At 35.3% G+C, this 461,373-nt stretch carries 452 protein-coding genes, 3 tRNA genes, 1 pseudogene, 2 CRISPR repeat arrays and 2 other annotated features (2 of these 460 only partly in view); of the genes and pseudogenes, 369 read left to right on the plus strand and 87 right to left on the minus strand.

Translation table 11 applies throughout. The annotated features are described in order from the left end of the window. On the minus strand, positions 1 to 639 hold the start of the coding sequence (gene rlmD / locus AC4BB5_RS04840; RefSeq protein ID WP_490458247.1) for a 23S rRNA (uracil(1939)-C(5))-methyltransferase RlmD. It extends 732 nt beyond the left edge of the window; 639 of the gene's 1,371 nt are visible here — the first part of the coding sequence; it begins with the start codon at positions 637 to 639; its stop codon lies off the left edge, out of view. Positions 640 to 776: 137 nt separating this feature from the next. Here rlmD (AC4BB5_RS04840) and recX point away from each other — a divergent pair, with 137 nt between their 5' ends. From recX to bph, 3 genes are all read left to right on the plus strand, one after another. Next, positions 777 to 1,577 (plus strand): recombination regulator RecX, encoded by an 801-nt coding sequence (recX, locus tag AC4BB5_RS04845; RefSeq protein ID WP_490458248.1) that lies wholly within the window; start codon positions 777 to 779, stop codon positions 1,575 to 1,577. Then, positions 1,567 to 2,742, plus strand: coding sequence for an A/G-specific adenine glycosylase (gene mutY / locus AC4BB5_RS04850; RefSeq protein WP_490458249.1), 1,176 nt, complete (start codon positions 1,567 to 1,569; stop codon positions 2,740 to 2,742). The genes recX and mutY overlap by 11 nt, the downstream gene beginning before the upstream one ends. Positions 2,743 to 2,908: 166 nt before the next feature. Next, positions 2,909 to 4,082: a CRISPR direct-repeat array (repeat unit 33 nt; unit sequence GTCTAGCTCTGTTTAGAGCTAGTGGATTGAAAT). Between the two features lie 274 nt (positions 4,083 to 4,356). Further along, positions 4,357 to 4,890, plus strand: a complete 534-nt coding sequence (gene bph, locus AC4BB5_RS04855) for a biofilm phosphatase Bph (protein ID WP_010773241.1) — start codon at positions 4,357 to 4,359, stop codon at positions 4,888 to 4,890. An 80-nt stretch (positions 4,891 to 4,970) separates the two neighbouring features. On the opposite strand, the gene AC4BB5_RS04860 is transcribed toward bph, so the two are convergent. After that, a complete protein-coding gene (locus AC4BB5_RS04860) occupies positions 4,971 to 5,405 on the minus strand; it encodes a GNAT family N-acetyltransferase (RefSeq protein ID WP_490458250.1) in 435 nt (144 codons plus the stop codon). Positions 5,406 to 5,551: 146 nt separating this feature from the next. Between AC4BB5_RS04860 and AC4BB5_RS04865 the strand changes: the two genes are divergently transcribed. From AC4BB5_RS04865 to AC4BB5_RS04875, 3 genes are all read left to right on the plus strand, one after another. After that, positions 5,552 to 5,737: a hypothetical protein gene (locus tag AC4BB5_RS04865; RefSeq protein ID WP_490458251.1), complete on the plus strand. Its 186-nt coding sequence runs from the start codon at positions 5,552 to 5,554 to the stop codon at positions 5,735 to 5,737. A gap of 265 nt (positions 5,738 to 6,002) precedes the next feature. Then, positions 6,003 to 7,139 (plus strand): AI-2E family transporter, encoded by a 1,137-nt coding sequence (locus AC4BB5_RS04870; protein WP_490458252.1) that lies wholly within the window; start codon positions 6,003 to 6,005, stop codon positions 7,137 to 7,139. Between the two features lie 167 nt (positions 7,140 to 7,306). Next, the gene (locus tag AC4BB5_RS04875; RefSeq protein WP_490458253.1) at positions 7,307 to 8,683 is read left to right on the plus strand and encodes a hemolysin family protein; all 1,377 of its coding nucleotides are present in this window, start codon (positions 7,307 to 7,309) and stop codon (positions 8,681 to 8,683) included. A gap of 54 nt (positions 8,684 to 8,737) precedes the next feature. Here the strand turns inward: AC4BB5_RS04875 and AC4BB5_RS04880 are convergent, their stop codons facing one another. Then, positions 8,738 to 10,228, minus strand: a complete 1,491-nt coding sequence (locus AC4BB5_RS04880) for a helix-turn-helix domain-containing protein (protein ID WP_490458254.1) — start codon at positions 10,226 to 10,228, stop codon at positions 8,738 to 8,740. Between the two features lie 521 nt (positions 10,229 to 10,749). Between AC4BB5_RS04880 and AC4BB5_RS04885 the strand changes: the two genes are divergently transcribed. Continuing rightward, positions 10,750 to 12,327, plus strand: coding sequence for a peptide chain release factor 3 (locus AC4BB5_RS04885; RefSeq protein ID WP_490458255.1), 1,578 nt, complete (start codon positions 10,750 to 10,752; stop codon positions 12,325 to 12,327). Between the two features lie 219 nt (positions 12,328 to 12,546). Then, on the plus strand, positions 12,547 to 13,206 hold the full coding sequence (locus tag AC4BB5_RS04890; RefSeq protein WP_490458256.1) for a CatB-related O-acetyltransferase: 660 nt from the start codon (positions 12,547 to 12,549) through the stop codon (positions 13,204 to 13,206). A 59-nt stretch (positions 13,207 to 13,265) separates the two neighbouring features. Here AC4BB5_RS04890 and AC4BB5_RS04895 read toward each other — a convergent pair whose 3' ends face one another. Next, positions 13,266 to 13,580: a DUF1827 family protein gene (locus AC4BB5_RS04895; RefSeq protein ID WP_490458257.1), complete on the minus strand. Its 315-nt coding sequence runs from the start codon at positions 13,578 to 13,580 to the stop codon at positions 13,266 to 13,268. 210 nt (positions 13,581 to 13,790) lie between these two features. Further along, positions 13,791 to 16,046 carry an ATP-dependent Clp protease ATP-binding subunit gene (locus tag AC4BB5_RS04900; protein ID WP_490458258.1) on the minus strand — a complete coding sequence of 752 codons (2,256 nt, stop codon included), beginning with the start codon at positions 16,044 to 16,046 and terminating at the stop codon, positions 13,791 to 13,793. A 332-nt stretch (positions 16,047 to 16,378) separates the two neighbouring features. Here AC4BB5_RS04900 and ykzS point away from each other — a divergent pair, with 332 nt between their 5' ends. The 4 genes from ykzS (at position 16,379) to AC4BB5_RS04920 (ending at position 19,873) form a co-directional block, all read left to right on the plus strand. Next, entirely contained in the window at positions 16,379 to 16,570 is a 192-nt protein-coding gene (gene ykzS, locus AC4BB5_RS04905) for a protein YkzS (protein ID WP_490458259.1), read from the plus strand. Positions 16,571 to 16,743: 173 nt separating this feature from the next. After that, on the plus strand, positions 16,744 to 17,010 hold the full coding sequence (locus AC4BB5_RS04910) for a phosphocarrier protein HPr (RefSeq protein ID WP_010765749.1): 267 nt from the start codon (positions 16,744 to 16,746) through the stop codon (positions 17,008 to 17,010). Continuing rightward, positions 17,010 to 18,737, plus strand: coding sequence for a phosphoenolpyruvate--protein phosphotransferase (gene ptsP, locus AC4BB5_RS04915; protein WP_490458260.1), 1,728 nt, complete (start codon positions 17,010 to 17,012; stop codon positions 18,735 to 18,737). The genes AC4BB5_RS04910 and ptsP overlap by 1 nt, the downstream gene beginning before the upstream one ends. A 164-nt stretch (positions 18,738 to 18,901) precedes the next feature. Continuing rightward, entirely contained in the window at positions 18,902 to 19,873 is a 972-nt protein-coding gene (locus AC4BB5_RS04920) for a DUF1002 domain-containing protein (protein WP_490458261.1), read from the plus strand. A 475-nt stretch (positions 19,874 to 20,348) separates the two neighbouring features. Here the strand turns inward: AC4BB5_RS04920 and AC4BB5_RS04925 are convergent, their stop codons facing one another. Then, the gene (locus tag AC4BB5_RS04925; RefSeq protein ID WP_490458262.1) at positions 20,349 to 23,777 is read right to left on the minus strand and encodes a putative mucin/carbohydrate-binding domain-containing protein; all 3,429 of its coding nucleotides are present in this window, start codon (positions 23,775 to 23,777) and stop codon (positions 20,349 to 20,351) included. Positions 23,778 to 24,188: 411 nt separating this feature from the next. Between AC4BB5_RS04925 and tig the strand changes: the two genes are divergently transcribed. Next, complete coding sequence (tig, locus tag AC4BB5_RS04930) at positions 24,189 to 25,472, plus strand: trigger factor (protein ID WP_490458263.1); 1,284 nt, start codon at positions 24,189 to 24,191, stop codon at positions 25,470 to 25,472. Between the two features lie 73 nt (positions 25,473 to 25,545). On the opposite strand, the gene AC4BB5_RS04935 is transcribed toward tig, so the two are convergent. Beyond that, positions 25,546 to 26,409, minus strand: coding sequence for an alpha/beta hydrolase (locus AC4BB5_RS04935; protein WP_490458264.1), 864 nt, complete (start codon positions 26,407 to 26,409; stop codon positions 25,546 to 25,548). Between the two features lie 289 nt (positions 26,410 to 26,698). On the opposite strand from AC4BB5_RS04935, the gene allC reads away from it, so the two are divergent. The 8 genes from allC to arcC all read left to right on the plus strand — a co-directional run bounded on the left by allC (position 26,699) and on the right by arcC (position 36,033). Further along, a complete protein-coding gene (gene allC, locus AC4BB5_RS04940; RefSeq protein ID WP_490458265.1) occupies positions 26,699 to 27,925 on the plus strand; it encodes an allantoate deiminase in 1,227 nt (408 codons plus the stop codon). 21 nt (positions 27,926 to 27,946) lie between these two features. Beyond that, positions 27,947 to 28,732: a (S)-ureidoglycine aminohydrolase gene (gene allE, locus AC4BB5_RS04945; protein WP_490458266.1), complete on the plus strand. Its 786-nt coding sequence runs from the start codon at positions 27,947 to 27,949 to the stop codon at positions 28,730 to 28,732. Positions 28,733 to 28,755: 23 nt separating this feature from the next. After that, complete coding sequence (allD, locus tag AC4BB5_RS04950) at positions 28,756 to 29,823, plus strand: ureidoglycolate dehydrogenase (protein ID WP_490458267.1); 1,068 nt, start codon at positions 28,756 to 28,758, stop codon at positions 29,821 to 29,823. A 104-nt stretch (positions 29,824 to 29,927) separates the two neighbouring features. Further along, positions 29,928 to 30,977, plus strand: coding sequence for an ureidoglycolate dehydrogenase (allD, locus tag AC4BB5_RS04955; RefSeq protein WP_490458268.1), 1,050 nt, complete (start codon positions 29,928 to 29,930; stop codon positions 30,975 to 30,977). A gap of 212 nt (positions 30,978 to 31,189) precedes the next feature. Beyond that, the gene (fdrA, locus tag AC4BB5_RS04960; RefSeq protein ID WP_490458269.1) at positions 31,190 to 32,947 is read left to right on the plus strand and encodes an acyl-CoA synthetase FdrA; all 1,758 of its coding nucleotides are present in this window, start codon (positions 31,190 to 31,192) and stop codon (positions 32,945 to 32,947) included. Between the two features lie 14 nt (positions 32,948 to 32,961). Then, positions 32,962 to 34,230 (plus strand): YlbE family protein, encoded by a 1,269-nt coding sequence (locus tag AC4BB5_RS04965; RefSeq protein WP_490458270.1) that lies wholly within the window; start codon positions 32,962 to 32,964, stop codon positions 34,228 to 34,230. A gap of 12 nt (positions 34,231 to 34,242) precedes the next feature. Then, complete coding sequence (locus AC4BB5_RS04970) at positions 34,243 to 35,082, plus strand: oxamate carbamoyltransferase subunit AllH family protein (RefSeq protein WP_490458271.1); 840 nt, start codon at positions 34,243 to 34,245, stop codon at positions 35,080 to 35,082. Between the two features lie 12 nt (positions 35,083 to 35,094). Continuing rightward, positions 35,095 to 36,033, plus strand: a complete 939-nt coding sequence (gene arcC, locus AC4BB5_RS04975; RefSeq protein ID WP_490458272.1) for a carbamate kinase — start codon at positions 35,095 to 35,097, stop codon at positions 36,031 to 36,033. 59 nt (positions 36,034 to 36,092) lie between these two features. On the opposite strand, the gene AC4BB5_RS04980 is transcribed toward arcC, so the two are convergent. Beyond that, on the minus strand, positions 36,093 to 37,733 hold the full coding sequence (locus tag AC4BB5_RS04980; RefSeq protein WP_490458273.1) for a PucR family transcriptional regulator: 1,641 nt from the start codon (positions 37,731 to 37,733) through the stop codon (positions 36,093 to 36,095). 360 nt (positions 37,734 to 38,093) lie between these two features. Between AC4BB5_RS04980 and AC4BB5_RS04985 the strand changes: the two genes are divergently transcribed. From AC4BB5_RS04985 to AC4BB5_RS05015, 7 genes are all read left to right on the plus strand, one after another. Next, on the plus strand, positions 38,094 to 39,302 hold the full coding sequence (locus AC4BB5_RS04985; RefSeq protein ID WP_490458274.1) for a pyridoxal-phosphate-dependent aminotransferase family protein: 1,209 nt from the start codon (positions 38,094 to 38,096) through the stop codon (positions 39,300 to 39,302). Between the two features lie 213 nt (positions 39,303 to 39,515). Next, positions 39,516 to 40,784, plus strand: coding sequence for an MFS transporter (locus tag AC4BB5_RS04990; protein WP_490458275.1), 1,269 nt, complete (start codon positions 39,516 to 39,518; stop codon positions 40,782 to 40,784). Positions 40,785 to 40,855: 71 nt separating this feature from the next. Beyond that, a complete protein-coding gene (locus tag AC4BB5_RS04995; RefSeq protein WP_490458276.1) occupies positions 40,856 to 42,076 on the plus strand; it encodes a dicarboxylate/amino acid:cation symporter in 1,221 nt (406 codons plus the stop codon). Positions 42,077 to 42,251: 175 nt separating this feature from the next. Beyond that, positions 42,252 to 43,712 carry an allantoin permease gene (gene allW / locus AC4BB5_RS05000; protein WP_490458277.1) on the plus strand — a complete coding sequence of 487 codons (1,461 nt, stop codon included), beginning with the start codon at positions 42,252 to 42,254 and terminating at the stop codon, positions 43,710 to 43,712. 86 nt (positions 43,713 to 43,798) lie between these two features. Further along, the gene (gene allB, locus AC4BB5_RS05005) at positions 43,799 to 45,166 is read left to right on the plus strand and encodes an allantoinase AllB (protein ID WP_490458278.1); all 1,368 of its coding nucleotides are present in this window, start codon (positions 43,799 to 43,801) and stop codon (positions 45,164 to 45,166) included. Positions 45,167 to 45,300: 134 nt separating this feature from the next. Further along, entirely contained in the window at positions 45,301 to 46,536 is a 1,236-nt protein-coding gene (locus AC4BB5_RS05010) for an MFS transporter (RefSeq protein WP_490458279.1), read from the plus strand. A 167-nt stretch (positions 46,537 to 46,703) separates the two neighbouring features. Further along, a complete protein-coding gene (locus tag AC4BB5_RS05015) occupies positions 46,704 to 48,035 on the plus strand; it encodes a hypothetical protein (protein WP_490458280.1) in 1,332 nt (443 codons plus the stop codon). Between the two features lie 78 nt (positions 48,036 to 48,113). On the opposite strand, the gene AC4BB5_RS05020 is transcribed toward AC4BB5_RS05015, so the two are convergent. From AC4BB5_RS05020 to AC4BB5_RS05035, 4 genes are all read right to left on the minus strand, one after another. Continuing rightward, positions 48,114 to 48,860, minus strand: coding sequence for an SDR family NAD(P)-dependent oxidoreductase (locus tag AC4BB5_RS05020; protein WP_490458281.1), 747 nt, complete (start codon positions 48,858 to 48,860; stop codon positions 48,114 to 48,116). Positions 48,861 to 49,119: 259 nt separating this feature from the next. Next, a complete protein-coding gene (locus AC4BB5_RS05025) occupies positions 49,120 to 51,042 on the minus strand; it encodes a PTS fructose transporter subunit IIABC (RefSeq protein ID WP_490458282.1) in 1,923 nt (640 codons plus the stop codon). A gap of 113 nt (positions 51,043 to 51,155) precedes the next feature. After that, positions 51,156 to 52,070: a 1-phosphofructokinase gene (pfkB, locus tag AC4BB5_RS05030; RefSeq protein WP_490458283.1), complete on the minus strand. Its 915-nt coding sequence runs from the start codon at positions 52,068 to 52,070 to the stop codon at positions 51,156 to 51,158. Beyond that, positions 52,067 to 52,819, minus strand: a complete 753-nt coding sequence (locus AC4BB5_RS05035) for a DeoR/GlpR family DNA-binding transcription regulator (RefSeq protein ID WP_490458284.1) — start codon at positions 52,817 to 52,819, stop codon at positions 52,067 to 52,069. Before AC4BB5_RS05035 ends, pfkB begins: the two co-directional genes overlap by 4 nt. Before the next feature lie 185 nt (positions 52,820 to 53,004). Between AC4BB5_RS05035 and AC4BB5_RS05040 the strand changes: the two genes are divergently transcribed. The 20 genes from AC4BB5_RS05040 to AC4BB5_RS05135 all read left to right on the plus strand — a co-directional run bounded on the left by AC4BB5_RS05040 (position 53,005) and on the right by AC4BB5_RS05135 (position 78,149). Further along, positions 53,005 to 54,501, plus strand: coding sequence for an alpha-amylase (locus AC4BB5_RS05040; protein ID WP_490458285.1), 1,497 nt, complete (start codon positions 53,005 to 53,007; stop codon positions 54,499 to 54,501). Positions 54,502 to 54,799: 298 nt separating this feature from the next. Next, positions 54,800 to 57,040 carry a DNA helicase PcrA gene (gene pcrA / locus AC4BB5_RS05045; RefSeq protein ID WP_490459029.1) on the plus strand — a complete coding sequence of 747 codons (2,241 nt, stop codon included), beginning with the start codon at positions 54,800 to 54,802 and terminating at the stop codon, positions 57,038 to 57,040. A 363-nt stretch (positions 57,041 to 57,403) separates the two neighbouring features. Continuing rightward, the gene (ligA, locus tag AC4BB5_RS05050) at positions 57,404 to 59,449 is read left to right on the plus strand and encodes an NAD-dependent DNA ligase LigA (protein ID WP_490458286.1); all 2,046 of its coding nucleotides are present in this window, start codon (positions 57,404 to 57,406) and stop codon (positions 59,447 to 59,449) included. A gap of 198 nt (positions 59,450 to 59,647) precedes the next feature. Next, the gene (gatC, locus tag AC4BB5_RS05055) at positions 59,648 to 59,953 is read left to right on the plus strand and encodes an Asp-tRNA(Asn)/Glu-tRNA(Gln) amidotransferase subunit GatC (RefSeq protein ID WP_490458287.1); all 306 of its coding nucleotides are present in this window, start codon (positions 59,648 to 59,650) and stop codon (positions 59,951 to 59,953) included. Next, positions 59,953 to 61,422, plus strand: coding sequence for an Asp-tRNA(Asn)/Glu-tRNA(Gln) amidotransferase subunit GatA (gatA, locus tag AC4BB5_RS05060; protein WP_490458288.1), 1,470 nt, complete (start codon positions 59,953 to 59,955; stop codon positions 61,420 to 61,422). The genes gatC and gatA overlap by 1 nt, the downstream gene beginning before the upstream one ends. Beyond that, complete coding sequence (gatB, locus tag AC4BB5_RS05065) at positions 61,422 to 62,852, plus strand: Asp-tRNA(Asn)/Glu-tRNA(Gln) amidotransferase subunit GatB (protein WP_490458289.1); 1,431 nt, start codon at positions 61,422 to 61,424, stop codon at positions 62,850 to 62,852. Before gatA ends, gatB begins: the two co-directional genes overlap by 1 nt. 16 nt (positions 62,853 to 62,868) lie before the next feature. Next, positions 62,869 to 63,927: a diacylglycerol kinase gene (locus tag AC4BB5_RS05070; protein WP_490458290.1), complete on the plus strand. Its 1,059-nt coding sequence runs from the start codon at positions 62,869 to 62,871 to the stop codon at positions 63,925 to 63,927. A 269-nt stretch (positions 63,928 to 64,196) separates the two neighbouring features. After that, complete coding sequence (gene pnuC, locus AC4BB5_RS05075) at positions 64,197 to 64,886, plus strand: nicotinamide riboside transporter PnuC (RefSeq protein ID WP_490458291.1); 690 nt, start codon at positions 64,197 to 64,199, stop codon at positions 64,884 to 64,886. Positions 64,887 to 64,901: 15 nt separating this feature from the next. Further along, positions 64,902 to 65,543 carry a deoxynucleoside kinase gene (locus AC4BB5_RS05080; protein WP_490458292.1) on the plus strand — a complete coding sequence of 214 codons (642 nt, stop codon included), beginning with the start codon at positions 64,902 to 64,904 and terminating at the stop codon, positions 65,541 to 65,543. Positions 65,544 to 65,651: 108 nt separating this feature from the next. Then, complete coding sequence (gene rlmD, locus AC4BB5_RS05085; protein ID WP_490458293.1) at positions 65,652 to 67,019, plus strand: 23S rRNA (uracil(1939)-C(5))-methyltransferase RlmD; 1,368 nt, start codon at positions 65,652 to 65,654, stop codon at positions 67,017 to 67,019. Positions 67,020 to 68,043: 1,024 nt separating this feature from the next. Next, complete coding sequence (locus AC4BB5_RS05090; RefSeq protein WP_490458294.1) at positions 68,044 to 69,144, plus strand: tyrosine-type recombinase/integrase; 1,101 nt, start codon at positions 68,044 to 68,046, stop codon at positions 69,142 to 69,144. A gap of 456 nt (positions 69,145 to 69,600) precedes the next feature. Continuing rightward, positions 69,601 to 72,360 carry an isopeptide-forming domain-containing fimbrial protein gene (locus AC4BB5_RS05095; RefSeq protein WP_490458295.1) on the plus strand — a complete coding sequence of 920 codons (2,760 nt, stop codon included), beginning with the start codon at positions 69,601 to 69,603 and terminating at the stop codon, positions 72,358 to 72,360. A 16-nt stretch (positions 72,361 to 72,376) separates the two neighbouring features. Further along, positions 72,377 to 72,733 carry an EF2685/EF0750 family sortase-dependent surface protein gene (locus tag AC4BB5_RS05100; protein ID WP_490458296.1) on the plus strand — a complete coding sequence of 119 codons (357 nt, stop codon included), beginning with the start codon at positions 72,377 to 72,379 and terminating at the stop codon, positions 72,731 to 72,733. Then, positions 72,730 to 73,539, plus strand: coding sequence for a WxL domain-containing protein (locus AC4BB5_RS05105; RefSeq protein WP_490456765.1), 810 nt, complete (start codon positions 72,730 to 72,732; stop codon positions 73,537 to 73,539). Before AC4BB5_RS05100 ends, AC4BB5_RS05105 begins: the two co-directional genes overlap by 4 nt. Positions 73,540 to 73,607: 68 nt before the next feature. Further along, positions 73,608 to 74,444 carry a WxL domain-containing protein gene (locus AC4BB5_RS05110; protein WP_490458297.1) on the plus strand — a complete coding sequence of 279 codons (837 nt, stop codon included), beginning with the start codon at positions 73,608 to 73,610 and terminating at the stop codon, positions 74,442 to 74,444. Between the two features lie 132 nt (positions 74,445 to 74,576). Next, complete coding sequence (locus AC4BB5_RS05115) at positions 74,577 to 75,674, plus strand: WxLIP family cell surface protein (RefSeq protein WP_490458298.1); 1,098 nt, start codon at positions 74,577 to 74,579, stop codon at positions 75,672 to 75,674. Positions 75,675 to 75,688: 14 nt separating this feature from the next. Then, positions 75,689 to 76,366, plus strand: a complete 678-nt coding sequence (locus AC4BB5_RS05120) for a hypothetical protein (RefSeq protein WP_490456762.1) — start codon at positions 75,689 to 75,691, stop codon at positions 76,364 to 76,366. Between the two features lie 13 nt (positions 76,367 to 76,379). Continuing rightward, complete coding sequence (lepB, locus tag AC4BB5_RS05125) at positions 76,380 to 76,997, plus strand: signal peptidase I (RefSeq protein ID WP_490456761.1); 618 nt, start codon at positions 76,380 to 76,382, stop codon at positions 76,995 to 76,997. 22 nt (positions 76,998 to 77,019) lie between these two features. Further along, positions 77,020 to 77,715 carry a winged helix-turn-helix domain-containing protein gene (locus AC4BB5_RS05130; RefSeq protein ID WP_490458299.1) on the plus strand — a complete coding sequence of 232 codons (696 nt, stop codon included), beginning with the start codon at positions 77,020 to 77,022 and terminating at the stop codon, positions 77,713 to 77,715. A gap of 305 nt (positions 77,716 to 78,020) precedes the next feature. After that, positions 78,021 to 78,149, plus strand: a complete 129-nt coding sequence (locus AC4BB5_RS05135; RefSeq protein WP_010773187.1) for a hypothetical protein — start codon at positions 78,021 to 78,023, stop codon at positions 78,147 to 78,149. A 71-nt stretch (positions 78,150 to 78,220) separates the two neighbouring features. Here AC4BB5_RS05135 and AC4BB5_RS05140 read toward each other — a convergent pair whose 3' ends face one another. Then, positions 78,221 to 78,583 (minus strand): MerR family transcriptional regulator, encoded by a 363-nt coding sequence (locus tag AC4BB5_RS05140; protein ID WP_490458300.1) that lies wholly within the window; start codon positions 78,581 to 78,583, stop codon positions 78,221 to 78,223. Positions 78,584 to 78,971: 388 nt separating this feature from the next. On the opposite strand from AC4BB5_RS05140, the gene AC4BB5_RS05145 reads away from it, so the two are divergent. Then, positions 78,972 to 80,171 (plus strand): MFS transporter, encoded by a 1,200-nt coding sequence (locus AC4BB5_RS05145; protein WP_490458301.1) that lies wholly within the window; start codon positions 78,972 to 78,974, stop codon positions 80,169 to 80,171. Between the two features lie 285 nt (positions 80,172 to 80,456). Further along, positions 80,457 to 80,696: a helix-turn-helix transcriptional regulator gene (locus AC4BB5_RS05150; RefSeq protein WP_490458302.1), complete on the plus strand. Its 240-nt coding sequence runs from the start codon at positions 80,457 to 80,459 to the stop codon at positions 80,694 to 80,696. Between the two features lie 1,529 nt (positions 80,697 to 82,225). Here AC4BB5_RS05150 and AC4BB5_RS05155 read toward each other — a convergent pair. After that, the gene (locus AC4BB5_RS05155; RefSeq protein ID WP_490458303.1) at positions 82,226 to 82,600 is read right to left on the minus strand and encodes an iron chaperone; all 375 of its coding nucleotides are present in this window, start codon (positions 82,598 to 82,600) and stop codon (positions 82,226 to 82,228) included. 109 nt (positions 82,601 to 82,709) lie between these two features. Here AC4BB5_RS05155 and AC4BB5_RS05160 point away from each other — a divergent pair, with 109 nt between their 5' ends. The 3 genes from AC4BB5_RS05160 (at position 82,710) to AC4BB5_RS05170 (ending at position 85,113) form a co-directional block, all read left to right on the plus strand. Continuing rightward, positions 82,710 to 83,258 (plus strand): DUF1697 domain-containing protein, encoded by a 549-nt coding sequence (locus AC4BB5_RS05160; RefSeq protein WP_490458304.1) that lies wholly within the window; start codon positions 82,710 to 82,712, stop codon positions 83,256 to 83,258. Positions 83,259 to 83,553: 295 nt separating this feature from the next. Then, positions 83,554 to 84,015 carry a hypothetical protein gene (locus tag AC4BB5_RS05165; protein WP_490458305.1) on the plus strand — a complete coding sequence of 154 codons (462 nt, stop codon included), beginning with the start codon at positions 83,554 to 83,556 and terminating at the stop codon, positions 84,013 to 84,015. A gap of 15 nt (positions 84,016 to 84,030) precedes the next feature. After that, positions 84,031 to 85,113, plus strand: a complete 1,083-nt coding sequence (locus AC4BB5_RS05170; protein WP_490458306.1) for an endonuclease/exonuclease/phosphatase family protein — start codon at positions 84,031 to 84,033, stop codon at positions 85,111 to 85,113. A gap of 45 nt (positions 85,114 to 85,158) precedes the next feature. Here the strand turns inward: AC4BB5_RS05170 and AC4BB5_RS05175 are convergent, their stop codons facing one another. From AC4BB5_RS05175 to AC4BB5_RS05195, 5 genes are all read right to left on the minus strand, one after another. After that, on the minus strand, positions 85,159 to 87,495 hold the full coding sequence (locus AC4BB5_RS05175; RefSeq protein WP_490458307.1) for a glycoside hydrolase: 2,337 nt from the start codon (positions 87,493 to 87,495) through the stop codon (positions 85,159 to 85,161). A gap of 258 nt (positions 87,496 to 87,753) precedes the next feature. Further along, positions 87,754 to 89,157: a sensor histidine kinase gene (locus AC4BB5_RS05180; RefSeq protein WP_490458308.1), complete on the minus strand. Its 1,404-nt coding sequence runs from the start codon at positions 89,155 to 89,157 to the stop codon at positions 87,754 to 87,756. Beyond that, a complete protein-coding gene (locus AC4BB5_RS05185) occupies positions 89,141 to 89,785 on the minus strand; it encodes a response regulator transcription factor (protein ID WP_490458309.1) in 645 nt (214 codons plus the stop codon). The genes AC4BB5_RS05180 and AC4BB5_RS05185 overlap by 17 nt, the downstream gene beginning before the upstream one ends. Before the next feature lie 14 nt (positions 89,786 to 89,799). Continuing rightward, positions 89,800 to 90,426, minus strand: coding sequence for a hypothetical protein (locus AC4BB5_RS05190; protein WP_490458310.1), 627 nt, complete (start codon positions 90,424 to 90,426; stop codon positions 89,800 to 89,802). Positions 90,427 to 90,490: 64 nt separating this feature from the next. Continuing rightward, complete coding sequence (locus tag AC4BB5_RS05195; protein ID WP_490458311.1) at positions 90,491 to 91,060, minus strand: glycoside hydrolase family 73 protein; 570 nt, start codon at positions 91,058 to 91,060, stop codon at positions 90,491 to 90,493. 312 nt (positions 91,061 to 91,372) lie between these two features. Between AC4BB5_RS05195 and AC4BB5_RS05200 the strand changes: the two genes are divergently transcribed. From AC4BB5_RS05200 to AC4BB5_RS05215, 4 genes are read left to right on the plus strand one after another with little or no spacing between them, the layout of a single operon-like run. Next, positions 91,373 to 91,687 carry a rhodanese-like domain-containing protein gene (locus tag AC4BB5_RS05200; RefSeq protein WP_490458312.1) on the plus strand — a complete coding sequence of 105 codons (315 nt, stop codon included), beginning with the start codon at positions 91,373 to 91,375 and terminating at the stop codon, positions 91,685 to 91,687. Next, entirely contained in the window at positions 91,687 to 93,339 is a 1,653-nt protein-coding gene (locus AC4BB5_RS05205; RefSeq protein ID WP_490458313.1) for an FAD-dependent oxidoreductase, read from the plus strand. Before AC4BB5_RS05200 ends, AC4BB5_RS05205 begins: the two co-directional genes overlap by 1 nt. Beyond that, positions 93,339 to 93,644, plus strand: coding sequence for a rhodanese-like domain-containing protein (locus tag AC4BB5_RS05210; RefSeq protein WP_490458314.1), 306 nt, complete (start codon positions 93,339 to 93,341; stop codon positions 93,642 to 93,644). The genes AC4BB5_RS05205 and AC4BB5_RS05210 overlap by 1 nt, the downstream gene beginning before the upstream one ends. After that, a complete protein-coding gene (locus tag AC4BB5_RS05215; protein ID WP_490458315.1) occupies positions 93,634 to 93,888 on the plus strand; it encodes a metal-sensitive transcriptional regulator in 255 nt (84 codons plus the stop codon). Before AC4BB5_RS05210 ends, AC4BB5_RS05215 begins: the two co-directional genes overlap by 11 nt. Positions 93,889 to 93,995: 107 nt before the next feature. Here AC4BB5_RS05215 and AC4BB5_RS05220 read toward each other — a convergent pair whose 3' ends face one another. After that, positions 93,996 to 94,607: a Crp/Fnr family transcriptional regulator gene (locus AC4BB5_RS05220; protein WP_490458316.1), complete on the minus strand. Its 612-nt coding sequence runs from the start codon at positions 94,605 to 94,607 to the stop codon at positions 93,996 to 93,998. A 235-nt stretch (positions 94,608 to 94,842) separates the two neighbouring features. Between AC4BB5_RS05220 and AC4BB5_RS05225 the strand changes: the two genes are divergently transcribed. The 18 genes and pseudogenes from AC4BB5_RS05225 to trhO all read left to right on the plus strand — a co-directional run bounded on the left by AC4BB5_RS05225 (position 94,843) and on the right by trhO (position 107,961). Further along, on the plus strand, positions 94,843 to 95,214 hold the full coding sequence (locus AC4BB5_RS05225) for a GntR family transcriptional regulator (RefSeq protein WP_490458317.1): 372 nt from the start codon (positions 94,843 to 94,845) through the stop codon (positions 95,212 to 95,214). Further along, positions 95,207 to 95,911, plus strand: coding sequence for an ATP-binding cassette domain-containing protein (locus tag AC4BB5_RS05230; RefSeq protein WP_490458318.1), 705 nt, complete (start codon positions 95,207 to 95,209; stop codon positions 95,909 to 95,911). Before AC4BB5_RS05225 ends, AC4BB5_RS05230 begins: the two co-directional genes overlap by 8 nt. After that, entirely contained in the window at positions 95,895 to 96,560 is a 666-nt protein-coding gene (locus AC4BB5_RS05235; RefSeq protein ID WP_490458319.1) for a hypothetical protein, read from the plus strand. Before AC4BB5_RS05230 ends, AC4BB5_RS05235 begins: the two co-directional genes overlap by 17 nt. Positions 96,561 to 96,570: 10 nt before the next feature. Further along, positions 96,571 to 98,580, plus strand: coding sequence for an ABC transporter ATP-binding protein/permease (locus tag AC4BB5_RS05240; RefSeq protein WP_490458320.1), 2,010 nt, complete (start codon positions 96,571 to 96,573; stop codon positions 98,578 to 98,580). Between the two features lie 23 nt (positions 98,581 to 98,603). After that, positions 98,604 to 99,134, plus strand: coding sequence for a hypothetical protein (locus AC4BB5_RS05245; RefSeq protein ID WP_490458321.1), 531 nt, complete (start codon positions 98,604 to 98,606; stop codon positions 99,132 to 99,134). Positions 99,135 to 99,233: 99 nt separating this feature from the next. Further along, positions 99,234 to 99,635, plus strand: coding sequence for a DUF3224 domain-containing protein (locus tag AC4BB5_RS05250; protein ID WP_490458322.1), 402 nt, complete (start codon positions 99,234 to 99,236; stop codon positions 99,633 to 99,635). After that, a complete protein-coding gene (locus AC4BB5_RS05255) occupies positions 99,628 to 99,795 on the plus strand; it encodes a helix-turn-helix transcriptional regulator (RefSeq protein ID WP_490458323.1) in 168 nt (55 codons plus the stop codon). The genes AC4BB5_RS05250 and AC4BB5_RS05255 overlap by 8 nt, the downstream gene beginning before the upstream one ends. A gap of 55 nt (positions 99,796 to 99,850) precedes the next feature. Beyond that, a complete protein-coding gene (locus AC4BB5_RS05260) occupies positions 99,851 to 100,144 on the plus strand; it encodes a hypothetical protein (protein ID WP_490458324.1) in 294 nt (97 codons plus the stop codon). A gap of 57 nt (positions 100,145 to 100,201) precedes the next feature. Then, the gene (locus tag AC4BB5_RS05265) at positions 100,202 to 100,387 is read left to right on the plus strand and encodes a hypothetical protein (RefSeq protein WP_490458325.1); all 186 of its coding nucleotides are present in this window, start codon (positions 100,202 to 100,204) and stop codon (positions 100,385 to 100,387) included. Positions 100,388 to 100,438: 51 nt separating this feature from the next. After that, positions 100,439 to 100,504: pseudogene (locus AC4BB5_RS05270) on the plus strand (hypothetical protein); the annotation flags it as partial. Positions 100,505 to 100,593: 89 nt separating this feature from the next. Then, positions 100,594 to 101,025: a hypothetical protein gene (locus AC4BB5_RS05275; RefSeq protein WP_490458326.1), complete on the plus strand. Its 432-nt coding sequence runs from the start codon at positions 100,594 to 100,596 to the stop codon at positions 101,023 to 101,025. 448 nt (positions 101,026 to 101,473) lie between these two features. Further along, on the plus strand, positions 101,474 to 101,743 hold the full coding sequence (locus AC4BB5_RS05280; protein WP_490458327.1) for an ACT domain-containing protein: 270 nt from the start codon (positions 101,474 to 101,476) through the stop codon (positions 101,741 to 101,743). Positions 101,744 to 101,917: 174 nt separating this feature from the next. Next, entirely contained in the window at positions 101,918 to 103,261 is a 1,344-nt protein-coding gene (locus AC4BB5_RS05285) for a PFL family protein (protein WP_490458328.1), read from the plus strand. Between the two features lie 134 nt (positions 103,262 to 103,395). Then, the gene (locus AC4BB5_RS05290; RefSeq protein ID WP_490458329.1) at positions 103,396 to 103,782 is read left to right on the plus strand and encodes a DUF1149 family protein; all 387 of its coding nucleotides are present in this window, start codon (positions 103,396 to 103,398) and stop codon (positions 103,780 to 103,782) included. A 490-nt stretch (positions 103,783 to 104,272) separates the two neighbouring features. Continuing rightward, positions 104,273 to 105,664: an L-cystine transporter gene (locus AC4BB5_RS05295; protein WP_490458330.1), complete on the plus strand. Its 1,392-nt coding sequence runs from the start codon at positions 104,273 to 104,275 to the stop codon at positions 105,662 to 105,664. 483 nt (positions 105,665 to 106,147) lie between these two features. After that, positions 106,148 to 106,297 carry a putative ABC transporter permease gene (locus AC4BB5_RS05300; RefSeq protein ID WP_490458331.1) on the plus strand — a complete coding sequence of 50 codons (150 nt, stop codon included), beginning with the start codon at positions 106,148 to 106,150 and terminating at the stop codon, positions 106,295 to 106,297. 109 nt (positions 106,298 to 106,406) lie between these two features. Further along, positions 106,407 to 106,778 (plus strand): VOC family protein, encoded by a 372-nt coding sequence (locus AC4BB5_RS05305; RefSeq protein ID WP_490458332.1) that lies wholly within the window; start codon positions 106,407 to 106,409, stop codon positions 106,776 to 106,778. A 241-nt stretch (positions 106,779 to 107,019) separates the two neighbouring features. Then, positions 107,020 to 107,961 (plus strand): oxygen-dependent tRNA uridine(34) hydroxylase TrhO, encoded by a 942-nt coding sequence (gene trhO / locus AC4BB5_RS05310; protein WP_490458333.1) that lies wholly within the window; start codon positions 107,020 to 107,022, stop codon positions 107,959 to 107,961. A gap of 53 nt (positions 107,962 to 108,014) precedes the next feature. On the opposite strand, the gene AC4BB5_RS05315 is transcribed toward trhO, so the two are convergent. The 3 genes from AC4BB5_RS05315 to AC4BB5_RS05325 form a co-directional block, all read right to left on the minus strand. Continuing rightward, on the minus strand, positions 108,015 to 109,118 hold the full coding sequence (locus AC4BB5_RS05315; protein WP_490458334.1) for an SLC13 family permease: 1,104 nt from the start codon (positions 109,116 to 109,118) through the stop codon (positions 108,015 to 108,017). 112 nt (positions 109,119 to 109,230) lie between these two features. Next, complete coding sequence (locus tag AC4BB5_RS05320; protein WP_490458335.1) at positions 109,231 to 109,968, minus strand: amino acid ABC transporter ATP-binding protein; 738 nt, start codon at positions 109,966 to 109,968, stop codon at positions 109,231 to 109,233. Position 109,969: 1 nt separating this feature from the next. Further along, positions 109,970 to 112,129, minus strand: a complete 2,160-nt coding sequence (locus AC4BB5_RS05325; RefSeq protein ID WP_490458336.1) for an amino acid ABC transporter substrate-binding protein/permease — start codon at positions 112,127 to 112,129, stop codon at positions 109,970 to 109,972. Positions 112,130 to 112,569: 440 nt separating this feature from the next. Between AC4BB5_RS05325 and uvrB the strand changes: the two genes are divergently transcribed. The 10 genes from uvrB to AC4BB5_RS05375 all read left to right on the plus strand — a co-directional run bounded on the left by uvrB (position 112,570) and on the right by AC4BB5_RS05375 (position 124,805). After that, complete coding sequence (uvrB, locus tag AC4BB5_RS05330; protein WP_490458337.1) at positions 112,570 to 114,564, plus strand: excinuclease ABC subunit UvrB; 1,995 nt, start codon at positions 112,570 to 112,572, stop codon at positions 114,562 to 114,564. Between the two features lie 244 nt (positions 114,565 to 114,808). Then, positions 114,809 to 117,625: an excinuclease ABC subunit UvrA gene (gene uvrA, locus AC4BB5_RS05335; protein WP_490458338.1), complete on the plus strand. Its 2,817-nt coding sequence runs from the start codon at positions 114,809 to 114,811 to the stop codon at positions 117,623 to 117,625. A 440-nt stretch (positions 117,626 to 118,065) separates the two neighbouring features. Next, positions 118,066 to 118,272 (plus strand): hypothetical protein, encoded by a 207-nt coding sequence (locus AC4BB5_RS05340; RefSeq protein ID WP_490458339.1) that lies wholly within the window; start codon positions 118,066 to 118,068, stop codon positions 118,270 to 118,272. A gap of 329 nt (positions 118,273 to 118,601) precedes the next feature. Then, positions 118,602 to 119,438, plus strand: a complete 837-nt coding sequence (locus AC4BB5_RS05345; protein WP_490458340.1) for a YusW family protein — start codon at positions 118,602 to 118,604, stop codon at positions 119,436 to 119,438. Between the two features lie 234 nt (positions 119,439 to 119,672). Next, positions 119,673 to 120,005, plus strand: coding sequence for a PadR family transcriptional regulator (locus AC4BB5_RS05350; RefSeq protein WP_490458341.1), 333 nt, complete (start codon positions 119,673 to 119,675; stop codon positions 120,003 to 120,005). Beyond that, the gene (locus tag AC4BB5_RS05355) at positions 119,992 to 121,545 is read left to right on the plus strand and encodes a DUF4097 family beta strand repeat-containing protein (protein WP_490458342.1); all 1,554 of its coding nucleotides are present in this window, start codon (positions 119,992 to 119,994) and stop codon (positions 121,543 to 121,545) included. The genes AC4BB5_RS05350 and AC4BB5_RS05355 overlap by 14 nt, the downstream gene beginning before the upstream one ends. A 171-nt stretch (positions 121,546 to 121,716) precedes the next feature. Beyond that, positions 121,717 to 122,601 (plus strand): RNase adapter RapZ, encoded by an 885-nt coding sequence (rapZ, locus tag AC4BB5_RS05360; protein ID WP_490458343.1) that lies wholly within the window; start codon positions 121,717 to 121,719, stop codon positions 122,599 to 122,601. Continuing rightward, entirely contained in the window at positions 122,598 to 123,596 is a 999-nt protein-coding gene (locus tag AC4BB5_RS05365) for a gluconeogenesis factor YvcK family protein (RefSeq protein ID WP_490458344.1), read from the plus strand. The genes rapZ and AC4BB5_RS05365 overlap by 4 nt, the downstream gene beginning before the upstream one ends. A 31-nt stretch (positions 123,597 to 123,627) precedes the next feature. Further along, a complete protein-coding gene (gene whiA, locus AC4BB5_RS05370) occupies positions 123,628 to 124,563 on the plus strand; it encodes a DNA-binding protein WhiA (RefSeq protein ID WP_490458345.1) in 936 nt (311 codons plus the stop codon). A gap of 47 nt (positions 124,564 to 124,610) precedes the next feature. Further along, the gene (locus AC4BB5_RS05375) at positions 124,611 to 124,805 is read left to right on the plus strand and encodes a hypothetical protein (protein ID WP_490458346.1); all 195 of its coding nucleotides are present in this window, start codon (positions 124,611 to 124,613) and stop codon (positions 124,803 to 124,805) included. 15 nt (positions 124,806 to 124,820) lie between these two features. Here AC4BB5_RS05375 and AC4BB5_RS05380 read toward each other — a convergent pair whose 3' ends face one another. Continuing rightward, the gene (locus AC4BB5_RS05380; RefSeq protein ID WP_490458347.1) at positions 124,821 to 125,342 is read right to left on the minus strand and encodes a DsbA family protein; all 522 of its coding nucleotides are present in this window, start codon (positions 125,340 to 125,342) and stop codon (positions 124,821 to 124,823) included. Between the two features lie 108 nt (positions 125,343 to 125,450). Next, positions 125,451 to 126,047 (minus strand): ATP-dependent Clp endopeptidase proteolytic subunit ClpP, encoded by a 597-nt coding sequence (clpP, locus tag AC4BB5_RS05385; protein ID WP_010760682.1) that lies wholly within the window; start codon positions 126,045 to 126,047, stop codon positions 125,451 to 125,453. Positions 126,048 to 126,308: 261 nt separating this feature from the next. On the opposite strand from clpP, the gene AC4BB5_RS05390 reads away from it, so the two are divergent. Next, the gene (locus tag AC4BB5_RS05390; protein ID WP_490458348.1) at positions 126,309 to 126,824 is read left to right on the plus strand and encodes a hypothetical protein; all 516 of its coding nucleotides are present in this window, start codon (positions 126,309 to 126,311) and stop codon (positions 126,822 to 126,824) included. Between the two features lie 43 nt (positions 126,825 to 126,867). Here AC4BB5_RS05390 and AC4BB5_RS05395 read toward each other — a convergent pair whose 3' ends face one another. Then, positions 126,868 to 127,605, minus strand: a complete 738-nt coding sequence (locus AC4BB5_RS05395; protein ID WP_490458349.1) for a hypothetical protein — start codon at positions 127,603 to 127,605, stop codon at positions 126,868 to 126,870. Between the two features lie 531 nt (positions 127,606 to 128,136). Here AC4BB5_RS05395 and ilvD point away from each other — a divergent pair. The 7 genes from ilvD (at position 128,137) to AC4BB5_RS05430 (ending at position 139,126) form a co-directional block, all read left to right on the plus strand. Beyond that, entirely contained in the window at positions 128,137 to 129,828 is a 1,692-nt protein-coding gene (gene ilvD / locus AC4BB5_RS05400) for a dihydroxy-acid dehydratase (protein ID WP_490458350.1), read from the plus strand. A 13-nt stretch (positions 129,829 to 129,841) separates the two neighbouring features. After that, positions 129,842 to 131,536 carry a biosynthetic-type acetolactate synthase large subunit gene (gene ilvB / locus AC4BB5_RS05405; protein ID WP_490458351.1) on the plus strand — a complete coding sequence of 565 codons (1,695 nt, stop codon included), beginning with the start codon at positions 129,842 to 129,844 and terminating at the stop codon, positions 131,534 to 131,536. A 1-nt stretch (position 131,537) separates the two neighbouring features. Next, entirely contained in the window at positions 131,538 to 132,020 is a 483-nt protein-coding gene (gene ilvN, locus AC4BB5_RS05410) for an acetolactate synthase small subunit (RefSeq protein WP_490458352.1), read from the plus strand. A gap of 54 nt (positions 132,021 to 132,074) precedes the next feature. After that, a complete protein-coding gene (gene ilvC, locus AC4BB5_RS05415; protein ID WP_086312186.1) occupies positions 132,075 to 133,070 on the plus strand; it encodes a ketol-acid reductoisomerase in 996 nt (331 codons plus the stop codon). 88 nt (positions 133,071 to 133,158) lie between these two features. Beyond that, positions 133,159 to 134,412, plus strand: coding sequence for a threonine ammonia-lyase IlvA (ilvA, locus tag AC4BB5_RS05420; RefSeq protein WP_490459030.1), 1,254 nt, complete (start codon positions 133,159 to 133,161; stop codon positions 134,410 to 134,412). 138 nt (positions 134,413 to 134,550) lie between these two features. Further along, positions 134,551 to 136,893 carry an Ig-like domain-containing protein gene (locus tag AC4BB5_RS05425; RefSeq protein ID WP_490458353.1) on the plus strand — a complete coding sequence of 781 codons (2,343 nt, stop codon included), beginning with the start codon at positions 134,551 to 134,553 and terminating at the stop codon, positions 136,891 to 136,893. A 364-nt stretch (positions 136,894 to 137,257) separates the two neighbouring features. Further along, positions 137,258 to 139,126, plus strand: a complete 1,869-nt coding sequence (locus tag AC4BB5_RS05430; protein WP_490458354.1) for an acyltransferase family protein — start codon at positions 137,258 to 137,260, stop codon at positions 139,124 to 139,126. A gap of 180 nt (positions 139,127 to 139,306) precedes the next feature. On the opposite strand, the gene AC4BB5_RS05435 is transcribed toward AC4BB5_RS05430, so the two are convergent. Both AC4BB5_RS05435 and AC4BB5_RS05440 read right to left on the minus strand, forming a co-directional pair. Next, the gene (locus AC4BB5_RS05435) at positions 139,307 to 139,828 is read right to left on the minus strand and encodes a GNAT family N-acetyltransferase (RefSeq protein ID WP_490458355.1); all 522 of its coding nucleotides are present in this window, start codon (positions 139,826 to 139,828) and stop codon (positions 139,307 to 139,309) included. A 24-nt stretch (positions 139,829 to 139,852) separates the two neighbouring features. Next, a complete protein-coding gene (locus AC4BB5_RS05440) occupies positions 139,853 to 140,680 on the minus strand; it encodes an NUDIX domain-containing protein (RefSeq protein WP_490458356.1) in 828 nt (275 codons plus the stop codon). A 238-nt stretch (positions 140,681 to 140,918) separates the two neighbouring features. Here AC4BB5_RS05440 and AC4BB5_RS05445 point away from each other — a divergent pair, with 238 nt between their 5' ends. Beyond that, positions 140,919 to 141,464 carry a biotin transporter BioY gene (locus tag AC4BB5_RS05445; RefSeq protein ID WP_490458357.1) on the plus strand — a complete coding sequence of 182 codons (546 nt, stop codon included), beginning with the start codon at positions 140,919 to 140,921 and terminating at the stop codon, positions 141,462 to 141,464. Between the two features lie 4 nt (positions 141,465 to 141,468). Next, positions 141,469 to 141,783 carry a CHY zinc finger protein gene (locus AC4BB5_RS05450; protein WP_490458358.1) on the plus strand — a complete coding sequence of 105 codons (315 nt, stop codon included), beginning with the start codon at positions 141,469 to 141,471 and terminating at the stop codon, positions 141,781 to 141,783. Positions 141,784 to 141,934: 151 nt separating this feature from the next. On the opposite strand, the gene AC4BB5_RS05455 is transcribed toward AC4BB5_RS05450, so the two are convergent. After that, positions 141,935 to 143,122: a toxic anion resistance protein gene (locus tag AC4BB5_RS05455; protein WP_490458359.1), complete on the minus strand. Its 1,188-nt coding sequence runs from the start codon at positions 143,120 to 143,122 to the stop codon at positions 141,935 to 141,937. A gap of 61 nt (positions 143,123 to 143,183) precedes the next feature. Next, positions 143,184 to 143,846 (minus strand): 5-bromo-4-chloroindolyl phosphate hydrolysis family protein, encoded by a 663-nt coding sequence (locus tag AC4BB5_RS05460; RefSeq protein ID WP_490458360.1) that lies wholly within the window; start codon positions 143,844 to 143,846, stop codon positions 143,184 to 143,186. Between the two features lie 274 nt (positions 143,847 to 144,120). Here AC4BB5_RS05460 and AC4BB5_RS05465 point away from each other — a divergent pair, with 274 nt between their 5' ends. From AC4BB5_RS05465 to AC4BB5_RS05510, 10 genes are all read left to right on the plus strand, one after another. After that, positions 144,121 to 144,819 (plus strand): hypothetical protein, encoded by a 699-nt coding sequence (locus tag AC4BB5_RS05465; RefSeq protein ID WP_490458361.1) that lies wholly within the window; start codon positions 144,121 to 144,123, stop codon positions 144,817 to 144,819. Between the two features lie 285 nt (positions 144,820 to 145,104). Continuing rightward, complete coding sequence (locus tag AC4BB5_RS05470) at positions 145,105 to 145,689, plus strand: NUDIX domain-containing protein (RefSeq protein ID WP_490458362.1); 585 nt, start codon at positions 145,105 to 145,107, stop codon at positions 145,687 to 145,689. Beyond that, entirely contained in the window at positions 145,686 to 145,982 is a 297-nt protein-coding gene (gene macP / locus AC4BB5_RS05475) for a cell wall synthase accessory phosphoprotein MacP (protein ID WP_490458363.1), read from the plus strand. Before AC4BB5_RS05470 ends, macP begins: the two co-directional genes overlap by 4 nt. Positions 145,983 to 145,998: 16 nt before the next feature. Further along, a complete protein-coding gene (locus AC4BB5_RS05480; RefSeq protein ID WP_490458364.1) occupies positions 145,999 to 146,691 on the plus strand; it encodes a 5'-methylthioadenosine/adenosylhomocysteine nucleosidase in 693 nt (230 codons plus the stop codon). Between the two features lie 31 nt (positions 146,692 to 146,722). After that, complete coding sequence (locus AC4BB5_RS05485) at positions 146,723 to 147,271, plus strand: cysteine hydrolase family protein (RefSeq protein ID WP_490458365.1); 549 nt, start codon at positions 146,723 to 146,725, stop codon at positions 147,269 to 147,271. 213 nt (positions 147,272 to 147,484) lie between these two features. Continuing rightward, entirely contained in the window at positions 147,485 to 148,585 is a 1,101-nt protein-coding gene (locus AC4BB5_RS05490) for a low temperature requirement protein A (protein ID WP_490458366.1), read from the plus strand. Positions 148,586 to 148,718: 133 nt separating this feature from the next. Further along, positions 148,719 to 149,666 carry an ABC transporter ATP-binding protein gene (locus tag AC4BB5_RS05495; RefSeq protein ID WP_490458367.1) on the plus strand — a complete coding sequence of 316 codons (948 nt, stop codon included), beginning with the start codon at positions 148,719 to 148,721 and terminating at the stop codon, positions 149,664 to 149,666. Further along, positions 149,644 to 150,417, plus strand: coding sequence for a hypothetical protein (locus AC4BB5_RS05500; protein WP_490458368.1), 774 nt, complete (start codon positions 149,644 to 149,646; stop codon positions 150,415 to 150,417). The genes AC4BB5_RS05495 and AC4BB5_RS05500 overlap by 23 nt, the downstream gene beginning before the upstream one ends. Before the next feature lie 153 nt (positions 150,418 to 150,570). Next, positions 150,571 to 150,867, plus strand: coding sequence for a hypothetical protein (locus AC4BB5_RS05505; protein WP_490458369.1), 297 nt, complete (start codon positions 150,571 to 150,573; stop codon positions 150,865 to 150,867). A gap of 54 nt (positions 150,868 to 150,921) precedes the next feature. Further along, the gene (locus tag AC4BB5_RS05510; protein ID WP_490458370.1) at positions 150,922 to 152,808 is read left to right on the plus strand and encodes a serine hydrolase domain-containing protein; all 1,887 of its coding nucleotides are present in this window, start codon (positions 150,922 to 150,924) and stop codon (positions 152,806 to 152,808) included. A 110-nt stretch (positions 152,809 to 152,918) separates the two neighbouring features. On the opposite strand, the gene AC4BB5_RS05515 is transcribed toward AC4BB5_RS05510, so the two are convergent. Genes AC4BB5_RS05515 through AC4BB5_RS05535 form a run of 5 tightly spaced genes read right to left on the minus strand, consistent with a single transcriptional unit; the run spans position 152,919 to position 155,816 of the window. Next, the gene (locus tag AC4BB5_RS05515; RefSeq protein WP_490458371.1) at positions 152,919 to 153,815 is read right to left on the minus strand and encodes a sensor histidine kinase; all 897 of its coding nucleotides are present in this window, start codon (positions 153,813 to 153,815) and stop codon (positions 152,919 to 152,921) included. 4 nt (positions 153,816 to 153,819) lie between these two features. Beyond that, positions 153,820 to 154,503, minus strand: coding sequence for a response regulator transcription factor (locus AC4BB5_RS05520; protein ID WP_490458372.1), 684 nt, complete (start codon positions 154,501 to 154,503; stop codon positions 153,820 to 153,822). Then, positions 154,466 to 154,768: a GIY-YIG nuclease family protein gene (locus AC4BB5_RS05525; protein WP_490458373.1), complete on the minus strand. Its 303-nt coding sequence runs from the start codon at positions 154,766 to 154,768 to the stop codon at positions 154,466 to 154,468. Before AC4BB5_RS05525 ends, AC4BB5_RS05520 begins: the two co-directional genes overlap by 38 nt. Further along, entirely contained in the window at positions 154,758 to 155,492 is a 735-nt protein-coding gene (locus tag AC4BB5_RS05530; RefSeq protein WP_490458374.1) for a tRNA1(Val) (adenine(37)-N6)-methyltransferase, read from the minus strand. Before AC4BB5_RS05530 ends, AC4BB5_RS05525 begins: the two co-directional genes overlap by 11 nt. A 15-nt stretch (positions 155,493 to 155,507) precedes the next feature. Further along, a complete protein-coding gene (locus AC4BB5_RS05535; protein WP_490458375.1) occupies positions 155,508 to 155,816 on the minus strand; it encodes a GNAT family N-acetyltransferase in 309 nt (102 codons plus the stop codon). A gap of 289 nt (positions 155,817 to 156,105) precedes the next feature. On the opposite strand from AC4BB5_RS05535, the gene AC4BB5_RS05540 reads away from it, so the two are divergent. From AC4BB5_RS05540 to AC4BB5_RS05555, 4 genes are all read left to right on the plus strand, one after another. Continuing rightward, entirely contained in the window at positions 156,106 to 156,729 is a 624-nt protein-coding gene (locus tag AC4BB5_RS05540; protein WP_490458376.1) for a lysophospholipid acyltransferase family protein, read from the plus strand. Positions 156,730 to 156,885: 156 nt separating this feature from the next. Continuing rightward, complete coding sequence (locus tag AC4BB5_RS05545; RefSeq protein WP_490458377.1) at positions 156,886 to 158,025, plus strand: exonuclease SbcCD subunit D; 1,140 nt, start codon at positions 156,886 to 156,888, stop codon at positions 158,023 to 158,025. 1 nt (position 158,026) lies between these two features. Further along, entirely contained in the window at positions 158,027 to 161,170 is a 3,144-nt protein-coding gene (locus tag AC4BB5_RS05550; RefSeq protein WP_490458378.1) for an AAA family ATPase, read from the plus strand. A 22-nt stretch (positions 161,171 to 161,192) separates the two neighbouring features. Then, a complete protein-coding gene (locus AC4BB5_RS05555) occupies positions 161,193 to 164,390 on the plus strand; it encodes a DEAD/DEAH box helicase (RefSeq protein WP_490458379.1) in 3,198 nt (1,065 codons plus the stop codon). Between the two features lie 58 nt (positions 164,391 to 164,448). Here AC4BB5_RS05555 and AC4BB5_RS05560 read toward each other — a convergent pair whose 3' ends face one another. Together AC4BB5_RS05560 and AC4BB5_RS05565 are read right to left on the minus strand one after the other, a co-directional pair. Next, positions 164,449 to 165,159, minus strand: coding sequence for an HAD family hydrolase (locus AC4BB5_RS05560; RefSeq protein ID WP_490458380.1), 711 nt, complete (start codon positions 165,157 to 165,159; stop codon positions 164,449 to 164,451). 659 nt (positions 165,160 to 165,818) lie between these two features. After that, positions 165,819 to 166,166, minus strand: coding sequence for a hypothetical protein (locus AC4BB5_RS05565; protein WP_490458381.1), 348 nt, complete (start codon positions 166,164 to 166,166; stop codon positions 165,819 to 165,821). A 280-nt stretch (positions 166,167 to 166,446) separates the two neighbouring features. Between AC4BB5_RS05565 and AC4BB5_RS05570 the strand changes: the two genes are divergently transcribed. After that, positions 166,447 to 168,162 carry an ABC transporter ATP-binding protein gene (locus tag AC4BB5_RS05570; RefSeq protein ID WP_490458382.1) on the plus strand — a complete coding sequence of 572 codons (1,716 nt, stop codon included), beginning with the start codon at positions 166,447 to 166,449 and terminating at the stop codon, positions 168,160 to 168,162. A gap of 34 nt (positions 168,163 to 168,196) precedes the next feature. Here AC4BB5_RS05570 and trpS read toward each other — a convergent pair whose 3' ends face one another. Next, a complete protein-coding gene (gene trpS / locus AC4BB5_RS05575) occupies positions 168,197 to 169,213 on the minus strand; it encodes a tryptophan--tRNA ligase (protein WP_490458383.1) in 1,017 nt (338 codons plus the stop codon). Between the two features lie 362 nt (positions 169,214 to 169,575). Here trpS and spxA point away from each other — a divergent pair, with 362 nt between their 5' ends. The 4 genes from spxA (at position 169,576) to pepF (ending at position 174,020) form a co-directional block, all read left to right on the plus strand. Next, complete coding sequence (spxA, locus tag AC4BB5_RS05580) at positions 169,576 to 169,974, plus strand: transcriptional regulator SpxA (protein ID WP_010760718.1); 399 nt, start codon at positions 169,576 to 169,578, stop codon at positions 169,972 to 169,974. Positions 169,975 to 170,231: 257 nt separating this feature from the next. Continuing rightward, the gene (locus AC4BB5_RS05585; protein WP_490458384.1) at positions 170,232 to 170,882 is read left to right on the plus strand and encodes an adaptor protein MecA; all 651 of its coding nucleotides are present in this window, start codon (positions 170,232 to 170,234) and stop codon (positions 170,880 to 170,882) included. A gap of 94 nt (positions 170,883 to 170,976) precedes the next feature. Next, a complete protein-coding gene (locus AC4BB5_RS05590) occupies positions 170,977 to 172,167 on the plus strand; it encodes a competence protein CoiA (RefSeq protein WP_490458385.1) in 1,191 nt (396 codons plus the stop codon). Positions 172,168 to 172,202: 35 nt separating this feature from the next. Next, on the plus strand, positions 172,203 to 174,020 hold the full coding sequence (pepF, locus tag AC4BB5_RS05595; RefSeq protein ID WP_490458386.1) for an oligoendopeptidase F: 1,818 nt from the start codon (positions 172,203 to 172,205) through the stop codon (positions 174,018 to 174,020). A 96-nt stretch (positions 174,021 to 174,116) separates the two neighbouring features. Here pepF and AC4BB5_RS05600 read toward each other — a convergent pair whose 3' ends face one another. Beyond that, a complete protein-coding gene (locus AC4BB5_RS05600) occupies positions 174,117 to 174,767 on the minus strand; it encodes a DsbA family protein (RefSeq protein WP_490458387.1) in 651 nt (216 codons plus the stop codon). Between the two features lie 117 nt (positions 174,768 to 174,884). Continuing rightward, complete coding sequence (locus tag AC4BB5_RS05605) at positions 174,885 to 175,469, minus strand: CYTH domain-containing protein (RefSeq protein ID WP_490458388.1); 585 nt, start codon at positions 175,467 to 175,469, stop codon at positions 174,885 to 174,887. A gap of 195 nt (positions 175,470 to 175,664) precedes the next feature. On the opposite strand from AC4BB5_RS05605, the gene yjbM reads away from it, so the two are divergent. From yjbM to mgtE, 4 genes are read left to right on the plus strand one after another with little or no spacing between them, the layout of a single operon-like run. Next, the gene (yjbM, locus tag AC4BB5_RS05610) at positions 175,665 to 176,354 is read left to right on the plus strand and encodes a GTP diphosphokinase (RefSeq protein ID WP_490458389.1); all 690 of its coding nucleotides are present in this window, start codon (positions 175,665 to 175,667) and stop codon (positions 176,352 to 176,354) included. 1 nt (position 176,355) lies between these two features. After that, positions 176,356 to 177,153 (plus strand): NAD kinase, encoded by a 798-nt coding sequence (locus AC4BB5_RS05615; RefSeq protein ID WP_490458390.1) that lies wholly within the window; start codon positions 176,356 to 176,358, stop codon positions 177,151 to 177,153. A 7-nt stretch (positions 177,154 to 177,160) separates the two neighbouring features. Then, the gene (locus AC4BB5_RS05620; protein ID WP_490458391.1) at positions 177,161 to 178,054 is read left to right on the plus strand and encodes an RluA family pseudouridine synthase; all 894 of its coding nucleotides are present in this window, start codon (positions 177,161 to 177,163) and stop codon (positions 178,052 to 178,054) included. A gap of 19 nt (positions 178,055 to 178,073) precedes the next feature. Then, on the plus strand, positions 178,074 to 179,435 hold the full coding sequence (gene mgtE / locus AC4BB5_RS05625) for a magnesium transporter (RefSeq protein WP_490458392.1): 1,362 nt from the start codon (positions 178,074 to 178,076) through the stop codon (positions 179,433 to 179,435). Between the two features lie 110 nt (positions 179,436 to 179,545). Here mgtE and AC4BB5_RS05630 read toward each other — a convergent pair whose 3' ends face one another. Beyond that, entirely contained in the window at positions 179,546 to 180,178 is a 633-nt protein-coding gene (locus tag AC4BB5_RS05630; protein WP_490458393.1) for a copper homeostasis protein CutC, read from the minus strand. Between the two features lie 138 nt (positions 180,179 to 180,316). Here AC4BB5_RS05630 and AC4BB5_RS05635 point away from each other — a divergent pair, with 138 nt between their 5' ends. Together AC4BB5_RS05635 and trmL are read left to right on the plus strand one after the other, a co-directional pair. Then, on the plus strand, positions 180,317 to 181,162 hold the full coding sequence (locus tag AC4BB5_RS05635; RefSeq protein WP_490458394.1) for a methyltransferase domain-containing protein: 846 nt from the start codon (positions 180,317 to 180,319) through the stop codon (positions 181,160 to 181,162). Between the two features lie 242 nt (positions 181,163 to 181,404). Next, entirely contained in the window at positions 181,405 to 181,911 is a 507-nt protein-coding gene (trmL, locus tag AC4BB5_RS05640) for a tRNA (uridine(34)/cytosine(34)/5-carboxymethylaminomethyluridine(34)-2'-O)-methyltransferase TrmL (protein ID WP_490458395.1), read from the plus strand. A gap of 75 nt (positions 181,912 to 181,986) precedes the next feature. On the opposite strand, the gene gloA2 is transcribed toward trmL, so the two are convergent. After that, positions 181,987 to 182,367, minus strand: coding sequence for an SMU1112c/YaeR family gloxylase I-like metalloprotein (gene gloA2 / locus AC4BB5_RS05645; protein WP_490458396.1), 381 nt, complete (start codon positions 182,365 to 182,367; stop codon positions 181,987 to 181,989). A gap of 239 nt (positions 182,368 to 182,606) precedes the next feature. On the opposite strand from gloA2, the gene AC4BB5_RS05650 reads away from it, so the two are divergent. The 3 genes from AC4BB5_RS05650 to AC4BB5_RS05660 all read left to right on the plus strand — a co-directional run bounded on the left by AC4BB5_RS05650 (position 182,607) and on the right by AC4BB5_RS05660 (position 187,130). After that, positions 182,607 to 183,236, plus strand: coding sequence for a histidine phosphatase family protein (locus AC4BB5_RS05650; protein ID WP_490458397.1), 630 nt, complete (start codon positions 182,607 to 182,609; stop codon positions 183,234 to 183,236). A 31-nt stretch (positions 183,237 to 183,267) separates the two neighbouring features. Continuing rightward, positions 183,268 to 185,850 carry an SF1B family DNA helicase RecD2 gene (gene recD2 / locus AC4BB5_RS05655; protein WP_490458398.1) on the plus strand — a complete coding sequence of 861 codons (2,583 nt, stop codon included), beginning with the start codon at positions 183,268 to 183,270 and terminating at the stop codon, positions 185,848 to 185,850. 164 nt (positions 185,851 to 186,014) lie between these two features. Beyond that, a complete protein-coding gene (locus AC4BB5_RS05660) occupies positions 186,015 to 187,130 on the plus strand; it encodes a PLP-dependent transferase (protein ID WP_490458399.1) in 1,116 nt (371 codons plus the stop codon). Positions 187,131 to 187,221: 91 nt separating this feature from the next. Here the strand turns inward: AC4BB5_RS05660 and AC4BB5_RS05665 are convergent, their stop codons facing one another. Then, positions 187,222 to 188,181, minus strand: coding sequence for a diacylglycerol/lipid kinase family protein (locus tag AC4BB5_RS05665; protein WP_490458400.1), 960 nt, complete (start codon positions 188,179 to 188,181; stop codon positions 187,222 to 187,224). A gap of 234 nt (positions 188,182 to 188,415) precedes the next feature. Here AC4BB5_RS05665 and AC4BB5_RS05670 point away from each other — a divergent pair, with 234 nt between their 5' ends. Continuing rightward, complete coding sequence (locus tag AC4BB5_RS05670) at positions 188,416 to 188,922, plus strand: QueT transporter family protein (RefSeq protein ID WP_490458401.1); 507 nt, start codon at positions 188,416 to 188,418, stop codon at positions 188,920 to 188,922. 176 nt (positions 188,923 to 189,098) lie between these two features. Next, positions 189,099 to 190,304, plus strand: coding sequence for an aminoacyltransferase (locus tag AC4BB5_RS05675; RefSeq protein ID WP_490458402.1), 1,206 nt, complete (start codon positions 189,099 to 189,101; stop codon positions 190,302 to 190,304). Positions 190,305 to 190,388: 84 nt separating this feature from the next. Here AC4BB5_RS05675 and AC4BB5_RS05680 read toward each other — a convergent pair whose 3' ends face one another. Continuing rightward, positions 190,389 to 192,602 carry a M60 family metallopeptidase gene (locus tag AC4BB5_RS05680; protein ID WP_490458403.1) on the minus strand — a complete coding sequence of 738 codons (2,214 nt, stop codon included), beginning with the start codon at positions 192,600 to 192,602 and terminating at the stop codon, positions 190,389 to 190,391. Between the two features lie 690 nt (positions 192,603 to 193,292). Between AC4BB5_RS05680 and AC4BB5_RS05685 the strand changes: the two genes are divergently transcribed. From AC4BB5_RS05685 to AC4BB5_RS05715, 7 genes are all read left to right on the plus strand, one after another. Further along, on the plus strand, positions 193,293 to 194,591 hold the full coding sequence (locus tag AC4BB5_RS05685) for a PTS sugar transporter subunit IIC (protein ID WP_490458404.1): 1,299 nt from the start codon (positions 193,293 to 193,295) through the stop codon (positions 194,589 to 194,591). Positions 194,592 to 194,686: 95 nt separating this feature from the next. Then, positions 194,687 to 194,959 (plus strand): hypothetical protein, encoded by a 273-nt coding sequence (locus tag AC4BB5_RS05690; protein WP_490458405.1) that lies wholly within the window; start codon positions 194,687 to 194,689, stop codon positions 194,957 to 194,959. Further along, positions 194,956 to 196,047 (plus strand): DUF871 domain-containing protein, encoded by a 1,092-nt coding sequence (locus tag AC4BB5_RS05695; protein WP_490458406.1) that lies wholly within the window; start codon positions 194,956 to 194,958, stop codon positions 196,045 to 196,047. The genes AC4BB5_RS05690 and AC4BB5_RS05695 overlap by 4 nt, the downstream gene beginning before the upstream one ends. A 40-nt stretch (positions 196,048 to 196,087) precedes the next feature. After that, the gene (anmK, locus tag AC4BB5_RS05700; RefSeq protein ID WP_490458407.1) at positions 196,088 to 197,215 is read left to right on the plus strand and encodes an anhydro-N-acetylmuramic acid kinase AnmK; all 1,128 of its coding nucleotides are present in this window, start codon (positions 196,088 to 196,090) and stop codon (positions 197,213 to 197,215) included. Between the two features lie 118 nt (positions 197,216 to 197,333). Then, positions 197,334 to 197,504 carry a hypothetical protein gene (locus tag AC4BB5_RS05705; RefSeq protein ID WP_490458408.1) on the plus strand — a complete coding sequence of 57 codons (171 nt, stop codon included), beginning with the start codon at positions 197,334 to 197,336 and terminating at the stop codon, positions 197,502 to 197,504. After that, the gene (locus tag AC4BB5_RS05710; RefSeq protein WP_490458409.1) at positions 197,501 to 197,944 is read left to right on the plus strand and encodes a MurR/RpiR family transcriptional regulator; all 444 of its coding nucleotides are present in this window, start codon (positions 197,501 to 197,503) and stop codon (positions 197,942 to 197,944) included. The genes AC4BB5_RS05705 and AC4BB5_RS05710 overlap by 4 nt, the downstream gene beginning before the upstream one ends. Before the next feature lie 551 nt (positions 197,945 to 198,495). Further along, positions 198,496 to 201,111, plus strand: coding sequence for a putative mucin/carbohydrate-binding domain-containing protein (locus tag AC4BB5_RS05715; protein WP_490458410.1), 2,616 nt, complete (start codon positions 198,496 to 198,498; stop codon positions 201,109 to 201,111). Positions 201,112 to 201,226: 115 nt separating this feature from the next. Here AC4BB5_RS05715 and AC4BB5_RS05720 read toward each other — a convergent pair whose 3' ends face one another. Continuing rightward, entirely contained in the window at positions 201,227 to 202,255 is a 1,029-nt protein-coding gene (locus tag AC4BB5_RS05720) for a lactonase family protein (RefSeq protein WP_490458411.1), read from the minus strand. A gap of 188 nt (positions 202,256 to 202,443) precedes the next feature. On the opposite strand from AC4BB5_RS05720, the gene clpX reads away from it, so the two are divergent. Next, positions 202,444 to 203,697, plus strand: coding sequence for an ATP-dependent Clp protease ATP-binding subunit ClpX (gene clpX / locus AC4BB5_RS05725; protein WP_490458412.1), 1,254 nt, complete (start codon positions 202,444 to 202,446; stop codon positions 203,695 to 203,697). Positions 203,698 to 203,942: 245 nt separating this feature from the next. Further along, positions 203,943 to 204,524, plus strand: coding sequence for a ribosome biogenesis GTP-binding protein YihA/YsxC (gene yihA / locus AC4BB5_RS05730; protein WP_490458413.1), 582 nt, complete (start codon positions 203,943 to 203,945; stop codon positions 204,522 to 204,524). Between the two features lie 42 nt (positions 204,525 to 204,566). On the opposite strand, the gene AC4BB5_RS05735 is transcribed toward yihA, so the two are convergent. Next, on the minus strand, positions 204,567 to 204,716 hold the full coding sequence (locus tag AC4BB5_RS05735; RefSeq protein ID WP_490458414.1) for an SPJ_0845 family protein: 150 nt from the start codon (positions 204,714 to 204,716) through the stop codon (positions 204,567 to 204,569). 209 nt (positions 204,717 to 204,925) lie between these two features. Between AC4BB5_RS05735 and yidD the strand changes: the two genes are divergently transcribed. From yidD to AC4BB5_RS05810, 15 genes are all read left to right on the plus strand, one after another. Further along, positions 204,926 to 205,216, plus strand: a complete 291-nt coding sequence (gene yidD, locus AC4BB5_RS05740; RefSeq protein WP_490458415.1) for a membrane protein insertion efficiency factor YidD — start codon at positions 204,926 to 204,928, stop codon at positions 205,214 to 205,216. 18 nt (positions 205,217 to 205,234) lie between these two features. Next, positions 205,235 to 206,110 (plus strand): ROK family protein, encoded by an 876-nt coding sequence (locus AC4BB5_RS05745; protein WP_490458416.1) that lies wholly within the window; start codon positions 205,235 to 205,237, stop codon positions 206,108 to 206,110. A 248-nt stretch (positions 206,111 to 206,358) separates the two neighbouring features. Continuing rightward, positions 206,359 to 207,525 carry an ABC transporter substrate-binding protein gene (locus tag AC4BB5_RS05750; protein WP_490458417.1) on the plus strand — a complete coding sequence of 389 codons (1,167 nt, stop codon included), beginning with the start codon at positions 206,359 to 206,361 and terminating at the stop codon, positions 207,523 to 207,525. Between the two features lie 114 nt (positions 207,526 to 207,639). Further along, positions 207,640 to 208,518, plus strand: coding sequence for a branched-chain amino acid ABC transporter permease (locus tag AC4BB5_RS05755; RefSeq protein WP_086280998.1), 879 nt, complete (start codon positions 207,640 to 207,642; stop codon positions 208,516 to 208,518). Positions 208,519 to 208,527: 9 nt separating this feature from the next. Then, positions 208,528 to 209,496 carry a branched-chain amino acid ABC transporter permease gene (locus tag AC4BB5_RS05760; RefSeq protein WP_490458418.1) on the plus strand — a complete coding sequence of 323 codons (969 nt, stop codon included), beginning with the start codon at positions 208,528 to 208,530 and terminating at the stop codon, positions 209,494 to 209,496. Further along, complete coding sequence (locus tag AC4BB5_RS05765) at positions 209,477 to 210,253, plus strand: ABC transporter ATP-binding protein (RefSeq protein WP_490458419.1); 777 nt, start codon at positions 209,477 to 209,479, stop codon at positions 210,251 to 210,253. Before AC4BB5_RS05760 ends, AC4BB5_RS05765 begins: the two co-directional genes overlap by 20 nt. After that, a complete protein-coding gene (locus tag AC4BB5_RS05770; protein WP_490458420.1) occupies positions 210,253 to 210,954 on the plus strand; it encodes an ABC transporter ATP-binding protein in 702 nt (233 codons plus the stop codon). Before AC4BB5_RS05765 ends, AC4BB5_RS05770 begins: the two co-directional genes overlap by 1 nt. A 4-nt stretch (positions 210,955 to 210,958) precedes the next feature. Continuing rightward, entirely contained in the window at positions 210,959 to 211,612 is a 654-nt protein-coding gene (locus AC4BB5_RS05775) for a CBS domain-containing protein (protein WP_490458421.1), read from the plus strand. 238 nt (positions 211,613 to 211,850) lie between these two features. Further along, positions 211,851 to 212,429, plus strand: coding sequence for a hypothetical protein (locus AC4BB5_RS05780; RefSeq protein ID WP_490458422.1), 579 nt, complete (start codon positions 211,851 to 211,853; stop codon positions 212,427 to 212,429). Between the two features lies 1 nt (position 212,430). Beyond that, complete coding sequence (locus AC4BB5_RS05785) at positions 212,431 to 213,201, plus strand: class D sortase (RefSeq protein WP_490458423.1); 771 nt, start codon at positions 212,431 to 212,433, stop codon at positions 213,199 to 213,201. An 18-nt stretch (positions 213,202 to 213,219) separates the two neighbouring features. Further along, positions 213,220 to 214,074: a hypothetical protein gene (locus tag AC4BB5_RS05790; protein ID WP_490458424.1), complete on the plus strand. Its 855-nt coding sequence runs from the start codon at positions 213,220 to 213,222 to the stop codon at positions 214,072 to 214,074. Positions 214,075 to 214,218: 144 nt separating this feature from the next. Beyond that, entirely contained in the window at positions 214,219 to 214,452 is a 234-nt protein-coding gene (locus AC4BB5_RS05795) for a DUF2969 domain-containing protein (protein WP_490458425.1), read from the plus strand. 90 nt (positions 214,453 to 214,542) lie between these two features. Beyond that, a tRNA-Tyr gene (locus AC4BB5_RS05800) sits at positions 214,543 to 214,623 on the plus strand. A 9-nt stretch (positions 214,624 to 214,632) separates the two neighbouring features. Next, positions 214,633 to 214,704: transfer RNA gene (locus AC4BB5_RS05805), tRNA-Gln, on the plus strand. 124 nt (positions 214,705 to 214,828) lie between these two features. Beyond that, positions 214,829 to 215,014, plus strand: coding sequence for a hypothetical protein (locus AC4BB5_RS05810; RefSeq protein ID WP_490458426.1), 186 nt, complete (start codon positions 214,829 to 214,831; stop codon positions 215,012 to 215,014). Positions 215,015 to 215,085: 71 nt separating this feature from the next. On the opposite strand, the gene AC4BB5_RS05815 is transcribed toward AC4BB5_RS05810, so the two are convergent. Beyond that, positions 215,086 to 215,694, minus strand: a complete 609-nt coding sequence (locus AC4BB5_RS05815; protein ID WP_490458427.1) for a TetR/AcrR family transcriptional regulator — start codon at positions 215,692 to 215,694, stop codon at positions 215,086 to 215,088. Positions 215,695 to 215,886: 192 nt separating this feature from the next. Here AC4BB5_RS05815 and AC4BB5_RS05820 point away from each other — a divergent pair, with 192 nt between their 5' ends. Both AC4BB5_RS05820 and AC4BB5_RS05825 read left to right on the plus strand, forming a co-directional pair. Next, on the plus strand, positions 215,887 to 220,134 hold the full coding sequence (locus AC4BB5_RS05820) for an acyl-CoA dehydratase activase-related protein (RefSeq protein WP_490458428.1): 4,248 nt from the start codon (positions 215,887 to 215,889) through the stop codon (positions 220,132 to 220,134). Between the two features lie 262 nt (positions 220,135 to 220,396). After that, on the plus strand, positions 220,397 to 221,104 hold the full coding sequence (locus AC4BB5_RS05825) for a GntR family transcriptional regulator (RefSeq protein ID WP_490458429.1): 708 nt from the start codon (positions 220,397 to 220,399) through the stop codon (positions 221,102 to 221,104). A gap of 72 nt (positions 221,105 to 221,176) precedes the next feature. On the opposite strand, the gene AC4BB5_RS05830 is transcribed toward AC4BB5_RS05825, so the two are convergent. From AC4BB5_RS05830 to AC4BB5_RS05845, 4 genes are all read right to left on the minus strand, one after another. Beyond that, complete coding sequence (locus tag AC4BB5_RS05830) at positions 221,177 to 221,683, minus strand: QueT transporter family protein (protein WP_490458430.1); 507 nt, start codon at positions 221,681 to 221,683, stop codon at positions 221,177 to 221,179. A 191-nt stretch (positions 221,684 to 221,874) separates the two neighbouring features. Beyond that, positions 221,875 to 222,639, minus strand: a complete 765-nt coding sequence (locus AC4BB5_RS05835) for a 3-oxoacyl-ACP reductase (protein WP_490458431.1) — start codon at positions 222,637 to 222,639, stop codon at positions 221,875 to 221,877. A gap of 77 nt (positions 222,640 to 222,716) precedes the next feature. Continuing rightward, positions 222,717 to 222,953, minus strand: a complete 237-nt coding sequence (locus AC4BB5_RS05840) for a DUF2829 domain-containing protein (RefSeq protein WP_490458432.1) — start codon at positions 222,951 to 222,953, stop codon at positions 222,717 to 222,719. After that, positions 222,943 to 223,602, minus strand: a complete 660-nt coding sequence (locus tag AC4BB5_RS05845; RefSeq protein WP_490458433.1) for a YigZ family protein — start codon at positions 223,600 to 223,602, stop codon at positions 222,943 to 222,945. The genes AC4BB5_RS05840 and AC4BB5_RS05845 overlap by 11 nt, the downstream gene beginning before the upstream one ends. 167 nt (positions 223,603 to 223,769) lie before the next feature. On the opposite strand from AC4BB5_RS05845, the gene AC4BB5_RS05850 reads away from it, so the two are divergent. The 26 genes from AC4BB5_RS05850 (at position 223,770) to AC4BB5_RS05975 (ending at position 251,866) form a co-directional block, all read left to right on the plus strand. Continuing rightward, positions 223,770 to 224,063, plus strand: a complete 294-nt coding sequence (locus AC4BB5_RS05850; RefSeq protein WP_490458434.1) for a DUF7662 domain-containing protein — start codon at positions 223,770 to 223,772, stop codon at positions 224,061 to 224,063. 124 nt (positions 224,064 to 224,187) lie between these two features. Then, positions 224,188 to 224,511 carry a PTS sugar transporter subunit IIB gene (locus tag AC4BB5_RS05855; RefSeq protein ID WP_490458435.1) on the plus strand — a complete coding sequence of 108 codons (324 nt, stop codon included), beginning with the start codon at positions 224,188 to 224,190 and terminating at the stop codon, positions 224,509 to 224,511. An 8-nt stretch (positions 224,512 to 224,519) separates the two neighbouring features. After that, positions 224,520 to 224,717 carry a hypothetical protein gene (locus AC4BB5_RS05860; RefSeq protein ID WP_490458436.1) on the plus strand — a complete coding sequence of 66 codons (198 nt, stop codon included), beginning with the start codon at positions 224,520 to 224,522 and terminating at the stop codon, positions 224,715 to 224,717. 222 nt (positions 224,718 to 224,939) lie between these two features. Further along, positions 224,940 to 226,268, plus strand: a complete 1,329-nt coding sequence (locus AC4BB5_RS05865) for an ATP-dependent helicase ComFA (RefSeq protein ID WP_490458437.1) — start codon at positions 224,940 to 224,942, stop codon at positions 226,266 to 226,268. Then, the gene (locus AC4BB5_RS05870; protein WP_490458438.1) at positions 226,258 to 226,944 is read left to right on the plus strand and encodes a ComF family protein; all 687 of its coding nucleotides are present in this window, start codon (positions 226,258 to 226,260) and stop codon (positions 226,942 to 226,944) included. Before AC4BB5_RS05865 ends, AC4BB5_RS05870 begins: the two co-directional genes overlap by 11 nt. A gap of 137 nt (positions 226,945 to 227,081) precedes the next feature. Further along, complete coding sequence (gene hpf / locus AC4BB5_RS05875; protein ID WP_010760772.1) at positions 227,082 to 227,633, plus strand: ribosome hibernation-promoting factor, HPF/YfiA family; 552 nt, start codon at positions 227,082 to 227,084, stop codon at positions 227,631 to 227,633. 331 nt (positions 227,634 to 227,964) lie between these two features. Next, positions 227,965 to 230,496, plus strand: coding sequence for a preprotein translocase subunit SecA (gene secA / locus AC4BB5_RS05880; RefSeq protein WP_490458439.1), 2,532 nt, complete (start codon positions 227,965 to 227,967; stop codon positions 230,494 to 230,496). Between the two features lie 79 nt (positions 230,497 to 230,575). Then, positions 230,576 to 231,677, plus strand: a protein-coding gene (gene prfB, locus AC4BB5_RS05885) for a peptide chain release factor 2 (RefSeq protein ID WP_490458440.1) whose coding sequence is annotated in 2 segments (ribosomal slippage) — positions 230,576 to 230,647 and positions 230,649 to 231,677 — 1,101 coding nt in all. Because the reading frame shifts where the segments join, the coding sequence is not laid out codon by codon here. 107 nt (positions 231,678 to 231,784) lie between these two features. Continuing rightward, positions 231,785 to 232,471, plus strand: a complete 687-nt coding sequence (gene ftsE, locus AC4BB5_RS05890; protein WP_010771600.1) for a cell division ATP-binding protein FtsE — start codon at positions 231,785 to 231,787, stop codon at positions 232,469 to 232,471. Then, a complete protein-coding gene (ftsX, locus tag AC4BB5_RS05895) occupies positions 232,464 to 233,348 on the plus strand; it encodes a permease-like cell division protein FtsX (RefSeq protein ID WP_490458441.1) in 885 nt (294 codons plus the stop codon). The genes ftsE and ftsX overlap by 8 nt, the downstream gene beginning before the upstream one ends. Positions 233,349 to 233,451: 103 nt before the next feature. After that, the gene (gene cls, locus AC4BB5_RS05900) at positions 233,452 to 234,900 is read left to right on the plus strand and encodes a cardiolipin synthase (protein ID WP_490458442.1); all 1,449 of its coding nucleotides are present in this window, start codon (positions 233,452 to 233,454) and stop codon (positions 234,898 to 234,900) included. A gap of 183 nt (positions 234,901 to 235,083) precedes the next feature. Further along, entirely contained in the window at positions 235,084 to 235,938 is an 855-nt protein-coding gene (locus AC4BB5_RS05905) for a phosphate ABC transporter substrate-binding protein PstS (RefSeq protein WP_490458443.1), read from the plus strand. A gap of 586 nt (positions 235,939 to 236,524) precedes the next feature. Beyond that, positions 236,525 to 237,445, plus strand: coding sequence for a phosphate ABC transporter permease subunit PstC (gene pstC / locus AC4BB5_RS05910; protein ID WP_010760779.1), 921 nt, complete (start codon positions 236,525 to 236,527; stop codon positions 237,443 to 237,445). Then, positions 237,445 to 238,329, plus strand: coding sequence for a phosphate ABC transporter permease PstA (gene pstA, locus AC4BB5_RS05915; RefSeq protein WP_490458444.1), 885 nt, complete (start codon positions 237,445 to 237,447; stop codon positions 238,327 to 238,329). Before pstC ends, pstA begins: the two co-directional genes overlap by 1 nt. Before the next feature lie 16 nt (positions 238,330 to 238,345). After that, positions 238,346 to 239,146, plus strand: a complete 801-nt coding sequence (pstB, locus tag AC4BB5_RS05920; protein ID WP_010760781.1) for a phosphate ABC transporter ATP-binding protein PstB — start codon at positions 238,346 to 238,348, stop codon at positions 239,144 to 239,146. Between the two features lie 10 nt (positions 239,147 to 239,156). Next, entirely contained in the window at positions 239,157 to 239,915 is a 759-nt protein-coding gene (gene pstB, locus AC4BB5_RS05925; RefSeq protein ID WP_490458445.1) for a phosphate ABC transporter ATP-binding protein PstB, read from the plus strand. 18 nt (positions 239,916 to 239,933) lie between these two features. Next, entirely contained in the window at positions 239,934 to 240,605 is a 672-nt protein-coding gene (gene phoU, locus AC4BB5_RS05930; RefSeq protein WP_490458446.1) for a phosphate signaling complex protein PhoU, read from the plus strand. 252 nt (positions 240,606 to 240,857) lie between these two features. Continuing rightward, positions 240,858 to 242,228: a hexose-6-phosphate:phosphate antiporter UhpT gene (uhpT, locus tag AC4BB5_RS05935; RefSeq protein ID WP_490459031.1), complete on the plus strand. Its 1,371-nt coding sequence runs from the start codon at positions 240,858 to 240,860 to the stop codon at positions 242,226 to 242,228. Positions 242,229 to 242,243: 15 nt separating this feature from the next. After that, positions 242,244 to 243,005: a tyrosine-protein phosphatase gene (locus AC4BB5_RS05940; RefSeq protein ID WP_490458447.1), complete on the plus strand. Its 762-nt coding sequence runs from the start codon at positions 242,244 to 242,246 to the stop codon at positions 243,003 to 243,005. A gap of 69 nt (positions 243,006 to 243,074) precedes the next feature. Next, a complete protein-coding gene (gene deoR / locus AC4BB5_RS05945) occupies positions 243,075 to 244,013 on the plus strand; it encodes a DNA-binding transcriptional repressor DeoR (RefSeq protein WP_490458448.1) in 939 nt (312 codons plus the stop codon). A gap of 106 nt (positions 244,014 to 244,119) precedes the next feature. Continuing rightward, the gene (gene deoC / locus AC4BB5_RS05950; protein WP_490458449.1) at positions 244,120 to 244,791 is read left to right on the plus strand and encodes a deoxyribose-phosphate aldolase; all 672 of its coding nucleotides are present in this window, start codon (positions 244,120 to 244,122) and stop codon (positions 244,789 to 244,791) included. Between the two features lie 34 nt (positions 244,792 to 244,825). After that, positions 244,826 to 246,127: a pyrimidine-nucleoside phosphorylase gene (locus tag AC4BB5_RS05955; RefSeq protein ID WP_490458450.1), complete on the plus strand. Its 1,302-nt coding sequence runs from the start codon at positions 244,826 to 244,828 to the stop codon at positions 246,125 to 246,127. 603 nt (positions 246,128 to 246,730) lie between these two features. After that, positions 246,731 to 246,964: a helix-turn-helix domain-containing protein gene (locus tag AC4BB5_RS05960; RefSeq protein ID WP_490458451.1), complete on the plus strand. Its 234-nt coding sequence runs from the start codon at positions 246,731 to 246,733 to the stop codon at positions 246,962 to 246,964. 772 nt (positions 246,965 to 247,736) lie between these two features. Next, entirely contained in the window at positions 247,737 to 250,448 is a 2,712-nt protein-coding gene (locus tag AC4BB5_RS05965) for a cation-translocating P-type ATPase (RefSeq protein WP_490458452.1), read from the plus strand. Positions 250,449 to 250,696: 248 nt separating this feature from the next. After that, the gene (locus AC4BB5_RS05970) at positions 250,697 to 251,284 is read left to right on the plus strand and encodes an ATP-dependent Clp protease proteolytic subunit (RefSeq protein WP_490458453.1); all 588 of its coding nucleotides are present in this window, start codon (positions 250,697 to 250,699) and stop codon (positions 251,282 to 251,284) included. A gap of 147 nt (positions 251,285 to 251,431) precedes the next feature. Continuing rightward, positions 251,432 to 251,866 carry a hypothetical protein gene (locus tag AC4BB5_RS05975; RefSeq protein ID WP_490458454.1) on the plus strand — a complete coding sequence of 145 codons (435 nt, stop codon included), beginning with the start codon at positions 251,432 to 251,434 and terminating at the stop codon, positions 251,864 to 251,866. A 401-nt stretch (positions 251,867 to 252,267) separates the two neighbouring features. Here the strand turns inward: AC4BB5_RS05975 and AC4BB5_RS05980 are convergent, their stop codons facing one another. Beyond that, the gene (locus AC4BB5_RS05980) at positions 252,268 to 252,429 is read right to left on the minus strand and encodes a hypothetical protein (RefSeq protein WP_490458455.1); all 162 of its coding nucleotides are present in this window, start codon (positions 252,427 to 252,429) and stop codon (positions 252,268 to 252,270) included. Between the two features lie 32 nt (positions 252,430 to 252,461). Continuing rightward, positions 252,462 to 252,818: a hypothetical protein gene (locus AC4BB5_RS05985; RefSeq protein ID WP_490458456.1), complete on the minus strand. Its 357-nt coding sequence runs from the start codon at positions 252,816 to 252,818 to the stop codon at positions 252,462 to 252,464. A gap of 150 nt (positions 252,819 to 252,968) precedes the next feature. Then, positions 252,969 to 253,227 (plus strand) — a binding site (T-box leader). Positions 253,228 to 253,374: 147 nt separating this feature from the next. Between AC4BB5_RS05985 and AC4BB5_RS05990 the strand changes: the two genes are divergently transcribed. Next, complete coding sequence (locus AC4BB5_RS05990) at positions 253,375 to 254,655, plus strand: O-acetylhomoserine aminocarboxypropyltransferase/cysteine synthase family protein (protein ID WP_490458457.1); 1,281 nt, start codon at positions 253,375 to 253,377, stop codon at positions 254,653 to 254,655. A gap of 45 nt (positions 254,656 to 254,700) precedes the next feature. Here the strand turns inward: AC4BB5_RS05990 and AC4BB5_RS05995 are convergent, their stop codons facing one another. Then, positions 254,701 to 255,294, minus strand: a complete 594-nt coding sequence (locus tag AC4BB5_RS05995; RefSeq protein ID WP_490458458.1) for a CGNR zinc finger domain-containing protein — start codon at positions 255,292 to 255,294, stop codon at positions 254,701 to 254,703. Positions 255,295 to 255,427: 133 nt separating this feature from the next. Between AC4BB5_RS05995 and AC4BB5_RS06000 the strand changes: the two genes are divergently transcribed. The 22 genes from AC4BB5_RS06000 to AC4BB5_RS06105 all read left to right on the plus strand — a co-directional run bounded on the left by AC4BB5_RS06000 (position 255,428) and on the right by AC4BB5_RS06105 (position 276,838). Continuing rightward, on the plus strand, positions 255,428 to 255,547 hold the full coding sequence (locus AC4BB5_RS06000; protein WP_490458459.1) for an HPP family protein: 120 nt from the start codon (positions 255,428 to 255,430) through the stop codon (positions 255,545 to 255,547). 45 nt (positions 255,548 to 255,592) lie between these two features. Then, positions 255,593 to 256,609, plus strand: a complete 1,017-nt coding sequence (gene gap / locus AC4BB5_RS06005) for a type I glyceraldehyde-3-phosphate dehydrogenase (protein ID WP_490458460.1) — start codon at positions 255,593 to 255,595, stop codon at positions 256,607 to 256,609. A gap of 580 nt (positions 256,610 to 257,189) precedes the next feature. Then, complete coding sequence (locus AC4BB5_RS06010) at positions 257,190 to 258,713, plus strand: 2-isopropylmalate synthase (protein ID WP_490458461.1); 1,524 nt, start codon at positions 257,190 to 257,192, stop codon at positions 258,711 to 258,713. After that, a complete protein-coding gene (gene leuB / locus AC4BB5_RS06015) occupies positions 258,713 to 259,759 on the plus strand; it encodes a 3-isopropylmalate dehydrogenase (protein ID WP_490458462.1) in 1,047 nt (348 codons plus the stop codon). The genes AC4BB5_RS06010 and leuB overlap by 1 nt, the downstream gene beginning before the upstream one ends. A gap of 1 nt (position 259,760) precedes the next feature. Beyond that, positions 259,761 to 261,137, plus strand: a complete 1,377-nt coding sequence (gene leuC / locus AC4BB5_RS06020) for a 3-isopropylmalate dehydratase large subunit (protein WP_490458463.1) — start codon at positions 259,761 to 259,763, stop codon at positions 261,135 to 261,137. After that, positions 261,137 to 261,724, plus strand: coding sequence for a 3-isopropylmalate dehydratase small subunit (leuD, locus tag AC4BB5_RS06025; protein WP_490458464.1), 588 nt, complete (start codon positions 261,137 to 261,139; stop codon positions 261,722 to 261,724). The genes leuC and leuD overlap by 1 nt, the downstream gene beginning before the upstream one ends. 78 nt (positions 261,725 to 261,802) lie before the next feature. Then, positions 261,803 to 262,549 (plus strand): class I SAM-dependent methyltransferase, encoded by a 747-nt coding sequence (locus AC4BB5_RS06030; protein WP_490458465.1) that lies wholly within the window; start codon positions 261,803 to 261,805, stop codon positions 262,547 to 262,549. A gap of 34 nt (positions 262,550 to 262,583) precedes the next feature. Continuing rightward, a complete protein-coding gene (locus AC4BB5_RS06035) occupies positions 262,584 to 263,078 on the plus strand; it encodes a hypothetical protein (protein ID WP_490458466.1) in 495 nt (164 codons plus the stop codon). A 179-nt stretch (positions 263,079 to 263,257) separates the two neighbouring features. Then, complete coding sequence (locus AC4BB5_RS06040) at positions 263,258 to 264,538, plus strand: YdeJ family lipoprotein (RefSeq protein ID WP_490458467.1); 1,281 nt, start codon at positions 263,258 to 263,260, stop codon at positions 264,536 to 264,538. Positions 264,539 to 264,770: 232 nt separating this feature from the next. Beyond that, positions 264,771 to 265,058: a TIGR04197 family type VII secretion effector gene (locus tag AC4BB5_RS06045; protein ID WP_490458468.1), complete on the plus strand. Its 288-nt coding sequence runs from the start codon at positions 264,771 to 264,773 to the stop codon at positions 265,056 to 265,058. A 20-nt stretch (positions 265,059 to 265,078) separates the two neighbouring features. Continuing rightward, positions 265,079 to 265,435 carry a DUF3958 family protein gene (locus AC4BB5_RS06050; protein WP_490458469.1) on the plus strand — a complete coding sequence of 119 codons (357 nt, stop codon included), beginning with the start codon at positions 265,079 to 265,081 and terminating at the stop codon, positions 265,433 to 265,435. Continuing rightward, a complete protein-coding gene (locus tag AC4BB5_RS06055) occupies positions 265,425 to 266,810 on the plus strand; it encodes an LXG domain-containing protein (RefSeq protein WP_490458470.1) in 1,386 nt (461 codons plus the stop codon). The genes AC4BB5_RS06050 and AC4BB5_RS06055 overlap by 11 nt, the downstream gene beginning before the upstream one ends. Positions 266,811 to 266,828: 18 nt before the next feature. Next, positions 266,829 to 267,422 carry a hypothetical protein gene (locus AC4BB5_RS06060; protein WP_490458471.1) on the plus strand — a complete coding sequence of 198 codons (594 nt, stop codon included), beginning with the start codon at positions 266,829 to 266,831 and terminating at the stop codon, positions 267,420 to 267,422. Then, positions 267,419 to 267,709: a DUF4176 domain-containing protein gene (locus AC4BB5_RS06065; protein WP_086312304.1), complete on the plus strand. Its 291-nt coding sequence runs from the start codon at positions 267,419 to 267,421 to the stop codon at positions 267,707 to 267,709. The genes AC4BB5_RS06060 and AC4BB5_RS06065 overlap by 4 nt, the downstream gene beginning before the upstream one ends. 5 nt (positions 267,710 to 267,714) lie before the next feature. After that, a complete protein-coding gene (locus AC4BB5_RS06070) occupies positions 267,715 to 268,344 on the plus strand; it encodes a DUF443 family protein (RefSeq protein ID WP_490458472.1) in 630 nt (209 codons plus the stop codon). A 129-nt stretch (positions 268,345 to 268,473) separates the two neighbouring features. Further along, the gene (locus tag AC4BB5_RS06075; protein ID WP_490458473.1) at positions 268,474 to 269,184 is read left to right on the plus strand and encodes a DUF443 family protein; all 711 of its coding nucleotides are present in this window, start codon (positions 268,474 to 268,476) and stop codon (positions 269,182 to 269,184) included. Between the two features lie 448 nt (positions 269,185 to 269,632). Next, positions 269,633 to 270,922 (plus strand): ABC-three component system protein, encoded by a 1,290-nt coding sequence (locus AC4BB5_RS06080; RefSeq protein ID WP_490458474.1) that lies wholly within the window; start codon positions 269,633 to 269,635, stop codon positions 270,920 to 270,922. Further along, positions 270,912 to 271,385: a hypothetical protein gene (locus AC4BB5_RS06085; RefSeq protein ID WP_490458475.1), complete on the plus strand. Its 474-nt coding sequence runs from the start codon at positions 270,912 to 270,914 to the stop codon at positions 271,383 to 271,385. Before AC4BB5_RS06080 ends, AC4BB5_RS06085 begins: the two co-directional genes overlap by 11 nt. Further along, a complete protein-coding gene (locus tag AC4BB5_RS06090; RefSeq protein ID WP_490458476.1) occupies positions 271,382 to 272,572 on the plus strand; it encodes a hypothetical protein in 1,191 nt (396 codons plus the stop codon). The genes AC4BB5_RS06085 and AC4BB5_RS06090 overlap by 4 nt, the downstream gene beginning before the upstream one ends. Positions 272,573 to 272,655: 83 nt before the next feature. Then, complete coding sequence (locus tag AC4BB5_RS06095; protein WP_490458477.1) at positions 272,656 to 273,306, plus strand: hypothetical protein; 651 nt, start codon at positions 272,656 to 272,658, stop codon at positions 273,304 to 273,306. A gap of 230 nt (positions 273,307 to 273,536) precedes the next feature. Then, positions 273,537 to 273,929 (plus strand): (deoxy)nucleoside triphosphate pyrophosphohydrolase, encoded by a 393-nt coding sequence (locus AC4BB5_RS06100; protein WP_490458478.1) that lies wholly within the window; start codon positions 273,537 to 273,539, stop codon positions 273,927 to 273,929. A 2-nt stretch (positions 273,930 to 273,931) separates the two neighbouring features. Beyond that, positions 273,932 to 276,838, plus strand: a complete 2,907-nt coding sequence (locus AC4BB5_RS06105; protein WP_490458479.1) for a DEAD/DEAH box helicase — start codon at positions 273,932 to 273,934, stop codon at positions 276,836 to 276,838. A gap of 48 nt (positions 276,839 to 276,886) precedes the next feature. Here the strand turns inward: AC4BB5_RS06105 and AC4BB5_RS06110 are convergent, their stop codons facing one another. Next, complete coding sequence (locus AC4BB5_RS06110) at positions 276,887 to 277,195, minus strand: hypothetical protein (RefSeq protein ID WP_490458480.1); 309 nt, start codon at positions 277,193 to 277,195, stop codon at positions 276,887 to 276,889. A gap of 1,559 nt (positions 277,196 to 278,754) precedes the next feature. Here AC4BB5_RS06110 and AC4BB5_RS06115 point away from each other — a divergent pair. The 10 genes from AC4BB5_RS06115 to AC4BB5_RS06160 all read left to right on the plus strand — a co-directional run bounded on the left by AC4BB5_RS06115 (position 278,755) and on the right by AC4BB5_RS06160 (position 285,334). Next, positions 278,755 to 279,069, plus strand: coding sequence for a TIGR04197 family type VII secretion effector (locus AC4BB5_RS06115; protein ID WP_490458481.1), 315 nt, complete (start codon positions 278,755 to 278,757; stop codon positions 279,067 to 279,069). Continuing rightward, positions 279,066 to 279,440: a DUF3958 family protein gene (locus AC4BB5_RS06120; RefSeq protein ID WP_490458482.1), complete on the plus strand. Its 375-nt coding sequence runs from the start codon at positions 279,066 to 279,068 to the stop codon at positions 279,438 to 279,440. Before AC4BB5_RS06115 ends, AC4BB5_RS06120 begins: the two co-directional genes overlap by 4 nt. Next, entirely contained in the window at positions 279,430 to 280,863 is a 1,434-nt protein-coding gene (locus AC4BB5_RS06125) for a hypothetical protein (protein ID WP_490458483.1), read from the plus strand. Before AC4BB5_RS06120 ends, AC4BB5_RS06125 begins: the two co-directional genes overlap by 11 nt. After that, on the plus strand, positions 280,860 to 281,417 hold the full coding sequence (locus AC4BB5_RS06130) for a hypothetical protein (protein WP_490458484.1): 558 nt from the start codon (positions 280,860 to 280,862) through the stop codon (positions 281,415 to 281,417). Before AC4BB5_RS06125 ends, AC4BB5_RS06130 begins: the two co-directional genes overlap by 4 nt. 87 nt (positions 281,418 to 281,504) lie before the next feature. After that, positions 281,505 to 281,696: a hypothetical protein gene (locus AC4BB5_RS06135; protein WP_490458485.1), complete on the plus strand. Its 192-nt coding sequence runs from the start codon at positions 281,505 to 281,507 to the stop codon at positions 281,694 to 281,696. Between the two features lie 634 nt (positions 281,697 to 282,330). Then, positions 282,331 to 282,525, plus strand: coding sequence for a hypothetical protein (locus AC4BB5_RS06140; protein WP_490458486.1), 195 nt, complete (start codon positions 282,331 to 282,333; stop codon positions 282,523 to 282,525). Beyond that, entirely contained in the window at positions 282,491 to 283,204 is a 714-nt protein-coding gene (locus AC4BB5_RS06145; RefSeq protein ID WP_490458487.1) for a hypothetical protein, read from the plus strand. Before AC4BB5_RS06140 ends, AC4BB5_RS06145 begins: the two co-directional genes overlap by 35 nt. Then, on the plus strand, positions 283,194 to 283,739 hold the full coding sequence (locus AC4BB5_RS06150; protein ID WP_490458488.1) for a hypothetical protein: 546 nt from the start codon (positions 283,194 to 283,196) through the stop codon (positions 283,737 to 283,739). The genes AC4BB5_RS06145 and AC4BB5_RS06150 overlap by 11 nt, the downstream gene beginning before the upstream one ends. 140 nt (positions 283,740 to 283,879) lie before the next feature. Further along, positions 283,880 to 284,242, plus strand: coding sequence for a hypothetical protein (locus tag AC4BB5_RS06155; RefSeq protein ID WP_490458489.1), 363 nt, complete (start codon positions 283,880 to 283,882; stop codon positions 284,240 to 284,242). A gap of 225 nt (positions 284,243 to 284,467) precedes the next feature. Beyond that, positions 284,468 to 285,334 (plus strand): hypothetical protein, encoded by an 867-nt coding sequence (locus tag AC4BB5_RS06160; protein ID WP_490458490.1) that lies wholly within the window; start codon positions 284,468 to 284,470, stop codon positions 285,332 to 285,334. Between the two features lie 770 nt (positions 285,335 to 286,104). On the opposite strand, the gene AC4BB5_RS06165 is transcribed toward AC4BB5_RS06160, so the two are convergent. From AC4BB5_RS06165 to AC4BB5_RS06180, 4 genes are read right to left on the minus strand one after another with little or no spacing between them, the layout of a single operon-like run. Then, positions 286,105 to 286,749: an ECF transporter S component gene (locus AC4BB5_RS06165; protein ID WP_490458491.1), complete on the minus strand. Its 645-nt coding sequence runs from the start codon at positions 286,747 to 286,749 to the stop codon at positions 286,105 to 286,107. A 16-nt stretch (positions 286,750 to 286,765) separates the two neighbouring features. Further along, entirely contained in the window at positions 286,766 to 287,308 is a 543-nt protein-coding gene (gene coaC / locus AC4BB5_RS06170) for a phosphopantothenoylcysteine decarboxylase (protein ID WP_490459032.1), read from the minus strand. Next, on the minus strand, positions 287,308 to 288,078 hold the full coding sequence (gene coaB, locus AC4BB5_RS06175; protein WP_490458492.1) for a phosphopantothenate--cysteine ligase: 771 nt from the start codon (positions 288,076 to 288,078) through the stop codon (positions 287,308 to 287,310). The genes coaC and coaB overlap by 1 nt, the downstream gene beginning before the upstream one ends. Positions 288,079 to 288,093: 15 nt before the next feature. Next, entirely contained in the window at positions 288,094 to 289,086 is a 993-nt protein-coding gene (locus AC4BB5_RS06180) for an oxidoreductase (RefSeq protein ID WP_490458493.1), read from the minus strand. A 265-nt stretch (positions 289,087 to 289,351) separates the two neighbouring features. Here AC4BB5_RS06180 and AC4BB5_RS06185 point away from each other — a divergent pair, with 265 nt between their 5' ends. The 22 genes from AC4BB5_RS06185 (at position 289,352) to AC4BB5_RS06290 (ending at position 310,998) form a co-directional block, all read left to right on the plus strand. Then, complete coding sequence (locus AC4BB5_RS06185; protein ID WP_490458494.1) at positions 289,352 to 289,870, plus strand: FUSC family protein; 519 nt, start codon at positions 289,352 to 289,354, stop codon at positions 289,868 to 289,870. Positions 289,871 to 290,063: 193 nt separating this feature from the next. Then, positions 290,064 to 290,606, plus strand: coding sequence for a helix-turn-helix domain-containing protein (locus AC4BB5_RS06190; RefSeq protein WP_490458495.1), 543 nt, complete (start codon positions 290,064 to 290,066; stop codon positions 290,604 to 290,606). Between the two features lie 228 nt (positions 290,607 to 290,834). Beyond that, the gene (locus AC4BB5_RS06195; protein WP_490458496.1) at positions 290,835 to 291,920 is read left to right on the plus strand and encodes an ABC transporter ATP-binding protein; all 1,086 of its coding nucleotides are present in this window, start codon (positions 290,835 to 290,837) and stop codon (positions 291,918 to 291,920) included. A gap of 11 nt (positions 291,921 to 291,931) precedes the next feature. Continuing rightward, entirely contained in the window at positions 291,932 to 292,741 is an 810-nt protein-coding gene (locus AC4BB5_RS06200) for an ABC transporter permease (protein WP_490458497.1), read from the plus strand. Next, entirely contained in the window at positions 292,738 to 293,574 is an 837-nt protein-coding gene (locus AC4BB5_RS06205; protein WP_490458498.1) for an ABC transporter permease, read from the plus strand. The genes AC4BB5_RS06200 and AC4BB5_RS06205 overlap by 4 nt, the downstream gene beginning before the upstream one ends. Then, positions 293,571 to 294,644, plus strand: coding sequence for an ABC transporter substrate-binding protein (locus AC4BB5_RS06210; protein WP_490458499.1), 1,074 nt, complete (start codon positions 293,571 to 293,573; stop codon positions 294,642 to 294,644). The genes AC4BB5_RS06205 and AC4BB5_RS06210 overlap by 4 nt, the downstream gene beginning before the upstream one ends. Positions 294,645 to 295,047: 403 nt before the next feature. Further along, the gene (locus AC4BB5_RS06215) at positions 295,048 to 295,455 is read left to right on the plus strand and encodes a DNA-binding transcriptional regulator Fis (protein WP_490458500.1); all 408 of its coding nucleotides are present in this window, start codon (positions 295,048 to 295,050) and stop codon (positions 295,453 to 295,455) included. A gap of 384 nt (positions 295,456 to 295,839) precedes the next feature. Further along, entirely contained in the window at positions 295,840 to 296,040 is a 201-nt protein-coding gene (locus AC4BB5_RS06220; protein ID WP_490458501.1) for a hypothetical protein, read from the plus strand. A 125-nt stretch (positions 296,041 to 296,165) separates the two neighbouring features. After that, on the plus strand, positions 296,166 to 296,420 hold the full coding sequence (locus AC4BB5_RS06225) for a type II toxin-antitoxin system RelB/DinJ family antitoxin (RefSeq protein ID WP_490458502.1): 255 nt from the start codon (positions 296,166 to 296,168) through the stop codon (positions 296,418 to 296,420). Continuing rightward, complete coding sequence (locus AC4BB5_RS06230; protein ID WP_490458503.1) at positions 296,410 to 296,703, plus strand: type II toxin-antitoxin system RelE/ParE family toxin; 294 nt, start codon at positions 296,410 to 296,412, stop codon at positions 296,701 to 296,703. The genes AC4BB5_RS06225 and AC4BB5_RS06230 overlap by 11 nt, the downstream gene beginning before the upstream one ends. A 606-nt stretch (positions 296,704 to 297,309) precedes the next feature. Continuing rightward, entirely contained in the window at positions 297,310 to 297,675 is a 366-nt protein-coding gene (locus tag AC4BB5_RS06235; RefSeq protein ID WP_490458504.1) for a RidA family protein, read from the plus strand. Then, positions 297,668 to 298,867, plus strand: coding sequence for an MFS transporter (locus AC4BB5_RS06240; protein ID WP_490458505.1), 1,200 nt, complete (start codon positions 297,668 to 297,670; stop codon positions 298,865 to 298,867). The genes AC4BB5_RS06235 and AC4BB5_RS06240 overlap by 8 nt, the downstream gene beginning before the upstream one ends. Positions 298,868 to 298,882: 15 nt before the next feature. After that, on the plus strand, positions 298,883 to 300,064 hold the full coding sequence (locus AC4BB5_RS06245; RefSeq protein ID WP_490458506.1) for a MalY/PatB family protein: 1,182 nt from the start codon (positions 298,883 to 298,885) through the stop codon (positions 300,062 to 300,064). A 737-nt stretch (positions 300,065 to 300,801) separates the two neighbouring features. Continuing rightward, complete coding sequence (locus tag AC4BB5_RS06250) at positions 300,802 to 301,071, plus strand: TIGR04197 family type VII secretion effector (RefSeq protein ID WP_490458507.1); 270 nt, start codon at positions 300,802 to 300,804, stop codon at positions 301,069 to 301,071. Positions 301,072 to 301,083: 12 nt separating this feature from the next. Next, positions 301,084 to 301,458: a hypothetical protein gene (locus tag AC4BB5_RS06255; RefSeq protein ID WP_490458508.1), complete on the plus strand. Its 375-nt coding sequence runs from the start codon at positions 301,084 to 301,086 to the stop codon at positions 301,456 to 301,458. Beyond that, the gene (locus AC4BB5_RS06260) at positions 301,442 to 303,214 is read left to right on the plus strand and encodes a DUF3114 domain-containing protein (protein ID WP_490458509.1); all 1,773 of its coding nucleotides are present in this window, start codon (positions 301,442 to 301,444) and stop codon (positions 303,212 to 303,214) included. Before AC4BB5_RS06255 ends, AC4BB5_RS06260 begins: the two co-directional genes overlap by 17 nt. Continuing rightward, on the plus strand, positions 303,141 to 303,785 hold the full coding sequence (locus AC4BB5_RS06265) for a hypothetical protein (protein WP_490458510.1): 645 nt from the start codon (positions 303,141 to 303,143) through the stop codon (positions 303,783 to 303,785). The genes AC4BB5_RS06260 and AC4BB5_RS06265 overlap by 74 nt, the downstream gene beginning before the upstream one ends. A gap of 213 nt (positions 303,786 to 303,998) precedes the next feature. Further along, positions 303,999 to 305,192 (plus strand): ATP-binding protein, encoded by a 1,194-nt coding sequence (locus AC4BB5_RS06270; RefSeq protein WP_490458511.1) that lies wholly within the window; start codon positions 303,999 to 304,001, stop codon positions 305,190 to 305,192. A 477-nt stretch (positions 305,193 to 305,669) separates the two neighbouring features. Then, complete coding sequence (locus AC4BB5_RS06275; RefSeq protein WP_490458512.1) at positions 305,670 to 306,380, plus strand: DUF5986 family protein; 711 nt, start codon at positions 305,670 to 305,672, stop codon at positions 306,378 to 306,380. An 11-nt stretch (positions 306,381 to 306,391) separates the two neighbouring features. Beyond that, the gene (locus AC4BB5_RS06280) at positions 306,392 to 307,558 is read left to right on the plus strand and encodes a helix-turn-helix domain-containing protein (RefSeq protein WP_490458513.1); all 1,167 of its coding nucleotides are present in this window, start codon (positions 306,392 to 306,394) and stop codon (positions 307,556 to 307,558) included. Positions 307,559 to 307,705: 147 nt separating this feature from the next. Further along, positions 307,706 to 309,451 (plus strand): ATP-dependent nuclease, encoded by a 1,746-nt coding sequence (locus tag AC4BB5_RS06285; protein ID WP_490458514.1) that lies wholly within the window; start codon positions 307,706 to 307,708, stop codon positions 309,449 to 309,451. After that, the gene (locus AC4BB5_RS06290) at positions 309,451 to 310,998 is read left to right on the plus strand and encodes a UvrD-helicase domain-containing protein (protein ID WP_490458515.1); all 1,548 of its coding nucleotides are present in this window, start codon (positions 309,451 to 309,453) and stop codon (positions 310,996 to 310,998) included. Before AC4BB5_RS06285 ends, AC4BB5_RS06290 begins: the two co-directional genes overlap by 1 nt. Positions 310,999 to 311,258: 260 nt before the next feature. On the opposite strand, the gene AC4BB5_RS06295 is transcribed toward AC4BB5_RS06290, so the two are convergent. Continuing rightward, positions 311,259 to 311,582, minus strand: coding sequence for an ArsR/SmtB family transcription factor (locus tag AC4BB5_RS06295; protein ID WP_490458516.1), 324 nt, complete (start codon positions 311,580 to 311,582; stop codon positions 311,259 to 311,261). A 179-nt stretch (positions 311,583 to 311,761) separates the two neighbouring features. On the opposite strand from AC4BB5_RS06295, the gene AC4BB5_RS06300 reads away from it, so the two are divergent. From AC4BB5_RS06300 to AC4BB5_RS06310, 3 genes are all read left to right on the plus strand, one after another. Then, positions 311,762 to 312,556, plus strand: coding sequence for an SDR family NAD(P)-dependent oxidoreductase (locus AC4BB5_RS06300; RefSeq protein WP_490458517.1), 795 nt, complete (start codon positions 311,762 to 311,764; stop codon positions 312,554 to 312,556). 505 nt (positions 312,557 to 313,061) lie between these two features. Beyond that, complete coding sequence (locus AC4BB5_RS06305) at positions 313,062 to 313,253, plus strand: DUF3173 family protein (protein ID WP_490458518.1); 192 nt, start codon at positions 313,062 to 313,064, stop codon at positions 313,251 to 313,253. Positions 313,254 to 313,294: 41 nt separating this feature from the next. Beyond that, positions 313,295 to 314,470 carry a site-specific integrase gene (locus tag AC4BB5_RS06310; RefSeq protein WP_490458519.1) on the plus strand — a complete coding sequence of 392 codons (1,176 nt, stop codon included), beginning with the start codon at positions 313,295 to 313,297 and terminating at the stop codon, positions 314,468 to 314,470. Positions 314,471 to 314,948: 478 nt separating this feature from the next. Here AC4BB5_RS06310 and AC4BB5_RS06315 read toward each other — a convergent pair whose 3' ends face one another. The 3 genes from AC4BB5_RS06315 to AC4BB5_RS06325 all read right to left on the minus strand — a co-directional run bounded on the left by AC4BB5_RS06315 (position 314,949) and on the right by AC4BB5_RS06325 (position 318,041). Then, positions 314,949 to 315,779, minus strand: coding sequence for a carbohydrate ABC transporter permease (locus AC4BB5_RS06315; protein WP_490458520.1), 831 nt, complete (start codon positions 315,777 to 315,779; stop codon positions 314,949 to 314,951). After that, positions 315,772 to 316,650 (minus strand): carbohydrate ABC transporter permease, encoded by an 879-nt coding sequence (locus AC4BB5_RS06320; RefSeq protein WP_490458521.1) that lies wholly within the window; start codon positions 316,648 to 316,650, stop codon positions 315,772 to 315,774. The genes AC4BB5_RS06315 and AC4BB5_RS06320 overlap by 8 nt, the downstream gene beginning before the upstream one ends. Positions 316,651 to 316,736: 86 nt before the next feature. After that, positions 316,737 to 318,041, minus strand: coding sequence for an ABC transporter substrate-binding protein (locus tag AC4BB5_RS06325; RefSeq protein WP_490458522.1), 1,305 nt, complete (start codon positions 318,039 to 318,041; stop codon positions 316,737 to 316,739). Positions 318,042 to 318,224: 183 nt separating this feature from the next. Between AC4BB5_RS06325 and AC4BB5_RS06330 the strand changes: the two genes are divergently transcribed. Together AC4BB5_RS06330 and AC4BB5_RS06335 are read left to right on the plus strand one after the other, a co-directional pair. Then, positions 318,225 to 319,751, plus strand: a complete 1,527-nt coding sequence (locus AC4BB5_RS06330) for a response regulator transcription factor (protein WP_490458523.1) — start codon at positions 318,225 to 318,227, stop codon at positions 319,749 to 319,751. Then, entirely contained in the window at positions 319,748 to 321,463 is a 1,716-nt protein-coding gene (locus AC4BB5_RS06335) for a sensor histidine kinase (RefSeq protein WP_490458524.1), read from the plus strand. The genes AC4BB5_RS06330 and AC4BB5_RS06335 overlap by 4 nt, the downstream gene beginning before the upstream one ends. A gap of 26 nt (positions 321,464 to 321,489) precedes the next feature. Here AC4BB5_RS06335 and AC4BB5_RS06340 read toward each other — a convergent pair whose 3' ends face one another. Continuing rightward, on the minus strand, positions 321,490 to 323,244 hold the full coding sequence (locus tag AC4BB5_RS06340; protein WP_490458525.1) for a glycoside hydrolase family 35 protein: 1,755 nt from the start codon (positions 323,242 to 323,244) through the stop codon (positions 321,490 to 321,492). 119 nt (positions 323,245 to 323,363) lie between these two features. Between AC4BB5_RS06340 and AC4BB5_RS06345 the strand changes: the two genes are divergently transcribed. From AC4BB5_RS06345 to AC4BB5_RS06370, 6 genes are all read left to right on the plus strand, one after another. After that, positions 323,364 to 324,182: a helix-turn-helix transcriptional regulator gene (locus AC4BB5_RS06345; RefSeq protein ID WP_490458526.1), complete on the plus strand. Its 819-nt coding sequence runs from the start codon at positions 323,364 to 323,366 to the stop codon at positions 324,180 to 324,182. 458 nt (positions 324,183 to 324,640) lie between these two features. Continuing rightward, the gene (locus AC4BB5_RS06350; protein WP_490458527.1) at positions 324,641 to 327,688 is read left to right on the plus strand and encodes a family 43 glycosylhydrolase; all 3,048 of its coding nucleotides are present in this window, start codon (positions 324,641 to 324,643) and stop codon (positions 327,686 to 327,688) included. A gap of 21 nt (positions 327,689 to 327,709) precedes the next feature. Further along, on the plus strand, positions 327,710 to 328,042 hold the full coding sequence (locus AC4BB5_RS06355; RefSeq protein WP_490458528.1) for a hypothetical protein: 333 nt from the start codon (positions 327,710 to 327,712) through the stop codon (positions 328,040 to 328,042). Between the two features lie 21 nt (positions 328,043 to 328,063). After that, positions 328,064 to 328,615: a signal peptidase I gene (locus tag AC4BB5_RS06360; RefSeq protein ID WP_490458529.1), complete on the plus strand. Its 552-nt coding sequence runs from the start codon at positions 328,064 to 328,066 to the stop codon at positions 328,613 to 328,615. Continuing rightward, on the plus strand, positions 328,605 to 329,330 hold the full coding sequence (locus AC4BB5_RS06365; protein WP_490458530.1) for a TasA family protein: 726 nt from the start codon (positions 328,605 to 328,607) through the stop codon (positions 329,328 to 329,330). Before AC4BB5_RS06360 ends, AC4BB5_RS06365 begins: the two co-directional genes overlap by 11 nt. A 574-nt stretch (positions 329,331 to 329,904) precedes the next feature. Next, positions 329,905 to 331,218, plus strand: a complete 1,314-nt coding sequence (locus AC4BB5_RS06370; protein WP_490458531.1) for a glucosaminidase domain-containing protein — start codon at positions 329,905 to 329,907, stop codon at positions 331,216 to 331,218. 289 nt (positions 331,219 to 331,507) lie between these two features. Here AC4BB5_RS06370 and AC4BB5_RS06375 read toward each other — a convergent pair whose 3' ends face one another. The 5 genes from AC4BB5_RS06375 to AC4BB5_RS06395 form a co-directional block, all read right to left on the minus strand. Further along, a complete protein-coding gene (locus AC4BB5_RS06375; protein ID WP_490458532.1) occupies positions 331,508 to 331,819 on the minus strand; it encodes a YcxB family protein in 312 nt (103 codons plus the stop codon). After that, positions 331,807 to 333,522: an ABC transporter permease/substrate binding protein gene (locus AC4BB5_RS06380; RefSeq protein ID WP_490458533.1), complete on the minus strand. Its 1,716-nt coding sequence runs from the start codon at positions 333,520 to 333,522 to the stop codon at positions 331,807 to 331,809. The genes AC4BB5_RS06375 and AC4BB5_RS06380 overlap by 13 nt, the downstream gene beginning before the upstream one ends. Further along, a complete protein-coding gene (locus AC4BB5_RS06385; protein WP_490458534.1) occupies positions 333,515 to 334,705 on the minus strand; it encodes a quaternary amine ABC transporter ATP-binding protein in 1,191 nt (396 codons plus the stop codon). Before AC4BB5_RS06385 ends, AC4BB5_RS06380 begins: the two co-directional genes overlap by 8 nt. A 311-nt stretch (positions 334,706 to 335,016) precedes the next feature. Then, positions 335,017 to 335,652, minus strand: a complete 636-nt coding sequence (locus AC4BB5_RS06390; protein ID WP_490458535.1) for a GntR family transcriptional regulator — start codon at positions 335,650 to 335,652, stop codon at positions 335,017 to 335,019. A gap of 20 nt (positions 335,653 to 335,672) precedes the next feature. Further along, positions 335,673 to 337,613 carry an ABC-F family ATP-binding cassette domain-containing protein gene (locus AC4BB5_RS06395; protein ID WP_490458536.1) on the minus strand — a complete coding sequence of 647 codons (1,941 nt, stop codon included), beginning with the start codon at positions 337,611 to 337,613 and terminating at the stop codon, positions 335,673 to 335,675. Between the two features lie 216 nt (positions 337,614 to 337,829). Between AC4BB5_RS06395 and AC4BB5_RS06400 the strand changes: the two genes are divergently transcribed. Beyond that, entirely contained in the window at positions 337,830 to 338,495 is a 666-nt protein-coding gene (locus tag AC4BB5_RS06400; RefSeq protein WP_490458537.1) for a redox-sensing transcriptional repressor Rex, read from the plus strand. A gap of 67 nt (positions 338,496 to 338,562) precedes the next feature. On the opposite strand, the gene AC4BB5_RS06405 is transcribed toward AC4BB5_RS06400, so the two are convergent. Both AC4BB5_RS06405 and AC4BB5_RS06410 read right to left on the minus strand, forming a co-directional pair. Next, a complete protein-coding gene (locus AC4BB5_RS06405) occupies positions 338,563 to 339,231 on the minus strand; it encodes a CPBP family intramembrane glutamic endopeptidase (protein ID WP_490459033.1) in 669 nt (222 codons plus the stop codon). 87 nt (positions 339,232 to 339,318) lie between these two features. Next, positions 339,319 to 339,501, minus strand: coding sequence for a hypothetical protein (locus AC4BB5_RS06410; protein ID WP_010765555.1), 183 nt, complete (start codon positions 339,499 to 339,501; stop codon positions 339,319 to 339,321). 269 nt (positions 339,502 to 339,770) lie between these two features. On the opposite strand from AC4BB5_RS06410, the gene groES reads away from it, so the two are divergent. The 9 genes from groES to AC4BB5_RS06455 all read left to right on the plus strand — a co-directional run bounded on the left by groES (position 339,771) and on the right by AC4BB5_RS06455 (position 346,121). Beyond that, positions 339,771 to 340,055 (plus strand): co-chaperone GroES, encoded by a 285-nt coding sequence (gene groES / locus AC4BB5_RS06415; RefSeq protein ID WP_086312420.1) that lies wholly within the window; start codon positions 339,771 to 339,773, stop codon positions 340,053 to 340,055. A gap of 62 nt (positions 340,056 to 340,117) precedes the next feature. After that, positions 340,118 to 341,746, plus strand: a complete 1,629-nt coding sequence (groL, locus tag AC4BB5_RS06420) for a chaperonin GroEL (protein ID WP_025868464.1) — start codon at positions 340,118 to 340,120, stop codon at positions 341,744 to 341,746. Between the two features lie 717 nt (positions 341,747 to 342,463). After that, a complete protein-coding gene (locus AC4BB5_RS06425; RefSeq protein WP_490458538.1) occupies positions 342,464 to 343,162 on the plus strand; it encodes a hypothetical protein in 699 nt (232 codons plus the stop codon). A 375-nt stretch (positions 343,163 to 343,537) separates the two neighbouring features. After that, on the plus strand, positions 343,538 to 343,726 hold the full coding sequence (locus AC4BB5_RS06430; RefSeq protein WP_490458539.1) for a hypothetical protein: 189 nt from the start codon (positions 343,538 to 343,540) through the stop codon (positions 343,724 to 343,726). A gap of 23 nt (positions 343,727 to 343,749) precedes the next feature. After that, positions 343,750 to 344,190: a hypothetical protein gene (locus tag AC4BB5_RS06435; protein WP_490458540.1), complete on the plus strand. Its 441-nt coding sequence runs from the start codon at positions 343,750 to 343,752 to the stop codon at positions 344,188 to 344,190. A 356-nt stretch (positions 344,191 to 344,546) separates the two neighbouring features. Continuing rightward, positions 344,547 to 345,017, plus strand: coding sequence for a hypothetical protein (locus AC4BB5_RS06440; protein ID WP_490458541.1), 471 nt, complete (start codon positions 344,547 to 344,549; stop codon positions 345,015 to 345,017). A 55-nt stretch (positions 345,018 to 345,072) separates the two neighbouring features. Then, on the plus strand, positions 345,073 to 345,252 hold the full coding sequence (locus AC4BB5_RS06445; protein ID WP_490458542.1) for a hypothetical protein: 180 nt from the start codon (positions 345,073 to 345,075) through the stop codon (positions 345,250 to 345,252). An 82-nt stretch (positions 345,253 to 345,334) separates the two neighbouring features. Further along, complete coding sequence (locus AC4BB5_RS06450; protein ID WP_490458543.1) at positions 345,335 to 345,649, plus strand: hypothetical protein; 315 nt, start codon at positions 345,335 to 345,337, stop codon at positions 345,647 to 345,649. 85 nt (positions 345,650 to 345,734) lie between these two features. Continuing rightward, positions 345,735 to 346,121, plus strand: coding sequence for a RidA family protein (locus AC4BB5_RS06455; RefSeq protein ID WP_490458544.1), 387 nt, complete (start codon positions 345,735 to 345,737; stop codon positions 346,119 to 346,121). A 151-nt stretch (positions 346,122 to 346,272) separates the two neighbouring features. On the opposite strand, the gene AC4BB5_RS06460 is transcribed toward AC4BB5_RS06455, so the two are convergent. Then, the gene (locus AC4BB5_RS06460; RefSeq protein ID WP_490458545.1) at positions 346,273 to 347,019 is read right to left on the minus strand and encodes a TraX family protein; all 747 of its coding nucleotides are present in this window, start codon (positions 347,017 to 347,019) and stop codon (positions 346,273 to 346,275) included. A gap of 253 nt (positions 347,020 to 347,272) precedes the next feature. On the opposite strand from AC4BB5_RS06460, the gene AC4BB5_RS06465 reads away from it, so the two are divergent. The 3 genes from AC4BB5_RS06465 (at position 347,273) to AC4BB5_RS06475 (ending at position 349,395) form a co-directional block, all read left to right on the plus strand. Continuing rightward, positions 347,273 to 347,404, plus strand: a complete 132-nt coding sequence (locus tag AC4BB5_RS06465; RefSeq protein ID WP_490458546.1) for a hypothetical protein — start codon at positions 347,273 to 347,275, stop codon at positions 347,402 to 347,404. Positions 347,405 to 347,789: 385 nt separating this feature from the next. Further along, positions 347,790 to 348,644, plus strand: coding sequence for an HAD-IIB family hydrolase (locus AC4BB5_RS06470; protein ID WP_490458547.1), 855 nt, complete (start codon positions 347,790 to 347,792; stop codon positions 348,642 to 348,644). 115 nt (positions 348,645 to 348,759) lie between these two features. Continuing rightward, a complete protein-coding gene (locus AC4BB5_RS06475; RefSeq protein ID WP_490458548.1) occupies positions 348,760 to 349,395 on the plus strand; it encodes a hypothetical protein in 636 nt (211 codons plus the stop codon). 84 nt (positions 349,396 to 349,479) lie between these two features. Here AC4BB5_RS06475 and AC4BB5_RS06480 read toward each other — a convergent pair whose 3' ends face one another. Continuing rightward, positions 349,480 to 350,238, minus strand: a complete 759-nt coding sequence (locus AC4BB5_RS06480) for a MerR family transcriptional regulator (RefSeq protein ID WP_490458549.1) — start codon at positions 350,236 to 350,238, stop codon at positions 349,480 to 349,482. A gap of 171 nt (positions 350,239 to 350,409) precedes the next feature. Between AC4BB5_RS06480 and AC4BB5_RS06485 the strand changes: the two genes are divergently transcribed. Continuing rightward, a complete protein-coding gene (locus tag AC4BB5_RS06485) occupies positions 350,410 to 350,766 on the plus strand; it encodes a DUF1827 family protein (protein WP_490458550.1) in 357 nt (118 codons plus the stop codon). 46 nt (positions 350,767 to 350,812) lie between these two features. Here AC4BB5_RS06485 and AC4BB5_RS06490 read toward each other — a convergent pair whose 3' ends face one another. From AC4BB5_RS06490 to AC4BB5_RS06500, 3 genes are read right to left on the minus strand one after another with little or no spacing between them, the layout of a single operon-like run. After that, positions 350,813 to 351,991 (minus strand): ABC transporter permease, encoded by a 1,179-nt coding sequence (locus AC4BB5_RS06490; RefSeq protein WP_490458551.1) that lies wholly within the window; start codon positions 351,989 to 351,991, stop codon positions 350,813 to 350,815. Beyond that, positions 351,978 to 353,126, minus strand: coding sequence for an ABC transporter permease (locus AC4BB5_RS06495; protein WP_490458552.1), 1,149 nt, complete (start codon positions 353,124 to 353,126; stop codon positions 351,978 to 351,980). The genes AC4BB5_RS06490 and AC4BB5_RS06495 overlap by 14 nt, the downstream gene beginning before the upstream one ends. A 14-nt stretch (positions 353,127 to 353,140) precedes the next feature. Then, positions 353,141 to 354,073 carry an ABC transporter ATP-binding protein gene (locus tag AC4BB5_RS06500; RefSeq protein ID WP_490458553.1) on the minus strand — a complete coding sequence of 311 codons (933 nt, stop codon included), beginning with the start codon at positions 354,071 to 354,073 and terminating at the stop codon, positions 353,141 to 353,143. Positions 354,074 to 354,195: 122 nt separating this feature from the next. Between AC4BB5_RS06500 and AC4BB5_RS06505 the strand changes: the two genes are divergently transcribed. From AC4BB5_RS06505 to AC4BB5_RS06635, 27 genes are all read left to right on the plus strand, one after another. Further along, complete coding sequence (locus AC4BB5_RS06505; RefSeq protein ID WP_490458554.1) at positions 354,196 to 355,287, plus strand: sensor histidine kinase; 1,092 nt, start codon at positions 354,196 to 354,198, stop codon at positions 355,285 to 355,287. Between the two features lie 13 nt (positions 355,288 to 355,300). After that, a complete protein-coding gene (locus tag AC4BB5_RS06510; protein ID WP_490458555.1) occupies positions 355,301 to 355,933 on the plus strand; it encodes a response regulator in 633 nt (210 codons plus the stop codon). A 116-nt stretch (positions 355,934 to 356,049) separates the two neighbouring features. Beyond that, positions 356,050 to 356,460, plus strand: coding sequence for a GtrA family protein (locus AC4BB5_RS06515; protein WP_490459034.1), 411 nt, complete (start codon positions 356,050 to 356,052; stop codon positions 356,458 to 356,460). Between the two features lie 81 nt (positions 356,461 to 356,541). Beyond that, the gene (locus tag AC4BB5_RS06520) at positions 356,542 to 358,014 is read left to right on the plus strand and encodes a nicotinate phosphoribosyltransferase (RefSeq protein ID WP_490458556.1); all 1,473 of its coding nucleotides are present in this window, start codon (positions 356,542 to 356,544) and stop codon (positions 358,012 to 358,014) included. A gap of 109 nt (positions 358,015 to 358,123) precedes the next feature. Further along, positions 358,124 to 358,954 (plus strand): NAD(+) synthase, encoded by an 831-nt coding sequence (gene nadE / locus AC4BB5_RS06525; protein ID WP_490458557.1) that lies wholly within the window; start codon positions 358,124 to 358,126, stop codon positions 358,952 to 358,954. Between the two features lie 194 nt (positions 358,955 to 359,148). Then, positions 359,149 to 359,660: a CRISPR direct-repeat array (repeat unit 34 nt; unit sequence GTCTCACTCTAATATGGAGTGAGTGGATTGAAAT). 278 nt (positions 359,661 to 359,938) lie between these two features. Next, complete coding sequence (locus tag AC4BB5_RS06530; RefSeq protein ID WP_490458558.1) at positions 359,939 to 362,407, plus strand: cation-translocating P-type ATPase; 2,469 nt, start codon at positions 359,939 to 359,941, stop codon at positions 362,405 to 362,407. Between the two features lie 243 nt (positions 362,408 to 362,650). After that, positions 362,651 to 364,447, plus strand: coding sequence for a heavy metal translocating P-type ATPase (locus AC4BB5_RS06535; RefSeq protein WP_490458559.1), 1,797 nt, complete (start codon positions 362,651 to 362,653; stop codon positions 364,445 to 364,447). A gap of 243 nt (positions 364,448 to 364,690) precedes the next feature. Then, positions 364,691 to 364,963: a (4Fe-4S)-binding protein gene (locus tag AC4BB5_RS06540; protein ID WP_490458560.1), complete on the plus strand. Its 273-nt coding sequence runs from the start codon at positions 364,691 to 364,693 to the stop codon at positions 364,961 to 364,963. A 2-nt stretch (positions 364,964 to 364,965) separates the two neighbouring features. After that, positions 364,966 to 365,241 (plus strand): GNAT family N-acetyltransferase, encoded by a 276-nt coding sequence (locus tag AC4BB5_RS06545; RefSeq protein WP_490458561.1) that lies wholly within the window; start codon positions 364,966 to 364,968, stop codon positions 365,239 to 365,241. Between the two features lie 155 nt (positions 365,242 to 365,396). Beyond that, positions 365,397 to 365,633, plus strand: coding sequence for a preprotein translocase subunit SecG (secG, locus tag AC4BB5_RS06550; RefSeq protein WP_010765524.1), 237 nt, complete (start codon positions 365,397 to 365,399; stop codon positions 365,631 to 365,633). Positions 365,634 to 365,775: 142 nt separating this feature from the next. Then, a complete protein-coding gene (locus AC4BB5_RS06555) occupies positions 365,776 to 366,543 on the plus strand; it encodes an alpha/beta hydrolase (protein ID WP_490459035.1) in 768 nt (255 codons plus the stop codon). Further along, positions 366,540 to 368,888: a ribonuclease R gene (gene rnr / locus AC4BB5_RS06560; RefSeq protein WP_490458562.1), complete on the plus strand. Its 2,349-nt coding sequence runs from the start codon at positions 366,540 to 366,542 to the stop codon at positions 368,886 to 368,888. The genes AC4BB5_RS06555 and rnr overlap by 4 nt, the downstream gene beginning before the upstream one ends. A gap of 17 nt (positions 368,889 to 368,905) precedes the next feature. Beyond that, the gene (gene smpB, locus AC4BB5_RS06565; RefSeq protein ID WP_071876948.1) at positions 368,906 to 369,370 is read left to right on the plus strand and encodes an SsrA-binding protein SmpB; all 465 of its coding nucleotides are present in this window, start codon (positions 368,906 to 368,908) and stop codon (positions 369,368 to 369,370) included. A gap of 337 nt (positions 369,371 to 369,707) precedes the next feature. Next, the gene (gene atpB, locus AC4BB5_RS06570) at positions 369,708 to 370,424 is read left to right on the plus strand and encodes a F0F1 ATP synthase subunit A (RefSeq protein WP_034860381.1); all 717 of its coding nucleotides are present in this window, start codon (positions 369,708 to 369,710) and stop codon (positions 370,422 to 370,424) included. A 41-nt stretch (positions 370,425 to 370,465) separates the two neighbouring features. Then, positions 370,466 to 370,678, plus strand: a complete 213-nt coding sequence (atpE, locus tag AC4BB5_RS06575) for a F0F1 ATP synthase subunit C (RefSeq protein WP_010763289.1) — start codon at positions 370,466 to 370,468, stop codon at positions 370,676 to 370,678. Positions 370,679 to 371,185: 507 nt separating this feature from the next. Beyond that, positions 371,186 to 371,713 (plus strand): F0F1 ATP synthase subunit B, encoded by a 528-nt coding sequence (gene atpF, locus AC4BB5_RS06580; RefSeq protein WP_010772965.1) that lies wholly within the window; start codon positions 371,186 to 371,188, stop codon positions 371,711 to 371,713. Continuing rightward, positions 371,700 to 372,242, plus strand: a complete 543-nt coding sequence (gene atpH / locus AC4BB5_RS06585; protein ID WP_490458563.1) for an ATP synthase F1 subunit delta — start codon at positions 371,700 to 371,702, stop codon at positions 372,240 to 372,242. The genes atpF and atpH overlap by 14 nt, the downstream gene beginning before the upstream one ends. Positions 372,243 to 372,270: 28 nt before the next feature. Next, complete coding sequence (gene atpA / locus AC4BB5_RS06590; protein WP_490458564.1) at positions 372,271 to 373,827, plus strand: F0F1 ATP synthase subunit alpha; 1,557 nt, start codon at positions 372,271 to 372,273, stop codon at positions 373,825 to 373,827. Positions 373,828 to 373,842: 15 nt separating this feature from the next. Continuing rightward, entirely contained in the window at positions 373,843 to 374,763 is a 921-nt protein-coding gene (locus AC4BB5_RS06595) for a F0F1 ATP synthase subunit gamma (RefSeq protein WP_490458565.1), read from the plus strand. A 143-nt stretch (positions 374,764 to 374,906) separates the two neighbouring features. Next, a complete protein-coding gene (gene atpD, locus AC4BB5_RS06600) occupies positions 374,907 to 376,313 on the plus strand; it encodes a F0F1 ATP synthase subunit beta (RefSeq protein WP_010763294.1) in 1,407 nt (468 codons plus the stop codon). A gap of 16 nt (positions 376,314 to 376,329) precedes the next feature. Next, on the plus strand, positions 376,330 to 376,749 hold the full coding sequence (locus AC4BB5_RS06605; RefSeq protein ID WP_490458566.1) for a F0F1 ATP synthase subunit epsilon: 420 nt from the start codon (positions 376,330 to 376,332) through the stop codon (positions 376,747 to 376,749). A 362-nt stretch (positions 376,750 to 377,111) separates the two neighbouring features. Then, positions 377,112 to 377,348, plus strand: coding sequence for a DUF1146 family protein (locus tag AC4BB5_RS06610; protein ID WP_490458567.1), 237 nt, complete (start codon positions 377,112 to 377,114; stop codon positions 377,346 to 377,348). 106 nt (positions 377,349 to 377,454) lie between these two features. Further along, a complete protein-coding gene (gene murA / locus AC4BB5_RS06615) occupies positions 377,455 to 378,753 on the plus strand; it encodes a UDP-N-acetylglucosamine 1-carboxyvinyltransferase (protein WP_490458568.1) in 1,299 nt (432 codons plus the stop codon). A gap of 14 nt (positions 378,754 to 378,767) precedes the next feature. Next, on the plus strand, positions 378,768 to 378,944 hold the full coding sequence (locus AC4BB5_RS06620; RefSeq protein WP_010763298.1) for a DNA-directed RNA polymerase subunit beta: 177 nt from the start codon (positions 378,768 to 378,770) through the stop codon (positions 378,942 to 378,944). A 416-nt stretch (positions 378,945 to 379,360) separates the two neighbouring features. Then, positions 379,361 to 380,050, plus strand: a complete 690-nt coding sequence (locus tag AC4BB5_RS06625; RefSeq protein ID WP_490458569.1) for a 3D domain-containing protein — start codon at positions 379,361 to 379,363, stop codon at positions 380,048 to 380,050. A 248-nt stretch (positions 380,051 to 380,298) separates the two neighbouring features. Continuing rightward, on the plus strand, positions 380,299 to 380,661 hold the full coding sequence (locus AC4BB5_RS06630; RefSeq protein WP_490458570.1) for a PTS glucitol/sorbitol transporter subunit IIA: 363 nt from the start codon (positions 380,299 to 380,301) through the stop codon (positions 380,659 to 380,661). Between the two features lie 4 nt (positions 380,662 to 380,665). Continuing rightward, the gene (locus AC4BB5_RS06635) at positions 380,666 to 381,832 is read left to right on the plus strand and encodes an AI-2E family transporter (RefSeq protein WP_490458571.1); all 1,167 of its coding nucleotides are present in this window, start codon (positions 380,666 to 380,668) and stop codon (positions 381,830 to 381,832) included. A gap of 45 nt (positions 381,833 to 381,877) precedes the next feature. Here the strand turns inward: AC4BB5_RS06635 and AC4BB5_RS06640 are convergent, their stop codons facing one another. Further along, complete coding sequence (locus AC4BB5_RS06640; protein WP_490458572.1) at positions 381,878 to 382,498, minus strand: FMN-dependent NADH-azoreductase; 621 nt, start codon at positions 382,496 to 382,498, stop codon at positions 381,878 to 381,880. Between the two features lie 207 nt (positions 382,499 to 382,705). Next, the gene (locus AC4BB5_RS06645; RefSeq protein WP_490458573.1) at positions 382,706 to 382,999 is read right to left on the minus strand and encodes a rhodanese-like domain-containing protein; all 294 of its coding nucleotides are present in this window, start codon (positions 382,997 to 382,999) and stop codon (positions 382,706 to 382,708) included. 281 nt (positions 383,000 to 383,280) lie between these two features. Here AC4BB5_RS06645 and licT point away from each other — a divergent pair, with 281 nt between their 5' ends. The 3 genes from licT to AC4BB5_RS06660 all read left to right on the plus strand — a co-directional run bounded on the left by licT (position 383,281) and on the right by AC4BB5_RS06660 (position 387,787). Next, positions 383,281 to 384,123 carry a BglG family transcription antiterminator LicT gene (gene licT, locus AC4BB5_RS06650; RefSeq protein WP_490458574.1) on the plus strand — a complete coding sequence of 281 codons (843 nt, stop codon included), beginning with the start codon at positions 383,281 to 383,283 and terminating at the stop codon, positions 384,121 to 384,123. 180 nt (positions 384,124 to 384,303) lie between these two features. Next, entirely contained in the window at positions 384,304 to 386,193 is a 1,890-nt protein-coding gene (locus tag AC4BB5_RS06655) for a beta-glucoside-specific PTS transporter subunit IIABC (protein ID WP_490458575.1), read from the plus strand. Positions 386,194 to 386,338: 145 nt separating this feature from the next. Next, positions 386,339 to 387,787, plus strand: coding sequence for a glycoside hydrolase family 1 protein (locus tag AC4BB5_RS06660; RefSeq protein ID WP_490458576.1), 1,449 nt, complete (start codon positions 386,339 to 386,341; stop codon positions 387,785 to 387,787). A 73-nt stretch (positions 387,788 to 387,860) separates the two neighbouring features. On the opposite strand, the gene AC4BB5_RS06665 is transcribed toward AC4BB5_RS06660, so the two are convergent. Then, entirely contained in the window at positions 387,861 to 388,769 is a 909-nt protein-coding gene (locus tag AC4BB5_RS06665; protein ID WP_490458577.1) for a helix-turn-helix domain-containing protein, read from the minus strand. A gap of 446 nt (positions 388,770 to 389,215) precedes the next feature. Here AC4BB5_RS06665 and AC4BB5_RS06670 point away from each other — a divergent pair, with 446 nt between their 5' ends. The 9 genes from AC4BB5_RS06670 to manA all read left to right on the plus strand — a co-directional run bounded on the left by AC4BB5_RS06670 (position 389,216) and on the right by manA (position 397,526). Beyond that, positions 389,216 to 389,416, plus strand: coding sequence for a helix-turn-helix transcriptional regulator (locus AC4BB5_RS06670; RefSeq protein ID WP_490458578.1), 201 nt, complete (start codon positions 389,216 to 389,218; stop codon positions 389,414 to 389,416). 139 nt (positions 389,417 to 389,555) lie between these two features. Beyond that, a complete protein-coding gene (locus AC4BB5_RS06675) occupies positions 389,556 to 390,137 on the plus strand; it encodes a guanylate kinase (RefSeq protein WP_490458579.1) in 582 nt (193 codons plus the stop codon). A gap of 145 nt (positions 390,138 to 390,282) precedes the next feature. Further along, on the plus strand, positions 390,283 to 390,933 hold the full coding sequence (locus tag AC4BB5_RS06680) for a TetR/AcrR family transcriptional regulator (RefSeq protein ID WP_490458580.1): 651 nt from the start codon (positions 390,283 to 390,285) through the stop codon (positions 390,931 to 390,933). Between the two features lie 245 nt (positions 390,934 to 391,178). Then, entirely contained in the window at positions 391,179 to 392,342 is a 1,164-nt protein-coding gene (locus tag AC4BB5_RS06685) for an efflux RND transporter periplasmic adaptor subunit (protein WP_490458581.1), read from the plus strand. Between the two features lie 11 nt (positions 392,343 to 392,353). Then, positions 392,354 to 393,064, plus strand: coding sequence for an ABC transporter ATP-binding protein (locus AC4BB5_RS06690; protein WP_490458582.1), 711 nt, complete (start codon positions 392,354 to 392,356; stop codon positions 393,062 to 393,064). Further along, positions 393,061 to 394,296 carry an ABC transporter permease gene (locus AC4BB5_RS06695; RefSeq protein WP_490458583.1) on the plus strand — a complete coding sequence of 412 codons (1,236 nt, stop codon included), beginning with the start codon at positions 393,061 to 393,063 and terminating at the stop codon, positions 394,294 to 394,296. The genes AC4BB5_RS06690 and AC4BB5_RS06695 overlap by 4 nt, the downstream gene beginning before the upstream one ends. Positions 394,297 to 394,594: 298 nt before the next feature. Beyond that, positions 394,595 to 395,431, plus strand: a complete 837-nt coding sequence (locus AC4BB5_RS06700; RefSeq protein WP_490458584.1) for a VOC family protein — start codon at positions 394,595 to 394,597, stop codon at positions 395,429 to 395,431. 40 nt (positions 395,432 to 395,471) lie between these two features. Beyond that, complete coding sequence (locus AC4BB5_RS06705; RefSeq protein WP_490458585.1) at positions 395,472 to 396,509, plus strand: serine hydrolase domain-containing protein; 1,038 nt, start codon at positions 395,472 to 395,474, stop codon at positions 396,507 to 396,509. Positions 396,510 to 396,551: 42 nt separating this feature from the next. Next, a complete protein-coding gene (gene manA / locus AC4BB5_RS06710; RefSeq protein ID WP_490458586.1) occupies positions 396,552 to 397,526 on the plus strand; it encodes a mannose-6-phosphate isomerase, class I in 975 nt (324 codons plus the stop codon). 45 nt (positions 397,527 to 397,571) lie between these two features. On the opposite strand, the gene AC4BB5_RS06715 is transcribed toward manA, so the two are convergent. Together AC4BB5_RS06715 and AC4BB5_RS06720 are read right to left on the minus strand one after the other, a co-directional pair. Next, positions 397,572 to 398,267, minus strand: coding sequence for a type 1 glutamine amidotransferase (locus tag AC4BB5_RS06715; protein ID WP_490458587.1), 696 nt, complete (start codon positions 398,265 to 398,267; stop codon positions 397,572 to 397,574). A 41-nt stretch (positions 398,268 to 398,308) separates the two neighbouring features. After that, entirely contained in the window at positions 398,309 to 399,646 is a 1,338-nt protein-coding gene (locus tag AC4BB5_RS06720; protein WP_490458588.1) for a MurT ligase domain-containing protein, read from the minus strand. Positions 399,647 to 400,142: 496 nt separating this feature from the next. Between AC4BB5_RS06720 and AC4BB5_RS06725 the strand changes: the two genes are divergently transcribed. Beyond that, a complete protein-coding gene (locus tag AC4BB5_RS06725) occupies positions 400,143 to 401,417 on the plus strand; it encodes an NCS2 family permease (protein ID WP_490458589.1) in 1,275 nt (424 codons plus the stop codon). 46 nt (positions 401,418 to 401,463) lie between these two features. Here the strand turns inward: AC4BB5_RS06725 and AC4BB5_RS06730 are convergent, their stop codons facing one another. After that, a complete protein-coding gene (locus tag AC4BB5_RS06730; RefSeq protein WP_490458590.1) occupies positions 401,464 to 402,864 on the minus strand; it encodes a TrkH family potassium uptake protein in 1,401 nt (466 codons plus the stop codon). A 319-nt stretch (positions 402,865 to 403,183) separates the two neighbouring features. Here AC4BB5_RS06730 and AC4BB5_RS06735 point away from each other — a divergent pair, with 319 nt between their 5' ends. From AC4BB5_RS06735 to upp, 11 genes are all read left to right on the plus strand, one after another. Beyond that, complete coding sequence (locus AC4BB5_RS06735) at positions 403,184 to 404,701, plus strand: flavocytochrome c (protein ID WP_490458591.1); 1,518 nt, start codon at positions 403,184 to 403,186, stop codon at positions 404,699 to 404,701. A 237-nt stretch (positions 404,702 to 404,938) separates the two neighbouring features. Beyond that, positions 404,939 to 405,709: a tandem-type lipoprotein gene (locus AC4BB5_RS06740; protein WP_490458592.1), complete on the plus strand. Its 771-nt coding sequence runs from the start codon at positions 404,939 to 404,941 to the stop codon at positions 405,707 to 405,709. Continuing rightward, positions 405,702 to 406,955 carry an alpha/beta hydrolase family protein gene (locus AC4BB5_RS06745; RefSeq protein WP_490458593.1) on the plus strand — a complete coding sequence of 418 codons (1,254 nt, stop codon included), beginning with the start codon at positions 405,702 to 405,704 and terminating at the stop codon, positions 406,953 to 406,955. Before AC4BB5_RS06740 ends, AC4BB5_RS06745 begins: the two co-directional genes overlap by 8 nt. Positions 406,956 to 406,961: 6 nt before the next feature. After that, positions 406,962 to 407,333, plus strand: coding sequence for a hypothetical protein (locus AC4BB5_RS06750; protein ID WP_490458594.1), 372 nt, complete (start codon positions 406,962 to 406,964; stop codon positions 407,331 to 407,333). Then, positions 407,326 to 407,610, plus strand: a complete 285-nt coding sequence (locus AC4BB5_RS06755) for a hypothetical protein (protein ID WP_071876882.1) — start codon at positions 407,326 to 407,328, stop codon at positions 407,608 to 407,610. Before AC4BB5_RS06750 ends, AC4BB5_RS06755 begins: the two co-directional genes overlap by 8 nt. Before the next feature lie 237 nt (positions 407,611 to 407,847). Beyond that, positions 407,848 to 408,441: a thymidine kinase gene (locus AC4BB5_RS06760; protein ID WP_490458595.1), complete on the plus strand. Its 594-nt coding sequence runs from the start codon at positions 407,848 to 407,850 to the stop codon at positions 408,439 to 408,441. Positions 408,442 to 408,499: 58 nt separating this feature from the next. Further along, positions 408,500 to 409,573 carry a peptide chain release factor 1 gene (gene prfA, locus AC4BB5_RS06765; RefSeq protein ID WP_010765450.1) on the plus strand — a complete coding sequence of 358 codons (1,074 nt, stop codon included), beginning with the start codon at positions 408,500 to 408,502 and terminating at the stop codon, positions 409,571 to 409,573. Next, positions 409,566 to 410,417: a peptide chain release factor N(5)-glutamine methyltransferase gene (prmC, locus tag AC4BB5_RS06770; protein ID WP_490458596.1), complete on the plus strand. Its 852-nt coding sequence runs from the start codon at positions 409,566 to 409,568 to the stop codon at positions 410,415 to 410,417. Before prfA ends, prmC begins: the two co-directional genes overlap by 8 nt. A 4-nt stretch (positions 410,418 to 410,421) precedes the next feature. Beyond that, positions 410,422 to 411,459 carry an L-threonylcarbamoyladenylate synthase gene (locus tag AC4BB5_RS06775; RefSeq protein WP_490458597.1) on the plus strand — a complete coding sequence of 346 codons (1,038 nt, stop codon included), beginning with the start codon at positions 410,422 to 410,424 and terminating at the stop codon, positions 411,457 to 411,459. Positions 411,460 to 411,514: 55 nt separating this feature from the next. Then, entirely contained in the window at positions 411,515 to 412,753 is a 1,239-nt protein-coding gene (gene glyA / locus AC4BB5_RS06780) for a serine hydroxymethyltransferase (protein ID WP_490458598.1), read from the plus strand. Between the two features lie 79 nt (positions 412,754 to 412,832). Next, positions 412,833 to 413,462 (plus strand): uracil phosphoribosyltransferase, encoded by a 630-nt coding sequence (gene upp, locus AC4BB5_RS06785; RefSeq protein ID WP_069645130.1) that lies wholly within the window; start codon positions 412,833 to 412,835, stop codon positions 413,460 to 413,462. 92 nt (positions 413,463 to 413,554) lie between these two features. On the opposite strand, the gene AC4BB5_RS06790 is transcribed toward upp, so the two are convergent. Then, positions 413,555 to 413,791, minus strand: a complete 237-nt coding sequence (locus tag AC4BB5_RS06790) for a hypothetical protein (protein ID WP_010763354.1) — start codon at positions 413,789 to 413,791, stop codon at positions 413,555 to 413,557. Positions 413,792 to 413,928: 137 nt separating this feature from the next. On the opposite strand from AC4BB5_RS06790, the gene AC4BB5_RS06795 reads away from it, so the two are divergent. The 19 genes from AC4BB5_RS06795 (at position 413,929) to AC4BB5_RS06885 (ending at position 430,710) form a co-directional block, all read left to right on the plus strand. Then, a tRNA-Thr gene (locus AC4BB5_RS06795) sits at positions 413,929 to 414,001 on the plus strand. 502 nt (positions 414,002 to 414,503) lie between these two features. Next, positions 414,504 to 415,679: a hypothetical protein gene (locus AC4BB5_RS06800; RefSeq protein WP_490458599.1), complete on the plus strand. Its 1,176-nt coding sequence runs from the start codon at positions 414,504 to 414,506 to the stop codon at positions 415,677 to 415,679. A 548-nt stretch (positions 415,680 to 416,227) separates the two neighbouring features. Beyond that, on the plus strand, positions 416,228 to 416,413 hold the full coding sequence (locus AC4BB5_RS06805; protein ID WP_490458600.1) for a hypothetical protein: 186 nt from the start codon (positions 416,228 to 416,230) through the stop codon (positions 416,411 to 416,413). Positions 416,414 to 416,700: 287 nt separating this feature from the next. After that, on the plus strand, positions 416,701 to 416,940 hold the full coding sequence (locus AC4BB5_RS06810) for a capsid assembly scaffolding protein Gp46 family protein (protein WP_490459036.1): 240 nt from the start codon (positions 416,701 to 416,703) through the stop codon (positions 416,938 to 416,940). Positions 416,941 to 417,077: 137 nt separating this feature from the next. Beyond that, positions 417,078 to 417,635: a phage major tail protein, TP901-1 family gene (locus AC4BB5_RS06815; protein WP_086312614.1), complete on the plus strand. Its 558-nt coding sequence runs from the start codon at positions 417,078 to 417,080 to the stop codon at positions 417,633 to 417,635. 90 nt (positions 417,636 to 417,725) lie between these two features. After that, the gene (locus tag AC4BB5_RS06820) at positions 417,726 to 418,133 is read left to right on the plus strand and encodes a tail assembly chaperone (protein WP_490458601.1); all 408 of its coding nucleotides are present in this window, start codon (positions 417,726 to 417,728) and stop codon (positions 418,131 to 418,133) included. Between the two features lie 53 nt (positions 418,134 to 418,186). Continuing rightward, positions 418,187 to 418,492 (plus strand): hypothetical protein, encoded by a 306-nt coding sequence (locus AC4BB5_RS06825; RefSeq protein ID WP_490458602.1) that lies wholly within the window; start codon positions 418,187 to 418,189, stop codon positions 418,490 to 418,492. Continuing rightward, a complete protein-coding gene (locus tag AC4BB5_RS06830) occupies positions 418,492 to 421,455 on the plus strand; it encodes a coiled-coil domain-containing protein (protein WP_490458603.1) in 2,964 nt (987 codons plus the stop codon). Before AC4BB5_RS06825 ends, AC4BB5_RS06830 begins: the two co-directional genes overlap by 1 nt. After that, on the plus strand, positions 421,455 to 422,174 hold the full coding sequence (locus tag AC4BB5_RS06835; protein WP_490458604.1) for a hypothetical protein: 720 nt from the start codon (positions 421,455 to 421,457) through the stop codon (positions 422,172 to 422,174). Before AC4BB5_RS06830 ends, AC4BB5_RS06835 begins: the two co-directional genes overlap by 1 nt. Then, positions 422,174 to 423,586 carry a phage tail protein gene (locus AC4BB5_RS06840; RefSeq protein WP_490458605.1) on the plus strand — a complete coding sequence of 471 codons (1,413 nt, stop codon included), beginning with the start codon at positions 422,174 to 422,176 and terminating at the stop codon, positions 423,584 to 423,586. The genes AC4BB5_RS06835 and AC4BB5_RS06840 overlap by 1 nt, the downstream gene beginning before the upstream one ends. Before the next feature lie 9 nt (positions 423,587 to 423,595). After that, a complete protein-coding gene (locus tag AC4BB5_RS06845; RefSeq protein WP_490458606.1) occupies positions 423,596 to 424,327 on the plus strand; it encodes a hypothetical protein in 732 nt (243 codons plus the stop codon). 16 nt (positions 424,328 to 424,343) lie between these two features. After that, positions 424,344 to 424,838: a hypothetical protein gene (locus tag AC4BB5_RS06850; RefSeq protein ID WP_490458607.1), complete on the plus strand. Its 495-nt coding sequence runs from the start codon at positions 424,344 to 424,346 to the stop codon at positions 424,836 to 424,838. 143 nt (positions 424,839 to 424,981) lie between these two features. Next, on the plus strand, positions 424,982 to 426,166 hold the full coding sequence (locus AC4BB5_RS06855; RefSeq protein ID WP_490458608.1) for an FtsW/RodA/SpoVE family cell cycle protein: 1,185 nt from the start codon (positions 424,982 to 424,984) through the stop codon (positions 426,164 to 426,166). Between the two features lie 18 nt (positions 426,167 to 426,184). Next, positions 426,185 to 426,541: an arsenate reductase family protein gene (locus AC4BB5_RS06860; protein ID WP_490458609.1), complete on the plus strand. Its 357-nt coding sequence runs from the start codon at positions 426,185 to 426,187 to the stop codon at positions 426,539 to 426,541. Continuing rightward, positions 426,541 to 426,867, plus strand: a complete 327-nt coding sequence (locus AC4BB5_RS06865; protein ID WP_490458610.1) for a glycine cleavage system H family protein — start codon at positions 426,541 to 426,543, stop codon at positions 426,865 to 426,867. The genes AC4BB5_RS06860 and AC4BB5_RS06865 overlap by 1 nt, the downstream gene beginning before the upstream one ends. Before the next feature lie 57 nt (positions 426,868 to 426,924). Further along, positions 426,925 to 427,169 (plus strand) — a binding site (T-box leader). 179 nt (positions 427,170 to 427,348) lie between these two features. Next, positions 427,349 to 428,386, plus strand: coding sequence for a methionine ABC transporter ATP-binding protein (locus AC4BB5_RS06870; protein ID WP_490458611.1), 1,038 nt, complete (start codon positions 427,349 to 427,351; stop codon positions 428,384 to 428,386). 49 nt (positions 428,387 to 428,435) lie between these two features. Next, positions 428,436 to 429,065, plus strand: a complete 630-nt coding sequence (locus AC4BB5_RS06875; RefSeq protein WP_490459037.1) for a methionine ABC transporter permease — start codon at positions 428,436 to 428,438, stop codon at positions 429,063 to 429,065. Positions 429,066 to 429,100: 35 nt separating this feature from the next. Beyond that, on the plus strand, positions 429,101 to 429,952 hold the full coding sequence (locus AC4BB5_RS06880; protein WP_490458612.1) for a MetQ/NlpA family ABC transporter substrate-binding protein: 852 nt from the start codon (positions 429,101 to 429,103) through the stop codon (positions 429,950 to 429,952). Positions 429,953 to 430,161: 209 nt separating this feature from the next. Next, entirely contained in the window at positions 430,162 to 430,710 is a 549-nt protein-coding gene (locus tag AC4BB5_RS06885; protein WP_490458613.1) for a hypothetical protein, read from the plus strand. A gap of 78 nt (positions 430,711 to 430,788) precedes the next feature. Here AC4BB5_RS06885 and hemH read toward each other — a convergent pair whose 3' ends face one another. Further along, the gene (gene hemH / locus AC4BB5_RS06890) at positions 430,789 to 431,733 is read right to left on the minus strand and encodes a ferrochelatase (protein WP_490458614.1); all 945 of its coding nucleotides are present in this window, start codon (positions 431,731 to 431,733) and stop codon (positions 430,789 to 430,791) included. Between the two features lie 208 nt (positions 431,734 to 431,941). Between hemH and AC4BB5_RS06895 the strand changes: the two genes are divergently transcribed. The 6 genes from AC4BB5_RS06895 (at position 431,942) to sufB (ending at position 438,960) form a co-directional block, all read left to right on the plus strand. Beyond that, a complete protein-coding gene (locus AC4BB5_RS06895; protein ID WP_490458615.1) occupies positions 431,942 to 433,528 on the plus strand; it encodes a TPM domain-containing protein in 1,587 nt (528 codons plus the stop codon). A gap of 205 nt (positions 433,529 to 433,733) precedes the next feature. After that, positions 433,734 to 434,504 carry a Fe-S cluster assembly ATPase SufC gene (sufC, locus tag AC4BB5_RS06900; RefSeq protein ID WP_490458616.1) on the plus strand — a complete coding sequence of 257 codons (771 nt, stop codon included), beginning with the start codon at positions 433,734 to 433,736 and terminating at the stop codon, positions 434,502 to 434,504. 14 nt (positions 434,505 to 434,518) lie between these two features. Further along, positions 434,519 to 435,805: a Fe-S cluster assembly protein SufD gene (gene sufD / locus AC4BB5_RS06905; protein WP_490458617.1), complete on the plus strand. Its 1,287-nt coding sequence runs from the start codon at positions 434,519 to 434,521 to the stop codon at positions 435,803 to 435,805. Then, complete coding sequence (locus AC4BB5_RS06910) at positions 435,802 to 437,037, plus strand: cysteine desulfurase (protein ID WP_490458618.1); 1,236 nt, start codon at positions 435,802 to 435,804, stop codon at positions 437,035 to 437,037. The genes sufD and AC4BB5_RS06910 overlap by 4 nt, the downstream gene beginning before the upstream one ends. Further along, positions 437,024 to 437,491: a Fe-S cluster assembly sulfur transfer protein SufU gene (gene sufU / locus AC4BB5_RS06915; RefSeq protein WP_490458619.1), complete on the plus strand. Its 468-nt coding sequence runs from the start codon at positions 437,024 to 437,026 to the stop codon at positions 437,489 to 437,491. Before AC4BB5_RS06910 ends, sufU begins: the two co-directional genes overlap by 14 nt. Before the next feature lie 74 nt (positions 437,492 to 437,565). Next, a complete protein-coding gene (gene sufB / locus AC4BB5_RS06920; RefSeq protein ID WP_490458620.1) occupies positions 437,566 to 438,960 on the plus strand; it encodes a Fe-S cluster assembly protein SufB in 1,395 nt (464 codons plus the stop codon). A 41-nt stretch (positions 438,961 to 439,001) separates the two neighbouring features. On the opposite strand, the gene AC4BB5_RS06925 is transcribed toward sufB, so the two are convergent. The 3 genes from AC4BB5_RS06925 to AC4BB5_RS06935 all read right to left on the minus strand — a co-directional run bounded on the left by AC4BB5_RS06925 (position 439,002) and on the right by AC4BB5_RS06935 (position 441,759). Then, the gene (locus AC4BB5_RS06925; protein ID WP_490458621.1) at positions 439,002 to 440,234 is read right to left on the minus strand and encodes a tyrosine-type recombinase/integrase; all 1,233 of its coding nucleotides are present in this window, start codon (positions 440,232 to 440,234) and stop codon (positions 439,002 to 439,004) included. A gap of 66 nt (positions 440,235 to 440,300) precedes the next feature. Next, positions 440,301 to 440,813 (minus strand): hypothetical protein, encoded by a 513-nt coding sequence (locus tag AC4BB5_RS06930; RefSeq protein WP_490458622.1) that lies wholly within the window; start codon positions 440,811 to 440,813, stop codon positions 440,301 to 440,303. 100 nt (positions 440,814 to 440,913) lie between these two features. After that, positions 440,914 to 441,759, minus strand: a complete 846-nt coding sequence (locus AC4BB5_RS06935) for a LexA family transcriptional regulator (protein ID WP_490458623.1) — start codon at positions 441,757 to 441,759, stop codon at positions 440,914 to 440,916. Between the two features lie 143 nt (positions 441,760 to 441,902). On the opposite strand from AC4BB5_RS06935, the gene AC4BB5_RS06940 reads away from it, so the two are divergent. The 36 genes from AC4BB5_RS06940 to AC4BB5_RS07115 all read left to right on the plus strand — a co-directional run. Continuing rightward, positions 441,903 to 442,133, plus strand: a complete 231-nt coding sequence (locus tag AC4BB5_RS06940; protein WP_490458624.1) for a helix-turn-helix transcriptional regulator — start codon at positions 441,903 to 441,905, stop codon at positions 442,131 to 442,133. A 21-nt stretch (positions 442,134 to 442,154) separates the two neighbouring features. Further along, the gene (locus AC4BB5_RS06945) at positions 442,155 to 442,517 is read left to right on the plus strand and encodes a hypothetical protein (protein WP_490458625.1); all 363 of its coding nucleotides are present in this window, start codon (positions 442,155 to 442,157) and stop codon (positions 442,515 to 442,517) included. Positions 442,518 to 442,536: 19 nt separating this feature from the next. Then, entirely contained in the window at positions 442,537 to 443,247 is a 711-nt protein-coding gene (locus tag AC4BB5_RS06950; RefSeq protein WP_490458626.1) for a Rha family transcriptional regulator, read from the plus strand. 22 nt (positions 443,248 to 443,269) lie between these two features. Beyond that, positions 443,270 to 443,533, plus strand: coding sequence for a hypothetical protein (locus AC4BB5_RS06955; RefSeq protein WP_490458627.1), 264 nt, complete (start codon positions 443,270 to 443,272; stop codon positions 443,531 to 443,533). Then, a complete protein-coding gene (locus AC4BB5_RS06960; protein WP_490458628.1) occupies positions 443,530 to 443,673 on the plus strand; it encodes a hypothetical protein in 144 nt (47 codons plus the stop codon). The genes AC4BB5_RS06955 and AC4BB5_RS06960 overlap by 4 nt, the downstream gene beginning before the upstream one ends. Then, positions 443,673 to 443,894 carry a hypothetical protein gene (locus tag AC4BB5_RS06965; protein ID WP_490458629.1) on the plus strand — a complete coding sequence of 74 codons (222 nt, stop codon included), beginning with the start codon at positions 443,673 to 443,675 and terminating at the stop codon, positions 443,892 to 443,894. The genes AC4BB5_RS06960 and AC4BB5_RS06965 overlap by 1 nt, the downstream gene beginning before the upstream one ends. Positions 443,895 to 443,904: 10 nt before the next feature. Further along, positions 443,905 to 444,159 carry a helix-turn-helix transcriptional regulator gene (locus AC4BB5_RS06970; RefSeq protein WP_490458630.1) on the plus strand — a complete coding sequence of 85 codons (255 nt, stop codon included), beginning with the start codon at positions 443,905 to 443,907 and terminating at the stop codon, positions 444,157 to 444,159. Continuing rightward, the gene (locus AC4BB5_RS06975) at positions 444,156 to 444,572 is read left to right on the plus strand and encodes a hypothetical protein (protein ID WP_490458631.1); all 417 of its coding nucleotides are present in this window, start codon (positions 444,156 to 444,158) and stop codon (positions 444,570 to 444,572) included. Before AC4BB5_RS06970 ends, AC4BB5_RS06975 begins: the two co-directional genes overlap by 4 nt. A 32-nt stretch (positions 444,573 to 444,604) precedes the next feature. Further along, the gene (locus tag AC4BB5_RS06980; protein WP_490458632.1) at positions 444,605 to 444,973 is read left to right on the plus strand and encodes a hypothetical protein; all 369 of its coding nucleotides are present in this window, start codon (positions 444,605 to 444,607) and stop codon (positions 444,971 to 444,973) included. Further along, the gene (locus AC4BB5_RS06985) at positions 444,970 to 446,913 is read left to right on the plus strand and encodes an AAA family ATPase (protein ID WP_490458633.1); all 1,944 of its coding nucleotides are present in this window, start codon (positions 444,970 to 444,972) and stop codon (positions 446,911 to 446,913) included. The genes AC4BB5_RS06980 and AC4BB5_RS06985 overlap by 4 nt, the downstream gene beginning before the upstream one ends. A 3-nt stretch (positions 446,914 to 446,916) precedes the next feature. Beyond that, the gene (locus AC4BB5_RS06990) at positions 446,917 to 447,237 is read left to right on the plus strand and encodes a hypothetical protein (RefSeq protein WP_490458634.1); all 321 of its coding nucleotides are present in this window, start codon (positions 446,917 to 446,919) and stop codon (positions 447,235 to 447,237) included. Next, positions 447,234 to 448,109, plus strand: a complete 876-nt coding sequence (locus tag AC4BB5_RS06995; RefSeq protein WP_490458635.1) for a recombinase RecT — start codon at positions 447,234 to 447,236, stop codon at positions 448,107 to 448,109. The genes AC4BB5_RS06990 and AC4BB5_RS06995 overlap by 4 nt, the downstream gene beginning before the upstream one ends. Further along, positions 448,106 to 448,834 (plus strand): MBL fold metallo-hydrolase, encoded by a 729-nt coding sequence (locus AC4BB5_RS07000; protein WP_490458636.1) that lies wholly within the window; start codon positions 448,106 to 448,108, stop codon positions 448,832 to 448,834. The genes AC4BB5_RS06995 and AC4BB5_RS07000 overlap by 4 nt, the downstream gene beginning before the upstream one ends. Positions 448,835 to 448,842: 8 nt before the next feature. Further along, a complete protein-coding gene (locus AC4BB5_RS07005) occupies positions 448,843 to 449,613 on the plus strand; it encodes a DnaD domain protein (RefSeq protein WP_490459038.1) in 771 nt (256 codons plus the stop codon). Beyond that, positions 449,613 to 450,458, plus strand: a complete 846-nt coding sequence (locus tag AC4BB5_RS07010) for an ATP-binding protein (RefSeq protein WP_490458637.1) — start codon at positions 449,613 to 449,615, stop codon at positions 450,456 to 450,458. Before AC4BB5_RS07005 ends, AC4BB5_RS07010 begins: the two co-directional genes overlap by 1 nt. Positions 450,459 to 450,469: 11 nt before the next feature. Further along, a complete protein-coding gene (locus AC4BB5_RS07015) occupies positions 450,470 to 450,697 on the plus strand; it encodes a hypothetical protein (RefSeq protein WP_490458638.1) in 228 nt (75 codons plus the stop codon). Further along, a complete protein-coding gene (locus AC4BB5_RS07020; protein WP_490458639.1) occupies positions 450,698 to 450,934 on the plus strand; it encodes a hypothetical protein in 237 nt (78 codons plus the stop codon). It begins immediately after the preceding gene. A 1-nt stretch (position 450,935) separates the two neighbouring features. Next, a complete protein-coding gene (locus AC4BB5_RS07025; RefSeq protein ID WP_490458640.1) occupies positions 450,936 to 451,346 on the plus strand; it encodes a hypothetical protein in 411 nt (136 codons plus the stop codon). Next, positions 451,343 to 451,528, plus strand: coding sequence for a hypothetical protein (locus AC4BB5_RS07030; RefSeq protein WP_490458641.1), 186 nt, complete (start codon positions 451,343 to 451,345; stop codon positions 451,526 to 451,528). Before AC4BB5_RS07025 ends, AC4BB5_RS07030 begins: the two co-directional genes overlap by 4 nt. Continuing rightward, positions 451,518 to 451,967 carry a DUF1064 domain-containing protein gene (locus AC4BB5_RS07035; protein WP_490458642.1) on the plus strand — a complete coding sequence of 150 codons (450 nt, stop codon included), beginning with the start codon at positions 451,518 to 451,520 and terminating at the stop codon, positions 451,965 to 451,967. The genes AC4BB5_RS07030 and AC4BB5_RS07035 overlap by 11 nt, the downstream gene beginning before the upstream one ends. A gap of 17 nt (positions 451,968 to 451,984) precedes the next feature. After that, positions 451,985 to 452,641 carry a hypothetical protein gene (locus AC4BB5_RS07040; protein WP_490458643.1) on the plus strand — a complete coding sequence of 219 codons (657 nt, stop codon included), beginning with the start codon at positions 451,985 to 451,987 and terminating at the stop codon, positions 452,639 to 452,641. 19 nt (positions 452,642 to 452,660) lie between these two features. Then, positions 452,661 to 453,338 (plus strand): hypothetical protein, encoded by a 678-nt coding sequence (locus tag AC4BB5_RS07045; protein WP_490458644.1) that lies wholly within the window; start codon positions 452,661 to 452,663, stop codon positions 453,336 to 453,338. 198 nt (positions 453,339 to 453,536) lie between these two features. Then, positions 453,537 to 454,319 carry a DNA adenine methylase gene (locus AC4BB5_RS07050; RefSeq protein ID WP_490458645.1) on the plus strand — a complete coding sequence of 261 codons (783 nt, stop codon included), beginning with the start codon at positions 453,537 to 453,539 and terminating at the stop codon, positions 454,317 to 454,319. 12 nt (positions 454,320 to 454,331) lie between these two features. Further along, on the plus strand, positions 454,332 to 454,757 hold the full coding sequence (locus AC4BB5_RS07055) for a YopX family protein (RefSeq protein ID WP_490458646.1): 426 nt from the start codon (positions 454,332 to 454,334) through the stop codon (positions 454,755 to 454,757). Beyond that, positions 454,758 to 455,039 carry a hypothetical protein gene (locus tag AC4BB5_RS07060; protein WP_490458647.1) on the plus strand — a complete coding sequence of 94 codons (282 nt, stop codon included), beginning with the start codon at positions 454,758 to 454,760 and terminating at the stop codon, positions 455,037 to 455,039. Next, on the plus strand, positions 455,023 to 455,775 hold the full coding sequence (locus AC4BB5_RS07065; protein ID WP_490458648.1) for a DUF1642 domain-containing protein: 753 nt from the start codon (positions 455,023 to 455,025) through the stop codon (positions 455,773 to 455,775). Before AC4BB5_RS07060 ends, AC4BB5_RS07065 begins: the two co-directional genes overlap by 17 nt. Then, on the plus strand, positions 455,772 to 455,990 hold the full coding sequence (locus tag AC4BB5_RS07070; protein WP_490458649.1) for a hypothetical protein: 219 nt from the start codon (positions 455,772 to 455,774) through the stop codon (positions 455,988 to 455,990). The genes AC4BB5_RS07065 and AC4BB5_RS07070 overlap by 4 nt, the downstream gene beginning before the upstream one ends. Next, positions 455,987 to 456,463 carry a WDGH domain-containing protein gene (locus AC4BB5_RS07075; protein ID WP_490458650.1) on the plus strand — a complete coding sequence of 159 codons (477 nt, stop codon included), beginning with the start codon at positions 455,987 to 455,989 and terminating at the stop codon, positions 456,461 to 456,463. Before AC4BB5_RS07070 ends, AC4BB5_RS07075 begins: the two co-directional genes overlap by 4 nt. A gap of 19 nt (positions 456,464 to 456,482) precedes the next feature. Next, positions 456,483 to 456,683: a hypothetical protein gene (locus tag AC4BB5_RS07080; RefSeq protein ID WP_490458651.1), complete on the plus strand. Its 201-nt coding sequence runs from the start codon at positions 456,483 to 456,485 to the stop codon at positions 456,681 to 456,683. After that, positions 456,676 to 456,876 (plus strand): hypothetical protein, encoded by a 201-nt coding sequence (locus tag AC4BB5_RS07085; protein WP_490458652.1) that lies wholly within the window; start codon positions 456,676 to 456,678, stop codon positions 456,874 to 456,876. The genes AC4BB5_RS07080 and AC4BB5_RS07085 overlap by 8 nt, the downstream gene beginning before the upstream one ends. Positions 456,877 to 456,900: 24 nt before the next feature. Then, the gene (locus AC4BB5_RS07090) at positions 456,901 to 457,581 is read left to right on the plus strand and encodes a hypothetical protein (protein WP_490458653.1); all 681 of its coding nucleotides are present in this window, start codon (positions 456,901 to 456,903) and stop codon (positions 457,579 to 457,581) included. Positions 457,582 to 457,593: 12 nt separating this feature from the next. Then, the gene (locus tag AC4BB5_RS07095) at positions 457,594 to 458,385 is read left to right on the plus strand and encodes a hypothetical protein (RefSeq protein ID WP_490458654.1); all 792 of its coding nucleotides are present in this window, start codon (positions 457,594 to 457,596) and stop codon (positions 458,383 to 458,385) included. 150 nt (positions 458,386 to 458,535) lie between these two features. Beyond that, positions 458,536 to 458,988, plus strand: a complete 453-nt coding sequence (locus AC4BB5_RS07100) for an ArpU family phage packaging/lysis transcriptional regulator (protein WP_490458655.1) — start codon at positions 458,536 to 458,538, stop codon at positions 458,986 to 458,988. A 240-nt stretch (positions 458,989 to 459,228) separates the two neighbouring features. After that, on the plus strand, positions 459,229 to 459,387 hold the full coding sequence (locus tag AC4BB5_RS07105) for a hypothetical protein (RefSeq protein ID WP_490458656.1): 159 nt from the start codon (positions 459,229 to 459,231) through the stop codon (positions 459,385 to 459,387). Between the two features lie 135 nt (positions 459,388 to 459,522). After that, entirely contained in the window at positions 459,523 to 460,368 is an 846-nt protein-coding gene (gene terS, locus AC4BB5_RS07110) for a phage terminase small subunit (RefSeq protein ID WP_490458657.1), read from the plus strand. Then, positions 460,361 to 461,373: the 5' portion of a hypothetical protein gene (locus tag AC4BB5_RS07115; RefSeq protein WP_490459039.1), read on the plus strand. It continues 550 nt past the right edge of the window; the window shows 1,013 of its 1,563 coding nt (coding positions 1-1,013); it begins with the start codon at positions 460,361 to 460,363; its stop codon lies beyond the right edge, outside the window. The genes terS and AC4BB5_RS07115 overlap by 8 nt, the downstream gene beginning before the upstream one ends.

Here is a 461,373-nt window from a genome sequence, read left to right on the forward strand (position 1 = left end):
TTCATTTGTTTTTACGCCGACACGAACCATCAATGTTCTAAAGATGCCACTGTTTTTTCGTTCATTGTAGATCGGTAATTGATATTTATTCAATAATTCTACTAAAGTATTCATGACTTTTGTTGTAGCAGGTTGTTGAACTAGACAGTCGGTGATTGGAACTAAACGATGAGAATCAGCTTGGTAAAGTCCAGCTTCAATTTCTCCATCGATCTTCCGTAATTGAAATTGTGCTTTGTTGCGATAATTCCAAGGGTTCTTCATTCCAATTGTTTTAGGTAGCTGATAATTTTCATAGTTTCTTGGTCTAAACTTGTTGAGCGACTGCTTTAATAGATCTTTTTTAAAGAGTAGCTGAGCGGGATAAGATAAGTGTTGTAATTGACAACCACCGCATGCTTCATAAACTGGGCAAGGGGGAACGACTCTTTCGGGCGCAGCTTTGACAATTTTTTTCAGTTGACCTTCCACAAAACGGGGGGCTACTTTCGTGATTTCTACAGAGATATCTTCTTTAGGTAAAGCACCTGGAACAAAAACGATCGTCTTTTTGTAATAGCCGATCCCTTCACCGTTGATGCCTAAACGTTTTATTTTTAAAGGAATCGTTTGTCCTTCTTTTAATAGTTGTGTGGTCATATTTCCATCCTTTTGATCCGTAGATCTGTTAATCAAGTACTTCGACATTTCTTATTTTAGCACAATTTAGCTAGTTTAGCTTCTGTCATTTATATGTTATAGTAGAATATATGTTCTCACTAGAAAGGCGGAGAAAGATGGAAACAATTACGAAAATTACAAAAGACAAAGGTCAATTTTATCTTATCTGGCTATCTTCAGGAGAAAAATTACGCGTATCTGAGGATACCTTAGTCCGACAACGTTTATTAAAAGGACAAGAATTATCAGATGAAATGGTCGAAAAAATAAAAAAAGCTGGATCTTATGATGTTGGCTTACAGATGTCTTTAAATTATCTAAGCTATCAGCTACGGTCAAAAAAAGAAATTTTAGATTATTTGAAAGAAAAAGAGATATTATCCGATGATCGAAAAAAAATCGTGATCCGTTTAGAAGAAATGAATCTTCTAGATGATAAAATATTTAGTGAAAGTTATGTCCGTACTTTGATGCGAACGAGTGATAAAGGACCCAAAATGATTGAACAACAACTAAAACGAAAAGGCTTGAATGATGAAGACATTCAACATGGGTTAACTTTTTATACAATGGATGAACAAGTAGAAGTAGCAAAAGCAACCGCTGAAAAAGCGATGAGACGTTATCGGACGAAAAGCTTCAAAGATGCCTTGCAAAAAGTTCAAATGCATTTGATGCAAAAAGGTTTTAATCGAGAAGTTATTGATTTAGCCCTTGAAGAGCTTTCTTTTGAAAAAGATGAAGAACAAGAATTAGATGTCATCCGAAAAGAGGGCGACAAATTATGGGAAAAACACCGCAAGTTAGATCCTTATAAACGTCTGATGAAAGTCAAACAAGGACTGTTTCAAAAACGTTTTGATTCGGATTTAATTCAACAATATTTTGATGAAAAGGAATTAGAGAATGAAGAATGAAAAATATTGGGAAACTTGGAGTAATAGTGAGCTGCAAGCTTTTCAAAAAGAGTTTATCGATTGGTATGAAAAAGAAAAACGAAATTTACCTTGGCGGGTCAATCTAGACCCGTATCGTATTTGGATCTCAGAAATTATGTTGCAGCAAACGCGTGTTGATACGGTGATCGATTATTATTATCGTTTTATGGAATGGTTTCCGACAATTAAAGATTTAGCTGAAGCACCAGATGATAAGTTATTAAAAGCTTGGGAAGGCTTGGGGTATTATTCTAGAGCCAGAAATTTGAAAGTTGCAGCGCAACAGATCATGACCGAATTTAACGGTCAGATGCCTAAAACAATCGAAGAAATTCGTCAATTAAAAGGCATTGGTCCTTATACAGCAGGAGCGATTGGAAGTATTGCCTTTCACATTCCAGAACCTGCAATCGATGGTAATGTTATGCGGGTCGTCAGCCGTTTATTTGAGATTAGTGATGATATTGCCAAATCTAGTAGCCGTAAAATTTTTGAAGAAGCAATGTATAAAATTATCGACCAAAAGCGTCCAGGGGATTTTAATCAGGCAATGATGGATCTAGGATCAGCAATTTGTACACCAACCTCTCCAAAGTGTGATGAATGTCCGATTCAGTCTTATTGTTTAAGCTATAAAAATAATACAATGACAAATTTTCCAGTTAAATCTAAAAAGTTAAAGCCAAAAGATGTTTATTATATCGGTGGAATTATTGAAAACAATCAGCAAGAATTCTTATTAGAACAACGTGATGACAAAGGCTTATTAGCAAATATGTGGCTATTTCCAGTAGATGAAGTCAGTAAAGAACGTTTTGATTTTCTACAAAAAATGTGGGTGAAAGAAGATCAGCAATTATCGCTTGATTTTGAAGAACCTCTATTAGTTGCTGAAGAAAATCCAGAAATTTTTGAAAAATACTCTCAAGTAGTTTGGCAAAAAAGAACTTTAGGAGAAGTAATTCATATTTTCAGCCATCTAAAATGGCATATTCTTGTGTTTTATGGACGTCAAACAGGATTGACGAGTTTAAATGAGAATCAAGAATGGGCAACAAAAGCCGAGTTTTCAAATTATGTTTTTCCAAAACCGCAGCAAAAAATGGTAGATCTATATAAAAAAGAATTCAGAATAAAAGAATAGTTTTTAGGTGCGGACCCTAAGTAAACATAAAATTTCTAGGAGATCCGCACCAGATTTTTGCAGGGATTAGAGGGAAAATAGCTCTTTTTCTCATTTTAATTTAATGTTATACTAGATTTAGTGTTGAATTGGTGAAGATATGTCATGTATTTCCACCATTCCCACAGTCTAGCTCTGTTTAGAGCTAGTGGATTGAAATCAGTATGACCGTTTTCACCTGATGAAAAATTTTTGTCTAGCTCTGTTTAGAGCTAGTGGATTGAAATTCTCTCCATGTCGCAAAATAAAGGTTGTGCTAAGTCTAGCTCTGTTTAGAGCTAGTGGATTGAAATCGTTTAAATATCAGATATCTTACTCACCTAACAAGGTCTAGCTCTGTTTAGAGCTAGTGGATTGAAATTGATTTGATATAGCCGACTAGACCAGTCAATGAGTCTAGCTCTGTTTAGAGCTAGTGGATTGAAATATTGAAGGTCTCAAGAACGCTGAGAGTCAAGGTACGGTCTAGCTCTGTTTAGAGCTAGTGGATTGAAATTATAAATTATTTGTAAGATCTTACAAGGTCATTGTGTCTAGCTCTGTTTAGAGCTAGTGGATTGAAATATGTGCTGTTTGATGAATGGTTAGAATTGTTTGAAGTCTAGCTCTGTTTAGAGCTAGTGGATTGAAATATGAACTAAATAAAAATCGATATCGCCGCCATCCGTCTAGCTCTGTTTAGAGCTAGTGGATTGAAATAATTTCTTGGTATTAAAAACCAGCCCAAACGGACGTCTAGCTCTGTTTAGAGCTAGTGGATTGAAATAGTTGTATCTCAAGGACTTTATTTTGCTTAATTGGTCTAGCTCTGTTTAGAGCTAGTGGATTGAAATATCATACCAATCAGCATCACCGGCTTTAATCGCGTCTAGCTCTGTTTAGAGCTAGTGGATTGAAATTTTTTGTTCGTTTTAATACACTTTAAACATAATTGTCTAGCTCTGTTTAGAGCTAGTGGATTGAAATAGGACTGAGATTAGTATCATAAATTACTGTCCGATGTCTAGCTCTGTTTAGAGCTAGTGGATTGAAATTATAAGTGGCTTTCTGGATTCTTCAATGACGCTGGTCTAGCTCTGTTTAGAGCTAGTGGATTGAAATCCCAACGATTTAATGTATTTGTTTTAAGGTTTTGTCTAGCTCTGTTTAGAGCTAGTGGATTGAAATCACAACACACGATTGCTGCTTAAAAACTATGATAGTCTAGCTCTGTTTAGAGCTAGTGGATTGAAATAATCTCATTTTGCGGTGTAGGGTTGTAATATTTAGTCTAGCTCTGTTTAGAGCTAGTGGATTGAAATTGTAGGATTCAAAGCGATTAATCGCCCAAATCTTTGTCTAGCTCTGTTTAGAGCTAGACCTTCTTCTAATTTATCCCAATTTCAACAGCAAAAGAACTAAAATAAAATGACTTATTTTAATAGATAATTCTCATTGATATAAGAAACCAAACTCCTTAGTATGCAAAGTTGAAAATTATGATATAATTGTATTGATATCGGTGTAATGAACACCCAAACGAAGAGTAATCAGCTTTTAGAAGCGATTTTTCGTACTAGGGAAAGTTGGGGGACTATGGCAATTCCAAAAGAAGGTGAATTTGTAACGATCCAAAGTTACAAACACGATGGGCATTTGCATCGAACATGGCGAGATACTATGGTATTAAAAACAAGCGAGTATTCTTTGATTGGCGTAAACGATCATACTTTGGTGACAGAGTCTGATGGACGTCGATGGGTTACTCGGGAACCAGCTATAGTTTATTTCCATAAAAAATACTGGTTCAACATAATAGCGATGATTAGAGAAAAGGGGGTTTCTTATTACTGCAATTTGGCGTCACCGTATCTTTTAGATGATGAAGCATTGAAGTATATCGATTACGATTTGGATATCAAAGTTTTTCCAGACGGGGAAAAGCGTTTATTGGACGTAGATGAATATGAATTCCACAGTAAAATCATGGATTATCCAGAAGATATTGACTTCATCCTAAAAGAAAATGTGAAGACGTTAGTGGATTGGATTAATAATGAAAAAGGCCCCTTCTCAGAAGCTTATGTAGATATCTGGTATCAACGTTACCAAGAGCTATCAAAGAAATAGCCGATGTAAGATGTTAAGTGAAAAAAGAACCTGACGCAAAGCTTGATCAAGTTTTGTGTCAGGTTCTTTTTTATTAAAATCTACAATGTCTTTTGCATTTGATAATGCTCAATGTTTGCATCAAGAAACATTGAGCCTTCTTTGACATAGCCCATTTTTTCGTAGAAGCCAAGTGCCGTGATCTGAGCACCTAAAGTGATTGTGTTATAGCCTAATTCTTTTGAAAAAGATTCCGCACTTTTAACAATTAGCTGACCATAATCTTTTCCTCTATAGTTTTTTTGAACGGCCATACGTTGTAATTTAATCAGACCATCCTCAAGGGGTAATAAACGACATGTTGCAATTGCTTTGTTCCCATCGCCGTATAAAACAAAATGAATACAAGCCGCTTCGTATTTATCGATTTCAATTTCGCTAGGAACGCCTTGTTCTGAAATAAAAACTTGCTGACGAATTTTAACAGCATCTAAGTAAATATCACTCATAGTATCTTTTGTGTGAGCTATTTTCATTTGGCACCTCTGTTATAGTTATTTTTTCCATTATACAATAAAAACTTAGGTAGTAGAAATTTGAAATAAATTGATGTATATCTTTTGTAAAAATAGGGCCAGCAGTGTACATTGTAACTAACAAAAGAAGAAAGGTTGGGAGCATAATGAATACAGATGAGATTGTACAAAAAGTCAAAGACTTGATTGGTGAAGGTAACTTTGAAAAGGCAAAACAATTCCTTGAAGAACACAAAGATGAGATCGGTGAACAATATGAAAAATTAAAAGGAATGATTCCTGACATCGATGCTGGTGGGTTAGCTGATAAAGTGAAAGGTTTCTTCAAGTAGTAACTCTATTAAGATGAGCAAATTTATCTATATTGATTTTGAGATGAATCTGTTTATCTCTAAAGGAATTACTTTATAGACGTTTCACCTGATCTAGAGTATGAGCAGAACTGATTTTAGTTTTGTCCATACTCTTTTTGTTTAGAGTAAAGAAAATCGTAGAAAAAAATTGAGATAAAGAAATATTGCTATCTTAATTAAGAAAGGTTATGCTAAAATCTATTAACAAGCTATTATCATTTTTAGTGATGAAGGAGGATCCTATTTGTTTGAAAAATTAAGAGAATCAAAATTGTTTTTTTGGTCAGCGGAGTTATTAGTTATCGCAACTTTGATTTTTGTTTCAACGAAAATCAATTTTCTGTTTACGCCGATAGGCACATTTTTCTCAACGCTTTTTGCACCAGTTTTAGTTGCTGGATTTCTTTATTATATTCTAAATCCAATCGTTAATTTACTAATGAAAACTAAAATAAAGCGGATATATGCAGTACTATTGGTTTTATTGATTTTAGTAGTCGCTATCGTTTTAATACTTGTCAGTGTTATTCCTAAGTTAGCTTCTCAGTTAGCTAGTTTGGCTTCAAACATGCCAACCGTATTCAGTAATGTAGAAGCTTGGGTTTATAGAATGGCTGAACTGCCTTTATTTAAAGAGGTTGATTTGACAAGTTATATAGAGAAATTAGATATTTCTTATGGAACGATTATTCAGCAATTCTTAAGCGGTTTATCTAATAGTTTAGGCTCAGTTGTATCGACCGTTGCTTCGACTACGATCGTTATCTTTACAGCACCGTTTATCTTATTTTACATGCTAAAAGATGGGGCTCGATTAGTTCCAGCAATTGAACGTTTTTTACCTGAAAAAAGGCAAGCAAGCATTGCTGAATTGCTGAACAAGATCAACAAAACTCTTGCTAATTATATAAGCGGCCAAGCGATTGAGTGTCTATTTGTCGGCACATTCACGGCAATCGGTTATTCGTTGATTGGTGTCCGTTATGCCTTTTTATTCGGTGTAATCGCAGGGTTCACTAATTTGATCCCTTATCTTGGTCCATATTTAGGGCTTGCTCCGGCAGTTTTCGTAACTGTTTTTGATGAACCAATCAAAGCATTATTTTGTTGTATCGTTGTTTTAGTGGTTCAACAAATTGATGGAAATATCATTTATCCAAATGTAATTGGAAAATCACTGCAGATCCATCCATTGACAATTATCATTGTCTTGTTGGTAGCCGGAAATATCGCTGGTTTACTAGGAATTTTCTTAGGTGTTCCATTCTATGCAATTGTTAAAACTGTTGCTATCCATGTCATGGGAATGATTCGAGAGAGCAGAAGTGAAAAAATTGTCCTGACTGGTGAAGGAAATGAGACAGTGATGAAAGAAAAATGACATCGATTATTGAAATTAATTGCTGTTTGTGATAGGATTTTAACGTGATTACTTATAGTAGTCACGTTTTTTATCAAATTAACTAGTAAACAGTTTGTTACTAAATGGAATTGGAAAACGGAGCATAGCGTTTTTCGAATAACTTTTAAGAGGAGAGAGTGCACATTATGAATGCTGACCCCGAGAGTCAGTCGCTTATCGCGCAAATTTTATTATTGATCGTTTTAACATTGATCAATGCGTTTCTTGCTGCAGCGGAGATAGCAGTTGTTTCAGTAAATAAGAACCGTATCGAACAAAAAGCAGAAGAAGGAGACGCGAAAGCTAAGAAGCTATTAAAGATTCTAAAAGATCCGACAAGCTTTTTATCAACGATCCAAGTTGGTATTACTTTAGTTAATATCCTGTCTGGGGCTTCGCTAGCCGACACTTTATCAGCAAGATTAGCACCTGTACTTGGTGGTGGAGCTGCTGCGAAAAGTATTGCTAATATTATTATCCTAGCAATGTTGACTTATGTCTCTATCGTTTTTGGTGAGTTATATCCTAAACGAATTGCAATGAATAAATCAGAAGAAGTAGCACAAGCAACGTCTGGCTTTGTGCGTGTATTAGGAGTGATCGCACGACCATTTGTATGGTTGTTATCTGCTTCAACAGACTTACTTTCAAAACTTACACCTATGAAATTTGATGATGCTGATTCCAAAATGACACGTGACGAAATGCGATATATGCTAGAATCAGAAGGTGTTTTAGATAATGATGAATTAGAAATGCTTCAAGGTGTCTTTTCTTTAGATACAAAAGTTGCTCGTGAAGTAATGGTTCCACGAACAGATGCTTTTATGATTGATATCGAAGATGATATTCAAAAAAATATTGATGCGGTTTTATCAGAAAACTATTCAAGAATTCCTGTTTATAATGAAGATAAAGACAAAATCGTTGGCGTTCTTCATACTAAAAATTTATTAAAAGCAGCGCATAAATTCGGATTTGATAAAATCCAATTAAAAAGTATCATACAAGAACCGCTATTTGTTCCAGAAACTATTTTTATTGACGATTTATTATATGAACTAAAAAGAACTCAGAATCAAATGGCTATTTTATTAGATGAATATGGTGGTGTGGTTGGTTTAGCCACATTAGAAGATTTATTAGAGGAAATCGTTGGTGAAATAGATGATGAGACAGACGAAGTAGAAAATTTATATGCTAAGATCAATGATCATGAATATTTGGTTCAAGGAAGAATGCTGATCGATGAATTCAATGAAGCATTTGGAACAGATCTGCATATGAGTGATGTCGATACAATGGCGGGTTACTTAATTACGGCATTAGGGACGATTCCTGATGAAGGAGAGAAATTGTCATTTGATGTTGGCAATATCACACTGACTTCCGAAGAAATGGAAGGAACACGAGTGTTAGCGCTAAAAGTTGTATTCCATGACGAAGAAACGGTGGATGAGGAACCAGAAGAAAATCGTCGTTTTTTCCGTAAAGAATTGGAAGATGACGAGCCTAGAAGATAAAAAAATCAAAGAGGACAGTCAAAACTAAGCTTTAGTTTTGACTGTCCTCTTGCATTAACCTAGATTAACACCTTTTTGATTATGAATAGCTTTGATTGCTTGATAAAGACCAATATACTGCTCATCATTATCAGCTGAAAAGCGGAAAACAAAGGAGGGTAGCTGGCTTTCAGTAGGTATTAGATAAGATGAAGTAGCTACAATAAAGTCAAAAGAAGAGAATTGTCCATATTTATAAGCCACCAATTGAACAAACGGCAGCTCTTCAATAAATTTTGTTAATGGCTGAACCAATAAGTAATTAGATTCTGCAATCAAAGCAATACGAATGATATTATCTGATTGAAATGATTCATAAAGTGGAACGAGTAAAGCTGCTAATGTATCAGATAATTGTTCAATGTTATCTTTGAGCCAACCAAAATTCTTTCTTTTAGAAATTTTTTGAAATAATGCTTTAAAATGTGTAAACAATTGATAGTAATATTCATTTTTTGAGTAAAGTGAATGATTGATCAAATGAAATAATGTAGGAAATGGTTTTTCAATAATTGTTGCAGAGAAAATAATATTGGCTACATTCCCAAATAAAATAGGCTCGTTGCCCCAAGAAAAACCGTCGGGAGCAAACTCCTTACTAAACAAGGCGCAAAATTCTTCCAACAACTTAGTTGCTGAATTTGTTTGATTTTCTAAATAAGTGTGTAATAAGGATAGTCGATGGTCGTTATTTCTGAAAAAATTTGGAGTTGAAATCAATAAATATGATGCAAATTGTGCTTCTGCTTCCAAAATTTTTGTTTCTTTTATCAAATCTCCAAAAAATATTTGTGCATAATCTTTACTTGTTGGAATATATGGATCGATTGTTGTTAGTTCTGTTAGTACATTACCAGATTGTACTCTTAGATAAACGATATCTAAGATTAAAGCGATTTGTTTATGAGCAGAGTAACTGTAACTATCAGGAAAATATGGACTGATTATTTTAGTGATTGCCTCATAATCGATTGGTTTATTTTGGATTTTTGGCAAGTTTGTTCCTTGAGATGCTAACCAAATCAGTGTATATAATGTTATTCGAATGACTCGCTCATCACCATAAAGCTTTAATTGAGAGGTATTCATTTTGATGTGGAATTGTTTAAAGTAGTTACTTAATAGTTTAGATTTTCGCACAACGGTGGTTCTGCTATGGTAATTTTTGTCGCAAAATTCAGCTAGGCTATCTTCTGGATAAAAGAGAATCGAAATTAGCAGTTGGTAAGGAACACTTTGAGTGATCAGAAATTGATAATACATATCATACGAGATTTTTTGATTATATTGAACGCCATTGACATGCAATATGTCTGCTTTTTCCCCTGTCATTTTGCTGAGATCTTGCTGGATCAATTCTAGCAGATATACGACACGGCTATAGGAATAATCTAGTCTATTTTCAAAGAAATTGATGCTATGTTGCTTCGCTGAGAATGTAGTTAATAATTTAAATAGAGTCAATTTTCGTTTAGCTGTGTCTTCCAACATCATTGCTTCTAGCATGTTTATCCTCCTATAAAGTAAATTTGCCAATAGAATAAAAAGTATGGGCCTAATTTGAATAATTCAGAAAATAATCAATTATTTAATAATATGATCGAATGGATAATACTTTGATATATAAGTGTTTTTCTTCTCATAAATAACAATATGATGGTAATTGTAGTTGCTTTAGTTGGAAACGTCAAACATTTGCACAATTAAGTAGCTGACTTTATACTTGGTTTAGTTAAGTGTAAAACAAATCTTAGTAACAATGCTAGTATTTTGGCAAATTAATTATTAAGATCTATTTCTTCCCCAATTAATAGAGATCAAGACAAAATTCATTGAGTTTTGTTTTGGTCTCTTCGATTTTTTTTGAAACTTAGCTAAAGGCTTTGAAAACTAGGGTAATTCCATGATATACTACACTAGTTGAAGAATAAAAAGTAGGGAGAACTTTCCGATGTAAAATATCCTTTAAATAGATCTTAAAAAGAAATAGAGCTTTTTTCAAGAAAAAAGATAGATTGGAGTAACGAATGAATAATCCACATTTAAAAGAACAAGTAGATAGTCGTCGTACGTTTGCGATTATTTCCCATCCAGATGCTGGGAAAACAACGATCACAGAGCAGCTTTTATTATTTGGAGGAGCAATCCGCCAAGCTGGGACCGTCAAAGGAAAGAAGACAGGAAATTTTGCAAAATCTGACTGGATGGAAATCGAAAAACAAAGAGGAATCTCTGTAACCAGTTCTGTGATGCAATTTGATTATGATGGAAAACGTGTAAACATTTTAGATACACCAGGACATGAAGATTTCTCAGAAGATACGTATCGGACACTGATGGCAGTAGATAGTGCTGTTATGGTGATCGATAGCGCTAAAGGGATCGAAGCACAAACAAAGAAATTATTCCAAGTTGTTAAGAAGCGTGGAATCCCTATTTTTACATTTATCAACAAATTAGATAGAGATGGCCGTGAGCCGTTAGAATTACTTGAAGAGTTAGAAGATTTACTCGATATCGAATCTTATCCAATGAACTGGCCGATTGGTATGGGAAAAGGGTTAGAAGGCTTATATGATATTTACAACAAACGTGTAGAAGTATATCGACCTGAAAATAATAATGGAGAACGTTTTATTCCACTCGTTGATGGGGATATTCCAAGTGACTTAGCGTTGCATAGAGATAGTGTATATCAACAAGTATTAGAGGAAGTTGAACTGTTAGTAGAAGCGGGCGATGAATTCGATACAGATAAAATTGCTCGTGGTGATCAAACACCCGTCTTCTTTGGTTCTGCTTTAACGAATTTTGGTGTGCAGACGATGTTAGAAACCTTTTTACAATTTGCTCCATCTCCATATGCTCATAAGACAGAAGATGGACAAGAAGTTAGTCCTTACGAAGAAGAGTTTTCTGGTTTTGTTTTTAAAATCCAAGCGAATATGAATCCAGCGCATCGAGATCGTATTGCTTTTGTTCGTATTTGTTCAGGAACGTTTGAACGTGGAATGGATGTAACTCTTGGCAGAACGGGTAAAAAAATTAAGTTAAGTAATGTGACGCAATTTATGGCTGATTCACGTGAAAATGTGGAAGAAGCGGTAGCTGGTGATATTATCGGAATTTATGATACAGGTAATTATCAAATCGGTGATACACTATTTGAAGGAAAATTAAAAGTTCAATACGAAGAATTACCTTCCTTTACACCGGAGCTATTTATGAAAGTCAGTGCTAAAAATGTGATGAAACAAAAATCATTCCATAAAGGTATTTATCAGTTGGTTCAAGAAGGTGCGATCCAACTATATAAAACGTATCTAACAGAAGAATATATCATTGGAGCTGTCGGTCAGTTACAATTTGAAGTATTCCAGCATCGTATGTTAAATGAATATAATGCAGAAGTGATTATGACACCAATGGGTTCGAAAATTGCTCGTTGGATCGATCCAGCTGATTTAGATGAACGAATGAGTTCTAGTCGTAATATCTTAGCTCGTGACCGTTTTGACCAACCATTATTCTTATTTGAAAATCAATTCGCAATGCGTTGGTTTGCAGATAAGTATCCTGATGTTGAATTAAAGAGTTTAATGTAAATTTTTTTCTAATTAAATGATGATTAGCCGTTTTTATTGACTAAAAGTCAGTAAAAACGGTTTTCTTTAGCAGTTGACATTAAATAAATATGTACGTATAATCAACAACCATATTGGAGTGATAAGTATGAGTCGTCGTTTAAGACTACTAAAAAATGTTTCAGTGGTAGCAAGCTTCTAAGTCAAAAAAGTAAATTAACTTAGAAGCGAGGAAGAAGAATGAAGAGCAATAATAATTTTGAAAAATGGTCCGATACAGTCTATTTAAAAGAGTTGGTGACCAATCCTTTAATAGAGGTTGGTGAATTTTCTTATTATTCTGGTTACTATGGAAATCAAAATTTTGAGGATGGGTGTGTCCGTTACTTATGGGGAGATCCATTGACAAGAGCGGCCTTTGATCCAACAAAGGATATGGGCTGGCATCTGGATAAATTAATTATTGGAAATTATGTGTGTATTGCTGGTGGTGCTACCATTTTAATGGGTGGTAATCACAATCATCATCCAGACTGGATTACTGTCTATCCTTTCGCCAGTCACGTGAAGAAATCGTATGAATCAAAAGGTGATACAGTTATTAAAAGTGATGCTTGGGTTGGAATGAATGCGATGATCATGCCTGGCGTTACAATTGGTGAAGGTGCTGTAATTGCAGCAGGTTCGATGGTTGTAAAAGATGTTCCACCTTATACGATTGTTGGGGGAAATCCAGCTAGAGTGATCAAACAACGATTTTCAGATGAACAAATTCGAATGCTTTTAGAAGCAAGGTGGTTTGATTGGACTGAAGAGCAAGTAGAACAAGCTAAAGACATTTTGATGAGTGGTTCTATTGATTTATTGTATGAGCATTATAAAAAATATATTGTAAATTAGTTCTATAAAAAAAACATACTAAGATTAGAGGGTAAACTTAGTATGTTTTTTATACTTATTTAACTTTCCACCAAACTAGAAATCATAGGAATCGAAATTTCTATAACATCTTTTAATTCAATGATTGAAATTTGATTGCGGTCATATTTTTCTTTTGGAATGCGTTTTAAGACATAGGTTAGAATTTCGTTGATTTCAGTTTTTCGAACAGCGCGTTTTTTATTAACGATCAATATTTCAACATGTTGAGCAGCTTCTGTATAAACGACGGTCGTATTACCCGCTGAATAAACTTTGACAAAGTATGCATCGGTATTTTCTAGTTGTTTATTGACTAACTGTTTGTAACTGTTGGTTACATTGACTAATTTCATTTTCTTCACCTCGTTTTAAATCTTTATTTTTTTACATTAATAATAAAAAACAGAGTACTCGCAGAATTGAAAAAAGCTGGAATAGTCTTCTCTAAAATTTGATATGGAATCTACACACTTTAATTATAAATTTTTTTAGCTTAAATAAAAAGAAATTTGTCTTAAAAAACAAAAAAAAGTCAATCAGTTTGCCTGATTGACTTCACTTTTTTATTCTTCTTCGGTTTCCTCAGTTGTGATTTCGTTAGAATCCGTTACTTCCTGTCCAGCAACAATGATTTTTCCATCATCATCTAGTTTGGCAATCAATTGATGTTCTTCTGGATGATCCAAGAAAAATTCAGCAATCCCATCTTCTATTTGTTCTTGAATGGTCCGACGTAATGGACGGGCACCCATTGAAGGATCATAGCCCAAATCAACTAACTTTTCTTTGACATCAGTTGATACTTCAATATGGATTTTTTGATGATCTAGTAAGCCGTTTACTTCATCTAGCATCAAGCTAACGATGTTCATCAAGTTTTCTTTACTCAAAGCTTTAAATTCAATGATTCCATCAAAACGGTTCAAGAATTCAGGAGTGAAGAAATTATTTAATTGTCCTAAAACAGATTTAGTTAAACCATCACGAGCTGCACCAAAACCAACATTTGCTTCTACATTACCGGTTCCAGCATTACTTGTCATGATAATGATTGTATCTTTGAAACTAACTGTTCTGCCTTGGGCATCAGTTAGACGTCCATCATCTAAAATTTGTAGAAACATATGCAACACATCTGGATGTGCTTTTTCAATTTCATCTAATAAAATCAAACTATATGGATTACGGCGGACTTTTTCAGTAAGTTGTCCTGCTTCATCATAGCCGACATAGCCTGGAGGTGAACCTATCAATTTAGAGACACTATGTTTTTCCATATATTCACTCATGTCAAAACGAATCATAGACTCTTCTGAACCAAACAATTCATAAGCTAATTGTTTCGCCAATTCTGTCTTACCAACACCTGTTGGTCCAACAAATAAGAAGGAGCCGATTGGGCGATTTTGTTTGCCCAAACCTACGCGGTTACGACGGATTGCTTTTGATACTTTATCAACGGCATCGTCTTGTCCAACAACATGAGTTTTTAAATCGACAGCTAAGTTTTTCAACTGTGTTTGTTCTTTTTCTTTTAAATCCCCAACAGGGATACCTGTTTTTTGTTCGACAATTGCTTCAATATTTTTTTCATCGATCACAGGCGTTTCTTCATCACTGATCTGTTTGTCTTTCATTGTTTGTAATTTGTTGATTTGGTCACGGTAGTAAGCCGCTTTTTCAAAATCTTCTTCTGCTGAAGCTTGTTGTTTTTGTTGTTCAGCATCTGCTAATTTCTTTTCGATTGTTTTAGGATCAACGATCTGTATCGTCAAATTCATTTTAGAGCCAGATTCATCTAATAAATCGATTGCTTTATCAGGTAAGAAACGGTCTTGAATGTAACGATTTGATAAAGTTGCAGCCGCTTTGATTGCTTCATCTGTATATTTTACATGATGATAGTCTTCATAGCGTTTTTGAAGGCCTTTAAGTATGGCAATTGTTTCATCCACAGTGGGTTCATCTACACGTACAGGTTGCATCCGGCGTTCTAAGGCGGCATCTTTCTCAATGATGCGGTATTCATTTAAAGTTGTTGCCCCAACCATTTGCAGCTCACCACGAGCAAGCGCTGGTTTCAAAATATTACCTGCATCCATGTTGCCATCACCAGCCGCGCCTGCCCCAACGATTTCGTGGACTTCATCGATGAATAAGATGATGTTTTCTGCTTGTTTGATTTCTTCAATCAGTTTTTGCATCCGTTCTTCAAACTGCCCCCGAATGCCTGTACCTTGAACTAATGAAACCACATCTAAACGAATGACTTCTTTATCCAATAATTTTTGTGGTACATCACCATCTACGATTTTTTGGGCTAAACCTTCGACAACCGCTGTTTTACCAACACCAGGTTCACCAATTAAGACTGGGTTATTTTTAGTACGACGATTTAAAATTTCAATCACACGTTTGATTTCATCGTCACGACCGACAACAGGATCAACATCACCATTTCTAGCGGCTTGCGTAATATTGATGCCATATTCACCTAGTAAGCCATTAGCTTGACCTGCGGCTCCTCGTGGCGGTTGACCGCCATTAAAACCATTCCCATCACCAAATTGAGTAGGGGGTGTTTGACCATTAGGATTCCCTTGTTGTTCTTGCATTTGACGAGATAATGAGCGATATAAATCATCTAAACTTCCAAAGCCGAATGGATCTTGTTGGGACATTGTTGGTTGAGTATCATTTGCTTGTGCTTTTAATTTTTGATAGCAACTTTGGCAATAGTCCAATTGTTTTCTTTGACCATTAACATTTGCATATAAATGAATCGTTGCTGGATTTTGTTGACAATTTTGACAGATCATAGGATAAAACACGTCCTTTCATAATAAGACTAATCATGTATCAAAGTCATTGTTATAAAGTCAAATAGTTCGCTGACCATTTTTGACCTTTGAAGATATTATAGCATTTTTTTAGCAAGAATCAAGCAATTGAACTTTGAATTGATTTAGTAAATAAGGGTTAAAATCATAGTAATATCATACCTGATTTATTTAGTTAGTAGACTTTATTCTGTTTTTATAAACTTATTAAGTTTTATTTATATAAGTTATAGGAATAGTTTAGACAAATATCTATTTTTGTCATACAATATCTTCAGTCCAAAAATAAAAGGGAAAGCTGTGATTAATCGATGCATGAAAATCCATTTGAAGAACAAATCAATGCCTTGAAAGAAGGAGGTATTTCTGAACTAATCATAGAACCGAAAGATTTTCCGACCTTTAGAGATGTTTGGAAGAATTTGCCAGATCGAATGTCAATTGTCGGGGAAGCTGGATTAAATGGACGAATTATATATCGTTATATGAAAGAAGAAAATTAAATGATCTTTTCAATCTATAAAAAATAGATGAAAAGTGTTGTAACTACTCACAAAAAATGGTAATCTTAAAAATTGAAAGGGTATTATCTAGATTCTAGTTTCACTTGAAACGTATCTGGAAAGGAAAACCCTAACATAAAAAATTATTTTACTTACGAAGGAGACCGATTCATATGGAAAAGAAAGATTTTCACATCGTAGCAGAAACAGGGATTCACGCTCGTCCAGCTACATTATTAGTGCAAACTGCAAGTAAATTCAACTCAGATATTAACTTAGAATACAAAGGTAAATCTGTTAACCTTAAATCAATCATGGGCGTTATGTCTCTAGGCGTTGGCCAAGGTTCAGACGTAACTATCTCAGTTGACGGTGTTGACGAAGCTGATGCATTAGCAGCAATCGTAGACACTATGAAAAAAGAAGGATTGTCAGAATAATGTCTGAAATGCTAAAAGGAATTGCCGCAAGTGATGGTGTTGCTATTGCTAAAGCTTACCTGTTAGTTCAACCTGATTTGTCTTTCGATAAAAAATCTGTAGATGATACATCTGCTGAAGAAAGCCGTTTAGATGATGCTTTAGCAAAATCTACGACTGAGTTGCAAGCAATCAGAGAAAAAGCAGCGCAAAGCCTTGGTGAAGAAGAAGCTCAAGTATTTGATGCTCATTTAATGGTTTTATCTGATCCGGAAATGATCGGTCAAATCAAACAAAACATTCAAGATAACAAAGTAAATGCTGAATCTGCGTTAAAAGAAGTGACTGATATGTATATCGGTATGTTCGAAGCAATGGATGATAATGCTTACATGCAAGAACGTGCAGCAGATATTCGTGACGTTGCAAAACGTATTTTAGCCCACTTATTAGGTGTTACTCTTCCAAATCCTTCAATGATCAACGAAGAAGTAGTCGTGGTTGCCCATGACTTAACACCAAGTGATACTGCTCAATTAGATCGTACGTATGTGAAAGCATTCGTAACGGATATTGGCGGACGCACATCACATTCAGCTATCATGGCTCGTTCTCTTGAAATTCCTGCAATTGTAGGAACAAAAGAAATCACTGCTAAAGTGAAAGAAGGCGACATCTTAGCTGTTAATGGGATCGATGGCGATGTCATCATCCACCCAACTGATGCTGAAAAATCTGATTTTGAAGCAAAAGGAAAAGCATATGCTGACCTTAAAGTTGAATGGGAAAAACTAAAACATGCTGAAACAGTTACTGCTGATGGTAAACATATTGAGTTAGCTGCTAACATTGGTACTCCTAAAGATTTAGAAGGAGTACACAACAATGGTGCTGAAGCTGTTGGTTTATATCGTACAGAATTCCTTTATATGGATTCTCCAGATTTTCCAACAGAAGATGAACAGTATACAGCTTACACAGCAGTTCTTGAAGGGATGAACGGCAAACCTGTCGTGGTTCGTACAATGGATATCGGAGGAGATAAAGAATTACCTTATCTTCAATTACCGCATGAAATGAACCCATTCTTAGGTTACCGTGCATTACGTATCAGCTTATCAGAACGTGGCGACGAAATGTTCCGTACACAAATGCGCGCTTTATTACGTGCTTCTGTTCACGGTAACTTACGTATCATGTTCCCGATGGTTGCAACGTTAAAAGAATTCAGAGCAGCGAAGAAAATCTTTGAAGAAGAAAAAGCAAAATTAGTTTCTGAAGGAACAAAAGTTTCTGATACGATTCAAGTCGGCATCATGATCGAAATTCCTGCAGCTGCTGTAATTGCTGACAAATTCGCCAAAGAAGTTGATTTCTTCAGTATTGGAACAAATGACTTGATTCAATACACAATGGCAGCAGACCGTATGAACGAACGCGTTTCTTACCTATACCAACCTTATAACCCATCAATTCTACGTTTGATCAAAAACGTGATTGACGCATCTCATGCTGAAGGTAAATGGACTGGTATGTGTGGCGAAATGGGTGGCGATCAAATGGCTGTACCATTATTGGTAGGAATGGGCTTAGATGAGTTCTCAATGAGTGCCACATCTATTCTTCAAACTCGTAGCTTGATGAAACGTCTAGATACTAAAGAAATGGCTGAACTTGCGAATCGTGCGTTGAATGACTGCGATACAATGGAAGAAGTTATTGACTTGGTTAAAGAGTATACGAAATAAAACAATAAGTAAAAACGTTCACTAGTCGGAAGTTATTCTGATTAGTGAACGTTTTTTTGTAAGGAAGCAAATTCAATAAAATTTTCTTAAAACTGAGCGTACTTAAGGAATAACTAAAAGGATTGTTGTATAGTAATGGACAAATAAGTATTTAGGAGGTTTCTATGAAACACAAACAAACAAAACTCGCTGTAGCAATGACACTCCTTTTGATTTCTACAGGTTTATACAATGGAAAAACAGCATTTGCGACGACACAAGGCAGTACGGTAGAAAGTACATCAGTAAGTTCTAGTGATAAAGAAACCACTCAAAGCTCTGAACAAACATTACAGATCAATGCAGTTGCTTTAGGAAATGCACTGACTCAAGAGCAAAAAGACTATACGTTAAAAGAACTAGGTATCAAAGGCGAAACACCCCAATATACAACAACAGGAAAAGAGTTGATGAGCTTTATTCCTGATGGCGGTTTTACAGCGGAATGGGCGGTTTACAGTTCTGTAAGGATGGAAACACAGAAAAAAGGTGCAGGAATTATTGTAGATATTGCAACGCCTAAAAATATCACGAAAATCACAGAGGCACAGTATCAAAATGCCGCTTTGACTGCTGGGATATCAGATGCCAAGTTGACTGTTGCATCTGCCGTGCCAATCGATGGTTCGGGCGCATTAGCAGGTGTTTATAAAATCGTTGAAGAATCGGGCGGAATCATCAATCGTGATCGCGTAGGGGTCGCACAAGATGAAATGGATGTCTTATCTAAAATTACAGAAGAAAATAAGAATAAAGCTGGGTATTCCGATGAAGCTTTAAATGCAGCACAAGAGCAAGCAAAAAAAGAGCTAGCTGCAAAAACTGCTGATGGTACAAATTTGACACAAGCAGATATTCAAAAAACTGTTGAAAGTGCTTTGCAAAGCCAAGGGATTAAAGACGTTATGTCAACAGATCAGGTCAAAGAATTGACTACTTTAATGAGTGATATGAAGGACAAAAATATCTTTGAAGAATTTGTTGGACAATTGGATTTATCTAAAACGAAAGAGCAAATTCAAGAGAAGTCTAAAGGTCTTTGGGAGAATATTAAAGGATTTTTCAGCGGGCTTTGGGATTCGATTACAGGGAAGTAAGGCTACTTCAATATAATTTCTATAAAAGCTAGATGAGCGGCAACTATTTATTGGTTTCCGCTCATCTAGCTTTTATGTTATAAAGAACTTAAAGTGCCTTCACAGAACTTTCCGAAAGTGTCATTTTCTTTAGCAGGTTCATAATAAGAACGTGGTTGCTTGTTTAAGAAATGAGTAATAATTTTTTTAAGAGTAAAAATAGTTGGAAACACACATAATAACCTTTTGTAACCTGTTTTTATTAATCAGCGTATTCGGATTCGTAAAATATTTCTCTAAAACCGCTAACGGTTCTTGCCAAGATTGTAAGGATTATTAGCGTTTGAAAATGGCTGTTGATTTCGTCTGTAACATGACTGATGGATACGCAAAAAATTACACGATATCTTGTTTAACTAAGTCAATTAGGTATCTAAATAAAAAGCGCCTCCCAATACAATAAACCTTTAGGAGGCGTTCTTCTTATATTTAAAAATTATTTAACAACTTGCAGGCCACTTTCAGTTACTTTGTAAGTTGTAGTTAAACCTTTTTCTACCTCTTGACTGTCAGAGGTAACAAGCAAACGATTTTGCCATTCTTTATGCATCACAGTTATTGTGTCATTTAATCCAAATGTAAAGGATCGTTGGACAGCAGAATAACGGACATTTCCAATAAATTCTTGTCTATATTTTAGTTTCCCTGTTTCAGACTTAAGAATCACAGAAGCATAGAACGCATTAAAGCTATAATGAGGCATAATATTTCTTTGTTGAATAGTCGCTTTTTTACTATCCAAGTCGACATCCATTGTTGCGAATGTATCATCGTTATATCCGTTAAAAGTGAAATTGACTACTTGTTTTACGGGCTTTGGTTCTTCAGCCGGTGGAGGGGTCGCTTTCACTAACCCTTTTGTAGTTACTTGGTAGGTAATTGTTTCGTTTGTCTCTAATGCTTTTTTGTTCGGTTGTTCAATAATTTCTAAACGATTTTGCCATTCTTTGTGGGAAATAGTAATATAATCGTTTAGTTGAATCTGTGTCGTTTCAGTTGATTGAGGGTAAATCGTTCTTCCAATAAATTCTTTGTCGAAACGTTTTTTACCAGTACTATCTTGAACTAAAATAGCCGCATATTGCTGTTCAAAATACCAGTGAGGCATTTTCGCTTTAGTTTCGATAGTGGCGTTATTTTTTTCTAAATCAATAGCCATAGTTGCAAAAATTTCGTCGCTTAGTCCTTTAAACGTGACGTCTATTTGTTTTGAAAATTCAGGTTCCTTGCTTGGCGGAATAGCTGGAGCATTAGCTTTCACCAAACCATCTGTCGTTACTTGATAGGTAATTTTTTCGCCAATTTCTAAAGGTTGTTTGCTTGGTTGTTTGAAAATCATCAAGCGATTTTTTGCTTCTTTATGTGTGACTGTAATATAATCCGAAATTTTTAGAGACAGTGTTTCTGTTTGTTCTTGAATTTCTTTGTTTCCAACATATTCTTTATTGAATGTGGGTTCACCTTTTTCATTTTGGATCAAAATTGTACTGTAGTTTTCATCAAAATAATAATGTGGTATTCCTTTTTTTGTCTGCAAACTAGCACTTGGCTTATCGGTATCTATATTCAAAGTAGCGAAAGTTCTGTCTGCGTATCCTTTAAAATCGATGGTATAATCTTTTTCAATAATAGTTGGTGTATCAAAAATTTCTTGGTACTTTTCTGAATAATTCTTTTTATTAGGCTCATTTAATAATTGGATTGCGGCCCATAATTGGTATTTAATTGCTGATTTTTGAAAGGATTCTAACTCTGGATTCTTTAGAATCCATTGGGCATATTTATCAATTTTTTTCATTAAGTTTATTTCGGGTTTATGGTCGAAAGTGGTATTTTTCAGCCCATGCTTGGTTAAAATGAATTCGTTTGTTTTTAAATTTTTGTTGATTAAATTATCAGAAGAAAGCAAGCGAGTTTTTCCTTCTGCATGGAAAATTGAAAGCGTATATCCTTCTTTGAATGGAGTAATCACTTTTTTTGGTTTCTCGTTAGTACCTTGAATCGTTATGTCTTGAACGACTGTTCCTTTTGGATCTTTAACTTGTAAAGATGCGTATGTCTCATTCGGAAAATAAGAATGAGGAGTGTCTGAAATTAAATCAAACTGAAGTTCTTGTTTAGCGTTATACATTTTTACTGTGGCAAAGATATTGTCACTAAGTCCTGCAAAATTAATTGTGTCATCAGCGATTGAACTTGAATGAGCTTTGTTCAAAGTGAGCTCGAATGTATTGCTTTTCTCTTTTACAAAAGCATAATATTGCTCTTGTACATATGCTTCTCCATTTACCAAAGTAGGCGCTTCAACGGTATATACGCCATTTGGAACGTCAGTGAAAGTAACGGTGTTACTATTACTTTTAATAGTCGCTTCTTTGACTACTTTTTTCCCTTCTTTTAAATATATTTTTTGATTGTTAAGTGAGGCCAAGTCATTTGTGTTTAGTTTTACTGTAAGTGTTCCTTTCAGGCCTAACGACGCAATTTCCTGATTGGTGACCATTTGGAAGTTAGAGTTGATCAATATTGAGCTGTCAGTCAGTCTTCTAACTGCAGGTAACTGATATTCTGGAACAATGTAAGCTAAAGGAGCAAAGGCTGTGTACCCTCGAGCCCGATTAAGTTCACCTTGTGATGCAGAGGTTTCTAATCGCCACTTTTCTAAAATAGGAGAGGCATCAAGCTTGTTTGTTTCACTGTAATATTTTTGTATCAATAGTGGATAAGATTGACTTTTGGCAGCTTCTTTATCCTTTGCAGAAAGCTCTCTATATTCTTTATAAAGTTTTGTAAATGCTTCGTTTCCAGCTTTTTGTTTCAAGAGAGTTAACATTAATAGCTTTAATCTTAAATCATTGACTTCATTATATCCTTTATTGGAACGAACGAGTTCTTGATAAAGCCGATTATCGATTGTGTCTCGATTACCATAATTAAATAACCATCCATTTTTATCTGCTTTTTCTTTGCCTAATTTTTCATATTGATATTGAGTGGCAAATAAGTTGTTACTGACCTCACCTGTATACATCCCTTGACTATCAAATGTTGCTTGGTAACCATGAGCGATTTCGTGTAATGTGCCCCAACTATTTTTGACTAACCACATTTCTGCAATTTGATCACTACTTAAGGCAGTCCATGAAGAACCATAGTAAGCGTATCCGGGTCCATTGATATCTGCTTTAATAAAGTAGCGTGTGCTCGGACGTTGGTGAATCGCTGACGAGTTATCCAAGCCAATTAGTTTGTCGTTGTATTCAAAAATATCATCAAAATATTGAATCATTTCATTTAAAGAAGAAAAATCTTTTAAGTATCTAAGAGATGTTTTATCTTTTCTGGGAGCAAACATTTGGAATTGATTTCCTTTAATTAGTGCATATTCTGAATCTTGCTGATCCCATGTTTGGAAAAAAAGTTGTGTATTCCCGTTTGATTGATAAACAGGTAATTTTTTGGGTGCTAGATAACTGTCAACTTGATACTGGAGAGTTGCTGTTACATCACCAAAAGGACTATCAATAAAAGGAACTAAATCGTTAGGAGCAGAAATCGTCGTCCAATTTTGTCCGACACTTAGCTCTTTTTCCACCTTTCTATCATTTCCCAATAGTCGTAAAGTTAAATTTTCTTTGAAATTTGGATTTGACTGGCGAACTCTTAATGTTGTATTTTTTCTTAAAACAAATCCTAGATCTTGTCGATCATGCAAACGTCCCCTCGACACGCCCATATCCGAAAGCCAAGTTGGATCTTCCACACCTGTTATTGTTTGCTGTTGTATAGGTTGTGCAGCTTCACTTTTTACTGAAAAACCTAAACCAAAAGACAATAATAATAAAAATATCCCTACCTTTTTCATTTGTAACCTCCACTGATTAAATTTGTGCAGCTATTTTTACATGGATAATGGTACACAAAAAGAATGAGTGATAGGAGTCTATTTTATGCTAATTTTTTCCCATTTTTGATTTTCTTTTAATATTATTTTCATTTTTGATATAAACTAGTAATGTTGTTGCACAGTTTACACATGACAATAGCACTATGAGTTATATATTTTGATCAAACAGTTCTTTTTTTATTGAATTTCGACAAAAAATGACAAACAGAAAAAGAAATTTGGTAAGGTGAGGAACAAACGGATTAAAATCGTAATTTATGTGAGTACATATCATCTAAAATGTTTACATTTAAGTGGTGATGGTGTACTATTTAAAAGTATGCATAACATAAATTCATGTATAAAACTAAATTATTCGGAGGGAAACAAATGTCTGCGAAATGGGAAAAAAAAGGCACCAATGATGGTGTGTTAACTTTTTCAGTTGATCAAACTCTAATTGAAAAAGGCTTGAAACAAGCATTTGATAAAGTCAAAAAAAATCTTAACGTTCCAGGATTCCGTAAAGGAAAAGTGTCACGTCAAGTATTTAACCGTATGTACGGCGAAGAAGCATTATATGAAGATGCTTTGAACGCAGTTTTACCAGAAGTATATGAAGCGGCTATTAAAGAAGCTGGAATCGATCCAGTCTCTCAACCTAAAATTGATGTTGAAAGCATGAACAAAGGTGAAGATTGGGTTGTAACTGCAGAAGTAACTGTAAAACCTGAAGTTAAATTAGGTGAATACAAAAACTTAACAGTTGAAAAACAAGATCGTGAAGTAACAGATGAAGACGTAGATGCGCGTATCCAACGTGAATTAGAAGCCCAAGCTGAACTTGTAATCAAAGAAGACGAAGCAGCTGTTGATGGCGACACTGTCGTAATCGACTTTGAAGGATTTAAAGAGGGCGTGGCTTTTGAAGGTGGAAAAGGCGAAAACTATTCTCTTGAATTAGGTTCTAACTCTTTCATCCCAGGCTTTGAAGAACAATTAGTTGGTAAAAAAGCTGGCGAAGATGTTGAAGTAAAAGTAACATTCCCAGAAGATTACCAAGCAGAAGATTTAGCTGGTAAAGAGGCTGTTTTCCAAGTGAAAGTTCACGAAGTGAAAGCAAAAGAATTACCAACACTAGATGATGAATTCGCAAAAGACGTTGATGATTCAGTAGAATCATTAGACGAATTAAAAGAAAAATACCGTAACGAATTAACAGAATCTAAAGAAGCTGCTGCAACAGAAGCAAAAGACGAAGCGGCTATCCGTCAAGCAGTTGATAACGCTGAAATCGTTGACCTTCCACATGTAATGGTTCATGATGAAGTTCACCGTTCGATGGATGAATTCTTAAACAACATGCAACGTCAAGGAATCGCTCCAGATATGTATTACCAATTAACAGGAACAACTGAAGCTGACTTGCACAAACAATTTGAAGCAGAAGCAGAAGTTCGCACGAAAACAAATCTTGTAATCGAAGCGATTGCTAAAGCTGAAGATATTGAAGTATCTCAAGAAGATATGGACAACGAAATCAAAGACTTGTCAGAACAATACAATATGCCGGTTGATCAAGTGAAAAAAGTCTTAACAGAAGATATGTTAAAACATGACATCCGCATGAAACGTGCAGTAGAAGTTATTACTGAGACTGCAACTGAAAAATAAAACTTAAAAAGACATTCCTGAGTAATCGGGAATGTCTTTTTTTAAGTTAAACATAAGAAGGAGTATGGTAAAATCAAGTAGTGACTATTGTTTTATCAAGCCATTCAATCAGAGCTTGATAAACTTGCAGTCCTTCATTTTTAGTGACGTCATTGTCAAAATCATGAGGTAGTTTCCCAACTTCTTCGTACGTAACATTAGAAAGCTTGTTACAAGCCTTGCGAGATACCTCAACGGGCACATCTTGATCAGCTGAACTGTGGGCCAAAAATGCAGGTGGAAGCTCGGTAAGCTCTGTGTCAGTTAGACTAAATGTTTCTTTTTCATTAGGATTGCTAATAAGGTAACTTAACCAATTACCAAATTGTCGGCCAGATAAATAAAGTGAAAATCGTTCATTAATAGATATTTTGGCGATTGGTTTAGAGTGTATTAATGCTTGGGCAGTTAAAGGAGCTATCTTTGGAAACTGATTATAATAACTACTAGGTTGATTGAAAGCTGGGTTAGTCAATTCATAATAGCCATATAGGCTAATTAATCCTTTCTGTTCGACACGAGGGTAGCGAGCAGATAGTAAGTAGGAAAGAAAACCACCAGCTGAACGTCCAAACAAGAAATAATCTGAAGTTTTCAGACCTAAAGTTGACTGGCAATTTTGTTGGAACCAGTCAATAGCAGCTTTTAAGTAATTAAAAATAGTTGGAAGTTTGGTTTCAGGTGCTAAAGGATAATCGATGGTCAATAAATTATAACCATTCTCCACTAAAAGCTCGCAATAGGCTTCTGGTAAATCATCACGAGTCCCGTAAAGAAGTCCACCGCCATGAAAATAAAGGAGTGTCGCTTTAGCGGAAGATTTAAGTTGTTTTGAGTAAAAAGTCATAGATAATTCTAAATCATCCAATTGACTATAGCAAAATTCTTGTTTTATCATAAAAAGTCCTCCTAATTTAAACGTTAACTAGGCATAAATAGCCTTGATAGGAAAAATAAAAAAAGTGATTGTAATGCATCGTAGTTCCAAATCTATCTTATCATTTTTCTGAAAAGTTCGCTTATAGCATAGATAGTTTCACTAACTTATTTCTATTTTAACTCAAATAAACCCAGTCTTTATGTTTAATGCGCACAAAGATAGTAGTTAATTTGTGAAAAGTGTATAGTGTATGAAAACTGGCAACCGCTTACAATGGTTATGATAATAAAAGAGGGAGATGTATCTAATGGATTTAAAAAAAGTTTTGCAAGAAAATATCGATCAAATATCTAATATTGGCAGTGATCCAACAGGTGGTATGACACGTTTATTGTATTCTGATTCTTGGTTGGAAGCACAAAAAACTGTGAAAGAGAAATTAGAAGCGATTGGTATGACGGCGACATTTGATGAAATCGGCAATCTCTTTGGTAGAGTAGAGGGAACTGAGCATCCAGAAGAAACAATTTTATCAGGTTCTCACATTGATACAGTTGTCAACGGAGGAAACTTAGATGGTCAGTTTGGTGTAATCGCAGCTTATGTAGCGATCCAATATTTATTAGAAACACACGGCAAGCCAAAACGTTCATTAGAAGTCATCTCGATGGCAGAAGAAGAAGGCAGTCGTTTTCCAACTGTGTTCTGGGGTAGTAAAAACTTTGTCGGCGAAGCGAAAAAAGAAGATGTTATTGACATCGCTGATTTTGAGGGCTTGAAATTTGTTGAAGAAATGCAACGTCATGGTTTTGACTTTAGAGATGAAAGTAAAGCGGCCAGAGATGATATCAAAGCATTTGTAGAAATCCATATTGAACAAGGAACTGTTCTTGAGAAAGAGCACTTACAAATCGGTGTTGTTAATAATATCGCAGGTCAAAGACGCTATACTATCGTTCTAAAAGGTGAAGCTAATCATGCTGGAACGACTCCAATGGGTTACCGTAAAGATGCCGTTTATGGTTTTGCTAAAATCTGTTCACAAGCAATCGATCGTGCTTTAGAAGTGGGTGATCCATTAGTATTGACTTTCGGTAAAGTTGAACCTAAACCGAACACTGTAAACGTAGTACCAGGTGAAGTGTTGTTTACAATGGATTGCCGTCATACTGATAGCGGAGAGTTACATGCGTTTACAAAAGAAATTGAAGAATTGATGAGAAAAATTGCTGCTGAACATGGTCTAGAAATCGACATTGATCTATGGATGGATGAAGCACCAGTACCAATGAATGAAGAAATTGTAACAGCAATCGAAACAGCGGCTATTGCTGAAAACATGAAATATAAAGTAATGCATAGTGGCGCAGGGCACGATTCTCAAATCATTGCACCACATTTCCCAACGGCTATGATTTTTGTACCAAGTATCAATGGCATCAGTCATAATCCAGCAGAAGCAACAGATATCGATGATTTAGTCAATGGTGTCAAAGTATTAGCTAGTGCATTATATGAGTTAGCATATAAATAAAAGAAAGTAGGAATAACGTAAATGGGTTATAAAAATAATCAAACAGGCTATCTTGATGGTTTATTATCATCTAGAGCTGTAATCAAAAAAAATAATTATGCATTGATTCCTCATGATGGATTAGTAAATAATGTAATTCCTGGTTTTGAAAATTGTGATTGTTCAATTTTAGGTTCAAAACAATTAGGAGCCAACTTCGTAGACTACATCATCACGATGCACAAAGATGGTAAAAACCAACGTGGTTTTGGTGGAGAAGGTGTTGAAACAATTGTTTATGTAATCGATGGTGTTTTAAAAGTTAACGATGGTAAAGAAACTCATGAACTGACAAAAGGCGGCTATGCTTATTTACCAGCTAGCACGTTGATGTATTTAGAAAATGGGCAAGAGGCTGACACAGAAATTTTCTTGTATAAAAAACGCTATCAACCTTTAGAAGGTTACGAAGCACATAAAGTAGTTGGTAATGTCAATGATATGGAACCTATTGAATATGAAGGAATGAAAGATGTACTGTTATGGGACTTTTTACCAAAAGATCTAGGGTTTGATATGAACTTCCATATTCTTTCATTTGAACCAGGAGCAAGTCATGGCTATATTGAAACACACTATCAAGAGCATGGAGCTTACTTACTTTCTGGAAAAGGAATGTATAACTTAGATAATGAGTGGATGCCAGTTGAAAAAGGAGACTATATCTTTATGAGTTCATATGTTCAACAGGCAGCCTATGCTGTAGGACGTGACGAACCATTGATGTACGTTTATTCAAAAGACTGTAACCGCGATCCAGAAATTTAATTTAATGAAGAGGAAGTTTAAGAATGAATGAAACTGTTGTAGTGAAACCAGAAGAGTTGCATGATTTGATCGAAAAAAAATTAACTAAAGCTGGTTTAAAACCAGAACATGCAGATGAAGTGGCGACACATTTGGTATTTGCGGATGCATGCGGTATTCACTCGCATGGAGCCGTTAGGGTAGAATATTATGCTGAACAAATCGACAAAGGTGGCGTAACACTGGATCCAAAAATCGAATTTGAAGAGACTGGACCAAGTTCAGGAATCGTTCATGGAAAAAATGGAGCTGGACAATTCGTCGCAGATGTTGGACTTGGTTATGCTATTGATATGGCGAAAAAATCGGGTGTTGCTGCGGTTGGGATTTCTAAAATCAGCCATAGCGGAGCCTTATCTTATTACGTGAAAAAAGCAGCTCAACAAGATTTGATCGCAATTGCAATGTGCCAATCTGATCCAATGGTCGTACCATTTGGTGGAAAAGAAAATTATTTTGGTACGAATCCAATTGCGTTTGCCGCACCGAGAAAAGGACATGAGCCCGTTGTTTTTGATATGGCAACAACTGTTCAGGCCTGGGGCAAAGTCTTGGATGCTCGTTCTAAAAATAAAGATATTCCAGACACTTGGGCAGTTGATAAAGATGGTAAACCAACAACTGATCCTCATAAAGTTAATGGATTATTGCCAATTGCAGGACCAAAAGGCTACGGTTTGATGATGATGGTAGATATTTTATCCGGCATGCTTTTAGGCTTGCCATTTGGGAAACACGTTTCTTCTATGTATGACGATATAAGTAAAGGACGTAATGTTGGTCAAATGTATATTTTAATCGATCCAAAACGTTTCACTGACTTAGATATGTTCAAAGAATCAGTGAATGGTATGGTGGAAGAGCTACATGCTATTCCAGCAGCTGATGGATTTGAGCAAGTATATTATCCTGGGGAAATCAATCAAATCAACTATGAAAAATCAATGGTAGATGGTATCGATATTGTCAAAGATATTTATGATTATTTAAAGAGTGACACACTTCATTTTGATCGATATGAAAATACAAATGCATTTGGTGAGAAAAAATAAGTACTATGTTATCTAGCTATGCAGGCTAGCTCTTATACAAACAGATAAAACCTGTCAGAGTTGAATGAGCCTGCTTTGCTTTTAAATTAGGGAGGTGCTCTACAATGAGAGTAAAAAAAGCCGATTTACATCAGCTGATTAAAAATAAAATACAAAAAGCTGGTTTGTCACCAGAACATGCAGGAATCGTGAGTGATGTTTTAACTTTCGCGGATGCAAGAGGTATCCATTCCCATGGTGCGATGCGTGTGGAATATTATTCAGAAAGAATTTCGAAAGGCGGAATTACAAACAATCCTAATTTTTCTTTTGAACAAACAGCTCCTAGTTGTGGTATGTTTGAAGGTGACAATGGTTCTGGTTTTGTTGCGGATGAAAAGGCAATGGATCATGCTATTGAGATGGCCAAAGAAAATGGTGTAGCAGTGGTAGGTGTACGCAACATCTCTCATAGTGGAGCGCTTGCTTACTATGTAGAAAGAGCGGCTGAACAAGATATGGTAGCCCTTTCTGTTTGCCAATCTGATCCAATGGTTGTACCATTTGGAGGTAGTGAACCTTATTTTGGTACGAACCCCATCGCTTTTGCAGCGCCAAGTAACGATGATCGAGTAATTACATTTGATATGGCGACTACAGTTCAAGCATGGGGGAAAATACTTCATGCACGTTCTAAAAAAGAAGCGATTCCTGATACATGGGCAGTTGACGATCAAGGGAATCCAACTACTGATTCTACTGCGGTTAATGCTTTATTACCTATAGCGGGTCCAAAAGGGTATGGTTTAATGATGATGGTAGATATATTATCGGGCATTTTACTAGGCGTGCCATTTGGCAAACATGTTTCCTCCATGTATCATGATCTATCTAAAGGTCGTGAATTAGGTCAACTTCATATCGTGATTAATCCTGAGTTCTTTATTGGACTTGATACGTTCAAAAAGAATATTTCAAAAATGTTGGATGAATTAAAAGAGATCAGCCCAAGTCCTGGATTTACAGAAGTTAACTACCCTGGAGAGCGCGGCCGAGCTCGCGAAAAAAATTATGAAGAAAATGGGATTGAAATCGTAGATGATATCTATGAATATTTGATCAGTGACGATGTTCATTATGATCGTTATGATCATAAAAATAAGTTTGCAGAATAAATTTTTGCAAACTAAGTTATCTAGCTTTGCGGGTTAGTACGGCGCTCTGTTTAGATCTTATCAATTCCTAAAAGCTAAAGTTTTAAGGATTGAAGGTCTTCGGGAAAATGATGAAATATATCTGTGATACAGAACAACACAAACATATTTTCCTGTTTTTCTTTCAGAGCCGAATGAGCCCGCTACACTTTTAAACAGATGGAGGAATTTCAATGCTGCACACAATTATCAAAGCAAATAGCTATCAAGATTCTATTGTCTTGATGTTATTGACGAACAAATTAAATACAATCGATGGCGTTCAAAATGTTTCAGTAATGATGGGCACACCTGCTAATAAAGATATCTTTAAAACTGGTGGATTGTACACTGACGAATTAGAAAAAGCATCATCAAATGATATGGTGATCGTTTTAGATATCGAAGATGATTCATTAATCGATCAAGTTTTAACAGAAATCGATGTATTTTTAGAAGAGCAAACGAAAGGCGGCAGCGACACTACTGGAGAAGAAGTCGTAAAAACTTGGGACAAAGCCTTTGAGCTTGGTAAAGATGCCGGTGTGGTTGTTTTCTCTATTCCTGGTACACATGCAGCACTTGAAATTGAAAAAGTCTTAGACGAGGGCAAACACGTTTTTTGTTTCAGTGATAATGTCGCGATCGAAGATGAAAAACGCTTAAAAGAAAAAGCACATGAGGCAGGACTTTTATTAATGGGACCTGACTGTGGTACTGGAATTATCAACGGTATTCCTGTTGCCTTTACTAACGCTGTTCGTAAAGGAAAAATCGGTGTAGTCGGAGCTTCTGGAACTGGTATTCAAGAAGTAACAACAATCATCCACAAATTAGGTGCCGGTGTAACGAATGCGATAGGGACTGGCGGACGTGATTTGAAAGCAGAAATCGGTGGAATCACATTTAAAGATAGTATTATGACTTTAGAGAAAGATCCGAATACAGAAGTGATCGTTGCAATCTCTAAACCACCTGCACCAGAAGTTCGTGATGAAGTATTAAACTTGTTGAGAAGTGTCTCTAAACCAGCTGTAACAATTTTCTTAGGTGAAAAACCAACCTCTCATGAAGAAAATCTTTATCGTGCTTATACATTAGAAGAAGCTGCGCAAACAGCTGTTCAATTATTGAATAAAGAAGCAGTTAAATCAGTAAAAGAAACATTAACAGTTCCTGCACACTCTTTTAAACCTGAACAAAAATATGTTAAAGGTTTATACTCTGGAGGTACTCTTGCATACGAGGCAGCAATGCTGATCAAAGAAGGGTTGGTATTAACTGGTGAGGAACATGCGCCAGAAGGGTTTATCTTAAAAAATCATGGACATGAAATTATTGACTTAGGTGATGATGTTTACACACAAGGTAAACCACATCCAATGATCGATCCAACTAAGCGAAAAGAAATGCTTGAAGAAGCAGGGAAAGATCCTGAAACAGCGATTATTTTACTAGATGTTGTATTAGGTTATGGGTCTCATGCAAATATGGCGCAAGAGTTAGCGCCAACGATTAAAGAAATCAAAGCGCAAGCGGCAAAAGACGGCAGAGAATTATTTGTAATCAGCACAATTGTCGGAACTGATGAAGATCCTCAAAATATCCATGAGCAAGAAACGATCATGAGAGATGCCGGCGTGATTCTTTGTGATAGTAACGCTCAAGCAGTTCGTTTAGCTTTAGCTATTTTAGATCATCCGTTAACTCAATCAGATAAAGCAATCGAAGCTCAAGCAGCAGTAACTCCAGTCGCAATTGAACCAACTGAAGAGATGTTAGCGTTATTGACGAATCAAGGATTTATCAATGTCGGTTTACGTAGTTTCTCTGAAGCGATCATTAATCATGGTGGGAAAGTTGTTCAATATGATTGGCAACCAGTTGCAGGTGGAAATATCACACTGCAAAAAGCATTACAGTTCTTAAATAAAGTGGAATTAGGTAAATAAGGGGGAGTATCAAAATGTCATATAAAACTATCGATGAAGCAAATCAGGCAGTAGCAGCAAAAATCGTTGCTGGTTCTCCTTTCTTACTAGACGTAGTTTCAGCAAAATCAGTAATCAAAGAATTAAACGAAGGAAAAGTTCTTCTTCATGCAGGACCTCCAATTACTTATGATAAAATGGTCGACCCAATCCAAGGAGCGTGTGTTGGTGCTGCGTTATTTGAAGAATGGTGTGAAACAGAAGAAGAAGCTAGAAAAATGTTGGAATCTGGTGAAGTAAAACTAATTCCATGTCATCATGTGAATGCAGTTGGACCAATGGGTGGTATCACTTCTGCGAACATGGCAGTTTTAGTTGTTGAAAATAAAACAGATGGCAATCGTGCATTCTGTACAATGAATGAAGGAATTGGTGCTGTTTTACGTTTTGGTGCATATTCTGATGAAGTAATCAACCGTCTAAGATGGATGAGAGATACGTTAGCACCTGTTTTAAGTGCTGCATTAAAAACAAAAGAAGATGGCTTGAATGTCAATGTATTAGTTGCTAAAGCAATTGCAATGGGCGATGAGTTCCATCAACGTAATATTGCTGCATCATTAGCTTTCTTAAAGGAAATGGCACCAATCATTGTTGGTTTAACTGAAATCGATCAGGCAAAACGTGAAGAAGTCGTTCAATTCTTAGCAGATACGGATCAATTTTTCCTAAACATCATGATGGCTTCTGCGAAGGCTGTTATGGATGGTGCAAGACAGATTCAAGAAGGAACGATCGTAACTGCAATGTGTAGAAACGGCTATGAATTTGGTATCCGCATTGCTGGGATGGGTGATGAATGGTTTACAGGACCAGTTAATACACCTCAAGGTTTATACTTCTCTGGCTTTAGTGAAGCTGATGCTGCGCCTGATATGGGTGATAGTGCGATCACTGAAACTTTCGGTGTCGGTGGTATGGCGATGATTGCGGCACCAGCAGTAACTCGTTTCGTTGGTTCAGGAGGTTTCTACGATGCGTTGAATACAAGTAATGAAATGACAGAAATTTGTATTGACACTAACCCTAATTTCCCAGTTCCAACATGGGATTTTAAAGGGATTTGTCTAGGAATCGATGCTCGAAAAGTTGTAGAAACTGGAATCCTTCCTGTTATCAATACTGGAATCGCAAATAAAAAAGCTGGTTTAGGTCAAATCGGTGCTGGAACAGTAACACCGCCGATCGACTGTTTTGAAAAAGCTGTTTTAGCTTATGCAAAAAAATTAGGTTTTACAGAATAAAAGGTGAAGATATTGTTTGTTAATGCTTGTTTTATTGATCAGTTTCTTTTGCATGATGAATTTAAAGAACGAAAATGGCATGTTCATAGCAAATATAAAAATAGTTTTAATATTCAGGATGAGAGGAAGCAACAGTTAGTGGTCATTACGACCACTAACTATCCTTTTATGCCAAATGGAATTTATGTGAAAGATATCGATTTTCCAAAACTATTGTCAACAATTGAAGTTGGAGAAGCAGTTGTTTGGGAAAAACAGTATATACATTTTTCGAAAAATCATCTATTACTGACACAGGGACAAACGTATTCGTCAGTCGTTGAGGTTAAAGGGAAATTAGTGGAAACGAGTCGAGACAGCCTATTTTCTTATGCAGAATCACTAATGAAAAAAACTGGTAGTCAACATTCTGTAACTCAGTTTTTAAACGAGTTGAATCCATTTCAAGAAGCAATCGTCCAACTATGTTCACTTGATCGATCACAACAAAATTTAGGGCTAAATTTTCTTTTAGGTAGAGGAGTGGGGCTAACACCTTCAGGAGATGATATGATTGTCGGACATCTTGCTGCAAGACTTTTACTGACTAAAGAAAGTTCAACCTTAATCAATCTATTACTTACTGAACTGTCGTCGGAACAATCGGTGACAACAGATATCAGCAAGCATTATTTGTTATGCGCATTATCAGAGCGGTTTAGTGAACCAGTACTTAAATTAGTTGAGGCATTAACGACAAATAACAATGAAGAACAAATTGAAAAGCAAGTTAAAACAGTCATTTCAGTAGGACATACGTCAGGTGTTGATTTATTGGCAGGCTTTTTAACAACAATCAAATCATTTAGTTGAAGGAGGATTTTTATGGCAAATCGTGTCGTAATAGCATTGGGAGGCAATGCAATTTTAAAACCAAACCAAGAAGCAACACTTGAGGTACAATTGGAGAATGTCAAAGTCAGCGCAGAGCTGGTTGCAAAAATAGAAGAAATTGATTATGAAATCGTTTTAACTCACGGTAATGGACCGCAAGTTGGGAATATTTTAAGACAAAATGAAGAGGCAAAAGATGTGGTTCCACCATTTCCTTTAGATGTATGTAATGCTGAATCACAAGGTTTCATTGGTTATATGTTGGAACAGAGTTTAAAAAATTCATTGGAAAAGAAAGGATTGACAAGTAATGTCATCACATTGCTGACTCAAACTGAAGTTTCTGCTGAAGATGAGGCTTTTGATAATCCAAATAAACCAATCGGAATTTTCTATTCAGAAGAAGAAGCGAAACAAATGGAGCAAGAAAAAAATTGGGTAATGATGGAAGATGCTGGTCGTGGTTACCGTCGTGTAGTACCTTCTCCTCAGCCCAAAGCCATTCATGGTGTTGATGCAATTGTGAACTTACTAAGTAGAAATACAATTGTGATTGCAGGCGGTGGCGGTGGAATCCCTGTAGTCCGTGATCAAGATGGTTTACTAAAGGGAATCGAAGCAGTTATTGATAAAGACCGCACGGGGAAAAAATTAGCCGAACAAATCGATGCAAATGTCTTTATGATGTTGACAGATGTCAGCAATGTCTATATCAATTATGGTAAAGAAAATCAAGAAAAGTTAGAGACTATTTCTGTAAAACAAGCACAACAATACATGGACGAGGGTCATTTTGCTGATGGTAGCATGGGACCAAAAATGGAAGCTGCAATTGCTTTTGCCGCACAAGGTAAGACAGCAATCATTTGTTCATTAGAAGAAGCAGATCAAGCACTATTAGGTAGAGCAGGGACAAGAATCACAGGTTAACGAATACAATAATAGAAGTTGAAAGAAGGGATCAGCTCTTCTTTCAACTTCTATTTCATCTACTGATGTTGATTAGACCGTTCAGATAACTCTAAAGCTAAACGGAAATTCAAACTATTCGTTGGATCTTGAATGCTTTTTCCAAGTAATTTAGCACAATGATCGATTCTATATTTTATCGTATTACGATGTAAATACATTTCCTTAGCTGTTTTTGAAATTTCACATTGAAAACTTAAATAGCACTGTAAGGTTTTTCGGAGTTCAATAAACGAATCTTCAATAGGGTAAGCAAGCTCTTTTAAAGTTGTCTCACAGAAGTAATGAATATCTTCCAGACTCATTTTTTCAAATAAACTTTTCATTCCTTTAGGGTGATAGCGATGAGTTAAGGTCCCATTTGTCATAGTTAACATCTCCTCATAAGCGGTTTTAGCTTCAATAAAGGAACTGGCAATTTGCTCGATTGTTTCGTATAAATTTCCTAAAGCAAAAGTTAAAGTAATTGGAAGTTTTTTAGATAATTCCAAGGATAATTCAGTTAAAATTTTATCTAAATCGTCCACTCTACTTTGTATTAGTATAGCCAAGTGATCTGTATTTTTTACTTTGAAGATGCTAATATCTTTGATTCGCAAGGGTAAAGTTTCTTGTAACCACTGGAAAGCAACGTCACTTTCTTCTTGTTGGTATTTGATTTTTGTTGCGGTTTCAGTTGTTTGGCTACAAACAGCATATACGATTTGATACTGAGTGCTTTTCTTTAGGCCGTAATTCCAACCAAGGTCAAGCCAATCGCGTCTAGACTGATGTGGTGTTTGTTGGTACTCAACTAATTGTCCTAAGAAGTCACTTTTAAGAAAATCCAGAGATTCTTGAACTTTTTGATTTTTGTACAACATGAATGATAAGACTAGACAAGCTTGTTCTACTGCGAATTCGGACATCGGATATGGAACTTGTTCTGGGTTTAAAATCAATAAATAATGTGGGAAATAGCTATTTACGGTAACAGAGAATCCAGCGATTTGTAGTGGCGCTTGGTTTAGGTCTTTGATCATAAATGATGCATGACTATCTTCAGTCCAACTTTCATATTTATTGACTAACTGTTCAACATAATACTCGGCTGGTTTTGAAGTTTGAGTAAAATGTTTTGAATGAGCAATCACTTTACGGTAAGGACTTAATAGGATCGCAGGAGTATTGATCATTTTGCCGAAATCAGCGATAAAGCGTGCGATACTTACATCGTGAATCAATAAATCAGAGAAACGTTTTTGGATGTCTAAAGCATAGCTTAGTTGTTCTGTTTTTGTATCCCATAAATAATTTAAGAGCTGGTGTAACAATGCGCCTAAAGGTTGAGTACTAGGAACTTGGACAACAGGAAAATTGATTTTATCTGCATAAGCCACTATTTCTGGATCAATAGATTCAATAAAACGCCCAACTTTTATACCAATTCCCGCAGCTTCTTGTTCTTTTAAAGAATCAATCAAGCTGATCAGATCTTTCTGATTGTTTTTGTAAACCATCGCAGTTGTTAAAAGAAAAATCTTTTTAGGAATAAAATCTGCCACATCAGGAGTTTCAGAAATTTCAATACTTTCAACAATCGTATTGGCTTTTGTTGGATGAGTTAATAATTTTAGATCGGAAAATCTAGGTATTTTTAATAAATCTTCTAAAGTAGTCAATGGATTTCCTCCTAATATTAAAAGCGCAGCGGGCTCGTTTGGTTCCAACAGAAAAATAGGAAAATAAGAGGGTGGCGCTTTTGGCACATGCCTATTTTATCTTTTTTCTGTCGGAACAAGTCTGCGAAGCTAGATGAATACATGGTAATAACGTTCTGTTTAAGCCATTTGTCATCATGCAATATCAAATCTAACTTTGCTGTACATTTTTACTTATCTCTATTCTAAATGATAGCGCATGCAGATTCAAGAAAGGTTTGTACAGAATAACCGAAAATTCTAATTTTTTATTCAAAAGTGACAATGACTTTTTTATATTAAAGGGTAGGATGAAATTAAAACGGAAAAGAGGAAATAGTTATGTTTTCAGAAATATCTGTACCAAGCAGAACAATCATGACACCAGGACCAGTTGAGGCTCATCCAGTAGCTTTAAGAGCGATGTCTGCTTCTATTTTAGGTCAATTTGATCCAGCCTTTTTACAAATTATGGATGAAGTGAAAGAGATGATCAAGATTCCTTTCGGCACAAAAAATGAGCAAGCATTTGCAATCGACGGAACCTCTCGTTCTGGCTTAGAAGCAGCTTTGATTGCTTTGATCGAACCAGGAGATAAAGTTTTAATTCCGGTATATGGTCGTTTCGCCTATCTTTTAGGTGAAATTTGTGAGCGTGCCAAAGCAGAGATTCATTATCTTGAAAAAGAATGGGACGCGCCATTTGATCAAGAAACAGTCATTGATGAAATTGAAAAATTCCAACCAAAAATTGTTGCTATGGTTCATGGTGAAACAGCTAATGGGCAAATGCAAGCAATGGAAAGGATCGGCCAACACTGCAAAGCAAACGATATCTTCTTTGTTGTAGATATGGTTGCGACTTACGGTGGAGTACCTCTTGAAGTCGATGCATGGGGTGTAGATATCGCTATTGCTGGAACACAGAAATGTGTGAGTGTTCCCTCAGGACTATCTTTAATTACCTATAATGATCGAGTAGAAAAAGTACTTACTAGTCGTTACCAAAAAGAATTAGGATTAAGCAAAGATATTCGCAATGCCAATCACATTAGTAGTAATTACCTTGATTTAAGCCAATTACAGCGCTATTGGAGTGAAGAACGAATCAATCATCATACTGAAGCGACAAGCATGATTTATGGGCTTCACGAAGGCCTTAGAATGATGATCAAAGAAGGTATGGACAATGTCTATGCCCGACATGCACTAAATGACCAGGCAATCGTTGCTGGTATAAAAGCTATGGGCTTAGGTTTTTATGGAGATTTAACAACGAAAATGCCAACAGTTACACCGATTATGATTCCTAAAGGGATTGATGGAGAAAAGGTTCGTGCACTTATGTTGGATGAATTCGCTGTAGAGATTGCTTCTTCTTTCGGGGATTTACAAGGAAAAGTTTGGCGTATAGGTAATATGGGCTATAGTAGTAGAAAATCCAATGTTCTTCATGTATTATCTGCTCTTGAAGGAGCTCTTAACTATTACGGAGCTGATATTTCTAAAGGAGAAGCTGTGAAAGCTGCCTTAACTATATATCGAAAATAAAAATAAAGTTAAATTGTTTGTGTGAAAGAGCAATTGGTTGTTCGCTTTGCACAAACTTTTTAACAAGTTTGTGAAAAATAATGATGCGTGAAAATTTGCTACCGCTTACAATTGAAATGAATAAGAAGTTATTTATCTGTATGTTGGAGATAAAAAAGTGCACAAACATTTTTATTTCTATGCATATAAATGATAACATATGGAGGAAAAGACATGGATGCAAAAAGTAAGGGTTCAGGAATGGATTATTGGAAAAAAATTGTTATTTTGTTATGTGCTGGTTGGGTAACGATATGGGTATATCGTTCAGCTTTATCACCTGCATATCCGCAAATCAATGCTTCGCTTGGTGGTAATATATCCGATACTGCGTTAGGCTTTATTTCAACTTGTTATTTTTTTGGATATGTTGCTATGCAGATTCCAGCAGGATTTTTAGTTGACAAAATAGGTAAGAAAAAAGTATTGATTCCAGGGTTTATTGTTTTTGGTCTTGCTGCTTTCTTGATTTCTCAAGCAACAAGTATCTCAATGATTTATTTTGGTAGTGTCTTGGCAGGTTTAGGCTGTGGTTCTTTCTATGGTTCAGCTTATTCTTTAACATCACAAAATATTCCTAAAGAAAAAAGAAGTTTTTCAACTGCTATTGTAAACAGTGGGTCAGCTGTTGGTTCAGGTTTAGGGTTGATTTTATCTAGTTTCTTAGTAGTTCAATTGCAGTTCCCGTGGCAAACAATGATGTATATCTCAGTTGCATTGATTGTTATTATGCTAATAGCGTTTATTTTAATTATTCGTAATAATAAAGAAGATGCTGAATTTTTAGCACAATCTGAAGCAGCAGAAGCTCCTGAAGTAACAGAAGACGCACCTGTAGTAGAAAAAGAACATGTGTCAATCAAAAAATTATTCGCGCCAAAAATGTTATTCGCTTATATTTTATACTTTGCAACTTGTTACGGCTATTATATGACAGTTACATGGTTACCCAACTTTTTAGGTACTGAAAGAGGTTTTGAAGGAGCTGCTATCGGATTTTCTGCATCATTAGTTGCATTTGCTTCAATCCCAGGAGCATTGTTCTTTAGCCGTTTAGCTGACAAATATATGCATAAAAAAGTACAATTTATTGTGGTTTTAGAACTTCTCGCAGCAGCAATGTTACTGTTTACAGTGCAAGCAACTAATTCAACATTTTTATTGATTAGTTTGATTCTATATGGTTTCCTAGGAAAACTTGCAGTAGAGCCGATTATTATTTCGTGGCTGGGTGAGAATGCGCCGAAAGTTGGAATTGGGACAACACTTGGTGTGTTTAACTTCTTTGGAATGATGTCATCAGTTATTGCACCGACATTAACTGGTTCAATTTCAGATGCGACTGGTTCAAAAGTAATGGGCTTTTATATTTCAGTCATCTTATTAGTAGTTGGGACGATCCTATTCTTATTAGCTAACCTAAATAAAAAGAAAAATGCATAAGTTACACAACAATTCTGATAATTAGATTTGTATGACTTGTTAGTTGGTAGTTTAAAGTGAGGAAGCCAGCCATGAAAAAAATTCGTAATATAAGTATGACAAATCAAGTGATGATAGCGACTATATTAGGGGTTGTAGTGGGAATCATCTTTCAAGAGAAGGTCGAATCGTTCAAAGTTGTAGGGGACTTATTCCTACGTTTGATCCAAATGTCTGTAGTCGTTTTGATCATGGGTGCCGTGATTGAAGCGGTCGGACGTTTGGAAGCAAAAGATCTTGGAAAGATTGGTTTGAAAGTATTTATATGGTTTATGGGGTCAACTGTTTTGGCAGCAGTTATAGGTGTTTTGTTTGGTTTATTGATACAGCCAGGAAAAGGGCTGGAAGTCAGTGGTTTTGAAACTGAAACAATTAAAGCTAGTACAGAAAGTTTACAAGAAATCATTGTTGATTTTATTCCTAAAAATATTATTGAAGCAATGGCGCAAGCGAATATGATACAAGTGATTATCTTTTCTTTACTATTTGGTTTAGCTTTAAGTTTAATTAAAGATAAAGACAAAAATTTGATTTTACTTGATGTTGTTTCGGCTTTTAATAATGTCATTTTAAAAATGGTAACATTGGTTATGAAACTTGCTCCAATCGGAATTTTTTGCTTGATAGCTCCTGTAATAGGGACCATTGGTACAGGTGTTTTGATAACGTTGATGAAATTTTTATTGACACTAGCCATTAGTGCACTCCTATTTTTAGTTGTTTGGTTACTAATAACAGCATTATACTGTAAAGTTAGTGTGAAAAAACTAGCACAAAATATGTGGAGAATGTCAATTGTTGCATTTACAACAACCTCATCGGCTATCACCTTACCTATACAGATTGAAGATGGTCGAGATAAATTAGGCATTAGTGATCGTATTTCAAAATTAGTTATGCCTTTAGGTATGACATTGAACAGTAACGGCTTGGCAATGTTTTTGTCATTAGCCATCGTAACCTTTTCTCAATTTTATAATATTCAAATGGGAGTGGGGGAGCTTATCAAAGCTGTATTGTTATCAACGTTAGCCTGTTTAGGTACGGTTGTCGTACCTGGTGGTGGTTTAGTGGCGTTGGCGACAGTTATGCCTATGCTAGGTTTACCAACAGAAAGCATTGCACTTTTAGCAGGGATCGATTGGTTCTCTGGAATGTTCCGAACATTACTAAATGTGGATGCTGATACAACTGTGGCTTTAATTATTGCGGCAGATGAAAAAGAACTAGATTATGACATATTTAATGCATAGATAAAAATGTTGGAAAAATGAAATAACCCTTGAAAATTGGATTGATTAGCTGATTTTCAAGGGTTATTTTACCTAAGTGCTCTATTTAATAAAAGAATCTTATTACTTGTTACTTGTTGTGTTTTTAATTAAAATTGATCTATATATATGTAAGCGCTTAAAAGGAGGCGAAATAATGGAAAACCAAGATTACCAAATCACGGAAGAAGAACTTCAACGTTATAGAGAACGCGGTTATAGTGAGGATTTACTTCCAAAATCGTTGTCCAAAAGAATGATGGGAAAAATGAACTATTTTACACTATGGATGGGTTCAGTTCATAATATCCCCAATTATACAGCTGTAGGAGGATTTTTATTTTTAGGTCTTTCTCCGATCAATATCATGTTAGCTTTAGTAATTAGTGCTTTGGCAGTTGCTTTGTTTATGACGTTTAATGGACGAGCTGGATCGAAATACGGCATTCCTTTTGCGATTCATTTACGCTCAACGTATGGAGACATCGGTGCAAAACTTCCTGGGTTTCTTAGAGGTTGTGTAGCTGCGATTGCTTGGTTTGGCTTACAAAATTATACTGGTTCGTTGGCGTTGTTGATTTTGATTGGCAAGATTTGGCCAGGCTTTTTAACTCTTGGTGGAGATACGATGATTTTAGGAATCTCTATTCCAGGATTGATTGCATTTACGATTTTTTGGGCAGTTAATATGTTGATTGGTTTTGGTGGAGGAAAGATTTTAAATAAGTTTACAGCGATTTTGAGTCCGCTGATATATATTGTATTTGGTGGAATGGCCATATGGGCGATTGGAGCAGCCGGGGGTTTAGGACCAATTTTAACTTATGATGTTACAGGAGCGACTCATAGTATTTCACCAGTATTTGTTTACTTCATGATCATCAATTCGGTTTTGGCAGTCTGGGCGGCACCAGGAGCAAGTGTGTCAGACTTTACTCAAAATGCGAAATCAACTAGAGACCAAACAATTGGTCAAACAGCTAGTTTTTTGGTTGGATATGGAATTTTTGCCTTCTCGAGTGTTGTGATTTTAATCGGTGGTTCTATCCGATACGGAATTCAAGAGTGGAATATTTTGAACATTGTTGATCGTTGGGATAATTCATTTGCAATCATTATAGCGATGCTAGTATTCTTATTGACAACGGTATCTACAAATGCAACAGGGAATATCATTCCAGCGGCTTATCAGCTTTGCGCATTGTTTCCTAAAAAGATTGACTATAAAAAAGGTGTTTTACTTGCCAGTGTGATCAGTTTTCTAATTATGCCATGGAAACTAATGGAAAATGCTGATAGTATTTTTATTTTCCTAAATACTATTGGTGCAGTATTAGGTCCAGTTGCAGGAACGATGATTGCTAATTACTATTTTGTTCAAAAGCAGAAGATCGATTTAAATCAATTGTATATGGATCAACAGGCTGATAATAGTCATAATATTTACAAAGGTTTAAATAAGCCAGCTTATGCTGCAACAGTTGTGGCATTGGTTATTTGTTTGAGTGGTAATTTCATTCCAGCTTTAAAAGTGATTTCAGATATTTCTTGGATATCCGGCTTTGTGTCAGCTTTCGTTTTGTATCTGGCGTTAAGGAAATTATTTGATAAAAAATAATGATAAGGTAGAGTGAACGGTTTTTATTGTATATTATTTAGCTACGCAGTGAACCTGTTTAGCTTTTAAATTTAGGAGGAAAGCAAATGAGTTACGATTTAATGATTAAAAATGGTTTAGTTATTTTGGAATCAGGGGAAGTCAAAACGGATGTTGCTGTAAAAGATGGAGTGATTGTAGCAGTTGGAAATGATTTAGGAGAAGCGGATAAAGTTATTGATGCATCAGGCTTAGTTGTTAGTCCTGGTATGGTGGATGCCCATGTACACATTACTGATCCTGGTGGTGGGTATCGTGATCAATGGGAAGGGTATATCACAGGTACGGCTTCTTGTGCAAAAGGAGGGGTAACATCGTTTATGGAGATGCCATTAAACCAAGTACCTGCTACGGTCGATGGCAAGTCATTAGAAATCAAATATAACGCAGGCAAAGGGAAATTAAAATCCGATGTCGGTTCATTTGGTGGTTTGGTCCCATTTAATCTTGAAGGGGGAATTCAAGAGTTAGATGATGGCGGTGTGGCGGCATATAAGTGTTTCATGGCAACTTGTGGTGACCGAAGTATTGATGGTGATTTTATGAATGTCGATGATTATTCTCTTTACGAAGGAATGAAACAAGTTGCTAAGACTGGAAAGGTTCTAGCAATTCATGCGGAAAATGCTGCAATTACAGACAAATTAGGCGAGATTGCCTATAAAAATGGAGAAACAACGTTGAAAGCCTACGTTGAAAGCCGTCCAGTCTTCACTGAAGTTGAACCTATTCGCAGAGCGATTTTATTGGCTAAAGAAACGGGCTGTCGTATCCATATTTGCCATATTGCCTGTCCAGAAGGTGTAGAAGAAGTCACAAAGGCAAGAAGGTCTGGTGTTGATGTAACGTGTGAAACGTGTACCCACTATCTTTACTTTGATACAGATGAATTAGATGCAATCGGTCCAGTCGTAAAATGCTCACCGCCGATTCGTGATAAAGAAAATCAAAATGGTATGTGGGAAAAAGTTTTATCAGGAGAAATTGATTTTGTAACTTCTGACCATTCACCGTGTACACCTGATTTAAAAGATAAAGACAATGCGTTTGAAGCGTGGGGCGGAATCTCTGGGGTTCAAAATAATGTAGATGTTTTATTTGATGAAGGGGTTCAAAAAAGAGGAATGTCATTGAAGCAATTTGCTGATATTATTGCGACAAATCCAGCTGATCGATATAATTTGGATCAAAAGGGTCGAATTAGTGTTGGAAAAGATGCTGACTTTGTTTTAATTAAACCAAATGCACCGTATACATTAAAAGCAGAGGATTTGGAATACCGTAATAAAATCAGTCCTTATATCGGACGCGAAATAGGTGCTCAAGTTATACAAACTGTTTTAAGAGGGCATGTTATCTATACAAAAGAAGCAGGTGTTTCAGCTGATTTCGTTGGTGCATTTATCAAGAAGTAATTAAATTAATAGTGTAACAGAGTGATCAGACATGAAAATATTCATTTTTATTGTCTGATCTTTCTTCATTTTGCGAAAAAGAATAGAAAAGCGACTCATTTAGCGATTTAGCCTAATAAAGGAGAGCGTGAACTATGAATGAAAGAAAAAGACTGAATGGACAAACTCCGTATTGGAAACAAATCATTTATATCCTGACGATTGGCTGGATCGTTATTTGGATTTATCGAACAGTTTTGACCCCTATTTATCCGATTATTAGTGCTTACTTTGGTGGTGCAACTGATGCTCAGCTGGGTCATATTTCAAGTTTTTATTTTTTAGGGTATGTTTGTATGCAAATACCTTCAGGAATGTTAGTTGATAAATTAGGCAAAAAACAAATTCTGATTCCTGGCTTTTTATTATTTGGTTTAGGAGCATTGATTGTCGGTTTGGCACAAAATATGGGGGTCGTTTTTATCGGCAGTGTTTTAGCGGGTCTAGGTTGCGGTACATATTATGGTGTAGCTTATTCGTTGACTGCGGAATATGTGCCAGTATCTAAAAGAAGCCTCTCAACGGCAATTGTCAATAGTGGTACAGCAATCGGTAGCGGATTAGGATTAATATCTTCCAGTTATTTAGTTGGAACTGGACTATTACCTTGGCAAGCGTTGATCTTTGCCACGATTGCGCTGATTCTCTTATCAGTAGTTATGTTTTTTCATTTTATTCGATTGGAAAAACCTAAAAAAACAATCAATTCACAATCGGAGATGAAAAAACGAACGTCAATCAAAGCCCTTTTCAAACCTAGAATGATTTCTGCGTATATACTTTATTTTTCAACTTTGTACACGTATTATTTGATTGATACATGGCTACCTAATTTTTTAGAAACGGAAAAAGCCTTTTCAGGAACTTCAGTAGGGCTAGCTTCGTCATTGGTATTTTTTACAGCAATACCAGGTGCACTTATTTTTAGTCGGATCGCAGACAGAATTCCTATGAAGAAAGTCCAACTAATTATCTTGCTTGAACTGTTAGCTGCTAGTGTATTGTTTTTTACTGTCACGACAACAAATCAGACAATTTTAGTCTTAGGCATTATGGCATACGGTTTTTTTGGAAAATTAGCTGTCGAACCGATTATCATTTCATGGTTGGGAGAATCAGCACCTAAAGGCAGTATTGCTACGATGTATGGAGTATTTAATTTCTTTGGTATGTCGGCTTCGGTTATTGTGCCTTCATTGACAGGTAAAATTTCTGATATCACTGGTTCAAAACTGTATGCCTTTTATTTAGCAATTTTAATTATAGGGATTGGAACGTTGTCTTTTTATTTGATTAATCGTATCGTTGGAGATGAAAATAAATTAGCGTAATAGTACCTATCTAAGAAAGACAGCTGACTTCTCTCTAATTCTTCTGAATTGGAAGAAATAAGCTGTCTTTTTTATGTTTTAAATCCAATTTTATATTTCTGGAAGTATATTAGATGAAGTCTACCTTTATTTTCGTTATACTTATCTAAAGGAATGGGGTGGAGTAAATGAAAAAAACTGAGAAAATATATATGGTGGCTTCTCGGGCCGATTTTTCTTTAGAAACGTTGAAGCAGGATGTTTTTGATTGGTTAAGTTTTTTACGTATTGTGACAATACCTGAAACTTATCATTTTGGGGATGAAAAAATACAAACGTTTGATTTGCCGACAATCATTCATCGGATTCAACAACTTACAAAAGAAGAAAATTTATGGATTAAAGTGAACAGTCAAGGCGGAGAATTTCAGCTTCATATTTCTAAGTTAAATCTTCACGAACGGACGATTCTAGATGGCAGTATTTTTCTAGAAAATAAAGCGATGATTGAAGATTATTGCGACACCCGAATGGTTAAAAATGGCATCTATGGATATATTCGCTCACTAGATGAGTATTTGTATAATAATGTTGAATCGATTGAAAAAAGAACGTTTGAAACGGATAGTGAAATTGCTAAACTTCCAAAGCGGTATAATAACGATAAAACAGTAATCATTGATTGTAATCATTTAGCGGGCTACGATCTTTATTTTAAAGGTTTGTGTCTAACTTCATGTTGGAAAATGTATTATTCAAGTCTTTACTATCAAATTATTCCTAAGCCGATTTTTTTGGAAGTACAACAAGTCCAAGCAGTGGATGAGATTGATAATCAAGTGGTTAAAGTAACCTTATTCAATGACCCTTTCAAGTGGGAGATACCGGTAAACCAAAAATATCAGCGCTTATTTAGGGATCAAATGGGCTTTGATCAATTGGCATGGAATAATGGAACGGGGGTCTTACGTCCTCCTTATATTGAATATGCTTTCGTTGAGGATGTTACACAGACGGTTCAATACCAAAATAGTTATTATCAACCGGTTGAAAAGAAAAATGCAACATATTTTGTTACTAGAAGCTATGATAAGCTTCACCAAAAATATGTAGTAAACCGTACAAGAGGAATATTGAATGCACAAGCTTACTTTCCATGGATAGATGAGAAGAGCCGAAAAATGATGAATTATCGTGTATTAAATCCAGAAATGGCAATCGACGAAGGACTTTCGGCTTACGAGTTTTATATAAGACAGTTTCTAGAAATCGATGTCTTGGATAAAAAATATGATGATTTTATCTCTGTCTTACGATTTTATCTACCCAAAGAAGCAATGAAGCAACTTCCCTTGGAGGCTTTATGGGATAATTTATTTGATGTAAACATTAGTAATTTGAAACAAAAAGAAGCCTCTACACGATTTGATCTGAAAAAGGCTAAGAATCATCTAAGGGTTGTATTTTTAGATTCTAGCTATTTAGAAACGATGAATCAAACGATCGATATCAGTGAATAGGTATTTAGTAAAAGTATAAGGTCAGGCATCTAACGATTATCGTTAGATGCCTGACCTTTAAAATTTAAATAAGTGGTTTTATAAAACCACTCTATCGCCATCAATTACCAGTTCCGCACCAGTCACAAAACTAGCTTCGTCACATGCCAGATAAATAATTCCATTAGCGATATCAGTAGGTTTGCCCAAATAAGGAAATTGGACAGATTTTTTATAATTAGGTCGGATATTAGGGAATGTTGTTTCTATCATGGGTGTATCAATAATACCAGGACAAATCGAGTTGACTCGAATGTTATGCTTGGCATATTCAAATGCAGCATCGAGTGAAATAGAGCGAATTACGTCTTTCGCTGCAACATATGGACTACTATTAGGCAATCCAGCTAAACCTTCTAATGATGAGATGTTGATTATTGATCCACCACCATTTTTTATCATTAGTGGAATCACTTCATTCAAGCCATATATAAGGCTATTCACATCGACTGCTTGAATTTTGTTCCAATCCTCAGTTGATAGATCCAAAATCATTTTTGGAGAGGAAATCCCAGCGTTATTGACTAAAACATCGATATTTCCGTAGTTAAGAATCGTGTCAGAAATGACCTTTCGCCAACTTTCTGCAGAACTTACGTCATGGTGAAAAGTAGCTACAATTCCTTCAGTTTGACGTGTTTGCGAAATAACAGTAGAGAGTCTATCTAGGTGTTTACTGGTACAAACAACAATTGCTCCTTCTTTAGCAGCTAATCTAGCGGTTGTAGCACCAATGCTGCTGTCGCTTTCTGTAATCAATATGACCTTACCTAATAATCTGTTCATATAAAAAAACCGCTATAATGAAAAATCATTATAGTTATCCTTCCTGATTATTCTGAAAAATGATTGCATTACTTGTAAATAATTCTACTATGTAAAAGTTGAGTATTTCTTATGTATAAGTTTAATATAGAAAATTTTTAAAAGCGAATGATATAAACCAAAAATCCCAAGTTTTTCATTCCACAAAAAATCCTCAAATGAATAAGAGCGAACTCGTCACCATTTGAGGATTGATAGTACCGTTTGATCAATTTAGAAGTTATTGTGGAACTGGTTTTTTAACAATCCCTAAAATGATGGCAGACACAACTGCACCAATTGCAATAAAGGCCAAGTATAAAAGGGGATGACTTAGTAAAAGTGCCACAAAAATACCACCATGAGGAGCTAATAAACGAATTCCAAAGCCGCCGACTAAACCACCTGCTAATGCAGATCCGACAACGAAACTTGGAATAACACGCAAGGGATCCGCTGCAGCAAAAGGAATTGCCCCTTCAGTTACAAACGATAAGCCCATTACTAAGTTTGTTAAACCAGCATCTTTTTGGTCTTTCGTAAATTTATTTTTAAAGACCAAAGTTGCGATAAAAATAGCTAAAGGAGGAACCATACCACCAGCCATAACAGACGCCATAATGATACTACCGCCTTCTGTAACAGTTGCAGCAATCGACGCTGTACCAAATACGTAAGCAGCTTTGTTGATTGGACCACCTAAATCAATAGCCATCATACCACCAAGTAACGCACCTAAAAGTGCCGCATTTGTTCCATCTAGACTTAACAAGAAGGTATTTAAACCATCATTGATGACTTTCATTGGAACATTGACTAACAGCATCAAACCACCAGTAATCAGTAGACCGAAAACGGGGTAAAATAAAATCGTTTTGATACCATCAAGGGATTTAGGTAAACCTTTGAAGAGTTTCTTCAAGAAAATAATGACATATCCAGCTAAGAATCCGCCGACCAAAGCACCGAGGAAACCAGCGCCACCTGTATTGGCTAACGCACCAGCAGCAAAACCTACGATTAATCCTGGGCGATCAGCAATACTTGAAGCAATAAATCCAGCTAAAACTGGTAACATAAAGCCAAACGCAGCACCACCAATTTGATTGAACCAAGAAGCTGCTTCATTATAATTACCAAGCATACTTAATTTATCTTGAGGAACACCGATAAATTGATCGATCATAAATGAAAGAGCAATGGCGATTCCACCACCGATAACGAATGGGAGCATATGTGAAACACCATTCATTAAATCTTTATAAATTCTTGAACCGACTGAACCGTCGGCTGATCCATCTTCTTCATTTGAATCTGATTCTGAACTGTGGAATGTTGGAGCTGTACCACTAGTTGCTAGTGTAATTAATTCTTCTGTTTTACGAATACCATCACTTACTGGACGGTTTACTAATTCTTTTCCGTCAAAACGATTCATTTCAACTTTTTTATCAGCAGCAACGATTACGCCATCAGCACGAGCAATATCTTCTGCTGTTAGGCGATTCTTGATTCCTTCCGAACCATTTGTTTCGACTTTGATATCGATTCCCATTTCTTTGGCTTTTTTCTTTAATGCATCTTCAGCCATATAGGTATGGGCAATTCCAGTTGGACAAGCGGTAACAGCAACGACAAATTTACGATTGTCATTTTGATCGTCTTTAGATGCATCTTTTAATTGTTCTTGTTTTTCTTCAGCTTCCTTCGCTTTTTCAGCAGATTGAAATAGATTTTGAACATCTTCTGGTGTTTTCGTTTCTTTTAATTTTGCGACAAAATCAGGGTCGATCAATAGTCGAGATAAGGCAGCTAATGCTTGTAAATGTGTATCATTAGCACCCTCTGGAGCAGCAATCATAAAGAATAAGTAAGTTGGTTGTCCATCTAACGCTTCGTAATCAACACCTGTGCTACTTTTGGCGAATAGGACAGTTGCTTCTTTGACAGCATTATTTTTAGCATGTGGCATAGCGATCCCATCACCAAGACCAGTTGAAGTTTGGGCTTCACGAGCTAAAATTCCTTCTTTGTAAGTATTGATATCAGAAATTCTGCCACCATCATACATTTTTTGAACCATTTCATCGATTGCAGCCTTTTTATCAGTTGCTTGCAAGTCCATGATCATAACTTCTTTGACTAGTAAGTCTTTGATGTTCATTGTTTTTCCTCCTAATATATAAGTAACAACGTTCCGTTTCGTTTCACTTTGTACTTCTCAACAGTAATTCATTGAAATTAGCTAAAGTACAATAAGTTGAGTATCATACAAGGCTAATTGAGTTTTTCAATTACTACTTCTGAAATAAGCTCATTGATTAGATCAATGGATGCTAAATCGTCTGAAAAAGCAGTAGCACTGCCGCAAGCAACACCCCATTTGAACGCATCAAGAGGGTCATTATTTTTGGCAAACGTACCTACGAATCCTGCTATCATGGAGTCTCCAGCGCCAACGGAATTTTTTAATGGTCTTTTTAGGACGTTTGAGCGGTAGGTACCATCTTTAGTGAAAAGTAACGCACCTTCTCCCGCCATTGAGATGATCACATGTTTGGCACCATCTTTTAACAAACGTTCTCCAAATGGCAAGATATCATCTATTGAATTAAATTTTGCGTCAAACAATTCGGCTAGCTCATGGTTGTTCGGTTTGATAAGCAACGGTTTTTGTGGTAAAGCATTTAGTAAGTCTTTACCAGTTGTATCAATGACAAATTCAGCATGTTTGTCTTTAATGATTTGGATTAATTCTTCATAAAAGCCGCTTCGTAAAGTTGCAGGTGTACTTCCGGATAAAACAACAATGTCATTAGCTGAAATCATGCTTAATGTTTGTTTTAATTCCTGCATCTCCTTGTTGCTGATAGTAGGACCTAAGCCGTTGATTTCAGTCTCAGTTTCTGATTTTAACTTGATATTGATTCGTGTATCTTCTTGGACAGCCGTAAATTTTGTTTGAATCTGTTCAGCTGAAAGCCAGTCAGAAATAAAATTTCCAGTAAAACCACCTAAAAATCCTAGGGCCGTTGATTCTGCATTGATTCTTTTTAGAATTCTGGAAACATTGATGCCTTTGCCTCCAGGTAACTTAAAGTCTTTGGTCATTCGATTTAAATCACCTAATGTAAGACCTTCTACATGAACAATATAGTCAATTGAAGGATTTAATGTCACTGTGTATATCATTGTATTGCCTCCTTGATCGTTGTTTTTTTCTGAAATTGTTCAAGTAATTCTGGTGAACAATGATTGATCAAAAGTGTCACATCTTCAAGATCAGTTACCTTTGTGAAGGTAACCTTATTTAATTTCGTTTGGTCGATTAAAACGTAAGCTTCTTCTGCTTGTGCAATAGCCAAACGTTTTAATGCTGCCTCTTCAGGATCGGGTGTTGTCAAACCAAATTCAAGATGAGCACCATTCATGCCCATAAATACTTTGTTAAAACGAAAATGACTGAGTTGCTCCATACCAGTGGAACCAGTGATTGCCTTAGTTGATAGTTTTAGTGATCCGCCAAGGATAATGGTATTAATATTCAAATCACCAAGTTTAGCAGCGTGATGAACAGAATTTGTAACAACTGTGATATTTTTTTCTGCTAAAAAAGGTAACATTTCTAAAGTAGTCGATCCTGCATCCAGATAAATAACGTCACCATCGTGAACAAATTGTGCAGCTAACGACGCAATCACTTTTTTTTCTTGCGTGTTTTTGACTGATTTTTCAGTCATATCTTGTTCAAATCCTAAATTTAAAATTCGTTTCGCTCCACCATGGATACGCTCCAATAAATCTGCGTCTTCAAGTTCTTGTAAATCTCGACGAATAGTTGATTCAGATGCATTTAGAAGTATGGATAATTCCTGTGATTTAACGACGGATTGTTGATCCAATAATCGTAAAATAGCTTGATGTCTTTCTTCTGTAAGCATTTTCACACCTCTTTCCGATGATTATAATAGCACATTTGATTTTCCGACGCAATTAAAAACGGTCAAAAACGATCAAAAATGTTTTAAAACGTTCATCTTACAGAAATAAAATTAGGAAATCTATTATTTGACAAAGAGGTTTGTTCTTTGGCTTAATGAAGTTAAGGTAAATCGGAGGGATACGTATGAATAATCGTACAATATTGCAAGGGTTTGAATGGAACTTGCCAGCAGACGGTCAACATTGGGATCGTTTGACTCATTTAGCAGAAGAATTACATAAAAAAGGAATCAATGGAGTTTGGCTTCCTCCGGCCTATAAAGGTGCAAATGGGCTAGAAGATGTCGGCTATGCGCCGTATGATTTATACGATTTGGGGGAGTTTGATCAAAAAGGAACGATACCAACTAAGTACGGTACTATAGAAGAGTATTTAACTTGTGTCAGAGTATTAAAAAAAAATGGAATGGAAGTGTACGGAGATATTGTTTTTGATCATTTTATGGGGGCGGATGAAGAAGAGAATGTTTCAGCAATAAAGTATCGTTCTGATAATCGTAACGAGGCACTAAGTGGGGAAAAAGAAATTTCAGCGTGGACAAAATTCATTTTCCCTGGTAGAAATCAAAAATATAATGATTACGTCTGGACTTGGAAAAATTTCTCTGGTGTTGATTTTGATGATCGAAGAAAAGATCACGGGATTTTCAACTTTAAAGGGAAAGGTTGGGATGAAGAAGTTGATAATGAAAATGGTAATTATGATTATTTGATGGGATGTAATTTGGATATGGAATATCCTGAAACTGTAGAGCAGTTAAATAAGTGGGGGCAGTGGTATCAAGAGTTGACTGATCTAGATGGCTATCGTTTAGATGCAGTGAAACATATTCAATTTAATTATTTTGTGGACTGGTTATTAAATAGAAGGAAAGAAAAAGGCAAAGAGTTATTTGTGGTTGGTGAATATTGGAATGGGGAACTTGAAAAATTGACGAATTATATCGATAGTTCAGGAAACCTAATATCTTTATTTGATGTTCCTTTACATTATCATTTTTACGAAGCAGCAAATTCTGACGGACACTACGATATGAGAAATATCTTTGAAGGAACCTTGGCTAAAGAGCGTTCAGAATGGGCAGTGACTTTCGTTGATAATCATGATACTCAGAAAGGTCAAAGTTTAGAATCTTGGGTCGATGGTTGGTTTAAGGTCCATGCTTATGCATTGATTTTATTGAGGAAAGCTGGAACTCCAGTCGTTTTTTGGGGAGATTTGTTTGGAATTCCATCCCAAGGCGTGGATGCAGTCGGAAAAGATTTGGAATTATTATTAACCATTCGTGGACGCTTAGCTTATGGAAGTGAAATGGATTACTTTGACGATCCTAATGTCATTGGCTGGATCAGAACGGGGACGTTTGATCGAGAAAAATCAGGTTATGCTGTAGTAATGACGAATGCTCAAGCGGGTAAAAAAACGATGACGATCAGTGCTGTTCATGCAGGAAAAGTGTTCGTTGATATTTTGAGAAATAATAATGCTAAGGTAACTTTAGATGAAACTGGGGCTGGGGTATTTCCTGTAAATGGGGGAGAAATCTCTGTTTATGTGAATGAAGAGATCGTAGATAAATTGAGTAGTGGAATCGACAGTTTAGATTCGGAATATAAATAGTTGAAAAAATAGTTTTTTTTCAATGAATTTACAGTTTCACTGTTTAACGGAGTGAGTGGATTGTAATTCCTAAATAATGTACAAAGATGTTTGATCATAAGGCCTCACTCTTCGTTGAGTGAGTTTTTTTGTTCCCGTTTGAGATATAAAAAAACACATTAAGTAAGGTTGAATAGTCACTAAAATGATCATTATCCAAAAAGAAAATATTGTTGCATGAATTCCATCATTATTAAAGAATTTTCCTTCTATTTTTGGTATAATGTATAAGATTGAAAAAAGAGAGAGGACGTTGATGATGGCACAAGAAAACGCCTTGATCCAAGGTATGAACCCGAGACAAAAAGAAGCCGTTCTACATACAGAAGGGCCTTTATTAGTTATGGCGGGCGCAGGCAGTGGAAAGACAAGAGTATTAACTCACCGCATTGCCTATTTAATTGAAGAAAAAGATGTTAATCCATGGAATATTTTGGCAATCACATTTACCAATAAAGCCGCAAAAGAAATGAGAGAGCGGGTTGGGAAGTTATTAGAAGTTGGCGGAAATGATGTTTGGGTCTCCACTTTTCACTCAATGTGTGTACGGATCTTACGTCGAGATGTTGATCACATAGGTTATAATCGTAATTTCACGATCATTGATACTTCTGAGCAACGGACATTGATGAAAAGAATCCTAAATGAGCTGAATATTGATGCGAAAAAATACGATCCCCGCTCAATTCTAGGTACGATCAGTAACGCTAAAAATGAGTTGCAGACACCGGAAAAAGTAGAAGAGCTGCAAGGAACACCTTATGAGGAAGTTGTTGCAAAATGTTATAAGTTGTATCAAAAAGAATTGAGAAATAATCAATGTATGGATTTCGATGACTTGATCATGAATACAATTCGTTTATTTAATGAGCATCCAGATTCGTTGACGTATTATCAAAATAAATTCCATTATATCCATGTAGATGAGTATCAAGATACCAACCATGCTCAGTACACTTTAGTGAATATGTTAGCAGAACGTTTTAAAAATTTATGTGTTGTGGGTGATGCTGACCAAAGTATTTATGGTTGGCGTGGTGCGGATATGCAGAATATCTTAGATTTTGAAAAGGATTATCCCGATGCTTCTGTCATCATGCTGGAACAAAATTACCGCTCAACCAAAAAAATCTTGGATGCAGCGAATAATGTAATCAAAAACAATCGCAATCGTCGTGACAAGCAATTGTGGACAGAAAATACTGATGGAGAAAAAATCGTTTATTATCGAGGCGATAACGAACGAGATGAAACTCAGTTTATTGTAGGACAGATTCAAAAAGAAATGCGCGAAAGAGACCGTATTTATGGAGACTTTGCTGTCTTGTATCGTACGAATGCGCAGTCTCGTGTAATGGAAGAAATGCTGTTGAAATCAAATATTCCTTACACAATGGTCGGCGGACACAAGTTCTACGATCGTAAAGAGATCAAAGATATTCTAGGCTACTTAAACATTATCTCCAACTCGATGGATTCACTTAGTTTTGAACGAGTAGTCAACGAACCAAAACGAGGCATTGGCAAAAGCTCTGTTGAAAAATTAAGAAGTTTTTCTCAGATGCATGGTTGGTCATTATTGGAAGCTTCGCAGAATGTAGATTTGGCAAATATTTCAGGAAAAGCTGGCAAAGAGTTAGGCAGCTTTGGCATGATGATTCAAGATTTGACACAGATGATTCCTTATTTAACAATTACTGAATTGGTGAAAGAAGTGCTGGAACGCAGCGGTTATCGTGAAGAATTAGTCAGACAAAATAATTTAGAATCTCAAGCACGCTTAGAAAACTTGGATGAATTTTTAACAGTTACTCAAGAATTTGATAAACGTTATGAACGCCAAGACGAAGAAGAAGCCGATGCGCCAGATGAAAAATTAGCTGTTTTCTTAAATGATCTAGCGCTAGTTTCAGATTTAGATAATTTAGAAGAAAGTACTTCTCAAGTGACCTTGATGACTTTACATGCGGCAAAAGGACTTGAATTTCCTGTTGTATTTTTGATTGGATTAGAAGAAGGAGTCTTCCCGCTCTCTCGTGCAATGCTAGAAGAAAGTGAACTAGAAGAAGAACGTCGTCTTGCATATGTGGGTATTACCCGTGCTGAAGAAGTATTATATATATCTAATGCTTTTTCTCGAACTTTATATGGGAAAACGCAATACAATCGTCCAAGCCGTTTCTTAGATGAAATCGATGAAGAGTTATTAGATTTACAAGGTTCGATTGCTTCACCTAAAGCACCAGCTAGAACGTTTGAACCAAAAGTGTTTAAACCAGCTTATGCGCAGCCAACAAAGCAACCTGTAACGGATAAAGTTGAGAGCGGTGGGGAATCAATGTCTTGGCAAGCTGGAGATAAAGTCAGACATAAAGCGTGGGGTACAGGTACAGTCGTTCGAGTTGGCGGTACTGCTAAAGACCTTGAACTGGATGTAGCTTTTCCAGAAAAAGGAATCAAGCGCTTATTAGCTGCATTTGCTCCGATTGAAAAAATATAAGTGCGGTAAAGAGTGCCTCAATCGTATTTTTAATGAGGTTAAACGAAGCTGCTATGCTTTTGCTTTGAAACATGCCAAGAAATACAATGAATTTATGAGTTGATATTGATTGGTAAGGTGACTGAAAGGAACGTTGCTTCCGTTAGTTGTTTTGATGTTGAAAAGTACAAGGTCTAGCGTAGCGAAACGTTGCTACTATTCTGAACGAGCTCTTTCAGCGTTTAAATTTATCTAGTTGCACAAATCAATTCTTATGAAAATAGATAACTTAGCAGCGAAACAAAGAACATTTCAATGCTAAGTTCCTAATTTTCTATAGGATTAACCGATTTGTTCCACTTTTAATATTAGGAGGGATTATTCATGGCACAAGCGCCGTTGACATTAGCCGAAGCAACAGACAAAGCAAAAGAACTACGAGCTCAGTTAAATCAGTATTCCCATGAATATTACGTTGCTGACAAACCGACCGTAGAAGATTATGTCTATGATCGCTTGTATAAAGAATTATCAGACATAGAAACCGAATATCCAGATTTGATTACTTCTGATTCACCAACTCAGCGTGTTGGTGGAAAGATTTTACAAGGATTTGAAAAAGTCACTCATGAAGTTCAAATGTATAGTTTGAATGATGGTTTCAGTAAAGAAGATATATATGATTTTGATGAACGTGTTCAAAAATTAGCTGGAAAACAAGTGAGTTATTGTTGCGAGTTAAAAATCGATGGGTTAGCGATTTCATTAAAATATGAAAATGGTAAATTCATTCAAGGTGCGACGCGTGGTGATGGGACTGTTGGTGAAAATATCACTGAGAATCTGAAAACGGTCAAATCAATTCCTTTAGAGTTGAAAAAACCGATTTCTGTCGAAGTCCGTGGCGAATGTTACATGCCGAAGCAATCGTTCGTCAACTTGAATAAAGAACGTGAAGAAGCTGGTCAAGATGTATTTGCTAATCCAAGAAATGCAGCTGCTGGAAGCTTGCGTCAGTTAGATACACGCATGGTTGCTAAAAGAAATCTAAACACCTTTTTATATACTGTGGCTGATTTTGGACCAATGACGGCACAAACTCAGTTTGATGCATTGAATGAACTATCAGAAATTGGTTTTAGAACCAATCCAGAAAAAATACTGTGCCAAAACATCGATGAAGTTTGGGCTTATATAGAAGAATATCATGAAAAACGCTCGGAGCTACCATATGAAATCGATGGGATCGTGATCAAGACCAATGATTTCATGATTCAAGATGAATTAGGTTTTACTGTTAAAGCACCTCGTTGGGCGATTGCTTATAAATTTCCACCAGAAGAAGCACAAACAGTAGTTGAAGAAATCGAATGGACGATAGGTCGCACAGGTGTCGTAACACCAACGGCTGTGATGCAGCCAGTTCGTGTGGCTGGTACAACAGTTAGCCGAGCAAGTTTGCATAATGCCGATTTTATTGCAATGAAAGATATTCGCTTGAATGATACAGTCATCATTTATAAAGCAGGGGATATTATTCCAGAAGTTGCCCAAGTTTTGACCGAAAAACGAGATGAGAATAGCCAACCATATGAAATACCAACTCATTGTCCAGTTTGTAATAGTGAATTAGTCCATCTAGATGAAGAAGTTGCTTTGCGCTGTATCAATCCAAAATGTCCAGCCCAAATCAAAGAAGGACTGAATCATTTTGTGTCTAGAAATGCTATGAACATCGATGGTTTAGGACCTCGCGTGCTCGAACAAATGTATGATACAGAATTAGTTGCTGATGTAGCTGATTTGTACTTTTTAACAGAAGAGCAGTTGATGACTTTAGAAAAAATCAAAGAGAAATCAGCAAATAATATCTATCAAGCTATTGCTTCAAGTCGGGATAATTCTGTTGAGCGTTTAATTTTTGGGTTAGGTATTCGTCATGTTGGTTCTAAGGCTGCTAAAGTTTTAGCGGAACATTTTGGTGATTTACGAACAATTAGCAAAGCGACAAAAGAAGAAGTCGTGGCTTTAGATTCTATAGGTGAGATCATTGCGGATAGCTTGGTCACTTATTTTGATAATGAGGAAGTTCATGAGCTAATGGATGAATTGGCCAAAGCGGGCGTTAATTTTGAATACAAAGGCATTCGAACAGCTCAATTGGAAGCTGTAGAATCACCATTCAAGGATAAAACAGTTGTTTTAACAGGGAAGCTTACACATTACAATCGAGAAGAAGCAAAAGAAAAAATTGAAAATCTAGGTGGTAAAGTAACTGGCAGTGTTTCTAAGAAGACTGATATCGTGGTCGCCGGCGAGGATGCTGGTAGTAAGTTAACTAAAGCACAAGAGCTTGGTATAGAAGTGTGGGATGAACAGCAGATGGTCACTGCATTAGATAATAGCTATACAAAAGAAGAAACTGAATAGTTCGAAAACGAAATAAATCAAACTTTCAGCCCTATTTTTACATTTTCAAACTATTTTCTTCCATCTCTTCCAAAATATCTTAGAAATTTATGATAGAATAAGAAAAAAGCTGTTTTTTAACGTAAAATGTCGTTAAGCAGTATAAAAATGAACTAGTGAACTCTTGAGTGGGTTTTTCTAAAGGAAAGAAGGGTATCCATGGCAATCAGTGAAGAACAAGCAAAACATGTAGCCAAATTGTCTAAACTGTCTTTTTCTAATGAGGAGTTAAAAGACTTTACAGATCAATTAGGTAAAATTATCGACATGGTGGAATTATTAGAAGAAGTCGATACAGAAGGTGTTCCATTTACCTCTAATGTTGCAGAGTCAATCAATGTGATGAGAGAAGATGTAGTAACACCAGGTATGGATCGCGATGAATTAATGAAAAACGTACCGGAATCAGAGAATGGCTATATTAAAGTGCCAGCGATTATTGACAATGGGGAGGCTGGTGCATAATGGAGAAATTATATGATAAGTCACTAACAGAATTGCATGATTTACTTGTCTCAAAAGAAATTACTGCAACTGATTTAACTCAAGCAACGTTAAAGCGCATCAATGAAACTGAAAAAGATGTTGATTCATTTATTACCATCAGTGATGAAAAGGCGTTAGCTTTAGCAAAAGCAATCGACCTTAAAGGCATTACTGAATCAAACCCTTTGGCGGGCATTCCGATTGGGATCAAAGATAATATCGTAACAAAAGATATTTTAACAACAGCAGCATCTAGAATGTTACACAACTTCAATCCAATTTATGATGCAACAGTGATGGATAAAGTTTATCAAGCAGACATGATTCCTGTTGGAAAATTGAATATGGATGAGTTTGCGATGGGTGCAAGTACAGAAACATCTTACTTCAAGAAAACGAAAAACGCCTGGGATCATTCTAAAGTACCTGGTGGTTCTTCTGGTGGTTCAGCAGCAGCTGTAGCAGCGGGACAAGTTCCGGTTTCTTTAGGAAGCGATACGGGTGGAAGTATTCGCCAACCTGCTTCATTTAACGGAATCGTTGGAATGAAACCGACTTATGGACGTGTGTCTCGCTTTGGTTTGATTGCATTCTCTTCAAGCTTAGATCAAATTGGACCAATGACAAGAAATGTATCAGACAATGCGTTGGCATTAAATGCAATCAGTGGATTTGATGAAAAAGATGGCACATCTGCTGGCGCTTCTGTTCCTGATTTTACTGCTGGTTTAACTGGCGATATCAAAGGAATGAAAGTTGCGTTACCTAAAGAATATTTAGGTGAAGGTGTTGATGCGGGTGTTAAAGCAGCTGTTCTTAAAGCGGCTGAAACATTTAAGGCATTAGGGGCAACTGTAGAAGAAGTTAGCTTACCTCATTCTAAATATGGTGTAGCCGTCTATTATATCATTGCGTCCTCTGAGGCAAGTTCAAATTTACAGCGTTTTGATGGTATTCGTTATGGTTACCGTTCTGAAAACGTGAAAAACCTTGAAGATGTATATGTAAACTCACGCTCTGAAGGATTTGGTATCGAAGTAAAACGTCGTATCATGCTAGGTACATTCTCGTTAAGTGCAGGTTATTATGATGCTTACTTCAAAAAAGCGGGACAAGTTAGAACATTGATCAAACAAGACTTTGATGCTGTTTTTGAAAAATATGATATCATCATTGGCCCTGCATCACCGACTGTTGCATTTGGCTTAGGTGAAAATATTAATGATCCAATCACGATGTATATGAACGATTTATTAACGATTCCAGTTAACTTAGCTGGTTTACCTGGTATGTCAGTGCCAGCAGGATTTTCAGAAGGCTTGCCAGTCGGCTTACAAATCATCGGAAAACCATTTGATGAAAGTACGATGTACAAAGCGGCTTATGCATTTGAACAAGCAACTGATTTCCATACGAAAAAACCTGTGATCTTAGGGGGGAATGACTAATGAACTTTGAAACTGTCATCGGACTTGAGGTCCATGTAGAATTAAAAACAAACTCTAAAATCTTTTCACCTGCACCCGCTCATTTTGGTGCAGAACCAAACAGTAATACAAACGTAATCGACTGGGGTTACCCAGGCGTGTTACCAGTCATGAATAAACAAGCACTTGAATTTGGTATGAAAGCAGCACTTGCATTAAATTGTGAGATCTCTAAGGATACTCATTTTGACCGTAAAAACTATTTCTATCCAGATAATCCCAAAGCTTACCAAATTTCTCAATTCGATCAACCAATTGGGCACGATGGTTGGATTGATATCGAAGTGGAAGGCAAAACAAAACGTATTCGTATTGAGCGCGTTCATTTAGAAGAAGATGCTGGTAAAAATATTCACGGTGACGGAGGGTATTCTTATGTTGACTTAAACCGTCAAGGGACACCTTTGATCGAAATCGTTTCAGAAGCTGACATGCGTTCACCAGAAGAAGCGTATGCTTATTTAGAAGCAATCCGTTCAATCATCCTCTTTACAGGCGTTTCAGATGTGAAGATGGAAGAAGGCTCAATGCGTTGTGATGCCAATATTTCTTTACGTCCATATGGTCAAGAAGAATTTGGAACAAAAGCAGAACTTAAAAACTTAAACTCAATGAGCTTTGTTAAAAAAGGTCTTGCGTTTGAAGAAAAACGTCAAGCGAAAGTGTTATTGTCAGGTGGAGAAATCCAACAAGAGACGCGTCGTTTTGATGAAACAACGAATAAAACACTATTGATGCGTGTTAAAGAAGGTTCAAGTGACTACCGTTACTTCCCAGAGCCTGATGTTCCTCGTTTTGCGATCGATGATGAATGGATCGAACGTATTCGTCACAGCTTACCAGAAATGCCAGCTTCACGTCGTGCTCGTTATATCAAAGAACTAGGCTTACCAGAATATGATGCAATGGTTCTAACACTGACAAAAGAAATGTCTGACTTCTTTGAAGCAGCGCTAAATGAAGGTGTAGATGCTAAACAAGTATCTAACTGGTTGATGGGTGAGGTTTCAGCATACCTAAATAGTGAAAAAATCGAATTACCGGATACAAAATTAACGCCTGCAAATTTAGCAGGTATGATTACATTGATCGAAGATGGTACAATCAGTTCTAAAATTGCCAAAAAAGTCTTTAAAGAATTGATTGAAAACGGTGGAGATGCGAAAGAAGTGGTTGAAGCTAAAGGCTTAGTTCAATTATCAGATCCATCACAACTACTACCAATCATTAATGAAGTATTAGATAATAACCAGCAATCTGTCGATGATTTCAAAAATGGAAAAGACCGCGCAGTAGGATTTTTAGTTGGTCAAATCATGAAAGCAACGAAAGGTCAAGCCAACCCAGGTGTTGTGAATAAATTATTACAAGAAGAATTGGCAAAACGCTAGAAAGCAGCAGATGATTATGAAAAAAGCAAGAGTGATTTATAATCCAACTTCAGGTAAAGAGTTAGTCAAGAAAAATCTAGCTGATATTCTTTCTATAGTAGAAGAATGTGGATATGAAGCCAGTGCTTTCGCTACAACTCCAGAAGAAAATTCCGCAAAAAATGAGGCACGACGAGTTGCAGAATTGGGCTTTGATCTAATTGTTGCAGCTGGCGGTGATGGAACGATCAATGAAGTTGTGAATGGCATTGCTCCTTTAGAAAAACGACCGTCTATGGCGATCATTCCTGCTGGAACAACCAATGACTATGCAAGAGCCTTAAAAATTCCTAGAGATAATATTGTTAAAGCAGCAGAGGTCATCAAAAAAAATCAAACAGTCAAAATGGACATTGGTAAAGCCAAAGATAGTTACTTTATTAATATCGCCGCAGGTGGTCATTTGACAGAATTGACCTATGAAGTCCCCTCAGAACTTAAAAGTATTTTTGGTTATCTTGCTTATTTAGCAAAAGGAGCAGAAATGCTGCCTCGGGTGAAACCTATAAAAATGCGGATGGAATATGATGAAGGAGTCTATGAAGGGAATGCTTCGATGTTTTTCTTAGGACTGACTAATTCTGTTGGCGGCTTTGAAAAGATTGCACCTGATGCAAAACTCGATGACGGAAAATTCTCATTGATTATCGTAAAAACAGCCAATGTTTTTGAGATTTTACATCTAGCAGCTTTAATGCTCAATGGTGGTAAACATATCGAAGACAATCGGTTGATCTATACAAAAACCAGTCATTTATATGCTGAAACGCTAGAACCAAATAGCCGTATGATGATCAACTTAGATGGTGAGTACGGCGGTGATGCACCGATGGAATTTACGAATCTGCACCAGCATATTGAAATGTTTGCTAATGCAGATGCGATTCCGTCAAATGCGATCATGGGGTCTGTTTTAGATGATTATGATGGTGAATCGGATGATGAAGATGAGTATCTTGAGACAAGTAAAGAATTTGTTAAAGAAGTTGAACGTTTGACTGAGGAAGATATTGATAATAATGGGAAAATTGGTTAATCGTTTAAAACTAATAAAAAAGTATCTAAGGCAAATTTACCTTAGATACTTTTTTATTCTATTAAATCTAACTGAAGCATGAAAAATTATCCTGAATACAATATATAGATTTTTTAAAATTAAAAAACACAATATGTTGTATAAAAAATGTCTCATAATCGATAAATGAGAAGTGTTCTCATTGACTTATGAGTGGAACAAGGGTAAATTAAATAAGTCGTCATCACTGCAGAAAATGGTAAATATAGTAAGTGAAAGGTTTGTTTGAGATGGGTTCAAATTTTATAATAAATGATTTTAAAGGTTGGCAAAGAAAAAGCTATCTTTTTTTATTCGCGATGATTTTTGTACAATTAGCAGCTTTTGTTTATAATCCGTCTAGCTGGATTACATTAGTAGGTGGCTTATCAGGTATTATCTGCGTCAACTTAATTGCCCGAGGGAAGGCTAGCAATTATCTATTCGGATTTATAAGTGCATTGATCATAGGCTATTTTGGCTTTAAAACGCGCGTATATGCAGAAGTTTTACTGCAAACCTTCTATATTATAATGGATATCACAGGCTTGTATGCATGGCTAAAAGTCAGCACAGATGGCTCTGGGAATGTGACAGATGTAAAAACTTTGAAAGGGATTCAGTGGCTGTATGCGGGATTCGTTTGGCTGGCAATCGGTGTTGTTGCTTACTTTATTTTAGGATTCATCAATGATGCTCAACAATTGCTAGATGCGATAACCTTTAGCGTATCAGCAACCGCAATGTTATTGATGATCAAGAGATATCAGTCGCAGTTTGTTTTTTGGTTATTAGGGAATATATTTTCTATAGTATTATGGTTTAGAGCAGGAACGCATGCTGGTGGCGATTATGCGTTATTCATCATGTATTGCATGTATACAATCAATTCCATTTATGGCATGATTCATTGGTTAAAAATGAAAAAAAATAATCATTAATAGGTAGGGAGTTCGATGGCAGTGATCGTTTTAGCAGGTACAATTGGAGCAGGGAAATCAAGTTTAACAGAAATTATTTCAGAACATTTAGGATCAGATGCTTTTTATGAATCGGTTGATGACAATGAAGTTTTGCCTTTATTTTATGCGGATCCTAAAAAATATGCATTTTTACTACAAATTTATTTCTTAAATAAACGGTTCGATAGTATTAAACAAGCACTTTCGCATGAAAATAATGTATTAGACCGCTCAATCTATGAAGATTCTTTATTATTTCATTTAAATGCAGACTTAGGAAGAGCGAATGATACGGAAGTCAAAGTGTACGATTCTTTATTAGAAAATATGCTAGAAGAGCTACCTTATGCAGCAAATAAGAAACGCCCAGATTTACTAGTGCACATTAAAATATCATTTTCTAAAATGTTAGAACGTATTCAAAGACGTGGTCGTCCTTATGAGCAAGTGGAACAAGATCCAGCTTTATATGATTATTATAAAGAATTGAATCGTCGTTATGAAAAATGGTTTGAAGAATACAACGAGAGCCCTAAAATTCAAATCGATGGAGATAAATACGATTTTATTGAAAGTGAAGAAGCAAAAAAACAAGTGATCAAGCTCATTGAAAATAAACTAGCAGAAATCAATTAATTAGAAGGCTTAATTTTTAATTCTTTTCGCTTTAGAAACAAACTCTCTATTGCTTTTCTAGCAGTTTTTCATTAGAATGAGTGAAGCGCATAAAAGAAGGAGCGACTTATGAATAATTTTCCCGTGAACAAAAATGAAACAATCGAAGTTGATATTATTGATCTGACACATGAAGGAATGGGTGTTGCCAAAGTTGATGGTTACCCGCTTTTTATAGAGAATGCTTTACCAGGTGAAAAAATCGAAATCAAAGTACTGAAAGTCGGTAAAAGTTTTGGTTATGGAAAAGTTGTAACGATTCTAAAATCAAGTGAAAACCGTGTACCAGTCAAAGATGCGAACTTTACTAAGGTTGGGATCAGTCCATTACAGCATTTAGCGTATGGCGCTCAATTAACGTTTAAAACGGATCAAGTAAAAAACGTAATGCAACGTGTAGCAAAATTACCAGATGTTCCAGTATTAGACACACTAGGCATGAACAATCCATGGGGTTACCGCAATAAAGCTCAAATTCCAGTAAGAAAAATCGATGACAAATTACAAACAGGTTTCTTCAGAAAAAATAGCCATGATCTAATCCCATTAGAACATTTCTATATTCAAGATCCTAAAATCGATGAAGCAGTCATCAAAATTCGTGATATCATGAGACGCTACAGCATCAAACCATACAACGAATCAGATAACACTGGTAACTTACGTCATATCGTCGTTCGTCGTGGTTATCATACAGGAGAAATGATGGTTGTCCTAATTACTAGAACACCGAAATTGTTCCCATCAAGTAAAATCATTCCTGATATTTTAGAAGCATTGCCGGAAGTTGTTAGCATCGTGCAAAACGTTAATCCAAAGAAAACCAATGTGATCTTTGGAGATGAAACGATTCTGTTGCATGGAGAAGACAAGATGATCGATACGATCTTTGGGTTGAAATTTGAAATCTCATCTCGTTCATTCTATCAAGTAAATCCACAACAAACAGAAGTGATGTACAATAAAGTTAAAGAATACGCGGCGTTAACTGGTGATGAAATTGTTGTTGATGCTTACTGTGGAATCGGTACGATCGGGTTGACTTTAGCCAAAGATGCAAAACATGTTTATGGTGTGGAAGTCATCGAAGAAGCAGCGAAAAATGCTGAGAGTAATGCAAAATTGAATAATATTGCCAATGCGACATTTACAGCAGGCTTAGCGGAAGAAGCGTTACCGCGAATGATCGAGAATGACATCAAACCAGATGTTGTGATTGTTGATCCACCGCGTAAAGGCTTAGAAGCAAGTTTAGTGGAAACCTTGATCGAAACAAAACCTAAACGAATTGTTTATGTGAGCTGCAATCCAGCAACATTAGCACGTGATCTTGCGCTACTTGTTGAAGGTGGCTTTGAAGTCAAAGAAGTCCAACCAGTGGATAATTTCCCGCAAACAACTCATATCGAGTCGGTAACGTTATTACAACGAAAGTAAACATCTATATCTTATTATTAAAATACAATGAATAACAATTGACTGAAAAAGCCTTTATTTTTAAAGGCTTTTTTATTTTTCACATCTACTTAAAGAAAATATATATTAATCGTATTTGAATTAACGAGGAACAATCTTATTGCTAGGAAAGAATATAGAATTTGTAATTTTTTCTATAGTTTTTTTCTGATACAACTTAAAAATACTTTTTTCAGAGAATACTTATGTATCTATAAAAGAGTCAATGGGTTCAGGATTTTTAGTGATTTTGATCTAGCTGAGAAAAGTCTTATGAGATAATCATTGATATTGTAAGGTTAAAGATATCCAAAGTTATTCACTAGATAATTCAACTTTGATTGTATTTGAAGTAAATAGTAACTATACGCATATTTATGAAGGTATAGCCAATTATGTAGAGAAAAATTCCCTTTATATTAAAAAATAAAAAATATTTTTTTTCTATACATGCTAAATTAATAGTGCCAGATTTATACCAAGAAGAAAATCTTATAGTGGACACAAAGCAAATAGAAAAACAGTAATGAACTAACTATATTCTGGTGAATTTGATCATCTATATCGGGTATTTTATACGTAGTAAAGCAATTAAGGAAGAAATTATAAAGAAGATTGGTAATTCAATTTTGTAAAGTAGTAAAAGTGTTAATCAATATCTCCTTCAAACAAAGGAGATATTGATAAAAAATACACATATTAGTGTTGTATAAATATAGTATATTAAAAAAATAAACATTTCTTATTCCTATATAAAATAAGAAATGTTTATTTTTACTTTAAAGAAAACTAACTAACAAAGTTTATTGTATTGTTTTTTTTTAACAAAATCAATAGCAATAACTATCGTTTTACTCTCAAGTTTTTATATTTTAAGGTAAAAAAATGAGAAAAACTAAGTATTTTACTTTTGTATTGAGTAAGTTGGTGGAAAGTAGAAGTGATATTGGTTGTTTTTTTCCGCCGTCAATTCCGCCGTCAAAACGTAGAAAGGATTTGATTATTTTTGGCTAAGGGTGAAAATATTTACAAACGAAAAGATGGTCGATGGGAGGGACGATACCCAAAGGCAAGAAAGGCTGATGGCTCTATTCATTATGGGTATATTTATGCTCGATCATATCGTGGTGTGAAAGAAAAAATGATTGATAAAAAAATACAATCAAAAAAAATTTATATGGGAATAACAAAAGAATTTCACGGATCTTTTGGGGATTGGGCTCATCTATGGTTAAATGACATTATTTTTCCGAAGGTGAAAGAAAGTACATATGCTAGTTATAGCAATAAACTACAAATACATATATTACCTCTACTGGCAACAAGACCGCTAAAAAAAATTACAGCATCAGATATGGACCAGTTAGTGGTACATTTGTCGAAAACTTTAGCTGAAAGTTCTATTCACATTATTTTCCGTGTGGTTAAAAACTGTTTGGAGGCTGCAAAAGAACGAGGCTATCTTTATTTGAATCCGTGTGAACATACAGCACTGCCAAAGATTAAAAAACAACAAATCCAAGCTTTATCACGTGCTCAACATAAAGCAGTAGAGAAAGAAAGTTTGAAATCAATGAAAGGATTACCTGTTTTGATTGCTTTAGAAACTGGAATGCGGATTGGGGAAATTTGTGCTCTTAAATGGGAAGATATTGACTTTGCTTCATCTGTGTTGAAAGTTCGCCGTACGAAGCAAAGAATTGCTTTGGCAGGTATTTCAGGACAAAGGACTAAACTGGTTGAGACTAGCCCTAAAACAACAAACGCAGAGCGAATCATTCCTCTTTCTAAAAAGCTGCATGAAGTGTTAGTTAAATGTCAAAATCAAACAACCTCTTCTTATGTAATAGCAAACGGAGAAAATTCTATAGAACCAAGAACTGTTAATTATCGGTTTGAACGAATCAAGCAACGATTAGGTTTAATTAACGTTCCTTTCCATGCGTTACGTCATACTTTTGCGACCCGTTGTGTAGAACTGGGTGTTAATATTGCGGCAATAAGTTCTTTATTGGGACATTCCTCGATAAAAATGACTTTAGATACATACACGAATTCTTTTTTAGAAGATCAGCGTGCAGCTATCGATCAATTGGCATTCATATAATTATTTCATTTTTTAACTTAAATAGGGAGTAATATTCCTTTTTTATATTAAATAACTATTGTTCTTTAATTTTGATTTATTCGCACTTTTTTCTAAGATTATCTCTCACATTCTTACAAAAGATTTTTTTTTAAATATCTCCGCCGTCAAATTCGCCGTCAAAGATAGGTGAAATACCTATGAGATAAGAGGAAATAAAGAAAAATCTTGTTTTATATAGGAACAAGAAATGAAAAAGAGTTTTTCAGAGAAATTCTAATTTAATAATACTATAATCTGGAAAAATAAAAAAATATTTCGAATACAATTATCTTGGTTTTCAATTTTTATACCAACCATCGTTCAAAAAAACTAAAGCATATAGGGAGGAGCTCCTGTTATGATCGGCAAGTTTTCTTTGAATGTAGGCTGATATAAAAAATGAAATATATATTAAATTGCGAAAGGAGGAAAAATGTGGAAAATAGAATTACTCAAAAAATCACTTTGGCTATGATTGTTCTTTTTGGTATAGTAGGGGGATTCTTCTTTGAAAGCAGTGTGTTGGCTCATGAAGCAAGTGATAAAGAGAGTGAATTGTCAACATTATCTCTTGGAACAAGGGCTGCTTTACCATCATTTAATTGGCGATTGTTAGATACAGATGATATAGATTTGTCAACCTTTCAAAAAGTAGATGTGAATACACCGGTTAAATTAACAGGTGGGGCTTTTTCTACTAAGCAGAGGGATTATTATATGTACTTTGGTCATGCTGCTAAGGGAGAAGTATTTAACTTTAGTACTGGTAAATTTGAGGGGGGGAGTATCTATGCCAAAATAGATACGACTGATACTCGAAGATTAGCTTTAACAGGTCCAACCATGATTGGTGTGAAAAAAGGGACAACTGGGAAGCAACAAGTATTTGGTTTTGATTATGCTTATACCTCGGGCGGCTTTGGAGCTTCCAATAGTAGTTTTGATATTGGTGTGTTAGATGATTTAACTGGAAAAATATATTCATCAGGACGAATAGTTTCACCAACAGTGGGCCCAATTGCACATGAATATATAACAGAACAATATGTAAAAGAGAATGAAATTATCTCCTATGGATACTTTTTACAACATATTAGGGGAACTAATGTTGCGCCAAAATATGACTATTTACCAGTAAGAGTTCATGGCTACGTAGCTGATTTTAAAAAAGGTAGAATCCGCTATGATGTTAGTTTTTATAATCAAAATAACGGGCAGAAGAGCTATGCAATTAATCACTCGTCTCATATGGATGTTGGTGGAAATCACACGTCTTCTAGGTTGTTTTCGTATGGAACAGGCGGTCTTTATTTCAATGAACCTGAAAAGACAATCGCAGATGGGATTCCAGCGCGTATTTATTTTTATACGAATATTGGCTATCCAGAAGGCAGTAATATACCAACAGAGTATCTATGGGGGGATTTAGGCAGTAGTACACATAAAGTAGGTTACTTTAGAGAGATGGATTCAGCTAAGTTTGTTGAAAAAGCTGGAGGTCTGGATGAGCCTTATCGCCCTTGGTCAAATAACTATTTACCGATGCATGAGGAATACTTGTTGTCTCATCCTATTTTCTTGATGAGGTGGCCAAAAATAACCATTCCAAGCAACAGCGTTGGAACTGCAACTTTAGACATGTCAATTGAAGAGCCAGAACTCATGAAACCTGTTGTAGATAAGTCATACAAGAACACAACTTCAACTAAAGGAGAGAACATGGTCGGAGACATCCTTGACTTTGAAGTTACGGCTTCAAATGATGGAGACATGAATCCTTGGCAACAAGTTACTTTAGAAGATAAATTACCTACGGAATTAGAACTTGATACCAACTCACTCGTAATGATTGACGTAAATGGAGTAGAGTCATCTTTACCCGCATCCATTTATGATCCAGGAACGCATACTTTTTCCATAGGTAAATATGATATTGGTGCAAAAAAATCAATTACAATCAAATACAAAGCAAAGATTGTAGGTGGTTCTCAAACAACGATTATCAATCGCTTTAAAGGATACAATGATAAAAATGATGAAGACGAAGTCGAGCTGGCAATTACTGTAAAAGGAGAACCCGCCAAACCTCAAGCCGCTAAAACATACACCAATGACACATCAACCGATGGAAAAGATCGCGTTGAGGATATTCTGACCTTCGAATTAACGGCTTCTAATGCAGGAGACGCTCTTTGGAAAGAAGTATCGTGGAATGATCAATACCCAGCGGAATTAGAAGTGGATCAATCGTCCTTTGTCCTTGTTGACAACAAGGGAGCTGAACAATCAGTGACGCCGATGTTTATGTCATCACCGCCATCCTTTATGCTGATTTCCCCCGTACTAGATGTAGCGAAAGGGGAAAAAATAACCCTAAGATATAAAGCGAAAATCATCGCAGGTGAAAACACGACGCTCACAAATAAATTTACAGCGTATACCTTTAAGGACTCTACGATAAAAGCTGAAGCGCAAGTGACGATTCCAGTATTACCGAAAAAACCGTTAACCAAAGAGCTTACTATTCACTTTGTAGATAAAGCAGGCGGAAAAATCGCAGAACCGATTGTTCGAACTGAAACCATTGGCTCGTTCGTTAAACTAAAAGAAGAAGCAGATACGGTTGGTTCGGCGCTTTACAATGCGATTGAGGCTGTCAAAGCGCAACAATATAACCTTGTTGAACGCCCCACGAATGAAGCCTCTGTTGAAATAATTGATGGAGTCAATGAAGTGACCTATGTATTTGATGGGAAACTCATGCTTTATTCTGCGCCTAATACGATTAATTTCAGCACACACAAATATGATGGGAAAACCACGAGGGTGAATGCGCCAGTGTATGACCAAGATTTAGTGGTCAAAGATGGCCGTTCCGTTAAAGACAAATGGACGTTAACGGCTAAGCTAACTGCTGAAATGACCCATATAGACCCTGCGCATCAAGACAGTATCTTGAAAAATGCGATTCGTTATGTCTATGAAGGAAAAGAAATCATCTTAGATAAGGGTGCTCAGCCGATCATGGTGCATAAGAATGAGGCAGAAAAAGATCTCTATAACATTAGTACGACATGGAATGGAACCAAAGCAGGAGATGGCTTCAAGTTAGAAGTCGACCCAGGCGATGTCAAAAAGTTGGGCAGTTACCAAGGCGAAATTCTGTGGGAATTAGCCGCGACGCCTGATCCATAAGAGAAGGAGGAGAGATATGAAAAAAAGCTATAAACGACTAGTTTTCGCTCTGTTGCTTCTCATTGGAATGGGGGCGACGAATACACAAAAGGCCTCCGCAGAGGGCGGTCAAGTAACGACCAATGGCGTAGTTGGTTTCTATGAAGAATCAAGCGCTGAGCCGATAAGCTCTAGCACCAGTGAACCGCCAAAACCAATGGAAATCAGTTCTTCTAAAGAATTCCCAAGCACAAAACCAAAAGGCAAATTGCCGAGTACGGGTGAAATCATCCAAAGTCCATTTACATGGATCGGTGTGTTACTGGCTCTAGGGGCCGTACTTCTGTTTTTACGAGTGAAGAAAAATCGGTCAGTGAAGGAGGAGGATCAATGAACTACTTAAAAACAATCCTTCCTCTTTCTTGCTTGACTCTGTTAGCACTGGGCTTGCCAACTGCAGGTTATGCCGAAAGAAATGACTTAGCTGGGACGGGAAACATCGAAATGATCGGGGGAATCCCGAAACAGCCGATCGATCCAGAAAACCCAGAAAATCCAGTAGACCCTGGACCAAGTCCGTCAACAGATGGGCCATTGCGTATTGATTTTGTTTCCTCTTTTAATTTTGGACAGAACAAAATCGAGAAACAGAACCGACAGTTCTTCGCCAATGCCCAATTGTTTCACGATGGCACAACGCCCAGAGGGAGTTATATCCAAATTACGGATGAACGCTCAGATAAAAAGGGTTGGACGTTACAAGTACGACAAGAATATCAATTTAGAAACACAATCATTCAAGAAAAAGAAGCCCAAGAATTAAAAGGAGCGACCTTGTCTTTAGACCATGGATGGGCCAATAGTGTCTACACGTGGGAGACAGCGCCCCTTGTCACCAAAGACACGATCGAGATTTCAGAACTGGCCACCACTCAAAATGTTGCGATTGCCGAAATAGGCAGCGGGAAAGGCCAGTGGACGATCGAGTTCGGGGCATCCGAACACAACCATAATCAACAAGAAAACACTCTGTTTCCAAAAACAACGCCATCTGGTGAGGCGATTGTAGACCCAGACTTTGAGCAGCAACAAGTTTATGGAAACAAAGCAATTTTCTTAACTGTTCCAGAGAGAACAGTCATCAAGCCAGTGCAATATGAAACAGAATTGACCTGGATCTTGGCAGCTTTGCCAACTTAATTGGAGTTCACTTGTGCAAGCAAGTAACTATATAAAAAAAACACACACATTTTTAGGAGGAAAACACAATGAAAACAAGAACACTATGTACGGTTGCCTTAGCAGCCATCGTTTCAGCATCACTAGCAGGAAGCGCAACGGCTTTTGCGGATGAGCATTCATTAAAAGGAAAAGGGATCATCGAAATCATTGAAGACAATGGCGACAATGAAGATATCGATCCAGAGAAACCAGGGACAATCAAACCTGAAAACCCAGATACTGTAGACAAAAACCCAAACTTTGGTCCGATTACGATTGACCGTATAGCCGTATTGAATTTTGGGCAACAAAAAATATCTACAAAAACAGAAACGTACACAGCGGCAGAAATTCCAGTGACAGAAGTTGCCCCAGATGGCACAGAAACAGCAGGGAAAGTACGTGGCCCTTACGTACAATGGACAGACAAACGTGCTGGAGATGACCATAAGTACGCAATCAAAGCAGAAATGACAAAACAATTTACACACACAACAAAAGCAGACAAAACATTAGAAAAAGCAACGATTTCGTATAAAAATGGTTTATTAAATTCAACACAAGAAAATGTTAGCTACTGGCCAGCAGGTGAACCAGGGAACTTCATCTTAAGTATGGCTGACCCAGCTAATGCAAATTCAGGGAAGCAGTTAGTCTTTGATAATACAAAGTCTACAGGAGCGGTTGGTTTAGGAACGTATTCTGCAGAATTTGGACAATCAGCTGACTTTGAAGCAACGAATGTTTTACGTCCAGGCGCACCTATTACAGGAATCGGTGAATCAGCTAGTTCAGTTACTTTAAAAGTCCCTGCTCAAACGATTGAATTAGGCACTTACCAAGCAGATATCACTTGGTCAATTGAATACACACCAGCACCATAGTCGTTTCACGAGACAATAGAGAACACGTTTCTTCACTAAGGATAGCCCTTACGTGAGAATAGCAAGAACAAGAGGTTGGCAGATACTAACTGTCAGCCTCTGTTCATTATTAAGTAAAGGATGACGAGCCAAATGACAAAAAAGAACACATACATTTTATTCTTGATGATGATGATGATCGGACTCATCAATGCCCCAGTCAATACATATGCCAAAGCCCCCTCAGCCGAAGACGCGCAAGGCGCGACAGGTTTTTATTATGAACTCAATTATCCAGAGAATCAAAAAGAAGAAAATGGGTATTTTGATTTAAAGATGAGCCCCGGACAAAAACAAGAAGTCAGTCTCTTGATGAAAAATCTAGGCGAGGAAGAATTAACGATTGGGATCAGTCTGAATGGCACGAGAACGAACTCTAGCGGTGTGATTGAGTATGGACCTAGCCAAATTGAAAAAGATGCGTCCTTAAAATTTGATTTTGTGGATTTAGTAAAGGCACAGGAAACGGTCACCTTAGCCCCTAAAGAAGAAAAAACAGTCCCTATTACGATTACAATGCCAGAAACGTCATATGACGGGGTCATCGTTGGGGGAATTCAATTAAAAACGGTTGAAGAAGAGACAAAAGAAGAGAAACCCGTAAAAGAAGGGGCAAATATTGCCAATAAATATGCGTATGTGATTGCGATGGTGCTTCAAGAAACAGACAAAGAAGTCAAACCCGAACTCGCCTTGAACAAAGTAGAAGTGGGGCAATTCAATTATCGCAATACCATTTTTGTGAATGTCTCTAATACGAAGGCCGCTTTTTTACGAAAATTATCAATGGAAGTGCAAGTCACACCAAAAGGAAAAGCAGAAGTGTTATACGAAACGAAGAAATCAAGCGTGAATGTCGCGCCCAATACCTTTTTCCATTTCCCGGTTACGATGAATGGGGAAAAAATGGTGCCAGGGAAGTATACAGCGAATATCCTAGCGACAGCTGGGGATCAAAAATGGACATGGCAGGAAGACTTTACGATCACGGATGAAGAAGCAGATAAATTTAACCAAGAAGACGTCGACTTAGTACGAGAAAAAGGCGTAAATTGGCCCTTGATCATTGGGGTAGCAGTGGGAATATTCGTCGTTGTGGTGGGTCTTTTAGGCGGCATTCGCTTCATGAATACTAAAAAGAAGGAAAAAGACAGAAAGAACAGAAAAAAAGAAAAAAAGAGCACGAAGTAAGGTAGGGGACAGAAATGACTGTATTGGAAATCACTATACTCGTGCTTCTAACATTGACGATCCTTAGCGGATTACTTTTCCTTTTGGCCTTCTTTTTCTTCATCAAAACGACAAAAGAAACCAAACGCCTTGCAAAAAAGCGAGGAAAAGGGGCAAAACGGAAACGACAACTTGCTCGAAAGCGGAAATACTTACAGGGGCAAAAGAAGAAAAACAAGCGTCGAACCATCCTGTATTGCATCCTAACCCTTCTATTCTTTGGCGGTAGTCAAGGGGTGTCGTATTACCAAGCAATGAGCTTAAGTCATAAAGATGAAGATTCGGTAGTAAAAAGTTACTTTTTATTGAATGATTTTGAGGAGCAGTTGGAAAAGGCGAAAATGGAAAGTGAAAGCAAGGAAAAACTAAATGGGAATATCCGTTATTTAGCGGGGGCCATCACTAGTTATGGCGCCAATAAAGCGAGTGAGTTGAACACAGAAGAAGGGCAGTTGACCTTGAATCGTTATTATAAAGCAATGTTGGATCTCGGGACGAATGCGATGCGTATGACCGATGGTTTTTATGGAAATGACGAAGTGGTCACAGAGTATCAAGCAGATGTCAAACGTATCCGCGGGTATCAAAAGAAAGTATTTGAGTTGTACAAGGTCGATGAAGCAGCGTTAAAAAAAGCCAAAAGCAAGTCTTAAGTAGGATCTGATCATGAGCAGAAAAAAACAACTCCCCCCTTCACGTAATAAGCAACCTCAACGTGGGAAGTCCAAAAAGCGAAAGCAGGAACTTAAGAAAAAAGCCCGGCGTAAAAAGCAAAAACAGCTACGAATAGAACTCATTTGCGGCTTAATCCTCACGTTATTCCTGCTCTATGCGCAATCCTTTTTCTTTTTTAGTGTAGCGAAAGTAGACAGTTACGCAATGAGCCCAACCTTGAAGCCCGGGGAGTATGTGTTGGTTGAAAAACAACAACGGATCCAGCGCCATACGATAGTGTTGATCCAGCGTAAAAATGCACAGAAACCTGAGTTAAGACGTGTGATCGGGTTACCCACAGAGAAAATAGCGTATACAAAGGATCAATTGTTTATTAATGAAGAAGAACGATCAGAACCTTTTATCGCTTCAGAAAAAAAAGCAGCCTTTGAGAATGGCTTTGTGTATACCAAGGCGTTTAGCTTATATGAACTAACGGGAAAACAAGAATTACCAGACGATTCTTATTTTGTGATGGGAGATAATCGTTTGTATTCAACAGATAGCCGAGAGTATGGTGTGATAAAAAAAGAAGAAATCATCGGTGTAGTGAACCTAAATCATCGATGAGAACGGTAGAGAGGAGAATAGGATGTACAAAGTAGGAATCGTTACGTTTGAAGAAAATAGCGTGAAAAGTGACGTGCAATGGCCAAGAGAATGGCAAGTGGGCGTGATTGGTTCACAAGAACAGTTAGAAGAAAAGCCATATGATTTACTTCTGATTTATGAGCAATCACTGGAGCAGATTGCGGGAATTTGTGAATATTTATTGCATGCACGAAAAGTAACGAACGCATTATTATGGGTTTGGACCACATTAGAAAGCGAAAGTACGCGAAAAGTTTACCGAAGCTTGGGTGCCGATGGAGTAGTGACCAATCAATTGACGATGGAAGAGTGGCTTTTGACTCTAACCAATCATTTAAAACGGTTTAAGACAGACCTAAAAAGCAAAGAAGTTGATTCTCCTTTCGTTGAAGAAAGAGAAGGACTGATTCAGCTAAATGCAAGAAACAGTACCGTAAAAATAGGAGAGCAAAAAGCGATCCGCTTGACGCGTTTGGAGTATCAAGTGATGGATTTGTTATATAGAAATGCGGGACAAGTGGTGACGTATGAAGAGATATGGGATGAAATATGGCAACAAGAGGGAGAAGACACCTCTAATACGTATCGAGTCAGTAATATCGTTTTCCACTTGCGAAGTAAACTTGAACGAGATATCAAACAGCCAGAAGTGATTAAAACTGTACGTTCTAAAGGTTATTTGATAGTTACAGAATAAAGGTAGATACAGATTATTATTATGTTTCATAGCATGAGGAAGGATTTCTCATCAACATCTTAAGCCACAGCATTAAATAATATAAAATGAAGTGTTATTTGGTAATATAATACGCCTAGAAATAATTGGATATATTTGCTTTATTTTTATACTTTTGAATATAAAATATTGAGCTTGTGGAAACGAAAATGGTTGAGGGATCTATGCCATAAGGAAAATAGAACTTTTATAGTCAGTCCAATATACGTATCAAAGGTTGACAAGCTGTAAGAAGTCAGGTACTCTTTTGACAAGGACGGTGTAAAATGGATACAAAGAAAAAAATGCTAGAACTAATTAAGAAAAAACAAGGTGGCGGCCGCTCAAAGCAAATGGAAACGCCTAAAAATGACCGTAAAAATATGCGTAAAGGTCCGAAAATCTATAATAAATAGATTAAGGGATAGTGACTGAAAACAAATTTTAAAAGCATATCAAAACTATTTATTAGTTTTGATATGCTTTTTTAGTTTCTCTGTACTCTTTTTTTATAAACACCGATTTTATAATCAAGCATGTCAATTCCCTCTTGAATTTGCTTCATTTCAGATAAAGCAATCTCTTTTTGTTTCTTCAACAAATCTAACCGATTTTGATTAGTAGAATCTCCTTCATACCACCAAGCTAGATATTGTTTTAAATCTTCAATTCTCATGCCTGTTTTTTTCAAGTGCATAAAAAAGTCAATCCATTCTTTATTTCGGTCGTCATAAATTCGGATATTATTCTGATCTCTTTTTACCGTGATCAAACCTTCTTTTTCATAAAAACGCAGAGTATAAGGCGTAAGACCAGTCATTTTTGAAAATTCATGAATTTTGTAGGACACCTGGATTCCCTCCCATGTTATCAATACTTTTATTTTACCACTTAGAGTTCACTCTAGGGCAAACAAAATAATATAAACTTTATCACTTTGATTCTTACTTGACTTAGAGTGCACTAGAAGAGGTATCCTAAAATAAATAATGAAGAATCGGTGGGATTAAGAGCAACAAAATATTAAGTGGCTAAGCGTTTTTCTTTAATGATTTTTCAAACCATTTATAGATAGTAATTTGGCCAGCAGACTTTAAAAGAAATTCGATCATCGGTCCCGCTTCTGTTAGTTGTTTTGATTCGATAAACAAACTATATCAAAGGGCAATCAAGAACATATTTACAGTTGATAAAGAAAACGTACAATGATGTATGGTTGTAATTTAGGAGGGAAATAAATGGGGAAAAATAAAATGAAAAAAATATCGATTTTAGCTGTATCTTTAGTTGTTGTATCTGGTGGAGCGATAGGCGCAAATATCCCAGAAATGGCAAAAACTTTTTCGGATGTGCCATTGTCATTGGTAGAAATGTTAACAACGATTCCAGCATTGTTTATTATTCCAGCTGTTTTATTGAGTACTAAAATTGCTAAGTATTTAGGATATAAAAGGACTGTATTGATTGGATTGGGAATTGTTCAAATCTCAGGGATTATCCCAGCTCTAACTACTAATTTTATGCTGATATTCGTCTCTAGAGCTTGTTTTGGTTTTGGAGTAGGATTGTTTAATTCTGTATTGGTTTCTTTGATCAGTTACTTTTATCAAGGGAATGAGCGAACAGCAACAATTGGCTTTCAAAGTGCTTTTGAAGGAATTGGAGGTATGACGTTGACGTTTATGGTGGGCCAGTTGTTAAAAATCAGTTGGCAAACATCATTTTGGATTTATCTGATTGTTATTCCTATTTTAATTCTATTTGCTATGTTTGTTCCAAATGTTTCTGAACAAGATATTAGACAAAGTCATATCATGGAGGAAACGAGTCATGAAACAGCTGAAGAAAAATGGCCAGTGAGAACAGTAAGTGCTCTGGAATTTATAGGGTATGTTATTTTGCTAATAATTGTTGTTTGTATTTATATGTCAATCACAATCAAAGGGACATTGCTGATGACTTCATTAGGCTATGGTAATGCCACAGACGGAAGCAATATTATGTCGTTAATTGGTCTAGGTGCGATGGCAGCAGGATTTTTATTCGGTTATATATTTAACATAACAGGAGAGTGGACATTACCGATTGTTTTTTTGCTGATGAGTGGAGCGATGGTTTTGATTGGTTGTTCTAATAGTGTCACAGTGACTGGAATTGGTGCAATGATTTGTGGTTTTTCGTTTAGAACGTTCATTCCATATTTATTTAATAAAGTCAATGATGGACCCGCGCATCAAGCAGCATTTCGGACATCACTACTTTTAGTCGGTTTTAATATTGGTTCTGCATTTTCTCCTTATGGAATTGCGTTGATAGATTTTCTGTTAGGATTTAATACATTACGAAGTACATTCTTTTCAGAAGCTATTATTTTGTTGGGGTTGGCGATGATAACAGTTGGAAGTCGTCTAATTGAAACAAAAATTGTTTCTAAATAATAAAATAGAGCGGGAGTATCTAGATAAAATACTTTTCATCTAGGTTTAAGGTTGAGCGAAACTATATGTTAGTTTTGGCTCAATCTTTTTTTTATAAGAAAAAAATTTTAATTGTGTACATTGAAACTATTTCCTACTTTACGATTTTATGTTAACATTAAGTTAACTTATATACTATAAATAGTAAAAAATAGATATTTAATCATGGGAATACGTGTATAGAATAAAACTAAGATATATTAAATTTTCTTACACTTGCAAAAAGTAATCAGAAAGGAGTCTTGAATGGTTAAAAGCAAAATAATAGATGTACATATAAGTACATATCGTTCAAATCTTGAAATGTCACTAGACGAACTTGCAGATAAAGTAGGTGTCGCAAGACAAACAATCGCCAATCTAGAAAAAAATAAGCATAATCCATCTTTACTATTGATGTATGCTATTTCAGAAGAGCTAGGAACTAAGATTGACCAACTTGTTACGTTTGATAAATTGGAAAATGCACCTTATAAAGATGAATGAATTGAAGAACTCTTAGTAAATGAAGTTGATTTTGAAGTTATTAGATAAGGTTGTTATATTTTAAGAGATTAAATATATAGTTCCAATAGAATGTTCCAATTAAATCTTGATGCTAATCAAGAAAGAACCTATAGAGAATAGAGGAATAACTATCCTAAACCGTAAATAGAAAGTCCATAGAATAGCCACTTAAGTAGTTTTTATAATAGATTCAAAAATACATTTTTTAATTAAATATAAAAACAAACAGCTGCTTAACCTAAGTTGTTAAAATGGTTGGGTTGGTTGTTTACTTAAAAAGGAATAGCATCATGGATAAACAGCTGTTTGAAATAGTAGGTTCTGCAATCCCACTATTTTTTAGTAGAAAGTTGGGTTCTGTCTTCCGCTAGGCAGAATCCAACCAATACAAACGCACTAGAGCACATTCGTTACTTTTGCAATTTAGTCTGGTAGATCTAGGAAATTATTTGTTTGCATGTTTATTTTTTCAAAGCATTTATTTTTGTACGCATTGACTCGGCAACCTTTTTCAGACTAGATAGAAAAGCATGGTGAGCGGATGGCTCTAGTGATGTCAGTTCGTAAACACGAAGAGTTTAATCTGAAAAGTGTTAAGAAAAAAGGAGAACTTAGTGTTTACTCGTTATAAAAAGAGCGAAAAAATACGGTATTGGTCACCAACCAATACCGTGCAAGAGTTCAACGAATAAGCACTAACCATTTAAAATACTAAAAACTGTAAGAAAACACTAGTATTTCTTACAAAAATTAGGTAAAATAAATAAGTCAATGTACATTGACTCAGGCAACTTGTATTGTCAGTTCTGGCTGACGATACAGGGCTCTGTAAGAGGATTTGCTGTCTTCTTACTAGAGTGCCTGTTTATTTTGTTTTTCGCTCTAATTATCTAATAATAGATGCAAAATCAAAAAATGGTATTAGTCAGCAACTAATACCATGAAGCGTTCAGTAAATAAGCATTAACTAGGCACATTGAATTTGTAAAAAAGACTAGTAATCTTTTCTTACTTTTAGTACAATGAGAATAGTCAATAAACTATTGACGGAGGCAACTTGTATTATTAGTTCTGGCTGATAATACAGGGCTCTGCGGGATGATTTGCTGTCCTCCTGCAGAGCGCCTTTTTTATTTAATTTTGTAATATTATCTTAACTTAAAGATAGGAGTTTAGTCAATAAAATTTTCGAAATAGTAAAAATTAAACGCAGTGAGTAAAAAGTAGATGTAGTGTTATAGGCATAGGTGTATTTTTCTCTAAAGAAATTCTTAATTTTTTGTTCGTCTTTGTGAAAGGGTACTTGTCAGTTATTTAAATACTCTATACATATAAAACTCTACAAAAAATCCCATCTCAACCAAGATGGGATCAATTCTTATTTTATCTTTGGGGAAGATAATTAAGTAACTCTCTATGTCTAAATAATAATAGATTTAAACCGATTTCGCTACTTCAATAAATTCTTATCGATAAAACTTTTTTGAATAAAGGCTGTTTTATAAAACTTATTCTCGCCAAAATTTCGTGTAATCAATTTTCTCTTGAACATTGTAGTCAATGATTTTTTTTAATAATGAATAATCAATCGACTGATCCCAGGTTATTTTGATGATATTATCTGTGTGTTGATAACCTGATTGTTCAATGTCTCTTTTGAAAGCTGAAATTGTGACAGTTTCTGGTGCGATTGAAAGATGCTTTTTGGACGTGCTATATGCAATAATAAAGGTCCCGTGATCAGTAAACATAGGCTGATTCCATTTTATTACGACACTAAATTGTGGGTAGGTTTTCATTGTCCAGTTAAATAGTTCTTCTAAACGTTTACGATGTTCAGGTTCACTAATACTTGAAAAAAATTCATTTATATCTTTCATCATTATGGCCTCTTTTCTTCCTAGTTGTAGTTTTCTTTATTATAATATAGTTGCAACGTTGAAGAAAATATTTGCTTTAAATAAAATGATTGATTAGTTGGAGGGATATAACATGGCAACATACATTGCCTTATTACGTGGTGTCAATGTCGGTGGGAAAAATAGAGTCGTTATGGCAACGTTAAAAGCACGATTTGAGCAACATGGATTTAAAAACGTCATTACGTATTTGAATAGTGGAAATGTTGTTTTTTCTAGTGAAGAAACCGATGTTTTTCAATTGAAAAATGACTGTGAAATGCTGATTAAATCAGAGTTTGGACTTGATATAACTGTTACTATTGTTCTAGGGACTGATTTGTTAAAAGCATTAGAACAGATGCCAAAATGGTGGAACACGGATAAAGATTCAAAGTACAATGTTATTTTTTTGATTCCACCAACGACAACGGAAGAAGTGATCGCCTCTGTTGGTGAAGCAAAAGTAGAGTATGAAAAAGTAGCGTATCATGAACAAGTTATTTTTTGGACCGCCCCGATCAAAACATTTTCTAGAAGCCGCTGGTCAAAGGTTGTTGGAACGAAGATCTATAATCGAATTACGATCCGAAATGCCAACACCGTAAATAAGCTTGCCGAGCTAGTACAAAGAAATAGTTAAAAAGGGCTTGTCTTGGAGGTACCTCCAAGGTTTATATTTTGAATACGTACGTTTAGCTAATAGTGGTGATGATCAATAGTAAAATTGCCAAAGACAACAAATATGATTGATAAACCAAACAAAAAATCGGTGGAACAAACTAAAGTGTTGAAAAAAAAACGTAATAAATAGCTGGAAAATCATTTGGATATGAAATGATTTTCCAGCTATTTGTGTACCATATTGAAACTGTCCTATTTTATGCTTATAATGAGTATTACGTAAAAAGATGGAAATGTGCTGGGGGAAAAGAAAAATGTGGCAGTTTATAAAAAATAATCTATTTATGATCAAAAGAGCTGGTTTATTGTATAATATGAAACCTTGGACTACTTTTTTTCTTACGTTGATACTTGGGGCAACGGGAATTCCTAGGCTTTTAAATAGGAATTTTATTTCAGGAGGTATTTTACTTTTTGTATTTATTGTTTCTAGTGATTGGGATAATGATATACTTATCTGGATCGGCTTTTTTGATGCGGTTACGAGTCTTTTTTATAGAGAACCTGAACCAAAAAAGAAATCTGCTGAGGATAAGCATAAAGTCACGAGGGCCGCAGTAACAAAGAATATTACAGAAGAAAAAACCAAAGTAATGCCTCCTGTCACAGAAAAGAAAGAGGCTAAAATAGGAAACAAAATCTGCCATTTTTGCGGGGCACCAATGCCTTCAAATGAAACAGTTTGTTCTTATTGTAGAATGGCAAGTACCCAATAGAAAGTTGAGAAGAAAATGAATTTTAAAAAAAGTATCAAAGTATTTTTAAGTGTGTTATCGTTATTTATCGCAATTATTCTAATTTATGTCGGTTATGTTTTTTTCAGTTATTCAAGAATCGCTGATGATGTGCCTGTAGAAATTAATCAAAAGGTTCACGGGAAAAAGGCTTCAACCAACAAAGAATATAAGGTGACAACGTTTAATGTTGGTTATGGCTCTTATACGCCAGATTATACATTTTTTATGGATGGCGGGAAACAGTCAAAAGCAGTGAGTAAAGAAAGTGTGATTGAAAATATAACTGGAGTGGTTGCTACGACTAAAGAAATCGGTCCGGATTTCGCTTTATTTCAAGAAGTGGATGAAAAAGCGACTCGTAGTCGTAGTGTGAATGAAGTAGCCCAAATCACTCAACAATTTAAAGACTATTCTAGTGTATTTGCTACGAATTATGATTCAGCATTTTTAATGTATCCTATTCTAGATCCAATCGGAAAATCAAAATCCGGTATTCTTACGTTGAGTAACGCAGCAATTGAAGAGAGTACTCGTTATAGCTTACCAATCGAAACTAATTTTAATAAATTTTTTGATTTAGATCGTGCGTTTACAGTCTCAAAAATTCCAGTTGAGAACGGCAAGTATCTAATGCTGTATAACGTTCATTTATCTGCCTATATCAAAGATCAAAAAATCCAAAAAGAACAAGTCCATAAATTATTCGATCATATGGAAAGTGAATATAAAAAAGGAAATTATGTCGTTTGTGGTGGGGATTTTAATCATGACCTGCTAGAGTCTTCGACTGAAACATTTAAAAATGATACAACAGAAGAATACACATGGCTACAGCCTTTTCCTAAAAAAGAATTACCAGAGAATTTACAGGTCGCTGCATTAAGTAAAATAAAAACGGCTGTACCATCAGTTCGTAATTTGGATAAACCTTATAAAAAAGGAGAGTCATTTGTCGCGTTAATCGACGGATTTATCATTTCAGATAATGTAGAAAACGTTAATGGGAAAGTAAGTGATGCTGAATTTAAAAACTCAGATCATAATCCAGTTGAGATGACTTTTAAGTTGAAAAAATAGAAAAGAAACGAAGCCATTTATTTCGGCTTCGTTTCTTTTTCATTGTTAACCTTCTATTTTTACAACAGTCTCTTTTCCATCATTAACGATCAAAGCAGTATGACTGGCAACTTTAACACCGTCTACATCATAATCAGTACCAGAGAAATTTGCAATCACAGATAATGAATCACCAAATTCAGTTTTTTGAACTAAACGATTATCTGTCAGCACCTTAAAATCAGTCATTTCATGTTGCAAAGCTGCTTTTTGGAAAGGACTCCAAATTTGAGCATTATCAGAAATATCTTGTTTATGTTCTTCCCAAGCTGATTTGTCGATATGCACCATTGGCGGAGTATTGTACAAATACTCTTTCATACGACGTTCGCCGACTTGATCTTTGATCTTATAACTATCCCATTCCCATTGATGAGAAGTAATCACTGAACGGTTGTAAACAAGCTTGTACAGTGGAAGAGAATAAACAGGATCAGTATAAATCGCTTTGTATTCTTCCTTGATTGGCACGACTTTTTTATATTTTGTTGGAATACCGCCATCTAAAGCAGCGTAACTTCCGACATAATATTCACTTTCTTTATTTTCACGCATATCAGGATCGGACCACATAATGACAGGTGTTTCGATTCCGTGAGCAAAAACCATATCTTTTGAAGCAAAATCATTCCCACCTTCAGAACCGACAACTAGACCGTTTTGATTGAAATAATCCATTCGTTTTAAACGCCCGGCAACATCTTCATTTTGTGTTGTTAAATGTTCAGGACTATAGTCATTATAAATTTCACCTGCGGCATCTGTATCTAAGAACCAAGAATTGAAAGGAATTTTATTTTGCATGATTCCCGTAAAACGTTCTTCTACATCAGGGAAAATCAGGGTTGGATTAAGCTTGCGTCCTTTGCCTAAGAAACCAGCAACCTTTTCACCATTTTTCTTCGTGACTGTTGCATTGTCGTATAAATTTTTGTTAGGGAAAGAAGCGGTATTCCAATCGATGCTAGCATCTTCTTGAATCGACTGATAAGAATCATAAGGACCAATCAGATACCCTTGATCAGCTGCAGTTTTGACCATTTCAGGATTCATCAATCCATTAGCCCAGTTTGGTAGACCAATCCATGCATTTTCGACACCAGAAGTTTTCATATCTTTGAAGACATCAGATGATGTAGCTTGTCCCCATTGTTCAAGCGGAGGGGTTAAATTACCTAGGACACCAGCTAATAAGTGTTTATTCAATGTGTAACGTTCTTGTTCACTTAGATTGTCGATGCCTTTATCGATCATTTTTTGCGCTGTAGCATCCGGATTTTTGAAAATATCTTTATTATAAAATTGTGGGTAAAGGAGTACATAATTGATCGATGTTAAGAAGGTATTTTTTTCATGTTTATAGCCTTCATTATTTTTAAATGCTTCTAACGCTTTTAGATATTCCTCAGAACCATCTTCTCCGTATTGAGTCAATAATTCAGCAATCCATTGGAAAATTGGTTCGTCTAGCATTTGAGGTAGTTTGCCCCATTTAATATCTTCTGTTGTTAAGATGCGGCTATTCCAGTAATAAACTTGAATTGCCCCCCGCATTTTTTTTATTTCCGGATTTTCTTTTTCCTTTTCATCAAGTGTCTTGAATTCACCCAAGTCGATCCGATCCATTTGGTATGTTTTGGCAATTGCAACTGGATCGTTATCAGTAACATAAAGTCGATAATTCAAGGTTTTATTTTTGTCGAAGCCAATAAAATTGTGACTGGCTTCGAAGGTAAGATGGGGTTCGGTCTTCGTTAAAAGATCGCTATTGAACGTCTTGTCCATCACGAAAGTTGTAGCAAACGTTTCTTGATTGGTAGTGAGAAAGCTCATTGAAAAAGCTTCACTCATCGATAATTCTTCATTTTGTTTAAAATAGGCAAGCCATTCTTTTTGGTCATTAGGAATCGTTTTTCCTTCTGCAATCGGTAATATATAATTTTTTGCATCTAGCTTGGGCCAAGTGAAAGTAGTATCTTCATCAGATAAACTGGTAAGAGCAACCGCAAGATGATTTTTTTCTTTTTTCAACTTGACCTTGATTTGCTCATTTGGGTAAGTCCAACTGATTTCTTCTTTGCTTTTCTTTAAATCAGAGACTTCTTTTGGTTCTTGAGGTTTTGAAACTTCTGCTTTTTCCCCATTTTCAGTAATAGAAACAGTGAAAGTTGCTGGATCAACATCAAAGGAAAAATCGGTTTTAGCATAGGTTTTGTTTTTTTCGATTTCATTGTTGACGATCAACTTTTCTGATTTGTTTGTCGCATTGGTTTGGTTAAAATTACAGCCTGATAAAGATAGAGTGATGGCGGCTAAGCCGAGATAGAGAGACATTTTTTTCATGAGTTTTTCCTCCTAAATGGTAACAACATACCTCTAGTATACGAAGCCAATGTTACAGAAAAATGCCAAACTTAGGCATCAAAAAAGTGGTTGAGATATAACTCTTCGAGTCATATCTCAACCACATAGAATTCGACTAAACGGTGGGAGCAGAAGCAACTACTTCGTAAATAAGCTAGAATTGCTGTAAAACATAATGAGATACGAGTTGATGTTGCTCAAGTACCTACATGATTCTCGGAGCTAAATACTTTCATCTTAACCTCTTTTAGGCTTATAGAAATGTAAAACGAAAATCAATGTCTGATGAACTAATCTTGTTTCAATCGTAAATCCATGTTCGTTCATAATCGATTGGACGATGGATAAGCCCAACCCTGTTCCAGATAAGTTTTTATTCCGAGATTTTTCGTGAACATAAAATGCTTCCCAAAGTTTGTTTACGTCAAAGTCAGCAGCTAAGGATGTTTGATTACTAATCGTAAACTCAATAAATTTTTCGGTCTGTCGCCAACTAGCTTGAATTTCTTTGTCAGTAGTATATTTGAGACTGTTGGTGAGTAAGTTTTCGAAAACTCGTTTGATTAAAATCGGATCAGCTTCAATTAATGAAAGAGGGGAGTCTGTGTCCGCTTCTAACAATAAAATTGCTTCTTTTTCTAGCGTTGGTGTCAGCTCTGCGACGGTTTGTTTCCAAATATCTGATAATTGCACAGGGACTTTATTGACTGGCTGTTGTTGTTCTAGTTTGGCATAGTCTAACATTTGATCTACAATATCATTCAAGCGTTGTGTTTGTTGTAAAATCACTTCTAGGTAAGTACCATCGTCTAAACCATCTTCAATACCTGAACCATATGCTTTGATCAGAGCAATTGGTGTCTTTAATTCATGAGTCAAATCAGCTGTAAATTGTTTTAGCTGGTCATTTTTAGCCAGTAGGTTTTTCTGATATGTTGCTAAGGCATAACTCATTTTATTAATACTGAGAGCTAACTCACCAATTTCATTTGTCGGAATATCATCGGTTGTCACAAAAGTCAACGCAGTGATTTCTTCAGCAACTTTTTTTAAGTTGACTAAAGGATCGGTTATTTTACGAACAGAAATATAAATCAGAATGATGATTAGAATAAGTGTCAGGCTTAAAGAAATGAAGTTAAATGTATTGATTAAATTAGCCGTTTCAGAAAAATTTACAGTAGATACGCCAACCAAATAAAAGGTATTATCAATCACCTGCATCTCAACCAAAAAACTAGATTTCTGTTTGCCTTGATCAAAGTTTCGTTGTATGGATTGAGGAATATTTTGTAGTTGATCTAACGTTTCTTGAGTGATCCAAAAACGATTTAATGCGACTTTCTTTCGATTTAACTCTAGATTCAAGGACTCATTAAAATCATCAAGTGAAGTACCGTCTAAATGACGTGTGATGATGGTCACTTGATTGTTATCTTCTAATTCAACTAGTTGTTGGTCTGAATTGACAGTTTGCGTGACGTCAGTCATAACGGAGGTAACTTTATGTTCCATTTTTGAAAAATAATAACTAGGGACAATCAAGCTGTTTAAAATAAACATAATGATAAAACTACCAATAATGATCAATGAAAAAGTCAGAGTAAGTGTTGTACTGATTTTTCTAGATTTCTTTTTCAATGAGATAACCCACTCCTCTTTTGGTAGTGATGATCTCATCACCAATTTTTTCACGAAGTCTTCTTATATGTGTATCGACAGTACGGGCAACGCCATCATAATCCATTCCCCAAACACCAACTAAAAGCTGCTCTCTTGTCAAAATGCTTCCACGATTTTTGACGAGCATCATCAGTAAATCAAACTCCTTTTTAGTTAAGTCTAAGGATTGCTCACCTTTGCAAACTTTTAAATTAGCTGGATCGATCAGTAAGTCTTTCATATAAAATGAATGGGTTAAGCTAAGTAATTTTTTGACACGTAATAATAATACTTGTGGATGAAAAGGTTTAGTAATATAATCGTCTGCACCACTTGACAAAGAAAGAAATTCATCTTCTCCAGTAGCTTTGGCAGTTAGCATCAATATTTTTAAGGAACTTTCAGCCTTGATCGTTTTGATGACTTCAATGCCATCGATTTTAGGCATCATCCAATCAATGACTGCTAAATCTAATTTTTCTTGATAAAAAATATCCAGGGCTGATTCACCATCTAATGCAGTAAAGACCGTAAATCCGTCTTTTTTTAGATAGGCACTAACAATTTGCACCATTTCTGGACTATCATCCGCAACTAAAATATTCACGTATAGGACTCCTTTTAAAGATTTGTTATTTTTTGTTTCAAGTATAGAAATTGATATATCAGTATGAGTGCAAAAATTCCAATCAACGGAAAATCCACATATAAGACAAAATAGCTCAACGGAGGCAAAACACTTGTAAGCCAGGAATCTGAAAATTGAAAAAATAATCTATAAAGTAATTTGATTGTAAATAAACTAAAAATATAAGTAGGGATAATAATCAATAAAGGCTCGATAAAAAGCTCAGTAGTTACTTGAAGCGCTGAAGCGCCTAACATTTTTTTGATGATAAGCTCTTTTTGATCGATTATCCTAGTTCTATGAAAATAAACAAAAAGATACAAAATTCCGAATAAAAATAAACCGATACTGAAAATCAGCAATACGGTGTTTAAGCTACTTAATAAAGTGAGTAAATTTTTACTAGCATCGGAGTGGATGAGAGACTCAAGTGAATTAATTTCTTCTAACATTTTTTGTTTCTCTAATTTTCCTAAATGAATTACAGTGAGCCAACTATGAAGCACCGTTATCAAAACCAAGAAATAGAGGAGAGAAAAACTAGTTTTAAAAAAAGTAGCTCCTTTGTTACGCAGAAGACTGTTGCTGCTATCTTTTAAAACATAGTAAAAGTTTTCCATCTCAACAATCTCCCAACAACAAGCATAACAGCTTTTAATACGAACTGCTCTTGATATGCTTTGATTATTTATCGTGTTTATAAAGTTTAAATTCTTCAATCAATTGAATCAATTTTTCAGCATAGTCTGGGTCGGTCGCATAACCGCCATTTTGTAATGCAATAGCTGCTTCTCGATAATTTTTGCTTGTTTTGATGCCATCATAAGTGCCGCCTTTTAAAAATTCCATGTGATCGACCATTGATTCTTGGATCGTCTCATATTTTTTAAAAGAATCATCGATCGTGATCCGTTCACCATCAATAAATTCATCTGTGGGCATGATGCTTGATTGCTCATTAAACTCGCCTTTGATTCCAAAAAGATTTTTTGCTTCTACCGCTAAATCACTACGTCCCCAATCAGATTCTAAAATTGCTTGAGCAATAGTGATACTGGCGAATAAATGAGTCTGTTTTTGTAAAAGTTTGGCTTCAGATGCTATTTCATCAATAAAAATCTGCTGATAAGCAGTTGCTTCATCTTGGATTGGTTGTTCTTCTTTATTAAAAATAAGGAAAAGACTAGCAAGTGAAAGGAGTAGAATCAATAGTAATGGTAAAATATTTTGTTTTTTTAGAATTCCTTGATTCATGTAATACCCTCTTTTCTTTAAGTGTTACATTCAGTATAGAGGTTGAATGTTACAAAAATGTGCCAAATAAGTTAATATTTGTTTGGCTTTCTTAAGAAATGCTTCAGTTTGATTAAAAGTAACTCAATCAAAGCAAAAAATGAATCACTAATTAGGATAAGCTAAAACCATTCATAAGAAAATAGCAGGTAGTTTTTTATATAATGAAAGAAATATCGTTTTATATACTTCAAAACAAACCCCTTTACAAGATCATAAAAATCATTTATCATAACTCTTGTAAATACCCCTTAGGGTATAAAGGAGGAGCATATGTTTTCATTTTTAAAAGGAAATTCAATTAATACTACTGAACTTCAGCAAATGCTAGATTCAAAACCGATAGTTATTGATGTTCGTGAAAAGACTGAATTTGCGGCTGGTCATATCCCAAATGCTAAAAATATTCCATTAAGTAAAATTTCATCCTATCAATCAAAAGAAAATCAACCAGTCTATGTGATTTGTCAATCTGGTATGAGAAGTCGGCAAGCAGTCAAAAAATTAAAAACTAGAGGAATCGATGCAATCAACGTCAAAGGTGGCATGAGCGCTTGGCGTGGGGCAGTTAGAGGAGGAAAATTATAATGCGAGTAGTAATTATTGGCGGAGTAGCGGGTGGAATGTCAGCAGCTACAAGATTAAGAAGACTATCAGAAGAAATCGAGATTATTGTTTTAGAAAAAGGGCCGTATGTTTCATTTGCAAACTGTGGATTGCCCTATTATGTATCGGGAGAAATCAGTGAACGATCAGAATTGATTTTGCAAACACCTGAACAGTTGAAAAAAAGATTCAATATTGACGTTTATCCAGAAACAGAAGCAGTTAAAATTGATCGAAAAAATAAAACAGTTTTAACGAAAGCAAATGGTAAAGAGGACACGATCAGTTATGATAAACTGATCCTTTCACCAGGGGCACAACCAGTGATCCCGGCAATTGAAGGGCTAAATGAAGCAACGAATGTTTATACCTTAAGAAACGTTCCAGATGTCGATAAGATCGTAGCGGCTGTCAAAAATGAGCAACCTAAACAAGCTGTTGTGATTGGAGCTGGATTCATCGGGTTGGAAATGGCTGAAAATTTGAGTCATTTAGGCATTGATGTCACAATCGTAGAAGCAGCACCACAAATTTTACCACCATTAGATGAAGAAATGGCCGCTTTTGTTGAAAAAGAATTAAAAGTAAAAGGAATTACTGTCTATACTGGGGCTGGGGCAACAGCTTTTAAAGAGGCAGGAAAAAAAATTGAATTAAGCTCAGGTGAAACCATTTCAAGTGATTTTACAGTCCTATCGATCGGTGTCAAACCATCTAGTGATCTAGCTGTAGCTGCTGATTTGAAAATGGGCTTACGTGGTGGTATTGTTGTAGATGAAACCTATCAAACCAACGATTCAGATATTTATGCAGTTGGAGATGCGATTGTTGTCAAACAACAAATCACAGAAGAAGATGCTCTGATCTCGCTTGCTTCACCTGCCAATCGCCAAGGACGCCAAGTAGCAGATGTGATTGCAGGTGTTACTCGGAAAAACCAAGGAAGTATTGGCACTGCAATCGTGCGAGTGTTTGATCTAGCCGCAGCGAGCACAGGATTGAGCGAGCGCCAATTACGTAACAATAATCTAGAATATAAAGCTGTTCATACAACATCAAAAAGCCATGCGGGGTATTTTCCAGGAAGTCATCCAATCGTGATGAAGTTACTCTTTCACCCTGTAACGGGTAAAATATACGGAGCGCAAGCGATTGGACAAGATGGTGTGGATAAACGAATCGATATCATAGCAACTGCAATCAAAGCAGGAATGACCGTTATGGATTTGCCAGAATTAGAGTTTACTTATGCACCACCATTTGGATCAGCCAAGGACCCTGTTAATATGATTGGTTACGCTGCTACAAATATTGTTGAAGGCTTCTCTGACAATATTCAATATTACGAATTGAAAGAAGCTGTAGAGAACGGGGCTTTTTTACTAGATGTGAGAAACCCAGGAGAACTGAAGAATAACGGCTCATTAGCTCAAGCTGATAATATTCCATTGGATGAATTAAGAGAGCATTTAGCTGATCTACCAGTGGATAAAGAAATCATTGTCAGTTGTCAAAGCGGGCAACGTAGCTATTTAGCAGAACGAATTTTGAAAAATAATGGTTTTAACGTTAAAAATTTAGATGGTGCTTTTCAAATATATAGTACGATTTACCCTCAGGAGGTTATTAAATAATGTATAAATCAATTATGATCGATGAATTTGAACAATTAGAAAAAAGAAATGAACTAGCAATCATAGACGTGCGTGAAGAGGATGAATATCTTTCCGGACATATCAAAGAGGCAAAAAGTATGCCACTAAGTACGCTACAAGAAACAGCTGAATCGTTGGATAAAAATCAACATTACTATATTATCTGTCATGCTGGCGGACGTTCACAAATGGCTAGTGAATATTTTGCTTCATTAGGGTATGATGTTACTAATGTGATGGGTGGTATGTCTGCCTGGAGAGGAGAAGTTGTGGATGGCTTGTGATCCTAAACTAGGAAATCGCTTGAAACGTTCAGAAGGACAAATTCGTGGGATTTTAAAAATGATGGATGAAGGAAAAGATTGTCGAGAAGTCGTGACGCAATTGATGGCGGTTCGATCAAGTATCGATAAAGTTATAGGACTCGTTGTAACTGAAAATCTGAAGCAGTGTATGGAAGATGAACATATTGATCTGGCTGGAGAAGATATAGCAAAAGCCTTAGAAATGATTGTGAAAACAAGATAAGTAAAGAGAGGGCGAGACAGAAGCTTATTTCCAAAAGGGTTGCTTTTGTTTCCACCGTTTATTCGTAAAAAAGTCGAAAATCAGCTTAGTGCTGATTTTCGACTTTTTTACTTTATAGTGATAGGTACTTTCTTTTTTAACAGCCAACCCTCTTTTTCTAACTCATTTAAGGAAACTGAAACCCTAGATTGTGATGTACGGCAGAATTTTGATAATACTTCTTGTGTAATAAATTTTGGCAATTCTAGGTGTTCAGCCGCAGTTACAATAGCGATATGATCACTTAAATAATTTAGAGCTCGTTTTATTCGTTCAGTAGTTGGCAAATGAAGAAAATTGAAATAACCGTAATGTCGCTGGAAGATATCAGCAAAATTAGTTAGTAGTAAGTTATAGTAATGGGGTTCTTTGTTTAAGGAATGAAGAAGCCTGTCTTTCGGTAAGCAAAAAATCGTAGCTTGTTCACTAATAACACGAATACCGTGTTCTTTTTGTTTAAAGGTAGAAAAACTATCTAAGCCGAAAAAATCATTTTGAAAAATAAAAGAGGAGATATAACGTTTGTCATCGTTTAGAATCTCAACGCAGATCACACCTTCAACAACATAGTAGACAAGTTCTGTTTTCTCATATTCATCAATGATTAAAGTGTCTTTTTCATAAGTTTTTTCTGTCCACTTATTAGTAGCATCTTGTTTTAAATGTTCAATTAAGGTCAAATTATCTTTATATAACTCGATTGTTCAGTCCCCCTTTTAAGTGAAAAAATTTAAAAAATCTAAGTATAAAAAGTATAACATAATCCGGCTTTTTTTTTGAGCTAAGATCCATAAAAAGTCAACTATAGGCAATTTATCTCGTTGGTATAAATTGTTTTTTTTATTTCCTCTAAAATAGGTTTTACCAGCTGAGTGTGTGACTTAAGTGGTACAGCATACAACTAGGAAAGGGAGGATGCAGGTGAATTATGACGGGAACAGACCCATCTACCAACAAATTATTGAGCAGGTCGAACATTGGATCGTCAGTAATCAATGGCAGCCAAATGAAAAAGTTCCATCTGTTAGACAATTAGCAGAAGATTTAGATGTAAATCCAACAACGGTTCAACGGGCTTACAGTATTTTAGAACAAGAAGAAATTTTGATTAGTCAGAGAGGAATTGGGAAGTTCGTGACAGATAAAATAGATAAAATCACAGATTTACGCTTGCGGTTGATTGAAGCACACATAGAAGCTTTCATCACTCAATTGCAGAAACTTGATTTAACACAGAACGAAAGGGAGCACATCATTGAACGGATTGTGAGGAGTGCAAATGAATAAACTACAAGCAAAAAATATTGGTAAACGATATCAAAAAAATATATTTCAAGAACTATCTTTTAACTTGAGTGAAGGACAAATACTCGGCATTCTAGGGAAAAATGGCACTGGGAAAACGACCTTATTAGACTGTGTTTCTGGGCAAAAACAAATCACTACTGGAATGATTCTATATAATGACCAACCACAAAATAGTACTGCATTTAAAACTAGCATAGCCTATGCTTCAACCATAAACTATTTTGAAGACGCTCAAACTATTAGACAAATACTGATTGAGTATACGTTATTATTTCCAGGTTTTCAGTCAGAAAAAGCGGTGGAGCAACTGGAAATATGGCATATCTCATCTAAACAAAAATGGCAGGAACTTTCAGAAGGCAGTAAAGTCAAAGTGAAAATTGTGTGTGAATATGCTAAAGCAACAAGCATTTTTCTATTGGATGAACCGTTTGCTTACTTAGATTATTCCTCCCGCATACAAGTGAAAAAAATGTTGAGGAAAGCGAGCGGTGAAAATAAAATCATTTTAGTTTCTACTAATTTTATTGAAGAGATGGATACTTTATTTACAGATGTATTATTTATGAATCCAAACCGATATTGTGAAGTAATCAATTTGGAAGACTTACGGGAACGAAAGGGTTTGTCGCTAAAAGAAATCTATGAGGAGGAAGCCAATGATACGTTTATTTAATTTTTATCACGAAAAAAGCAAGAAGTTCTTTTTTAGTAGTTTACTATTGATTTTAACTAGCTATTTTGCTAAATATGTTTTCCAATTAACGATGCCAGAATCGCAATGGGAACGACTACCAATTGTTTTTTCTGTTGTAGCGGCAGTCATTTTAACTTGGCGAATCAATCAACTAGATATTCAATCGAATCATCGGACATTAGCTAGCACAGCTAACCAGTCAACTTTTGAGAAGATTGTTGCAAAATATTTACTTTCTTATGTTCAAATAATCGTGATCGGTGCAATCAATTTGGTATTTAATTTTACAATGATTTCTTTAGGGTTAGGGGAACTACTCTTACTATCGCTAGAGTTAGCCGTTTATCTCGCTGGTATGATTAGCTATTTGATCTTGCTGAGAGGTATTATCGCTAAATTGTGGCTGCCTAATGTTTCAAAAACATTTGTAGTGGCAATTGGTTGGATCATGATTATCTTATTGAATGACGTGGCACGTTATTATTTTCCTCAAAGTGTGAATATCACATTACCAGTTAATAATGGGGACTTTTATCCAAGTACGTTTATTTTAAATACTTGTCTATCAGCAGCTATTATATTCGTTTACCTTTGGTTAGAAAAAAATCAATTAAAAGACAACAGATAGGAGGGAAACAATGTATCAACTAAAAAAAGTATCTAAAAGTTTTACGATCGATAATAAAAAAGAACCTGTCTTACATGATATTACAACAACATTTAAAGCTGGAGATTTTGCCTTGATTTTAGGAGCAAGTGGTAGTGGTAAGACGACATTGTTAAATATTATCAGTGGGTTGGATACGGATTATGAAGGAGATATTCTTTACGAAGGACAAAATTTAAAATCAGAGAATATGGATGATTTTCATAAAAATGAGATTGGTTTTGTTTTTCAAAGTTTTAATCTAGTCTCACATTTATCCGTGCTTGAGAATGTTAAAAGCTCTCTTTATTTAGATAAAACATTAAGCCCGTCTGAGCGGACAGATCGAGCTGTACAACTTTTGACTAAAGTTGGCTTAGCTGAGCATACAAACAAGTATCCTAGTCAACTTTCAGGAGGTCAAAAACAGCGTGTGGCAATTGCCAGAGCACTTGCAAACGATCCTAAGGTAATCATTGCTGATGAACCAACAGGGGCACTCGATTCAGTCACTGCAGCCTCAATTATTGAGTTGTTAAAACAACTAAGCAATGAAGGCACGCTGGTGATCACGGTTACTCATGATGAAAGCTTGATGAGTTATGCAACGAAGATATTAAGAGTCAAAGATGGCTGGATCTTAAGTGATGATCGCATCAAGGAACCGAATATCAATAAAAATCAATCACAAAAAAAAGTTGCATCAAGAGTCTCTCTTTCTTTAGGTGCAACATTACAGTTGGTAAGCAAAAACTTTTTTAGTAGGATTTTGAGAAATTTATTGGTTGCTTTTGGGACATCCATTGGAATTACTGCAATTTTGTTGGCTTTAGGTATTGGTAATGGGATTACAGAAGTCCTTGGTGATTTTTTTCAAACGGCCTATTCTCCAAACCAAATAACTTCTTATTATCAAGATCCTGAACGTGGTGGACCACCGAGGCCTTCTGAGTTGTTGAAAGAAGAAGAAATTAAAAAATTAAAAGACTTATATGCAAGTGAAGGAATCTCAGAAGTATATGAGAGAGCCAATATTTCGGGAATTCGCTTTAAATATGAAGACCAATTGATTGAAAAAATAGCACCGAGTCAAATGGATGAAGCGAATCTAAATAAAGAAAGATATAAAACCAATACAGTAGCCGATGGTTATTTATTAGCAGGTACGTTTATCACGGCAGATGAAACTGGAATTATTTTACCAGCTTCTGCTGCAAGAGAAATATTAGGCTTGAAAAGTTCAGAATTAACTGAAGAAAATGCAAAAAAATTGATCTCAAAACCTATTTCTCTAGTTTATCAAGGAAGAGAACAAGGAATTGATAATACCCAGATCGAGATTGAAACTGTCATTACAGGTATCACTTCACCAGAAGAAGAAGGATTTGTCCAAGGATTTATGGCATCTACGCAAACATTTGATGAAATGGTGAAAAGTATTGGGATTGAAAAACCAATATACACAATTGATGCATTTGCAGAAAATCCAGAAGCCGCAGAATCTTTTATTGAGAAATACAAAGAAGACCCAGAATATGAAAATTATGCAATAACAAATGCTTCTTCATTTTTGGATACCTTTAAGCAATTTACAGATATTATTGTCTACTTATTAGCCTTTATTGCTGGACTTTCTTTGATTGTTGCTGGTGTGATGATTGCAGTTGTTTTATATATTGGCGTGGTTGAAAGAACCAAAGAAATCGGTGTTTTACGTTCTATTGGCTATAAAAAAGGATATATTAAACGTTTATTCAGGATGGAAGCAATCTACATTATGCTTTTATCAAATATTATCTCAGTTGCTTTTGCCTATCTAATCCAATTTATAGCGAATCCATTGATCGAATCAAATATTGGTTTTAACCAAGTGATTCAAATTGCACCACTCAATGCATTAGCTACATTAAGTATAACTGGAGTATTAGGTGTAATCTTCGCCTTGTATCCGGCAGCAAAAGCAGCAAAATTAGATCCAATAACAGCTTTACGCTATGAATAAAAGAATGAAAGTAGGAAAAATGAATGAAAAAATTATGGGAAAATAAGCTATTTAGATATGGATTGATTGGAATCGTTTTGGTCGTATTAGGAGCAGCAGGATTTTTAGGTTATTACCGTATGGTGAGAGTGCAAGGAGTAATTTCAAGTTATGAAATCAATGGGAAGTTAAAAGAAAAGTCAAATTCCCATAAAGCGGTCATTTACACTCAAGATCGTGACTTTAAAAATCAAGTAATCGAAGAACTTAAAAAAAATCTAGTAGATGAAAATATCTATATACAAGTTGAACCAGTTGAAGAGATTGGAGACAATAGAATCGAAGATTGGGACAAAGTAATTATATTATCAACTGTTCAATCAAGCGATCCTCCAAAAGTAGCGTTAGATTATATTAATAAGCATAAAAATGAAAAGAAGTTAAGTGTCTATTTAACGGCAGATTCAGGTGCATGGTCTAAAGATCCCGGACATCTGGATGTGACAACTGCTGCATCTAAATCAGAAAATGTCACTGTATTTAGTAGAAAAATAAAAGAATCGTTATTGGAATAAGAGAGAAATATTAGTTGAATCAAAATAAATTTTATTCCTCTGTTCGCTTGTAAAAAGAACGTATGTTTGCTATTCTGTTATCCATAAGGAGGGATAAGTATGAGTACAACGTTTAGCGTAACAAAATGGGATGAAGAACCAGTAGACAAGTCAAAGCCTGATTTTCCTATGAATCGAGTTCAAGCAGAGTATGAACTTGAAGGAGAATTACAAGGAAAAGCATGGGTCGAATATCTTCTTTATTATTTGGAAAGTAATAAAGAAGAGGGACATCTTGCCACAGCAAGAATTACGGGATTTCTTCACTTTGTAGGCCAGTATAAAGGAAAAACAGGAACCTTTACAGCGGCTGAAAAAGGGATTTTTGATAAAGGTTCACTTGATTCTCCTGGGATGATTATTAAAAGCACAGGAGAATTACAGGCGTTGACGGGTTCTTATCAATACGATTTCATTGGTGAAAACAGTAAATTGATTTTGGATTTTAAGGACAATGAATAATCTATCTAGACTATTTTATATTATGCATTATCTGACAATTCAAAATAAAGTCAAAGCAACCCTATTGGCAGAACAATCAGAAGTGTCAACTCGAACGATTTATCGAGATGTTGATACGCTGTCTACGTTGGGTTTTCCCGTTTACTCTCAAAGCGGATGAGATGGTGGGATTCGTTTGTTAGACACCCATCATTTATCTGCTACTTTTGTGGATGATGAAGAGCAAGATCAGATTATTTTGGCGCTTCAAAAATTTAGCATCGACCAATTTAAAAAGCATCAATCTCTTAGTCAATAAGCTTTCCTCCTTATTCAAAAAAGAAGTAGAACAATGGATCGATATCGATTTTTCAACTTGGGAACGAGAAGATGAAGCCGAGGCAATTAACTTGATCACCAAAGCTAAAAATCAAAAAAATGTATTATTTTCTCCTATACTGGATGGAAAAGAAAAGAAGAAAGCAAGGGAAGCAATGCCAAATAAACTAATTTTTAAACAAAATGCTTAGTATTTAGCAGGCTATTGCTGTATTAGAAAGACCACTAGACTGTTCAAATTAAGACGTATGAATGAATGGATCATTTCCGGAAATGATATCGATGAAGCCAATTTGATCAAAGATTATCAGCCGAAATTTACGCGAGTTTATGTTGAATTCAACATAAAAAATGATCTGTTTTACCGAATACAAGAAGATTTAGCTGACATTGAGATAGAGCAAGGTTTAGAGTATACTAAAGTAAAAGCCTGACAACCATCAGGTTCTTGGCTAACAACATACTTATTATCATTTGGCTCTGCAGTTGAAGTCGTGAGTCCAACTGAATTAAAAGAAGAAGTTGTGAAAATCCATCAGATTTATTTTTGATTCTTTTGTAGTTTCTTTTTTAATTTTTCATTATATCTCTTGAAACAAAGACTATTGATTGAGATAATAGCATAGAAGAGAGGGATTATATGGGACAAATATGGCTGGAACGATTACTTCGTTGGAATGCAAAAATTCAAAAGTTATTGGTAGGACGATATGCTCGAATAGATCAATTGAACAACACCTTATTGAAGGGAAGTTTGATCTTATTATTACTAAATTTATTTTTACCTACGTCAATTACTCTTTGGTTAGCTGTGGGTTTGATATTGTGGATGAACTATCGTTTTTTCTCTAAAAAAATTTACCCACGAGCAAATGAAAATACTCGCTATATAGCACAAATACAGCTAGTAAAAAATAAAATTCACGCTGTAAAAGTACGAGTTAAAGCACGTAAAACCTATACCTTTTTTAAATGTCCGAATTGCAAACAACAATTGCGAGTACCTAAAGGAAAAGGCAAAATAAAAGTGACATGTTCGACATGTAAAGAACAATTCAATAAAACCGTTTAAGAAAAAACTTCTGGGAAGATAAACTAAATCCTAGAAGTTTTTTAGTCTTTAAAAAAAGCGAACAATGGTATTATTTTTGAGTTTGTTGTTCTGATTTTTTGTTAATAAATGAACAAATTATGATATAATGGGAAAAACTTATGTGGCTGGGTGAACTTCTCGAAGAAAAGATAAAAAGTGAATGTGACAAAAAGGTCGCAAATCTATTTTCCCCATTTTTCTACGAGACTAAATGAGCCTACTACGCTTTTCATTATCTAGCTTCAAGAGCTAGTCACTACGCTCTGCTTCGATCTCATCAATTCCTAAGAGCCAGAGTTTTAAGGATTGAAGATCTCGGGGAAAAGATAAAACGTACTTGTGACCAAAAGCGCCACCCGTATGTTTTCCTATTTTCCATTCGAGGCAGACTGAGCTCTTTCAGCTTTTAAATTTAGGAGGAATCTACATGCGCGCAGTATTAACTGTAATTGGTAAAGACAAGGTAGGAATTATTGCAGGTGTCAGTCAAAAGTTAGCTGAACTGGAAATGAACATTATTGATGTTTCTCAAACGATCATGGATAGCTACTTTACAATGATGATGGTATTGGAAATTTCTAAAGACAAAAATAATCTTGAAGAGATTGGCTCCGAGTTAAACACTTTAGGAGAAAAATTAGGCGTGACAATCAGTATCCAAAATGAAGAAATCTTTAATGTGATGCATAAATTATAATAATCAATAGTGTGAGCTTAGAACTTTATATTTACATTATCAAGCTACACATATTAGTCTCTCGGAAAAAAAGATAAAACGTACTTGTGGCTAAAAGCGCCACGTGTATGTTTTCCTATTTTCCATTCGAGGCAGACTGAGCTCTTTCAGCTTTTAAATTTAGGAGGAAACTTTTTGGAGACGAATCAGATTTTAGAAACAATCCGTATGATTGAAGAAGAAAATTTAGATATTAGAACGATCACAATGGGTATTTCATTGCTAGATTGTATTGATAGCGACAGTGATCGAGCTTGTCAAAAAATTTACGACAAGATTACTCGTTTAGCGAAAAATTTAGTTAAAGTTGGGGAAGAAATTGAATCTGAATACGGGATTCCTATTATCAACAAACGAATTTCTGTAACACCGATTGGAATTATTGCGGCAGCAAGTCCAGATATGGATTATGTTAAATATGCTAAAGCATTAGATCGAGCAGCTCAAGCTGTAGGCGTTAATTTTATTGGTGGATTCAGCGCTTTAGTTGAAAAAGGGTACCAACATGGTGATGAGATTTTGATCAATTCAATTCCTCAAGCACTAGCTGAAACAGAATTTGTTTGCTCTTCAGTAAATATTGGCTCAACTAAAGCGGGGATTAATATGGATGCTGTTCGTCATATGGGCTATGTGATCAAAGAAACAGCTGCAAAGTCTGATATGGGTTGTGCAAAATTAGTAGTGTTTGCCAATGCTGTGGAGGACAATCCTTTTATGGCGGGAGCATTTCATGGCGTCGGTGAGGCGGATTGTGTAATCAATGTAGGCGTTAGTGGTCCAGGTGTTGTTAAACGAGCCTTGGAAAAAGTTAAAGGTGAGCCTTTTGATGTTGTCGCGGAAGTAGTGAAACAAACCGCTTTTAAAATTACAAGAATGGGACAATTAGTTGGGAAAATAGCATCTCAACGTTTAGATGTTCCTTTTGGAATCGTTGATCTATCTTTAGCCCCAACTCCAGCTGTGGGAGATAGTGTCGCTTATATTTTAGAAGAAATGGGCTTGGAAAGTGTAGGAACCCATGGTACAACGGCCGCTTTAGCGTTACTGAATGATGCTGTGAAAAAGGGCGGTGTGATGGCTTGTAACCACGTTGGTGGATTATCAGGTGCGTTTATCCCAGTTTCAGAAGATGCTGGAATGATTGATGCCGTTAATAATGGTGCGCTGAATTTAGAAAAATTAGAAGCGATGACAGCGATCTGTTCGGTTGGTTTAGACATGGTTGCTATACCAGGAGAAACATCGGCTGAAACCATTGCTGCAATGATTGCAGATGAGGCTGCAATTGGCGTCATCAATCATAAAACTACTGCAGTTAGAATTATACCCGCTGAAGGAACAAAAGTTGGCGACATGGTTGAGTTTGGCGGTTTGTTAGGTAGAGCACCAGTTATGAAAGTTAACGATTATGCTTCAACTGACTTTATTCTTCGAGGTGGTCGAATTCCTGCCCCAATCCATTCATTTAAAAATTAGATTAAAAAGAGTCTATGAGTATTTGTGATAAAAAGATGTGTGGTATAATTAAAAACATAGATAGACTATATTATCCTGTTTTGACTGGATATAAGTAATAGTTATTGAACTTAAAAAAAGGGAGATTTTAATTTATGGAAATAAAACGTCAACAAGAAGTTGTAGAAGCTTTTCACTACGATATGCGTACACAAGATATGGAAGAAGTGGAAACAGATCTTAGAGTAGGATTTTCACCAATCGAATCAACTGATGAGAACTATCCAAAAGAAAATTCAATCATCGCAGCTCGTTTAGAGTTTCGTTTAGTTTTTGAGGAATATTTACTATCAGGCTCAGTTAGCCAAATCAATCATGTCATTAATCATAAGATCGAAACCCAAGATGATATCTCGCAAGAAGAAGTAGATGAATTGGTTAGTCCGTTATTTGATATCGTACAACGTATGGCTTATGAAGTCACTGAAATTGCATTAGATAAACCGGGCATTCAATTAAACTTCCAATCAGCAGCTGAGTAACAATATAGAAGGATTAAATTTAAATACAATGAAATAGTATCTAGGAGTTTGTGATAGTTTTTGACTATCACAAACTCTTTTTTCTATCATTATAGAAACAAAATAGTACCACTTAGTCTTTTAAATCAAGTACAATAGAGCTATCACTGAAAATGAATCGATTTATTTTTAGGGCGGATCATTGAAGAATGCTCCCCAGGAACCTTTACTTCCTTTGATGTACTTGTCATTTGTATTATCTAGCTTCACGAGCTAGCACCGACTGCAAAAGATAAAATAAGAATGAGACAAAAAAACCTCAGTCCTATTTTCCTATTGTTCAATCGTTACTTGACGAGCTCGTTCAGCTTTTAATACATCTAGCTGCGCAAATCAATCCTTAGGAAAATAAATAAATTGTCAACGAAATACAGAACGTTTCAAGGCCGATTTACTGATTTTCTATAGGAGTAATCCATTTGCTCTGCTTTTAAATTTAGGAGGGAAAAAAATGACAACACTCATCACTGTTTTAGTGGTCCTTGCTTTTCTTGCAGTGTTATACGTCTTTTATCGTATGCAAACAAAACACTATAAGTTTTCAACACGTGTTTTTGCTGCATTAGGTGTCGGTATTGTATTAGGTGGAATTATTCAATTCGCATTCGGTACCCAAGACAAAGTCACAACGCAAGCAATGGAATGGATCAGTATTGTAGGTAATGGATATGTAGCATTTTTACAAATGCTCGTAATCCCCTTAGTTTTTGTTTCTATTGTAGGAGCTTTTACTAAGATGAAAGAATCTAAACAAGTTGGAAAAATTAGCTTTACTGTCTTAGCAACCTTATTAGGGACAACGGCTATAGCAGCTTTGGTTGGAATTGGAACAACATTATTATTTGGACTACAAGGTGCACAATTTACACAAGGAACGGCAGAAACGGCACGAATTGCAGAACTTGCAACGAGACAGGAAACCGTTGAAAACCTATCGATTCCTCAACAAATTTTATCTTTTATTCCTAAAAATGTTTTTGCAGATTTTGCAGGCACTCGTCCGACAAGTACAATTGGTGTGGTTATTTTTGCCGCATTCGTTGGGATTGCCTATTTAGGTATTAAAAGAAAAGCACCAAAAGAAGCAGAATTTTTTGCAAACTTGATCGACAGTCTTTATAAGATCACGATGCGTATCGTGACATTGGTTTTACGTTTGACACCTTATGGCGTTTTAGCATTGATGACTAATGTTGTTGCAACAAGTGATTATAATGCGATCCTTAATTTAGGAAAATTTGTATTAGCTTCGTACACCGCATTGATCATCGTCATGCTGGTTCACTTAGTAATCTTAGTAGCAGTCAAAGTAAATCCTGTTAACTATTTGAAAAAATCGTTTCCAGTGTTGAGTTTTGCATTTACTTCAAGATCGAGTGCAGGAGCAATGCCTTTAAATATTGAAACACAAACAAAAGCTTTAGGTGTTGATGATGCTACAGCAAACTTTGCGGCAAGTTTTGGTATGTCAATTGGGCAAAATGGCTGTGCAGGTGTATATCCTGCGATGTTGGCGACAATTGTTGCACCAACTGTAGGAATCAATGTCTTTAGTTTAGAATTTATTTTAATGTTAGTTGCAATCGTAACAATCAGTTCATTTGGTGTGGCTGGTGTCGGTGGTGGGGCAACATTTGCTTCATTGATCGTGTTAGGTGCGATGAACTTGCCTGTGGCGATCGTTGGATTAGTTATTTCAGTAGAACCATTGATCGATATGGCTAGAACAGCTGTTAATGTTAGTGACAGTATGGTCGCGGGAATCGTGACTAGTTCACGAATCAAAGAGTTAGACCGTGATGTGCTGAATGATAGTAGCTTAGTTATTGAAGAAAATGCATAAGAAGTGATTTACTTCTCTTCCATAAGAGAGTTAAAAACAAGAATGGTTATAGTCGGAAATGGCTACAATCGTTCTTGTTTTTTAGCTTTTCAAAATCGATTTAAATTGTATTATGAAAAATTAAATGATAACGTACCGTTATTATAGTCGTAAAAGGGAGCTTACCGTGGGATATAATGATCATAAATTAAAAAACTTTGACTTTGTTCAGTTGTTTATATATCTATTTATTGTTACTTTTTTGAGTTGGATATAAAAAAACTACAGTGTTGATCAATTTTAAAGAATTTATGTTTCGTGTTTTTTTCTTTGCTGATGAAAAATATCCATTATTTTTTGTCTTGGATAAGTTCAACGTTTTTTGGAAGATTGGCAATTATTTGAGGGCTACTAATGATTGACATGTATGGGGGGAATGCACAGCGATCATTATTTATACTCTTAAATATCTGAAAATAATTCAATCAAGGTGTTTTTTCAAGAGTGACCTTAATGACTCTTTTTGAATTTGTCGGTAGTTATTATTGTACTGACATTTTACATCATGTTAATCGGAATTATTCGAATGAATTTATGAACTTTGATGATCGTATTTGTATACAAACCTCAATTGTCAACAGAACAATGTCTTAGGGGAGGTTTGCTCAATTAGGTAAAGCAAATTTATTTTCATAAAACTTAGCATAGGCTATGATAGAAAGTATATAATAGAAAAGAATGATTTAAGAATAGGGGAGAATGTATGTTTACCAACCAAATCAAAATAATGTTATATGTATCAGATGTGGAAAAATCAAGTGAATTCTGGCAAAAAATTGGCTTTGTAGAAAAGGAAAGAGATGCAGTTGACGGCACTTTAGTCGTGGAAATTGCACCAAGTGAAACGGCAGAAACAATGATTGTGTTATACGATCTAGAATTTATCCAACAACATTCACCAGAAGTTGCTGGTAACACGCCATCATTGATGTTTTTTGCTGATGATGTGATGGAGTTATACAAAAAAATGAAAGATGCTGGCGTGCGTGTAGGTGAATTAGTTCAATTACCAACAGGATTAGTTTTTAACTTTGCTGATAATGATGAAAATTACTTTGCAGTATCCGGGCAATAAGAAATTAATATAAACGAACAGTTTAAACTTTTTTAGAAAGCTTAAGCTGTTTTATTTTGTATTTATTTGAACTGTAAGCAGTGATCCATCCGTTCCATTTTATGTTCATTATTACACAAGCAAATAGCTCGCTTTTCTTATTTGTTTTTTTATATACTGAATATGTATGAAGAAAAAACAGGGACTGTACAGTTATTATGGAGATAGCAAAACAGTTTCTTAGAAAAAGGAGAAAGATAGAATGGATTACCGCGTATTACTTTATTATAAATACACGACGATTGAAAGCCCCGAAGAATTTGCAAAGGAGCATTTAGCTTTTTGTAAATCGCTGAATCTAAAAGGCAGAATTCTAGTCGCAACAGAAGGAATCAATGGCACACTTTCAGGAACGATTGCTGATACAGATGCTTATATGGAAGCAATGCTAGCTGATGAACGTTTTAAAGATACGTATTTCAAAATTGATGAAGTGCCAGAAAATGCGTTTCATAAAATGTTTGTTCGTCCTAGAAAAGAATTAGTTTCTTTAAGCTTGGAAGAAGATGTTAATCCGTTAGAATTAACTGGGAAATATTTAGAGCCAGCTGAATTCAAGGAAGCGTTACTTGATGAAGATACTGTTGTGATCGATGCTAGAAATGACTATGAATATGACTTAGGCCACTTTAGAGGAGCTGTTCGTCCTGATATTCGTAACTTTAGAGAATTACCGCAATGGATCAGAGACAATAAAGAGCAATTTATGGATAAAAAAGTTGTCACTTACTGTACTGGTGGAATCCGCTGTGAGAAGTTTTCAGGCTGGTTGATCAAAGAAGGTTTCGAAGATGTTGCCCAATTGCATGGTGGTATCGCAGTTTATGGAAAAGATCCAGAGACAAGAGGCGAATTATGGGATGGAAAAATGTATGTTTTTGATGAACGAATCAGTGTTGAAATCAATCATGTTGATAAAAAAGTCATTGGTAAAGACTGGTTTGATGGCACACCTTGTGAACGCTACATCAACTGTGCCAATCCTTTCTGTAATAAACAAATTTTAGCATCAGAAGAAAACGAAGCGAAGTATCTTGGTAGCTGTTCAGATGAATGCCGCCATCATCCTGCAAATCGTTATGTGATGAGAAATGAACTGTCAGAACAAGAGGTAAAGGCTAGACTTGAAGCAATTGCGAATTAGTCAAGCAAAACAAAAAGACAAGACAAAGTGATTTATTACTTTGTCTTGTCTTTTTATAATATAATGATGAAAAATAAGATAAAGAAAATTAAAAATACTAAGTTTATGGCTGAGAATTGCAAAAGAAAAGTTTTTGATTGCTTAGGATAGTATTCTTTGTATAATTTAAAACCAATCAAATTAGCTAATGAAGCAATAATCGTTCCTAAGCCTCCAATATTAACGCCCCAGAAAAGTGCTTGAGATTGTTCAGTAAATGGTGCAATCAAAATAGCCGCTGGAACATTACTGATGATTTGACTGACTAGTACACTGCCGAAAAAAGTCTGTGTATTGGTTGTGAATTGCCTCTTAATGAATGTCGAAAGTATTTCGATCTGAGCAAAATTTCCTACTGCAATAAAGAAAAAAATAAAGGTCCATAACAATTTATAATCAACTTGCCTAAGCGTGCTGTTATCATAAATAGTTAGAATAATTATGGAAATTGGAATTATGATAGAATAAGAAAAAATGTTAAAGACACCTAGAAGAATCAAGATGCCAACAAAGCTCAAAAGAGCTGTTTTCTTTTTGTTGATCGTTGGAACAAACTTATGTTGTTTAGGAAGTGTGCTTTTTTTTATAAATTGAAAAGAAATCAATAAAAATAAAATGGAAGAAAAGAACAGTACAATGGACCACTTAAAAAAAGTTAGAGTAGAGAGTGAGTAATAAGAAAATAAAAAAAGATTTTGCGGATTGCCAAAAGGGAAAACACTACTCCCTAAATTTGCAGCAATAATCAATAAGACTGCGCCGAAAATCTTATTTTCCATTTTTGGAAATTTTGTGATGATCGTCAGGTAAATTGGCATCAATGTAAGAATGGCCACATCGTTAGTTAAGATCATTGAGCTGAAAAAAGATAGGAAGACAATATTTTTGATTAGGCCGCGAGAAGTTGAAGAAAAATCAATCATCTTATCAGCGAAATAAGTTAGAATACCTAATTTTTCAATATTTTTTACAAATAGCATCAAACCAAATAAACAAAAAATCACTTTAAAATCAATTGATTTTAAAGAAAATTTACCGAAATAACAACTGATAATAGCAATCAAAAAAGAGAATGAAAACAATAAATCATCGGTAAAAAAAGTATATAGTCGTTTCATTATAAGGCTCCTTTTTTAGTTTAAATACTGTTCAAATGGAATACTTATAAAATAAGTACTATCAATAAGAAAATGGATCACTCTTAGATAAAGAGGGATCCATTCTTTATTTTTAAATATTAAGTACTTTATCCAAGAAATCTTTCGTCCGTTCATTTTGCGGATTTTCAAAGATTTGTTGTGGCGAGCCATCCTCTAAGAAATTACCGCCATCGATAAACATTACACGATTTGCTACTTCTTTTGCAAAGCCCATTTCATGCGTTACGATTACCATCGTCATTCCCTGTTTTGCTAGTTTTTTCATGACATTCAACACATCACCAACCATCTCGGGATCGAGTGCAGAAGTTGGTTCATCGAATAACATGATATCTGGATTCATGGCCAATGCACGAGCGATTGCTACACGTTGTTTTTGTCCACCCGATAATGACTCAGGATAGCTATCTTTTTTATCTGCTAGGCCAACTGTATCTAAAAGCTGAATCGCTTTTTCTTCTGCCTCTTTTTTTGAAAGTCGACCTAAGTCTGTTGGTGCCAAAGTGATATTTTCCAAGATTGATAAGTGAGGAAAAAGATTGAAATGCTGGAAAACCATGCCGATATGTTGACGGATTTTATTGATATTCGTATTCTTATCGGTCAGATTAGCTCCATCAATAATGATATCGCCGCTCGTTGCTTCTTCAAGTTGATTCAAACAACGAAGAAAAGTACTTTTACCAGACCCGGAAGGACCAATAACACAAACAACATCACCTTCTTGAATGGAAACGTTGATGTCGTTAAGGACGGTATTGTCGCCGTATTTTTTCACTAAATGTTCTACGAGAATTTTTTCAGCCATATTATTTCACCTTCTTTTCTAAAACTTTCGCTAATTTCGTCAAGGCTGTGATCAAGATCAAGTACATCATAGCAATCACAAAGTATACCATAGTACTTTGTAAATTTCTGGCAACGATGATTTTACCTGTTTGCAACAGCTCGATCAAACCGATTGCAGAAAGAATCGTTGTATCTTTTAAAGAAATAACAAATTGATTGACGAAAGATGGGATCATGATTTTGATTGCTTGCGGTAAAATGATTTTTTGCATTGTCCGATTATAAGAAAGTCCTAAACTACGAGAAGCTTCCATTTGTCCTACGGGTACTGCATTTATTCCTCCACGTACGATTTCAGAGATATAAGCACTTGCGTTTAATGTCAGAGTGATGATTCCTGCAAGAAAGACAGGAATGTTAAAACCTAAAATTCCTGGTAAGCCAAAGTAGATGAAGAAAGCTAATACCATTAAAGGGATACCGCGGATGATATCAACATAAATAGTTGATATCACGCGTAATGCTTTAGATGGAGAAGCGCTGAATAATCCAAAAATTACTCCAACGATCAACGCTAAAATAAATGAAATCAATGTCAACTGAATTGTCATCCACAATCCGCTCAATAGACGCTTCCAGTTATTTTGGATCATACCGACGAATGTTGTTTCGTCTACTTTATTTTCAATAGAACCATCTTTTACGTATTTTCCAATGATTTCGTCATACTCGCCAGTGCGTTTCAATTCGGCTAATCCTTCATTGAACATTTGGATTAGCTCTGGATTTTTACCTTTTTTAACTGCGAAACCATATTTCCCACCTTCTTCACGAGGAATCGGTGTTGCTAATGGTTGTTTTTGAGAAACGCCATAACCAATTACAGGATAGTCATCCATCATTGCATCGATTTCACCAATTTCAAGGGCACTGTACAAAGCGTCAGTCGTATCTAAATATTTGACTGAATAACCATATTTACTTTTATTAGCTTCGAGGAAATCAGCACTTTCCGTTCCAATTTTAGCCCCAACTTTTTTATCTTTTAAATCTTCATAAGAGTGAATAGTGTCAGTGCCTTTTTTAACAGCGATTTGAATACCACTGTTAAAATATGGAGTAGAAAAGTCAAATGATTTCTCGCGTTCATCTGTGATCGTCATTCCAGCAATCATAGCGTCTGCTTGCCCTGATTCAACCGCTTGAACGGCTGAACTAAACCCAATAAATTTAAACTCAATAGTAAAATCTTGTAATTCAGCAATTCGATTCACCAAATCAACATCGATTCCTTCATATTTACCATCAGAATTTTGAAATTCAAAAGGAGCAAAAGTCGAATCACTTGCGATCACGTAGGAATCTTTTTTAGGTTGGATTTTTTTCATTTTAGAGTCTGTATTTGTTTTTGTCTCAGTTCCAGTAGAAATATATTTAGCTAAGATGTTGTCATATTTACCAGAACTTTTCAGTTCTTTCAAGCCAGCATTGAACTTTTCAATCAATTCTTTGTTTTGTCCTTTTTTAACAGCAAAACCGTAAGAACTACCTGTTTCTTTTTTGCCAACTAATTGTAGTTTTTGCCCATTTGTTACGGCATAACCTAAAACAGGATAATCATCAAAGATCGCGTCTGTTTCACCATTTTCAAGTGCTTGATAAAGACCTGTTGCATCATCAAAATTTTTGATTGTATAGCCATATTTCTCTTGATTTTTCTCTAAGAAAGTGGCACTTTCCGTTCCGACTTTAGCAGCGGCTGTTTTTCCTGTTAAGTCTTTATAACTTTTGATTTTATCATTGCCTTTCTTGACAGCCATTTGTAAGCCGCTGTCAAAATAAGGTTCTGAAAAGTCGAATGACTTCTTGCGCTCGTCTGTAATACTCATACCGGCGATCATACCGTCAACTTGTTTTGACTGTACAGCTTGAATCGCACTATCAAATCCAAGTGGTTTCAGATTTACTTTAAAGTCTTGAGCTTCAGCGATTGCATGAAGTAAATCAACATCGATTCCGACATAATCACCTTTAGAATCTTGAAATTCAAAGGGGGCAAAAGTCAAATCTGTTCCTATATTATATGTTTTTTCCTCAGCTTGAGCATTCTGCCCAAGGGTAAATGTCAGTAGACTTGCCATCATTACAATGAATGAAAGTAAAAAGTGTTTCCTTTTCATAAAATACCTCCTATATTTGCATATTGGATAATTATATAGTAAAAAAAGGCAAAAACACAAGTCATTCACTATGAGAAAGTTAAAAAAAACTCATTTCCTTACATGGTATGTAACAAAACATCACATAGTTAAGATGCAAACAGAAAGTCATAAACTTAAAAGATGCAAACAAAAGATTAAATAAAGTGTAAATTAGTAAAAATTGCGTATACGCAACTCATTCTATAACTAGCGAAAATATGTTCGGTATGTTAAAATAATTGCAGGAGTTTCTTTTCAATTTTACAAATAGATAATCGCTTAAGAAAGTGCGTAGCATCCAGCTGACAAAGGAAATTTTATTCCTATATAAAGTGAGATGTAACGGCTGATTTTACTAATATTCTGATTTGTTTAATTGGATGAAACCATAACTAAATGCAGTAAAAGGAGGATGTTGAATGATAGAAAGAGAGACCTCCAATACATTTGACTTAGTATCAAAATATAAGCCGGATGGGGATCAACCAGAAGCAATCAAAAGATTAGTGGAAGGGATTGAAGGCGGAGAAAAGGCGCAAATCTTGCTGGGTGCTACAGGAACTGGTAAGACATTTACGATTTCCAATGTCATCAAAGAAGTAAACAAACCAACTTTGGTTATTGCACATAATAAAACATTAGCTGGACAGCTTTATGGAGAGTTCAAAGAATTCTTCCCTAATAACGCGGTCGAGTATTTTGTTAGTTATTATGACTACTATCAACCCGAAGCATATGTTCCATCTAGTGATACATATATAGAAAAAGATGCTAGTATCAATGACGAAATTGATAAATTACGACATTCTGCAACGAGTTCCTTATTAGAAAGAAACGATGTGATTGTGATTGCTTCAGTTTCTTGTATTTTTGGTTTAGGTGATCCTAAAGAGTACAGTGAGCAAGTCGTTTCTATTCGTGTAGGTATGGAGATGGATCGCAGCAAGCTATTGACTGATTTGGTAAATATTCAATTTGAACGAAACGATATTGATTTCCAGCGCGGCCGTTTTCGTGTCCGAGGAGATGTAGTGGAAATTTTTCCAGCCTCAAGAGACGATCATGCATTAAGAGTTGAGTTTTTTGGTGATGAAATTGAGCGTATAAGAGAAGTTGACGCTCTAACGGGTGAAGTAATCGGTGAGACAGAACATGTTGCAATTTTCCCGGCAACTCACTTTGTGACTAATGAAGATCACATGGAGCATGCGATTTCACAAATTCAACAGGAATTAGATGCTCGTTTAACCGTATTACGTAGTGAAAATAAATTATTAGAAGCGCAACGATTAGAGCAAAGGACGAATTATGATATTGAGATGATGAGAGAAATGGGCTACACATCTGGTATTGAAAATTACTCTCGTCATATGGATGGTCGTTCAGAAGGAGAACCGCCTTATACACTGATTGATTTTTTCCCAGATGATTTTCTACTGGTGATTGATGAATCCCACGTATCTATGCCTCAGATTCGAGGAATGTATAATGGAGACCGTGCCAGAAAACAAATGTTGGTAGACTATGGATTCCGTTTACCAAGTGCTTTAGATAATCGTCCGTTACGCCTTGAAGAATTTGAAGAACACGTTCATCAAGTTGTATATGTTTCAGCAACACCAGGACCTTATGAGCATGAACAAACAGATACTGTGATTCCACAAATCATTCGACCAACGGGATTGTTAGATCCACTGATCGAAGTTCGTCCGATTATGGGCCAAATCGATGATTTAGTCGGAGAAATCCATGAGCGTGTAGAGAAGGATCAACGTGTATTTATTACAACATTAACGAAGAAAATGTCAGAAGACTTAACGGATTATCTTAAAGAATTAGGGATTAAGGTCAAGTATCTTCATAGTGATATCAAAACGTTAGAACGAACAGAAATCATCCGTGACTTACGTTTAGGTGAGTTTGATGTGCTGATCGGAATCAACTTGCTTCGTGAAGGATTGGATGTACCAGAAGTATCTTTAATCGCGATTTTAGATGCCGATAAAGAAGGTTTCTTGAGAAGTGAACGTTCTTTGATCCAAACCATTGGGCGTGCTGCACGTAACTCAGATGGTAGAGTAATCATGTATGCGGACAAAATCACTGACTCCATGCAAAAAGCGATGGATGAAACGGCGCGTCGTCGTTCGATTCAGGAAAAGTACAATGAAGAACATGGGATCACACCAAAAACGATTATTAAAGAGATCCGTCAGTTGATCTCAATTTCTAAGACGAATGCTAAAGGCGAAACAGTCAAGATCGATAAGTCTTATCATGAATTGAGTCGCCAAGAAAAAGCTGATTTATTAATGAAATTAGAAAAAGAAATGCGAGATGCAGCTAAAGCATTGGACTTTGAAACAGCCGCAACCTTACGTGATACGATATTGGAATTAAAAGCAGGAGAATAAAACCTTCAATGCTTAGGAATGAGCACTAAGAATTGAAGGCTGGACCAATGGGGGAAAGGATCAATGCTTCCTATGGTCACGTTGTATCGTTCAACAATGTTATCTGCGACGAATCTTTGATGAGAAAGCATCAACTCATAAGAATACTCGCTGTGTTTCACAGCAAAAGGAGAGCCGTTACTCTTGCAAATTTATTTGCATAGAAGTAAGGGACATCGGACCAATAAGCAGAAGGAGAGAAGTAATGGCAAATGATAAAATCGTCATTCATGGCGCACGCGCACATAATTTAAAAGATATAGATGTTACGATTCCTCGTGACAAAATGGTTGTAGTCACTGGGTTATCAGGCTCAGGGAAAAGTTCACTGGCTTTTGATACATTATATGCGGAAGGTCAGCGCCGTTATGTAGAAAGTCTTTCAGCCTATGCTAGACAATTTTTAGGTCAAATGGATAAACCGGATGTCGACAGTATTGATGGACTGAGTCCAGCAATATCTATCGATCAAAAAACCACGAGTAAAAATCCACGCTCAACAGTTGGAACTGTAACAGAAATCAATGACTATTTGAGACTATTATTTGCTCGAGTAGGGCATCCGATTTGTCCTAATGATGGGACTGAAATCACAAGTCAATCGGTTGAACAAATGGTTGATAAAGTTCTAGAACTGCCAGAAAAGACAAAACTTCAAGTACTGGCACCTGTAATCGTTAAGAAAAAAGGACAGCATAAAAAAGTCTTTGAGATGATCCAACGTGAAGGCTATGTTCGGATGCGTGTGGATGGAGAAACCTACGATGTAACCGAAGCCCCTGAACTTGAAAAAAATAAAAAGCATGACATTGCAATCGTTATTGATCGAATTGTTGTGAAAGAAGGAATCCGTTCTCGGTTGTTTGATTCATTTGAAGCTGCGTTAAGATTAGCAGATGGTTATGCCCTAGTTGATGTGATAGATGGGGAAGAAATGCTTTTCAGCGAGCATTACGCGTGTCCTTATTGTGGGTTTACAGTAGGTGAATTAGAACCAAGATTATTTTCTTTTAATGCACCATTTGGAGCATGTCCTGATTGTGACGGTTTAGGAATCAAATTAGAAGTCGACCGTGATCTTGTTATCCCTGATTCCACTAAAACGTTACGTGAAGGAGCGATTGCCCCGTGGAATCCGATAAGTTCTCAATATTACCCGCAAATGCTAGAACAAGCGGCTGATAGTTTTAATATCGATATGGATACGCCGTTCAATGATTTGCCTGAAGAGCATCAAGATATAATCTTAAATGGCTCAAATGGAGAACCGTTCCATTTTCACTATGAAAATGATTTTGGCGGAGTTCGTGATGTGGAAGTGCCGTTTGAAGGTGTCTTAACGAATATAAAACGACGTTACCATGAAACAAACAGTGATTTTACTCGTGATCAAATGCGATTATATATGACTGAATTAACCTGTCGGACATGTAAAGGGTATCGCTTAAATCCACAAGCTTTATCAGTCAAAATTGATAATACCAATATTGGTCAAGTCAGTGAGTTAGCAATTAAAAATGCAGTACAATTTTTTGAAACAGTAACATTATCTGAACAAGAACAAATAATTGCTAAGCCAATTTTGAAAGAAGTAGAAGATCGATTGAACTTTTTGAAAAATGTCGGACTGGATTATTTAACACTTAGTCGAGCAGCGGGGACACTGTCTGGTGGAGAAGCACAGAGAATTCGTCTAGCAACTCAGATTGGTTCCAATTTGTCTGGCGTATTATATATTCTAGATGAGCCATCAATTGGGCTGCATCAACGGGATAATGATCGCTTGATTGAATCTCTTAAAAAAATGCGTGATCTGGGGAATACGCTGATTGTTGTTGAACACGATGAAGATACGATGCGTGCATCGGATTACTTGATCGATGTTGGACCAGGAGCTGGCCACTTAGGTGGAGAAATCGTTGCCTCAGGAACACCAGATGAAGTAGCCAAAAATCCGAATTCTTTAACAGGACAATATCTATCTGGAAAAAAAGTGATTCCTGTCCCAAAAGAGCGTCGTAAAGGCAATGGTAAAAAAATTAAAGTAACAGGTGCGACTGAAAATAATTTGAAAAATGTTACAGTAGAATTCCCATTAGGAGAGTTTGTTGCAGTAACTGGAGTTTCTGGATCAGGAAAAAGTACTTTAGTGAATCAAATATTGAAAAAGGCCTTGGCACAAAAAATCAATAGGAATTCTAATAAACCAGGTAAGCATAAGAGCATCACAGGATACACGCATATCGAGAAAATTATTGATATCGATCAAAGTCCGATTGGTCGTACACCTCGAAGTAATCCTGCAACATATACAAGTGTTTTTGATGATATTCGTGATTTATTTGCGAAAACCAATGAAGCAAAAGTTCGTGGCTATAAAAAGGGACGGTTTAGCTTTAATGTCAAAGGCGGTCGTTGTGAAGCGTGTCGTGGGGATGGAATCATTAAAATAGAAATGCATTTTTTACCTGATGTTTATGTTCCTTGTGAAGTTTGTCATGGCAAACGCTATAATTCTGAAACACTCGAAGTTCATTATAAAGGAAAGAATATTTCTGATATCTTAGATTTAACTGTTGAAGATGCGGTGGCGTTCTTTCAACATATTCCTAAAATCCATCGCAAACTAAAAACAATTGTGGATGTCGGTTTGGGTTACGTAACACTGGGGCAACCTGCTACCACGTTATCTGGTGGGGAAGCGCAACGAATGAAATTAGCAAGCGAGCTCCATAAAAATTCAAATGGTAAAAATTTCTATATCTTAGATGAGCCGACAACTGGATTGCATACGGACGATATTGCCCGCTTGCTAGTTGTACTAGAAAGACTAGTTGAAGCTGGAAACACCGTACTGGTTATTGAACATAATTTAGATGTCATTAAGTCAGCGGATCATGTAATTGACTTAGGACCAGAAGGTGGAGATGGTGGCGGTACAATTGTTGCAACGGGTACACCTGAAGAAATTTCCAAAGTCAAAGCGAGTTATACTGGGAAATATTTAAAACGAGTTTTATGAATTGGTATACTCCATTTTAAAGGGATTGTAACTGTTTATAAAGAAAGTATGAAGTTTGAATGAAAATTATCTATTGCTATTGATTTCTTCATATTATTAAAGTAAAATCACAGTCAGATAGATATATTGTTCAACCAAATTGGTATATATCTTTCCTTCTATAAATAATCCGTTCAAAAAAGAAAAGCACAACTCTCTTCATTAGAGGGTTGTCTTTTTATTTTTTATAAGTTACATTTTATTGAAACAAATTAAAGTGGACTATTTAGGAAATAGAAATGAGAAAAAAATAATAAAATAAATAAAAACATGCGTTCTTTAATCACTTTAATCTAAAAATAGTCAAAAAAAGAAAGTATCTATACGTAAGTTGAATGATATTTTTTTAAAAATCATGATATTCTATAGTTATTAAAAGAGTATGAAAGGATGATTTTTTCTTGGAAAAGAGAGAAGTAAAGATTGGCGCGCATTATGTTTGTCATGGATCAAAGTTTTCTTGGTTTTTTGTAGGAGAGGCCATCTCCAAAAAAGAAGAAGATCTACAAGTCAGAGTTGTCAAATGCCACCCTACAGATCGTCCAGTCATAAATTGCGATGATCCCATTTTGAATTTAAATTATTTTGATGTCATTGAAGATGCTTAGGCTTTTAGCGTTATAAATTTTCATAGGCAGTGTTGTATATAGTGTCAGAATAACTGACAGATAATCAAAAAAGAGTAGTATGAATAGTCATGCTACTCTTTTTTTTATAAATATTAATTATATCTATTTAAAAAATATTTTATTGTTGTCTTTTAAACCTATTGAATATAGATAGTTAATTTGACAAAATATTAAAAAGTAATATTTATACTATTATTTTAACAAGTGGTTGACGAACAGTACTATAGAATGTATACTACTGTTGTAAGTTAGTTATTGGATAATGACAACTACAAAAAAAGGAAATGAAATATGAAAGGATGATTATCATGAAAATAGCAAATTTGACAAAAACATTATTAGTAGCAGGAGTGGCTTTATCAATTAGTGCTGCACCATTTGTAGGAGCTGTATCAACAAGTGCGGAAACTGTGATTTCAGAGACCACATATGAAAAAATTGTTAGTTTCACAAAAGAAGATTTGAAAAAAGCAACTGATATACAATTAGATATAACTACTGTGAATAAAGTCTATACTTCTCTGAAACAAGCAAAAGCTTGGGAAAAATTAGGGTATAGTTCAGCAGATGCTAAAAGAATCGCTTCTCGTTTTGTCCAAAGCCAATACCAAGCGATAGGTATTTTAACAGATATTGCAAATAACGAAGGCTTATCTTTAAAAGTTATAACAGTCAACAAACCGTATTTCAATACTGTAAATATCGGAACAACTGGAGATGCAACAATTCCAGAAACAGGTGACTCTTCAACTGAGGAACCAAACACTGGTGAATCTGGTGCTACAGATGAATCTACGTCAGAAACAACTGAAAATAGTAACGAGGAAACACTAAAGACATTAGTAAAAGAAATCGATATTGAAATCGAATATAGAAATAAAGAAATTGAATTAGAGTACGATGTAAAGTCAAATGGAACAGTAAAAGCAAAATATGTGAATGAACTTACAGGTGAAAAATCAGAAGGTGCTAAAGCACAAAAAAAGATTGAAACCATTTTTATAGGATTAGACGCTAAAAACAGTAGCAAAAATGAAATTAAAAGTCATGTCATCAATAAACTTAACGCAGCTAAAAACTTCAAAAAGTTTGACTTTAAAGTAAAATTTGCAGATAAATCAAAAGTTGATTTTAAAATCAAATAAACTTATTATCTAGTTTATATTCTATGTGGCTAAGATATGACTCGTAGAGTTATGTTTTAGTCACTTTTTTAGTACAAAAGCAAAATAGTTAACTTAAATAGATGAAGTAATCTATTATTGGTGCCTTCTATTTTTTGTATCTAGTACAAGCACTTTCACTTATAACGGAAATACGTTAAACTAAACTGTAAAGTTCAAAAAGAAATTATGACATTGGGAAGGCGGCAATCTGACTTGGGGAAAACAAATCAGTTTAAAAAAGGTGTTTTAGAGTTGTGTGTGCTGTACCTATTACAGAATAGAGATCGTTATGGCTATGAGTTAACACAAAAAGTGGATAAATATATTTCATTGACAGAAGGTGCACTATATCCAATTTTAAGAAGATTAGTCAAAGAAGGGTACTGTGAAACCTATTTAAAAGAGTCTTCCAATGGACCTGCAAGAAAATATTATAAAATCACAAATGAAGGTAGAGAGTATTTAACCGATCTAGAATCAGAATGGACTATTTTTGTGAAAAATGTATCGTTGATAAAAATGGAGGAAGATAATGAAGAGGATTGAGGATTTCTTTGAAGAAATGAAATCTCATTTTTTAGAGAGTGATATAGATTCTTTTAATGAAATCAAAGAAGATTTATTAGAACAAATAGGAATTCAGTTAGAAGAAGGAAAAACAGAACAAGAAATTTTAATGAGCTTAGGTGGTCCAGACTTGATTGCGGCGGCTTTTTATGAGGACAAAAGATTAGACAAAGCATTGAAAGCAGAAACTGATATTATCGCTGTGGAAGATGTGAAAAAAGTATATAAAAAAGATCAACAATTAAAACGCAAAAAAAGATTGAAAAAGATCCAGTCGATGTCCTACGTCATTCTAACGATTTTAATTTCAGCTTTCGTACTTTATTTGTTGGCGTTTGCTATGATTTATGCTGTTCAAGAAGCTTTCATTGCTATAGGACCAATCAGTCTAGCTATTTTTTTCATCTGTGTGTTGTATTATTTTATATGCTTTCTTAAAGGGAAAAAAGCGTTACATATTCGAAGTGTTTTTTTGATTAGTATCATTAGTTTATTCCTAAGTGGAGGAATCTTTTTTAGTGGTCAGTGGTTTTATGAGGGAAAATACTACGAAGAGGTATTTGAGTTAAAAAATCTGACAAAAAACGAAGTTGCTTTTTTATCTGAATATCCTGTGGAGATAAGTACGATTCCTATTGGAGAAGGTGAGAAACCTAAAGTCGAAATCGAAGGATATCTAAAAAAAGCAGACCAAGATAAATTGGTAGCTACTTCCAAAAATAAAACGACTATTCAGCTTGGATCCGCTGGCAGTTTCGGACCGTTAAAAAAAATGAAAAAGAGTGAAGTGATTTTCTATTTACCACAAAAAGTCGCATTTGATGATTTTTCATTCGATATTAGTCAAGGAACAGTGATTTTAAGCCATTTGCAGGCAAAGACATTAAAAGTGACAATTGATCATGGACAAGTACGATTAAATGATATATATTCCAGCAACATAAATGTTCAGAGTGAAAAAGCCGATACAACGATTAACGGTTTTTACGCAGATATTCAATTAAACAATCATCATGGAAAAACAATATTAAAAGAAGGCCAAGGTACAGTCCAAGTAAGCTCTCAAGATGGTTTGATCAATTTGAATGATTTAACGAGTAAAAAATTGAAAATCAGCAATGAAGATGGAAAAAATATTGTAAGTTCAAGTATGATTGATATACTGAATGTTTCGAATGTCGAAGGAATTACAGTGATAGAAAATCAAGTGGGAAAAACAAATATCCAAAATACTAATGGAAAAATAGTTTTAACCGACCTAGAGGGAAGTTTAGCGCTGACAAATAAACAGGGGCAAGTAATTGTTTATGAAAAAGATCCAATCGATGCCAATATCACTAGTGACACAGGAATTGTTAAATGGATTCAAGACTATAAGTCAGCTGTTGCATTTGAGTTATCGAGTCAATCTGGAAAAATCAGTAACGAATTTGAACGTAAACTAAATGCTTCTCACAAAGTTTCGATTACAACTAAAACAGGAGATATTCGGATTATCGAAAAAGATGATAAACAATAAGTTATCAAATTATATGAGATTGGGCATGACACAAAGTGTTGTGCTTAGTCTCTTTTTTAGTATTAAATGACTAAGAAAATCTGAACGAAGCAATAGAATCGTTTGAAAAGCTTTCTTTGATACGCCCGGGATGCTATAATAAATAAAATGTTTCCAAAGGAGCGCTGAAAAATGGCTGATAATTTACAATTAGTTATAATTACTGGGATGAGCGGGGCAGGAAAAACCGTTGCCATTCAAAGTTTTGAAGATATGGGGTATTTTTGTATCGATAATATGCCCCCAAGCTTAATTCCTAAGTTTTGGGAGTTGATCAAAGAGTCTGGTAAAGTCACCAAAATTGCGTTAGTGATTGATTTACGCTCACGTAATTTTTTTAGAGAAATTCAAGACATGCTAGTGGAACTGGAAAATACAAATTTGATTGATACAACAATCATGTTTTTAGATGCGACAGATGAGGAACTTGTTTCTCGTTATAAGGAAACTCGTCGGGCTCATCCGTTAGCAATGGATGGTCTAATCACAGAAGGGATCAGAAAAGAACGGGCGATTCTTGAAGAAATCAGAGGAGATGCTCAAGTTGTCATTGATACGACTGATTTGTCACCTAGACAATTACGAGAAAGAATCAATGAAGAGTTTAAATCTAGAGATACACATGAATTTCGTGTTGAACTTGTTTCGTTTGGTTTTAAGTACGGATTGCCGATCGATGCAGATATTGTTATGGATGTTCGTTTTTTACCGAATCCACACTACATTCCAGAATTAAGACCGCTAACAGGACAAAATCAGTCTGTTTACGATTACGTAATGAGTTTTCCAGAAACAGAAAGTTTCTATACGCGATTTATAGATTTGTTGAAAAATGTGATGCCCGGTTACGAGAAAGAGGGAAAATCAAGTGTTACGATTGCAATTGGCTGTACTGGCGGTCAGCACCGCTCAGTTGCCTTAACAGAACGTGTAGGTAAAGAACTTGAACAAGACTATCATGTCAACATTACACATCGAGATAAAGGCAAGCGGAAAGAGACGGTAAATCGCTCATGAAAATGAAAACTTACCGTATTAGAAAACCTAAAATTGTTGTTGTCGGTGGAGGAACGGGTTTACCTGTTATTTTAAAAAGTCTGCGTAATCAAAGTGCCGACATTACAGCTGTTGTGACTGTCGCAGATGATGGAGGAAGTAGTGGTGCGATTCGTGAATCTATGAATATGACACCACCAGGAGATCTTCGAAATGTATTGGTTGCTTTATCTGATATGCCTCAACTTTATGAAGATATTTTTCAATATCGTTTTGATAAATCAGATAAGTATTTTGCTAATCATGCTATTGGCAATTTAATCATTGCTGCTGTTTCGGAAATGCGTGGTAGTACTTACGAAGCAATTCAGTTACTTTCAAAGATGATGCATGTGGATGGACATATCTATCCTTCATCAGAAAGACCACTTACTTTGCATGCTGTTTTTAAGGATGGAACGATAGCAGTTGGGGAATCAAGTATTGCTGTTGATCGAAAAACGATCGATCATGTTTTTGTAACGAACACAAATGATGATGAGCAACCAAAAGCTGCCAGAAAAGTAGTGAAGGCAATTGAAGAAGCAGATATGATTGTTTTAGGACCAGGTAGTATGTTTACGAGTATTTTACCTAATTTAGTAATTAGTGAAATAGGAGATGCAATCATCAATGCAGAAGGAGAAGTTGTCTATATCTGTAATATCATGACCCAAAAAGGGGAAACAGAACATTTTAGCGATGCTGATCATGTTTGTGTACTACATCAACATCTTAAAAATAAATTTGTTGATACTGTTTTGGTCAATACTGAAAACGTGCCTGATGGTTACATGGATCCAGAAGTCTATGATGAATATTTAGTTCAAGTAGAACATGATTTTCAAAAGTTAAGAGATGAAGGCTGCCGTGTCATCTCCACCGACTTTTTAAAATTACGGGATGGCGGTGTTTTTCATGATGGCGATAAAGTTGTTGATGAATTATTCCGCATTGTATTTGGTGCTAGGTACTAAAATATAAGAAATTGGAGAGGAGGAAGGTAGGTTGTCTTTTGCAGCAGATGTAAAAAAAGAGCTGACGACTTTAGAAGTTCATCGGGAACATGCCAGAGCGGAATTAGCTGCTTTGATTCGGATGAATGGCTCATTGAGTATTGTAAATCAGCAATTTGTACTGAATGTTCAAACAGAGAATGCAGCGATTGCCAGACGAATCTATTCTCTTTTAAAAGATCATTATGATGCTCGCTCAGAATTATTAGTTCGAAAAAAAATGAAACTAAAAAAGAATAATGTTTATATCGTACGATTAAAACAAGCCACAAAAAGTGTGTTAGCTGATTTAGATATTTTAGACGGTATGATGTTCAATACCCATGTATCAGATGATATTATGGGGAATGCACAAAAAATGAGATCCTATTTAAGAGGAGCTTTTATGGCTTCTGGATCAGTTAATAATCCGGAAACAAGCCGTTATCATTTAGAAATATTTTCCATTTACGAAGAACATAATGATGATATTTGCCAGATGTTGAACTATTATGATTTAAATGCGCGAACATTGGAACGACGGAATGGATATATATCCTATTTAAAAGGCGCTGAGCGGATTGCTGATTTTCTTACGTTGATTGGTGCGACAAATTCAATGTTGAAATTTGAAGATGTTCGCATTGTTCGCGATATGCGGAATTCAGTAAATCGCTTAGTCAACTGTGAAACAGCGAATCTTAATAAAACGATCGATGCAGCCTCAAAACAAATTGAAAATATCCAGTATATTGAAAGTGTTGTAGGCTTAGCTGCCTTACCTGAAAAGTTGCAGGAAATTGCAGAATTACGGTTAGAATATCCTGAAGTGAGTTTAAAAGAATTAGGCGAGATGATTCCATCAGGAGCAATTTCAAAGTCAGGAATCAATCATCGCATTCGAAAAATCAATGAATTTGCTGATAAACTAAGAGAAAAAAGTGCGTAACTTCTGATAATTGCTAAGCTAAATTAGCAGAAAGTTTGGTGAAGAGGATGGGCGTAGAAGATAGAGATTTTATTATGAGGCAAATCAAGCAACTTGGAGAAGGTTTAGGAAATTTTCTTGGAAAAGAAGATGTAGACAAGATTTTAAGTTTCAGTGAAGATGCTGAAAAAGAAGTTGAAGATTCTTCATTAGAAAAGAAACAAGCAGATAAAGCTAAAAAAAATGAGGCAAAGCCTAAGTAGCTTTGCCTCATTTTTTTATTTTCCTTCTAAATAGTTGATTAATTCTTCTTTTGTTACTGATTCATCAAAGATATGTTCACCAATCACGATTGTTGGTACAAATTTAATATTAGCCGCTTCTGCTTCTGTAATTACTGCTTGGATAATTGCTGGCTCTTCTTTTTTAGACAATTGTAAATTATCTTCAGCAAACACTGCTACATCTTCTAGAGAAAGATTTCCCCACTGATCTTGAGTAGCATATATTTGTTTTAAGTCAGTCAAGCCTTTTTCGGGTAAATCATAATTGATATGGTGGTGCATAACATTACCACGTTGTAGACTTTCTTTCTCTTTATCAAATAATTTGATGATTCGTTGGACTTTACCATCTTTAACATACTTATTCAACAAGTCAAAAGACTCTTCAAACCATTTTTTACAATAAGGGCAACGCACATTCATAAATTCCACCATTTTTATTGGAGCTGAGTCTTTTCCAATTGCCAAACCATTTTTTGTTGTTACTTTTGTTGCATCAATAATTGAAATATCCATCTTGTTAACATCCTTTCATTTCTTCTAATCCTAAGTGTAGCGCTTTTTGTCGCTAGTTTAAATAAAAATGCCCAAAATTTTCAAAAGAAATTTTGGGCAAGTAGGCTATTATTTGCTTAAAGAACTGCTATTTTCCATCACTTCATCGATCAAACCGTACTCTTTTGCTTGTTGAGCAGTCATGAAGTTATCACGATCTGTATCTCGTTCAATGACTTCAAGTGGTTGACCAGTGCGTTCTGCCAAAATTTTATTTAAGCGGTCACGGGTATCAAGAATATGTTTTGCTGCGATTTCGATCTCTGTTGCTTGACCTTGAGCGCCACCTAATGGCTGATGGATCATGATTTCAGCATTAGGTAAAGCAAAACGTTTGCCTTTTGTACCAGCTGTTAATAAGAAACTTCCCATAGAAGCTGCCATTCCAAGAACGATTGTTTGCACATCTGCTTTTACAAAATTCATTGTGTCAAAAATCGCTAATCCAGCAGAAACACTGCCTCCAGGTGAATTGATGTAAATGTAGATATCTTTCTCAGAATCTTGTGCATCTAAAAATAATAGTTGTGCAATAACTGAGTTAGCTACATTATCATCGATCGGACCACTTAACATGATGATTCTATCTTTTAATAATCGTGAATAAATGTCATACGCTCTTTCTCCACGAGATGATTGTTCAATGACTGTTGGTATTAAATTCATAGTATATTCCTCCTATATAAAAAACTCTTCAAATCATTTTATCACAAAGCATACCTTAATGCTTAAAAAAAGTATACTTTATTGGTCAATAAAGGTCAACTTTAATGCACTGAAAAAAATGTATAATCAGCTTGCTAAATAGAAATGAAACTTATATGAAATTCATTGTTAATCCTTTGTTTTTTTTATCTTATTTTTTTGCGCTTGTGAAAGAGTATGTTATACTGAAAAAATAAGAATGAAAAGAGTGAGGGAATCCGAATGGTTGTTTTTATTGCAGGGATAACTGGCGTTTTGATCGGCGCAGTTATTGTATCGATTGGTGTTGCTTTACGTGTAACATATGATGAACGCAAAGCAGTACGTTATCGAGAACTAGAAAATTTTGTCAAAGAAATAGAAACACTGAATCTTTTGAACAAAAAAATTAATGAAATTCTACAAAAAAGAGATATTTATGTAGATAAATCCGTGAATTTCCTATCTATGGATGATTGTTACATTAGTATTGACGATTTTATTTATTTAGAATCTTTCTCAGCTCAAAATAATTTTTATTTGCCAACTTACTTGATAGAAGAGTTTTTCAAGAAAATCGCTCATAGAAAAGTTATTTTAACACCAGACGAAGTGATTTCAATGGGTGGCAGTACTTATAAAGGCGGGCGTTTGATCTTAGAAAGTTTTTCAGAAGAATTACTTTCTATTATTGAAGATAAAAAAAGACAAATGAAACGTTTGACTCACAAGCCTTTGTATTATTTTCAAAGAAACTAAAAAAACTTCTGAGACTCATAAACAGAGTCTCAGAAGTTTTTTGTTATTTCCATTCAGCTAAACTATTCTTATATAAATCAAATGTTTCTTGTGGAATATCCCCGTTCATTTGAATTAGGAAAAAGCGTGTCTCATTCCCAAATGTATGAGAATAGAGTATGCCTGATTGTTGACCCAATTCGTCATAATAACTTTTTGTCTTAGTTAAATCATCTAATTTTTCAAAAGTCATCACTCTGGCATTTTTGTATTTGTCTGTCATATCAGTGCTATCGGCGTAGAATGGATCTTCTTCAACACCAAAAATATAGGCAGATTTAGCATAAGTTGGTGCTGCACCAAAATCTTGCGGTTTTTTCATTTCTTGTACGTAATGGACAGCCAATCCTTCTGTTTGGAAGCGAGTAATTAATTCTTTTGCTGATAAATTTGTGAACTTATCTTTCAAAGCAGGAACCTCTTCAGTCACGTTCTTTTTGCGACTCGTATACTCTTCAACTTTATTTTTATTGTCGATAGATTCAAAATCATCTTGAGGTAGATTTTTAAGTTGTTTTTCTAATTCGTTGATTTTTTCTAAAGAGACTTCTTTTTTTATGAATTCTTTTGTATCATCTGTATAACTATCGGTTATCTCTTTTTCAATATTAGACAGTTTCAGATCCGCTTTTTCAAAAAGTACTTTTGTATCATTTGAATTCACGTTATTTTCTTTAGCTGTACATCCTCCAAATAATAGAATACTAACCATGGAAATAATAATTGCAGTTGTTTTTTTCATAAATAACTCATCTTCCTTTTCAATTAAATAAAAATAAATCGGTTACAACCCCTACACTTTAGCATATCTCATCCTTGTACACAATGTAAATTACTATGTTTATTGATTATCAAACATTAAGTAAGAAAGGCTTTGCTGTTGTTTTTAGAATTTTCTGAATCTTTTTATCAAATTTTATTGACATTCTCATTTATTAGGTATATAGTTAACAAAAGCTTTTATTTATCACATGCTATTTTAATCTTTATAGATTTTTTAAAAGAGGAGACCATTGCCATGAAAAAGACAAACAACAATCACGTATTAGTCATTATTTTATCGTGTAGGACTTAGAACACTGAGAAATTTCGCAGATGTTTGAGTCCTGTTTGTCTTTGGTAGATGGGGTTCTTACTAAGACATCCCATTAATTAATGGGATGTCTTTTTTTGTAAAAAGTATTGTAGAGAAGCAAGTGAAGTAAATACAAAAATGAATCAGAAGAGTAAAATCAAGCTCTTCTGTAGACAATTGAATTGGAGTGGATGAGAAATGCGTAGTGACCAAATAAAAAAAGGAATTGAAGCTGCCCCCGCTAGAAGCTTGCTTTATGCAACGGGTCAAGTAAAAAATGCCAAAGATATGCAGAAGCCGTTTATAGCAATTTGTAATTCTTATATTGATATTGTACCCGGTCATGTGCATTTAAGAGAGTTAGCTGACGTTGCCAAAGAAGCAATCCGTGAAGCTGGAGGTATTCCTTTTGAATTCAATACAATCGGGGTAGATGACGGAATTGCTATGGGACACATTGGTATGCGCTACTCACTGCCTAGTAGAGAAATCATTGCAGATGCGGCAGAGACAGTGATCAATGCCCATTGGTTTGATGGAGTCTTTTACATTCCAAATTGTGACAAAATAACTCCAGGTATGCTTATGGCAAGTGTTCGAACGAATGTCCCAGCAATTTTTTGTTCAGGCGGACCTATGAAAGCAGGCGTTGATCCAAGAGGACATACAACCACACTTTCTAATATGTTTGAAGCTGTCGGTACATTTAAAGAAGGTAAGATGACGGAAGAAGAATTTAATTTTATGGAACAAAATGCTTGTCCAACTTGTGGCTCATGTGCTGGTATGTTCACAGCCAATTCTATGAATTGTTTGATGGAAGTTTTAGGAATGGCATTGCCAGGTAATGGAACGATACTAGCTGTATCAGATGAACGGAGAGAACTTGTTAGAAAATCAGCTTTTCATTTGATGGATTTAGTCAAAAATCAAGTGAAGCCAAGAGATATCATCACCAAAGAAGCAATTGATGATGCTTTTGCACTAGACATGGCGATGGGCGGTTCAACTAATACAGTATTGCATACTTTAGCAATCGCCAATGAAGCTGAGATCGACTACAACTTAGAGGAAGTCAACGCAATCGCTGAACGTGTTCCTTACCTATCTAAAATTGCGCCATCATCTGCTTACTCAATGCATGATGTTCATGAAGCCGGTGGTGTTCCAGCTATTATGAAAGAGCTGGTAGATTTAGGGAATGCAATCCATCCGGATCGTATCACCGTTACAGGGAAAACGATTCGTGAAAATGTTCAGGATGCAGTAATCAAAAATGAAGAAGTTATCCACCCAAAAGAAAATCCTTACAGTCCTGTTGGTGGTCTATCCATTTTATATGGAAATATTGCACCAAAAGGCAGTGTCATCAAAGTTGGTGGAGTCGATCCATCAATCAAAAAGTTTGTAGGTAAAGCAATTTGTTTTAGCTCTCATGATGAAGCGGTGGCAGCAATCGATGATCATACTGTAAAAAAAGGTCATGTTGTAGTTATTCGTTATGAAGGGCCTAAAGGTGGACCAGGAATGCCAGAAATGCTAGCACCAACGTCTAGTATTGTTGGAAGAGGCTTAGGGAAAGATGTTGCTCTGATTACGGATGGTCGTTTTTCAGGAGCGACTCGTGGAATAGCAGTAGGACATATTTCGCCAGAAGCAGCAGCTGGGGGTCCGATTGCACTGGTTAGAGATGGCGATGAAATTGAAATTGATTTAACAAATCGAACATTAGAATTGCATGTTTCAGATGAAGAGTTGGCTAAAAGAAATGACCAATTGCCAAAATTTAAAGCAAAAGTAAAAACAGGATACTTAGCTAGATATACGGCATTGGTAACATCAGCTCATACAGGAGGAATCATGCAGATTCCAGAAGATTTGCTAGACTAGAGGAGGGAAGCTCATGGCAGAACAACAGGGAAAAATGAAAAATGGTTCAAGGATTTTAATTGATGCGTTGTTGAAGCAAGAAGTAGAGATGATTTTTGGATATCCTGGTGGAGCAGTTCTTCCTCTATATGATGCATTATATGATGGCGATATTCCACATATTTTGACAAGACATGAACAAGGTGCTGTTCATGCAGCTGAAGGATATGCAAAAGCGACTGGCAAACCAGGCGTTGTTATCGTTACTAGTGGTCCTGGTGCGACAAATGCGATTACGGGTATTGCTGATGCAATGAGTGATTCGATTCCTATGATTGTTTTCACTGGACAAGTAATTACAGATGGCATTGGCAAAGATGCTTTTCAAGAAGCAGATGTTATCGGGCTGACAATGCCGATCACCAAAAATAATTATCAAGTTAGGGAAACAAAAGAATTACCGAGGATCATAGAAGAAGCGTTTCATATAGCAACGACTGGTAGAAAAGGACCTGTGGTGATCGATTTACCGAAAGATATAACCATCATGGAAACTGATGCAGATACTGAGGTCAAACTAAACTTACCAAGTTACCAGCCAACAGTGAAACCAAATAAACTTCAAGTGAAAAAGTTGATGGAGGCATTAACGGTTGCCAAAAAACCATTGGTATTAGTTGGCGCAGGAGTCTTGCATGCGGATGCAGGAAAAGATCTAGTCGAATTCATTAACAAGTATCAAGTGCCAGCGTTAAGCTCATTGCTAGGATTAGGCGCAGTACCGACAAATAATGAGCTTTTTCTAGGAATGGGCGGTATGCATGGCTCGTTTGCAGCAAACATGGCATTGACGGATTGCGATTTTTTGATCAACATAGGTTCCCGTTTTGATGATCGGTTAGCCAGTGCGCCAAAAGAATTTGCTCCTAATGCAGTGGTTGCTCACGTTGATATTGATCCAGCCGAAATTGGTAAAACGATCGAAACGCAAATTCCAATCGTGGCTGATGCCAAAGAAACATTAAAAGAAATGTTAAAAATCGAGGTAGAATGCGTAGATACTGAAGATTGGAAAAAGCTTAATCTTTCAAGGAAAAAAAGACATCCATTTAAATATGATAAAGAACAAAAAGCGGAAATCAAACCGCAAAAAGTTGTAGAATTTATCGGTGAATTGACAGAAGGCGAGGCAATCGTTGCAACTGATGTAGGACAGCATCAAATGTGGGCCGCTCAATTTTATCCATTTAAAAATGAAAAGCAACTTGTAACAAGCGGTGGCTTAGGAACAATGGGGTATGGTGTTCCTGCTGCAATCGGCGCAAAATTAGGCTGTCCTGATAAAGAAGTCGTCCTTTTTGTTGGTGATGGCGGGTTCCAGATGACGAACCAAGAATTAGCTATTTTAAATATATACAATATTCCAATCAAAATCGTGATTTTAAATAACCGGTCATTGGGGATGGTACGTCAATGGCAAGAAAGTTTCTTCGATGAACGTCGCTCAGAATCAGTTTTCGAAACGCAACCTGATTTTGTGAAGATGGCAGAAGCTTATCATATCAAAGGAATTAGAATAGAAGATCCAAAAACAGTAGAAGCTGAATTAACAGAAGCATTTAAGGAGACAGGGCCTTTGTTGATTGAAGTCATGGTATCACCAACGGAACATGTATTACCAATGGTTCCAGCGGGCAAAGCAAATTATCAGATGCTGGGGGTGGACTAAAATGAGACGTATTATTACAGCGACAGTCAATAATAATTCCGGTGTCTTAAATCGCTTTAGTGGTGTGCTGACACGACGACAAGTCAATATTGATAGTATCTCGGTAGGTCCGACAGAATTAGATAATGTTTCACGGATCACCATCGTTGTCCAAGTGGCAGATTTAAAGGAAAGTGAACAAGTAACAAAACAATTAAATAAACAAATCGATGTGATCAAAGTTTCCGACATAACAGATGAAGCGCATTTGGAAAGAGAGCTGGCACTAGTCAAAGTCAATGCACCAGCAGCCGTTCGCGCCGAATTATTTTCGGTGATCGATCCATTTCGAGCGAATGTAATCGATGTTGGGACACGCTCTGTCGTGATTCAAGTTACAGGCACTAGCGAAAAAATCAGTGCTTTCGTGGATGTCGTTGCACCTTACGGCATTAAACAATTAGCTCGAACAGGTGTTACAGGATTTACTAGAGGCAACAACTAAAAACAGGTCTTAAAGCATACGCTTATAAGCATAAAAAATTTGGAGGGTTCAACAATGGCAAAAGTATATTATGATAACTCAGTAGAAAACAATCAATTAGAAGGAAAAACAATCGCAATTATTGGTTACGGCTCACAAGGACATGCACATGCGCAAAACCTTAGAGATAATGGCAATCAAGTAATCATCGGAATTCGTGAAGGGAAATCAGCAGAAGCTGCTCGTAATGATGGTTTCGATGTATTATCAGTTGAAGAAGCATCTAAAAAAGCAGATGTAGTCATGATTTTAGCTCCAGATGAAATTCAAGGAGATCTTTATGACAATGAAATTGCACCAAATTTAGAAGCTGGCAATGCGTTAGCATTTGGTCATGGCTTCAATATTCACTTTGATGTAATCAACCCACCAAAAGATGTGGATGTTTTCTTAGTTGCTCCTAAAGGACCAGGGCACCTTGTTCGTCGTACCTTTACAGAAGGATTTGCAGTACCAGCTTTATTTGCTGTTTATCAAGATGCGACAGGTAAAGCGAGCGATGTTGCTTTATCTTACGCTAAAGGAATTGGTGCTACTCGCGTTGGAGTACTAGAAACTACCTTTAAAGAAGAAACTGAAACAGATTTATTCGGTGAGCAAGCAGTATTATGTGGTGGTTTAACCAGCTTGATTGAAGCAGGGTTTGAAACATTGACCGAAGCTGGCTACCAACCAGAACTAGCTTATTTTGAAGTATGTCATGAATTGAAATTGATTGTTGACCTTATTTATGAAGGAGGATTTGAGAAAATGCGTAATTCTATCTCAAATACTGCGGAATACGGCGATTACGTTTCAGGTCCTCGTGTTGTAACGGCGGAAGCAAAAGCAAACATGAAAGACGTTCTAACAGATATTCAAAACGGTAAATTTGCTAAAGGATTTATCGATGATAATAAAAACGGCTTTAAAGAATTCAATCAAATGCGTAAAGAAAATGCTGGACACCCGATTGAAAAAGTTGGAGCAGAATTACGTAAAATGATGCCTTTCGTTTCAAGAGAAGACTAAAAATAAATAGTAAATAAGAGGCTGAGAAAATAGCTAAATGCTTCTATCTCAGTCTCTTTTAATTACATATAAAGGTGGGGAGAATTTGTTGAAACTAACAAAAACAAACGTTGAAGAAGCATATGATACGCTAAAAGATGTAGTGACAAAAACACCATTGCAGTATGATATGTACCTATCACAAAAATACCAATGCAACGTTTATTTAAAAAGAGAAGATTTACAAAAAGTTCGTTCATTCAAATTAAGAGGAGCGTATTATGCGATTAAACAAACTCCTCATGATATGCTAAAAAATGGTGTTGTTTGTGCCAGTGCCGGAAACCACGCGCAAGGAGTGGCTTTTACCTGTCATGAAATGAAAGTCGGAGCTACGATTTTTATGCCAACGACGACACCTCAACAAAAAATTTCTCAAGTGAAGTTTTTTGGCGGAGATGAAGTAACAGTAAAATTAATTGGCGATACCTTTGATGCATCTGCTAAAGCTGCCAAAGAATACGCCAAAACCAATAATCAAGCATTTATTGATCCTTTTGATGATTTAAATATTATGGCTGGGCAAGGAACGGTAGCTGTTGAAATATTTCAAGAAGCAAAAGAGTCCGAATTTCAAGTTGATTACTTGTTGGCAGCAATCGGTGGAGGCGGATTAGTTAGTGGGGTTTCGACATATACAAAAAGTATCAGTCCAACTACAGCTGTGGTTGGTGTAGAGCCACTCGGAGCTCAATCAATGCGGGCGGCATTTAATGAGGGAAAACCAGTAATGCTAGATAGTGTCGAAAAATTTGTAGATGGAGCAGCAGTCAAGCAAGTTGGAGATCTAACATATGAACATGCTCTTGAGTTTGTTGATGAGTTATTAGCAGTGGACGAAGGTCAAGTGTGTTCAACGATATTAGAGCTTTACACCAAACAAGCAATCGTTGTAGAACCCGCAGGTGCCTTAAGTGTTTCAGCATTAGAGTTGATTAAAGACGACATTATAGGGAAAAACGTGGTTTGTATTATTAGTGGTGGCAATAACGATATCAACCGAATGGAAGAAATCGAAGAACGTTCATTAATTTTTGAAGGACTAAAACATTATTTTGTTATCAATTTCCCTCAGCGTCCAGGTGCTTTAAGAGAGTTCGTTACAGATATTTTAGGCCCAGATGACGATATCACTCGTTTTGAGTATACTAAAAAAGTTAATCGGGGTACTGGACCTGTTGTATTAGGCATTTTATTGAAAGATAAAGAAGAACTACCCAATTTATTGCAGAAAATGTCAGAGTTCGATCCTAAGTATATTGACTTAAGTGATAACCCATCATTGTATGCGCTACTTGTTTAGAATAAGTAGAGGTAATCTAATGAGAAAACATGAAAAAAATTATTATAGTATTTTGTACAGAAAAGTAATCACAATTGGAGTTTTATAATTGTTGAAAATAAAGTATTATTAATTAAATATCTCTTCGAGAGGATAAATATGAATAATACTATAAAAAAAAGAGTTTCAACTATCATAATTTTAATCTTAATACCAATACTTTTTTTTACTTATAAATATTATCAAAAAATTAATAGTAGTAATTTTCTAGTCAAAGCAGAAATAGCGCAAACAAAATCTGTTGCAAAACAAAATTTATTATTATCTAATAAATGGGTTCCCACATCTGAAATCACTTCAGAGAGTGGCAGAAAAAGAATTAAAAGAGATAGTTTTTTAACATCTGAACTGATACAGATTACTGGTTGGGGGCAGTCAAAATTAACAAATGAAGGGTTATACGCTATCAACTTTCAAAGGGACTACGGTGTTGTTTCAGAAACTACAAGTTATTGGATTACACCTAAAGTTGGAGCTAGTCAAAAAGTAACGATTGATGTTGGTAAGTATTACTTATACTCCTTTGATGCGCAATTTAATAATGATTCGTCATTTGCGGATGACATATACTATGAAATGAATAGTGATCATATAAAAAACTGGTGGTTTTTCCCAAAAAAAAACAGTTGGATTAATAAAAAAAAGAGTTTTATCGCTAAGTCAACTTCTGAAGAGGTGTTTTTTTATGCACCTTCAGCAAATGACACTTATACAAGTGTTGAATTTAAAAATATACAATTAATTGATATTACGGAAGAAGTATTAAATTTTCTTGCTCGTATAGATGCTCTTTTTACAAATGAGACACGAACTGAACTAAAGTTAAGTACAACCCAGAAAAAAATTGATATTTTAAAAGATGAAAGAGTTGTTTACGCGGATGTCCTATCAACCGCAGATAAAGATAAAGCTACATCTAGGTTAGCAGCAGCGCAAGAGTTACTAGATAATATCACTATGTCTTTAACGATAGATACTTTGGAGGATAATCCGGCACAATCAGCAAGCCATACAATTAGAGGAAAAACAGCTCCAAATGCTTTCTTACACTTCAGCAGTAATTTTCAATCGTTTTCAGAAGGTCAATTGAGTTCTGAGGTGGAGCAGGATCAAACAAATTATCACATTCGAGCAGATCAAACGGGTAGTTTCCAGTATACCTTACCAGAAAATACCTACTTTAAAGCTGGAGAGATATTGACCGTCAACAGTATGTTGAATGGAAAGGTAGCAACAGTAAACTCCGTTGTCAAAGATACAACATCGCCAACTCAGCCAACTATTAATCCGTTAAAAGATACTGATAACAATATTTCAGGTACTGCTGAACATCAGTCCACAGTCAATATCTATGATGAACAAGATAAAAGTTTAATTATTTCTGGTCAATCAGGAGCCGATGGGCAGTATACAATAAACATTCCAGAAGCACAAAGACCTTTAACGCCATATAAAAAATATTATGTGACTGCTACAGATGATGCAGGAAATGTCAGTATCCAATCAACGAGCCAAACCGTAGCAGATACAATGCCGCCAACAGCTACGCCAGTGAAACAAATATTAACATTAGGTGAGCAATTGCCTGAAATAGGAAAACTAGTTGTTGGAATTGCTGATAATGCTGGGGTTGAACAAGTGTCAATATCCCAAACCAAAAGCCCAGACATATCAAAAATCGGGTATACAACAGCAGAAATTACATTAACAGATGCAGCAAAAAATAAAACAGTTATACTAGTTCCCATAGTCATCAGAGATGGAAAAACGGTCTTAGATGAAAACTATTTACTAGATGCAAAAGATTTTACGATTGAAGCCGTTTATTACCCGGAAACTGAAGAAGCACAAAGAAAATTTTTATTAGAGCAAAGTCAAGTATCCGCTTGGGATATTATTAAGGGAAAAAATGTTATTACGCAAGTAACAATCGATAAAAAGAACCTTGTACGAGAACCTGGAATTCATAAAATCACGTTTCAGGTCGGTAATTTGAAAAAGGAAATCACTATTAATTTGACAGCAGGAGATTTAGTTTTCGATCAGTTACCAAAAAATATGTCATTTGGAAAAGTGATGATCCGTTCCAAGGAACAAAAAATAAAATCTGAAAATAATATACAAATTTCTGTGAACGATACACGTTTTATGGCAAATGATTGGCGCTTATTCGCTCAATTGGAACGACCGTTACAAACGAATGAAGGCAATTTAATGATTGGCGGTATCTTTTTCCAAGAAAAAGATGAACACGGTAATTGGGTGGAGAAAATAATCGATGACAAAATGACTACAGAAGTATTTAGAAAAACAAAAGCTATCTATGGAAAAACAACAGTTGATTTTTTTGAAGATAAAAAAATTATGCTATCGGTTTTACAAGGAAATTTCAATAAACTTTATAGCGCAAATATTATTTGGACATTGGAAAACGCTCCATAAAGTAACAATGAAATAGGTTCTATCAGATTGGATAATAGACAAGATTAAATTCTTGCATATTGTCCAATCTTTTTTTTGATAAAAATATCTAAAGTTTGCTTAAAAAGTTGAAAAAAAAGAGAGAGAGTTCTTGCCATTTGTTCCGAAAGAACGTATATTAAACTTACTACATTAAATCGGTCAGAAAAAACAACGACCGTCAAAGAACATGAGCCAGATAGAAATTTTTTTACACTTCTACGGACCTCCTTTTGGGTCAAATACGACTTATTTTTTCTATCATCTGTCAATTTTAAATCATGGTTCCTTTGTTAAAAATTACTCGAAATATAAAAAAAAGTATATAAGTAAAGTTGGAATATAAATGAATAATAAAAAAAGGTTAGAAAATCGCCGTTATATTACCGGGTTCGATGGGATTCGAACTATTGCGGTTGTCGGCGTGATTCTCTATCACTTGTTCCCTAATATAATGCGTGGGGGCTATTTAGGCGTTCCCATTTTTTTTGCGGTGTCCGGATACCTAATTACCGATTTGCTAAGACAAGAATGGCTTCAAACTGAAACAATCGATGTTAAAGGATTTTATATTCGTCGGATGAAACGCCTTTACCCAGGCTTAATTGCTATGCTCGTAACGGCATCTGCCTATATTGTGTTTTTTCAAAGAGATTTACTGAACAACTTACGAAGCGTCGTCGCCAGCAGCGTATTTTACTATAATAATTGGTGGCAAATTTTTAGAGGATTTTCTTATTTTGATCGTTTTACGACACAGTCACCGTTTACTCATATTTGGTCATTAGCGGTTGAAGCTCAGAATTATTTGATTTGGCCATTGTTATTTATTGTTCTTAAAAGGTATGTTAAACATAGCGGAAAAATATTTGGTTTGATTATGTCACTAGCTGTCACTTCAGGTATTCTGATGGCAGTTCTATATACTCCTGGATCTGATCCAACGAGAGTTTATTATGGAACGGATACAAGACTGTTTTCTATATTGATGGGGAGTGCTCTGGCTTTTGTTTGGCCGAGCTTCCGCTTAAAAGAAGAAATTCCGATAAAAGCAAAAACATTGCTGAACGGTGTCGGTGTTGCTTCATTAATTGTATTATTGATTTCTTTTTTATTTTTAGCAGATCATTTTTCCTTTGTGTATTATGGGGGAATGTTTATTGTCAGTATTTTTGCTACGATTTTAGTTGCAGTCACAGCGCATCCAGGAGCAGATATAAATCGATGGCTGACAAATCCAGTATTTACATGGTTTGGAAGAAGAAGTTATGGAATTTATTTGTACCAATTTCCAGTCATGATCTTTTATGAAGCAAAAATAAAAAATCTAAGCGACCATGTATTTCTTCACTCTCTAATTGAAATTGCATTGATCTTAGGAATCAGTGAACTTTCCTATCGTTTTATTGAAAAACCACTAGGCAAATTTTATTATCAATATACTTGGTTTGCAATTAAAGATTTCTTTCGTAAACCGTGGATATCAGTGCCTAAGGTAACTGCCTTAATTAGTGTGGTTTTATCATGTTTTGCACTTTTTGCGTTGGGAGTTGCGCCTTCTAATGAAGTAACAGCAGAACAAGAACAGTTGCAAAAAAATATTGAAGCCAATAAGAAGAGAGCAGATCAAAGAAAAGCAGAGGAAAAAGCTAAAAATGAAGGTAAAACAACAGAGTCGACAAAACAGTCAACGGTTGTGCCAGAAGGGAATTTTGATTTAACTGCAGAAGAAGTCAAGAAGGCACAAGGAATGGAAATTACGGCTTTTGGAGATTCGGTTATTCTTGATGCGGCTGCTGGTTTACAAGAAATTTTCCCTAAGATGATTGTGGATGGTGAAGTTGGCAGACAGTTGTATACCAGTGCACCGGTCATCGAAAAATTAGATAAAGAAAAATTATTGAAAAATAATGTTTTAGTTGGACTAGGAACGAATGGATCCTTTACTGAAGCTCAATTTGATGAGTTTATGACAGCAATCGGTTCTAAACGAAAAGTTTATTGGATTAATGTTCGGGTACCAACACGCAGATGGCAAAATGAAGTCAATGCTATGCTAGAAACGATGAAGAAGAAATATAAAAATTTAGTGGTTATTGATTGGTATAATTATAGTAATGCGCATGATGAATGGTTCTATGATGATCGGGTTCATCCAAATGTAGATGGTCAGGTAAAATATTCAAGCTTTATTGCGAAACAGATTGTAAAATAAATGAACAGGAAGATGAGACAAAACGGATTTTTAGTTTTGACTCATCTTCCTATTTTATTGTAAGGGAAATTACAGTCTTTAATCGAATGAAATAAATACATACACAATGATAAGGAATGACAAATCAATAAAAGCACTAAAACAAATTACGATACAGGTAATTTATTTTAGTGCTTTTATTTAAGTTAATACTAATTGATAAACGACTCGCTTACCATCAGTGACAGGCAACAAAATTTCTCCTTGGTAAGTGAACCCAGCTTTTTTTATTAGTTGTTGCATCGTTTTATTTTGGGGATGTGTGTCAATACGAATATCTAGATAGCCGTTTAATCTAGCCGTAGTAATGAGATAATTCATTAGAAGTAGTGCCAAACCTTTCCCTTGATAAGTCGGATCAAGAGCTACTCGGTGGATTGTTGCATAGGGTTGATTAATTTGTTGCCACTGGCCTTTTGTAATCTTTTCATAAGGTAGTTCAATAGTGGTCGTAAGAATTCCTAAACCCGCTATGGATTGATCAAAAATTAATACATAAGACTGTTGTAGCATAATATCTTGTTTTAATAGCTTTTCACTGGGACCTTCACCATTTTGCCATTGCGGAATATTTTTATCAAGGAGGAGTTGTTTTGCCGATGTAATGATTTCCATGATTTTTGGTAGGTCCGAGGGCACAGCTTTTCTTAAATATACGACCATGTCACTTACCTTTCTTATCAATAGTTATTTTTTATATGAATCCTCAGGTTTTAGCTGATAAATTTTCGAAGGACGTCCGATTCCTACAGGGCGTTCGCCGATCTCTTCAAAATGATGAAGCATCGCCTTTTTAAAATTCGAGTGATCAATCGTTTTATAATCGATGCCGGAAAACTTAGCAAAAACTTTGCGAGCTTCTGTAATAGTAAAATCTGTACCTAAAACTTGAAGTACCTGTGGATCATGTTCCATTTTATTCGCTACTCGATTAAATGCTTTTAAAATGATTTCGCTATGATCAAAAGCTAAGGTATCTTTTCCAGTAGATGCACCTGTGTTTAAATCTAAAATAATTTCTACATCACTGTTTGTAAGAGAAAGGGTGCTGTCATTACGTTCCATCGTAAACCATCGTACTTCTTTTGCATCATCTCCAGCGATCAATGGTTCTTCACCGATAAACGCCAAATAACTGATAGTCACTACCCAGCCACGAGGATCCCGATCGGGTCTGCTGAAGCTGTGGAGCTGCTCGATATTATCTTTAGAAATGATTACTCCAGTTTCTTCTTTTGTTTCTCGTAACACACTTTCTCCAGTTGATTCATTGCGGTTTACAAAACCACCAGGTAAAGCCCAAGAGTTTCTGTAAGGGTGTCCTTTTCGTTTAATTAGGAGTATTTTCAATTGGTCTTCTTCTTTGTTATAACACATCAAGACAATATCCACAGTCAGAGAAGGTTTTTCGTATTCAGGAAGTTCTTGTTGATGGTACCATTTTAGAAAATCAGCTTCATCGGCTTGTTGTTCATAGTATTGCTTTTCTTCTTCCTTTGAACTAAAGTGTGTCAAGTTATTCATCCTCTCTAAATTAGATAAAAGTAATTTTTACTTTATTGTATCATTCTCAACAGGAAAAACAACTAAAGACATGTAATTTTATTTTAATGTGTTTTTTTATTGATTGATTTCTAAAAAGCTGAGGAATTAACGGGAATACAGTTAACTTGTTTTTGTTTTTGGTTGACATTAGTTTGTGGAAGTAGTATTTTTAATTGTATAAAAAATGTTTATATTTTGGAGGGAACGAATGAAAACAAAAGATATAACGAAAATAGCTATTATGATCAGTATTATTATTGTTTTAGGCTTTTTTCCACCAATCCCAATTAGTCTTCTACCCGTGCCAATTGTTATTCAAAATGCTGGTTTTATGCTTAGCGGTTTACTTCTCGGGAAAAAAAATGGAACAATTGCCACGCTGCTTTTTCTATTACTTGTTGGAATAGGTTTTCCGATTTTGGCAGGTGGAAGGGGTGGAATGACTGTCTTTTTCGGTATTACGGCAGGATATCTTTTAGCATACCCCTTTGCAACATTCTTTATCGGTTGGTTGACTGAAAAGTTTAATCCCAATAACCAAAATATTGCTTATGCATTTGGAATTACGCTCCTTTTTGGTGCTTTATTTATTGATTTTTGTGGAGCCGTGGGTGTCAGTATTTTATCAAATGTATCATTGTCAAAAAGCTTGCTAGGTAGTTTGGCGTTCATTCCAGGAGATGCTATCAAAGCATTTTTGACAGTCATTATCGCAAAAAGAATCTCAAAATCACTTTCCCAAAGGAGAGACTAATTTGGTGAAAATATTTGGTTCTACACTTGACAATGAGGGGAGATGCATTCATTATCACTCCTCAGTAGATGTGGTTGCTAACAAGTGTTATTTCTGCAAAAAATATTATGCTTGTTTTCATTGCCACGATGAAGTAGAAAATCACATTTTTTTATCTTGGCCAATCTCAAATGACTCAAATACAAAAGCTGTTCTTTGTGGTAATTGTCAGTATGAAATGACTGCTAGAGAATATAAGGAGCAAAATAAATGTTTGAATTGCAATCATTTGTTTAACCCGAAGTGTTCAATCCATGACCATATCTACTTTAATAAATAGAGGGGATATAAAACCAACCAAGCAATGGATTGGATCAAATCAAAGGCAGCTATTTAAAACCCGCACAATGCATAAAACGCATTGTGCGGGTTTAGACTTACTAACAAGTAATAAAACAAAAAATACGAGTTGTTGCTTTGTTATTTGTATTTTATTGAGTTAGTTCCAGTAATTTGTTCTTCAAATCTTCTTCCATATGACCTAATTCGATCTCTGCAGCTCGACGTTTTTCTTTACCTTCTTGCTGGATTCGTAAGGTCTCTTGAATCGTTTCAACTAAATCATTTTGAGTTTTTTGTAGCGTATCGATATCCACGATACCACGTTCATTTTCTTTAGCTGTCTCGATTGCTGAGATTTTAAGCATTTCAGAATTTTTCTTCAATAAATCGTTCGTTGTTTCAGAGACTTGTCGTTGTGCTGTAACAGCATCTTTTTGACGTAACAAGGTCAATGCGATCACTACTTGATTTTTCCAAAGTGGAATTGCAGTATTGATTGATGCTTGAATCTTCTCGGCTAGCGCTTGGTTAGTATTTTGGATCAAACGAATTTGCGGAGCTTGCTGGATCGTTATTTGACGTGCTAAACGTAAGTCATGAGTTCGTTTATCTAAACGATCCAAAAATTGGGTATAATCATTAGCAATTTGGACATCCATTTGATCTCCAGACTCTTCAGCTTTTTTCATAGCTTCAGGGATGATGGTGGTTTGTAGTTCTTCCATCTTCAACTCACCAGCGGCAATGTAAATATTCAAAGCGTCAAAGTAGTCTTTGTTTTTATTATACAATTGATCCAACATTAAATTATCTTTTAATAGACCATTTTTTTCGTGATCTAGTTTGATTGATATTTTATCAATTTGAGCGCCGATTTTTTGATATTTAGCAGTGATTTCAAAGACAGATTGTTTCACTTTTCCAAGCATTTTTGAGAAGAAATTTCCTTCACCAGCTCTAAGTTGATCAGGATTAGCCTCACTTAAACGATACATCAAATCAGTCAATGAATCACCGACAGGCCCGATGTCTTGAGCTTGTACATGATTTAACATTGATTGGGAAAACTCACTTAATTTTGTTTGTGCAGCAGAACCATAAGTGATCACGGCTTGTGAGTCTTGGACATCGATTTTTGAAGCAAGCTCTCTTGCTTGTGCTTGTCTGTCTGCTGGTAGTTTGTCAACTAAACGAGCAGCAACCTGCTGATCTTGTAAAGCAGAAATTTCACTTTGCTGTGTTGTTGTCAATGAATCTACAGGTGTTGAAAACGGGTTATTTAATAGATCATCCAGTGTATCATTTACTGGCGTTACATCTTTGTGTTCATTTTCCATTATGGTTCCTCCTAAATTTAAAAGCGTCGCTAAGCCGCATAGCTAGAGAATATAAAAGCAATTACTCTTTGTTGTCACTTTCATTATCTCTTTTTAAGCTATTTTTAGCAACGGATATCTCAACATCTAAATCTTCTAAATCATCTGCTACGAACTGTTCATAGTCTTTTTTGATTAGTTTTGAAACTTGATCGATGATTTGAGCACTTTCTTCTAATTTCTCATACGTTTGTTTGTTTTTGATTTCATGATCGTCGATTTCTAAATATTTTCCTGTTAAATCAACTAGGTTAGGTAAGTGAGTGTATAGAAAGTGATTAGCTAAGTGTAATTTTTTTGGATCTTTGACCAATTCTTTAAATAAGGCTTTTGACACTCGTAATGTATCGTTACGTAAATCAATGGCTCTTAATTTAGTAGAAGTGCTCATATTCTCTTGTAATTGAACGATTTGTTTTTTAGCTGTATTCATTGTGTCTCGGAAAAAATCGATCTCCTGATCTGACATCCCAATAGTTTCATAGTGTTCCTCTTTTGATTTTGTAAGATTAGGCAATTGCTCTTCTTTTTTTCCACCCTTACTCTTTGATCCGGTAAAAAGTAGCACTAATAGAATCAAAAGAACCACGATAACTGCTGGTAGATGCACACCAGTAATAAAACGCAGAACTAAGCCTGCTAAAAATAAATAAGCAATTACTTGTATAAGTTTTCCTCTTCTCATTTAAATTCCCTCCAATCATTCATTCCATCGAAAGTTACTATCCTTCGCTATATAAGTTATTTTAGCACATTCTAGTCGATAAAGAATATCAGTCCAAAGGTTGATTTTGATATTTAGAGAAAATGTAAGAAATGGCAAGAAAAAATAGAGTATTTTACTACTTTAGATGTAGAGGGAATAAAACTGTTCACAAAAAAGTCAAAAAGAAATATGAGAAAAATTAAGGAACGTGAGGTATAATGGAGGTAATGATCAGAATAAAAGGAGAAACATTGTGAATAAATTTAAAATCGTTACTATACTATTAGTGGGATTGGTGATCACAGGCTGTTCTGGACGTAAGGATGTAGAAGCATTTGATGATGATGACGTTTATATAGAAGATACAAGTTCTAGTATGGAAGAATCTACTTCCTATGGAGATGATGAAGTATTCTACGAACCAAGAGATAAGTCTGAAACAAGCGATACTGCGGATGAGAACAAAGCAGCTACTGAAGAAACGAAAGCCCCCTCTGATGACTCCAAAGGCAAAATAGAAGTAGTCAAAACCAAAAATGGTGATTTCAAATTTGAGCTGCCAGATGGCTGGCAGTCAGTTGAAGCGAAAGAATTAAGTGATAATGCAGATGTTAGTTTGAAAAATACTTCAAAAGAAGAATATTACATGGTTTTGAGTGAAGCTAAAAAAGAGTTTGACAGTTTTGATGCATTTAAAAACTCTGTTGATTTATCTGATTTAGGTGAGAGGACAGAGGAACAGAAAGAATCAATCAAGTACAATGGACTTAAAGGTGAACGTCGCACGTTTGTTGCCATCAAAGATGGCGTAGAGGTATTCTATATCTATGATTTGATAGAAAGTAAAGATCATTACCTCCAATGCATTAGTTGGACGCTCGCTAGTAAAAAAGATAACAACAAAGAAGAATTGATTAAACTAATGAATTCTTTAGCTGAATTATCGAAATAAGTAAAGTCAAAAAAATGTAATGAAACTTTAACGGGAGAAGTAAAACTAGCAGTCTAGTTTTATTTCTCCTTTTTATGATAGCAATAAGAGGCTGCTTCAATGGTTAATGACTGGTATAATAGGGGAAAGCAAATCGTTCCCATAAACGTTTAAATAAGTGTGAACAACTAAATGAAATAGTATAAAATTCCCTATATATAGCCAAGAAAGGATTCACAAAAAGAACGATAAGTGATAAAATTTCAAAATTAAGGTATTATATCCATAGAAAGATTGGTGAAGGACATGATGAACTTTGAAGAGTTTGAGGAAAAAACGATTTCCAGAAAAGAGATATTTAAGGGGCACATCATTGACGTTGTTCTAGATGAAGTACGCTTGCCAAATGGCGAGACGAGCACACGTGAATTAGTTTTCCATCCAGGAGCCGTTGCGGTCATTCCCATTACAGCTGATAATAAAATGATTATGGTCAAGCAATTTAGAAAACCGATGGAAAAAGTTCTTTTAGAAATCCCAGCTGGCAAAATCGATCCTGGCGAACATGACCATCCGAAAGAAACTGCTGAAAGAGAATTAGAAGAGGAAACGGGGTATCGCGCGAATCAGTTTACCTTTGTAACATCCATGTATGTTTCTCCTGGTTTCGCAAACGAAATTCTTCATATTTATTATGCCGAAGATTTAGAAAAAGTACCTAATCCACGTCCGCAAGATGATGACGAGGTTTTGGAATTGTATACATTAACATTAGATGAAGCAAAAGCAGAAATTACCAGTGGACTTATTTGTGATGCAAAAACGATTTTTGCCGTTCAGTACTGGGAATTACAGCAACTAAAAAAGCTGCTGAAGGAGGATAACCGATGAGTAAAGGTCCGCTGGTTACTCGGACAGAATTACGGAGACGAAAAGAAGAAGCTGATAAAGAAGCACAAAAATTATTTGAGCAGGAACAAAAAGAAGCTGATAAAGAGTACCGTAAAAAAGAAAAAGAAATATCTAATTTTTACCGAAAAGAGCATAAGAAGCAAAAAGAAATCACTAAATCACGTTCAAATGAGCAAACCAAAATTCGTGAACGCAGCAGTACGCTTACGAAAGCGATCATTGTTGTGGCAATTTTGTTGGCTATTGTAATATTTATAGTATTGAATTTATAGAGAAGAGGAAATCACGATGAAAATTGGTATTATCGGTGCAATGGATCAAGAAGTAAAAATTTTGAAAGAAGCGTTATCTGATACTCGATCTTGGGAAAGAGCTGGGGCTGTATTTGTTTCAGGTTCTTTAGGGCGTCATGAAGTGATTGTTGTGCGGTCTGGAATTGGTAAAGTTTTATCCGCAGTGACAACTACTTTGTTGATCCATCAATATGGTGTAAATATGGTGATCAACACAGGTTCAGCCGGAGGTATTGGTCAAGGCCTTGCTGTAGGTGATGTAGTGATTGCTGATAAACTGGCTTATTTTGATGTTGATGTTACAGGGTTTGGCTACAAACCAGGACAATTACCAGGGATGCCCTTGTATTATGAATCAAGCGATTATTTAAAATTAGAAATGAAAAAAGCAGCTGAGAAAACTGGCATGTCGATTCATCATGGTTTGATCGTAACAGGGGATTCCTTTGTTAATGATCAAACAAAAGTGAAAGAAATTATTGCTGAATTTCCAGAAGCTTTAGCTTGTGAGATGGAAGGTGCGGCAATTGCCCAAGCAGCGGCGCAATTCAAAATCCCATTTTTAGTTGTGAGAGCAATCAGTGATACCGCTGATCATGAAGCGTCTCAAACTTTTGATGAATTTATTGAAGAAGCAGGCGAAAAATCTGCACAAATGGTAATCAATTTTGTGGAGCATCTTGTTTAATCTCTTCTACTTTTAAAATGGAGGTTTTAGAATGAAAGCATTGATTTCAATTGATTACACGAATGATTTTGTTGCAACGAATGGCGCTCTTACAACGGGTAGTGCAGGGCAAGCAATTGAGAACTCTTTGGTAGATATAACTAAAAAATTTACTGAAAATAATGACTTTGTGGTTTATGCGATTGATCGCCATGATTTAAATGATCCTTATCATCCGGAAAAGGCCTTATTTCCACCTCATAATATTGCAAGTACGGATGGCCGAAACCTTTATGGGAAACTGGCTGAAGTGTATGATAAAAGTCGAGAACAGGCCACTGTGTATTGGATCGATAAGCGTCATTACTCAGCGTTTAGTGGGACAGACCTAGATATTCGTCTACGTGAAAGAGGTATTACGGAGGTTCATTTAGTCGGTGTTTGTACGGATATTTGTGTGTTGCATACAGCTGTAGATGCTTATAATTTAGGTTATAAAATTGTAATCCATAAAAAGGCAGTTGCCAGTTTTGATCTTGTTGGACATGAATGGGCATTAAACCATTTTAAACACACTTTAGGCGCAACCGTAATCGAATAAATTAGAAAGAAATTGGGACAAGAGCTTTTTTACCAATGTTTATTCGAATTTTAAAGGATTGAGAGCTAACTTGAATAGTTAGCTCTCAATTCCTTTTTTATTTTTAATGACAAAAAGTAGCAAAAAGGGTCACTATTTTTGTAATAAACACAGGATCGAGATTATAATAAAAAAGAACCATATTAACTATCAATTCAGAATGGAAGTGATCGAATGCAGGTGCTAAAGAAAGAGGTTTCCGAGTTCGAACTGTTTTATGATTTGATTTTTGCTTATGCAATCAGCCAGATTGCATCAATTTTGTTTGTTGGTGCGGATCAGCAGTTTTCCTTCATGAGCCTTGGCGAATTTTTTATGTTGACGCTAGTTTTTTGGACAATTTGGACCTATCAAACTGTTTTTGCGAATCGTTTTTCTATTAAAAATAAAGTAAGCGCATTGTTCTTATTTTTTGATATGTTTTGGGTGATCGTTTTAGCTCAAGCTATCAATGTTGATTTTGAGAAAACACATTTTACTTTTGCAGGAGCGACCTCTATTTTATTTTTCAGTATTGCTTTACAGTACTATTTAAAAATGAGAAGTACAGAAGATACTATTGTTAAAAAATTATGTAATCAATTAACGATTGTCTTATGTGCGAGCGGAGTGATCGGTTTTATTACGATTTTACCTTGGGGGACTTATCCTATTCGTTTTGGGGTCTATGTTTTATCTGTTTTTATTACAGCATTTTTTCCGATCATCATGAAAAAAGCATTAGAAGATTTTCCTACAAATTTCGGGCATCTAACGGAACGCTATAGTTTGTTTACGCTATTATTGTTTGGTGAAGCAGTGATTTCTGTCGCTAATACGATTATTTTTAATAAGATAAGTATTGGCAGTGTCCTCTTCTTTTTATTAGTTGTCGTGCTGTTTTTATTTTACAATGCGGTGTATAAGACAGGAATCAATCGGCAGAAGGCTACAGCAGGTTTAGTTTTGATTCATTCTCATTATTTTGTCTTTGTAGGACTGGGTTTATCGATTGTTTTGTATGAAAACTATGTGGAAGGTAGCATCAAGCCACTATTCTTTATTCTATGTTTAGCAGCTAGTTTGCTTTGTTATTTAGGTGGAACCATTGCTAATATGATCATTTATACAAAAAAAGAACATAGCTATCTTCCTTTTATTAGTAAAAGTACACTTTATTTTGCGGCATGGATTGCAATCAGTTTGATTATTCAAGATTTTATGGTACCATTTTTACTTCTGAATCTGATATTTTTATTATTTTTACTTTATAAGGTCAAACAAGAACTTAAATAAGAAAGTCAAAAACCTCAGCCATTCATTCGGTTGAGGTTTTTTTAGATTTAAGAAATAATTAATAATTGTTTAAGAGACCAATTAAGAACTACTTGGTAAAGTTAGTATGTTAAAAGAAACGGAGCGAAGAATAATGACTGAAATAGTATTATCTTTGAGAAACGTAGGAAAAAAATTTGGAAATGAGATCGCACTGAAAAATGTGTCTTTAGAAGTTAAAAGAGGAGATATTTACGGATTGATTGGAAGAAATGGTGCAGGTAAGACTACAATTATGAAATTGATTGCAGACTTAACAGCGCAAACAGCAGGTGAAATCGTTCTTTTTGGAAAAAGTAAACAGACGAAAGAATATAGTCATATCTTAGAACGTATTGGGGCTGTGATTGATGAGCCAGCGGCTTATCATAATTTGTCGGCTTATGAGAATATGAAAAATATCTGTATTCAAAAGGGAATCCATGATTTATCGACGATTGATGAGACCTTGGACTTTGTTAATTTGGCTGATACAAGAAAGAAAAAATTCAAAAATTTCTCATTGGGGATGAAACAACGTTTGGGAATTGCGATGGCTTTAGTAAACAATCCTGACCTTCTGATTTTAGATGAGCCAATCAATGGATTGGATCCTATTGCAATCATTGAGTTTAGGGCGATTTTAGAGCGAATCAATCGCGAAAAAAATACCACTATTTTAATTTCTAGTCATATCTTAACAGAGCTTTATCATGTATCGACTCGCTTTGGTTTTATTCATGATGGCCAACTGATAAAACAACTAACAAAATCTGAATTTGATGCTTCTAATACAGAAATGATTGTTGTAAAAGTAGATGATATCAATAAGACAGCTATGCTATTAAGGGAAAGTATAGGAGATCAATTTGAGGTGATTCAACAAGATGAAATTCATATTGCTTCTGAAGCTATGTCTGTTGGAGAAATCAATCGATTACTTGTATTAAATGGCATTTTGGTAGATTTTATAGGGAAAAAAGAGAACAGTCTAGAAGATTATTATGCCGATCTAGTAAGAAGTATTGGAGGAAAGACTGATGTTGCGCTTGTTGAGAGCTGATTTTTATCGATTATTTCATTCAAAAGGTTTTTATATAATTTTATTAGGAATCGTAGGTATGGCAGGTATGACGGTTATTTTCAAACATTTTCCAACCGTCGGTCAAAATGAGAAAACTTATAACCTAATGTTAGTGATTCGACGTTCGATATGGAATTCAAACATTTCATTTCAATCAGCAGTAGCGTCATATGCATTTTTAAATTACTTCTTTATTGGATTTTTTATAATGGTATCCGGCTATGAATTTTCACATAGAGCGTATAAAAGTACATTAACTTCAGGGGTTTGTCGTACCACGTTTATCATTTCAAAGTTTCTCACACAACTCTTGACGGTTATGTTAGGCACAGTTCTTTATTTCGCTGCAACCTTTGTATGCTCTTTCTTAAAATATGGTATCTCAGATATTAATGTTGGAGAATTATTTAAAAATATGTTTTTTGCAACAATTTGCTTAGTGCTCAGTATTGGGGTGATTTACAGTTTTGCGAACATCTTACTAATTATTACCATGAGCAACGCGATAGTCACTAGTTTTATTGCTGTATTTCCACTGATTATTCAATTGATCAATTGGAATACTGGATGGAGTTGGATGAGGTATATTAGTTTCTTTGATATTACACAGAATATGGCCTTTTATGAGCTTTCTGGTGAAAAATTGATTCCTTATATATTAATGAATATAGTAATTATTACCTGTTCGATTGTCATTAGCAAGTTGGTCATTAAGAAGAAAGAATTTTAATAAATATTGAAGTAGTCAAAGCGAAAATAAAAAGGACAAGTTAAACGGTATGTTGTATTGATTAGAACAGTGAGAATGGTTCCTAAGGATATCCAGTAAAAATTGAAAGAGAAAAACCTTAAATATATTATACAAGGTCTTAGGGTGATATCAATGGTGATTTTTTATGTAGAGAATAATAAAATAGATGTCACAAAAGTTAATGAATATATTCAAAAAAGGTATCCAGACATTAGCTTTGATAAACAAAATATGTCAACTTCATTTGAAAAGAAAATAATATTAACTAGTAAAACTGAAATAAGTGATTTTTTGATCAAATTAGGATATTCGGAAGAAGGCATCGCGTATTATTTTGACAATAGCTTGGAATCTGAGATTTACTATGAAGTATTCGTGATTTTATCGAGAAGCGATTTACTAAATTATTTGAATCAAAAAGAAGTATAGATATAGAAAACGATAGCAAAAGGATAAATATTAAAAAAATATAGAGGTGAGGAAATGAAAAAAATAGTTACAGTTGTAGGAATGATGGTTCTGTTTTTACAATCAAGTCTATTAGGGTATGCACAAGAAGGTCTGAAAGAAACAAGTTCAGATGCTTCGATTGAAAAGCAAATAGATCAAATTATGGACAAATATATTGGAAAAGAAATTCCAGGTGCCTCAATAGGAATCGTCAAAGATGGAAAAGTCATTTTAACGAAAGGGTATGGTGTCTCAGATATTGAGAAAAAAACCCCTGTTAGCGCAGACAATACAGTTTTTGAATTGGCGTCTGTTACGAAAATTTTTACTTGGAGTATGTTGATGAAATTGGCAGAAGAAGGAAAAGTCGACCTGAATGCAGATATTCAAGATTATTTGCCAGAAGGAATCTTGAACTTAGCCTTCGACAAAAAAATAACCATTTTAGATTTGATGAACCATACAGCAGGATTCGAAGAAAAAATCGAAGGTATGGACTTAAATGGTATTGGGCAATTAAAACCATTAAAAGAAACGATTACAAAAGAAGAACAGCCTAAACAAGTCTATGAACCTGGAACAGTCACGTCTTATTCGAATTATGGTGCAAACTTAGCAGGCTACATCATTGAACAAGTAACAGGCGAAGATTATATGAAGTATATGAATCAAGCTGTACTAAAACCGCTTCAAATGAATCGTTCAACATTTTCCATGATTTATGATGATCAGCCTATAATAAAAGACAATAAAAGTTTTGGCTACATGTTTGATGGTTCAAAATTTGAAAAAGCGACCCCAAATGAGGCTCTTACAAACGATTTTCCAGCAGGTGCACTAAAGTCAACTGCAACAGATATGACGCATTTTATGTTGGCTTTGTTAAATAATGAAGGAAAAAGACCATACAATTTCTTTGAGCAAACGGAAACGGTAAAACAGATTCAGACGCATTCACATGGGATAGTGTCAGGCGCACTAGGTAACGCTCATGGTTTTTGGGAGGAAGAAGTAGCTGGTAAGCGCCTCATTGGACATGGTGGAAATTCAGCAGGCTTTTCTTCACAACTAAATTTAGTTCCAGAAGATGGACTTAGCTATATCTTATTAATGAACCTAAATAATGAAGCAACAGGAATACGAAGCGAGTTAAACACACTATTAATAGGGAAAGATAACACAGATTCTGATTTATCGGTAAAAATAAGTCCAAGTGATCAAAAAGTAACTGGGCGCTATCGAATGGCAAGACAACCTGTTTCGACTTTGGGGAAAGTAGCTTATATCATTGCTGATTTTGATATGGTTGTCACAGCAAACAAAGCTGGTGGAATTAATGTAAGATCACCTCAATCAAAAAAAGGCGTTCATTATGTGGAAACAAAACCAGGGATCTATCAAAAAGTTAAAAAGGGATCGAAGGATAAATACCTATATTTTAAATTAAATGAAAAGGGACAAGTCCTTACGATGGGGAACGGAATGACGACTGATTCTATACCAGTATCTTTTCAGAATACACAATTGTTTAATTTTATTGCCTTTACCGTTTCTTTTGTAGCTTTTTTAAGTTCATTGATTTATTTGCTCATTAAATTTATCAAACAAAAACTCAAAAAGAAAGTTGATGGCTGGTCACGTAATTATAGCGTACTTGTAGCCTTTTCAACAGTTGGATTACTTGTTATGGTGACCGCCGTTGTCATGATATTAAAATTTGTCATGAATATGACAATCGTTTTTTCTTCAATGCAGCTTTTATATTATATAAATTGGTTGTTACCAATATTCACCGTTGTCATGATCATCTGGCTAACTGTGACTTGGCGTAAAAATGAAGTAAAGCGGCTGACAATCTTCTTAATTTTGATTAGTTTACTTACGACTGTACAATTTTATAATGTTCATCTGTTCTTTTAAACGAATGAGACAAAATTTGCGTATTTTAAAGATTACGCTTGTGACACTTTGAGGCTAGGATGTAACTCGTAGAGTTATGTCCTAGCCTCGTATCTTTTTTATAGCACAAATTACATTTTCAAATTATTTTTTAAAGTCAACACTAACTGAAACTCATCTTTCTCTGCATTCAATACAACCTCGCTATGCAGTAAACTAGCTAATTCTTTAATAATACTTAATCCTAAACCAGTACTCTTATTGGTTCTAGATAAGTCTTCCGTAAAAAAACGATCAAAAAAAACTTGAACATTGTCAATGCGTTTTGCTAATCCATTAGAAAAAGTGATCTGAATACCTTCAGTCACATGTTCCAATCTAATCACAGCATATTGCTGACCATGTTTTATAATGTTACCTAAAATATTTTGAAGCAAACGTTGTAAAACAGAAGCATCTAGTATAAGTAGTTGTTGTTCTTGAATATCTATTTTTAACTGAATTTGTTGTTGTTCAAACTCTTCATAATAAGTAAAAAGATTTTCCTGTAAAATCTCAGAAACGTTTACTGTTTCCAGATTTAATCTGATTTCTTTTTCTTGAATTAAGTTATACTCCATCAAGTAACTTAAATAATGAGAGATATCCATTAAACTTGTATCAATTTTTTTGATCAAGTCTTTATGGTCTTCACGTTCTATCTCTTTTAAAAGCAGTTGATTATAGCCAGATGAAACAGTTAAAGGAGTTTTTAAATCATGGGTCAAATTAGTTAAAATTGTTTGAACTTGCTTTTCTTTTTGCCGCTGTTCTCGATAAAAATGTTTGTTTTTTTTAATCAATAGATTGTTTTTAGAGAGCAAGTTTCGGATTAATTTATTCTTTGAAGTAGAAGTTAGCTCCGCATTGGTTTCATGCTCAGTGATATAGGTCAATTGTTTGATGATATGGTGTAAGTCTTTCAAAATGAATAAAAGATAACTAATAGTAACTAAAAAAAGTACCGCAAATACGAACGTCCAAATCATCTGATCATGCCTCCTTTGCTAGGCGAATCCCTGTTCCCCAAATCGTTTCAATGTATTCTTCATTAGGATCAAGTTCTTTTAATTTTTTTCTAATCGAACTAATATGCACATTCACAGTATTTTCCCCACCGATATAGGCATCATGCCAGATTGCTTCATATAAATTGGCTTTAGTGTAGATTTTATTTGGATGACGTAGCAATAACTCTAGCAGTTGGAACTCTTTATTTGAAATAGTTAAATGGCTTCCATTGATGATAGCTTCATATCGTTCAGTATCTAAACTCAAATTTTTATATACAAGAACAGAGACTTTTTCGACACGAGTTTGATGGATATGGATATCAATTCTGGCTTCCAATTCTTCAATATGAAAAGGTTTGGTCACATAATCATTGGCACCACTTCGCAATAACTCAACTACTTTCTCTTTAGTATCGATTGCCGTAAGTATAATGATTGGAATATTAGAAGATTTTCTGATTGTTTGAAGCACACTTTCTCCAGTGACTCCTGGAAGCATTAGATCAAGTAAAACTAAATCATAAGAATGTTTTGTAGTCTCAAGAATTCCTTCAGTACCTGAATTTTTGATTGTCAGTTCATACTTATCTTTGAATAAGAGACGAATCAAATCGCAAATATTCTGATCATCTTCTATTAGTAAAATTTTTTTCTTGAGGTTCATTTCGTTGCTCCTTCTCTTTTAAATAAGCGAGTTTATGTTTTCTTGTTAGTTTTTTAAAAGCATATTCCGCTTTAGTCGCTTCACTGCGGCTACTAAATTTTTCAACGTGGATCATTTTAGCAGGCAAGCGAGAAGGCAGTCGTGTGTATTTTGCGCCGGTACCGTTGTTGTGTTCTTTTAAACGTCGTTTAGGATCTGTGGTGTAGCCGCCGTAAAAAGTATCATCTTTACAGAGCAGGACGTAAAAATAATGGTCAGTTTCCATAGAGCATCGCCTTCATTTCTGGTAAGTAGTTATCTTGTTCATCATACGTAAATAATGGCTGTAAAACACGAAAGCCCTCTTTTTTACCTTGTTTGATGCCTTCGATCAATAAGGTATTGGCTTCTTTTCCGACTTTGGGGTAAACAAAACGAACGCGTTTGGGTGCGATATTAGCAGACTCCATTGCATGTAAAATATCTAAAAAGCGATCAGGACGATGGACCATTGCCAGTCGACCATTTGTTTTTAAAAGTTTTGCAGATACCTCAACGACTTCATTTAGTGTCGTATGAATTTCGTGACGCGCAATTGCTAAGTGAGGATTAGGATTTTTTTGACTGGTTGGTAGTTCTTTAAAGTAGGGAGGATTACATAGAACCAAGTCAACTGAGTCAGGCTTGATTACGGTAGTTGTTTGTTTTAAATCTAATTCGATCATGTGCATTTGTTCTTCTAACTGATTTAGTTGAATACTCCTTTTGCCCATATCTGCTAAACGTTCTTGTAGTTCGATCTGTGTGATCTTAGCCTTTGTTTTTCGGCTGGCAAATAAGCCAACAGCACCATTTCCTGCACAAAGATCAACAATAGTGCCTTTTTTAGGTAATGCTGGGAAATTTGCTAATAAGACAGCATCTATTGAAAAAGAAAATACTTCCTTACTCTGAATAATCTGGATGTCATCTGCGAATAATTGATCGATCCGTTCACCTGGTAATAACATGTTCAATTCAGTCCTTTAATTTTTTTCGGTTGAGATTCGTTTCACTACATAATATTTTGTGGTGCCAGTAAAAGGTGTATCCATTAGTTGCCCAAATACTTGATAGCCGTGTTCTTCATAGAACGTTTTTGTTTGATAGTCTTGTGTATTGATCGTTATCAGGCTAGAACCTGATTCGATAGCGAAGGTTACTGCTTTTTTGAGTAGTTGACTGCCATATCCTTTACTGCGATAAGCTTTATTGATAGCTAGCAAAGAAATATGGGGTGTATTCATCCATTTGTTTGCTGTAATACCACCAATATAATGCTCATTATCGTACAAAGCTAAAGAGAATGGCGTATTTTTTTCGGATGAAACATTTTTTCTTCTTATTGGTTTTCAGAAAGAGCACAATCAAATGGGCTTCATTTTGTTCTAAATTCATTGATTTGCAGTCGAGCATCAACGTAACCTCCAGTTTACTTAAATTATATAGTAAAGCTCTTTGATGGAACAGAAGATATCCTTATATTATACTACAATTAAGATTAGAAGAAACCTGTGAAAAAGACTTGTCAAAAGCGTCAGTTTTCGGCATACTTATAGCTAGTGAAAAGAAAGGAAGAAGAACATGTTTTTTACATTTATGCGTGGCGTTGTCCGGGTTGTTTTATTCATTATAAACGGCAATGCACACTATGAAAAGAAAGATCGTATTCCTCAAAATGAAAATTATATTTTAGTTGCACCTCATAGAACGTGGTGGGAACCTTTGTACCTTGCTGTCGGAGGATCACCAAAAAAGTTTAGTTTTATGGCTAAAAAGGAATTATTTAAAAATCCATTTTTAAGTTTTATTTTGAAACATGCGAATGCCTTTCCTGTCGATCGAGAAAAACCTGGTCCCAGTGCAATCAAAACACCTGTAAAATCTTTAAAAAGCACAGATTTAAGTTTGGTGATGTTTCCAAGTGGAACTCGTCATTCATCTGAATTAAAAGGTGGTGTGGCATTGATCGCTAAAATGGCCAAAGTTAAAATTGTACCGGCTGTTTATCAAGGACCTTTGACTTTGAAGGATTTATTTAAGCGACGTCGAGTGACTGTTCGTTTTGGCGAACCAATCGATGTCAGTGATATTGCTAAGATGGACAAAGAAGGTATTGCTGAGGTTGAACGCAGAATGCAAGCTACTTTTGACAGCTTAGATCATGAGATCGATCCTAATTTTAAATATGAAGTGAAAGAAAAGTAAATGTGTCTGTATATATATTTGTTAGAGCTTGAGTATGACTTGAAGAGTTGTATTTCAAGCTTTTTTTATTTTCAGAAAAATTCTATGTACTTGAACCATATATTTCTTCATAAATTTGGTATAATAGTAAGAAGGACTTTTTTAGGTGGTGAAATCATGCGTTTTTTACATACAGCAGATTGGCATATTGGCAAAAAATTACATGGCTATGATTTATTAGAAGAACAGACAGATGCGTTCAAACAAATTCTAACAATTGCTAAGAATGAACAAGTAGACGCAATCGTCGTCGCAGGTGATTTATATGATCGATCGGTTCCCTCTGTTGAGGCAATCGAAGTCTTCAATCAAATGATTGTAGAGATGAATTTGCAAAAGAAATTTCCAGTATTGGCAATTTCTGGTAATCATGATAGCAGTACTCGGTTAGAAACGGGTGGACCTTGGTTTATTCAATCAAATTTTCATCTGAATACACGTCTGGATCAAGCTTTTAGCCCAGTTGAGATGGGGAATACTCAATTCTTCTTATTACCTTATTTTGAGCCAATTTCAGCTCGTATATATTTTGATAATGAAGAAATTCGCACGATCGAACAAGCGATGAAAGAAGTAATCACTATAATGGAGAAACAATTCAAACCAGATATGGCTCATGTTCTAATTAGTCATTTTTTTGTAGCGGGTAGTGAAAAGTCTGATTCGGAAACAAAACTAATGGTAGGTGGTTTGGATACTGTACCATTATCGTTATTAGAATCATTCGACTACGTAGCATTAGGTCATTTGCATGGGAAAAATGCATTGCAGGCTGAAAATGCACGTTATAGCGGATCGCCATTAAAATTTTCTTTATCAGAAATGAATCAAACAAAAGGGGTTTGGATCGTAGATACTCAAGTTGGCGAAACTACATTTGAATTTAAAGAGATTCAACCATTAAGAGATATTGTGCAAATCGAAGGAAGCTTCAAAGAGTTAACTGCTCAAAATTTTTACGAGTCGTTCAATCGCGAAAATTACTTACATATTCAACTAACGGATCGCGCTGTGATTCCTAATATGATGAATCAGCTAAGACAGATTTACCCAAGAGTGATCGGTGTCGAACGATTATTTGGAAGAGAATTACAACAGAAGAATAACGAAACAAAAAAAGCAATCAAAGCCTTAGCACCAACAGAGCTAGTAGATCAATTCTTTTCAGAAGTAACAGGAGAAGAATTGACCAAACAACAACAAGTGTGGATCAAAGACAATCTGACAGAGCTTCATCAAGCAGAAAGAGGGAAATAAGTTGAAACCATTAACACTGACATTGAAAAACTTTGGCCCTTATATTGCTGAAACGATTAATTTTAACAAGTTTGAAGATTCTTCTTTATTTTTGATCAGCGGAAAGACTGGTTCAGGGAAAACAACGATTTTTGATGGGATGAGCTATGCTTTATTTGGTGAAAGTTCTGGGAAGCTGCGTCAAGGAAAAGAGATGCGTTCAACTTTTGCTGATCCGTCAGAACCAACTGAGGTTCATTTGACTTTTTCTCACGGAGATTATTTTTATGAGATCACTAGAAAGCCAGAACAAGAACTTTATAAAAAACGCGGTGACGGTACTAGAACTCAAAGTGCGAAGATTTCATTGATTGTCAAAGATCATTCTGGGAAAGAACTTCGAGAATATACAAAACGTCGCGAAGTAGACAGCTTTATCCAGGAACTGTTGCATTTAGATGCAACCCAATTTGCTCAGATTGTTCTTTTACCTCAAGGAGAGTTCCGAACCTTTTTGATTGCCAATAGTAACGATAAAGAAAAAGTTCTCCGAAACTTATTTGGGACTCAATTGTATCAAACGTTGAATGAGCAACTGAAGGCACAATTGAAAACAGTTAATAAAGGAATCGAAGCAACGCAGCAAACGATCCAAGCTAAATTGGATCAACTTTATTGGCAAGAAGAATCACTGAAAGAGTTAGTGATAGAGCAACAATTAGCTGCATTAGATTTACAGCAAGAAGCAATGATTAAACAACAGGAGATAGATAAAGTAACATTATCTGAATTACAAAAGCAAAAGCAGCAAAAAGAACAAGAAAAATTTGTTGTAGAAGAGTTAGTAAATGAGTTTACAAAACAAAGAAATCTCAAAAAACAAAAAGATGAGTTAGATCAAACTGCTGAGATGATTGAAAAATTACGATCAGAGGAGCAACAACTTCAATGGGTGAAAAATCATCAAGGATTGATTGAGAAAATCGATGAGAAAGCTAAGTTGATTTCAACTTATGAGCAAGAATTGAAAATCAATCAGTCACAACAAGTCGCTCAGCTAACAGTGACTCAGCAATTGGAAAAAACAAAAAAAGAAAATCTAGAGCAATCAGCTGATATGAATATAGCTAAAGAACAGGTAACAAAATTACAATTTCAAATTCCTTTATACGCAGAAAAGGAGAAAGTTACGAGTACGATTGAAACAAATCATCTAGAAATCGAAGCTTTAGCAACAAAACTTAGTAAAGCAAGAGAAATACAAGCTAGTGCTGAGCAAGCCTATCAAAAAGAGCTGGTGGTTATAGAAGGGAAAGCCCTAATTGAAAAAGAACAACTAGAATTAGAGCGACACCAAGAGCAATGGCTGACTTTTTTAGATGCTTGGAAACAACGACAACAACTTGAAATAAAAAAGAATACTATTCTAGAACAGTTGACTATTATGGATGTTGAACGAGAACAAGCAGTGGATGAGAGAGAGAAGATCTACCAACAAGTTGCTGAACAAAAAAGCCAATGGGCAAAGATGCAAATCAGCCGATTAAGTTTATTTTTAGTAGACGGCGAGCCCTGTCCTGTGTGCGGTTCAGTTGAGCATCCAAGTCAAAAAGAGCACCAAGAATTTACATTGGAGGAAGTTCAATCTATCGAAAATCAACTCAATGAAATTGAACAGATGGCTCAAAAACAAGAAGCAACAGTTGCAAAATTACAAGCACAAGTTGTACAGGCTAAGCAGGCTGAAAAGGAGCTGCAAAAAGAATTAGAAGAGCAACAAAACAAAGTCGATTCATTATTCAACGTGTTGCAAGAAAAACAAATTATCACTTTAAAAGGGCCATTAACTTCAGATGGAATCGAACTAGTCACCGGGAATTTTCGGGATACTGCTGATAAAATTGAACGTGCATTGGAGCGCGTTAAAATCGCTGAGGATCATATTATTCAACTTGAAAATACAGTTAAAGAGCAACAATCAAAAGTGCTAGAACAAGAAAAAATCGTCAATGAGAAATACTTGGAACAAACGGCAAGTCAAACAAAACTAAAAACGATTTCGGAACAATTAATTGATGAACAACTTTCTTTAGCTGAAATAACAGAAAAAAAACAATACCTTGAACATCAGATAACACAATGGGAAAGACAACAACAAGAAATTGATGAACAGCTAACCAAAGTAAGAGAAAGTCAATTATTGTTAAAAAATAGTGAAGAACATCTTGCTAAAGAACAAGCAACAAATTTAGCGGAGAAAACGTTATTAGAAGAACAATTTGGAAAAGCCGTACAAGAATCAAATTTTGAACTAGACGAAACTATTGTGCGGGTTTTATTGAGAGAAGTGCCAAAACTGGAGACAATCAAAGAAGAGCTAACGACTTTTGATAGGAAACAAGAGCAGCTGGCATTTCAATTGACTGAACTAGAGAAAAAATTGGAAAATAAAGAGCAACCAGAAACCAGCAGTTTAATTGATGAAATTGAACAATTGACGGTTTCACTTCAAACCAAAGAAGCCAATTATTATCAACAACAAGAAAAGATCCAATCTAATGAAAAAATCAAAAAACAAGTAAACGAATTGATTGCTTCTGTAGAACATCAATGGGAAGAAGTAACCGCACTGCATCAATTGGCGGCAACAATCAATGGCGATAATCCAAGAAAAACTAGTTTAGAAAGATATGTTTTACAAACTTATTTGGAGGAAGTTTTAAAAGTAGCAAATCAACGTTTAAGCTTACTCACAAATAATCGTTATCAATTTGAATTGAATCAAGATTCTGGGAGTTATAAAAATCAAACGGGGCTTGAAATCAACGTGTATGATGATAATGCTGGAAATACTCGTAGTGCTCACACATTATCTGGTGGTGAAAGTTTTATTGCAGCTCTGGCTCTGGCGCTGTCTTTAGCAGAAGTGATCCAAGAGCAAGCTGGCGGTGTTTTGATTGAAGCCTTATTTATTGATGAAGGATTTGGTTCTTTAGATGAAGAAGCTTTAGAAATGGCAATGGAGGCATTGGAAACAATCGAAAATGAAGGAAGAATGATCGGTATTATCAGTCATGTGAGTGAATTAAAGGCAAGAATTCCTCAACAATTACAAATCAAAACAAATGGAAATGGTCAAAGTCAAGTGACCTATCAAACGGCTTAGGCCTAAATGAGGGGGTGAGAAAATGAAGTGGAGTATTCCAGAAAGAATCGTTGAACGCGGTAGGGAATATATGAAAGAAGGTAGAGTTCTGTCAGTTGTGCAAGATCCTGAAAAAAAAATCTGGCATGCAGAAGTATTGGGGAATGAACTTTATCGCATACAGTTAGATGGAACTGCTAAAGAAAATGATATTTGTGAGTGCCCGTATTGGAAGGATCATGGCTATTGTAAGCACACTGTTGCAGTTGAGTTGTATTTACGCCAAAAGGGAACTTCCCGAATCATAAAAGCGGATCAACCAGTCCATTTTGAAAAACGAACGTTGTCTATTTCAGAGATGTTCACCAAAGGTTTCGCTAAGTTAAATCACATAGAAGAAAAAAGTAAGGTCACACCATTGACCGTGGAGTATATCGTGGACGTTATTGAGACGAACAGTTATTATCCAGAGTTAGCTGTTTTAGGTGTTTCATTACGTCTCGGAAATCGAGGGGTAAAACCTAAAACGTATATTATTAAAAATATTGGTGAGTTCTTCCAGTCATTCCAAAAAGAAGGTACTTTTTTGATCAATAAGCAGCATCATTTTGATTTAGTGAAAGAAGCTTTTTCAATTGAAAATCAAGAGTTGTTGGAACAGCTGGCAGCAATTTATCAAACGAGTCAATTATTAGGTGCTAATGGGGTCCAAGTAAAAGGAAAAATCGACAAAAGGTATCTTATTTTACCAATCGATCAAGGAAGAACACTACTTGAAAAAATGAGTCAACTCCCTCATTTCCAACTAAATGATGAAGGTCAAAAGTATCGCCATCTGTCCTTTGCAACAGGAGCATTACCAATCTTTTTTGATGTAAGGAAACAAACAGAGGACCAATATATATTAGCAATCGATGATCAGATCACAACGTTTTTATCTCACTATCAGTGGGGACTTAGTAAAGATCAAGTCTATATTTTTTCGCAAGAACAAGAAGCAATTTATACAACATTATTACAGCTATTAAAACGAGTCGAAAAACCTGAGATCATTTATGCGAAATCTGAGTTGTCCGATCTATTCGGTGGAGTGATTCCTCTGTTAAAAAAGCTAGGAATCGTAAACGTCAGTGAAGAAGTTGTCCAAGAGGTGGTATATCATCAATTAGAAGCAATTTTTATTTTTCGAAAGATCAAAGGAATGATCAAAGTTCGAGTCGACTTTACTTATGGAGAAGTAGTTTTCTCAACTGATAAAGAGCATTCAGTTGCTTCTGGAGCCAATCAAGAAGTAGTTCGTGATAGTAAAAAAGAGCAAAAAATTCTAGAACAATTAACCGCATTTGGCTATCAAAAAGTTGTTGACGGTTATGAAAAGCCGCTACCTGCTGGTGAGCGTCTATATTATTTTTTTAAAGCAGAAGTTCCGACATTTAGAGGTCTAGGTGAAGTTCGAATGGGAAAAAAATTACGAGAACTCTATTTGGATGCCGCCCATCATCAACCATTAATAGAAGTTTCTGATTCTGATTCATGGTTAGATGTACGCTTTGATATCACTGGAATAGCTGAGCAGGAAATTGACGCTGTTTTAGCAAGTTTATTGCGTAATGATCGTTTTTACACGTTGGAAACAGGTGAAGTTTTATCTTTAGATTCAGAAGAGTTTCAACAGACAAGTGAAGTTCTGACGATGCTGAGAAAAAATATGAAAAACGTTCAAGGAACAATTCAAGTACCACGAAATCAAGGTTTGATGATTGAAAATATGCTTGAAAACAATACTAGAGCTCATTTTTCAGACTCTTTTAAAGAAATGGTAGCAAATCTGACCCATCCAGAAAAATTTGAAGCGGTCCTTCCAAAAAAAATCCAAGCTACACTTAGAAGCTATCAAATCGATGGATTTAAATGGTTAAAAATGCTGAGTTATTATCAATTTGGCGGTATTTTGGCAGATGAAATGGGTCTGGGGAAAACACTTCAGACGATCACCTATTTATTATCTGAAAAAGAAGAACAAAAACAAACAGGTGCTGCTTTGATTGTGGCACCAGCCAGTTTGATTTATAACTGGGCAGCGGAACTAAAGAAATTTGCTCCTGATCTACAAGCTGAAGTCGTAGCTGGAAATAAATCAGAACGAGAAAAATTAGCCAACCAAGAGGATTTAGATGTTTTAATCACGTCATATGCGAGTCTTAGACAAGATATTGATATGTATCAAGAGTTGAATTTAGGCTACTTGATTTTAGATGAAGCGCAAATGGTGAAAAACAGTGGAACGAAAACAGCCCAAGCTTTAAAAAGTTTAAACGTTCCTCAACGTTTTGCACTAAGTGGAACGCCAATCGAAAACAATTTAGATGAGTTATGGTCGATTTTCCAAATGATCATACCAGGTTTATTTCCATCAAAAACTTTATTCAGGTCAATGAAGCCAGAAAACATAGCTAAAATGATTCAGCCGTTTATTTTAAGACGAGATAAGAAAACAGTACTAGCTGACTTGCCTGATAAAATCGAAAGTAATTTGTACAGTGTTCTAACAGAAGAGCAAAAAACAGTTTACTTAGCCTATCTAAAACAAATGCAAGAAGATGTTAGTCAAATGGATCAAGATGCTTTTAAGAAGAATCGCTTGAGTATTCTCGCTGGATTGACTCGTTTGCGCCAGATTTGTTGTGATCCTAGTTTATTTATTGATGACTATACAGGTGGTTCTGGAAAATTAGAGCAAGTCAAGGACTTGTTAGTAGCTGCTAAAGAAAATAATCGACGAGTATTACTCTTTTCACAATTTACCAGTATGTTATCGATCATTGAAAAAGAATTACATGACTTAGGTTTATCAACTTTTTATTTAAGAGGAAGTACAAAACCTAAAGAACGGATGGCTATGGCAGATGCATTCAATGCTGGTGAAAAAGATGTCTTTTTAATTTCTTTGAAAGCTGGTGGAACGGGCCTAAACTTAACTGGTGCTGATACTGTGATACTTTATGACTTATGGTGGAATCCAGCGGTGGAAGAACAAGCGGCAGGACGTGCACATAGAATCGGTCAAAAAAATGTTGTAGAAGTGTGGCGTATGATTGCAGAAGGGACTGTTGAAGAGAAGATGGATTCTTTACAGCAGGAGAAACGTGAATTATTCCAGAAAGTGATCCAAGGAAATGAAGAACAACTAGCTAAAATGACTGAAGATGATATTCGAATGATCTTAAGTATTGGTGAATAAAATAAAAGTACAGTCTATACTCAGATTTTTTAAGTACAGACTGTATTTTTTTACTTTATTATGAAAATAATGATTGAATTGTAGGGAATAAATCCTCAAATGAAGTGACCTCTTTTATGTGATAAGCTTCTTCATCAGCAGGCATTTCTCTTAGACGATGATTAAACCATAAAGATTTCCAGCCACCATTTTTAGCACCAGCAATATCATTTTCAAAACTATCGCCTACATATAATGTCCGTTCACAGTCCATGCCAAATTCTTTAGCTGCAAGGTCAAAAATTTCTCTCTCTGGTTTTTGAAAGCCAGTGCTTTGAGAAATAATTATGTTGTCAGTTGGAACCCAGTTTTCTAGTTGAAGTTGTTTTACTTTTTTGAATTGATGGTCTGTAGGACCATTTGTAATAATACCCATAGGAATGTTTTTTTCTTTTAAAAAATCAAACACTTTTTTTACTTCTGGATGCATAACGATATTATCCAGTTCATCTTCATAAGTCTTTTGAAAAGTTAGTCCATCTTCTTGTGAAACATTCGGATAATTCAAATCAGTTAATGATTCATTGATCCGGTAAAAGCGCATGTATTCTAGTGTCCATTCATTAGCCATGACTTTTGGAAAGGTTTCATCACTATGGAAACGAAAACGAATGTATAATGCATGCATATCTTCAGCTTTCACACAAGGAAAAACTGAGTTAATCGCGTTTCTAAAAGGTTGTTGCTGGTCATAAATTGTATCATCCACATCAAAAACAATGGTTTTCATTTAAAAAGTTGCACCCCTTAATTATTTTCAGAAAAATTTTCAAAATCCTCTTTCATTGTAGCGAACTTTTTCACAAAAGAACAGAAAGAAAATTTTAATTTAGATTAGAAAGCAGACAAGTCGTTGTTGTGACTGAAACCGACTATAATGAGTTAGTGAAAGAGATAGTAATCATTGATAGAATAGCTAATATTATTCACAAGTCGTCCTAGTCCTCATTTATAGATAAATATTTACAACGAATTAATTGTAACATAGGAGAGAAACTGTGTATTTGTGAAATAGTAACGAAAATAATTTTACTTCTATAAAAAATACACAATCCAAACAGTAACTTCATAATCAGAAAGCCAATAAAAAAACATATTTTGAAATATTATTCTTCAAAAAAGTAATATCGATAGCAAATTTTTGAAGTGGTAAAAAAAAACTACATTTAGTATAATAAAAAACAGAAACACCGATCAGGCCTATCTTCCCCAAGACATAAGCTACTCATCGGTGTTTTTTATGATGTACATGTATAGCTATAATTTACCAAATTGTTTTGGTCTTTTCAAGTGATTGACATAACAGTGGATAGCACTTTTCAAAATGTATAAAAAACCAGAGAGAATGTCTTCTCTCTGGTTTAGATTTTAGGGAATCTATATTCAATACTACTTTCTTTTTTTTGTGTCCCCAATAACGAAGGTAGCACCAAAAATGATCGACAATACAGACCAGATATATAAATCTCCGTATCCTCCTGCTAGTAAGAAAGCAATGATCCCTCCTGCAATATAAAATCCAGCAGCCACAAAACCGCCATTACCAGAAGAATTACGAGTTGCAATGGCAACAATTCCAGCTACTAATAAACAGATGGCTAAAAGCATGCCGGCACTTCCACCAGCTTCACCATTATTTTGCATGCTGTTTGCTAAGCCTGCAACACAAGATTGAAATAGGACTAACAATGATAAAATAATACTAATAATGCCAATAACTAATTTTGCTGTTTTCACTTAAACACTCCTTATAAATAATAAATACTAGCTATCTATTAAACATATAGCCTCATCTATAATATAGTTAAAAGAACTATTTTTCAACCTGAAAATTCATTTGTCGTTATTATATTTTATTTATATATTTATTCGCAAATAATAAATATGTTTTCGGGGTATAATTGATATTATCTATTACAAGAAACATAGAATTTTTGGGCTTATCTTAGTTTTCAAACTTTGCATCCTATTCTTTCTTTGCGTATAATAGACATAGTGTCAAGAGAAAGGGGAGTTTATGTTAAAACGTTTTTTTAGTTATTATCGACCATATAAGCACTTATTTATTTTGGATTTTGGTTGTGCGGTTCTAGCTGGTTTGCTGGAATTATCATTTCCAGTTGTTGTGAATCAAGTTATTGATAAAATCATGCCCAAAGGAAATTTTAGATTAATCGCATTAGCCTGCGTTGGCCTGCTTTTATTTTATATACTCAATACTTTTTTACAGTACATTGTAGTATTTTTTGGTCATAAATTAGGAGTAAATATTGAAACGGATATGCGCCGTGAATTATATGAACATTTGCAGACGCAGCCATTTGAATATTATGACAATCAAAAAACTGGGAAATTGATGAGTCGCTTAACAACAGATTTATTTGAAATATCTGAAGTTGCCCATCATGGACCAGAGGATGTATTTATAACAGTTATGACCTTAGTGGGATCATTTTACTTGATGCTTCGAATCCATGTACAATTGGCTTTGGCTACGTTTATTGTTTTACCCTTTATTACGATTGCATTAGTCTTTTTTAATAAGAAGATGACAAAAGTCAATACCAAAATTTATGATAACCTTGGGGACTTTAATGCAGGAGTTGAAGCGTCAGTTAGTGGTATTCGTGTGACACAATCTTTTGCGAATGAACCATTTGAACGCCAACGTTTTGAGGGATTGAATCAAGCTTACCGCCAATCTAAGATTACATTTTATAAAGTGATGGGAATCAGTTCGGCGTACAATTACTTTTTGATCCGTCTCATTAACTTGTTTACGCTGATTTTTGGTGCATATTATACAATTAAAGGCGAAATCACAGATGGGCAATTTGTTGGGTTTATTCTATTGTCAAATGTTTTCGTTCGCCCAATCGAAAAAGTCAATAATATGATTGAAAGCTATCCAAAAGGAATTGCTGGGTTTAAAAGATTTACTGAAGAGATCGATAAGAAACCTACAATTCAAGACAAACCTAATGCGCTAACTGTGAATCATTTACATGGCGATATCGTCTATAAAGATGTTTCATTTTCTTATGCAGATTCTACGAAAGTATTGAATCATATCGATTTGCAGATTGTGCCAGGTGAAACAGTAGCGTTTGTAGGACAAAGTGGCTCAGGAAAAACAACATTATGCAACTTGTTGCCAAGGTTTTATGAAGTAACAGATGGACAAATTACCATTGACGATATCAATATTCAAGATATGACACTAGCTTCTTTGAGAAGTCAAATCGGTATTGTTCAACAAGACGTCTTTCTATTTCCAGGAACGATTAGGGAAAACATTGCTTATGGTAAACTAGATGCGACAGAAGTCGAAATTCAAAAGGCCGTCCAGTTAGCTCATTTAGAAAAAGTAGTTGATCAAATGTCCGAAGGTTTGGATACCATGATCGGTGAACGGGGAGTAAAGCTTTCTGGAGGGCAAAAGCAGCGAGTGGCAATTGCTCGAATGTTCCTAAAAAATCCGCCTATTTTAATTTTAGATGAAGCAACTTCTGCTTTGGATACGGAGACTGAACAAGTGATTCAAGAATCATTAAACTCTCTAGCGGAAGGTAGAACAACGCTGATTATTGCTCATCGCTTAGCGACAATCAAACACGCAACTAGAATCATTGTTGTTAGTGAAACTGGTATATTAGAAGAAGGGACTCATGAAGAGTTACTGGAAAAAGGTGGACATTATCGCCGGTTGCATGATGCACAATTTAGAGATTAACAAAAAAGCCAAGCTGCTAAGCTTGGCTTTTTTGTTAATTTCTTTTACGTGGCTTTCTTCCTAAACCAATAGCATTTTTCATTCGTTGCAATGTTTTGTTAGCGACAAGGCGGGCCTGTTCTGCACCAGCATCAAGGATATCATCTAATTCATCTGAAGCTAATAATTCAAGATAACGTTCTTGGATTGGGCTTAGTAGACCAACAACTGCTTCAGCTAGATCTGTTTTAAATTCACCATAGCCTTTTCCTTCATAATCTGCACTTATTTCATCAATTGAGCGACCAGTAGAGGCAGAGAAGATACTTAATAAATTAGAAATTCCTGGTTTGTTTTCTGGATCATATTCAATAATGCCTGTTGAATCAGTTACAGCTGACTTGATTTTTTTACGGATGATATTTGGTTCATCCAACATAGAGATAAAGCCTTTAGCATTTGAATCTGACTTACTCATTTTGCTGGTTGGATCTTGTAGACTCATCACACGTCCACCTTGTTCAGCAATTTTTACTTCTGGGAGAACCAGAATTTCTTGATTTGCTTGTCCATAACGTTTGTTAAAACGTTCTACAAAATCTCGTGTTAACTCTAAATGTTGTTTTTGATCATCGCCAACAGGTACAAGGTTTGCGTTGTATAAAACAATATCTCCCACCATTAAAGGCGGATAAGTTAAAAGTCCTGCACTAACTCCTGTACGTCCGTTTTTTTGGGATTTATCTTTAAATTGAGTCATACGCTCTAATTCACCGATTGTTGTATTACATTGAATGATCCAAGCAGCTTCAGCATGAGCAGATACTTCAGATTGGATGAAAATCGTTGCTTTCTTAGGATCAAGACCAACAGCTAGATAAAGGGCTGCTAGACTACGTGTCTGTTGACGTAGTTTCAAAGGATCTTGTGGGACTGTGATCGCATGCTCATCAACTATACAAAAATAGCAGTTATAGTGATTTTGTAATTCAATAAATTGTTTCATTGCACCAATGTAATTTCCGATTGTCGGAATACCACTAGGTTGGATGCCTGAAAAAATAGTTTCCATAAAGTAACCACCTTAATCAATTAATAAAAAGTCATGATATCATTATACAGCTAAAAGAAAAAAAAAACAGGATTACTGGAAAAAAATAAAATGTCAGAATTTTTAGACTAGTACAGTTATAGCAGATTATTAAAGCTGTACCATTTTTAAAGTTTTTGAAAACGTTATAATTTTATGTTGAAAAAACCCATTCTTTATTTTAATATTTAAAAAAAACACGTAAAATAACGAAAAACTACGTTTTTTTTTGAAAAAAGAGCTAGTATTTTAATTAGAAATTGGGTATACTTACATTAAATAGGAAAACAGAAGATTTTCCTGTTTCAAAAAAGTGATGAAAATCACATAAAGGAGTGATGCACATGTTGACACTTTATACTTCCCCAAGTTGTACGTCTTGCCGTAAGGCTCGTGCATGGTTGCAAGAACACGAGATTCCATTCAAGGAAAGAAATATCTTCTCAGAACCATTGAATATTTCTGAATTGAAAGCAATTTTGCGAATGACAGAAGATGGAACAGAGGAGATTATCTCTACTCGTTCTAAGGTTTTCCAAAAACTTAATATGGATTTGGATGAACTTCCGTTACAGGACTTGCTAGAGTTAGTAAAAGAGAATCCTGGATTGTTGCGTCGACCAATAATGATTGATGAAAAAAGATTACAGGTTGGTTTTAATGAGGATGAAATTCGACGTTTCTTGCCAAGAGGAGTTAGGCAGTTGGAATTACGTCAAGCGCAATTGATGGCAGGTTTATAAAATGTAAAAGGAGAACCTTTGTCCTTGTGACAAGGGTTTTCTTTTGTCTTAATCTCTACATAGTAAGTGAATTATCACTTTTTTTATAAATAATTATAGAAAAAGTACATATAAGCAGTTAGAGCAAGATTTTAGGATTATACTAAGACAGCAGATTATTTAGCAATATTATTACTTTTCCCTTTACATTTGGCGTGATTCCGCTACAATGTACGTAAGAATAAGTTTCCTGATTAGCAAAAGTGAGGTGTAGCGACATGGAAATGGAACATATCAATGAAAATACAATACGTGTGTTGATTGGTAATGAAGATCTAGCTGACAGAGGGATCACTTTTTTAGATTTACTTGGCAACCACAAGGAAGTAGAAAATTTTTTCTATAGTATTTTAGAAGAAGTTGATGTGGAAGATGAATTTCAGGGTAGTGAAGCTGTTACCTTTCAGGTTCTGCCAAAAAGCGATGGATTGGAACTATTTATTAGTAAGAATGCGTCGATTGATGAAGTATCTAATTTTGAAGGCTTTAGTGATCTAAACTCAGAAGAAGTCAGTAATATAATTCGTAAACAAATTGAAGAAGATTTTGCAGATGAAACACAGGATTTTGCAGATAGTACAGTAAAGAATTTAGTGTTTGAGCTTGACGATTTTGATACAATGGTCCAGCTGGCGAATGAAGTATTCTTGCAGTCTGTAATAGCGAATTTATATACATTTAAAGGAACATATTATCTCCAAGCGATATTCTTATTGGATGAATTAGGAAAAAATGATGTGGAAAATGAATTAGCTCAGCTATTGGAATTTGCTAATTTATCTACAGTTACGCCTGAAACTTTGAATGAATATGGTACATGTATCATGGAACGTAATGCATTAGAGCTAACAAGATATTACTTTAAATAAACTAAAAAAACTGAAACAAAGCGATTATGCTTTGTTTCAGTTTTTTTGATGAAATTAAATTGTTTTAGCGTACCTTAATTATGAGGTGAGTGATATGTTGAACGCATATTCAAAAGACAAAAAAGTTGTAACACTGTTACACTTATCAAGAGAAGAGATCGAAGAACTAAAAGGTCAAATGTACTATTGTCCAGCATGTAGTCATCCAGTTAGGATTAAGAATGGTAAAGTAAAGTTGCCGCATTTTTCTCATTATAATAACAGCACTTGTAGCATTTATTCCGAAGGTGAAACAATCGAACATTTAACATTGAAAGATGCTTTTGCTAAGTGGTGTGAGAAAAAATCTATTGGGTACGAACTGGAAAAATATTTACCAGAATTGAATCAGCGTCCAGATCTTTTGATTGGGAAACTTGCTTTAGAAATTCAATGTAGTTCATTAAGCACACAGCGATTGGTCGAACGAACCAAAAATTATCAAAAACATGGCTATATTCCTATTTGGATTTGTGGTAAAAAATTATTTTCAAAGGGCCGGACTTTAAATGAGTTGGCTAAAAATTTATGTTGTTATTCCGATAGGATAGGCTTTTACTTATGGACAGCAGATTGGGAATTGGAAGAGTTGACTGTACATTTCCATATAGAAGAAGATTGGAAAAAGAGAACGTACCTGTCATCGAAAAGGTGGTCATTTTACAGTGAATGTCTACTAGAAATTCTAAAATTTCCAAATAAATCAAAAATTTATAGTCAAAGAAAGTTTAAAATTGGAGAACTTATCGGTGAGTATCATTTAGAGTTAAGTAAAAAATTATATAAACGAGATGAAAAGATTAGAACTGTTCAAATGGAATTATATAACAAGCGTTTTCATATTCTTCAATTGCCAAATTGGTTTTATTATCCTGGTCTACATATTTTTTGCTGTAGAGGATCAGACTTGTTATTGAAAGCTCGCATTTGGGAATTGGTACAGTTTTTTGATCAGAATGTTATTGAGCACTTTGAATTAATTCATGTTCTAAAAGCGGAATTGGATAAATCAAAGGATTTGTTTTATGAATTGCCAAATATCCCCTATAAGACAGTTCAAACGTATTGTTTGAGTCAAATACTCACATATATGATTGCTTGCAACCATATGATAAAAATCGGCAATAGCTGGAAAATTACAGCAGAAGTAGATAATCAAAAAATTAATGGTGTATTGGAGTGGTTGCAGATTATTGAAAATAATTGTCTAATCACTGCTACTCCTTTTAAAAATATGATAAGATAAAACAATGAAGAATAATTAAAAAAGGAGCCGATATAATGAGCGAAGCAAAGCAATTACCAGAGCGTTCAAGTTTACCAGCTGAGAAAACATGGGACTTGACGAAAATATTTAAAGACGATCAAGAATTTGATGAAGCATTCCGAGCTTTGACAGAGAAATTAAAGGAAGTTGAACATTTTAAGGGAACATTAGGAAAAAATAGTGATTCATTTTTAAGTAGTATAGAAATGTTATTAAGCATTTACCGTAAAATCGAAGTGATCTATGTTTATGCTCATTTAAAGAATGATCAAGATACGACTAATACAACTTATCAAGCATTATATGCTAGAGCAAGTTCTTTACTAGCTCAAGCAAGTGAAGCTGTAGCTTGGTTTGAGCCAGAAGTATTATCATTAAGTGATGACAAGATTTGGGGTTATTTCGCTGATAATACGAAGTTGGAAACGTATCGTCATTTTATTGAAAACATTTTGAGCGATCGTCCACATATCTTATCTGCTGAACAAGAAGCATTATTGGCTGGTGCAGGTGAAATTTTTGAAGCATCCAGCAATACCTTTTCTATTTTGAATAATGCTGATTTAAAGTTTCCAGTTATAGAAGATGAAAATGGCGAAAAAATACAACTTACACATGGCGTGTATGGACAATTAATGGAGAATGTCCATAGGAATGTTCGTGAAGAAGCATTTAAGGGCTTGTATAAGGTTTATGATCAGTTTAAGAATACCTTTGCGCAAACGCTGAGTTCACATGTTAAGGCGCATAATTATAAAGCAAAAGTTCGCAACTATTCATCTGCGAGAGAAGCAGCTTTGAGTAACAATCACATCCCTGAAAGTGTTTATGATACGTTGCTTGATGTGGTAAATCAAAATCTACCTCTGCTTCACCGTTACGTGTCTTTACGTAAACGTTTGTTAAAACTAGATGAACTTCATATGTATGACATGTACACACCAATCTTAGGCGAAGCTTCAATCAAGTATTCTTATGAAGAAGCAAAGGAAAAGGCGATTACTGCCTTGAATCCAATGGGAGAAGAATATCTAAATGTAGTGAAGACGGCTTTTGATGACCGCTGGATCGATGTTATTGAAAACCAAGGAAAACGCAGCGGTGCTTATTCATCTGGTGCTTACGATACAGCTCCTTATATCTTAATGAACTGGCATGATAGCTTGGATCAATTATACACATTAGTTCATGAGATGGGGCATAGTGTTCATAGTTATTTTACTCGTAATAACCAACCATATGTTTATGGGGATTATTCAATTTTCTTGGCTGAAATTGCTTCAACAACAAATGAAAATCTTTTAACAGAATATTTATTAGAAACAGAAACAGATCCTCGAATTCGTGCGTATGTATTGAATCATTATTTGGATGGTTTTAAAGGGACTATTTTCAGACAAACACAATTTGCTGAATTTGAGCATTTTATCCATACTGAAGATGCGAAAGGAACGCCGTTAACTAGTGAATACTTAGGAGATTATTATGGGGAGTTGAATCAGAAGTACTATGGACCAGAAGTAATGAAAGATCCAGAAATTTCTCTAGAGTGGTCACGAATTCCTCATTTTTATTACAATTATTATGTTTATCAGTATGCTACAGGTTTTTCAGCAGCATCAGCATTGGCAAATAAAATATTAGCCAAGGAACCACATGCTTTGGAAAACTATTTGACTTATTTGAAGTCTGGTAGCAGTGACTATCCAATAGAAGTAATGAAAAAAGCGGGAGTAGATATGACAAGACCTCAATATATAGAAGATGCTATGAATGTCTTTAAAATGAGACTAGGAGAATTAGAAGAACTTGTTGCATCTTTAGAACAATAAAAATTGAGAGATTTAGACTAAAGAATGATAAAAAAACAGCCCCTTCAATTTACTTTGAAAGGGTTGTTTTTTTATCATTCTCTTTATTATCAGAAATTAAAGCAAATGTAAATGTCCATGTGGAACTCGAGACTCATTATAATGATTTAACTCAAATTTTTCATGAAAATACTGTAGATTATCTTCGGATGTTTCGCAAAGCTTTTTGATTTCATCCATAGATTCACAATCTTCTACGAGTACGCCAAAGTCACGATCACATGTATAATTGTAAACAACTGCAGAAGGGTGTTTTACAATACCCATTTCGCGCGCAATTTGTTGGTCTGTTTGAAAAGATTCTTTTACAAAATCAGATTGACGATCCACTTTAAACATATCTAGATCGCCACCAGCATCCACTACTAGTTTTTCGGCTAATTCTAAAGAGTAGGGAATATTATCCACTGCAACAGCTTGTTGCAAGCCTAAAAGCAAATGGCGTCCTTTTTTCTTTCCTTGTAGTTGTGCTGCTTTATAATCTAATGCTGCCGAATAGATGTCTTCAAACAATTGATTACGACGTTCAATATCATGTGATGGAATATCGAACAACTTAATAAGGTGATTTATGGTCCGCATATTAACTAACGGAATGAAACGAAATTGAATTTTTTTATTTTCAGTTTCAACCAATTTCAAAATATCCTTTTCTACGTTGAGACAAATGCCCCCCAAAGGATTAACGAACAGATAGATTTCAATCATTCATACTTCCTCCAATTTGACTCTTTTGCAACTAGACATCATTTCTCAACTAAGTGTCCCTAATTTATCAGAAAATCTGGGAAAAATGAAATGATATGTTTTTGCTATAATAACTTCTTAATCTTTCTCTTTTGAGCTCATCATCATTCGTTGGATTTTATTCGGTGACGGGCATTCTTTGATACTCAAAGTATCCAATAAGGCAATAAAATCAGTCTTTCCGTCATGTGGATCATCTACTTCTAATTCCAACTCAAAATCATGCTGCTCATTGTACCAACTTTCATCTAGTGCGAGTAAACCTTGGGGAAGTTTTATTTCTGCTCGTTTAGTTGTTAAGCTGCCGATTAAACGTAAATCATTTTTATCGATTCCTAAAGTAGTCAGTCTATTATATACATTTCCAGAATTTGGAAGTGTAACAGACGTAACAATTTGCTGCGCTTCTTCAAGAGAAATAGCATCGTTGATTTCCAACAAGCCGACTTCTTCAGGGATTTTCAAAGTGATTTCTGCATTATTTGATAGTGTACGAACTCTTAAGCCGATCTGTCTTTTTTTTAATTGAAAATCGACTGAATCAAAATAATAATTGGTTTGTGTAAAAAATTGTTCTTCTTTTAGTTGAAAGTAGTTAACTGTGCGAGAAAACTCTTCAATAGTTAGTAATGTTTTGAATTCTATTTCTAAATTCTCGCTCACTGATTGTTGACCCACTTTCTTTAATTTAATTCAATTTTTGCATACTTTACCTATTTACGTCAAGAAAAGTGAACTAGAAGTTAAAAAATTCGCCATTGTCGAAAAAATAGAGACAATTTCTCAAATTACCCTATTTTTACCGGCTCTATGGTAAAATAAGCTGTGAATCAAATTCAAAGAAATAGAGGGATGAGGATGGAGAAAGAGTGGGAGCTTTTTCTAGCACCGTATGAACAGGCTGTTGGAGAAATGAAAGTTAAGCTGCGCGGTATTCGCAAGCAGTTTCGAGAACAAAATAAACATACACCTATTGAGTTTGTAACGGGGCGAGTAAAGCCTGTCGATAGTATTCTAACAAAAGCAACATTGCGTAATATCCCAATTGATCGTTTAGAAGAAGAAATGCAGGATATTGCAGGACTTCGTATTATGTGTCAATTCGTTGAAGACATTAGGCAAGTTGTGGATATCATCCGCAACCGAAAAGATTTGCAAATCATTCAGGAACGAGATTATATTTCAAATAAAAAAGAGAGTGGCTATCGTTCGTATCATTTAGTGATTGAATATCCTGTTCAATTGATTACAGGAGAGAAAAAGATTTTAGCAGAAATCCAAATACGTACTTTAGCAATGAATTTTTGGGCAACGATCGAACATTCTTTGAACTATAAATATCAAGGTGCTTTTCCAGAAGAGATGAAAGAACGGCTACAACGTGCGGCAGAAGCAGCATATCAGTTAGATGAAGAGATGTCCACGATTCGCGAAGAAATTCAAGAAGCGCAGCATCTTTTCTCTCATGGACGAGGAAAATCAAAAGACAATTACTATCAAAAATTCAACGACACTAAAGAAGGTTTAGATAGAAAAAAGGAGGAGTAAGATGAAAGTAGCAATTGTTCATAATCATGAACACAAATCGAATGAAGTCACCCGCTGTTTACTCCTACTTTTAAAAAAAAATAAAATTGAGATTGATGACCATCAACCAGACCTAGTGATTTCAGTAGGTGGAGATGGCACGCTATTATCAGCATTTCATCGTTTTAGTCATCGTCTGAATGAAGTCAGCTTTTTAGGTGTTCACACAGGACATTTAGGTTTTTATACAGATTGGCGAGATTATGAATTGGAAGAATTAGTTCAAAGTCTTTTAGTTCATCAAGAAAAAAGTATTAGTTATCCATTGCTAGATGTAAAAATAAGTTTTCATGGTAATAAACCAGATAAGCACTTTTTAGCATTGAATGAATCGACAATTAAACGTGCAAATCGTACTATGGTGGCTGATGTATTTATCAAAGATGAATTATTTGAACGCTTTCGAGGAGATGGGTTGTCAGTTTCGACACCAACAGGATCAACAGCATACAATAAAAGTATTGGTGGAGCGGTATTGCATCCTAGCATCAATGCATTTCAACTCGCGGAAATTGCTTCATTGAATAACCGAGTTTTTAGAACGTTAGGATCACCTATTGTTATTGCTCATACTGAATGGGTTGAAATTAAGCTACAGGAAAGTAACGATTATTTAATTACAGTAGATCAATTGGATATTTATCAAGATGACATCAAATCGATTTATTATCGAATTGCTGATGAGCGAATACATTTTGCTTCGTATCGACATATGCATTTTTGGCATCGCGTTAAAGATGCCTTTATTAGTGAGGATTAGTAAAGTAATGGAATTTAATTGGACAGTAGAAAAAAAAGAACCGCAGCAAGTAAAGTTTTTTTTAAAAGATCAAGGGGTTTCTAAAGGACTTCTAGCAAAAATCAAATTTCAAGGTGGTAAAATTGAGGTCAATCAATCCGTTGAAAATGTATTGTTCAAGTTATCTTTTGGGGATCAGGTGAAAATCACGATTCCAGATGAGAAAGAACATGAGACATTGCTCGTTGATGATGTACCGATCGATATCGTGTTTGAAGATGATCACTATTTGGTCGTTAATAAACCAGCAGGTGTTGCGTCGATCCCTGCTCAATATCATCCTAATGGCACTATGGCTAATCGGGTGAAGGCTTATTATAAAATGCAGAAGTATCAAAATCAGGTGATCCATGTAGTGACAAGATTAGATAGGGATACTACAGGTCTGATGTTGTTTGCTAAACATGGTTTTGCTCATGCGATGTTGGATCAAGAATTACGTAAAAAAGAAGTGACTAAAATTTATCAAGCCCTGGTTGGCGGCAATGTTTCTGATCTAAAAGAACATGCCCTTATTCAACTGCCGATCGGTCGAGATTTTTCTTCTTTATTAAAACGGACTATCGTAGATAAAGGGCAGCATGCAGAAACGGAGTATTGGCTGGAAAAACGCAAGAACGATGAAGCGTTAGTAAGCATTCAACTACATACAGGGCGAACACACCAAATCAGAGTTCATTTTGAAGCGATTGGGTGTCCTTTGTTGGGAGACAACATGTATGGCGGTAAAATGAATGGTGGTATAGATCGGCAAGCATTACATTGCTGTCAGTTGAGTTTTATTCATCCATTTACAAAAAAAAGATTAGATTTAACTTCTCCTTTAGCAGAAGATATGAAAAAAATCGTAGATCAACTATAAATTGAAAGGGGAGGTTAAGGTGAATGAAGGGCAAGAAATGGAAGAGCATTTCTCTTTGTTGTTAGAAAAACTGAAAGAGCAGCAAATGGCTGAATTTCGCGAGTTGTTTTTGACGCTTCATATTTATGAGCAAGGGCAATTTTACCAATCAATCGATGAAGTAGATAGAAAACAAATATATAGTTATCTGTCTCCTAAAGAATTAGCGGATATGTTTGATGTTATTGAAGAAGACAATGAAAACATGAAAGATTATATTGCTGAGATGCGCCCAAGCTATGCAGCTGAGATGCTATCAGAGATGTATACGGATAACGCAGTCGATTTGCTGAATAAGTTGGACAAAAGTCAAAAGGCAAAATATTTGAGTTTGATGAGCACTGAAGATGCTGGCGAAATTAAGGAACTGTTACATTATGAAGATGATACAGCGGGATCAATCATGACGACAGAATTCGTCTCGATTGTTGCTAATCAAACAGTTCGTTCAGCAATGTATGTGTTAAAAAATCAAGCAGATGTGGCCGAAACGATTTATTATGTTTATGTTGTAGATCAAGAAAACCACTTAGTTGGCGTAATTTCATTGCGTGATCTGATTGTAAATGATGATGATACAATGATTGCGGATGTATTGAGTGAACGGGTAATCTCTGTTCATGTTGGCGATGATCAAGAAGATGTTGCCCAAACAATAAGAGATTATGATTTCCTTGCATTACCAGTTACAGACTATGACGATCATCTTTTGGGGATCGTAACAGTTGATGATATCATTGATGTCATTGATGATGAAGCAGCTAGTGATTATTCGGGTTTGGCGGGGGTCAATGTCGAAGAAGTTAGTGAAAATCCATTCAAGGCGGCATCAAAACGATTGCCTTGGCTGATTACATTATTATTTTTAGGAATGTCTACAGCAACGTTAATCAGCCATTATGAAGAGTTAGTTAGTGAAGCAAGTATTTTGGCAGTATTCATTTCATTGATCACTGGGACTGCTGGTAATGCAGGTACACAGTCCTTAGCCGTAGCAGTTAGAAGATTGGCTGTATCAGATGAAAAAGATAACAATTTTGGACGTTTGATCATTAGTGAAGTCTTAACGGGGCTTGTAACAGGTGCGGTAACTGGGGTAGCGATTTTTATTGTTGTTGGGATTTGGCAACATAATTTCCCTCTAGGATTTGTGATTGGAATGGCGATGCTTTGTGCAATTACAGTAGCAAACTTGGCAGGGAGTTTAATACCGATGTTGATGGATAAATTAGGCTTTGATCCGGCCGTTGCTAGTGGGCCATTTATTACTACCTTAAGTGATTTAACAAGTGTACTGATTTATTTTAATATCGCTAGTCTATTTATGCAGTATTTTATTTGATGAAAAAGAGTTACTCCAGTCACCAGACGGGGTACTTTTTTTTATGATTTTTAAAAAGGAAATAACCAAACTGAAACACTTCAAGTTTGATTATTTCCTATGTTTAGTAATTAACCTACGATTTTTGTTCCGTGAACTTCGCTGACCTTTAAAGTACTTACTACTGCTTCAACATTATTATCAGAAATACCACCGCCAGGCAAAATGATAATTCGGTTATCAGCATAATCGATCAATTTTTTTAGATGGTCAAAGTTGTCTTCAATTAAGGTTCCAGCAGGACCTCCATGTGTTAAAATACGGTGTACGTCATGTGCTGCTAACCAGTCAATCGCTTTAAATTGATTCTCTTTAGTTAAGACATCAAAAGCCATATGGAAAGTAATTTGTAGTCCCTCAGCTGTGTCAATCAGCAATTCTAAAGCTTCTTCATCTAGCCAGCCATCACGTGTCAAACAACCTAAAACAACACCATCAGTACCAATTTTTTTTGCTTCGATCAAGTCAGTATGCATGATTTTAAGTTCAATATCATTATAAACAAAATCGCCACCTCGAGGTCTGATAATCGTCATAACAGGAATTGATTTTTCTCCCGCATATGAAACAACTTCTTCAATAACACCTGTACTTGGTGTTGTGCCGCCAACGGATAGGTTATCGCATAATTCAATACGTCCAGCACCATTTCTTATGGCAGTTGGGATATCCGTGAAATTTTCAGCGCAAAATTCTTTGATCATTCGCTCCACTCCTTGTTTTTTCTTCACAGGCATTGTACCATAATTCTAGCTGTTGCCAAAGTCTTCTTCTCGTTGTAAGATAAATAACGACAGTTTAACTGTTCGGCTCAGAATTTATAGTGAATAGGAAGTAACGTTATGTTGAAAAAAATTGATTCAGCGCGCAAATTTTTAGAAATATATCAAGACCAATTTCAGTGTCCAGTGTGTAAAAAAGCTTTTGATTTAAAAGGTAACAGCTTGGTTTGTGTAGATAACCATCAATTTGATTTATCCAAAAAAGGAACCATTCATTTTCTTTCCCATAGCGTTCAAACAGAATACAATAAAAAGATGTTAGCTCACAGAGGTAAGATGATTAAAAGTGGTATGTATCAGCCTGTATTAGAGAAGATTGCTGATATGATGAATTTAACTGGAAATACACTAGATGTTGGTTGTGGTGAGGGGAGTTTTTTATCCGAGCTTTCTAGTTTAGGACTGACAGGTTCAAAAGTTGGATTCGATATTTCAAAAGAGGGTATTTATTTGGCCAGTGATCAGATGATCGATGCTTTTTGGTGTGTAGCTGATTTGACAAATCTACCATTCGCTGACCAATCGATGGATACAATTTTAAATATTTTTTCTCCTTCTCATTACCAAGAATTTCAACGTGTTTTGAAAAAAAATGGTACCGTGATCAAGGTGATTCCAGAAGAAAACTATTTAAAAGAGCTAAGAGTTGCATTTTATCCAGATGATGAAGTCAAACAAACCTATTCAAATGAAAAGGTATTAACAAAGTTCTCTAAAGAACTGGATATTCTAGCTGATGAGCGAGTAACCTTTGTTTTTGCTATACCTGAGCAGAATCGATTAGATCTATTGGAAATGTCCCCTTTAGAATGGGGGGTTCAAGAGCAAGTAAAAGAAGAAATCCAAAGAAATCCATTATCAGAAATCACAATTGACGTTCGCGTGTTAAAAGGAAAAGTAAAATAGCGCTTACATTCAGTTAATTTACTAAAAGGTATTGCAAAGCTACTGTAATGGTGTTATATTACATACAAGTTGTTTTTTCATTGGTTTTTATCAGGTTCCTGTTCTGATAAAAGTTAGTGAAAAGAGCTTCACTAACGTAGCGACTCGCAGTGATTGACACCGAGGCGATACGTTTTTTTTATGTCGATTTTTATGAATAAAAAATAAATTATGTGTCATTTAAATGAAAGGAAACTGTAATCATGACGAATCATATTGTATTATTTGAACCTCAAATTCCAGCAAATACAGGTAATATTGCTCGGACATGTGCCGCAACAAACTCTCCCTTACATCTCATCGAGCCGTTAGGTTTCCAAACCGATGATAAACACTTAAAACGAGCGGGGTTAGACTATTGGAATGATGTTAATATCATGTACCATAAAGACCTGACTGCCTTTTTAATGTATCTAGGGGAACAACCGTTGCATTTGATCACTAAATTTGCTAATCAAACGTATAGTGAAATAGATTATACAGATAATCAAGACCATTATTTTATGTTTGGTAAGGAAACTACGGGATTGCCTGAAGAGTTTATGCGAAACAATGAAGAAAAATGTCTGCGGATTCCAATGAATGACGAGCATGTTCGCTCACTAAATTTATCAAATACTGTTGCGTTGGTAGTCTATGAAGCCTTGCGCCAACAGAATTTTCCATCATTAGAACTGAAGCACCATTATGAAAATGATAAATTGGATTGAAACTAAAAAAAACTGCTACCGTGAATCGATTAAGGTAACAGTTTTTTTTAGTTGTAATGGATCAAGATTATCTAGCTACTCATGCAATTCCAAAGGCAAGCCGTCAGGATCAAAGAAAAAAGTCATTTTTTCACCAGTGAATGTGTCTTTTCGAACGGGCTCACATTCAATTTCTTTTGACTGTAAAAAAGTGATAACTTCCTCGATACTCTCAACCTTAAACGCTAAATGACGGAGTCCTAGAGCTTCAGGATAAGATGGACGCTTCGGTGCATTGGGAGAAATAAAAATTTCTAGTTCGTAATTGCCTAATCTCAAATCAAGTTTGACATCGTTTTTCTCTTCTCTTCGGTTTTCTCTGATAATGGTAAAACCAAGTTTTTCTACATAAAATTCTTTTGTTTTATGATAGTCAGAACAATTGATAGCAATATGATGAATTTCTTTGAAAAACAAAATTACTCCTCCTTGATGTAAAGCGAAATGGACGTGTTTAGTTTTACGCAGTTGTATGTCTTTTCTATCCTGTTTCATTATAACCTATTCTTTTTTTGAAACACAATCAGGTTGTTTGATTTCGTATAAACCTCATAGTTCAATGGAATTTTGCCAATGAAAATGATACACTAGATAAGATAAATAAGTGGAAATCAAGAATTTGAGAACTAATAAATAAGAATCAAGGGAGCAAGGACATGAAATTATATTTTACTCGCCATGGCAAAACGGAATGGAATCAAGAGCTTAGGTTTCAAGGAATGGGTGGAGACTCCCCGTTACTTCCAACGAGTTATGAAGAAATAAAGTTACTAGGACAAACGGTTAAAGACGTGCCCTTTAAAAAAATCTTTTCGAGTACTTCCCCTCGTGCGAAAAAAACAGCGGAAGGCATCAATCAAGAATTAGAACAGCCAGTAGAAATCATTTTTACTGATGAGTTAAAAGAACTGGGGCTAGGGAAGTTAGAAGGTCAGTCTATTAATGAAATGAGGAAAATTTATAGTGAAGAAATGGATCATATGCGCTATCGATTAGATCAGTACAATCCGGACGTGTTTCAAGGGGAACCCATTGAACAAGCAATTTCACGTATTTCATCTGTTGTAGAAAATGCTGTTGATGCAGGAGATGGACCTTATCTATTCGTCGGTCATGGAGCATCTTTGACTGCGGCAATCCAGTCACTTTCAGGTAAAGAATTAGCTGAGTTGCGTAGTATGGGCGGACTTAAAAACAATAGTTTATCAATCTTGGAAACAACAGAATCTAAAGGTGAACAGGGATATACATTGAGATTATGGAATGATGATTCTTTTTTACTATAGAAAACAATTTGGATAAAGCGAGGTGAAAGCGATGGCTACACTGTTTGGTGAAGAAGAAAAAGAGTATGTGGTTGGGCAGGTTCAAGCAATCTTTTTTCAAAATCCCAGCAATTTTTACAAGGTTTTGTTGGTGAAAATCACAGATACGAATACAGATTATTTAGAAAAAGAAATCGTAACTACTGGTAGTTTCGGTCAAATTCAAGAAGAAGAAATTTATCGCTTTTTTGGCCATTTCGTTGATCATCCTCGTTATGGCAAGCAATTCCAAGTAGATAGTTATCAACAAGAGCGCCCAACATCTGCTAATGGCGTTGTAAATTATCTGTCTAGTGAGAAATTTCCAGGGATTGGAAAACGAACAGCTGAAAAAATCGTAGAAATCTTGGGAGAAGACGCCATTGATCGAATTATTGCAACTCCGGATGTTTTAGAGGAAGTCCCACAGTTAAATGAAAAGAAACGTCAAACAATTATTGAAACGATACGCCTAAATCATGGAATGGAACAAGTAATCGTTGGGCTAAATCGTTACGGGTTTGGTAGTCAACTTTCGTTTGCGATTTATCAAACATATAAAGAAGAGACATTAGATATTATTCACGAAAATCCTTATCAATTAGTAGAAGATATCGAAGGAATTGGTTTCAAACGAGCAGATAATATTGCAGAACAGCTAGGAATTGGTGCTGATTCGGATAAGAGAGTACGGGCAGCTATCACCCATGAAATTTTTCAACATTCAGTTCGTTCTGGTAATACATATGTTGAAGCGGAAATGTTACTTAGAGAAACAATCAATACACTGGAGGCTAGTCGTCCGGTTGAGATTTCATTAGATCAAGTAGCAGAGCAGATCATTCATTTGGTAGAAGAGGGGAAAATCCAGCAAGAAGGTACGAAGCTTTTCGAAAATAGTTTGTATTTTTCGGAATGGGGAATCGGAACTTCTATCCAACGTTTACTTTCCCGTAAAAAAGAAATCAAGTACGATAAGGAAGACATAGAAAAAAATATACGCGGAATTGAAAAGCGTTTAGGAATTCTTTATGGTGAATCCCAACAAACTGCAATCGAAGAAGCAATAAAAGCACCTCTATTTATTTTAACTGGTGGTCCAGGAACAGGGAAAACCACTGTGATCAATGGAATTGTTTCACTTTTTGCAGAGTTAAATGGTCTTTCATTAGACGTCAAAGACTATACGCAAGAAATGTTTCCTATATTACTAGCAGCGCCAACTGGACGTGCGGCTAAGCGTATGAATGAAACAACCGGTTTACCGGCAAGTACTATTCACCGCTTATTAGGTTTGACTGGACGTGAAAAAAATCCCAGTATGACAGCGAAAGAGCTAGAGGGTGGATTATTGATTGTCGATGAAATGTCGATGGTTGATACATGGTTAGCAAATACTTTATTTAAAGCGATCCCGACTAATATGCAAGTTATTTTCGTCGGAGATAAAGATCAACTACCTTCAGTTGGACCTGGTCAAGTATTACATGATCTCCTACAAATCAATGAGATCCCGAAAAAAGAACTGACAGAAATCTATCGACAAGGTGATGGCTCAAGTATTATTCCATTAGCACATGAAATCAAACAAGGAAAACTTCCAAACGATTTCACTGTCAACCAAAAAGATCGTTCATTTTTCCCAAGTGATGTGTATCATATCGAAACTTATGTCCGGCAAATCGTGACTAAGGCAAAAGCTAAGGGATTTTCACCCCAAGATATCCAACTTCTGGCACCGATGTATCGAGGGGCAGCTGGAATTGATGCGTTGAACAAAATGATGCAAGAAATTTTTAATCCGAATGATGGGACAAAAAAAGAAGTAAAATGGAATGAATCTGTTTATCGGATAGGCGATAAAGTATTGCATTTAGTTAATACACCAGAACTCAATGTGTTCAATGGTGATATGGGCGAAATCGTCGGAATTATTTTGGCGAAAGATTCTGAAGATAAAGTTGATGAATTAGTGATTCAGTTTGATAATAATGAAGTCAGTTATAAGCGAAATGAATGGAATAAAATCACACTTTCATATTGTTGCTCGATCCATAAAGCCCAAGGTAGTGAATTTAAGATGGTAATATTGCCTATGGTTCATCAATATCATCGGATGTTGCAAAGGAACTTGCTATATACAGCTGTAACCAGAAGTAAAGAGATACTGATTTTATTGGGGGAAGTACAAGCGTTTAATACTTGTGTTGCTCATGAGTCAGCTAGTCGATTAACAATGTTGAAAGAACGAATCACAAGTGCAGATGATATGGCCCTAACAACAAGAATACAACTTGAAGCTTATGAAGAGGGATTGAATAAGGAGTCACCATTTACTGATACAGAGAATAAAAAACAGATTGTCTATGAAACAGTTAAGGAAGAACAGCCCTCAATTGTAGAAGAAACATCAGAAACTGCGATTCTCAAACCTAAAGTAGAAGAAATATCGTTATTTAACGATTCGGTTCAAGAAGTTGAGAAGCAAGTTGAAGTCGAAATCGACCGATTATTGACACTTGATTTGGTCCAAGGGCAAACAATCGATCCGATGATTGGAATGAATCAGACTACACCTTACGATTTTATGAAGTAAAAATACAGTAAACCGGTACGCGCGCTAAAACGCTGTTCCGGTTTTTTACTTTATCGAACTATTTCTTGCTTTAAGCTCTGTTTGACGTATATAATGAAATGCAACACGGAAACGTGCCAACTACAAATGAAGGTAGTTTATTTTGTGAGAAAAGAGGGAAGTTTATGGAAAAGAAATCACAATCGGGAAAGGTTCAGATGGACACATTTTTGGCGCAAATCGGGAATCATCAAAATCCTGTTACAGGATCTATCAATACGCCTATTTATTTTTCAACGACGTATGAGCATCCAACACTTGGTGAGTCGACGGGCTATGATTATACGAGAACCAAAAATCCAACAAGGGAAGTTGTTGAATCAGCGTTAGCAGTTTTAGAGAATGGGGCAGTGGGTTTGGCTACTAGTTCAGGAATGAGTGCGGTGCAATTGGTATTCAGCCAATTTCCTGTAGGCAGTCAAATCGTTGCTTCTAGAGATTTGTATGGGGGTAGTTATCGCTATTTCAAAGAGTTAGAAAAGCAAGGAATATATCAATTTATTTATGTAGAAGACGAAGTAGGATTTGAAAAAGCGATCACGGATAAAACAACAGCAGTATTTGTTGAAACACCAACGAATCCGTTAATGAGCGAAGTTTCGATTGAAAAGATCGCTGTTTTTGCTAAAAATAATCAAGCTCAGCTGATTGTTGATAATACTTTTTATACACCACTGATTCAGCGACCATTGGATTTAGGAGCAGATGTTGTGATCCATAGTGCCACTAAATATCTTGGTGGACATAATGATTTATTGGCAGGAGCTGTGATTGCGCGTTCAAAAGAAGTTGGTGAACAATTAGCTTACAGTTTGAATACGACTGGAGCTGTTTTGTCTCCATTTGATAGCTGGCTGTTGATCAGAGGGATGAAGACGTTATCATTGCGTATGGAAAGACATGAAAAAAATGCTCAGGCAGTTGCGAAGTATTTAAAAACTAGTCCTTATGTCAAAGAAGTGATGTATCCGGGACGTGGCGGAATGTTGAGTTTTAAAATAAAAGATCAAAAAACGATCAAAGAATTCTTACGGAATTTATCGATTTTTACATTTGCGGAAAGTTTAGGTGGTGTAGAGAGTTTGATTACCTATCCGACAACACAAACTCATGCAGATATCCCGGAAGATTTGCGGGAATCTTATGGCTTAACACCAGATTTATTGCGAGTTTCTACAGGTATTGAAGCCAGTGAGGATTTGATTGCTGATTTGGAGCAAGCGTTTGAATCGTTAAAATAAAAAATAAGAGGGTAGGCTATAACTGGAAGAGTTATAGCCTACCCTCTTAAAATTTGAATAAATGATTTTTTCAACTGTTTATTTGATATCGCTAAAACCAAAACAATCTAGTTACTGTTCCAAAGCAAATATCAGTACTTCTCTTTCCTAAAATTTCACCATCAGCATGGACATATTGAGGAACGGTTGAAATAATCCGGAGTTTACTAGATTGAAAATGATGAAAGTATTTTGAGTTCATATGCTTTTTTTGAATCAACAATAGAATTAGCCAAAAAATTTTAAACATATTGATCCTTTCCACTAAGACAAAATCGAGAACAGGCTTGCGTGGATCAGCAACAGGAGCGATGGGTACCCCGCCACCAAAATAAGGATGCTTTGTTACAGTGCATAGAAACGCACGGTCGAATTCAAGTTTTTTTCCATTTAGTTCAACAAGAATGGGAAAGCCTTTTTGTGAGAATAATACCTTTAAAATAGAAAAAATATAAGATAAAGACCCCATATTAAACTTGTTTAGTGCACTTTTAGATGCAGACGTATTAGCCGCATTGACGATAGCTGCATCTAGACCAATACCAATATTATTGACAGCCAAACCTACTTCAGCTTGAATCGATTCGGCATACGTGATTATTTGTATTTCTTGTGGTGCTTCGGCTTTAAGTAGTTGGAAAAAAGCTTTCTCAGCTTGTTTAGCAATTCCAACACCGCGGGCAAAATCATTACCGGAACCGCATGGGATATACCCGAGCGGGATGTTAGGATCAAAGGTTTCTAAAGCATTGATTACGCTATGCAAAGTACCATCCCCGCCAAGAACGACTAAAAGTGGAAAAGATTCAATGTCCAACTCAGTATTCCAAGGAATCAGCGTTTCTTGTGCTAAGCGTTGAACAATGTCTATTTCATGTCCTGCGTGATCTGTATAAAAAGTCGTGAAATCAATGTTGGCCGTTTGTAATTGTTTGATGATTTTTTCAGCAGCTTTACGTCCAGTTCCGCTACCGGCATTTTCATTGATGACGAGATAAAAATGTTTTTTCATTTGTTTCCTCCTTGTACAAAGACTTATTATAACAGACATGTGAAAAATTAAGAATAATGGATGCTTGAAAAATATAAATAAGAAAAGAATGCTGAAAAAGATATTGTAACTAATCATTGTGAAACGATCGATTATGAGATATAATGCCTACGTATCATTTTTTGAGGAAATTTTTCCTCGACAAGGTTCATCAACCATCCCTTGTAAAAAAACTCGGAGAAAGAAGGGGAAACTATGCAAAATACTGTCACGTCAAACAGTAAGGTAAAAGCAATTACTATGAATGGTATTGTGATGGCGTTATATCTCGGCTTAACAATTTTGGTGGCGCCCGTTTCGTCAGGACCGATCCAATTTAGAATTTCTGAAAGCTTGAATCATTTAGTTGTGTTCAATCGAAAATTGATGTGGGGCGTTTTAGGCGGAGTCGTTGTCTATAATTTTTTCTTTGGCTTTGGAGCCATGGATGCATTATATGGGGGACTACAATCGCTGATCTCATTAGGATTGACTGCATTACTACAAAAAAGAATACCCAATGTCATCACTCGTTTGGCGCTAAACACATTGTTTTTCACTGCTACGATGTGTATTATTGCTTATATGTTAGCACCCGCTGGAGGAGCAGCCTTTTGGGGGAATTATGCAACGTTAGCGCTGAGTGAATTTGCAACAATGGCAGTTGCGGCACCTGTGATGTATTGGATCAATAAGACCGTTCATTTTGAAAAACGACTTTGATCATTAAAGAGAAATGATAAGTATTTATATTTTAAGAGGTTGGATCAAGACTAATAATAGTTTTGATGTAGCCTCTTAAAATTTTCTAACCAATTTCATGAAAAACTTTACTGTTCCTGTAGAATAAATTATGATATGGTAATACAGAAGCGAAAATGTAGAGGAGTTTTTTTATAATGTTTGAATTTAAAATTGGCGTTGAAGCCAAAGAACACGATAAATTTGTTGAAAGCCACCCGTTATGCAACTTATTACAATCATCTGCATGGGCTAAAGTAAAGGATAACTGGGGATCAGAAATCGTTGGTGTATACGAAAATGGAACTTTAGTCGCTTCCAGTTTGGTATTGATCAGACCATTGCCAATGAAATTTACAATGCTTTACACACCGCGTGGCCCGATTATGGATTACACAAATTCAGAACTTGTTGCCTTTTTTTTAAAAGAGTTAAAGCAGTTTGGTAAGAAAAAAAGAGCACTGTTTGTAAAAATGGACCCAACTGTTCATTATAAAGATTTTCATTTAGGTGAAGAACAAACGATTGACCCGCAGGCCCAAATGATCATCGATAACATTGTTAAAAGCGGAGCGAAACATCAAGGATTGACAATGGCGATGGATGCAACAATCCAACCACGTTTTCAAGCAAATATTTATAAAGAAGATTTTAGTGAAGAGCTGCTATCAAAAAGTACCAAGAAAATGATGAAACAAGCGCACAAAAAAGGTGTCACTGTTAAAATGGGGCATATTGAGTTAGTGGATGATTTTGCTAAAGTCATCGAATTGACAACTGAACGTCAAAACATCTCACTTCGAAATAGTGATTATTTTAAAAAACTATTAACGATTTATCCTGAAAGTTCTTTCATTATGTTGGCTCAAGTGAATTTGAAAGAACGTTTTGAAGAAACAAAAAAACGTTTTGATAAAAATAAAGAAGATCTGGCGAACTTAAAGGAGAATCAAGTGAAAAAACGTCATAATTTGGAGGAACTTGATTTTTCTCTTACACGTGAGATGACAGAACTTGAAGAAAATATCGCACATTCTGGTGATATTGCTGTTGTTGCCGGTGCGTTAGCGATTACATTTGGCTCAACCAGCGAAATTCTATATGCAGGACTAGATGACCGCTATAAACGCTATATGCCTGCATATATGACTTGGTTTGATGCGATCACGGAATGTTTTGAACGAGGCTGTGCGTCTTGTAATATGGGCGGATTAGAAGGAAGTTTGAGTGATGGTTTGATCAAGTTTAAATCTAATTTCAATCCAACTGTCAATGAATTTATTGGTGAATTTGATTTGCCTGTTAATGGCTTGTTGTTTAAAGCTAGCGAATATGCTTATAAATTGAAAAAACAAAAGAAATAAGCTTATATCAAGCAATCTAATGATATATATATAATAACCCCCAAGCAGCCATTGAAATGAGCTGCTTGGGGGTTAAAAATGTAATTAAATTTTTTCCCAAACAGGTGAGGTGCCAGGTTGATTACCTTGCGTCCACCATTTTGCTTTAAATGTATTTCCTTTGAATGTCACAGTGTCGCCACCATTATAAGCTTTTTTAGATTCCCATTCCATTGTTTTAGTAGAAAGCGATTTCCAGGCATCTGATTGATCTGGACGATTACCTTGTGTCCACCATTTTGCTTCATATTCCATTCCGTTGTAGAATACTTTATTTCCGGCAGTGTACACTTTATTACTTTCCCAAGTAGAAAGTTGCGTTTCAGTTTCTTTTGTTTTCAATGTGATACTATCGCTTTTGATTGATTCTTTATTTTTGATATCAAAAGCTGAGATTTGATAGGTATATGCAGTATTAGCTTGTAAACCAGTATCTTTAAATGAAGGGGTTTTTACTGTACTGATTTTTACACCATTCCGGTAGACATTGTATCCAGAAACACCTACTGAACTGTTTGAGGCAGCCCAAGTCAAGTCAAGCGAATTTTCTGTGATGTTGCTAGAAATAATATTCACTGGTTTTGTTGGAGCTGGTGTTTCAACGATCGGTGCTTGTGGTGTTTTCACTTGCAAGTTGGCACTCTTTTCAGATGTTACACCCGTTGTATTAACTGTTGCAACTGTATAGTTATAGGTGGTATTTGCTTGAACCGTTTTATCTACAAATTCTGTTGAAGCTGTTCTTGCAATTTCTTTACCATCTCTATAGACAATGTATTCTTTAATTGACGAGTTTCCTTGATTTTGTGTCCAATTGAATTTTATTAGGTTATGTTTAACATCAAGGGCAGAAAGATTTGTAGGTGCAGTTGGCTTTTCTGGTTGTGCTGGGTCAATTGGGCTGATTGGTTTTTTCATCTCATCACGGTATTCCCAAATCTTATGTGTTAATTTGGGATATTTTTGAACTGCTTGTTTTGTTTCTGCAGTGATTGGTAACCCCCACATTTCAAAATAAGGTACTAAGTTTTTATTAGCGATTTTTGAAGTGGATGTGATAAAATATTGCTGTTTTGCAGAGTCGCTACTTAAGCTTTTTGCTTCTTCTCTGTATAATTTATGAAGTTGAGGGTAGAAATCATCTCCAAAAGCTAGTTCCAGTTGCCAGAACATTCCTAATTTTACGAAAAGATCTTTGTTATTATCGTAGTTTTTGTTTGATTGTTTGAAATACGTAAAGATTTTATCGTATACTCTTTCACGCTCTAACCGACTTCTGCCACCTAATTGTTTTTCACTTCTCATGCTGTAAATATTTACAGTCACTTCTGTTTGGTTATTCCATGTCATTCGGTTCATTTGATATGTGTGTCCAAATTCATGCATAGGTCCCCAAAGCGTATCTGAGCTTGCAGATAAAAGTTTCGACATACCAGAATCTTTTGAATATGCAGTGTGACTGAGCCACGCATACATGAAGTAACCAGATTGTTGCGTTTCACGCATATGTTGGATTAAACCTCGACTCCTTCTATGTAAAGAAGAGCTGTTATCTAGACCAGAAGATTCATCGTGAAGTTTAACTACTTTATCATAAGTTTCTACGATACGTTGAGGGTTTTTTACTTGACTCAATGTAGCTTTAGAACCAGTTATTAGGGTATGTGTTCCCATTAATTCATAACCAGGTGCATTAGGATTCTGACGTACTTGGTCTTGCCAATCCGCTTCAGTCGTTTTCCCCAGAACGAAACGTGGAAGTTTCACGCCTCCATCAACTGTTACCATCACTTTTTTTTGAGCTGTAGCATTGGTAATGTTTTGTAGATGGATAATTCCTTCGTTCGTGTTGTTGATAGTATTTTTTCCTTTTTTCAAGGCGAACTTTTGAGGATTACCCTCTTGGTATTTGTTTAAAGAGATTGGTGAAATCGTGTATGTTGGCATCGTTGTTTGATCAGTGTTTTCATCAACATAAATGGTAATGATGTCACTACTTCTTTTATAAACTCCACTTGATTGGTTATTACTGGCACCAAAACTATTGTCTAATTGGTTTTTTCGATAAATAGTCGTATCTTCTGATTGAATAAGTTCAGATTGTACACCAATACGTTGCTCTCCAATTCTTTGCTCTGATTTTGTGGTAGTTCCATTACTTGCAGGTTCAGCATAAGTATCTGTTGTATACAACAAACCAGCTGCTGCCAATGCTAGTAAAGATGTCCCCATAGAAATATAGCATTTGTTCTTTTTCATTTTTATGAACCTTCTTTCTTTTGAATTAAATATTAGTATAGATGAGTTTTTTCTCATTTTTTAATCAAAAGTGGTCAAAAAAATTTATTTTCTGGTTAATTGATAATATTTATTGAATTTTTGGAAGGATAAAATTAGTGAAAAAATATATATGTAAGCTGTTTTGTGTTTTGGTTGATTTATTTTTATTTTTAATTTTAATAAATAGAAAATTTATTAAAATGCACGGCCAAAAATAGCCATAAAAAAGTTTTTTTTGACTGATAGTTATTCAAAAAAAGTTTTTATTTGCGGAGGGGAATTTAATTTCAAGGGAAAAAATTCTTTACAATTTATTACGTTCTTTTTGTTATAATAAATTGTCGTTTTTTGATTTATAATCATAATTATTGAAATTTTATTTCGTTTTTTATGTAAAAATATTGAAAAAAAAGTTCTTTAAATGTATGATGGGGTTGTCGATGAGTGAAGTAGCAAGTTATCGATGAAGTTTTGGGCACAAGGAAAACGATAAACATGGAAAATCAACAAAGAGAGGGAGTGTAATCTGTTATCAGCCTCATTCAATGATTATTATTTAGCTAGATGCTCGTGTAAAAAACTGCTTTGTGGAATTATGTTTTATTCAAGTGTGTGTTTGATTGCATTTATTTGTAAGGGCTTTTATAAAAACTGAATGTAAAATAGGAGATGAAACTATTGAAAAAGTTTACGGAGTTTATTGAAGAACATTTAGCGGGACCGATGGCAAAGTTGGCAAATCAACGACATTTGCGTGCGATTAGAGATGGTATTATCGCTACCTTACCGTTAATTATTATTGGTTCTTTTTTCTTGATCATTGCCTTTCCGCCACTTCCGGCAGAATGGGGAATTACTCAATTTTTAACGTCAAATGCAGCGACGATTTTGTTGCCATATCGGATGACGATGTACATCATGACCCTTTACGCAACCTTCGGTATTGGTGCAAGTTTATCTAAAACATATAATTTAGATGTTATTTCAGGTGGGATATTAGCAACAATCGCCTTTCTTTTAACATTTGTTCCAGTTAATATTCCAGCAGAAGCGTTGGATGCAGCAGGAACTGTTGGGTTTGTATTGCCTATGGCTAATTTAGGTGGTGGCGGGATGTTTGTAGGGATCGTTACGTCTATTTTGGCTGTTGAAATTTATCGTATCACAGATAAATCAAGATTTAAAATTACGATGCCAGAACAAGTACCTCCTGCTGTGGCGAGATCTTTTGAAACGTTGACACCAACATTGATCGTTATTTTAGGAATATCAACACTTACTTACTTTATTGGTTTTGATTGGCATTCAACGATTTCTAAAATTGTAAGCCCTTTAGTAAGTGCTGCAGATAGTTTGCCAAGTGTGTTGTTGTTGATTTTTATGATTACCTTCTTCTGGTCTTTCGGAATTCATGGTGTATCAATCGTAGGTTCATTGGCACGACCATTGTGGCTACAATTGTTAGATGGAAACACTGCGGCGATGGCAGCTGGAAAAGAGTTGCCGAATATTGCAGCGGAGCCATTTTATCAATGGTTTATCTGGATTGGCGGTTCAGGTTGTACAATTGGCTTAGCTCTTTTATTAGCTTTTAAAACAAAATCTCAATTTGCTTCAAAATTAGGAAAAGCGACTTTAGCACCAGCTATTTTCAATATCAATGAACCATTGATTTTTGGTACACCAATCGTGTTGAACCCAATCTTGATTATTCCGTTTATTTTGACACCGATGGTTACAGCAACGATTGCTTGGTTTGCGACACAATTTGGCTTGGTGAATCGTGTGATATTTACAGCGCCTTGGACATTACCTGGACCAATCGGTGCATATTTAGCTACAGGTGGAGACTGGCGAGCTGCTGTTTTGAATATTGTTTTGATTGTAATCTCAGTCGTGATTTATTATCCATTTGTCATGATTTACGATAATAATGAATTAGAGAAAGAGCACGCCAGCGCAAAATAAAATAGAGGGATTAAATAATGAATGGAACGGAAATATCTTTTTGATGAATTTTCGTTCCATTATTTCTTTTGAAGTAAGGAGTTAGGAGACCAAAAATGACTAAGATAGTGTTTATGATTGTGAGTGTTTTATTTATGATTGTCGGTTTGATAATAACGCATTATTTAAAAAAGAAAAATTTGTTACCTAATCGCTGGTTGATCGGCTGTTCCGTTTTTTTGATTGCGTTGATCCCAAGTCTCTTGTTTCCAACTATGCCAGAAATAATCAAACAGACAATTTATGCCATCAGTGGTTTGTTAGCCGTTGTTTTTTTTGAAAGTAGCCGTTTACTAGCGGAGCAAAGTAGAATGGAGCAAAATCAATGAGAAAATTAGGTATTTCAGTTTATCCAAACCATAGCAGTGTTGCAGAGATCAAAGCTTATATGGACTTAGCGGCGAAATATAATTTTAAACGTATTTTCACTTGCTTATTATCTGTAGATGAAGGAAAAGAGCAGATTTTAAACGAATTTAGAGAGACGATTTTTTATGGAAAAGGGTTAGGAATGGAAGTGATTGCGGATGTTAATCCTCGAGTTTTTGGAGAATTAGGGATCAGCTATAATGATTTGACTTTCTTCAAAGAAATCGGTGTAGATGGAATTCGTTTAGATATGGGGTTTACAGGTAACGAAGAAGCGATTATGACGTTTAATGAGCAGGAGTTGGATATTGTGTTGAATATTAGTTCTGGCACACGTTATCTAGAAAATATCTTAAGTTATCAAGCAAATACAGATAGATTATTTGGCTGTCATAATTTTTATCCTCACCGTTATACGGGATTAAATTATGAGCATTTTTTTGCAACATCAGAAGTCTATAAAGAACATGGAATTGGAACAGCAGCACTGATTAATTCTCCCACAGCAACAATTGGCCCCTGGCCAGTGGAAGAAGGTTTGTGCACGTTAGAGATGCACAGAACATGGCCGATCACGACGCAAGCGAAACATCTGTGGGCAACGAATGTGATCGACGATGTGATCATTTCCAATGCGTTTGCTTCAGAAGAAGAGTTAAAAGCGTTGAGTGAAATCGATCCGTATCGTTTAACATTTGATTGTATGATTGACCCAGAAACACCAGAAGTAGAAAGAAAAATTATTTTGGATGAGTTTCACTTTAATCGTGGGGATATTTCTGATTACGTTATCCGCTCAACGCAAAGTCGAGTTAAATATAAAGGACATGAGTTTGCTCCGTTTAACACGATTGATATGGAAATGGGAGACATCATTATAGAGACCTCTTTATATGGACATTACGCAGGAGAACTGCAAGTGGCTATACTACCAATGGAAAACTCCGGAAAATCCAATGTTGTTGGAAAAGTAGTAGAAGATGATCGAGTTTTATTGTCTTACTTACGACCGTGGCAGAAATTTGCATTTCGTGAAATAAAGAAATGAACGCAAACAGAGATAAAATAATAGAGTAAAGGAGACAATCATGGTTTATGCAATTGGTTTGATGTCCGGAACATCTTTGGATGGGGTTGATGCAGCTCTAGTAGATATATCTGGTAAAAACGAAAAAACAGCTGTTAAGCTGATCGATTTTTCAACGATACCTTTTACCGAGCGAACTCTTCAAAGGATACGAGACGCATTATCATTAGAAGAATCGGACGTGGAAAAAATTTGCTCATTGAATATTGAGTTAGGGGAAATCTTTGCCCAAGCTGCTTTAGGGGTTTGTGAGAAAGCTGGAATTTCAACAGCAGAGTTAGCTTTTATTGGTAGTCATGGACAAACGCTTTTTCATATTCCTTATGCCCGTGATCGTGTTTATCCATCAACTTTGCAAATTGGTGACCCAGCAGTCATTTGTGAACGTACGAAAACAACGGTGGTCTCAAATTTTAGGGAAAGAGATATGGCAGTGGGAGGGCAAGGTGCACCGATCGTTCCTTATTCAGAATATGTGTTATACCAAAAAGTGGGAATAACAAGATTATTACAAAATATTGGTGGAATCGGTAATGTCACAGTTATTCCTAAATCGGGAGAAATAACAGATATGATCGCTTTTGATACTGGGCCTGGTAATGTCATCATGAATGAATTATGCCTACACTTTTTTAATCAAGAGTATGATAAAAATGGCTTTTATGCCCGTCAGGGAAATGTTGATAGGCGATTACTAAAAGAACTGATGGCCCATCCATTCATTAAAAAAATGTATCCTAAAACAACTGGACGTGAAGATTTTGGTAAGCAATTTACAATGAACTTACTAGAAAAATGGGCAATTTCACCTAACGATTTGATTGCAACTGCAACGATGTTTACCGCTAAATCAATCGCAGAAGCAGTTAGACCCTTTGTAAAAGGAAGGACCGAGCTGATTATTGGTGGTGGAGGTAGTTACAACCAAACATTGGTGTCTATGATAAAAGGTGAGTTGCCAGATGTTCAGGTTATGATACAAGAAGAAATAGGATTTTCCTCAGAGGCAAAAGAGGCGATAGCAATGGCAATTTTAGCAAATCAAACCATGCAACACTGTCCAGGAAATGTTCCAAGTGCAACGGGGGCAAAAAAATCAGTGTCTCTAGGCAGTATTACTTATTACTAAAATAAATTACTTTTAGGGCGAATGAAATGTATTCGCCCTTAGTTTGCATATCTATTGAAAAAAGAGCGAAGGGGTTAACGTAATTAGTGGCGAAAGTATTCAGGGAAGGACAATGAGTATGTTAGACATATTGCCGAATTCTGAAAGGAAAATAGGTAAGATTGTCTTAAAGAATCCTTCAATGGTGATCGAAATGACAGCATCAGCATTATCAGAATATGCAGGAACTAGTTCAGCTTCAGTGATTCGTTTCTGTAAAAAATTGATGCACCAAGTTATACTTAATTGAAAATCCGTCTGTCTGCAGAAATAGAAACACCTATTTACCAAGAGGACTCAGATATTACAGCTAATGAATCGGTAGATGAAATCAAGACAAACCTACTAGGCAATGCGTATCAATCGATGCAAGAAACTGCAGGCTTATTGAAAGAGCAACGAATTGAAAAGATTGTTGATCTTTTAGTAGCAGCACCAATTATGTATGTTTTTGGTATTGGAGCGTCCTATTTAGTAGCGGAAAATATTGCCAAAAAATGGAATCGCATTAGGAAAACGGTTGTTTGTGTGCAAGATCCACATGTTCTAGTAACGATTTTAGTGGCTGCACCAAAAGAGGCGATATTTTTTTTGTTTCACATTCTGATGAAACAAAAGAAGTCCTGTTTTGTTGGATGTTGCGAAAAATCATCAGTTAAAAACTATTGGGTTATCCCGGTTTGGAAATAATAAACTAGCAAATCAAGCTGAATATTCCATACAGACAAACGGTACTAAGAAGTGCGGCTACAATGTCATTACATGATCAATTTATAGTTGTTGATGTATTATTTTATTCTTATGCTTCACGGAACTTTGAAAAAACTATTGAAATGATTCAGGATTCAAAATTCGAAGTTAGGAAATATAAGAAATAATGAATAGAAGTGTGAAGGAAGAATGTTTTTTTAAAAAATAAAATAACAAATTAATTTAAGATATGATTAAATATCATTAAGATTTTACTATTTCACAAAATACACCTTATTGAAATACATATATAGTCACAACAATAAAAATTATTAGAATTATTATTTCATTTTTCAATTATAACGGAGGAATAGAATCACATTGTTTTAGAAAAATAAATAACGTTGACTTATCTAAATAGGGAGATTATAATTTGAAACGAATAGCTATTGTTTTATGGATAATAGCTATTTTTTAATTCATAATAGCAAGGTAAAAAAGCTATTTTTGAATTAAAATATAATTATGGTAAAAAGGAGAATGTAAGGGAAATGAAAAGAAAATGGCTATTTGGATTAATTGTTACAGTTTGCTTCTTTTTAAGTGGGCCGTCTGTATTTGCAGATACAGGCAAACAAGAAATCAAAAGTATTGAGGAACCTACATGGTTGTTCAAAGCGGGTATCAGCAAAGGAAAATACCATGATCGACAAGATCTAGGATTTATTCTAAAAGAAAATGCGGTTATAAAAATACGTCAAACAAATTCAGAATTTAAAAATCAATTGACGGTAAGATTGTTATCAAATGGTTCAAAAAAAGAGAAATCAGCCAAGGTTGGTTCAGGGTGGGTTACTATTTCGGCTAACTCAGCGACAGTCCCATTTATCGATACTCCCTATGGTGGTCAGTCAGCAGAGATTGAATACCAAATCGATGATGAAGGATCTAAAAAGCCTTTACCAGTTTTTGAAGAAAAAAGTAATCAAACACAGTTTTTCGAGTCATGGGATAAGTATGATAGTGATTTTGCATTAATCAAAGGGAAGAGTTTTCAACTATTCTTGCCTAAAATCGACAAAGAAAAAGTTAGAACATTAAAAGATTTTCAATCGATTGATGGCTTGATTGCCTTCTATGAAGATATATTTGCCAAGTATAATCAGTATATTGGTCTGGATAATTCAGCACCAGAAAATAGGGAAAGTCAGAATCGTTATTTTTTAAAAGCCGATGAAAATGGCGCTGGTGGAGCGTATTATGGTACAAACTGGACGGCTAATACCGCTAATAATGCTGAAATGTGGCTAAAAAGAAATAATTGGGGATTACTTCATGAAATTGCCCATGGTTATCAAGCAGGATTTGATGGAAAAGGAATGTATACAGGTGAAGTTTCTAATAATTTGTTTGGAGTTCAGTATCAGTACGACACATACGGAAAGCAAGCAGATAACATGACATGGCTTTTTAATTTTGGAAAACGGGTTGAAGTGGACAATGGGTTGTATAAACAAGTTATAACGGATGGGAAAGGCTATGGAGATATCGAAGATCATCGTTATCGTCTTGTACTTTTAACAATGATGAAACAAAAAGCCGGTAAAGAGTCGTTTGCAAAAATGTATCAAGAGTATCGGAAAATGGCTACTCAGTCAAACTTTAAAGAGCAAGAGCATCCATTGCCAGATTTAATGAATAAGTATTATAGTGAAACAAGCAGATTTGATTTTTCGCCTGCTTTAGAAAAACTAAAATTACGAATAGAACCACATCAAGCAGAATTACATCGAGCTAGAGGATACCGACCGGTTGCATCATTGGTTGATGTTGTGCCTAAAGGACAGTTGGAAGCAGCTCGGAAAGTAGTAGATCCGTCGATTTTAATCAATAGTGATTTTGAGGTAGTGGATAACCAAGCAATTGCTCCTTTAGGATTAAAAGGCAACCTTACAGTAAAATTAACTATAGATAATATAGCTATCCTAAAAGACAAAAAAGTACTGCTCAAAGACGGTGATAAAGTTGTTGGAGAAACGATTGTAAAAAATGATATGATCCAATTTACGAACGTACCAAACGGTATTTATTCAATTGAAACTCCAAATGATCCTAAAAATGGTTATATGGTCGATAAACACTATGTTTATGTGAAAGAACAAGTCAATAATGCGACGATTCATTTCAAAAAAATCAATGCGCCGACCATTTTGAATGAAAAAATTGATTTTTTAGGTTTAGGGAATGATTTATTTGCTGAGTTTGAAACTAATCTAGATGAGAAAAAAGCAATGTTTACGCTGCTTAATAAATCACCTCATTCTTATTATGCTGGTGAAAAATATGCGTCTATAAAGGTTTTGGATCAGTCTGGTACAATTGTTTATTCTAAGGAGATAGAAGGAAAGAATAATCAAATTGGAAAAGATCTAATTCCTTTTGATGTAGGGTATCAAGTCATTATATTCCATGATGAAACAAAAAACCGCTTGCTTGGGTCGACTGAGATAATCAATAAAAATAATAAAGAAAATAAATTAGTAATGACGAAATTCGGATTGAAAAATAATGAGTTTACAACCGATACGGAAATGACATTTTTAGATACAATTGAACAACTTGCTGATGGAATCGTTGCGTCAGAAGAAATCAAAAATGCGGATCACTCCAATCAAAAGAGCCAGTTATATGCTGCAATTCAGTATTTAAATGAACCCTATAAAACTGATTTTTTTGAAGCTTATCATGATCTATTTAAGGAAACTGAACAAGAAAATATCAATAATTATTTAATATCATTAAGTGGTTCTCGAAAAAAAGTCTTCTCGGAATTGTCAGTTGATATAAAAAATAATAGTTTTTCTTTAGTTACTTTTGGTGGTAGTTTGTATCCATCTAATATATCAAATATTAATGCGAGAGATTCAGTAAGCATCATAATCAAAGATAGTAGCGGAAAAACCAAATATTCAAAAAACTACTTGTTGAAAACATATTATGCCTCAGAAGAAGGTACAACAACACTTATAAAGGATGACACTGTTTCCATACGTACCAAAGCATTTGTAACCGTTGATGTAAAGAATTTAACCACTGATGAGAGCAAAAGTTATTACAAGGATATTACTTTTAAGGTTACGGAAACAGGACTAGAACAAGTTAACTAATAAGTTTTAGTTTTTACAAAAAAATTTGATACACAAATAAATCGATTTTCCCTATTACCATTTAACAACGGTCAACAGGGAAAATCGATTTATTTAATTATTTCAAGTCATTGGTTTATTTAAAATACACACACACGCATTCGGGTGCATAAATATCTTTTTGGATCATTTCTAAAAGACCGGTCTGCTCATTGCGGCGATAAAGCGTTAAATTATCCGTATTTTGATTTGCTGCAACAACAAATTTACCAGAAGGATCTAAATCAAAGTCTCTTGGAATCTCGCCTTCAGTAGAAATCAATTGCACACGTTCTACTTTGCTACCATTTTCAGCTGTTGCAAAAACAGCAATCGAATCATGGCCTCGGTTCGATGCGTACACGAAACGGCCATCAGTCGAAATACGAATGGCTGCTCCCCCGTTAAATTCATTAAAACCATCGGGTAAAGTTGTTACTTTTTGTACTTGTTCAAATGAACCGTCTGCGGTATTGTAGGCCAACACAGTAACCGTACTATCTAACTCACCGAAAAGATAAGCAAATCGATTATTTGGATGGAAAACTAAATGGCGAGGACCTGTTCCAGGTTCAGCTACATATTGAGCAACCTCGGATAATTTACCTTCTTCGCTAACGTCGTACGTATAAACACGATCAGTACCAAGATCACAAACGACTAAACGGCGATCTGGTGTCAAATCAGTGTAATGAACGTGAGCATTGTCTTGGTTCTCATGAGGACCAGTAGCTTCGTCATGAATGATTTTGTCGGCATCCTCTAGATGACCATCGGCTAAAATACGGTAAACATGAACGATTCCTTGATGATAGTTTGCACCAAAAACAAGTTGTTTTTCCTCATCAATAGCAACATAACATGGGGGAGCGCCAGCTTCAGTTACTTTATTGATTAAGTCAAAGTGACCATCAGCATTTTTGTAAACGGCCATACCGCCTTCACCATCAACAGAAGTGACGTTGAACAAGTCACCTTTTTGATTTAAAGCCAAGTATGTCGGACTAGTTTCTTCTATTAATAAAGTTGCATCAGAAAGTATTTCTTTTTCTGTATCTAGCACAATTTGATAAATACCCTTACTTTCTCTACGTGTATAAGTCCCTAATAAAATTTGTTCTAGCATGAAATTCCCTCCATTTTTATTGCCGATTTGAAGAAATCAGCAATTGATTTAACTCCTTTAGTATACCATAAGAATTCTTATATTTATGAAATCTTTACAAATCCAATGTTCGCATTTTCACTTGATTTATGCTATTATATTCTAAGACTGTAACGACAGTCATTTTTAATTTTAGAGGGGTGACACGCATGTACGATAATACAAATAGCAACAATGGTGCAGTTCGCTGTTCATTCTGTGGTAAAACACAAGAAGAAGTGAAAAAAATCGTTGCTGGGCCTGGTGTCTATATTTGTAATGAATGTATCGACTTATGTAAAGAGATTATTGATGAAGAATTTTACGACGAAGCCGTACGTGAATTAACGGATGTCCCAAAACCTCAAGAAATATTGGATGTCTTAAACGAATATGTAATTGGACAAGATCAGGCAAAACGCTCATTAGCAGTGGCTGTCTATAATCACTATAAACGTGTAAATCAATCAGAAAATTCAAGCTCTGAAGAAGTAGAATTGCAAAAGAGCAATATTTGTTTAATTGGACCAACGGGTTCTGGGAAAACATTTTTAGCCCAAACATTGGCTAGAACGTTGAATGTCCCATTTGCTATTGCAGATGCGACTAGTTTGACAGAAGCAGGATATGTAGGAGAAGATGTAGAAAATATCCTATTGAAGCTATTACAATCTGCTGACTTCAATGTTGAACGAGCTGAAAAAGGGATCATTTATATCGATGAGATTGATAAAATTGCTCGTAAGAGTGAGAATGTTTCGATCACAAGAGATGTTTCTGGTGAAGGGGTTCAACAAGCCTTGTTAAAAATCTTAGAAGGAACTGTTGCAAGTGTGCCGCCACAAGGTGGACGTAAACATCCTCATCAAGAATTTATTCAAATCGATACAACGAACGTGTTGTTTATTGTTGGTGGTGCCTTTGATGGAATCGAAAATATTGTTAAAAATCGTTTAGGCGAAAAGACAATCGGTTTTGGTACCAAAAACAGTAAGCTGAACGAAGACGAAAGTGTTATGCAGCAAATTATTCCCGAAGATCTATTGAAATTCGGTCTGATTCCTGAGTTTATCGGGCGCTTACCAGTAACGGCTGCTTTAGAGAAGTTGACAACTGATGACTTGGTTCGCATTCTAACTGAGCCAAAAAATGCATTAGTTAAACAATATCAAAAATTATTGTCTTTAGATGATACAGAATTAGAATTTGAGACAGAAGCTCTTCGTGCAATTGCTAATAAGGCAATTGAACGTAACACAGGAGCACGTGGATTACGTTCAATTATCGAAGAGATTATGATGGATGTGATGTTTGATGTACCATCAGATGATACGATCCAAAAAGTCATTATCACTGAAATGGCCGCTGAAGGTACGGGCAAACCAGCGATTGTTTATGACAAGAAAGACAAAAAAGCTGGGTAATTTTAAAAGACTAAAAAGTAGAGACATGTCTCTACTTTTTTACTGATTTTTATGAAGTAAAGTTATCTAGCTTCGTGAGCCAGTTACTACGTACTGCTTCGAGCTCATCAATCTCTTAGGAGGGGGAAGGTCTCAAGGAAAAGCCGAAACACGATTGAGATAATGAACATCTCGGCCATGTTTTCCTATTTTCCTGTCGAGTCTGAACGAGCTCATTCAGCTTTTAAACTTAGGAGGTTAGTGCTATGAATGTTCATAACGCAGAAATTATTATTAGTGCAGTTTCACCAAAACAGTATCCAGAGACAGAGCTACCTGAAATTGCTCTAGCTGGTCGTTCGAATGTGGGGAAATCTTCATTCATCAACACGCTGATTAATCGTAAAAATTTAGCGAGGACCTCTGGGAAACCAGGAAAGACTCAAACGCTTAATTTTTATCTTATTGAGGATGCTTTGCATTTTGTTGATGTTCCAGGGTACGGTTATGCCAAAGTCTCTAAGACAGAACGGGCTAAGTGGGGCGAAATGATCGAAACTTATATGACCACAAGAGAACAATTAAAAGCTGTTGTTTCTTTGGTTGATTTACGTCATGCGCCGACTCAGGAAGATATTCAAATGTATGAATTCTTAAAATACTATGACATTCCCGTTATTGTTGTAGCAACGAAAAAAGACAAAATTCCTCGTGGTAAATGGAACAAGCATGAAAGTATTATAAAAAAGGCCATGAACTTCGACAAATCAGATGATTTTATTCTTTTTTCTTCACAAACAAAAGAAGGTAAAGAAGAGGCTTGGCAAGCCATTGAGAAGTATTTATAAAAAATGCATTGACCACTCTTACGAGTGGTCAATGCATTTTCTTTATTGTTCTTTTTTCTTGTCTTCTTTTTGTTCAGCTTTCGCTGCTTGTTTTTCTAATTCTTCTTTTGGCATTTCTACTTTTTTAGGATCTACTGCAAAAGAATCAAACAATTTATCTAAATCATCAGTACGTTCAAATTTTAAGCCCATCGTTAATTTACTCCATTTCGTTTTAGATTGAACAGAAGCTGTATTTCACAACTACTTTTCTCCAGTTTAGCATCCTTTTGGAAATTTGAATAGGTTTCTTTTGCAACCGTTACAAATTTTTATAAAAATATTTTTACTTTCAATTTGTAAACTTGCAATCAATTATAAAACAAGGTATAGTTTTTTCGAATAGAGAAAAGAGGGAAGAAATGGCAAGAAATGTTTTTGTCGGAATGGTTCGCGGGTATCAGCGTTTTATTTCCCCTGGGCTACCAGCTAGTTGCCGCTATTACCCAACGTGCTCACAATATATGATCGATGCGATCCAGACACACGGCAGTATTAAAGGGATAACAATGGGAACGGCAAGATTTTTAAGGTGTCATCCACTGACAAAAGGTGGGATCGATTACGTGCCGTTGAAGTTTAGTTTAAAAAGAAATCCGGATCAGGAGTATCATGGTCCCTATAATTATAGAAGGAACAAGCACAATAAATAGATGAAGGTGGGTTTATGGATGGCGATTTTAGCATTTGATTTTGGTGGTTCAGCAGTAAAATATGGAGTTTGGAATGGACAAGAAATGCTCGGGAAAGGGAAATTTACAACACCAAAATCGTGGGAAGAAATGAAAGTATCATTGTTAACTGTATTTGATGGTGTTGACCAAGAGTTAGAAGGTGTGGCTTTAAGTGCACCTGGCGTGGTTGATGTTGAAAAACAAATGATCAACGGAATTTCAGCAATTCCTTATATTCATGGATTTAATATATTTAAAGAACTGGAAGGCCTATTCAAACTTCCTGTAGCCATCGAAAATGATGCGAATTGTGCTGGGATGGCAGAGATTTATGAAGGAGCTGCAAAAGGCAAAAAAGAAGTGGCTTTCGTTGTTATCGGGACTGGAATTGGCGGTGCGATTTTCCATAATGGCCAAATTGCTAAGGGAGCTCATCTTTACGGTGGTGAATTTGGTCTGATGTATCTTAATGAAGGAAAAACCTTCAGCAAATTAGGAACAGCAGTGCAAATGGCGTGGCGTTATTGTAAACGAAAAGGTGTCGATAAAGAAGCCTTTTCAGGAGAAGATGTGTTTAATTTAGCTGAGTCTGGTGATGAAGTGGCACTGGAAGAAGTGAATAATTTTTACGAGTATTTGACTCAAGGTCTATTTAGTATTCAATTTTCTCTTGATCCTGAAATGATTGTATTAGGTGGCGGAGTTTCTGCTAAAAAAGGGCTGTTAGATGAAATCAATCGACGAATGAAAGAAAAGCTTGAGCACTTTGAGTTAAATGATTTTGTCCCGGAAATTGTGACTTGTAAATATGAAAATGATGCAAATTTGATTGGAGCAGCAGCTAACTTTGTAGCTTATCAAAATAAAAAATAATCAAGAAAAAAAGGTCTTCTTCTCTAATACAAGGAGCCTTTTTTTTGTGAAAATAGAGAAATTATTCAGCTGTTACAAGTAACGAACTATTTTTAATAATTTGAATTATAGAAATTTTCTGAAAATTCATTGACAATTCATTCTTTTTTGATTATATTTGTATACATACTTCTTTAATAATTATATACGCGAAGAAAATTATCAGGCTTTACGAATTCGTTTAGCTTTTAAAACAAGGGGGAAACAAGATGAAAAAATTTAGCTTTTTATTTGCTAGTCTATTTTTGTTAGTAGCATGTGGTCCAGCAGCTGGCGGAGGCGCAAGCGGTGGTGGAAATAAGGTTGAAGGTGATACGATCAAAATTGGTATGAATATGGAGCTTTCTGGAGACGTTTCAGCATATGGGAATGCTGAAAAAGAAGGAATTACATTGGCTGTAGAAGAAATCAATGAAGCCGGTGGTGTTTTAGGGAAAAAATTGGAATTGATCGAGAAAGACAATAAATCAGAAAATGGCGAAGCCACATCTGTTGCGGCTAATTTAACTGCAAAGGACAAAGTAGTGGCAGTCGTTGGACCAGCGACATCTGGTGCGACGAAAGCGACAATTCCTAATATGACTAAAGCAGCGGTTCCTGTAATCACACCTTCTGGGACGGATGACAGTATCACTGTTGTAAATGATAAAGTGCAAGAATATATTTTCAGAGCATGTTTTCAAGATACATTCCAAGGAGTTATTCTAGCGAACTTTGCGCAAGATAACTTAAAAGCAAAAAATGTGGTGATCATTGGAGATAATTCAAGTGATTACGCAATCGGATTAACGAAATCATTCAAAGATACCTTTAAAGGAAAGATTGCTAAAGAAGAAACTTTCACTGCAGGTGATAAAGATTTCCAAGCAATCTTAACAAAAATCAAAGACCTTGATTATGATGCAATTTATATCCCAGGATACTATGCAGAAGCTGGCTTGATCATCAAACAAGCACGTGAAATGGGAATCGACAAACCCATTCTTGGTGCTGATGGATTCGGCGATGAAAAATTAGTTGAAATCGCTGGAGCAAAAAATGTTTCTGATGTGTATTACACAGGACACTTCTCAGAAAAAGCTCCTGCGACAGATAAGGTAAAACCTTTTGTTGAATCATTCAAGAAAAAATATGATAAACAACCCTCTGCTTTCAACGCATTAGGTTACGATTCTGTCTACATGCTAAAACAAGCAATGGAAGACAAAGACTCAGCTGATTCAAAAGACATTACTGCGGGTCTAGCTTCATTAAAAGACTTTGTCGGTGTAACAGGGAAAATGACAATGGACAAAGATCACAATCCTGAAAAATCAGCAGTAGTTTTAGGGTTGACAGAAGGAAAAGAAACTTCTGCGGACGCTGTAAATCCTTAGTAACAAAATTTTTGATATGAAACTTAAAGAGGGTGAGACAAGGTTCCGCGTTTTGTCCATCCTCTTTTTTCTTTAATTAAATAGCAAATATTCTAAATATTGGAAGTGATAAACATGGAAGTAGTTATCCAACAACTAGTAAATGGGCTTTTTCTCGGTAGTATTTATGCCCTATTAGCTTTAGGGTATACAATGGTTTATGGAATCATAAAATTGATCAACTTTGCCCATGGAGAAATCTATATGTTGGGCGGTTTTATGGGGTATTTCTTTATCAACAAATTAAGTTTAGGTTTTTTCCCAGCCTTGATTTTGTCAATGGCAGGGGCTGCGGTAATTGGTGTGGTGATTGAATTTTTAGCATACAGACCATTAAGAAAATCAACAAGGATTGCAGCGTTGATCACAGCGATTGGGGTTTCGTTTTTACTACAAAATGGCATGATTTATTGGTTAGGTCCTGAAAAAAAATCTTTCCCACAAGCAATTGAGTTTAAAAATTATCAATTAGGCTTTATTCAGATTTCAAATATTCAAGTACTTATTTTAGTTATTTCTTTAGTGTTGATGATTGCTTTGCAGTTGATTGTTAAAAAAACGAAAATGGGCAAAGCAATGCGTGCTGTTTCTGTTGATGCGGATGCCGCACAATTGATGGGAATCAATGTCAATCGTACGATTTCATTTACTTTTGCGTTAGGTTCTGCTTTAGCAGCAGCTGCTGGTATGCTGATAGGACTGTATTATAATTCTATTGATCCGATGATGGGTGTAGTTCCAGGACTTAAATCATTTGTTGCCGCTGTTTTAGGTGGTATTGGAATCATCCCTGGTGCAGCATTAGGCGGTTTTGTGATTGGTTTATTAGAAACAATCACAATTGCTCTTGGATTTTCAGATTATAAAGATGCAGTCGTATATGCATTATTGATTATTATTTTATTGATCCGTCCTGCTGGAATTCTCGGCAAGAACATCAAAGAGAAAGTGTAGGTGGTCTGCATGAAAAAGAATGTAAAATATAATATTGTTTGGCTTTTAATTGCCGCTATTGCCTATGCTTTTATTTACATATTATATGTAACAGGTGTCATAACGCCGTTCACTGAATATACGTTGATCACGATCGGGATCAATATTATGTTGGCGTTGGGCTTAAATTTGATTATTGGTTTTTCTGGACAATTTTCTTTAGGGCATGCAGGATTCATGGCGATTGGTGCATATAGTGCAGCAATCATGTCCGTAAAATATCCGACTATGGGTGGTTTTTTTAGTGGAATTTTGTTAGGGATTATTTTGTCAGGAATCGTTGCATTGTTGGTGGGGATTCCAACGTTGAGATTAAAAGGAGATTACTTAGCGATTGCAACGTTGGGCATTTCTGAAATCATCCGGATTATTATAATCAATATGAAAGATGTAACAAACGGACCAGCTGGGATTTTTGGAATTCCACCAATGGTTAATTGGTCAATGGTTTTTGGTTTTGTGGTGATTGTGACATTGATCATCGTTAATTTTATTCATAGTGGCCCTGGGCGTGCAACAATGGCGATACGTGAAGACGAAATAGCGGCAGAATCCATGGGAGTCAATACAACAAAATACAAAGTTGCTGCCTTTATTATCGGCGCAATTACAGCGAGTGTAGCAGGTGCTATTTATTCGAGTTACGTCCAAACGATTGCTCCAAAAGATTTTGGTTTTATGAAATCAATCGATATTTTGATCATAGTAGTTTTTGGTGGAATCGGTAGTGTTACAGGAACATTTATCTCAGCAATTGTGTTAGGGATTTTGAATATGTTCTTACAGGATGCAGGAGCACTTAGAATGATCATATATGCTTTAGCATTGATCATTATCATGATTTTCAAACCAGGTGGATTGCTTGGAACCTGGGAATTTTCAGTAAAAAAAATCTTCAAGAAAAAGGAGGACAAATCGAATGCCTCTATTGAACGTTAATAACTTAACAAAAAACTTCGGCGGACTTGCAGCTGTTTCCAATGTTAATCTTTCTTTGGAAACAAATGAACTGATTGGTTTGATTGGTCCTAATGGAGCCGGGAAAACAACACTATTCAATCTTTTGACTGGTGTTTATGAACCGAGTGAAGGGACAGTAACCTTGAATGTTTTAGGAAAAGAACATGTGTTAAATGGGATGAAGCCATATAAAATTGCAGATATGGGGTTAAGTAGAACTTTCCAAAATATTCGTTTATTCAAAGATTTAACTGTGATGGATAATGTGTTGATTGCAATGAATAGTAAGAATAAAGAAGGAATCTTCTCAAGTATTTTACGTTTACCAACTTTCTATAAAAAAGAAGAGGAAATGGAAAAGAAAGTACTGGAGCTTTTAGCAATTTTCGGGTTAGAAGGAAAAGTTCAAACGTTAGCAAAAAATCTTCCATATGGAGAACAAAGACGCCTAGAAATCGTGCGTGCTCTAGCTACACAGCCTAAAGTATTGTTCTTAGACGAACCAGCAGCAGGTATGAACCCACAAGAAACTGCAGATTTAACTGAACTGATTAGAAAAATTCAAAAAGAATTTCAAATCACGATTGTTTTGATCGAACATGATATGAGTTTAGTCATGGATGTTTGTCAAAGAATTTATGTTTTAGAATATGGTAGAATCATCGCTGAAGGAGAACCGGAGGCAATTAAAAATGATCCTCGTGTGATCGAAGCTTATCTTGGAGGTGAACTATAATGTTAACAATCGACAACTTATCTGTGCATTATGGTGTAATCCAAGCAGTGCGAGATGTAAGTTTTAACGTAGAGCAAGGAGAAATCGTTTCATTGATTGGAGCTAATGGAGCGGGCAAAACGACAATTTTAAGAACGATATCCGGATTAAATCGCCCGTCGAATGGGACGATCACATTTGAAGGTCAACAAATTCAAAAAATGGTTCCGCAAAAAATTGTAGCTTCAGGACTTTGCCAAGTGCCAGAGGGAAGACATGTTTTTTCTGGATTGACGGTGCAAGAAAATTTAGAAATGGGCGCTTTTTTGAGAAAAGATGGAGACTTAAAGCAAGATTATGAAATGATTTTTGAACGATTTCCGATTTTGAAAGAAAGAAAAAATCAAGATGCTTCTACTTTGTCAGGTGGAGAACAACAAATGTTGGCAATGGGGAGAGCTTTGATGTCTAAACCACGCTTGTTGTTACTAGATGAACCGTCTATGGGGTTGGCACCGATTTTTATTCAGGAAATATTTAACATCATCCAAGAGATCAATAAGCAAGGAACAACAATATTATTAATCGAGCAAAATGCAAAAATGGCTTTATCCATTGCAGACAGAGGCTATGTTTTAGAAACGGGTGAAGTTGTTTTAAGCGGACCAGGAAAAGACTTATTGGAAAGTGAAGAAGTCAAAAAAGCATATCTAGGAGGTTAACAGCATGAGTGTAAGTGATTTTATGACTAGAAATTTAATTGTTGCTCAACCAGAAATGAAAATATTTGACGCCGTCGATTTGATGAAAAAAAATAATATTCATCGTTTACCTGTAGTTAAAGGTGAACAAATTATAGGCTTGATTACAGAAGGAACGATTCAATCAGCGATGCCATCAAAAGCAACAAGTTTAAGTGTGTACGAAGTGAACTATTTGTTAAACAAGACAACTGTAGCCGACATAATGGTGAAAGACGTTCAAACAATTCAACCAGAAGCTTCCTTAGAAGACGGTGTTTTTAAAATGCGTCAAAATAATATTGGTGTGTTACCTGTTGTTGATGGAAACGAAACACTTGTTGGAATCATAACAAATAATGATATTTTTGATGCCTTCTTGAAAATTACTGGGTATAATGATGGAGGAACTAGGATCCAACTTCGCATACCAGAAGATCACAAAGGCATCTTAGCTGATATTACCAAGTTGTTGGCCAATAATAATTTTAGTATCCTAACAGTTGTGGTCAACCGAAAAGAACTAGAGACAATTATTGAACTACAAATCGAAAGTCGTGAGACAGAACAAATTGAGAATATCTTGAAAAAAGCTGGCTATGATATTTTTGAAGCAACATTTCTATCGAAAAAAGTATAAAAAGTGCACAACAGCAAGAATTTATATGGATTTTATTTGCTGAAAACAGTTTGACTATTATTAAGGCATATGATAATTTTATATAGTGAAGTACGTTTATTGAAGTCAGAATATTAAAGCGTCTCATTCCTTTAATATTCTTTCATTATGCCCTGTAAAACTAGAGGGGTTGTTGGTGGTATAATTTTTACAGACATTCTGTAATTGATTATAAATATTTAAGATAGGAGGAATAAGAATGAAAAAAGTTATCGGATTTATTATTGCTGTGGTAGCAATTATGAGCTTTGCAACAACTGCTTCAGCAGATGGAGCTATTTCAGCTACAGAGCAGCCTGTACTTAACGAATTAAATGCTGGCGCAACAATCGGCGGCAAAAAATTCAGTTTTGGTGCAGCTGAAACAAATGCAGCTTCTAACCACTTGAAACGTGTTGATTTGACACAAGCTCAAGCGGACGAAGCAGTGAAAAACATTCAGGCGGCTCGTGCTTTGGTTGAAGGAGTATCTGTTGATACATCAGGTGTTAATTCACTTGGAGATGCACTTAGACTATTGCCAGCTAACGTAATTTCTCAATTACAAAGTTATGTTGCTGCTGCTGGAAATGCGGTAGGTGTTAAAATCACTTTTGGAGCAGGTGGAACTTACTCTGCAGTGACAATCACTGATACGGCAGGTGCTCCTGTTTACAAAACTGGAAATCCAGTAAAAAATACAGGATCAAACTACGTATTAAGTGGAATTACTTTTGGTTCATTGATCGTGGCTGCAGCAGGTGCAGTATTCGTGAGCAGAAAGAACAAATTAGCATAATATGAAACAATTAAAAAGAGTAGGGGCATTTATTTACGTGCCTCTTCTCTTTATGTGTTTTGGCTACCTCATTATTTACATAATTGGTGCACCTGTCATTAACTTCGCTTCTTCAGCAGTTGAATTGATCTCTTTAAATGATGCTCCATCTTTTGATCAAAAGGGGACCAACCTTTTTGAAAAAAGAACAGACAAGAAAGACCCAGCATCTTCAGACAAAGCAACGGATAGAACTGGTAAACAAGCAACTAGTGCAGCTGACAGAAAATCAACAGAAGCAATTGCAGCGGGTATGCAAGTGTCTGAAAAAGGAGAATTATCTTCCTCAAATATGGTCTACCCTGTAGGGGGAGATCAATTTGGTGAAATCATAATCGACAAAGTCGGAATTAATGAACCATTGTATTATGGAGATAGCGAAGAAATTTTGCGCTTAGGCGCAGGACAATATATCGGCAGTATGATTCCAGGAGATCTTGGAACGACCTTGATCGGTGGACATAATATGCCTTCCTTTGGGAAAATCTATTACTTAGAAGTGGGGGATGAAATCAATATTCATACTCACTATGGCGACTATACTTATCAAGTGACAGAAAGAAAAGTTGCTGATTACAAAGATCCAACAATCAATACAAAATTAGGGGACCGCACAAAAAGATCACTGATTCTTTATACTTGCTATCCATTAGATGCAATTGGGTTAACACCAGAACGTGTTTTTGTTTCTGCTGACTATGTATCTGGCCCTATCATCGACGAAAAGTCATAAAGGAGGAGAATCAGTCAGATGAATAATCGCGGACATTTAATGAAAGTAATATCTCGCTTCTTTCTTGCTTTTTTATCCTGTGTATTTTTATTTGCATTCTTGATTTTATTAACATTAAGATTAACCCTCTTTAGTGAAAACTATATTACAAAACAAGCGGTAAAGGCAGATTATTATTCGCAATTAACAAAAGAAATAAATCGACAAGTCGAAAATAGCGCTTTAGGCAGTAATATTCCAGAAGGAATCTTGGGACAAACGATCAATAAAGAATTCGTTAAGCAAGATGTTGAAGCCTATTTTAAGGCAATGTACAATACGGGGACAAAATATTCTATTTCTAATGAGAAAAAAGTACATGATGCTGTTTCTAAAGCAATCATAGCTTACATGAAAGAAAAAAATATTCAGACTACTCCAGAATCGGAACGTGCTATAGATGGGCTGTCAGACAATGCTGTAACAATCTACAAAGGATATATCGAATTACCTTTTTTAGTTTCATATGGACGTAAAGTTATGAACTATAAATCAAAATTAGTTGTTTTTATGGTCATTTGCGGCGTTTTATGGGCTCTCTTAAGTTTCTCCCTATATTCTTCATTAAGAGGCTATATCCATCGTCTATTGAGATATTGGGCGTATATGTGGGTAGGTAGTGGTTTGATGATGATTGTCGTTCCTACAGCAATATTATTGCAAGGATCTTTGAAAAGATTGGCTATCCAATCGAAAGCGATGTATGATTTTATCCAAACTTATTTATCAAGTTTTCTATGGTTGTTTATCGTTATTGGAATTGTTTCAATTCTGGCAGGTATTGCTTCAGCGGTATTTAGTGAGATTAAAAGAAAGCGACTATTTAGTTCGTAACCAATACAAAAAATTTATAAATTTAAGATAAACAAGTTTCGAGTTAATATTGAAATGATACGAAGTGGAGCAGAACCTATCGAGTTTTGACCCACTTTCTTTTTTTTGCGGAACATGATAACATAGGTTCTTGGAGGGATGACGATGTCAAAGAAAAATAAAGATATAGAAGTAAAAATAGAAGAATCAGAAAAAAAAGTCAATGGTGAAGTAATCACTGTCAATACACTGACAATTGGCAAAAAAGAAATAGGTCAAATCTTAGCTCAAGACGCAAAAAAATTTGCTGTAGTGATTGATGGTCGCAATGAAGCCACTGTGAAAACGCTTGATGAAGCAATTGAATACATTATTCGCCAATGGAATTTAAACGACTAAAATAAATAACAACTTTTTTTAGAAAAAGGCTTGCAATTTATTCAAAAGTTTTGTATTATAACTAAGTCAGGTTTTTTACTAAAACCTTTTGGAGGAATAGCGAAGTGGCTAAACGCGACGGACTGTAAATCCGTTCCTTAGGGTTCAGTGGTTCGAATCCACTTTCCTCCATTTACTTATTGGGGTATCGCCAAGCGGTAAGGCAACAGGTTTTGATCCTGTCATGCGTTGGTTCGAATCCAGCTACCCCAGTTTTTTATTAGAACAACTCAATTAGAGTTGTTCTTTTTTTTTGATAAAAAATCCACAGTAACTTTTGTTCTCTTTTTTTAAAATATATGATAAAGTGTATGAAAAAGCATGAGGAGTGAATCAGATGAGTATTAAAGACAAAATAACTGAAACAGCTGAAAAAGTCTATGACTTAGCGCGTGAAGGAAAATACGATGTGAAAGTCAATCTTTTTTCTAAAAAGAAAAATATGGAGGGCACAAAAAACATTCAAATAGTATCCGCTAGAGACACAGCACATACTAAAAAGTGGCGTGCCAAAAATCGTTAGTCGATGAAAGAATTAGCCTGAAACAACACATTATTTTTATGTTGTTTCAGGCTATTTTTTATTTTTAGACATTATTTATCGATCTCAAGTCCTAAAACAGTTAGGTGACCATTTCCTACTAGTTTTATAACAAGCCTAGCTAAATGGTTAGGAGACATGTCTGTGTCACTTGTAATCCACCAATGGAGCGTTCCTATAAATATAGAAGTCATATATTCGATGATAAAATCGATGGGTACTTCAATGTCATTTTCGGTGATTTTTAACTTAGAAAAAATATCTGCGTATTTTTCATAAATGATATCTGCTAATTTTTTTCTTAATAATTCATTTGAGCTGCCGTCCATAATAGTCAAAAAGAAGCTTTTGTTTTTTTGAATATTGACGTAGATATGGGCAAGGAGAAACTCAATTTGTTTTACTTTGATTCGATTGCTAACGATAATTTGCTCAGTATCGATAACAGAAGTAAAGGCATTGATTGCAAAATCGAAAATTTGTTCATAAAGGTCTTGTTTGTCTTTGAAATGAGCATAGAAAGTTGCACGATTAATCATCGCTTCATCTGCAATGTCTTGGATCGTGATACAGTCATATCCTTTTTCGTCTACTAAGTGAAAGAAAGCTTCGATTATCATTTTGTGTGTTCGTTTTACCCGCAGGTCCGTTTTCTTCGACATAAAAAATTCCTTCCGAAATAATCAACAGTTTTCAAAAGTTTGTTGCTTATCTCACAAATTTGGGTGTTTTGCTAGTTGCAATTAAATTAGAATCTTTCTAAAATATACATAAGTATTATATCAGACACCTTGTAGGATAATCAACAAAGTGTTGTGAAATAAAAGGGTATGGAAATTAAGGAGAGCAAAAGTATGACAATAAGAGCAGGAATAGACGTCGGTTCAACAACTGTGAAATTAGTAATTATCGATGAAGAAAATCATACAAAATTCGCTAAATACGAACGACACTACTCTGATGTGAAAGCTGCAACTGAAAAAGTTTTGAATGAAGCCATGGATCAACTAGGAACGGATACTCCAATTACTATGACCATTACAGGATCTGGAGGTATGGGACTGGCGGATGTATTGGATATTTCTTTTGTTCAAGAAGTGATTGCCTGTACAAAAACTGTAGAAGAAATCATACCAGAAACAGATGTAGCGATTGAATTAGGCGGTGAAGATGCAAAAATCACTTTTTTTGAAGGGGCATTAGAACAGCGGATGAACGGCAGCTGTGCTGGCGGAACAGGTGCTTTTATTGATCAGATGGCTGTCTTACTTAAAACAGATGCGAATGGCGTGAATGAATTGGCTAAAAATTATCAAACCATTTATCCAATTGCTTCAAGGTGTGGTGTTTTTGCTAAGACGGATGTTCAACCCTTGATCAACGAGGGAGCGGCAAAAGAAGATATTTCAGCAAGTATTTTTCAAGCGGTAGTCAATCAAACGATTGCAGGACTTGCAGCAGGGCGAAAGATCAAAGGGAAAATTGCTTTTTTAGGTGGGCCACTTTTCTTTATGTCAGAACTTAGAAAACGATTTATTGAAACATTAGATGTAAAACCAGAAGATGTGATTTTTCCGGAAAATCCACAACTATTTGTAGCAATGGGAGCCGCAATTTATTCTGAAGGAGCGAAAGCAACTACGCTAGCTGATCTAGTTCACCGACTAACAAAAGGAGATCAAGAACAATTAAAGCCGACAGATACACTAGAACCATTGTTTAAAAATGAAGCAGAGCTAATTGAATTTAGAGCACGCCATGATCAAGCGAAAGCACAAGAAAAAACTTTATCAGAACATCATGGTGTAGCGTTTTTAGGGATTGATGCAGGATCTACGACTACGAAAGTTACACTGATCGATGAAGATGGGAACCTACTATTTTCGTTTTATGGAAACAATCAAGGACAACCTTTAGAAACAACGATGAGTGTTCTAAAAGATTTATACCAGCAATTACCAGAAGATGTTTTTATTGGAAAATCTGCTGTTACTGGGTATGGAGAACATTTAATCAAAAATGCGCTAAAAGTGGATATTGGTGAAGTTGAAACTATGGCTCATTACAAAGCTGCAGATCACTTTCAACCAGGTGTTGATTTCATTTTAGACATCGGTGGTCAAGATATGAAAGCAATGACGATCAAAGACGGTGTGTTATCTTCTATTCAACTTAACGAAGCTTGTTCTTCCGGATGCGGTTCTTTCATTGAAACGTTTGCCAAATCGTTGAACTTTGATGTGAAAGACTTTGCAATCGAAGCGCTAAGTTCTAATGCACCTGTTGATCTTGGTTCTCGCTGTACAGTGTTTATGAATTCAAAGGTCAAACAAGTCCAAAAAGAAGGAGCTTCTGTTGGGGATATTTCAGCAGGCTTGTCATATTCTGTCATTAAAAATGCGATTTATAAAGTAATCAAAGTTCGTCGTCCAGAAGAATTAGGCAAGAAAATTGTTTGCCAAGGAGGAACTTTCTATAATGAAGCGGTTTTACGTGCCTTTGAAATGATTAGTGAACGAGAAGTTGTGCGCCCGTCTATCGCAGGCTTAATGGGAGCGTATGGAGCGGCATTGATTGCTTTAGAAAACTATGAGCTCGGACAAGAGACAACTATTCTTGGTCTGGAAGAACTAGATACTTTTACTGCAGATAAAGAATTTACTCATTGTGGCTTATGTGAAAATAATTGTATGATGACTGTGACGATTTTTTCTGATGGACGTCAATTTATTACCGGAAATCGTTGTGAACGTGGTGCCAGAATTAAAGTGAAAAGAGAAGATCGTAGAGTTAACTTGGTTGATTATAAGTATCGTAAATTATTTAAATACCGCCCACTGAAAGAAAAAGATGCAGTGCGCGGTAGAATTGGTATTCCTCGTGTCTTGAATATGTATGAAAACTATCCGTTATGGCATACATTTTTCACAGATTTAGGATTTAGAGTTGAGTTATCACCACGCTCAAATAAGGAATTATACGAACAAGGTATGGAAACTATTCCAAGTGATACGGCATGTTATCCAGCTAAAATTTCTCATGGGCATATTCAAGCGTTGATCGATTCGAAAGTACCGATGATTTTTTATCCAGGTGTTGTTTTTGAACGGCAGGAATCAGCGGAAGCAGATAATCATTTTAATTGCCCAATCGTACAAAGTTATCCAGATGTTATTCGTAATAATGTTGATGATATTCGTGATGGTAAAGTTGATTACCGCAATCCGTATATTAATTTGGCCAACGAAGCATCTGTAGCGAAAGTTTTAAGTGAAACATTTGCAGACTTAGGGATCTCGGAGGATCAAGTGACTCAAGCATTACGTCATGGTTATGAGGAACTAGATGCTTTCAAAGAAGATGTTCGTAATAAAGGGGAAGAAACCTTAGTAATGCTGAATCAAAAAGGTGAGAAGGGGATTGTTTTATCTGGACGACCGTATCACTTAGATCCCGAAATCAATCACGGTATTGCCGATGTGATCACTCAAGAAGGTTTCCATGTTTTAACAGAAGATTGTGTTTCTCATTTAAGTGATGTAGGAAATTTGCGTGTTGTAAATCAATGGGTTTATCATTCACGGTTATATGCGGCTGCTCGTGTTGTAGCCAAATCAAAGAATCTTGAATTAGTTCAGTTGAACTCATTTGGTTGTGGATTAGATGCAGTGACGACCGATCAAGTAGAAGAAATCATGGATCAATATGGAAAAATCTATACAGTTTTAAAAATAGATGAAGGCTCAAACCTTGGTGCAATCAGGATTCGTCTACGTTCACTAAAAGCAGCAGTTGGTGAAAGAGAGAAAATGAACTTTGAGCCAAAACTACAGCATGAGGAACCTGAAAAGATTATTTTTACTAAAGAGATGAAAAAAACGCATACCTTATTATTACCTATGCTTAGTCCAATCCATCAATCTGGTTTAGTGGATGTGGCATTACAAGCATCAGGCTATAATGTTGTTTGCTTACCTGCAGATGATCGAGAAGCTGTTAATGTCGGTCTCAAATATGTGAATAACGACTCATGTTATCCAGCAATCATTTCAATCGGTCAATTGGTTGAAGCGCTTGAAAGCGGTGAATATGATTTAGATCATGTGAGCGTGATGATGACGCAAACAGGCGGTGGCTGTCGTGCGACGAATTATATTCCACTTCTTAGAAAAGCTTTGAACGATGCTGGCTTTCCTCAAGTGCCTGTCGTTTCAGTTTCTATGGGAAATAAAGGGGTAGAGTCGAATCCAGGATTTAAGTTTACGTTACCGATGTTAAAACGTGTTGCAGTTGCTTTTTTATATGGAGACTTATTCGAAAGAGTGGTTTATCGAACACGTCCATATGAAACAAAAGTCGGTATGATTGATGCCCTTCATGCTAAATGGCTAAAACAAGTCGAAAAAAATGTCCGTAATGGTTCATTAACTCTATTTAACCGAAATATGAAAAAAATCATTAAAGAATTTGACGAAGTACCATTGAACGAAGTCAAGAAACCGAAAGTCGGCATCGTTGGTGAAATTTTGGTGAAATACTCACCAACTGCCAATAACGATATTGTTCGTTTGTTAGAAGCAGAAGGTGCAGAAGCAGTTGTACCAGACATTGTCGGCTTTATGAATTATTCTTTATACAACCAAATATGGAAGTATGAAAATTTGGGTATGTCAAAACAAAGCAAAAATTTAGCTCAATTTGCCATCAGAATCATTGAGTATGTCGAAAAACCAATGGATAAAGCCTTAAGAAACTCTAAACGTTTTGAGGGTCTAAGCTCTATTCATGAATTAGCAGAAGAAGCCGGAAAAATTCTATCGATTGGAAATCATACAGGGGAAGGCTGGTTCTTAACTGGTGAAATGATCGAGTTATTGAAATCAGATGTGAACAATATTGTCTGCATGCAGCCTTTTGGGTGTTTACCAAATCATGTTGTAGGAAAAGGTGTAACGAAAGAGTTACGCCGTCAATATCCGAAAGCGAATATTGCGCCGATTGATTATGATCCAGGTGTATCATTAGTGAATCAATTGAATCGGATTCGTTTAATGATGGCAACTGCAAACAAGATGATGGATGAAGAAAAAATTCGTTCATAAAAAAGAGGTTGGGATTTGGCTCTTAGAGCTATATCCCGACCTTTTTTGTAGCGAATAGTTGTGAACTATAAGATACAAATTTTACTTTCTTTAAGAAGATCATTTAGTATGCGCTAGATATAAAGAATAAAGTAGCGTTGATTGGAATCTAGGCATACCAAAATTCATGTAGGAACGCTTCCTTTACTGCATTTTGGAACTTTTAGTTGTTTATGAGGTATATACCAGTTATAATGAAAGAGAATAAAAAGGAGGAAGTAAGATGGTGTCAAGTTTACCAGTTTATATTCAAATCCACGATAAAATTAAAGAGGACATTGAGCATGGTGTTTGGAAGATTGGGGACAGACTTCCATCAGAACGTGAGCTGGCGATCCAGTTCAGTGTTAGCCGAATGACCTTGAGGCAGGCGATACAAACACTTGCTGATGAGGGGATCCTAGAACGTAAAATCGGTTCAGGAACTTATGTAGCCCGAAAAAAAGTTCAAGAAAAAATGACCGGGACAACAAGTTTTACTGATATTATGCTTTCTCAAAATCGCGTACCTTCTAGCCGCACTGTATCCTATTATGTAGCCAAACCAAGTTCCAGTGAAATGGAAAAATTAAATTTAAAAGAAAATGAGCAAATTGTACGGATGGAAAGAGTTCGGTTTGCTGATGATTTACCAATCTGTTTTGAAGTTGCTAGTGTTCCTTATTCTTTAGTCGATCAATATAGCAAGACGGAGATCACGAATTCTTTCTATAAAACGTTAGAAGAAAAAGGCGGCAACAAAATCGGCCACGCAAATCAAACAATTTCAGCAATGTTAGCCTCAGAGCAGATTGCTGATTATTTAAAAATAAAACGTGGTGATGCAATCTTACGTTTGCGCCAAATTTCTTATTTTGAAAATGGTGTGCCGTTTGAGTATGTAAGAACTCAATATGTAGGCAACCGCTTTGAATTTTATTTAGAAAAATAAACAAAAAAAGGGAAACAAAATCAATCGACTCTTCATTATGATGAGTTAGAGATTTTTGTTCCCTTTTTTTTTCTATTTTGACAAATCAATTTTTTCATTGATCCAGTAAAGCAAAATTCCGCCAACAGTCATAGAGAGCAATTCACCGATAGCAACTGTGAACCAAGTATAGAGAAATGGTAGATGGTAAAAATAAGTCAATTGCCCAGCTACCGTAAACATAGAAAATGAACAAATAATTGCTGTTATGATCATTTTTTTGATAGGATTTTTTAGCTTTTTCGTTAAAAAGTAAGACAAAAATAAAACGATAAACGTTGATGAACTACCGATGATGACATCGACTATTCCCAGTGGTGAAGCAAAATTTGAAATGGCTACGCCTAAAGTTACTGCCCAAATATAGCGTTTGTTAAAAAGGGGCAAATAATTAAACAATTCTGAAAATCTAAGCTGAATTGCTCCAAAACTAAAAGGAGCCAAAAATATAGTGACGACAATATAAAGAGCGGTGATCAAAGCCATTTTAGTCAAAGAGAGGACGGGCCGGGCCTGAGTGTGAGAGTTTGGATTATTCATTTGTATTCTCCTTTGTAAAACAGATTCTCTGTTTTAGTAATAACTATGACCAAAGGAAGTGACAGAAAAATTGCCAACAGAAGTGTCATAGTGGTAAATCCTGCGCAGTTAAATAATACGAAGTGATTCACTAATTTCATGGTATCGAAGATTGTATTTTTTGTAAAGGATGATCTGAAACTTGCCTCTGATTATTTTTCTAACCATCCTCCGTCAATCGTCATCACTGTTCCATGAATATAGTCTGCTTGTTTGCTCGCTAGAAAAAGTGTTAAAGAAGCAACTTCTTCTGGTTTAGCCCAACGTCCAGCTGGAGTCTCGTTAGCGACCCATTCAGCCATTTTTCCATCGCCAGCAAAATCAGCGGCGTTCATAGGTGTTTGGATCGCACCAGGAGCAATTGCATTTGCCCGAATACCTTGTTTGATATAGTCATGATCCAACTGTTTTGTGTATCCAATGATGGCATGTTTTGAAGCTGTGTAAGCAGCCCCGCCGCCGCCGGCCACCATACCTGCAATTGAAGCCATATTGATGATCACACCACGCTTTTGTGTCAGCATTTGAGGTAAAATTTGATTGGTTACTAAAAATGTGCCTTTAAGATTGACTGTTAAAACGCTATCCCATAAAGTTTCAGTTGTCTCTAAGCTAGGTGTATAATTATCTAAAATGCCAGCTGTATTCAATAAAATATCGATAACACCAAATAATTCATTTGCTTTTTTTACTGATGCGATGATTTCATCTTCTTTTGTAATATCTCCAACAAAAGCTATAAAACGTCCACTACTCGCTACTGTTTCTTTTGCTGTTGCAGCTAAACCAGCTTCATTGATGTCCATTCCAAATACATGAGCTCCTTGATTTGCAAAGGCAATCGCCTGAGCTTGTCCTATACCAGAAGCAGCGCCAGTAATGAAAATTGTTTTTCCGTGGTATTCATCGAATTGCATAGTTGATCTCCTTTTCTTGCTTGCATAAGAAAAGCTAGACCAACTTGTTTTAAGTGCTCTAGCTTTTTACAAAGATGTTAATCTACGTTGACAATTTTCCAGTCTTCTGCCAAAACATCGCAAGGTGTGGGTGAAAACATACTGTATCCTTCGTCAGAAGTTTTAATTAAAAAATAAGGTGTGACTTGGAGAAAGGTCCCATCAGATGTGCCAATCTCATCTCTAAGCTCAATATACAGTTCAAAGCCGCCCCAACCTTTTCGTACAGCTTTAGCGCCTTTTTTTATATGAGGTAATACTTCTTCAAATGTCATCTGTTTGCTCCTTTTTTTCGATTGGTAGTTCATGATAAGAACATTTGCCTTTTTCAACTGTTACTTGTCCGTTTAATAGATTTACAATTTCCGCTATAAACTGTTCAGATTTTACTTCGTCAACAAGACAAATAACTTCAACTTGTTCTCCATAAATTGTCTCATGAAGCGTGTAAGAGTTATTTTCCATAAAATTTTGAATGCTTCCTAAATTAGGGTAACTAATCGCTAAGTGGATTTCTTGTTGTAATTTTCCTTCCACTAACCCAATATCCATTAACGCATGAGAAACGGCGTGACTATATGCGCGAATCAATCCACCAGCTCCTAATTTTGTTCCACCAAAATAGCGAGTAACGACAGCCACAACATTGATTAATTCCTGTTTCTTTAAAACTTCTAACATAGGTATACCGGCGGTTCCGCTAGGTTCGCCATCATCGCTACTACGCTGTATATCACTTTTTTCACCAATTATAAAAGCATTACAATTATGATTAGCTTTCCAATGCTCTTTTTTCTTTTGGGCAATAAAATCTTTAGCTTCTTCTTCGGAATAGACTCGTTTGAGAGAACAAATAAACCGTGATTTTTTTATCTCGATTTCACTGTCTCCATCAGAGCGAATGGTAAAATAACTATCAAGCATCTGCTCAGTCCTTTACTACATAATGCATTAAGTATAAAAAAAATAGTGATGAGAAGCAACACTTCTCTATAAAAAGATATAAGTGAGCTTCATTTGCTTCTTGACGCTTTTATGAGATAATGATTAAAAGGATAGTTTAAGTTAGCGCCAATAAAGATAAAGGAGTGATGAAGTTGGCAAAAGAGCGTCAAAAGAAATATGATAGCGTTACCCATTATTTAACAACCAATGGTGGTTCTCAAGTCACTCTAACGTTCACTCAGTTTGACGAGCTACTTTTCCCACATTCAGGACTCCCTAAAACAGCACGTACAGATATCGATTGGTGGGCTAACGATCATAAGCATCCTGAAAAAGGGGCCTATGGATGGTTGAATGCTAGTTATCAAGTTGCCCAAGTGAACCTCGAAAAAGAGTATGTGGTCTTTAATAAACTCCTAAAGTCTAATTGGTTGTTTTAAGCAATAAATCAGCGAGATATCAAAAGTGGTAAGCGTTGACAAAAGTATTATTTTTACTATACTAGGATTAAAGCAAAATATATAAGTATGTTATGTTATTATTAGAAAAAAGGAGATGGCTATAATGGCTAAAAAAACGATTATGCTTGTCTGTTCCGCTGGGATGAGTACAAGTTTGTTAGTTACAAAAATGCAAAAAGCGGCTGATGCACAAGGTCTAGATACAGATATTTTTGCAGTTTCAGCTTCAGATGCTGATAATAATTTAGAGAGTAAACCGGTAGATGTGTTATTGTTAGGACCACAAGTTCGGTTTATGAAAAGCGATTTTGAAAAACGTTTAGAACCGAAAGGTATTCCGCTTGAAGTAATCAATATGGCGGACTATGGTATGATGAATGGAGAAAAAGTGTTACAACAAGCGTTAAACTTGTTGGCAGATAAGTAATATAATAGGTGAACCAAAAACAGGTTATAAGTTTTGGTTCACTTTTTTTTATTGAATTAGGGAAACTTTATCTAAAAACTGCAACGGTTGATCAAGGACTTACTCACTTTAACTATGCTGTGGAATATGGTGGGCAAACTTACTATTCAGCTTACGTTAAGCGAATGATCCATAAAATGAATGAAGAAGAATGGACAAATTACTGATAAAATGAACGAGGTCGAAACAGAAGAGTTTAACTCTAAGAGATAAAAGGAACTTGCTTCTGATTCCACTGACTATTTCGATTTCTTGACGCCAGGATATGCCCCATAGTGGTCTGTTCTAGCGTCATTTTTTTTATGAAACTCTAACTAATCATAGAGACCATTTTTTGAAAAAGATAAATACAGAGAAAAAATGCGTAGTTTAGTTAGGGAGGGGAAGAAATGCAAGAATTATGGGGAAGAAAAGTTCTAAAAAAGGAAGTTCAGGACATTTCGCATCTTGAAGAGCAGGGGCAAAAATTACCAACGATGCAAGATGTAACTGAAAAAACAATTCAATGTTTACGTTGTGGTCAGATTCATTACAAAATTACGGTTCAACTAAATAGTGGGCATTATTTTTGTCCGGAGTGTATTCAATTAGGCAGAGTTGATACTAGTCAGGAGTTTTATTACTTACCTGAGCCTAAACCTGTTGAAAGAACAGTTTATTTTGCTTGGGAGGGAAAACTTACTGAAGGGCAACAAATAGTGTCAGATGAGTTATTAGCTTCGGTGAAAAAATCTGAGTCTAGAATGATTTGGGCGGTCACAGGTGCTGGGAAGACGGAGATGTTGTTTGAAACGATCCATCACTCTTTAGAGAGTGGTTACCGAGTCGGAATTGCTTCACCTAGGATAGATGTTTGTCTAGAACTTTTCCCTAGATTGCAGGCAGTTTTTCCAAATGAAACAGCAATTCTTCTTCACGGGAAGATGGAAGAACCTTATTACTATACTAAACTGTTGGTATGCACAACACACCAGCTATTACGCTTTTTCAGAGCTTTTGATTTGTTGATCATTGATGAAGTAGATGCATTTCCCTTTGTCGATAATTTATTACTTCAACACGCTGTAAATCAAGCAATCAAGAAAGAGAGTTCACTTGTTTATTTAACTGCAACACCTACAAAAGAGTTGACTAAAAAAACAGCTCAAAAAGAATTAAAGACTAGTATTTTACCAGCTCGATATCATCGAAGAGTTTTACCTGTTCCCAAAACGAAGTGGTGTTATCGGTGGCATGATAGAATCAAAAAAGGGAAAAGCCCAAAATCATTAGTAGCTAAAATACGGTCATTAGTGACTAAAAATGACGTACTGATTTTTTGTCCTAGTATTTACTTGATGGAGCAGCTAAAAGACGTTATAGAAAAGAAATTTTCGGAAGTGCCATTAGCCTGTGTTCATTCGCAAGACCCTGAGCGCTTAGAGAAAGTTCTAAAGATGCGAAATAAAGAATATCGAATTCTTATAACCTCTACTATATTGGAGCGAGGGGTAACCTTTGACGGTGTTTCAGTAATTGTTTTAGGCGCGAATCATACGGTTTTTGCAGCCTCTGCCCTTGTTCAGATTGCTGGTAGAGTTGATCGGAGGAAAGAATATACTGAAGGTGAAGTCTGGTTTTTACATGATGGCTGTACAGCAGCGATGAAAGAAGCAATCAAACAAATCAAAAAAATGAACACTTTAGGCATAGAGCGGGGGCTAATTGATGAAGTGTAATTATTGCAATCAAATACTTAGTAGAAATTTAACACTCGAAGAAATTTTTTTTCCAAAAAAATTAACATTTGAACAATTATGTACGGAATGTATCGAAAAATTTCAATTATTAGAAAAAAAGAATAGTTGTCCTGGCTGTCAAAGACAAGCGACCACATCATACTGCGGTGATTGCATGAGATGGCGACAAAGTTATCCAAATTATGATTTCCATCATGAAGCCATTTTCACTTACAATGAAGCCATGCAAGAATGGTTTGAAGAATACAAATTTAAAGGGAATTACAAGCTTAGATATAGTTTTGTCGCTTTTTTACAGACTTACTTTAAGAAAAAAAAGAATTTTCTCATAATTCCGATTCCAATTTCAAAGGAACGGATGGAAGTCAGAGGATTTAATCAGGTCGAAGGATTACTTGATTCCGCTGGAGTTCCTTACCAACCTTATCTTGTGCGTTGTGTAGATGGGGTATCACAAGTACAAAAGACAAGAAAAGAGCGTATGTGCTTAAAGCAACCGTTCATGCTCACAAAAGAAGGTCAAAAAGCGGTTCTAAATAAAGATATTCTTTTAGTTGATGATATTTACACAACGGGACGAACAATTTTCCATGCGGCGCAAGTTATATTGGAAAATCGTCCATCTAAACTGTATACGTTTTCTATTGCTAGATAGCGGAACAATTAAAATAAAAAATAGGTCGCAATTTTGTTGGCAAAAAGAATATAATTCGTTATAATAGAATTAAGAAGAAGGATAACAGAGTGGTCCTTTTATACCTTCTTTAGTGGCAGATGAAAGGGGTAATCGTTATGTTTAGATATAATGTGCGTGGAGAAAACATCGAAGTTACTGAAGCTATTAGAGACTATGTAGAGAAAAAAGTTGGTAAATTAGAGCGTTATTTCAGTGATTCACCTGAGGCAACAGTTCACGTGAATTTAAAAGTATATACTGAAAAAACTGCAAAAGTTGAGGTTACCATCCCTCTACCTTATTTAGTTTTACGTGCTGAAGAAACATCACCTGATTTATATGCAAGTGTTGATTTAGTTGTAGATAAATTAGAACGACAAATTCGTAAATTTAAAACAAAAATTAACCGTAAATCTCGTGAAACTGGGATGAACACTGCTAAAGCAGCTATTTTCTTAAACGGTGAAGAAACACCAGATGAAACGCCAGAATTAGACATTGTTCGTACAAAACGTCTTTCATTAAAACCAATGGATAGTGAAGAAGCCGTTTTACAAATGAACATGTTAGGACATAACTTCTTTATCTTTGAAGATTCAGAAACAAATGGAACAAGCATTGTTTACCGTCGTAAAGATGGTAAGTATGGTTTGATCGAAACAGACTAAATCGAACAGGTCAGATAAATTGCTTTGGATTCAATTCATAAGAGCTAAAAATATCTAAATTCAGTTAAAATATAGATATTTTTAGTGAAATTGTTATCGGGGCTATTTCCTTTCGGATAATCGATTTTAAGAGACTGAAGCAGGACGGCACACGTTTTGCCGCAGTCTCTTTCCTTTTTTTCGAACATATATACATAAAAAGTGACATAATATATTATTAATATTAAGAGAAGTTATTTCCTTTCTTGCCAACTAGTGATAAAATGGAAAGGATGATTGTGCATTTAGTGCAAAAAATAAATAGAGTTTATTGAAAGGAACACTTAAAAACATGGCGAATTTTTTAAAAAAGATGATTGAAAATGATAAAAAGGAATTAAAACGCTTGGATGGTATTGCTAACCAAGTGGAGTCCCACGCTTCAGCTATTGCAGCATTAAATGATGAAGAATTACGAGGGAAAACAGACGAGTTCAAAGCTCGTTATCAAAAAGGAGAAACATTAGATCAATTACTACCAGAAGCTTTTGCAGTAGTTCGGGAAGCGGCTAAACGTGTCTTAGGTTTGTACCCATATCACGTTCAGCTAATGGGTGGTATTGTCTTACATGATGGGAATATCCCTGAGATGAGAACTGGTGAAGGTAAAACTTTGACAGCTACAATGCCAGTTTATTTGAATGCACTGACAGGCGAAGGGGTTCACGTAGTAACAGTTAATGAATATTTGGCAACACGTGACTCAGATGAGATGGGTGAATTGTACAATTTCTTAGGTCTAACTGTTGGGTTGAATATCAACTCAAAAACATCCGAAGAAAAACGAGATGCTTATAATTGCGATATTACGTACAGTACAAATAATGAATTAGGATTTGACTATTTACGTGATAACATGGTTGTTTACCGCAATCAAATGGTTCAACGTCCGTTGAACTATGCTATTGTGGATGAAGTCGATTCAATCTTGATTGATGAAGCTCGTACACCATTGATTATTTCTGGACAAGCCGAAAAATCGACTGCTCTTTATACGCGTACTGATAATTTCGTTAAACGTTTAAAAGAAGAAGAAGATTATAAAATCGATGTTCAATCTAAAACAATTAGTTTAACAGAAGCGGGTATCGAAAAAGCGGAAGAAAACTTTGGGTTAGATAATCTTTATGATATTGAAAATACAGCGTTGACACACCATATGGATCAAGCGTTGCGTGCGAACTTTATTATGCTTCGCGATATTGATTACGTTGTTCAAGAAGGTAAAGTTTTGATTGTTGACCAATTTACTGGTCGTATTATGGATGGTCGTCGTTATTCAGATGGGTTACACCAAGCAATCGAAGCCAAAGAAGCTGTAGAAATCGAAGATGAAACAAAAACAATGGCGACAATCACATTCCAAAACTATTTCCGTATGTATAAGAAATTGGCTGGGATGACTGGTACTGCTAAAACAGAAGAAGAAGAGTTCCGTGAAATCTATAATATTCAAGTTTTCCAAATACCAACAAACCGTCCAATCATCCGTGATGACCGTGCAGACTTGCTTTATCCAACACTACAAAGTAAATTTAAGGCTGTTGTACAAGATATTAAAGAACGTTACCATAATGGTCAACCAGTCTTAGTTGGTACTGTAGCCGTTGAAACTTCTGAGTTACTATCAGAATTATTAAATAAAGAAAAAGTGCCGCATGAAGTATTGAATGCGAAAAATCACTTCAAAGAAGCGGAAATCATCATGAACGCTGGTCAAAAAGGTGCAGTAACGATTGCTACCAATATGGCTGGTCGTGGTACAGATATCAAGCTTGGTCTTGGTGTTATCGAACTTGGTGGTTTAGCCGTAATCGGTACTGAACGTCACGAGTCTCGTCGTATTGATAATCAATTACGTGGGCGTGCAGGCCGTCAAGGAGATCCTGGGGTTTCTCAATTCTACCTATCACTTGAAGATGATTTGATGAAACGATTTGGTTCAGAACGAATCAAAGCATTCTTAGATCGCATGAATATTGAAGAATCAGATGCAGTGATTCAAAGTAAAATGTTGAGCAAACAAGTAGAATCAGCTCAAAAACGTGTTGAAGGTAACAACTATGACACTCGTAAGAATGTCTTGCAATATGATGATGTAATGCGTGAACAACGTGAAGTTATCTATGCTCAACGTCAAGAAGTCATCATGGAAGATAAAGAATTGACTGAGACATTATTGAACATGGTGAAACGGACTATTACACGAGTTGTTGATAGCCATACTCTACTAGAAAAAGAAAACTGGAATCTTGATGGTATCGTTGATTTTGCTTCTTCAACATTGGTTCATGAAGATACTATTTCTAAGGCTGATCTAGAAGGCAAATCACCAGAAGAAATCAAAAAATATTTAGTTAAACGTGCTCAAGAAGTTTATGATATCAAAGTAGAACAATTAAATGGACCTGATCAAATTTTAGAATTCCAAAAAGTTGTTATTCTACGAGTTGTAGATACAAAATGGACAGATCACATCGATGCTATGGATCAATTACGTCAATCAGTTGGTTTACGTGCATACGGACAAAACAATCCATTAGTTGAATACCAAACAGAAGGTTACAACATGTTTGAAGAAATGATCGGTGCAATCGAATACGAAGTCACTCGTCTATTCATGAAATCAGAAATCCGTCAAAACGTTCAACGTGAACAAGTAGCACAAGGTGAAGCTGTTCATCCGTCAGATGAAGAGGAACCTCAAAGCAACACAAGTGCGAAAAAGAAACCAATCCATGTTGACGAAAAGATAGGGCGTAATGATCCTTGTCCATGTGGCAGTGGTAAGAAATACAAAAATTGCCACGGTAAAGGTCAATAAGAGATAATGAAGGTGAGGCGTTCGCCTCGCCTTCATTTGTTGTGTAATAAAGTATTGAAAATGAAAGGAAGAAAATATCATGGAAAATGCTGAAATTCGAACTATTTTAGATGAAATGAATCAATCAATCACAAGCTTCAGGGGGTCTCTTTGACTTAGATCAGTTAGAAGAAGATATTGCAGAGGCCGAAAACAGAATGGCAGAGCCTGGTTTTTGGGATAATACAGAAGCAGCGCAGCAATTAATCAATGAAACAAATTCTTACAAAGAAAAATATCAACAATTTCATGAGTTTGCCGATGAGCTGGAAGAATTAGAAATCATGAGTGAAATGCAGCAAGAAGAGTATGACTCGGATACTCAAGTAGAACTGGAAGAACGTTTATTGGCTTTAAAAGAAAAGCTTAGTATTTATGAACTTTCTTTATTGTTAAACGAGCCTTATGACAAAAATAATGTTATCATGGAACTTCATCCAGGTGCTGGCGGTACAGAATCACAAGATTGGGGCAGTATGTTGCTTCGAATGTATACTCGCTGGGCTGAAAGTCATGGATTTCAAGTGGAGACATTAGATTATCAGTCAGGTGACGAAGCAGGCATTAAAAGTGTCACTCTCCTAATTAAGGGGTATAATGCGTATGGCTATTTAAAATCTGAAAAAGGAGTTCATCGTTTAGTCCGAATTTCACCATTTGATTCAGCTAAGCGCCGTCATACTTCTTTCTGTTCGGTGGATATCATGCCAGAATTAGATGAAAATGTGGAGATTGACATTAACACTGATGATTTAAAAATTGATACGTATCGTGCGAGTGGAGCTGGTGGTCAGCATATCAATAAAACAGAATCTGCAGTTCGAATCACTCACATTCCAACCGGCACTGTTGTGGCTAGTCAAGCGCAACGTTCACAATTAAAAAACCGTGAACAGGCGATGGGCATGTTGAAAGCAAAACTTTATCAATTAGAAATGGATAAAAAAGCTCAGGAAGCAGCATCATTACGAGGTGAGCAACTTGAGATTGGTTGGGGTTCACAAATTCGTTCTTATGTTTTCCACCCTTATTCAATGGTTAAAGATCACCGTACTGATTATGAAACTGGAAATGTACAAGCTGTGATGGATGGAGATTTAGATGGTTTTATTGATGCTTACTTAAAGAAAAAATTAAATTGATCAATTCACAGAAATGAAACAAAATTGTAAACTGTTGAAAGAGCCTTGAAACAAAGTCATGTTATAATGATTGATAGTCTAGAAAACAGAGATGGAGAGAATACGCCATGATTGAAATGAAAGATGTAATGAAGAAATATTCCAATGGTACGACTGCTATCCGAAATATTTCAATAGAAATAAAGCAAGGTGAATTCGTTTATGTTGTTGGACCTTCCGGAGCCGGAAAATCAACATTTATTAAACTGATGTACCGTGAAGAAAAAGCAACTAAAGGTCGCTTGAAAGTTGCAAGTCATGATTTGATGAAAATTAAAAATTCAGAAGTTCCATATCTTAGACGAGAAATCGGTATCGTCTTTCAAGATTACAAATTATTAACAAAGAAAACTGTTTATGAGAATGTTGCTTATGCTATGCAAGTTGTTGGGCGCAAGCCAAGAGATATCAAGAAACGAGTAATGGAAGTTCTTGATCTTGTTGGTTTGAAACATAAAGTCCGAGTGTTCCCAAGTGAACTATCTGGTGGGGAACAACAACGTGTTTCAATTGCTCGTGCAATCGTGAATACACCTAAAGTTCTAATTGCCGATGAACCAACAGGAAACCTTGATCCAGAAAACTCATGGGAAATCATGAAACTTTTAGACCGGATCAATGCGCAAGGAACAACGGTTGTAATGGCAACACACAATAGTACGATTGTAAACACGATCCGTCATCGCGTAATTGCCATCGAAAATGGCCGAATTATTCGAGACCAAGCGGAAGGAGACTATGGCTACGATGATTAGAACGTTCTTTTCTCACGTCCTAGAAAGTATCAAAAGTTTAAAACGTAATGGGTGGATGACAATTGCTTCTGCCAGTGCGGTTACGATTACTTTAGTCCTTGTTGGGATTTTTATGGCAGTAATTTTCAATGCAACAAAATTAGCAAAAGATATCGAAGAAAACGTAACAGTTTCTGTTTTTGTGGACATTGGTACAACCCCTGATGAAATGCAAAAACTAGAAAAAGAATTAAATAAGATTGATAATGTTGAAACAATTTCATATTCAAACAAAGATAAACAACTAAAGAAAATTCAGAAACAAATGGGTGAAGCTTGGAACTTGTTTGAAGGTGACAGCAATCCATTGTATGATGTGTATTATGTAAGTGCCAAAGAACCATCAGATACGAAGAAAATCTCAGAAAAAGCAGGAAAGCTGCCAAATGTATTTAAAGCAGATTACGGTGGTGTTTCTTCTGATAAGATTTTCAGCATTGCAGGAAAAGTAAGAACATGGGGACTAGGAGCCGCGATTTTACTATTATTCGTCGCAGTATTCTTGATTTCTAATACGATTCGTATTACAATTCTTTCTCGTCAAAGAGAAATTCAGATCATGCGTTTAGTTGGTGCGAAAAATGGTTACATTCGTTGGCCATTCTTTATTGAAGGTGCTTGGATTGGACTGATTGGTGCAATTATCCCAATTTTAGTACTGACTTTCGGTTATCAGAAGTTTTATACTTTGTTCAACCCGCAACTGCTAAGTTCAAATTATTCATTATTAAAACCTGAATCATTTGTTTGGCAGATTGATTTATTAATGATAGTCATTGGAATGACGATAGGATCTCTGGGATCAATCATCTCAATGCGTCGTTTCTTAAAAATTTAGTAAGACTAAAGCAGACATTTTTGTCTGCTTTTTCTTTACTTATTTTCATAAGTTCGTTATGCTTTACTGGGGGATTTATGAGTGAAGTGATTGGGGTGAATAAATGAAATTTTTATATGATAATTTATTTGTTATTATTTTTATTGCTAATATGCTATTATCGTTGATTATTGTTTTTCGAGAACGTAAGCAAACAGCCCAGACATGGTCATGGTTGCTTGTATTGATGTTTATTCCTGTATTAGGTTTTATTCTTTATATTTTCTTTGGTCGAGGTATTTCGAAAGATAAGATATTCGATATGAAGATGCAAGCTAAGATCGGAATGAATGCTGAAATTGAATCAGAGAAACAATCATTATTGAGAGGGTTGTTTCCACATCCGCCAACTGGAGAAGTCGATTCAAAACAGCTGATTTATATGTTGACTGTGTTTGAAAGTTCATTATATACAACAAATAACGAGCTTCATTTATATACAGATGGAAGAGAAAAATTTGATGGGTTGATTGAAGATATTCGACAAGCCACAAACCATGTTCATATGGAATATTACATTTACCGTGGGGATACCTTAGGTAAAGAAATTCGACAAGAGTTGATTAATGCGGTGAACAGAGGGGTAAAGGTTCGTTTACTTCTAGACGCGTGGGGCTCGACCCAAGTAAATATGAAATTTTTCGAAGAATTAAAAAAAATAGGAGGAGAAATTGCTTTCTTCTTTCCATTGTTTGTCCCATATTTAAATCCAAGAATCAATTATCGCAATCATCGGAAAATAGTAGTGATTGATGGGAAAATTGGTTATACTGGCGGATTTAATGTAGGGAACGAGTATTTAGGTGAAGTTGAGAAATTTGGTTATTGGCGTGATAACCATTTGCGGATTCATGGTGAAGCTGTCTATAGTTTACAAAATCGTTTTTTAATGGATTGGAATTCACAACATAGAAAAGAATTAAGTTACGACTCAGCTTATTTTCCGCCAATTTATTCGGATGGGAAAAAAGCAGTTCAAGTAGTTACTAGCGGTCCAGATTCAGAACATGAGCAAATCAAGATGACCTACTTAAAAATGATTTCAATAGCTAAAAAAGAAATCCTAATTCAAACGCCATATTATATACCGGATGCTTCAATTCATGAGGCTTTAAAGTTGGCGTTACTTTCAGGCGTCAAAGTTCGTATGCAAATACCAAACAAACCTGATCATATGTTGGTTTACTGGGCAACATACTCATTTTCAGCGGAACTACTAGAATATGGCGCTATTATTGAAACTTATGAGCATGGGTTTATTCATGCCAAAACAATGATTATTGATGGTGGAATTGTTTCTGTTGGTTCAGCTAATATCGATGTTCGATCGTTTCGACTGGATTTTGAAGTTAATACAATTATTTATGATCAACATTTTTCAGAAGAAGTACGAGATGCTTTTTACGAAGATTCTAAAGTATCTGAACTATTGACCGAAGAAAAATACCGCAATCGTGGTGTATTAATTAAGTTGAAAGAAGGTTTGGCACGCCTAATTTCACCATTGTTATAAATTAATCTGAAAAGTACAATGAGAGGAATCTGTTGTACTTTTTACTTTGTTTCTTTTGTTATCAAGGCTTTTTTTGTTATTTTATACTAAAAAAATGCGAACATCAGCAACTTATAATTTTCAATGGAAACAGTTAATGTTAAAATGAATTGATTGAATTGAGTTTGGAGGATTATCAGATAAATGAAAAAGAAAATGCTATTATTTTTTAGTCTAATTGGACTAGTAACGTTATCAGGCTGTGCTAAATGGATCGACAGAGGAGAATCAATTACAGCTGTTGGTTCATCAGCACTACAACCTTTAGTTGAAACTGCAGCAGAAGAGTTTCAAAATCAAAATCCAGGACGTTTTATCAATGTTCAAGGAGGCGGAAGCGGTACAGGGTTGAGCCAAGTTCAGTCTGGTGCAGTTGATATAGGAAATTCGGATTTATTTGCAGAAGAAAAAAAAGGCATTGATGCATCAAAATTGACGGATCATAAAGTCGCTGTAGTAGGGATCACACCTATTGTTAACAAAAACATCGGTATATCAGATATTTCATTAGAAAATCTTAGAAAGATATTTTTGGGAGAAATAACCAATTGGAAAGAAATTGGCGGTAAAGATTTACCAATCGTTATGCTGAATCGGGCAGCAGGCAGTGGAACACGTGTAACTTTTGAACGTTGGGTGCTGGATGGCAAAACAGCCATCCAAGCCCAAGAACAAGATTCAAGCGGAATGGTTCGTTCCATAGTTGCAGATACACCAGGAGCAATTAGCTATACAGCCTTTTCTTATGTTAACGATGAAGTTAATACTCTAAGCATAGAGGGTGTCAAACCAACAGATGACAATGTGATTACGAATAAATGGACGATTTGGTCCTATGAGCACATGTATACATTAGGCAAACCAAAGCAATTAACAGATGAGTTTTTAGAATTTATGTTGTCAGATGATGTACAAGAAAAAATCATTGCTCAATTGGGATATATTCCAGTTTCTCAAATGAAAGTAGAGCGTGATTGGCAAGGGAATCTTATCAAATAATCGACCTTTACACAAAATTTACAAACTTAACATAAGATTTACATGTTATTAAACACAAATTTATGTTCAAAAGTTACACTGAATTTATTATGGCGAGTGTTGAGTATTAGGGGATTTATTGGGGTAAGATAAAATGTGATTGTGCAAAAAGAGCTACCCTCCAATTTTTCAGTGGGAGCCAGACAAACCCACAACGCTTTTAATGCTATCTAGCAACGCGGGCTAGCTCTTCGGAAAAAAGATAAAAATGGAATGTGACAAAAAGCATCACAGTCAATTTTTCCTATTTTTCTGTCAGAGCTGAACGGCCCACAACGCTTTTAATGCTATCTAGCAACGAGGGCTAGCTCTTCGGAAAAAAGATAAAAATGGAATGTGACAAAAAGCATCACAGTCAATTTTTCCTATTTTTCTGTCAGAGCTGAACGAGCCCACAACGCTTTTAATGCTATCTAGCAACGAGGGCTAGCTCTTCGGAAAAAAGATAAAAATGGAATGTGACAAAAAAGCATCACAGTCAATTTTTCCTATTTTTCTGTCAGAGCTGAACGAGCCCACAACGCTTTTAATTTAAGGAGGAATTTTCTTGGAAGATGTGCAGAAAAAATTGTTAACAAAATCAAAGCGCGCAAGAATGGAACAACGAGGGAAATTTATTAGTTTTCTTTGTATCGCTTTGATTGTTTTAGTTGTTTTATCAATCTTTTATTTTGTGGCAAGTAAAGGTCTAGCGACTTTTTTTACAAATAAAATCAAAGTTTCCGATTTTTTATTCGGTACAAATTGGAATCCAAGTGAAACAGGAACCGATGGGAAACCAATGGTAGGTGCTTTGCCTATGATTGCAGGTTCTTTTATTGTAACGTTCTTATCTGCAATTATTGCAACACCATTTGCGATTGGTGCAGCTGTGTTTATGACAGAAATTTCACCTAAAAAAGGCTCGAAAATTTTACAGCCAGTTATTGAACTATTAGTTGGAATCCCTTCAGTGGTGTATGGTTTTATTGGATTATCAGTAATCGTTCCTTTTATTCGTTCTATTTTTGGCGGTACAGGTTTTGGTATTTTGGCAGGGACATTTGTATTGTTCGTTATGATTTTACCAACGGTTACAACAATGACAGTTGATGCTTTAAAATCAGTGCCTCGTCATTATCGTGAAGCGTCATTAGCCTTAGGTGCAACACGTTGGCAAACTATTTATAAAGTTGTTTTAAGAGCGGCGGTTCCAGGCATTTTAACGGCAGTTGTTTTTGGAATGGCGCGAGCTTTTGGTGAAGCATTAGCGATTCAAATGGTTATCGGTAATGCAGCAATCATGCCATCTAGTTTAACAACGCCAGCTTCAACATTAACAAGTATTTTGACAATGGGGATTGGAAATACAATCATGGGAACAGTAGAAAATAATGTGCTCTGGTCACTTGCTTTGATCTTATTGTTGATGTCATTATTATTCAATATCATTATTAGAATTATCGGTAGAAAAGGAGCCTTGAAATAATGAATGCAAAAAAAGCAGATAAAATTGCAACGGGTGTTTTATATGCGGTATCAGGAGTGATCGTTTTGATTTTGGCAGCCTTGCTGCTTTATATTCTGATTCGTGGTATTCCTCATATTTCTTGGGACTTTTTAACGAAACCTTCTAAAGCTTATCAAGCTGGCGGCGGTATCGGAATTCAATTATTTAACTCACTTTACCTATTGTTGATCACGATGTTGATCAGTTTTCCAATCTCATTAGGTGCAGGTATTTATTTATCTGAGTATGCGAAGAAAAACTGGGTAACAGATGTGATTCGTACATCGATTGAAATCCTAAGCTCACTTCCTTCAGTAGTCGTTGGTTTATTTGGATTCTTGATTTTTGTGGTGCAAATGGGATATGGTTTTTCAATAATTTCAGGTGCATTGGCATTAACATTTTTCAATTTACCACTATTGACTAGAAATGTTGAAGAATCATTAAAAGCAGTCCACTATACGCAACGAGAAGCTGGGCTGTCATTGGGACTATCTCGCTGGGAAACTGTTATGAAAGTGGTTGTACCAGAAGCGCTACCAGGAATTTTAACTGGTGTAATATTGAGTTCAGGAAGAATTTTTGGTGAGGCTGCTGCGTTGATTTATACCGCGGGACAAAGTGCTCCAGCGTTAGATTTTAGTAATTGGAATCCGTTAAGTGTATCTAGTCCAATCAGTATTTTCCGTCAAGCTGAAACATTGGCTGTTCATATTTGGAAAATCAACACAGAAGGGACAATGCCTGATGGGGCAGCCGTTTCTGCAGGGGCTTCAGCTGTTCTGATTTTAGTCGTTTTACTATTTAATTTCGGCGCACGCTTTATTGGAAACAGATTATATAAAAGAATGACATCAGCCTAATGTTAGGGGAATCAGAATGAAAGAATATAATTTAAATGATACAAATATTATTAAATTACCTGAACCAATTGCTTTACATACCGATGATCTTCATGTCTGGTATGGAGATAACGAAGCGATCAAAGGTGTCGATTTAGAATTCGAAAAAAATAAAATCACGGCTTTGATTGGACCATCTGGTTGTGGTAAATCGACTTATCTCCGTTCATTAAATCGAATGAATGATGGGATTGCGAACACTAAAGTTACAGGTAATATTATGTATAAAGGCGTTAACGTTAATACGAAAGAAGTCGATGTTTATGAAATGCGTAAACGAATCGGCATGGTTTTTCAACGTCCGAATCCATTTAGTAAATCAATCTACGAAAATATCACATTTGCGTTAAAGCAACATGGTGAAAAGGATAAGAAAAAGCTAGATGAAATTGTCGAAACAAGTTTAAAACAAGCAGCTCTTTGGGAACAAGTGAAAGATAATTTAGATAAAAGTGCCTTGGCCTTGTCTGGCGGGCAACAGCAACGTTTATGTATTGCTAGAGCAATTGCGATGAAGCCAGATATTTTGCTTCTAGATGAGCCGGCAAGTGCGTTAGATCCAATTTCAACAGGAAAAGTTGAAGAAACATTAGTGAATTTGAAGGATGATTATACAATCATTATTGTGACACATAACATGCAGCAAGCTGCTCGTATCAGCGATTACACCGCTTTTTTCTATTTAGGCAAAGTAATCGAATACGATGAAACAAGAAAGATCTTTACACGACCAAAAATTCAGGCAACAGAAGATTACGTTTCTGGGCATTTTGGTTAGGAGGAGAAAGATGACAAAAGAAATTATTTCATCAAAAGATTTGCATTTATATTATGGTAAAAAAGAAGCGTTGAAAGGGATCGATTTGAGTATCAATCAAGGGGAAATCACAGCGATGATTGGACCGTCTGGTTGTGGTAAATCAACTTATTTACGTTCATTAAATCGGATGAATGATTTAATTCCAGGCGTAACGATCACTGGAAGTGTGGTATATAAAGGGAAAGATATTTATGGACCGAAGACGGATATCGTAGATTTACGTAAAGAAATCGGGATGGTTTTTCAACAACCGAATCCTTTTCCATTTTCCATCTATGAAAATGTGATCTATGGTTTACGCTTAAAAGGTGAAAAAGATAAACAGGTGTTAGATGAAGCAGTGGAGACTAGTTTAAAAGCGGCTTCCGTTTGGGAAGATGTGAAAGATAAATTGCATAAAAGTGCTTTATCTTTATCTGGTGGTCAGCAACAACGTGTCTGTATCGCTCGTGTTTTAGCAGTTGACCCGGAAATTATTTTACTAGATGAGCCAACTAGCGCTCTTGATCCTGTTTCAAGTGGTAAGATCGAAAACATGCTTTTAACACTAAAAGAAAAATATACGATGATCATGGTAACGCACAATATGTCTCAAGCTTCACGAATTTCTGATAAAACTGCTTTCTTTTTACAAGGAGAATTGATAGAATTTAATGATACGAAGAAGATATTCTTGAATCCGAAGGAAAAACAGACAGAAGATTACATTTCTGGAAAATTTGGTTAAAAAAAAGGAGGAACACATATGTTGCGTAGCCAATTTGAAGAAGAACTATTAAATCTGCATAATCAATTTTATGAAATGGGCATGATGGTAAGTAATGTTGTTCATAAATCTGTGCGAGCTTATATTAATCACGACAAAAAAATAGCTCAAGAAGTAATCGATTATGATGTAGAAATCAATGATATGGAAGTCAAATTAGAAAAGAAAAGTTTTGAAATGATCGCTTTACAGCAACCAGTAACAACTGATTTAAGAATGATCATCACAGTTATGAAAGCTAGTTCTGATTTAGAAAGAATGGCAGACCATGCTGTATCGATCGCTAAATCAACGATTCGTTTAAAGGGAGAAACTAGAATTCCTGAAATTGAAAAAGAAATTTCGGATATGTCCGATTATGTTAAAAAAATGGTTGATAATGTGTTGATCGCTTACGTCAAAACAGATCAAAAAGACGCTCGTATGATTGCTAAAATGGATGCTCGAGTGAATGAGTACTTTGATAGTATCTACAGTCACTCAATCAAAGCAATGCAATCGAACCCGGAAACTGTAATCAGCGGGACTGACTATCTGCACGTAGCAACATATTTAGAGCGCATTGGTGATTATGTAACAAATATCTGTGAGTGGATCGTCTATCTAGCTACTGGAAAAATTACTGAGTTGAATAGTAATCACGATGAATAACATAGTAAAATAGAGGTTGAATCCAAAGCGTTTTAATTGAATCGAAAGAGTGAAACAAAACAAATGACTGGTTTTGTTTCGCTCTTTTCTTTTTTTGTATAAAAATATTGTTCGTAAGTAATGTAAAAAATATTTTTTGAACATAATTTCAATAACGTGTTTACATTTGTTCTTTCGTCGTGTATCATACAATTATATTGGAAAGCGCTAACCATTATAATTAAAATTTTGGGGTGAGGAAATTTGGAAGATATGAATGCAGTTGTTGGTAATATGAATCGGCCAACCTTGGCTGAACAAAGAAAACAATGGTTTAAAGAATTTATGAAACCGTTTTTGGTCGTTGTGATAATCTACATCACAATGTATATGATTCGTAATAATTTTAAAGCAGCACAGCCATTATTGAAAAGTCAGCTAGGTCTAACAACGACAGATCTTGGTTACATTGGTTTTGTCTTTTCTATTGTTTATGGATTTGGTAAATTTATTGTTGGGTATATTGTAGATGGTAAAAATACAAAGAAGATTTTATCTATTTTGCTATTACTGTCTTCGATCACAGTTTTATGTATGGGTATCCTGTTTACCATGAATAATGTCCCGATGGGCTGGATTGTTGTTTTGTGGTCATTGAATGGTTTGTTCCAGTGTGTTGGTGGACCAAGTTGCGCTTCCGTTATTACACAGTGGACGACGAGAAGTAATCGCGGTAGATATATTGGGTTGTGGAATGCATCACATAATATTGGTGGTGGTTTTGCAGGGATTTTTGCTGTTTGGTGTGCGACAACTTTCTTTAAAGGACAGGTAGCAGGAATGTTTATTATTCCAGCTATAGTGGCAGCATTTGTAGCAATCGGAACATTTTTCATTGGAAAAAATAGACCTGAAGATTTAGGCTGGAATTCAAGCGAAGAAATATTTGGTGAGCCAGTCGAAGAGGCAAACGTAGATGCTGAAAACTTAACAAAATGGGAAATTTTCAAAAAGTATCTATTAACTAATCCTTATATTTGGGTTTTATGTGTTGCCAATGTATTTGTTTATATTGTTCGAATTGGTATCGATAACTGGGCGCCGTTATATGTGACAGAACATTTGAATTTTTCACAAGAAGCGGCAGCTCAAACGATTTTCTATTTTGAAATGGGTGCTTTGATTGGATGTTTGGCTTGGGGATATATTTCAGATCTGTTAAAAGGACGTCCAGCTTTGGTTGCTACTGTCAGTACAATTTTACTACCGATCGGAATTATTGGTTATCAGCTTGGTACAACTGAATTTGTGATCAATGCATCATTATTTATGTTAGGTATGATGGTCTTTGGTCCGCAACTGTTGATTAATTTATCCATGTTAGGATTTGTACCAAAAAAAGCAACGGTTGTTTCTGGTGGATTGCTTGGAGCTTTTGCTTATCTATTCGGTGATTCAATGGCCAAAATTCTTTTAGCTAAGATTTCTGATCCATCAAAAGATGGAGTGAATTTCTTTGGGCATGTCTTGCATGGCTGGAATGATACATTTATTATATTTTATATTTCGATCGCGATCATTGCTGTTCTTTTAGGAATCGTAGCATTGGCAGAAGAAAGAAGAAGAAAAAAAGTAAGCGCATAAAGGTGGAGTATACGAATGAACGTACAAATTACAAATTTTAGAGACTTAGGCGGCATTAAAAACAAAGAAGGAAAAACAGTTAAGGCAAAGAAATTATTGCGCTCTGGTCATTTAGTTAATTTAGATCAAAAAACTCAAACAGTACTAGTTGATCGTTTTAATCTAACAAGAATCATTGATTTTAGACGTGGTTTTGAAATCAGTGAGTCACCAGATACTCCGATTGAAGATGTAGAGTATGTCAATTTAGATTTACTAGGAAAAATGAATGCTAAAAATTCAAGTTTAGCTGATTTTGCCAAACTAAAATCTATTGAAGCAGTAGATAAGCATATGCTGGGAGTTTATGAAGATTTGATCATGAATCCAGGAGCTCAAGAAGGCTTTACTGAATTTATGGAGTACATCTTAGCTAATAAAGAGGGTTCAACAATTTTTCATTGTTTTGCTGGTAAGGACCGTACGGGTTATGCCTCAGCATTGTTGCTATTGTTATTAGACGTAAACAAAGAGGAAATCTATAAGGACTTTTTGATTACAAATACGGAAAGAAAACAAGCAAATGATGAATTAATTCAGCAATTTAGAGAGCAAGGATTTGGTGAAGAGCAATTGGAGTCATTAGCAACAGCTCTTTACGTGAAGGAAGATTATCTGGATCATGCATTTAATTTAATTGACAAAAACTTTGGTACTGCAGAAAAATATGCAGCAGAATGTTTGAACTTTGACCAAGAAAAACTAGCTGAACTGAGAAGTATCTATTTAACTGACTAAAAAGTCGATTTGTCTTCCTTGTTTGTTCTTGCTATAATGAGCTTAAATAATAAGAAACGGACAATGTGTATGGATAAAGAAAAACAACAGCTTAGTATCGAAGTAGCACGACTATATTATCAGTCATCCCTTAGTCAGCAGGAAATCGCTGAGAAGTTAAATGTGTCACGGCCGACCATTTCACGATTACTCAATTATGCCAAAGAGAAAGGGTATGTTCAAATTACGATCTTTGATCCTTTTTCTGACCTATTTGAAATTGAAAAAAAGTTGAAAGAAAAATATGGTTTAGCAGAAGTCCATGTTGCCTTCTCGCCAGATGCAAATTACAATTCTATCTCAGAGTATCTAACTTCTTATGCGGCTGAATATCTTGAGGATACTATCAAAAGTGGCGATATCATCGGGGTTAGTTGGGGAACAACGATGCATAAAACTGTTTCTAAAATGAGTCGTCTGGATGTCAAAGGCGTGGAAGTTGTCCAACTAAAAGGCGGCATTGCGTATTTCGATGTTAATAATTACGCATTTGAAACCATTACATTATTTGCTGAAATTTTAAATACTAAAGCAAGAACATTTCCTTTACCGGTTATTTTGGATAGTAAAGAAGCAAAGGATTTAGTTGTACAAGATCGTCATATCAGTAAGGTCATCGAATTAGGGCGCCAGGCAAATATTGCCGTATTTACCGTGGGAACGGTTCAAAGCGAATCTCTGCATTTCCGTTTGGGTTATTTTACTGAACAAGAAGAAAAGTCGCTTAAGGACAATGCAGTGGGAGATATCTGTTCTAGGTTCTTCAATGAAGATGGTCAAGTTAGTGATGAAGAAATCAACAGTCGTACGATTGGGATTGAGCTTGAAGAGCTAAAAACAAAAGAAAAATCGATTCTAATCGCCGGTGGAGATCGTAAAATAAAAGCGATCCATGGTGCATTAGTGGGTGGATATGCCAATGTGCTGTTGATTGATAAATTTACAGCTATGAAACTTTTAAATCATTAATTATATTTGGGAATCGGAGTAGACATACATTTCTACTCTTTTATAAAAATTTAGCATGAACGAAATTTCATTTTATTGGAACGAAATTTCTGAAAGGGAGAGTACAATGAACGTAAACAAAATGATCGACCACACATTATTAAAACCAGAAGCAAATGAGAAAGCATTATTAACTTTGATCGAAGAGGCAAAAAAATATGAATTTGCTTCAGTATGTGTGAATCCTTATTGGGTCGCTTTAGCAAGCAAAGAGTTAGCGGGTACTTCAGTTGAGATTTGTACAGTCATTGGATTTCCTTTAGGAGCAAATACGACAGCAACGAAAGTATTTGAGACGGAAGATGCAATTAAAAATGGTGCAACAGAAGTTGACATGGTTATTAATGTAGGGGCATTAAAGTCAGGGGATGAAGATACCGTTTTAAAAGATATCGAAGCGGTTGTTAAAGCAGCTAAAGGCAAAGCGTTAGTGAAAGTGATTCTTGAAAATTGTCTATTAACGGATAGAGAAATTGCTCTAGCTTCAAAACTGTCTGTCCAAGCAGGAGCAGACTTTGTTAAAACTTCAACGGGCTTTTCAACAGGTGGAGCAACGATCAAAGATGTTGCTTTAATGCGTAAAACTGTTGGACCAAATATTGGCGTGAAGGCTTCTGGTGGTGTTCGTACAGCGGAAGATGCTAAATCGATGATTCATGCGGGTGCTTCAAGAGTAGGTGCAAGTTCAAGTGTTGCGATTGTTGATGAAGCAATCAATGGTACAACTGGCGGCTACTAAAAATATAAACAATTGAGATCGTGAGGTACAAATTATGAGAATGGTTGATATTATTGAAAAAAAACGAAACGGCAACGAACTAAGTAAAGAAGAAATTGAATTCTTTATTGAAGGTTTAACAAATGGTACGATTCCAGACTATCAAGCAAGTGCTTTTTTAATGGCTGTTTATTTTCAAGATATGTCAGATGAAGAAAGAGCTAATTTGACTTTAGCAATGGTTCATTCTGGTGATGTGATCGATTTATCCAATATTGATGGCATAAAAGTCGATAAACATTCTACAGGTGGCGTAGGTGATACGACAACATTGGTTCTAGCGCCACTTGTAGCAGCACTTGATATTCCTTTTGCAAAAATGTCTGGACGTGGTTTAGGTCATACAGGCGGTACGATCGACAAGCTAGAAGCCTTTGACGGTTTTCATGTGGAGTTAACAGACGATGAATTTACTGAGATGGTCAATCGCGATAAAATTTCAGTAATTGGTCAATCTGGTAATTTAACACCTGCAGATAAAAAGTTATATGCTCTAAGAGACGTTACAGCTACAGTTAGCTCAATTCCATTGATTGCAAGTTCAATCATGAGTAAAAAAATTGCGGCAGGTGCAGATGCTATCGTTTTAGATGTTAAGACAGGCGCAGGTGCCTTCATGAAGACTGAAGAAGATGCAGCGGAACTTGCTTCTGCAATGGTTAGAATCGGTAATTTAGTTGGTAGAAATACGATGGCCATCATTTCTGATATGTCACAACCTTTAGGAAATGCAATTGGCAATTCATTAGAAGTACAAGAAGCAATTGATACTTTGCATGGTAATGGACCGGAAGATTTAACAGAACTTGTCCTAACCTTAGGTAGCCAAATGGTTGTACTTGCAGGTAAGACCGATTCTTTAACTGAAGCTAGAGAATTGTTAAAAGGTGTAATTAAAGATGGTTCGGCTTTGGTTAAATTTAAACAATTTATTAAAAATCAAGGTGGTAATCCTGAGTGGATAGACGACCCTAAATTATTACCACAGGCTAATTTTGAAGTAGAAGTTACTTCGGACTCAGATGGTTTTGTTACAGAGATTGTTGCTGACAATATCGGAGTAGCAGCAATGAAGCTGGGGGCAGGTCGGGAAACCAAAGAAGATGACATCGATTTAGCAGTTGGCTTAGTTTTAAGGAAAAAGGTTGGCGATCCAGTGAAAAAAGGCGATAGCTTAGTCACAATATTTGCCAATCAAGAAGATATTGCGGATGTTGTGATGATGATCAAAGAGAATATCCATATTGGTTTAGAGGTTCCAGAAAGTAAATTGATTTACCGCGAAATTCACAATTAGTCTAAAAAGTTAAAAAATAAAAAGCGCTGTTACAAAAAAGTAGACTGAGTTATAACTTAAAAGAGTTATGCTCCAGTCTATTTTTTTCGATTAAATGATCTACACATTTATTCAATGTCTCTTTAATTGAAGTAACGAGACCAAGATTCTCCACATTAAATGTGGAGAATGTATCATTTGGATCTAAATATAAATCATATTCTTGCATCATCGCAGATTTTGTTGAATGAATGCCATGTTTCAGTCCAGTTTTTGCCGCTTCAGCATCAATTCCTTCATAAATTGTTCACATCATCAATGCTTTAGCAATGTTAAAATTTGAGGAGCTGGATGTAGCATTCATTGCTGGTTTTGTTGGCTATCGTTTTGTTTCAAGTTTCAATAAACAATTTAAGGTTATGACAGGCTATTCACCTACAGAAGTCAAAAAATCCGAGGATTTAACAAAAAACGAGTTCCTTTCGCTTCCAAAACAGTCTACCTTTTGAAATTTATAATTAGATTAATCAATATTACAGTGAACTCACCTCACTTCATACTGCGGCTAAATATTTTTACTCTAGTCCAACTAAAATCGATCAAATTGTTTTGGATGAGTTTTCAATGACCTTTAATGCATTATTGGAATATAACCGAATGTTATTTGCACGTTCTCTTTTACTAAGTTCTTCTAGAAAAATTAGTGAAATTGCTGAAGCTTGTGGATATCAATCTATTCGGGCTTTTAACCGAAATGTTTTGTCTTTTTGGGGAAATAGACCAAGAAAATACAAAGCTCTGCTGACTGAAAAAAAGAAAACGGTGGAATCAAAAACTAAGAAAAAATTTGAAGTCTAACGGCTTACTAGAAAAACTATTTTCAATTGACATTCTACGACGATGGGGGCAGCATGGTGGTGAAAGTTGGTCGATACCTAACAGTTGAATAGTGGTGAATGATTATAGGAAAAGTAAAACCTTTATTAATCAGCCTTCTTGGATTAATTGGAACTGTTAGTGTTTTTTGAGGTGGCGTTTTATTTGCAACTTTTTTTGTTATCCTATTTATATTGTTCGTTGGAATAGAAATTGTCACAAGTCATGGTAAGGATACCTCATCGCAACTATAACGATTTGATTCCCCCTGATTGTTCAGTATACTGGAATAATCAGGGGGATTAATATTTAAGTAAAAAAGTGGATTTGTTAGTAGATGTATATGATTTAAGGATCATTAAAAATGAAGGTAAGAAAGAGCAATATGACAAGTAACATAAGATTTTTTCAAATTAAACAGAAATTTTTCTGAAAATCAATACGATTTCATTTGAAAAACACTAAAAGAACAGGTATAATTAATTTAGCAATAATTATTGGTGAGGGACTTGTTCGCCGCCATTTTATTATTTCATGAGGGAGTAACTGGCGGCACTAGCTGCGACAACATCACCAACTCCGAAAGAAATTTCTGGTGTTGTCTTAAACGGTGAGACTTATGTATGTTCTATTTAGCATACAGAGGTCTATTTTTTTTCGTTTTGCTACGAACCCATAAGTTCAAAAACGTGTTCGTTTTGCTATTATGAAGTAAAATAGATTTAAGTAGCTGTAAATTATAAGGAGGAAGAGCATGTCAGAAGAGAAAAAGGTTCAATTATCTGAAGCATTTTACACGCAGACAGATGAAGAGGTCTTACAAAAGTTTGATACGACGGTCGTTGGATTGTCAGATCAAGAAGCCAAAAAAAGGTTAGAGAGTTATGGTGCTAATGCACTAGATGAAGGAAAAAAGAAATCGATTGTTGTCAAATTTTTTGAACAATTCAAAGATTTCATGATCATCGTATTACTATTTGCTGCAGTAATTTCCGCAGTCTTCTCAGGTGATTTTGTTGATTCCATCATCATCTTACTTGTTGTAATCTTAAACGCTATCTTCGGTGTGATCCAAGAGGCCAAAGCTGAACAAGCAATTGAAGCTTTGAAAGAAATGTCTTCACCGAATGCGAATATTCGTCGTGATGGTCACGTGATCACAGTTAAAAGTGACGAATTAGTTCCAGGAGACATCGTTTTATTAGAAGCAGGAGATGTTGTGCCTGCTGACTTACGTTTACTAGAAGCAGCTAGTCTTAAGATCGAAGAAGCAGCCTTGACTGGTGAATCGGTACCAGTTGAAAAAGAAGCAATCGTTCTAGAAGGAACATCTGATGATATCGGTATCGGTGATCGTATCAATATGGCGTATTCAAACAGTAACGTCACTTACGGTCGTGGAGTCGGTGTGGTTGTTGGAACAGGTATGAATACAGAAGTTGGTAAAATTGCTGGCATGTTAGCCAACGAAAAAGAAACAGAAACGCCATTAAAACAAAACTTAAATCAATTAGGTAAAATGTTGACGATTGCAATTTTAGTGATCGCAGCTGTTATGTTTGTTGTCGGTATGATGAACGGACGTACATGGATCGATATGTTATTAACATCGATTTCATTAGCTGTTGCAGCAATTCCAGAAGGCTTGCCAGCAATCGTTACCATCATTTTAGCTCTAGGAACACAAAAAATGGCCAAGAAAAATGCTATCGTCCGCAAATTACCAGCGGTTGAAACATTAGGGAGCACAGATATTATCTGTTCTGATAAAACAGGTACATTGACATTAAACCAAATGACGGTTGAAGCTCTTTACACAGATAACGAAGTAAAACCAGCAACAGATGCTGTTGCAATGGATAATATGGCATTAAAAATCATGAACTATACAAATGATACAAAAATCGCACAAGATGGTTCGTTGATTGGTGATCCAACTGAGACAGCACTTGTACAATATGGTTTAGATCATGATTTCAATGTAATAGAAAAAGTTGCAGCTGAGCCTCGTGTAGCGGAGATTCCATTTGATTCAGATCGTAAATTGATGACAACGGTTCACCAATTAGCAGATGGTAAATTCCTAGTTGCGGTAAAAGGTGCTCCAGATGAATTACTCAAACGTTGTAAGCAAGTTCTGTTAAATGGTCAAACACTAGCAATGGATGATAAACAACATCAAGAAATTTTAACGACTAACACAAAATTAGCGAAACAAGCATTACGCGTTTTAGGAATGGCCTACAAAATCGTAGAGGCAGTTCCATCTGAAATGGATTCTGATTTAGTTGAAAAAGACTTAGTCTTTGCGGGTCTTGTGGGAATGATCGATCCAGAACGTAAAGAAGCGGCGGAAGCCGTGAAAGTGGCCAAAGAAGCGGGCATTCGTCCAATCATGATCACAGGTGACCACAGAGATACAGCAGAAGCAATCGCAGCGCGTCTAGGTATTATTAAAGAAGGCGATGACGATGCAGTAATTACAGGTGCCGAACTAAACGAATTATCTGACGAAGCATTTGCCAAAGTCGTTGAACACTATTCAGTCTATGCTCGTGTTTCTCCAGAACATAAAGTACGTATCGTTAAAGCATGGCAGCAAGAAGGTAAAGTTGTTGCGATGACAGGTGATGGTGTGAATGATGCGCCTGCCTTGAAAGCAGCTGATATCGGTATTGGGATGGGGATCACAGGTACAGAAGTATCAAAAGGTGCCTCTGATATGGTCTTAGCAGATGATAACTTCTCGACAATTATTGTAGCCGTTGAAGAAGGACGTAAGGTTTTCTCAAATATTCAAAAAACGATTCAATATCTACTTTCTGCCAACTTAGGGGAAGTATTAACACTCTTTATTGCAACAATGTTAGCTTGGGATACGTTATTACCAGTTCACTTATTGTGGATCAACTTAGTAACTGATACTTTCCCAGCAATTGCACTAGGTGTAGAACCTGCTGAACGTGATGTGATGAGCCATGCGCCTCGTGGGAAGAAATCAAACTTCTTCTCTGGTGGTGTCTTGAGTAGTGTAATCTATCAAGGGATCACTCAAGGTGCGCTGACTCTGATCGTGTATAAAATGGCGATCGAATTCCCAGCACACACAGCAGCAAATATGCCTAACTTATCAGCAACAGCTTTATATGACTTACAACACGGTGATGCATTGACAATGGCTTTTGCCACATTAGGATTGATCCAATTGTTCCACGCATTCAACGTGAAATCTATTTACCAATCAATCTTTAAAGTTGGCTTGTTCAGAAACAAATCATTTAACTGGGCAATTCTAGTGTCGTTCTTATTACTAGCAGCAACGATTCTAATTCCAGGATTTAATGACTTGTTCAGCGTAACTTCTTTAGATGGTTACCAATGGGCAATCGTTGCCGGAACATCATTTGCGATTATTCCAATTGTTGAGATCGTAAAATTTGTTCAACGCCGAATGGGTAAAAGCTAACACCATACTAAATAATCAAAAAACTGAAACAGCTCGTTCTTAACAGAGTTGTTTCAGTTTTTTATCATATAAAATAGTGAAGAAATCTATCATTGAATGGGTCTTCTGACTAGTTTTTGGGGCTTTATAGGCTTTGATTTTACTAAAGGATTTTTCAAGGTCAAAACAAGTCAAAAAAGTGGACAAATTTTCAGATTACGGTATTATTAATATAGATATGTAGCTTTAAAATATGGAGGTTATCAAATATGAATTATTTAGATGAAAACGAAGAAGCAGAAGAAAAACAACAACCTAATGCGTTTATGAAAAAACTTTTTGAAGAACGAACAATTTTGATTTACGGTGAAATCAATCAAGATTTAGCCCGAGAAGTGACTTCGCAATTATTGTTGCTTGCCGCAATGGGAGATGAACCCATCAAAATTTTTATTAATAGCCAAGGTGGACACGTTGAAGCAGGTGACACGATCCATGATATGATTAAATTTGTAAAACCAGAAGTGATTGTGATTGGAACAGGTTGGGTAGCAAGTGCGGGTATTACGATTTATCTAGCTGCTGAAGCAAAAAACAGATACAGCTTACCAAATACACGCTACATGATCCATCAACCGGCAGGGGGCGTTCAAGGGCAAAGTACCGAGATTCAAATCGAAGCCAAAGAAATCATTCGTATGCGTGAACGTGTGAATCGCTTGATTGCTGAAGCGACAGGTCAAACATACGAAAAAATTGCAAAAGATACGGATCGTAATTTCTGGATGTCAGCGGATGAAGCCAAAGACTATGGTATGATATCTAAAATTATCAAAACAAGTGATGAAATTAAATAAATCTATAAAAAAACTGCAAACAGAAAGTGTTTGTAGTTTTTTTTGTCTTAAAATTAGCAGAAAAATATTCTTTTACAAATTCTTCTTGTCATTCACCTATGAAAAAGTGTAAAATTGAGTGATTACTAAAAGAAAGTAGGAAAGACAGTGAAACCAAATTTAGGCTATTATGTTCAAAACATCAATGATATTGTAAAAGAAACAGAGGAAGTCGGAGAAAAAATGAACGATTATTACGAAGAAGTTCGTAAAGCAATCGATGAAGGCAAGGCGACTGAATTAGCACCAGAAAGAATCGCAGAAATTCAACGTATTTTCCAAGAGGGAACGAAAGAATACACAACAATGTTGGAAAAAGTTTCTCAATTACGTCCACCAGCACGCGTAATGGGAATCCACAAAAAATTCGAACGTTCATATATCGAGTATTTAGCTGGATGTAACGAAATGATTTTATCTTTAGACCCTGAAAAAGGCATAGATATTGATTTATTCAACAACTCAGAAGAAAAACAAGATAAAGCAACAGATGATATTTCATTTGCAATCACTCGAATGAGTAATCTTTTGTTGAAAAAATAAAAAAATAAATGGAAAAATGACAAAAAAAAGCGAGATTTAATTTTATTTTAATGTTATTTTTAGTAGACAAAGGAAAAAATGTGTTGTATTATATATTCATACCAACAACAACCTTTTTATTTTTCATTTTACTCTTATTGAGTAATACTCCTTTTCCATCGGCCTTTTCAGCCGGTGGTTTTTTATTTTTACTTTTTAACCTTTTTTATCATTTTATTAATATATGTTTATTTTTTGTATTTTAAAATAAATGGAGTTATTTTATATATGTTTGAATTAACCGTTACGTAGGGGATTATTTGTTAAATGATAAAAAAATACTTCAAAACATAGAAAAAAGACTAAAACAAAACTTAAGTGTTTTGCTTTAGTCATTAAAGATCTAACTACAATTATCCGTATCAATTTTCTACATTACGAACATAATCATCAAAATACTGAACAAGATCAGATTTGATCTTTTGGTATTCCTCTTCTGTGTATTCACGCTCTTCGATTGTTCCATTAAAAAATGGAATTTCCAACTCTTCGCGCAAGCGATCTACGACTTCGCTTTGATCCATTTGGGCACCTTCTTTACCTGTTGTCTACTCTATTATAAAACATTAAAATCATTCGTCAACTGCTCAAAAGAATCTTTCATAGCTGTTAACTTATTATAAAGTAGAATGCTATCATCTTCTTCAAGGAGAAAGACTTGTTTCAATTCAAAATAGAAATCTTCAAAGGCTTTAAAAAAAGGGTGAACTTGCGCCGCAGTCAATTCACTGTTGCTGTAGTAAAACACACGTACACTGTGATAGTAAGTGAATACCTCGTTAATATTTAAAAGAATACGTGTATCTTCAGGACGTGGACGGCTAGTGACTAAATCATATAACGTTAAGCTTTTTGTGTGAATCTCAGATAGATAAGATAAAAGTAATTCTACTTTTTCATTATTCGTTGACATTAAATCGACCTCCAATTTCTCTAATTATAATAAAAAATGGGAAGAAAGAGAAATAGGATACTCAATTACCAAGAAATATTTAGAAAAAATGAAAATAATAGAAAAAAGTTGACAATAAAATGAGGATGTTCTAATATTAGTTTTAATAAAAAAAACTCATTGAAAAGAAGAGTAAACAAGCAGACATTGGAATCTAGCGGATTGTTTTAATTCAGCCAGAAGTAGAGAGCTTTCGTTTGGTGAAAGAAAGTAATGAACACTTGTCGAAAATGATCTTGGAGAGGAAAAATCATTTTGATTTTTACGGTAGCTCCCGTTAAAAAGGCACCAAATCAAGAAGAAATTCGGCGTTTGGATCGAGATGGAAATAATTTCCAATAAAGGTGGTACCGCGACAGTCGCCCTTTGCTAGCATAATGCTAGTAGGGGGCGGCTTTTTTAGTTCCTTTTTAATGAGAATAGTAGAAAGAGGTGGTCATTATGCAAGAAGGTGACATGCGCATCAAAAACGTAAAAAAGATAAATAGAATAAAAAATAGAAAAGGAATGAAGCATAATGACAAAGACTGACTATCAATTCGAAACAATCCAAATCCATGGTGGGCACACGCCAGACAAAGAGACTAATGCAAGAGCTGTTCCAATCTATCAAACAACATCTTATACATTTGATGACACGCAAGATGCAGCCGAAAAATTTGCGTTGTCTAAAGCTGGAAATATCTATACTCGAATTACCAATCCTACAACAGCAGTGTTAGAAGATCGTTTGAATGAATTAGAAGGCGGTGTCGGAGCGGTGGCGGTAGCTTCTGGAACAGCAGCTGTTACTTACGCGATTCAGAATCTTGCAAGTAGTGGCGATCATATCGTTTCAGCTTCAACGCTATATGGTGGAACGTTTAATTTATTTGCTCACACATTACCAGAGTTTGGGATCACAACAACTTTTGTTGATCCAGATCGATTAGCGAATTTTGAAGAAGCCATCAAAGAAAATACAAAAGCCATTTTTGTAGAAACAATTGGAAATCCAATAACGAATGTAGCCGATTTAGAAGCTATTGCGAAAATAGCACATCAACATGAACTTCCATTGATCGTTGATAATACTTTTGCAACAGCCTATTTAAATCGTCCGTTTGACTTTGGTGCGGATATAGTTGTTTATTCTGCGACAAAATTTATTGGGGGACATGGTGTTGCTTTAGGTGGAGTCATTATTGACTCAGGCAAGTTCAATTGGGGCAACGGGAAGTATCAAAAATTAGTTGATCCAGATCCAAGTTACCACGGACTTTCCTATACAAAAGATGTAGGAGCCGCAGCTTATATCACTCGCTTAAGGGTGTCGTTATTAAGAGATACTGGAGCTGCGATTTCACCATTTAATAGCTTCTTATTGATTTTGGGGTTAGAAACATTATCATTGCGATTGGAACGTCATGTAGCAAATGCTCTAACCGTTGCTGAATTTTTGAATAAGCATCCAAAAGTCGAATGGGTCAATTATCCAGGTTTAGTTGATAATCACTATCATTCACTTGCAGAAAAATATTTGCCAAAAGGTTCAGGTTCAGTCTTTACTTTTGGGGTGAAAGGTGGAGCTGAGGCAGGGAAAAACTTGATCAATCATGTCGAACTATTTTCACTTTTAGCCAATGTCGGTGACGCAAAATCATTGATTATCCACCCTGCTTCAACAACGCATTCTCAATTAAGCGAGGAAGAATTAAAAGCTTCCGGAACCTCTCCAGAATTAATTCGCTTATCCATCGGGATCGAGAATATTGAAGATATTCTGAGGGATTTGGAACAAGCGTTAGAAAAAATATAGCGAAAAAAGGTGAACAAAACAATTATATGTTTTGTATCACCTTTTTTATATTTGCTTATTTAACGTTTGCTTTTTTCGTTTTGTAAAAGCTTCGACTTTATGACGATTTCCACAAATTTTCATTGAGCACCACTTTCTACGCCCAGTAAGATCCAAAAATAGCAATACACATTCAGGATTAGTACAGCGACTTAGTTTATGAATATCACCACTAGCAATAAGTTGAGCCAAATCTAGTAAAATCAATGATTTAAATGAATGAAAATCAATCGTTATTGGTATGAGTGATAAGGTATCATTAACGATCTCTACACTGAAAGGAGATGCTTTTGTTACTGTTTCAATCAAATTTAATAGTTCATTTTGAGGATTTTCCCCAATAATCAATGCAGATAATTTTTCATGTAGCAAATCTCTAAAAGTAATGAGTGTAGAATAATTATCGGCTTTTTCAAAATAGGGTTTAAATAGTGATAATTGATATGAGTAATGACTATTTTTTTTAATTTCGTGATCAAACCAGTTAGCTAAATCACTTTTTGAGGCGATCAATTCTGTGATTTTGCCGTTTTTTGAAATTTTTGTGTTGATGAAATCTAATAGTAAACAATCAGATACATCCGGAAAATAATGAGACAAAAGACTCCCTCCTCTTTAATCAAGTATGATTTTATCATAAGTCAATTATTAATGCTAATAACTAACCTGTTAAAAATACGTTGACAGGTTAGTTCGGGCTGACCTATAATAGCCCTTAAAGGAGGTTGGTTTTTTGACGGGTTGGAATTTTCTATTTGCACCTGTGTTAATCGGCTCTGTGGTCGTTGTAGTCATTGCCTTAGTTGTCAATAATCTAAATAAAAAAAGAAACTACCCGACGTTTTGTCTGTAAATTTTTTAAATCGTAATTGAATATAAAAAAGAGAGGAATGTTACTATGACAATAAAAGTAGGAATCAATGGATTTGGACGTATTGGACGTTTGGCGTTTCGCAGAATCAAAGAGGTATCGGATCAAATTGAAGTGGTAGCAATCAATGATTTGACTAGCCCAAAAATGTTGGCTCAGTTATTGCAATTTGATTCAACTCATGGAGCATACAATGGTAAAGTTAGTGCGACAGAAGATGGGATTGTTGTGGATGGTCATGAAATTAAGATTTACGCACAAGCGGATGCCCGTCAGTTAAATTGGGTAAAAGAACAAGGGGTAGAGATTGTTTTAGAATGCACAGGATTTTACACCTCGGAGGCAAAAGCGCAAGCACATGTAGAAGCAGGGGTAAAACGTGTTCTAATTTCAGCTCCTGCAGGTGATATGAAGACGATAGTTTATAATGTCAATGATGATATACTGACTTCAAAAGATACCATTATTTCTGCAGGATCTTGTACAACCAACTGTTTAGCATTGATGGCTCATCATCTAAATAATGAATTTGGTATCGAAGTTGGCACAATGACGACAATTCATGCTTATACTTCAACACAGATGTTGTTGGATGGACCAGATAAAGGGGGAGATTTACGAGCTGCTCGTTCAGCTGCAGTCAATACGATTCCTCATTCCACTGGTGCAGCGAAGGCGATTGGGTTAGTCATTCCTGAATTAAATGGACGATTACAAGGTCATGCCCAGCGTGTTCCCGTTGTAGCAGGTTCTTTAACAGAATTAGTGTCTATTTTTAAAACAAAAGTAACTGCTAAACAAGTAAATGAAGCCATTCAAAAACATACAGTAGATAATCCTTCTTTTGATTATGATGATCGGCAAATTGTCTCCAGTGATGTCATTGGTTCAACTGCGGGCTCGATTTTTGATCCTACACAAACTGAAGTGACAACAGCAGGAGAGGCTCAGCTAGTTAAAACAGTTGCATGGTATGATAATGAATATGGGTTTGTCTGTCAGATGATTCGTTTGTTGGAAAAATTTGCACGTTTAGAAAACTAAACTTGGATTAATCGAATAAAAGGCTTGAAGAGTATAGACTGTAGTTAGTTTATGCTCTTTTTTAGGTTTCATGTTTAACCAATTAAAAATTGACTTTCTTAAAAAATTCTCATAAAACTATTGACTTTGATTTAAAAGTTCTGTATCTTTAACACTATAGTTTGAATTATTAAAAAATTCTGACAATAAAGGATGTTGAAGATGATGAAAAAACAAACAACGACAATTACATTCTTATTATTACTGAAGGACTCATCACACTGATTTCTAGAAACCAGCTGTAGCACAGCTTTTTCTTGTCAGAGGTTGAGAGTCCTGTTTACGCATTGCATGAACGGGATGACAGAACATCCCATATTCGTGGGATGTTTTTTTATTGCAAATCACAGCGATTGCTTGCAGAGCTGATGATGCGCAATACTTGGCGAGCGAAGAGAGAGAAGTTTCATTCGTCTAAATCACAGCGACTGCTTGCAGAGCTGATGATGCGCAATACTTGGCGAGCGAAGAGAGAGAAGCCTCATTCGTTTCATTTAACCTAATAATTAAAAAATGAAAAATTTGAAGGGACGTATGAAAAATGAAAAATATCCAATTCTTTGACACCACTCTAAGAGACGGTGAACAAACACCAGGAGTAAATTTCAACACTAAAGAAAAAGTCCAAATCGCCAAACAACTAGAAAAATGGGGCATTGATACGATCGAAGCGGGATTTCCGATTGCATCAGTTGGTGATTTTGAAGCAGTCAAAGCAATCGCAGAAAACGCCGAAAAAATGACCGTTGCGGGTCTGGCACGCTGCCAAAAAGCTGATATCGATCGTGCGTATGAAGCCTTGCAAAATGCTAAGTACCCGCAAATTCATGTATTTCTAGCAACAAGCCCAGTGCATATGGAATTTAAACTAAAAATGACACCAGATGAAGTGATTGCTTCTATTAAAGAACATGTTAGTTATGCTAAAACCAAATTTGAGAAAGTTCAGTTTTCACCAGAAGATGCGACGAGAACAGACAAACAATTTCTATTAAAAGCCGTTCAAACCGCTATCGATGCAGGAGCTACTATCATCAATGTCCCAGACACAGTTGGTTATTCTAACCCAACAGAATACGGTGCATTATTCAAATTTTTGCTAGAAAATATTCAAAGCGACCAAGAAATCATTTTTTCTTCTCATTGTCACGATGACCTAGGAATGGCGACGGCGAATGCCTTAGCAGCCATCGAAAATGGGGCTTGTCGAGTAGAGGGAACAATCAACGGCATCGGCGAACGAGCTGGCAATACCGCACTTGAAGAAGTAGCCTTGGCGCTATATATCAGAAAAGATTTCTATCAAGCACAAAGTAATATCACATTGAACGAAACCAAAAGAACCAGCGATCTTGTCAGTCGTCTATCTGGCGTAGCGGTACCAAGAAACAAAGCAATCATTGGAGCGAATGCTTATGCTCATGAATCAGGTATTCATCAAGATGGTGTACTAAAAAATCCAGATACTTATGAAATCATCACACCATCACTCGTTGGTGTAAACGAAAACTCATTGCCGCTAGGAAAACTTTCCGGTCGCCATGCATTTGCTACTAGAATGGAAGCACTAGGCTACCAACTAACAGAAGATGAACTAAAAGATGCCTTCAAACGTTTCAAATCGTTAGCAGACAAAAAGAAACAAGTTACAGAAGACGATTTGATTGCGCTAATGGTTGGACAATCGCAAGAATGCAGTGAAGATTATCGTTTAGAACGTGTTCAACTACAATACGTTTCTGATGGTAGCCAAGGTGCGATCGTTTCCATCAATACAGGTGAAGATGAGAACAAGACGGAATCTGCGATCGGCTCAGGTAGTATCCAAGCAATCTATAATTCTATTGATAAAATATTTGTACAAAAACCAGAACTACAAGAGTACTACATCAAAGCCATCACAGGCGGTGAAGATGCACAAGCAGAAGTTCATGTGACCTTAGCAGATACTGAAAATAATAAACTGTTTAATGGCATCGGCATTGATTTTGATGTCCTACAGGCTTCAGCAAAAGCCTACGTCAAAGCGAGTGAACAATTTCAAAAAGAAGTGAGGAAAGCCTAATGACTAAAAAAATCGTAACATTGCCAGGAGATGGCATCGGAGCAGAAATCATGGATAGCGCACTAAACATTTTAGCTGAAATCATGATTCAAGATAATCTAGATTTTGACATTGAACGTTTTGCCTTTGGCGGTGCGGGTATCGATGAACAAGGCGATCCACTACCAGAAGCAACCTTAAAAGCTTGCGAAAATGCAGATGCAATCCTACTGGGTGCAATCGGCGGTCCAAAATGGGACAATGCGCCAAAACGTCCCGAACAAGGTTTGCTTAGTTTAAGAAAAGCTTTGGGACTTTTTGCAAATATCCGTCCGATTTCCGTGCCAGATGCAGTAGTTCACTTATCTCCTTTAAAAGAAGAAAATGTTCGAGGCGTTGATTTTGTAGTCGTTCGTGAACTAACAGGTGGGATCTACTTCGGTGAAAAACAACTAGGGGAAACAGAAGCTTCTGACCTATGTACCTATTCAAAAGCTGAGATCCAACGCATTATCAGAAAAGCCTTTGAAATCGCCCGTACTAGAAATAAAAAAGTCACATCTGTCGATAAAGCCAATGTACTAGCAACAAGTAAATTATGGCGTCAAACAGCAGAAGAAGTCGCACAAGAATTTCCAGATTGTATTTTAGAACATCAATTAGTCGATTCAGCAGCAATGGTCATGATCCAAAAACCAAAAGCTTTTGACGTGATCGTCACAGAAAATCTATTCGGTGATATCCTAAGTGATGAAGCATCAGTGATTCCAGGATCATTGGGCATGATGCCAAGTGCTAGTCACAGTGAATTTGGTCCATCATTATATGAACCAATCCACGGTTCAGCACCAGACATCGCTAATCAAAATATTGCTAACCCAATGTCGATGATTTTGTCAGTAGCGATGATGTTACGTCAATCATTTGGTTTAGAAAGCTCAGCAAAAAAAATCGAAGAAGCTTGTGATCGTGTGATGAATCAAGGAATTCTAACAACGGATCTAGGTGGTAAAGCTACTACAACAGACTTTACCGAAGCCGTAATAAAAGAAGTGAGAGGTGCTTAATATGGGAAAAACACTATTTGATAAATTATGGGAACAACATGTGGTATCAGGCGTTGCTGGAGAACCACAACTATTATATGTCAATCTTCATCTAATCCATGAAGTAACCTCACCACAAGCCTTTGAAGGACTTAGAGAAGCGGGCAGAAAAGTTCGCCGACCAGATAGAACCTTTGGTACGATGGACCATAATGTACCCACGAAAGATATTTTTAATATCACAGATTTGGTAGCAAAAAAACAAATCGAAGCCTTACAGAAAAACTGTGAAGAATTTGGTGTAACACTTTGCGATAACGGCAGTGACCGTCAAGGAATCGTGCATATGGTAGGTCCCGAAACAGGCTTGACACAACCAGGAAAGATCATTGTTTGTGGCGACTCTCATACCGCAACTCATGGCGCATTCGGAGCTTTGGCGTTTGGTATCGGTACAAGTGAAGTGGAACACGTTTTTGCCACACAATGTATTTGGCAAAATAAACCAAAATCAATGGGGGTCAAAATCACTGGAAAACTTGCAAAAGGCGTGTATGCTAAAGATATTATTCTAGCTTTGATTGCAAAATATGGTGTTGATTTTGGCGTTGGACATGCGGTTGAATTTTACGGGGAAACCATCGAAAATCTAACGATGGAAGAACGAATGACTATCTGTAACATGGCCATCGAAGGTGGCGCAAAAATGGGCATGATGGCGCCAGATGAGAAAACCTTTGACTATGTGCGTGGCAGAGAATATGCACCAGAAGATATGAATGCGGCGATTGCTGATTGGAAAAAACTACCAAGCGATCCAGATGCTGTTTATGATACCAATCTTGAATTAAATGCAGACGAATTGGTGCCATTTGTCACATGGGGCACCAATCCAGAAATGGGCATTCCTATCACAGGTACATTTCCAGAAATCAAAGACATGAATGACGAACGTGCCTATAACTATATGGATCTAAAACCAGGACAACGTCCGTCAGATATCGAAATCGGCTACGTCTTTATCGGCTCATGTACCAACGGTCGTCTATCTGATTTGGAAGAAGCAGCTCGTATTGTCAAAGGTAAAAAAGTCAAAGAAGGTATCACAGCAATCGTAGTACCAGGTTCAAGACCTGTAAGAAAAGCAGCTGAAAAAATCGGTTTGGATAAAATCTTCACCGAAGCAGGCTTTGAATGGAGAGAACCAGGTTGCTCCATGTGTCTAGGCATGAATCCAGACCAAGTACCAGCAGGCGTTCACTGCGCATCAACGTCCAATCGGAATTTTGAAGGACGTCAAGGAAAAGGTGCGAGAACTCACCTTTGCAGCCCAGCGATGGCGGCAACTGCTGCAATAGAAGGAACATTTAAAGACATTAGAGAGGAGCTTGGTGCATAATGGAGGCATTTACACAACATACAGGAACCACGGTTCCACTAATGAATGACAATATCGATACCGATCAAATCATTCCAAAATCATTCCTAAAACGAATCGAAAAAACAGGTTTTGGCGAGTTTTTATTTGATGAATGGCGTTATTTGCCAGACCGTACACTAAATCCAGACTTTACGTTGAATGAACCACAATATAAAGAAGCGACCATTTTGATTTCTGGAGATAACTTTGGTTCAGGCTCATCAAGAGAACATGCGGCGTGGGCATTGGATGATTATGGATTTAGAGCGGTGATTGCGGGAAGTTTTAGTGATATATTTTATATGAATGCGACGAAAAATGGACTATTGCCGATTGTGTTGAAACATGTTGAATTGGATGCATTGGCAAACCTTGGAGCTGATGAAACGATCACAATCGATTTGCCGAAACAACAAGTCATTACACCGAATGGAACATATTCCTTTGAGATTGATGGCACTTGGAAACACAAGTTGGTGAATGGGTTGGATGATATTGCCATCAGTTTGACGCACGATGATGAGATTGCGGCTTATGAAGCGAAGATACCAGCATATTGGCAATAAGTAATAGGAAAATGGCTACATCGATGAATAAATTTCGGTGTAGCTTCTTTTCATTACATCGTTAGGAGTGTAGAATCAATGGAATGGGATGCGAAAAAATATAATACGACACATGATTTTGTTTTTAAATATGGCGCAAGTTTGTTGGAATTATTGCCGAAAGAATCGAAAAAAGTGTTGGATATTGGTTGTGGAACGGGAGAATTGACGAAGCAAATTGAGGAACTTGGGCATGAAGTGACGGGAATCAATCAATCGGGAAATATGATCAATCAAGCAAAAGAGAGCTATCCTGAGTTGACATTTTTACAGGAAGATATTTTAAATCCGTCGGATCAAATCGGGCTGTATGATGTAGTTTTTTCAAATGCAGTTTTTCATTGGATTCCTGATCAAGATTTGTTATTGAAGAATATCGGTGAGCATCTAAAGGTCAATGGACAGTTGATTTGTGAGTTTGGTGCAGTAGGGAATGTTCTGGCGATTAGAGAAGCTTTTGGGTATGAGTTAAATGTGCTGGGCGTACCTTTGGAGGAGCCGTTTTGTTTTACTTCGGTTGAGGAGTATCGTGTTTTACTTGAAAAAAATCATTTTGAGGTTGCGAAAATTTTGGAATATGAACGGTCGACACCGCTTAAAGGTGGTTGGTCTGGTTTGAGTGAGTGGATGGCACAGTTTTGCGCTGCTGAGTTAGAGAAATTGTCTGGAGAACAGAAAGAGAAGGTTCTTGAGAATATGGCGCGAGAGTTGAAGCCAAAATTGTGGAACAAGGATCATTGGGAAGCGGACTATCGGCGATTGAGGATAAAGGCTTTGAAATTGTAAATAAAGTTAGTAAGAAAAATAAGGAGAAAAGGGAATGAAAAAGAAGATAGGGCTGTTAGTGATAGGTATTATTTTGGCCGTGATCAGCTTATCGTTTCGAAAAACAGGTGAAAATGTTGAATCGGTTAATAAATCAGAACGAAAAAAATACGGAGAAACGATCTTTAATTATATGAAAGCAGAAACGTATTTTAATTCTGAAACAGTACAAGCTAGTCCAGAAGTTAAAAAAATCAAATTGACTTTAACATTTTATGGGCAAGATATCGATAAGGAAAGGGTAATCGTTTATCTCAACCAAAAAGTTTTAGGGCTTAATGAATCTGGACAAGATGTTTATGGCTCAAATTCCCCTGTAATTTATACACTTGAAAAACAAAAGAATGGCTACAAAGTAGCTTATTATGAAGAACCGAGGGATGGTTCATTCTATCAAGAGGATATTAAGAGAATGTTTCCAGAAAAAAAGTTTGGGTTATGGGATAAATTAAAAAGTAGCGACATAACTTTTGAAGAAGAGGTAAAATAAAATTCAATTAATCTAATAAATAGTTAAAGTAAGAGCGATCATTTAATGAGGGCTCTTATTTTTTTATTATCTATACTTTTTTTCGAAATTAAAATGACAGAGTAGATAAATATGCTAAACTATTAATGAGGAGAAGACAAAATAAATTATTTTCAATAATGAACAGGAGTGGGGTAAAAATGAAGAAAAAAGTTTTGGGGATTTCTATTGGAGTAGTAGCACTTGTCGCCATCGTGATTGGGGTAATTGTGTTTCAGCAACAAGCAAAGGAAAAGAAAATGATCACCACCGCACAAGACAATTTAACAACTATCGAAAAAGAAACAATCAAGGACGGCATTCTTTATAAAGAAGTAGCTGCATTTTTTGATGAAAAACAAGACTTTCTAAGCAAAGAAATTAAACCAGCAACCATCAAAGAAACAAAAGACAAGCTTTTAAAGAATCAAATAGAAATCGAAAAACTAAAGCGCCAGTATGACAAGAAAATAAATGCCAATACAGCAGAAAAAAATATTCAAAACTTGCAGAAAAAGGTTGTTCTAGCCAATACAAAATTAGAAATACAAACAGAAACAAATGAGCTATTCAGCTCAAAAGAACACGCAATCAAAGGAGACAAAATCAAAAAGGAACTGCCGATTTCAGTAGACTTGACGAAAGGAAAAATTACTGAAGTCACTGAAACAGTCTCAGAAAATAAAGCGCTAAAAGGGAAATGGAAAGAAGCAATCGATTCTATCCTTAAAAATGCTACAGAGCAAGTGGAGCAAGTAGAGAAAATCAAAAAATTACTCAACGAATCCTTTGATGGAAATGTGCCAAAAGAAACTGTCCGACAAAGTGACTATGATGCTTTAAATGAAGAAATTGAAAAGGTTAAAAATGATGAATTGAAAACGACATTTACTGCAAAATTAATTTTAATGAAAGCGATGATCGATACTCAAGGTCAGATCAGTGCTTTAACTCAACAACAGCAAGCTGCTGAACAAGAAGTCAATAAGGCGCTAGAAAAAGCTAAAGTAGAAGCAGATAAAGCGAGAGAACAAGAGACAGGAGACGATAAAATGTTGTTGGGCTATTCAGATGATCAGATTGAATATGCTCGTGTATGGTTAACGTTGATTGGGGTGAAACCGTCGGAACTGAATGCGAAAGTAATAACTGCAGGAACACCTCTCAACCCGTATGATAAAGGGAGCGCTACGTACCCAACGGATGCCATTATGCTTTACGGTGGTTATAGCGCTGAAGGACAAATCGTTTATACAAGCAATCGAAACGGAACGATCAATGTATACCCCGTGCCAAGTCATTGGCAAATCGGTGCGGAAAATGCCAATAATCCTGAATTTGTAGCTAAAATGACGCAAGATATTTTGGATAACGTAAGAGTAGTGAATGTAGATGTAGGGAATCCAAAAGATGTGCTGGACTTGATCAAGGTAGAGAAGTAAATAAACGAAACAGGTAGTTTGGAAAATGGACATTTTCTAGGCTAGCTGTTTTTTTGTACGATTTAAAAACTAAATAAGAGTTAGGTTGTTTTGTGTAGGTTATAAAATCCTTTTAATTAATTATATGAGACATTTAAAAATTATATATTTACATTGAGTTATTTAAGAATTACAATTAAATATATATACTATTATACAATCTTACTAACTATTAACCATAGGAGGATAAGCTATGCCAAAAGATATAAACAGTAATTCCGCAGTAGCACAAGCCGTCGCTACTTCTATAGCATCATCCGTGAGCTCTCTAAATCAAGGGACAACGATCACAAAAGATACCCAAACGACCGTTGCAGGCAATAGCAATACGCAACAAGCAATCTCGCAACTTACGACCTTCAACACCTCACTTGTCCAAGCCATTACCCAAGCAAGTAATAATATCCGGTCAGTGGCAGCCGAATTCGAAGCAGTTGATGAACGAATCGCTCAAATCAAATATAACCAAATGCTTCCTTAAACTGAAAGGAGGAATAAATTATGTCCAACCTTGAAGAAATCAACCAACAAAAAATCAAACTCGAACGTGAACAAGAAAAACTTGAAGACTTAGAACGTGACATCGGTAAAACAGAAGAACACTACGAAGAATATTTTTTCTATCAAAAGCAATTATTCAATGAATTACAAGAAGAATTTACCCAAAGCCAGACAGATAGGTTGTATCAAGATATGGCCGAACAAATCAACTGGCAAAGCCGAGGCGTTCAAGATTTTTTTGAAGAGCAACAGCAAGAACTAAAAAAACAAACAAGAGCGTTAGAGGATCAACAAGAAGACTTACATTGGCAAGAAATAAAAACAAAAGAAGAAAGGTCGGAACAGCATGAGTATTGATATGTACCTCGGTCAAGCGAGAAGCCAAGCGTCTAGTGTTAAAAGTGCATGTAGCCAATTAGCACAAGGTTACACTTCTTTGATGCAAAGCAATCAACAGTTTATGAGTGCAGGCGAATTATCAAGTAAAGGCTATGACTCTGCCAAGGAATTCTTTGCGGCAGTGATCCAACCTTTAGTTCAAGGTGCCGAAGTAGGCGCAGACATGACAGCAGAAGCCTGTCAAAAATTTGTGGATCAATATACATCTGAGGTTGATAGTATTGATTTGAAGTCAGACGAATTAGAAAGACGGATTCAGCAAATCAATACGTCGATTCTTAATATGGAGAGTATTAATCGAGGCTTGCCGAAGCTTCCAATTGGAACGAATCCGTTGGAACAAGCGAATCGGCGGATTATTGAGTCGTTAGAGACGACGAAACGTGATTTAGAGAAGAAGTTAGAGAAATTAATAACGTTTAATGGGACATCTCCTGCTATTTTTGATGAGGTGAATAGTTTTTATTCGATGTTGTCGCAAGGCTTGCAACAGGCGAATAGTGGTTTTAATCCTGCGACTGGGACGTTTTTGGTTCCTAAAGGGAAAGCGTTGGATTGGGCAAAGGTAGCAACTGAAAAATTTAACCAAAGAGAGTTAGATAAATTAATAGCGAAACCAAAACTTACCAAAGATGATTTAGCTAAATTAATTGAGCTAGCAGGTAATAATCCTGATAAAGAAATGCCAAAAAGTTTTTGGGATAAAGTGTCAGAAGCATGGAATGAAATATCTGGTAATGCAACAGATGGAGCACCTTTAGACTTTGCTGGATTAATTTTGGAAACTAGTGGAAATGCAACTATGAGATTGGGCGGTTGGTATAATTATATAACTGCGGCTATAAGGGGAGGCAATTTTATAATTGTTGATCCTAGAGTATCACAAGTGACATCAAAAATAATTTCGCAAGGAAAACATCTGGCTAGTGCAGGTAAATATGGTATTCCATTGTTAGGTGGAATCTTTGATTTTACTAGTCAAATGATTCAAGGTGAAAATATTGGAGACGCCACTGTTAAAACGGCTGGACATCTTGCTATAGGTTGGGCTGCTGGAGAAACTGGAGCTGCTATAGGTGCTGCAATTGGGACAGCGATCCCAATTCCTGTTGTAGGAACAGCAGCAGGTGCAGTAATTGGATTTGTAGCAGGTATAGGTATAGGAGCAGTTGGTAGTTGGGCATTTGACAAGTTATATGACAATAAAGAAAAAATTTGGAATGATGCAAAAGAATTAGGAAATTCAATAAAAACTGGAGTAGAGAAACTTGGAGAAGGTATTGGAAATGCAGTGGGCGGCTTCTTTGGAGGTTTAGGCAATGCATTTGGTTAGAAGGGTGAGGAAGCTATAATGTGGAAAAGATACATCACTATTTACAATGGTGAAGCAGGGAGTAAGAGCATATTTTTAGATACATTGACAAAAAAATTAGTTGTTGTTGAAATTGGGAGGACTTCATATAAGTCAACGTTGATTTCTGGATTTTTAGGAGTGGTTATCTATTCCTTATTTGGCAACATTCTTTTTAAAGCTTCATTGGCTCCTATTACCTTAGTAACTTTAATTCTAATTATCGGTATCTTAGGTGGAATTATATTTAATATCCTAGTGAATAAAATTGCTAATAGTGATAAAAATAAATTAGAATACTTAACTAACATTGATGAAGAGGAGCTAACAAGTTATCTTGTTAAAGGGAAGAAGCAATCAAAAAATAATTTCTTTCTTATTATTTTTCTCTTTGTTATGTTGTTGATCTGTTTGCTTCCAATCTATTTTAAAACCTATTCGTTATTATTATTATTTGCATCATTCTTTTTCACAACGCTTTTTACTTTTTTTATAGGGGTTGTCTCACCGTTAAAGAGAATAAAGGCGTATAGATATATTGAAAAAAACAAAAAATCGATCTTATACGATAATAAAGGAGAAATAAATTTATGAAACTTTTACCGCTAGGCAGTGTTGTAAAACTAAAAAAAGGAACACATCTTTTAATGCTAACATCTAGATTTCCTTTGTATAATAATGAGGGAAATATAGGATATTTTGAATATCTTGCTTGTTTATATCCAGAAGGGGTAAAAGATCAAGAAAGTTTCTTTTTTAACCATGAAGATATTGAAGAAGTCCTTTTTGAAGGTTTTAAATCAGAACAAGAAGAAGCTTTTCAGAAAAAAATTGAAGAAGCGTTGCCTGATATAAAGTATCCTAGGCTTACTATTTTGTAGATGTAATGAAAGTTTATGAATCTACAAATAAAAGGTACAAACTAGCTGAACTAGATACAAACTATTATTTAATTGATATGGATAGCAATGTCTTGGCTTATTTTTTACCTACTTTAGTTTGGTTCTTCCCTTTTAGAGCAGTTGAGATAGATAAAGGAATGTTTAGTAAGCTAGTGTCTAATGGTCAAAAAGAGTATGGTATTATGGCTACTGTTGCTATATCGATGTTTGTTGGCAGACCAGTTTACAAACTATCGACTATTTTTTTTCAAGAGCTTGATGTTACTTCTGAACTAGATAAACGTGCAATCTATTTACTGATAACGTTTGGCTGTTTGCTTATTTTTAGATCTGTCATTATGTTCTACAATAAGCATAAACTTAGAAAAGTATTATTTGGAGTAGGTTACAATGTAACAATTGAGATTGAGAAAGAGAGTATTTCTACATATTACAAGAAGCATAGTATGATTCGATTGATTTTGATAGTTATGATTGCAGTAGGGATAATCTATATAACGATTGTTTATCTGTTTGATTTCATTGTAGTTTTTATTTTAAGTGTACTTATTTTTATATTTATGAATAGAAGTTATTTATTTCCCTATGGTAGTCGTTTTCGGATAAAAGACTAAGAGATTGGAAGAATTAAACGTACAAATAAGAGTCAATAACTTTATGGTTGTTGACTCTTCCTATATACATGGTACAGACGATTAGACTTCTCCAAAACTAAAGTAAAACAATATTAAAATGGATTGGATGTGATAAAGCTGGAGTTTACCGCTGCAAAACCTCATTATAATAACCGTCGCTATAATGTAATACATTCTCAATCAAATTACTATTTAATTGACAAAGATAGTTCATTCTTAGGTTCTTTCTTTTTCGGATTAAATTGGCTAATGCCACAAAAAGCGTACATCTTAAATAAAAGCCAAGCTGACGATTTGCTAATTCATCGAGTTGAAACTAAAAATAGAAAAGTGTTAAGCAGTATTTTAATAGTGCTAATGATTTTAATTTTTAATATAGTATTACCCAAGTTATTAACTCTTTTTTATGCTTCAACAAGTATAGAAAATAGCCAACTTATTGAAGTTGGAAATACAGTTATGATGATTCCATCAAGTCGTTACATATTTATGCTGTTACTTATAACACTATTTCCAGCTTTGATAATTCGAGTATTTTGGTCTTTTCAATCAAAGAAATCCATGCTGAAAATAATTAAATATGAAGGATTGTCTGTTACTAAAATTAAGGTGAGACCAGTTTCGTTAGTTGACACTTTAAAAAAATTAAGTGTGTACTTTATGTTCCTATCATTAGTGATTATAGCGGGATTTTTGCTTGTGATAACGGAAGGCTATTGGATTATCTCTTTATGTTTTGTGATGTTGTTTTTATTATTTCTATTAACCAATCATCTATCAATAAATACAGGGAAATACAAAATATATCAAAAGAGATAACCGTTCAATTGTCATTGATAGACATATTTTTCGCATCTGGAGAATGTTTTCGAGTTAAGGGATGAGGAGGTTTTGGAATAACAATAGCCGATACCGTTTGAAGATGAGAAAACTGGTTTGAGAGATTGGACGGAACTACTTTTTACTGCTGAGTTTGACGAATTCTCTGGGAAATAGAAAGAGGAGCTCATTACAAATATGGAAGTAGATTTAAATACAAAATTGTGGAAAGAGGGCTGATGTTATGCAGATTATTGAATATTAGTACTATTAAACGATAATGTAAATTAGATTTTTTTAAATCTTATTATCGAATATAATGCCTTCAAAGTATTTGACCTATACATATTACTATTTTGTTACTTATGATAAATAGATAATACCGAACATTAAGAATGGTATTTATGATAAAATAGGGTAAACTATAAATTAAAAGGATGTCGAAAATATGGAATCCAAAGTTTCGGAATTAAAAAAAAGATATAATGAGAAGAAATTAGTACCATTTATAGGAGCTGGCTTATCAAGACCTTTTGGGATACCGGATTGGTCACAAACAATTAAAGATATACTTAATAATCATTTAAGTGACAATAATAGTTTTCTTAAAGAAGTGGTGGATGTTACACTTGAACGATATGATTTTTGGAAGGCATTAGATGATATCAAATATTATGGTGAATTAAGCACTGAAGAAATACAGAAAGAAATTAAAGATATAATAATAGAAAAATATGAAAATATTGATTTTGGAAAAGTAAATGACGACGAACATAATTATAAAGATATAGCTAATTTAAATTTTTCACTTATTCTAACAACAAATTATGAAAATTTATTGAGCAGGTATTGTGAAAGTGCTATTGCACCATTGAATTTAGTTGATTATAAATCAAGTACTCACAATCTTTTTGAGGATAAGGCGCGTGTTATGCATTTACATGGTCAATTAAATAACCCCGCTTCTATAGTTATGCTTAAAGAAAATTACAAAAATTTATATGAAAATAAGCATTACGACAATTTACTTCAAGCTATTACAAGTAACTACAGTATTCTATTTATAGGATTTTCTTTTAAAGATCAGTTTGTTCGTGAATTAATAAAGGATCATAAAAAAAGGTTTAACGGAACTCATTATATTTTGTTAGAAAATATAACTACAGAAGAAAAAAAATTTCTATTGGATGAATATAATTTAAAGGTTATTGAGTATAAATGTATTGATGGATCACATGCAAAAGGTATAAAACATATTTTAGATATGTTGTCTGATAAAGATGAATCGACACTCGCAACAGTAGAAAAAGAAGAAAAATTTTGGGGAGCTACAATTGAAGATATAAATAGAGATGTATCAGAGAATCTTTTTTACAAAAAAATGTTAATTGAAGAGATCGATCCAGATCTTATAGAATTGTCGTCATTATTTTTTATAGCTTCTGAAGAGTTTATCAGAGATTTAGAAAAAAATGCATTTTCTAAAAATGCTATTGGAAAAATATTGTTTGATGTTTTAGCAACTTACAAAAGTAATTTGCTATTTGTTTACAAAAAGAATGGTAACAGTGAGGAATTTTTAAATGAAGTACATAAATGTTTAGAAAACTATGAATCAGATAGAATTATTAGTCACGGGATTTGTATAGAAGATAATGAAAAAAAAGGATTAATTCATAGTTTAGCTAATGATTCAAATCAAGGCATTTGGTGGGGAGGGAAAAGAATTGAAGAATAATAATTTCAATTTACCTAATGAAATAGATTTGCTTTTTGAAAATAATTTACTTGGATCAATTAAACTATTGCAGCTTATTGTAACATTTCAAAATGTGTTCCCAAAAAAGAAAAATTATTCTATAAATGAATTAATATTCTATTATTCTTTAGTAAATTTCAATTTATTAGAAGTTTTTGAAACGAAGGGGGCGAAGATTCATTTGAATCAATATTATAAATTTCAAAAAGAAATCAGTGTATCTTTATTACATTTGAGTAGTTTTGAATATATAAATGTACTTGGAAAAGTTACTAGTAATCTTAAAGAAGTTAAAATTGAATTAACTAAGAGTGGACTAATTTTTTTTGATAAGTTAGCTTTAACAGGTTTTAATGAATTAAAATCAGAATATGTTTATGTATTAGAGAATATAAAATTTACACCGAATAATTTGAAAAAAATAAAGGAGTATTCAAAATGAGTAATTTAGTTATAAAAAAAATGATAGTTCAAGGACCTACTTATCAGAGGACACTTGAATTTCAGTCTGGTTTAAATATCATACGTGGCGATCGTTCAACTGGTAAATCGTTGGTGTTATCATTGATAGATTATGTATTTGGAAAAGATACACCTATTAATTTAACTGTACAAAAAGAATTAGATAAGTATTGCGAAAAAGTATTTTTAGAGATATCTATAAAAAATGAGATATTCACAATTTCAAGGAATCTAAAAAAGCAAACAAAAAATTTTTATTTATACTATACTGAATTTGAATCAATTGATGAATTTTCAGTGAAAAAATTGAATCGAAAAGATTATTTTAAATTTTTAATGAAAGAGCTTAACATAAAAGAATATAAAAAAGAAAAACACATGAAACATAGTGAGAAAAAAACGTTTGAAACAATTAGCTTTAGAGATGTTTTTAGATATTGTTATATTTCCCAAGATGATTTGGGTACAAAGTATTTCATGGCTAACCAAGATAAAAATAAGAGATATAAAAATAAATTTGTTTTTGAAATGCTGTTTGAACTTTTAGATTTAAATGGAAATGAACTTAGAGAGCGAAAAGTAGAACTTGAAAATGAAGTTATCTTAGAGAAAAAAAGAAAAGGCCATTTAGAGGGATATCTTGATGATAGAGATGCTTCCGACTATTCTTTGTTACTAAATAAAATCGATAAAATAAATATTAGCATCGAAAATAACCGTATAGAGAGAAACGGGTTAATACAAAATTCTAAAGATAATCAAAATAAAGAAAATTTGATGTATAACAAGTTAAAAAAGCAGTTGATTAATATCTCTAACGAACTTTCAAATATAAAAAAAGAGAAAAATGAACTATTTTTATCTGTTACTGGTAAAACATTACTTATGAAAGATTATGAGAAAGAATTGATCGATATTGAAGCAACGCTTGAAATCAATCACCATATAAAAAAGTCAGAGAGAGAAATTATTTGCCCTTTATGTAGTTCTAATGTAAAAAATAAAGTGGCAGATCAAGAAAAAATTTCCGATAATGAATATCAAAAAGTACAGAAAGATTTATTATCAAAAATAAAATTGGTAAATATCTTAATTAAGAATGATCAAAATAAAATTATGGATAAAGATAAAGAGATGCTCGGATTGGAAGAAGAAAAAAAATATTAGAAAATGCAATTTCTGAGTATGCCAAATATACTGAAGTACCATTTTTATCACAATTAAACAGTTTGAATGAGCTTTCTAAAAAAATGATACAAAAAAAAGAACGTATTACAGATTACTTGAGGGTTCACAAGACAATTAATGAAAAAAATAAAGATATAGAGCATTTGAACGCGCAAATTTCTGAACTTGAAAAGAAAGATAATCAATCAGAAGCCATAAAAAGGAATAAAGAAGTGGCATTAGAAAAAATCAACAACTTTTATGTTAAAAATATGGATAGATTAAAATACAATGAAAGTGAAGGGACGTTTGTAGATAATGAAAATTATGTTCCTTTCTATGAAGGCGCCGATGTTTTTAGTCAAGATAGTGGGGGGCTAAGAGAATGTATGCAAATATCATATTTTTCATCTATTATTGAGAGTGATGATATAATAAATCGACATCCTAATCTGCTGTTATTAGATTCAATTAGTAAATATTTTGGAACTAATAAAAATGAAGGACAAGAACAAGGTGCTACTGAGATAATTATCCCTGAAAGTGAGAAAATTACAGATCCAGAAGTTTATGAGGAGGTTTATAATTTATTAGTCGATATTTCTAAAAAATCACAAATTATTATTGTTGAAAATACGCCTTTGAATAAATTTAACAAATATTTTAGATATACATTCACAAAAAATGGAAATGGATTTATTGATCTCAAAAAAAATGAAATTGAATCTTTATAGGAAAATATAACTGAAGTATAGTAAAATTAAATAGATGAAACAAGTTACAGTAAATTGTATCTTGTTTTTTTGTTTACTAGTTTATTAACTTTTAACAACTAGCTTATTATTCTTAGTTTAGAAATCACTAAATTTGGTTTTTAATTTTAATAAAATTTATATTAATGCATCTTTACTTGGTAATCAGGTATAATGTTACTATAAACTAATTTAGGATAAGGATAGATGTAATGAAAAAACAAATAAAAGTAGTCGGAGCCGCAATAGAAAAAAATGGAAAAATCCTCTGCGCCCAAAGAGGTCATGATAAATCCCTAGCAGGTTTATGGGAATTCCCAGGAGGAAAAATTGAACAAAATGAAACTCCTCAACAAGCGTTAGAACGCGAAATCAAAGAAGAACTTCTATGCAAGGTTTCAATCAAAAATAAAATCATCACAGCAAGTTACGAATATGATTTTGGCATCGTCGAACTAACAACCTTCTTCTGTGAATTAATAGAAGGCGAACCAAAACTAACAGAACATGAAAGTATCAAATGGTTACCAATTTCTGAATTAAGCACTTTAGAGTGGGCACCAGCTGACATCCCAACAATTGATGCCTTAGTAAAAGGAGCATAAACATGAATCCTCTTCTAGAGAATTTCCAATCAGCACTTGAACATAGTTTTATTGATCAATCAAAAGAGTCAAACGAGCTTTACAAAGCAAAACTACTTGTAAATCCGGATGAAATGGGCAGAATGGTTCTAAATGATTTAGTAGATGAACTAGCAACATGTACAGAATTCTTTTTTGCAGTAGCGTTTATCACTGAAAGTGGATTGCTCGCAATTAAAACAGTTCTTTCTGATTTAGCTAAAAAAAATATTCGTGGAAGAATCATTACCTCAAATTATCTCTATTTTAATTCACCAAAAATGTTCAAAGAACTTTTAAAGCTAAAAAACGTAGATGTTCGAATTACAGAAATGGATGGTTTTCATGCAAAAGGCTATTCATTTAAGCATGATGACTATGAAACCATGATTTTGGGAAGTTCCAATCTAACCATCAAAGCATTAAAAGTAAATTGTGAATGGAATTTAAAGCTAAATTCACTTTCAAATGGTGACCTAATTCAAGCGATGAAACAGAATTTTGAGCATATGTGGGAAGAGTCAGAACCGTTATCTAATTCTTGGATTACTAAATATCAAATGGGCTACAAACCAATTTTGAATGTTCAAAAAGTTGATACGATGGAAGAACCATCAACGCAAATAGATCCAAAGTCCATAGTAGATGAAGTTGAGTACGCAACGAAACAGATTACGCCAAACGAGATGCAAAAGAAAGCTTTAATAGAAATTCAAAAAATGCGTGACTTAGAAAAACCAAAAGCAATGGTGGTTTCTGCAACAGGAACAGGGAAAACGTATTTATCAGCATTTGATGTTAAGGCATATCAACCAGAGAAATTTCTTTTTATTGTTCATCAGGAACAAATCTTAAAGAAAGCGAAAGATCAGTTCATCAAAATACTAGGAGAAGATGGAGCGAAGTTTGGTATCTTATCTGGTAACAGTAAAGTCACCAATGAAAAATATATATTCGCGACAATCCAAACATTATCAAAAGATGAAACTCTACAAAATTTTGCTAAAGATACATTCGATTATATTCTAATCGACGAAGTTCATCATGCAGGAGCAAAAACCTATCAAAAAGTAATTGACTATTTTGAACCTAATTTTCTTCTAGGCATGACGGCGACACCAGAAAGAACAGATGGATATAATATCTACGAAATGTTCGATTACAATGTAGCATATGAAATTAGGTTACAAGAGGCGTTAAAAGAAAATATGCTGTGCCCGTTTCACTATTTTGGTATTACGGATATACAAGTTGATGGAAAAACAATTGATGATAAATCCTCTTTTAATCAATTAGTTAGTGACAAACGAATCAATTATATAATAGAAAAAATCGATTATTACGGATATTGTGGTGATAAAGTTCGTGGACTTATCTTTTGTGGAACGAAAAAAGAAGCGCATGAACTAGAACAAATATTTAATAACCGTGGATTCCACACTAAAGCATTAACTGGTGATCATAAGATTGACGAACGTGATCGAGTAATTGCTCAATTAGAAGCTGGAAAACTTGACTACATTATCACAGTTGATATTTTTAATGAAGGAATTGATATTCCAAGCGTCAATCAAGTTGTAATGTTACGCAAAACAGAATCTAGTATCATTTTCACGCAACAATTAGGTCGTGGATTAAGGAAAGCTAAGAATAAAGATTTTGTGACAATCATCGATTTTATTGGGAACTATGACAATAACTATTTGATTCCAATCGCTTTAACAGAAGATAATTCCTTGAACAAAAATAATCTACGTAAAAAAACGATGGCAACAAAATACCTTCAAGGAATGTCGACAATCATGTTTGACGAAATTACTAAAAATAGGATTTTCCAATCAATTGAATCATCTAAATTGAACAATGCAAAAAACTATCGAGAAGCCTATCAAAATTTGAAAAACCGATTAGGTCGTATGCCGAAATTAATTGATTTTATTGAACAACAATCAGTTGATCCAGTCATTATTACGAAATATAAAGAAAATTATCCTGCGTTTTTAAACTGGCTAAATGAAGAGACCCTAGCATTAAATAGTCAAGAAACAAAAGTCTTAACATTTTTATCCAATGAACTTTTGAATGGCAAAAGAAATCATGAATTATTGCTTTTATTAATGTTAATCGATAAGGAAAAAGTATCAACTGAAAATTATCAGTCGTATTTAAAAGAGCAAAATTATATTTACGATGAACAAACAATAAAATCTGTAGAACGTATTTTATCGTTAGACTTCTTTACTCAAAAGGAAAGAGAAAAATATGGTAATACTCCAATTGTAATTTATTCTAATGGTACATTTTCTCTAGAAAAATCATTTCAAAAGAATCTTCAGCAAAATAAATGGTTTGCTGAATGTGTAGAAGACATCATTAAGACATCTTTTGAGCGTAGTAAGCGTTATGTATTAAGTGAACCATTAACGTATAATGAAGTTTATGGGCGTAAAGATGTTTGCCGTTTACTAAACTGGGAAAATAACGAAACTAGCACAATGTATGGTTATCGAATCAAATATGATACTTGTCCAATTTTCGTAAACTACCATAAAGGTGACACGATCTCAAACGATGTAAAATATGAAGACGAGTTAATCGATCAACATACGTTATTATGGTATACACGTCCGAAATTAACTTTATCTAGTGGAGAAGTTGTGGAAATAATGAATTACAAAGAAACAAACTTAGCAATTCATGTTTTCGTTCAAAAAGAATCTGTTGGTGATCCTGAATTTATTTATCTAGGAAGAGCTTTTCCGAAGCTCGAAACAGCAAAGGAATTAATCAAACAAGATAAGAATGGAAAAGATACCAACATCGTAAGTATGGAAATGACGTTAGAAAAAGCTGTTCCATTAGAAACTTACGATTTCATCAAACAAAAATAACTTTTCAGAGGATGGATCATCTCCATCCTCTTTTATAACATACGCAATCTACCCCAAATCCATTTTCCTAACCTCAAACCCAGTCTCAACCTTCTCAGCCCTAACCATCTCCATCACCAATTCATCCCCCAACTCAATCAACCGATTATAATCCTCATAAAAAGCATGAAACATCTGCGCCCGCGCATAATACTCCTTCACAATCCGTTTCTTATTAATCGGTCCAGACCGAAACTGAAAAAAATGATCCAAAATCGCCAAAGGCTCCTGCCAAGAAGCCATCTTCTCCATAAAATCCCGCAACTCAATAATATCCTGATACGTAACCGCCTTTAAATTCTGCCCTTGTTTATCCATTCTCCTAATCTCCTTCAAATAAGGCGGAAAAAAGCCGATAAGCGCCAAACGAAACCTAAGCCCAAACCCAACTTCTCCCGCCAGTTTTCTCACTGAATTTCTGGATTCAGTGACCTTTCTATATGCACATTGATGAGGCAAACCCATAACCCAGCGCTACAAACGACTTTCAAAGCCTTGCTGTATTCATAACGCCTTGTCCCAGAGTAAAACAAAAAACGATACCGAACCTGTCAATACCGTCATCAATCAACTAAACCAAATCCACATGTCACTCCTAAACCACCCTTAATCCCAAGAAATTAACAAAACCAACTAGAATTTCAAAAGAAAATTAGGTACAATAAAGAAGCTAGTGCTTCGGTGCTAGCAAATTGGCAACTTGTGTAGACATGCTTTGGGTGTCTATTCAAGGCTTCATCATTCGGTTGCCGCCAAATGGTGAAGTGCCTTTTTGTTTTATCCAGTTTTTCATCGATTCTTAAAACGTTCCTCCCTTCAAACGTACCCGTAGGACAGAAAAAACGGCATTGAGCAGATGCCCAATACCGTCGACAATAGTCTAATCCCATATACACAACAACCAATCATCACCGAAAAAAGCAAAGATTTCCTAGAAATCTCAAACCATTTTAGGTACAATAAAGAAGCTAGTACAAGTTGCTAGCACTATTGGCAACTTGTTTGGACAGCTTTGGGCGTCTTAACAAGGCTTCGATCGTAAGGTTGCCGCCGAACGATTGAAGTGCCAATTTTTATTTATATGTCTTGAACAGAGGTTGGGGAGAAAACGTCTAGCTCTGAGAACCAAGTAGGTACTGTGCAACATCAACTCATTTTTCGTTGTGTTTGACAGGAATAAGAGGGAATTCACGAAAATGCTCTACAATTTTTTGTGAATTTCAGCTTATTTCCGAAGGAGCTGTTTTTGTACCACCGTTTATTCCAATCTCGATTCTAATTTCTATCCTACACCACATATTATACCGAAAGACCAACCCCCTCGCAACGAGTTTTCAGTCTTGTACGAATTAAATAACACCAAAAAACCTTCTCTTATATATAAGAAAAAATAACAAAACTTTTTTCCATTCCTTTATAAAATTATCCTATAAATGTTCAAACACCAATGACCTAAAATGTTCGCTAATCTATTTCAGTACTTTTTATTTTTAATTATCGCCAAGCAAAAATTATTTTTGACCCTTGAATGAGCATAATAAAGTGAAGTATCCTTTCGAAGAAGTGATGTGTGAAGGAATATCAGAAATACTTGGAATTATTCGACTATTGAAGCGAAAGTTCACTTAACTGTAAAATAGTCAGGGGTTCGTTTTTAGTGAGTGAATATTTTAACAATCAGGTTTATTTCTAAAAAAATAGAAATAAATCTGTTATTTTTTCGTGTTTTTAAAAAAGAGAATGGATGAAGTCCTAGATTTGCAAAATTTTTGCGTCACAAAGAAATATTTGATAACTATAAGGTATGTAAATGTGGCAAAATGGAAATTGGGGAGTTTAGAATTAAAGTGTAAAAATAAGGTAAAGGGGTTTGTACAATGGCAGGAATCAAAAGCAGTCTAACCGTGGCAGGGAGCGTTTCGGCACAATTCAGTCAAGCCGCTAGTGGTTTTTCATCTGTGAACGAAGCAACAAGTATAGCAGAACGCACCACGGTTAGTGGAAATAATAATGCAAAAAATAGTTTAATGAGTATTCATAGTCGTGGACAACGTGTCTCCAATGCGATTGCTCGAGACGGTAATAATATTCATTCAGTAGCACAAGAATTCAGTGTGATCGATCAGAAAATCAAAAAAAGTTTTGATCTACCACTCTTTTCTCCAAATCTTGGAGGTGGCAGTCGTACATGAGTGAAGAAAAAGAACTAAAAATCAATCAAGAACTGAGGCAAGTAAGTATTGATCAAGAGGATAATCGGCGGGAGATTCGAGAACTAGAGGATTTGGAAGCAGATTATTTTTCAATCCATCAACAAGAGCAACGCTATTACCAGGACTTGATCGGTAATAATCAAGGCTCACGCTATACGAGTCATTTTATGGAGCTGGATGACGAAGCGAATCGTTTACACCAATATGAACGCCAACGCTTAGAAGATATGGCAGAACGTTTAGTAAGTGAGGAAGTACAGCTAAGAGATAAAGAAGAGGAATTGTACGCTGAGAGAACGCAGCTATTTTCTGATGGAGACAAAGCGGAGGACCATCGCTATGGGTATTGATTTTTATATAGGCGAAGTAACAGCTCAAAGTGCTGCCGCTAAACAAATGGCAAATGAATATATCCAATTTTGCGGCACGTTAACAGATAGTGTTAATACCTTTATGAGTGCGCCCCTTTCTAGCAAAACCTACGATTCAGCGAAACTTTATTTTTCAGCAGTCTATCCATCTTTGGCAAGTGGGTTTATACTAGCATGTGAAGCCTTAATTGAAGCCCATAGTAAATTCCCAGAAGAGTTTCAATCATCGGTGGATACGTGTGATGTGATCGAAGAACAATTAAAAGCTGAGATAGTCCAAGGACAAGCTTTGTTGCAAAATATAGCTCGTACGATGGATAAAGAGAAAGAACCCAATCCACGCATGGAACAGCGCTATATGGGCGTACAAAGCTCGATTCAAAAGAATGAAGAAAAGCTACAGAAATTATATGAGTTTAATGCAAGCTCACCGAATTTATTTGCGGATTTTGAAATACAATTGGCTAATTTGGATGCAGGATTGGCGGAGGTTGAAAAAGGAGAGGCATGGAATCCGACTTCTGGAACGTTTGAGTTGTCAAGGGTAAGTTTAACTTGGACGAAATCGATTGGGAAAGAGTGGAATAAACGGCAGAAAAAGATTGATGCGAAAGTTGAAGCACACCGTCTAGCCAATCAAGAAATAACTTATACATTTGATGAGTCTGGAAATGTTACAGGTGTTTATGTCGATGGTACATTTGATTCTAAAATGACATTAATGGTGCAAGAAGCAATAGCCACAAATAATTGGAATGGTCTTAAAGGATTAGGTGTTGGTTTAGCCGATAAAATTTACGAGAATTTTGGCTTGACTGGACTAATGGGTGAGAGAACGTTAGATCCGAATGCAGTTGGAACTAAACCATATGCAGTGGGACAACTTATTGGTGACCTTACTTCGCTTGTTGGTGGTGCCACTGAATTTGTTGGTGGTTTTTCATGGTTTGTTGGGGGAAATGGACTTTCATTTGTAGGAGCACCTTTTACTGGTGGAGCGAGTGTTGCATTGAGTCCAGCAGTAACAGCAAGTGGAGCCGCAGCAATGGCTCATGGCTCAGGAACTATTGTGAATGCTTTTGGAAGTATTGGTAGCGGGTACGATGCTTCGAAACATCCAAATGGAGTCTATAAAGATGCTGATTATCATACAGGTAAAGGAAATTCTGTAAAAAGTAAGAAACCTAAAAATGGGCAAGATGCTTTAGATAATTCTCTTCCGCTAAAAGATACAACCAAAAGAAGGATATCACTGAGTAACGATGAGTTTGTTGTTATTGATAGCTCTGGTGATGGCACTTTTCATGGACATGTTCGTACCTGGGATGAACTGAGTCCTAAAATGAAAGCTATTTTGCAAAAAGCTGGATTAGTAAATAAGAAGGGGAAGATTATTAGATGATAACTTTACTAACTTTAAATTTAGCAGATGATAAATATCTACAAATAAATAGTGAAAATAATGGAGAAAAACGCTATTTTCATGATGAAACAACTATAAAATATCTAGATAGCAAGAGAGAGATTATTTTATTTAAAGACTCTTTGCATGAGGGACTTGAATCCTTAAAAAATATGTTATTGCTTTCGTTAAATAATGAATTACCAGTTTCAGAAAAAACTTTTTTAACTGGTGTCGGATATGAATGGAATATCTATTATCATAATTTAGATGAATTTTCTGAAGAAGATCCCACGGAACTGTATAGTCTATGGTCAGTGTCACCAGAAATTGGTAGTGCTTCTTGGATATACAATAGAAATTCACAAATATTTTTTGAAATTAGCCCACAATATTTATGGGATTTTATAGACAGCAATGTAAATGAGGAACAAACCACATTTGAAGAATTTATGGAATCATATATGTTTGACGCACAATTTAGTTTAGACAGAAAAGTTTGTATGGAAATGGTGAAGATTTTAGAGGGACTTTTGAGTACCGTTGAGTTATAGAGTGTAAATATGCTTTTATGGAGTTAAATGAAAGTTCTCTGTATCATTCTAAAAAGAAAATCTTCATGTGTAGGGGACCTTTTGCTAGTGGAGCGACGTTTAGCATTGAGTCCAGTGATAATAGCAATTGGAGCCGCTGCAAAAGGCTCATGGCTCAGAAACTATTGTGAATGCTTTTGGCAGCTTGCTAGATGGTTATCATTTGAGGATAGATTTTATAATAATAAAAATGGAGAATGGGGGAAAGGGAAGTTTGATAATGCCATGGATAATGTTTAAGAACATTTTGAAAAACATGGTGAAGAAGTAGGAGCTTCTAACTTGGAATAATATATGAGAAAAGCTCAAGAATTTGCTAGAACTGTAAAGAAAGGAGTAAAACCTTCACTAGTGCCAGGTATAACAACTGATGTTCTAAGATATCGAAAGAATGGTAAGTACATCGATTAAATTAACTTTACGAATCACAGTAAACTATTTGTTTGAATATTGTTTAGAGAAATGGTTATACATTCTTCTTTTTTATTTATCTGTAAAAACTCTATTGCTAAGACATAGTAAATTCCCAGAAAAGTTTCAATCATCCGTGGATACATATGATGTGATCGAAGAACAATTAAAAAATGGAAACAAATATTTGAAGTAGCTCCATATGAATTTCTATTAAAAACTGACTATGATCTTGAAGCGATGATTTTTATAAGAGAAAATTTTTATAAGAAAGAAGTTCTTAAACAATTAGAAGCTGTTATAGAATTGTGTGCTAGTGCACAATCTACAAATAAAATACTTGTTCATTTTGGTATATAAATTGATGGATGATAGTGAATAATCAGAGGATTTGAATAAGTGTTTTAGAAGGATGTATTCTCATTCTTCTTTTTTATTTTATCTGTAAAACACTATTGCTGAGATGGAAAAAGAGAAAGAGCCCAATCAACGCTTAGAACAGAGTTATATGGGTGTGCAAAGCTCAATTCAAAAAAATGAAGAAAAACTGCAGAACTTATATGAGTTTAATGCAAGTTCTCAAAATTTATTTTCAGAATTTGAAGCACAATTAGCTAATTTAGATGCAGGTTTGGCAGAAAAAATTAGATACGATTAGAAATGCAGAGATGCAAAAAGAAATCGGAAAATTAGATGGCTATGAAATAGTTTGTATTGATAATGGTAGAACTAAATCTTGGTATATTAAGAAAAACGGGAAGTGGATTTATCCAGGTGATGAACCTGGAGTGTACGGTATACTAAATCAGTGTAAAGACTATTTGAGGAGTGATCAATATAGGGTAACACAACCAAAAATTGTTCGTAATGTTGCGCCCTTAGCGATTCCGGGCGGCCCTGTTCTAGAAAATTTACTTAATGCTGCAAAGGTAACTGCAGGCGCAGCAGCAACGATTGTCGTTGGAAAAGGGATTTTAGATCAGATAAAGAATGCACCTTCTTTGCAGGCGAGTGAACAAAAAGAAGAAAAGAAAGCCAAAGATTTTGAAAAAGAAATAGTTAATTTATATCCTAACGAACGAGTTGCGAAAGTTAGGGAAAAAGCCGATGAAATTGCAGAAGAAAATGGTTGGAATAGAAACAGAGAGTTGGAAAAATTAAATCCTGGTAGAAGAATTTATACAGATGAAAATGGAGAGCACCATTCCTTGGATACACAACATGGACGCTTTGAAAAGTGTAATAAACGTGGAAAACATCAAGGAGAAGAAAATATAGATTTAGATCATACGAAACCGGCAGATAAATCAAGGGGGCATGATATTCGTGTTAAGTAATAGGATAGAAAACATTAAACAAAAATATTATATAGAAAAAAATTTGAATGACTATAAAGAAAAATGTGGAAAAGTAATTGAACTCCCAAAAGAAATTAAGCAGTTCTGTAAAGAGAATAATATTGAAATTCAACCTTTTTCACCAGAAAATGAACCTTCAATGACATGGTATTTTAAATTCAGCCAATATGTTGAAGAAAATTTTTCAGTAACGTATAATACAAAATTTGAATTATCAAAATTAGAAAATATTTGTTCTTTGATACATTATGCTGAGATTCCTAATAGAGATCCTGAACGAATGGATCCTAAGTTTCTTGTTGATGCGGAAGATGGATTTTGTTTCTCGCAAATAAATTTGGAAGAAGCTATTTTTTCAGCATTGAAAGATTTGGATAGATTATATTTAATGGATAATTTTAGAGAGGTTTCCGATTTAGTTTTCTCAGAGGATGTTACTTTATTTGGTCCGGTTGTAACGTACTTTGATTTAGCTTTCCGTGACATGATTGAGGATATTCATTTGAAAAAATAATGAATAGAAATGAAGAAAAGGAACTACTGTAAATCGTGGAGGAGGTAGAGTAATATATGAAAAGGATAAAAATGGGAATATAAAACTTAAAGATGTCATTACTGGACATAAATACTGAGAAAAGAGGAAGATGATTTAATATGAGAATGAAACATGTACTGTTAGAAATGTTTTTTGATGATAATTTAAATTTAGAAAAGATACTGGATGACAGTAATTCGTTTGAAGATTTAGTTAGCAGTGGAATTAGTTTCACTTATGCGGACTATGAACTTGCGTATGCAGGAAAGAATGGGATCGTACATACTCTGGATGATTTTGTAGGATTTGGTGGGGATATGGATATTGAACCAGAAACAGAAAACTATGAAGCGATTAGAGAAGAACTAATTAAAAAATGGGAATTAGTTTGTCAAAAAAAAATCAAAGAAGCAGTGGATGAATATTTAGAAGTAAAAAGGCATTTTCTTCAAGAAAAAGGAATAAAAGACGAGATAGAATAAATAGTTCAATGAGTAGATTATTTCTAGGTTCGATCCTTGAAATCTTTTCGGTAGTTTGTTAATTATTTCGATTAAGGAGAATTAATGCTAAATAATTTTTTAAAAGAACGGATTCTCGTGCTTCTATTTTTGTGTTACTTTGATTATTAGTGTCTGTTGTGGAAAAATATCGCACGCACGATGGATAAAGAAAAATAACCCAACCAACGCATGGAACAGCGCTATATGGGCGTACAAAGCTCGATTCAAAAGAATGAAGAAAAGCTACAGAAATTATATGAGTTTAATGCAAGCTCACCGAATTTATTTGCGGATTTTGAAGCACAATTGGCTAATTTAGATGCAGGATTTGCGGAGGTTGAAAAAGGAGAGGCATGGAATCCGACATCAGGAACATTTGAAGTGTCTAGGATGAATCTGTCTTGGACAAAGCCGATTGGTAGAGCTTGGGATAAACGGCAGAAGAAGATTGATGCGAAAGTAAAAGCGCACCGTCTAGCCAATCAAGAAATAACCTATACATTTGATGAATTTGGGAATGTTACAGGTGTTTATGTCGATGGTACGTTCGATCCTAAAATGACATTAATGGTGCAAGAAGCAATAGCGACAAATAATTGGAATGGACTTAAAGCACTAGGTGTTGGTTTAGCAGATAAGATTTATGAAAATTTTGGGTTAAGTGGAATAATGGGCGAAAGAACATTAGATCCAAATGCAGTAGGAACTAAGCCATACGCAGTGGGGCAACTTATCGGTGACCTTACTTCGCTTGTTGGTGGTTTTTCATGGTTTGTTGGAGGAAATGGACTTTCATTTGTAGGAGCACCATTTACTGGTGGAGCGACTTTAGCATTGAGTCCAGTTGTAACAGCAAGTGGAGCTGCAGCAATGGCTCATGGATCAGGAACTATTGTGAATGCCTTTGGAAGTATTAGTAGCGGGTACGATGCTTCGAAACATCCAAATGGAGTTTATAAAGATGCTCCGTACCATTCCAATAAAGGTAATTCTGTTAAAAGTAAAAAACCAAAAAATGGACAAACAGCATTGGATAACTCTCTTCCAATTGATGAAAATAATACTCCATGAAGAATCGGAATAAGCGATGGAGAATTTGTTGTTCTGGATAAAACAGTTGATGTGTTGTTCCATGGTCATGTAAGAACATGGAAGGAACTTAGTAATGAGATGCAAGCAATTCTTAGAAAAGCTAAACTAGTTAATAAGAAGGGGAAGATTTTATAATGCAAATGAAAAAAAATATGCACTATCTTCAACTAAGCAAATAGTTTAAAAATTGATCATTCAAAATTTCCTAAGGGCATCGGTTATGAATGGGTAGTTATTTCTCATGCAATTGCGGAGGAAGAGATAGAATTAGAAGATATAACAAGTCCTTACAGATTATGGACTACTCCAAGCTATTTAGCTAGATCTACATGGATATATAATGATGGGGAAAAAAGTTATATTGAAATCAGCCCAGAATATCGTTGGGATTATAATGATCCTGAGGAAGGGGAATGTTTTGAATCTTTTGATTCTTTCGTAGAAAGATACGATTGTTTAGAAAACATTGAAATAGATAAAGAAATTTTAGAGGAAATTCTAAATGAAATAGAAGAAGTAGCAAAGAAAATATATTATTAGTTAAATTTATAAAAGTTTTACAAATCATTTACTGACTTTAAGTTTTATCTTTTTTAATCTATTATTCTAGATACCAAATGAAGTACAAAAAAAATTTAGTGTTGAATAGTTGCATAATTGAAAATGATTTTGTATTTTGAAGCAAATGAGTATAAAAGAGCGTATAAATCAAACTGATGTAGGAGTTTGATTTATACGCTCTTTTACCCTCACAATTTCTGTGTAGCATTCTTTTTCACTAATCGCAATAATACAGAAGCGACACCAACCGTTGCAACTGCCGCAACAATTGCTTCAACCACACCGCTAGTGAAAATAACCGTCAAAATACCAGTATAAATCGCTGTACCACTGACACCAATACTTTGCGCATAAGAATCTTTAAATAAAAAATAAATCAAATTCATCACGAGAATTGTATTCGTTGCGGATCCTAGAAAACCTGCAATAAACAAACTAAAAGGTTGTGAACTGGGTTTATTTTTTGTGACTTTTTTTAATCCCATAAAGACAAAATAAGGAACGACCCCAATTAAAATCCGTGGAACAATCGCAACAATAATCGCTTTCCAACTTCCTTGGTCGGTTCCGATTACAGGAATAAAAGGAGAGAAAACAAAAGACAATGGTGATAAGACAATCGTACTACGAATCATACTGATGATCCCAAAGACGCCGCCTAAAAACGCACCGATTCTTGGACCTAAGACAATCGAAGCGATAATCACTGGGATATGCATCGTTGTCGCATTAATTGGCCCGATTGGAATAAACCCTAAAAATGGCACGGCCGATAATAAAATTAGGATCGCTAAAAACATAGCTGTTAGTGTAAATGTTTTTGTATTTTTCATAAATGACTCCTCAAAATTATTTCGCTAAAATGTCATTGATCTTAGCGACAATCTCTTCAACTGTTGCAAGGGCACCGCGCCCAAAATCACCACAAGCTAATAACGCTTCACGGGGATCAATCTCTTGATAGCCTACTTCTTTTAGTGTTGCTAAATTTCGTTGCATGATCGGATTTTGATACATATAGGTATTCATTGCAGGGGCAATAACTTTTGGGACTTCTTCTTTTAAGGCTAAGGCAACGGTTGAAAGCATATCATCCGCGATGCCATTTGCTAATTTCCCTATAATATTAGCAGAAGCTGGAGCCACTAGGAAAAGATCTGCCTTTTTGGCTAATTCAATATGGTTAATCTTATCAGGTGAGATTTCTTCCATGACATCTGTATGCACTGGATTTTTAGATAACGACTGCAATGTCAACGGGGTGATAAATTTGGTGCTGTTAGTTGTCATAATGACTTCGACATTGTAGCCCAATTTAGTGAATTGGCTTGTTAAGTCTGCTGCTTTATACGCAGAGATACTGCCGGAAACACCTAATAAGATAGTTTTCATCATTGGTTCCTCCATTTTTCTTCAACTTTAGAAACAATCAGTTGAGCAATCTCGTTTTTGGTTTGAGCTGTTTCAGTTTGTCCGTTGGCTGCAATCAAGATTCCTTGATGTTGGTCGCCGTGAATTGCTTCAAGATCATTTGCGAGTACAAAGTCACATTTGTTTTTTGCTAGAATCGATTGACCAACCTGAATCAATTCTTTAGTAGAAACGCCTACTAAAAGCTTAAAACCAACAAGAACGGCTTGCGGTTGTTTTTCCCGCAGCATTGCAATTATTTTAGGGTTTTTCTTCAAAAAAAGCAAGAGACGATCTGTTCCAGAAGGAATCTTTTTTTCTTGTTGAATGGTTTGCCCAATTTCATCCAAACTTTGATAAAGAGCTTCGGTCAAGTTGGTTAAATTGGATAAATCGCCATCTTTTACTAGTGTAGCCGCAAGTTTTTCGATAAAAGTTTCTTCTGATAACGTTGTTTCAGTTGTGAAATCACTGACGGCCATACTGTGAATGATTCCGTCAAATGCTTGATGTTCAAATTGATGAAGTAAAGCCAACTCCAAGTCTCTTGTTGTTTCGATTTCGATTAGGGTTAAATTTGAATCATTAATAGGTCTTACAGCTTGGGGTGTTGTTACATAGGTAACATGGTGCCCTTGGGCTAAAAAGGTTTCACCGATTGCTTTTCCTAGGCGTCCAGTCGAATGATTGGTGATAGAACGGACATTGTCGATTTTCTCTGATGTTCCTCCTGCTGTGATTAAAATATTCATTTAAGCGTTGCTCCTTTAATTAAGTTTAATGATCGTTCGTCCAATATGTGTACCTGCTTGTAGCTGATCTAACGTTTGCGGTAGTTCTTGTAAGGAAATTTCATTGACTAGTTCATGACGACTAACATTCAAGTCAGTGGCTAAACGATGCCAGATTGCTAAACGCTGTTTCATTGGTACATTGACTGAATCGATGCCTAATAGATTTATGCCTCTTAAGATAAAAGGTAAAACGGTTGTGTGCAATTTGATGCCCGCAGCGTTTCCACAGATAGCGATACTACCATCATAGCTAAGTTGAGGTAGCAGAGCAGCTGTTATGTCACCACCCACAGTATCAATAGCAAAATCAATTGTTTGTTTCGCTAATGCTTTGATTTTTTCTGGCATAAATTCATCTAATAAAAGCACATCAGTCGCACCAATTTTCTTCAAAGAATCGATCGCTGATTTTTTTCGACTTAATGCTACGATATTTTTATACCCTAGTTGTTTTAACATCCCAATCGCTAAACTTCCAACACCACCAGATGCGCCAGAGACTAAAATAGTTGCTTCTTTATTTTGAGCGAGTCCATTATTTTCTAGCGCTTGAACAGACAATGCCGCAGTAAAACCAGCAGTTCCAAAAATCATTGCCTCTTTTAAGGTTAATTCATCTGGTAAAGGAACGATCCAATCGCCATGAACTCGAGCGATTTCAGCGAACCCTCCTGTATGCGTGACACCTAAACCATACCCTGTTACTAAAACCTTTTGTCCTTCTTTAAATCGATCATCATGAGAAGTCAAGACAGTCCCGCTTAAATCAATTCCAGGAATCATTGGGTAATTACGTATAACACCACCATTTTCTTTTACAGCAAGTGAATCTTTATAATTGACTGAAGAGTAGGCTACTTGAATGCAAACCTCTCCATCAGATAAATCCGTAAGGGCAATTTTTTCGATTGTTGTCGTGACTTTTTGATCCTCTTCTTTGACACGAAATGCAGAAAACAACTCCATAAATATCCTCCTTTTAGTATAGGTCGTAATGATTAATCTGTTGCATTTTTTATCTTATTTCAAAAAAACAGATCGAGACCAAACGATTTTAGTTTTATTGTTACTATCATAACATATTCTCTTTTTATCTTTAGTAAATTCTTCTTGAAGACCCCTTCTTAATAGAAGAAAAATAGGTTAGAATAGAAAATGAGATTTTTAACTAGACAATAAGAAAAAATAATGACTAAACGTCTTTGCTAGACAGTGAAAGGAATTCAGTTTGTTGAAATTTAAGATTGGTATGCGTACGTTCAAAACAGGGTTAAGTGTCTTTTTTTGTATTTTAGTCAGTATTTTATTAAAACGAGAAACCTATGTAGTTGCTGCTATTACAACGGTTTTTACGTTGAGAGAAGATATGGAGAATACACTAAAATATGGCAAACATCGAATCATCGGAAATGTGATGGGGGCGATCATGTCGATTGCTGTGATTGCTGTCTTCAATTGGTTAGGCAGAACAGAGCTTGTACAGTTGATTTTTATTCCAGTGATTATCACATTAATGATTGCTTTATTGGCAAGCCTAGGTTACCACGAAGGAACGGTTGGCGCATGTGCCACCTTGTTGACGATTGTATTTATGATTCCAGCAGATCAGTCATATGGCTACGCATTTGCTAGAGTAGTAGACAGTTTTATCGGTATGGGAATTGCCTTGTTAGTGAATTATTTGATCCCATTGAAAATTGGTAAAAAAAGAATTGTGAGACTTATAAAGAATGAGGAAGTGTCTGAATAACAGATGCTTTTTTATTTTGTTAAAATCCCTCAATCGGTGCTAGTATAAAAGTATGAGATGAAACTAAAAAAATAAAACTTTATTACTAAAATTTGTTGCTATTTTTTGAAAAATTCGTATACTAGAAAAGGTAAAATTAAACTTGTAGTTTAGTAGGAGCAAACTTTTAAATAAATTGAAATGGGGTGGTTAGATGGAAATTGGTGAGAAGCTGCGGAATTTACGTGTACAGAAAAACCTAACACAAGAAGAATTAGGCGAGCGAACTGATTTGACAAAAGGCTATATTTCTCAGTTGGAGCGTGATTTGAGTTCGCCTTCAATGGAGACGTTTTTTAATATTCTAGAAGTGTTAGGCATCACACCAGAACAATTTTTTAGTGAAGGAACGTTGGCGCAAAAAATTGTTTATAAAGATGAAGACAGCACGCTTTATTATGATGAAGAAAATGGCTATGAGTTAAAATGGCTGATTCCAGAATCAAATGAAAAGGAAATGGAGCCCATCATTTTGACTTTTGATAAGAATGGTCAGTATAAGACCTTTGAACCTTCGTTATCTGAAACGTTTATTTATGTGATTGATGGTTCCGTGTCGTTGTTATTAGGTGAAACAACCTACTCTGCCAAAAAAGGTGAGGCCATGTATTACCAAGCAACAGAACGTCATCAGCTGACCAATCACTCAAAAGGGAAAAGCAGGGTGTTGATCGTTGCGACAGAGTCTTATTTATAACAATTAGTTCCATGGGCTAGCTCTTCGGAAAAAAGATAAATTATAAATGAGGCAAAAAGCACCTCAGTTATAATTTCCTATTTTTCAGTCAGAGCTGAACAAGCCCATTGCTTTGAAACACAGTGAATAAAATGAGCTGATGTTGAAAAGTACAAGGTGAAGCGAAGCGGAACGTTGTTACAGTGTAAAATAAACCCAGTACAATTTTAATAGAGGAGGTATCAGCGGGTGAAAAAAAATATTATTACGTTTGAAAACGTCGTGAAACAATATGATGATGAAAAAGTCCTAAAAAATGTTAGTTTTGAGATCGAGCAAGGGAAGTTTTATACATTGCTAGGACCTTCTGGCTGTGGGAAAACAACAATTTTACGAATTTTAGCTGGTTTTGCAGATGCAACTGAAGGGGATATTTATTTTGATGGACAAAGAATCAATGATATTCCAGCCAATAAGCGTCAAGTGAATACTGTGTTTCAAGATTATGCTTTGTTTCCTCATATGAATGTGTTTGACAATGTAGCATTTGGGTTGAAAATTAAAAAAATACAAAAAAAAGAAATTGAAAAAAAAGTGAAAGATGCTTTGCGAATGGTTCAGTTGCCAGGATATGAAACGCGTGAAATCAGTGAAATGTCCGGTGGTCAACGTCAGCGTGTAGCGATTGCACGTGCGATCGTTAATGAACCCAAAGTCTTGCTATTAGATGAGCCATTATCTGCTTTGGATTTGAAATTGCGAACGGATATGCAGTATGAACTGCGAGAACTACAACAACGGTTAGGGATCACGTTTATTTTTGTTACTCATGATCAAGAAGAAGCGTTAGCGATGAGTGATGAAATATTTGTCATGAACAAAGGACACATCGTGCAAAGCGGTACGCCTGTAGATATCTATGACGAACCAATCAATCATTTCGTGGCGGACTTTGTGGGAGAAAGCAATATCGTTAACGGCACGATGATCGAAGATAATTTAGTTGAATTTGTTGGGAAACGTTTTGAATGTGTGGACGGTGGGATGCGTCAAAATGAATCAGTAGAAATAATGTTGCGTCCAGAAGATTTAACGATTACGACAGCAGATAAAGGAAAATTAGTTGTAACGGTTGATACGCAATTATTTCGTGGCGTGCACTATGAAATCATCTGCCATGATGAAGACCACAATGAGTGGATGGTCCATTCAACAAGAAAAGCGACAGAAGGTACTAAAGTAGGTCTCTTTTTTGAGCCAGAAGATATCCATGTCATGCGTTTCAATGAATCAGAAGAAGATTTTGATGCTCGTTTAGAAAGCTACGAAGAATAGGAGGAGTAATAATGAAAACAATGCGTCGGATTTATTCGATTCCTTATATGATGTGGCTGTTATTATTTGTGATTGCGCCAGTTTTGATGATTATCTATCAGTCTTTCTTTGATATGAACGGACAGTTCACTTTGGCCAATTACCAAACGTACTTTACTTCTGGTACTTATTTGAGTATGACCTTGAATTCGGTCTGGTATGCTTTTTTGATTACGTTATTTACGTTTTTGATCAGTTATCCGACAGCTTACTTTTTAACGAAGTTAAAACATAAACAATTATGGTTGATGTTAGTGATTTTACCGACTTGGGTGAACTTGTTGTTGAAAGCTTATGCTTTTATTGGGATTTTTAGTATACATGGTAATGTGAACCAGTTTTTAAGTTTTCTTGGGATTGGTCCGCACCAAATTTTGTTTACGGATTTTAGTTTTCTATTCGTGGCAACTTATATTGAAATTCCCTTTATGATTTTGCCGATTTTTAACGCGTTAGAAGAGCTGAATCCTTCTTTGATCAGTGCTAGTCGTGATCTTGGTGCCAATAGTGTTGAAACGTTTCAGCGTGTGATTTTCCCACTATCTTTGAATGGTGTAAAAAGTGGTGTTCAAGCAGTCTTTATTCCATCACTATCATTATTCATGTTGACTCGTCTGATTGGTGGAAACCGAGTGATCACATTAGGAACAGCTATTGAAGAGCATTTTATGGTAACACAAAATTGGGGCATGGGTTCAACGATCGGTGTGATTTTGATTGTTGCGATGTTTATCGTAATGTTGTTGACGGGTGAGAAGAAGAAAAAGGGGCGGGTGAAATGACAAAGAAAAAATTTAAGTGGTCGTATGTGTATTTGATCATTGTTTTTGCTTTATTGTATGCGCCAATTTTCTATCTGATTTTCTATTCATTCAATGATACAGATACGATGAATAGATTTACGGGGTTTACTCTTGCAAATTATACAGCGGTCTTTGAGGATACACGCTTGTTAATCATCGTGTTGAATACTTTTTTGTTGGCTTTTTTGTCGGCGTTGTTAGCTACGATCATCGGTACATTTGGTGCAATGGGCATTTATTACACAAGACGTAGAAAAACTAGGACAACGTTGATGAGTTTCAATAATATTTTACTTGTGTCTCCTGATGTTATTATTGGTGCTAGTTTCTTGATCTTTTTTACAGCAGTTGGTTTTATCAGCTTAGGATTTACCAGTGTACTATTGTCTCACATTGCCTTTAGTATTCCAATCGTCGTCCTGATGGTACTGCCAAAATTGCAGGAAATGAATGACTCGATGGTAGATGCAGCTCGTGATCTTGGTGCCAATAATGTACAGGTGATCAAGAATATTATTTTACCGTTTTTATCACCAGGTATCATCGCAGGCTATTTTATGGCATTTACTTATTCGTTGGATGATTTTGCTGTAACCTTTTTTGTTACAGGAAATGGGTTTTCAACTCTATCCGTTGAAATTTATTCTAGAGCAAGACAAGGAATCAGTTTAGAAATCAATGCGTTAAGTGCGTTAGTTTTTATTTTCTCTATGATTTTAGTGATCGGTTACTATTTTATCAGCCAAGATAATACGTCGAAACGGATGAAAAAACTGCGTCGTGAACAAAGTGAGGTGGCGAATCTTAAATGAAAAAACTACAATCTTTGCTTATTGGCATTTTAGCGATCATTTTGATTTTATTTTTTGGGGTTCGTCAATTAGAAAAGGCTAGCGGTATGGCTGGTGCTGATACTTTGACGATTTATAATTGGGGTGATTATATTGATCCTGATTTATTACGTAAATTTGAAAAGGAGTCGGGGTACAAAGTCAATTACGAGACATTTGACTCAAATGAAGCGATGTTTACAAAAATTCAGCAAGGGGGTACGGCGTATGATATCACGATTCCTTCTGAATATATGATCCAAAAAATGATGAAAGAAAAAATGCTATTGCCAATCGATCATAAGAAGCTCAAAGGCTTAGAAAATATCGATGAACGCTTTTTAAATTTAGATTTTGATCCGCAAAATAACTATTCGATTCCTTATTTTTGGGGAACATTAGGGATCATCTACAATGATAAATTTATCGGAAAAGATCAAATCAAGCATTGGGACGATTTGTGGAAACCAGAATTGAAAGATAATGTGATGTTGATTGATGGTGCTCGTGAAGTAATGGGCCTGTCCTTAAACAGCTTGGGGTATTCTTTGAACAGCAAAAATAATCAAGAGTTACGTAGAGCAACGGATAAACTAAACAAACTAACAACGAATGTGAAAGCAATCGTTGCAGATGAAATTAAAATGTACATGATCAACGAAGAAAGTGCAGCTGCTGTAACATTTTCTGGTGAAGCAGCTGAAATGCTTGATGGCAATGAACATCTGCATTATGTGATTCCATCAGAAGGATCTAATCTGTGGTTTGATAACATCGTAATTCCTAAAACAGCGAAAAATATTAAAGGCTCCTATGAATTTATTAATTTCATGTTGCGCCCTGAAAATGCTGCTCAAAATGCAGAATACATTGGGTATTCCACACCAAATAAAATAGCTAAAAAATTACTACCTAAGGAAATTTCTAGTGATGAACAGTTTTATCCAAGTGATGAAGTGATTAAGCATTTAGAAGTTTATGAAGATTTAGGGGCGAAATATTTGGGGATTTATAATGACTTGTTTCTTGAGTTTAAGATGTATCGTAAATAGTGGCAAAACTCAGTGAGAATGGCGTTAAATCAACAACCTAAAAGAAGAATAAGCCCGCTTTTTCACTGTCAGTTTTCCAAAATTCTACCAAAAATGTCTAAATTTCGTGTTATTTAACGTTTTCTACCAGAAAATTCTACCAGAGCGAAACCCGGTTGTTTCCTTGATAAACCAACGTTTCTAGCATATGTTTTAGGTGGGGGAATTTTATTGGAATGAAAAATATTTATTTTCTGGTAGAAATTATCCAGTAACAAAAATAAAGCTCGTTATACAAAATTGGCGAGGATTGTAGAAAATAAACGACATTAGCTAAAGAGGTCATCAGTATTTCAAACTAAATAATTCATGCAAAGACGTCTAATTTGAGGGCGTCTTTTTGCATATTTGAAAAGGAGATACGATGTATTTTTGTATGATGATTGAACAAAAAAAGGGCTATAATAGCTGTGTAGATAGCAGCATTTATTTGGAGATAGGAGATGTACAAACGTATCAAGTTATGGAGAAAAATAAGGAAGGAGGGAAAATGTTGAGCGCTGAAGTTAAGATTATTTTATCTGAGGAACAGTTGGCTTTATTGCAGCAAAGTATGTATGATATGTTGCTAGAAAGCATGCAGGAAGCAAAGAAAAGTGCTGGGATTGATCAGCCATTTTTGAAGCAAAATAAGGCTGCCGCTTACTTAGGGATCTCAGTAAATACATTAAAAAAACTCGAACAAAAGGGGCTACCAAGTATTCGAGTTGATGGGCTAAAATTGTATAGTAAAGAAGAAATGAAACATTGGATTTTGACAAATAGAGAGTAAAAAAGGATGGAAAATCCACTGGTTTTAAGGCCAATTTTACCAGTTTGACAGTTTTTTTAGTGAATAGAAAAAAGAATGACGTGCTGTGATAGTTTATGACACTGGTAATTTTGGCAAAATTACCAGTGTCAGTTACTGAATTGATATCATTAGAAAACAAACCGCACTGCGGTTTCTATCACTTGTGATAGCAGTTTTCCCTTATGCCCTTCAACCTAAAAGAGTGGGAAATATAAGGTTTTGGAATAGTTTACTCAATCTGAACATCAAAAAATTGCCAAGTTCTCTTACATATTTTTTTCAAATTTAAGCTTCTTCATGCTTCGAATTGGTGTATAATAATGACAAAAAAATAGAGGGAAATTGGAGAGGAGATAATCGAATATGTACAATAATAAAGATAAAAAATTTCACTGTAATCGCTGTGATAAAGTTGTGAATATTGGAGAAAAATGTTGGACAAAATGGAATTTTCCTCCTAAGATTACGACCGCTCAAACACTACCAATCAAGGAATTGGAATTCCAAAATGCGCCAATTTTGTGTTTGGATTGTGCGGATAAAATGATGTCAGAAAAATTCTAAAAGTAACTATTTTTTCGCCATATTATCTTTGTTAAAATTTAATGTTGATTCATTATCATGTAATCATTCGTGTTAACAATGTATCTACTATGTGATATAATAGTGTTGGAAAGAGGTGTTGAGAGATGGCAAATATTAATATACGAATAGATGATGAGTTAAAGGAAGAATCAAAAGAAATACTGGAGTCCCTTGGCTTAGATTTAACGTCAGGCATTAAGATTTTTCTTAAGCAAGTCGTTTTAAGTAATGGCATACCATTTGAATTAACTTTAAATAAGCCAGATATTATTCATGCTCTTGAAGACATTCAAAGTGGTAGAATTGAAAGCTTTGATAATGTCGCTGATTTGATGAAAGAGTTGAACGATGAGGATTGAACGAACCGCAACGTTTAAACGTAATTACAAGCTATTAAAAAAGAAAAATTATGATTTGAAAAAATTAGAAGCGGTTCTGCATTTGATTGTGGCACAGGATAAAGATACGTTAAAGCGAAAATACAAAGATCACGCTTTACAGGGGAATTTGAAGGGACTTCGGGAGTTACACATTCAAAGTGACTGGCTGCTAGTATATAAGGTGGAAAATGATTGTCTAGAACTGTGGTTGCTTGCTACTGGCAAGCATGATGATGTTTTTAGAAGTAGTCAAAACTTTTAGTAGAGGACTCTCAATGCAGAGTTCTTTTTTGTAAAAATTTCCTTAAAATGTAGCGGGGAAAAAATGATTTTTGATTGATTTTGCGTATATAATGAAGTAATTTGGTTTACTGGATTTTGATAGTCGTAATTACTAGGAAATAGCCGTTTTTTTCAAAAAAGAAAGCAAGTGAATCATCAAGAAAGCGTTGACTATCCCCGTTTTTTTCTTTACAATGGATGTGAGATAAAAACGTGAATAAACAAAAAGGCACTTCATCGTTAAGGCTGGAACCAAAACGATGAAGCCCTGAGAAGTCAGATTGCGCTGACCAATCAAGTTGCCCATTAGTCGATACAAAGTACCGACCTCATTTATTATAACTAATTTTCTGGTGATTTTCCACCGTTCTATTAGTTTTTCTTTGAATGAGTGCAGGTTTATTTTGTCAGCTATGCAATGGTATTGGAGAGGTACAGTCCAATACCATTTTTTTGTGCGTTTTTATCTCCTTTTTTTCTAAAAAAATAGGAGGCGAATTACAATGAATGAACACATCCAAATACATGCACCTTAATCATGATAAAAGCACAGTTGTAAAGGGGTTAAAAAGAAAAGGAGGAAACAATGAATAGTCCTTTTAGTGTTAGTAAAAAAAGTACCGACTTGCTTTTCGTTTCAGGGCAATTGCCCATAGAAAGAGGAAAAGAGCAAATTGTCTCCCATCAAATTTATGATCAAGCATTGATTTGTTTAGAAAATATTGAAAGCGTTATCTCTTGCTGTGGACTAACAAAAGAACAGATACTTAAAACGACTGTTTATCTTACAGATATTAGTCAATTGAGTGAAGTGAATCGAGCGTATGCAGATTTCTTTGAACAAGTGGATGAACTGCCAGTAAGAAGTGCCTTTCAAGTTGTTGCATTAGCAAAGGGAGCTTCTGTAGAAATTGATGCAGTAGCTCAGTTAAGTGAGGTAACTCATGTCTAAAAAAAGAATCATGATTGCCTTGCTCGTTTTAATGTTTGTTTCTAATATTGCGCTAGGTATTTCTCCAAGTGTTGGGAAGATTGGTCTTGCCTTTCCAGAAGTTAGTCGCTCAACCTTACAAATGATTTTATCTCTTGCCGCATTTTCCAGCTTTGGTGCATCGTTGGTTGTTGGAAAAATGCAACAGTATATTTCTCAAAAAACAGTGATTCTCTCTGGCGCTGTTCTCCTTTCACTCGGCGCCTTGCCACTCGTTATTTCAACTAGTTTTCCATTTCTTTTAGCTGTCTCTGTTTTATTAGGTTTAGGTGCAGGAACTATGACAGCAACAGCACCCGCTTTAATCTCTACTTATTTTACAGGGGATGAACGTTCCTCTATGTTAGGCAAAAATACTAGCTTAAAATCTATCGGCAGTATGGTTATGACAAGTCTAGGAGGCATGCTAGCTGTGTACGGTTGGCAGTTTAATTATGCTATTTTTCTCTTTGCGATTGCTGGTTTTGTGATTGGTCTAGTGTTGTTACCAAACGATCGAAAAATTAAAAAAGAGGAAGCAACTGAAACGACTAATGCTTCACAGGAACAAGTCCAAGATGAAAATCTGTTGAAATTAACGAGTCCCTCTGTTTTGATTGTGATTGCTTTAGGGGGTACGATCACCTTAATGAGTGCCTGTACGCAGAATAACCTTGCGATTCATGCTCAGGAATTAAAAATAGGTGAGACATCAATCGCAGGTTTAGCATTAGCCTGTCAAAGCTTAGGGGCAATTGTAGCGGGATTTTTTATTACATCAGTGTCTAAAATTCTTAAGCAACATACCTTGTTTGTAGGCTATATTTCGATGGCAATCGGTCATGGCATTATCGCAACGATTCACATACCCATTGCACTATTTATTGGTTGTTTCTTTGTGGGTATGAGTACTGGATCAGTCATGACACGCATCTTGTATCTGATGACCTCAGTTGTGCGACCTTCTGCCATTCCTGTTACCGCAAGTATCTTTTCAGCAGCGACTAGTTTAGGATTTGCCTTATCGCCTTTACTATTTAACCCAATAGCGAAACTATTCTCAGATTCACTTGCGACAACCTCATTCTTTATTGCTACGTGTTTAGCAGCTTGTTTAGTTTTACTATTAGGTATCACACAATTTGAACAACGACTATTGAAAAAAATAAACTAAATAGGAGGAAACGAAATGTCACAATTTGATGAAGTCATTGAAAGACGTGGAACGTGTGCAGGAAAATATGATGGGTTAGAGTTGCTTTATGGGAATGCTGATTTATTGCCAATGTGGGTAGCAGATATGGATTTCAAAGCACCTAAAGAAGTGGTTGAGGCTGTTGTAAAACGCGCAGAACATGGCGTATTTGGATATAGTATGTTTGGCTCATTCTATACGGATGCACCCATTAAATGGCATGAAAAAAGAAACAACATTACTTATACAAAAGAAAGTATCTTTTTTACGCAATCCGTTTTACGCTCACTCAATCTTGCAATTTTAGGATTAACTGATGAAGAAGATAGTGTGATGATTTCTCTTCCAACGTATGGACCATTCGCAAAAGTGCCAGCTGGAGCGAAGAGAAATTGGGTAGGAAGTCACTTGAGAAGAACGGGTCATTCTTATGAGATTGATTTTCAAGATTTTGAAGAGACAATCACTAAAAACAATGTGAAATTGTATATTCTTTGCAATCCTCATAATCCAACTGGACGTGTATGGACAGAACAGGAGTTAGTCACTATTTTGTCTATATGTAAGAAGTACGGCGTATTAGTCGTTTCTGACGAAATTCACAGTGACTTAATTATGCCCGGGCAAACCTTTATCCCCGCCATGAAAGTTGCACGTGAGATTGGGTATGATCAATCCTTGATGGTTTTGACAGCGCCAACGAAGACTTTCAATATGGCTGGGCTACAAGTCTCTTATTACATTGTAGAAAATAAAGAGCTACAAGATAAAATGGCAGAAGCAAAAGCCTATACCCACGTTTCGGATTTATTGAACAACTTTTCGTATATCAGTTTGGAAGCAGCATATGAGTATGGAGATAACTATGTAGACGAGCTAACAGCTTATATTTACGAAAATTATCAATATATGTGTAGAGAACTAGAAGCACATTGTCCAAAGGTTGAAGTCACTGATTTACAGGCAACCTATCTCACATGGCTGAATGTTAATTATCTCGATACAACAGAAGAAGCATTACGAGAAGCGATGGTAGAACATGGTCTTGCGATTGAAACCAGTCAAGATTTCTTTGAAAAAGATGATCTATGTATTCGAGTAAATCTAGCTTGTCCGAAAGAAACCTTGAAAAAAGGGATCTCAATGCTCGTAAACGGCATTAACAGTCTTGCATAAATTTTTAATTAAAATAATTAGAACGAAAACAAAAGAAGCTAGGATGATGTTCCTTGATGGCACAAAACATCAAGGAGTGTAATCGCAATATCTAGTAGATTTTGAGCTTGTAGTGTCTGGTAGCAATTCGTTCTTTTTATAAATGATAGTGCATTAGAAAAAGGACACTCCCTAGCTAAATATATTACTTTTATGTCTAATCCACTATCAAAAGAATAGATACTCATAAATTTAAGACACTCATGTTTTATTGGTACAAACATGTGCCCTAGAAATTAACAAAAAGGCAGCCTAGTCAATGCGCGATTAGTCAATTTTCATATAGAGAAAAGAAGAAAATAAAGTAGTTAAATCAAACCGTTAATACAGGGAATAATCTATGAGTATCCGTTCATGTGGAGGAACAGCTATGTTAAAAGAAAGCCAGAAATTTCTTTTGGAACATAGCTGTTTCTTTATGTCGTTATAATTATTTATCTAGGGTTATAATCAATAATTGACCTAATGTTATTTTTATAACAGGATATACAATTTTTGAATATTCTGTTAAACTAAAATGGACAAATTGTTTAAAAAGATAGTGTTATTGATTTTTTTGAACGATAAAAAAGTTTAGAAACTAATAATATTAAGCTAGTAAAATAAATGGCTCTAACTCAAGTTACATAAGTTAAGAAAATTGTAGTAGATCGATACGAAAATAAATATTGCTTTAAAGAATAAGGAGGAAATGATAGATGGCAATCAAAAGTGATTTAGGTGCAGCTGTATTAGTTGGTGGTAATTTATTAGCAAAAGCAAACTCAGGGAATCAAGAAATCCAATATGCCGAAGAATCCAATTTAACCGCTGTTAGCTCTGGAAAAATGCAAGGGGAACAAGCAAATCAATTATTTGGACAATACAAAAGTTTATTGAGTGGAGATGCCGAGCGAATTGGTTCGCTAGGTGCTGAATTTGATGCAATTGATAAAAAAATAGTGCAACAAGTCAACCAACATTTATAGGGAGACAAGAAAATGACAGAAGAGTATAAAAAAATTCAAAATAAACTATATGAAATTGAAGGAAAACAAGAAACGATTGAGAAAATTAGAAAAAGAGTTTTATCTGAGGAAGACTATTCAATGAATCAGACGAATCAATCTCTTCGACAAATTGAGGAAAGTAGTTATGAATGGCGACATGATAGCAAACTTCAACAATTATTTTATGAACAAGAAAATTTAATAACTGGAATCCAAAAGAAACGACTGTATTTTTTAGAAGATTGGGAAGAAAAAATCAACCATGATAAAAAACAACTACGTCAACAAGAAGAGGACTATCAAGAAAAATTACATCAATTAAAAATGAAAGAAGTGCGGGAGGAATCCAATGGGACTACTACTTAAACCAGCAGAGATAAAAATACAAACAGCAAGCATAATACAGACAATGGAAAAAGAGAATACTTCATTAGAAGGGATTAACCCTAGCATTAACGAGTTTGTTGAGAATTCTGATTTTGATGGTGCAGCTTGGAAAGGCATGAAGCAACAACTTGCAGGGCACCAATCAATTATCCAAGGCTTAATTTGTGCGAATGATGAAATGATCAGTGATAGTGCTGAGTTAGTTAGTGCAGTTGGTGATGAGGAGCTAGACGAAGACAAAATCTTAGAGGAGATAGAAAAATTAGAGCAACAAAATCGTATCTATCATTCTAATGTAGATAATTATATGCAATCTAAAAGGGAGCTTCTAAATAGCTCTATTGGTATGGGCACAAGTAATGAAGGTCTTTCTAATTATTATGCCCAACAAGCAGGCAACTATCACGAATTAATTTCAACGAATGAGCAAACGCTTAAAGTATTGAAAGAAAAGATAGAAACGCTTGTTGATATTGAAAACAGGACACGAGAGTTGTACCAAAATAGTACAGCTCTATACGATGCAGTAGCCCAAGGGATGACTGCAATGGAGAAAAGTTGGACGGGTAGTAGTTTTTCATTACCAATGGGCAGTACATGGCAAAAAACACTAGATAGTGGTTGGGAAAATAGTGAGTATAAGATGCGCAAAGAACTTGAAGCGGCAGGATGGGATAAGCCTGCTATTAAAGCCTATCAGGAATACATGAGAGCAGAATTGAAAGGATTAAAAGGGGCAGAAAGATTAAAGCGAATCAAGGAAATTCATGAAGAAACCTATTTAGTTGGTTCAAAGGTTTATGAGTTGATGTTCGATGCTACAGAAGTAGATAAAGTAGAATTAGTTTTAAAACAGATGAATGCAATTGTTGATGAAAATGGTTTTTTACAGCTCTCTGGAAAATACAAATTTAATCCCAATATGCCACCACATGATTCATTTTTAAAGAAATTTGCGAAAGCTGTGCGGGAAAAATATCCAAATACAGAATTAAGAGAAGAAGGGGAGTTAGCAAGGAAAATCCATTTATTTAGAAGCTATATTGACAAACATAATATTGATTATATTCGTTCGCATTTTGAAGGGAAAACAGATTACGATAAATTAAAAGCATATGCACAAAAATATAATATCGACCTTGATTATAGTACAGGAGCAAGTTTTCATAATAGAACAATGGGTGAATATGATTATACAAAAAATATGAAAGTTCTTTCGCCAAAAAAATATGAAAATGATGGTGGAAGAATGTCTGAATTCATTATTGATTTAGAAACAGGCAATTTTGTTAGCCAATGGAATGTATACAAGCAACGAGCAGATGGCAGCTATGAGTCAGATCTGAGTAAGTATGATATTGCAGATTGTGGAGATGTGGCGAATACAGAGTCATTTAATTACGGACCATCAAAAGGGGAGAATAATGACCGTCCAGCAAATGATAATGATAGTCACAGTAGATTAGATGTTGAACGTCCTAATGATGCTGATATAAGAGCATCAGTAACAAAAGAGTGGGAGAGTCCAACTGATTTTGATGATAGTGATACACAGGGGAACACAGGTAAATATGCAGATATTGTAAAGGCAGGTGAGGTGGATTATGAGGCTTGGCAAGAGGTTCCCCAAGATAAGAAACAAAAAGTTTATGATGAGTTTGTTGACTATTGTAGGAATAATAGGAATAATAATCCTGGTTTTTATAAGTTTTGGAAAGACTACAAAGGTAAATAATAGCTATGACATACTAAGACAAGAACAGTTTTTAGTAGTAAATGATGATGAAAATAATGATTCACAGTGGAATATGCGTTTTGACTTGAAGGGTAAACGCTTTTTTGGAAGCTTACTAGCAATAGACTACAATGAATCATATGGTACTCCAAAAGATAAATTTAAGGATGAGTCATTCAATCGTTTTTTTGACAATAACCTCTCAATTTTTAAATATCTAGAATTATCAAATGCTGAAATAAAGGAATCAAATTATGTAATTGAAAAAGAAATTTTACCTCTTCTGAATGAAAAAGAATTCAAAGAGAAGTTTCCTACGAATTTTGAAGCAGGGTATTTGAATGCAGGTTTAACAAAAGTCCGTATCGAGTATAATAAAAAATTTTTACCAATCAAAGTCTATGGCTATTATGATGGAACTGAAAAGGTAGAAAAGGGCTGGCACTTATTACGAACTATCTCTTACCCTTATAAAAATAAACAAGCTTTTGATAAGGAGCTAAAAGAGTATATTCAGTTAATCAAAGAAGTGGAAGAAGAAAAAGAAGCAGAGCGAGAACGTGAGAATTAACTATGCCAGGGAGAAAGGCTGAATTTCTGTTTCATTATCCTGTTCTATTAAACGTAAGTGTATTATAAATTTTAGATGTTTATTGACTAAAGAAATCTCTTGATGATTTTTAATTTCATTAAGAGATTTTTAATGTTTTATAAAATTTGAAGTTGACTTCAAATTTTTCTGTAATTAGATGGGAATAGAAGTATATTCCAAAGGAGGTTGAATATGTTTCAAAGACCAGTATATCTTAATCAATTCATTCAATTTAAAGATTCAGATTTTATCAAGGTTATTACAGGAGTACGTCGTTCTGGTAAATCAGTCCTGCTAATGCTGTATAAAGATTATCTGAAAAAAGAGCAGGTTTCAGAGGACCATATCATCTATATGAATTTTGAAAGCTTTGATTATCAGACCATTACGACAGAAGAAAAACTTCGAAAAAAAATAATGGAACTACTTCCAAAAGATCAAAAAAAAGTCTATCTTCTATTTGATGAAATTCAAGTTGTAAATGGCTGGCAACGAGTTGTAAATGGCCTTCGAGTAAGCTTTGATAGCGATATTGTGATTACAGGTTCAAACGCAAATATGCTTTCAGGAGAACTTGCGACATTATTAAGTGGACGCTACATTGAAATACCTATCTATCCATTTTCATTTAAAGAGTTTTTAAGTGTGAAAGAAATTGACGAAGATTCGCGAAAGGTAGATAGTGCCTACAGTGAATATGAAAAATATGGTGGTTTTCCAAGTGTTGTAATTGCTGAAGATTCTATCAAAGATACCATTCTATCAGGAATTTTTGATACGATTGTATTAAATGATGTGGTATTAAGAGCAGGTGTAAAAGACGCTACTGCACTAAAATCAATCATCAGCTTTCTTGCAGATAATGTTGGGCAATTGGTGAATGCATCGAAAATTGTTAATACATTAAAAAGTGAGGGCGTTGAAACAACAGTTCATACGGTTAATCGTTATTTAGATTTACTTGAAAATGGTTATTTATTTTATCGTGCAAAGCAATATGATATTCGGGGACGTGAATACCTTAGAACGAATGGAAAGTATTTTATTGTAGATTCAGGCTTACGAAGAAATGCTGTTGGTAGGAAAGACGGAAATTATAGTAACCAATTGGAAAACATTGTGTATGTAGAATTGCTTAGAAGAGGGTACACAGTAGATGTTGGGAAACTTAGTAATAAAGAGATAGATTTTGTTGCAAGGAAACGTGATGAAACGCTTTATGTTCAAGTCGCCTATGAGTTACCGGATAATAATCATGAAACAGATAATTTATTGAACATCAAGGATAATTATAAGAAGATTGTTGTGACTGGGAGATATCATGATGTGGAACAAATTGATGGGATACCGATTGTTTATATTGTTGATTGGTTGTTGGGTGAATAGTGTAAGGGATTAAGTGATAAAAAGAATTTGGAATAGTAGCTATGCACATCGTTTTATCAATGTGTATAGCTTTTTTTGCTGTATTCGACGAATGAAGATTATTAAAATTTCTATGTTAAGTGCAGAATTTGATGTAACTGATAAAAATAGTGCAACAATTCAACTAATTACTTATAGAAGGGCGAGAAAATGATGGAGGATTATAAAAAGTTCAAAAAAAATTTTGTTAAATTGAAGAAAAAATTGGTTCAAAGAGAATTACTTAATGAGCAATCCGACCGCTAAATTTAGGAAAGCAGTTAAGGACGATAACATGAGAGCAGTTAGCATTTTTTACTGAAACTTACTTATTAGTAAAGGCAGCTAAAAATATATGGTTGACAAAATATAAAAAAATCCTCCTTTTCTATCCTTATTTGAAAAAAATCTCTTTTTGTGGTAGAGTAAGAATATCTTATATTGAAGGAGTGTTTATGATTGGAAGAAAATTTAAAGGTTGCTTTTGTTGAGCAAATTTATCCTGGCTATGAAAATGAGTTAAAGGAGATTGTTAGCAAATATAACTTAGACTACAAGAGTAGAAACTTAAATCTTGGTAAACTAAAGAGAGCAGATAATTTAAAGAAAGTGATTGATACTCAGTTAGTAGATAGATTTCAATTCATTGATAAACGCTCGGTTATTTTCATTGATAAGATGGAAAGAGTTATGTATGCATTTATGTCTGAAGACAATAAAAATCAAATAGTAAGAAAATTTCATAAGGAAAGAGGATTGACATATCTTACAAGTGTAATCCTGTTAAAGAATCCATCTCTTGAAGAAGAGCATGATAAGTATGGTCAGCTCTTTGATCCTGCTGAGTATACTATTGATCGATTTGGTTCGGAGCTTTACGGAGAAGCTTCTGAAAAAGCAAATAAAATATTAGAGCAGTTTGGTGAATATATTGAAAAAGTTTGTATAATTACAAGGGATAACTCTATTGGTGACACGCCTAAGATTACTATGTACGAATTATCAGATGGCTGTGAGATTTTATATAGCGAAGATTGGAGTAAATATATTCCTACGGATTATATCATTGCCGCTAGTGGTTCAGAAATAGAAGGTAACGGAAGAACTGAATCAAAAAATAGAAAAAATAAGCATGTTAAACTTAAAGGTAGAAAAAGAAAAGCTGAATAGAGGTAATGAAAGTGTCAATACAACACCAATTTAATGGTCAAAGATTGAAAGAAGCAAGAATGTATAGAGGGATGACTTTGGAAGAACTTAAAGAGAAAATTGGTGTGTCTAAACAGATGATTTCAAAATATGAACAGAACATTTCTACACCAACACCGGAAATACTATTCTCTTTGTTACAAGCGTTGAAATTCCCAAAAGAATTTTTTTATTCTTCGAATAAACAAAACTTTGTATATGGGAATTCTTATTTCCGATCACTTTTAAGTACTTCAAAAAAAGACAAACAGTATCAATTGTCGAGAGTTGAAAATATTGTTAGTCTAAGAAATTTTTTAGAAGAGACAGTAGAATTTCCAAAATTTATTTTACCTGATTTGAGTGACGTAGAGAGTTTAGAAGGAAAGGCTAGTTTGTTGAGAAAAATATGGAATTTAGGAGAAAGTCCCATTGAAAATGCTGTAGAACTTTTGGAAAGCAAGGGATTTGTTATATCAGATTTAACATTTTCAAGTGAAAAGATAGATGCTTTTAGTCAAAGGGTCACAATGGAATTTCAAAATGAGATAAAAAATTATTATGCTATTGTTTTAGGTAGTAATAAAAAATCTTTTTACAGACGCCAATTTGACGTTGTGCATGAACTGGCTCATTTCATTCAACATGAAGACATTGATAATATTGAAGATGAGAATAATGATGTATATAAAAAAATAGAGAGAGAAGCAGATTCGTTAGCAGGATATTTTTTACTCCCAAAAAAGGCATTTAGTATTGATATCTCTAAAGATCCTTTAAACTTAAATTACTATAGAGAATTGAAGGTAAAGTGGAAAGTATCTATTGCATCAATGATTTATAGAGCTAAACAATTAGAAATAATAACTCAAGATGAGTTTATAAGACTTTATAAGAATTTGAGTAAAAGAGGATGGAGAAAAATAGAGCCTTTGGATGAAATTACACCAGTGGCTATGCCAGAGGCTTTTGAAGAAGCATTAGAACTACTGTTAGAAGAAAAAATATATACTCCAAAATCATTTATTGATGAATATTCAAGTAGTTCTGGTAAATATCTAACATTTCAAGAAATTGAAGAATTGCTTTGCTTAAATAATGGGTTCTTTTCAAAGTATCAGCAAAGTCAGGCTAAAATTGTATCTCTAAAGAAAGGCTAGTCTCTGTATAGGGTTAGCCTTTTTTTGTTTTGAAAGAACTACTTGTTAACTAAAAGAATAATTATTGTCAATAAAAGTATGATATTATTAGTTATATTAAGAAAAGGATATATTTGTTTTTTTTTTAGTTTGATGAGGAGGATTTATATGAAATTAAATAGGCTTATGGTTCAGAATTTTAGAAATTTTAAAGATGTAGTTGTCAACTTGTCCAATAAGAATGTTGTATTTGGTATGAATGATGTTGGGAAAACTAATTTACTTTGTTCATTACGATGTTTGTTGGATCGTAAAGTGAGAACTGATGGTTTTTCTGAAAGCGATTATTATCAGAGAGATACTTCCAGTACTATAAAAATTACCCTTGAAGTTGATTTGACAGATCGTGAGTCTGACAGAGACTCTCAGCATATAATTTCAAAAGTTGGTGGTGCAAGGGATAGTTCAGAGCTAAACAGATTTTATTTTCAAGTTGTAGGTACATTTGATTATAGTGAGGCCTTAGGCGTTCCAGAATTATTTTGGGGTAATAATTTAAATAGCATGCATAAAATCCCTCAAAATGGTAGTTTTTCTGATATTGATAGATTATTTAATATTATTTATGTTGATCCAACTATAGATTTAGATTATGTTTTTTCTAAAAATAGAAAAAAATTATTTGATCAAAAAAAATTGACAAGTCAAGATATAGTTATTTCGGAAGAAATTTCAGATTTGACGTTTGAAATGAATAAGAAAATTAGTTCTATGGAAGTTATGCAAAAATTTCAAAAGGAACTAACAGATGAGTATCATCAACTGAAAAAAGAGGATATAACAATTGAATTACAATCAGAGATGGCGATAAAAGGTTTCTTTAGTGATATACACCCGTATATAAAAAGAAAAGGAGATAGTGCACTTTATCCTACATCAGGCGATGGTAGAAAAAAAATATTAGCTTATTCTCTTTTGAATTATTTAACGAAAGAATATGATTCTGATAGAATCACTATTTATTTGATAGAAGAGCCAGAAAATAGTTTACATCGTTCTATGCAAATCGCTTTATCAAAGCAATTATTTGATTATTCTGTGTATGACTACTTTATATTATCTACTCATTCATCAGAATTATTATACGAAATGGATGATGCTTCTCTTGTTAGAATATACTCGCAAAACAAAACTAACTGTAAATCTTATATGTATAATGTGCCTAGTCAATTTAAATCGATAAAAAAAGAACTGAATGAATCCTTAACCACAGCACTTTTTTCAGATCGTGTATTGCTTATAGAAGGCCCTTCGGAGAAAGCATTATTCGAAAAAATATTATCAATTGTTAATCCAATTTATGAATTAGAAGGTGGGTATCTGTTATTAGTGGATGGTATTAAATTTAGACCATACTTTGACACATTAAAAGAGTTGAATATATTACCTATTATCAAAACTGACAATGATTTAAAAGCTAAAAGAGGAAATATAAAATCATTTGATACTATAGGCTTCAATCGCTGTTTAAATATTATTGGTAAAAAAAAATTAGAAAATATTACAATTGATTACTCATCGAAGGATGAAAATGGAAAATTAGTTTGGTTAGCAAGTGATAAGGAAAGGATGGTTTTTGATAAAAAAAGAGATTTATATGAGGCTAATGAGACTTTTATCAGAGAATTTGAAAATAATGATATATTCCTTTCAAAGGTTGATTTAGAGAATGATTTATTTGAGGTTATTCCAGAAAAGCTGACCAGTATTTTTGGTGATAATCCCGTAGTTACTCTTCAAGATAAAAAGTTACTAAATATGTTAAAACTCATTGATAATTTGAATAATGAAGAATGCTATAAAATATTTAATCATGATAGATTTAAAGCCTTAAAAAGATTGGTGGAGAACTAATGGAGATTGTCGATGAGCAAGTAAGAAAAGATATCTTAGATGCTAGCGGTAATATTATAGTTTCTGCTAGTGCTGGGTCGGGTAAAACCACAATAATGGTTAATAAAATCCTAAAAAAAATGAATGAAATTTCAGATCATAAGACAGTTGCTGCAATAACTTTTACGGTTAAGGCTACAGAGGAAATAAAAAGAAAGTCAGAACAACTGGGTGGAAACAATAAATTCGTTGTAATGACTAATGACTCTTTTGTTGAATATGAAATCATAAGGCCATTTTTAATAGATGCTTTCGGCGAAATATATAATAATGATTTTGTGATTAGTTATGAGAATTCTGTGAAATCCCATTCTTTTGATGAAGGTTTAAATATCTTAGAAAAGAGCAATAAACTAGGAACTTATCATAATATTAAAAGAAATTTTAAGTTTGAATTAGCAAAAAAAGTCTTAGAAAAAAGTCTGGCGGCTCAAGAATATTTTAAATCAAAATACGCAATGATTTTTTTGGATGAATATCAAGACTCTGATACAGATATGCATAATCTATTCATGTATATAAAAAACGAGTTATTGATTGACCTTTTTATTGTAGGAGATAGTAAACAAGCTATATACCTGTGGAGAGGTGCACAAAAAAATATTTTTACTCAATTAGAAAACGAAGGGATGCAAAGGTTTGAACTTGTAACTAATTTTAGAAGTCATTTTGAAATTGTTAATTATGCTAATCTTATGCATAATCATCTGCAGTTTAAAAATGATTATTCTAAAGAAGCAACACATGTTATTCATTGTAAAACCAATGACTATGTTCAGTCCATTAATGAACTTTGTGAGGCAGGTATAGTGGATAAAAATAAAAATATAACAGTTATTGCAAATATAAACAGTCATGCAAAAGATATTTCTGATAATTTAAATGAACAGGGTTTTAATTTTGTTTTTATTCCTAGAACGCCATTAGATGATGGAGCTGAGAATGCTAATGTATTAAAAGCAATTGCCTGTTATTTATTAGATGAGGATTATTCTGTCTATGATATTGCTGAAGTATTGAGAATAGAGCAACGTAAAACACTTCTGAATAAAATTGATAGTCTGTTAGAGCCTCTAAAGAAATTAGTACCATTATCATCTAATCAATCTAAAGAAGATATCTGTGTCTCGTTTGTTAAATCTATTACTAATTTTAGTAACTACTTGGGACTGGCTATAACTAATGATGAAAAAGCGCTATTGTTAGATAGCGTTACAAATATGTACTTTTATCCAGCATTTATAAAAACCAATGATTTGCATAAGGTTATGACTGTTTTTGGTTCTAAAGGTCTAGAATTTAATCAAGTTATTAGTTTTGCTAATTACTATAGCTTTAGTGATGAAGGTAAAAAAAATAATCATTATGTTTGTGTGACTAGGGCCGAAGAAAAATTTGTGATGATGGAGGGGGAATTTGGAGAATATAGTGAACAGATTACCAGCAAACTGGGAGAATTAGGGATAGATAATGAAAATACCATATTCAATTTGATAGATCACAGTTAAATTACTAACGATTTGCTTATTGCTGTTTTATATATTTGCTGATTATTCCTAATAAAATCTTTGTTGGAAGAATTAATAGAGTTGTAATATAAAAGACTACAAACGTTAAAGTATTAACGTCTAAGTAAGGTAATTAAACGCTATAAGCTATAAAACCGCTATCCAGTGACTAATTGATTGTTAAAAAATAGCGGAATACACTGAGCATATCTAAACAAAAAGGATTAACTTTGGTAAAATCATCAAAGTTTAATCCTTTTTTACTTCATAATTTGATTTTTTAGCAGTTCGATTAATCCGGGGAATTGCTGATTCAGTCCGTCTATATTGACTTCGTATTTATATTTGTTCCTTTCCTTATGAAGTAAGATAATATCTGCCTCTCTTAACGTTTTTAGATGATGTGACATTGTCGATTTTACTATTGGGTAGCGTTCTTTTAGTAAACAACCTCTTTTCTCATCCAATAAACAAAGAACAATATCTAAACGAATAGGATCGCTTAGTGCTTGAAAAATTTGCAGTAAGTTCATGTCGTATTTTTGATCGCTTTCAGTATCTATAAAGGTTTTATCAATTTTCATAATGTCATTTTACCACAGAAAAAAAATAACTGATAGATGGTTGATTTCATTTTAAAAAGTAGTATACTGAAATTAAGTTCGATGGAAATCGAACCCATAAGAAGGAATAACTTCTTGATTTAAAAGATAAGATAGTAAAGTTGATAGAAAGTTACATAAAGAAAGGGAGTAAAAGAGGTATGGGACAAGTTGATTTCAAAGATAAAGTAATTTGGATAACAGGTGCTTCTTCAGGACTAGGAGAAGCTATGGCACATGAATTTGCTGATCGTGGAGCGAAAGTCATTTTATCTGGTCGTAAAGAAAAGGAATTAGTAAGGGTACAATCTCAAGTGACTAATTCAAGTTTCTTAATTCTTGATTTACTACAACCAGAAACCTTTGAAAATAAAGTGAATGATGCAATTTCTTTGTATGGTCATGTAGATATCATTGTTCATAATGGTGGAGTAGGGCAAAATGCGTTGGCAATAGATACGAAAAAAGAAGTGCAACATACTATTTTTGATGTCAATTTCTTTAGTACAACAGAATTGACACAATACTTGCTCCCTCATTTAAAAAAAAGAAAAACAGGAAATATTGTTTTAATATCTGGTGTTTTAGGGAAAGTAGCATTATCTGGTCGCTCATCATACTCTGCTTCAAAGGCAGCACTTCATGGTTACTATGACAGTTTAAGAGCTGAGCTGATAAATGATAATATAGATGTTACCATTCTGATACCAAGTTTTTTAAAGACAGATTTGACAAAAAAAGCGTTAAGTTATAATGGTGAACGCTCAAATAAAGAAGCTGGAACTTCTGGTTGTCCAGTAGACAAGGCCGCAAAACAGGTCGCAAATGCAGTTTTTAAGAAAAAATATCAAGCTTTTATTGGAAATAACGACAAGGGACGATTGTTGCTCATTATTAATCGATTATTCCCATCATTGGCGATGAATATGGTTTTGAAACAAGTAAAAAATAAATAGGAATCATGTAGATTAACCATTTCAATATAAAATAAAAATATAGGAGAGAAAAGTAGCTGTTGGTATAGTAAAAAGTGACATAGTAAACCTTTAGGGATTAGAAATGTTCGATCAAATTGGAAGGAAAATAATGTGATGAAAGTGAAACGAATAAAAGTTATAGGGTTATGGGGTAGAGGAGTCTACTCCTTTTTTTGTTTGAAAAAAATTTATCCATAGAAAAATGATTAAGGAATAAAAAGTTTAAAAAGGTTTATTTTTGTCTACAAAAAACTAATTTATTAAATGTAAGCCTTTTGATCCTTGACAATAGAATAGCTAATTTATCAATAAGACAATCCAACTAAAACAATAAACTAGTATACGTTTCAAACATAGAAAGAGGTGATAAGTATTGATTGTCTATAGACACAACCAATCAAACCAGTAAAAAAGAAAAAATGAGATAGCTTATATACATGAACAACAAAGGAGGATCGAAAATCTGGAAAAAGAATTTGAAGTAATGGTCAACCGCTCGGATTTGATACAAATGGGATTTAAATCAAATCAAGCTCGTCAAATGCTAAAAGAATCAAAAGAATATTTAACTAAAATTGAAGGCTTAAGCTTCTATAGTAATCGACAGGTAAGCGTTGTACCTGCTAGGATAATTGAAAAACTTTACCATATTCAACTAAAGCAAAAAGTATTATAATAATAGTAAGCTTACTCTTCTTTTAAGAAGGAGAAGAAAAGATGGGGAAAATACAAAATGTCTATCAAGATAAGCAGACTAAAAAATGGTTTTTTCGTGCTTACTTAGGTATGGATCAAGACGGTAAAAGAATGCAGAAAACAAAACGAGGTTACCCAACTCAACGAGAAGCGAAGGCTGCGTATGACAAATATATGCTCACACGAGGGTTTAATCAAACCCTCGCTTCTCAACTGAACACCGCAAGTAAAATAACTTTTGAAGATTTTTACCGTATTCGATTTGTCGCTTGGTACAGTAAGCAGGTTAAAAGCCAAACTTTTGAGAATGCACAGTTTATTTTTGCAAAGAAAATGGAATATTTTTATCACATGCGTGTGCAAGATATTACGAGTCAAGATATTGAAGCATGGATGTTTGAATTGAGCCAAACTGCAACTAGAAACTCTAGAAAAAAAGATGATAAGGAAACATTGTCTAAGTCATATATTAACCGTATCCTTGGGCATTTAAAAATCATTTTGGAGCGAGCGGTGAAAGAAGGCTTGATTGAAAAGAATCCTGTTGATAAGGTCTCACATTTTCCTGTTGAAAATAAAAAAGTCGACTTTTGGGAAGTGCAAGAATTTAAACAAGTGATGTCTGTCATACCAGAGGATTCCATTCAAAATCAACACAGAAAGATGATGTTTGAACTATTGTTTTATTCTGGGATACGAATTGGTGAATTACAAGCCTTATCTTGGGCAAATGTGAATTTAAAAAAGCATCTGATTACGATTGAAAAAACGCTGATTTATAATGGAAAAGATGACTGGTACTTTTCTACACCAAAATCTAAAAAAGCTTTCCGAATCATTGGGATAGGGGAAAGCCTTTCAAAAAAATTAGCAAATTGGAAAAAGTTACAAAAAATGGTTGGTAATTTTGAATATGTATCCCAAGTAGATGGTACCTTTACACCAAGTTATTCATTTTCAACTTGGCTGAAAGACGTTGCAAGGAAAGCAGGAATCAAGCCTATTAAGCTTCATTCCTTAAGGCATTCCCATGTAGCACTGCTCGTTGACCAAAACATTCAACCATTAGCAATCCAAGAAAGAATGGGACATGCTACGATTCAAATTACATTAGGCACTTATGGTCATTTGTATGCGAAATCAGACCAGCAAGTGGTTGAGGCGATTGATTCGCTCTTAGATGAGACTAAAATTTGATGAAAAAGTAGGTGTATTTACTCGGTTTTGGTTTTCCACCATTCTACCAAAGGGTGTGGGAATGTTGTTAAATCAACGATGAAGAGATGATTTTTCCAATCTAAGATGTATCGGAAATAGTATGAAAACTCAATTAAACACTTGTATACTATCATTGAAGAAGAGCATCAACTTATCAAAAATGAAGAATTTATACCAGTCCATAAGCAGTAACTTTGCTACAATTAAAGGAATAGAAATTGTTCATGTCTAATACAAAAAATAGGTTGGGGCAGAAGTGTTCAACTTATTTCAGAAGGAGTTGCTTCTGCTCCCATCATTTATTCGGATTCCTTGAGGCTAGGATATGACTCGCAGAGTTATGTTCTAGCCTCTTTTTTATTGTTTTTAAAAGCACGCTGTATAAAGAGGCAATAATGATGAAAATAGTTCATGCAGATCCCTATTGTGTAATACAAATTAATATTTTAAATGTGTACTACTTTACCGACCCTAACATACCTTGAACAAATTGTTTTTGTAAGACAAAGAAAATTAAAGCAATCGGTAGAGTTGCAATCACAATACCTGTCATGATCATGCCATAGTCTGGTGTATAAGATGCCCCCATAGCCGATAAAATTAATGGAATGGTCCGCTTCTCGGGTGATTGCAAAGCGACTAGTGGCCATAAGTAGTTATTCCAACTATTCATAAACGTAATAATCGCTGCAGCAGCATAAATATTTTTTGCCGTTGGCATATATATTTTAAAGAAAATCGCCAATTCACCTAAACCGTCAATCCGTGCTGCTTCAACTAAAGAACGTGGGAAAGCTTTAATATTTTGTTTAAACAAAAAGATCAAAAAGGCGGTACTGACGGAGGGAATTATCACGCTGAATAATGTGTTAATTCCAAATGGTGTATTACCTAATTTTGAAAACATAGTGTATAAGGGAATCATCATTGCTGAGAAGGGTACCATCATCGATAAAAGTAAAAAACTAAAAATACGGTCATTCCGTTTAGAGCGGAAAATTTCAAAACCATAACCTGCCATCGAGGACAGGAATAAAGCGAATATGGTCGTGATTATCGCAATTACGGCGGAATTGATTAAGGCTCTGTTAAAGTTTAAATCACTATTAAAAAGATTTTGAAAGTTAATCATCAGCTGATCGCCAATCATAATTTTACCAGCGGTAATATCAATGGTTTTGTTGGTCATCCCTAAAATCATCCAGACAAAAGGAAAGATCGAAACAAAGGCGGCGATGCTTAACACAAGATATTTAAATACTTTTGAAATTTTTTCCATCTTACTCATCTCCAGCTACACGTTTTTGAATAATCGTTAAAATAACTATACAGAATACAATCACAAAGGAAACTGCTGCTGCATAACCAAAATTTGGTGTGAATTTGAAGCTTAGATTGTAAATATATTGTGAAAGAGTTGTCGTTGCATTGGCCGGACCCCCACCGGTAATATTTTGAACTTCATCAAACAATTGCAATGTGCCAATTGTGGAAGTAATTGTCGTAAATAAAATAACTGGTTTTAAGTTTGGTATCGTAATTTTGAAAAATTGTTGCCATTTATTTGCTCCATCTATATCGGCAGCTTCATAAATTTCTGGATCAATATTTTGCATACCTGAAATAAAGAAAATCATGTTATAGCCTGTCCAGCGCCATGTGATAGAAATTATAATTAAGACTTTAGCCCAAAAAGGATCTGTCAACCACTGAATGGGTGCTTCTACCAGATTCATATCCAACAAGACACGATTGACTAAACCTGTCGCAGAAAATAAACTTTTCATAATCAATGAATAAGAGACTAGGGACGTAATACAAGGTAAAAATAATGCTGTCCGAAAGAAGCCTTTAAATTTTAAGCGCTTATCGTTTAATATATTTGAAAAAAATAGTGAAAGCATTAACATTACCGGGACTTGTATAATTAGATATAAAAAAGTATTAGCAAAGGCTTTTCTAAACGTACTGTCTGAGAGCATTCGTTTGTAATTACCTAACCCATTAAAGGTCATATGTGTTGGAACTCCAGATTTAAAGGAATTCAATAAGGCGATTACCATTGGGATGAAGACTAAAACCGTAATTAAAATAACAGGCAATAGTATAAAACCATCACCATTGGCAAAGAGTTCGAATTTTTTCTTTCTTTTTTGCATAACTTGATGCCTCCTGATTGTTGTCAGTCAATGAATAATAATGCAAGTAGAGGAGGTTAAACTCACCCTCTACTCGCATTAAACCCTTAGTTTTCTAATTGATCTTCGGCTTGTTTTTGGACCTTTGTTAAGACTTTATCGACATCCTCACCGTTAATCACTTCTTGTAAACTTTCAGTTAAAATGGATTCAATGGCATACGTATCTTTACCATAGTTCACTGTTGGTACTTCACCAGACCAGTTTGAAAAATCTTCAAAGACTTTTTGACCGTCATAGAATGCTACACCTTCTTGATAAATAGGTGATTCGCTAGCAGCTTTTAAGGTGGAAATAACGCCAACTTCTTTTGCTAATTGATTCATTAAATCTACATTTGAGGCAAATGTTTTCCCTAAGAATTCTTTTGCTTGTTCTTCACCTGGTAAACCTTTAATTACATACCAACCTCCGCCTCCAATGTTTGAACTATGTTTAGAGTTTGCATCACCTTTAATTACTGGAATTGGTGCAATACCCCATTTGCCTGATTGATCTTTAGCACCTTGAATCGTACTTGCATACCAACAGCCTTGAATGGCACTTGCAACTGAACCTGATTGAACCCCATTTACGCCACCATCCCAGTCAGAAACTTGTTCTGCTAAACCTTCTTTTAAGATAGTCGCTTGAATTTTTAAGGCGTATTCTAAAGCTTTATTTCCTTTTAAGGTTACCTTTTTACCAGATTCATCTGTAAACCATTTACCTGTAGATTGCATAATAATACGGGTTAAACCTAAGTCACTTGGATTCATTGTCATCAATGCATGTCCAGTTTTATCCTTGACATCACGAGCGATTTTGATTAGATCATCCCAATTAATATTTGTTAAGTCGGCTTCCTTGTAGCCAGCTTCTTCAAAGTAATCGCGACGATAGAAGACACCTGCAACCCCACTATCAAACGGTACGCCGTAAATCTTATCATCCACTTTATTTACAGCAAATTTATATTCTGAGAAATCTTCTTCTTTCACAATTGAACTTAAATCTGAAAATGCCTCAGGATAAGAGGTCAAGTAACCTTGAATTCGATAATCTTCAATCAACACGATATTCGGCAGTCCTTCTGTATTTCCAGAAGCTAAACTAGTATTTAATTTTTGAACAATATCATCTTGAGACATGGTCACAACTTCAACATTAATATCTTTATTTTTGTAGTAATCTTTCGCAATTTCTGCAGCTTTGATGTTAAATGTTTCATCCCAAGCCCATAACGTTATTTTTTCGCTACTACCACTACCTGTATTTTCTGTATCAGCACCTTTACTGCCACCAGATCCCCCACAAGCTGTTAACATTAGCACCGAAGCTAAGACTAATAAAGAGCCTAAAAACTTTTTCATATCGATTCCTTCTTTCCTTTTTTACTTACATTCATACTATACACACTATACATAGCGAAAGGAAGCGCTGACAATTCGTTTTAGGTGAGTGGATAAAATTGTCCAAAAATCATAAAATAATCCTAATTCATTTAAAACTTTTAAATGATATAATAAACGTAACAAGGAAAAGGAGGCGTTTTCTTGACGAATGTAATTACAATTTTACTCGTTGATGACGAGGTTGCCATCCGCGATGGGTTAAGACATTTACTGCAGTGGGAAAAATTTGGATTTCACATTATTGGTGAAGCAGAAAACGGCAAAATAGCCTTAGACAAAATCATGGAACTGCAACCTGATATTGTTATTACTGACTTAATTATGCCTGAACTTGATGGTTTAGAATTATCTAAAATAATCCAAGAACAATTCCCACATATTCATTTTTTAGTTTTAAGTAGCTATGACGAATTTACTTATGTTTCTGAATCGTTTAAAAACGGAGCTGTCGATTATTTATTAAAACCAACCCTAACTAAAGAGAACTTACTTAATGCTTTGAATAAAATCGCATCAAAGCTGAACGCAGCAAAAGTAACTGTCTCAGAGGAGGAAGTACTAAGACAAACACTCAATCGTTATTTAGTCGGTTACAGCGAGACTGAGTTAAGTACCGTTACGAATTTTCTTACATACGACTGTTATCAACTGGTTTATACCAACTCTATTTGGTATCAAGATCGTGATAATCTACAACGGGTACTAAACGAATTGTCTTTTGACAACAATCAAGTAAAATCATTAGCTTACACAACGAGTAATGACGAAGCTGGCTTATTGCTTGCCTTTAAAAGCGTTCAGCCAAATAGTCAAGCAATGTTACGGAAAAAACTTTACAGTTTAAGGCAAATCGAGACAGGTAGTTTTTTTACCTTAAGTGAGCCATTCTTTCGAATAAGCGAGCTTAATAGCACTTTTAGCCAACTCAAAGCTGGTACAAAAGAACAGCGGTTTTATTTTAAACATCACAGTATTGTTGAGTTTAATGAATTATACATGTTAAAACATTGTGAGCGCTTTGACACGAAGAAGTTTCTGCGGGCCATACTGAATAATGATTTCTTACTAGGTATTTTACGCATTGAGGAATTTTTTAATGAAATGATTTTATGTTTTACTAGTGCATCCGATTTGAAACAACAGGCCAGTAATATTTTTTACACGCTTTTATCTAGTCTTGAAGAAGCTTATCCTCATGAGGCGAGCTTTTCAAAATTAAAAAACTATTTTCTTAATCAGATTGGAAGGATGAGTTATTTGGAGGATTTTTCAGAGCTTATTTTAACGATGAATAATCAGATTCGCCAGATACTAACACAGCAAAATCCTAGAGAAAAAATAAAAGAGAGTGAATTAGTTACCAGCATTGAACGCTACATACGTGATAATTATCAGTCAGATTTATCTTTAGCCCGTTTAGCAGAAGAATTTCATTTTAGTTATAATTATCTTTCTAGTTTCTTTTCTGCTCACTTTAAGATGACTTTTTCTGATTACGTAAATACAGTGCGTTTAGAGGCTGCTAGGAGATTACTTCTGACATCAGATTATAATTTATCAGAAATCAGTGCAACTGCAGGGTACTCAGATTTAAGTTATTTTTCTCGCTTGTTCAAACGAGAATATCATGTGACGCCTTCTGTCTATAGAAGAGAGAACCGCTTATGAAACATGTAAGGCTATGGACAAAACAAAATGAACTCTTCACTCGTATCCTACTGATTGTTATTTTTTGTGTCATTAGTGTCACGTTACTTTCTGTAGCGGTTGTTTTTAATCGTTCGAAAAGTGCATATGTACATTCGTACCAAGAATCAAATCAAATTTTGATGAATAACATCCAAAATGATTATGAACTTTTGAATGACAACATCAATCGTATTTTCGAGATGGTCTCTAAGAGTCAAGTTGTGCAGGACTATTTTAAAAAGAATCAATCAGAAGAGATTCAAGCGATTATCGAGTTACAAAAAGAAATGGCCTCTACCAGTTGGATATTTAATGATACACCGTCAAACTTGATTTTAATTGGTAAAAATGGTCGTACTTTTTTTCAAAATGAAGGAGTTCGTAGTCAAAATCTTGACACATTTATTAAAAGTGATTTTATGAAAAAAATCGATGAAAATCCTGCTTTAAGTCAGTATTTCTATCAACAAAATGGGTTGACTATTTCAACCGCTAAACAACCTGGTTTACTTTATATTCGTAAAATTACTGAGGGGGTTGACATTATTGGATATGCCTTAATTTTTGTGCCAGAGCAACATTTTGCTTCGATTTACGAGCAAGTTCTAGCAAAAAATATTCATACTATTTATATTACTGACAGTGAAAATACTGTTATTTCCTCTAACCAAAAATCACAATTAGGCACCACCTTAAGTGACAAAATTATGGCAACAGATAATAATTATACTAATTCAATAAAACTATATTCTTACAATTTTACACTCTATAATCAGATCAATGAAGACACCTTGATCAAGAATATGAATTTGATACGGCCAACAATCACAATTGTATTTTTTTCAATTATAATAGCAAGTTTTGTTGCTTTCTTTGTTATTCGACGGATGACTGGGCCAATATATCGCTTGATCGATGCCTTACCAAGTGTTACTCATGGTGAATTTTCTAATAGTGTTACGATTGAAGGAACATATGAAACACAGGAATTAGGAAAAGCCTATAACTTGATGCTAGAAGATTTACAAGGCTATTTTGATAACTTAATGACAATCGAGGAGGAAAAAAGACTGACTGAGATCCAGTCCTTGCAAATGCAAATCCAACCTCATTTTATTTACAATACTCTAACGGCAATCAAGTTTTTAATCTGGCAAGGGGAAAGGGATAAGGCTAGTTTGGCGATGGATAATTTTATCCAATTATTGCGCCACACTCTCAGTGATAAAGCTGAAGTTGTTCCTTTGAAACAAGAATTAACTGGGGTAAAAGCCTATATTAACATTTTGCAATTACGTTATGGTGAACGCATTCAAACGAATATTTTTGCTGATGAAGCCACCGAAGAATTACTTGTACCTAAAATGATCATTCAGCCTATTATTGAGAACACATATCTCCACGCTTTCCCTGAGCATCAAGAGGGATATATACAAGTTTTCGCATCCAAGATAGAGGACAAACTTCAAATTGAAATTATCGACAATGGTGTTGGTTTTGATGTTAGTCAGCCCTCAAATACTCAATCAAGCCTAAAGCAACATTACTCTGGACTTGGTTTAAGAAATATCCACGAGCGCTTACAACTGCTTTACGGAAAAAAATATGGGTTGAAAATTAAAACTGCTCCTGGTGAGGGAACCTCAATTAGACTGTTAATACCAATCAATCATCCCATAAAAACGACTTAAGTCTAGGTGACTCAAGTCGTTTTTAGTTAGTCTTTATTTAGTTTTGGTTCATCAGTTAAGATGATTTCTGTACCTACTTTTCCTTCTGACTCGAACACGATTATCTCATTTGTGCCGACTTTCAAGAGAGGAGCAGGGATATAAAGTCGTACTTGTGGACCTTTCTCCCAGAAGCGTCCAATATTAAAATCATTCACCGTGACGAACCCTTTCCCCCAGTTTGGTAATTCAATAAACGTGTCACCTTTTTCCTCAGCTTCAAAAGTAAACTGATAAAATCCTGGTTGTTCTACAGCCCATTTTTCAGAGAAATCCAGATTTGTCAGGTTATCCATCGGTAAAGCATACATTTCCCATTCACTTTGAAACGCGCCATTGACTATTACGCCATCACGAATGCCTTTTTCTTGGTGATTCATTTTGACTGAGTAATTTACACGACCCATATTTTCAACTAAAATACTTAATTTATTTGTGTTAGCCTTTAAATCAAACGCCAGTTGTGTACCCAAGTCTAAATCATATTGAGTTGCAATAGGGTCGCCATTAACAAAAATTTGCGCTCTGTCCATACATCCAATTAAACGGAAATCTTCTACATGACGTTTACGGCCAAGATTACTCTCATAATAAACGTAGCCTAGTCCTTGATCTAGTTGCTCCATCGAAAGCGGATAATTATGCGTGATTTTTTTTGCTAAGTTGTCAAGGTTATTAAACAATGACGTTTTAGAGTTAACTTGTAATGAGCCGTAAGCTATTTTTTTTATGTCAGTTGTCAATTCTACTGTTGGGATTTCTCGATGTTTCCCAATGACTTCTTGAAATAAAAGATATTTCGGCGTGATGTCTCCCCACTCAGTTAAGAGTGCATCGTAGTCGTAGCTTGTCACGTCTGGCGCTAGCTTTTCATAATAATTAGATCCACTACTAAAACCAAAGTTAGTCCCACCGTGAAACATGTAAATATTGACCGAGCCTTCCTCTAAAATATCTGACAGTTCCTTGGCAGCCGTCTCGCCGTTCATGGTATGATGCTCTTTATCACCCCAAGCATCAAACCATCCAATCCAAAATTCCATTACCATTAGTGGTTTCTTTTCTTGGTGAAAGTCTTTTAAAACCTTAAAATGTTCTTTGATTTTTGAACCGCAATTAATTGTTGGTAAGGCACGATCTTGAATTGAGCCATCTTCAAGCTTATCTCCCCAAGGACCATCTGAGGTTACAAAAGGCACTTCTGTCCCATGTTTTTCCATCAAATCGGCAATTTTCCCCATATAGCTTTTATCATTAGCAAAGCCGCCGTACTCATTTTCGATTTGCATCATGATGATTGGACCACCTTGTGTGATTTGTAAATCTGCCATCTCAGGATACAATTTAGCAAAATAATTGTCTACTTTTTCAAGGAAAATTGGATTGTCAAAACGAACCTTTAAATCAGCTTGCTTCATCAGCCAATAAGGTAAGCCTCCAAATTCCCATTCTGCACAAATATAAGGCGCTGGCCGTAAGATGACATATAAGCCTAATTCATCGGCAATTTGAATAAATTGCCGCAAGTTGAAACGTCCACTAAAATTAAACTGGCCTTCATGAGGTTCATGGAAATTCCAGGGTACATAAGTCTCAACTGTGTTACACCCTAAAGCTTTTAACTTCTCCAGACGATCGCGCCAATATTCCGGTACAACTCGAAAATAATGGATAGCACCAGAGATGATTTTCATCGGTTGACCATCTAAATAAAATTCATCTTTGATTTCAAATGTTTTCATATTGCACTGCTCCTTTAATCATTTTTATTTTCTTCATCCTCAGTATAACCATTTCTAAATTTTATAGTATAATAAGTTAAACTAAATAATATAAGAATACGAAACAAAAGGAGAAGCAGATGCCAATTTATTTTCAATTAAGCTCGCGGCCTTTACCAATCACTTTAGAAAGTATTGGAAATCATTGGGATCAAGTCGCTATTCAGCGCCAACACGGTTACCATGGTTACCATTGGCTCCAGACAGAATCAGGTTTAGGAGAAGTTTTGATAAGCGATCGACGAGTGATTTTAAAGCCAGGTGAAGGGATATTAATCCCACCTTTCATTCCTCACGCGTACTATTCCCTAGACAACTGGGTTACGAAATTTGCCACATTTGAAGGGGAAATCAAGGAAAGTTTGTATCAAATCCTACAAAGTAATTCATATATTATCGCAGCGGATGCTGATGAATTTTCTTTTTCAGCGTGGATTGATCAACTCATTTCCAGCCATATTAATCAGCATTTGAGACCAATCGAACTTACCCAACAATGTTATTCTTTTTTACTTCACTTAAGCCAAAGAAATGAGAGCCGCATTGATAGTGAGCACCCTCTATTCAAACAATATATTGCACCAGCAGTAGTGGAAATTGAAACAAATTATCGTGAAATTACTTCCATTGAAACATTAGCTAAGTCAATCTATATTAGTCCGCAATACTTAAATCGCTTATTTAACCGCTTTGTCGGAACTAGTCCTTATCAATACTTAATGACTTGGCGTCTTAACAAGGCAAAGGAGTTGTTGATCAATTTCCCTCAACTGGAAGTACAACAGATTAGTTTGAGAGTGGGTTTTCAATCTCCAAGTCAATTTACTGCCATGTTTAAACAGACTGTTGGCTACACGCCAAATCAATTTCGTCATCTATATCGCACCACTCAAAGCTAAATTAAAAAGAAATCGGTATACTCAAAACTTGGATAAGTAGCTGATTGTTATCATTTTATTCTTTCAGTGTTTCAGATCAAGTGTTTGGTTCACACGTTTTTTTTTAGCAAAGAAAGAAAAGGGCTAGAGCTTTTGAATCATCAATGCTGATGCAAAAAAGTTGTGGTCTTTTTTTGTTTATAACTGATTAATTCTAAAAAGTTACTGGACAATCTGTACGTTGCCCTGGCATCTGACTTTATTTACACAATACTGGTGAAATTGAAAGTAAGAGAATTAAAAAATTTGTACTTTTTACATATCTTCGGATTATTTTAAGTGATTTTTGGTAAGCGGTTTCAAAATAGAGGGATCATAGATATAATAATGCGGTAATCATTGAATGAAAGTGAGGTGTAGGGGTAAAAAATTGGTAATGTTGATAGAAATAGTGCTTTTGAAAGGAGAATAAACAAATAATGAAAAATGGTTCGAGCAAATTACCGCAAGCTTCTTTAACGTTTGTAACGAGTGTCCTGTTAGGCTTGTCTATTACAGGGCCAACTGTTGTTCTAGCGACTGAAGGGATGGAAGCTGAGTCAGAAAAAGAAATGATCCTAACGGAAGAAGAAGTCCTCAATAATGATCGTGTTTTATATTCTGTTAATGCTGGTACACCTGATCCATCAGTGGTACCAAAAACAGAAAAAATGGGATTGTTACAATCAAATGTTGATCAGAAATTTGAAAAAGATTCAAAAACAGGCATGACTTGGGGAGCTGATCCAGATAATGACTATTCCTCCATGGTAAAATTTGGAAGCGATGCCACAGACATTGGCGAAAGCTTTGTTTATATGTCAGATGAAGTAACTTTTGATAAGGAAAAAAGTATGCTTGGTTATTCATTTGAATTACCAAAGGAAAAGATTCCTGGAATGAAAGAGCAAACGTATGAGGTTACCGTGGCTTTTAAGCACTATTGGGAAACGCGTTGGCTTAATATTATGCTTGAAGGTCAGACGGTTGATGCTGACCGAGAAGTTGGAAATGGCGAATGGGTCAGCAAAACCTTTATTACAACTGTGACGGACGGTGAATTGAATGTAGCAGTTAAGGCTCCGCGAAGATCTGGTCCACAAGGTGATCCGATCATCAACTATATCAAAGTCCAAACCGTTACGGAAAAAGAACCGATGGCACCTTATACATCATTTAGTGGGACAGCTGGCGACTTGATGTACGATACAAATGGAAATACTATTCAAGCCCATGGTGGTCAAGTACAAAAACTAACGGTTGATGGTGAAACTAAGTATTATTGGATCGGTGAAGATAAGACTTATGACTATCGTCCAGTTGGAGGGATTCACCTTTATACATCAACAGATTTGTACAATTGGGAAGATGAAGGCGTTGTTTTAAAACCGATGGAAACACGGAAACAGTTTGAAACGGATGAGTATTTTAAATCTCTTTATGGGGATTATTCGGAAGAAAAAAAAGATGACATTTTTATTGATTTAGACCGAAATAATACAGTTATCGAACGACCAAAAATGCTCTACAACGATAAAACAGGCAAATATGTGATTTGGTTTCATGCTGATGGTCGCTTCCCAGGAAGTGATGCTGATTATGGTAAAGCGAAAGCTGGAGTTGCAATCAGCGATAGTCCAACGGGTCCTTTTAAATTACTAGGCAGTTATAAATTAAATTATCATAACGATCCAAACGGTGATTACGGATTCGATGGATGGGCCGGTCGTGGCTCAGTCCGTGATATGACATTATTTAAAGATGATGACGGTCAAGCTTATGTCATTTATTCCACAGAAGGAAATAAAACGACTATCATTTCTAAATTAAATGATGATTATACAAATTTAGCTGTGCATCCTGACGAAGCAACTGAAGGCGTTGATTTTACTCGAGAATTCATTCATTGGTCACGTGAAGCTCCTGCAATGTTCAACTATAAGGATAAATATTACATGATTAACTCAGGCATGACTGGTTGGAGTCCAAATCCAGCACAATACGCAGTTGCTGATAGTCCCATGGGACCTTGGCATGGAATGGGAGATCCATCTGTAGATTGGGGTGGAAATACTACTTATGATACTCAGAGTACGTATGTAATTCCAGTAGATCCTGAAAACGGTAAATTTATTTATATGGGGGATCGTTGGAATTCATGGGATTTAAGCGAGTCTCGTTATGTTTGGTTACCAATCGAATTTAAACCTGAGAACCAGTTAGCAATTAGAAGAGCTGATCATTGGACTCTAGACCAATTGGATGGCAATGGTTTATTTGATTTAACCACAAAAGGCTTACCTAAAAGTGTCTCATCAATGGAAGGGATTGCAGATTTAATGCCAAATGAAGTTACAATTTCTTATGGTACTGAAACTGAAGTAACTCCAGTTGAATGGCAGTATGAAAAGTATAGTGGAAAAGAGATAGGCACAGTCTTTATCAAAGGCTATTTACCTAAAAAAAATCAAAATATCCGGCATGGTGTTCACGTTGCGCCAAAAGGGTTACGTTATTTCTTTGATAGTGGAGCTGAAGAATCAGTCTACTTTGATGCTGCTAAAGATTTATTAGGAGATACACTTCTAAATGCAAAAGCGGATCAAAAATATACGAGAGAAAACAAAGCTGGTTATTTAGGAACAACTAAAGAAGAGAATGCAGAAGATTTTGATTTTGGTCGTCATGAAGGCAAGCATATTTTAGAAAGCGGTTGGTGGGCTAATCAAGGGAAGAGTATTGATTATGCTTTTGATTTAGAAGCAGGTACATATGAACTTGGTGCTGGCTTCCAAGAGTGGTGGAATGCGAATCGTCAAATGGAATTAACGATTGAGTTAGAAGATGAGCTACTGGGTAAAGAAACAGTTACGTTAAATTCTGATACACTTGAAACTATTGTCAATAAAGAATTTGAATTAGCTAAAGCTGGCAAAGTGATTGTTAGTATCAAGAAGAATGATGGCTCAGATCCTGTTTTAAGTTGGTTATCCATTTTTGAAAAAAAAGGTGAAGAAACAGCTGACTTTAGTGCTTTAGCAGATAAGTTGGCAACAGCCAATAATTTAGTTGAAACAGATTACCAAGCAGAGGCTTGGGCAAATTTTGTCATCGCCCGTAACGCAGCGTCAGCTGTTAAAGATAATCCAGCAGCAACGCAAGCAATCATTGATAAAGCAGTGGTGGCTTTGGACAATGCGATTGTTGAGTTGATGAATCATTTAGTAGAGGAAAAACCAGAAGTTGAGAGCATCATTTTAGACGTAAAAGCAATCGAAGTTCTAAAAGTAGGGAAAAAATTAACTGTTGTAAGTAGTGTATTACCAGAAACTGCATCTACTAACTTAACTTGGTCAGTTCAAAAAAATGAAGTGGCTAGCGTTGATGCAAACGGGGTTATCACTGCAAAAAAAACTGGGACAACTTATGTTTACGCAAAAGCCGCAAATGGTAAAGAAGCCCGCTTTACTTTAAGAGTGATGCATTAAAAATTGGAAGGATGGGTCCACATGAACCGAAAATGGAAAATTATCATTGGTTTGCTGATAGTAAGTTTTATTTTTCCGTTAGGTGCAAGTGGGGTTTCCTATTATTTCACATTTTATCTGCCTCTAGAGTTTGGCATAATTAAAAATAGTTCCATGAAAACAATGGATTCGCCAGATGTTGAGTTACCATCAACAATTGACCACTCGACATCCGGTGAAGCAACCAAAAAGGAAACAGCGACCACAAATAGTCCAGTTGAGGTCATTAGTAGTTCAAGTGTGCTGCCTATTTCAGGTGAAAAAGGACTAGAGAAACAACAGACACAAGATTCAGAAATAGAAAGCGAATATTGAATAGTTTTAGGAGGGAAGGCAATGATGAAAAAAATTGGACTATTTCTTACCCAAGTCTATTTATTTGTGATCATTGCCTTTATTATATGTTCACTTATCTTGCGAATTACAAATGGAGTTAGCTATTTTGGTTATCAATTGCGTGTTGTGATGAGTGATAGCATGTCACCTAAAATACCTAAAAGAAGCTTAGTCTTAGTTAAAGAGACTAATGAGGAAGTATCAATTGACGATGTTGTAACATTTGAGATTGCAGGAGAATTTGTCACGCATCGTGTTGTTGATATCGCTGGAAATAGTCAAGGTGCTACTTATGAAACAAAAGGTGATACGAATGAGTTTTCAGATCAAGGGAAGCGCCGAAAGGAAGAAATTATTGGGAAAGTTATTTTTTTAATTCCCCATCTGGGCACGTTCTTCCTACTGATAGGGACATCTCGAGGGTTGACTGCTTTTATATTAAGTTTACTTCTATTGATCCTACTAAACTATTTTTTCGCGTTATTAATGAAAAAAACACCTCCAAGGGAGCAAGGGATAAAAGTAGAAATGAGGAACCTAAATGAAGAATAAAATGGATAATTGGTTAAAAAATAAAAATATGAAATTAGTGTTGACAGGTATAGCAATTGTTTTAGTGGCGTTTGGGGCAACTTATTCATGGTGGACAGCCCAGATAGAAATGAAACAAGATGTAACTATGGGGAAATTAAGAATTACCGCTAGTTTTGAAGAGTTATCGGATCCTAAGGGCTTTGAGCCAGGGACTTATTCAGAAATTAAAGGAACGCTTCGCAATGAAGGTGACATTCCTGCAATGGTTAAAATTGATAACAGTTCTCAAATTAAGTTTGTCTATGCGGATGATCAATTCACTGTCATTCCAGCTGAAGAGCGTCAATTTACTAGCGATACTTCTAATGCTATTAAGTTATCTTTGGCACCGACCTCAGGTGATTATGATGATAACGAGAATGTATATTGGTTCAAGGATAGTGCGGGACAACAGTATGTTTTAATGGAAGCAGGAGCTAGTTTGGCGATCAATACAAGAGCAGACTATGATGGTGAAATTATGGGAAATAAGTATCAAGAAGCAGAAATTAAAATGGGTGCACTTTTAAAAGCAACTCAAGTCATTGATGGGGCATTGAACAATGAATTTGGGCTATCATTTGAAGAACTGACTGATGTTCAGGCAAGTAAACAAGGTGGATCGACTAAGCGGACAATCTCAAAAGGACAAGCTCGTTTACAGGAGTTACTGGCTCGTGAAAGTGAAAAGTAGATGGAGTATTAACGAAGTAAACGTTGTTTAAATCATGTATTAACCGTTTTGGCGAAGTATATAAGGCTTATCTTGGACATGTAAATTAACTAATAGAAAGATAAAAAGCTATTCATAAATAAAAAACTCTTACTGATTCCTTTTTTTGGTTGAACAGTAAGAGTTTTTCTTAGAAAGCAAGAACAATCACTAAAAAAGACCATTATTTGCCTGAAACATGAATTTTTTTCGAAACTTTCCAATCTTTTGAGTGAAGTACAAGATTTTACCTTATACTTATGGTAAAATAAACTCAACTTATAGAAGGTTAAACACGATTTTAGAAGGTAAAGGGCAGGTGGATCTATGAAGAAATATAAAGAGAACTCCAATGTTAGACGGAAATTTTTGATATTTTCATAATCAAAATGCTTTATGAACTGGAACAATCAAAAGCGAGATTCAGCGTTTTTAAACATTACCACAAGATTGCCGATTTTGTTACAAAAGAAATCGAACTGGAAAATGAGTGATACGTTCTAGAAAACTGAGAAAACATCTGAATCGTCAATACATGTGAGAGGAACTAAAATGAATGAAAAGAAAACTATTATCACTCCAGATGATTTGTGTGCTGCTCAGTGTTAATTTGGTGCCAGTAATTGGTCATGCCAATGAATTGACACAAACAGAGTCAGAATCAAGCAACATCGAGGAAGGAACGACGGAAACAACCGAAAGTTCTACAACTGAAGACACGACCTCAACTACGGATTCGTCTTCGACAGGCGCAGAGACTGGTACAACAGAAACAACCGATACCAGCACAGAATCTTCAGAGGAAGTACAGCCTCCTACAAGTAGTCATGAGGAAGTTCCAGTAGCGCCCCAACCAAGCGCACCAATTGAAACAGCTCCAGAACAACCTGTTCAGTCAACAGTTGATCATGCACCTACTGAAGCACAATTGGATCAAAATATTAAGGTTGTAAAAAATGAACCAACAGAAACGTTTATTCGTAGAATCGGAGAAAAAGCACGTGCTGTAGGTCAAAAAAATGATCTGTATGCGTCTGTTATGATTGCTCAAGCAATCTTAGAAACAGGATCTGGCAATAGTGATTTAAGTCAACCACCTTACCACAATCTCTTTGGAATCAAAGGGGAATACAAAGGCGAAAAAGTGGTCTTCTCAACACAAGAAGATGACGGATCTGGTAATTGGTTTACAATCGATGCTGCTTTCAAAAAATATCCTGGATACAAAGAATCGTTTGAAGATTATGCTAAGCTAATGAAAGAAGGCATAGATTCAAACAAAACAATTTATTCAGGCACTTGGAAGTCGAATGCAGTGAGCTATCGCGAAGCAACAAAGTCTTTGACAGGTGTTTATGCAACGGATACAAGTTATGATCAAAAATTAAATGCTTTTATCGAAGAATATGATTTGACTGAATATGACAAAGAAAAACCATCTACGTCAACAAGTGGAATCATTGTTACCGACAGTCATCCAGATAGTGAGTTTAAAGAATATACGGGTGAAACCTATTCTGGTTCGGAAGCTTATGCGGCAGGAAACTGTACGCAATATGTTTATAACCGTATTGTTCAATTGGATGGTTATGTAGAAACTACAATGGGCAATGGAATGGACTGGGGTGCAACTGGTAAAGCAAATGGTTATGAGGTTTCTAATAAGCCTAAAGCAGGAACGGCCGTTAGTTTCCAACCAACTGTTGCAGGAGCCGATGGAACATATGGACATGTGGCATTTGTTGAACATGTTTATGACGACGGTTCTATCCTAATTTCAGAGATGAATGTTGCTGGTTTAGGAGTAGTTTCATTTAGAGTGATCGATAAAGATACAGCGAATACGTTAGCATACGTGACACCAAAATAGAAAATAAGCTAATGATGACATTAAGTATTCAACTTATTGTTATCGTTAGCTTTTTTATTTTGATAAAAACATCTATTTACTTTTTCTTAACTATTCTATAGAAAACTTAAATGATTTAGGCATAGTTTCTTCAAATATTCACGTTATTATATATTCATACCCAATAACAAACCCAAACAAAACACTTTTTCATTTTTACTCCTCAAGTAAAAAGAACTCCTTTACCGCTCGATCACCCAGTCGAGCGGTTATTTTTGTTGTAAAATAGTTGCGGAAATTTAATGCTCGATTAGTTCCAAAATTCATATGAATCAACCATTTTTTCGGAAATCAATTTCTTTAATTGAGAAAGTTCTTCTTGCTGCAACTCTTTTTTTTGAATTAATACAACAGAGGTTGCGTTTAGTTGCAGTGCAATAAAATCGTTTGTTTCAATGCATTGGACGAATACGGACCATTCATAAGTGGAAACAGATAACTGTGTTCTTATTTCAACGAATTCATCTGTAATAAGATAGTCCTTTTCAACGAAAAATGATTTAGATGTTAAAAAAGTACTGACCATAAAAATTACGGTCAGCACTTTTTTTATTTTTTCCACTCAGCGACTTCGTTTGAATGACTATCGATCCAATTTCTAGCGGCTTGTGTTGGTTCAGTTCCATTGTTTATTTCTAACATAACAGATTCCATATCTTCTTTTGTCCAATGGAAATTTTTCAAGATGTTATAAGCTTCAGGATTTTCTTTTTCCAATCCTTTTCTAGCCATTGTATGAATGGCTTCTTCTTTACCCATCGTGCCTTTTGGATCTTCTAAATATTTAAGATCATATTTCGCAAACATCCAATGAGGTGACCAACCAGTGATCACGATTTCTTCTTTGTTTTTGATGGCTTGTCCAAGTGCCACTGTCATCGCGCCAGAAGAAGAGGTTTCAACTGACCAATCAGATAAGTTGTTATAAGCTTTTTGTGTTTTTTCAGCAGCCGCAACAACTCCTGCACCAGGTTCGATCCCAGTGATTTTTTTACCGGCTTGATCTTTTAAATCTTCGATTGAATTAACGTCCATATATTGCGGAACGACGATACCAAGTTTAGCGCCTTTTAAGTTTTCACCTAAATCATCCACTTTATCTTTGTATTGTTTGTATTGCTCACCATGTGTTCCAGGAAGCCAAGCGGCAACCATTGCATCTGTTTCTCCTTTAGAGATTGACTCCCACATAATGGCGTTATCTAATGGTGTTAGTGAGACATTGTACCCGACATCTTTTAAAACTTCACCGACAACATGAGTTGAGGCAACTTCTGTATCCCATTCTACATAAGAAAGAGAAATACTTTTTTCTTCATTTTTAGTAGAAGAGAACAGCGTTGAGCCGCCAATCAAAGCGATAATTGCGACAATAGCAATCGCAGTTCCACCAATTTTTTGTTTTTTAGATAGCTTTGATTTAGCTGGTGTTGTTTTTTTCTTATTTAAATTCTGAGTAAAACGATCGATGATAATGGCTAAAATAACTAACGCAACACCATTAACAAAGCCATTTCCGACTTGGGCACGTTGTAAGGCAGAAAGGACGCCACGGCCAAGACCAGGAGCTCCGATCATTGAAGCGATAACTACCATTGAAAGTGCAAGCATTGTTGTTTGATTGACACCTGCCATAATGGTACTTTTTGCTAATGGTAATTCCAACTTAAATAACTTTTGCCAACCTGTGCTACCAAATGAATCAGAAGCTTCAACTAGTTCTTTCGGCACTTGGCGAATCCCAAGATTCGTAAAACGAACAGTTGGTGGTAAAGCAAAGATCACTGAGGCAAATACCCCAGGAACCATACCAATTCCGAAGAAGGCAACTGCTGGAATCAAATAAACAAATCCAGGCATTGTTTGCATGAAATCTAAAATAGGTGTAATAATACTTTGCGCTTTGCTACTCTTGGCCATTAAAATTCCAAGTGGTACCCCAATAACGATCGAAACCACACTAGAGAGTAAAACTAAAGTCACAGTACTCATCAAATCTGTCCATAGATTTTGGTTATAAATAAAAAGTAACCCGATCAATGTAAACAAACTTAAACCAATTTTCTTATTTGAAATAAAGAATGCAATGGCAGTTAAAATAAGAATAAATAGTAGGGGAGGAATTGCAACTAATAGGGAAGTAATTCCGTCCATTAAACTTTGACCTGTTGATTGGAAGAAACTGAACACTCCTGAAAAAGTATTCGTCATCCATTCTGTGATCGCTTCGACCCAACTTGCTACGGGTAATTGATAATTATTCATTGATAGTCACCTCTGTTTCTGCTAATGCTTCAAGAACGCTGCCTCGAATTACAACACCAAGCAATTTATTGTTGTCCGTTACGGCAACTGGGGTAGGTGAATCATAGATGATTGGAAAAATATCATTAACAAGCATATCTTTGTCGATAGAAGTAATATCTGTATCCACATAGTCCGTTAATGGTTTGCCCGCTTTACGTGCTTCCAACGCTCGTTCCGCTCGGACGACCCCTTTTAATTGACGTTTTTTATCAACGGCTAAAAGCATACTGACTTCTTCTTGACGCATCCGTGTTAGAGCAACGGTTGGGCCGTCAATTTCAATATTGGTTGTTAGTGCTGGCACCATGATATTTTGTGCAGTTAAAACTTTCGAACGATCCACATCTTCAACGAAGGTACGAACATAATCATTGGCAGGGTTTGTCAAAATTTCTTCACCAGTACCAATCTGCATAATCTGACCGTCTTTCATTAGAGCGATTCGATCTCCAATCCGTAGAGCTTCATTTAAATCGTGGGTGATAAAGATGATCGTCTTTTTCACATTTTCTTGTAAATCGACTAATTCATCTTGCATTTCCCGACGAATCAACGGATCAAGAGCTGAGAAGGCTTCATCCATCAGTAAAATTTCTGGGTCGTTAGCTAAAGCTCTGGCTAAGCCGACACGTTGTTGCATCCCACCAGATAGCTGATTAGGAAACTGATCTTTAAAAGCTAACAAACTCGAGTTTTCTAACGCTTGTTCGGCTTTTGCAGTTCGCTCTTCTTTTGGTACACCACGAACTTCTAAACCATATTCAGTGTTTTCTAAAATAGTACGGTGAGGGAAGAGACCAAAATTTTGGAAAACCATGCTCATCTTGTTACGACGAACTTCTCTAAGTCCTTCTTTGTCCAATTTTGAGATGTCTTGATTATCGATAAAAATATTTCCAGAAGTGGGTTCGATCAAACGATTCAAAAGACGAATCAACGTTGATTTACCACTACCAGAAAGACCCATGATTACGAAAATCTCTCCTTCTTCTACTTCAAAATTTACATCGTAAACGCCGACAGTAGCACCAGTTTTTTTCAAAATCTCGGTTTTATCTTTGTTTTCTTTGATCATATCCAGTGCTTGTTTTGATTTTTTACCGAATATTTTTGTTAAATGCGAAACTTTTACTTTGGGCAAAACAAAATTCCTCCTTATTTTAAAAGCTGAACGAGCTCGTACAGTCTCAACAGGAAAATAGGAAAATCAGAGAGTGGCGCTTTATGCCACAATCGAATTTTATCTTTTTTCTGAGGAGTTAGTATACGAAACTAGAAAGCTATAACACTAAAACTTGATTTACATGTAAAGAAAATCATTTTCTTTTCTGTAAAAAAGTGACCATTCTAGGTTAACATCGTGTAGTCACTTTGTCAAATTGGAGCATATAACGACGGACAATAAAAAAGAAGAGCAGGCAAACCACAATTGGTTTAATTGCTCTTTAAACTTTATACATTCGGATAGAAAAAATTCTGAACCCGTTGTAATGTTGATTCGTGACCAACAAAATAAATCGTATCTCCAGCGGTCAGTTTTGCATATGGACCAGGAGACACTAGCAATTCATCACCGTGCTTGATTGCAATCAAGGTAGCTGACGTACTTTGCCATAAATTTAGTTCACTGATCGTCATCTCAAGGTGTGAAGCATCATTCGTTAATGTAAAGGTTACTGGATTTAGCGGGTTGAACGAGTCAAAACGTTTGGTTTGATCAACCAGCTTATCTAATATTTCTGAGAAATAACTTAATTCTTCTTTTTGCTTTTTTACACTATCAATTAGATCTTCTTTTAAATCATGGATCGACTGGACATCTTGGTATTGATCGACGAAGAGTTTAGCTTTCTCCATTGAATGAACATAGAAGCCACTGCCGTGTTTCGCTTGGACGATTTCTAAATCAACCAAAACACTGATTGCCTTGCGAGCAGTTTCCGGAGAAACACTGTATTTGTTAGCAAGAGTAGAGCGTGCATGAATTTTATCGCCAACAGGAAATGTTCGATCAACGATTTTTGCCGCAACGTCTACGGCAATCTGCTGATACTTTGGTTTCGTCACATTCATACGTTTTGAAGTCATATTTGACCGCCTTTCGACTGTTAATTATCTTCTAATTCTTCAAGTTCTAAACTAAGGTTTTCCCAGTCGGTTAGTAACTGTTCTTGTTGTATTCTTTGTGATTCTAGTTCTTCATTTAATGACATTAACTTCACATGATCATCAACAAGTGCTGGATCGGTCATCGATTGTTCCAATTCAGCAATCGTTGTATCTAAATTAGCCAAGTTTTCTTCGATTTGTGTAATTTTTCGATTTAAATTACGCAGGATTTTTTGTTGCTCTTTATTTTGATAAAAGTCATTTTTGGGTTTTGTAGTTTCTGTTTGTATAAGACTGGATTCTTCAACCAATAATGCCGCTAATTCTTCCTCTTCTTTTTTCTTCTCTAAGTAATAATCGTAATCGCCCAAGTATAATTTACTACCGGTTTCAGAAAGTTCAATAACTTTCGTTGCGATTCTATTAATGAAGTAACGGTCATGAGAAACAAATAATAGTGTCCCTTCATAGTCGATCAGAGCATTTTCTAAAACTTCTTTATTGTCGATGTCTAAATGGTTTGTTGGTTCATCTAGGATCAAGAAATTTTCTTTATCCATAGATAATTTAGCTAAAGCAACGCGCGCTTTTTCACCACCACTTAGAAGTGGAATCGTTTTTTCTACATCATTTCCACTGAATAAAAAGCTGCCTAAAACATTCCGTATATCTTTTTCAGGAGTTGCGGGATGTTCATCCCAAAGCTCGGCTAAAACAGTCTTTGTCCCATGGAGGTTCGCTTGTTCTTGGTCATAATAGCCAATTTGGACATTAGTACCTAACGTTGCGTTCCCTTTAATGAAGGGAATACTTCCGATAATCGATTTTAGTAAGGTCGATTTACCGATTCCATTTGGTCCAACAAGAGCAATGGCTTCTTGTCTACGAATATCTAAAGACACTGGCTCAGATAAAATTCGAGCATCATAACCAATCGCAGCATCTTCTACTTGTAAAACAACATTTCCAGAAGTTTTCTCAATAGCAAATAGAAAATTAGCTGATTTTTCATCGCCTTGAGGTCGATCTAAACGTTCCATTTTTTCTAAAGTTTTTCTGCGACTTTGAGCTCGTTTAGTGGTTGACGCTCTAACTAGATTGCGGGCAACAAAGTCTTCCAGTTTATTGATCTCAGTTTGTTGTTTTTCATAAGCTTTCCACTCACTGGTTAATTGTTCGGCTTTTAGTTCTAAATATTTAGAGTAGTTCCCTTTGTAATAGCGCATTTTATGGCGGCTGATTTCGTAGACTTCTGTAACGACTTTATCTAAGAAATATCGGTCATGAGAAACAATCAAAAGAGCGCCAGAATAACTCGGTAAGTAATTTTCTAACCAAGAAAGAGTATCAATATCCAAATGGTTCGTCGGTTCATCGAGAATCAATATATCCGGTTTTTGCAACAACATACGAGCTAAAGCTAGACGTGTTTTTTGACCACCAGACAAGGTGCTGATCTGTTTAGAATAAAATGCTTCTTGAAAACCAAAACCGTGTAGGACAGAACGAATCTCATTTTCATAGCCATAACCATTTTTTTCTGAAAATTCGTGTTGCAATCTATCATATTCTTTCATAACTGATTCGTAGTTTGAAGCATTGGGCAACAGTTCACTGATGATCAATTCTAATTCGCGCATTCGTTTTTCCATTGTGATCACTTCAACAAAAGCTTCAAGCATTTCGTCCCAAACAGTTTTATCAGAATCAAGTCCAGTATCTTGGGCTAAGTAACCTAGACTGGCAGTTTTATTTTTAGCAATAGTACCAGCATCAGGTGCATCGATACCAGCGATTATTTTTAAAAGAGTAGATTTACCAGCACCGTTACGGCCGACTAAAGCGATCCGACTGTTTGTGCTGATCTCCATTTGTATGTTTTCAAACAAAGTGTCTGCACCGAAGTATCGGGCGATTTGGTTTGCTTGGAGTAAAATCATGGGGCATCCTCATTTCTATTTCAATGCCTTTAGTGTAGCATAAATTGATTGGAAAAAGCACCTATCCTATAGTAAGAGGAAAATTTTTTCTAAGATAATTTAAGAAAGTTTGAAAAATATTTCTTTTCCTGAGCTGTAAGATTGCTTTTTATCTGGAACAACTGATATTATGAGAGTTGGATATTTGTCTATATTTTGAGTATTGGAGGTACGATTGTGAAAGACCAAATTATTCCAAAAGCAACGGCACGACGCCTTCCCCTATATTATCGTTATTTGAGAATCCTACATGATGCAGGAAAAAATAAAGTGTCATCTACAGAGCTCAGTGATGCAGTGCAAGTAGATAGCGCGACGATTCGACGAGATTTTTCATATTTTGGCGAATTAGGTAAACGTGGTTACGGATATGATGTAGAGAATCTAATGAATTTCTTTGCAAAAACATTGAATGATGATGAGCTAACGAATGTAGCTTTGATTGGTGTAGGGAACTTAGGAAGTGCCTTACTGAAATATAAATTTCATCAAAGTAATAGTATTCGAGTAAGTTGTGCATTTGATGTTAACGACGACATTGTTGGTAGAATTGTCGACGGAATACCAGTTTATCCAATGAGCGATATGATGGAACAGATTCGCATACAGCAAATCGAAGTGGCTATTTTGACTTTGCCAGCTAGAAAAGCACAAGAAGTCGTAAGTCAGCTAGCCGATGCAGGAGTGAAAGGAATTTTGAACTTTACCGCTGCTCGTTTAGTTGCGCCGCCAGATGTGTTGATTCAAAATGTAGATTTGACGAATGAATTACAAACGTTGATTTACTTCTTGCATCATGACAGTGAGTTAATTGACACTGAAGTTGAAGAAGAGAAAGAGTAATAAAAAAATCCCTGTGAGTGCACTTCTGATAAAAAATGCACTCACAGGGGTTTTTATATTGTAAAATTTATTTAGGCAGTTTGATATTTCCATAATGTAAGGCTAATTGAGCAATTACAACCAGCGTGTTCATGCCACAATGAGCAATAATTGAAGTCCAAATTTTTCCAGTCATTTTATACAAGAAGGCAAAAAAGAAGCCCATGAAAAAATAGACAAAAAAATGACCGTCTTGATGGATAAGTGAAAACAAGGAAGAACTAATGATAGCAGAAATCCAAAAGCCTGTATATTTTTCCGTTAAACCGATCAAAGAACGGCGAAATACAAATTCTTCCATAATAGGACCACCAATAGTCGTTGCTAAAATAAAAAGTGGATTAGTCAGAATTATAGCAATAATATTTTGAGTATTTTCTGAACTAGGCTCAGCTCCTGTGATGGCTGTTTCTATACTAAGAACAACGGCTTGAATAATCATTGCGATTAAAATCCCACTGAAACCAAGTAAGGTAGTAAAGACCGGAGAAGTCAATTTAGCCTCTTTTTCAACGATTGTCGTAGCAGAATTTTTATTTTTGTAATAAAGCCAGATCATTAAGCTAGCACCACAAATATAAGTGAAGGTTGTTCCTGCAATCACGATATCTGGTGAAAACAGTCTGAAAATAAATGGTGAAAAAAACACGACGCCATATAATAAGATTGTCGCAATGCTTAATTTTTTTATAGACATATTGGTTGGTTTCAAAATACAAAACTCCTTTCAATTGTTTCAGAATACTAAAAGTATACCATAGCCAACTGCGATTTTAGCAGATGATTATTTTTTATGATTATTTCGATACCCTAGTAGTAGAAAGATAAATACGAAGAAAAAAGCAGCTTCCCATAAAGTAGTTGTCCAGTCGAAACGTCTGCTCACTCCAAAAAAGAAATTACCGACATTTGCAATAATTAAATAAAGACCTGTTATCGTTAACGCTCCTGTGATTCGTTGTTTCATTTCAATCGCCTCTCTTTCTAATCTATATTTTACCACGAAATGAAGAATGACGAAGGAATAGAGTAATGTAACGTGGAAGGCTTTAAGGTATTTGATTGGTAGAATCCTTAAAACGGAATGCAGCTTAAATCTAGTAGTAGAATAATTTGATAAAATTAGTCAAAAGACTTGCAAAACGAAAGGGAAATGAGTATTATAAATAGTGTGAGTTAGCACTCGGTAATGAAGAGTGCTAAAAATGATAAATATTTTTTATGGAGGGATTTATTGTGTTAAAACCATTAAGCGATCGCGTCGTTATTGAAGTCGCGAAAGAAGAAGAAAAAACAGTCGGAGGCATCGTCTTAGCATCAGCCGCCCAAGAAAAGCCTCAAACAGGAAAAGTTATCGCAGTCGGTGAAGGCCGTGTATTAGAAAACGGCACAAAAGTTCCTGCCGATGTTAAAGAAGGCGACACAGTAATGTTTGAAAAATATTCAGGAACAGAAGTTAAATACGAAGGAAATGACTATTTGATCGTTTCTGGCAAAGATATCATTGCTATCGTCGAGTAATCATTATTTAACGTAATCAACCATTTTAAATAGAAAAAATAAAATTTTGAGGTGAAGGAATTATGGCAAAAGAAATTAAATTTGCAGAAGATGCGCGTGCAGCAATGCTTCGTGGAGTAGATATTTTAGCGGATACAGTAAAAGTAACATTAGGTCCTAAAGGTCGTAACGTTGTTTTAGAAAAATCTTTTGGATCACCATTAATCACAAATGATGGCGTAACGATTGCAAAAGAAATCGAATTAGAAGATCACTTTGAAAATATGGGAGCGAAATTAGTTTCTGAAGTTGCTTCTAAAACTAATGATATCGCAGGAGATGGTACAACAACTGCGACCGTATTAACGCAAGCAATCGTCCGTGAAGGATTGAAAAACGTTACTGCTGGTGCTAATCCATTAGGAATCCGCCGTGGAATCGAATTAGCGACAAAAGCTGCTGTTGAAGAATTACACAATATTTCAACTGTTGTAGATTCTAAAGAAGCAATTGCACAAGTGGCAGCTGTTTCTTCTGGTTCTGATCGTGTTGGGCAATTAATCGCTGACGCAATGGAAAAAGTTGGCAATGACGGTGTTATTACGATTGAAGAATCAAAAGGAATCGAAACAGAACTTGATGTAGTTGAAGGAATGCAATTTGACCGTGGTTATTTATCACAATATATGGTGACGGATAATGATAAGATGGAAGCAGCTTTAGAAAATCCATATATCTTGATCACTGATAAAAAAATCTCTAATATCCAAGATATCTTACCGTTGTTAGAACAAATTTTACAACAAAGCCGTCCACTATTGATTATTGCTGATGATGTTGATGGAGAAGCATTACCAACATTAGTTTTAAACAAAATCCGTGGAACATTCAACGTTGTGGCTGTTAAAGCACCAGGCTTTGGTGACCGTCGTAAAGCAATGCTTGAAGATATCGCTATCTTAACTGGTGGTACTGTAATCACTGATGATCTAGGACTTGAATTAAAAGATACAACAATTGAAAATCTTGGGAATGCAAGTAAAGTTGTTGTAGATAAAGACAATACAACTATCGTTGAAGGCGCAGGAGAAAAAGCAGCAATCGATGCTCGTGTTCAATTGATCAAAAATCAAATTGCTGAAACAACATCAGATTTTGACCGTGAAAAACTACAGGAACGTTTAGCTAAATTGGCTGGCGGAGTTGCCGTTGTCAAAGTTGGAGCAGCTACTGAAACAGAGTTAAAAGAATTGAAACTTCGTATTGAAGATGCATTAAATGCAACTCGTGCGGCTGTTGAAGAAGGTATGGTTTCTGGTGGTGGTACTGCACTAGTGAACGTTATTGGCAAAGTCACTGCTTTAGAAGCCGAAGGCGATGTAGCGACAGGTGTGAAAATCGTTGTTCGCGCTTTAGAAGAACCAATTCGTCAAATTGCTGAAAATGCTGGCTATGAAGGCTCAGTAATCGTAGACAAATTAAAAAATATCGATTTAGGTATCGGCTTTAATGCTGCCAATGGCGAGTGGGTAAACATGGTTGAAGCGGGAATCGTTGACCCTACAAAAGTAACTCGTTCAGCATTACAAAATGCGGCATCAGTCGCTGCATTATTATTAACAACAGAAGCAGTTGTTGCAGATAAACCTGAACCAGCAGGTGCTGCAATGCCTCCAATGGATCCTTCAATGGGAATGGGCGGCATGATGTAGTTACTAACTAAGAACCTTGATAATTCAAGGTTCTTTTTTTATTTTGCTAGTAGATAGGAGGCCAAAGGGATTTTTTAATGCATGACGATTGGACTATGCTTAAATCAATAGTACATACAGGTATTAGGATTTCTTAGGTAGAATATGATAAAAATATCAAAAATGCTATTATTCTTGAACAAAATGTTGAAGTGATTTTAAAAAGAATTGTTCTAATTGAACGAGAAATATATTATAGTTATAGTAGATTAATATTGTAATGATAATTTATAGAGGTGTGGTAAACGGGAAAATTTTAGTAGAGGTCAAATATCAAGCAATTCAGATTTAAATTGTTTAAACCTTTGAATTAGATAACTGGGTATTCTTTATGTAAGGTGTATAGAGAAAAACGTGTGAGAAGTATATACAAATGAAGTAAGACAGATAACAATTATTGAGCTAGTGACTTTACAATAACCTAAATTAAGCACTTCCCAACAAGGACTAATAAAGAGGTGAATTAGATGATTAAAAAGTTAATGATAAAGACAAGTTTTTGGTTAGCTCTCTCAAATTTTGTGCTAGCGTTTGTTTTCATTCTCATGGGTGGAAGATTTAATCTATTAATTAGCTTTATTTGGTTTGTAAACTTCGTTTTGAATTTAAATATAGCAAGTAAAGAGGTTCATAAACAATCAAACTAGTTTCCCAAAAAGGATCAATTGGAGGAATGAAATGACCAAACAAGGAAAGATAAATAAGGGCAAACTAAAAATACTAGTAATCGTATTTATAACTATACTTACTGCTTGTGGTGAAAATTCTAAAGGCGTACTAGAACAAAACAACGAAGGCAGGTCAGATGATTCTAAAATACAAAAATTTGATAAGAAAAATGATTTAAATAATCTAAAATCGGATATGATCTCGTTAATTTCTCCTTCTGTGTATGCACAACAGTTTGCTAATACGAATGTTTTTACTTTAAATAGAGATTCCACAATTGAAGATTTAATTTTAATTAAAGATGAATTGAATAATAAATTTTACTCTGAATGGAAGATTCTAATTGATGAAAAGAACAAAAAGGTGTTTAGTCTAAAAGAAATCGTTGGTGACCAAAAATTGAGTAAGATTCTTTTTGATCAAACGGACTCAGTGGAAGAAAAAAATGAGGAAATATTTAATCAGTTGAACGATATTCATAATCAAGAACAATTAAGTACTTTTGTAGAAAACTTAGAAGATATTTACTATTCATATGATACTACAATGAATACTCTAGCAATAGAGTTAGCGTATCTTCCTGATGATCTAGGTTTTACAGAGTATGAGAGTCAAAGGATTGTTGCGAAAACATATTCTCAAGCGTTGCATAAGTATGGTGAACAAAGGAGTGCAGAAAAATTTGATAAGGAAAATTTAATTGATTAGTATCTATTCAAGTTATTTTCAAAAAGGATTAGTAAAAAAGGGACAGTATGTAAAAATGATAAAGAATGGATTGATAGCGGTATAATCTCAATTCAAAGAGAGTGTGATAAAAATGCAATACCCCAGAGGATTCAAATACTACGAATGATGCATTGATCTCTACAGTAATTATTTTGATCGATCGTGCTAAGACAATAAAGTATTTAACTGATAATGATAGATATGAATTTATCGGAATTTTAGTAAAATCCTATTTAGAATTGCATGTAAATATGAGTTACATTCTTGAAAAAAATTGATTTGAAAGCGTAATCTTATTGCTAATACTACAAAATGAGAGTAATAGAAAAATTTAATAATTTAGGAGGAGTAAAAATGAGAACGTACGAATGTGAAAACTGTGGAGAGCTGTTTAAGAAAGAGGAGCTTTGTAGTGATTCGTTCAAGGATGGTCAATATTTTTGTAAGAGCTGTTCGGATGAGTTGATGGAAGCAGGTTGGAACGCAGTGGATCCAGATCATAACTTTGAGTCATTTTCAGATTGGGACGAAAATGGACATTAAAATGGATCAGTTGGAGGAAAAGAATGATTATATTTTTGTCATATGGTCTGTTTATTATGTATGTTATTACTAGGCTTTGTATTGCTGCTAGTTATAGTCATACCAAAAAAATCTGTAGAAAATTAGAAGAACAAATTGAAAAAACTTGGGTAGTCCCTTACTTTAACGGCGGGCAAATAGAAACACAACCATTGCCCGATAATTATGATGAATTGGTGAGCGAAAGACATAAATATTCTGAAAAGTGGCGAAAGCTGTATTTTTCAGATTCTAAAATAAAAAGGTATGGTGGGATTTTAATCGGACTAATTTCTTTAATTTTAGTATGGGTCAACTATCAGGATAACAGTGAGAAAGTAAACTTACTTTTGGTAATGTTGCCACCAATTGTAAATCTGTACAATGTATTTTTTGAACGGTATGAAGTGAGTTTTCCAGTAAAAATTCAAAAAATGATTGATTGAATTTAGTCCTAAAAAGGATTAGAAATGATGAAATGAATGTGTAGAAAAGAGAGTACTACTAATATTAGTGTTCTAGCAGCAATCCTGTATATACAATATATAATATGATTCTATAAGGAATGTTGTTTTAAATTTTAGTATTCCGTATATAATCCTATTCATTTCTTTGTTTATCAAAGGTATAAAGAAAAAAGTCAGATTTATTTTAATTTCTTTCGGGTTAGTAGGGATTATTTATTTGGCTCTACATTACTTAATTGGATTTTATAAGCCATATTGGAGAAATTAGTAAAAATAGTAATGATTAAGAAAGATCTAGTGACATTTCAAAAATAAAAATGAAGGGTAGAACAAGTATGAAAAAAATTATTTTTTTTGGTTTATTTTGTACTATAGTGTTAGTTGGCTGTGCAGGAAAGCAATCAGAAGAAGAAGTCGATTCAAAAGATAAAATAAGTGAATCAGTAAATTCAGCTACAACAGAAAATGTAACTCACGAGACGACATCAGAATCTACTGCTAGCAATGAGTCAAATTATACATTGCAAGTGATAAGAAAAATGGCAGAAAGCGGTGAAGATTTAGATACCATTATACTTAATCTTAATGACACACCTGATGAGTACAAAATCTTAGCGGAACCGACTTATTACGAAGATACATATGAATTTATAAGCGGTCCTGATAATGGAAAACCTGTTGCTTATACTGAAAATAAGGAAGATACGGAAAAATATAATTTATCTAAAAATCCTGAATCAGCTTCAATTAAAGATGTAAAACTACTGATAGAAGAATTAAAACAGGAACGAATGCAAAATGAATGATACATGTAAATAAAAGTGAAAAAAATTCTCAAAAAGAATCAGAAAGGAGAGCTCAATGAAAAAAGTAAAGAGTGATTCTATAGCTATAGGTATGTGTTTGGGTGTAGCTTTTGCTATGATTTTTGATAACTTCCCTTTAGGAATAGCTATAGGAGCAGCGATAGGGGCTACGGGGGTTTTTGACAGTAAGAATAAATCAAAGAAAGAAAGGAATAAGAAGGATGAATCCGAATAATGATTCACGAAAAGGATTAATAAAACGGTAAATATATTCTAAAATTGAAAAAAATAAGATGTCAAAGGAAGGAAGTACTACCATGATATATTCAGACTATGAAGCAGAAATAGTAGAGATTATGAATAAAATTTGTCCAGATTTTTCTGAGTATAATTTTTTGAAGACGGATAGATATAAAGGTTCTCTATTTGGTGGATATAATATATATTACAAGTCTGGGGAAAATGGAGTATTAGGCATGATCACAGGCAAAAAAAATCAAAATAAGTACAATTTGGATCGATTTGACAAGAATTTTGAAACTACTGGTGGATTGGATGGTACTCAGAAAGAAGAAGGCTGGACAGGCCAAACGTTGCTTCAACTATTAGAACATTTGCAAACAACTGGGTAATTATATTTCCTATGTGTTATCATCTAATCAATTACACATGGGGAAATATGCGACATACCAAAAAAGATTGATAAGGAGAATTCATATGAACAGAAAAAGCTATACAGGGAAAAATGTATCAGTTTCAGGACCGTATTCACATGCAATTGATGCTGGAAATTACATTTTTTTCTCAGGACAAGTTGCGAAAAATAGCACAACTTATGTTGAGAAAACTGGTAGTATTAAAGAGCAAACAAACCAATGCTTTACGAACTTACAAGAAGTCATGAACGTTTCATCTGTTAGTTTTGATGATGTGGTGAAGGTTAATGTCTATCTAACGCAAATGAAATATTTTGACGATGTGAACGAGGTTTATAAAAAAATATTCAAAGAACCTTTTCCAGCTAGAACATGTGTGGGTGTTCAGGAATTACCATTGGGCGCAGATATTGAAATAGAAGTGGTAGTTTATAAAAATCCTAAATAATTGTGTCCAAAAAAGGTCATGAAAGGAACAACATTACCTAATCATTCACGAGACCGTTGGATAAATGTATAATACATCGAGTATTAGTAAAACCAAAAATAGCAGTCTAGCATCTTTACATGTTAGATTGCTATTTTTTTCAAATGAGTTATTAACTAATTGAGTAGGGAATGATCAAAAAATATTGAAGGCTAGTCAGTACTAACAAATGAACTGGATAAAACCAATAAAAAAAATATTTCCACTGTTTGCCGCGCTGGCCATTATAAAAATAGATTGGCACAAAGGCAAAGGGGCCAAATAAGCTATTTTGTAAAAGAATCACTGCGCCTAAAAGACACTTCAATAAATGATGATCCCTGAATAGATATAAAACGACAATCAATAAAACGCCAATCCAGCCACCATAATCTGTTTGTAACCATTCTGCTAAAAAAATACCAGATCCTACTATTATCAAAGAAAGCAACATCGTTGGGATAGATCGCGTAGACACCTTTTTTAAACCAATGATAACAACCAAACCAATCAAAAGCGTGAAAAAAACATTTTGGTTTCTTAAATCAATAAGTTGGTGTGAAAAAGCTAAATCATAAGGAATTTCAGAAATTAAAGCGAATAGTGCTAAACGTATTAGGTAGCGATTGGTATTTGAAGTGTGGATAAATCCTTCCACAAGTAAAAAACAGAAAATCGGAAATGCGAGTCTGCCAATTATGATAAACACAGGAAAGACAGCTTGAAGCGAGTCTGACAAAGGATGAGTTTCTGGAACAAAAGGAAGTGACATCGCTAGGGAAGGATGAAAAGAGATGATTTTTGCCGTATGATCAAGGAGCATAGCAATAACGGCAATCCATTTTAATTGGCTACCAGAAAAAAAGTGAGTTGTTCCCAATCGTGTTTCTCCTTCTCTAATTATTATTTTGTTGTTTCATTTTAACATAGATAGTTCTATATATTATCGATTTAAGAAAGAATTACGTGACAAGAAATAAAAAAATTATTGATGGAAAGTCATTTATGATTTTTTTATCAACAATTTTTGAAATAGTATATAAAAATGAAAATTTAAACAGATTATTTTTGATTATATGGCGAAAAATATAAGTGATATTGTTATAACAAAAATGGACTAAAGTAATGAATGTATGTATTACATAGAAACAGGGTATGGAATGTTTCAATTAAATGATTATTTAGTCAAAGATGGCGATATTGTTTTTGAAAAAGATGAACAGGCTTTAACATTGACAGGCTTGATGAATGTAGAGAAAGAGTAGAAATTACATCTACTGAAAGAGACACTATTCAGTTTACGATTCTAAAGGGATCAAATAAAATCGACGTTCAACGTATAGGTTCTAAAATAATCATCATTGGACTTCTAGTAAGTATATTGACGTGGCTATGTTTGTTGGCTATTGATTCATATTTTGAAAAACTAGTAATAAAAAAAGAGTTGACTATGAATAAATTCTTAACAAAAGTTTTTTTATGGAAAGAAACATATAGTATAACTAAAAATATTAAGGAGTATGACAGCCAAGTTAAAAAAATATCCTAGATAATTTATGCTATACTCAATTAGTTGAAATAAAAAGGCATATCCTTATTTTATCATGTAAACAAAGGACAATGTGCCAATAAGGAAGAGGAGATTAACGAATGAATATTGTTTTTTGCGATATAGATGGAACATTTCAGGATTTGACTGGTGAAGTGCCAAAGGTCAACTATGAGGCGATCTATGCTTTACAAAAGCAGGGCGATCATTTCGTGTTTATCAGTGGACGAGGGTATGCGCAATTGACCGAATTGATGGAGGAACTAGATAGAGAGTGCGACGTTATATTTAGTAACGGTGGCGGACATAAGTTAGTCGGCGAACCTGTTCAGTATAACCATTGTCTGTCGATGACTGAATGTGAAAGAGTTATTGCTATTTTAGAAGCACGATCTATTTTTTATCATATTCATACAAATGAAGGAATCATTTTAAAACCAGTTGACAATTATGAAGCGAATATTTTAGCATTAAGAAAAAAACTTGAATCCATAGGTGAGACAGGTAAACAAATCATGGATTTCAAAGAAGCCTTCTTCAAGGAGCAGTGTCAGCATGTGGAAAGTCCATTTACTTATTTGATTGAACACCCAGAATTAAAAGTGATGAAAATAGAATTGATGGAGGCAAGTGATGAGGAACATGAAATGTTGCGGGACTTATTGAGTAGTGAGTCGGCAGATGTTTTTTCTTCATTTACGCAATGCTTGGAAATCGTTGACCCAAAAAGTAGCAAAGGTAATGCAATCAAAGAGTTCATGAAAAATTTTCCAGGTGCACGTAGTTACGGTATTGGCGACGGTGAAAATGATTTAGCCATGTTGGAAGTTGTTGATATTCCAGTTGCAGTAGGGAACGCCAAGGAAATTGTGAAAGAGCAGTGTCAGCTGATTATCGGCGATTGCTTAGAGGGTGGAGTTGGAACCTTTATTTTTGAAGAAATCATCAATGGATAAAAACTTAGGTTGTCAGTAAGAACTGTCTAGGATAAACTGAAACTAGTAAATATTTTGTAAAACAAGGTAAAAAAGGATAATGAAGCAATAGATTTTTAAAGTTAGGGGAGTAATAATGAAGGAAATAAAAGAGAATGTTGAACATGATTTAGAGTATTATCAATCGGGAATTAGGCAGTTATATATGAAGCATTATCAAAAATATTTATTGTTTCTGATCGCGATCATGCTGGTAACGGCTGTTGGAATCGGTATATCTGAAGCACTTGTTAGATGGTTATTAGTATCATTATTTTTGATTGAGGTAGGCTTAGTCATTTATTTACTTCGTTATTTACGTGGAGAAGTCTTCGACGCCTATTTCCAGAGGATCAAAACCCAACTGCCAAATGAATTTCAAAAAATGGAGTCGATTGAAATTCAAGAAGATGATCAATCTTATTATTTTATAGGCGATCAAGAGTTATTTGTGAAGTTAAAAAAGAAAAATAGTCGGAATTTCCCATCAAAAATCAGGCAGTATACATTGTTAGTTGGGTATACAGATGGATTAGAGGAAACCGTACTGGAACAGCCGCTGCAGTTTTTTTATTATGACATTACACAAATCAAACACTCTGATAGCTATAAACAAGCACGGTTAAAAAATGCTAATTTTATGGCGAAACAAAGAAAACGAAGACTTAAATCTGCGGCGATAACGATTTTTTTACTGATTTTATTTGGGCTTGCTTTTTTGGGAGCATTTTAAGAAGTAAAATAAGTCATGAGAATAGCTTTGAAAAGGCTGTTCTCATGACTTGCTTATTTTATATTTAAGCGTGCAATCGTTTGTCTATTTTGCGAAGTTTTGAATAATTTGATTTAATGTTTGAGCAGCATTCTTTCCGGCTCGATCATCATAGTAAGCACTAAATCGTTCATCGAAAACGTACATTTGCCCCAATCCTCTATGCATTTCAGGTGAATAAACTGGAGAAGTGTATTGTAGCCATTCTTTATGCTTTAAAAAGACAGTTTCTGCTTCTTTCGATTGATATTCTTTGGTCTTCATCACAATTTTTAATGCTTCAAGCATTTCTTTTTCTGCCGTTTCCATGCTAGTGAAGTCTTCTTCATTTAAGTTTAACCATTTTTTGTTAGATTCTTCCACAGTTTCTTCCCCATATTTTTTACGTATTTCTTCGCCGTATGTCTGTTCATTTTCTTGTAGCTTAGCTTGTTTAAAGCCTACGAATTTTTCTTTGTCAGTCATTGTTATTTCTCCTTTTTGATAGCGTAACGTTTTTTCTACAGTTAGAATCAGATGATCTATTTGTTGGCGTTTGTCTAATAATTGCTGATAATGATCTTGTAATGCTTGCTGAGGATCATAGTTTGATGTATCCAGTATTTTTTGTATTTCTTCTAGTTTCATATCCAAAGAACGATAAAAAAGAATTTGCTGCAGCTTATCGATTTCTGTTGTTCCATAAATACGATAACCTGAAGAATTAATGCGTGCCGGTTTTAATAGATTAATCTCATCATAATAACGCAATGTTCGCGTGCTGATTCCCGATAGTTCAGCAACTTTTTTGATTGTATATTCCATCTGTTTCCCTCCTGTATGAATCTAGGATAAACCTTTACTTAACGTGAAGGTCAAGTGTTTTTTTATAGAATAACATATTTTTCATTTTTTGATTTACAAAGAGTCTATGAAAGAGTAAAATTTTTATATAAAGTTATCAAGACTATTATTAAATTTTAAGGAGCTGAGTGAATGAAGTTAATCGAAACACCGATCAACAAAAATTTAGATTTGGAGTACTTTTATCCAAATATAACCAAGTTCGTTTTTGGTGAAAAAGCAATTAAATTTTTTAAATTATACGCATTGGATCGTACCCAAATTGTCTATGCGGATGCATTCGATAAGATTGACATCATCATGATCAATACTAAAAAGAAAATTACAAAAAAAGAAGTTGATTACATAATTAAGAAACTGTTGAATACAACAAGAGAAGAAGTAACCGTTCATATTGGCGTTAAAAATGAAATGCAGCAGAGAGGTTATTCTTTTAGTGCCCCTCGGAAAGATATTATAGTGATTCAAAAAAATGCTGATCCAGCATAAAATAAAAACTAGAAAAAGCGAAAATATTAGCTTTTTCTAGTTTTTTTTATTTTTCGATAGCAGGTTTTCCAAAAGAAGATTTCAAACCACCTTGTTCTTTTCTTGTTATCATTGTTAATAAAAAAAAGATAAAGGAAAAAATCAATAAGATTAACGTATTGAATTGAAATTTCGTATAAAACTCATGATTGAATTGAGTCGTGTTTCCAATTAACGTACAATTTCTCATATACCAATAAGTTGGTGTAAGAGAAGCAACTTTTGTTACGATATTCGGTAAAATCTCTGCAGGTACAAAAACACCGGTAATAAAAGCACTACCTAAAATAAAGACATTGTTAATACCAGAAATCATATCTGGATTGCTGATGATCCCACTAATTAGATTGCTAAACGATACAGCAACTATAAAGAGTAGTAATGTGTTCAAAATAAAATACATACCGTGGGAATCAAGCTTGCTTTTCGTAACTAAAAGAAGGAGGCTAACGAAAACTGCCCAAAGTATCAAACAAAATCCAATTTGAACAAAAAATTGTTGTCGTGAAAAGCTTCGTTTAGATAGTGGAGAACAATTATTTCTAAGTTTGATTTCTTTTTTATTGAAGGCTAAGCTGACTAAAGTGATCGAGCTAAAAATTGTCATAAACATAGTGTAGGCTAGTACACCCAAAACCTTTCCTGTTGCAGTATTTTTCTTCGATTGGTCATAAGAAGACGTAAAATTGATCTTCCCTGTAGTTGCAACATTTTTAGTAGTTAAGTTGCCAAGTTCGACTTCTGTTTTCTTTGGCAAGGCTTCTTGGTAAAATTGATAAGTAGATAAGTAGTTATTGAGTATTGAATCAATATAGACTTGATTAAAGCTATCTGGTTTGACTTGGGTTATTAGTTTCGGTTGTTGCCCCATATTTATTTCTTTGGAAAAAGATGAAGGGATTGTTAGTACATAATCAACTTTTCCAAAAAATAAAGCATCATCGATCTTTTCTTGCGTATTATTTAATGAAACAATATTCATTTCCTGTTTCAAGTAAGTTTCTAACTGTTTTGCAGTATCACCGTCATCTTCATTGAAAATGACAATATTCATTTTTTCAAGCTTAGTCACTGGTGAATTGGAGCTTGAATAAGCAAATGAAATACCTAAACTGATTGCTAATGCAAGAATCAATGTTCCTAAATTCTTTTTTAGAATGCCAAGAGTCGCTTTAAAGACTGACATATTGTACTCTCCTTTCATAAATAGCACTAGCTGTAATAAAAATGGCCGTTAGCACCCCTAAACTAAGCAAGTTAATATAAAAACTGTTGATATTTTGATAATAATAAAGTTTATACAAAGCTTCGCTGATTAGATTAACTGGATTTATCGCATTTAGCCATGGAATATGCTCGTTGACTAAAAGCGTAATATCAGGAGACATCATTCCAGCTAAAAAACTACAGGTCATTTGAAAGGACACGGCAAGTGAAATTTTCTGGTTTAGAGGGACTTTAAGGATATTACCGAATAGAATGCCCAATGAAAGTGCGGTAAGAGCTGCTAATGCACAGGTTAATAAAATCAATAACCAACGATCACCAAAATCAACAGCGTAAACAAAATGGAAAAAACATAGGATAAAGAAAATTTCGACAATGAATACCGTAAATGAAGAAGCTAAGTTTGTTAGAACGATCAATAATTTATTTTTCGGAGTCATGCTTAAACGAATCCCATTGGCTGACTGATTTGCTTGCTCATCGTTGGCATTACTGATTCCCCAGAACATCCCAAACATACAGCTCATTCCAATCAAAGTGAAGAAATAAAAACTTTTAAAACTGCCTTTTGAAGCGGTAGCCTTATTTACAGAAATATAATTTGTTGTTTTCCCAATTTTTTCTGTAATAGCTGAAGCGAGAAGAGCAGGATTTTCTTTTTCTAAAGTAGTCAAGGTTGTTTTACTTTGGAGAAATTGATTCATAAATGAATCCATGATATTTTGCTGTAGGGTTTGTTTGCTGACTGTAAGTGAAATGTCATCATTTTTGATCGTATAATAGCCAGAAATTTTTTCATCACGTAATTGTTTTTCTGCGGTTTCTTTTGAAAGTACAGTTGGAATAAACATGCTTTGATCATTCACACTGACTTCATTTAAGGTATCCAAAAAAAAGTCAGTATTTTTAGATGAAACTTTTTCATCAGTCACAATGCCTACAGGAATTTTTTTTACTAAATCAATTGTATCCAGACTACCGAATGTAGCTGCAAAAAAAAGGCCAAGAAGTAAAGGGAACAGCAATGACCAAAATAATAAAACTTTATTGTTCAATTGAATCTTTAATCGATAATAATATAAATGCCAAAACATTTGCATACTCCTTTCTAATCTCTTAATTCTCTACCTGTTATCTCTAAAAAGACATCATTAAGAGTAGGTTGCTGTGTGTAAAAATTACCAAATGGCAGTTGATTTTTTTCTAAAATATGGAGTACTTGGATAAACACTGCTTTATTTTTTTCAGTATTCAACGTTACAAAAACATTGTCATAAGTAATATTCATTATTCCAGGAATTTGTAATAATTCTTCTTTAACGACTAAAGGAAAATCAGGTATTTCAATCATAATTTTTTCGTTGCCTTTGATCATTCCTTTTAATTGTTCTTTTGTTCCTTCTGCAATGACTTGGCCCTTTTCAACAATTACTATGTTGTTACATAACTGTTCTACTTCCTCCATATAGTGGGTCGTGTAGACAATCGTTGCGCCTTGACGGTTTAGTTCTTTAATACTGTCTAAAATCTTATTACGACTTTGAGGATCAACGGCAACTGTAGGTTCATCTAAAAAGATCAGTTCGGGTTTATGAACGATACCACATGCAATATTAAGCCTCCGCTTTAGTCCGCCGCTAAGTTTTTTAGGGAGGAAAGTAGTGAAATCTTCCAGACCTACAAGCAAAATGACTTCTGCAACATATCGCTTTCTAGTTGCTTTATCAGTGATATATAACCCGCAGTAATAATCGATATTTTCAATAACAGTCAATTCTTCAAAGACAGCAACTTCTTGTGGAACGACACCAATTCGCTTTTTAATATCATAGCGAGTAGGCGTCATCTTTTCACCAAATAGCTTAATTTCTCCTGTGTCATAAGATAATAGTGACAGCATACAATTGATAGCAGTTGATTTTCCACAACCGTTAGGTCCGAGTAGTCCCAGTATATCTCCTTTTTTTACTTGCAAATTAAAGTGATTTAACGCAATTAACTTTCCATATCGTTTTACTAAATCATTTATTTCGATTATCATATGAAATTCTCCTTTTTTTCTTTATAATAGAACTATAGCTCAAAGTCTATTAAGTTATAAGTGAATATATTCCTATATCGATGTGACATTTGTCATATAATTGAGAAATTTGGAGAAAATTGATGAATAAATTTTTAATGCGGAACATGCTAGATAAAGCTTTCTTGTTAGGTTTATGCTTCATGATTTTTTTAAATCAAGCTTATCAAAGTGAGATGGTCATTTTTGTCTTAGTCACAATAATGTTGAGTGGACTGATTTGGGTCACACAAAAACCTAAGTTTTCTTTTTTATGTATCTTATTTTTGTTGATAGCAACTACTAAATGGCCAGAATATGCTTATTTTGTTCCCGTACTTTTTTATGATGGCATGATAGAGGGGCGAAATAAGATATTGCTCTTAAATAGCGGTTTGATAGTGGTATTTTTTATATACAACAGTCAATATTCAACTAGTCTTAAGCTTTATATTTTACTGTTGTGTGCGTTATCAAGTTATTTGGCTTTTCTAACTGCAAAAGATTCCTCTTTACGCAAGGACTATCTTTGGCTGGAACAAGAAAAAGATGAGAATAACTTTACCTTTAAAACTCAAAATTCTGAGTTAATCAAACAACAAGAAATCAAAGTGAATCTGGAACTTTCTAGCGAAAGAAATAGAATTGCCCGTGATATTCATGATAATGTCGGACATTTGCTTTCTAGCGCTTTACTACAAACTGGAGCTCTTAAAGCAATGAATCAAGAAGAGAAATTAGCTCTCCCTTTAAAACAGCTCCAAGAAACGATCACAGAAGGAATGAACAGTATTCGAGATAGTGTCCATGATTTGTATGATGAATCATTAAGCTTATCGTTAGTTTGCCAAAATATTCTGTTGAATTTTACATTTTGTGAGGTAGAGATAGTAGGGGATTTCTCTGAATCCATCCGTAAAGAATACAAATTAGCCTGTATTATGTTAATTAAAGAAGCACTAGCAAATGTGATGAAACATAGTAATGCCAATAAAGTGACGATTACTTTTAAAAATCATCCAGGTTTTTATAAGTTAACAATTGAAGATAACGGAACAAAAAATGAAGAAAAGAACCCAAATGAAATTGGAATCGGGTTGATCGGTATGCAAGAAAGAATGACAAAATTAAAGGGTAGATTAAGCTATCACCAAAAAAAAGAAAGTTTTTTGCTAATTGCTATTTTGCCAAAATAAAGGAGTACACAAAGTGATTCGATTATTGATTGTAGATGATGATTTGTTAGTGACCACGTCACTTAAAACGATTGTTGAGGCAACTGGTGAAATTAATGTCGTAGGAGTAGGAAATAGTGCAGCACAAGCGGTAACATTATATGAAGAATTGCATCCGGACATTTTACTGATGGATATTCGAATGAAAGAGTCAACTGGAATCGAGGCAGCTACTAAGATCTTAGAAAAAGAAGAGCAAGCTGATATATTACTTTTAACAACTTTTTCAGATGATGAGTATATCGTTGAAGCGCTTAGAATTGGTGTTAAAGGTTACTTGCTAAAACAAGATTTAGAAGCAATCGTACCATCAATCAAAGCAGTTAGTAATGGACAATCAGTATTTGGTCGTACGATTATGGATAGACTCCCTCATCTGTTACAAACGGAAAATACAGCCTGTTTGGATGAATTTAAACTAAATGAAAAAGATCTATCTATTATTTCGTTGGTAGCCGAAGGGCTAAATAACAAAGAAATCTCTGGAAAACTTTATCTGAGTGAAGGTACGATCAGAAATTATATCAGTAATTTATTGGAAAAATTAGAGCTAAGAGATAGAACGCAACTAGCAATTTTCTATTATAAAAATATTTATTCGAAGTAGGGGTGTTTCTCTCATCCTCTGACTAGTAAAAGGGAATGATGAGAAACTTGAAAATCAGTAGGATTTCTATTCTATCTTTGATAAAATAAAAAGAGGAATGAAAGGAAGCGTGAATGTTGAAAGAATTATTTCATAAATATAAAGAAGTGATTTCATATTTAGTATTTGGTGTGGCAACGACGGTTGTTAATATAGTTATTTTCTTTATCTGTAAAGATCTTTTAGGAATCGACTACAAAATAAGTAATGCAATCGGCTGGTTTTTATCAGTACTTTTTGCATTTTTCACAAATAAGTATTTTGTTTTTGCTAGTAATCATGAGGACATCGGCTCTTTTATTAGAGAGATGTTACTATTTTATTGGTACCGTGTCCTATCTTTCGTGGTTGATATGGCATTGATGGTTTTGATGATCGAAGTGATGCATATCACAGATTTTTGGGCAAAAATGGTTACACAGGTTGCAGTGGTGGTATTGAATTATTTTTTCAGCAAGTTTTTTATCTTCAAGAAAAAAGCATCTTAAAATCAGTATTTAGTTAAAAAGACAGTTTTTTGTTATAATATAAATTAAAAATCTAGAAAGAATAAAGGATGGCATAGTGAGATGAAAAAAGTTTACGATGATGATAGCTTAACGTTACATACAGATTTATATCAAATCAACATGATGCAAACGTATTGGAAATTAGGTAGAGCAGACTTACATTCTGTGTTTGAATGTTATTTTCGGGAGATGCCTTTTAATCATGGTTATGCTATTTTTGCTGGATTGGAACGCTTAGTCGACTATTTAGAAAATTTAACTTTTACAGATACAGACATCGCCTATCTTCGAGAAGTCGAAGATTATCCAGAGGATTTTTTGACTTACCTAAAAGATTTTGAATTTAAGTGTACGGTTCGTTCAGCATTAGAAGGGGATTTAGTGTTTAATAATGAACCATTGATACAAGTAGAAGGTCCTTTGGCACAATGTCAATTGATTGAAACAGCTCTTTTGAATATGGTCAATTTCCAAACCCTGATTGCGACAAAAGCGGCACGAATCAAATCTGTGATTGGAGACGATCCTTTAATGGAATTTGGAACTCGTCGTGCGCAAGAATTAGATGCGGCTGTCTGGGGAACGCGTGCAGCTTACATTGGTGGAGCTGATGCGACAAGTAATGTTCGTGCTGGTAAAATCTTTGGGATTCCAGTGAGTGGAACTCATGCTCATTCGTTAGTACAATCATATGGAAATGATTACGATGCTTTTACAGCATACGCGCAAACCCACAAAGATTGTGTTTTTTTAGTTGATACCTATGATACTTTGAAATCTGGTGTTCCAAGTGCAATCCGAGTCGCAAAAGAAATGGGCGATAAAATCAATTTTCTAGGTGTTCGTTTGGATAGTGGAGATATGGCTTATATTTCTAAGCGAGTCCGTGAACAATTAGATGAGGCCGGATATACAGAAGCAAAAATCTACGCTTCAAATGATTTGGATGAAAATACTATCTTAAGTTTAAAAATGCAAAAAGCGAAAATCGATGTTTGGGGCGTGGGCACAAAGCTGATCACAGCATATGATCAACCAGCTTTAGGTGCTGTATTTAAACTGGTTTCGATTGAAGATAAAAATGGGAAGATGGAAGATACTATCAAGCTCTCAAGCAATGCTGAAAAAGTGACAACCCCTGGAAAAAAACAAGTCTGGCGTATCACGCGTAAATCAGATAAAAAATCTGAGGGTGACTATGTGACACTTTGGGACGAAGATCCTCGCAAACAAGAAGAGATCTATATGTTCCATCCGGTTCATACATTTATTAATAAAACAGTTAGAGATTTTGATGCAAGAGCAGTTTTACAAGATATTTTTGTTGAGGGGAAACGAGTTTACGAAATGCCTACTCTAGAGGAAATCAAAAGTTATGCAAAAGAAAATCTTGATTCGTTGTGGGAAGAGTACAAACGTGACCTTAATCCGCAAAAATATCCAGTGGATCTATCGACTGAGTGTTGGAATCATAAAATGCGTTTACTTGAAAAGGTACGTGTGGATGTCAAAGCACTAAGTGAAGGCAAATAAATATTATCTAGCTACGTGGGCTTCGATCTCAACAGTTCATAAGAAAGATCTGAAGGTCTCGGAAAAAATAGATTGGCTCGCTTGGCTTTTAAATTAGGAGGAATTATCTATGGAATCTTTACAAAAGGCAATTATTAAAGAGTTAGGTGTAAAACCTCAAATAGATCCGCAAAAAGAAATCCGAAAAAGTATTGATTTTATGAAAAGCTATTTATATAAACATTCTTTTTTAAAAACACTTGTTTTAGGGATTAGCGGAGGTCAAGATTCTACATTAGCTGGTCGTCTGGCTCAATTAACAATGGAAGAGATGCGATTGGAAACGAAAGATGAAGGGTATCAGTTCATTGCGGTTCGTTTGCCTTATGGTGAACAGGCGGATGAAGCAGATGCAAAAAAAGCATTAGACTTTATTCACCCTGATGTTTCTTTGCGTGTAAATATCAAACCGGCAATTGATGCCTGTGTTCTTTCACTTGTGGAATCTGGTGTTTCTATCAGTGATTTCAATAAAGGAAATATGAAAGCTCGTCAACGAATGATTGTTCAATATGCGATTGCGGGAGAGAATGCTGGTGCTGTAATTGGAACAGATCATGCAGCTGAAAATATTACTGGTTTTTATACAAAATATGGTGATGGCGGTGCAGATATTTTACCGTTATTTCGCTTAAATAAGCGTCAAGGGAAAGCTTTATTGAAGGAGCTAGGTTCTCCTGAGGAGCTGTATACTAAAATTCCAACTGCCGATTTAGAAGATAACAAACCATTGGTAGCCGATGAAGCGGCACTTGGTGTAACCTATGATGAGATTGACGATTATGTTGAAGGAAAACCTGTATCGGATAAGGCCAAGGAAACGATCGAAAACTGGTATAAAAAAACTCAACATAAACGACACATGCCGATTTCAATTTTTGATGACTTTTGGAAGCAGTAGTTAGTAAACAAAATAAATAAATTTTTAGTGCGAACCCCAAGTGACCATAAAATCACTGAGGGTTCCGCACCAAAATTAGAGAGAAAAAACTTTCGTTTAACAGTTTTTCTCATTTTATTTTAATGTTTTTCTGAGTTTATAAGGGAAATTAGTGATAATGAGAGATTTTTGGAGAAAAATCTTTTTTTTTCGCAGTCTCACTCTAATATGGAGTGAGTGGATTGAAATCCATCAAGTACCATACAACAATAAAGATACGCTGGTCTCACTCTAATATGGAGTGAGTGGATTGAAATTGTTGATTTAACAAGTGATTTCGGCAATAAAGAGTCTCACTCTAATATGGAGTGAGTGGATTGAAATATTGTTTTATGCATTATAAGATACCTCGCTCTTTCGTCTCACTCTAATATGGAGTGAGTGGATTGAAATTATCAAAACTTCATCTGACTTGAAACTGGACTTGGTCTCACTCTAATATGGAGTGAGTGGATTGAAATCTCTAATTACCATGCATAGGAGTTGTTATTTTGAGTCTCACTCTAATATGGAGTGAGTGGATTGAAATTTATATGTGAGCGTCAACCAATAATCGTTATAATGTCTCACTCTAATATGGAGTGAGTGGATTGAAATTAAAGAACAATACAAACATGCTAAGCAATACCTAGCGTCTCACTCTAATATGGAGTGAGTGGATTGAAATTATTATAGCGAAACGTCTACCAAACAGCTCATCAGTTTCACTATAATATAAAGTAAACGTTTGTCGTCTCGTTTTCAAAATAAAGTGAGTCCATTCAAATCAATCAGAAAGAGAGTCTAAAAAATTAGCCTTTCTTTTTTTAATTTAATTTCAAATCAGAATACCTTCATTTTGTTCAAATGGTTAAAAAAAGTGTAAAATTAAAGTAGTTTTCTGAAACATTGGGTAAATTACTCTACAATTGGTTTAACAATAGTAATAAGAGGGTGAATGAAAATATGAAAAAATTGTTTAGGAAAAAAAGAGATATAGATAATGAGGAGTTTCTTTCATCTGAAGAAAAATCGCAAAACATGAATACTGATAACATTCGGATTCCTGCCAATATTAAAGGTCTTTCTAATCAAGAAGTCCAACAACTTTATGCAGAGGGGAAGACTAACAAAGAAGTTGAGGATCTATCTAGAACCACAAAACAGATCATTTTAGATAATTCCCTAACGCTATTTAATTTCATCAATTTATTTTTAGCAGTTGCAGTTTTCGCTGTCGGTTATCCTAAAAATGCATTATTTTTCTGGATCATCATTATTAACACAGCAATTGGGGTTATTCAAGAAATTCACGCTAAAAAGACGATCGATAAACTATCCATCGTGAATAAAACAGAGGTAACAGCCTTAAGAGAGAATCAATTGACGAATATTTTTCAAGATGAAATAGTTTTAGGCGATGTCTTAGTTTTGACTTTAGGCAATCAAGTTCCATCTGATGGCATTGTTTTGCATGCAGAGGGAATGGAAGTCGATGAGTCCTTATTAACTGGAGAATCAGATAAGATCACAAAACAAAATGGTGACAAAATTATGAGTGGAAGTTTTATTACCTCAGGATTAGGCTTTGTAAAAATTACTGCAGTCGGTGAAGACAATTTTGTCTCTAAATTATCAAAAGAAGCAAAAACAGAAAAGCATTCGACTTCTGAACTAATGAATTCTCTGAACCTTTTGATCAAAGGGCTGACCTTTGCTATTGTTCCAATCGGTTTGCTGTTATTTTGGTCCCAATACCAATCGACTCAGTCATTTCCAAAAACGGTTTTAGGTGTTTCTGGCGCATTGATTAGTATGATTCCAGAAGGATTGATGTTGTTGACAAGTGTGGCATTTGCGGTTGGCGCAGCTAATTTAGCTAGAAAACAAACCTTGATTCAACGTCTATCATGTATTGAAACTCTTGCACGCGTGGACACCATTTGTTTGGATAAAACAGGAACTATTACAGATGGGAGTTTAACCTTTAAAGAGCTGATTCCTCAAGCGGGTTTTCCAGCAAGTGAAATCGAACGTGCTATGAGTGAAATGATGGCAGGACTTTCTGATCAAAATGCTACGGCTAAAGTTCTTAGAACGAGATTTCCATTGTCTCAATCAGCTTGGAAAGTCAAAGAAGTGATTCCGTTTTCTTCTGATCGAAAATGGAGCGGTGTGACTTTTGAAGAAAAAGGTTCATTTGTTATGGGAGCGCCAGAATTTATATACTCAGACGTACCAGAAGAGTTACGACAAAGATTAGCTCCCTACAATGAACAAGGAGATCGCGTCTTGATTTTAGTTCATTTTTCTGAAGAATTAACAAGCCCAAAATTACCACAAGAGAAAGAAACTGTAGCAATTTTTATTATTGCAGATACGATTCGTGAAAATGCTATCGACACATTTTCTTACTTCGCCAAACAAGATGTCACGCTAAAAGTCATTTCAGGTGACAATCCGATTACGGTTTCACAAATAGCAAAGCAAGCAGGAATCGCTGGGGCAGAAAATTTTGTGGATATGAGCACCATTTCTGATTCAGCAAACTTTAATGAATTGGTGGAGAATACAACTGTTTTTGGTCGAGTAACGCCTTACCAAAAGAGAGAATTGATTCAAGCCTTAAAACAAAACGGTCATACAACCTGTATGACAGGTGATGGTGTGAATGATATTCTTTCTTTAAGAGAAGCTGATGTGAGTGTAGCAATGGCTAGTGGAAGTGACGCTGCTCGTGCAGTATCAGATGTTGTATTGTTGAATTCAGATTTTAGTTCAATGATACAAGTACTGAATGAGGGGCGCAGAGTTATCAACAATATCGAGCGTGTTGCATCGATGTATATGGTAAAAACGATTTATTCGGCTATTCTTGCCGTAACATTTATCTTTTTATTCTTACCATATCCATTTGCGCCATTACAACTAACGCCAATCAATACCTTGACGGTTGGGATACCATCTTTTATTTTAGCATTAGAACCGAACTATCAAAGGATCAAAGGACATTTTTTGACGAATATATTGAGGATTTCAGTACCAGGAGCGTTGACGGTTGTTTTTAATATTTTAGTCTTACAGTTAGCTGGAATTTGGTTTGATTTATCTCACCAAGACGTTTCTACGATGTGTGTGTTGCTTACTGGTTGCGTAGGATTTCAAGTTTTGCTAAGAGCTGCACGTCCATTAGATTTGAAAAAACAGATCATGATTGGTTTATTGCTGATCGCATTTTTAGTTTGCTTCTTATTCTTTGGTGATTTCTTTATGTTGACGTCACTATTTACAAGAAATGTTCTGTTCTATCTACCATTGATTCTTGGAAGTCGCTCCATCTTTAACTATATCTCACTATTTATGACGAGAGCCATTTATGAAGTTGAAAAGGCAAAAGAAAATCGACGGATCAAAAAGAAAAAAAGAGTTATCTAAAGGTAGAAAAAGATTGAGGCAGAAGTGCTTATTTCCAAATGAGCTGTTTTTGCTCTTACTGTTTATTCGGATTGTTTAAGGGTGTGATGTGACTCGTAGAGTTATGTCACACCTTCTTTTTATTAAAGCAAGACGTAATGAAGAATGACATTCATTTTCATTTAAGCCCTTTAATTTTGTTATTTCTCTAACTGAGAGTAATCTTAATGTAAGGTGAGGAACTTTTCAAAAGGAGTGGTATAGATGAAACATTTAACGAAATTGATTATTACGATTGCGATTGGGATATTGGCGTTATTATTTGAATTAATTTTTCATCAGTCCGCATGGGCATACGGTATTATCATCATTACAGGATCTGTAATGGCATTTTCTATGTTAGTAGAAATGATAAAAACGTTGAAATCTGGACGATATGGAGTCGATATTTTAGCAATCACTGCAATCATTGCAACATTGGCAGTTGGAGAATATTGGGCAAGTTTAATGATTTTGATCATGTTGACAGGAGGGGATTCTCTTGAAGATTATGCAGCTAAAAAAGCCAATAAAGAATTAAAATCGTTACTAGATAATTCACCTCAAAAAGCACATCAGCTGATTGATGGAGAGTTGTTAGATATTTCAGTAGAAAAAGTCGCTATAGGCGACAATCTTGTGGTTAAGCCAAGGGAAATAATTCCCGTAGATGGCTTTGTGACAAATGGCGCATCCGCTGTGGATGAATCTTCTTTGACAGGTGAATCACGACCCGTGAACAAAATTTTAGGTGATTCATTGATGTCAGGCTCAATCAATGGTGACAGTTCCCTAACGATGAAAGCAGAAAAAAGTGCAGCAGATAGTCAATATCAAACTATTGTGAAATTGGTTAAAGAATCAGAAGCGCAGCCGGCTCAGTTTGTTCGGATGGCGGATCGTTATGCTGTACCATTTACTATTACAGCTTATGTGATTGCAGGAGTTGCGTGGTTTGTTTCAAAAGATCCAACTAGGTTTGCAGAAGTGCTAGTTGTAGCTTCTCCGTGTCCATTGATTTTAGCAGCACCAATAGCTTTAGTTGCCGGGATGAGTCGTTCAAGTAGAAATGGGATCGTTGTGAAAACAGGAACGACTTTAGAAAAAATGGCAGAAGCAAAATCGGTTGCATTTGATAAAACCGGGACGATTACTAGCGGTGTTTTATCAGTTGACAAGATTGTTTCTGAAAGTGAAATAGCAACAGAAGAGTTATTACTATTAGCAGCCAGTGTGGAGCAGGAATCAAGCCACATATTAGCTCGCTCACTCGTAGCAAATATTTCATCTTCAAAAAAATTGAAAAAAGCTTCTAATCTAGAAGAAGTAACGGGCTCTGGTGTCAAAGCGACAATTGATGGAGACGTGATTCGTGTTGGAAAACCAGCTTTTGTATCTGAAGAAAAAATTGGAGAAATCGCAAATCAAACCATTGTTTATGTTTCTCAAGAGGGCCATTATTTAGGTTACATTACTTTTACTGATAGTATTCGTCCAGAAGCCAAAGAAACTATGAGAAAATTACGGAAACTAAAGGTATCTCATTTACTGATGTTAACAGGAGATCATCAAAAAGTGGCAAATGATATCGCAAAAGAAGTAGGGATTAGCGAGGTTCATGCAGAGTGTTTACCCCAAGATAAAATTGATGTGTTAAAGAAAATACCAGATACTTTACGCCCAGTGATTATGGTCGGAGATGGTGTGAATGATGCGCCTTCTTTAGCAATTGCGGATATAGGGATTGCGATGGGCGCTCATGGGGCTACCGCGGCAAGTGAAACGGCTGATGCAGTAATTTTAAAAGACGATTTGGAAAAGGTCAGCATAGCAGTTAAAATTTCTAAAGACACGATGAAAATTGCTAAACAATCTGTTATGATCGGTATTGCGATTTGTACAATTTTGATGTTGATAGCGAGTACAGGAATCATTCCAGCTTTATTTGGGGCAGTGCTACAAGAGGTGGTAGACACAGTGTCTATTCTTTCTTCCTTACGAGCAAAAAATGATTCGTTTTGAACAGGATTGCAGCTGCCTGTGCTAAGAGAACAGATAGTTGCAAGTATAGTTTTAAATTGTTAAAATCAACTTATCAGAAACTAAAAAAACAATCGTGATTTTATAATTAACGAATGTTACAGGCAGTTTTTTTGTGGAAAAGATAGATTATATACGGATATAAAAAACACCTCAGTTACAGGTTCCTGTTTTTCAAACAAAGCTAGACGGGTCTGTTCAGCTTTAAATTAGGAGGAAAATATGATGGATGGAAGCAAAATAAATGATAAGAACGTAACAGAAGAAGTGCTTTTGGAAGAAGGGTATCGCAAATATTCAGGAGAAGTTTTAGATATTTATTATAGTAAAGATATATGTGCTCATATTGGGAATTGTGTACGTGGTAATCCAGATGTTTTTGAAGTAGGTCGACGCCCGTGGATCATAGCTGATAATGGCAGTGTTGAGGATGATATTCGTGTGATTAACACTTGTCCGAGTGGCGCTTTAAAATACATTAGAAAGGATGGAAAATAAAGATGGAAATCAAAGAAGAAGAAAATCGTTTTGTATTGTTTAATGATGAAAATCAAGAAATTGGTGAAATGACTTGGTCTAACGCTGGAGATAAAATGATGATCATCGATCATACATTTGTTGACCCAACATATAGAGGCCAAAAACTAGCGGAGAAATTAGTATTTAATGGTGTAGAGAAGGCACGGCGCGAAGAAAAAAAAATCATCCCATTATGTCCTTTTGCAAAAAAAGAATTTGATACGAAGCCTGAATATGGAGATGTTTTAAGAACTTAATGCATGCGATCTGTGTTTGATGAGCGAGACACAGATCGTTTTTTCTTTCGATATGCATCAAAACAATTAGCGTGATTACAAATACAACTGGTATTTGTACAAAAAATATGCTAAAGTATAATAGATGTATTTTGTGAATAAGGGAGAATTAGACTATGTATAATTTTATTTTAACACTTGTGATCATCCTATCAGTAGTGATGGTTATTGCCGTTATGATGCAGCCAAGTAAACAAAACAGTGCAGCGAGTGCATTTACAGGTGGCGCAGATAAACTTTTCGGTAAACAAAAAGCACGCGGATTTGAAGCTGTTATGCAACGCGCAACAGCAATTATTGGTGCTGTTTGGATGTTACTATTATTTATTTTAGTATTATTATCATCAAAGTAAGACCTTTGAAGTCCCTCATTTACGGAGGGGCTTTTTTTCTTTAAAAAATATTAAAAACGATCTGTGAAAAGTTCTTGAAACATCTTTCTTTTCATAAGGCTTTCAATAGATAATGTGCTAAAATGAGGATGAGGTGAATTGAATAGTGAAAAAAATAAGTCTACCTAAACCATTATTTACGCAAAATGGTTCCCGTGCGGTATTACTCTTGCACGCTTATTCAGGAAGTAGTAACGATGTTCGTATGTTGAGTCGTTATTTAGAGAAAGAAAATTATACGGTGTATTCACCTAATTTTTCTGGACATGCAACTGTTGCACCAGAAGATATTTTGGAAAAGTCGACCAATGATTGGTGGCAAGACACAATTGATGCTGTACAGTTTTTAAAGGAAAAAGGACATCAAGAAATAGCGGTCTTTGGTTTATCAATGGGTGGTATTTTTACGATGGGGACATTAACAAACCAATTAGAAGGAATCATCGGCGGTGGTTTTTTCTGCTCACCAATTTTTCCAGTAAAAAATAAAGTACCTGAAAATTTTGTCTTATATGCTGATAAAGTCTTGAAAACAGCAGGAGTTTCAAGTGATGAACGAGCACAGCGTATGGTAAAAATCAAAGAAGCATCCTATAGCCAATTAAAAGATATCGAATCGTATTCTGAACAAACAGCAAGAAAACTTGATCAAATCCAAGTTCCCGTTTTTATGGCGCAAGCTGGAAGTGATGAAATGATCGATCCTATGGGTGTTTATCAGACTGCTAGAGCGCTGACCCAAACACGATTTACATTAAACTGGTATCCAAATAGCGGACATGTTTTAACAATTGGACCAGATCATAAACAACTAGAACAAGATGTGTTAACATTTTTGAATACACTATCTTGGAGTGAGGAGAAAGAATGACAAAACAAACAATCAAGGAGAAAATCCTATTTTTCATGGAAAATCATACAAAAAAGAGTTTTTCGATGGAAGAAATCGCAGAAGGGCTGCAATTACAAAAAAGCTCAGATTTTAAACTGCTTGTTCAAACCGTTGCAACGATGGAACGGGAAAAATCAGTAGAATTCACTAAAAAAGGAAAAATCCGTTTACCACAACAAAATGGCGATATTGAAGGGATATTTCGTGCGAATGAACGAGGCTTCGGTTTTGTAACGATCGATCCAGAAGAAGCGGATGTCTATATTCCAAAAGAAGCTGTGAACTTTGCGATGGATGGTGATATCGTAGTCATCGACATTGTTCAACCAGCAGATGCATTTTCAGACCGTGGTGCTGAAGGGAAAGTCGTGGCAATCAAAACTCGCGCAATCACGCAAGTCGTTGGCGAATTTGTTGCTTATGATGAAAAAGAAGTAAGTGAATCAGATCTATACGGATATGCGGTGCCAAAAGATAAAAAAATGACAGGCTTAACGTTCAACATCGCTGCCCAAGGAATCAAACCAGTGGATGGTAGCATCGTGATCGTGGAAGTGACACATTATCCTGAGAAAGAATACCCAAAGAGTTTAGAAGGAATCGTCAAAAAAGTAGTCGGTCATAAAAATGATCCTGGCATGGATATTTTGTCGATCGTCGTAGCTCATGGTATTCCAACAAGTTTTCCAGATGAGGTAATTGCTGAAGCTGACAAAGTGCCTGATGCAATCTCAGAGGCAGATATCAAAGGTCGTAGAGACTTGCGGGATCAAATGATCGTAACAATCGACGGTGAAGACGCTAAAGATTTAGATGATGCGGTTACTGTTCGTAAGTTAGACAATGGCCATTATTTTTTAGGTGTTCATATTGCAGATGTTTCTTATTATGTAACTGAAGGTAGCGATTTAGATCAAGAAGCATACGAACGTGGGACCAGTGTTTACTTAACAGACCGTGTTGTACCAATGATCCCGCAACGCTTGTCTAATGGTATTTGTTCATTGAACCCTAATGTGCCAAGACTTACAATGAGCTGTGAGATGGAGATAACGCCTGAAGGTCACGTTGTGAAGCATGACATTTTCCAAAGTGTGATCCAAACAACTGAACGAATGACTTATACGGCTGTCAATGAAATTTTAGAAGAACAGAAACCAGAAACGATGAAGCGTTACGAAAAATTACTACCAATGTTTAAAGAAATGGGGGAACTTCACCATATTCTTGAACAAATGCGGGAAAATCGTGGTGCGATTTCATTTGAAGATCGAGAAGCCAAAGTATTAGTAGACTCTGAAGGACATCCTCATGATATCTTACTTCGTACACGAGGTGTGGGTGAACGCTTGATCGAATCATTTATGTTAGCAGCAAATGAAACGGTGGCAAAACATTTTAATGACTTGAAATTACCGTTTATTTATCGAATCCACGAGCAACCAAAAGAAGAAAAAATGCAGCGTTTCTTTGACTTTGCAGCTGTATTAGGTATTTTAGTCAAAGGGACAAAGACTGATATTACCCCAAAAGATTTGCAAAGAGTTTTAGAACAAGTAGCTGATAAACCAGAAGAGGCTGTGATCAATACAATGTTACTGCGCAGTATGCAACAAGCGCGTTATTCGGAAGATAATTATGGCCATTACGGACTAGCAGCAGAGTATTACACTCACTTTACCTCACCGATCCGTCGTTATCCAGATTTGATCGTACATCGATTGATTCGTAGTTATGAAGGTACGGTTTCAGAGAAACTAAAAGAAAAATGGGAACAAGATTTACCAGATATTGCGGATCATAGTTCTAGAATGGAACGTCGTGCTGTTGAGACAGAACGTGAAGTTGATTCAATGAAGAAAGCTGAATTTATGGCAGATAAAATCGGCGAAGAATATGAGGGTGTCATTAGTTCTGTCACTCGATTTGGTCTCTTTGTTGAATTGCCAAATACGATCGAAGGCTTGATCCATGTCAACAATCTGAAACAAGATTACTTCCATTTTATTGAAAATCATATGGCTTTAGTTGGTGAACGAACTGGAATGACCTTAAAAATCGGTCAAAAAGTCAAAGTTAAAGTAGACAAAGCCGATCCTGAAACCAGAGAAATCGATTTTGAATTTTTAGAAGCTGAAGAAGTAGAGAGACTTGAAGCGCCAAAACAAAAGAAACGTCAAGATAGTCGCAGAAAACGAACTTCTGATCGCAAGGAGACAGACAAGAAACCATTCTCCCAAAAGAAGAACAAGAAAAAAGGGAAAAAACCATTTTATAAAGAAGTAGTCAAAAAGAAAAAAGCGAAGAAACAGAAGAAAAAATAGAAAACGGAGGAATGGGGATGCCAAAAGGGGAAGGAAAACTGATTGCCCAAAACCGTAAAGCGAGGCATGACTATACTGTTGTTGATACAATGGAAGCGGGTATTGTTTTACAAGGAACTGAAATAAAATCGATTCGAAATGGACGGATCAACTTAAAAGATGGCTTTGCTAGAATCCGAAATGGTGAAGCCTACCTGCTCAATGTGCACATCAGTCCATATGAGCAGGGGAATATTTTTAATCATGATCCTTTAAGGACAAGAAAGTTATTACTACACAAAAAGCAAATTGCTAAATTGATTGCTGAGACTAAAAATACAGGAATCACGATTATCCCACTAAAAGTTTATATCCGTAATGGTTATGCTAAAGTATTAATCGGTCTTGCAAAAGGGAAAAAACAATATGATAAACGGGAAGATTTGAAACGCAAAGAAATCAATCGTGAAATTGACCGAACTTTAAAAAATAATTTACGTTAATCAACCACTTATATCTGTTTTTTTGAGAAATGAAATTGATTCAATGGTTATTTTATACTTTTTCGCATATTTGTTTTCTTTGCTTTATCTTATGTGAAAAATTTGGTAGAGTGTAAGGAAACTGATGAGTTTTCATCGTTTTTTCTGTGACCAACCTTTGTGCCACCAAATACCAATGAGACTTTATTCTACTATTATTTTGTCATATTAAAAGAAGTGTCCAATTTTCATGAAATTCTTTTGAAATTATTCATTGTTGGTGGTATGATACGTGTGGTTAAGAAATAGAAGCCTTTTTAAGCTTCTCGCAAGTTTGTTGGAAAAGAGGTGAAAAAATTTGGAAGAGAAGACACTACTCTTCAAGATTGGGCCAATTTGGTTTGACGGAACAATTTGCTTAATGGTTCTGTTAACATGTGTCATTGTCTTTGGGATAGTATATTACTGCACAAGGAATATTCAAATGAAACCTAAAGGCAAACAAAATGTCATTGAGTATCTCATTGATTTTGTTCGAAGTATCATTACCGACAATATGCCGAGTAAAGAGGTAACAAATTTTCACCTGCTAGCATTTACGATGTTTATGTTTGTTCTAGTTGCTAATATTATTGGTTTAGTAACGAAAGTGGCAATCGGGGATTATACGTATTGGAAGAGCCCAACAGCCGATCCAATGGTCACATTGACATTAGCATTGATCATGATTGCTTTAACACATTTCTTCAGCGTTAGTCGTTTTGGTTTAAAAGGATATTTTAAAAATAGCTTTTTAAGTCCAGTATCTTTCTTAATGCCGATTAAATTGATGGAAGAATTTACGAACTTGCTTACTTTGGCACTACGTTTATACGGAAATATTTTTGCCGGTGAAGTATTACTTGGACTGATTGCAGGACTTGTATCAAGTGTAGGACTTTGGACGATTCCACTCGCAATACCGCTAGAGATGATCTGGTTAGCCTTTTCATTATTTATCGGCGGAATTCAAGCATTTATTTTTGTAACATTATCAATGGTTTACATGGCTCATAAAGTTGAAGTCGAAGAATAAACAATAAATAAAAACAACTATTTCTTAGGAGGAAAACAATAATGAATTATATCGCAGCAGCAATCGCAGTTTTCGGAGCAGCAATCGGAGCAGCTTATGGTAACGGAAAAGTTATCTCAAAAACAATCGAATCAATGACACGCCAACCAGAAATGGCTGGACAACTAAGAACTACAATGTTTATCGGGGTAGCCTTGATCGAAGCGGTTCCTATTCTAGGTGTAGTTATTGCATTGTTATTAGTGCTTAAATAATCTCTTTAGAAGGCAGGACGCTGAGTTTTTAAAACGCCACGCGTTACTGCTTTCTTTGCTGCGAATCACAGCGACTGCCTTCGGCAGAGCTGATGATGAGCAGTACTTGGCGAACGAAGAGAGAGAAGTAACTTATTAAAAGAAACATCAAGCTTCTCCAAAACAAAAGTAGAACGCTAAAAACATCAAGTTAAGTTTGTAGCTATCACAAATCTGGCAGAGCTGATGATGAGCAGTACTTGGCGAACGAAGAGAGAGAAGTAACCTATTAAAAGAAACATCAAGCTTCTCCAAAACAAAAGTAGAACGCCAAAAACATCAAGTTAAGTTTGTAGCTATCACAAATCTGGCAGAGCTGATGATGAGCAATACTTGCGAACGTAGTGAGAAAAGCTACTTTAAAAAAGAAACATCAGGCTTCACCAAATAAGGTGAACCAAACCGTATAAAGAACATAATTCAACAACAGTACCACAGAGAATTGCAGAGAAAGGAAGTTGAAACTTCATGCTAGATTATTTAGTAATCGGTGAAGCGGGCCCTAGTACAACAATTGGTACGATGATTGTCGTAAGTGGCGCTTTTCTAATTTTGATGCTTCTAATCAAGAAATTCGCTTGGGAAGCAATCACTGATATGTTAAAAAAACGTGAAGATAAAATTGCCAACGATTTAGATTCTGCAGAACAATCTCGAATCGCAGCAGCTAAGTTGCAAGAAGAACGTCAACAAAAATTGCTTTCTTCTAAATCCGAAGCTGCAGAAATCATCAAACATGCGAAAGAGAGTGGAGACCAAAACCGTCAAAAAATCTTATCAGAAACCAATGATGAAGTTTCGCGTTTACGAGAAAAAGCACGTCAAGATATTTCTCAAGAGCATGAAGAAGCATTAGCATCTGTTAAAGATGAAGTAGCAAGTTTGTCTCTACAAATTGCAGAGAAAATTTTAAACAAAGAATTGACTCCGGATGCACATGATTCATTGATCAATTCTTATATCGAAGGTTTAGGTAAGTCAAATGAAGTTAGATAAATACACAGTAGGTAAACGCTATGGTAAAGCTTTGTTTGAGTTGGCGATTGAAAATGAAGAAGCCGATAGCATTTATCAAGACTTATTAAAACTTAGGGAAATTTTCCACGAAGTTCCAGAATTAGGCGATATCTTAAGTGATGTGCGTCTTGAACCTTATGAAAAAGACGAAATCATGAAACAATTAGTAAGTGGAATTGAAGGGACGATAGAGAACTTCTTATATGTTGTTTATAACTACTCTCGTATGAACGATTTATTATTGATGATCGATGAATACGAAAGACGTTATGATGAACATAAAAGCTTACTTTTAGGAACAGCTTTAACAGCCGTTCCATTGTCGAAAGAACAGCATCAATTAATGGAAGAAAAAGCAGCGAAACTTTTAGGCTATGAACAAGCTAATTTAATCAATCTGATCGATCCTGATATCGTTGGTGGCGTAATCATAGAAGCCAATTATAAAGTGATCGACGGCAGTATCCATAAGCAATTAGAACGAATCCAAGAATTGTTATTAAAATAACGTTCAGCACAATAAAGAGGTGAATTGAATGGCTATCAAAGCAGAAGAAATCAGTGCCTTGATTAAGGAACAGATCAAAAATTATCAACAAGAATTAGCAGTCGAAGAAATTGGAACTGTCACATATGTTGGGGATGGAATCGCTCGTGCCCATGGATTAGAAAACGCAATGAGCGGAGAATTACTTGAATTTTCTAATGGCTCATACGGAATGGCACAAAATTTAGAAACTAATGATGTCGGTATTATCATTTTAGGTGATTTTGAAACCATTCGAGAAGGCGACAAAGTAAAGCGCACGGGTAAAATCATGGAAGTCCCTGTCGGTGAAGCACTAATTGGACGTGTTGTTAATCCATTAGGTCAACCAATCGATGGATTAGGCGAAATCAAAACAGATAAAACACGACCAGTAGAAGCTGCTGCACCAGGTGTTATGCAAAGAAAATCAGTTGATCAACCAATGCAAACTGGTCTTAAAGCAATCGACGCACTTGTGCCAATTGGTCGTGGGCAACGTGAATTAGTAATTGGTGACCGCAAAACCGGTAAAACATCGATTGCCATTGACACGATCATCAATCAAAAAGGTCAAGATGTGATTTGTATCTATGTCGCTATTGGTCAAAAAGAATCAACGGTACGTAATCAAGTTGAAACGTTAAGAGCTTATGGAGCTCTTGACTATACAATCATCGTAAATGCGGGAGCATCTCAACCGGCTCCATTACTTTATATTGCGCCTTATGCAGGAGCTGCGATGGGGGAAGAATTCATGTATAACGGCAAGCACGTTTTGATCATCTTTGATGACTTATCAAAACAAGCTGTTGCTTATCGTGAACTTTCATTACTATTACGCCGTCCGCCAGGTAGGGAAGCTTATCCAGGGGATGTTTTCTATTTGCATTCACGTTTATTAGAACGTGCAGCAAAATTAAGTGATGAACTAGGTGGCGGTTCAATGACCGCTTTACCATTTGTTGAAACACAAGCTGGAGACATTTCTGCTTATATTCCAACAAATGTTATTTCAATCACAGATGGACAAATTTTCTTAGAAAGTGATTTATTCTATGCTGGAACTCGTCCAGCCGTTGATGCTGGTCTTTCTGTATCACGGGTTGGTGGTTCAGCTCAAATTAAAGCAATGAAAAAGGTAGCAGGTACTCTTCGTTTAGACTTAGCTAGTTACCGCGAATTAGAAGCCTTCACTCAGTTTGGTTCTGATTTAGATGCGGCAACGCAAGCGAAATTAAACCGAGGTCGCCGTACCGTTGAAATCCTAAAACAAAAATTGCATGCACCACTAGCAGTCGAAAAACAAGTCGTCATTTTATATGCTTTGACGCATGGATTTTTAGATAATATCAGTGTTGCAAAAATTCTAGATTTCGAATCAGAACTATTTGATTTTTTAGATGGAAAACACCCTGAATTATTTGAAACAATTCGTACAACGAAAGACTTACCGAAATCAGAAGATCTAGATGCCGCAATTAACGAATTCAAAGAAATCTTTGGTGCCGCTAACTCAGAAGGATCAACAGCCAAAGATACACTTGAATCAATTCAAAATGCATAAGAGAGGTGACAAGAATTGGGTGCTTCATTAAATGAAATCAAACAACGCATTGCTTCAACTAAAAAAACCAGTCAAATTACTAATGCTATGCAGATGGTTTCGGGCGCTAAGCTAACAAAGTCAGAAGCAGCTTCTAGGAGTTTTCAAGAATATGCATCGAAAATTCGTTCTATCGTTACTCACCTTGTTGCAGCTCAATTAAGTGATCTAGAAGAATTGGATTCATACGACAGTGAAGAAGCATCTGAAACTGGTAACTACCATATGATGTTGACCTCACGCCCTGTGAAAAAGACAGGCTATATCGTCATTACTTCCGATAAAGGACTAGTTGGTGGCTATAATAGTTCAATTTTGAAACAAACAATGAAGATGATAACGGATGACCATCAATCTCAAGATGAATTTGTGTTGATTGCAATTGGTGGAACAGGTGCGGACTTTTTCAAAGCTCGTGGTATAAATGTTGCATATGAACTTCGAGGTTTAACCGACCAACCTGGTTTTGATGAAGTTAGAAAAATCGTTTCAACAGCGACTACGATGTATGAAAATGAAGTGTTTGATGAGCTGTATGTTTGTTATAATCACCATATTAATTCATTAACTAGCCAATTTCGCGTAGAAAAAATGCTGCCGATTTCAGATTTAGATCCAGATGAAGCAACAACGTATGAGCAAGAATATATCTTAGAACCTTCAGAAGAAGCGATTTTAGATAATTTACTACCTCAATATGCTGAAAGCTTGATCTATGGCGCTATTATTGATGCAAAAACAGCAGAACATGCCGCTGGGATGACTGCGATGAAAACAGCCACTGATAATGCGCAAAATATTATTAGTGATCTGACGATTTCTTATAATCGTGCTCGTCAAGGGGCGATCACACAAGAAATCACCGAAATCGTAGCTGGTGCAGCTGCATTAGAGTAACAATCAAGAGTCGAGCTAATGGCGCTTGAATTTCTTATTAAGTAATAGAGAAGACAGGTTTTTATCACGACCTCGTTAGGGTCTAAAACTGTTGTGACCTCGATAGTTTTGGGGCCTCTTCAAACGAAACGGAGGAAAGACACATGAGTTCAGGAAAGATTGTTGAAGTAATCGGTCCCGTTGTTGACGTGGAATTTTCATTAGATCAATCCTTACCAGATATAAACAATGCATTAGTCGTTTATAAAAACGGCGAAGAAAAACAAAAAGTTGTTCTAGAGGTAGCTTTAGAATTAGGCGATGGTGTTATTCGTTCAATCGCAATGGAGTCTACAGATGGTCTTCAACGTGGAATGGAAGTTATTGACACTGGAAAACCGATTTCTGTTCCAGTTGGGAAAGAAACATTAGGAAGAGTATTCAATGTTTTAGGTGATACGATTGACTTGGAAGAGCCTTTCCCAGAGGATGCGATACGTAGTGGTATCCACAAAAAAGCTCCTGATTTTGCTGACTTAAGTACAAGTAATGAAATTTTAGAAACTGGGATCAAAGTAATCGACTTATTAGCTCCTTATCTTAAAGGTGGGAAAGTTGGATTGTTCGGTGGTGCTGGTGTTGGTAAAACTGTGTTGATCCAAGAATTGATCCACAATATTGCGCAAGAACATGGTGGTATTTCTGTATTTACGGGTGTTGGTGAGCGCACACGGGAGGGGAATGACCTCTACTTTGAAATGAAAGACTCTGGCGTTATTGAAAAAACTGCCATGGTTTTTGGTCAAATGAATGAGCCTCCTGGTGCGCGTATGCGTGTGGCTTTGACTGGTTTGACAATTGCAGAATATTTCCGTGATGTTGAGGGTCAAGATGTACTATTGTTTATCGATAATATTTTCCGTTTCACGCAAGCTGGTTCTGAAGTTTCAGCCTTACTAGGCCGGATGCCTTCAGCGGTTGGGTATCAACCAACACTTGCTACCGAAATGGGCCAATTACAAGAACGTATCACTTCTACTAAAAAAGGCTCAATCACGTCGATTCAAGCAATCTACGTACCGGCTGATGACTATACTGATCCGGCACCTGCAACAGCATTCGCCCATTTAGATGCAACAACTAACTTGGAACGTCGTTTAACTGAAATGGGTATTTATCCAGCTGTTGATCCGTTGGCTTCATCTTCTAGCGCTTTAGCGCCAGAAGTTGTAGGAGACGAACATTATGCTGTAGCAACAGAAGTACAGCATGTGTTGCAACGTTACCGTGAGTTACAAGATATCATTGCAATTCTAGGGATGGATGAGTTATCCGATCAAGAAAAAATCTTGGTTGGCCGTGCACGTCGTATCCAGTTCTTCTTATCACAAAACTTTAATGTAGCGGAACAATTTACAGGGCAACCTGGTTCTTATGTTCCAGTTGCGGATACTGTTAAAGGCTTTAGGGAAATCCTTGACGGAAAATACGATGACCTGCCGGAAGAAGCGTTCCGTAGTGTTGGTAGAATCGAAGATGTCATAGAAAAAGCCAAAACATTGAACTACTAGAAGGAGGAGACACACAATGGATTGTTTAACTGTTAATGTGGTAACTCCTGATGGTCTGGTTTACGATCATCGTGCAACAATCGTTGTTGCTAAAACAACCGATGGTGAAATCGGTATTTTACCCAAACATGCGCCAATCATTGTTCCCTTAGCGATTGATGAGGTTCGTGTGAACAGGACAGATGTGGATTCACACGTGGATTGGATTGCTGTGAATGGTGGTATCATGGAAGTCCGTGATAATGTGGTATCAATCATTGCCGATAGCGCTGAACGTGAAAGAGACATTGATGTTAGTCGTGCGGAACGTGCGAAAAAACGAGCTGAACGAATGATTGAAAAAGCGAAGGAAAATGCAAATACGGATGAGCTACGCCGTGCAACCGTTGCACTTCACCGAGCAATCAATCGAATTAATGTATCGAAACATACCTAAAGGATAAGTGGCTGGGACAACGTATTTAACGAAGTTCCAGCCCTTGTTATAATAAAATAAAAAACGTACATATGTTCTTTTTATGAGAAGCAAGAATCTTTATTTTTTGTTTAAGGTATTTTATGATAAACTGTCTTTATATTATATTTTTGATAAAAAAGGAAAATTATGTCTGTGACCAGAAAAATGTCACAAACATATTATTTAGTTGGGCTAAACTAATTCGTTTAGTTTTTAATGTTAGCTAGCTTTGCGAGCTAGCCTTTTGAAATAAAAATAAATATTAATTCTACTCTTAATGTTTACTATTATTCAGTTGAGACTGAACGAGTTTGTTCAGCTTTTAAATTAAGGAGAAATCTATGCAATTTTTTGGTATTGATGCAGTGATTCGGATCATCTGCCATATGATGTTTATTTACGTTAGCTTCTGGGCAATGCAGTCCATCCGAATAGAACAATTTTTTAAAACACATCAAACGTCGCAAGTACGTTTATTGATTGTCTTTTTTTCAATTGTGATTGGTTTCACTGTAAGCTCTTTTTTCTTAGAGTTTCTAGCATTGTGTCGTAACTTATTTATTGTATTTTTCCCATAATTATTGATAAATAAAAAGAAAAGATACTATTTGTTGGTAAATAGTGGTATAATAGAAAAGATTTTGGATCAAAGCATCCAATTCTAACTTTTTTGGGGGGAACAAAATGGAACAAATTATTGTTCATGGTGGTAACCAATTAAAAGGAACTGTGAAAATTGAAGGGGCTAAAAATGCAGTATTGCCAATTTTAGCAGCGACCCTGTTAGCAGAAGAAGGAACAACGACATTAAATAATGTACCGATCCTATCTGATGTCTTTACAATGAATCAAGTAATCAAACATTTAAATGTAGACATTGAATTTGACGAAGAACAAAACCAAGTCACAATAGATGCAACTGAGCCTTTAGGCATTGAAGCTAATTATGAATATGTTAGTCAGATGAGAGCATCGATCGTTGTTATGGGCCCTTTATTAGCTCGTAATGGTCATGCAAAAGTTGCGATGCCAGGTGGATGTGCAATTGGGAAACGACCAATCGATTTACATTTGAAAGGTTTCCAAGCATTAGGTGCAACAATCATTCAAAAAAATGGGTACATTGAAGCCATTGCGGATGAATTGATTGGAAATACGATTTATTTAGATTTCCCAAGTGTGGGTGCTACTCAAAATATCATGATGGCAGCAGTTAAAGCGAAAGGCATGACAGTAATCGAAAACGTTGCTAGAGAGCCTGAAATCGTTGATTTGGCAAATATCTTGAATAAGATGGGTGCTAAAATCTTTGGTGCTGGAACTGAAATGATGCGTATCGAAGGTGTGGAAAAACTTCATGCTGTAGAACACTCAATCGTTCAAGACCGTATTGAAGCAGGAACATTTATGGTTGCAGCAGCGATGACTGAGGGAGATGTTTTAATTGAAGAAGCAATTCCTGAACACAATCGTCCACTTATTTCTAAATTAACTGAGATGGGTGCTGTTATTCGTGAAGAAAGAGGCGGCTTACGTGTCATTGGACCTAAAGTAATCAAACCAACTGATGTCAAAACAATGCCACATCCAGGCTTCCCAACAGACATGCAAGCTCAAATGACTGCAATGCAAATGGTGGCAGATGGTTCAAGCGTTGTAACTGAAACAGTTTTTGAAAATCGTTTCCAACATTTAGAAGAAATGCAACGTATGAATGCGGATGTGAAAATAGACGGAAATATCGCTATTATCAATGGTACTCAATCATTACAAGGCGCGGCTGTAGAAGCGACTGATCTACGTGCTGCTGCTGCTCTAATCTTAGTTGGGTTGCGTGCAGAAGGTATTACACGTGTATCACATCTAGAATATTTAGATCGTGGTTACTATAAATTCCATGAAAAACTTCAAAAATTAGGAGCAAAAGTGGAACGTGTAAATGACGAAAAAGCAACAGAAAAGAAAATGTCAACAGTTAGCTAAAAGGGGAAATAGATATGAGTTCGACACGCTATATTATAGTGACTTTGTTGAAAGTTTTAGTAGTGATTGCCTTAGTGATTATTTTATTTGTTGCCGGTACGATGATCGGTTATGGAGTAGTCGGCGGAGGAAATCCAAAAGATGTGTTCAAAGAAGAGATTTGGACTCATATTCTAGACTTTTTTAAATAGGTATAAATATAACGCCGATCCAAACTAATTATAGGTTTGGATCGGTTCTTTGTTGGTTTATTAAATAACGTTAGTTTTGTTTTTATCATCTGTTTTATTGTAAAATACTTGTAATATAAGTGGTTTTTACTGTTTTTTTTGATTTTTATCTGAATTAAACATATAAATATAATGAAAAAAAATGATGTTATGTTTTTTTGTATTTTCTAATAAAAAAAACATCAAGCTTGATGTAGCGGTATTGTTTAATGTATTTAACCACAATATCACTATAAAAAATGAAAATATTTCCAATGTAACAATCGATAAAGCGCTTTCTAAACTACTGTAACTTAGCTTTAATTAAATAGTAACCCTTCTGGACCTTCCTCGTGCTATGATTGCTCTCGTACGAATTTTAGGGAGGAAACTATTTAATGAAGAAAAGATGGTTACCGATTTTATTAATCATTTTCTGCTTTATCACTGGCTCAATGATTCCAGTTTATGCAGCAGAAAACAAAACAAGTGAAATGAAAAGTTTGCCTGATTATACAGTTGTTTCGGAACAAGCAGAACAAAATTTATCTAGCTCGATGATCTACTCATTAACAGAAAGCAAAGCTTTTCAATTAGTAAAAACAACTATTTTAACTAAAGATAAAATAGAAAAAGAACAAGCTGCAAAAGCCAAAGCAGAGGCTCTAAAAAAAGAACAAGCTGCAAAAGCCAAAGCTGAGGCTCTAAAAAAAGAGCAAGCTGCAAGGCAAAAAGCAGAAGATGATAAAAAACAAGCACAATTGGAACAAGAACGAACTGAAAATGCTAAACCAAATGGACAAACTATGATGATGGAGGCTACAGCTTATTCTTGTAATGAAGGTTTTATTGGCGGAGGTAATTTGACGGCTATGGGACAAGATTTAAGAGTTGACCCAATGGCTATTGCAGTTGATCCTAACGTGATTCCTCTAGGAACAAAATTGTATGTTGAAGGTTACGGAGAAGCTATTGCTAGTGATACGGGTGGCGCAATCAAGGGAAATATTATTGACCTTCATTTTTCAGACGTGTCTCAATGCATCAATTGGGGTAGGAGACAAGTCACAGTAACCATTTTATCATGATTATTTCACTAGTTTTAAACTGTAATAGATGTAACTCATAAAAAAGAGGTTGGATAGAAATGGTTAGCTCTGGGAGTGAGCTATTCCTACTCCGCCATTTATACGGATTTCATGTGATTGAGATAAGACTCGAAGAGTTTTGTCCCAACCACTTTTTTTTATAGCTTTCAAAGTTGTAATTATCGCCTAAGAAAAAAAGTTATATGTTATAATGAAGATTGATTAATTGGAGAGGGAGCGATATGTTTATGAAAGCTGTAGTTACTGAAATTGGTGCTCATGCATTAGATGAAAAAGAGCCGATGGTCATACTTTTTGGTGAGAGCGCCACAGATGGGTTAAAAGAATATTCCGTCATTCAAAAATTTCAAGAATCTCAATCATTAGAAATGAAAGAAGGAGATCTTTTAAAGATTGATGAACAGGAATATATCGTTAACTATGTTGGAGCTTTTGCTAATACTAACTTGAATAGTATTGCTCATGTGACATTGGTTTTTTCAGAAGTGCCTAAAGAAGATTCCATTGCTAATGGGTTATACCTGACTCCAAATGACTTTCCAGCAATCAAGGTTGGATCAATAATCGAATATGTGTCGCGTGGAGTGTGATTAAATGGAACAAGAGAAAGGGAAAGATAAACGATTTTCTTGGTTTTGGCGTTGGTTTTTGAATAATCAATTTGTAACAACGTTGTTGATTATATTACTAATATTACTGATATTGTTGGTTTTTACGAAAGTTTCGTATTTATTTACACCTGTTTGGCAGTTTATTGGTGTAGTTGGTTTACCTCTGATCATGGCGGGGATATTATACTATTTAATGAATCCAGTTGTTGATTATATGGAAAAGAAACAAGTCCCTCGAATTTGGAGTATTATCGGATTGTTTATCATTGTGATTGCTTTGATTATCTGGGGTCTTGTAGTGATCGTTCCTAAAATTCAAGAACAAACGGTTAGTTTTGGAAATCATTTTCCACAATATATTGATACGATCGATAAAAAAATGCAAGAGATTTTGAGCAATCCGTTTTTTGCTCAGTTTCGTAGTCAGTTAGAAGATATGGGAGACAAGCTGATCAGTTCATTAGGAGATATTATTCGTAATATTTCTACTTTCACCGTCCAAGGATTAGGAAGTTTTGTTGGTGCGGTTGCTACAGTTGTTGTAGCAATTATCACAATGCCGTTTATTTTGTTCTATCTTTTAAAAGACGGAAAGCAGTTAGCACCTTATTTGATGAAATTTTTACCTAATAAAATGCGGAAACCAACATTGAAAGTATTAGGAGAAGTGAATTCACAAGTTTCTTCGTATATTCGTGGTCAATTGACAGTAGCTTTCGCTGTAGCTGTTATGTTTATTTTAGGTTTTTCATTTATTGGACTAGATTATGCAATTACTTTGGGGATCACAGCAGGATTTCTTAATCTGATTCCATACTTAGGATCGTTTCTGGCAATGGTACCCGCGATCTTTTTAGGAATTGTGGGTGGACCAGTTTTATTGGCGAAGGTATTAGTTGTTTTTGTTATCGAACAAACGATTGAAGGGCGTGTGATTTCCCCATTAGTATTGGGGAGTCAGTTAGACATTCATCCTGTGACGATTTTGGTTGTATTGCTGACGTCTGGAAAGTTATTCGGAGTAGTAGGAGTTATTCTAGGAATACCCGTTTACGCCGCAGCTAAGGTTATAATTACGCATATCTTTGAATGGTATAAAGATGTATCAAGTTTGTATCATGAAGAAGAGGAACTAAAAAAACTTGAATAAAAAAAGCCGGAATAGACCAATCAGTCTGTTTCGGCTTTTTTGTTCTTAAAATGTTTTACCTAAAGTTGTTGCTTGATCCATTGCAGCTCCTAATAATTCTTCCGCTTTTTCTGGATGATGATCGATCCCTTCGATAAACAATTGATCGACCTCAGAAACACCAATAAAGTTTAAAATTCCTTTTACGTATTGCGAAGCAAAATCTTGCCCTTCGTAGAAACCACCATTTGATTGGATGTGTAAGGCTTTTTTACCACTTGTCAATGGTATAGGTCCTTCTTCAGTATATTTGAACGTTTTTCCAGCAACGTTGATCGTGTCGACCCAAGCTTTTAAGCGAGTTGGCACATTTAAATTCCATAAAGCATTAGCAATGACAACTTTATCAGCACCAAGGAATTGATCTGTTAGTTCATTGAAACGTGCAACTTTTGTTTGCTGATTTTCGTTTAAGGCAGTGAACTCAGTACCAGTACGTAATGCTCCCCATCCAGAAAGTAGTTCCTCATCGATTTCTGGAACAAAATCAGCGTAAACATCAAGAATGTCGATTTCATCAGTTGGATTTTGCGATTGGTAACTTTCTAAAAATGTTTCTAACGCACGTACAGAACGAGATTCATCTTTCGTAAGTGGGTGTGCTTTAACAACAAGTAGTTTTGACATGTAAAGTCTCCTTTGAATACCTAAGTATCATTATTTATAATCAAAAACTATTTTACTAATAAAAAGTAAGAAAATCAATGGTTTTACCAAAATTCTATAAAAAAATGCGAGGCAAAAGGGAAGAATACTTTTGCTTCGCACACTAATTCAAATTAAAGAGAGGTTTCTTTAGAACGAAGGACTTTTGTTCTACTTTCTTATACTATATTAGCCAGCAGTTGATAGTTGCTGCATGCCGCCAATTACATGGACAGCGTGGAATCCCTTAGAGGCCATAAATGATGCAATAACTTCAGAACGACGTCCACTGTAGCTAATAATATGATAGGTTTTATCTTTATTCAGTTGTTTTAACATATTGGGTAAAACAGTTGCTGGAAGTGACATTGAATGTGCCAGGTGCCCTTGTAAAAAACTTTCAGTTTCACGAATGTCGATAACGTTAAGTTGATTCTCAGTATAGAGTGTTTCAAAATCAGGTGTAGAAATTGATTCAAACATGTAGTTCATCCTTTGAAAATATGTATTTTTTAAAACTCTGGGATAGATTGTAACTCTTTTTCAAAAAGTTTGCAATCTTGCTTTGACAATTCTTAATGATTATCTAAAAAAAATTTTATTTGTTTTTTTGAAAAGGGTTGCAAATATTTGGAAATAATGTTATGCTGTGCATGTAATAAGGATTGTTACTGTTCGGCAGGCAAAACCTGAATCTTCCATAGCAGTTTGTTTGGGTGGATTCTAGGTTTTTTTCATTTGTATTTGTAAAAGTGAGGTTCATCATGTATATTGAAAAAATTTTAAACAACAATGTCGTTATGACAAAAAATGAATCAGGTGAAGAAATCGTCTGTATGGGCCGAGGACTAGCATTTCAAAAAAAAATCGGCGATGTAATCGATCCAACTTTTATTGAAAAAGAGTTTGTTCTTAAAGACTCTATCACCTCAGGGCAGTTTCAGCAGTTATTTGCGGACATTCCTGTAGAAGAAGTAGAGCTCGTTAAAAAAATCGTGGATATTGCGGAAGAAGATTTAGGAATCGAACTTTCATCGAATATCTATTTAACATTGACTGACCATATCCATTATGCGATCATGAGAGCAAATGAAGGTCTTGAAATGCCCAATCCATTGATGTTTGAAACAAAAAAGTTTTATCCTAAAGAGTTTGCTATCGCTAGAAAAGGTGTGGCACTGATCAAAGAAAAATTAAATGTTGATTTTTCAGAGAGTGAAGCAGGATTTATTGCGTTTCATATCGTAAATAGTGAGCAGGCAAATGGAAATATGGAAGTGACGATGTCAGCTACCGAAATGGTACGAGATATTCTCACAATCATTAGTCGTTATTTTGGTAAACCATTTGATGAAGATTCATTGAATTATCAAAGAATCGTGACACATTTACAGTATTTTTCTCAACGTTATTTGCAAAATGAAGCACATGATGAGGAAGATGATTTTCTTTATGAGTTGATTCAAAGTAAGTATCCTAAGGCATTTCAATCAGTACAAAGAATCAATGACTATCTAGTCAAAAAATACCAAAAGCCGATCGATAAGGCAGAACAAATTTATTTGACGATTCATATTCAGCGAGTGGTTGGAGACAAAAAGGGATAGCATTTATTTTTATTAAAAATTTAACTTTCAATCGAAGCGGATTGTTACTGTTTAGCAGGCAAAACCTAGATTGAAAAAACAAGCGATTCATCTATATTTATTGTTTTTAAGTATAGTAAATCATTGTTTTTTCAGTTTAGGTTTTTTTATATAAAAAATTAAGGAAAAGAGGCATATAAAATGAGTAAAAATCAAGAAATAGCTGAACGCGTCTTAACGCTAGTCGGTGGAGAAGAGAATGTCAATAGTGTAGTTCACTGTGCGACACGTCTGCGTTTTAAATTAAAAGATGAGGAAAAAGCAAATACTGAAAAATTAAATCAAGATCCAGATGTGATTCAAGTAGTTCGAAGCGGCGGTCAATATCAAGTCGTAATAGGTAGCCATGTTAGCGACGTGTATAAAGAATTGATGGCTAATAGTGGTTTAGGTGATGATGATTCAACAAAAGATGAAGGTCCAAAAGGCAATATCTTTAACCAGTTAATTGATATTATTTCTTCTATATTTACGCCTTTCTTAGGAGCAATGGCTGGAGCTGGAGTTTTAAAAGGGTTTTTAACATTAGCTGTTACATTAAACTGGGTGACTGCTGAGTCGGGTGTTTATGTTGTTCTTTTTGCAATTGCAGATGGAATTTTTACATTTCTACCAATTCTCCTAGCATTTACTGCTGCGAAGAAATTTAAAACAAATGAGTTTTTAGCAGTCTGTTTGGCAATGGCACTCGTTCATCCAAGTATTACTGCAATGGCAGGTCAAACATTAAGTTTTGTTGGAATTCCTGTAATCATCGGAGCTAGCGCATATACATCATCTGTTATTCCGATTATCTTAGCTGTATATGTTCAAAGTCATGTTGAACGTTTCTTTAAGAAAGTAATCCCTTCTTTCTTACAAATCATTTGTGTTCCTTTAGCTGTTTTTCTTGTGATGGCACCAGTTACTTTTATTGCAATTGGCCCGATCGGAACAATTTTAGGTGATTTACTAGGAAAAGGTTATGATAGTATTTACGGAATCAGCCCAATTATTGCCGGTGCCGTTATGGGTGGTTTATGGCAAGTGTTTGTAATGTTCGGTATGCATTGGGGCTTTGTTCCAATCATGCTATTAAACCTTTCAGCAGCAGGCGGTGGTGTAGATACGATGGCACCAATGCTTTTACCAGCTGTATTAGCGCAGGGTGGTGCAGCATTAGCTGTCTTCTTTATGACAAAAAATGTCAAGTTAAAAGGTTTAGCTTTATCTTCAACAATCACGTCAGTTTTTGGTATTACAGAACCAACTGTTTACGGTGTCACTTTGCCACTTAAAAAACCATTTATTGCAGCTTGTATTGGTGGAGCTGTTGGTGGAGCTTTTATCGGTTTCAGCCACGTTCAAAACTATGTATTTGGCTTGGTTAGTTTATTGAGTTTACCTGGTTTTATCCCCCAAGATACAAAAGATACTTCTGGTTTGGTATCAGCAGTCATTGGAACAGTGATTGCGTTTGTGATTGCATTTGTCTTAACGTTTATTTTAAAATTTGAAGATAAGCCAGAAGAAGGTAGCAAAGCATCTGATGAAGGGAAGAATACTAGTTCAGAAGCGCAAACAGGCAACAATAATGATAAAATTATTTTAACGAGCCCAATTACAGGATCAATCGTTCCTTTAGAAAAAGTTGAAGATCAAGTATTTTCTTCAGGTGCATTAGGGAAAGGGATCGCAATCGAGCCAACAGTAGGTGAACTTTATGCTCCTGCTAATGGAGAAATCACAACACTATTTCCAACAGGACACGCAGTTGGGATCACAACGGAAGATGGTGCAGAAGTATTGATGCATATCGGTATGGATACTGTTGAAATGGATGGCGCTGGATTTGAAATATTTGCAAAACAAGGTGATAAAGTAAAACAAGGTGATTTGTTAATCAAATTTGATATTGAAAAAATCAAAGCAGCAGGTCATCCGGTGGTAACGCCAGTAGTTGTTACAAATAGTGGAGACTATTTGGATGTATTAGATATGGATCAAACGGATGTTTTACATGGTGAAGATTTCTTGGCGATTGTTCGTTAGATAAGCCCTCATTACACTGTTATGCTCTCTAGCTATTTAGTCTAGCTCTATTAGAAATAAGTCATATAGGAATGAAGGGGAAATCTCCTCAGATGTATATTTCTATTATCTAACAGACGCTTTTAAAATTTAGGAGGAAAATCGTATGTCAAACAAAACAACAGTATTTCCAGATGGATTTTTATGGGGAGGTGCAACTGCGGCCAACCAATTGGAAGGTGCTTATCGTTCAGATGGTAAAGGATTATCGGTGGCAGATGCAATGCCTGGCGGCAAACAACGTTTTCAAATTTTAGGCAGTGACACGTTTAATTGGGAAATCGATGAAGACAATTTTATTTACCCGAACCATCGCGGCATCGATCATTATCATCGTTTTAAAGAAGACATTGCGCTATTTGCAAAAATGGGATTCAAGTGTTATCGTTTCTCAATTGCATGGGCTAGAATTTTCCCAAAAGGCGATGAAGCAACCCCGAATGAAGCAGGATTAAAGTTTTATGACCAAGTAATCGACGAGTGTTTGAAATATGGGATTGAGCCTGTAATCACAATTTCTCATTATGAAATGCCGTTACATTTAGCCAAAGAATATGGCGGCTGGAAAAATCGTAAGGTGATCGATTTCTTTGAAAATTATGCAACAGTGGTGTTGACTCGTTATGGGAAAAAGGTAAAGTATTGGATGACATTCAACGAAATTAACTCTGCTTTTCATTTCCCTGCATTAAGTCAAGGAATGGTCAAAGCAACTGGAGCTGGTGATTATCAAAATGTCTTTCAAGCGTGGCATAATCAATTTGTAGCAAGTGCTAAAGCTGTTAAAATCGGTCATGAAATCAATCCTGACATGCAAATTGGTTGTATGATCATTTATGCAACAACATACAGTATCGATGCAAACCCAATCAATCAAATGGCAACACTAGCTCAAAATCAAGAATTCAATTTCTATTGTACGGATGCCCAAGTGCGTGGTGAATATCCTGCTTACCAACAACGGATGTTTGACAAATATGGGGTATCTGATTTAGAAATAGGTACGGATGATTTAGAATTAATGAAAAAATATGCAGTAGATTATATTGGCTTTAGTTACTACATGTCTTCTGCAGTCAATGAAACGGCTGAAGAAGAGGATACGGTAGTTGGAAACTTATTAGGTGGTGTGCGTAATCCATTCTTAGAAGCTAGCGAATGGGGCTGGCAGATTGATCCTGAGGGGTTGAGAATTGCTTTGAATGAATTATACGATCGTTACCAAAAACCTCTGTTTATTGTCGAAAATGGTCTAGGTGCAATCGATAATGTAGATGAAAACTTTTATGTAGAAGATGACTATAGAATTGATTATTTACGTCGTCATATTGAAGCGATGTCAGATGCAATTAAAGATGGCGTTGATTTAATGGGTTACACCCCTTGGGGCTGTATTGATTTAGTGAGCGCTTCAACAGGTGAAATGAGTAAGCGTTACGGTTTTATTTATGTCGATTTAGATGACAATGGTGAAGGTACAATGAATCGTTATGAGAAAAAATCGTTTGATTGGTACAAACAAGTGATCGAGTCAAATGGACATAATTTGGATTAGAGAATAGAAACAGAGCTGTAGTTTAGATTTTTTCTAAATTACAGCTCTGTTTTATAAATAGATGAAAGCAAACTCAACATTTAAATAATCCATTTGGAAACGCATTTGTATTTTTTCTGGCGAAGTTACTGTGAGTCAAGTAAGTTACCTCTTTTTTTAATGTTTCAGCTTGCTGAATATCACCAATATTTTCAAGTAATTTGATAAAATCATAAATGTACTCCATAAATTGATGCTCTCCTGTTACTAAATATTCAAGTAAATTATTTAAGTATTGAAGATTCATACGAAAATGATAATTTTTGCCTGCTTTGTCTTGTTTTTTAGCAATGGCTAAATACTTCGCGGCACCATCGTAGTCTTTATCATGAATTCTAGAAGAAATTAGATTTGTCAGCATATTGTAAGCAAAGTTTATAGTTAACGGATCACGTAAAGATTCGTCAACTATTGGAAGAGTTCGAAAAAGGACTAAGTCTTGTTGTTTCATGCTAAAAAATCTAATTGTATTTGCAAGGATTAGGTAATCATATTGTTGGTAATACCCTTTTTTTAGTATATAGTCATAAATCTCTTGAATCTCTTCCTCACTAATCGGATCAATTTCTTTCCAATAATAGGAAAAATAAGCTTTAATAACAATATAATTAGAAAATTCTTTTAAGTTATTTTGGAATTTAGCTAATTTAAGATAGTAATCAATTAGTTTTTGTTTAGTAGTTTGATTATCTAAATGTTCAGCACAGTAATAAAACAATACTCTAAAATTTTTTTGCTCCTTATCCAAAGAAACACGTGAAAAAAATTCTTCTGGAGAAAGGGATAATTTTTTTAAAACTTCAGCTAATGTATCAATTCGGATGATTTGCTTTCCATGCTCAATGCGAGAATAAGAGGAAGGATCTAAATGATCATCCAACATTTCTTTCTGTGTAAGGTGTAGTTTCTTTCTGAAAAAACGTAATGTTTCGCCTATGTTCATATGATTCACTCCTAAAAATTGCACGTATGATATAAAAAACAAGAATTACGATAGAAAAATCGAATATTAAAAAAAAGAGGTCTTTTTTTTGGTTTTTATGCAAATTTGTCAAATTGTTGTTTATTTCCGTCAAATCATTTGATAGTATGGAGTGGTAGAAGTTACTTATTGAAAGAATAACTTCTAACTAATTTTAATGATTGGAGGAATAAAAAATGATTTTAGGTGTTACGGCAGTTCTAGTTGGTTTATATGCTTTTGTTGTTATCCCATAAAAATACATGCATCCTCTAACACATCAAAGCTTGGGGAAGTTTAGTGCTGTTAGAAGATGCATGAACAGTATTCAAAAAAATACTATTTATGCAATTATATCACATCAAAAACATAATGATAGTTATTTTTTACTAATTTGTAATTTTATTTTCTAGAAGGTGAAAATAAAGATGCTTGAAAACAAACTAAAAGAAATTCGAACCAATAGAAATATGACAGAGCAAGAGCTTGCAGATAAAGTATTGATTTCAAAACAAACTGTTAACAGTATTGAAAATGGTCGTTATATACCATCGATTGCACTTGCTTTTAAGTTAGCGAATACGTTAGATGTTACACTTACTAAGTTGTTTAATTATAAGGATTATTGATTGGATATGTAGAATTTCATAAATAAATCTTTTGGATAGGCAATCATGAAGGGCTCATCTTCGTGGTTGTCTGTTTTCTTTTTTATTGAAGGCATTTCTGGATTGATGTATAGTGAATTTATGAGAGGGGGAATAATCATTGCTAAGAGAAAAGTTAAAGCATCCATTCTTTGTTATTATGGGTCCCAGTGGCTCAGGAAAAACCAAAGTAGCAGAAGTAGTTTTTCCATCTGAATACAAGGTGATATCTCATACAACACGACCAATCCGAAATGAAGAAGAGAACGGTATAGATTATTATTTTGAAACGAAAGAAAAATTTGAACAACTTCTAAATGACGAAGCTTTGGCTGAACATGATACTTATCATGGGAATCAGTATGGCGTAGGAATTGCTGAGCTGATTCAAAAAACATCTAATCATTATGCGTATGATGTTTTAACATTTCGAGGCTTTCAAGAAATTGAAAAACAATTTGGTAGTATGGTTATTCCGATTTTTTTAGATGTATCTAAAAAAAATGTATTATCCAGATTACAAACCCGAGAAGATGATATAGAGATTTTAAAACAACGAGGTGCATTATATGATCAAGATTCACAGAATATAAGCAAAGTGATGACTTACGCAAATTACTATTTAATTGATGCGAATCAATCGTTTGATAATGTTGTTAAAGATGTAAAACGAGTGGTAAATGAAGTAGTGAAAAAGAGCTGAAATAAGCTGTCTTTTTCGCTACTTTTTATTGTAGGAATGTAGAATATAAAAATTTCAGCCGTTTCTATTGCTTTTTCAAATCACGGTGATATAATGACAATGTGTCACGTGACACATTGTCATATAGGAGAAAGGAATGCAATAGATGCCAAAAGAAACTTTTTTTCATTTAACTGAAGAGAAACAACAGAGACTGTTAGGAGCAGCTTCAATCGAATTTTCCAGAACATCTTTAAAAGAAGCATCAATCGCTAATATCGTGAAACTAGCTGAGATACCACGAGGTAGTTTTTATCAGTATTTTGAAGATAAAGAAGATCTATACTATTATTATTTTGAATTGTTGCAACAAAATAGTAAAAGAAATATTGAAAAATATCTTAAAGATGCTAATGGCAATTTATTTGAGGGTATGGAATTATATTTTTCAAAAATGATTTTTGAAGTATTGACTGGGGAACATGCGTCTTTTTATCAAAATTTTTTTATGAATATGGATTACCGAGCAATTAGCCGAGTGTCACCTCACTTTATACTAAATGATGGAAAAGGTAAAAAATCACAAAAAAAACGCCATGGATTTGAAATTTATAAACTGATTGATTATTCTAAATTGAGCATTCACGATGAACATGAATTTAAGATGTTGATGCAGATGATTATGAACACAGTTTATTCATCGATTGCAGAAGGCTATCGTCAACTTGATGAAAATCCAAAATATAATATTCAGAATACGATGAACATTTTTAAGACTAAGTTGGATTGGCTGAAAAATGGAGCTTACAAACACTAACAAATAAATAAATAAAAAAATAAAAATCGTAATAAAAAAGTATCTTTTTTTATTACGATTTTTTAATACATAAAATAATGGGAATAAATTTAATTATTTTAGTGAAAATTCAGACTTTTCAGCTAATTACAAAAATGTAAGTTGTATGATATAACGAATAATGGTTAAATAAAAGAGTAGGATATCTAAAGTTATTAAAATAATATAGCTTTATGAAACGAAAAAAGGAGATGAGGATAAGAGTGATGAAAAAAAGAACAATGATCATTATAGGGATAGTTGTAGTGGCACTTATCGGAATTTTTGTTCTTCCAGGGTTACTTGGAGGAAAAAAAGAGGTTGGATCTGAAAAGAAAACAGCAACTGAGGATTTAGGAATCGAGTATTTTGAAGTGCCTGATATTGAACAAGTGTATATCAATGGTGTGGTACAGCCAGAACAAGCGGAAGCCTTTTCAAAAGATACAAAAATGACAAGTACTCCCGAAATAAAAGTGAAAAACGGAGATGTCGTCGAACCTGAAACCGAATTATTTACGTATGAAGATAAAGAAATAACCAAAGAAATTGAAGCACAAAATAATACGTTAAGTAAACTTGCAACAAAAAAACAGAATATATATAGTAAGTGGAATCGTGCAATTGATAACTTTAATAAAACAAAAGAAGAAGAACGAACTACATCAGGAGCTGCTATAGATGAGCAACATCAAACAGAGGTAGATAGTGTAGATGAAGAAATTCTTTTTTCAAACGAAACAATTGCTGATCTAACAGCGAAACAGTTTGTTTCTACGAAAGCAAAATTCAAAGGACGAGTTTCAATACCAGAAGTCAAAGACGAGAATGCACCTATTCTTCGTTTAACATCAGATGGCTTATATGTTGCCGGAAAAGTAAACGAAAAAGATTTAATGAAAATAGCTGTAGATCAAAAAGCAAATCTTTCGGTCGTTTCAAGTGGCACAACTGTTACTGGGAAGATTTCATATATAGATGATAATCCGCCAGAAGCACAAGCCAATCAAAACCAAAGTGAAAGTAATAGTGCTGATGCAACAATGTCTACTTACAATGTAAAACTATCTCTTGATAGCTTAGAAGGAATTAAAAATGGCTATCATATGCAGGCAACGATTAATTTAGGAGATGCTAAACCTATTGAAGTTCCTAAAAAAGCGATTCATGACCAAGATGGGAAAAAATATGTATTAGTTAACGATTTTGGATCAGTGATTCGTCGTGATATTCAGATAGGAGAAGAAAAAGGTGAGAATATAATTGTTAATTCTGGCTTAGAGTCTGCAGATCGAATCATTGTTTCTTCTAAGAAAGAAGTCAAAGAAGGCGATCTGATTGGTGACAGTAACGAAGTATCAGGAGAAGCAGTACCAGCAGCTAAAGAATAGGAGGAGCTCATATGATGCAAGAAGGACAAAGCCCGCGACCTCTCATTCAAATGCAAGCAATCAATAAATATTTTCCGGTTGGGAAAGAAAAATTACACGTTTTAAAATCATTGGATTTGACTATCAATGAAGGTGAATTTATTATGATCATGGGAAAATCTGGAAGTGGAAAAACTACATTAATGAATATTATTGGTTTTCTAGACCGTGTTTCTGATGGTAATTATCTTTTTAAAGGAGAAGATGTTTCTAAACTTTCAGAGAATAAAAAATCTGAGTTTCGAAATGAATTTCTTGGTTTTATTTTTCAACAATTCTTTCTGATCAATTCATTAAATGTTAGTCAAAATGTACAATTGCCTTGTGTTTATGAAGGGAAGAAAAGCAATGAAGAAAAACGCAAGATTGCTGAAAAATATTTAGAGTTAGTTGGTTTAGGTGAAAAAACAAAAGCAAAAGTAAATGAATTATCTGGAGGACAACAACAACGTGTAGCAATTGCTCGCTCATTGGTGAACGATCCGCTTTTGATTATGGCTGATGAGCCTACGGGTGCATTAGATAGTGAAACAGGAACGGAAATCATGGAGTTATTGACAGAATTGAATCGACAAGGGAAAACGATTGTGATGGTTACCCATGATAGTGACATGAAAAAATATGCTACTCGGGTCATTCATATGAAGGATGGACGTTTTCTTGAAGAAGAGGTGATTCGATGATTTCAAACTTACTAATCAGCACACTATTAAGTTTACGAGCGCACAAGTTAAGGGTTTTTCTAACAATGATTGGCATTATTATCGGAATTGCCTCCGTTGTGACAATTTCAACACTAGGTGAGGGCATGAAAAAACAAGTAATGTCAGCAACGAGTGTGATGAATACGGATGTAGTAAAGCTACATTACACGATGCAAGATGAAAGTTCAAATGGCATGATGTCATACGAAGAACCAGATTATAGCTTTTCTAGAGTTGATATGAAAAAAGTCAGAGATATTGAGGGTGTTGAATCCATTTATCCTCAATATGGTGATGGCGTGATGGGAGACAATTTAACAACTCAGTTGGATTATTTTGGAGCTAAAGCAAATTTGATGGTGACATCGAATAGAGGTCAAAATAAGATAAAGTATGGTCGAGACTTTGATGATCGTGATATCAATAAAGACGTGATCATTCTAAATCACGATACGTTTGAAATGAGTTTAAAGATGGATGATCCAGGTGAGTTAATTGGAAAAGCTGTTTCAATCAATGGTTATATGTACAAAGTTATTGGAATTTTAGAACAGTTTGATTATGGATCATTGGATAATTCTGAAGCAATGTCTATTGATTGGAATACAGTGTCCAGTAGTTTTGTATCGAGAAGTTCGTACAATAAACTAGCGTCATCTAAGTCAATCAGCGGGATTAACTTCAAATTAAAAGAAGGTACCGATAAACAGGTGGTCATTGGAAAAGCTATCGCTATTTTAAACGAGAGACATCCTGATGTAAAAGGTATTTTCAAAGAAAATGATCAAGAACAAAAGAATCAAAAACAAATGGAAGAGGCAATTGGTGGCATGACTATGTTTTTAATGGCAGTCACTGCAATCTCTCTTTTAGTTGGTGGAATTGGTGTAATGAATATCATGTATGTTTCTGTGACAGAAAGAAAACGAGAAATCGGGATTCGAAGAGCCATTGGGGCGAAACCTCGTATGATTTTAATGCAATTTCTGTTAGAAGCAGCGTTTATTACTTTGTTGGGAGGATTGATTGGTGTTGGATTAGGGTATCTACTTTCAACCTTAGTCGGTGGTTTCGTCGATATTGTTCCCGTGATGACACCAGCAATTTTTGCTATATCCACAGTGGTATCTATCCTTACAGGTGTTGTATTTGGCATTATCCCAGCGATTAGTGCTTCTAGAATGGATCCAATTAAAGCTATTTATAATTAAGAAATAGCTCAATTATTCGCATAAAAAGATGTATGAATTGAATATTCTGCATCTTTTTGTGTTTTTGGAAATTATTCAGAGCAGATTATTGTTAGTTACGGTATTTTTTATAAAATTGGTATAGATTATTTTAAGATTGAAAAATGTGGTGCAATTTTTTTATTGGTATAGGTGAAGATTGATTCATTTTCTCAAAAAGTTCTTATAATTGTTATTTTTTTGAAAAGAGCATTTACTTGCTGAAATCACTGGAGATGTTTAGAATAAATATAGGGAGACATTCGGAGGGGGAAGACGAATGGAAAAGTTTCAATTGTCGGAAGATGTATATGTGAAAACGGTTGCACTTCGTGTGAAAGATGTAGAGAGAATGGTTAGCTTTTACAAAAATGTATTGGGGTTTATTTTAAAGTTGGAAGAGAATAATCTGTCTATTTTTGGTTCACAAGAAATAGATAGTCGTTTATTGATATTAGAGGAAATAGATTCTGAAGAAGATCGATTGGAGATTTCTGATAAATCGGTCTGCTTTTCTTTGTTGATTCCAACAGAAGAAGAGTTCGGTAGTCTTTTGAGAAGGATTACAACGCATAATTATCCCATCTATAAATCTATACAAAAAGGACAACGAAAGAGTGTGTTTTTAGAGGATCCAGAAGGCAATGAATTGGAAATTAGCTATCAAGGAACGACAGAGCAAGGGGAAGAAATAACTAAAGTACTTGATATACAGCCTTTGATACAAAAAAGTAGAGTGCTATATTCAAGCCTGTCGGCAGGCGTACGATTTGATCGTATCAAGCTACGTGTAGAAGATAGGGCTAGGCATCATTCTTTTTATCGAGATATTTTAGGAATGACTTCTGAAAGCGATCAAGCTGATGTTTTATCAATGAATGAGCAGAATTTTCTGGTTCATTTAGAAGATTCAATTAAACAAAAGGATCAAATAGTCGATTCTGAAAAAGTTTTAGGATTGGATTTCTTTGTTCTGACATTGACACATGAAGATGAAATGAAGAAATTGAAACGTCATTTAGAAGATCAGAAACAAGAATTTTTTGTAGATAAAAAATTGACGATTTTAACAATCTATGATCCTAGCGAAATTGAATGGTGGTTTGTTAGAAATTAAATGGACGAAATTGTTCAACAAGTATTGAGGTAACCAAATTATGTATGAAAAAACAAAAGACAAAATCAAAGAATTAATGAAGGAAGGAATTTTTCCTGGTGCTAGTTTTTCGTTTATAAAAAATGGAATATCTGAGGACCATACTTTTGGAAATGCTCAAATCATGCCTACAGTCGAGCCATTACAGTGTTCGCTGCTTTTTGATGTAGCCTCACTAACTAAAGTTGTTTGTACTACGACAGTAGTCTTACAATTGACAGAAGTTGGCGTGATCGATCTTGATACATCCTTTAAAACGTATTATCCATCCTTTGAAGATGAAAAAATAACGATCCGTCATCTTTTAACGCATACCTCTGATATTCAAAGTTATATTGAAAATCGAGATACTCTGACAAAAGATGAATTACGAATAGCATATAATCAGGTCCGTTCAGGCAAAGAGTTAGGAAAGAAAGTGGCTTATACAGATACCGGTACAATTTTACTTGGGTTTATGTTGGAAGAAATATTAGGGAAAAACGTCATTGAAATTTTTAAAGAGCAAGTTTTACAGCCATTAGAGATGAATGAAAGTCTTTTTTTACCTAAGGATCCGTCTAAAGTTGTGCCAACAGAAAATCATCCTACCAGAGGACTTATTCGTGGTCAAACTCATGATCCAAAAGCGTTCGTTTTAGCTGAGCATGCTGGCAATGCAGGGTTGTTCACTAATTTAACTGACCTTCAAAAGTTTATGGCAATGTATTTGAATGAAGGGATGTACAAGGAAAATCGACTATTAGAAAAAGATACAATTCAATTGCTTTTGAACGATCAAACGCCTAACAAACGTGGGCATCGTTCATTGGGCTGGGATTTGAAAGACGATTTGACTGGCCGAGCGTTGTTATTTCATACTGGATATACTGGGACTTTTTTATTGATTGATCCTAAAATGAAGGAAGGTTTTATTTTTCTTTCTAATCGAGTACATCCGGTGGATAAAAGAGCTGAATATATCAAAAAAAGAGATGAGCTGATTACCATTTATTTGAATGAAAAAATAGCAGACAAAGATGAATCGCTTTCTTTTTAGTGGTATAATTGACGAGTATAAATGGAAGGGAGTCTCTAAACTATGCAGCAACCTTTATTTTTAAAACCAGTGTTCCAAGAAAAAATCTGGGGAGGAGATCGTTTACATACTGTATTCGGTTTTGACTTACCAAGTAATAAAATTGGGGAAGACTGGGCAATCAGTGCTCATCCTCATGGCGTGAGCACAGTAGAAAATGGTACGTTTTCTGGTCAGAGGTTAGATGAACTTTGGGCGAACCATCGCGAATTATTTGGAAATGCCAAGGGAGATGTTTTTCCGTTATTAACAAAAATTTTGGATGCAGAAGATGATTTATCTGTGCAAGTACATCCAGATGATACTTACGGATTGGCTCATGAAGGCGAACTGGGTAAAACGGAGTGTTGGTATATTATCGATGCTGAGCCAGGATCAACGATCATTTATGGACATAATGCTAAGAACCGTGAAGAACTTGAGACGATGATTAAAGAAGAACGCTGGGATGATTTACTAAAGAAAGTTCCCGTTAAAAAAGGCGACTTTTTTTATGTGCCAAGTGGTACGATCCATGCAATCGGTAAAGGAATCATGATTTTAGAAACACAACAAAGCAGTGATACCACTTATCGTGTGTATGATTATGATAGAAAAGACGATCAAGGAAAAACGAGAGAGCTGCATATTCAACAATCTGTTGATGTGACGACAGTTCCAGCTAAAGATGCACAATTATCGATCCAACAACAAAATCAAGGGCAGTCAAGTATCATTACATATTTGAAAACACCATTTTTCAATGTGTATGAATGGCAAGTCAAAGGTGTGTTGAATGTAAAGAAAAATGCGCCGTATACATTAGCAACAGTAATCGAGGGTGTTGGCCAATTGGTTATTGAAAACGTTGATACCGTTAAGACAGAAAGCTATGAATTAGCTAGAGGAACAAGCTTTATTTTACCAAATGATATCGAAAAATGGCGTATTGAAGGTGATTTGACGATCATTGCTTCTGAACCAGGGGTTAACGCTTAAGATAGAACAAAAAAAGTGTTAGGAACTTTATCCTAACACTTTTTTTTAGTTTACTGAAACCATTTCTTTTGGGACTTCAAATGGTTCGTTGTATTTTTTTTCTAAGGCTGTTTTGATCAAGCGAATGGCTAAGTTTTCATTACGGGCTAGAATTGGTCCGTGGAAGTAAGAACCAAAAACATTTTTATAGATCACGCCTTCAGAACCATCTTCACTGTTATTTCCTTTTCCTTGGATCACTTTACCTAAAGGACGTTCTCCTTTACCTAAAAATGTTCGGCCGTTATGATTTTCAAATCCATAATACGTTTCATTGAATTCTTCATTATGAATCTCGATATCTCCAATATAACGGTTATTGTCTTGACTTAAGGTATAATGATCCAATGCGCCGATACCATGGATTTTTTCCCCTTTTGCGCCCATATAATAATGACCTAATAACTGAAAGCCACCGCAAATCGCTAACATCACGCCATCATTTTCGATATATTCAGTTAGCGATTCTTTTTTAGTTTGGATATCCTCTGAAATGATCAGTTGCTCAAAATCTTGCCCACCACCGACGAAAACCAAATCATATTTATTAGGATCGAAGGGTTCGTAAATGCTCACGATTTCAGATCTAAAGGTCACGTTCATTTTTTCAGCAAGATATTTTAACATCAATAAATTTCCGTTATCGCCATAAGTGTTCAGTAAATTTCCATATAAATGACACACAACTAATTCTTTAGGCATTGTTCTTGACCTCATTTCTAAGTTATCTTTTTTTAGAAAGGTTAGTTCTTAATATAACCTTGTGCAGCTAATGATTTACGCAATTGTAAAACGGCTGTGTACGTAGCTAAAATATAAACATGTTCTGTTGGCAATTCTTTGATTGCTGTGATCACATCATCTAGATTAGGAATTTCTTTTAATTTATCTTCAGAAATCCCTGCAACTTTCATCCGTAAAGCCATATCTGAATGACGGTCACCACCGGCAATCACTTCTGGAATATCCATTTGAGCGAATGCTTCATGATTACCATCCCAGATCCAACTAACATCGATACCATCTGCGTAATTTGCATTTAGCAATGATACCAGTGAGAATGAATAAGGAGCAAGCTCCATCATATCAATTACTTGATTCAATCCAACAGGATTTTTAACCAAGACTAATGTACATAATTTACCTTCAATATTGATCGTTTCTTGGCGACCAAAGACTTTTTCGTCATAACTTAGTCCTGCTCTGATTTTTTCAGGAGCAACACCATAATGTTCAGCAACTGCTGTAGCTGCCAACGCATTATACACGTTATACATACCTCCAACGGCGATACTGTATTCACTTCCATCAATCACAAAATCAGCTGAAGTGTTATCCATCTTAACCATTTCGGTTAGTTGAACATCTAGTTCAGGGCGATTGAAACCACAATTAGGACAGTAATATTTTCCAAGATTAGCATAAGTGATCATCTTATAGTGCAAAATATGGTGACATTTTGGACAAAGCAAGCCATCAGTATTGTAGTGAGCCATTTGCTCTTCATCAGGCAGATGATTGAAACCATAATATTTTCTTGGATTGACTGTTTCAACTGAGTTGAAGATCGGGGAGTCACCGTTGCAAAGAATAGGAGCATTGGGTGCTTGAGCTGCTCCATCAACAATCAGTTTGTAAGTAGTATAAATTTCCCCGTAACGATCCATTTGATCGCGGAAAATATTTGTAAATAAAAATAATTTTGGTTCAATGTATTTTGTGACACGACTGAGGCTAGCTTCATCAATTTCCAAAACTGCAAATTTCTTCTTTGTACCTTTATTTTTAGCAGATAAGAAAGTAGAAACGATCCCTTGTTCCATATTTGCGCCAGTTGGATTAGTCAACACATGATCAAATTCTTGTCTCAAAATATTTACTGTTAAAGCAGTTGTCAAGGTTTTGCCATTTGTACCAGTAACAACGACAATTTCATACTCTTTCGCTAAGGTATCCAAAATTTTCGGATCGATTTTTAATGCTAATTTTCCAGGGTAGCTGCTGCCACCTTTAAAGAAAGTTTGTAAAACCCATTGAGAAGTTTTTCCTGCGGCGATTGCTACATGACTTCTGATTCCCATAAAGTGCCCTCCAATTTATATCAAGTATAGTTGTCAAACTCAACAATAAACTCAATCTATAATACCACAATTGAAAAAAAAAATTAATTCCTTTTACTCTTTCTTACTATTATTTGGAGTTTATTGATCAATGTGTCAAGAAAAATGCGACGATGATAAAATTTATTAAAAATGAGATGATTATATTAAAAAGAACACAATTCAAAAATTGCTACCTGAACTCAACTATTTTTTTGATCTATTTTAGGTATTTTCATGTGGGAAAACTAAAAAAAATTTCAGAAATTTCAAAAAGCGCTTCCAATGTGTTATTCTTATAGTGTTGTAATTTAAGTAAAAAATAATTTTATTAAGTAAATAGGTACATTTGGGGTCTTCATTAGGTGAGTCTATTCAGTTTTTACTTTGAAGCATAGTGGACAAAATAGGCTAATGTTGAAAATACAAGGTGGAAGAAATTCAAAATGTTGTTCCCTATATATTGAGGAGGTATTTGATGTTTCAATGGAAAAAGCTTAAAAAAGACGATATAAAAAGAGAAATACTAGCAGGGACTACTTCATTTTTTGCCATTTCCTATATTATTATGGTAAACACGGTGATTTTAGCCGAGGCAGGGATGCCAAAAGAATTAACGATTTTTGGAACGATTTTTATTTCAATTATAGGATCGATCTTGATGGGATTAGTTGCAGATGCGCCTATTGTATTGACGACAGGGATGGGGGTCAACTCATTTTTCACCTATACGTTAGTCCTTTCGTTAGGGCTGACGTGGCAACAAGCATTAGCTGTTAGTTTTTGTGCAGGGATTGTTTATTTACTGGTTGCTTTTACGAAACTCAGCAAATTGTTTGCAGAAGTCGTGCCAGAAACATTGAAAACAGGGATCACTGTAGGGATTGGTTTTTTTCTTGTCTTGATTGGGTTAGAAAAAGGGCACTTGATTTTAAGAGGAGAACATACTTTTTTACAATTGGCATCGTTAGACAATAGTTTAACTTTATTAACATTATTCTCACTAATATTAACTGTCGTTCTATTTATAAAAGGGATTCAAGGTAGTTTTTTTATTGGAATCGTCGTAGTAACGCTGATTGCCAATGTTTTTGGGATGGTTACACCGGCTGAACATTTTTCATTAAGTAGTTTAGGCAATTATTCGCAGATTTTTTTACAATTAGATTTTAGTACATTCTTTTCTAAGAGCTTTTTACTAGGAGTGTTTGCCTTATCGATGATTTTAATTTTTGAATCGATGGGTTTACTTAAAGGACTGATGCCAGAAGCCGAGGAAAAACAATATCTACAAGCATATCGCATAACAGGTTTTATTACCTTGTTATCAAGTATTTTTGGAACAAGTCCCACGGTGGCAGCAGCCGAAAGTGCAACAGGGATCGAAGAAGGAGGAAAAACTGGGATAACGTCTATTACGAGCGGTATTTGTTTCTTCTTAGCCTTACTTGCATTGCCATTTCTATCTTATATTCCAGATTCCGCTTTAGCACCAGCAATCATTATCACAGGATTCTTAATGATCCAACAAATCAAGACGTTACATTTTGATGATTTCAGTGACTACTTTCCAGCAATGTTGATGATTGTTTTGATTCCATTTACGATGAATATTTCCGATGGAATGGCTTTTGGGTTTGTTGCGTATCCATTGACAAAATTAGTTGCTGGGAAAAAATCAGAACTATCGCTGCCAATGTGGCTGATTTCTGGGCTGTTTTTGATGTATTTGATCGTCAATGTATTGATTTGAAATAAAAAACTTGCCACCACTATTCAAATAGGGTGAGCAAGTTTTTTTAGCCAATAATAATTTTTTCAGAAGGATACTCATAGCCAATATCTCGTGTTTCTTTTGGTACAAATAACATCAGTGTATATAGCATGCCGATTCGACCAATAAACATCAACAGTGCAATCATCAGCTTACCAACGGTTGTCAAATCAGATGTGATACCTAAAGATAAGCCCGTTGTACCAAAAGCAGATGCGACTTCAACGATAATTGCGATCAATGGATGATCTTCCGTTGCGGTCAAAAACAAGACTGCAAAAAAGCACATAATTAATGAAAGCATAAAGACAACAATAGATTTTTTTACATCATCATCATCGATCCGGCGTCCAAATACATTGATCTTGTCCTCACTTTTCAAAAAAGCATATAAGTACAAACCAATGATAGCAACGGTCGTCGTCCGAATGCCGCCACCGACAGAGCTAGGACTACACCCAATAAACATCAATAGAGAAAAGACAATCAATGTCGTAACTTGAAAATCGCCTAAATCGTTGATCTGCAGACCAGCATTTCGAGTAGTCATAGAGTAGAACATTGAGGTGATCCAGCGTTGTACTTCGCCCATCCCGACAAATAGATGATCTTTCTCCAATAAATAAATTAAAATTGTTCCACCGACAAATAAAATCACGAAAGCTAAAACCGCAATCTTACTGAATAAGGAAAAGCGGAAGGGCAGTCCTCTTTTTTTCTTCTTAAAGAATAACCATTCCCGAAACTCCATCAACACTGGAAAGCCAATTCCCCCAACAAAAATCAAGAACATAATAACAATTAAAAAGAGATAATCAGTGGCAAACGGAATAATTGAATCACCAGTAACGTCAAAGCCTGAGTTAGTAACAGCTGAAATCGATTGATAAAAACCAAAGAAAATCGCTTTTGGCCACGTTGTATAATAGCCTGAAAAATAAAAATAAATAGAAAAAAACGTACCGAAAATCACTTGGAACCATAAAATAATGGTAAATGTGATTCGAATCAAGCGAACGATACCACTTAATTTTGGTTGATTCATATCTGTCATGATCAGTTGCCGTTGTTTTAACGAAATCCTTCGTTTAGATAAAATGATAAACGCCGTAGAGATCATCATGATGCCCAAACCGCCAATTTGAAAAAGGATCTCCAACAGAATCACGCCGCGGTCATTAAAAACAGAATTAATATCAAAAGTAGATAATCCCGTAACGCTCACAGTGCTGATTGCCATAAAAAGCATATCAATAAAACCAACCTGAGAGCCAGGTTCCCTAAAAAATGGTAAACAAAATAATAAATAAGAAACCATGGTCATAATTATATAGTAAGAAACAATAATTTGAATAGATGAAAAATGAGTGGAAATAAAACGCCTTCCTTTGCGCTGAGCCAGCCATAAAAGCCGAAAATTATTCATATTGGACCTCCTGAACATCGTTAAAACAAGTATAGCAGAAATTAAATCATGGGCAAACAAAGAATAAAAGCTTAGAAGAAATAAGAAATTGATTAAAAAAAAAGAGAATATAGCACAAATCGTGTAGAAAATGTTATTTTATTGTGAGAGGAGTAACATTCTTATGTTTCTTTTTTTGAAATGTTGGAAAAAGAATTGAGTTTGAAAGACTATTTTTTTGGCGATTAATGTGATTTTTTTCACATTGGAAGAAGATAAGTCAAATTTAAACTGAATGAACAAGTGTTGTAGGACTAAAAATTACTGAGGTGGGGAAAAAATGAAAAAAGTTATCATGAGTCTATTATCATTGAGTTTGTTTGCAGGAGTTGCAGTCGGTTGTACCAGTGACCAAGACAAAACAACAAAGAAAAGTAAAGAATCCAAAGAAAGCACAGAAGTTACTTCTGGCGCTTCAGCCAATGGCTATACAGATTTAAGTGAATTAGAAGAGCAATATGATATCGTGATCATCGGTGCAGGTGGTGCTGGGATGACGGCAGCTTTACAAGCCAAAGAAGCAGGGATGAAGCCAGCTATTCTAGAAAAAATGCCCGTTGCAGGTGGAAATACGATTAAATCGTCTTCAGGTATGAACGCGTCTGAAACAAAATACCAAAAAGAAGATGGAATCACCGATAGCAACGATAAATTCTTTGAAGAAACACTTAAAGGTGGAAAAGGAACGAACGATAAAGAATTATTACGCTTTTTCGTAAACCATTCAGCAGACGCAATTGATTGGCTAGATACGAAAGGCATCGAACTTAGCAACCTAACGATTACTGGCGGAATGAGCGAAAAACGAACACACCGTCCAGCCGACGGTTCAGCAATTGGTGGCTACTTAGTCGATGGACTTGTTCGTAATGTCAAAGAAGAAAAAATTCCGTTATTTGTCAATGCAAACGTGACTGAAATCACTGAAAAAGACGGTCAAGTCAACGGTGTCAAAGTCAAACTTAACGATAAAGAAACCAAAGAAATCAAATCAAATGCCGTAATCGTTACGACAGGTGGTTTTGGAGCAAATAAAGAAATGCTTGAAAAATACGATCCAAAATTAAAAGATTACGTAACGACTAATCAAGAGGGAACAACCGGCGATGGAATCAAGATGATCGAAAAACTTGGTGGAGCCACAGTGGATATGAAAGAAATCCAAATCCATCCAACCGTACAACAAGACAAATCATTCTTGATTGGTGAAGTGGTTCGTGGTGAAGGAGCTATTTTAGCTTCAAAAGAGGGAACACGTTTTGTGAATGAAATGGATACCCGTGATAAAGTTTCTGCTGCAATCACAGCCTTACCAGAAAAATCAGCTTATTTAGTATTTGACCAAGGAGTTCGTGATCGTGCCAAAGCAATAGATTTTTATGATGAACAAGGTTTTGTTGTAGAAGGCGCAACAATCGAAGAACTTGCGAAGAAAATCGAAATGCCGGAAGCTGTATTAAAAGAAACAGTAACGCAGTGGAACAAAGAAGTGCAAGCAAAATCTGATACTCAATTTAATCGTGCAACAGGAATGGATCATGATTTATCAAAGGGTCCTTACTATGCAATCAAAATTGCACCAGGCATCCATCATACAATGGGTGGTGTAAAAATCAACACGAAAACAGAAGTATTGAAAGAAGACGGAGCACCAATTAAAGGATTGTACGCTGCTGGTGAAGTAACTGGTGGACTACATGGCGCAAACCGTATCGGCGGTAACGCTGTGGCGGATATCATTATCTTCGGTCGTCAATCTGGAACAGAAGCAGCAAACTTTGCTTCAGCACAAAAATAAATGAATTTAAGAAAACCAATAGATCAAACGTCCGCGTTTGCCTATTGGTTTTTTAGGGATTCAATAATGAATAAAGTATGGCCTTTTTAAACAAAAAAAAGAAAACAATGTAAAGAGATATGGTCAATTAGGGTGGATAAATAAACTTAAATTAAAAATATAACGACAACCAGTAAGAGTAATGGTAAACTATTATTTGAGCATAGTATTTTATCCTTTTTAGGAGGCAAATAAACCATGAAGCGTTTAAAGGGACTATATTTATTTTTAGGAGGACTAATAATAATGAGTGGATTAACTGGATGTGAAACAAAAAATAAAGCAGAAATCGAACAAAGTTTTGATAAAGTATTAGCAATGTATCCAACACAAAATCTGGAGAGCTTTTATGATATGGAAGGCTATCGAGATGACGAGTTTGATAAGGATGATAAGGGGGTTTGGGTACTTGATTCTAGTATGTCCATTAGTCAATCAGAAGATGGGGGGTTGTTTACAGAGGGAATGATTTTAAGGCTAAACAGAAATACAAGAACAGCGAAGGGATATTATTACACTTTTACAACATGGAATGATTTGAGTAAACCAGTTACAAAAAAGAAGTATGAGGTAACTTATAATAAAGAAGGATTTCATCTAGTTGATAATGTGAATGAGAATAGTATTAAAGAAAAAATACAAAATTTCAATTTTTTTGTGCAGTATGGTGATTTTAATCATTTAGATACATATAAAAATATTAAAAAAATGTACAATCCAGAAGTACCCATGTATGAATTAGAATATCAGTTAACAAATACTGACAATAATGTTCAAGCATTGAGAGAACGATATGATATTCCAACTGAAAAAGCACCTACATTATTATTAAAAGGAACAGGTGATTTAGAAGGAAGTTCTATAGGATATAAGCAGTTAGAGATAAGATTTTCTAAAAAACCAGCAATTGTGTTTGATGATTTAGTCGATTTTCAACCTTTATCAGAGGAGGATATTGTAGATGAGTAGCTATGACATCAAAGATAAAGGGATTAAAAAAGACTCAGAAGCGACTAGTGCAGTAGCAACAATTTCATATGAAGTTGAGAATGCTCAAGTAAATGGTCTTGATAAAAATGATATTAATAAACAAATAATAAAATTACAAAATGCTGATAAATTCCCTTCTAATCTCCAACTAGTAGATGCATTCTACGACCCTAAAACAAGCTCAAGTGGCGTCGCATTTCTGGACAACAGCACAGGAAAAGTTGTAGTCGGCTTTACTGGTACTAACCTCGACAATGGTATATTAGAAAGCGCAAAAGACATAGGCCAATGGGTGAATATAGCGTTTGAAGGAGACGGCCCTTCCTCGGCATATTTTGATGCTAGTAACAGGTTTATGAACGATTTAAAAGCAAATGGTTATGCTATTGATACAGTTACAGGGCACTCTTTAGGTGGAAGAAATGGGACTATTATGGGTATGGAACACAATATACCCAATATTATACTTTATAATTCAGCTCCACTGATGAATTTATTAGGAAATTTAAAGAAGTCGAATCAACAAGAATTATCCGATTTATTTGGACGGTATAGTGGAAATATCATTTATTTTGTATCTGAAAATGACCCATTAAATAAAGCTGCGGGTGGAGTTCCTGGAAGTATCTATCCAGGGAAAATTATCATCATAAAAAACGGAAAAGAGCATGATATCACAGGCTTATTAACAAAAAAAGAACAGGATTTTATTCGCCAACATACTCCAGATTTAAATAAAATTTATGTGGCTCAACAAAAAGTCCAAACAGATACTCGGAGTAAATTAAAAGCGTTAGACGTCTTGCGAGCAAAGCTTTTAAAAAGCGGAGGAGGATTATCTGCTTCAGAAGAAATTTATTTGGATGCGTCCGAAGCATTGATTTTAACACAAGGAATGAGTAAAACCCTTCAAATAGAAATAGATGATATTAAAAAAATGTATCGGGAAGCAAAGAAAGATTCCGATAAATTATGGACTGATACGTTGAAAACAGCCGACTCCATAGGTTCTACATTACATCAAGGAGAAGTAGTGGATTCTTTAAATGGTGGTGGTGCAACAGAGCCAATTGTTCGAATAGAACCAAAAGAAGAATGCGAACAAAAAATATCAGAATTATCTTCGATACAACAAGAATACCATGAATTAATTGGTCAAATACAATCATCCATAAATAAACAAGTAGAAACAGACCAAGAGTTAGCTAGACAAATAGGGGGATAAACTCTCATGGAGAGTACATATTTAAATAAATTAGCAGATTTAGGATCAGAGTATGAAAAGAACCAAAGAAAGATTGAAGAAGAGTTAGAAGAAGCCTTTTATGAAAAGCAAAAATTTGGTCGTGAATTAGAAAATCTTTCGGAAAATTATCGCTATCATTATCAGCAAGCTGAGTACAGTGAACCAATAAATATGAGCAGAGTCTATCATTTATTAGAACAATGTAAAGATGATGGAGACAGGATAGTTAATCAGGCAATGAAAGAATTAGAAAATAAACAAGAAGAAAATACGATTCATTATAAGAAACAAACCCGATTAATAGAAGATGAACTTACTCTTTTAAAAGAGAAGGAGAGAAAAAAAGAAAATGAGTAGTGAAAAAATGAAACTGGAGTTAAAAAGATTACGAAAAGAATTGGAAAAAGCTCTGATACGAGGCATGGTTGCTCCGCCATGTGTTCAAACGGCAGAAACGAAAAAGCAACTAGTTAAAAGCATGGGACAAGCTCGAGTGGAGCGATTAAAAAGTAGTAGTGCTAATTATATTTCAAACTTTCAGTCTTCTGCAAAAGGTGCATGGGTAACAAAAGCAAAAACAACGTTTGAAAATACTTCTAAAAAACTAACAACTATTACAGAAGATGGAAAATGATGAACTTATAGAGGTTCATCATTTTTTTGTAACTTCTAAATTGAGGATATCAAAAGGTTGAATTGGTTATTACGAAACGTCTATTATTGTTCTGTAAAAAGCAAGTGTGACTATAGTTATGGAGATTTTTATAGAATAAAGAATACTGAATACATAAGTATTAAATTTACCACTGTAAAAAACTTCGGTTTTATAGTAAAATACGAGAGGAACTAAACGAGAGGTGACGACGAAGGAATGGCACAATTATTTTTTAAATATGGCGCAATGAACAGTGGCAAAACCATTGAGATCTTAAAAGTAGCTCACAATTATGAAGAACAAGACAAACCTGTTGTGATTATGACAAGCGGACTTGATACTAGAGATGGCGTAGGTGTCGTTTCAAGCCGTATCGGACTTAGACGAGAAGCTATCCCCATTTTCAAAGAAACCAATGTCTATGAATTGATTCAAAAACTAGAGTATAAGCCTTATTGTATTTTAGTAGACGAATCACAATTTTTAGGAAAACAACATGTAATCGAATTTGCTAGAGTCGTAGATGAACTGAATATTCCTGTCATGGCTTTTGGTTTGAAAAATGACTTCCGTAATGAACTATTTGAAGGATCAAAGTATTTGATGCTATATGCAGATAAACTAGAAGAATTAAAAACAATCTGCTGGTTTTGCCACAAGAAAGCCACAATGAATCTACATTATATCGACGGTCAACCCGTTTACGAAGGAACACAAGTTCAAATCGGTGGTAATGAAGCCTATTATCCAGTTTGCCGTAACCATTATTTTCATCCACCAATCGACGGTGAACAGGTAGAAAATAATTAATTTAAGAAAAAAATGAAAAATAAAATACACTTACTTAACTAAAAAGGAGCAACTAACTATGTACGATCAGTTACAATCAATCGAAGATCGCTATGAAGAGCTGGGTGAATTATTAAGTGACCCAGAAGTCATCAGTGATACAAAACGTTTTATGCAATTGTCTAAAGAAGAGGCGAATACTCGTGAAACAGTCGATGTTTACCGCCGCTATAAACAAGTAGTCGAAGGAATTAGTGACACAGAAGAGCTATTAGGTGAGAAATTAGATGCCGAAATGGCTGAAATGGCTAAAGAAGAATTATCAGAATTGAAAAAAGAAAAAGACGTTCTTGAAGAACGAATCAAAATTTTACTATTGCCAACAGATCCAAATGACGATAAAAATATCATCATGGAAATTCGTGGTGCTGCTGGAGGCGATGAAGCGGCTTTATTTGCGGGTGATTTATTCGGTATGTATCAAAAATATGCGGAATCACAAGGCTGGAAGACAGATGTCATGGAAGCTAGCATCACTGGAATTGGTGGATACAAAGAAGTCATCATGATGATTTCTGGAGACAATGTCTTCTCTAAACTAAAATATGAAAGTGGAGCACACCGTGTTCAACGTGTTCCTTCAACTGAATCACAAGGGCGGATTCATACATCAACAGCAACGGTTGTCGTTTTACCAGAAGCAGAAGAAGTTGAATTAGATCTTGCGGATAAAGATATCCGTACCGATATTTACCATGCTAGTGGCGCCGGTGGTCAACACGTCAATAAAACGGCATCTGCTGTTCGTTTGACCCATATTCCAACTGGGATTGCGGTTGCCATGCAAGATGAACGGTCGCAAATCAAAAACCGCGAAAAAGCGATGAAAATCTTACGAGCAAGAGTCTATGACCAAATGCAACAAGAAGCACAAAGCGAATACGATGCAAATCGTAAATCTGCTGTAGGTACAGGAGACCGTTCTGAACGAATCCGTACGTACAACTTCCCACAAAACCGTGTGACAGATCACCGTATTGGTTTAACGATTCAAAAATTGGATCAAATTTTAGCTGGGAAATTAGATGAAATCGTGGATGCATTAGTGTTATACGATCAAACATCAAAATTAGAAGAGATGCAAAATGGGTAACCGTTATTTTGAAGTCCTTGAACGGGCTTCTTCTTTTTTAGAAAAACAAGGCAAAGAAGGGTATAGCATTCTTTTCGTTTTTTTGGAAAGAAAAGGCTGGAGTAAAACGGATTGGCTTCTTCATTTGAAAGAAGAAATACTATTAGAAGATGAGCAGCAAATTGCTGAAGACTTAAAAAAACTTGCAGAAAATTATCCGCCCCAATATTTATTAGGCTATAGTGATTTTTATGACCAACAATTTTTAGTCAATGAGCATACCTTGATTCCTCGACCAGAAACAGAAGAGTTGGTTGACCGTTGTTTAAAAGAAAATACAAATGAACACCTAACTGTTGTGGATGTTGGAACTGGAACGGGTGTGATCGGCATCAGTTTAAAATTAGCTCGACCAAATTGGCAGATAACAGCAATTGATATTTCAAAAGAAGCATTAAAAATCGCACAAGAAAATGCCAAACGCTTAGAAGCAGATGTGCTCTTTAAAAATGGAGATGGCTTAAAACCGATGAAGGATACAAAAATCGACATTTTAATTTCGAATCCGCCTTATATCAGTAATGCTGAATGGGATTTGATGGATGAAAGTGTACGAACATTCGAGCCGAAAACAGCTTTATTTGCTGAAAATGATGGGTTAGCGATTTATCAGCAATTGGCCAACGAAGCTAAAAAGATTCTGAAACCAGATGGCAAAATGTATTTAGAGATCGGATTTCAGCAAGGACAAGCGGTTAGGCAACTTTTTCAGCAAGCCTTTCCACAAAAACAAGTACAAGTTGCCCAAGACTTATCGGGAAATGATCGTATGGTGATCGTTTCATCTAAAAAAGAGGAGGGATAAGCAATTGGAAACGAAACAATTTACAGCAGATCAAATCGATCAAGCAGCAGAGTTGATCCAACAGGGTGAATTAATCGCCTTCCCAACTGAAACAGTTTATGGACTTGGGGCAAATGCATTAGATGAAACTGCTGTGAAACAAGTGTATGCCGTCAAAGGTCGTCCTAGTGATAACCCGCTGATAGTTCATGTGAGTGATTTTGAAATGGTCAAACAATACGTCAATGATTTTCCTGATCATACAAAAGCTTTAGTAGATTCTTTTTGGCCAGGGCCATTAACCTTGATTTTTGATGTGAAGCCGAATACTTTCTCGGCTAGTGTGACAGGAGGCTTAAATACGGTTGCTTTTCGAATGCCAAATAATCAGAACACCTTAGAGTTGATCAAAACAGCTGGTGTTCCCTTGGTAGGGCCAAGCGCCAATACTTCTGGCAAACCAAGCCCGACAACAGCGCAGCACGTCTATCATGATCTTCATGGGAATATTGCAGGTATTTTAGACGATGGGCCAACGCAAATCGGTGTGGAATCAACTGTCTTGGATTTAACAGCAAAAGATGGCACCCCAGTGATTTTAAGACCTGGAGCTGTTACAAAAGAAAGTTTGGAACGAGTTGTAGGTCAAGTACTTGTCGATCAACACTTAATCAGCGAAGAAGAAGCTCCTAAAGCTCCGGGAATGAAATATAAGCACTATTCTCCAGATGTTCCTGTTTGGATTATTGACGGTGATCAGGAAGTGTTTGAAAAAGCGATCGAATGGGCTAAAGGTAAACAACAGCGAATCGGTTTGTTTGCGGACGATTATATTACATCGACTTTTTCATCCGATGTAGAAGCCATTTTTTCTTTTGGTGAAGGGTCAGTGGAACAAGGAACTAAATTACTATTTGCTGGACTTAGAAGTCTGGATGAACAAAATATAAATGTGATATTTGCGCAGTCCTTTACAGAATCAGGGTTAGGAATTGCCTATATGAACCGGTTGAAAAAAGCAGCAAATCAAAAAATTCTAAAAATTGATTCGATTTTCAAGTAGAGAGCATTTAATTATGATACAATCGGTACAAACAAATGAAATGGAGGCTTGTTTAATGGATTATAAAACATTTGATCCAGATTTATGGGATGCAATTGCAAAAGAGAATGAACGTCAAGAAAACAACTTGGAGCTAATTGCATCAGAGAACGTTGTTTCTAAAGGAGTTATGGCGGCACAAGGAAGTATTCTTACAAATAAGTACGCAGAAGGATATCCTGGCAAACGTTATTATGGCGGTTGTGAGTTTATCGACATCGTTGAAGATTTGGCGATCGACCGTGCAAAAGAATTATTTGGGGCCAAATTTGCGAATGTTCAGCCTCATTCGGGCTCACAAGCAAATACAGCTGCTTATCTTTCATTGATCGAACCAGGAGATACCGTTTTAGGAATGGATTTGTCTGCGGGAGGACATTTAACTCATGGTTCACCAGTGAACTTTAGTGGGAAAACGTATAACTTTGTCAGTTACGGAGTCGATCCAACAACTGAAGTGATCGATTATAATGTCGTGCGTATTTTAGCACGTGAACATCAACCAAAATTGATCGTAGCAGGAGCAAGTGCTTATTCACGCACGATTGATTTTGAAAAATTCCGTGAAATCGCAGATGAAGTTGGCGCTAAATTAATGGTGGATATGGCGCATATTGCGGGGCTTGTAGCGGCTGGGTTACATCCTAATCCAGTACCATATGCTGACATCACAACCTCGACAACACATAAAACATTACGCGGACCTCGTGGCGGACTTATTTTAACAAATAATGAAGAGCTAGCGAAAAAAATCAATAGCAATATTTTCCCTGGTATTCAGGGCGGACCATTAGAACATGTGATTGCTGGTAAAGCAGTAGCCTTTAAAGAAGCATTAGATATTACCTTTAAAGAATACAGTGAACAAGTGATTGAAAATGCTAAAGCAATGACAAAAGTCTTCAACCAAACACCAGAAGCTCGTTTAGTGAGTGGATCGACTGATAATCATTTATTATTGATCGACGTGAGTGGTTTTGGCTTGAATGGAAAAGAGGCTGAAGCAATTTTAGATAGCGTGAATATCACCGCTAATAAAAACTCTATTCCCTTTGAACAACTTAGCCCTTTTAAAACAAGTGGTATTCGTATTGGAACACCTGCGATCACAACACGAGGATTTAAGGAAGACGATTGTATAGAAGTGGCTAAATTGATCGTTAAAGTCTTAAATGATCACGAAAATGAAGTCGTTCTTTCTGAAGTTCGAGCATCTGTTAGTGAACTTACAAAAAAATATCCACTTTATAAGTAAAAGTTTCGAGTGATTGACTAGTCAATCGCTCGATTTTGTTTTACAATAGGAAGGAATAAATTATTGAAGGAGAATGAGCATGGGAAAATTCCAAGTTATTGATCATCCACTGATCCAACACAAATTAACAATCATTAGAGATAAGGATTGTGGAACAAAGGTTTTTCGTGAAGTCGTGAATGAAATCGCAATGCTTATGGCATACGAAGTTTCAAGAGACATGCCTTTAGAAGACGTTGTGATCGAAACACCGATCTGTGAAACAACACAAAAAACATTATCTGGTAAAAAGGTAGCAATCGTACCGATCTTACGCGCAGGTATTGGAATGGTAGATGGTATTTTGGAATTGATTCCAGCAGCAAAAGTTGGACATATCGGTTTATACCGTGATCATGATACATTAGAACCAGTTGAATACTTTGTGAAGATGCCAGAAGATATTGATGCACGTCAATTATTCGTAGTTGATCCAATGCTTGCTACAGGCGGATCAGCAATCATGGCAATCGATGCGTTGAAAGCCCGCGGCGGCAGCAATATTAAATTTGTTTGTTTAGTTGCAGCGCCAGAAGGTGTGAAAGCTTTACAAGAAGCGCACCCGGATATCGATATTTATACTGCGGCATTAGATGAGTATTTAGATAAAGATGGCTACATCGTTCCAGGTCTTGGCGATGCTGGTGACCGTTTATTCGGAACTAAGTAAAAAAAGCAAATAACAGATAAGCAACGTGTTTATGTTGTCTATCTGTTATTTTTTTAACAAAAAATCCATCCAATAATAATGGATGGAAGGAGTTATACTTTTTTTAGTTTTTTATAATTGATGACGATCACACCGTTACTTTTTACCATTAAATCAGTGTTATCAGAGTTTTCATCAATCTCCACAACAGCAGAATTATTTAATTGTTTTGTAATAATCCCTGTTTGTGGCTGACCATGCATCAAGAAAGTGACCTGAGTATCAACAGTGAATAAATCCCCTTCCGCAGAAGGCTCAACAGGACGATTAAAGTTACCGAAATTAGACATTCAAAAAAACTTCCTTTCTTAACTATCCCCATTATACCATAAATTAAGAAAAATTTCAGAAAACTAATTTTATTTTAAAAAAGTAGGTTTTTTGACTTTACAAAGAATGGGTTTAGTTCTATAATTTTGATTGTATTGCCAGCTTAGCTCAGTTGGTAGAGCAATGCACTCGTAACGCATAGGTCACAGGTTCGATCCCTGCAGCTGGCATAGTTAAAAATAGTTACACTAATTTCTAAACGGAGTTGGTATAGCTATTTTTTGTTTTCGAAGGTATAGTAACTAAAAAAATATTTACTAAAAATTTTTTTGTTAAGTTGTTTTATAAATCAAAAATGTCATATTAATCAAATTTGTTGCTCATTGATTTTTGTGAGCTTGGATATAAATCAACGCAAGTATCAATTATAGTAGTTATTGAAGCAACTTGAGAATGTCTAAAATCGTGAAGTCGTGTAATTTTAATAGGTATATTATTTTTTCTGATAATTTTTTATTTATTTTGGATTAATATTCAAGGCTGTGAGTCTCTCCATTAGACATGAAAACTTTAATGAATTTCGTATAGTAAAGGATTTGTCCTGTATGTAATATTGTAAAAGGCAAGGTTAAATAAATTTTCAATATTGTTTACTTTTTGGTAGAATTAAAGAAATATATAAGGGGCAAAAAAATAATTTTTGCTGGTCATATTTCTTTAAAGGAGAAGAAGATGAAAAAAAAGAATGATTCTATAGCCAAAATATCAGGAAAAAATAGTGATTTTTATATTTATAATACATACCCAAATATTCAATTAGATGGAAAAGAGGAATCTATAGAAAGATACTGGTTTAAAGGATTCTGTACGAACTCTGAAATTGAAAGAATAATAACACCTAAAAAAGCAGAAGATTATATATTGCAAAAAAGAGCTAATATTATTGCAGATAATGCTAGATATACAAGAGTTTACTGTGCAAAAGCACGAACAATCAAAAATTGGTCGTTGGAAAAATCTTTTTCTATTAAACATTATAAAAATTTTTTAAGTAGACTCACTGAGGAAGATAAAGAAGTGTGTAATACTATCGGATATGGAGATATTTTCTCAAATACTCTCAACGGTTTTGCTGAAAATACTACGAAGTTTGGTAAAATTATATATTTAAATGAATCCTTAAGATACTATCTTTATTATATGTTACTTGCAACGATGAATTTTGGTGTAGAGATTCCTAAGCATGTTCGGTTAAGTGCTTTAAGAATTGCGATACGCATTTTTTTGGGAACTGAAACAATGGATTTTTATTTGGACCCACGTGGAAAGGTTCCCAAAAAAATCAGCAATGATATAAACAAAATAGTTAATGAGCAACTTCAATTTATTGCAGGACATGAATTTTCTCACCATTTGTGTGGTCATTTAAATAAAAATTTTTATTCTACTAGAACTTTTTACACAGACTATAAAGGTTTAGAATATAAAACTGATATTTTTAATAATGACCAAAAAGAAGAATTTGAAGCAGATATAAACTCATTAACAAGACCAAGGTATAATAAATTTCAATATAGGATGAAGTACGAAGCCGCTTTAATATGGTTTATATTTCTTGATATTGGTGAGTTTGTTTTGGAACAAATCAATCCTCCTTTTAATGTATATAATACACATCCAACGCCAATAGACCGATTCGTTAAAATAAGAGATGAAGTACCTACACCTCTGAATTTTAATGGAAATTCCATTGATTACTTCTTTGAATCAGCAAAAATAATAAAAGATTTTTTAGCTGAAAGTTTATCAGTAGATTTTGATGGATATGAAATGTATGGATCAGTGTATCTTGATAAGCCTAATACGAAATGGAGAGGAAAAAAATTAATGGATAGAGTGGATTATTAATCAAGATAATTCATACATTGTGATAGGCTGCAATTGAGAAAAATTTTTGATAGATCAACGTAAAACAATAAATTTATAATGTCTATCTGAGCGAAAGCTTCTAAACTTAAGGATAGAAAAAAAGTGTAAAAATGTATTTAATAGAATTCGAAAATGAGAATTATAAAATGATGTTTTTATTATTAGCTGCATTGTTTGTCCTGTGCTCTTTAAATTCAAACTTCAGTATACGACGGGATATTGTAAAATAAACGTTTATAAAGTGAAGTAGTATATCAATTGAAAAATTCGCTTATTAATTAAAAGTAAGCGCAAATTGTTATGTAATAATATTTGGGAAATTCCTGAAATGTTTCAGAGCAACTATGGATAAGTCAAGTTAGAATATTATATTTGAATAAAAAATAAATTCAAAATCATACATATTAAAGGTTTTGAATTTTTTAATCATTTTTCCGCCACCTAAGAGGTTTCATACATAATCTTTGTGTATTTACAAATAAGAGCCTACACTAGACTTATAACTAAGTATATAGGAGGAATGCACCATGTCAGAAAAAATTGATCAAATCAATAAGTTAGCGAACGAAGCAAAAAAGGAAGTTGAACGTTTAGAAGACAAGCGTCAAGAAAATCTTGGAAACTCTATCAATTATATTGAGAATGAATTGCAAGTCCAACGACTATACGCTCAAATTGAAGCGTATGAAAAGGTCTTGGATATTGTAAAATAATTAAATGTCATATAAGAGACTGCAGATAAAAAAATTGTTTTTAAATGAATAGGCCATACAAAATGAATTTCGTTTTGTATGGTCTATTTTTTGTTGAGATTATTTCAACGTACGATGTTGTGCAAAATAGAAAAATGAAAGAATAATGGGAGAATTGTGAACGGTAGCACCTATCAAAGTAAATTAATATTAGGACATAGCAGTTGACGAGATGAACTTGCAAAAAGGAGAGAGTCAAAATCGTAAAAAATCAAAAATGTAAATATACTGATGCTGATGTCGATAGAATCGTTAAACAAAAGCATCATCGCTGGCAGAAAAAAAGAAAAGCAGAAATAACTTCTAGAAAACAAGAAATATCCCTTTTTTCTTCATATAAAGAAGCAACCGCAATTTTTATTAAGCATGATCTACCTGTTGATAATGAACTTATTGAAAGTATTGTTAACGAAAGTACAGAAGTGACTAAAAGAAATGCCCAAGCGGTCATAAATTTTGTTTCTTCTATCAAAAAGGAAAAGGACTGAACGAAGAGCTCCACCGTCCAAGCATTGAAGACATAAAAAGCTATGGAAACGTGCAAGCATTTACTCACGTAAAAAGATCTGGGAAAAACACTTATGATCCATCAAAAAAATAGTTAAATAAGAGGAGAGAATCAATTATGGAAAAAGCAATTCACGGTAAAAATGTCAAATTAATGTTTCGTTTATTAAAGGAACGTGCACACAAAAAAGCGGGGTTACTAGCTTTAGAAATGAGTCATACGTATAACCGCGAAACAAACGTAGAAACACAAGCCACTAAAGACGGTAGCGTTGCAACTGGCGGCAGTATTGAATCAAACATCGAAATGGAATTTTTAAAAACAAATACAGATGTTTTTAGCATGTTGGAATATGCTTATGAAAACGGTGAAGAGATCGAAGTATGGCGAATCTTTTTCGATAATCCAGTCGAAGGTGCAAAACGTAAATATAAAGCACAATACGGTACCGGGATCTTAGGGAACTTTCCCGACGCTGCAGAAGCTGAAAGTAATGCGTCAGTTTCCACTATGTTGAATTTGAATGGTTTATTAGTCAATGGAGAAGCGACTGTAGATGCTGAAAATGATGAATTAGCGAAAGCATTCTTCTACGATACAGTAGTAGATGCTAAACCAGAAGAGCCTAAAGCAATTTATGAACCGCAAACAACTCCCACAGCACCAGCAGAATAGATAGTAACTTAATCAAACATGACGATGTAGAGACAAGACTCGTTTAGTTTTGTCTCTCATTGTTTAAAAATTATATTGGAGGAATAACACATGGCCAAAAAAGCAATGAAAGCAGTAGTAACGATCGCAGACAAAAAATATCCTTTGATTTTTGGATTCAAATTCTTAAATGAAATCAATGCACTACCGAAAGATTCAGAACAAGTAGATAATTTAACACTATTGATCGGCGGACTGATTGATGGTGATCCTAACGCATTAAAATCAGTTTTAATTGCAAGTTTAAGTACGTATGATGAGCTAGAAGAACGTGACATCATCGAGTACTTAGAAACGTCAGATGAGGTTGAAGTACTCTTTGAAAATTTTATCGAGTTCTTAACATCGGCGCCATTATTGAAAAAAAGAACGATGAAGATCAAAGCAACGATCGAACAAATGATGAAAACAGTCGAAGCACAAGCCAAAGCCGGCTTGGAGCAAGCTATGACGAAATAGTCCTTAGCTGCTTTCGTTATTTTTCAGGGATCACGTTAAAAGAAATCGAGCGAATGACGCCTTGGGAATATTCACTTAGAACAAAGGCTTATTTGCTGAACGAAAATGAAAAAGAACGAAGAGTTTATGCGACAGCTTTTGCGAATCGTTTATTTAAGGCGGAGAAAAAAGGTCGTTTTGCTATAAATGATGTAAAAAGTATTTATGACTACGAGAAAAATGAGCAAAGGATTTTATCGGATTTTAAACAAAAAAGTATTAAAAAACAGGAGAATACAGAAGATTTGTATGAAATGCGTAAACGTCTTTTAAGAGCAAAAGAAGTCGTGGCAAAAAAGAACCAGAGAGGAGGTAAATAATGGAAGAAATAGATATTAAAACAACTAGACTTCAAGTGGAAGATGTTAATTTTACTTCTGTGTTTCAACAGGTAACAAATTTATTGACTTTTTTCCAAAACACAGCTGAAACATCAATCCAAGCATGTCTTCAACTGTCAAATAATCTTAATATAACAGCTGGATCAATGGACTTGTTTAGCATTTCAAGTAGTTTAGCTTTTAATGAATTGACTAATTTAACCAGCTTAATGAGCAATGTAGATCCAATAGTGAGCTTTAAAAGTACTATAGATGGACTAGAACAATCTAGTGAAAAGGTGTCAGGATTAAAAGATGTTTTCCAGGGCGTTTTTGATATGATCACTAGTTCACCAACTACTGAGGTTCTTAGCCTTGTTGAAGATTTAAAGAAGCTGGAAGAGGCAAAGAAACAAATTAGTGGAACTACTCCGGGATTTGAAAGCACTGTTATGAGAATTGGACCTGCATTCAGTTTTGTCAAAGAACACTTAACGGCACTAAATCAAACGTTAGAAGAATCTGCAAAATTAGCTTTTGGTAATTTTAAACTTAGTGTTATAGAAGCAGGTGGAGTCGTTCCATTCTTTCAAACAAACATTTCTAGTATGGTAAAAAGTGTAGTGACTTCGTTTACCACCATGAGTAGTTTCTTATTAACAAATCCAATCGGCATTGGACTAACTTTGATAGTTGCTGCAGTTTCGGCAGTGACTATGGCTTGGAAATCAAATTTTAATAATATTCAAGGATTTGTAACCTCTGCCTTTGACAAAATCAAAGGATCGGTCACTAGTTTAGCGCCAGTCTTTAATCAGCTAATGTCTGTTTTAAAACCAGTAGGCGCTTTCTTTATTGAAACGTTAGTCGTTGCTGCAGCAGCAGTCGTTGATGCGTTCAGATTTTTAGTAGTAACAGTCATGTCTGTTGTAAATGGCTTTATGACGTTGTTAACGCTAGGAAACAGTGTTTGGAAACTTTTAACGGGTGATTTCAAAGGTGCTGATGAGGAATTTAGTAAAGTAAAAAGTAGTGTTAGCGATATTGTTGATGAGTTCAAAAATTTAGGAGAAAATTCAGCTGTAAAAGGTGTACTAACAGAATCAACGAAAGAACTTGGAAAAGAGGCTGCAGTAACAAGTGACAAAGTCAAAGAAATGGGCGAAGCTTATAAAACGAGCTTAGATGAAGCAGGAACTAGAATTGACAGCTTAAAATCTAAATACTCTGAAATTGGACAAGCTGCAATTACAGCGTTCTCGGGTGAAGGAATGGAACAATCAACTACTCGTTTTGAAGCTGCAGAACAAATCATGGGACGACATGCTGACAACATGAAATCTATCAAAGAAAAAGTTGGGGAAGAACTTGCAAAAGCCGATGAATTAACAGGTGAGAAACAAATAGCAGCCCAAAGTAATGCGTATTCAGCGATGATCACTCAAGCCGGTGTTGGCTCTAGTGAAATGTTGACTATCGCAAGTGCGAATAAAGAAATGTTGCTCAACAATAAAACCTTAGAAGGTCAAGAACTATCTGAAGAACAGCGCAAAACATTGCAAGATCAAAATAACGCTGTTCGTGAAGGATTAATGGAACAACAACAATTAATCATAGAAGCTAGTCAGAAAAAGTTAGAGTTAGGTCAACAATTAAGTGAAACTGAATTACAAGCAACCGTGAGTGCTACGCAAGCTCTGTATCAAAATAGAAAAGAGCAGATGGTCTCAAATGAAGAGGAAATCGCCTCATTACAACAACAAATCAATGAAACGTCTGATGAAGTACAAAAAGCGAATTTGAATCAGCAACTTACAGCCCTAACAATGCACAACGATCAAGCGAAAGAGCAACAAACTCAAGCGGGTGCCGATATGTTAACGATGTTGCAGCAAAATGAACAGCTAAAAGCTGAGACAGTTTCTACTGGTCTAAAAGGCATGGGCGAAATGACAGATCAAGAATTGGCCGCTATTGTAACTAAATATGGTGAATCGAACAATAGTGTCAATGATCAAATGACCGTACTTGCTGGTATTTTACAAAGCAGAGGACTTGATGCTAGTGACAGTCTTTCAACCGCTTTACAGAGTGGAGATTTAACACAAGTTGGAGCGCAATTAAGTGAGAATGCAGTTGCTGGAATCAGTGGTTTGCCTGATGAATTGTTCTTGCAAGGCGATGTTGGTAAGAATAAATTGATTGAAGGGTTGAAAGCAGGAGAGCTGGATGCCAATGAAGTTGGTGCCTTATTGATTAGTTCAATGAATACAGGTTCGACTTCTAAAATAGGAGAAGTACAAACTGCTAATAGAGCACTTTCAAAAGCTGGAACAGATGCTTTAAAACAAGAAGATACTCAATATAAAGCAACTGGAGCAGGAAATTCAGGTGCTTATGTAGTAGGGGTTAGACAAGAAGCTGGCAATGCAGGAAATGCAGGACTAGCGCTAGCAACGGCAGCACGAAGCCAAGCAGATTCATTAAATTTCAATTCAGTAGGGTCAAATATGGCAGCAGGTGTTGCAACAGGTATTAATTCAGGACAAGAAAACGCTGTTGAAGCGATGCGTCAATTGGTAAGTGCAGTGAATGAAGAAGCGAAGAAAAAGGCCATCATAAAATCTCCTTCAAGACTTTTTAGAGATACTGTTGGTAAATTTATCGCCCAAGGTGTGGCAGTCGGCATCGAGGAAGATACAGACGTTGCAGTAGCAAGTGCCAGAAATATGGTCACTGAAATTCAAAATGCTGTATCAGATACCAATGCCAATACACCTACAGCAACAGTGAAGGTGGAACATGATGTGCAAAATAGTATGGTCAATCAAATACATGAAATGATTGAAACCATTAAAAATATGAAAGTTGTCTTAGAAAGTGGTGCCTTAGTTGGCGGAATCGGCAATCAAATGGATGGCTTTTTAGGCAATCAAGCTGGCTTTGCAGGGAGGTATCGCTAATGGCAATTGAAATAAATGAATATATTGAAATGGGACGTTTCAACAGTAAAGAAGCGGGCTATTATGTTTTAGACCATGATGCCCCAAGTCCAGATGAACAAGAAATAATTGAAAGCATTCCTTTTATGCAAGGGGTGTACGATTTCTCAATGTTGTTAGGAGAAAAAGTATTTGATAATCGAAAACTTACTGTGAAATTATATCGACCGTTAACAACGTATGAAGAGCGTAAACGCTTAGAACAAGAAGCTAAGGAACAATTGATGCTAAATGAAATCTCATCGATTACTGATTCATGGTTGGATGGCTGTCACTGGTTGGGGAAATGTACAAGTGTAAGAGCAGATGATGATCAAAATCGAAATTCTTTGACTCTAACGTTAACTTTTGATTGCTACCCATTTGCTTTGAAAGATGCAGCTGGCTATACTGATGAATTTGATGTTGATTATTTTGTCGATGGAGTGGATCAATGGACTGGATTCTTTGTGAAAGGTCAACGAACTATTTTGTTGATCAATGATGGCGTAAATGCAACAAGTCCAATCATCACTGCAACTGGAAAAATGCAATTAATCACGGATGACGGTGAATCATTAGACATTCAAAAAGGGCAAAACCAAGATTTATTTTTCAAATTAAAAAGAGGTGAAAATCGCCTCACGTTACTTGGAAACGCTCATATTCGCTTTATTACTGAGACTGAGGTGATGGTGTAATGTATCAAGTAACACTTTTCAAAGACGCTCAAGATAAAAAAGGGACAGTGATACATGAACCAGCGAATTTTGGAAACAAAGTGAACTCAGGCGATTTGGAACTTTCATTGGAAGGATTAGGCATTAGTACATTTGAATTTTCAATAAATGTCAATAATCCCTTATATAGAAAAGCAGAACCTATCGTTAATTTAGTCACAGTTTCTGATCGAAATGGTCAATTATTCAAAGGAAGAGTCGCAAAAATTTCCAATGGGATGAACAGCCAAGGTCATTTTATCGAAAAGATATTGTGCGAAGATCAAAAAGCATTTCTATATGATAGTACGCAAAAATATATGCAATCTAAAGTAATGACTGTTCGCCAGTTTTTAGAAAAGATATTAAATGAACACAATGCCCAAGTAGAACCGTATAAAAAAATTTATTTAGGTGCTGTGACTGTCAAAGATTCTGAACAAGTTTACCGTGGTTCAGACTATGGTAAAACAGCAGAAGTAATCAAAAATCAGTTGTTAGATCGCTTAGGTGGATATTTGATTCTTAGAGAAAAAAATGGTCTGTTGTATTTAGATTATTTAGCTGATTATGGTATTACTTCGAGTACGCCATTGCAGATTGCTCGTAATTTAAAAAGTGCTAGTCGAGAAATCGATATTTCTGAACTAGCCACGAGAATCGTACCCATCGGAAAAGATCTTGAAGTAGATGCAACAACAGATACTCAAACAAATCAATTTAGACCTAAAACGACAATTGAGAGCGTGAATAATGGTAAAAATTTTTTAGAAGATGTTTCACTTGTTAAAAAATTTGGTGTAATTCAAACCATCGTCGATTTTCCTAATATAACGGATAAAAACACCTTGAAACGAAGAGGTCAGGAATACTTAAATAATCAGCGCTTGATGTTGATTACTTGGAGTGCAGAAGTGATCGAACTAGGTTTGTTAGATAAACGCTATGAGATTATCAAATTGGGCAATTCCTATCCAGTGTACAATCCTTATTTATATGAGAAAGAGACCTTACAAGTAATTGAGAAAAAAATCGATATTTTAAATCCTCAAAAGATCCGATTAACAATTGGCAGTGGTAAAAAGACATTTTCCCAATATCAGTTAGAGTACAAAGGAATGCGCGAAACACTGGAAACGGTCAAAACAAATGTGGGAGCTAGTAATCGAACAATTGATAACTTGAAAATAAAAACGCAGCAATTAGAAGAACAGGCCGCTGTTTTACCACAATTCGAGCAAACTCTAAGTCAACAGCAAGAAGGCTTAAAAGAACAATCCAGTGCACTTAATGAGCAAAAAGAACTGATTCAAACACAAGAAATAAAATTAACAGAACAACAAACGAAAATAGAAGAACTCTATACACTAGTAAAAGAATTACAGAAAAAGTAGGTGAAAAAAATGCCAGAACAAAAATTTTATGACACACAACCCACAGGTGAAAATCATGAGGTCGATTACAAAGATCCTACAGATGTGGAAGAAATCGAAGAGGCAATCAAATTTGGTGTGATTGATCCGCTGACGCAAAAATATGCTCTTTGGGTAAGAACTAAAATGTGGCGACGTCATGTAAGAGAAGCTATTGCCAGAATTTCAGAATACTCAAGCGTTTTATTCAATCGAATCAAAGAAATTGCTGAAAAAACAGAGAAAAGACAAACTCAAGTTGAACTACGACAAACGAAATTAGAAGAGCAATTTAGAGATGTTCAGCAGAATGCAACGATAGATAGTGAACTGATTAATGCGCGAAGTAGTGAACTATACGGGAAATTTCCTGTATTGGATGATCGTTTAGAAAATATTGAACAGTTATTAGTCAAATTCTTACCAGTAGGTTTTGATGTAACGATTCAGCACAATTTAGGAGTACAACCCGAAATCAACGCTCGAACATGGACACATGGAGTTGGAATTATGAATTTAGGAACAGAACCTGTAGGACTGTTTGGAGGTTCAGCAAGTCAGTCCATACCTTGTCAGATTACACATGTCGGTGCTAGTGAGAGTGTCGTGTCATTGCCTGTTGAATATAAAACGGATGCGGAAATTATGATGATCGATGAATTGAATTACATGATCATCGATGAAGAAAACCTGCGTTCAATTATGTTTGAATTACGTAAATAAGAAGGAGGAAAAAAAGATGGAATTAGAAAAAATTTATAGAGGAATGGAAAATGGAGCGGAAACGATCCAAGAAAATTTTTCTGAGCTAGAGACAAGAACTAATTATAAAAAAGCTAATGGAGCTTGGAATACCATGGAAAAAATTATTATTACTTCTTCAAGTTTCGCCTTACCAATTGGGAACCAAGAAGCTGGAACAACATTAGCTAAGACTGATGATAATTTGGGGATTACGATAACGAGAAAAGGATTGTATTTCATTTCATCTTCGGTTTCAATACACATGTCTAGTAAGGGCTCTTGGGCAGACTTAAGAGTTTGCGTAAATAATACAGCAAAACTTACATCGTCAGCACAAATGGCTTTGGGAACAATGGTAGAAGTTTCAGCTATAGGGGGATTATATCTTAATGAAAATGATGTAATAACTGTAAAGTACGTAGGAGATAGTGGTTTAAACAATACAAACTCTAATGTTAGAAATCTTAAATTAGTTGTGTCAGAACTTTAAAATAGTAAAAGATACCTTATGAAAAATTGTTACATGATAACGAATTCCCTAAAGTTTTTCCAAAATCATCAAGTCTATACTTTCTTTTCTCCCTATAGAAAGTTATAATAAAAGGCGTATGATTTAAGGAAAAGGGATGACGAATGAATAAAAATAAACTAATGCGTAACTTAGATAATAGAATTGATTATGGTGTGATTTTACCCGTGTTCCTTCTTTCGATCATCGGTATACTGTCACTTTATGTAGCGTTGAGTAATGATCCGAATCGACCAGAAATTGGCAATATGTTGATGAAACAAGGTTTGTGGTATTTGGTCGGTGGGGTTAGTATTGTGATCGTCATGCATTTCAGTTCTAAGCTTCTTTGGCGGCTGACTCCAGTTTTTTATGTAATTGGATTAATCATGATGGGGTTACTTTTAAAATTCTATGACCCTTATTTAGAAGCGCAAACAGGTTCTAAAAACTGGATCAGTATTGGAGGCACGACTTTCCAACCTTCTGAATTGATGAAAGTGGCCTTCCTCTTGATGCTTGCCTATGTGGTGACGATGCACAATGTGAAGAATGTCAATCGAACGATAAAATCGGACTTCTGGTTGATTGGAAAAATGTTATTAGTGACTATGCCAGTGATTTTGCTGATTTTACTACAAGATGACTTTGGGACGATGTTAGTATTCTTAGCCATTTTTGGTGGAGTATTCTTGATGTCAGGAATTTCTTGGAAAATTATTTTACCTACATTTTTGGCAGCTCTATTATTAGGAGCGGGAACGATTTATTTAGTAACTACTACGACTGGACGTGAATTTCTTTATTCAGTTGGGTTTAAACCTTATCAATTTGACCGAATCGATTTATGGATCAATCCTTTTCATCATGACCCAGACCGTTCTTTCCAACCCGCTTTAGCAATAACAGCAATTGGCTCTGGTGGTTTACTTGGAAAAGGATTTAATGTCAGCGATGTTTATGTACCAGTTAGAGAGTCAGACATGATTTTCACCGTTGTAGGTGAGAACTTTGGTTTTATTGGCGGTTGCTTTATTATTTTGCTCTACTTTATCTTGATTTACCGCATGATTCGTGTTTGTTTTGAGACAAATAATGAATTTTATGCCTACATTGCAACAGGGATCATCATGATGATTTTATTTCACGTATTTGAAAATATTGGTGCGAATATCGGATTACTTCCATTAACAGGAATTCCTTTACCGTTTATCAGTCAAGGTGGTTCCTCGATTTTAGGAAATATGCTAGGTGTAGGATTGATCATGTCAATGAAATATCAAAAAGAAGCAACGATCGAAGACTATTAAATGAAAGAAGGCGTTAAAATGTACACATTTTTCTGGTATCCAAAATGTTCAACTTGTAAGAAAGCAAAGGCTTGGTTAGATCAACATCAAGTGAAATACGAAACGATCGATATGATCGAACATCCACCTACTGCAAAACAATTAGCAAGTTGGATGGAACAAAGTGATTTACCAGTCCGCCGTTTCTTTAATACAAGCGGTATCCGTTATAGAGAACAAGGATTGAAAGATAAAGTCAATGACTTTTCAATCCAAGAAGCAAGCGAATTATTAGCGACCGATGGTATGTTGATCAAACGTCCGATTTTTGTTAAGGGAGATCAATTTTTAGCAAATGGTTTTAAAGAATCTGATTATGAAGGAGCTATTAAATAATGGCTGAAGAGTTGAAAATAATCGATAACTTATGGATTTTGAAAACAAATGAAGGATATAAAATCGGCTTGACAAATGAAGCGCAAGAAGACTTAGGTACGATCACTTTTGCGACGATGCCAAAGGTCGGCCAAACATTGAAAAAAGGAGATTCATTGATTGAAGTGGAAGCTGAAAAAGCAGTTAGCGAATTCAGTGCACCAATCAGCGGTACGATTGTTTCAATCAATGAAGCTGCCGAACAAGATCCAAGTGTATTGGACGATGCTGATCAAACAAATGCTTGGATCGCTGTTTTGGCTGATGTTGATGTAACAGAACTATAGTAGGGATAAAAATGATTGACAAGCCATATAGATGTTGCTATAATTTCATCAATAAAAGTAAAAGCTTTGAAAAGAAGAGTACATGTCAACAGTGTTTGAAGAGAGCCTTGTGTGCTGAAAATGGGCAACATAATTGAGATGGAAGATGGTCTTTGAGCGGAATAAGTGAGCAGATGTGAACTTATTACGGGAGTGCCCGTTACAGCACGACAGTATGCGAGTTCAAGTACTGTATAAGGCTATTATTGTGAAATAATGGTAAATCAAGGTGGTAACACGAAAGACAAGCTTTCGTCCTTATGTCAGATTAATGACAGAGGGCGGAAGCTTTTTGCATGTTCAACACAGTTTACAAAGCAAACGGATGTTGAACAGCACTTGGCAAACGAAGCGAGAGAAGTTTCCTTTATTTCACAATACAACGCAAAGCATGTAGTATAATAAAAAAGGAAGCAAAACCAAAGAAAGCGGAGGGGAAAAAATGCCTCTAATCGAATTGCAACACGTACAAAAACAATTTTCCGGTAAAAGCGGACAAGTAACAGCTGTGAGTGACGTTTCATTAACAGTTGATCAAGGAGATATTTATGGCATCGTCGGGTATTCAGGTGCGGGTAAAAGTACATTAGTTCGACTATTAAATGGTTTAGAACTACCAACAGAAGGAGAAGTGATTATCCAAGGCCATAATATGGCTCAAATGGCCAATCGTGAGCTACGTCAATTTCGTAAAAAAATTGGGATGATTTTCCAACATTTCAACTTGCTGTGGTCAAGAACGATTTTAGAAAATATCATGTTGCCGCTTGAGTTAGCAAATGTTCCAAAGAGTGTGAGAAAAGAACGCGCACAAGAACTTTTGAATTTAGTTGGTTTGGAAGGGAGAGGCGATGCGTATCCGAGTCAATTATCTGGTGGGCAAAAGCAGCGTGTGGGGATTGCCAGAGCTTTAGCCAACAATCCAGAAATCCTTTTATGCGATGAAGCAACAAGTGCATTAGATCCTCAAACAACGGATGAAGTGTTGGATCTGCTTCTTGAAATCAATAAAACATTAAACTTAACGATTGTATTGATTACTCATGAGATGCATGTTATTCGCAAAATTTGTAACAAAGTTGCAGTAATGGAATTAGGAAAAATAGTAGAAGAAGGCGACGTTTTAGAAGTCTTTAGACATCCAAAACAAGCTGTTACAAAGCGCTTTGTCCAACAAGAATTAGAACCTAAAGAGGACACTGAAGAGTTATTACAAGAACTGATTAAGGAAAATCCTACAGGGCTTGTAGCCACACTTCAATTCAGCGGAGACAATGCAAATGAGCCGGTAATTTCTCAAGCAATTCGTAAGTTTACTGTAGACATCAATGTTGTGCAAGGACAAGTTCAACAGGCAAAAGAAGGCGCATTTGGTACATTGACCGTTATGATTACCGGATCAACAAGTGAAGTCGAAAAAACGTTGACATTCTTTAAAGAAAAAGAAGTTGGTTTGGAGGTGATTCATCGTGGCCAATGAGACATTTGTAGAAAAATATTTGAATTTTAGTCGGGTGAATCCAGAATCAATGCAGCAGGCAGCGATCGATACATTATTTATGACGATTGTTGCGATGATTTTTGTTATTATTATAGGATTTTTATTAGGGCTATTACTTTATAGCTTAAGCCGTAACAAATCACCTTATGCGAAAGTTTGTTACAGTATTTTATCAGTAGTTAGTAATATTTTCCGTTCGATTCCTTATATCGTATTGATTATCTTATTGATGGATTTTTCGAGAAAACTAGTCGGTACAGGTATTGGCGCAAAAGCGGCGATTCCATCGTTGATCGTATCAGCTGCACCATTTTACGCCCGCCTAGTTGAAATTGCATTTCGTGAAGTTGACAGCGGAGTCTTAGAAGCGGCAGATGCCATGGGTGCTTCCAAAATTCAAAAAATCTTTAAAGTGTTGATTCCTGAAAGTACACCAGCTTTATTATCAGGTGTTACTTTAACGACAATTACCATGATTGGTTTTACTGCAATGGCAGGAATCATCGGTGGTGGCGGCCTTGGTGGTCTAGCTTATCAAGAAGGATTTAGTCGTAATAATAATACCGTTACATTGGTCGCAACAGTTTTAATCTTGGTTATTGTGTTTATTATTCAATTTGTCGGCGATCAATTAGTGAAACGTTCTGACAAACGATAAACAATCAAAATAGAAAGCAATTGGAGGAAATAAATATGAAAAAGAAATTATTCGGTTTAGCAGCATTAGCAGTTGTTACATTTGGATTAGTCGCTTGTGGTGGACCAAAAGACAAAACAGATGATAGTAAATCAGCGGGATCTGAAAAAGAAACGTCTGTTTTAAAGGTTGGCGCATCCGCTTCACCCCATGCAGAAATTTTAGAACAAGTGAAACCAATTCTGAAAAAAGAAGGTATTGATTTAGAAATTGTTCAATTCGATGATTACATTTTACCAAATAAAAACTTGGCTGAAGGCGATATCGATGCGAATTACTTCCAACATATTCCATACTTCAATTTACAAGTCAAAGAGAATAAGTACGATTTCGCAAACGCTGGCGGCATCCATATCGAACCAATGGGCTTATACTCAAAACGTATCAAAGATATTAAAGACTTAAAGGACGGCGCAACGATTATTACCTCAAACTCTGAATCTGATTGGGGTCGTATTATTACGATTTTGCAAGATGCTGATTTAGTAACGGTTAAAGAGGGTGTGGATTTAGAAACAGCGACATTTGAAGATATCGATAAGAATCCTAAAGATTTGAAATTTATCCATAACATCAATCCAGAAGTTCTAACGACAACATACAACAACGATGAAGCGGACCTTGTAGCGATCAATGCAAACTTTGCTTATGGTGCGGGTTTAAATCCTTTGAAAGATTCAATTTTACTTGAAAAAGATAACTCACCCTATGTGAATATTGTAGCGGTTCGTTCTGAAGATAAAGATAGCGATAAAATCAAAAAATTAGTTGATGCATTACACAGTAAAGAAATCCAAGATTGGATTCTTAAAAAATGGGATGGATCAGTTAAACCAGTAGATAAATAAAAAGAAGAAATCTGAAATGAGCAAAAAAGGCTTATTTCAGATTTTTTTTATTGATTAGATATATCAGAATAACCTTCAATTTTGAAGATGGTTTTATTGTATTTTATTCAATCTTTTTTGTATGTTAATAAATTCTATTGTTGAAAAAAAAATGATTTTATGTTAATTTTATTTTAGAATTAAGATGCTTAAAAAAGGAGATCGACAAGATGAAAAAAAGTAAAGTGGTTTTATTGGGTATGGCAGTCTTTACTGTATTAATTGCATTTGTTTCCAACAGTCAAAAAACAGAAGCAGCAGAAAATATTAATATGAACGAAGGAACAGTTTTGACATTTGATCCAAGTGGAACTTGGAAGAGAATTTATTCAGGCGTTTATGAGTCAACTAGTAAAGGTGACTATCGATATAATGATTATTCTGGTGAAATTAAATATGCTCACGTTACAGCAAATAATCATAATATCCAAGCTGAATACGTTGTGAAAGATCGCATGTTTGATTTTACTGGTACATATTCGCCTAGTCAATCTTACTTTAACGGTAATACAAAGATTTGGGTGTATACGATTGATAAAGTAAATGGATTAAATCCTGTATTTAGGACAACGGTTTCAATTTCTCAAGGTGCTTTGGGGACTACTCTGTTTGTAAAAGCGAATCGTAGTATTGTACCGAACTGGTCTGTATTACCAAATGTAGAAAATATGTCTAAAGTAACAATTGAACCTGCATACATTTCATTAAACGTTCAATAAAAAAGAAGGAATGGTTTCCCGTGGTTAGGGAGCATTCCTTCTTTTTTATTTTCTAAGTGTATTTTGTTGAAAAATAGTTTAGCGATTCTTTACAAGTTGCTCCAAGATATCAACAAAAATCGGATCTGCATTGAATGGATGAAGATAATGGAAGTGTTCTCCGCCATTTTCCATAAAATATCCGTAGTTTTCTTTTTCAATTTCTTCAATGGTTTCTAAACAATCAGAAACAAAACCTGGAGTTAGAATTAAAATATTTTTAACGCCTTGTTTAGGGAGGTCTTTTAATGTTTGATCCGTCGCTGGTGTCAGCCATTCAGCTGGTCCAAATTTTGATTGAAATGTACTGATGAAAGGAACATCGCCTATTTGGTCCATCACAGCTTGAGTCGTCTGTTTGCAGTGTTCTAAATATTGGTCGCCTTTTTCAACATAAGACACTGGAATTCCATGATAAGAAAAAACAATCTTATCGATCTTTTTTTCTGTTAAAGCTTGTTTGATTTGGTTCGCTAAAGCTTCAATATATAATGGCTCATCATAAAACGATTGGATAAAATGCAAAGTAGGAATCGCTTCAGCTTTCAAATAAAATTTAGCGACTTCATCGAAAATAGGCGCTGTGGTAGTAGTTGAATATTGTGGATATAGTGGAATGATCGTTAAATCAGTAACACCAAGATCATGCATTTCTTTTAGTATTTCTGGAATCAAAGGCTTGCTGTACGACATTGCATAACGAACGACATGACCTGGAAAACGTTCTTGCAATTGTTCCGTTTGCGACTGAGTATGAATAAGTAAAGGGGAACCCGCTTCTAGCCAAATTTGTTGGTACAAAGCAGCTGATTTTTTGGGTCTCGTTCGTAGAATGATTCCGTGTAAAACAGGTAACCAGATTAAACGATTCGTATCAATCACTCGTCTATCTCCTAAAAAGCGCTTAAGATAAGTTCGAACTTCTTTGGTCTCTGGTTTATCTGGAGTACCAAGGTTGATGATGATGATGCCTTTTTTAGACATTGAAAAACCTTCCTTCAAATGGCTAGGCCAAAATGCTTTTCGTTCTAGTCAAAAATTTTCTAGAATTATTGTAAATTATCTCACAAAGATAGAAGGAAATCAAAAGCTGTTTTTTATGACAGTCAAATCATATTGAAGTTTACAAAAGCGTATGGAATAATTAAGTGATGAGGAGTTTAAAATAAAAGAGGGTATTGGGGTCTAAGTCATGAAAAAGAACTACAGGTATAAGCAAATAAAAAGGATTAAACGATTTGTGTTTATGTTGATCTTATTGTTGAGTGTCACATTATTTGTTAAGGAAGATGTATCAGCAGAAAGTTTTTATGTTGATGATGAGGCACAGGTATTATCGGAACAGACAAAAGAGTTGATTATTCGTGCGAATGAGCAAGATTTTCGACAATTGACTGGTGCTCCGCAGTTTGTTGTAAAGACAATTAGACGATTACCAAAAAATCACTCGATCGAGTCATACGCAGTGGATACATTTGAAGCACTGGGCATAGGAACTAAAGAACAGGATAACGGGTTTTTATTTGTTATAGCACTTGATGATCGGAAATATCGACTGGAAGTAGGGTATGGCGTAGAGGAAATTATAACTGATAGTATGAAAAGAGAGATCATTCCTGTTGAGATAGAAGAGCTTTTCAGAGCGGAAAAGTATAATGAAGGAATCCGGAAAATCAGCCAAAATGTAATCGATACAGTGAAACAAAGATATGGAAGTTATGATATTTCTAAACAAGAAGTCACAAAAGTAAATGAATACATCAATACTTATCAAGAGCCAAAGAAAAGTTTATTTGACTATGTTACTTTAGTCTTAAAATGGGGATTTTATATAATTGTTTTAATCGTAATATTCGTAGTGATTTATGCAGGATCCGTTTATTTGATAAGAAGAGATGCTAAAAGTAGCTCCCTGATGGCTCCAATTCGTAATAAAAAAATTTTTATTGTGAGTGAAACCAAAAAAGTGTCAATTTTTGAGAAGATTGACGGCTCTTATTTAATCCCAATGTTTTTTGCCCATTTTAATAGATATGGACGTGTCCAAAAGAAAATAGCCCAATGCTTGTTTGAAGATGTCATAATCGATCTAGCAAGAAGTATTGGCAAAAGAAAACTAGAGCAGATGCCGCAAAAAAATAGACAAACCTATTGTGAAATGTGTATAGAACTTGCCGCCCCATTTTGGCCAGATTATTATCTGAAGACTAAGGAGATTTTAGTTGATCAAACGCAATTAGAGCAGGCGAATGAGCAACTTAAAAGTCAATTGATGGAAAATTATGAACAGATGCAACAAGTATTGGATAGCTTTTTGTTGGCACGTAAGAATTTTTTTAAAACCAAAAATCTTGTTCAAACATTTTTTAAGACACAAACACTTAAAAAGCCTAAACAAGAATCGTTATTAATCATGCTGACGACTTATTTTTTACTGTTAAATGAAAATACACTAGCTTTAGATTTTTCAGATAGATTAACAGAAAAAATTCCCAAAGCCTATAAGAAAGCAAAGAAGAAAATTAAAAATATTGACGCTTCATACTATAGAGAAGCAAGCAAAGATATTCACGATATGCTTTTTATCACAACACTTCCAGGTATCGATTTATCAAACTATAAATATATCAAGCGTTTAGGTGTCATTTCATACATTGATTTCAGTAATATATCATTGAGTAGTGGCTCAGATTCGTATCATAATAGTTCAAGTTCCAGTGGTGATTCTTCTGGTGGTGGCGGGTCATCGGGCGGCGGTGGTTTTTCTGGGGGTTGGTAATGTAATTTCGCAAAAAAAGCTGTGTCTATAGTTATATCAATAATAATATCCATTTTAGAAAGATTCTAAATTAAGTCCATTTTTTCACAAACAAAACCTAGATTAAATAAGAATTATTCTAGTAAAGAGATTGCTTATCATTCTCAATTAGGATAAAATGAGTGAGAACGATAAAATAATTATTTTAAGTTGGAGGGAATTGTACATGTCCGTTTTAGAAATTAAAAATTTACACGTATCAATCGAAGATAAAGAGATTTTAAAAGGGGTTAACCTGACGATGAAAACAGGTGAAATCCACGCAATCATGGGACCAAACGGAACAGGTAAATCAACCTTATCTGCGGCAATCATGGGAAATCCTAATTACGAAGTTACAGAAGGCGAAATTTTGTTTGACGGAGAAAATGTATTAGAACTTGAAGTGGACGAACGTGCTCGTTTAGGTTTATTCCTTGCCATGCAATACCCAAGTGAAATTCCAGGAATCACAAATGCTGAATTTATGCGTGCCGCAATCAATGCGAAACGTGATGAAGATGATAAAATTTCTGTCATGGAATTCATCAAAAAATTAGATAAAAAAATGGACCTTTTAAATATGCCAGAAGAAATGGCTGAACGTTACTTAAACGAAGGCTTCTCTGGTGGGGAAAAGAAACGTAATGAAATCTTACAATTATTGATGTTGGAACCAACATTTGCCATTTTAGATGAAATCGATTCAGGCCTAGATATTGATGCGTTGAAAGTTGTTTCAAAAGGCGTAAACGAAATGCGCGGTGATAACTTTGGCGCTTTGATTATCACTCACTACCAACGTTTATTGAACTACATCACACCAGATGTTGTGCATATCATGATGGAAGGCCGTGTGGTGAAAACTGGCGGTGCTGAACTGGCGAAGCGTTTAGAAGCAGAAGGCTATGCTGGCATCAGCCAAGAATTAGGTATCGAATACAAAGAAGAAGCATAAGGAGGACAAGATAAATGAAAGAAATAACAACAGCAAATTATCTTGACGACATCAACGCTTTTTCAGCCCGTAACGAAGAACCTACTTGGATGACGGACTTACGTGTAGCGGCTTTAGAAAAAGCTGAAAACTTAGAATTACCAAAAATCGAACGTGTGAAATTTCACCGTTGGCCATTGTTTAATGTGAATACTGAAGAGTATACGCCAGAAGCAATGAACATCCCAAGCTTTGACGCAATGAAAGACAACCCAGTGATCGTGCAACAAGGGTCGATCACAGCATTTGAACAACTTTCTGCTAAATTAGCCGATCAAGGGGTAATTTTTACTGACATGTTTACTGCAATGCAAGAACATGGCGATTTAGTCAAAGAATATTATATGAACAAAGCCGTTGAGATGGATGAAGATAAATTAACAGCATTTCATACAGCCTTTATGAATAGCGGTGTATTCTTATACGTACCGAAAAATGTTGTCATCGAAGAACCAATCGAAGCAATCTTTATTCAAGATTCAGCGAGTGAAGAATCTTTCTTCAAACATGTATTGATCGTAGCGGACGAACATAGTGAGTTTAGCTATTTAGAACGATTCCAAACAATCGGTGAGCAACAAGTCAAAGTTTCTGCGAATATTGTCGTTGAAGTGATTGCAAAAGCTGGTGCAAAAGTGAAATATTCTGCCGTGGATCAATTAGGCGTAAATGTTTCAACTTACATGAACCGTCGTGGTCACATCATGCGTGATGCGTCTGTTGATTGGGCCTTAGGTGTAATGAATGATGGTGACGTGGTTGCTGATTTTGATTCTGATTTAGTCGGCGAAGGCTCTCATTCGCAAGTTAAAGTTGTGGCAATCAGTGCTGGCAAGCAAACACAAGGAATTGATACTCGTGTAACCAATAAAGCCTCTCACTCTGTAGGACACATTTTACAACACGGCGTTATCCGTGAACGTGGCACGCTAACATTTAACGGAATCGGTCATATCCTAAAAGGAGCTAAAGGCGCAGATGCCCAACAAGAAAGCCGTGTCTTAATGCTTTCAGACAAAGCCCGTGGTGATGCGAACCCAATTTTATTGATCGATGAAAATGAAGTAACCGCAGGACATGCAGCCAGTGTTGGTCGTGTTGATCCAGAAGAAATGTACTACTTAATGAGTCGTGGTCTACGTAAAGATGATGCGGAACGTTTGGTTATCCGTGGCTTCTTAGGTTCAGTAATCACAGCGATTCCTGTGAAAGATGTGCAAAAAGAGTTTGTAGACGTAATTGAAGGGAAGTTGAATGCATGATAAACGCAGATAAGATTCGTCAGCAATTTCCCATCTTGTTTCAAGAAGTAAATGACGAGCCGCTTGTTTATCTGGATAATGCAGCAACAACTCAAAAACCTAAAGCAGTTTTAGATAAACTGACTTATTATTACGAACATGATAACGCCAATGTCCACCGTGGCGTGCATACTTTGGCAGAACGTGCCACAAAAGAGTATGAAGAAGCTCGTGAAAAAGTTAGAGCCTTTATCAATGCGAAAGAAACAGCGGAGACGCTCTTTACCCGAGGCACAACGACTAGTTTAAACTGGGTCGCAAAAAGCTATGGTGATTTAGCGGTTGAAGCAAGGGATGAAATTGTGATTTCCTACATGGAACATCATTCTAATATCATACCTTGGCAACAATTAGCTGAACGCAAAGGCGCAACGTTAAAATATATCGAAATCACAGCAGACGGCTTTTTAGATATGGAAAGTGCGAAAAAACAAATCACGGATAAAACCAAGATTGTTTCTATCGCTCATGTCTCGAATGTTTTAGGCGTGATCAATCCAGTAGCAGAGTTGGCAGAGCTAGCTCATAGCCACGGTGCTGTTTTAGTTGTCGATGGTGCCCAAGCGGTACCGCATATGCCGGTGGATGTTCAAGCAATTGATGCTGATTTTTACGCATTCAGCGGGCATAAAATGTGTGGTCCAACTGGAATTGGTGTATTATATGGAAAACGTGAATTACTAGATCAAATGGAACCAGTGGAATTTGGTGGTGAAATGATCGATTTCGTGAATTTGTATGATAGTACTTGGAAAGAACTTCCTTGGAAATTCGAGGCAGGAACACCAAATATTGCTGGAGCTATCGCTCTAGGTGCGGCAATCGATTTTCTAACAGAAATTGGATTAGAAGAAATTCATCAACATGAAGCGGAATTAGTGGCTTATGTGTTGCCAAAATTATTAGCGATTGAAGGTTTGACGGTTTACGGACCGCAAGATCCAGCACATCATACAGGCGTTTTGGCGTTTAATTTAGATGGCTTACATCCTCATGACACAGCGACAGCTTTAGATATGGAAGGGGTGGCGGTTCGTGCAGGACATCATTGTGCGCAGCCATTACTGAAGTATCTAAATGTTCCAGCGACGGCCAGAGCGAGTTTCTACCTATATAATACCAAAGCAGATGCGGATCGATTGATCGAAGCAATTTTAGCGACAAAGGAGTTTTTCCAACATGGCTCTATCTAAATTAGATAATTTATACCGTCAAGTGATCTTAGATCATTCAAGTCATCCTCATCATCATGGAACATTAGCAGAATCAAGCAAGAAAATCGAAATGAATAACCCAACTTGTGGCGATGTGATTGAATTGCAAGTGGCTATTGAAGACAATGTTATTAAAGATATTGCCTTTAGCGGAAGTGGTTGTTCGATTAGTACAGCAAGTGCTAGCATGATGACTGATGCGGTGATTGGGAAGACGTTAGCCGAAGCAGAACAGTTGGCAGATGATTTTTCTCAATTGGTGCAAGGAAATGACGTAGCAGAAGAAGAAAAACTTGGCGACGCAGCAATGCTTAGCGGCGTTGCAAAATTCCCAGCACGGATCAAATGTGCAACACTTGCTTGGAAAGCATTAGAACAAGCAGTTGAAAATGACGGACAAGGAACCGCAGGACAATTACACTGCGAAGAATAGAAAATTAGTGAGAAATCAAATAACTCGAAACTAATCGTTTGATTCTCAACCTAAGAAAGTGAGCGTGAGATAATTTGAGTACTGTACCTGAGTTAGAAGAATATCAATTTGGTTTTCATGATGATGTGAAACCAATTTTCAGTACGGGAAATGGACTAACAGAGGATGTTGTTAGAGAAATTTCACGTAAAAAAGAAGAACCAGAATGGATGTTAGAGTTCCGCCTGAAATCATTGGAACAATTCAACAAAATGGCCATGCAAGAATGGGGGCCTGATTTATCTGATATTGATTTTGAAAAAATCAAATATTTCCAAAGAGCCAGCGACAAACCCGCTCGTGATTGGGATGATGTACCAGATAAAATCAAAGAAACCTTTGAAAGAATCGGAATTCCAGAAGCAGAACGTGCGTATCTAGCTGGAGCTTCAGCGCAATATGAATCAGAAGTGGTTTACCACAATATGAAAGAAGAATTCCAAAAATTAGGGATCATCTTTACCGATACAGATTCAGCGTTGAAAGAATATCCAGATATATTTAAAAAATACTTCGCAAAATTAGTCCCACCAACAGATAACAAATTAGCCGCACTAAACTCAGCAGTTTGGTCTGGTGGAACGTTTATCTATGTACCTAAAGGCGTTCGTGTGGATGTCCCATTACAAACATACTTCCGAATCAATGCGGAAAACACAGGACAATTTGAACGTACGTTGATTATTGTTGATGAAGGCGCAAGTGTTCACTACGTAGAAGGCTGTACAGCACCTACGTATACAAGCAATAGCTTACACGCTGCGATCGTTGAAATCTTTACCCATAAAGATGCGTATACACGTTATACAACCATCCAAAACTGGTCTGATAACGTTTATAACTTGGTAACAAAACGTGCCAAAGCTTACGAAGGCGCTACAGTTGAGTGGATCGACGGGAACTTAGGTGCTAAAACAACGATGAAATACCCAAGTGTTTATTTAGATGGAAAAGGCGCTCGTGGTACAATGCTTTCAATTGCATTTGCTGGGGAAAACCAAATCCAAGATACAGGTGCGAAAATGATTCATAATGCACCAAACACTTCAAGTTCGATTGTTTCTAAATCAATTGCGAAAGACGGCGGTGAAGTGAATTACCGTGGTCAAGTAACGTTTGGGAAAGACAGTGCTGGTTCGATTTCACATATTGAGTGTGATACGATTATTATGGATGATAAATCGAAATCTGATACAATTCCATTTAATGAGATTCATAACAGTCAAGTGGCGTTGGAGCATGAAGCGAAGGTTTCGAAAATTTCGGAAGAACAGCTTTATTACTTGATGAGTCGTGGATTAACAGAAGTTGAGGCGACTGAGATGATCGTTATGGGATTTGTGGAGCCGTTTACGAAGGAATTGCCGATGGAGTATGCGGTTGAGTTGAATCGATTGATTAGTTATGAGATGGAAGGGTCGGTCGGATAATTATTGATAGGGGACGTGAATGCGCTGGTAATACAGTGTTTTCACGTCCCTTTTTCTTTTGTTTTTGGTTCCGTTGTCCCTGATATTGTCCCTTTAGCTGAAAACTGATCCAGTTTAAGAATAGGTGCTCTTTTTTGTTCTTCTGAGAGATGAGTATAGATATCCATAGTGGTTTTTAGATTTTTGTGTCTCAGTCTATATTGTGCATCTTTTGGATTAACGCCTAATTCATAAAGTAAGGAAGCTTGGGAATGTCTAAATCCATGAGGTGATATTCTGTGAATCCCTCGTTTGGCCAGTTCATCTTCGTTACGATCAAAAAATAATCTTAGCCATTCGTTCGGTGCGCTCCTGTGGTAGTTGCGACCAGTTTTAGGACTTGGGAAAAGAAACTTGCTATCATGGATATAAGTCATTTTTCCATAACGTTCAAAAGAGTTTCTATCTTTGATTAGTTTATCTACAAAATTAAATGTATCATCATCAAGATAGACAAGGTTACTTGATTCTTCTGTTTTTGGCGTGAAAGAAATAAAGGTCTTTCCTTTTTCATCTTCGGTTAGCGTTTTAGTAATACTTATAGCCTTTTCTTTTCTTAATATGTCACTTTCATATAAAGCTAAAGCTTCACCACGTCTAAGGCCTGTAAATGCCAATAATCTAAAATAAACAAATTTGTGGTAGTCTTCAACTTCTTGGAAAGCCTCTAAAAAGTCCATTAACTGTTGAGGGGTGTAAAAATTTTCTGCAGACGATAAACGTCTTTTTTTATAACTGAAATCAGTTTTACCAACAAGAATATAGCTCATTGGATTTGCACTAATGTATTGTTTGGTAATCGCGAAATCCAATAAAGTTTTAATCTGATTCTTTATTTTCCGATAATCTTTTCTTTTCTTCTTCAGTTCATCGAATGCCTTCTGGCAATCATTTACATCAATCATATCAACATACATACTGCCCAAAAGCGGCACAGCGTATCTTTCCATCTCATCCTTAAACTTTTTGTAAGTTCCAGGTTTAATTCCACTTTCTTTATAGTAAACAAGATAGTCATTAAACAGGTCATTAAACTTAATTCTTTTTTTAGCAGCTTTACTTTTTTTTAAGTCTTCCATTTTTCTTTCATATTCAAGTTTAGCTTCGGTTCTTGATTTTTTACCTTGACCTCTAATTTTTATTTTCTCTCCTGTTTTTTCATCAATTCCATAATATCCATAGTATTTCCAGCGTTCAGCGCCTCCTTTAGTTTCATACTTTGTATATTTAACCATGAAACTCACTCCTTTCGAATGTGTGTTCTAATATATATAAAAAGAAAAGCCCGAAGGCAGTTCTCTTTACTTATTATCTTGGGTATACTTTTTAAAATCAGCATCATCAAGTAACCTTACAGTCCATGAAACTGGAGAATAATTATCATCAAATTTAACGGTGTCACCGTCAGACAAAGAAAATCTTTTTTTAGTTCCAACTTGATAAAATGTTTCATAGTCAGATTTTTCACCAGAAACATCCATAGTTACATATGCAGATTTATCTGGATCATCATCACCATGAGTTAACTCTGTCAAAACAGCATAATACATACCTGGTTTAATATCAGTACCAACAACATATTCTCCTTTAGCAATTATATCAATAGATTCAGCTTTTTTGTTGCTATTTTTATTAGCCTTTGTACTGATCTCCGATTCTTTTGTACTTGAACCAGAGCTACTTTCTTCAGAAATATTAGTCTTGTCAGAAGTTTCTACAACGTTTGTTTTTTCTGTTTCAGATTTTACTTGAGAGTTACAGCCTGATAAAAGTAAGGCACTCAACCCAATAACTAGTAAAACATTTTTCTTCATTTTTAAAATCCCCATTTCATGATATAATTTATTTACAACTATCTGTATATCATGCAGAGGTAAACCCTGATCTATGCTCTAACATAGGTTAGGGTATTTTTTATAGTTGTACGATATAAACAACTACTTTTCCATAAATTTTCAAATTAGCAGCATCCTCATAACTAACCACGATATCTGTAAAAGAAATATCCATTGAATCAGGTCTGAAAATAATCCTTTTATTCTGTACATCATTAATAAATCTTTTTACCGAAAATTCATTGTCATTACTGAAAACAACAATCTCATTATCTTTTAAATCCACAAATGTATCTATTTTTTTAACCGCAATAAGAGACTGATTTGGAATAATGTTATTCATTGAATCACCATTGATTTTAGTAAAGAAGATATCCGTACACCCAGCATACTTACCCATTGCTAAGTCAGGGATAGCAACCTGCTCAATATGATCTTCATCAAAAGCTTCAATACTATTAGGTATCCCTGCTGAGACAGCAGTATCAAAATAATTATATTCTCTAATATCACTAGATAGTACAGTCATATTATTTCCTCTATCAGTGTTTGTTTGACTAAGCGTTAACCCTACTGAGTTTGCTTTTTTAGCCAATTCTAAAAAATCAACAGTTGCAGAATCATTTTTAACCTCGTTTAATTCTTCTACAAGTTCTCGTTTTAATTCCACAAAATTATAATTTCTTCCATATCTTGGGTCAATTTCTCCAATTTCAACATTAAAAGCAGATGCGATTTTTTTTAAATTAGTCTTATTAGGAATTGAAGTAGCCTTTACGTAACCGGAAATTGTTGTTTTTGGAATGCCGGTTCGTCTAGATAATTCAGCTTGCGATAAATTATGTTTAGAAAGCAGAGTTAGAATATTATCAGTAATCTCCTTACGAATACTTTCTTCCAAGGGAGTTAATTTGTTTCTTGCCAAAGTCTTCACCTCTTTCTATACTAGTATAACTCATTTATTCGTACTTTTAAATAATATATACGAAAAAAAAAGTACTTTTTTATAAAAAAACGTTTGACAGTACGAGTAAACTAGTATATAGTTAGTTTTGAAAGGAGGTAATGTTGATGAAATTGACTTTGAGAGCTGCGCGAGCTAATTACGGGTTGAGTGCGAAAGAAGTTGCAAAAATGGTTGGAGTACACCATCAAACCTTATTGAAATATGAGAAAGATAGCACAAAAATTCCGTCTGATTTATTAGAGAAATTATCGACTATTTACAAATTACCTAAAGACCAATTTTTTTTAGGAAAAACGTACGAGTTTATTAGTACTTTATGTATTGATAATTAAATAACTATGGGGGTAATCAGAATGAGACGGTTAAGTGAAGAGGAATTGGCTGAAAGATCAATCAATTATCTTGTTGAGAAAAAAGTCAAAGAAGAATTAGCAAAGTATCAAGTCAGTTATCGACGCGTGTCCACAGGGTGGTTAGAACTGCGTGATGAAATTAAAAACTATATTTTGTCAGATGTAACGAAAATTACTGGAATGGGTTACCAAACTTGCGAGAATGCATTTTTTAATCCTATAAAACTTATTTTGAGAGTTCGTCGTATAGATGATATCTCAGATGAACAAGCTGTGACAGCACGTTATATCTACAAATATATCAGAACAATGTTAGAAAGAAATAATGAGTTTTTAAATTTCTTAGAACAATTAGAAAAATAAGTATTGGAGGATAAATCAAATGAAACAACCACAAAGAACGATTAACAGTAGAGAAGTAGCGAAAATGGTGGAACGTAGACATGATCAAGTGTTACGAGATATTGAAAAAATTGTATCTCATTTAGGTGACCACAAAAATGTGGAGTCCTCAAATTTAACCAAAGCCAAAATTGGATCGGGCGAATATTTTATCGAATCAACATACAAAAATGCTCAAAATAAGGAATTACCTTGTTACGAATTAACAAAAAAAGGATGCGAATTATACAGCACTCGAATGACAGGAGCAAAGGGAACTCAATTTGCAGTCGCTTATATTGAAAAATTCAACACAATGGAAGAACAACTCAAACAAGAACAACTTCCAGAAAGTAATTTGGAGTTAGCACTGAGAGCAGCGCTAGAACATGAAGAAAAACTAAAGGTATTTGATGATCGACTTATTGAGTTGGAAGAAAATAAAGCAATTTCTCCTGGAGATTATAACTATCTTTCTAAAAGAGTAAATCAACGTGTTTCTGAAATAGCAAGAAGTTTTGCACCAGTAACTGCTAAGCAACGAGGAGAGCTACATCGAGATATTAACAATGGAATCAAAGCAATTACTGGAGTTATGACCAGATCACAGCTTAGAGAAAAGAACTTGCAACAAGTTTTAGATTTCATAAACGATTGGGAGCCATCAACAGCGACAAAAACATTGATTAGACAAATGTCTTTAGATATCTAGCAAAAAAAAGGAGATGAGGCAGATGCAAATACTGAGCGATCAATTTATAGAGAATATGATGAATGAGATCACAACTAAAGTTGATCGTTCATTGCGCTCAATCGAAAAACAATATGCTATCAGAGCTAGATATGTTTCCAAAAAAAATGCATGTATCTACGCAAATATTGCGGCAACAACTTTAGACAAATGGCTAGCTGAAGATTTGCCAATCAGTAAAATTGATGGCTGTTATCGCATAGATATAAAAGATATTGATGCATTTATTGAGAGGCATAAATTATGAAAGTATTGAGAATTATGTCCAACGCAATCTTATTAATTTTATCAATTGTTTGTTTTTCATCAGGTGAGACCGAGCAAGGTTGTCTGTTTTTAGTAGTGATTTGGATCATCAGTATTTTATTGAGAAGGGAAGAGAGATAATGAAACACAAATTTTTCAAGCTTTTACCAGATTTGTTACTTACGCTAAATCTAGGTATTGGATTTATGTTATCGCCGATATACGGATTATTCACTGTCGTTGTTTGGGTGTTTATCGCATTAGATACTAAACGACGGTACATCAAACACAAACCAGCCTACGATGATGCTGAAACAATAATCATCGAAGAACCTGAAACATGGGAGCAACGACAAAATTAGGAGGAAAAAAATGTTTAATTTTATTAGAAATAAGTTCAATAAACAACCGGTCTATTTGAGTCAACTTAACGAGATAAGAAGGGCAAAGGGAATATCAGTGACAACATTAGCTCGGAAAGTGGGAGTATCGAAAGAAACAATTCATAGTATTGAGCTTGAAAAATACAAATTATCTTTAGGTTTAGCTTATAAAATAGCTAAAGTTTTGAAATGTCGAGTTGAAGAAGTATTTCCGCCAGTAAAATCTGAAGGGAGACAATTATGAACATTGAGGGAATAACGAGAAGTCTCAATAAAATAGAAGCAGATGGACATAAGGTTTCAAATAGTATTATCACTTCAATTGATGTACAGGTTATTGGTCATTTCGGTAATTCTGTATCGTTAGTATTAAGGGGTCCAAATTGTTTACCAATTTCTGGTTATCAAAATTTATCGAACTTGGGTTACATGATCAAAGGTTTTATTGAGCTACTAGACTTGGATGAAGAAGACGGTATAAACATTACTGAATTACACGATATATCAGTTCGTCTCATTATTGAAAATGGAGAAAAGTATGGGTCGATAATTGGTTTCGGTCATTTCATGAGAGATAAATTTGTTTATACAAAAGATTTTGTAATGTTAGGCATAAAAAAAGAGCCCACTTCGTTGGCAGACGAAGAAGGCCAATAAATAAATATCAAATCTAAGGAGAATTATAGCATATGGATGAAAAAAAGGAAATTAACGAAATAAGACAAGCAATTAGAGATTTAGGGAATCGTTGTAAAGAGTCAAATGTGAACTTAGCGGTCTCTTTTTCAGAAGAAAAAGGCAATGCAATTGGAACAATGCTAGTTGGAGATCCAACTGAGTTGTTCATCTTACTTCAACATTTTAACGAAACATTAAAAAAGCAATCAGGAATGAGTACGGACGAATTGGTCAAATCATTCTTATTAAAACAAGAAGGCTGTGGCTGTCCAAAGTGCAGAGCTAAAAGAGCTGCAGAAAATGAACATGGAAACAATTCAGCATCTATGGATGAAATAAAAAGTATGCTGATGAATATCTTGGGAGGTATGCAGTCATGACACAAATTATGATCAATCGTATCTCGTATAAAAACTTTAAAGGATTCAAAAGTTTTGTTCTTGATTTAAACGGTAATTCCGCAGTAGTAAGTGCAAGAAACGGATCAGGTAAAACCAGCCTTTCAGACGGGTTACAGTGGCTATTTTTTGGGAAAGATACTAAGGGTTCAAAGTTAAACCCTAAGCCATTAGATGCAAACAATAATGAGCAAATTGGACTTGAACCAGAAGTTGAAGCAGAACTAATCATTGATGGTAAAACAGTCACACTCAAAAGGATTCAAAAAGAATCTTGGTCCGCTAAACGAGGAGAGCTTGAAAAAACTCGTGGATCAGATACAACTAAATATTTTATTGATACTGTACCAACTAAGGAAAAAGACTGGAAAGCCTATCTCGAAGAAATCGGCGGCGAATCTAAACTTCAAATGCTTTCTAATGCATCGTTTTTCATGCAGATTAATTGGAAAGAACGCCGTTCGATCCTAATTAGTATGTCAGGTTTGACTGATGAAGATGTCATCAAAAACGATCCTGAACTTGCTGAGCTTGCGACAATTCTTGATGGACACAGTGTTGATGAAATGAAAAAAATACTAGCAGGACAAAAGAAGGAAGTCAAAGCAAATATAGAAGGTATCCCTGCACGTATACAAGAAAATACGGATGCGATCAACAAAATTACAAATGACAAAACACCTGAAAAGGTCCAGGAAGCTATTGATTTTTTTAGCAAGGAAATTGCAGTCAAAGAGAAAAAACTTTCTTCTTTTGCCACAGGAGATCCAACTCTTGATTATCGCCAAGAATTATCACAACTACAGATTAAACTTGCTGAAGCAAACAATCAGTTTTTAACAAGCTCAAACTTGGCGACACAATCTTTACAAGAGGATGTCAATGCGCAACAAGCAAAAGTTAATAAGATCCGTTCAGAAAAGCAAGAACTGGAAAGCAGTGAATATCGTTTACAGCGAGCTATCCAAGAAAAGAATGAGTTTAGAGCTGCCAAACTAGCTGAGTATAAAGCTCTAAACGAAAAAACTTTTGACGATCATCAAACTACTTGCCCAACATGTAATCAAGATTTGCCAGTTGATCAGATTGAGGAATTACGCGCCAAGTTTAACAAAGATAAAGCTGAAAAAATCGAAGCTAACAAGGCGTCGGTCGAAGCTCAAAAAGCTACGAAGCAAGACATGGCAAGTTTGGACAAAGAACTACAGAAAGTTAGAACTGAGATCAATCGTTTAACAGGTGAGTTTTCAGCAGCAACTCAACAGCTTGATTTAATCAATAACGATCTTAATTTCCAACGAACAAAGATCGGATCATTTGAACAATCTGATCAGTATCGAGAAATCAATCAACAAATTAATCTTTGTCAGCAAAAAATAAAAGATGCATCCGGAGATAAAGGCGGAGAAGAACAAGCCTTGCAGCAAGCAATCGCTGAGGACAAAAACAACCTTGCTATCATGCAGGCTACTTTAAAAGAGTTTGATCTTATCAAGCAGTTTGAGGATCGGATCAATGAGCTTAAAAACAAGGACCAGGAGCTTAAACAACAGAATCAAGACATCGAAAGAAAACTATGGATGATCGATGAGTTCACACGTCGCAAAGTCAAAAAGTTAGAAGAATCAATCAACGACAAGTTCGAGATGGTTAAGTTTAAATTGTTCAACATCCTTAAAAATGGCGCGATCGATGAAGTATGTGAGGCAACTTATAAAGGTGTTGAGTACAGCAGCGGCTTAAATAATGGCGCAAGAATCAATTGTGATTTAGATATCATTAATACTTTGTCACGAGAATTCGATGTCCATTTACCAGTATTTGTAGATAATGCAGAGTCTGTTAATCAGCTGATTGATGTCGACACTCAGATGATTGAGCTTCAAGTAACGGAAGATGAACAACTGAAAGTGGAGGTATAGAAAATGGATTTGGAGAGAATTAAAGAGAAGTCTAGAAATTTAGATCGTTTTATATCTGAACTACAAGATATTAATTTACTTACAAAAGAATTGGATAGAGTAGAGAAAGAGATTGAAGACGGGAATAAACCTGAGTTTCCTTTTGGCATTTCGTTTTACGATTCTAAATTCGTTAATCAAAAAAACGATTTCGCTTTAAACGGAAGTACTGACTATTCGGAGACCGCATTAACAATAATAATTTTGGTTCGTACAGCTATAACTAAAAGAAAAAAAGAAATCGAAAAAATAATTAATGAAGAATATGGAGGAATCGATCAATGACTAATCAAACGCCAGCAGTAATGCAAAAAGATATTACTGATCAAGTAACACGGAAAGTCGCTGATATGCAAAAAGAAGGGCTTGCTTTACCGCCGTCATATAGCCCAGCCAATGCTTTAAAAAGTGCCTTCTTCGCAATGACGAATGCACCTGGAGGAAGCTTGCTAGAAAAATGTTCAAAGGAATCGATCGCCAATGCTTTATTGGATATGACGATTCAAGGATTGAGTCCAGCAAAAACACAATGTTATTTCGTCCCTTATGGCCAAACGTTAAAGCTTACACGGTCTTACTTCGGAACAATGGCAGTTGTCAAACGCTTGAGCGGAGTTAAAAATATTTGGGCAAACGTGATCTATAAAGGCGATGAATTTGAAATCGAAATCGATGAACACGGTCACGAAAAATTATCTAAGCACGGCACCTCATTTGCTAACCGCGACAATGAAATCATTGGAGCTTATGCCATCATCGAAAGTAATGAAGGTGAACAGTTTTTAACTACCATGACTAAAAAAGAAATCGATAAATCTTGGAGTAAAGCAAAAACTAAAAACGTTCAAAATGATTTCCCGCAGGAAATGGCAAAACGAACTGTAATCAATCGTGCTGCTAAAGCCTTTATCAATACAAGTGATGATAGCGACCTTTTGATCGAAGCTATCAACAATTCAACAGCTAATGAATATCCAGATGCGGATGAAATCAAAGAAGCTGAGATTATCGAAGAAATTGACGAAAAGGCAAATAGTGAAGTTCTCGATCCTAAGCCTTTGCCAAAACAAGCAGAGCCGACCAAAGAAGAACATCACCAAAAAGAACCAGAGGTTGAGCAGCCGACAATTGAACAAGCAGAGGATGATCCGTATTGATTAAGATAAAAAGTTTTGGATCTGGAAGTTCAGGGAATGCTTATCTAATTGATGATGGACATACCCAACTTATGATCGAATGCGGTGTCCCATATAAGCAAGTGCAACAAAACATGGGACACGATTTCTCTAGAGTGCTGGCATGTCTAGTCTCACACGAGCATCGAGACCATTGTCAATATATCAAACCTTTAATTGATGGGACAACGATAGACGTATACGCAACTCATGGCACGCTTGATGGGATTTACTCGGACGACAAAATCAAGCTTTCTCAGTTTGATCATTATCGGATGAAAACTCTCAAATACAAAGAAACTACAAAAATCGGCACTTGGTTTGTCACTTCTTTTGAAACTCAACACGATGCAAATGAACCTTGCGGATTTCTGATTGATAATATCTCTGGCGATCGATTAGTTTTTATCACTGATAGCTATTACGTCAAATACAAATTTCCAAACGTCACTCATATGATGGTTGAGGCTAATTATTCAAAAGAGATCGCGGATGAAAAAATGACTGAAGGTTATGATCTCAAACGTAAAACGAGATTGTTGGAAAGCCACTTTGATTTTGATCGAACTAAGGATTTTATCCAAGAAAATAAGTCAGCTAAACTACAAGAAATTTGGTTGTTGCATCTATCAGATAGTAATAGTCATGAAAAATTGTTTAAAGAACAAGTACAAGAAATAACTGGCGTTCCAGTTTATATAGCTTAGGTGGTGAGATTATGGCCGGATGGATAAAACTTTATCGTTCGATTCAAGACCACTGGATTTGGGATAATCCTGTTTATTTAAAATGGTGGCTTGATTTATTACTGATGGCCAATCATAAACCGAATAAAGTTCTTGTCAATGGTGAAATAGAAACCATTGATGTTGGGGAAAGACTAACATCAGAAGTTAAATTGGCAGAGCGTTGGGGAGTCGATAGAAAAACGGTAAGAAAATTTCTAGGATTATTAGAAAAAGATGGAATGCTTTCGATTAAGAAATCTAGACAAAAAGGGACAACGTACAAAGTCTTGAAATACAAGGATTATCAGCAGTCTTTTGATAGTGTCAAGGACATCAAAAAGGACAACGATGTCCCCAACACTGTCTACAACGACATGGACAACAGTATGGACATAAACAAGAATGAAAAGAATTATAAGAATGAAAAGAATGTTGTAGTAGTAGAAGGGCAGAAAAATATTTTCCGACTTTACGAATCAATTTTCGGAATGCTCAATCCAATTACTATGCAAAACTTAAATTATTGGTGCAAAGATCTATCAGAAGATTTAGTTGCTGAGGCTTTAAATATTTCTGCTAAATCTAATGCTAGAAATTTTAAATATACCGAAAGTATTCTTAAAAACTGGGAACAGCGTGGAGTGAAAACTTTAGATGATGTGAATGCTTTAAATACAGAAAGACAAAGAAGTCAAAATTCGTCATCAGATAATCAGCAACTAGCAGAATCAAAATACGAAGGGATGTGGGATGACTAATGCAATTAGCAACAGGAGGATTTGATATAGCAATCAAAACACTTTTATATATTACGCCTGATCCTTGTCCACATTGTGGAGGTAACATGTATGCGTGGAGACAAAAAACTAAAGACGGGAAAGATCGCTGCGAACCAACTTGCATGCAATGTGGTTATAAAGCTGTAAAAAAAGCCGAAAAAAAGGCAGCTGATGAAATGTCAATGATTAGTCGGAATGCCAAAGTCATTAACCTTTTAAAATATGGATCGTTACTAACTGATAAACCTTTGATTGATAAACGCCTCTCTATGTACAAAGTAGTGGATGATGAAACAAAAAGAGCCAAGGAGCGTGCTGATCAAATCGTTAATAAAGTTTTGCTTGACGAAAATATACACGGAATTTTTTTGGGGAATCCTGGAGCTGGGAAAAGTCATTTAGGCATGTCAATTTGTTGGTCTATTATCGAGCGATCAAATTATAAAAAAACGTCACTCTATGTCAGTTATCCATATTTATTGGATCAACTAAAATTTGCTATGAATGACGAAGCAGCTAGAAAGTCTATAACAAAAGAATTGATGGATCAAATACAAGAAGCCGATTTTGTAGTGATTGATGACCTCGGTGCCGAGCTTGGCATTTTTAATCAAAAAACAGTTAGCACACCATATAATAACGAGATCATCACTCGTATCACTGATGCACGAACTAGTAAATCTACGATCTACACATCAAATTTAAATGCTGGCCAGCTTGATCAAGCATATGGAGAGCGTGTAGTATCTCGCATGGCAAACAAGTCTGCTGGATATGGTTTTACTTTCAAGACGACATCCGATAAACGAAAAACAGGAATTTAGGAGGATATCAGATGGCTAAAGGACCGGAAATAATCAAAGTAAAATGTACTAGTCTTTTTCAATCGAATTTAACTAAAGGGAAAATTTACGAAGCCAGAGCTACAGCAGAACAAATAAATAAGGACGATAGTGTCAATTGTCATTATCGAGCTAAAGATGATAAAGGAAAATTTGTTTATGTCGGAGTTGATCCTCAGCACTTAAAACGGGGATGGGAATTCGTAAAGGAAGGTGATTAAATGCCATATGTAGTTAAAGTATGGGCGTATCTCGATAAAGATGGATTTCCAGTTAGTGATCTTTCAAGAGCATATCACCATGAGGATAAACAGCTGGCGAATTTAACAGCAACAACCGCGGATGGTATTGCTGTCAGAGTCAAGCGATCAATTGATATGAAGAAATCAACCAAGCCTGAAAAGAAATCCAAAGCAACAAAGCAAAATCAATCTTGGATGATGAAAGGCGGTAAATAATATGACTGATCTACAAGCTTTTTATTCGAAAGACAACAAAGAATTACTAGTAATCGTCAATAAATCAAATATTCAACTAGCGTTATCAAATAAGGAACCATCAAATGATCTGAGTTGGAAATTTGATTTTGATATTCTTCAATTTCAAGAATTAGTTAGCTATTTAGAAAGCCAAGCAAATAAAGTTTGGAAAAATTTTGCGCCAAAAGAGGAAAACAGTATTGGCAGTGATTATGGAGAATATTATGATCGAGAATTTGATAACAATGGGTATCTCCAAATAAAAGGCTTACTAATTTCAGCAACAGGACCTTGGACTGAGAGCGAAAGACTATATCAATTCAGCAAGAGAAAACTAGAATCTTTCCTTTTCGATTGCAAAAAAAATATAAAGAAGGAGCAATGCAAATGAAGTGCGTGCACTGTAAAGATGAGCGTGTCATTTGGACAACAGGTGACTTTGGGATGGCTACAGTTGGACCATGTCCTAAATGTAACTTAAACGGGTCAGCGGTACAGGCTGAATTTAAGGAACTAGAAAAGAAGTGGCAGAAGCAAATCGCTAAACTGAATGGTGAATCAAATGGCCTATAACAAGTTTTCCAACAAAAAAGTTACGATCGATGGGATCGGATTTGATTCTAAGGCTGAAGCAAGATATTACGAAAAATTAAAGGAAAAAGGCGTTTCTTTCATGCCTTTATCTGGTAAATATTGCAAATTACAACATGATGTAATTCTGCAAGATGCTTTCGTGTTGGGTGATATGAAAATTCAACCCATTAAATATCGAGCGGATTTTGTTCTTTTTGATGGTCCTAATATCGTCAAAGTTATTGATGTTAAAGGGTACCAGGATGCAATGTCCAAAATAAAAATGAAAATGTTTGCCTCACGATATGGATTTCCTGTCGTTTTTGCAAAATATGATCATCGTCGTGATGTATTTAGCGAGATGAGCTGTTTTGAGTCGGCAAGACTTCAAAGCAGAAGAGCCAAAGAAAGATCAGATAGGAAAAAACAATCAAGATAATTTTAGGAGGAGAAATGATGAAACTAAATTTTAACATTGATATTGACGAAGCGTTTGGAGACGGATTTGAACAATATATTCAAAATGTTTACTACGAAAGTGATACTGGATATACAGAGGTTGATACAGAGGAGTTTCCAAAATTACAAGAATTGGTCTATGAGAAAGCTTTTGAAGCATTAATCGATGAAGCCAAAAGCACTGTTAAGAAAAAAATGTCAAATTCGAGCGAGGATGCAATTAGTAAATTTGATGAAGCAGTTAAGGATCAGTTAGATAATTCGATTCAAGAATTTACTGACAAAACTATGAATGAATTTCTTGAACGTAAAGTTATTGCAGTTAAACCGAATGGATATAGCCATGAGATAGAAGAAATACCATTAACAACCTATATTGAAAATAAAATTGATAATAAAATCTTTAAAAAACAATTTGGAGCTGATGGGAGAACATCTAATTACGATGCTAAATTCAGTGGATTCGACATCGTTTCTAAAAAGATTATAGAAAATATGGTTAGTAAAAAATTCGATGAAATCATTACGAATCAAAAACAAGATATTCAATTCGTATTAACCAAAATAATTCGAGAAAAACTATCTGAGCAATATGTCAATGAGGAATCAATCAAAAAAATTCTAGAAGAAACGTTAGCAGAAGCTAATAAATAAAAATTAGGAGGAAAAACACATGTCAAATCAAGTAAATTTTAGTCCAGAATTAAAGAAAGTAACGTCTAAATCAAACGGAAATATTGAGGTATTGTTGATTGTCAGCAATGCATCGTTACAAGGAAAATTCGACGATATTTCAGCTTATTTAGGTAAGACAGTCACTGTTGTCATTCAACCAGAAACATATGAATACAAAATTCCTTACGATAAACAAACTAACAAACCAAATCTTGAGTATAAGGTTTATCAAGATGGCACAGCCGAAATCCTTAAAGAAGAACAAACTGCTCTTGAGCTTGGAGACGGTGTTGCAGAAGTAGAAGAAAGAACGTTCCAAATTGATAAAGACTTGATTGATGAATTCATTTTATCCGCTCCAAGTTTGCAATACCCTGAATCTATTTCAATCAATCCGCGTGGCGTTCTGGATCAAATTAAAAAAGGCGTTCATATCAAAGATATTGCGGAAGATAATGAAATGTCTGAATACACGTTGCTAAATGAAATTGAAGTTGCTCGTCAACATTTTGCTCCATTTGCTGATGCATGGCATAAAAGCAAAGTAGGCTTCAGCGAAGAAAAAGAAGAAACGGATTCAGAAAATCAACCAGTTAAAGAAGAAACTGACAAAAATGATGAGGTTACTGCTTCGTCCGATGATGCAGAGGATGTAAATCCTGATCCATATGAGTAAACAATCTAAACCAGTTATTATTCTAGAGTCTTATAAATTTGATTGGACTCCAGATGAGATAGCGGAAGCGACTCGGTTATTTAACGAAGGTTTGAAGCCAAGTGCTGTTGCTATGATTATGAACGAGAAGGTCATCAATATTGGCCTTCTGTTCATTCATCTTGCTGACAAAGGCAAGATCAAGCAGGGAGGTAGAAAATGAAACGGATCCTGAATTATCCAGGTAGCAAATGGAGAATTGGAAAGCAAATAGTTGATTTAATTCCACCACACACAACCTACCTAGAAGCGTTCTTTGGATCAGGAGCTGTTTTCTTTCTGAAACCACCTTCGAAAATTGAAACGATTAACGATCTAAATGAACGAGTTTATAACTTTTTCAAGGTTTGTCGCGAACATCCTGAAGAATTAGCAAAAGTAGCGTATCTGACGCCAATGAGTAGGCAAGAACAGAATTTAAGTAAGGTTGATACTCGAGATCCAATTGAAAATGCTCGTCGATTTTTGGTTCAGTCCTGGCAAAGCATCGGAGGTATTCAAAAGTATCAAACAGTTTGGCGATCTAATATTGATGTTTTAGGTGGAAAGCTTCAGGAGTGGAAAGATATTCCTGAACGAGTATTCGAAGTAGCTGATCGTCTTAAAGATGCACAAATCGAAAATCAAGATGCAATTAAATTATTAACCAGGTACAGTCGGCCAGAAGTTTTTGCATATGTTGATCCGCCATATATTCAGACTACTCGAAAGAGCAGATACTATGAGACCGAAATGGAAGATGATCAACAACCAGCTTTGCTTGAAACGCTCATTGATTTCAAAGGTAAAGTGATTTTGTCAGGTTATGATAACGATCTTTACAACGAAATGTTGCACGACTGGCATAAAGTTCAATTCACAGCAAATGCTGAGAGCGGACAGAGCAGAACAGAGGTTTTATGGCTGAATTACGAACCAACTGGACAATTAGCCTTACTTTGAAGGAGAAGATGAATGAATAAGATCAAGTTTAGAGGCAAGGATGTCAAAACTGGAGAATGGGCTTATGGAGTTCCAATCCCAAATGGGTTTGGTGAGAGAACTTTTATTATTCGTTTAACACTAGGCGAAGCAATAGCCTACCCATTAGAACAGTTACACGATTATTGTGTCGAGGTAATACCAGAAACAGTAAGCCAGTACACTGGATTAAAAGATTGCAATGGTATTGAAATTTATGGAAGTGACATCGTAAAAAATGAACAGGGATCAGTCGGCTATATATCGTATTTGATTCAGGAAGCTGGATTTGTAGTCGTATTGAAAAAATCGGACTATAAGCTTGGCCATAGAAATACAGGTGAGCCATACCGACAAGCTGTTAATCATGAAATTATCGGCAACAAATACGAAAATATAGAATTACTTGAGGTGAACTAAGTGAGTAGATTTGAATGGCACGTATCAGTAAAAAATGCGCAGCCCAAAAAGATACGTCATTACAAGCATATAAAAAGATTGTATCAGTTTATTTTGCGCAATCCTGCAATGTTTAGTGGTAGGATGTTAACCATTTACAATCATGGTCAAGCAGTTATCGATGCAACCTTTCCAGAGGTCAAAAATTTTCTTGGTCGAAACTTATCTGAGACCGATGAACGTAAGAATATCTTGAGGTTGAGTCGAGAAAGGAATGGTTTAACAAATGGAGAAAATCGATGAATTAATTGGGTTTATTGAAGAAAATTCGAAAAAATATTTTGCATATCCTGGAGATAGATTTATCAATCGTAATTTATTGATTGAATATTTACAACAACTTAAATCATCACTGCCAACCAAACAGGACAAGGTTGTGGTGCCGGAGTTTATCAAAAACACTATGGAGCAATACGGCTCATTGCAAGAGATGCTGACGGAGGAGTACTACAGCGATTGCACAGATGAGATTGACGATGATACGGTGGAATGTTGGATTGATGATAATTTTGATCTGTTATGTCGCGCTTGGTTGAATAAATCTGATAATAAACTTAAGTTGCAATTTCCGCAAAGCGTGGTTGATTGGTTAGGGATGCCTGCAGAAGGTGATCACGATGAATTACTTTCTTATATAATGCGTTATTACTGGAACGAAGATTCTGCGTATGATGACACAATCCCTAGTGAGGTTGGAGAATATTTAGCGGAAAGTCTAAGCAATGTTGTTAAGTTGCTGAGAGCTGTCGAAGGTGAGCCTTACACTGCGGCAAAAGAGCCGTTGTATTATGTCGTATTTAATAAATTAGGCCACAATCATCATGATTGCTACTTGTGGATTGACGAACCGAACAATGGCTATGTCTATTTTTCTGATAAACCAACTATGGGCAAAAATAAATTCACCGAACAGGAAATCAAAGCAATAGACGAGCGGTATTGGGCGTTTGCTGTACCAGTAGGGGAGGCATCCCTATGACAACAAAAATAAATGAAATTACTATACCGAAACACTTAGCGGATAATTTACTAAATTACCCTCTTTGCATACAAACAGAAGGAGATATCGACGGTTTTATGTTTGATGTGTATGACTCGTATGAGGCAGAATTATACGCAACGCACGACGAGATAAAGGCATATTTAAATCCTCTCACTCGTCAATATGTAACTATTACGGAGGACGCAGAATGAAATTAAAAGAAATAAACAAAGCCATTTCAGAATTAAAAAATAATCAAGTGAATTCAGTTTCAGATGGATCACATACTTTTTCAGAATTGTATCATCACAGAGCGGTCCTATTTTCTATTATCTGCAAAGTTTTTAAAGATAATGCTTGGAAATCCAAACTTCACGATGATGGCACTATGTACGAAAATTACTTCATTGTTGGAGTTACAACTGAAGCTGGTGACTATTCTTATCATTATCATATGAGCTATTGGGAGTATTTTCCAGTAAAAGAACTAGACAAAGCGCCAAAATGGGACGGTCATACACCAAGTGATATCAATATTTTATATAGCCTTTTGTGGAAAGAAGATACCAAGCAACAACCGACCTGCAAAGGATGCGGAAGTTTAATGTCTGATTGTGTAAAAGTTTGGAAAGACCAAAGAAAATGCTGCCCAGATTGTAAATGTACTAAGCACTCAATAAATTGAAAGTATCGGGGATGATTTAATGAAGCGAGCAGTCATATTAAACCAGAAAGATATTCTAGAAGCTGTTAAATCTCATTTTACAAATAATAGTTTAGAAATTGATTTACGAGATGAGAAAATCATTGAAAAAATTGGTTATCTTTGTCGTAGTAATGAAGCAGTCCCAATTGATTCAGATGTATTTCCAGTTAATGATCTTAAGGAGCAAACTGATGATTAGAATTGAATGCAGATTTTGCGATGTTGGCACTGGTCCAACTGATTGCAATGGAGATCAAGTTTGTAATGGTTGTGGTGCTGAGTGGGCAGCGGCCAAAATTGAAGTGCAGATATCTGAGGAACAATTCGAAAAAGAACAGAGGGAAATCGAAGAATTTTTCAGTTATGGAATTTTTAGTGAATATGATTTTTAAAATAAATTTTCAAAGGAGAAAAATATGTTGAAACAAAACGTACAAGCAAGAGTTGAAACTCAAGAAGGAATGCGTTGGTTAGATGTTGATAGTATGGATATAAATTCGAAAGGTACAATAACTATCGCCGGGAAAGAATATAAATTGGAAGATACTCTTATTAGAATTGAACCAGAAAAAAGTATTACCGAAACTGATGTTGAGTTTTATGGGGATGCCAGCTGGTACAGAAAAGAATTGTCTAATAAATTTTATCATTTCTTTGGTCAGATAAGTGGCGGGTTTGAATGGCCAGATAGTCTAGAAGGTGATTTGATAAGGATGACAAACAAGCTTTTGCTTCTTTTAGATAAAGATGATTCAGAATTAAAAATAAATTCGATTTCATTTTTACAAAAAGAAGTACATCATAATGCAGCAGATCATGGATGGTGGGAAAAAGAACAAGATTTCGGTACATTAATTGCTCTTTGTCATTCTGAGCTATCTGAAGCGCTAGAAGAGGTTAGAAATGGTCATCCGATAAACGAAATCTATAATGGAACAGGCGGAAAACCAGAAGGTGTTTCCTCAGAATTAGCTGATGTAGTGATTCGAATTATGGACATGTGCGAATTTTATGGAATTAACCTGGAACGGGCCATTACTGATAAACATGAATTCAATAAATCTCGTTCATTCAAACATGGTGGGAAAGAGTTCTAAGGAGATGTATTCATGAAAATAAGAGATGTAGATTTAAAACGAGCTTTAGAACAAAAACACATCAGTGATTTTTTCTTGACTGAAGTAAAGAATGGTCCAACAGGATGGAATGGCAGCAATGTTCGAATGGACGCAATAGCTATCAATAAAAGTTGGAGTAAACCTTGTATCTATGGTTATGAGATTAAAGTCGATCGTCAAGATTTTTTAAATGATGAAAAATGGCCAATCTACAGAGAACAGACTCACCGTTTTTCTTTTGTTTGTCCCAAAGGATTAATTCAACCCGATGAAGTGGCAGCCGATGTCGGACTCATCTGGTACAATCCTGAAACCGGAGGACTCTACACTCGAAAAAAAGCAATCTATCGTGAAGTAGAAATGAGTGCTGGGATGCTATTTTATATCATCATGACCAGGTTATCAAATGATCGCTATCCCTTCTTTTCAGATAAAGAGGCTTATATGGAGGCTTATCTTGAACACAAAGCTTATAGACGTGAGCTAGGACAAAGAATTGGGACAAAGTTAACGCAAGAGGTTGAACAACTTACGAAAGAAAATAAGGATCTTCAAAAACAGATACAATCACTTAAAGAAAAAAATAATGACTTTGACGAAATGATTGCAGAGCTAAATAAAGCTGGTTTCAGTACAAGCCGTTGGTCTTTGAAGAAAGATATTGCCGCTGCATTAAGCGGTGGGATCCCAAGAAGTTTGGAATGGCCAATGGAAGCAATTGTTGATCATGCAAAAAAATTGGATGAGTATTTGAAACAGAAAAAATCGATTGGAGTGGAATAGATGGGAAAAACGAAGTCGAAAATCAAGAAGAAAAAGCGTCGGTTAGAACAAAAGGCAATTAGTAATGGAACTGAAAAAAGGCGAAAATAAAAAAGCCGAGATTCCTCCCGACTACGACAATCAATTATACCATAAATGGGAGGAATCAGCTTGTTTAGTCTTTTTGATGAGATTGATAAAGAAGCAACAAAAAAAGCGGCTATCGCTGTTTTATCGCAATACCGCAAATTGAATATGGTGGCCAAAAGAGAAATTCAACAAAAATTGACTACATCTTTTGATTCTCAACCAAAGGGGACAAGTCAAGAGCCTGCCATAGAAAGAAATATCGTAATGAAGCTATACGCTGAACAGGAAACAGAACGAATCAGAAATGCTATTAAATCTATTCCGAATGAAGAATCTCAGAAGATTTTAAAAGCTCTTTATGTTGATGGTTATGAAAAGACCGATGCTCAGATCATCGATTTCTACATGTGGCCGTCTTCCACATACTACAAGTATAAGGATCTCGCTTTGGAACAAGCAGCATGGTCCCTCGGCTGTGAACAATATACAAAAGTCGTTCCACAATTTCCTGAACGTGGAGAAAATATGGAGTAAATTCGGATAACTTCTGGAGTACATCTGGAGTATTTATCAATTATTATAGTAATATCGAAAGATAAGGAAAGTGATCAGCAAACACAATTACACGATAGTCGATGATTCTTCTCCTTTCTTTCAAAAACCACTCACAGGCTGACAACAATAAAAATAAGATTTATTCCATTCTTGCCTGTGAGTGGTAATACATAAAACCGGATCACTCTTTGAGTGGTCTTTTTGTTTGGAGTGATAAATTTGGACACTACTACTTTACAACAAGATGGTCGAGCCATTGCTTTTACCGATGTTCAATTATTGGAACGAGCAAATCAACTTGGAGTTTGGCAATTTTTAAATTACGAAGCCTTTGGCAATTGTGATATAGAAGTCATCGCCAAAAGTAGTCAGAATTAACAAAAAAACAAATGGATATGAAGCGTTATGAACTCGTTTGGACAATTATGCTCAACAACATTAAAACGTCTTAAACGAGCTGAGAATTCGAAAAACGAAACTCAACAATATTGATCGTGAGGTGGTGTGAAATGAATGGCTAGGCAACGAGATCCGAAACGTGATCAAGCTTTAAAATTATTTTTAGAGAATGATGGAAATATTGCTAATCGAAGAATTGCCGAAATTTTGGATGCTCCAGAAAAAACAATCTCCGGTTGGAAATCTAAAGATAAATGGAGTCAGCAGCTAAATGGAGTACTCCAAACGGATGAACGGAGTACTCCGAAAAATAAAGGGAGTACTTCAAACAAAGGTGGCGCTCCTCCAGGTAATCAAAATGCAAAAGGAAACAAGGGAAACAAACACGCTGCTCCACCAAAAGGGAACAAAAATGCTGTGAAAACTGGCGAACACGAAACCATCTTTGCTGAGTTTCTTTCAGAAGATGAGAAGAATCTATTTAATAGAGAAACTGATCCTACTATCGTTTTAGAGGAGCAAGTTACATTGCAACAGATTCGTCAACGCCGGATGTTGAAACGTCTGAAAGATGCAGAGGATGGACTTAGTGAGAGCGAGAAGCAGATACTGCATCAGTTGAGAGGTCGTAAGAAAATAGTTGACGGAGATGGCCGATCTTGGGAACTTAATTTGCCGGAATTTAAAGCCATTGAAGTCAAAGAAAAAACCTTCAGAAAAATCAATGACGTCTTAGCCATTGAAGATGCTTTGACACGAGTCAGTAATCAACTCACAAAATCTATAAAGCAGCTAAGTGACCTATCTATGAATAAGCGTAAAAATGAATTGATGGATGCTCAGATCAAAAAGATCAACCAAGAGTTTAATCTTCCCCAGGATGATAAAGGGGAGCTGTCTATTGAGGATAAGGTGCGCTTAGCAAGAGAATATATGGATGGACTGATCAGTGATGAATGAAACTCAAGAAAAAGTTATTAAACTTTTAGACGCTACCACTCCAAAAGAAAAACTAAGACCATGGCTCAAAGGATTTATTCCTCAGCACTATAAAAGGTTATCCATTGGAAGAGTTGAAGCTTTGGAATTAGCAAAGTTAGGAGCAAGTTATTCATTAGCTTATTTCGACACCAGAACTTATTTCACTCAATCGTTACTCATTGGCGCTGTTAAAGCAGGGAAGTACAAAACAATTAAAGTTGTTACTCCCTCACAGTACGGTAAGAGTTGGATGTGTGGTCAATTAGCTTTAATGTTGGCAGATGAAGGACGTCCTGTTCGTGTGGCCGGAAACGATGCCCAAGTTACGGAAATTATTATGAAGAACGTTGCGGATCATATTCAAGTGGCAGATGCATCTCTCAAAAGGAAATTGCTTGAGCCAGCTGACAAGATCGAGCGACTTCAAACAGGAATGTCCAAGAAAAAAGTAGCATTAAAAGGTGGCGGACTTGTTGAAGCTATCACTCTTGGTGGTAACTATAAAGATGCTTTGAAATCTAACTCAGCAGTAGGTCGTGGCGGTGATTATATTGTGGATGAAGCAGCATTGATTCCTGATGAAGTTTTTGCCGAAATTGGTCGGAGAGAATTTTCAAGTGATACTGGAGAGAAATTTCTCAGTTTTGAAATATCTAACCCACATAGAAAAGGCCGCTTTTATGACAGCTTAACCAGTGATAATATTCCAGAAGATACTTTAATCGTTTGGATGGACGCCAGGACAGCATTGGAAGAAGGACGCTATAAATCAAAGAAACAAATTATTGAGTCTGAATTCTTCAAGGAAGAAAGTACCTGCAAAAGATATTTTCTTTGCGAATTGGAAGACTACTCAGACAAGTCTCTGTTTGATCCAATTGTAATTGATGACAGTAAACTTACTGATGATCTTGAGTTCTTTCTTGGTATTGATGGAGCTTACAAAGGCAAAGATGGAATAGAAGCTGCATTAACTTGTGTAAA

It is taken from the genome of Enterococcus sp. AMC1252, assembly GCF_058216515.1.

Excerpts from the sequence above, each read along its gene's own strand:
- ilvB (WP_490458351.1), top strand. The coding sequence starts at position 129,842 with ATGGCAGAACAACAGGGAAAAATGAAAAATGGTTCAAGGATTTTAATT.
- AC4BB5_RS05430 (WP_490458354.1), top strand. The coding sequence starts at position 137,258 with ATGAATAATAAAAAAAGGTTAGAAAATCGCCGTTATATTACCGGGTTC.
- AC4BB5_RS05760 (WP_490458418.1), top strand. The coding sequence starts at position 208,528 with ATGAAAAAGAATGTAAAATATAATATTGTTTGGCTTTTAATTGCCGCT.
- AC4BB5_RS06635 (WP_490458571.1), top strand. The coding sequence starts at position 380,666 with ATGGAACAAGAGAAAGGGAAAGATAAACGATTTTCTTGGTTTTGGCGT.
- AC4BB5_RS06425 (WP_490458538.1), top strand. The coding sequence starts at position 342,464 with ATGACCAAACAAGGAAAGATAAATAAGGGCAAACTAAAAATACTAGTA.
- AC4BB5_RS05905 (WP_490458443.1), top strand. The coding sequence starts at position 235,084 with ATGAAAAAGAAAATGCTATTATTTTTTAGTCTAATTGGACTAGTAACG.
- AC4BB5_RS05265 (WP_490458325.1), top strand. The coding sequence starts at position 100,202 with ATGAATGAATGGATCATTTCCGGAAATGATATCGATGAAGCCAATTTG.
- AC4BB5_RS05570 (WP_490458382.1), top strand. The coding sequence starts at position 166,447 with ATGTTAAAACGTTTTTTTAGTTATTATCGACCATATAAGCACTTATTT.
- AC4BB5_RS06220 (WP_490458501.1), top strand. The coding sequence starts at position 295,840 with ATGTACAATAATAAAGATAAAAAATTTCACTGTAATCGCTGTGATAAA.
- ptsP (WP_490458260.1), top strand. The coding sequence starts at position 17,010 with ATGTCTGAAATGCTAAAAGGAATTGCCGCAAGTGATGGTGTTGCTATT.
- trhO (WP_490458333.1), top strand. The coding sequence starts at position 107,020 with ATGGATTACCGCGTATTACTTTATTATAAATACACGACGATTGAAAGC.
- AC4BB5_RS05290 (WP_490458329.1), top strand. The coding sequence starts at position 103,396 with ATGGAAATAAAACGTCAACAAGAAGTTGTAGAAGCTTTTCACTACGAT.
- AC4BB5_RS05795 (WP_490458425.1), top strand. The coding sequence starts at position 214,219 with ATGTCAAAGAAAAATAAAGATATAGAAGTAAAAATAGAAGAATCAGAA.
- AC4BB5_RS06340 (WP_490458525.1), bottom strand. The coding sequence starts at position 323,244 with ATGAAAACATTTGAAATCAAAGATGAATTTTATTTAGATGGTCAACCG.
- AC4BB5_RS05295 (WP_490458330.1), top strand. The coding sequence starts at position 104,273 with ATGACAACACTCATCACTGTTTTAGTGGTCCTTGCTTTTCTTGCAGTG.
- yjbM (WP_490458389.1), top strand. The coding sequence starts at position 175,665 with ATGGAGAAAGAGTGGGAGCTTTTTCTAGCACCGTATGAACAGGCTGTT.
- trpS (WP_490458383.1), bottom strand. The coding sequence starts at position 169,213 with ATGGAAACTATTTTTTCAGGCATCCAACCTAGTGGTATTCCGACAATC.
- AC4BB5_RS07020 (WP_490458639.1), top strand. The coding sequence starts at position 450,698 with ATGCCATATGTAGTTAAAGTATGGGCGTATCTCGATAAAGATGGATTT.
- secG (WP_010765524.1), top strand. The coding sequence starts at position 365,397 with ATGTATAATTTTATTTTAACACTTGTGATCATCCTATCAGTAGTGATG.
- AC4BB5_RS06930 (WP_490458622.1), bottom strand. The coding sequence starts at position 440,813 with ATGAAGAAAAATGTTTTACTAGTTATTGGGTTGAGTGCCTTACTTTTA.
- AC4BB5_RS06450 (WP_490458543.1), top strand. The coding sequence starts at position 345,335 with ATGATATATTCAGACTATGAAGCAGAAATAGTAGAGATTATGAATAAA.
- AC4BB5_RS07070 (WP_490458649.1), top strand. The coding sequence starts at position 455,772 with ATGACAACAAAAATAAATGAAATTACTATACCGAAACACTTAGCGGAT.
- AC4BB5_RS05345 (WP_490458340.1), top strand. The coding sequence starts at position 118,602 with ATGAAAATAGCAAATTTGACAAAAACATTATTAGTAGCAGGAGTGGCT.
- AC4BB5_RS05130 (WP_490458299.1), top strand. The coding sequence starts at position 77,020 with ATGTACAAAGTAGGAATCGTTACGTTTGAAGAAAATAGCGTGAAAAGT.
- AC4BB5_RS06390 (WP_490458535.1), bottom strand. The coding sequence starts at position 335,652 with ATGACTTCAAAACGTATGAATGTGACGAAACCAAAGTATCAGCAGATT.
- AC4BB5_RS05985 (WP_490458456.1), bottom strand. The coding sequence starts at position 252,818 with ATGTCAACGAATAATGAAAAAGTAGAATTACTTTTATCTTATCTATCT.
- AC4BB5_RS05850 (WP_490458434.1), top strand. The coding sequence starts at position 223,770 with ATGAAGTTGGCAAAAGAGCGTCAAAAGAAATATGATAGCGTTACCCAT.
- pepF (WP_490458386.1), top strand. The coding sequence starts at position 172,203 with ATGAGCGAAGCAAAGCAATTACCAGAGCGTTCAAGTTTACCAGCTGAG.
- allC (WP_490458265.1), top strand. The coding sequence starts at position 26,699 with ATGGATTTAAAAAAAGTTTTGCAAGAAAATATCGATCAAATATCTAAT.
- pfkB (WP_490458283.1), bottom strand. The coding sequence starts at position 52,070 with ATGATATACACAGTGACATTAAATCCTTCAATTGACTATATTGTTCAT.
- AC4BB5_RS06350 (WP_490458527.1), top strand. The coding sequence starts at position 324,641 with ATGAAAAATGGTTCGAGCAAATTACCGCAAGCTTCTTTAACGTTTGTA.
- AC4BB5_RS07045 (WP_490458644.1), top strand. The coding sequence starts at position 452,661 with ATGTCAAATCAAGTAAATTTTAGTCCAGAATTAAAGAAAGTAACGTCT.
- AC4BB5_RS06205 (WP_490458498.1), top strand. The coding sequence starts at position 292,738 with ATGACAAAGAAAAAATTTAAGTGGTCGTATGTGTATTTGATCATTGTT.
- AC4BB5_RS06520 (WP_490458556.1), top strand. The coding sequence starts at position 356,542 with ATGAAAAAAGTTTACGATGATGATAGCTTAACGTTACATACAGATTTA.
- upp (WP_069645130.1), top strand. The coding sequence starts at position 412,833 with ATGGGAAAATTCCAAGTTATTGATCATCCACTGATCCAACACAAATTA.
- AC4BB5_RS06290 (WP_490458515.1), top strand. The coding sequence starts at position 309,451 with ATGGAGATTGTCGATGAGCAAGTAAGAAAAGATATCTTAGATGCTAGC.
- AC4BB5_RS05150 (WP_490458302.1), top strand. The coding sequence starts at position 80,457 with ATGGTTAAAAGCAAAATAATAGATGTACATATAAGTACATATCGTTCA.
- AC4BB5_RS05695 (WP_490458406.1), top strand. The coding sequence starts at position 194,956 with ATGAGAAAATTAGGTATTTCAGTTTATCCAAACCATAGCAGTGTTGCA.
- sufC (WP_490458616.1), top strand. The coding sequence starts at position 433,734 with ATGTCCGTTTTAGAAATTAAAAATTTACACGTATCAATCGAAGATAAA.
- AC4BB5_RS05955 (WP_490458450.1), top strand. The coding sequence starts at position 244,826 with ATGAGAATGGTTGATATTATTGAAAAAAAACGAAACGGCAACGAACTA.
- AC4BB5_RS05170 (WP_490458306.1), top strand. The coding sequence starts at position 84,031 with ATGAATTTTAAAAAAAGTATCAAAGTATTTTTAAGTGTGTTATCGTTA.
- AC4BB5_RS06325 (WP_490458522.1), bottom strand. The coding sequence starts at position 318,041 with ATGAAAAAGTTTTTAGGCTCTTTATTAGTCTTAGCTTCGGTGCTAATG.
- AC4BB5_RS07040 (WP_490458643.1), top strand. The coding sequence starts at position 451,985 with ATGAAACTAAATTTTAACATTGATATTGACGAAGCGTTTGGAGACGGA.
- rnr (WP_490458562.1), top strand. The coding sequence starts at position 366,540 with ATGACAAAACAAACAATCAAGGAGAAAATCCTATTTTTCATGGAAAAT.
- AC4BB5_RS05670 (WP_490458401.1), top strand. The coding sequence starts at position 188,416 with ATGCAAAATACTGTCACGTCAAACAGTAAGGTAAAAGCAATTACTATG.
- AC4BB5_RS06680 (WP_490458580.1), top strand. The coding sequence starts at position 390,283 with ATGCCAAAAGAAACTTTTTTTCATTTAACTGAAGAGAAACAACAGAGA.
- AC4BB5_RS05365 (WP_490458344.1), top strand. The coding sequence starts at position 122,598 with ATGAAAATGAAAACTTACCGTATTAGAAAACCTAAAATTGTTGTTGTC.
- AC4BB5_RS06055 (WP_490458470.1), top strand. The coding sequence starts at position 265,425 with ATGAGTATTGATATGTACCTCGGTCAAGCGAGAAGCCAAGCGTCTAGT.
- allW (WP_490458277.1), top strand. The coding sequence starts at position 42,252 with ATGGAAAACCAAGATTACCAAATCACGGAAGAAGAACTTCAACGTTAT.
- rlmD (WP_490458293.1), top strand. The coding sequence starts at position 65,652 with ATGAATAATTTTCCCGTGAACAAAAATGAAACAATCGAAGTTGATATT.
- AC4BB5_RS05395 (WP_490458349.1), bottom strand. The coding sequence starts at position 127,605 with ATGAAAAAAACAACTGCAATTATTATTTCCATGGTTAGTATTCTATTA.
- AC4BB5_RS06840 (WP_490458605.1), top strand. The coding sequence starts at position 422,174 with ATGTATCAAGTAACACTTTTCAAAGACGCTCAAGATAAAAAAGGGACA.
- AC4BB5_RS05825 (WP_490458429.1), top strand. The coding sequence starts at position 220,397 with ATGGTGTCAAGTTTACCAGTTTATATTCAAATCCACGATAAAATTAAA.
- AC4BB5_RS05815 (WP_490458427.1), bottom strand. The coding sequence starts at position 215,694 with ATGTCGAAGAAAACGGACCTGCGGGTAAAACGAACACACAAAATGATA.
- secA (WP_490458439.1), top strand. The coding sequence starts at position 227,965 with ATGGCGAATTTTTTAAAAAAGATGATTGAAAATGATAAAAAGGAATTA.
- AC4BB5_RS04920 (WP_490458261.1), top strand. The coding sequence starts at position 18,902 with ATGAAACACAAACAAACAAAACTCGCTGTAGCAATGACACTCCTTTTG.
- groL (WP_025868464.1), top strand. The coding sequence starts at position 340,118 with ATGGCAAAAGAAATTAAATTTGCAGAAGATGCGCGTGCAGCAATGCTT.
- AC4BB5_RS06130 (WP_490458484.1), top strand. The coding sequence starts at position 280,860 with ATGATAACTTTACTAACTTTAAATTTAGCAGATGATAAATATCTACAA.
- AC4BB5_RS06725 (WP_490458589.1), top strand. The coding sequence starts at position 400,143 with ATGTTTCAATGGAAAAAGCTTAAAAAAGACGATATAAAAAGAGAAATA.
- allD (WP_490458268.1), top strand. The coding sequence starts at position 29,928 with ATGAGAGTAAAAAAAGCCGATTTACATCAGCTGATTAAAAATAAAATA.
- terS (WP_490458657.1), top strand. The coding sequence starts at position 459,523 with ATGGCTAGGCAACGAGATCCGAAACGTGATCAAGCTTTAAAATTATTT.
- AC4BB5_RS05555 (WP_490458379.1), top strand. The coding sequence starts at position 161,193 with ATGAAGTGGAGTATTCCAGAAAGAATCGTTGAACGCGGTAGGGAATAT.
- AC4BB5_RS05720 (WP_490458411.1), bottom strand. The coding sequence starts at position 202,255 with ATGCTAGAACAAATTTTATTAGGGACTTATACACGTAGAGAAAGTAAG.
- AC4BB5_RS06605 (WP_490458566.1), top strand. The coding sequence starts at position 376,330 with ATGGATTGTTTAACTGTTAATGTGGTAACTCCTGATGGTCTGGTTTAC.
- AC4BB5_RS04985 (WP_490458274.1), top strand. The coding sequence starts at position 38,094 with ATGTTTTCAGAAATATCTGTACCAAGCAGAACAATCATGACACCAGGA.
- phoU (WP_490458446.1), top strand. The coding sequence starts at position 239,934 with ATGTTGCGTAGCCAATTTGAAGAAGAACTATTAAATCTGCATAATCAA.
- AC4BB5_RS05635 (WP_490458394.1), top strand. The coding sequence starts at position 180,317 with ATGTTGAAAAAAATTGATTCAGCGCGCAAATTTTTAGAAATATATCAA.
- AC4BB5_RS06360 (WP_490458529.1), top strand. The coding sequence starts at position 328,064 with ATGATGAAAAAAATTGGACTATTTCTTACCCAAGTCTATTTATTTGTG.
- ilvN (WP_490458352.1), top strand. The coding sequence starts at position 131,538 with ATGAGACGTATTATTACAGCGACAGTCAATAATAATTCCGGTGTCTTA.
- AC4BB5_RS06095 (WP_490458477.1), top strand. The coding sequence starts at position 272,656 with ATGATACAAAAAAAAGAACGTATTACAGATTACTTGAGGGTTCACAAG.
- sufU (WP_490458619.1), top strand. The coding sequence starts at position 437,024 with ATGGCTCTATCTAAATTAGATAATTTATACCGTCAAGTGATCTTAGAT.
- AC4BB5_RS05260 (WP_490458324.1), top strand. The coding sequence starts at position 99,851 with ATGAAGAGCAAGATCAGATTATTTTGGCGCTTCAAAAATTTAGCATCG.
- AC4BB5_RS05275 (WP_490458326.1), top strand. The coding sequence starts at position 100,594 with ATGGGACAAATATGGCTGGAACGATTACTTCGTTGGAATGCAAAAATT.
- fdrA (WP_490458269.1), top strand. The coding sequence starts at position 31,190 with ATGCTGCACACAATTATCAAAGCAAATAGCTATCAAGATTCTATTGTC.
- AC4BB5_RS06250 (WP_490458507.1), top strand. The coding sequence starts at position 300,802 with ATGGCAATCAAAAGTGATTTAGGTGCAGCTGTATTAGTTGGTGGTAAT.
- AC4BB5_RS06535 (WP_490458559.1), top strand. The coding sequence starts at position 362,651 with ATGAAACATTTAACGAAATTGATTATTACGATTGCGATTGGGATATTG.
- AC4BB5_RS05020 (WP_490458281.1), bottom strand. The coding sequence starts at position 48,860 with ATGAACAGATTATTAGGTAAGGTCATATTGATTACAGAAAGCGACAGC.
- AC4BB5_RS05490 (WP_490458366.1), top strand. The coding sequence starts at position 147,485 with ATGCAGGTGCTAAAGAAAGAGGTTTCCGAGTTCGAACTGTTTTATGAT.
- AC4BB5_RS05380 (WP_490458347.1), bottom strand. The coding sequence starts at position 125,342 with ATGGATATTTCAATTATTGATGCAACAAAAGTAACAACAAAAAATGGT.
- AC4BB5_RS06825 (WP_490458602.1), top strand. The coding sequence starts at position 418,187 with ATGACGCCTTGGGAATATTCACTTAGAACAAAGGCTTATTTGCTGAAC.
- AC4BB5_RS06880 (WP_490458612.1), top strand. The coding sequence starts at position 429,101 with ATGAAAAAGAAATTATTCGGTTTAGCAGCATTAGCAGTTGTTACATTT.
- AC4BB5_RS05870 (WP_490458438.1), top strand. The coding sequence starts at position 226,258 with ATGAAGTGTAATTATTGCAATCAAATACTTAGTAGAAATTTAACACTC.
- AC4BB5_RS05015 (WP_490458280.1), top strand. The coding sequence starts at position 46,704 with ATGAAAAAAACTGAGAAAATATATATGGTGGCTTCTCGGGCCGATTTT.
- pstB (WP_490458445.1), top strand. The coding sequence starts at position 239,157 with ATGACAAAAGAAATTATTTCATCAAAAGATTTGCATTTATATTATGGT.
- AC4BB5_RS05520 (WP_490458372.1), bottom strand. The coding sequence starts at position 154,503 with ATGAACCTCAAGAAAAAAATTTTACTAATAGAAGATGATCAGAATATT.
- AC4BB5_RS05855 (WP_490458435.1), top strand. The coding sequence starts at position 224,188 with ATGGCTAAAAAAACGATTATGCTTGTCTGTTCCGCTGGGATGAGTACA.
- AC4BB5_RS06435 (WP_490458540.1), top strand. The coding sequence starts at position 343,750 with ATGATTATATTTTTGTCATATGGTCTGTTTATTATGTATGTTATTACT.
- uvrA (WP_490458338.1), top strand. The coding sequence starts at position 114,809 with ATGGCAAATGATAAAATCGTCATTCATGGCGCACGCGCACATAATTTA.
- AC4BB5_RS06950 (WP_490458626.1), top strand. The coding sequence starts at position 442,537 with ATGAAACAACCACAAAGAACGATTAACAGTAGAGAAGTAGCGAAAATG.
- AC4BB5_RS06395 (WP_490458536.1), bottom strand. The coding sequence starts at position 337,613 with ATGATTTTACTCCAAGCAAACCAAATCGCCCGATACTTCGGTGCAGAC.
- AC4BB5_RS05115 (WP_490458298.1), top strand. The coding sequence starts at position 74,577 with ATGACAAAAAAGAACACATACATTTTATTCTTGATGATGATGATGATC.
- pstA (WP_490458444.1), top strand. The coding sequence starts at position 237,445 with ATGAATGCAAAAAAAGCAGATAAAATTGCAACGGGTGTTTTATATGCG.
- AC4BB5_RS05460 (WP_490458360.1), bottom strand. The coding sequence starts at position 143,846 with ATGAGAAGAGGAAAACTTATACAAGTAATTGCTTATTTATTTTTAGCA.
- AC4BB5_RS06345 (WP_490458526.1), top strand. The coding sequence starts at position 323,364 with ATGCCAATTTATTTTCAATTAAGCTCGCGGCCTTTACCAATCACTTTA.
- AC4BB5_RS06315 (WP_490458520.1), bottom strand. The coding sequence starts at position 315,779 with ATGAGTAAGATGGAAAAAATTTCAAAAGTATTTAAATATCTTGTGTTA.
- AC4BB5_RS05500 (WP_490458368.1), top strand. The coding sequence starts at position 149,644 with ATGTTGCGCTTGTTGAGAGCTGATTTTTATCGATTATTTCATTCAAAA.
- AC4BB5_RS06300 (WP_490458517.1), top strand. The coding sequence starts at position 311,762 with ATGGGACAAGTTGATTTCAAAGATAAAGTAATTTGGATAACAGGTGCT.
- leuC (WP_490458463.1), top strand. The coding sequence starts at position 259,761 with ATGGGAAAAACACTATTTGATAAATTATGGGAACAACATGTGGTATCA.
- AC4BB5_RS05210 (WP_490458314.1), top strand. The coding sequence starts at position 93,339 with ATGTATAAATCAATTATGATCGATGAATTTGAACAATTAGAAAAAAGA.
- AC4BB5_RS06355 (WP_490458528.1), top strand. The coding sequence starts at position 327,710 with ATGAACCGAAAATGGAAAATTATCATTGGTTTGCTGATAGTAAGTTTT.
- AC4BB5_RS06630 (WP_490458570.1), top strand. The coding sequence starts at position 380,299 with ATGAAAGCTGTAGTTACTGAAATTGGTGCTCATGCATTAGATGAAAAA.
- AC4BB5_RS07055 (WP_490458646.1), top strand. The coding sequence starts at position 454,332 with ATGAATAAGATCAAGTTTAGAGGCAAGGATGTCAAAACTGGAGAATGG.
- AC4BB5_RS06410 (WP_010765555.1), bottom strand. The coding sequence starts at position 339,501 with ATGAAACAACGAATCACAGGAGCGTTAACGATAACAGGTCTTTATTTA.
- AC4BB5_RS05155 (WP_490458303.1), bottom strand. The coding sequence starts at position 82,600 with ATGATGAAAGATATAAATGAATTTTTTTCAAGTATTAGTGAACCTGAA.
- trmL (WP_490458395.1), top strand. The coding sequence starts at position 181,405 with ATGACGAATCATATTGTATTATTTGAACCTCAAATTCCAGCAAATACA.
- AC4BB5_RS05245 (WP_490458321.1), top strand. The coding sequence starts at position 98,604 with ATGAAAAAATTATGGGAAAATAAGCTATTTAGATATGGATTGATTGGA.
- atpF (WP_010772965.1), top strand. The coding sequence starts at position 371,186 with ATGCTAGATTATTTAGTAATCGGTGAAGCGGGCCCTAGTACAACAATT.
- AC4BB5_RS06945 (WP_490458625.1), top strand. The coding sequence starts at position 442,155 with ATGAGACGGTTAAGTGAAGAGGAATTGGCTGAAAGATCAATCAATTAT.
- AC4BB5_RS06790 (WP_010763354.1), bottom strand. The coding sequence starts at position 413,791 with ATGTCTAATTTCGGTAACTTTAATCGTCCTGTTGAGCCTTCTGCGGAA.
- AC4BB5_RS05480 (WP_490458364.1), top strand. The coding sequence starts at position 145,999 with ATGAAAATTGGTATTATCGGTGCAATGGATCAAGAAGTAAAAATTTTG.
- AC4BB5_RS05865 (WP_490458437.1), top strand. The coding sequence starts at position 224,940 with ATGCAAGAATTATGGGGAAGAAAAGTTCTAAAAAAGGAAGTTCAGGAC.
- AC4BB5_RS05375 (WP_490458346.1), top strand. The coding sequence starts at position 124,611 with ATGGGCGTAGAAGATAGAGATTTTATTATGAGGCAAATCAAGCAACTT.
- AC4BB5_RS05940 (WP_490458447.1), top strand. The coding sequence starts at position 242,244 with ATGAACGTACAAATTACAAATTTTAGAGACTTAGGCGGCATTAAAAAC.
- AC4BB5_RS04900 (WP_490458258.1), bottom strand. The coding sequence starts at position 16,046 with ATGATCTGTCAAAATTGTCAACAAAATCCAGCAACGATTCATTTATAT.
- AC4BB5_RS06685 (WP_490458581.1), top strand. The coding sequence starts at position 391,179 with ATGAAAAAAAGAACAATGATCATTATAGGGATAGTTGTAGTGGCACTT.
- gap (WP_490458460.1), top strand. The coding sequence starts at position 255,593 with ATGACAATAAAAGTAGGAATCAATGGATTTGGACGTATTGGACGTTTG.
- AC4BB5_RS04875 (WP_490458253.1), top strand. The coding sequence starts at position 7,307 with ATGAATGCTGACCCCGAGAGTCAGTCGCTTATCGCGCAAATTTTATTA.
- AC4BB5_RS06720 (WP_490458588.1), bottom strand. The coding sequence starts at position 399,646 with ATGGGAATCAGAAGTCATGTAGCAATCGCCGCAGGAAAAACTTCTCAA.
- AC4BB5_RS05160 (WP_490458304.1), top strand. The coding sequence starts at position 82,710 with ATGGCAACATACATTGCCTTATTACGTGGTGTCAATGTCGGTGGGAAA.
- AC4BB5_RS05770 (WP_490458420.1), top strand. The coding sequence starts at position 210,253 with ATGTTAACAATCGACAACTTATCTGTGCATTATGGTGTAATCCAAGCA.
- AC4BB5_RS06215 (WP_490458500.1), top strand. The coding sequence starts at position 295,048 with ATGTATTTTTGTATGATGATTGAACAAAAAAAGGGCTATAATAGCTGT.
- allB (WP_490458278.1), top strand. The coding sequence starts at position 43,799 with ATGAGTTACGATTTAATGATTAAAAATGGTTTAGTTATTTTGGAATCA.
- rapZ (WP_490458343.1), top strand. The coding sequence starts at position 121,717 with ATGGCTGATAATTTACAATTAGTTATAATTACTGGGATGAGCGGGGCA.
- recX (WP_490458248.1), top strand. The coding sequence starts at position 777 with ATGGAAACAATTACGAAAATTACAAAAGACAAAGGTCAATTTTATCTT.
- AC4BB5_RS05200 (WP_490458312.1), top strand. The coding sequence starts at position 91,373 with ATGTTTTCATTTTTAAAAGGAAATTCAATTAATACTACTGAACTTCAG.
- AC4BB5_RS05810 (WP_490458426.1), top strand. The coding sequence starts at position 214,829 with ATGAGTATTAAAGACAAAATAACTGAAACAGCTGAAAAAGTCTATGAC.
- AC4BB5_RS05525 (WP_490458373.1), bottom strand. The coding sequence starts at position 154,768 with ATGGAAACTGACCATTATTTTTACGTCCTGCTCTGTAAAGATGATACT.
- ftsE (WP_010771600.1), top strand. The coding sequence starts at position 231,785 with ATGATTGAAATGAAAGATGTAATGAAGAAATATTCCAATGGTACGACT.
- AC4BB5_RS04935 (WP_490458264.1), bottom strand. The coding sequence starts at position 26,409 with ATGATAAAACAAGAATTTTGCTATAGTCAATTGGATGATTTAGAATTA.
- AC4BB5_RS05010 (WP_490458279.1), top strand. The coding sequence starts at position 45,301 with ATGAATGAAAGAAAAAGACTGAATGGACAAACTCCGTATTGGAAACAA.
- AC4BB5_RS05070 (WP_490458290.1), top strand. The coding sequence starts at position 62,869 with ATGAAAAAAGCAAGAGTGATTTATAATCCAACTTCAGGTAAAGAGTTA.
- AC4BB5_RS06245 (WP_490458506.1), top strand. The coding sequence starts at position 298,883 with ATGTCACAATTTGATGAAGTCATTGAAAGACGTGGAACGTGTGCAGGA.
- AC4BB5_RS05100 (WP_490458296.1), top strand. The coding sequence starts at position 72,377 with ATGAAAAAAAGCTATAAACGACTAGTTTTCGCTCTGTTGCTTCTCATT.
- atpD (WP_010763294.1), top strand. The coding sequence starts at position 374,907 with ATGAGTTCAGGAAAGATTGTTGAAGTAATCGGTCCCGTTGTTGACGTG.
- AC4BB5_RS06040 (WP_490458467.1), top strand. The coding sequence starts at position 263,258 with ATGAAGAAAAAAGTTTTGGGGATTTCTATTGGAGTAGTAGCACTTGTC.
- AC4BB5_RS06975 (WP_490458631.1), top strand. The coding sequence starts at position 444,156 with ATGAACATTGAGGGAATAACGAGAAGTCTCAATAAAATAGAAGCAGAT.
- AC4BB5_RS05750 (WP_490458417.1), top strand. The coding sequence starts at position 206,359 with ATGAAAAAATTTAGCTTTTTATTTGCTAGTCTATTTTTGTTAGTAGCA.
- AC4BB5_RS05735 (WP_490458414.1), bottom strand. The coding sequence starts at position 204,716 with ATGGGCTTAAAATTTGAACGTACTGATGATTTAGATAAATTGTTTGAT.
- AC4BB5_RS06495 (WP_490458552.1), bottom strand. The coding sequence starts at position 353,126 with ATGTTTTGGCATTTATATTATTATCGATTAAAGATTCAATTGAACAAT.
- AC4BB5_RS05840 (WP_490458432.1), bottom strand. The coding sequence starts at position 222,953 with ATGACATTTGAAGAAGTATTACCTCATATAAAAAAAGGCGCTAAAGCT.
- AC4BB5_RS06180 (WP_490458493.1), bottom strand. The coding sequence starts at position 289,086 with ATGGAGTTGTTTTCTGCATTTCGTGTCAAAGAAGAGGATCAAAAAGTC.
- AC4BB5_RS06970 (WP_490458630.1), top strand. The coding sequence starts at position 443,905 with ATGTTTAATTTTATTAGAAATAAGTTCAATAAACAACCGGTCTATTTG.
- AC4BB5_RS05620 (WP_490458391.1), top strand. The coding sequence starts at position 177,161 with ATGGAATTTAATTGGACAGTAGAAAAAAAAGAACCGCAGCAAGTAAAG.
- AC4BB5_RS06105 (WP_490458479.1), top strand. The coding sequence starts at position 273,932 with ATGAATCCTCTTCTAGAGAATTTCCAATCAGCACTTGAACATAGTTTT.
- AC4BB5_RS06760 (WP_490458595.1), top strand. The coding sequence starts at position 407,848 with ATGGCACAATTATTTTTTAAATATGGCGCAATGAACAGTGGCAAAACC.
- ilvD (WP_490458350.1), top strand. The coding sequence starts at position 128,137 with ATGCGTAGTGACCAAATAAAAAAAGGAATTGAAGCTGCCCCCGCTAGA.
- AC4BB5_RS06610 (WP_490458567.1), top strand. The coding sequence starts at position 377,112 with ATGCAATTTTTTGGTATTGATGCAGTGATTCGGATCATCTGCCATATG.
- AC4BB5_RS05255 (WP_490458323.1), top strand. The coding sequence starts at position 99,628 with ATGAATAATCTATCTAGACTATTTTATATTATGCATTATCTGACAATT.
- AC4BB5_RS05325 (WP_490458336.1), bottom strand. The coding sequence starts at position 112,129 with ATGAAAAGGAAACACTTTTTACTTTCATTCATTGTAATGATGGCAAGT.
- AC4BB5_RS05755 (WP_086280998.1), top strand. The coding sequence starts at position 207,640 with ATGGAAGTAGTTATCCAACAACTAGTAAATGGGCTTTTTCTCGGTAGT.
- atpH (WP_490458563.1), top strand. The coding sequence starts at position 371,700 with ATGAAGTTAGATAAATACACAGTAGGTAAACGCTATGGTAAAGCTTTG.
- AC4BB5_RS05590 (WP_490458385.1), top strand. The coding sequence starts at position 170,977 with ATGTTGAACGCATATTCAAAAGACAAAAAAGTTGTAACACTGTTACAC.
- AC4BB5_RS06620 (WP_010763298.1), top strand. The coding sequence starts at position 378,768 with ATGAGTTCGACACGCTATATTATAGTGACTTTGTTGAAAGTTTTAGTA.
- AC4BB5_RS06480 (WP_490458549.1), bottom strand. The coding sequence starts at position 350,238 with ATGGAATATACAATCAAAAAAGTTGCTGAACTATCGGGAATCAGCACG.
- AC4BB5_RS06545 (WP_490458561.1), top strand. The coding sequence starts at position 364,966 with ATGGAAATCAAAGAAGAAGAAAATCGTTTTGTATTGTTTAATGATGAA.
- AC4BB5_RS06730 (WP_490458590.1), bottom strand. The coding sequence starts at position 402,864 with ATGAATAATTTTCGGCTTTTATGGCTGGCTCAGCGCAAAGGAAGGCGT.
- AC4BB5_RS06735 (WP_490458591.1), top strand. The coding sequence starts at position 403,184 with ATGAAAAAAGTTATCATGAGTCTATTATCATTGAGTTTGTTTGCAGGA.
- AC4BB5_RS05690 (WP_490458405.1), top strand. The coding sequence starts at position 194,687 with ATGACTAAGATAGTGTTTATGATTGTGAGTGTTTTATTTATGATTGTC.
- AC4BB5_RS06335 (WP_490458524.1), top strand. The coding sequence starts at position 319,748 with ATGAAACATGTAAGGCTATGGACAAAACAAAATGAACTCTTCACTCGT.
- AC4BB5_RS06695 (WP_490458583.1), top strand. The coding sequence starts at position 393,061 with ATGATTTCAAACTTACTAATCAGCACACTATTAAGTTTACGAGCGCAC.
- AC4BB5_RS06370 (WP_490458531.1), top strand. The coding sequence starts at position 329,905 with ATGAAAAGAAAACTATTATCACTCCAGATGATTTGTGTGCTGCTCAGT.
- AC4BB5_RS06645 (WP_490458573.1), bottom strand. The coding sequence starts at position 382,999 with ATGTTTGAATCAATTTCTACACCTGATTTTGAAACACTCTATACTGAG.
- AC4BB5_RS05455 (WP_490458359.1), bottom strand. The coding sequence starts at position 143,122 with ATGGAAAATGAACACAAAGATGTAACGCCAGTAAATGATACACTGGAT.
- nadE (WP_490458557.1), top strand. The coding sequence starts at position 358,124 with ATGGAATCTTTACAAAAGGCAATTATTAAAGAGTTAGGTGTAAAACCT.
- AC4BB5_RS05675 (WP_490458402.1), top strand. The coding sequence starts at position 189,099 with ATGTTTGAATTTAAAATTGGCGTTGAAGCCAAAGAACACGATAAATTT.
- AC4BB5_RS06035 (WP_490458466.1), top strand. The coding sequence starts at position 262,584 with ATGAAAAAGAAGATAGGGCTGTTAGTGATAGGTATTATTTTGGCCGTG.
- AC4BB5_RS06655 (WP_490458575.1), top strand. The coding sequence starts at position 384,304 with ATGAGTAAAAATCAAGAAATAGCTGAACGCGTCTTAACGCTAGTCGGT.
- AC4BB5_RS05820 (WP_490458428.1), top strand. The coding sequence starts at position 215,887 with ATGACAATAAGAGCAGGAATAGACGTCGGTTCAACAACTGTGAAATTA.
- ligA (WP_490458286.1), top strand. The coding sequence starts at position 57,404 with ATGGCACAAGCGCCGTTGACATTAGCCGAAGCAACAGACAAAGCAAAA.
- AC4BB5_RS05235 (WP_490458319.1), top strand. The coding sequence starts at position 95,895 with ATGATACGTTTATTTAATTTTTATCACGAAAAAAGCAAGAAGTTCTTT.
- recD2 (WP_490458398.1), top strand. The coding sequence starts at position 183,268 with ATGGCTACACTGTTTGGTGAAGAAGAAAAAGAGTATGTGGTTGGGCAG.
- AC4BB5_RS06925 (WP_490458621.1), bottom strand. The coding sequence starts at position 440,234 with ATGGTTAAATATACAAAGTATGAAACTAAAGGAGGCGCTGAACGCTGG.
- AC4BB5_RS06225 (WP_490458502.1), top strand. The coding sequence starts at position 296,166 with ATGGCAAATATTAATATACGAATAGATGATGAGTTAAAGGAAGAATCA.
- AC4BB5_RS05835 (WP_490458431.1), bottom strand. The coding sequence starts at position 222,639 with ATGCAATTCGATGAATACCACGGAAAAACAATTTTCATTACTGGCGCT.
- AC4BB5_RS06235 (WP_490458504.1), top strand. The coding sequence starts at position 297,310 with ATGAATAGTCCTTTTAGTGTTAGTAAAAAAAGTACCGACTTGCTTTTC.
- spxA (WP_010760718.1), top strand. The coding sequence starts at position 169,576 with ATGTTGACACTTTATACTTCCCCAAGTTGTACGTCTTGCCGTAAGGCT.
- AC4BB5_RS05980 (WP_490458455.1), bottom strand. The coding sequence starts at position 252,429 with ATGGATCAAAGCGAAGTCGTAGATCGCTTGCGCGAAGAGTTGGAAATT.
- AC4BB5_RS06990 (WP_490458634.1), top strand. The coding sequence starts at position 446,917 with ATGGATTTGGAGAGAATTAAAGAGAAGTCTAGAAATTTAGATCGTTTT.
- AC4BB5_RS06820 (WP_490458601.1), top strand. The coding sequence starts at position 417,726 with ATGGCCAAAAAAGCAATGAAAGCAGTAGTAACGATCGCAGACAAAAAA.
- AC4BB5_RS07035 (WP_490458642.1), top strand. The coding sequence starts at position 451,518 with ATGGCCTATAACAAGTTTTCCAACAAAAAAGTTACGATCGATGGGATC.
- AC4BB5_RS06885 (WP_490458613.1), top strand. The coding sequence starts at position 430,162 with ATGAAAAAAAGTAAAGTGGTTTTATTGGGTATGGCAGTCTTTACTGTA.
- AC4BB5_RS06120 (WP_490458482.1), top strand. The coding sequence starts at position 279,066 with ATGAGTGAAGAAAAAGAACTAAAAATCAATCAAGAACTGAGGCAAGTA.
- cls (WP_490458442.1), top strand. The coding sequence starts at position 233,452 with ATGAAATTTTTATATGATAATTTATTTGTTATTATTTTTATTGCTAAT.
- AC4BB5_RS05305 (WP_490458332.1), top strand. The coding sequence starts at position 106,407 with ATGTTTACCAACCAAATCAAAATAATGTTATATGTATCAGATGTGGAA.
- AC4BB5_RS06050 (WP_490458469.1), top strand. The coding sequence starts at position 265,079 with ATGTCCAACCTTGAAGAAATCAACCAACAAAAAATCAAACTCGAACGT.
- AC4BB5_RS05435 (WP_490458355.1), bottom strand. The coding sequence starts at position 139,828 with ATGGTCGTATATTTAAGAAAAGCTGTGCCCTCGGACCTACCAAAAATC.
- AC4BB5_RS06815 (WP_086312614.1), top strand. The coding sequence starts at position 417,078 with ATGGAAAAAGCAATTCACGGTAAAAATGTCAAATTAATGTTTCGTTTA.
- uhpT (WP_490459031.1), top strand. The coding sequence starts at position 240,858 with ATGAATGCAGTTGTTGGTAATATGAATCGGCCAACCTTGGCTGAACAA.
- ilvC (WP_086312186.1), top strand. The coding sequence starts at position 132,075 with ATGGCAAAAGTATATTATGATAACTCAGTAGAAAACAATCAATTAGAA.
- ftsX (WP_490458441.1), top strand. The coding sequence starts at position 232,464 with ATGATTAGAACGTTCTTTTCTCACGTCCTAGAAAGTATCAAAAGTTTA.
- AC4BB5_RS05225 (WP_490458317.1), top strand. The coding sequence starts at position 94,843 with ATGCAGGTGAATTATGACGGGAACAGACCCATCTACCAACAAATTATT.
- AC4BB5_RS06845 (WP_490458606.1), top strand. The coding sequence starts at position 423,596 with ATGCCAGAACAAAAATTTTATGACACACAACCCACAGGTGAAAATCAT.
- AC4BB5_RS05765 (WP_490458419.1), top strand. The coding sequence starts at position 209,477 with ATGCCTCTATTGAACGTTAATAACTTAACAAAAAACTTCGGCGGACTT.
- AC4BB5_RS06700 (WP_490458584.1), top strand. The coding sequence starts at position 394,595 with ATGGAAAAGTTTCAATTGTCGGAAGATGTATATGTGAAAACGGTTGCA.
- AC4BB5_RS05780 (WP_490458422.1), top strand. The coding sequence starts at position 211,851 with ATGAAAAAAGTTATCGGATTTATTATTGCTGTGGTAGCAATTATGAGC.
- deoC (WP_490458449.1), top strand. The coding sequence starts at position 244,120 with ATGAACGTAAACAAAATGATCGACCACACATTATTAAAACCAGAAGCA.
- AC4BB5_RS06490 (WP_490458551.1), bottom strand. The coding sequence starts at position 351,991 with ATGTCAGTCTTTAAAGCGACTCTTGGCATTCTAAAAAAGAATTTAGGA.
- AC4BB5_RS06090 (WP_490458476.1), top strand. The coding sequence starts at position 271,382 with ATGAGTAATTTAGTTATAAAAAAAATGATAGTTCAAGGACCTACTTAT.
- AC4BB5_RS06625 (WP_490458569.1), top strand. The coding sequence starts at position 379,361 with ATGAAGAAAAGATGGTTACCGATTTTATTAATCATTTTCTGCTTTATC.
- AC4BB5_RS05355 (WP_490458342.1), top strand. The coding sequence starts at position 119,992 with ATGAAGAGGATTGAGGATTTCTTTGAAGAAATGAAATCTCATTTTTTA.
- AC4BB5_RS06995 (WP_490458635.1), top strand. The coding sequence starts at position 447,234 with ATGACTAATCAAACGCCAGCAGTAATGCAAAAAGATATTACTGATCAA.
- AC4BB5_RS05495 (WP_490458367.1), top strand. The coding sequence starts at position 148,719 with ATGACTGAAATAGTATTATCTTTGAGAAACGTAGGAAAAAAATTTGGA.
- AC4BB5_RS06835 (WP_490458604.1), top strand. The coding sequence starts at position 421,455 with ATGGCAATTGAAATAAATGAATATATTGAAATGGGACGTTTCAACAGT.
- AC4BB5_RS06755 (WP_071876882.1), top strand. The coding sequence starts at position 407,326 with ATGAGTAGTGAAAAAATGAAACTGGAGTTAAAAAGATTACGAAAAGAA.
- AC4BB5_RS06485 (WP_490458550.1), top strand. The coding sequence starts at position 350,410 with ATGAAGTTAATCGAAACACCGATCAACAAAAATTTAGATTTGGAGTAC.
- AC4BB5_RS06440 (WP_490458541.1), top strand. The coding sequence starts at position 344,547 with ATGAAAAAAATTATTTTTTTTGGTTTATTTTGTACTATAGTGTTAGTT.
- glyA (WP_490458598.1), top strand. The coding sequence starts at position 411,515 with ATGGATTATAAAACATTTGATCCAGATTTATGGGATGCAATTGCAAAA.
- AC4BB5_RS05470 (WP_490458362.1), top strand. The coding sequence starts at position 145,105 with ATGATGAACTTTGAAGAGTTTGAGGAAAAAACGATTTCCAGAAAAGAG.
- AC4BB5_RS05250 (WP_490458322.1), top strand. The coding sequence starts at position 99,234 with ATGAGTACAACGTTTAGCGTAACAAAATGGGATGAAGAACCAGTAGAC.
- AC4BB5_RS05685 (WP_490458404.1), top strand. The coding sequence starts at position 193,293 with ATGAAACTATTGAAAAAGTTTACGGAGTTTATTGAAGAACATTTAGCG.
- AC4BB5_RS06960 (WP_490458628.1), top strand. The coding sequence starts at position 443,530 with ATGAAAGTATTGAGAATTATGTCCAACGCAATCTTATTAATTTTATCA.
- AC4BB5_RS05745 (WP_490458416.1), top strand. The coding sequence starts at position 205,235 with ATGGCGATTTTAGCATTTGATTTTGGTGGTTCAGCAGTAAAATATGGA.
- AC4BB5_RS05545 (WP_490458377.1), top strand. The coding sequence starts at position 156,886 with ATGCGTTTTTTACATACAGCAGATTGGCATATTGGCAAAAAATTACAT.
- AC4BB5_RS06470 (WP_490458547.1), top strand. The coding sequence starts at position 347,790 with ATGAATATTGTTTTTTGCGATATAGATGGAACATTTCAGGATTTGACT.
- AC4BB5_RS05990 (WP_490458457.1), top strand. The coding sequence starts at position 253,375 with ATGACAAAGACTGACTATCAATTCGAAACAATCCAAATCCATGGTGGG.
- AC4BB5_RS04965 (WP_490458270.1), top strand. The coding sequence starts at position 32,962 with ATGTCATATAAAACTATCGATGAAGCAAATCAGGCAGTAGCAGCAAAA.
- hpf (WP_010760772.1), top strand. The coding sequence starts at position 227,082 with ATGTTTAGATATAATGTGCGTGGAGAAAACATCGAAGTTACTGAAGCT.
- AC4BB5_RS07080 (WP_490458651.1), top strand. The coding sequence starts at position 456,483 with ATGAAGCGAGCAGTCATATTAAACCAGAAAGATATTCTAGAAGCTGTT.
- AC4BB5_RS05135 (WP_010773187.1), top strand. The coding sequence starts at position 78,021 with ATGGATACAAAGAAAAAAATGCTAGAACTAATTAAGAAAAAACAAGGT.
- AC4BB5_RS05530 (WP_490458374.1), bottom strand. The coding sequence starts at position 155,492 with ATGTTATTACCAGGTGAACGGATCGATCAATTATTCGCAGATGACATC.
- AC4BB5_RS07050 (WP_490458645.1), top strand. The coding sequence starts at position 453,537 with ATGAAACGGATCCTGAATTATCCAGGTAGCAAATGGAGAATTGGAAAG.
- AC4BB5_RS05660 (WP_490458399.1), top strand. The coding sequence starts at position 186,015 with ATGGAAAAGAAATCACAATCGGGAAAGGTTCAGATGGACACATTTTTG.
- AC4BB5_RS06210 (WP_490458499.1), top strand. The coding sequence starts at position 293,571 with ATGAAAAAACTACAATCTTTGCTTATTGGCATTTTAGCGATCATTTTG.
- AC4BB5_RS06065 (WP_086312304.1), top strand. The coding sequence starts at position 267,419 with ATGAAACTTTTACCGCTAGGCAGTGTTGTAAAACTAAAAAAAGGAACA.
- AC4BB5_RS06895 (WP_490458615.1), top strand. The coding sequence starts at position 431,942 with ATGAAAAAGAACTACAGGTATAAGCAAATAAAAAGGATTAAACGATTT.
- AC4BB5_RS04865 (WP_490458251.1), top strand. The coding sequence starts at position 5,552 with ATGAATACAGATGAGATTGTACAAAAAGTCAAAGACTTGATTGGTGAA.
- bph (WP_010773241.1), top strand. The coding sequence starts at position 4,357 with ATGGCAATTCCAAAAGAAGGTGAATTTGTAACGATCCAAAGTTACAAA.
- AC4BB5_RS06910 (WP_490458618.1), top strand. The coding sequence starts at position 435,802 with ATGATAAACGCAGATAAGATTCGTCAGCAATTTCCCATCTTGTTTCAA.
- AC4BB5_RS06475 (WP_490458548.1), top strand. The coding sequence starts at position 348,760 with ATGAAGGAAATAAAAGAGAATGTTGAACATGATTTAGAGTATTATCAA.
- AC4BB5_RS05600 (WP_490458387.1), bottom strand. The coding sequence starts at position 174,767 with ATGATTGAAATCTATCTGTTCGTTAATCCTTTGGGGGGCATTTGTCTC.
- manA (WP_490458586.1), top strand. The coding sequence starts at position 396,552 with ATGCAGCAACCTTTATTTTTAAAACCAGTGTTCCAAGAAAAAATCTGG.
- AC4BB5_RS05615 (WP_490458390.1), top strand. The coding sequence starts at position 176,356 with ATGAAAGTAGCAATTGTTCATAATCATGAACACAAATCGAATGAAGTC.
- AC4BB5_RS06740 (WP_490458592.1), top strand. The coding sequence starts at position 404,939 with ATGAAGCGTTTAAAGGGACTATATTTATTTTTAGGAGGACTAATAATA.
- AC4BB5_RS06980 (WP_490458632.1), top strand. The coding sequence starts at position 444,605 with ATGGATGAAAAAAAGGAAATTAACGAAATAAGACAAGCAATTAGAGAT.
- ykzS (WP_490458259.1), top strand. The coding sequence starts at position 16,379 with ATGCATGAAAATCCATTTGAAGAACAAATCAATGCCTTGAAAGAAGGA.
- AC4BB5_RS06060 (WP_490458471.1), top strand. The coding sequence starts at position 266,829 with ATGTGGAAAAGATACATCACTATTTACAATGGTGAAGCAGGGAGTAAG.
- AC4BB5_RS04880 (WP_490458254.1), bottom strand. The coding sequence starts at position 10,228 with ATGCTAGAAGCAATGATGTTGGAAGACACAGCTAAACGAAAATTGACT.
- AC4BB5_RS05425 (WP_490458353.1), top strand. The coding sequence starts at position 134,551 with ATGAATAATACTATAAAAAAAAGAGTTTCAACTATCATAATTTTAATC.
- coaC (WP_490459032.1), bottom strand. The coding sequence starts at position 287,308 with ATGAAAACTATCTTATTAGGTGTTTCCGGCAGTATCTCTGCGTATAAA.
- AC4BB5_RS06805 (WP_490458600.1), top strand. The coding sequence starts at position 416,228 with ATGTCAGAAAAAATTGATCAAATCAATAAGTTAGCGAACGAAGCAAAA.
- AC4BB5_RS06965 (WP_490458629.1), top strand. The coding sequence starts at position 443,673 with ATGAAACACAAATTTTTCAAGCTTTTACCAGATTTGTTACTTACGCTA.
- AC4BB5_RS07075 (WP_490458650.1), top strand. The coding sequence starts at position 455,987 with ATGAAATTAAAAGAAATAAACAAAGCCATTTCAGAATTAAAAAATAAT.
- AC4BB5_RS06750 (WP_490458594.1), top strand. The coding sequence starts at position 406,962 with ATGGAGAGTACATATTTAAATAAATTAGCAGATTTAGGATCAGAGTAT.
- arcC (WP_490458272.1), top strand. The coding sequence starts at position 35,095 with ATGGCAAATCGTGTCGTAATAGCATTGGGAGGCAATGCAATTTTAAAA.
- AC4BB5_RS05630 (WP_490458393.1), bottom strand. The coding sequence starts at position 180,178 with ATGATCAAAGAATTTTGCGCTGAAAATTTCACGGATATCCCAACTGCC.
- yihA (WP_490458413.1), top strand. The coding sequence starts at position 203,943 with ATGAATGTTCATAACGCAGAAATTATTATTAGTGCAGTTTCACCAAAA.
- AC4BB5_RS06505 (WP_490458554.1), top strand. The coding sequence starts at position 354,196 with ATGAATAAATTTTTAATGCGGAACATGCTAGATAAAGCTTTCTTGTTA.
- AC4BB5_RS05280 (WP_490458327.1), top strand. The coding sequence starts at position 101,474 with ATGCGCGCAGTATTAACTGTAATTGGTAAAGACAAGGTAGGAATTATT.
- AC4BB5_RS06230 (WP_490458503.1), top strand. The coding sequence starts at position 296,410 with ATGAGGATTGAACGAACCGCAACGTTTAAACGTAATTACAAGCTATTA.
- AC4BB5_RS04990 (WP_490458275.1), top strand. The coding sequence starts at position 39,516 with ATGGATGCAAAAAGTAAGGGTTCAGGAATGGATTATTGGAAAAAAATT.
- AC4BB5_RS05190 (WP_490458310.1), bottom strand. The coding sequence starts at position 90,426 with ATGGAAAACTTTTACTATGTTTTAAAAGATAGCAGCAACAGTCTTCTG.
- AC4BB5_RS06100 (WP_490458478.1), top strand. The coding sequence starts at position 273,537 with ATGAAAAAACAAATAAAAGTAGTCGGAGCCGCAATAGAAAAAAATGGA.
- AC4BB5_RS05960 (WP_490458451.1), top strand. The coding sequence starts at position 246,731 with ATGACCTTTAATGCATTATTGGAATATAACCGAATGTTATTTGCACGT.
- AC4BB5_RS06540 (WP_490458560.1), top strand. The coding sequence starts at position 364,691 with ATGGATGGAAGCAAAATAAATGATAAGAACGTAACAGAAGAAGTGCTT.
- AC4BB5_RS05650 (WP_490458397.1), top strand. The coding sequence starts at position 182,607 with ATGAAATTATATTTTACTCGCCATGGCAAAACGGAATGGAATCAAGAG.
- AC4BB5_RS05845 (WP_490458433.1), bottom strand. The coding sequence starts at position 223,602 with ATGCTTGATAGTTATTTTACCATTCGCTCTGATGGAGACAGTGAAATC.
- AC4BB5_RS05175 (WP_490458307.1), bottom strand. The coding sequence starts at position 87,495 with ATGAAAAAAATGTCTCTCTATCTCGGCTTAGCCGCCATCACTCTATCT.
- AC4BB5_RS05315 (WP_490458334.1), bottom strand. The coding sequence starts at position 109,118 with ATGAAACGACTATATACTTTTTTTACCGATGATTTATTGTTTTCATTC.
- prfA (WP_010765450.1), top strand. The coding sequence starts at position 408,500 with ATGTACGATCAGTTACAATCAATCGAAGATCGCTATGAAGAGCTGGGT.
- AC4BB5_RS04910 (WP_010765749.1), top strand. The coding sequence starts at position 16,744 with ATGGAAAAGAAAGATTTTCACATCGTAGCAGAAACAGGGATTCACGCT.
- AC4BB5_RS04925 (WP_490458262.1), bottom strand. The coding sequence starts at position 23,777 with ATGAAAAAGGTAGGGATATTTTTATTATTATTGTCTTTTGGTTTAGGT.
- AC4BB5_RS07030 (WP_490458641.1), top strand. The coding sequence starts at position 451,343 with ATGAAGTGCGTGCACTGTAAAGATGAGCGTGTCATTTGGACAACAGGT.
- AC4BB5_RS06665 (WP_490458577.1), bottom strand. The coding sequence starts at position 388,769 with ATGAACATAGGCGAAACATTACGTTTTTTCAGAAAGAAACTACACCTT.
- AC4BB5_RS06465 (WP_490458546.1), top strand. The coding sequence starts at position 347,273 with ATGTATTACATAGAAACAGGGTATGGAATGTTTCAATTAAATGATTAT.
- clpX (WP_490458412.1), top strand. The coding sequence starts at position 202,444 with ATGTACGATAATACAAATAGCAACAATGGTGCAGTTCGCTGTTCATTC.
- AC4BB5_RS05445 (WP_490458357.1), top strand. The coding sequence starts at position 140,919 with ATGAAAACAAAAGATATAACGAAAATAGCTATTATGATCAGTATTATT.
- AC4BB5_RS06190 (WP_490458495.1), top strand. The coding sequence starts at position 290,064 with ATGGAAATTGGTGAGAAGCTGCGGAATTTACGTGTACAGAAAAACCTA.
- AC4BB5_RS06800 (WP_490458599.1), top strand. The coding sequence starts at position 414,504 with ATGAAAAAAAAGAATGATTCTATAGCCAAAATATCAGGAAAAAATAGT.
- clpP (WP_010760682.1), bottom strand. The coding sequence starts at position 126,047 with ATGAATTTAATACCAACAGTCATTGAACAATCATCTCGTGGAGAAAGA.
- AC4BB5_RS05105 (WP_490456765.1), top strand. The coding sequence starts at position 72,730 with ATGAACTACTTAAAAACAATCCTTCCTCTTTCTTGCTTGACTCTGTTA.
- AC4BB5_RS06855 (WP_490458608.1), top strand. The coding sequence starts at position 424,982 with ATGAATAAAAATAAACTAATGCGTAACTTAGATAATAGAATTGATTAT.
- tig (WP_490458263.1), top strand. The coding sequence starts at position 24,189 with ATGTCTGCGAAATGGGAAAAAAAAGGCACCAATGATGGTGTGTTAACT.
- AC4BB5_RS06745 (WP_490458593.1), top strand. The coding sequence starts at position 405,702 with ATGAGTAGCTATGACATCAAAGATAAAGGGATTAAAAAAGACTCAGAA.
- AC4BB5_RS04895 (WP_490458257.1), bottom strand. The coding sequence starts at position 13,580 with ATGAAATTAGTCAATGTAACCAACAGTTACAAACAGTTAGTCAATAAA.
- AC4BB5_RS06690 (WP_490458582.1), top strand. The coding sequence starts at position 392,354 with ATGATGCAAGAAGGACAAAGCCCGCGACCTCTCATTCAAATGCAAGCA.
- deoR (WP_490458448.1), top strand. The coding sequence starts at position 243,075 with ATGGATAAAGAAAAACAACAGCTTAGTATCGAAGTAGCACGACTATAT.
- AC4BB5_RS04860 (WP_490458250.1), bottom strand. The coding sequence starts at position 5,405 with ATGAAAATAGCTCACACAAAAGATACTATGAGTGATATTTACTTAGAT.
- AC4BB5_RS05040 (WP_490458285.1), top strand. The coding sequence starts at position 53,005 with ATGAATAATCGTACAATATTGCAAGGGTTTGAATGGAACTTGCCAGCA.
- AC4BB5_RS06405 (WP_490459033.1), bottom strand. The coding sequence starts at position 339,231 with ATGTCTATAAAAAAATTAAGCATTGCGACAATCTTATTATATGGCGTC.
- AC4BB5_RS05230 (WP_490458318.1), top strand. The coding sequence starts at position 95,207 with ATGAATAAACTACAAGCAAAAAATATTGGTAAACGATATCAAAAAAAT.
- AC4BB5_RS06305 (WP_490458518.1), top strand. The coding sequence starts at position 313,062 with ATGGTCAACCGCTCGGATTTGATACAAATGGGATTTAAATCAAATCAA.
- AC4BB5_RS05505 (WP_490458369.1), top strand. The coding sequence starts at position 150,571 with ATGGTGATTTTTTATGTAGAGAATAATAAAATAGATGTCACAAAAGTT.
- AC4BB5_RS05240 (WP_490458320.1), top strand. The coding sequence starts at position 96,571 with ATGTATCAACTAAAAAAAGTATCTAAAAGTTTTACGATCGATAATAAA.
- AC4BB5_RS05680 (WP_490458403.1), bottom strand. The coding sequence starts at position 192,602 with ATGAAAAAGAACAAATGCTATATTTCTATGGGGACATCTTTACTAGCA.
- AC4BB5_RS05705 (WP_490458408.1), top strand. The coding sequence starts at position 197,334 with ATGTTAGACATATTGCCGAATTCTGAAAGGAAAATAGGTAAGATTGTC.
- AC4BB5_RS05120 (WP_490456762.1), top strand. The coding sequence starts at position 75,689 with ATGACTGTATTGGAAATCACTATACTCGTGCTTCTAACATTGACGATC.
- lepB (WP_490456761.1), top strand. The coding sequence starts at position 76,380 with ATGAGCAGAAAAAAACAACTCCCCCCTTCACGTAATAAGCAACCTCAA.
- AC4BB5_RS06660 (WP_490458576.1), top strand. The coding sequence starts at position 386,339 with ATGTCAAACAAAACAACAGTATTTCCAGATGGATTTTTATGGGGAGGT.
- AC4BB5_RS05665 (WP_490458400.1), bottom strand. The coding sequence starts at position 188,181 with ATGAAAAAACATTTTTATCTCGTCATCAATGAAAATGCCGGTAGCGGA.
- AC4BB5_RS06285 (WP_490458514.1), top strand. The coding sequence starts at position 307,706 with ATGAAATTAAATAGGCTTATGGTTCAGAATTTTAGAAATTTTAAAGAT.
- AC4BB5_RS06270 (WP_490458511.1), top strand. The coding sequence starts at position 303,999 with ATGTTTCAAAGACCAGTATATCTTAATCAATTCATTCAATTTAAAGAT.
- AC4BB5_RS07090 (WP_490458653.1), top strand. The coding sequence starts at position 456,901 with ATGTTGAAACAAAACGTACAAGCAAGAGTTGAAACTCAAGAAGGAATG.
- AC4BB5_RS06260 (WP_490458509.1), top strand. The coding sequence starts at position 301,442 with ATGGGACTACTACTTAAACCAGCAGAGATAAAAATACAAACAGCAAGC.
- leuD (WP_490458464.1), top strand. The coding sequence starts at position 261,137 with ATGGAGGCATTTACACAACATACAGGAACCACGGTTCCACTAATGAAT.
- mutY (WP_490458249.1), top strand. The coding sequence starts at position 1,567 with ATGAAGAATGAAAAATATTGGGAAACTTGGAGTAATAGTGAGCTGCAA.
- macP (WP_490458363.1), top strand. The coding sequence starts at position 145,686 with ATGAGTAAAGGTCCGCTGGTTACTCGGACAGAATTACGGAGACGAAAA.
- AC4BB5_RS06670 (WP_490458578.1), top strand. The coding sequence starts at position 389,216 with ATGCTTGAAAACAAACTAAAAGAAATTCGAACCAATAGAAATATGACA.
- AC4BB5_RS06200 (WP_490458497.1), top strand. The coding sequence starts at position 291,932 with ATGAAAACAATGCGTCGGATTTATTCGATTCCTTATATGATGTGGCTG.
- AC4BB5_RS06530 (WP_490458558.1), top strand. The coding sequence starts at position 359,939 with ATGAAAAAATTGTTTAGGAAAAAAAGAGATATAGATAATGAGGAGTTT.
- AC4BB5_RS05830 (WP_490458430.1), bottom strand. The coding sequence starts at position 221,683 with ATGAATAATCCAAACTCTCACACTCAGGCCCGGCCCGTCCTCTCTTTG.
- AC4BB5_RS06860 (WP_490458609.1), top strand. The coding sequence starts at position 426,185 with ATGTACACATTTTTCTGGTATCCAAAATGTTCAACTTGTAAGAAAGCA.
- AC4BB5_RS05510 (WP_490458370.1), top strand. The coding sequence starts at position 150,922 with ATGAAAAAAATAGTTACAGTTGTAGGAATGATGGTTCTGTTTTTACAA.
- allE (WP_490458266.1), top strand. The coding sequence starts at position 27,947 with ATGGGTTATAAAAATAATCAAACAGGCTATCTTGATGGTTTATTATCA.
- yidD (WP_490458415.1), top strand. The coding sequence starts at position 204,926 with ATGGCAAGAAATGTTTTTGTCGGAATGGTTCGCGGGTATCAGCGTTTT.
- AC4BB5_RS06115 (WP_490458481.1), top strand. The coding sequence starts at position 278,755 with ATGGCAGGAATCAAAAGCAGTCTAACCGTGGCAGGGAGCGTTTCGGCA.
- atpE (WP_010763289.1), top strand. The coding sequence starts at position 370,466 with ATGAATTATATCGCAGCAGCAATCGCAGTTTTCGGAGCAGCAATCGGA.
- AC4BB5_RS06705 (WP_490458585.1), top strand. The coding sequence starts at position 395,472 with ATGTATGAAAAAACAAAAGACAAAATCAAAGAATTAATGAAGGAAGGA.
- AC4BB5_RS07095 (WP_490458654.1), top strand. The coding sequence starts at position 457,594 with ATGAAAATAAGAGATGTAGATTTAAAACGAGCTTTAGAACAAAAACAC.
- AC4BB5_RS05320 (WP_490458335.1), bottom strand. The coding sequence starts at position 109,968 with ATGGCTGAAAAAATTCTCGTAGAACATTTAGTGAAAAAATACGGCGAC.
- AC4BB5_RS06295 (WP_490458516.1), bottom strand. The coding sequence starts at position 311,582 with ATGAAAATTGATAAAACCTTTATAGATACTGAAAGCGATCAAAAATAC.
- hemH (WP_490458614.1), bottom strand. The coding sequence starts at position 431,733 with ATGTCTAAAAAAGGCATCATCATCATCAACCTTGGTACTCCAGATAAA.
- AC4BB5_RS05970 (WP_490458453.1), top strand. The coding sequence starts at position 250,697 with ATGAATTATTTAGATGAAAACGAAGAAGCAGAAGAAAAACAACAACCT.
- AC4BB5_RS06165 (WP_490458491.1), bottom strand. The coding sequence starts at position 286,749 with ATGAAAAATACAAAAACATTTACACTAACAGCTATGTTTTTAGCGATC.
- AC4BB5_RS06155 (WP_490458489.1), top strand. The coding sequence starts at position 283,880 with ATGAGAATGAAACATGTACTGTTAGAAATGTTTTTTGATGATAATTTA.
- AC4BB5_RS06320 (WP_490458521.1), bottom strand. The coding sequence starts at position 316,650 with ATGCAAAAAAGAAAGAAAAAATTCGAACTCTTTGCCAATGGTGATGGT.
- licT (WP_490458574.1), top strand. The coding sequence starts at position 383,281 with ATGTATATTGAAAAAATTTTAAACAACAATGTCGTTATGACAAAAAAT.
- AC4BB5_RS06830 (WP_490458603.1), top strand. The coding sequence starts at position 418,492 with ATGGAAGAAATAGATATTAAAACAACTAGACTTCAAGTGGAAGATGTT.
- AC4BB5_RS06310 (WP_490458519.1), top strand. The coding sequence starts at position 313,295 with ATGGGGAAAATACAAAATGTCTATCAAGATAAGCAGACTAAAAAATGG.
- AC4BB5_RS04885 (WP_490458255.1), top strand. The coding sequence starts at position 10,750 with ATGAATAATCCACATTTAAAAGAACAAGTAGATAGTCGTCGTACGTTT.
- AC4BB5_RS05790 (WP_490458424.1), top strand. The coding sequence starts at position 213,220 with ATGAATAATCGCGGACATTTAATGAAAGTAATATCTCGCTTCTTTCTT.
- anmK (WP_490458407.1), top strand. The coding sequence starts at position 196,088 with ATGGTTTATGCAATTGGTTTGATGTCCGGAACATCTTTGGATGGGGTT.
- AC4BB5_RS05035 (WP_490458284.1), bottom strand. The coding sequence starts at position 52,819 with ATGCTTACAGAAGAAAGACATCAAGCTATTTTACGATTATTGGATCAA.
- AC4BB5_RS06865 (WP_490458610.1), top strand. The coding sequence starts at position 426,541 with ATGGCTGAAGAGTTGAAAATAATCGATAACTTATGGATTTTGAAAACA.
- AC4BB5_RS05585 (WP_490458384.1), top strand. The coding sequence starts at position 170,232 with ATGGAAATGGAACATATCAATGAAAATACAATACGTGTGTTGATTGGT.
- pstB (WP_010760781.1), top strand. The coding sequence starts at position 238,346 with ATGAAAGAATATAATTTAAATGATACAAATATTATTAAATTACCTGAA.
- AC4BB5_RS05215 (WP_490458315.1), top strand. The coding sequence starts at position 93,634 with ATGGCTTGTGATCCTAAACTAGGAAATCGCTTGAAACGTTCAGAAGGA.
- AC4BB5_RS05560 (WP_490458380.1), bottom strand. The coding sequence starts at position 165,159 with ATGAAAACCATTGTTTTTGATGTGGATGATACAATTTATGACCAGCAA.
- smpB (WP_071876948.1), top strand. The coding sequence starts at position 368,906 with ATGCCAAAAGGGGAAGGAAAACTGATTGCCCAAAACCGTAAAGCGAGG.
- AC4BB5_RS05775 (WP_490458421.1), top strand. The coding sequence starts at position 210,959 with ATGAGTGTAAGTGATTTTATGACTAGAAATTTAATTGTTGCTCAACCA.
- AC4BB5_RS07010 (WP_490458637.1), top strand. The coding sequence starts at position 449,613 with ATGCAATTAGCAACAGGAGGATTTGATATAGCAATCAAAACACTTTTA.
- sufD (WP_490458617.1), top strand. The coding sequence starts at position 434,519 with ATGAAAGAAATAACAACAGCAAATTATCTTGACGACATCAACGCTTTT.
- AC4BB5_RS06380 (WP_490458533.1), bottom strand. The coding sequence starts at position 333,522 with ATGAATAATTATCAATTACCCGTAGCAAGTTGGGTCGAAGCGATCACA.
- AC4BB5_RS06445 (WP_490458542.1), top strand. The coding sequence starts at position 345,073 with ATGAAAAAAGTAAAGAGTGATTCTATAGCTATAGGTATGTGTTTGGGT.
- AC4BB5_RS06850 (WP_490458607.1), top strand. The coding sequence starts at position 424,344 with ATGGAATTAGAAAAAATTTATAGAGGAATGGAAAATGGAGCGGAAACG.
- AC4BB5_RS06955 (WP_490458627.1), top strand. The coding sequence starts at position 443,270 with ATGCAAATACTGAGCGATCAATTTATAGAGAATATGATGAATGAGATC.
- AC4BB5_RS05080 (WP_490458292.1), top strand. The coding sequence starts at position 64,902 with ATGGCAGTGATCGTTTTAGCAGGTACAATTGGAGCAGGGAAATCAAGT.
- AC4BB5_RS07085 (WP_490458652.1), top strand. The coding sequence starts at position 456,676 with ATGATTAGAATTGAATGCAGATTTTGCGATGTTGGCACTGGTCCAACT.
- gatC (WP_490458287.1), top strand. The coding sequence starts at position 59,648 with ATGGCAATCAGTGAAGAACAAGCAAAACATGTAGCCAAATTGTCTAAA.
- AC4BB5_RS05195 (WP_490458311.1), bottom strand. The coding sequence starts at position 91,060 with ATGAATCAAGGAATTCTAAAAAAACAAAATATTTTACCATTACTATTG.
- AC4BB5_RS05785 (WP_490458423.1), top strand. The coding sequence starts at position 212,431 with ATGAAACAATTAAAAAGAGTAGGGGCATTTATTTACGTGCCTCTTCTC.
- murA (WP_490458568.1), top strand. The coding sequence starts at position 377,455 with ATGGAACAAATTATTGTTCATGGTGGTAACCAATTAAAAGGAACTGTG.
- AC4BB5_RS06500 (WP_490458553.1), bottom strand. The coding sequence starts at position 354,073 with ATGATAATCGAAATAAATGATTTAGTAAAACGATATGGAAAGTTAATT.
- AC4BB5_RS04890 (WP_490458256.1), top strand. The coding sequence starts at position 12,547 with ATGAAGAGCAATAATAATTTTGAAAAATGGTCCGATACAGTCTATTTA.
- AC4BB5_RS05965 (WP_490458452.1), top strand. The coding sequence starts at position 247,737 with ATGTCAGAAGAGAAAAAGGTTCAATTATCTGAAGCATTTTACACGCAG.
- AC4BB5_RS06870 (WP_490458611.1), top strand. The coding sequence starts at position 427,349 with ATGCCTCTAATCGAATTGCAACACGTACAAAAACAATTTTCCGGTAAA.
- AC4BB5_RS05540 (WP_490458376.1), top strand. The coding sequence starts at position 156,106 with ATGTTTTTTACATTTATGCGTGGCGTTGTCCGGGTTGTTTTATTCATT.
- AC4BB5_RS04995 (WP_490458276.1), top strand. The coding sequence starts at position 40,856 with ATGAAAAAAATTCGTAATATAAGTATGACAAATCAAGTGATGATAGCG.
- AC4BB5_RS07025 (WP_490458640.1), top strand. The coding sequence starts at position 450,936 with ATGACTGATCTACAAGCTTTTTATTCGAAAGACAACAAAGAATTACTA.
- AC4BB5_RS06045 (WP_490458468.1), top strand. The coding sequence starts at position 264,771 with ATGCCAAAAGATATAAACAGTAATTCCGCAGTAGCACAAGCCGTCGCT.
- AC4BB5_RS06010 (WP_490458461.1), top strand. The coding sequence starts at position 257,190 with ATGAAAAATATCCAATTCTTTGACACCACTCTAAGAGACGGTGAACAA.
- AC4BB5_RS06640 (WP_490458572.1), bottom strand. The coding sequence starts at position 382,498 with ATGTCAAAACTACTTGTTGTTAAAGCACACCCACTTACGAAAGATGAA.
- uvrB (WP_490458337.1), top strand. The coding sequence starts at position 112,570 with ATGATAGAAAGAGAGACCTCCAATACATTTGACTTAGTATCAAAATAT.
- prmC (WP_490458596.1), top strand. The coding sequence starts at position 409,566 with ATGGGTAACCGTTATTTTGAAGTCCTTGAACGGGCTTCTTCTTTTTTA.
- AC4BB5_RS05515 (WP_490458371.1), bottom strand. The coding sequence starts at position 153,815 with ATGATTTGGACGTTCGTATTTGCGGTACTTTTTTTAGTTACTATTAGT.
- AC4BB5_RS06365 (WP_490458530.1), top strand. The coding sequence starts at position 328,605 with ATGAAGAATAAAATGGATAATTGGTTAAAAAATAAAAATATGAAATTA.
- AC4BB5_RS05110 (WP_490458297.1), top strand. The coding sequence starts at position 73,608 with ATGAAAACAAGAACACTATGTACGGTTGCCTTAGCAGCCATCGTTTCA.
- coaB (WP_490458492.1), bottom strand. The coding sequence starts at position 288,078 with ATGAATATTTTAATCACAGCAGGAGGAACATCAGAGAAAATCGACAAT.
- AC4BB5_RS05715 (WP_490458410.1), top strand. The coding sequence starts at position 198,496 with ATGAAAAGAAAATGGCTATTTGGATTAATTGTTACAGTTTGCTTCTTT.
- AC4BB5_RS06255 (WP_490458508.1), top strand. The coding sequence starts at position 301,084 with ATGACAGAAGAGTATAAAAAAATTCAAAATAAACTATATGAAATTGAA.
- AC4BB5_RS05205 (WP_490458313.1), top strand. The coding sequence starts at position 91,687 with ATGCGAGTAGTAATTATTGGCGGAGTAGCGGGTGGAATGTCAGCAGCT.
- AC4BB5_RS06715 (WP_490458587.1), bottom strand. The coding sequence starts at position 398,267 with ATGCCTAAAGAATTAGTTGTGTGTCATTTATATGGAAATTTACTGAAC.
- AC4BB5_RS06030 (WP_490458465.1), top strand. The coding sequence starts at position 261,803 with ATGGAATGGGATGCGAAAAAATATAATACGACACATGATTTTGTTTTT.
- AC4BB5_RS06455 (WP_490458544.1), top strand. The coding sequence starts at position 345,735 with ATGAACAGAAAAAGCTATACAGGGAAAAATGTATCAGTTTCAGGACCG.
- AC4BB5_RS07065 (WP_490458648.1), top strand. The coding sequence starts at position 455,023 with ATGGAGAAAATCGATGAATTAATTGGGTTTATTGAAGAAAATTCGAAA.
- leuB (WP_490458462.1), top strand. The coding sequence starts at position 258,713 with ATGACTAAAAAAATCGTAACATTGCCAGGAGATGGCATCGGAGCAGAA.
- pnuC (WP_490458291.1), top strand. The coding sequence starts at position 64,197 with ATGGGTTCAAATTTTATAATAAATGATTTTAAAGGTTGGCAAAGAAAA.
- AC4BB5_RS06875 (WP_490459037.1), top strand. The coding sequence starts at position 428,436 with ATGCAGCAGGCAGCGATCGATACATTATTTATGACGATTGTTGCGATG.
- AC4BB5_RS06240 (WP_490458505.1), top strand. The coding sequence starts at position 297,668 with ATGTCTAAAAAAAGAATCATGATTGCCTTGCTCGTTTTAATGTTTGTT.
- AC4BB5_RS05025 (WP_490458282.1), bottom strand. The coding sequence starts at position 51,042 with ATGAACATCAAAGACTTACTAGTCAAAGAAGTTATGATCATGGACTTG.
- AC4BB5_RS05390 (WP_490458348.1), top strand. The coding sequence starts at position 126,309 with ATGGTTGTTTTTATTGCAGGGATAACTGGCGTTTTGATCGGCGCAGTT.
- AC4BB5_RS07015 (WP_490458638.1), top strand. The coding sequence starts at position 450,470 with ATGGCTAAAGGACCGGAAATAATCAAAGTAAAATGTACTAGTCTTTTT.
- AC4BB5_RS06985 (WP_490458633.1), top strand. The coding sequence starts at position 444,970 with ATGACACAAATTATGATCAATCGTATCTCGTATAAAAACTTTAAAGGA.
- AC4BB5_RS06070 (WP_490458472.1), top strand. The coding sequence starts at position 267,715 with ATGAAAGTTTATGAATCTACAAATAAAAGGTACAAACTAGCTGAACTA.
- AC4BB5_RS06125 (WP_490458483.1), top strand. The coding sequence starts at position 279,430 with ATGGGTATTGATTTTTATATAGGCGAAGTAACAGCTCAAAGTGCTGCC.
- pcrA (WP_490459029.1), top strand. The coding sequence starts at position 54,800 with ATGGCACAAGAAAACGCCTTGATCCAAGGTATGAACCCGAGACAAAAA.
- AC4BB5_RS05485 (WP_490458365.1), top strand. The coding sequence starts at position 146,723 with ATGAAAGCATTGATTTCAATTGATTACACGAATGATTTTGTTGCAACG.
- gatA (WP_490458288.1), top strand. The coding sequence starts at position 59,953 with ATGGAGAAATTATATGATAAGTCACTAACAGAATTGCATGATTTACTT.
- AC4BB5_RS06160 (WP_490458490.1), top strand. The coding sequence starts at position 284,468 with ATGGGCGTACAAAGCTCGATTCAAAAGAATGAAGAAAAGCTACAGAAA.
- AC4BB5_RS06110 (WP_490458480.1), bottom strand. The coding sequence starts at position 277,195 with ATGGATAAACAAGGGCAGAATTTAAAGGCGGTTACGTATCAGGATATT.
- AC4BB5_RS05165 (WP_490458305.1), top strand. The coding sequence starts at position 83,554 with ATGTGGCAGTTTATAAAAAATAATCTATTTATGATCAAAAGAGCTGGT.
- allD (WP_490458267.1), top strand. The coding sequence starts at position 28,756 with ATGAATGAAACTGTTGTAGTGAAACCAGAAGAGTTGCATGATTTGATC.
- atpA (WP_490458564.1), top strand. The coding sequence starts at position 372,271 with ATGGCTATCAAAGCAGAAGAAATCAGTGCCTTGATTAAGGAACAGATC.
- AC4BB5_RS06080 (WP_490458474.1), top strand. The coding sequence starts at position 269,633 with ATGGAATCCAAAGTTTCGGAATTAAAAAAAAGATATAATGAGAAGAAA.
- AC4BB5_RS06140 (WP_490458486.1), top strand. The coding sequence starts at position 282,331 with ATGGAAAAAGAGAAAGAGCCCAATCAACGCTTAGAACAGAGTTATATG.
- AC4BB5_RS06430 (WP_490458539.1), top strand. The coding sequence starts at position 343,538 with ATGAGAACGTACGAATGTGAAAACTGTGGAGAGCTGTTTAAGAAAGAG.
- gatB (WP_490458289.1), top strand. The coding sequence starts at position 61,422 with ATGAACTTTGAAACTGTCATCGGACTTGAGGTCCATGTAGAATTAAAA.
- AC4BB5_RS05145 (WP_490458301.1), top strand. The coding sequence starts at position 78,972 with ATGGGGAAAAATAAAATGAAAAAAATATCGATTTTAGCTGTATCTTTA.
- AC4BB5_RS06145 (WP_490458487.1), top strand. The coding sequence starts at position 282,491 with ATGCAGGTTTGGCAGAAAAAATTAGATACGATTAGAAATGCAGAGATG.